This is a genomic window from Bacillus sp. FSL W8-0629 (assembly GCF_038593225.1).
GTDB classification, from domain to species: Bacteria; Bacillota; Bacilli; order Bacillales; family Bacillaceae; genus Bacillus; species Bacillus altitudinis.
The window spans coordinates 3,071,638-3,533,010 of record NZ_CP151975.1; the positions used below are offsets into that span (position 1 = coordinate 3,071,638).

A 461,373-nucleotide genomic window follows, 5' to 3' on the forward strand; every position below is an offset into this window, starting at 1 on the left:
CCGCTCGAAATACGCTGATGTGGACGCCACAATTGAAGCCATTGTAGTAAGCGCAGAAACTTCACTTTTGAGAAACGAATTTTAAAGGAGTTGGAATAGAGCATTTCCAGCTCATGAAATCTCTCTTGCAGCTCATATGCTTCTTCTTTGTCGATTTTCTCTTCCTCAATCAACTGCTGAAGTTTCATCTGTTCTGCTTTAATACCATGCAGTCTGATTTTTCTCTCTTGTTTTCTCATACCAAACTGGTACGGTTCCCGCTGAATATTTCGTAGCTTCATTCGGAAATCATTGATGAGTGCAAGGGATACTTCTCGATTGTCCTCATTCATTCCTTCTTTTAACGTTTTAATGGCACTTCTCAGCAGCTTCCGTTTTGCGTGCTGAATCTTTGTATCTAAGTCCACATCCACTTGCTTATCTTTTTTCTCCGATAAAATAGGCAGTAGCACACTCGCTAAAATGAGTGTACATAAAATGACGCCTGCTGCGAGGAAAATAATTAAATGACGCTCAGGGAATGGTGAGCCGTCTGCAAGCGTAAACGGGATGGAGAAAGCACCCGCTAATGTAACAGCACCACGAACACCAGAGAATGTCATCAGCATGGAAGCACGCAGTTTCGGTTTTTTCGTGTTCTTCTTTTTCGATACACTCCAGTTTCCTGCCCAGAACAGCCAAACCCATAGGAATCTGAGAATCATTAGACAGAATGTAATGATTAAAATGTAACTGATGACTTGCATATTATTAAAGGCTTCATCTTGGAAAATGACGGTTGATACATCAGGAATTTGTAATCCAAGTAAAACGAAAACAAGGCCATTTAAAATAAATAAAATAATATTCCACGTGTTTGAAGAAGCAATTTGCAGTTTTGCTAAATTCGCTTCCATTCGGTCTTGCTCGATGGCATGTGTCACACCACCGGCAACAACGGCTAAAATGCCAGATACGCCAATTTCTTCCGCTGCTAAATAAATCACAAACGGCGTGAGGATTTGCAGGATGATGTGCATTGTGACATCGTCCATGCCTAAACGGCGGAGAAAATAGCGGAAACGAATGATAAAAAACGACAGAATAAATCCGGTCAATAATCCGCCAGCAGCAATCAGAACAAAGCTAAAGGATGCCTCTGCAATGGAAAATGCCCCTGTAACCGTTGCTGCAATAGCAAATTTAAAAGCAACAAGTCCTGACGCATCGTTCATCAGCCCTTCGCCTTCCAGCAGTCTCATGATCCCCTTCGGCATATTCACACGGCTGGAAAGTGCACTTACAGCCACTACATCTGTCGGTGATAAAATCGCTGCAAGCGCAAATGCAGCTGGAAGTGGTATGCTTGGAATCATCCAATGGATGGTATATCCTGCGACAATGACTGTCGCAAATACGAGCCCTAAAGCTAATAGAAGAATGGGCGCTCTTAATTTCCACAGCTCGTCCCTTGGGGTACGCTTCCCATCATTAAATAACAGCGGTGCAATGAATAAAACGAAGAATAGCTCAGGATTTAAAGAAATATGTAAACCTGAAGGAAAAGCTGCGACCAATATCCCTAAACCCACTTGGATTAATGGTACTGGAATAAAGGGCAGAAAACGATTGATAATATTAGATGATGCAATGAGTGCTAGTAGTACGAGCACTGCCAAAAAAATCTCCACTAGTACATGTCCCTCCCATTTCATTTTTTCCGTCATGTTTTGCTTACATGCAAAGATGTGTTCATTTCTTTCTGATCCATCCGTTCGGTCATGAGCGTTTCTTTAGTATCCCGCAAAAAGCGAAACCAACACATAACAATCCATCTAGGCAAAAAAAGACTGAATCTACATATTCAGTCAAATGACAACATTTTCATCTCATGTATTGTTCCAATGATGAATAAAGAACCTACTTTTATTTTACACGAAAACAGCTTGACCTGCTGACATCAAGCTCGAATAACACATAAAAAAAAAGAGCGACATCGCCCTTTTCTTTACCCTTTATTTAAAAAATAAGACCTAGCGGGAAGCCGCCATTTGAATAAGTAGGAACAAACCCTGCATATGACGAGGATGACAAACAGCAGATATAAAGCAAGCTCTCCTTGCGCTAAGCCGAGTCCGACGAGTAAGCCGCCAAGGGCTGCCCATACTGCGTAAATCTCTGCTTTTAGCACAAGTGGCTTTCTTCCTGCTAATAAATCACGCACAATGCCGCCGCCGCTTCCAGTCAAAATGGCTGCCACAATGACCGCACTGAGCGGGAGCTCTCTTTGTACAGCAAATAATGCACCTTGAATCGCAAACGCTGCTAAACCGATCGCATCCGAGAAATTCCCCCATGTGCTCCAGTGCTTGAGCAAAAGCTTTGGAAATAGAAACACGATCGTAATGGATACAAGGGCAATGGTAAACATTTTGCCCTGTGACCATAAAGCAGACACCGGAAGACCAATTAATAGATTCCGAATCGCTCCACCGCCAAATGCTGTGACAATCCCTAAAATGTACACACCAAGAATATCGTACTCTTCTTCCATTGCGACAATCGCACCACTAATGGCGAATGCCACAATGCCAATAATACTTAACACTTCCCATGCCATTTTCCGCTTATCTCCTTACCATTGTCTGATCATCTAACACTCTCCCCTTAATGTATATCTGACACAAATGAAAAGCAATACAAATTTTCTTTAAATTTTATCTTTTTGCAAAAATAAAAAATAGCCTGCTTTTAAGCAGGCTCAGATTGTTGACAAAGGGATAAAATGATCTTGATTTTAGCCCTTTGTCTACTTTCAGCGTGATAGAAAACCTTTGCAGTCTAGGAAGAACAGCTACTTTCGCGGAGCGAATTTGACATTCGTGAGCACCAGCGCACAGGAATGACACCGAATGCGAGGGTTTGTCTACACGCTGATAGCCTGCTTTTAAGCAGGCTATCTCCTCAATCTTCTTTTGCATTTAAAAGCAGCATACTAATGATGATCAGAATAAATGCAATGAGAGCTAAGAGTGGAATGGTGATAAAACCAAACCAGTTCAGATAATCAACGGAACAAGGAATACCGCTTAGACAAGGACGAATCGATGCAAAGCCTGGAATCTTTTGTTCCATATAATGATAGATGGAAAAGCAAGCACCAATCCCAGCCAAAGGGAGAACGTAGTACTTCACTTTGACATCACCACGGAATGTAGCAATTCCAAGTAAAAGCACAAGCGGATACATGAAAATGCGCTGAAACCAGCACATATCACATGGAATAAACTTCTTTACTTCGCTTAAATACAGGCTGCTCATCGTCGCCACAATTGAGACGATCCAAGCGCTGTATAAGTAAATCAGTTTATTTTTCATGATTTTTTCCCTTTCAGCTCTTGATCAATTAATTCTTTGATTTCATCATAGTCATAAAAGTTTTGGACTTGTTTATTGTTAATGAAAATAGTTGGTGTTGCATTTACTTTGTATTGATTCACCAGTTGATCATCTGTGTTCAGCTGTGGCTGATATGTTTTCTTTGATAGGTTATCTTTCAGCTTGTCCGTATCAATTTTCGTTGTCTTCTTCGCCAATTCGGTGAGCTTTGCTGGCGTTACCCATTCTGCTTCACTATCTGGTTGTGCGTTGTAGACCGCTTCATGAAATGCCCAGAAGTTTTTCGGATCTTCTTTCCACACTTCTTCAGAAGCCAGTGCTGCTAATACCGCACCGTCCCCATGAACAGGCAGTGGTAAGTTAATAAATGAGAAGGATACATCGCCATTATCTATGTAGTCTGCTTTCAATTTTGGGAAAATGTCTGTCTCAAATGATTTACATGATGGACATTTGTAGTCCCCAAACTCGACAACTTGCACTTTTGCCTTTTGATCTCCCATGACAGGCTGTCCTTTAATAGACGGCTTACTGTCGACTGTTTGTGCTTCTTGGCTGTTGTTGTTACCGATCACAACGAAAATACCGATGAGAAGAGCTGCAATGATGGTTAATATAACTGCAAACTTGATGGATGAAGATTGATTATTTTTTTTACTCACAAAAGCACCTACCTTATCTTTTTCATTCATTCCTTCACAAAGAAAAAGGATAACAGCTCAGGAAAATGCCATTATCCAACTTCTTCTATTTTAACAAGAGGGGGTCTATTATGAAAGACGCTATTCATGAATTTTTCCTTACAATTTTATTTCATGACCCTCATCGCATTTAAAACAGCCAGTACAGTGACACCAACATCCGAGAAGACGGCTTCCCACATCGTTGCAATACCGAATGCACCAAGTATGAGAAAGACGGCTTTCACCCCAAGAGCAAACGCAATATTCTGCCATACGATGGCTCTCGTTCTTTTAGCGACAGCAATAGCTTCCGCTACCTTCGATGGCTGATCTGTCATAATCACAATATCAGCCGCTTCAACTGCTGCATCTGAACCAAGTCCACCCATGGCAATACCTATATCCGCTCTTGCCAAAACCGGCGTATCGTTTATGCCATCACCAACAAACAATAATTTGTCTTGAGATGCTTTTTTCTCATACATGTCTTCGATTTTGGCGACTTTATCCTGTGGCAATAATTCAGTGTGAACTTCGTCAATGCCGATCTGCTGTGCGACTGCATTTCCTACTTGCGAAGCATCCCCTGTAAGCATCACGGTTTGAATGCCCGCAGCTTTTAGAGAAGATATCGCTTCAACTGCATCGTCCTTTACTTCATCTGCAATCAAGATCGATCCCGCAAACTCACCGTCTATTGCTAAATACACAACCGTTCCGCTTCGTTTTTCTTTTTCAAAAGCAATGCCCTCTCGTTCCATAAGGCGATGATTACCTGCCAATACATGAGCTCCGCGAATTGTCGCTTTGATCCCATGACCGGCAATATCCTCGTAAGATTCGATCTGGCTCTCATCAAGAGACGCTCCGTAAGCCGCCTTAATCGATTCTGCAATCGGATGCGAAGAATGCGCTTCTGCCAGCGCTGCAAAAGAAAGCAATTCCTCTTCTGACCATTTCTCATTCGCTGCTTCGATATGAGTGACTGTAAAGTTCCCTTTTGTCAAAGTACCTGTTTTATCAAACACCGCATAGCGGACAGAGTTCAAGGCTTCTAAGTAGTTACTGCCTTTCACTAAAATGCCTCGTTTTGATGCGGCACCAATCCCGCCAAAGAAACCTAATGGAATGGATACAACGAGAGCACATGGACACGAAATGACAAGAAAGACAAGTGCCCGGTACACCCAATCAGACAATTGAGCTGATGGGATGAGAAGCGGTGGTACAAAGGCAAGCAATAAAGCTAGCACGACCACAGCAGGTGTATAATATTTAGCGAACTTTGTGATAAAGTTTTCTGTCTGCGCTTTACGGCTGCTTGCATTTTCGACTAAATCCAAAATCTTCGTAACCGCTGACTCACTGAGCTCTTTTTGCACTTCAATTTCAAGAATGCCGTTTTGGTTCACAAATCCAGCAAGCACTTCTTTTCCTGCTTCCACATCTCTTGGAACAGACTCCCCAGTTAGTGCAGAGGTATCCACAAGAGAATAACCGTCTATCACGCGTCCATCCAAAGGAATTTTTTCACCTGGTTTAACGACAATACGGTCACCAGCTTTGACTTCTTCCGGCTTTACCTTTTTTGTTTCTTGCCCCACTTTGAGGTTTGCGTATTCTGGACGGATATTCATTAATTCGCTAATTGATTTTCTAGAGCGGTTCACAGCTGCCCCTTGGAACAGTTCACCAATTTGGTAAAACAGCATGACTGCCAGTGCCTCAGGATACTGCTGAATCACAAAAGCACCAACTGTAGCTATGGTCATTAAGAAGTTCTCATCAAATACTTGACCACGCACAATATTTTTCAGTGCTTTCAAGACAACATCTCCGCCAACTAGTAAATACGCGGCGAAAAACATGATGAACTTCAGTAAGCCATTGTCAGGTATAAAATAAGCCGCCGTTCCAATGACTGCACCACCAATTAATTTCAGTACAATCGTTTTTAAATTCTTTGTTCCATGATCGTGATCGTGGTGATGTCCTTCTTCTTTTGGTGATACACTCACATGAGGTTCAATGGACTGAACGGTTTTTTCAATACGCTTTGACATCGTTTCTTGTGCATCAGCATGTGTCACAGTTAATGTACCCGTCGCAAAATTAATTGAGCAGGCTTCCACTCCTTCGAGTTTGCTGACACCTGTTTCAATTTTACGTGCACAGTTTCCACAATCGAGACCGCTTAATACGTATTCATCCTTCATCTTTTTCATGTTCTCACCTTTTTCTATATAAGTAGCCTTCCCTGATTCAATCAAACCTATCAGCTGCTGTAGATATTATATATGAGCACATATTCATATATTGAATTACCCTTATTATATGAGGAGTTCTTACAAACTGTCAATCATTTATAAGCAAATGTTTGAGATTTTTCGTATTCAAGGATGTCACGTGAATTTTTCAATAATCCATGCTCATGTCCCCTCTTCGTTGCATAACATAAAAACGATCGCTTGATGGGAATATTCAGCATTTCTCTTTACAAAAGAAGGACATACGATTAGAATAAGATAAAAGTTTCCTTAAGGAAACAAATTAGCGTTAGAGAATCATTTCATCCTTTAGTCAAAATTATTAAATGTATGCATATATTTTTAGGAAACGCAATTGATGATCGAAAGGGGCCTTAAGAGATGTCATATGCTTTAACAATCGACCGCCTGTATGTCTCATACCACGGACAGGATGCACTAGAAAACGTCTCTCTTTCCATACAGGAAGGAACGATGACTGGAATCATTGGTCCAAATGGTGCTGGTAAATCGACTTTATTGAAAGCATGTTTGGATTTAATTGAAAAGGATCAAGGCGACATTCGTTTTTTTGAACAACCCTTTAAACAAGTGAGAAAACAGATCGCCTATGTACCGCAAAGAAATGATCTAGACTGGACGTTTCCTATCCATGTGCTGGATACCGTACTGCTTGGCACATACCCAAAGCTCGGACTAATCAAACGACCAAAAAAAGAAGACCGTGCCTATGCGTACCATTGCTTAGAAAAGGTCGGGATGCAGGACTTTGCCAAAAGACAGATTGGGGAATTATCCGGCGGTCAGCAGCAGCGTGTCTTCCTTGCGCGAGCACTCGCTCAAAACGCACAGCTCTTTTGTTTAGATGAACCATTTGTCGGAATTGATATGGCAAGTGAAGAAACGATGATCCGCATTTTGAAGGAATTACGAGATGAAGGAAAAACCATTCTGGTCGTCCACCATGACTTAAGTAAAGCCGATGATTACTTCAGCCATCTCGTTCTTCTAAATAAGAAGCTGGTCAAAGCAGGGCCTGTCCATGATATTCTTCGTCCTGAGGTCATGCTCCAAGCATACGAAACACAGCTGCCATTTTTAAAATCAGCAGGAGGATACGCGTAATGGAATTCTTAACCGGACTTTTTGAATATGCGTTTTTACAAAAAGCGTTATTTACATCCGTTATGGTAGGGATCATCTGCGGCGTCATTGGCTGCTTTATCATTTTACGGGGAATGGCTTTGATGGGAGATGCGATTTCACACGCTGTACTTCCAGGTGTCGCCATCTCTTATATGCTCGGCATTAACTTTTTCTTTGGTGCGGTTCTAACTGGTGTACTGACAGCCATCGGCATCGGATATGTCAGTCAAAACAGCCGTATTAAAAATGATTCTGCCATCGGGATCGTATTCACTGCTTTTTTTTCCATTGGGATCATTTTGATTACATTTTTAAAAAGTTCCAGCGATTTATATCATATCTTGTTTGGAAACGTACTAGCCGTTCGTTCATCTGATATGTGGATAACGCTTGGCATCGGCATTTTCATTTTACTGGCTGTCATTGTTTTCTACAAAGAACTGCTCATTAGTTCATTTGATCCAGTGATTTCTTCCGTTTACGGTTTACCAAATCGCATGATCCATTATTTCCTCATGACCTTATTAACCTTAGTGACCGTGGCATCCCTGCAAACTGTAGGTATTATTCTTGTTGTTGCAATGCTTATTACACCAGCTGCCACCGCTTATTTATTGACAGACCGGCTATGGATCATGATTTATTTATCTGCTTTTTTTGGAGCAGTTTCAGCCGTCGTAGGACTTGGGCTCAGCTTTACGTATAACTTGTCGTCTGGTGCTTCCATTGTGCTGGTCGCGACCATATTATTCGGCAGTGCCTTTATCTTTTCACCGAAACAAGGGATATTGTGGAGATCCTTAAAATCGAAGCGAAAACGAACACAGTTAAAAAAGGAAGCGTCTATGTAAAAGGAGGACATATATGAAGAAGGTATTAGCAATCCGTTTGACCGCAGTATGTATTGCCCTTTTGGTCATCGCAGGCTGTTCTACTCAGCAAAAAAGTTCCGGAAAAGATGACGGTAAATTAAAAGTTGTCACGACCTACTCCATTCTTTATGACATTGTGAAGGAAGTAGGAGGACAGCATGTCTCTATTCACAGCATTGTTCCCATTGGTACAGACCCACATGAATTTGACCCACTGCCAAAGGATGTTCAGTATACGACGGATGCAGACCTTGTTCTATCTAATGGCTTGAACCTTGAAACAGGGAATGGCTGGTTTCAAAAACTGCTTGAATCGAGCGGCAAGGACGGGGATGATGCACCAGTAGCCGAACTGAGTAAAGGTGTCAAAGTGAAGCATTTGTCTTCAAAAGGGCTTGAAAGCCAGCAGGACCCACACGCATGGCTGAATGTCGAGAATGGGATTCTTTATGCGCAAAATGCCAGAGATGCGCTCATTCAAGCAGATCCTGAGCATAAAGAGGATTACGAGAAAAATGCTGAAACCTATATCAAAAAGCTTCAAACGCTTCACGATGAAGCAAAAGACAAGTTTGATCAACTCCCAAAAGACAAAAAACTCCTTGTCACAAGCGAAGGGGCATTCAAATATTTTGCGGATGCGTATGGACTGAAAGCCGGCTACATTTGGGAGATCAACACAGAAAGTGAAGGAACACCTGGACAAATGAAGCGCATCATTCATTTTGTCAAAGACCATCAAGTTCCTGCCCTTTTTCTTGAAACAAGTGTAGATAAGCGCAGCCTTGAAAGCCTATCTGAGGAAACCGGAGTTCCGATTAAGGGGAAAGTATTTACGGATTCTATTGGCAAAGAAGGTGAAGATGGGGACAGCTACTATAAGATGATGAAATGGAATATTGACACCATTTATAAAGGACTGTCATCATAAGAAAAGACAGGTGGAGTAAATCCGCCTGTCTTTTTTGTCATCCTGCTATATTCTCCGGGTGTTTTTTCGGCCAAATGACGTAGCTGATGCTAATGATGAAATCAATGGTTAAGACCATCCCCCACACACTGACAAGCTGCATCAGAGATTCCGTTCGTTCTGGTGCTTGGATGAGATAGGTTAATCCATATAACAGCCCCGCTCCGATAACATAAGAGATGAAATGACGCGTCCAGCCCACCATTTCATACAAAGACCGCTCCTTCCCGTACTTTGGTTTCCCCTTTGGCTTAGGGCCTCCTGCAAAACGATAAGCAAACCGGGCATCCGCCCATTTCACCATTTGATGTCCAAAGGCCAGACTCACACCAATATAAACAGCCGCAAGCCCGTGAATGACGCTCGCCACAGCCCCTTGCTTTAAATCTATATAAGTAGCCGCAAGAAGGATGAGATCTAAAACCGGCGTACAGACAAGAAAGAAAGCACCCCATTTTTTCTGTTTAAACACATAACGCAGTGTTAAGCCCATAAGAATAAACAGCCAAAAACCAATTTCACATGCCACAATCAATAAACCGACCAATTTCCCCCACATCCTTTTTAACACGATTGTATTAAATAAAAAATAACACAACTGTGTTAAAAAAACAATAGCTGTGCTAAAATCAAGGTATGCCAAAAATCGTCGATCACCATAAACAAAAACAAAAGGTCGCTCAAGCTGCTATGAGAGTGATTAAACAAGAGGGATTGGAAAGCGCTTCTGTACGAAAAATAGCCGTTGAAGCTGGCATTTCAGCCGGCTCTATGCGTCATTATTTTTCCACACAGCAAGAATTATTTCTATTCTCCATGAACTTAATTCAGGAAAGAGTGAAGGAGCGAATTGCTAAGCTTCCATTAAACGGTTCAACAGAGGAAAATGTATTCACTTTATTGGAGCAGGTTCTTCCACTAGACGAAGAACGAATATTTGAAATGGAGGTGTGGCAGGCTTTTACAGTCAAAGCACTGACTGAACCAGATTTACAGCCGCTCAATGCAAAGATGTATGACGAGCTTTTTCAAACCGTTCAATTTTGCTTAATGAAATTGAAAGAGGATGAGCTACTGCTAGATCATATCGATCTTTTATTAGAAACTGAGCGGCTTTATGCGGTCATCAATGGGCTTGCATTGAATGGAATCGTACAGCCCCATCGTTTACCGCCTCAGCTCATGCGCTCCGTGCTGCAGATGCATCTTCAATCCATCACAAAAAAAGACATGCCCTCCTTATAGAGAGCATGTCTTTTTAATCTTCCATAAAAATTCGTTTCGCCTCGTAATAGAGCACCTGTACAAATTTCTTCACATTGATACGTGTGTGCTCTTCTCTTCCACTTGTCTCTTTTGTGAGTTCACTCATTTTCTTACGCACAATGGTAAAATCGAAAAATTTTGATGCATAGTTTTCAAAGGTTGGGTGTGAAAAATCGGTTAACCCGAGCGAGGCGATGTGTTTCAATGATTGGTTGATCGCACGTCTTACCCGCTGTTCCGCTGCTTTTGCTTCTCTTGCGATGTCGGCTGATGTAAAAGATTCGTTTAATTTATCCTCTGTGATGCCAGTGAAAATCACTTTTAATGAAGGAAAAGAGTCGTGCTGATCGGCATGTAACGCTAAATACTGATCTGTGAAAAGAATCATATCTAGTAAATCCTTAGACCCCTTTTCACCGACAATCCCAAGCTCCGCGAGCAAAAACTGACCTGCCTCTGCAAGACTTTTCCCGCGCTGCTTCGTTTTTGTCTGTCCGCGCTGCTGGAACTGCATGACCGATTTGAGCGAATGCTGAATATTTTCAATCGAGTGCTCTAAATGCAGCCGCTCAATCATGAGATGAAGCACACTTAAGACCTCTACTCGATTGATCGGCTTTGTCACATAATACTCGACACCGAGTGTATATGCCTGGCCGATGAGTTCCTTTGTTTCTACCTGTGACAGCATTAAATATTTCCCATGAAATTCATCCTTGATCGCTCGAATCGTCTCAAGACCGTCCCTTTCCGGCATCAGAAGATCAATACACAAGATATCAATATGCAAATCATTTAAGTAGCTCGCTGTTACTTCAGCACCATCCTCTGCTTCCCCTGCCACAATGCCAAGCTCTTCATCTTCAATGAGCTGTGCCAGTGAAGAACGAACAGCTTCATCATCATCAACAATAAAAAATCTCATCTCCCATTCCCCTCTTTTCTGCTGACTTGATCAATTGGTATCGTTAAAGTGAACATCGTTTGTTGATTTGGGATACTCTTCATTTCAACACTTCCGCCAAGCTTCTCGGCTGTGTCTTTCACATAGGAAAGACCGATGCCGCTTGATGGGTTCCCGGCTTGGTCGTATTTTAAAGTGAAGCCTGGTTTAAAGATCACATGATGGTTACGCTCTTTAATGCCTGGCCCGTTGTCACTGATTTGAAAAATCACATCATTTTCTTTCCGCAAAATGGATAGTGATACCTCTCCATTCACCGGAATGGCTTCAACGGCATTGGATACAATGTTATTTAATAAAGATAGAATGGTATACACATGATAAGCAGGGTGCTGTCCTTCTTCATCATAATGAAAAACGATGTGTTTTTTAAGAGATTCCGCGTAATTTTCATGGATACGAATTACAAGTCCAGCGATATGAGCAGGACTTGCATACTCCTGAAAGTTTTCCTCATGAATCAGTTTTGATAAGGCAGAAAAAATCCGCTGATTATCCTTTTTGATTTCGTGTACCTCACCTGCAATTTGCAGGGCTGTTTTTCCGAGTTTTTTCAAATCTAATGATTCCGTATCCTTTGCATGATGCAGAGACTGATACAATTGATATGAAGTAGCTGTAATGTGCTCAGCATGTGCAAGGGTTTTATAAAAATATGTAGATTCCGTATAAAGATTCGACAGCAGCATCAACAGGTGTTCCTTTTCCTTCTTCATTTGGCGCTCTCTCGCCTGTTCTTCGTATAATCGAATCATCGTATAACAAGCCAATACGAAAAAGCTTCTGAAAATCGCCAATACAAATAGTTGAAACAGCGTTCTCACTGTTAAAATTTCATCAATGGCTCCCCTGAGTGCAATCATTTCGACTACACTTGCACATAGTTCCATGATGATCCCTGTCGCCCCAATGAGCCAAGGCTTATCACGGAAACGTCTGACCTGTAATACATAAAAAAGCGTGCCATAGACGACGTAATACAGCAGGGAAGGAAATCTTAAAGAAACGGCCTCTTCCAGCGCTAAGTGGCCTGACACAGCGGTATCAAGAAGCACCCGGAATGCAAACACTGATCCCCCCGCAATGATGCCGCTTGCCCATGCCGGGAATTTTTTCATTTGAAGCAGGATAAAGAAAAAGACAACGGTTCCAAAGCTGACCCGAAAGCTATCCTCAAATGGATAAAATTTCAGCTCTCCCCCAATCGGAGTCAGAACAATGAGCATGATAATTAAATAAGGCTCTGTATTCAACCATTTTTTCAGTAGATTCAAACGCAGTCACATCCCTAATAATTGACGATAGTATACTATGTGAGCTTCAGAAAAACAAACAGTCCATGAAAAAACGCACACCGGACATTTGTCGGTGTGCGCTTCTCATGATGCCGCTTAATCTTCTAAACGATCCTTTTCTAAAAGTGATGCACCAGCAATACCTGGTTTCGTCATTTCAAAAGGATTTAAGATGACATCAAGCTCTTCCTCTGATAACACATCATTTTGTAGACAAAGCTCACGTACAGATACGCCTGTAAGAATCGCTTCTCTCGCAATTCGTGCAGCAGCTTCATAACCAATATGCGGATTGACCGCCGTCATGACACCAGCACTCTTTTCTACATATTCTTTTAATCTAGATTCATCTGCTTTTAGGTCGCGCAAGCAGTTATCGACAAAGGATTCAAATACATTTTTCATCATGCTAAGAGACTGTAGTAAGTTGAATATTAAAACTGGCTCCATGACGTTCAGTTCAAGCTGACCAGCCTCTGATGCAAGGCAGATCGTGTGGTCATTTCCAATGACTTGGAATGCCACTTGGTTCATGACCTCAGGCATCACTGGGTTGACTTTCCCTGGCATGATAGATGAACCTGGCTGTCTCGGCGGCAAGTGCAGCTCACCAAAGCCTGCTCTAGGACCTGAAGCCATCAAACGAATATCGTTTGCCATTTTGGACATATTCATCATACATACTTTCAGTGCAGCTGATACTTCTGTATAAGCATCTGTATTTTGCGTAGCATCGACCAAATCTTCTGCTCCAACTAACGGCAATCCGCTAATGTCAGCTAGATAACCAACTACCTGGCGAATATATTTTGGATCAGCATTCAGTCCTGTTCCAACTGCTGTTGCGCCCATATTGACTTCATATAAATGCTGTCTAGACTGCTTGATTCGTTTAATATCACGAGCAAGAACCTTTGCATATGCACTAAACTCTTGACCAAGTCTGATTGGAACAGCGTCCTGAAGATGCGTACGTCCCATTTTGATGACATGATCGAATTCTTGCGCTTTTTCTGTCATGACTTGATGCATGTTTTCCATCGTATAAAGTAGTTTTTCAATCATATTCAATGTTGAAATATGAATCGCTGTTGGGAAAACGTCGTTTGTTGACTGCGACATGTTCACATGCGTGTTTGGACTTAGCTCAGTATAAGCGCCTTTTTCCTTTCCTAGTAGTTCAAGCGCTCTGTTTGCAATGACTTCATTGGCATTCATATTCATTGAAGTGCCAGCCCCGCCTTGAATTGGATCGACAATAAATTGATTGTTCCATTTTCCTTCAATAACCTCATCTGCGGCTTGAACAATTTTTTCTCCAAGACCAGCATATAGTCGCTTTGTATCCATATTTGCAAGTGCGGCTGCCTTTTTGACAATCCCTAATGCTTTGATGAGTTCCTCATGAACATGGTAGCCAGTAATTGGAAAGTTCTCTACTGCACGTAATGTTTGAATTCCATAATACGCTTGAGTGTCTACTTCCTTTTCACCTAGAAAGTCTCGTTCGATACGAACTTGCTTGTCCTGTAGCTTCGTCATTTGAAAAGATCTCCTTTTACGCTGCTTTTGTTTGTTGTTTTAATTCCTCAATATACTTCTTCGATTTCTCTTGATCAAACACTTTTTCCCACTTAGACATGACAATGGCTGCAAGTGAGTTACCAAATACGTTAACAGTTGTACGAACCATGTCAAGGATACGGTCGATCCCAACGATGAAGGCAAGTCCTTCAAGTGGAAGTCCCATTGCTCCAAGTGTTGTGATCACAACAACGATCGATGCACCTGGTACACCAGCCATTCCTTTTGATGTGAGCATTAAGATTAATAGTAACGTAATTTGCTCATAGATGGAAAGAGGCATGCCGTACATTTGTGCAACAAATATGGCGGCAATGGATTGATAGATGGCACTTCCATCTAAGTTAAAGGTATAGCCTGTTGGGATAACGAACGACGTGATCGCTTTCGGGCAGCCGAACTTCTCCATTTTATCCATTAGTCTAGGCAATACAGCTTCTGAACTTGCTGTTGAGAATGCAAGAATGATTTCTTCTTTTAACACTCTAAATAGTGTAAAGACGCTTGTTCCAGCTAATTTTGCGATAATGCCAAGTACGACAATAACGAAGAATGCCATTGTGCCGTAAACGACAAGTACCAGTTTACCTAGCGGGAGAAGCGCTCCGACCCCGAATTTGATCACCGTCACACTGATGAGCGCGAATACACCAAATGGTGCAAACTTCATCACTTTATTGGTCACCCAGAACATCGCTTCGAGGATGCCCTCAAAAAATCCTAACACTGGTTTTCCTTTGTCTCCAACTGCTGCAATTCCTAATCCGAATAACACTGTAAAGAAGATTGTTGGTAATAGATCACCTTCTGCAATGGATTGGAACACGTTTGTTGGCACAAGATGCACAATCGTTTCTGAGAAACTTGCTTTTTCGGAAGAAGCTTTTGATGTCTCTTCATATTTAGAGATATCGCCTTTCTCCATGTTACTCATATCAATTCCTGTACCAGGATGGAAAACGTTTGCTGCAAGCAGTCCAACTGCTAATGCAATCGTTGTCACAATTTCGAAGTAAAGAATCGTTTTCCCACCGAGTCTTCCGATGGTTTTCATATCGCCTACACCAGCAACGGCTACAATCAATGCAGCAATAACAATTGGAAGAACGATCATTTTAATTAAGTGGATGAATATATCGCCAATCGGCGTTAACACATTAATAACGGTTTCATTTTGATAAAATAGTGCTCCTACGACAACACCCAAAACAAGTGCGATGAGTATTTGAGAAGCTAACCCTAACTTTTTCATACGTGGACCCCCTTTTTTTTGATAACGCTTTCTTTGTTGCCTAATCGCATCTTAACGATGAACCTACAAAAAACGACAAAAAGGAACAAAAAGAAGTGAATTTTTTATGAAAAATCTTTTAAAAGGTGGCTTTTTCCACAAAATTGTTAAAAAAAGACTTCGCTTTTGGCGAAGTCTCAGGTTGTTGAGAAAGAGCTAAAATGAACTTTATTTTAGCTCTTTGTGATAGAAATCCATTGAATTCTAGAAAGGACGAGCACCGAAGCGCAGGACTTACACCGAATGCGAGGACTTCGCTTCTGATGAAGTCTCATGTTGCATATGATCAGCTGGCGGCTCTTGAAGAGGAGAAAGTTCGACATAAATCGCATAGCCTATCAGTACAAAAGCTACATAAATCACAGCACTCAACGTCCACACCCATTTGACATTCAGCTTCATTTTGCCACACCCTCTCTGACAGGTTTCAATCGCTGTAATCTTAGTGCGTTCAGCACAACCGATACAGAACTAAAGGCCATTGCCGCTCCTGCAAGCCATGGTGCCAGGAACCCAAATGCGGCGACTGGTATGCCAATACAATTGTAAGCAAGTGCCCAAAATAGATTCTGTTTAATGTTTCTCATCGTTTTTCTGCTAAATTCAAGTGCATCTGCAATGGCATGGAGATCTCCAGTCATGAGCGTAATATCTGCCGCTTCCATGGCAACATCTGTACCTGTTCCGACAGCCATCCCGATATTTGCTGTTGCAAGGGCAGGGGCATCATTGATGCCGTCTCCAACCATCGCCACTTTTTTTCCTTGTTTCTGAAGCGCTGCAATATGAGCCGCTTTTTCCTCTGGAAGAACTTCAGCAATGACATGATCTATGCCTGCCTCACTCGCAATCGCTTCTGCTGTGCGTTTGTTATCTCCTGTCATCATCACGACGTGAATCCCTTGCTCTTTGAGACGAGCGACCGCTTGAGAAGAAGACGATTTGATTGTATCAGCAACGGCGACAATACCTGCTGGCTCGCCGTCAATGGCAATGAGCATCGCCGTTTTTCCTTGTTCTTCAAGCTCAGTCACAACTGCTTCTAGTGCTTCGCAGCTGATATGATGTTTCTTTAGGAGTTTCCGTGTGCCAATCAAAAGCTCATGTCCTGCAGCTCTTGCTTCAATTCCATGACCAGGATCTGCTTGAAAGGCTTCTACCTCGACCGCTTGGAGACCCCGGTTCTTCATGCCTTCTGTGATTGCTCTGGCAAGTGGATGCTCTGACTGCTGTTCTGCCGATCCTGCTAACTGAAGCAGCGTATCTTCTGTCCAATTGGCAGACGCAATCACATCTGTAAGACTCGGCTCCCCTTTTGTCACAGTCCCTGTTTTATCTAGCACTACTGTATCTAGTGATTGCGTTATCTCTAAATGCTCTCCGCCTTTAAACAGAATCCCTGATTCAGCTGCCCGGCCGCTGCCTGCCATAATAGAGGTCGGTGTAGCAAGGCCAAGCGCACAAGGACATGCGATGACGATGACTGCTATAAAGGTTTCAAGGGCTGCTGTCACATTTCCTGGATCAACAAAGATATACCAAATCAAAAAAGTGAGCACAGCCAATCCTACAACAATGGGGACAAATATCCCTGAAATTTGATCTGCCATTCTTTGAATTGGTGCTTTTGAGCCTTGCGCTTGTTCGACGACTCGAATGATTTGTGAAAGAGCCGTTTCTTTTCCTACTTTTGTTGCTTTCACTTTCACAAATCCATTTTTATTGATGGTTGCCCCGATGACTGTATCTCCTGTGGTTTTATCAACTGGCAGACTTTCTCCTGTAATCATCGATTCGTCGATCGCTGTTGTTCCTTCGATGATTTCTCCGTCTACCGGGACTTTTTCACCTGGCTTGACGAACACAAGATCATTCACTTTCACCTCAGAAATAGGAACGGTCATTTCTTTCCCATCTCGCTCTATCACAGCTTCTTTCGCTTGTAAGCCCATCAGTTTTTGAATCGCTTCTGATGATCTCCCTTTCGCTCTTGCTTCCATTAACTTTCCGAGCACAATCAACGTAATCAGCACAGCGCTCGTTTCATAATAGAGGGCCGCTTCATGTGTGCCTTGAACCGCTGATTGAATACTTTCATATAAACTATAGAAAAAAGCAGCCGATGTCCCTAGTGCCACAAGGACATCCATATTGGCACTTTTATTTTTCAACGCTTTATAAGCACCTACATAAAAAGGCCAGCCGACAATGAACTGGACGGGCGCTGCTAATGCGAGCTGAACCCATGGATTCATAAACGCTTCTGGCAACCAAATAAACGATGTGAAAGAAAAATGACTGACCATTGCCCAAAGAAGAGGCAATGACAAAATCATCGAGAACAAAAAGCGTGCCGTTTGTTTCTCAATCGCTACTTGGCGATGGTCTTTTTTCCCTTCCTCTGCATGCTCTTCGGCTGGTTCGGTTAATGAATACCCAATGGATTTCACAGCCTCTTTTATGTCACTTGGAGATATTTTCCCTGGATGATATGTCACCTGAAGTGACTCAAGCGCAAAGTTCACTGATCCTTGATCAATACCATCCATCCGGTTGACTTTTTTCTCAATTCGGTTTGCACAAGCCGCACATGTCATCCCCTCTATATCAAATTCGGCTTGCTCCATCACCACATCATAGCCAAGAGATTGAATTTTTTGTTTTAGATCCTCTGCTGTGAGTTGTTCTGTTTCATACACAATGTGGGATGTTTCAAGCGCAAAGTTCACACTGGCGTCGTCCACACCTTCCAACCTGTTCAAGCCCTTTTCAATGCGGCCTGCACAGGCGGCGCAAGTCATTCCCGTAATTTGAAAATCAATTTCTTTTTTCATTTATCTCACCTCTCCACATACTCCATGGGGGTATTGTTATTTTTAAAAAAATACGTGCTGTCTTATGCAGCACGTATGCTCATTTTATACGACATCATATCCCTGTTCTTCAATGACATCAGAGATCTGGTGTAACGTGATTTGATCTGGGTGAAAGGAAACCTCCACCTGACCCTTATCTAAATGGACTTTCACAGATTCAACACCTGCTAATTCTCCTACATTTCCTTCGACTGCTTTCACACAATGTCCACAAGACATGCCTTGCACTTGTAGTGTTGCTTGTTCCACTTCTCATCGCCTCCATCAATCATTTTCTATTTTTACTATACCCTAGTAGGGTATCATTGTAAACATAAATGATCCGCTTTTTGCTACGATTTTGTCAGCTTCGTGAAGACATTCATTAACTCCTCAATGGCTTCATCCCCATTACCGCTCTTAATGGCATCCGCTACGCAGTGATGTGTATGCTTTTCCATTAATTGAAGACTCACTTTTTTTAAAGCTGCATTGACAGCAGAAATTTGATTCACGACATCTATGCAGTAACGATCGTTTTCAATCATTTGCTGAATCCCTCGCACTTGACCTTCCACTCGTTTTAAGCGATTGATTAATTGCTCTTTTTCCTTCTCAGCTCTAGGCGAAGCGATATGTCTTTCCTCTTGTTCTGTCATCTGATCACCTTTTTTCTATCATACTTGTGTTACATTCAATTAAAGCATATCTTCACCTGAAAAGGCAAAGATATGCTGTGATCACCGTTTGCTTATCCTAGTTTGTTAGTTGTTCAATATCTTGTAAAAGGCTGACCGATTGCTGAAGCTGCTTCATGAGGCCTTGCTGATCCTCTAAAATAGCTGCAGCATCGAAGTTGTCCATTTTCAATTGCTGTAAATAGGTTTGAATCTCCTCTGACAGCACTTTATTTTTCTCTATGATTTGTGCATGCAGGTCTTCTGCTATTGATGGGGCTGTGAGTTCATTAAATTCTTGAATGTCTGCTTTCAATGATTCCAGTTGCTGCGTCAAATCTGCTCTTTTGGCAGCATCTTGTACAGCTTCTTCCGCAAGCTGTGGAAAATCCTCTGTGAATTGCTGAATATCCGTCACATACTCATTTGCTTCTGTGACATATGTCGTTGTATCGTTTACTTGGTCTAGCAGTCCTGAACATCCACTTAACAAAAACGTACCGGTTAATAGAAACGCCATCACATATTGTTTCAAGATCCATCATCCTTTCATCTGTATGTTGAAACCCCTCATTTGTCCAGCTCCCAACCACACAGATGCAAAAAGACCTTAAAAAAAGCCAGACCTTTGCCTCATGTGTGATAGGCAAAGGTCTGGCTAACATGTTCATGCCGAAATGGCCGAGAAACAACGGATGTTTCTGTAATGACGACCAAACCGTAAAAGCTACTCCCCTTTAGGAAACCGTTCAAATGTTATGTTTATCATATCTAAATGAAGGACAACAGTCAATGAGAAGCAGGCGGAAGACCCTGCTTTTGGTATAGCATATAGTCCGAACCAGTTGATGCATAAATCCGATTACGTCCTTGGCGTTTTGACATATACAAGGCTTGATCTGCCTCAAATAGAAGCTTTTCTAATATAGAGGGATCATTCGCTGTATGGGCGACGCCAAAGCTTGCTGTCACTCTTACTTTTTTCTCATCTGTCTGAAAGAAACTCACTTCAAATGAATGTCTCATCTGTTCCGCAATATGACATGCCTCTTCAAATGAATGATGCGGCAGACAAATGGCGAACTCTTCTCCACCATATCGGCCAAATAAATCATCCATCTTCAAATGCTGCTGACAAATGGACACAACATGACGCAACGCCTCGTCTCCAATATGATGTCCATGCGTATCATTGATTTGTTTAAAGAAATCAATATCAAATAGCAATATCGCAGTATCCTGTGCATCCTCTTCCAATAACATCTGCGTTCGTTCAATAAAGGAAGACCGATTGAAGATATTCGTCAAACCATCAATATATGCTCGGCGCTCCAGCTCTTCCTGCAATAGTCGCTGCTCCGTAACATCGCTGATCACAATTTGCCTGCCCTCGACTTCGCCTCTTCTATTAAAAAGAGAAGAAGCAGTGAGATGATAATAGAAGGGCTGCTCTTTTTCCCACATTAAATCATACTGTGAATGATCCTGCGGAGAACCCAGCCACTGTATAAACGCTGGCTCTTTGATGATCCCTGAGAATATATCATCGATTTTATAGCCGATTCCCTTTTTAGCGAGCACAGGAATGATCAATGCAGCCGCAGGGTTATAATCAATCAGTGTTCGGTATCGATCCAATAGAAGAACACCTTCTGACATATGTTCAAACACACGCTCCATCGCAATGGGAGAGAGCTTAAAGAGATGAAAAGACATAATCGCCCATAAGTAGAGTGCGTTGGTTAAAAACATCACCACTGGTACTGGGTCAATGTGAAAAGGCGTGACACCTAATAAATAGATAAAAGAGGTCGTGATCGGTAATAATATTCCAACGAGCAAGATCAGCACCTGTTTCAAATATTCTTTCTTCACACGTAAAAACCAAAGCAGCATAAAAATAGCGAGCATAGAACAGCCAAATGTATAGACCCCATGAATGATATACCAATAACCAATGGTAAAATCAGCTAATAAAAACCCGTCTACTGTATTCATCGTGATGCTTCGGTAAAAGAGTGAATGAAAAGAGTTGGTGAACACCAGAATGGTGGTTAAAATTGGAATCAACAAGAAGAGAAGCACGCGGCGCTTTGTTACATATTGATGGAAACCAGTAAACTGCAGCACAATCATCAGGCTGAACGGTGCAATAAACGGAAGACCTATGTATTGAAAACTAACCCAGAATGTAATTTCTTGAGGGGTGCGCGCCAATAATTCAAATGTATGTCCAAAAATATAAATCGCAGTTGCTCCAGACATATACATAAACAATTGACAGCCAATATACCGATGGCGATTTGCATGAGCAATGATTGATAATATTACGGACAGAATGCCAGAAACACTCATGATCACAATAAAATGTAAAACAATCGAATCCATGTAAACGCCCCAATTTCAGTTATTTAGAACTAGTCTAATCTTACTATATATGAGGACGTCTCAAATGGGAAGATGTGATTTTGAATCGGTTGGCGGTTTTTTGGAAAGCGTTCGTCATTTTACTAGTCGTGGCGCCCCATCTATTCATTACTTCTTACTTAATTTAAGGATAAAGCATATTGTTGCAAGTGAAATATCTGTACAATGTGGAGATGAATGAAAAGGAGGCTTGATAGAAGATGACTTTTTTGATCATCATGGCAGGTTTGTTTATGCTGATTCTTTTAGAGAAGCCATTTCAGAAGAAACGATCTAAGCTGTTATTTTTAATGAGTTATTTGCTGCTGCTTGCGGTTTATGTGATTCAGACAACATTTGTGGAGATCATGTCGGATGGGCTTTTGATGATGATGGCGTTGATTGTGGTTTGTCCTTTGTTTGTTCGAATGATCCAGTCTTTTCAGAGGAACGCTTGACTTAGTAATAGAAAAAACCTCTACTTGTCCCATCGCAAGTAGAGGTTTAACTTTAATGATTACGAGTAAATACTTCCTTCACCACTCGTTCACTTGCTTTTCCATCTTCTAGTGAACAGAATCTTTCATGGAATACATCGTATTTTTCCTTGTAAGCATCTTTTACGCTTTCAATGTTCTGAATGCTATGAAGCACTTCTTCAGACGTATACAATAACGGACCTGGCAGATCTTTTTCGACATCAATATAAAAACCTCTCAGCACATCTTTGTATTTATCAATATCATACGTAAAGAAAAGAATCGGCTGCCTTAGGTTTGCAAAATCAAAGAATACAGACGAGTAATCCGTGATAAGGATATCACTTGAAATATATAAATCATTGATATCATTATATTTAGAATAGTCAAAGGCAAACCCTTCAAACCCTGTTAAATCAATATTATCCGAAATGAAATAATGCATTCGTAAAATGATGACATATTCTTCGCCTAACTTTTCTTTTAACAAATTTAAATCTAAAGTGAGATTAAATTTGTATTGCCCCGCTTTATGAAATTCATCATCTCTCCATGTTGGAGCATATAAAATGACTTTTTTATCAGCAGGTATACCAAGCTTCGATTTAATCTTCACTTTATCTGCTTCTGTAAAGTTTTTCAGAATATCATTTCTTGGATAGCCATATGTTAATATTTTTTCTTTCGGATACATAAATGCACTTTCGAAGATTTTTTCAGAATATGGGTTTGCTGCAATTAGATAATCCCATTTTCGAGATTGTAAATAAAATTCTTTTTTATAATCGGGATTTGCAGATACTACATTATCCATATCAAATACTAATTTCTTAAGTGGTGTTCCATGCCATGTAGATAAGATAATTTGTTCATCTTTTTTATAAAGCGACTTTGGCTGTCTCATGTTTAAAACAAAATATTTTGCCACTGTGACATAGTAAAAATAGCTCCAGCTAAATCGCTGAATTACTTTAACGTTCTTGTGCTGAAATTCTTCTTCATTTGCCACCATTTCTTTATCATTCAGAATCCAAACATGCTTCCATTGATTTGGCTCATGCTCAAGAAGATATTTAAATATCGCCTTAGGGCTATCCGAATAGTTTCTTCCTAAAAAGCTTTCATAGACAATGGTGTTAGGTTTAATAGGCAATCTTGAGAAGAACAATTGTTGAACGATTCTTTGTCTCGCTCTCTTCTTTTTCGGTTTTATGCCCTGATACAGATTATAATAGAGAACTCTCTTTTTACTCAGACGATATGCCTTATGATAATTCCCGACCTTAATTGCATTAATTTCTTTTGAATGTCTTCTCTTCAGTTTGATTGGATTTGACTCTGCATTCAAAATGGTCTGACAGGACTGATAAATAGGCGTTAAACGTTGAATGCCCTCTTTAAACACTGGGCTTTTTACAACCTTATATAAATATTGGCTGATCGCTTCAAGCTTCACTTGTTTCACTAAAGCAAAATCGTCACATTGTTCGATTGATTTGCTTAATGTTCGGAACATTTCTTCAAATCGATGATCCTGTTCTTCCTGGGAAAGTGAAGGGAAATTGATAGGATCGTTATGGATCAGCTTATAGTATAGACAAATTGATGTTTCCAAAATAGAGAATGCATCTTGATAAATTTTCATTAAGAACGGAATATCACTATACAATGGTGCGCTTTCATCAAACTGTATTTGATTGTTCAACAAATATTTCTTTTGAACAACGAACCCATGTGATTTTAATTGATAAGAAATCTTCTTAAAGAACTTTTCTTTTGCAATTTCATGATAATGAGCTGATACAACATTCTCCTCAAAAAGCATCTGCATGACTTCGTTTTCATTTGCATCAACATTTAATTTTTTCAAAACATGACTTAAGTTATCCAACGTATCATGCTGATACAAAGCCTGCTTCTTTTCCTTTAATGTTGTGTTTCTGTCTACAATTGTCTTTTTCACTTTCAGCTTAAAAACATTCAATTGTTCTTGATCAATGATTTGCTTTGCATATATCAGCGCATTGGGATGTAAGAAATCATCAGCATCTAAAAATAAGATGTACTCTCCTTGAGCTTCTTCTATGCCTTTATTTCTACTAATGCCTGCATTTGTATGAGGTCCCATATTGATTGTTCTATAATTAAAAGTATAAGGCGCTAAAATTTCTTCTAGGTGTTGACTATCTTGATGGACCAAAAGTACTTCGAAATCTTTAAAAATTTGATCATCTAAACTTTTCATGCAGTTATCAGTATACTTTTTATTGGTATCCTTATAAGGAATAACAATAGTAAATAACATAAGATCCCTCTTCCAAATTTTATATAAACAACAATGTTTGATCTTTTCATCACTTAATATGATTTAAAAAACAATAAATATTATAACAAAAACGTGTTTTTATTCAAAAAAAAGATTCGTCTAAAAAGACGACTCACTAGAAATTCGTTTATCCAAAATGTTTTCATCTATACTTCTATGATACAACAATTTATCATACTTAACATAAAAAAACCACTGTTCTAGCCGACTTGAAATAAAAATAATAAGAACGTATTTTGTCTGTATGATAACATCCAGTTTTGTTTAAAATTCAGATTGTTTAAGTTTCTAATAGCAAAGAAAAATGACGCTGTGATAGCGTCATTTCATATAACCATTCATTTTTTAAAGATGCCAGACCCGCACCAAGGGCTCTCAAACCCTTGATACGACTGCATTCTAAAAGTTTTGATGGAGACGGTGGGAGTCGAACCCACGTCCAGAGACATCGATTACTTAAGCGTCTACGAGCGTAGTCAACATATTTACGTGTTCACTCATCCTCATGCCTGCTGACGGGCGCTTGGAGAGCTAGTCTGATGGATCTCTTCTTACGTCCTCAGACGAAAACGTAAGCGTAGCCTACTTCATTGGGCTCCTCACAGACACATAGGCAATGTCAGGAAGAGCTCGCTGCGCTTATTAGGCAGCTAGTGCTAAGTTTTGGTTAAAACTTTTAGTTTTGCCAGTTACATTTAGGTGCGTGTTAACGAGATCGCCTCTCGGCTCGCAGCCTAAGCTCGAACCATCCCTGTCGAATCCGTAACGTCCCCTTGTAAAAGGGATATACGGGATGGAAACGTTCTTTCGCTTAACTGCTTCCGTATATGACTATTATAACAATCTCATCGCTCGAAACAACTGGTGGTTTCTGTAAAAAGACGACAATGATTGTTTACTGCATAACATATTGTAGCATAATGCTTCCGCTCTCAGCAAGCCATCTGCATGCGTCTAGAATTGCTTTTGCCGGTCACGGAAAGCACGCTCGATTTCACGTTTCGCATCTTTTTTCTTCAGATCTTCACGTTTATCATATTTTTTCTTCCCTTTACCGACTCCAATTAGCACTTTGGCAAAGCCATTTTTCAAATAGAGTTTAATGGGAACAAGTGAGTAGCCCTCTTCCTTTGTCGCACCAATCAACTTACTGATTTGCTTGCGATGAAGAAGCAGCTTTCTCGTTCTGAGCGGATCATGGTTATAACGGTTCCCCTGCTCATATGGGCTCACGTGCATATTGTGAAGAAACACTTCTCCTCGTTCGATTTTGGCAAATGAATCTTTTAAATTCACTTTTCCTGCTCGAATGGATTTGATTTCCGTTCCTTGTAATACAAGGCCGGCTTCGTATGTTTCTTCTATAAAATAATCATGGTTGGCTTTTTTGTTTTGGGAAACAACCTTTCCCTCTCCCTTTGGCATTGGCGTACACCCTCCTTTTGACACAGACACGGTCCAAATCGTACGGATTATTTTATCAAACAATCCAGCTTTGGACAATGCTTCTGCCACGTGGTCAAAAAGCAAATAGAGCATGGTGCCCTATTTGCTTTTTGTCACGTTACTTTTTCTTTTTGCGCTTTTGTTTCGGTGCGTTATCAAAAACGCGTTTTTTCTTTTTCTTCTTTTTACGACCTGTGAACCAGTCGCCGCCTTTATCCTCTTTGCCTTTTTCCCCAGAGGCCTTTTGACCTCCGCGTCCTTTTTTGGCTGGTGGATCTGTCCGTTTTTTGAACTTGAAGTCTTTTGGTGATTTACGGCGAGTGCCTTTCATACCGACGATTTCAAAATCAATGGAATGCTCATCTTTATTCACACTCACCACTTTGACAGTAATTTCGTCACCGATGCGATATACATTCCCTGTCCGCTCACCGATCATCGCAAAGTGCTGTTCATCAAAACGATAGTAGTCGTCAGTCATGTAGCTCACATGGACAAGACCTTCTATCGTATTCGGCAGTTCAACGAATAGTCCGAAATTCGTGACGGAACTAATCATACCATCAAACTCTTCACCGATTTTATCAAGCATATACTCTGCCTTTTTCAGGTCATCTGTTTCGCGCTCAGCATCAACAGAGCGGCGCTCCATTGTAGATGCATGATCTGCGATTTCTGGCAGCAATTGACCCCATTTTTCAAGGGTCGCTTCGTCTGTCTTTTTCTCTATTAAATAGGTTCTGATCAGCCTATGCACGATTAAATCCGGGTAACGGCGGATCGGTGATGTGAAGTGTGTATAGAATTCCGTTGATAATCCAAAATGGCCAATGCTTTCTGGATCATACTTCGCCTGTTTCATTGAGCGAAGCATCACAGTTTGAATCACGACTTCTTCCGGCTGATCACGGACGGCATCAAGTACACTTTGAAGAGCACGCGGGTGAATATTCGTTGACGTCCCTTTCACAATGTAACCAAACGTCGTCACGAACTCTAAAAAGCGCTGAAGCTTCTCAGGATTTGGTTCTTCGTGAATTCGGTAAATGAACGGAACATTCATCCAGTGGAAATGCTCGGCAACTGTTTCGTTTGCCACCAGCATGAATTCTTCAATTAATTTCTCTGCAACGGAACGCTCACGAATGACTACGTCTTTCGCTGCGCCTTCATCATCTACAAGCACCTTTGCTTCCTTGAAATCAAAGTCGACTGCTCCGCGCTCCATTCGCTTGTCACGCAGAATTTCTGCAAGCTTCTCCATCTCTTGGAACATTGGTACTAACGGCTCGTATTTGTCTAAAAGCTCTTCATCTTGGTCAACTAAAATCTTATTCACATCGGAATAGGTCATTCTTTCCGTCGTTTTGATCACACTTTGGAAAATTTCGTGTTTGACGACTTTCCCACTTCGATCAATGATCATTTCACAAGAGAGTGTGAGACGATCAACCTTCGGATTCAATGAGCAAATGCCATTTGACAGGCGATGAGGAATCATTGGAATAACGCGGTCTACAAGATACACACTCGTTCCGCGCTCATAGGCTTCCTGATCAATTGGAGAGTTTTCCGTTACATAATGAGAGACATCCGCAATATGCACACCTAGTTTGTATTTACCATCATCCAGCTTTTGCACAGTAACCGCATCGTCCAAGTCCTTTGCATCTGCACCATCAATGGTCACAATCGTTTCGTTGCGCAGATCACGCCTGCCCTCTAAGTCTTTTTCATCGATCGTTTCAGGTGTGTCTACTGCCTGCTGGAGTGCTTCTTCCGGAAACTCACCTGGCAGCCCGTGTTTATGAATAATCGACAAAATATCGATGCCAGGGTCATTTTTGTGACCAAGGATTTCAGTCACTTCACCTTCTGCGCTCATTCTACCTTCTGGATAGCTTGTCAGCGTGACAACGACTTTATGACCTTCAACCGCTCCGTTTTTAGCGGATTTCGGAATGAAGATATCGTTTGTGATTTTTTTATCATCAGGAATGACAAAACCAAAGCTTTTCGTTTCTGTATAGGTACCGACAACCGTCTGAGTATTACGCTCTAGTATACGGATGACCGTTCCTTCTTTTTTGGTGCCATTTGATTTGTGGCTGACACGAACCATGACGGTGTCGCCATTCATTGCTGTGCCTAGCTCATTTGGCGGAATGAAAATATCATCCTGTCCAAACTCTTCTGGTGTCACAAATGCAAATCCTTTTGCATGCGCAGACAGCTTCCCTTTGACCAAGTTCATTTTTTCCGGTACACCATAGCGGTCGCTGCGGGTACGGACGATCAGTCCCTGATCCTCTAATATCACAAGTGCTTTGACGAGCTCTTTATAATCATCTGGATTGGTAATTTCCATCATGACTTCTAATTCCTGTACCGTTAATGGTTTGTACGCCTCTTCTTGCATAAACGCAAGTAATTCATCCATAAATTCTTCTTTTTGCACACTCTAACCCCCTATATATTTAAATTGACCAATCGAGTGATTCTAAGAATGCATATACATCCTGATGAACCTTCTCCCGCTCTTTATCAAGCGTGATAACATGGCCCGATTCTTCATACCACTTTAAATGTTTTTCATCAGTCTCTACTTCGTTATAAATAATGTTTGCACTGTCTGTATTAATCATATGATCATGACGTGCCTGAACAACAAAAGTAGGTGAATAAATCATGTCAACATTGTTTCTGACATCTGCAATGAGTTCTTGAAGAGCCTTGAGTGTACCCATTGGTGTTTTCTTGAACTCTTCCATCTCTTGCTCAATTTGATCCTCTGACTTACCCTCGAATTTTTTATAGTTACGGGCATAATCTAGTACACCCTGGTACATGACTTCTTCACTTTTTATGTACATAGGTGCACACATAGGTACAATTCCCTTTACAGGTACAGTGTAACCTAATTTCAATGAAAAAACTCCTCCGAGGGATAGTCCGCAGACCGCAATTTCCTCATAACCTTCATCTTTTAAAAATTGATAGCCTTCTTCTACATCTTTCCACCAATCTGTAGGACCTGTATGAACAAGCTCCTCTGGAGGTACACCGTGTCCTTTGTATTGAGGTGCATGGCATGTATAGCCTCTTTCATTTAAATAGCGTCCAAGCATACGAACATCGGCTGTATTCCCAGTAAAACCGTGAAGAAGAAGCACCGCCTTTTCTCCACCTTTAAACGTAAATGGTTTTGGTGTAACAACTTTCATGATGTGACTTCCTTTCCTTCTGATATGGTTTATATTTTCCACTTGTATGTATGAAACAAACACAAAAGAGTGCTGATAATAAAAAAAGGTCTGAAAAAAGATCAGACCTTCTGTTACTCGCGCCTACACGCCTAAATATGCCAATGCAAGTGTTAAGATGAAGAAAAGCACTGACAAAATGACAGTTAATCGGTGAAGAATCAAGTCAAGACCTCTCGCTTTTTGCTTACCGAAAAGCTGCTCGGCTCCACCTGAAATAGCGCCTGACAGTCCTGCACTTTTACTTGATTGTAATAATACAACGATGATAAGTGCGATACTGACAATTACGAGTAATGTGATAACAAATGCGTGCATGAAAACACCTCCAGACAAACTGGTACACATAACTTTATTTTACATGAAAACAAGGTGCATGTCACGAAACATCAAAATAAAGATTTCCTATATATTGTCGACTTTATTTGTCATTTTGATTCAATTTCGCTCCAATGGATTGTATGCAGCATTTTTATATGCAATTTTTGAGGTTAAAAAGCGTTTTTAGCGAGTTGCTTCTTCTTTTAAGAGCTGTTTTAATTCTACTAACAACCGTTCAGCTCCTTCAGGACTCAGCACGACGTTACCATTTCCATAGCTTTTGTTGTATTTCGTTATTTGGCCAGTTAATAAGCAGCTCTTATCTGCATCATATTTTTTCAGCATAATGGTTTGATCTTCGATGAAAATTTCTAACAGCTGCTCTTCTTTTATATTGAGTACCTTTCGCATTTCTGAAGGCAGAACAATTCTGCCAAGCGAATCGATGTGTCTTACCATTCCAGTTCTTTTCAATGAAGCCGCCTCCTTAATGATCATACAATGATTTCATTCATTGACTTTTGTCAACATTTTCATAGTAAAATAAATCTTCAAATTTTTTATCAAAGTAATGAATCATTTTGCCAATGACAAGCTGTCCTGGCTTCCGGTGACCATTCAATACCCTGCTGAGTGTGGCAGGAGAGATGCCAATTTCATCTGCGAGCTGATTTAAAGACATATCGTTTTCGATCATATACTGCATCACAAAAGCCCGCCTGATCTGAATCTTTTCGACCATCATTACAACCTCCTATAGGATCAATATGTACAACATGTAGGACTCTCACATCTCCCGGATTCATTAACTTATGTCAACACTTTTATGCCCTTTCTATTTCCTTTGGTCAATGATCATACTAAAATAAGTCATATACTGAAATGTGAGGTTCGATGACATGAATCACTTTGGTGAACAATTACGCATTTTAAGAGAGAATAGAAAGATGTCTGTCAATCAACTCGCCATGTATTCAGGCGTAAGCGCTGCCGGTATTTCTCGGATTGAGAATGGAAAGCGTGGTGTGCCAAAGCCTTTAACCATAAAAAAATTAGCACGCGCTTTGAAGGTGCCTTATGAGGATTTAATGCTGCTTGCCGGTTATATTGAACAGGAAAAAGTGCATGAAATGAAACCGAAATATGAATCCATATTAAAAATCTATCAAACGGCGCTTCAAAAGGATGTAGAACATCTCCCTATTTTCGATGGAGACCAATGGGAAACACTCACCGCACAAGACATCAGCCAGCTGAATCAATACTTTCTCACGCTCATTAACCAAAAAAAGGCGAACAAATAGCGGGGCATAAACATAAGATACATCCACCATTAACTAATGTCAATATTTTCATGGTATACTTATTGCCAATAGTCAACAAATCGAGTACACTAGAGATAACTAATCTTTAACCATGTGAGGTTTTGAGTTGATGAACTTCGGTGCATATTTAAGAGCATTACGTGAGAAAAGGAAACTATCGGTGAACCAATTAGCGATGTATTCAGAGGTCAGCGCTGCTGGTATTTCTCGGATTGAAAACGGGAAACGCGGCATTCCGAAACCTCCTACAATTAAAAAACTAGCAGGTGCATTAAAAGTACCTTATGAGGACATGATGCAGGCTGCAGGGTATATTGAAGAAGCATCTTCTGCCTATGTCATAAAGGAAGAAGAAACGGCTTTTACCCAAATAAAAGAAGCAGCAGAGCAATATGAACTTGATGATCTTGAAATATTTAATGGGGACATATGGTCCACCCTTTCTAAACATGAAATAGAGGATTTAAACCGCTATTTGTTATTTCTACTAAACAGCCGTTCGTCATCGTAAAATGTTTTGATCATTGACAAGCTTTTTGCGCCGATTTTTGACAGAATTACGGTATAATGGGTTCAGATTGGAGTGAAGAAAGATGAATCAATCTGATATGTGCCCGCGGTTTGAAAAAGCAGTTGAGTTATTAAGTAAACGCTGGGTGGCACTGATTGTTTTTCAGCTTCTCTCAGGTTCACAGCGCTTTAGTGAAATCGAAGCAGCTCTGACCAATTTAAGCGGAAGGGTTTTATCTGAGAGATTAAAAGAGCTGGAAGCAGCAGGCATTGTAAAACGGGAGGTTTTTGCTGAAACACCCGTGCGTATTGAGTATTCATTAACTGATATGGGGCGCTCACTTGCACCCGTTTTTGAGGAAATTGCGAAGTGGTCCTCTGAATGGATCACACTTGAATCATAAATGTCTCCTGATGTGAGCCGCCTAATCATGATAAAAAAACCTCCCCTACAGATGTAGAGGAGGTTTTGTCTTTTCAAGCATTTATGCGGACGTCATGTTTTTTTCAGCTAACGCCTTGCTTTCTTTTTTCTTGTTGGTTGGGCTTAAATAGCGTTCAAGCCAGCCCATGACAAGGTCAGCAATAATGGCCATGAGCGCAGTTGGAATAGCACCTGCTAAAATAATGGCTGTTCCGTTTGTCGCGTTTGATCCTCTGATGATAATATCACCAAGTCCTCCAGCACCAACAAATGTCCCAATCGCTGTAATACCGATTGCGATCACAAGTGCGGTTCTTAAACCAGCCATAATGACAGATAAAGCAAGCGGTAATTCAACCATTCTCAGCACTTGCCATTTCGTCATGCCCATCGCTTTCCCCGATTCTAAATAGGCATGCTCAATGCTGACAATACCTGTGTACGTGTTACGGATAATCGGCAGAAGCGAATATAAAAAGAGTGATAAGATGACTGTATTTGCACCAAGTCCTAATACAAGCATCAACACAGAAAGCATCGCTAACGCTGGAATGGTTTGAATGACATTGGTTATCGCGAACACCCAATTGCTCAGTTTGCGGTAATGCGCCACAAAGATGCCGACTGGTATTCCGACAATTGCCGCAAACAATACCCCATACGCTGACATGAGGAAATGCCGGTAAAATTCTTCTAACACATATGAACCGTTCTGTTGATAATACGCCCATAATTGCTGTAGTGTGTCCATCAGCTCTGACACCTCCCAATCTTACTCAAAGTAATTGTGTTTCTTTAGAAAATCTCTCGCAACAGTCGCTGGTTCTTTTAGTTCTCCATCGACTTGATAATTGAGCTCTTGCATTTGTTCGGTATCGATTTTTCCAATCAACCTGTTGATCACCTTGTCCAGTCCTGGATTTTCTTTTAATACTTTCTCAGGGACAACTGGTGATGCATCGTATGGTGGGAAGAATCGTTTATCATCTTTTAAGATTTTGAGATTATACGCTTTGATCCGGCCATCTGTTGAATAGGCAAGCACAATATCCATTTTTTCATTTTTCAATGCGTCATAGACTAGCCCGATCTGCATCGGAAAAGTGCTTCCAAATTCAATTCCGTATGTTTTCACAAACCCTTCGTAACCGTCACCTTTCTTTTTCAGCCAAATATTATCCACACCGAAGCGATAATTTTTGGCATTCTTTTTTAAATCAGAGACTGTTTCTAGGTTGTTTTCCTTCGCCATCTTCTGCGTCACAGCAAAGGCATACGTATTATCAAACCCATAGGAATCAAACCATTTGTAATCATAGCGTTTTTTGAATTCTTTCTGGACGATTTCCATTGCACGCTTTGGATCTTTTTCTGCATCCATTCCTAGCGTACTTGTTAAATCCGTGCCTGTATATCGTGTTGCTGAAATGTCGACATCACCGTTTTCCATTGCTTTTTGCTGGACCGTATTTGAGCCTAAATTCTTCACAATGGTTGTCTTTTTATCTGTGTAATGCTCAATGATGTCTCCCACCATATAGGCCATAATTTCTGATTCTGTAAAGTTTTGTGCACCGATTCGCAGCGTGCTCCCTGAAGAGCCGGCTAGTCCAGGAAGTGAACAGCCACTTATGAATAGCAAGCATCCGGCAAGCAGTGCACTGGTCCATTTTGTTTTTCGATTCTTCACATGAGCCAACTCCTTATGAAACTTCCTTCAATCCTTTTAAGCCTTCTGGTGTTACTTTTTTCTCAAGCTTCATCAATGTAAGGTCAATGATGACCGCTAAAATAGTGACAGGGATTGCACCCGCAATAATGTATTCCGGCTGGTAAAGCTGAAGCCCAATTAAAATGTAGTCACCAAGACCGCCTCCACCGATAAAAGCAGCAAGTGTTGTCCACCCAATTAAATAAATCGTTGAGGTTCTGACACCTGCCATAATGACCGGAACAGCAAGCGGCAGTTCCACAAGACGAATTTGTTCCCATGTCGTCATGCCAATTCCTTTTCCAGATTCAAGCAAGTTTTTGTTCACACCTTGAACACCGGCATACGTATTTCTTAAAATAGGCAAAACGGAATAGAAAAATAGCGCAACGATCGCAGGTATTTTTCCAACTCCCAAAATAGGAATAAAAAATGCAAGAATCGCTAAACTAGGGAGTGTTTGAAAGATATTCACGACGCCGATGACAAAACCGGCGCCTCTTTTCATCCGTGTAAGAATGACGCCTAAAGGAACGGCCACGATAATGCCTAACACAACGGCAATTAAAGAAATGTATAAATGCTCCCACATTTTTGTGAGGAGTTCCCCACCATTTTTCTCAAGAAAATCGATGATTTGATCCATGTGTACACCTCCCTTAGTTCATTTCAGTGACAGCCTCCGGGGTATCTTCTCCCCAAATAGAGTCATATACGACATCTACAAGACTTGCACGTGTGACGATGCCTTTTAAGTGCCCTTTTGCATCGACAACCGGTACATATTTAATGCCGCGTATTAAGATCTTTCGGACAGTATCTCTAAGAAGTGCACCTTCTTGTACTGTATAAAATTCTGTATTTAAAATATCACCAACGAAGGCTGCTTTTCTGCGGTTTGCATCGATGGTTTCAATGTCGATATAGCCTTTCAGCACATGATTTTCATCAACGACAAGCAGGGAATCAACCCGCTTTTCTCTCATAATAAAGATGGCATCTGTCAATGTTTTTTCGACGGTAATTGTGACTGGGGACGTGTTCATCATTTGTTCCACACGTTCCATATTCGGGTTTGACTGAAGTAGACGTTCTTTCCCGATGAATTCTTCTACGAATTCGTTCACAGGGTTACGTAAAATATCATCTGGCGTGCCCACTTGGACAATCTCTCCATCTTTTAAAATGACAATGCGGTCTGCAAGTTTAATCGCTTCATCCATGTCATGTGTGACGAAAACGATTGTTTTATTTAACGTTTTTTGCAGTTTCTTAAATTCTTCCTGCAATGAATCTCTTGTAATTGGGTCAAGTGCTCCAAATGGTTCATCCATCAGGATTAAAGGGGGTTCTGCTGCGAGTGCGCGAAGAACGCCGATACGCTGCTGCTGTCCTCCACTGAGTTCATGAGGGTAACGCTCTAAGTATTCCGGCCCCATGTCGACGAGTTTGAGCAATTCACGCGCTCGTTCTTTTCGTTTTTCTTCCGGCCACTTCAGCAGCTTCGGCACAAGGGAAATGTTTTGTGCGATGGTCATATGAGGGAAAAGTCCAATTTGCTGAATCACATAACCAATTTCTCTTCTTAATTGGACTGGATCTTTTTTCATAATGTTTTCTCCCTCGATGAATATGTTTCCTGAGGAAGGTTCAATCAGTCGGTTAATCATCTTCATGGTTGTCGTTTTACCACAGCCACTCGGTCCAATAAAACAAATAAATTCTCCTTTTGCTATTTCTAAATCAATATTTTTGACAGCTTTTTTTCCGCCTTTATACGTCTTAGATACATTCTCTAGTTTCAGCAAATGAGACACCTCCAATTAGTCGGATATATATTTTCAGAAAATTTACACCTTATTTATTATAGTGCAAACTTTATAAAATAAAAAGTTTACGATGTGTTTGTATTGCATAAGATTTATTTAAAATTTTCAGTTAACGGCCTGATATGTACCGATCCCTCCTTTTTCCTCCAACTTACGAGCAAATACTCAATATTTATTGTTTTCATCAACAAACAGGTATATGATATATTGTGTTACAAATTGTCAGTCGTGAAGGGATGAAGCGGGGAATGGACAAGCAAGCGTTAGGCGCCATTCAAAAAGCACAGGATCATTATATTGAAAAAGCTGCCGAGAACATGAATGCCTTTGGTCTTTCTGCCACAGTGGGTAGAGTGCTTGGTATCATTCATATGAACCGTAAACCAATGACGCTCGGTGAGCTCTCAGAGGCGACCGGCATGAGCAAAACAAGAATGAGTCAAGTCGTTCGAGAAATGCTTGATTTGAATATTGCTGAAAAGGTTTATGAAAAAGGAATACGCAAAGATTTATATGACGTTGAGCAAGATCAATATCAAACCTTTATTTCACTGTTTGCAGCCAATTGGTCACGTGTTGTCAGCAAAAATCGCAAGGCACATAAGAAGACATGCAAGGAATTGCTGGAGCTGCTTGAACAAGATGACCTGCCAGAAGAAACAGTAGATAAAATCAATCTTCTTCTTTCAGAAATCAAGGAAAGTCTCGATTATTATGACTGGATTAGCCGTTTAATTGAGTTCTTTGAAAGTGAAGAAGTATTTCAACATGTGCCAAAACCTTAAAAAAAGCTGTTTTATTTTACAATTTTGTAGAAAAAAACAGCTTTTTTATATACACTTATGACATCAGCATTGGGAACATCCCTTTGATGCCTGCGCCTATCATCTCAACTGCCACAACAGCTAAAATCAATCCCATTAATCGTGTCACGACATTCATTTCTGTTTTCCCCATTTTTCGCATAATGAAACTTGAATAATGAAATGCATAATAGGTCATGGCAAGTACAACCACAATGCCAATAAGAATCGCAAGCAGATGAAGCGTTACTTGGTGGCTTCCTGGGGTTAAGCTCATGACGGTCGCAATTGTACCAGGTCCGGCAATGATCGGAATGGCGAGTGGGGTCACCGAAACATCAGCCTTCTCTTTGCTCTCTGCCTTTTCATCCGAATGAGGGTTTTGAACATGTGATTCTTTTGCATTTAGCAAATTGTAAGCGATACCAAAAATAAAAATACCTCCGGCGATACGGAGTGCATGGATATCAATGCCAAACAATTTGAAAATGAGCCTGCCTGCCAAAAGAAAGGCAATCAAAATCATAAAAGACACAACAATCGCTTTTTTGGCCGTCTGGGATCGTTCTTTTTCTGAGTAGCCTTCTGTTAAAGTGATGAAAAGAGGCACGTTTCCAATGGGGTTTGAAACAGCAAATAGTGACACAATGACATGAATCATAAAGGAAATCAACAGACACCCTCCTTTTTTCATAGTGTCTGCTAATCTGATGCGAATATTCCCTTGTTCTGTTAAAACCTGGTTTGTTTTAACCGATGATAATAGAGGTTTAAAGAAAGGGGAATAGAACATGAAAAAAAACATCACGATCATTGTCTTGTCTGTGATCATCCTAGGTGCAACTGGCTGGATTGTGTGGCAGCAGCAGTCGCTCACCGCATCAGAGAATAAACACCAGCAAGAAATGAGAAAGAATAATGAGCAGCTGACACAATTAAAGTCAGAAGGAACGGATATGAAAGATGAAATGGATGGTCAAAAAAAGGAATTGTCCACCGTCACAAACAAGCTGAAGAAAGAAAAGAAGGCGCATCAAAAAGAAATCAAACAGCGTAAAGCACTTGAATTGAAAATAGACCAGCTTCAAAAAGAACTGGCAGCAGCGAAAGCAACGGCTCAAGCGAATAAGCAGGCAGCACAAACGACTAGGAAAGCCACTGTCAAAAAAGACCCAAATGTCACCCATCATCCTCCTTCTCAATGGGTGCAGGATCAATATGATTGGGGTGTTAAACAAGGGTATATCAAAGAATAGAGAGGATGAAATGATTTGATACAGATTCGGCCATTGTCTCATGATCAATCTGTTCCTATGGATCTTTTACTATTAGCTGACCCTTCAACTGAAAAAGTCCTTGCCTATGTACAATCTGGTTCTTGTTATGTTGCTTTTCATAAACAGGACATGATTGGTGTGTATGTTCTGACGCCTCTGTCTCAGCAGACAGTGGAAATCATGAATGTCGCCGTGAAGGAGTCATGGCAAGGTAGAGGAATTGGGAAGCAGCTGATCCGCCATGCTATTTCAGAAGCCAAGGCAGCTGGCTTTCATACAATTGAAATTGGCACAGGCAACTCTAGTATTCAGCAGCTCGCCCTTTATCAAAAATGCGGTTTTCGCATGGCGTCTATCGATCACGATTTCTTTCTGAAACACTATGATGAACCGATTTATGAGAACGGTATTCAATGTATGGATATGGTGCGGTTGTCACTCGTTCTTCAAGCAGACTGACTTCATTCAGCCTGCTTTTTTTATATTCTGCTCTTTTTCACTGCATGAATCACATATTGAATCAAGAAGTAGAGAGCGGCACCCGCTAAAAAACAGACCACGCACCCAAAGAGCGTTGCCTCTGAGCTGAATTGATACTGTTCAATTTTCATGATATAAAATGGCATACCAAAGAGAGTTGGACTTGATTCAACATGATGAACCTCTAGCAACATTAAAAATACTGGCGTCATAAACACAGCAAACACATAAAGCATCGCAAGCGTTAAACCGCTAGAAAACGAATGAAATACTTTAACCATTTAGTTCTCTCCTTTCATCTCTTTTAAACTGGCGATGACATTTTTCCCGTCTGGGCAAGCTGGATGCAGCATCACTGTATTTAATAAAGAAAAAAGCAGCAATGGATGCGTCAATGGATGCCCCCACATGAAGAAAAGCACACCCGAGCAGATCACTGGAAACAGAGGACCTGCAAGTGCCACCATCACATTAAAACCCGGCCGTGAAAATTTCTCATGGACAATCGACACGTGCTTCCAATCGATCATCACCACAAAATCAAAGATGGGTTTTTTTTCGATTTTGTTGCACACCATCACCATCAAGATATGACCGAGTTCATGAATGAGCACAACTGCTATTAAGCAAAATAAAAGCGTCATCATCGCACAATCGGCCTCTTTAGCATGGCAGCATATATGAAGATGAAGAATGCGGCTGAACAAGCCATATAGGCAGTTGAGAGCAGCTGGATATTTGCTGAAAGCCACTGGACTAAAAGCATATCCAACATACTGAACACAGCAATCATCATCACGATCACAAACAGTTTATTAAATTCACTAATCTTCACGACAAACCCTACACATGCCGCCATGACAGTGATCAATAAAATGGACAAACTCGCCAAACCGTGCCCTTCACTTTCGACCCCTATCATGAAATAAGCAAGCCCGATATAGACAAAATAAATCAATACATTCATTGTGTAATAAAATAAAATTCTTGATAATAAATAGGCACCCTTTGATGTATTTAACATAAAAATGGCTCGCTGATGGAGATGATATTCCCTGCCAATCATCAGAGGAAGCATAATAAGGATCTCCTTTAAGGCAAACTGCACAATAAAAGCAAACAGCCAGCCAGTCTCTGCCGGAGTAAAGATCAATGGGAGACCTATCGTGAAACAGACAAGAAACAGGAACAAAATACCTTGTTCTTTAAACACAGCTGATCGGCTAAAATAAACAAGCTCCTGCCGCAGATGTGTGAAAAATGAAGAATCCGATCTGATTTTTTGGTAAGAAAACGACTTCACCTCTACCTTTAGCTGCAAAAACATCCGATTGACATAACAAGCCGCCAAGCCCTTCAGCCAAAACCACCCTGCACATAGAAAGATCATCAGAAATACAAGATAGATAGACGGCCATACGCGAATCATCTCAACCATTTTTTGAAAAAGGAGAAACACGAAAGCACCAAGCGTCACAAATCCGAGCGTTTGCAGCAGTAAATGCTCTTTTGTTTTTGATATAAAATGGCTCACACCAATGCGTATCAGCATCCAAGAAGCAAGCGTGTAGAGCGCCAATCCACAGCAAGTGATCCCTACCACAATGATCCAATACAAAGATAGTGTAACGCCGCTAATGATCAGTCCTAATAGGATGGGTAAAAAAAGCAGACCAAGCATGATGAAACAAAACAGCACCGGAAAGAAATACACACAAAGGACAAATGAGACACTTTGCATCGCACTATTCAAAAAGAAGAACTGATACTCTTGACGCTTCATTTTATGACGGGAAAAGACAATACCTGCTCCCAAAAGCAGCAGGGTCATTTTTACAAATTGAAGGTATAAAGCAACTGGTTGGCTCTCCCCTACTTGCATAAAAAAACGCAGGCTCATGACAACGTATATGGAGTAAATCAGCAACATAAAAACGGCTGCGGCGAGAAGCTGTAAAGGATATTTTTTGCCGATCTGCTTGATTTTCGTTGTGAGCATGCCCCATTCTATTTTATGAAGAACGTGTCGTGTCCAAGTCATTGAGCAACCTCTCCACCTGCATATAGTAATCTTGATTCACTTCTTTATAAATATCCTCAAGTGCTTGATGAGGGAATGTTTTGTTTGTTTCTTGACGTGACATATCCAGCTTGATATCACCGTTTCTTAAGATCATGAGGTGATCATACAATGTCTCACCAAAGCCCAAATGATGGGTAGAAATGAGAATGCCTGCGCCTTGATCTCTCAGCTTCATGAGCACCTTTTTTAAGATGATCATCATATCTGGATCAAGTCCATTTGTAGGCTCGTCGAATACATAATAATCACAAGGCCTAAGGAGCTGTGAAATGATTTGTGTTTTCTTTTGATTGCCATGAGACAACTGGGCAATTGGCTGATCCATATAAGGTTTCAGCTCAAAAAGATCGACGAAGGCCTCTTCTCGAGGTCCATTTCGTTTGTCTGGAAGCTGGAGTAAATGAAAATATTCTCTCGGCGTTAAATAATCAAACAAAGCATGATCATCAGGAATATAGGAAACATGTTCTTTCAAAAAGGAGATATGTGCTGAGGATTGAAAATTCAGCTGTTTACCATGCAAAGAGACAAAACCCGTAAATGGTGTCAGGCCAAACATAGACTGAATCATCGTGGTCTTTCCTGCACCATTATGCCCCAAAAGCAGAAGCATACGTCCTTTCTCTACATTTAACTGAATATCGCGGAGAGAAAAGGTGCGGCTATACGTTTTTTCTGTTAAGTGTAATGTCAGCATCATGTCCCTCCATTTATTTCAGATAGAACAGATGACCCCGCATCTGTTCTCACCATTTGTTAGAAGCCGCATTTGATTTTAATATACAGGCCTAAAAACTTGAACTCTCCTAAAAATTTCGAGCCTTTTCCAAATGTTTTGCATGCCCAAATCAAAGCGGCAACTGTCACAATGCCTAAGATAGCGGCAAGGACATAAATCCAAAATGCATTTTTCTGTACGTTCTTAGAAGTTAGAATTCGTTGCTTCCTTTCATCATATGCCGCCAGTAGGTGAAGGACATACATGTACACGCCTACTGGAAAACGAAGGCTAAAAGGATTCAGCATCTCATCACCCCCTAATATATGTAAAATGATACCACCCCCATGCAAATAGCATAAGTTCAATTCAGATCATATTTTTAGTAGAGTTTTCATGATTTATTGCTTATAAATCGTCAAGCTCATCGTTTCTCCTCTGACTGAAGGATGATTTTTTACAAAAATAGGATATGACAAAGGAAGCAGAGCTAATTCGCTTGAGCCAGCTTTGCATCTTTATTTCAACATAAAAAAAGCGCTGCGATACGCTCTTTTCAAAAGAGCGCACGCAGCGCGTTGCTTTACATTACTTATTCAAGTTGTAGAATGTAGCAATGCCGTGGTATTGAGCTGTTTCAGCCAATTGATCTTCGATGCGAAGTAATTGGTTGTATTTCGCCACACGGTCCGTACGAGACGGAGCACCTGTTTTGATTTGTCCAGCGTTTGTTGCAACTGCAATGTCTGCAATTGTGCTGTCTTCTGTTTCACCAGAACGGTGAGAGATAACAGCTGTATAGCCTGCACGTTTCGCCATTTCGATTGCATCAAATGTTTCAGTTAATGTACCGATTTGGTTTACTTTGATGAGGATTGAGTTACCAACGCCGTTTTTGATTCCTTCAGAAAGCTTCTTCGTATTTGTTACGAACAAGTCGTCTCCTACTAGCTGAACCTTGCTGCCAAGGCGCTCAGTTAATAGTTTGTGACCTTCCCAGTCGTTTTCGTCAAGGCCGTCTTCGATTGAGATGATTGGGTATTTCGATACCATATCTTCATACCAGTCAACCATTTCAGCAGATGTTTTCACAACACCTTCGCCTGATAAATGATATTTACCGTCTTCTTTGTTATAGAACTCAGAAGATGCAGCATCCATCGCAAGTTTCACTTCTTCACCTGGTTTGAAACCAGCTTTTTCAATCGCTTCTACGATTGTTTGAAGTGCTTCTTCGTTAGAACCAAGGTTTGGAGCGAATCCACCTTCGTCACCTACAGCTGTGTTTAAGCCTTTCGCGCTTAATACAGATTTCAGGCTATGGAAGATTTGAGCGCCCATGCGAAGTGCTTCACGGAAGTTCGGTGCACCTACAGGCATAATCATGAATTCTTGAATGTCTACGTTGTTATCCGCATGCTCTCCGCCGTTGACGATGTTCATCATCGGTACTGGAAGCGTTTTGGAGTTGAATCCACCAAGGTATTGGTAAAGTGGAATTTGTAAGAAATCAGCAGCCGCACGTGCTACAGCGATAGATACGCCAAGGATTGCGTTTGCGCCTAATTTCCCTTTGTTTTCAGTTCCGTCAAGTTCGATTAACATTTTGTCAATCGCTACTTGTTCAGTGACATCAAAGCCTAAAAGCTCTGGTGCAATGATTTCGTTTACGTTGTTTACAGCTGTCAGAACACCTTTTCCAAGGTAACGGTCTTTGTCTCCGTCACGTAGTTCTACTGCTTCATATTCACCAGTAGACGCACCACTTGGTACTAGTGCACGGCCAAAGCCGCCAGATTCTGTGTAAACTTCTACTTCAACTGTTGGGTTACCGCGAGAGTCTAATACTTCGCGTGCATATACGTCAACAATGTATGGCATGTTTAATTTCTCTCCTTTTGAATCAATTTGTTATTTTTGAATCAATGATGTTCCTGTCATCTCTTTTGGTTTTTCAAGACCAAGTAAGTCTAAAAGCGTTGGAGATAGATCGGCTAAAATGCCGCCTTCTCTAAGCGTCGCCCCTTTTTTCGTTACGATGACTGGAACAGGGTTTGTCGTATGTGCAGTATGCGGCTTTCCTTCTTCGGTAATGAGCACGTCTGCGTTACCGTGGTCTGCCGTGATGATAGCATGTCCGCCTTTTGCTAGGATTGCGTCGACTACAGCTCCTAAGCACTCATCTACTGCTTCAATGGCTTTGATTGTTGGCTCAAGCATACCTGAATGACCCACCATATCTGGGTTAGCAAAGTTCAGAATGATCGCGTCATGCTTGTCCGCATTGATGTCTGCAACAAGTGCATCCTTTACCTCATAAGCGCTCATTTCTGGCTTGAGGTCATAGGTTGCGACATCTGGTGAATTGATTAAGATGCGGTCTTCTCCAGGAAATTCTTCTTCACGCCCACCGCTCATAAAGAACGTCACGTGAGGATATTTCTCTGTTTCAGCAATCCGCAGCTGCTTCAATCCATTTTGAGAAAGTACTTCTCCTACTGTGTTATCCAAATTCACTGGTTTGAAAGCCACATAGCCATCTACCGTTTCACTGAAGTGTGTGAAGCAGACGAAGTGTAAATCCTTCGGATGTGCTTCCCCGCGGTCAAACGAGCGGAAATCTTCATTTGTGAATGTGTTTGAAATTTGAATCGCACGGTCTGGACGGAAGTTATAGAAAATCACAGAGTCACCGTCGTTTACTTTTGCAACCGGCTCACCATTTTCTCTCGTAATGACAGATGGAATAACGAACTCATCGTAGATTCCATTTTCATAGGAGTCATCAACGACATCATAGATGTTTTGATAACTTGGGCCTTCACCATACGCCATCGCGCGATATGCTTTCTCCACACGATCCCAGCGTTTGTCACGGTCCATTGAGTAATAGCGTCCAGAAAGTGTTGCGACTTCTCCGACACCGATTTCTTTGATTTGTTCTTCAAGCTGTTTTAAGTACACTTTCGCTGTCTTCTGACCAACATCACGTCCGTCTAAGAAGCCGTGAATGTATACTTTAGTTAAGCCTTCTTTTTTCGCTAGTTTCAGCAAGGCAAAAAGATGCTGGATGTGGCTATGCACACCGCCGTCTGACAAGAGACCGAATAGATGAAGGGCCTTGTCATTTTCTTTTGCATAAGTCATTGCATCTAGGAACGTTTCGTTTTTCTCAAATTCCCCATCACGAATGGCCACATTCACTCTTGTTAAGCTTTGGTACACGATGCGTCCTGCACCGATGTTCAAATGCCCAACTTCAGAGTTCCCCATTTGACCTTCTGGGAGACCCACTGCCTCACCTGAAGCCGTTAAGGTTTGATGCGGGAATTCGTTCCAGTAGCGGTCGAAGTTCGGTTTCTTTGCTTGGGCAACAGCGTTACCGACTGTTTCGCCTCTTAAACCGAATCCATCTAAGATGATTAATGCAGCTGGTTTCTTACTCATATTGACCTTCCTCCAATAATTGAACGAAAGACTGAGGTTCTAAGCTTGCGCCGCCTACCAAAGCACCGTCAATATCGGATTCTGCCATATATTCTTTAATATTCGCAGGTTTCACGCTTCCGCCATATTGAATGCGAAGGCTGTCTGCCGCTTCTTGACCAAATTCGCTTGCAACCGTTTGGCGAATGTGCGCACAAACATCGTTTGCATCTTTTGCTGTAGAAGATTTACCTGTACCGATCGCCCAGATTGGCTCATAAGCAATCACAGATTCAGCGACTTGCTGCTTCGTTAAACCAGCTAGTGCTTTTTTCACTTGATCAGCGACAAGTTCGTTTGTTTTGCCTGCTTCACGCTCTTCAAGCGTTTCACCTACACAGATGATTGGAACGATGCCATGCTTGAATGCAGCATGTGCTTTTTTGTTCACTGTTTCATCTGTTTCAGCGAAAAATTCGCGGCGCTCTGAATGACCGATCACTGAGTAGCCGATGCCAAGATCTTTAAGCGCAGCAGGGCTGATTTCACCAGTGAATGCACCGTTTTCTTCAAAGTGCATGTTTTGCGCACCAATTTTAAGGTCTGTTCCGTTAGAAAGGCTGTTCAGCTTTTCAAGGAAAAGGGCTGGTGCACAGACAATAGATTCCACTTTGTCAGGAGATGGAATAGATGACTTGACTTCTTCAACGAAGCTTACAGCTTCACCAAGTGTTTTGTTCATCTTCCAGTTCCCAGCTATAATTGGTTTTCTCATGATTGACACTTCCTTATAGCAGTTTTGGTCTTATTTATCGTTTAATGCAGTCACACCTGGAAGTTCTTTGCCTTCCATAAATTCAAGTGAAGCGCCGCCGCCTGTAGAAATATGGCTCATCTGATCGGCAAGACCAAATTTCTCAACAGCTGCTGCTGAATCTCCACCGCCAATGACAGAATATGTATCTTTTGCTTCTGCCAGTGCTTCTGCGATTGCTTTTGTTCCTTTAGCGAATGCATCGATTTCAAATACACCCATTGGTCCGTTCCAGACAACAAGTTTGCTGTTTTTAATGACATCAGCATACTTCTCTCTTGTCTCTATTCCAATATCAAGTGCTTCTAGATCACTTGGAATTTCAGAGATTGGCACAATGCTTGTATTCGCATCATTTGAAAAGTCGTCGGCTACCAGAACATCTGTTGGAATCAGGAAGTTCACGCCTTTTTCTTTTGCACGGTCCATAAAGGATTTCGCTAAATCTACTTTGTCTTCTTCTAATAGAGATTTCCCTACTTCGTGGCCAAGTGCTTTGACAAATGTATAAGCAAGTCCGCCGCCGATGATCAGGTTGTCCACTTTATCAAGAAGACTTTCAATTACACCGATTTTATCCTTTACTTTTGCGCCACCGATAATCGCTGTAAATGGGCGATCAGGGTTTGAAATGGCTTTTCCTAGAACCTCAAGCTCTTTTTGCATGAGGAAGCCTGAAACAGCCGGAAGATACGCTGCAATACCAGCTGTGGATGCATGTGCACGGTGTGCAGCACCGAACGCATCATTGACATACACATCGGCTAAATCAGCAAACGCTTTTGATAATTCAGTATCGTTCTTTTCTTCACCAGGATAGAAACGAACGTTTTCAAGCACTAGCACATCTCCTTCTTTTAAGTCAGAGATTTGCTTTTTCACGTTGTCGCCGTAAGCTTCATCTGCTTTTTTCACTTCTTGTCCAAGAAGCTCTTGCAGACGTTTTGCTACAGGTGTCAGACGCAGTTCTTCAGTAACTTGACCTTTCGGACGACCCAAATGACTAGCTAGTAGTACCTTTGCGCCTTGTCCTGTTAAATACTCAATCGTTGGTAATGCTGCGCGAATACGAGTATCATCCGTCACTTTTCCGTCCTTCATTGGAACGTTAAAATCTACGCGGCAGAACACAACTTTACCTTTTACGTCAATGTCTTTTACTGATTTCTTATTCATGCTCGTCAGGAGATCCTCCTTTATTCTGGTTTCCTTACGCATTGGACAAGTCTCTCTTTATCCTTTTCCCATTTTGCCCTCATCAAAACGAGAAATCGTGCAGAACGGATAAATACAGAGAAAAAGGGAAAGGGATGCTTCCCCTTCCCTTGTCCGTCTTCATTATATCGTGTCTCTAGGAAAGAACCAAGTGAGTTCCTTCAGTGTGAGAAATTAAAGACCTTGTTTTGCAATGTAAGCTGCAAGGTCAACAACGCGGTGAGAATATCCACTCTCGTTATCGTACCAAGAAATGACTTTCACCATGCTGCCTTCCATTACCATTGTAGAAAGAGCATCGATTGTTGAAGAGTTTGCATTACCATTGTAGTCACCAGATACTAATGGCTCTTCGCTGTAGCCAAGGATTCCTTTAAGTTCTCCTTCAGCCGCTTCTTTAAGTGCTGCATTTACGTCTTCAGCTGTCACATCTTGATTTAATTCAGCAACAAGATCAACTAAAGAAACGTTAGGTGTTGGAACACGCATAGCGCCACCGTTTAATTTACCTTTAAGTTCAGGCAATACAAGTGAAACAGCTTTCGCAGCACCTGTAGAAGTTGGGATGATGTTTTCCGCAGCTGCACGAGCACGACGGTAGTCTTTGTGCGGAAGATCAAGAATTTGTTGGTCATTTGTGTATGAGTGAACAGTTGTCATCATACCGCGTTTGATACCAAATTTATCGTTAAGTACTTTTGCAAATGGAGCTAAGCAGTTTGTTGTACAAGATGCATTAGAGATGACATCGTGGCTAGCTGCATCGTATTTGTCTTCGTTTACACCCATAACGATTGTGATATCTTCTTCGTTAGCAGGAGCAGAGATGATGACTTTTTTAGCGCCAGCTTCTAAGTGTTTAGCAGCGTCTGCACGTTTTGTGAAGAATCCAGTAGATTCAACAACGATTTCTACGCCTTGTTTACCCCAGCTTAATTTCGCAGGGTCACGCTCAGCTGATACTTCGATTGTTTTACCGTTCACTACTAAGTTCGTACCGTCTACAGAAACCTCTGCATCTAGTTTTCCGTGAACAGAGTCATATTGTAAAAGGTGTGCAAGCATGTTAGCGTCTGTTAGATCGTTAACCGCTACTACCTCAACTTCAGGATTGTTTAATGCTGCACGAAATACGTTACGTCCAATACGTCCAAATCCGTTAATACCGACTTTTACTGCCATGATGTTTCCTCCTTTTATAGGTCACAATGTTTTATATTGAGGGATCTATTGACTCCCTTAATAACTCTTTTGCGGCTCCTTCGTCTGTGACGAGAACCGTTCGGCGGGGTTTTTTGAAATAAGCTTCAATGGCCCCAGCCTTTGATGATCCACCTGCAACAGCAATGATGTGTGGAATGCTTTCTAAATCATCTAGCTGCATGCCGACGGAGTGCACTTTGTGGACGACCTCGCCATCACGATTAAAGTAATAGCCAAAAGCCTCTGTCACTGCGTCATGCTCATCAATCTTTTTTAAATCTTCAGCGGGTGTGTTTCGTCTCATCGCCATTGTTTTTGCTTCACCGATTCCATGAATAAGCATCGTGGATGATTTAATTGTTTGAAGCACTTCTTTGACGGACGGCTCTTCAATAATGGAAGAGTAAGCACCTTCTGACAGCTGTCCTGGAACAAACAGCAGTTTGTAAGTACCGGAAGCTTTTTCAGCCATGTGTGCACAAATGGTGTTTGCCTGATTTTTTACATTCTCCCCAAGACCGCCTCTCGCAGGGACAAACATCATGTCGCGATTTTTGGCATCAGGGGTCATCATTTCGGCAACAGCTTCCATCGTCGTTCCGCCAGTGACGGCGACGATATTATTCCCAGTAAACCTTTTTTTCATACATTGGACAGCAGCTCTTCCCATTTCTTGCTTCACCCACGGGGATTCATCGCTGTCACCAGAAACAATGATGACTTCTTCCAGGCCTAATTTCCTCTTTAATGTATTTTCCAAAAAGGTTAAACCTAAAACGTCCTTCATCATTCCTTCAAGCATTTCAAGCAAAGCATGACCTTCAGTCGTCAGCATCATACCGCTCGTTTTGACATCCAGCAGATTTTGTTCCTTTAAGAACTGAACTTCAGCTCTTAAGATACGTTCACTGAGACCAAGACTTGTCGCAAGACTTCTGCGACCAATTGGTTCAGCTAATCTGATGTACTGCAAAACGTCGTAGCGCTTTTGCATAACTGTGAGAAGATCTGGTAATAATTTTTTTTGAGCTTCCAATAAACGATTCATGGCTAACGACCCTTTCTTTTCACGTTGGACTAAAAACGTCCCACTGTGACAAAAAACGTCCCGCCACAGCCAAAAAAAATCAATCCCTGCTTTCTTTAATTATTTTAACAGGATAATCTTGCATTTTCAACTCTTACAAACACATTTAGACAAAAAATAGACACATTTTGACCGATAACCTGCTTGTCATCTAGCTTTCCGCTATTTTATTTTTTTCAAACTATTTATTTTCTTCTATATTGAATGCATTTGTCTTTGAAAAGGTGCAGGCGGTCAAAAGCCGCCTGCTTATGTTTTCGGTATCGTTTCTTTCTCTTCATTAAACCGTTTCGCATCTTCCTTCGGTTTAATCTTGAGGTAGTAAATGATGTAGCAGGCGGCCATAAATGGAACTCCGCAATAAAGACCAATCCGCTGATCCTCAATAAAGAATAAACTGATAAGAACAATGCCAAATGCGATAAAGCCTGCTAATGGCACAAATGGATAAAAAGGCGTTCGGAAGACAAGATCCTTTACATCTCCGCCCTCTTTAATGAATTGTCTCCTAAAGAAGTATTGGGATAAACAAATAGACATCCAAACCACGACAAGCACCATACCCGAAATGGATATGAGCCAGACATATACCGTTTTTGGTGCTACAACACTCGTGAGCAGTGATAGAGCGGATACACCCATTGTCACCAATAAGGCATTGATCGGGATTTTACGTTTGGATAATTTTTTCGTGAAAACAGGTCCTTTCCCGTCTTTTGAAAGCGCCCAAAGCATACGTGATGATGCATATAGTCCAGAGTTTGCTACAGATAAGACCGCTGTGATGATGATAAAATTCATGATATCTGCAGCGTATGGTATGCCAACCTTGTCCAACACCACAACAAACGGACTATCCACTGCGCCGGCGGTCTGCCATGGCAGAAGCGCTGCAAGAACCGCAATCGATAAAACAAAAAAGACCATCGTCCGCCAAATAATATTCCGAATAGAGCGTGGGAGTGTTTTTTCTGGATTTTCACTCTCCCCTGCTGCAATCCCTACAAGCTCTGTTCCTTGAAAGGAGAAATTGACTGTGACCATGGTTAATAAAATCGCAAAAACACCATTAGGAAAAAGTCCGCCATGATCTGTCAAATGGCGAAATAGGGGGGCAGGTTCCCCACCTTTCAAATGAATCATTCCGAAAATTGCGCCAATTCCAATGATAATAAACAATAAGATCGCAGCAACCTTGATGGCTGAAAACCAAAACTCGGTTTCAGCAAAGCTGCGAGCTGAGATGGCATTGATGGCAAATAAGATGACGCTAAAGGCAAGACACCAAAGCCAAACTGGGATATCAGGAAACCACCTTTGGAGTAGAATCCCTGCTGATGTAAATTCAAGTCCGATCGTACATGCCCAGCTAAACCAATAGAGCCAGCCGATCATAAAGCCCGTGGATGGACCAATATACTTCGTGGCATACTCCTGAAAGGAACCAGCTGTCGGCATCGCCACTGCTAATTCACCAAGACAGAGCATCACCAAATACATGAGCAACCCGCCAATGATAAACGAAAGAATGGCTCCCCCTGGGCCTGCTTGATGAATAATGAGTCCTGACCCAAGGAAAAGGCCTGTTCCGATAACCCCGCCTAAGGCAATCATAAAAAGATGTCTGCTTTTCATGGAACGCTCTAGTTCATTATGCTGTTCTGGCTTCAAATCCGCTTCCCCACTTTCACTCTTCTATTCATCAACCTTTGACAAAATTCGCCGTTCATTGAAAGAGAAAGGGAGAATTTGAAGGCTTCTCCCTTGATCATTTATGCTTGAAATAACGCTTGGATATGAGCAATTGCCCAATCCAAGTCTTCTTTTGAAATGGTAAGCGGCGGTGCAAATCGAATCACTGTCTCATGGGTTTCTTTGCATAACAGCCCTGCTTGCTTGAGCTTCTCACAATAAGGTCTAGCTGCCTCAGTCAGTTCCATCCCAATAAATAGTCCACGCCCGCGTACTTCCTTAATCACAGGACTTTGAATGCGTGATAGTTTGTCTTTGAAATATTGCCCAAGCTCCAATGAGCGCTCGGCAAGCTTCTCGTCGATTAAAACATCTAGTGCAGCAAGTGATACTGCGCACGCAAGAGGATTCCCGCCGAAGGTAGACCCGTGAGACCCTGGATTAAACACACCTAAAATATCACGGTTTGCGACAACACATGAGATCGGGAATACCCCACCGCCAAGTGCTTTACCAAGAATCAGCATATCCGGCTCAATGTCTTCCCAGTCGCATGCAAACATCTTGCCGGTCCGCGCTAATCCCACTTGAATTTCATCTGCGATCAATAACACATGTTCCTTCTCACAGATCGCTTTTGCCTCTTTTATAAAGCCCTCAGGCGGCATGACAATGCCCGCTTCTCCTTGAATCGGTTCAAAGAGAAAAGCCGCTGTTTGCGGAGTGATCGCTTCGCGTAACGCCTCAATATCTCCATAAGGGATGAGCTTTATGCCTGGAAGCATCGGACCGAAACCTCTTTGATATTCTGCTTCCGAAGAAAGTGACACAGCCGTCATTGTGCGACCATGAAAATTCCCGGTACATGCAATAATTTCTGCCCGATTCTCTTCGATCCCCTTGACATCATAGCCCCATCGTCTCGCTGCCTTTACAGCCGTTTCCACAGCCTCAGCACCCGTATTCATCGGCAATGCCATCTCTTTATTCGTTAATTTGCAAATCTTCTCATACCATGGGCCAAGCTGATCATTATGGAAGGCCCTTGATGTGAGTGTCACGCGGTCAGCTTGTGTTTTAAGCGCTTCAATAATGCGGGGATGGCGATGTCCTTGGTTCACTGCAGAATATGCACTGAGCATATCCATGTAGCGGTTGCCCTCAGGATCAGTCACCCACACTCCCTCAGCCTCTGAAATCACAATTGGCAACGGATGATAGTTCGCCGCACCGTATTGTTCTGTTTGATGAATCAATGCTTTTGTCTGTGTCATCGTGTATTCCTCCTTCTATAAGCTTGCCTCTTTTGATTGGGTTCATCTTCACTCTTATGTTATGCAAGGATCATGCCAACTTAGTGATCGCTCTGTGCCTAGGATTGTTCTCATCTTTAACGCAAAATAATTTTGCATATGCAAATTTTTTTAGAGGAAACCGCAAAATTTTTCATGTAAAATAGAGGTAATGTCTGGAGGTGGCGCAAGTGAAAAAAGATCAGCATACCGCAAAGCTTGAAAATGAGATTGATCTATATAAACAAATGCTCGATTTAATTGATGTTGGGGTTCACGCCATTGATGAAAATGGTAATACCATTGTTTATAACAAAAAAATGATGGAGATCGAATCTTTAAAACGTTCTGATGTCCTTTATAAAAATGTCTTAGACCTCTTTGTGTTTCAGGATGAGATGCACAGTACACTTGTCCAAGCGCTGCGAACCGGGAAACAGACGGTTCATGCAAAGCAGACGTATCACAACTACAATGGAAAAGAAATCACAACGATTAACCATACATACCCGCTCGTTCGAGACGGTTTGATTCAAGGGGCGGTTGAAATTTCGAATGATGTCACGAAACTGGAACGGCTCATTCATCACAATATGAAGAAAAAAGGAAACACACGCTTTACATTTGATTCAATCATTGGGGAGAGTCCTGCCTTTTTAGAAGTGATTGAACATGCGAAACGAGCCACACGTACCTCTTCTTATGTGCTGATTGTTGGTGAGACAGGGACGGGGAAAGAGCTATTTGCACAAAGCATTCATAATGGCAGCAGCCGTTCATCTGGACCATTTATTACGCAGAATTGCGCAGCACTGCCTGATAACCTCATTGAAAGTCTGCTTTTTGGAACACAAAAAGGGGCTTTTACAGGGGCAACAGATCAGCCCGGTCTATTCGAACAAGCACAAGGAGGTACACTGCTTTTAGATGAGATCAACTCATTACACCCAGCTCTTCAAGCAAAACTATTGCGCGTCTTGCAAGAGAAACGTGTGAGAAGGTTAGGCAGTACAAAGGAAATCGCCATTGATGTGAGAGTGATTGCTAATATGAATGAGGACCCTGTGGATGCGATCGCAGGTGGACGAATGCGAAAGGATTTATTTTACCGGCTTGGCATTGTCACCTTGTTTATCCCGCCACTCTCTGAGCGAAAAGAAGACATCCCCACATTTGTCATGCATTTTATTCAAAAATATAATGAACTGTTTCAAATGAATGTGAAGGCGGCTGATGAAGAGGTACTTGCCCTGTTCCAAACGTATCATTGGCCGGGCAATGTAAGAGAACTGGAGCATGTGATTGAAGCTGGGATGAATATGATGATGGACGAAACATACTTAAGCATGCATCACCTTCCTTACCATTTCCGTTTCAAGCAAGGAGAAGGACGTCCTAGTGAACACATGCAGATGAGTCCGCTTAATCTATCAGCTGCAACTGATACGTTTGTCTACACGAGCTCAGATCATACAACTGATTTCCAAACCCAAATGGAACGATTTGAAAAACAATACATCGTCCATTACTTAAATAAAATGGACGACAATATTTCACAGACTGCAAAGATATTGGGCATGAGCAGGCAAAGTCTGCAATATCGAATGAAAAAATTGCATATTTCTCTTCAATAATAGAGCTGTGCCGTTTTTCGGCACAGCTTATTGAATATCTGGCTTTCCTTCCTGTTCTTGCAGCACATCACCAAGAAGTTGTTCTACTTTTTCCAAATGTGTAAGCATCGCCCTCTCCGCTTCTTCTGGCTGCTTGTCCATGACAGCTTGATAAATACGTTCATGGTCTTTGTAAAGCTGACGTATGGACGCTTTTCTTGAAAATAACACGATTTTTCTCGTTTCCCGCATCGTTTCAATTAATAAGGATGAGACCTGATTCATTAACGCCGCCAGTAAATGATTCTTTGAGGCTTTAGCGATGGCAAGATGAAATGTAAGGTCTGCCTCTTCACCAATTTCTTTATGCGCTTCTGCACGCTTCATTTGTTCAAGTGCCTCATGCAGTCGATGGAGGTCCTCGTCTGTCCGCAGCAATGCTGCCTTTTTGACAGCACCTGATTCAATGATTGATCTCACTTCTAGAAGCTGCACGATATCCTGCTGCTTCATCAAAAAAGCAGGAGATAAACAAAATGTGAGCTGCTCAGGATCGAACTGCTTCACATATGTGCCTTCTCCTTGCTTCATCTCTATTAATCCGATCGCTTTCAGAGCGGACAGCGCCTCTCTCACAGCGGAACGGCTGACTTGAAAGTTTTCAGAAAGTGCTTGAACCGAGTCTAATTTTTCGCCCGGAAGAAGCTCCCCCGTTCGAATGGATTCGACTAATGCGTCCGCAATTTCTTCATATATTTTTTTCGTTTTGATTTGTTTATATTTCAATTGGTCTCACCTCATCACTGTTGTCTACCCTATCGCCTCATGCCCTATCTTATACTTTACCCCAAAATTCAGATCACACGTCTTCCCTTTTTTCAATTCTCAAGAAATCTTCTATCACTCTTTCACTCATCAAAAAAGAAGCACGTGCCATTGTTTCTGGCATGTGCTTCTTTTTAATCATATCGCTTCCGCAGCGTGGAAGACGGAAGGTTCATTTGTTCACGATATTTGGCAATGGTTCTGCGAGAGACGCGGATACCAAAGGTTTGCTGAAGCTGCGTCATGATTTGCTGATCCGAATACGGTTTTTTCTTATTTTCTGATTGAATCAGCTCTGCAATGTGGGTCTTCACTGTGTAGCTGGATGCTTCTTCGAGCGAATGCCCTTCTAGTTTCGCTTGGAAAAACTGTTTCATTTCCATTAACCCATAAGGGGTCTGCACCATTTTCCCTTTGACTGTTCGACTCACTGTCGACTCATGCACTTGTAATTTATCTGCAACCCGCTTCATCGTAAGCGGTTTCATTTTATGCTTCCCGGTCAGGAAAAAATCAGTCTGTTGTAAGATAATCTCACGAACGACATTTGTCATCGTTTGTTTTCTCTGCTTCAGCGCTTGAACAAGCCAATTGTACTGCTGATGCTTTTCCTTTAAATATGCATATGCTTCATGCCGCTTTTGATCTTGAATCATGGCGAAATACCCTTCATTCATTTCAATGTCCGGAAAAGCACGCTGGTTCAGCTCGAATGTGATGTGACCTCCCGCAGCTGTAATCAACACATCTGGTTCTATATACACATCCTGGTCTTCATAAGAGAAATGAAGGCCTGGTCTTGGTTCGAGAAGCGACACCTCATCTTGTATGGTTTGCAGGGTTTTCAACGGCATACCTGTTTTAGCTGCGATTTCCTTCCAAGCCTTCCTTGCGAAAAGAAAGAAATGCCCTTCGATGATCAGCTCTGCTTCATACCAGCGATCCTTTTTTCGTCTAAGCTGGAGCAGGATGCATTCTTGCAATGATCTAGCGCCAATACCGGCAGGCTCTAATGATTGAAGCTGATGAAGAACGGCCTCTACTTCTTCTGCCGAAGCCTGTAACACAGCGGCCATTTGGTCAACCGGTTCATTTAAATAGCCATTGGAATCAATGGACTCAATCATGAATTGAAATATTCTTTGATTCTTTTCACTTAAATTCAAATCAATGGCCTGTCTCTTTAAATACATTTGCAGGCTTTCTTTTTGATGCGTACGATACGGCTCTGTCATTCGATCTTGCGTTCTTTTATGATAAACTGGTTGATAGCTGTCCGTGTCTTTCCGCTCAATCAGAGGGTTCTCAAGCGCTAACTGATCAAGATACTCACCCAGCTCTGCACAATTCAATTGCAGCAGCGTAATCGCCTGCCTGAGTTCTTGCGTGAGTACCTGCTTTAATACTAGTTCTTGTTGCAGTTTAAGGCTCATTGTCTCCCCTCCCTCTCATCATTTTACATGAAGATTGACGGACCGTATATACGAAATAGGAGTGATTTCCATGTCTGAACTTTTTTCTGTTCCATACTTTATTGATAACTTAAAACAGCACATTGCCATGAATCAACATGAAGACAAGATTCATGCCATGAACGCTTATTATCGTTCGGTGGTTTCTACACTTGTGCAGGACCAATTGACGAAAAATGCTGTTGTCTTGAAGCGAATTCAGCATCTCGATGAAGCGTACCAAAAGGTGAAAAAAGAAAGCGAATAAATGGACGAAAAGCAACACCCTTTCTCATGATTGCAAAGGGTGTTTTTCATGCAGGAAAAGCTTTTGATCAAGCTTCGATTTGTACATCATCAAAAAGCCGGACCGCCCTACAGTATAAATGATAAAGGCAAACCATAGTCCGTGATTGTGCCATATCGGAATGACTGCCGCCTGAACAGCCACAAACAAAATCATCGCAAACAGCATTGAATTCCTAACAGGAGCAATTTCTGTCGCACCTGTGAATACACCATATATCACCAAGCCAAAGCAAGCAGCAAACGGATAAAGAACGAGCCAATCGGCATATTGCAGTGTCACATCAAGAAGCTGAGGCAAATTTGTAAACAGGCTCAAAATCGGTACTTTAAAGAAAAAGTAACCTGCCGCAATGACACATGCCATCACAACTGCCCATTGTCTCGAAAGGGTTAAAGTTTTATCATAAAGCGCTCGGTCGTTCGCACCTACTGATCTACCGACAAGGATGCTGGACGCATTGGCAAATCCATCGAACAAATAGGCCATGATGTAGTGAATTTGAAATAAAATGGCATTCGCCGCCAATTGCTCCGTTCCGAAAGAAGCTCCCTTTGCTGTAAACATGTTGATCACAACAAGCAGACAGATCGTTCGGATAAACAAGTCTTTATTCACATGAAACATTTTCTTTACTGCACGTGTGTCCATCATCTGCTGGATAGACGGCATCCGAAAACCGTTTGACGTATGCTTCAAGATAATCCAGACCCCTAACACAAAAGCAGTGAGTTCAGAGATCAATGTCGCCGCTGCCACACCTTTGACGGCAAAAGAAAACGCATGAACTAAGATCAATGCCAAGATCATATTCATGACATTGATCAAAATTTGTAAAGAAAGGGCTTCTTTCATTTTTGCCATCCCCATCAGCCAGCCGAGTATGACGTAATTCATTAAGGTAAATGGCGCTCCCCAGATCCGAATGTGAAAATAGTCCGCTGCATATTCGCGCACATCAGCAGCAGGAGAGATGATCCATAATGCGGATTGAATAATGGGCCATTGAAGAGCAATAAAACAAAGCCCGACAATAATAGCCAGCAAAAAAGGCCTTAGAAAAGCAAGAACACCCTGCTCCTCGTTCTGCGCTCCGTTTGCTTGGGCGGCAAAAGCAGATGTACTTACCCGTAAAAAGCCAAACAGCCAGTACAATGTACTAAAAATGAGACTGCCGACTGCGACGCCCCCTATATAAGCGGGGTTGGCAAGCTGGCCAACAACTGCTGTATCGACAGCTCCAAGTAATGGCGTGGTCATCGTTGAAATGGTTAAAGGGATCGCCAAAGCTAAATATGCTCGATGGTTCACGATGCCACCTGCCTTTCATGAAAAATAGCCTCTCTTAAAAGAGGCATTGAGGGAATGAAAAAGTTAACGAACCGGCCTGCCAATCGTTCGAGACAAAGGGTGGCTGGCGAGCGTTGCCTCCTTCATTTTCAGCACAGCTGCGTGCTCTGATATAAAGAAATCATCCTTCGATTGAAACTGAGCCACAAGTTCACCCTGATCAAGAATCGCTAATTGATCACTTAAATGATAGGCCGCTGTCAAATCATGTGTGATAAATAAGTATGCAAGCTTCAGCTCTTTCTTTAATTCGACTAACAAATCTAAAATGACTGCCTGCGTAACCATATCTAAGCTACTGACTGATTCATCCAGCACAATGAGCTTTGGCTGAAGCACCAGTGCTCTGGCGATGTTGATCCGCTGTAGCTGGCCGCCGCTAAATTGGTATGGGTACTTGGACAAATCCTGCTCACTGAGCCCTACTCTTTCTAACCAGTGAATGAGTATATGCTGACGTTTTTTACGGGTCATTGGTTCATAGTTTTCAAGCGGCTCAGATAGAATTTGTTCCACTGTCCACCTTGGATTAACCGCTGAATATGAATCTTGAAATACCGCTTGTACATGTCGGCGGAAATGCTGATGTGTCCGCTGATCTGCACGAATGATATCCTGACCTTCAAACAGAACTTGTCCGACCCTCGGCTTCTCTAGTCCAAGGATGATGCGGCCGAGTGTACTTTTCCCTGCGCCACTTTGACCTAATAATCCAAGACAAGTGCCTTCTTCAATGGTCAAATGAACGTTTTTCAGGACAGGGGTTCTCCCTTTTGTCCTCATCAGAAACGATCGGTTGCCATATGAATGACTAACTGCTTTCACTTCTATTAAATGCAACGGTCTTCTCACCTCAAATCGTGCAAACAGCTGGCATGGATGGACGAGCTGCTAAAAGTTTCTTTGTATAATCATGCTTCGGGTGTTCAAAAAGCTCAAGAACTTCAGCCTTTTCAACGATTTTTCCTTGTTTCATCACCACGACCTCGTCTGCCATTTCCGCAATCACACTAAGATCGTGGGTAATGAGCAAAATCGCCGTTCCGTATTCATGACGAATTTGATTCAAGTGCTCAAGCACCAGCTTCTGATTGTGTACATCTAATGCGGTTGTCGGTTCATCTGCGATGATCAGAGGCGGATGCATACAGGCAGCCATAGCAATCATGACACGCTGGAGCATCCCCCCGCTTAATTCAAAAGGGTATTTACTCAATAATTGATCTGGATGGGGCAGGTTCATTTTCTCTAAGGCTTTAATTGCCTGGACCCGTGCCTGCCTTTTACTGACAGCTGTATGCCGGCGGATTGTTTCAATCAATTGATGTCCAATCGTCCATACAGGCGTAAAGCTATTCATTGGATTTTGCATGATATATGAGAGATCTTTGCCACGAATAGACCGCATATGCTGTTCACTCAAACCGATCAATTCTCGACCTTGTAGAGTGATACTGCCTGTCACTTCCGTTGTTTTTCGATCAAGCATGTTTAAGATCGACATACTTGTCACCGTTTTTCCGCATCCGCTCTCACCAATTAATCCAACAATTTGACCGCGCTTTACCTCAAAGGCTATTTCCTGAACGAGAGAAATGGTTCCTTGCGGCGTTTTCGTATGCACATGCAGGTTCTCTATGTTTAAAATAGACTCTTCCAACTGACTCATTCCTTTACACACGACGTTTGATGCCATATTTCTCTGAAAGGGCTTCTCCCAGTAAGTTGAATAGAATGACCACAGCCATAATCACAAGGCCCGGATAAAGCATCAGCTGAGGATTTGTTTGAATATAAGATTTTCCTTCATGGATCATCGCTCCCCATTCAGGCGTAGGCGGCTGAACCCCTAAGCCTAGAAAAGACATGGCGGAAATGTCCATAATCGCCCAGCCCATTTCAAGTGTGCCCACAACTGCGAGTGGCGGCAGTACATTCGGAATCATATGCTTTCTCATGATATTCCAATGGGAAGTACCGCTAATCTTCGCAGCTGCAATAAAGTTTTGTTCTTTTAAACTAAGCACCATCCCTCGAAAGACCCGAGCATAATACACCCACTGCACAAGCATCAAAGCCAGCACCACTTGAGAAAGCCCCGGTCCAAAAATACCGACTAATCCAAGGATCAGTACCAAATTCGGAAATGCCATGACCCCGTCGCACAATCTCATCAAGACGTGATCGATCCAGCCGCCTTTATATCCAGATATCAGCCCTACGATTAAACCGATAGATAGAGAGGAAACAAAGATTAACAACGCACAGCCTAGTGAAATACGAGCACCATATAGAATACGAGATAAATTGCATCTTCCCAATTGATCGGTGCCTAGAGGATACTCCCATGAAGATCCCTTTAGTTTCATTGCAAGATTAACAGCCGCCGGGTCATGCGGAGCGATCCATGGTGCACATACCGTCACAATGAGCAGGAGACCGAGCAGCACCACACAGATCGAGATCATCTTTTGATGATAGAAGAGGTGTTTTACTTTTGTCATCATGGCTGGCGGCCTTCCTTTCTAGAAATACGGGGGTCAATGAGCAGCTGAAGGAGATCAACCATCAAGCTGCTTAAGATAAAGATACACGCCGCCATCAACACATAAAACTGAATGACCGGCAGATCCCGGTTAAAGATCGCTTCAATAAAAAATCGTCCAAATCCAGGCCAAGAAAAAACAGCCTCTACAATAATGGTCCCTGTGAGCAGCTTGCCAAGATTCACGCCAAGTCCTGTCAGCATCGGTGATATCGCCATTCTGAAGACATGTTTGAACATAATCGATTGTTCCTTTAACCCTCTCATTCTCGCATATTGAACAAAAGGCTCGTGAAGCGTCTCACTCACACTCGCTCGTAATAATCTCGTATACATCGCAATTAACGGCACAGCCAGGGTAATGGATGGCAGTACAAGATGTTCCCATGTACCAACACCTTCAACAGGTAAAAGGTCGAGTTTCACTGAAAAAAAGAAGATGAGCAAATATCCCAAAACAAAGGTCGGGATAGATGCTCCTAGGAAGGAAATCATCCGGCTCACATGATCTACAACGCCATTTTTTCTCAACCCGCTGAAAAAGCCCAGTGGAATACTGACACAAATTGCGATCAGCAGACTAGTGAACGCCAATTGAATCGTCGCAGGTATTCGATAGATCACCTCATCAAGCACAGGCTGATTGGTCATATACGACCGCCCAAAATCAAGACGGACGACTTTTCCAATCGTATGAAGGTACTGCATGTAAAAAGGTTCATCTAAACCAAATTCACTTCGTTTTTGGGCTAATACCTCATCAGTAGGCTGAATATGAGCCGCTGCTAAATATGCCTCCGCTGGATCAACTGGTGACAGATGAATCATGCCAGTTGTGAACAGTGTGGCTAGTAGAAATACAGGAATGATGGATAACATTCGTTTGATGATATAGCGGCTCATTTGCTTACCTTCCTTCTGTTACTTCAGCTTGATGCCTGTGAAAGGATGTTCATCTCGATTCGCAGGGAAATCAAAGTCCTTCACATCTTTTTGATAAACAGCTGTCTTTTTAAAATAAGAGATTGGCACAATCGCCCCTTGATCTTGCAAGGATGATAAGACGGACGAATAAAGTGCTTTACGTTTGTTTTCATTAGTTGTTGATGGAATCTCTGTCATTTCTTTGATCAGCTTATCTTTATTCGGATACGCAGAGATCGCCTCTTTGAATCCAAAACCATCTGATGAGACAACGTTCATAAATGTATGCGGATCATACGGCGCTCCATAATTGCTAAAGAAGTTCATATCAAACTTGTTCGCTTTAAACCGCTGAACCTGCGTCGCCAGCTCGACACCTTCAAGTTTGACGCCAACCCCAATGGCTGCCCATTCTGCCTGCAGTGTTTCAGCCATTGTTTTTTGAATCGATTCTGCTGAGTCATACATCATACTAAACTCAAGCGTTTTTCCGTCTTTTTCGCGTATGGTTTTTCCTTTCGGAAGCGTCCAGCCTGCTTCATCCAGTAAAGCCTTCGCTTTGTCCACATCATATTGGAAAGATTTCACCCGGATGCCTGACGTATATGGCATGTTTGTCGGCAAGATGTGATCTGCTACATCCTCTAAGCCAGAGGTCACACCTTCCACCAATGATGTTTTATTGATCGCATACTGAAGGGCGTGACGCACTTTCTCATCTGACAGCTGATCGACTTTTGTGTTCATGACAAGCTGTCTAGTGGCTATGGGCTCTGACATCTTCGTTTCATACTTGCCGCTCGCCTCTAGTTGTTTAAAAGCATCAAGGCTAATCGTTCCTTCTCCATAAAGTAAATCTACATCGCCTTTTTCAAATGCCATCACTCTTGTTTCGGCATCTGGAATGACCTTCACTTTGATTTCTTTGACCTTTGGTTTCTCTCCCCAGTAGTGGTCATTTCGTTCAAAAATCGCATAATCATCTTTTTTGTACGTCTTTAATACCCAAGGACCTGTCCCCACTGGTTTTTCGATTCCTTTTGATGTATCTCCGTTTTTCGGAAAACCTGCTTCGCCTAGGAAACGAACGGGGCGCACAACAGCTAACTCTTGAACAGTTGGATAATAAGGCTCAGTTAATGTGAGTTTAAACGTTTGCTTGTCCACTGCTTCTGTCTTTTTGATTTTCTTTATGACACCTAACCAGCTATGTACTTCTTTGTTTTTTAAAATCGTATCAAAATTCTTTTTCACAATGTTCGCATTAAATTTAGATCCATCTGAGAACGTGACATTGTCTCTAAGATGGAACGTATACACCTTGCCATCCTTGGAAACATCCCATGATTTTGCTAATTCAGGTTTAAGCTTTCCATTTTTTTGATAGCTCACCAATGGTTCGTAAATCATGGATTGGGCAAACAATTGTGATGGATTGTATATGTGCGGATTCATTTCGCCAATATCTCTTGGCCATGCCATGGTGATCATATCGGGATGATCCTTGTCTCCACCTGCTCCATTATTTGCTTGAGAACAGCCTACTAGTAAGAAGATCAGTAGGATAGGTAATATTGTATTTATTTTAATTTTCAGAAATTTATTCCAAATAAACATAAGTTGCTCCCCCTAATTGATGCTGATAATCATTTTCATTTTAAGGAGGAAGGACTCTGTTGTCAATATCATATTTGATACGAAATGACAATATATATTCCTTATTATTCCACAAATTAAGGGATTTGTTAAAAAGAGAGGCAGGCTGCTGATGAACGAGCAGCCTATGTGGAGGATAATGCTTTCTTTTGCAGGGCGCTGTGCAATGTATCAATGACAAGCTCCTGTTCCGCGTCTGTCATGCTTGTACCAGATGGCAGGCAAAGACCTGTCTCAAATAACAACTCAGATGTAGGGACTTCATCGGCTGTTGTATAAAAAGGACAACCATGAAAGAGCGGCTGCTGATGCAGTGGCTTCCATACACGCCTTGCTTCGATCTGCTTTTGTTCTAAAGCATCTATCATCTCTACTGGAGACATCTGTACATGATGATCAATGGTGAATGTGGTCAGCCAGCGGTTTGATGTAGTTTCTTGATATTCTGGCATAAATTGAAGGCCTTCAATATCGGCTAAAGCATCTTGATAACGCTCGAAAATGCGGCGTTTTTGCTGAACACGCTCCTCTAACACTTCCATTTGTGCAATTCCTACACCTGCGAGCAGGTTGCTCATCCGATAGTTATATCCCTCCTCTTGATGTTCATAGTGTAGGGCATGTTCTCTTGCCTGTGACGCGAGAAATCGGCAGCGGTCGATGGCTGCTTCATCATCACTGACAAGCATTCCGCCTCCTGATGTTGTAATGATTTTATTTCCGTTAAAAGAGTACACACCGAACCTGCCCATTGAACCGCTTTTTCTTCCTTTATATATACTGCCTAACGATTCAGCCGCATCTTCAATGATTGGCACATCATATGCCTCACACACCGCTATGATTTCATCCATTTTCGCACTTTGTCCGTATAAATGAACGACAATAACCGCACGAGGTCTTTTCCCAAGTCGTTTTGTTTCAGCGAAGGCTTTCTCTAACGCCAGCGGACACATATTCCATGTCTCTTTTTCTGAATCAATAAAAACAGGCGTCGCTTGTTCATATAAAATAGGATTTGCACTGGCAACAAATGTGAGAGTGGAACAAAAGACCATATCTCCCTTTTGAACGCCAATGAGTTTTAAGGCAAGGTGAATGGCTGCTGTACCTGAAGACAATGCCGCTCCACTCTTCACGCCTGCATAATCCGCGACCACTTGCTCAAATTCATTTACAAGCGGTCCTAATGGTGCAATCCAATTGCTCTTAAATGCCTCCTCTATTTTCTTCTGTTCTTTTCCACTCATATGAGGAGGAGATAAGTAGATTCGTTTCCTGTCTCTCATGATTTCCCACCTTCTCTTCGATCTTTGATCTCAATTGCAGGAGCGCCTACGGCGACTTTCTGATCATGTATATCTCGGGTCACTGCCGCTCCTGCGCCGATCACTGCCCAGCTTCCAATGGTTCTGCCAGGTATGACAGCAGCCCCAGCTCCAATATGAGCACCCTCTCGCACAGAGACACAGCCGGTGAGCACGGCTCCCGGAGAAAGGTGCGTAAAGGATTCGAGAAAGCAGTCATGCTCCACGATAGAACCGGTGTTGATAATGGCATGCTCACCAATTACTGCATCTGCTTGCACAACAGCCCTTGCCATCACAACCGTTCCTCGGCCAACCTTCGTTGACGAGCTCACAACTGCCTCTGGATGAATCAGTGTGGCAAATGCACTCTCTTCAAATGCGAGACGTTCTTTGATCCTCTGTCTGATTTCGTTTTGCCCAATGGCAATCAGCCATTGCATATCAGGTATTTCATCTCTTACCTTTTGACTCATAGAAACCGGACCATACAGAATGCCGGTTCGAGTGTCAGCCTCCTCAAATCGATCGTCTAATACAGCACACAATGAGTAATCAGGATGCAAAAAAATCAACTCCTGAATGACCTTACTGTGTCCACCAGCCCCTATTAAGCCAATGGGCTGCTCTTTACGTATCGGTTCCTTTGAATTTTTCAGCTGTTGCATGATTTGGCTGCTGCACCCCTTCTGTTTTGATGACTTTCAGCAAGGTCATCCATAAGATTTTCATATCGAGCCAAAACGATTGATGCTCTACATACCAGAGGTCATAGGTGAATTTCTCCTCCCAAGAGAGAGTATTCCTCCCATTTACCTGGGCCCATCCAGTGATACCAGGCTTCACAAGATGACGCTTCGCTTGCTCCTCTGTGTACATTTGTAAATACTCCATTAAAAGCGGTCTTGGTCCAACGAGACTGATTTCCCCTTTGAGTACATTGACAAGCTGCGGCAATTCATCAAGACTGAGCTTACGAATAAAGGCGCCGGTTTTTGTTAATCGAAGATGGTCTGGAAGCAGTACGCCATGTTCATCGCGTTCCTCGGTCATCGTCCGAAATTTATAAAGCATAAACGGCTGTCCGTATAGACCAGGCCGTTCTTGTCGAAACACCACAGGCGCTCCGATTTTCCACCGAATGAGTCCATAGATGAGAAGGAAAAGGGGGCTGCCTGCGATGAGCAGGGTCAAAGCCACGACCACATCTATTATTCTTTTCATCATTGCTTCTCCTTTCCACACTAGCGAGAGACAGAGCGTTCAATAGCAGCTTGTTTCACCTTACGCATGAGCTGTATCCGCTCTTGTTTTGTTCCTGCAAATTGATACAAATAGCCTAAGTAGAGAACGAAACATATTCCGCCAATACAAAATAGCTCCCACCATCTCGTCACATCATACACAGCCTGAATGCCGGCACAGATCCCCCATATGAACAGAGCCCCAAACAGCGGAACGACTGTATGTTTGTAAAAGATGGTACTTTTCTGTTTCGTGATCTTGGCTGTATACAATGGGAGAAAAACGATATTTTTCATCAATAAAACAACGGCCCCTGCTGATGCAATGCCATATAACCCAAGCTGAAGTAGGTGAGTCAGTCCATAGGCTAACAGGACATTGGAACCGCCTAATATGAGTGTCACAACCGCCGGCACTTTAAATCGGTTAAAGGCAGTCGGTACATAGGTCAGCGGTAAAAACATCAACGTGAAACACAAATAAGCCGCATGAATCATCAGCAGCCATTTCAGTTCCTCAAAGGCTGGTCCAAGCCATAACAGCATGAGCGGACCGGCAAGACCTCCTAACAGAGCCGCGGGGAATGCCACAAATAAACCGCTCCATTTCATGGCATTGGCGGCGTATTGAATGAGCCCCTGCTCGTCTTGATTTGAATATAATTTTGTGATCGTTGGCGCAAACACAACCGCAAGTGTCCCTGCAAGGGTGCGCAATAATAATGGAAATTGTAAAATGGCGGCATACTGTCCAGTCGCTTCTGCCCCAATCAGTAAGTTGGTCATCAATAAATCGATTTGTAAAAACAACAAAATGCCCATTTGCTCAAATGAATGCCACACCCCTGATCGAACCAGCGTGAGACTTGAAGATAAAGAAACGTACCGCCACTTAAACGAAAACCAAGGAATGAGTTTCTTAAAATAATAGAGACCCATTCCCAAAGCGGCGAAACTCCCCATAACGGCTGCAAGCGGAATATGCCAAATGGCTGGTGTCGTCACAGTAAATAACAGTACAATCACAAGCGCCCTGCCAAACATCTGAATGGCCTGTCCAACACTCGACACATATAATTTGTTCGCATAAAACGGTGCCGCCCCAATACCAGACATGACGAAATTGAGCATAAATAAAAGACCCCCTAACACAAAGGCGATCTGTGTATCTTTTGCAAGATGAGCAGGCACATGGAGCCAGTCAACCAGCTGCTGAGACATGAATAGACAAAGTAAAAAAAGACAGATGGATAAAAAAAGAGAACTGACAAAATAGGAAGCGAGATAGCGCTGCGCTTGTTCCATCTCACCTTTATGAGCCGCAACAGAAAAAAAACGCACCACCACAGCACTTAATGAAGCCGTAATGACCGATAAATAATTGATCATATTTTGCGTCAGATGAATCAGACCAAACGCTTCCACTCCAAGTGTATGAACAATGTAAGGCGTTAAACAAACAGACATCAGCATCATCAAGAAAAACGTCATCACATTTGCACTGACATTGTAAAGAAACGCACGGTTCATGGTGATTTCACGCAGTGTTTAAGGGCCTTCATCCAACTTCCTCTCCCTTTTGTCCGCTTGTTTTCATATGCTGATGAATGGCCTTTTTCACCGCTTCCTCCGTTGGTTCCTTCAAAAGGGTCATAAACGGCAAGTGCGCTACCCATTCATATCCTTCCATGACTTTATGATCAAACGACCTGATGACAACACACGGTGTATGTGTGATCGCACAAAAGATCATGCCATGCAGTCGATCCGTCACGACGACTTGTGCCTGTCTCAACTGCGTCCATAGCGTGGATAATTCCTCTAAACGAGTCGTTCGATTCACTCGCTTACCAATGGTCGTTGTGATAAAACCAACTTGATCATACGTTTCTTTGATATGCTCCTGCAGTTGTTCTCGTTTCTCTTTCGTGAGATACGCCTCCTTATCCTCACGCAGACAAAACAGCACTCCTTTACGGGTTTGACTCTTTGATGTTTCGTCTAATGTCAGGACCATATCAGGCTGTTTCCACACCTCTTTATTAGGAAAATGCTGCTTCATCCATTGATAGGTGGTTTGATCTCTTGCCATCAAGAGAAGCCTCGGGTGTTGCTGATATGCTTGAATAGCGCGGCGTTCTTCTCTTCTCCCTCTCTTTGTTTCTGTAAAATGAGCAGTAGCGGGTAGCTGAATAACAGGATAGGACTTAAAGGCGTTCATGATAAATTGTCTTGTCCATTCTTCATATCGATATAAATCGCCCATGTTGCCCCCGCCGATAATACAGACAATGTCCTCTGGGTGCCGCGCGTGCTTCAGCGGACGTGCTAGACGATACATCTCCTGCATGTCTACTTCTATGATTTGATAGTCTGGAAAGTGCTTTTGTAGAAAACAGCAGCTGGCATAGGCAATCGCGTGATCACCTAAGTTGTCATGTGCCGGTAGCAGCGTGAGAATGATTTTTTTCTGATGACGCAGCTCTGGCAGTCTTTGGCGGCTCAACCTATATTGAAGTGGATACTTGACCTTTAAGAGCAGCCACTCTGCGGCATGTGCTTTTAATTGCTGCAATGTCACACTCATCACCCCGATTTTCTCGTTTGATATTCAATCCATTTTTGATAGCTTGAAGCTGCGGCAGAGAGCGGATACACCCACTGCATCCTAGCAAGGAATAAGATCATTCGCTTTCGCACAGTCAGCTTCGATGATTCCACTTGTTTCACAGCCTTCTGAAAAGCTTCATGTGTCACCATTTCACGCATATGACCAAGCTTTTTTTGAAAGGAAAGGGAATTTTGGCTCTTCCATTCATTGAGCATACAATGCAGCGTATGATTCACGATAAAAAAATAAAAAGCCTTCTCATATGGTGTCAGCTCATCATGCTCTTTTAAAAACAAACGCTGCGCGTCATAAAACGCCAGTCCATGCTGAAAATACTGCTTTTGATATCGCTGGACAATGGATGACAAATGAACCCGGTAATAATAAAGCGGCTCATGAACAAAGGCAATGACACGTGATAAAGAAAAACAGCGCAGCGTGACATATTGATCTTCAATATTCTCAAGCTCACCTCTCAACGGAAAACGGATATGATGCTTTTCGATAAACGCCCGCCGATAGAGCTTATTCCATGAGAATCCCGTGATCTCACCATGTAATAACGATTCTATTAAACTTGTCTTATCGGCTTCCTGTTGAGCTAACAGCGTCGTCGGTATGATCCGTTTTGACTGTTCAAATTGAATCCAATATTCACTGACAACAAGATCAGCACCGGTGTTTTCGGCTTTTTGATATAAAGCCTCACAGTATTGAGGAGCGAGAACATCGTCTGAATCAACAAAGGCAAGATACGTTCCTGTTGCTTCTTCTATGCCCCTGTTCCTCACCGCTCCCAGCCCTTGATTGGTTTGGTGAATCACCCGAAATCGCTCATCACGCGCAGCAAACGCTTCAAGGATGTCTCCACTGTGATCGGTAGATCCATCGTTAATGAGGATGACCTCTATATCTGAAAAGCTTTGGTCTGCAATCGATTGAAGACACTGCTCCACATATTGACTAGTGTTATAGACTGCGACCAATAGACTGATAGCTGGCATGACAGCAAGCTCCACCTTTCTTCAAATCTACTTTGTAAAAATCGTTCGGTATGGTAAAACAGAAGAATCAAACGGCATCAGCATGATGCTGTACAAAATATAGCAAACCGCAATTCCGATATACATAAAGAAATTGGTTCGCTGATCAAAAATCCGTGTGAAATAAGGCAGTAAAATGAGCTGATACAGACCAAAGTAAATATGAAATCTTGCATAAATGACATCCTTCGTTGCAAGGATGCCAAACAAAAATCCAAGCAAGCAAAAATTCACAATATAATCACTCTCTGGCGTCAGCTCACGAAGTCGTTTTCGACAAAAGAACGCAAGCAATAACGGCAAAATCAAGACACCAATTTTCGTCACATTCATTCCATTCGTATTCGTTGTCAGCCACTCCTCGTAATGACCATAAGAACTCCCTTGCAGCATCACCACAAACACGGAGACAAAGCGGTCATACAGAGCGGTTAAGCCTAGAAAAATCATACATAACACAAGCATCATCCAAGACCATGCCTTTGTTCTGACGATGAAATAGACTGGAATCATAATGAGTGCCGAGGAATGAAATAGCGCGCATACAAGCACGAGCGGAAAATACCATTTCCACTGACCTTTGATGACAAACTGGATGGCATAAAAAAGAATCGCTGCCACCATATACTGCCGCATGCCATTAAACGAAGCGTAATAATGAAATGTACCGAGAAATAGCAGCATACTAAGCTCAAATGGCCGTCCATATCGCACAAGTGTTTTGATAATAAAAAAATAGGTGATGATCCCAACTGTGATATACATGATTTGCGGCTCATGTGATAGTTGATTGAGCATCCATAAGATCAATGTAAAGCCCGGATCAGTGGCGGCCTTGTCTACACCGAATCCGAAAATATGCCAAGGCTTGTCATAGTTGACGGAGAACTCATACATTTGTCCATAGGTTACAAAATCAGTTCCTACTTTGTAGCGTATGCCCGCCACAATACAAAGAAATAAAAATGGAAAAAACACCAGAAGCTTGTTCGGCCGCCAGCCGCTTTGTATGGTATCATCACGTCTGCCATAAAATGCAGCAAAGCTCGACCATAAATAGACCATGATCATGTTCACCAAATAAACCGCCATCTGCCAATCCTTCCTTACAATCCATACACATTCATCACACGGGTGATGTTCTGTTTTACATCAAATCCTCTAAGGCCAAGCTGAGAAATAATCGTCTCCTGAAGAGGAGGGTCTGCATGGTAGGCTTCTAGTATGGCTTTCATCCACTCATGTGCTGAATCTTGCAAGGATTTCCGTTTCACAAGCCCACAACCTAAATCGACTTCCTTTGTGATATGATCTGAAATCACACATGGGAGTCCAGATGCCTGCGCTTCCACTAATACGAGAGGAAGACCTTCAAACAAAGACGGCATCACAAACACATCAAATGCTTTCATATACTGCGGAACCTCTGAGACAACGCCCGTAAACACAATGTCTTCCATTAATCCTGCTTTCACTGCATACGATTCAACCACTGGCCGGAGCGGCCCATCTCCTATGAGAACTAGCTGAAAGGAGACCCCTTGTTTTTTCAGTGTCTGCGCTAATTCGATGAAAAAAACATGGTTTTTCTGCTCATGAAATCGGCCAATATGTCCAATGATCAGTTTTCTCTCGTAAAGATGGAGGTCTTTTTTCATCTTCACCTTCGCTTCTGGCTCCAACTGAAAAAAAAGGTCCAAATCAATCCCATTTGGTAAAATGTTCACTCGTCCATCGTGCATTCTTTTTTGTCCAAATAAAAAGACACCGGCATCTTCACCGCATGCAACGAGCTGCGTAGAAAAGGCAAAGATCAGCTGACGAAATCCTTTGAGCATCAAATGATCAACCCGGCTAGGAGTCTGTTTCCAAGCCGTATTATGTGAATGGCAAATGCGTATCTTCACACCTGCCAGTTTCGCAGCAAGGGCAGAAAAGCCCGTTTGAAAATCTGTATGTGCATGCACCGCCTGATAAGGTCCCGTTTGCTTAATCGTCTTCGTCAACGTTTTGACAAACGTCCATGGAGAGGACGCTCCAATACTCGGGACATAAAAAATCCGCCCGCCAAGCTGACGAATTTCCTCATCGTAATCACAGACATCCTCCCGGTGGGTAATGAAATCAAATTGAAGAACATTCCGGTCGATTGCACGATAGATATTCATGATCATCGTTTCTGCACCGCCTCTGTTCATTCCGCCCACAACATGAAGTACACGCTTTGGCTCACTCATCCCGAATCGTCCTCCTTTTCACCATAGATCCTCCAAGTTTCCGCTGATGATAAAACCTCATGATCTTTGGTGACATACAGGCACGGATGACAGGCTTAAGCGCAAAGAGATAATCAAACGGCGACAATTTTAATTGCTTGCATGCTTTTAACACAAGCCAGGCATTGTCCATTGAATATCGGAATTTCCGGCGCTGAAAGGCCGCTTCATCCTCCCTTACAAGGTATAAGGGCTCTTGCAGATTAAAGCCTTTTCTCCCCGTAGCAAAAAAACGAATCCAAAGATCGATATCTTCCATCCGTCTGGTTGTTTTTACAGAACGATAGCCATTTAAAGCCTTGTAGGCAGACGCTCTCATCATAATCGTCCCATGACAAAAAGGCGTTCCTCTTGCTAGCACCCTTCGATCAGGCTCTGAGACAAGTGCTCGAACGCCCTTCGTCCCTGACTCATCAAACACCGTCATCGCCGTCCCAACCACATCATATTCTGGATGTGCTTCGAGGAAATGAACCTGTTTTTCTAATCGTGTAGACACTGATATATCGTCGCCATCCTGTCTTGCAATCAGTTCTCCATTCGCTTCAGTGAGACAACGATTTAAACTGGCGGCAAGTCTTTGATTGTGTTCGTTTTGAATGAGGCGAATTCTATCTGGATCACGCATGGTATAGTGCAGCACTTTTTCATAGGTGCCATCTGTTGATGCATCATCACATATGATGAGCTCCCAGTTTTCATAGGTTTGACGAAGAATCGATTCAATGCTTTCTTCTACTGTCTCTTGGCAATTGTAAACACCCATGATAATCGATACTTTCGGCTGACGCATGCTCACATCACCTTCTCTTTTTGGTCCATATACGTTGTGTAAATTTCCTCCATTGCACTTACCGTCTGCTCCTGTGCAAATGCGTGAGCCATAGAACGTCCCGCTTTCCCCATTAGGTGAAGCTGGTCCTTTTTATGGTAGAGCTGTTGTAAATAAACGGCTAAACCATTCACATCATTCGGTTTGATTAAAAAGCCGTTCACTCCATGTTTGACAAGCTCACAATGTCCTCTATTTTCTGTTGCAATCACCGGCTTTTCAGCAGACATCGCTTCAAGAAGATTCATCCCAAGTCCTTCTCTCAAGCTGGTTGATACACATACATCGCTCATATGCATCCAATCTTCGATGTGTTTGCAAAATCCCGCAAACTGTACATGTTCCTCAAGATTCAGCTGACAGACCAGCTTTTCATAGGACGACCGACTTGTCCCTTCTCCAGCAAATACAATTTTCACATGTGGTATATTCCGATACACCTGCGCGCAAGCTTTGATGAGCATTCCTTGATTTTTATTGTCATTTAATTCACCAGCACACAGCACGATAAAATCTTGCGTGGTAAAACCATATGCTTTACGAAGGCGGTCTTTTTCTTTGTCATCAACTGGTGCAAATCGCTTCATATCGACACCCATACCGGGAACATAATGCACAGCCGCCTTCTCTTTTGACAGACGATCGGCTCTTTCATAGTCTTCTCCATTAATGGTGATGAGTGCATCCGTATATTGAACGAGCCATCTCTCAACTGGATAATAAAGCAGCCAATTTTGAAGCGGTGCCCCCTTCCAAAAGTGAAACCCATGCGCTGTGTAAAGAACTTTCGTCCCTTTTTTGCGCGTCCCTTTGGCCGCTAGCCTGCCAATGACACTCCCCATCGGTGTGTGACAATGGATGAACTGATAATGTTCTTTTTCTAACAGCTTTTTTAGCTCCACATAAGCAAGCCGGTTGTGCAAATGAAAAGGGGAACGCTGAATCGGAATGGAATGCGCTTGATCCACATACGGTAGCTCCAGCTGGCCATTTGCCGCTGTATGCACTTCCCATCCTTGTTCCTGAAACCATCTGAAATACGGGAGATGGAACGCCTTAAAATGATAATCAACCGTTGCGCAAAACAAGACTTTTTTCTTCATTAGCAAGTGGCTCCTCCTCTCGTTGCATCGGTTCAGGCAATACATCATGCGACTCAATGGCGGCAAACAAGGCCTGTCTTAATTGATCGTCACTCATCATATTAAATTCGTGAATAAAGCGGTTCAGCACATACGGATCTCCATCCAAGGCATGCCCAATATGGATTTTCGGGAAAATTTGCTCCTGTGCTTTTTCATGCTGGTTGAGTAGCTCCTCGTACATTTTCTCTCCGGGACGAATCCCCGTAAATGTGATTGGAATCTGGTCTGTGGTGTAGCCTGAGAGGTGAATGAGGTTTTCTGCGAGGTCGACAATTTTGACTGGCTCCCCCATGTCTAAAACAAAAATCTGCCTTCCTTCTGCTAGTGCACCAGCTTGAATAACAAGCCTTGATGCTTCTGGTATCGTCATAAAATATCTTGTCATGGCTGGGTGCGTGACAGTCACTGGCCCGCCTTTTTCAATTTGTTTTTTAAAGATCGGAATGACGCTCCCCCTGCTTCCGAGTACATTCCCAAACCGGACGGCGACAAATTTCGTTTCACTGCTTGCCCCCATTTGCATAATCACCATTTCAGCAAACCGCTTTGTCGCTCCCATCACATTGGCAGGGTTGACCGCTTTGTCAGATGAGATGAGGACAAATGTTTCAACTCCGTGCTCATGTGCAGCTTCTGCCACATTTTTTGTTCCGATAATATTGTTTTTCACCGCTTCTTTCGGGCTGATTTCCATGAGCGGGACATGTTTATGCGCGGCGGCATGATAAATCATATCCGGCTGAAAATGACCAACGATTTCACTCATTTTTTGTTTATCTTGAATATCCGCAATTTGTGGATATAGGCTAATGCTGTCTCCATACAATTCTTTCAGCTCTAGTAAAATAGAATGAATGCTAAATTCTCCATGTCCCACAAGCACAATCGCCCGAGGGGAAAATACACAAATTTGACGACAGATTTCTGACCCGATAGACCCGCCAGCTCCTGTCACCATAATCGTTTTTCCTTTTAGGTGAACGGATAGACGGCTTGTATCTAATTGAATCGGCTCTCTTCCAAGCAAATCCTCTGGCTGTACATCCCGCAATTGATTCAGCGCATGGGTTCCTTTTAAAATCTGTTCCATTTCCGGCATAATCTGTGTTTTGATTCCAGTCGCTACACATTCCTTATATAGTCCTTTTAATGTGTGACTGCTTTTGGATGGAATAGCGATAATGATTTTTTGAATATCCATCATCGCAACAGCCGTTTGAATATGTTCTTTTCCCCCAAGAACAGGCAGCCCCATAATTTCAAGCTTATGCTTTGTTTTGTCATCATCAATGAAAGCGACCGGCTCAATATGTACATCACTCGACTGCTGAAGCTGACGAACGATAATGGTCCCGGCTGACCCAGCGCCAATGATTAGTGCCCGCTCCTTTTCAACTTGAAACCGCTTGGCACCATCATGAAACAGCCTGGATGCCATACGTGATGCACCGATGAATAACACATGGAAAAGCCAGACAATAAATAAAAAGCGAAATGGCCATGTCTGCACAAAAATGTACAGCATCGTCATGGAAAATAAAAATGAACACGCAAAGGTCTTCATTAAAGAAAATAGCTCTCTAACCCCTGTATAGGCCCATACTTGCTTGTACACGTGAAAAACATACGAAAACAAATGGTGCCCGATCAGCAGACTGAGCGAAGAAATGACGAGCATTTCAAATGTATATACGGTTAACGCCGCCTCTTGGACAAATTGAAAGCCAAAAAAGACGGCAACTAAGATGAGATATGAATCTAGTGCCACGATGATTGATAATCTTTGGGCGTAAGTCAACGCTCCTCCCCCTTTTTAAAACATCACTATTCTTACGTAAAATGGGCATCAAACCCGTCCTCACATCCCACTACCGATGACGAGCATCTAAGGCATATGTCATGCCCACAGCAGGATCGAGTGCCTCCGTTGTTAAAGATTAGGAGACATCACCTATCAATCTCTTTAATACATATAGTGCCTTCCCTTTTTCACTTTCTTGCCATTTAGCATCGCCCCAAGCAGTTTCCCTGTCGTACCCTCTAATACTTCTTTTGATTTCTTCACAGCGGCAATCTTCGTTTTACCGCTTAAAACCACAAGAATGCTTCCATCCGTCCGGTTCGCTAATATTTTGGCATCGGCTACAGGCAGAAGCGGTGTGGAATCAACAATCACCATGTCATACTGCTGCTCAATCTCGTAAAATAGCTGCTTCATCACAGAGGAGGAAAGCAGCTCAGCGGGATTCGGCGGAATGGTCCCACTCGGAAGCAGCTCTAAATGCTCAATCGGTGTAGGCAAAATGGCTTCTTCCAAACTGCAATTATTTAATAGCACATTGGTCAATCCGGTGTGCGGACTCAGATCAAAATATTCATGAATGGCTGGTTTACGTAAATCAGCATCCATGAGCAAAACCCGTTTTTTCTGCTGTGCAAAAACAGCTGCCAAGTTTGCAGCCGTAAATGATTTTCCTTCCTTCGGCAAGGAGGATGTGACCAATATCGACTTCAGCCTCGTTTGAATCGACGTGAATTCGATGTTCGTTCGGATCGTTCGGAATTGTTCCGCAATGACAGAGTGAGGATTTAATACAGAAATACAGGATAAATCTCTTTTTTCTCGTTTTTTCCTCTTAAAAATCAATGTTCTGTCCTCCCGTTATGACGGACTGCTTGTCTTTTTTTGCCCTCCTGTCTGCCTGCATCTGATAGACACTGCCGAGCGATGGCAATCCGATCTCTTCTCTTATTTGATGTGTTCGTTTCACCGTATCATCGAGTAAATTCATTAAGAAAATGAGTGTCATTCCCCCTAATACAGAGGCGCCTAGTGCCAGAACGATGTGAACGAATTTACGTGAGTTCATCAGTATCGTGTTGGACAGCTTGGCTTCAGACAAAACATTAATGCGATCCATATTCATGGTTTTTTTGATTTCTTCTTGCAGCACCTCTGTGGCTGTATTCGCAATGGCTACTGCCTTCGCTCGGTCCTCATCTTGTACAGAAATATTTATGACCTCTGACTCATTTTCTGTACTTGTGGCAATTTTGTGTTTTAATCCTTCCGCCGATTCTGTAAGATTGAGTGTTTCTTTTACTTTTTCAATAACGATTGGACTTTTTAATAGGACTTGAAAGGTACGTGTATATTGAAGGTTCATCTGAATATCGTTTAAATTCGCTTGTGCATCACTGCTTCGTTTATGAACAAGAATTTGAGTGGTTGCCTGATATACAGGAGTCGAGACATAGAACTGATAGTAGGCTGAAATGCCCGTTACGATCAGGACAATCAGGATCAGAAGGGCCATTTTCTCTTTTATGACAGAAAACAGCTGCTTAAAACCTATATTCTCATTCATAGATACCTCCCGATTTCATCATAAAAAGGTTATATATGGTTTCTTTTTGTTAATGATTGGATTATAAAAGATAATACCCGCAAAGAAAAATGTCATAATAGGTCTTATAGTTCTTTTTAAAGAACGAAATCGTTCGTTTTCTTTTGTTTACTTCCTGTTTCTTACGTTTTTGAATTTTATAAAGAACAATTTATTTCTTATAATGAACGAAAAGGTCGCAGAACGATTCGCCGGGGAGAAGGGAGATCATATATCGAATGATAGGAAAGGTGATACGCATTTACCGAAAGAGGAAAGGATACTCAATCCAGCAGCTGGCTGAAGATGCCCATGTCTCTAAATCGTATTTGAGTAAAATTGAGCGTGGTGTCCATCGTAATCCATCTGTCCAGTTTTTAAAAAAGGTATCCTCATCACTAGACATTGATTTACAAGAGTTGTTTGATGCAGAAACGATGATGTTTCATTACGCTGAGGGCGGTGAACAGGAGTGGCGGGATCATATCGTTCATGCCGTCCAATCCGGCATGCCTAAAGAAGAACTGTATCAGCTGCTCCAAACCTACAGAAAGGAGCAGGAAGGAAAGACGTTACATGTCCATCATAGAAAGCTGACCGACTCAAATATGTCAGAATGGAAGCGTCTCATGAGTGAAGCAAAGGCCATTGGCTTAACCATCGAGGAAGTGAAAGCGTTTCTTACCAATATGGGAGAACACCGGGCGTAAGCCACTGAGATCAAACCAATTTGCGGGGAGAGGCGCTTGTCGCTTCGATGAAATAGAGCCTTTTTATATGAAAAGGCTCTTTTCAGTTTATGGACAAAGGGCTAAAATGAACTTATTTTAGCCCTTTGTCTTCTTTTCAGCGTGATAGAAAACCTTTGCAGTCTAGTAAGGACGAGCACCAGCGCGCAGGACTGACACCGAATGCGAGGGTTTGTCTACATGCTGAGAGCCTTTTTGCATTAGAAGGCTCTGTTTTCTGTTATTCTTCTTTTTTGGTTCGTGCTTTTTTCGTAATATCATTGTTCTTCCAATAGGCCCATAGTGATGTGATGCCAAGAAAGGCTAACGTAATGAATTGCTGCACACCTTCTTCATCAATTGGAATTGGGCTTTTTCCTGCAGCAGTGAGAGCGCTGTTCACAAGTGCCAATAAAAGCAGCACAAGCCTCGCAATAGTGCCTGCACTAATTTTTTGAACCTTCAACTGTAACCCCTCCCCTTATCCTTTCATACGGGCGATACTGCTCGTTCCCTCTCATATGTATGCAAAAAGCGAATGAATAGAAGAACGAATCAAAAAAAGAGACATCATTCCTAGATGCGGAATGATGCCTTGATTTATGTGCTGTTTATTTAGAGAACATCTTTTTTGCTTCATCCATTGCCATTTTGTTGCCTAGAGCTGAATAATCTAACCATGGCTGATCGGCAATCGGATACACTTGGTTTTTCTTCACGGCTTTTAGGCCTTTCCAAATCGGCGTCTGCTCTAACTGTTTGAATGCCTGTTGCGCCTTATCATCACGGTTCACGACGACAAAAATAGCATCTGCATCAAAGTCAGGAAGCACTTCTTGAGAAATGACTTCAAATGGACGTTTGCTGTCCAGTTTTTTCACACCATCTACAGGTGTCAGTCCTAAATCATCGTATAAAATTGGCCCCATCGGACGTTTCATACTAAATACTCGAAGCTCTTTTGCTGTTACACGAATCGCCATCACTTTTCCATTTCCAATCTTTTTCTGGATGAGTGATTTGACTTCTTTTGCTTCTTGATTGTAGTCCTTAATATATTGATCGGCTTCTTTTTCTTTATTGACGAGCTTGCCGATTTTTTTCAAATGATCACGCCATGTGCCATCATTTAAATTAAACACTTCGGTTTTGGCGATTTTCTTGTATTTTGATAAGTCTTGTCCAGCCAGTTCTTCATCGACGTAAATGACATCTGGTTTTAAAGCAAGCAATGACTCCATATCAGGATCTGCTGCGATGCCCAGCTTTTTCGTTTGGCTAAGCTGCTTTTTCGCATGTGGAAGGAAATCTTTTAAGTCTCCCCCTACAACAGAGCCAGCAGGTTTTATCCCGAGTGCTAATAAGTCATTTGTTAAATGAATCGACAAGGACGCAATCTTAGGTGTTCCGTTTTCATCTTGATTTGTTGTCTTCTTTGTTTCCTGTTGACCACAAGCGGCCAGAATCAAAAAACAGAGCGTTAAACCAAACACAAGTACTTTTTTCATGATGAGTTCCTCTTTCTTATTTTGTTTTTGTTAGTAAATAGAGAAAATAAGGTGCTCCGATAAAAGCCACAACCACACCCGCTGGGATGGCATTTGGGGCAAATATGGAACGTCCGAGTGTATCAGCACTGACCAAAATCAACAATCCAAGCAAAGCGCTCACTGGTAAAAAATATTGGTGCAGTGAGCCGACAAGACGCCTCGCCAAATGAGGTGCAACAAGGCCAATAAAACCAATTCCGCCTGTCATCGATACACTTGCACTTGCTAGACCAACAGCTAAGGTGAGAAGAAAAAGTCGTTTGCGCTCTACACGTACTCCGACACTTGAGGCGACGGCATCACCTAATGTTAACGCATTGAGTGTGCTGGACTGCATGAGCGTAAGCGGGACAAGACATACGATCCAAGGTAGGAGCGCAAGCACATGAATCCAGTCTCTTCCCCATACATTTCCCACAAGCCACCTTGAAGCGAAGGTGTATGTATCTTCATCCAGTTTCAATGACAAATATAACGTCAATGCACTAAACCCCGCAGCTACGGCAATTCCAACAAGGATCAGCCGGATAGGCACAAGCCCTTCATGCCTGTCGTACGCAAGAAGAACGATGACTGCCGCCGCAAGCAGACCTCCACCAAACGTAAAGAGCGGAATGAGTAAAGATGGATTTCCTTCTAGTACGTGAAAATACGTCACAAAGATGATTAAGCCGAATGCGGCTCCTGCATTCAGACCAATAATCCCAGGATCGGCAAGTGGATTGCGGGATAAACTCTGCAAAATGCCACCTGCGATGCCTAGACCTATTCCAGCTAGTATCGTCACGACGATTCGAGGCAGACGATAATCAAACAGCACCGTCTCACTTTGGAAATCTCCAAAGCCAAATAACGTTTTGACGACAACGAGAGGACTGAGTTTCAGCGTGCCGGTATTTAAACTATACAGCACGACAGCCGCACTCAGACAAAGCAAAACGGCTGTCACGACAAGAGCACGCCGTTTCTCTTTCATGACAGGTTCCTCCCTTCTTTTCTGGCAATATATAAGAAGAAAGGAACACCAACAAGTGCCACCATGACGCCAATGGCAAGCTCTCTTGGCGGATTTACTGTCCGGCTGGCAAGATCAGCGAAGACGAGAAGCATTGCGCCTAAAATCGCTGACATCGGAATGACGAAACGATAATTGACCCCAACCAGCTTTCGTGCAATATGCGGAATGACAAGCCCGACAAACCCAATAGACCCAACCGCCGATACAGAAACGCCTGCCAGCAGAACCGCAGCTGCCATACCTAGTATTCGCACTTGCCGGGTTTTCACCCCTAAATTCGCAGCTACATCTTCACCAAGTGATAATAACGAGAGGGATCGTCCTAATAACATCGCCCAAACGATGACAATGAGAATGACTGGAGCAAGGATCATCAGCTGCGGCCATTTGACACCTGCCACACCCCCTGCATACCAAAAAGCCAGATCCTGACTGAGATCAAAGTAAATGGCGATACCTGAGCTTAGCGCATGCAGCAATGCGGCAACAACAGCTCCAGCTACAGTGAGCCGAAGTGGAGTCAGCACGCCGCCAGCCGCCCCAATGGCAAAAATCAGCAGTGTACTGAGAACGGCACCAAAAAAAGAAAATAACATCAATGCCGAATAAGGCATTCCTGGAAAAAAAGCAAAACAGAGAGCGACTACAAACATCGCACCGCCGTTAATGCCTAATATCCCCGCATCTGCCAGCGGATTTCTTGTAATGCCTTGCATCAGCGCACCTGCCACAGCAAACGCCGCTCCAACAAGCGCAGCTCCTAACACACGAGGAAGCCTTAATTCATGAATGATCTGCTGCTCTGTCACATGAGACTGATAGTCAAACACAGCTGTCCAGACCGTTTGCAAAGACAATGACTTTGCACCGTATGAAACAGCCAAAAACATAGCCGCCAATAAACCAATGACAGCGAGAAAAAACAATAAAAAGAACAAAATAGGTGATGATCGTTTTTGTTGAGATGTTCGCTTATCCGGCAAAATCGGTGTCATCCTTTTCTTCATTAAAAGTCAGTTTGAAAATGAGAATCATAATCATCAAAATTATAGCTGTCAGCCTCTGAAAAATCAATGTACGGCTCATTTTTTTAATTATTGAAGGTATTGGTAGACGGCAAATAAGAGAATTCTTTCCTTCTGCTTTTTCTCGTTCTGAAAGACCTATCAATTTTTACAGTATTTTAATAGGAAAATAGTTGACATTCCGCATGAAAATCCCCTAAAATTACAAAAGTAAGTCAATTGTTATAAAAATATTACAAACAGATGTCAAAGGAATAAAGAATGACCCGTCATGAGAGGAGAATTGAAAGTTGTGTCAGTAAAGGGAAAATGGAGTATCATCCTATTTGCGCTTGCCATCGTCATTGGAACAGTTGCATTCTTTCAAAATCAGCAAGCAAGCGGTACAGAGAAGAAAAATGTGAAGCAGGATACGAATTATAAAAATGTTGAAATTGTTACTCTTGTAAATGACGGGAAGTTTATGAGATATGCGGTGAACTATCCACTTTTTCATCAAAAAAAGCTAGATGACAAGATTCAAAGCTATGCGAATTCAGCATTAGAGCATTTCAAAAAGACATTTAGTGAAGCAAAGGACATTGATGAAAACAAACGGTTTGAACTGAATATTGACTATGACATGGTGCACTATGCAAAACAATCTGCGGCCATTTATTTTACGACCTATACATATACAGGTCAGCAAAATGGGACCACTCATCACGTCACAATCAATTTCGATTTTCAGAAAAAAGACTTTCTTGACACAAAAGATTTATTTCAACCAAAAAAGGACTATTTGAAAAAATTATCCTATATTACATACACGGAGCTTAAAAAAGATAAAACCTTGTCTAAGGATCTATCACTCCTTCAAAAAGGAACAGCCCCTACTGATCAAAACTTCAGTCAATTCGCCTTAAAAGAGAAATATATAGAGTTCTATTTCCCAGCTTCTCAAGTAGCCGCAAAGGACTTAGGTCCGCAAACGCTGGCGATCAAAAAGACGTTGCTAAAAGATATCTTGAAGCCTGAATATATGAACAAGACCAAAAATCAGAATGAAATCAAAGAACCGAATCCAAAAAGAAAAGCCGTCAAGCTGCCGCAAAAGCCAAAGCTTGATCCGAATAAAAAAGCCATCGCACTCACATTTGATGATGGTCCAAACCCAGCCACAACGTCAACCATTTTAGCAGCGCTGAAGGAAAATAAAGGACACGCCACCTTTTTCGTATTAGGAAGCAGGGTTCAGTATTATCCTGGAATGCTTGCCGACATTTTAAAGGGCGGAAATGAGATCGGAAACCATTCATATAACCATCCTTTATTAACGAGACTCCCTCTAAAAGAAGCGGTCAAACAAGTAAAAGACACGCAGAAGCTGATTGAAAAGGCCAGCGGTTATACTCCTACGCACTTTAGACCGCCATATGGAGGAACAAATCCAGACATCAATCAAGCGGTGGGCATGAACGTTTCATTGTGGGATGTCGATCCTGAAGACTGGAAAATTCGCAACAGCCAACAGATCACAAGCCATGTTCTCTCACATGCAGCAGATGGCAAAACCGTACTCATGCACGATATTTATGACAGCTCTGCTCGAGCAGCAGTGAAGATCATACATGAACTCACCAAACAAGGCTACCAGCTTGTCACAGTCAGCGAACTTGAACAATTGAAAAAAGAACGAAACGAACAGACCCCTGTGCAGTAAACACAGGGGCTTTTTTTTATGACTCTAACAACTTCTTTCTTTTTAACAATGCTTGAAACGTCTCTTCAAGCTCATGAGAAGGCTCGATGCTTAAACGACTGAGCACTTCAGACAGCTGCATATCAATCAGCAGGAGCTCTTCTTCTTTCTTTGTAGCAGCTGGCTTTTCTTCCTTTTGTTTATATTCTTCATAGGTGCCATCAAAGCGTTCAATGGTACCCTCGTGCACATGAAGAATACGAGTAGCCACCTGCTCAATGAGCCTCCTGTCGTGGGAGACAAACACAACTGTGCCCGGGTAATCTTTTAAAAGTCCTTCAAGCGCTTCTACTGCCGCAAGGTCTAAAAAGTTCGTCGGTTCATCAAGCATCAGAACATTGGCATCACTGACGAGCAACTTTGCAAGCATCGTCTTCACTCGTTCCCCGCCGCTTAATACGTTCGTCAGCTTATACACATCGTCTCCCCGAAACCCAAGTCTCGCTAAAACGGTGCGAACGATCGTCTCATCTTGAATCGCCTGTTCCAGTGCATTTTGTAAGATCGATTCATCTAGATTCAGTCCTGAAAGATCTTGGCTGAAATAGCCAATCTTCACGGCTTCTGAACGAAAAATCCCGGGATGTCCGTTTACAAGCATTCGGAGAAATGTCGTTTTACCGCTCCCATTCTTCCCAATGATCGCGACTTTGTCTCCGCCTCTCACTTCAACATTCGCCTTTTTCCAAAGGACTTTATCTCCTGCCATGCCATCTACATGTTCGACACGAAAAATGGAGCGGCTTGCCACTTCCTTCATGGTGTGCTGCGTCATTTGAAGAGGCTGGACTTCCTTTACCTTCTCCACCTTTTCTAATTTCTCCATTCTTGTTTCAATAGATTTGGCTGTTTTTTGAAGCTTTTTTTGCTTGTTTGCATAATAAGGCTTTGCAATTTTAGGCCCCGAGGATTTCAGCTTTGGAGATGGCTTTGTCGCTTTGTCGGCTTTTTTCATTTTCTTTTGCAGTGCATGTTCTAACTGTTTTTTCTTTTGGGTATACACCTCGTACGCCTCCACGTGCTGGCGATGTTCGAGTTCTTTTTGCCGGGCAAAATCGCTGTAGTTGCCTTTGTATAGTTTGAGCTTCCCATCTTTCAATTCCCAAATGTCTGTACATAACGCATCTAAAAAAGCACGGTCATGCGAGACGACAATCAGAGCACCTTGATGATGACGAAGCTTTTCTTCTAGCCACTCAATATGCTCCGTATCTAAATGAGTCGTGGGTTCATCGGCTAATAAAAGGGCAGAAGGCCGGCTTAAAGCTCTTTCAATATAAGCTTGTGTCATCTCTCCACCACTTTGTCTGCCATCTCCTGTCTTTAGTTGAGGAAGCAGCGTACAAGTTGTAGTGTGTGCAAATGTGCCGCTGTCTGGTTTTTCCCTACCCGCTAGTACATGGAGCAATGTCGTTTTCCCACTGCCATTTGTCCCTACAAGGCCGATTCGGTCCCCTTGATGAATGGCAAGCTCCTCTATATCAAATAACAAACGATCCTTTCGAAATACTTTTAATTGGTGGGCTCTCAGTAACATCCAACCCTCTCCTTTCGTATCAGGAGACATGAAAAAGCCTCCCATTCTCAGAATAGGAGGCAAAATGGTGTACAAAAATAAGCGTATCGATACAGAATGACATGCGGTTCAACAAATGAGCACACATATCCCCCGTATCCATCACTTCAATCTTTGATTCCCAAGCTGTACCATCCTATTCCGAAGCTAAAAAATGAAAACGCAGCAAACATAGCAACACATATCGTTTGCTCACTGCCTTCGTTCTTTCATTTTGCTTACAGGTCATAGGATTAGTACTTCATTGCATTGGGTCACCCTTCCGTCGTTTATTACGTATACGATAAAAGATTGGTTATTTTTTGTCAAGTGGGTTTCCTATTAAGACAGGCTGGCCAACTTGGGTAAACACCTTACCTATTGCATCTGTTTCGCTTGCATAAACTGATCAATGACACGTAATGCTTTTTCTGTTCCACCTGCTGTTTGGAAACTTTCTTCAATCTTTTCAATCCCAGCACGGTATGTGTCACTTCCGAGTACACTCTCTACAGTATCTCTCAACTGCCTTGCTGTCAGCTGGTCTTTATCGAGTGCACGAGCAGCAGAGAGATCCGTCAGTCTTTTTGCCACCATCGGCTGATCTTTGTCAACCGGGATGACAACCATTGGAACATGATAATGAATACCTTCATTGACACTGTTCATCCCGCCGTGGGTCACAAACACATCTGTCAGTTCAAGGACTTCAAGCTGTGGCACATAAGGCTCGATGAGAAAATGAGATGGCGCTTCTTTTAGGAGAGACATGTCGATTTTTTCACCAGTTGCGAGAATCACTTTTCCATCAAAGTCGGCAAAGGCATCAATACACATATTAAAGAATGCTTCAGTATCTCCAAGAACCGTTCCCATTGAAATAAAGACAACCTTCTCCCGCTCAAGCGCTTCTAATGGGAAAACGTGCTGGTCAGCACGTTTTAGAAAACTCGGTCCAATGAAAACAAACGAATCATCCAATGCATCAACAGACGGCTGAAAATATTCACTTGTATACACCATATTCAGTTCGCCGCGGTTTTTCATGAATTGCATCAAATGCTTTGGCTGAACGCCAAAACGTTCATGTATTTCTTCTAACAGATGAGCCGCCTTCTCATCTTTTCTGTATAGAGGTGTATCAAAATGCGCCTCCTGCAGCACAAAAGAAGGATTCGAACCGATGCCTGGAATCTGTAAGTAATCCCGCACAAGCTCACCTGCTCCAAACATATCAAAATAGACCAAATCAAATGAATGCTGTTGAGAAAGAGTTTCCACCACTTCTAAAATGTCTAATGACGTTTGTAGCATGGCATGAAAAAATGGCTGCATGGACTCCAAATCGTCTTCTTCCACGCTTAATGTCCGAATATAATCTGGATGTATATGTATGTGAGCGCCTAAGCGTTTGATCCGTTTTTGATAATGTTCAGTTGTGACCACATGCACTTCATCACCTCGATCAACAAATGCTCTAATCATCCCTAACATTGGGTTCACATGTCCTTCAGCTGGGAACGTAATCATTAAAACCTTCGCCACAAGAATCCTCTCCTTATTGTCAATTCCCTTCCATGTTAATCTTATACAGTGATCAGGCTCAACAAATACGCCTGAAAAGGGGATAAATGAGTCTTAGGGCTAGTATTTTAAGAGGATAGCAGAAAAAAAGACAAAGCCTCCTTTTTAAGTGCTTTGTCTTTTTTCTATTAATTTTTGAGCAGCATTTGTTTAAACGCAGCAGACTGTTTTTCAATTGAGATTGGATCAGCATAGATAAATTCTTTGATTGAATAGGATAAAACATGTCCTTGTTTCACTGCTTTATTCTTCTTCCATACACCGCTACCTGTGATATCAGAATTCGGTGCTTTTCCATCCTTTGTTGGTACAAGTAAATAGTCACCTGTATACTCATTCATCTCTTCTAATGAAATACCGAGATACCCTTCTTTTGGTAGAGCTTTCTCTGCTTTTTCAGGCAAACTGAATCCATACCCTTGATAGATAACCTCTCCTCCACGACCAAAGTCTGTACCAAATAAGTACACCTGCTTAGGCTGCACATCCATAATGGAGAACGTCTTGTCTTCACCAATTTTTGCTTTGACCTCTTTGCCGTCTTTTTTCAGCTGCTCGTCCATTTCTTGTATTTGTTTTTTGGCTAACGATTCTTTTCCAAGAATCTTTCCGATTTCAATATGCATCTCTTTAAAGCTATGCTCACTTGTTGTGAAAGTGATTGTTTTTGCGATCTTTTTATATTTTTCAACTTGATCATTTTGTGAATACGCAATAATGAGATCAGGTTTCAGTTTGGCGATTGCCTCCACATTTTCTATCGGCACCCTCTTCACACCTGTTTCATCTAAAAAGGATGATTTAGGATAAACATCTGTCATGCCAACAGGTGTCACACCTAACTTTTTAAAATTTCCAAGCTGTGCTGTTAACACAACAATTCGTTTCGGTTTGTCTGGAATGGTGATCTTTTCACCCGTTTCAATTGTATATGTACGAGTATTTGATTCTTGTTCTTTATTGTCTTTCTGCCCGCAAGCCACCAACAATACTGCCAGCAGACTCATAAGCCAAATCATTTTTTTCACTTACGAAACCACCTTTAATTGAGAATGATTATTAATTATAACATAAGCAGTGTGGTTTAGATGATAAATAAAAAAACACTTCATATGGAGTGTTTTCATCATGCATTAAGTTAATTAGATCGCAACCAAGTTTTTATTCGACTTTATACAATAATCATAAATAATATCGCATCTATATCAACAACATTTTTGTAGTATCTCAGGATTATTGAATATGACTTTCATCTTACATATAACATTTTCAGAAATATTATGCTCAATATCTTGAAAATTTTGATATATCTCCCCTTATTTACTGTATAATTAGAGCTAGTCTTTAAAGGAAGGTGACTAAAAATGATTTTCAAAAGAAGTAAACCGAACAAAAATACAATCACTAATGCTGATAAAATAGTAGATAATCATCTATATGTCCATTCTGCATGGCCTACTGTTAAAGTCGATGATATTACATGGAAAGAAAACCCCTACAATGATATCACATGGTGTTTCTATCTACATAGTTTGGATATTGTAGCATATTTAATGCATGCTTATGAAATAAATCCTGAATTAAAGTATTTAGAAAAGTCAAAAGAGATCATTAACAGTTGGATATTAACAAACCCCTCAAAAGAAGAACAAGTAAGCAAATTTGCATGGAAAGACCACAGTGTCGCTAATAGAATTGTTAACATCATACATTTTTGGACAAACTATAAAAATTCGTCAATTTTCGACGAATCCTTTGCTGAAATTATTACAAAAACTTTAATTAAGCATGGTGACTACCTTGAAGATGATAAGAACCACACATTTATTAATAATCATGGTATTTTCCAAGATCGTTCTTTAATTGAACTATCTTTAGTTTTCCCTCATTTATCTAACTCGAATAGATGGTATAGTAAAGCAATTAATAGGTTTATGCAACATGCCAAAAAAGATGTTGCTCCTAGTGGTGTCCATCTTGAGCATAGTGCAGCATATCACATCGTTGTAATGAATCTTTTTAAAAGTATCAATGAATTTTTAAAGTACCACAAAAAAGAAGTTTCTGAACTATCTTTTTTGATATACAAAATGGAAGATTATTTAGCTTACGTAGTTAAACCTGATGGAAAAATACCAATGACAGGCGATTCCGGGCCAGATGGCATTACATATTTATCAACAGACAATATAACGAATCCAACCTTACTATACACTCGTACCAAAGGTCGTACTGGAAAACAACCTGATATAGATAAAGTATATATGGATGCTGGAATTTCTATTTTTAGAAATAATTGGGATTATAACAATGATCAGCTTTATTTGAAATTTTTAGCTGGTTTTCATTCCAGAACTCATAAACATGCCGATGATCTATCTTTTCTACTTTCGATTGGAGAGACTGATTTTTTTGTAGATTCTGGGAAATATAATTATCAAGAAAAAGATAGTTATCGCAAGTACTTTAGAAGCTCCAAGGCACATAATACCATCACAGTGAATAGAAAATCATATGAAATTTCAGATGAACAAGTTGGAAATTCTAAAATACAGAATTATGGCCTCCATGAAGACTACAGTTTCGTTACCGGTATTCACTCACTTTATGCAGGAGTAAAAGTAAAAAGAACTCTCATTTATCTAAAAAGGTTGGAATCCATAATTATTTTTGATGAATTAACTAGTAATAAACTTCGAACCTATAGTCAGATATTCAATATTGATAAGAATGTAAAAACTACCGTAGAAACAAAAAAGAAAGTATTGCTTGAAAGCACATTGAATGGGAGAACTATAGAGCTACTTCAACTTAATCATGTTACAGAGTTTAAAAGATATGAAGGTCACACTGATCCCATTGAAGGATGGCAATCATCAGTCTTCAACAAAAAATATCCAATTACTCAAATTCAATTTTCAAATAAAGGGATCGATTTAGAATACAGAACTATCTTGAATACAAATTTAGATATCGGTATTAAATACTTCTCTACAAGAAAATCTGAAGATGATAAAATGGTCTATTTAATAACAGATAAGAATAACGAAAAGATCGTTATTACAATTTAAAGGTCATTAAGTAAGAAGAAGGTACTTCGTTATTCTTCTTCTTATTTAATTCTATACTTTAACATATCGGAGGAATATTGCAGTTATCATCACAACTCCTCGATATTAGGGACTTTACCATCTTATCCACGTTTTTACTTGTGTCCTATTCTTAACTCCTAGCTTGTCCATGATTTTTTTGTAGGGATTCCCGCTAATCTCATTTGAATGACCTCTTCTTTTATACTAATCGGGTAACTAACTCTTTTTCCCATACAAAAACACCTCCAACTTGTTTTCAGGTATGCTATACCCGATTTTCAACTTAAAGGTGTTTTTTATTTGTCTCACTTTATGGAGTCAGATTCATTATTATCGAAAGGTTTTCATAAGATACAAAATCCACTTTAAGAATAAAGTAAGCAACTTCTTCAACATTGTTAAATAACGCGCTCGGAGGGATTCGAACCCCCGGCAGACGTGGTACCGGAAACCACCGCTCTATCCAACTGAGCTACGAGCGCACGATATGTTTTTTGAACGTCAGCATATCAAATTATAAGGGAAATGCTGCAAGAAAGCAATGATTAATCGCTATCCCTGTCGATGCATTTTCTTCATTCCCATACATATACTCATATGATGGTTTGAAGTGGAAGAGTTTTGGGGAAAATGGATAGGGGTATTTGATTTTAGGTCAGCATTTTGTTTGACCTTTATTGACCAAAAATGTATCATTGAATTACATACTTACCTAAAAGGTGAAGGAGGAACATTATGAATTTAATACCTACAGTCATTGAGCAAACAAATCGTGGGGAAAGAGCTTACGACATTTATTCTCGTCTTTTAAAAGACCGTATTATCATGCTTGGTTCTGCGATCGATGACAATGTTGCCAACTCCATCGTATCACAGCTTCTCTTCTTAGAAGCCGAGGATCCAGAAAAAGATATCTCTATCTACATTAACAGCCCTGGCGGTTCGATCACAGCTGGTATGGCCATTTACGATACGATGCAATTTATTAAACCAAAGGTATCAACTATTTGTATTGGTATGGCTGCATCTATGGGTGCGTTCCTGCTTGCTGCTGGTGAAAAAGGTAAGCGTTATGCCCTTCCAAATAGTGAAGTGATGATTCACCAACCACTAGGTGGTGCGCAAGGTCAAGCAACAGAAATTGAAATTGCGGCAAAACGAATCCTTTCTTTACGCGATAAACTGAACCAAGTACTTGCTGAACGTACTGGTCAGCCAATTGAAGTCATTGAGCGCGATACAGATCGTGACAACTTCAAAACAGCGGAAGAAGCACTTCAATACGGACTCATTGACAAAGTCTTGACCCGTAATTCAGAAGAACAAAAATAATCACAAAACAAACCGTCTGCTCTTTGAACAGGCGGTTTTTTGTTATGCATCTGTTTTAAGACAGCTCCGTCCATTTCTGCTGAAGAGACGGTGTTTGATAGGAAGCCATCTGTGAAATCAATTCTTCCGGTTCTCCAGAGGCATGCAGCAATTGAAGGTGTGATTCATTCGAAAAACCTTCCTGTACACTGAACGTCACCATGTCGAGGAGCGGTTTGAAATACTGATTCACTTGATACAATCCGATTGGCTTTTGATGGATGCCAATTTGCGCCCAGCATAGCACCTCAAATAATTCTTCATATGTACCAAAACCACCTGGCATGGCAATAAACCCATCGGCCAGCTCGCTCATTTTCGCTTTTCGTTCATGCATTCCTTTGACTTCAATGAGTTCAGTGAGCTCTTGATGCACAACCTCTCCTCTAAAAAGCCCTTTTGGCATGACTCCGATCACTTGCCCGCCGTTTTTTAACACCTCATCCGCTATAGCGCCCATTAAGCCAATTCGTGAGCCGCCGTATACAAGACGGATTCCTTGCTCTGCCATATAAGCTCCTAGCTCGACAGCTTTTTGTTTGTAGATGTCATTCACACCTGGATTCGAACCAGCAAACACACAAATCGTTTTCATCAAAACAGCTCCATCTCTCTCTATGATTTCTTCACCCACTCATTCTACTATAATTCATTGTAAAGAAACAGCCGCTCCATCTATATATAGTGTAAAATCAGAAGGTGAACACCATATAAGGAGCTGTATAAAGAGAATGCAAACAACTGAAATGGAAAAATGGATCAAAGATTTCTACAAAATGAGAAATTGGACAGAATACGGGCCGTTTATCAGGTTAGGTTTCCTGATGGAAGAAACAGGAGAACTCGCTCGTGCAGTCAGGGCGGTCGAAATTGGACGCGATCGACCTGATGAGAAAACACAGGAGGACGCCGCGTTAAGAAAGGACCTTATTGAAGAAATGGGAGATGTCTTAGGAAATCTACTGGTTCTAGCTGATCTCTATGATGTAACAGTAGAAGAGGTCTTCTCTTCCCATCAACAGAAACTCACACAACGGTTTTCTAGTGAAAAAGAGCAGGTAAAAAGCACGTGACCGACATGTCACGTGCTTTTTTTAGCCTTTTATAGCTGCTGTGGTGAAATATCATCCGTTCGTTCAAAGAAATGCTGCTTTCCAATGTGATGGAAAAGACCGGTACGATGCAAAAGCTCTTTTGGCTGTGATTGAAGCCCTACAATCATCAATTTTCCATTGTGATGCTTTAATCGATTGGAAATGTTCATCAGAACCGCTTCTGCTGAGGTGTCCATATAATTCACTTTGTTCATAAGCAAAATGAGTGTTTTCGGCTTTGTCTGAACATGATCCAAAATCGAATTTTCCAATGAATCGGTTGTACCGAAAAAGAGTGGCCCTTCAATCGAATACATACTAATTCCTTTCTGATCGGTCTCCCTTTCTAAGGCAGCCGCCGTTTCGATTTGAGGAACAGCGACATTTGTGTGGATATTCGTTGTCTGGCTCATTTTTTTGATAAAGGCGATAAACGCTAAAATGAGACCTGCAGTCACGCCAATAATCAAATCACCGATGACCGTCAGCAGGAAGGTCACGACAAGCACAAGGGAATCCGCATTTTTGACTTTGACAATATTGATAAACTCTTTTTTCTCACTCATATTCCACGCCACAAACATCAAAATCGGTGCCATGGCAGCAAGCGGAATCATCGATGCATATGGTGCAAATAACATTAAGATGAGCAAGACGACGACACCATGCACGACTCCTGAAATGGGGCTTGCTCCGCCATTTTTAATGTTTGTTGCCGTACGAGCAATCGCTCCAGTCGCTGGAATCCCTCCGAAAAGCGGTGCCGCCATATTGGCAATTCCTTGCCCGACGAGTTCTTTATTGCTGTCATGTTTAGAACCTTTCATATTATCAGCAACCATCGCGGACAAGATGGACTCCACGCCGCCCAAAAGTGCAATGACAATAGCCGGCGGCAGCAAATAAATCATTTTTTCAATCGTCAATTCAGGAAAAGCGAAAGTTGGCAGCTGACGAGGGATTTCGCCATATGCAGAGCCGATGGTTTCAACTTGTCCTTGAAAAAAGAGAACAGCTATAAATGTTGAAACGAGTAGACCTAATAGAGCACCAGGTATTTTGGGAATGTATTTTTGCGCCGCCAAAATCACGATGAGCCCAACAATCGCTGTGAGAATGGCGAGACTGTTTGCGGTACCGAGATGGACCACGATCTCTCTCATATTGAGGAAAAAGCTTTCATGCTTTTCAACACCCTTTAATCCGAGGAAGTTGGCAATCTGTCCTGAAAAAATAATGACAGCAATGCCAGCAGTAAAGCCGATAATAACCGGACGAGGAATAAATTTCATGAGCTTTCCTAGTTTGAATATTCCGAATAATACAAGCATACAGCCTGCCATAAAACCAGCAATGAGTAAGTTTTCGATACCGTACTGGCTGACGATCCCGAATAAAATTGGAACAAATGCCCCGGTCGGTCCGCCGATCTGATACTTTGAACCACCAAACAATGAAATCAAAATGCCGGCAACGATGACTGTGTATAATCCATATTCTGGTCCGACACCAGATGCAATGGCAAAAGCCATGCCTAAAGGAATTGCCACAACGCCCACGACAAGCCCAGCGATTAAATCGCGTCTAAACTTTGATGAATCATAACCTTCAAATCTTCCATAAAAACGCATGGTATGTGTTGGCCTCCTTCAAGTATGTGTAGATGATTTAGGTATATTGCGGGTCAATCTGTTTATCTTTTATAACGACATCCAGCTTTCCTGTTGCCGGATGAATCACTAGTCCATGAACAGCTACATCACTTGGCATGAGCGGGTGCTCTTTGACTAATTTCACACTTTGAGATACGCTCTCTTCCACTGAATCAAAGCCTGTCAGCCAGCCCTTTAAATCGACACCTGCGCTTTTCACAATGCTCAAACACTTTTCCTCAATTCCCCTTGCTTTTGCCTTTTCAAGTAAAGGGTCTGCCGCAAGGCCTGCCATTCCGCATTCATGATGTCCGACAATGCATACTTCCTCTGCTTTCAGCTCATAAATGGCTAGTAAAATACTCCGCATGACACTACCAAATGGATGTGTGACGATGGCTCCTGCATTTTTAATGATTTTCGCATCACCGTTACGAAGCCCCATGGATTGGGGTAATAATTCCAACAGGCGTGTGTCCATACAAGTTAATATAACCAATTTCTTCTCAGGAAATTTTCCCGCCTTGAAAGGCTCATACTGTCTCTCTTTCACAAAGTCTTCATTGTGCTGAAGAATCTGTTCTAATGTTGATCCCATCCTGTCATCTCCTATCTTTTTTAAGTGATTGTAACGCCTTACCTGGCCTCCTTTTCCCTTGTGTGTTCTCAAGCATAGAGAAGAAAAATGATAGAAAAAAAAGAAAAAAATGAGAAAACGATGAGAGAATATGTAAGCATTTTCTCTATTTTGCTCTTTGTTCCGCTTCAGCACAGGGGATATGCGGCTTTTGCTTACAAACGATGGCTCTCATTTCACCAAAAGACGATGAAAAGGTTTAGTAGAAAATGACCATCCCGTTTAATACACTGCAAATATAATAAATTTTCTATCAAAAAGTCTCGATCTTTTTTCCAATTTGTCAGATTATCTCTCGAAACATCTAGCGTTTTTCTATGACTCATCTACTAATCACTCGTTTTTCTACATCATAAAAAGACATCAGATGGCCATGTCATTTACTCTTTCACTATAAAAATCTCTCCTTTTCCGTTATTTCAGTATATTAAATATTGAGCAGCTCATATTCAAACGTGTACTGCCAAAATGGTTGCTTTATAATAAAAAGAGAAAGATGACCATATGAAAGGAGCGAGTTGATGATGAAACCACATATTTTTGTCGCCAAACCCTTACCTACCGCTTTTGAAGACATGTTAAAAGAACATTGTACATATGAGGTATGGCAGTCAAAGGACCCGATCCCAAGAGATCTATTATTTGAGAAGCTGCAGAAGGCTGATGGCCTTTTAACATCTGGCACGAAAATTGATCAAGATTTATTAGATCATGCACCCCAACTCAAGGTGGTGAGCAATAATTCAGTCGGCTATGACAATTTTGATCTAGAAGCCATGAGACAAAGAGGCGTGATTGGTACGCACACGCCTTATACACTCGATCATACCGTTGCTGATCTTGCCTTTTCGCTCATTCTCTCTTCTGCGAGGAGAATTGCCGAGCTTGATCGTTTTATCCGCAAGGGAAAATGGACAAAATTTGTTCAAGAGGAAGATATATTCGGCATTGATGTCCATCATCAAACGCTTGGGATCATTGGGATGGGACGAATCGGTGAGCAAGTAGCCAAACGAGCCGCTCATGGTTTTGATATGAACGTCCTCTATCACAACCGGAGCCGGAACGAGAAAGCCGAATCGGCATATGGCGCTGTATATTGTGCACTGGATGACTTGCTGAAGCAAGCTGATATCATTGTGTTAATCACACCACTGACGGATGAGACGTACCATATGATAGGAGAGCGGGAATTGAAATTAATGAAGCCGACAGCTTTATTCGTGAACATCTCCCGAGGAAAAACCGTCGATGAGAAAAGCCTCATTCAAGCACTGCAGGAAGGGTGGATTAAAGGAGCTGGTCTGGATGTGTATGAGCAAGAACCGCTTCAGGAAGATCATCCTTTCAAAGAGATGGACAATGTCACGCTTGCCCCGCATATCGGTTCCGCTACTGAAACGACAAGAGATCTTATGCTGAAACGAGCCATTCATAATGTACTTCATGGAATTGATGGCAAAGCCCCTGTTGATATTGTGAAGGAGCTTGCCTCATCTTAATTGAAAAAAGGCGCAGGGAACTGCGTCTTTTTGTTTACGTCATCTAGAGACAGTAGGTCAAAAAGCCTCATTTTTTCCAATCTCCTGATTCTTTACATTCTCTTCATATGCCGGTGCTATAATATGAGGTAGACAAGCATCAAGAGGACGGCATCCCATTTCCTTTTGAGGAGGATCAAGATGAAAAAAATAAGTTCGATTTTTACTCTGTTCGCTCTGATTGCTGCCATTCTGTTTTCTGGATTTATCCCGCAGCAAGTCCATGCAGAAACACCACTTGCACCAACAGCCACAAATGAGACTGCTTCCGTACAGCTTGCACCAGACCTTCGTACCCTTGCCGTCATTAATACCTTTGATGGTGTAGCAGATTACTTAATCCGCTATAAACGACTACCTGATAATTACATCACCAAATCACAAGCGAGCGCCCTCGGATGGGTGGCATCAAAAGGAAATTTAGCTGAAGTCGCGCCGGGCAAAAGCATCGGTGGAGACGTATTCTCTAATCGGGAGGGACGCCTTCCATCCGCTAGTGGCCGTACATGGCGTGAAGCCGACATCAACTACGTCTCCGGTTTCCGTAATGCTGACCGCCTTGTGTATTCAAGTGACTGGCTCATTTATAAAACAACCGATCACTATGCGACATTTACGAGGATTCGTTAATCAATGAAAAAGACAGCCCTAAGTCAAAAGGGCTGTCTTTTTTGATATTGTTTACGGAAGCAGTTTTTGTACGTACTCCTCAAACGGTTGTGAGAGTGGTTTCTTCGATACTTCTTCCTGTTCATGTATCGTGACATGATCCTCTGTCACGATCACACGACCTGTTGGTGTCAGTTTGGATGCAAGCAGCCTTTTGTTAAAAGGAGAGGCTTCATTTTCATAAATCTCATGCCGCAATTGCACAAGTGTATCTTCACCGACTTCTTTTAATGTGAAAGCATAACCTGTTTCAGCACCTGCTCCCCTATCCAATTGGAGTAGATGGGTTCCTTTTTCTGTTTCCTCTGCGTTCACGCGAAAACGAAGGGACGGTGCTTCCACCCATTCACCTGTAAAAGGGACGGGCTGAAGGGGTAAATTCACACCAAATCCTGCATCAATGAGGTAGCGCTCATGGTGATGTTGAAGGACGATGGCTACATGCGTCCCATCCAGTGCCCACTTCTCTGCTTCTTTGTTATATACGGTCCCTTGAACGAGCTTTACGGCGAGACCTGCCTCTTTTAAGACATAATATAAGAGCGGATTGAGGTCATAGCAAAGCCCACCTCTGCTGCCTTCCAGAAGATGATGCTTCAAACCTTCTTGATCCAAAGCATAGGCGTGTTTACCCACCACAGATCTATTTTCAAAAGGAAAGGTATAAGCCATCTTCCTTAGTAAATCCGGTAATTGATCAAACGTAATGGACGCGGCTTCGTATCCAATTTTCTGTAAAAAGGCTGATTGAATCACAACTTTCCCTCCTAAAAAAACTGAGCCCTTGAAAGAGACTCAGTTTTCTTGATTGATAAAATCCGTTAACGCATCGATGGCTTCTTGTTCATCTGCTCCATCAGCTATTAGTTTGACGGTGACCCCAGAGCTGATCGCAAGACTCATCAGTCCCATAATACTCTTCGCATTGACCTTTTTCCCATCTTTCTCTAGAAAAATATCAGCACCAAAACGATTGGCTTCTTGAACGAACAAAGCAGCCGGACGTGCCTGCAAACCCGTTTTCAGCTGAATTGTGACCGTTTTTTCCACCATATGATCTGCCTCCCTTTTTTATTTCCCTATTTGAGTGTAACAGCTTGTCCGTTTCTTAATTGTTCTGCAATTTGATCTAGCTTTCTTAAACGGTGATTAATGCCTGATTTGCTGATCTTGCCGCTTTCCACCATTTCGCCAAGTTCCTTTAATGTGACTTCTTGGTAGTCAATACGCAGTTGCGCAATTTCACGCAGCTTATCTGGCAGGGCGTCTAGTCCAATCTTTTCGTCAATGAATTGAATATTTTCAACCTGGCGCAGTGAGGCACCGATCGTTTTATTCAAGTTTGCTGTTTCACAATTGACGAGCCGGTTCACTGAATTCCTCATATCTCGGACGATGCGCACGTCTTCAAAACGAAGCAATGAGTTATGAGCACCCACAACACTTAAGAATTCCGTAATTTTCTCCGCTTCCTTCATGTATGTGATAAAGCCTTTTTTGCGTTCAAGTGTTTTACTGTTAAGATGGAATTGATTCATGAGCTCACATAGGGCATCATTATGTTCTTTGTATAGTGAAAAAATCTCAAGGTGATACGAAGAGGTTTCTGGATTATTCACAGAACCTCCTGCTAAAAAAGCACCTCTCATATAGGAACGCTTGCAGCATCTTTTCTTCACAAGTTCTTCTGAAATGTTGCGTTCAAATACAAATTGTTCACCTAATATCTTTAGGTCCTCTAAAATGGTTTTCGCTCGTTCTACCAGTCTGACAATATACACATTATTCTTTTTTAATCTCATTTTTTTACGAACGAGCAGCTCGACAGTCACATCGTATTTCTTTTTCAAAAGGGTATAAATACGTCTTGCAATGGCTGCGTTCTCTGTCTGTATATCTAAAATCAATTTTCGATTAGAAAAAGATAATGAACCGTTCATACGGATGAGGGCAGAAAGCTCTGCTTTTGTGCAGCAGTCCTTCACTTCCAGATTAGTCAGCTCTTTTTTTGTTTCGGATGCAAATGACATCCTTGCCACCCCCATTCCTATTTTTTCTGATGCAGCAAATCGACAAGCAGCGCAGCTACTTTCAACGTATCATGACGAATCACATGCTGGTCATATGTAATGATTTCCCCAGGGATGACTTCTAGTCCCATGGCTTTGAGTACATCTGTGTCGAATTGTACAGGCTGCGCCTGTTCTTCTGCATATTTTGCTTTGATTTCTTCTGGAATTTCTTTATTGTTCACAAATATCGTATCGATAAATGGTCGGTCCATATGATCGTTTAGTGCCTGCACATGATCAGCTGCACTGTAGGAAAGCGTTTCCCCTGGCTGTGTCATGACATTGCAAATATAGACTTTTTTCGCCTTAGAACGAATGACTTCTTCGCCAATATGCGGTACAAGCAAGTTTGGCAAGATACTTGTATACAAGCTGCCAGGTCCAAGGACGATCAAGTCGGCTTCACGAATGACTTGAATCGATTCTGGGAGCGGCTCAATCGTATCGGGTGTGAGGAACACTCGTTTAATTCGCTCACCATAGGTTGGGATTTTTGATTCTCCTGTTACCACTTGCCCGTTTTCTAATTCCGCATGAAGAACAACACTTGAATTCGCTGCTGGCAATACTTTTCCTCTCACATTTAAGACCTTGCTCATTTCTGTGACGGCATGAAAAAAATCACCGGTTATATTCGTCATAGCCGCAAGAATGAGATTGCCGAGAGAGTGGCCTGTTAAGTCATTCCCTTTATTAAAACGGTGCTGAAATAAATCTTCTACAAGCGGTTCGACATCAGAGAGTGCCGCAAGTACATTTCGAATATCGCCTGGAGGCGGAATATTCAAATCATGTCGCAGTCTGCCTGAGCTGCCTCCATCATCAGCTACCGTCACAATGGCGGTAATGTCCACTGGCTTTGTCTTTAATCCTCTAAGTAAAACAGATAAGCCAGTGCCTCCGCCAAGAATGACAACCTTTGGTAGTGTCGTCATCTATTTTCTGCTTCTCTTTTCAATGTCCCGGTGAGTGACATGTGTATAGTAGTCATTTTTAAAATACTCCGATAAGTAGTTCGCTAGCGTCACTGATCGATGCTGTCCGCCTGTACAGCCAATGGCAATAACAAGTTGGCTTTTTCCTTCTCGTTTATAGGACGGTAGCATAAAGCTGAGAAGGTCGATTAATTTCTCTGTGAACTTTTGCGTTTCACTCCACTTCATGACATAGGAGCGTACTTCTTCATCGTTTCCAGTCTGTGGACGCATGCTCTCAATATAGTAAGGATTCGGCAGAAATCTCACATCAAATACAAGATCAGCATCAATCGGCAGACCGTATTTAAAACCGAAGGACATCACATTCACTGTAAACACCTGCCCTTGGCTCGTGGCAAAGTGTGCAACAATTTTTTCTCGAAGCTGTTTGGGTTTTAAATCCGATGTATCAAAAATCATTTGAGCCCGGCCTTTTAACTCTTCTAACAGATCGCGTTCCATCTCAATTCCTTCGAGCGGCAAACCTGTTGTCGCAAGGGGATGAGAACGTCTCGTTTCTTTATATCTTGAGACAAGCACCTTATCGTTTGCATCTAAAAATAGAATCCTTGGTGTGATCCAGCCGATATCACTCATCTCATCTAAGGCAGCAATTAAGCTATCAAAGAATTCGCGTCCGCGCAAATCCATCACAAGGGCCACCTTGCTCATCTTTGAATTGGATTCCTTCATGAGCTCTAGAAACTTCGGTAAAAGTGATGGCGGTAAGTTATCCACACAAAAGTAACCTAAGTCTTCAAAGCTTTGGATGGCAACGGTTTTCCCCGCACCTGACATTCCTGTAATAATCACAAGCTGAATATCATCTTGTTTGTGCGTATTCATGCCTGCTCCCTCTCCTTCTTTATGAAAACGGTTCATTTATTAGTCTCCTTGAGGATCTAATCGATAAGCAATCAGCTCAAAATCTGGTGTATACGTAAAAGTGCCGTGGAGAAGTCCTTTGCCTTTCAACATGAAGTCAAGAATATGGGAATCTCCTGGAGCCATCGGCAAGCTGGGCACATCTTTTACATCATGCCATTTTAAAATGCCTTCCTCCGACTCTGATACGTTTTTTCCTGTAAAGGAATCTGCCATAAAGGTGAACATCATCCACTCTTGAACGATTTGATCGCCTTCTTTTATGATAAAGGTAAATACGCCTTTTAGCTGCGGATTTAAAATATAAATGCCTGTTTCTTCTCTAAATTCTCGAACGACTGAATCCTTGACCGATTCTCCGCTCTCCATTTTGCCGCCAGGTGCTACCCACCAGCCTCGTCTTGGCTTTTGCAGCAAGAGAACTTGATCTTCGTGATGCAGCACACAATTGGTTACTCGTTGCATCAGCTGTCACCTACTCTTTTATGTCTTTTTCTTATTATACAGGTTCATCATGACTCCCACAATGAACATGCCCGTTCTTCACTGAAAACAGACAGGTTTTCGTATGAATATGGTGACGGGCACTTTCTCTATTCTTTATTTTACAACATCTAACGGTTCTCCATGCGTCATTTGTGAACATCTCGTGAATTTCTGATTTTAAGCAAAAAAAAGGACACGGATTCACATCCGTGCCAAACATGTATTCCTTATAAAAGGGGGTCAATTACTAGTTTCATCATAACGGATAATTGTTTCACCCGTGTTACATTCCAGTTAAAAGCCCGTGACGCAATATTAAGGATTTACGACAGCTGTTTATTTCATTGCTTTTAGCTTTTCAGCAAGCTCTTCTACATAATGCTGTGCACTCTGTGCTGCAATACTTCCATCACCTGTTGCTGTGACGATTTGACGAAGTGTTTTCTCACGAATGTCTCCAGCTGCGAAGATTCCTTCAACTTTTGTTTCCATTCTTTCGTTCGTCTCAATGTAACCCTCTGCATTTGTAATCCCTAGATTTTCAAATGGTTTAGACAGCGGCAGCATACCGATGTAGATAAAGACGCCATCTGTTTTGAAGTCTTCTTCCTCACCTGTCACGGTATCAATTAATGTCACACTGCCGACTTTCCCGTTCTCTTCATTGATTTCTTTGACGGTTTTGTTCCACATAAAGTCGATTTTTTCATTATCAAATGCACGTGCTTGTAAGATGCTTTGGGCACGCAGTTTGTCGCGTCTATGGACAATAGTGACTTTAGATGCAAAGCGAGTGAGGTAAACACCCTCTTCTACTGCTGAGTCTCCTCCGCCAATCACGACAAGCTCTTTGTTTTTAAAGAAGGCTCCATCACATACCGCGCAGTATGATACGCCGCGGCCGCCAAGTTCTTTTTCGCCTGGTGCACCGATTTTTTTGTATTCAGCACCTGCCGCAATAATGACAGAGCGTCCTTTGTATTCTTTGGAACCAGCTTTGACGATTTTGTACTCTTCACCATCTACAATTTCTTTAATATCGCCATACGCATACTCGGCACCGAATTTCTTTGCATGCTCAAACATTTTATTTGAAAGTTCCGGCCCTAAGATGCTTTCAAAGCCCGGATAGTTCTCGACATCTTCCGTATTCGCCATTTGGCCGCCTGGAATTCCTCTTTCAATCATCAGTGTTGAAAGATTTCCCCGTGATGTATAAACAGCGGCTGTCATTCCGGCAGGACCCGCTCCAATGATGATCGTATCGTAGATTTTTTCTTCTGACACAACTGTCACTCCCTCTTCAATTGCTGCTAGCATTTCTTATTAGAATGCCCTTGGGTGATGCTTCCATTCATGACAGAGAGCATCATTTCCACTCTTAGCTTTTATTCCTTACCCATATCCTATTAAATCTGCGGGTAATAAGCGAATCATTTGCTCATATCTTCGAAAAAAGAAAAAGCTTCCTTAAACTGCTGTTTAAGGAAGCCTGTTTACGGTTATATAGTAAGTAATGATTTATTCAACGACTCTTCTTACAACGCCATTGAATGCTTTTTTCCAGTAAACGTTGCTCATAGAGTCAACTGAAACACCGCGAGAGCTATTATCGTTCAAGAATGTACCGTTTCCTAAGTAAATACCAACGTGTCCATTTACTTTATACGTATCAAAGAACACAAGGTCTCCGCGTTTCATGTCAGATGCACTTACAGCTCTTCCTTTACCTACAAGCGTATCTGTTGTTGTACCGCCAACTGGTCCAAGGTTGATGCCTGCTGATGCAAATGCCCAGCGAACGAATGAAGAACAGTCAAAACGACGTGCGTCAATATCGGCTTGTGATCTGCCGCCGCCCCATTTATATGGAGATTGTCCTACAATCGTAGAACCTGTGCTGATTGCACCTTCGATACCGCCTACGTTATTGCTGACAGGTGATCCACCGCCAGAAGATGGCTTTTTGCTTGGTGAACTGCTGCTATTGTTATTTGAAGATCCACTGTTATTTGAAGAAGAACCGCTGTCGTTATTAGAGCTGTTGTCTTCTGCTTGAACACTAGCTTGACGCTGCTGTTGTTTTTGTGCTTTTTCTTCTTTTGCTTTTTGAGCAGCTTCTCTTGCTTCTTTTTCAGCTTGTTTTTGAGCAGCGATTGTTGCGTCTTTTTCAGATGCAATGCTGTTTGCCTCAGTGTTTAACTCGCTGATTTGAGAAGAAGCACTTCCTTTTTGCTTTTTCACTTGCTTGAATAGCTTGTCTTTCTCATCAAGCTGTTTATTTAAGTCTGTTTGAAGTGTTTCAAGCTTTGCAAGCGTCTTTTGAACATCTTCAAGCTTTGTATTTAATTCGTTTTCAGACTTTTGTAATTCTGCTTTGTCTCTTTCTTGTTCTTTAATGATTTCGCTGTCTGCGTTGATTAATGTAGATACAGCACCTGCACGGCTGATGAAATCGCTAAAGCTTTTTGCTCCTAGTAATACATCTATGTATTTCGTAGAACCACCGCTTTCTTGAAGCGCACGTACACGCTTTTTCAAGAATTCGTTTCTTTCTTCGATACGTTTTTCTGTATCAGCAATTTCTTTTTTCAGTGCTTTGATTTCTTTTTTTGTTTTTTCGTTTTCTTTTTGTTTTTCTTCGATTTGATCACTTGTTTTTAAAGCTTTTTCGTCAATTTCTTTTAGCTTTAGCGCAAGTGCCTCTTGTTTTGCCTCAAGCTTTGAAAGCTCTTCTTTTTTCTTTTGAAGATTCTTGTTTACCTCTGACTGCTTGCTGTCTAGTTCTTGTTTCTTTTGTTCAAAGTTCTGTGCATTTGCTTCATGAGTAAATGGAATAAATAAACCGCTCGCTCCAATCACCGAAGCTAAACCGAAAGTAATAAACTTTTTCACGTATAGTTCCTCCTTTGACAATTTCCCAAGCGACATGAGAAAGCAGCAAATTCTCTGCGACCAATCTGTGCTTCCTGTGTCTTTCTTCCTGATGATTCAGTCAGATGTTGACCAGATTGTTTCTATCACTAGGTGTTGCATTATGTATAGTAAAATATTTAAATATATGTCTTTGTTTTAATCCACGAGTTTCATTATACATGACACATCGACAAAATGAGCTAATATTTTTATTACATTTATGTTTCAAATAGATGTCGAGATTGTCATACTTCGCCAAATCCTAGCAAATCCCACCTTTTTATCCAAGAAAAAAGCATGACCTTTTCGGCCATGCTGCTGTTATCTGAATCTATTTACCTATTCAAACCATGAACGCACAAATAATATTCTCATATTTTGACAGCGTTTGAACGCTGATCTGAAAAGAAGCTGCGATCTCTTTTTTGCTGACAGCTGATTCTTCTTGTTCATTCATCCATAGATAATAAGAAGCTGCTGCCCATGCAATGGCATTTTTCTTCTCTACGCCTGAAGCGCGTGCTTGCTGAATAATATGGAATAACCAAAAATATGGCATGTGGCTATCAGGCTGCACCGCTTCTTCCAAAGCAGATGCCGCCTGTTTTGCGAAGACCGCATCTTCTGAAAACGATCGTTCTTCCATTTCATCTTCATATAAAAGTAACTCAATAAACTGCTGTTCAAAGGCCGTTTTCGCAGCGCGGGAATCAAGAACAGATTGCAAGACGTCACGTTCACCTTTTTGTTTGCTAACATAGTAGGCAGTGAGTCGTTCCTCAATTGAAACCATTGGCTCAGACTCCTCTGGTTTATCTTGCCACGGCTTGATTTCATCTGCATCAATATCTTCTTCCACCATCTTATCCCAGACGGTTTGCGCCAGCGTTTTGTGGCCCGTATAATAGGCTGCACTTGCCAGCCAGTATAAAAACGTACTATCACCTTGGAAACCTGTTTTATACAAAGAATAAAGCCATTTAAATGCCCATTCAAATTCTCCAACAAGGGCAAATGTTGCGCCAAGCTTATAACGCTGTTCACTTAATATTGGATACACGTGCGTTAATTGCTTCGCTAACAGATTGACCTTTTCTTCTTCTTTTTCATAATGATAGAAAACAAGCTGATTACAAAGGGCATGCAGATTACCGGGATTTTCATGAAGGACCCGGTTCAACATTTCTTTTGCCTGATCGATTTGGCCAGAATAAAAATAGGCCAAAGCGAGATTATTATACGCTGACCAAAACTCTGGATACTCAACAATCATCTGTTCCAGCATCTCGATTGCTTCATCCAGCCTGCCGCTTTCTAGCAAATGGTTGGCTTGATCCTGCTTTACAATCAGATCATCCTGATCATAAGGAAAATCTTCATCAACATCGTCACTCATATCAAGAAGATCGAGGAGATCGTCATTTTCATCTGCAAATTCCCCGTCTTCTTCCAGCGCAGCATAAGCAGTGGCGCATCTATATGCCTCTTGAAACAAACCGAGATTCGCATAATTATTGGCTTTAAAGTAGTGACACTCTGACATATTCTCATCCAAGTGTTCAAGGATAAAATCAAGCAGTTCATTTGATTGTTGGTAATGACCCATTTCAGTATAAATAATGGCAAGCTGCGACAGCATTTCTACATTTTCAGGCTCAAGTACGATGGCCCGCTGTATCAGCTTACTTGCCCTAGACAGATTTCTTTCTCTATATGCTTTTAGACCTTTATGAAAAAAGTAATGCCCATCTTGGAATAGCTGGACGACTTGTGTGTGATTATTTTGAGAAGTGTATTTACTCACCTATACCCTCCATTTCGAACAGTGTACCGTGTGTAGTATAACATACTTCATGAGTCGTCACATAGAACAAAAGGAAAGGAAGGATTTGTTTTTCATTTAAAAGCAAAAAGCCGGGGATACCCCCAGCTTTTCATTCCCCTTGATGGCGCTTTTTCAATACCTTTAATACATCATCAAGAGGCAGCTGCTGTTCACGTAATAACACAAGAAGGTGATACAGGAGATCTGCTGTTTCCCATTTCAATTCTTCTTGATCACGGTTCTTCGCCGCAATGATCACTTCAGAAGCTTCTTCCCCTACCTTTTTCAGGATTTTGTCGACTCCTTTTTCAAAAAGATAGGTCGTATAAGCTCCTTCTGGCATTTCCATCTGCCGTTTCGCAATGACCTGTTCCAGTTCATTTAAAATGGCAAAGCGGTCTTGTTCTCCCCTTTGCTGTTTCACGCCATCTTCTGAAAAACAGCTATAGCTGCCTGTATGGCAGGCTGGGCCGCTTGGTGTCACTAGAACAAGCAGGGCATCTTGATCACAGTCATAGCGAATAGATGTAACACGCTGGGTGTGTCCAGATGTGGCTCCTTTGTGCCAAAGCTCATTTCTCGACCGGCTAAAAAACCATGTTTCCCCTGTCTCTAATGTTTTTTCATAGGATTCTTGATTCATATACGCCAAAGTAAGAACTTCCTTGCTTTGAGCATCCTGTACAATGGCAGGAATGAGACCTGCATCATTAAAGGTTAATTCGTTTGCCTGTTTCATCTTACCTTCACCCCGTGTTCTCTCAAATATGTCTTCACTTCTTGAATGGAGGTTTCTTTATAATGGAAAATAGAGGCTGCGAGTGCGGCATCAGCTTCACCTTTTGTAAAAGCCTCCAGCATATGCTGCGCATTGCCAGCACCTCCTGAAGCAATAACTGGCACTGTGACTGCTTCTGATACAAGCCTCGTCAAACGATGCTCAAAGCCCGTTTTCTCACCATCGGCATCCATGCTAGTCAGCAAGATCTCGCCTGCTCCTCTTCGCACGGCTTCTTTCGCCCAGTCACTCACTTCTAAATCCGTTTGACGGCGTCCTCCGTGCGTATAGACCATGTATGCTTGTTTCTCTTCATCGTATTTCGCGTCAATCGCAACAACTATGCACTGTGAACCAAAAAAGTCGGCTCCTTCTGTTATTAGCTCCGGTCTTAAAACAGCCGCTGTGTTCACAGATACCTTGTCTGCCCCCGCTCTTAATATACGCTTCATATCATCAAGGTGGTTAATCCCGCCGCCCACCGTGAATGGGATAGCGAGAGTGGATGCCACTTGTTTGACCACATCCACCATTGTTTTTCGGCCTTCATGAGAGGCAGATATATCAAGAAAGACGAGTTCATCCGCACCTTCCTCGTCATAGATCTGCGCTAATTCGACCGGATCACCAGCATCCTTCAACCCTAGAAATTGGATCCCTTTGACCACACGCCCTTCCTTTACATCAAGACATGGAATGATTCGTTTTGTCATCATATGCTGTCAAGCCCTTCAAACGCTTCAGCTAAAGCAAATTGCTTTGTGTACAGCGCCTTGCCAATGATTGCACCAGACACACCTGTCTGCTTTTGTGCTGACAGCTTTTGCAGATCACTCACTGCACTGACACCACCTGAGGCAATGACTTGTTTGCCAGTTGCTTCTGCTAATCGAACCGTACTTTCCACATTTGGACCAGACAGCATGCCATCCATTTGAATATCAGTGAAAATAAAGACCTCTGCGCCTTCCTTTGCCAGTTCCTTACCGAGTTCCTCCGCCTTCACTTCCGACGTTTCAAGCCACCCTTCAGTCGATACAAAACCGTTTCGTGCATCAATGCCAATGGCAATTTTCTCTCCATATTGCGCCAGCATTTTTTTCACAAAAATCGGGTTTGACACCGCTGAACTGCCAAGAATGACTCTCGATACGCCATTGTTTAAATAGAATGCAACATCTTCTTCTGTCCGAATGCCGCCGCCAATTTGGACATTCACATCTAATGAGGAAGCAATCGCCAGCACATGCTCGTGATTCACGCGTTTTCCTGCTTTTGCGCCATCTAAATCAACGAGATGTATCCATTTCGCTCCTTCATTTGCAAACCGTCTCGCCATGTCTAACGGTGAATCTCCATAAATGGTTTCTTGGTCATAGTCTCCTTGCACAAGTCGTACACATTTGCCATTTCTCATATCAATTGCTGGATATAATGTAAAATCACTCATTTGCTCACCCTCTGTTCGTTTGCTAATTGAATAAACTGTTTCAGCAGTGCCATTCCTGTTGTACTGCTTTTTTCAGGGTGAAACTGCGTTCCAAACACATTCCCCTTTCCAACAATGGCAGGTACTTGAACGCCATAGGGCGCACTTGCCAATAGATCTTCTGGATTCATGCCGCTCACATAATAAGAGTGAACAAAGTATGCAAATCCTTCCGGCACACCGTCAAATAATGGTGACGGCTGATGAAATGTGAGCTCATTCCAGCCCATATGAGGCACCTTCAGCCTTTGTCCATCCTGATCACGATCCTTCAAAAGAACGACACGTCCTTTTAAAAGGCCTAACCCTTTTGTTTTTCCTGCTTCTTCACTTTCTTCAAACAACAACTGCATGCCAAGGCAAATGCCAAATAACAGCTTTCCTTCCTGGACGACTTGGTGGATAAACGCCTCAAGTCCTGTCTGTCTTAACAGCTGCATCGCATCACGAAACGAACCGACGCCTGGCAAAATGTACGCATCTGCCTTTTTCAGCTCCTCTACTTCAGAAGACACGATATAAGACGCTCCTGCTCGTTCCAGTGCTTTTGATACGCTAAACAAATTTCCCATTCCATAGTCAATGACGCCAATCATTAGAGCATCCCCTTTGTCGACGGAATCCCTTTCACACGCGGATCAATGGTTGTTGCTTCATCTAAGGCGCGTGCCATCGCTTTAAAAATGGCTTCAATCATATGGTGGGTATTGGTTCCATAGTGAACGATCACATGAAGATTGATTCGTGCTTCAAGGGCAAATTTCCAAAGAAACTCATGAACCAGCTCCGTATCAAAGGTGCCGACCTTCTGACTCGGGAAATCAGCTCTCATTTCCAAATGAGGACGATTGCTTAAATCCACGACGACTTGGGCGAGTGTTTCATCCATTGGAACAAAACTAGAGCCGTAGCGCTTAATTCCTTTCTTATCACCGAGCGCTTCTTTAAACATCTGCCCAAGCACGATGCCAATATCTTCTGTTGTGTGGTGATCATCGACATCTGTGTCTCCTTTTGCATCTACAGTTAAGTTAAAGTGCCCGTGCTTTGTGAATAAGTCGAGCATATGCGTCATAAAAGGGACATCTGTTTGAATATCTGCTTTTCCTTCACCATCAATCTCTAGCGCTAACGAAATGTTCGTTTCATTTGTCTGTCTCGCTGTTTCCGCCTGTCTCATTCTGATTCCTCCCGCTTTCTCGCTTCAATCGATCTTGCATGTGCTTCAAGCCCTTCTAATCTTGCAAAAGCCGCAATGCTTTCGCTATGTGTTTCAAAAGCTTCTTTGCTATATGAAATGATGCTCGTTTTCTTTTGGAAATCCGTGACGCCAAGCGGACTGGAGAATCTTGCTGTCCCGTTTGTTGGCAGCACATGGTTCGGTCCTGCGAAGTAATCCCCTACCGGCTCTGGGCTGTAACGTCCTAAGAAAATCGCTCCAGCATGCTTGATTTGACCAAGTAGTGATTCTGGATACGCCGTCAGCACTTCTAAATGCTCTGGGGCTAACTGGTTCACGATATCAACTGCACGATCCAAGGATTCTGTTACGTAAATATAACCATGGTCTTGAATAGATTGTGCTGCGATTGATTTTCTTGGCAAAGTGTCCAGCTGCGCTTGCACCTCTGCTTGCACTGCTTCAGCCAATCCTTTAGATGTTGTCACCAAAATACTAGATGCCAATTCATCATGCTCTGCCTGTGAAAGCAAATCCGCTGCCACCTCATGTGCGGTTGCCGTTTCATCTGCTAAGACAGCAATTTCACTTGGGCCCGCAATCATATCAATGTCTACTTGACCAAATACTTCCCGTTTGGCAAGTGCTACATAAATGTTTCCTGGACCGGTGATTTTATCAACAGGCTGGATACTGTCCGTTCCATACGCAAGAGCGGCTATAGCCTGAGCACCACCCATTTTGTACATTTCTGAAATGCCCAGCTCCTTCGCTGCTACTAGTACAGCGTCAGACAGACGACCGTCTTTTCCTGGCGGTGTCACAAGGACAATTCGCTCAACGCCGGCAACAAGTGCCGGGATCACATTCATTAAAACAGATGATGGATAGGCGGCCGTTCCGCCTGGGACATATACACCGACCGCATCGAGCGGTGTTACTTTCTGACCTAGCATTGAGCCGTCCTTTTGGTGATAAAACCAAGAGGAGGTCAGTTGACGCTCGTGGTATGTTCGAATATTCCGGATCGCTTTTTGGATGATTTGGATCATCTCCGGGTCCAAACGTTCGTAAGCTTTTGTCTTTTCATCCTCCGTCACAAGTGGCTGTTCAATAGAGACACCGTCAAATTGCTTCGTGAAAGACCGTACCGCTTCGTCACCATTTTTTCTCACTTCTTCGATTATTCGCTGAACAGCCAATCGCTGCTCTTCCGTTCCTGTATCTAGAGAACGCTTGAGTGAGAGAGTGTCTGTCTCACCTTCTTGTATGTAGGTGATGTTCATGATGTTTCCTCCCCTTCTCCTTCGATGATTCTTGCCAGACGCTGCGCCATTTCATCGATTACCGCATCCTTCATTCGATAGCTCACAGGATTGACAATAAAACGTGACGTAATGTCACAAATATGTTCCGTTTCGACAAGTCCATTTTCCTTAAGTGTTTGACCGGTGGAGACAATGTCAACAATTCGATCGGCAAGTCCGATGAGCGGTGCTAATTCAATGGAACCATTTAGCTTAATGATCTCCACCTGCTCACCTTGTTCTCTAAAATAAGAAGAAGCGACATTTGGGTACTTTGTAGCCACACGCGGTGCGACACCGCCCCAGCTGGCTCCCGGCAACCCCGCTACAGCTAAATGACATTTGCTAATGTTTAAATCGAGCACTTCGTACACATCCCGTGCTTCTTCAAGCATGACGTCTTTCCCTGCAATGCCCACATCTGCTACACCGTGCTCTACATATGTCGTCACATCCATTGGCTTCGCTAAAATAAAGCGGAGATTTTCTTCCGGTACATCAATGATTAATTTTCTTGAATCTTCGAATTCCTCCGGCAGCTGATATCCAGCCTGTCTTAATAGCCCTGCTGCTTCTTCAAATATCCGCCCCTTTGGCATTGCCATTGTCAACACTTTACCCATTTTGCTCTTCCTTTCTAGCGCCGATAAAATAAGTCACTTGCTCAAATGCCTTGGTCATGGCATCGATATTTTCAATACCTGCTAAGTCTTGGAGAACAATCCTTTTGCCCTTTGCCCGCTCTTTTTCTGCAAAATCAAATGCTTCAAGCCGCTGTTCTTTACTAAAAATCACAGCCTCTTGGGGCTCATTTATTTCTTTTGCGTCGAGTGCCTCAAGAAGACGGTCTAATCGAAGTCCGAAGCCTGTAGCAGGTGCGGGTGCATCAAAGTGAGCAAGCAATTGATCATATCTTCCTCCACTTCCGATCACAGACCCAACATGATCTGCAAATACTTCAAACAAAATCCCCGTATAGTAGCTCATATGACTAACCATGCTTAAATCCAAACGGATATATTCTGTACAGCCGTAATCTTCAAGTGTCTCCCACAGCGCCTTTAACTCCGCAAGCACTTCTTTGCCCTCTTGTGACACCACAATTTCTTCAGCCTGCTGGGTCACTTCTTGACCGCCGCGCAGCTCTAAAAGCTGAAGCAGCCTTGTTTTATCGATGGATGAGAGCGGCAATTGTTTGACATGCTGCCTGTATCCCACATAATTCTTTTCATATAAAAATCGGCGCAATACGTTCGCCCGCTCTGTATTTCCTAGTACATCTAAAAACAAGGTCTCAGCCAAAGCCACATGCCCGATCGCAATTTTGAAGGATTGAAGTCCAGCATTTTTTAATGCAAACACGACAAGCGCTATGACTTCAGCATCTGCACTAATCGAACCATCACCGATCAATTCAATACCGACCTGCTCAAATTCAGAAGGTCTTCCCCCTTCTCTTTCCTGTGCCCGAAACACGTTGGCTGCATAACCGACTCGAAGCGGATACGCCTGTTCGTGAAGCTTTGAAGCCGCCACTCTCGCAATTGGTCCCGTCATATCAGGTCTAAGCACAAGGGTTTGACCATTTTGATCAAGAAGCTTAAACAGCTGCGTATCTGTAATCGCCGATTGAACACCGACTGTATCGTAAAATTCAAGCGTTGGCGTTTCCATTAAACGATAACCCCAACCATTCATGACCTCTGTTAAAGAATGCCTAACTCTTTTCTTCGTCTCATACAATCCTGGTAATGAATCTCGCATACCATATGGTTTTTCAAACATGAACATGTTCTTCCGCACCTCCAACACATTAAAACAAAAAATTCCGAATCCTTTAGTTCGCTAATATGATAATATGCTAACAAAATAAAGTGATTAAATCAATCATTTTTATTTTCCCCTTTTTTTCCTTAATCATTTGTTCATATATTACATTAAAATGACACCTAATCCTTTTTGATCTCTTTGCTTTAGGAACATGCTATAATACTTAAAAATATTGAATAACACAGGAGATTACAGTGAAATTCATCCAGACATTAATCTTAACTTTGTTGTGCGCATGTCTTGTTTATTTCGGCTTTATTTTCATTTCACAATTCGATCAAGTCAAGAAAACAACGTCACCGCAAGAAGCCAAAGAAAAAGAAAATGATACCGCACTAGCAGCAGAAGAAACACGTTCTACGAAAAAAACAGAAACGACACACTCTAGTTTAAAAGGAAATAAAAAAGCCATGGACGTCATCCTCTTTAATCAAATGGATGCACCAAAGCTTTATAACGGATGCGAAGTCACGAGCTTAGCCATGCTTCTTCATTACAGCGGCTATGAGCATATAACGAAAAACGCATTGGCAAACGAGATTAAGCGTGTCCCGCTCAATTATGAGAATGGCTTAAAAGGAGACCCTCATGACGGGTTTGTAGGCGATATGGAGAATGGGCCAGGTCTTGGTGTGTACCACGAACCCATTTATCAGCTTGCGAAAAAATATGTAGGTAATCAAGCCGTTGACTTAACCGGCAAGCCAGTCAAAAAGGCTATCTATCAATCACTTGAAAAAGGTTATCCTGTCTGGGTCATTACCACTTCGACCTTTGCCAAAACAGATAACATTGAAACATGGAATACACCAAATGGGAAAATAGATATCAGCTTTAATATGCACAGCGTCGTCATCACTGGCTACGACAAAGATCACGTCTACTTAAATAACCCATACGGAGAGAAGAATCAAAAAGTCGATCGTGAACAGTTTGAGGATTCTTGGAAACAGATGGGCAGCCAGGCGATTATCATTAAAGCATAAACCACTTCTCCCATTGAGAGAATTTACACATGCATCAAAAACATCCTCCATACGAATGGAGGATGTTTTTGAATGATTTATTTTTTTAGTATTTCCTTCAGACGGTCTTCAAGCTTTTCAGCCGTCATCGCACCCCCACCAAGGCTGATGTATTCATCCCCTTTTTTTAGTAAAAGTGTAGGATAGCCATTCACGTTCAATTGCTGAACCTTTGCAAAATCGGCATACGCATCATTGATCGTTTCTGTCTCCTTCATTCGTTCAACTAATACATCAGGGTCAAGTTGGTGTTTCATAGCGATATCTCTATAAGTTTCTTCATCACTTAGGCTTTTTCCGTCTTGATAAAAGGCTTTTTGCATAGATGAAGCCAAGTACAATGCATGCTCTGGTGCGATGGATCTTAATGCAGAAAATCCAATTGCAGCAGCCTCAGAGTCTAAAATGAATGTTCCGTTTTCTAGCAACTCTTCGTAACGGTCTCCAAATTCGACACCTGTCAGCTGACTGATACGCTCATTTGCTTCTGAAATGTGTGGATAATTCTTTATCGGTAGACGACGCTCTCCTACAAATAAACCGCCCGATACAAGTGTCAGTGGTATCTCAGGGTGATTTTCGTGTAAAGTACGGATGCTGTTGGAAAATCCATAACACCAGCCACAATACGCATCCCATACATAGATGAAAGATTTTTCTTGATCATTCATAAGACAGACTCCTCACTCATCGTTTTTTAGCGACAATGAAACGCATGTTATTCTACTTATTCTGCTTCAGAAACCACAGTAAAACGTTCTCCAACATGAGCAGCTTGTTCTATCTCATCGACAAGTGCAACGGCATAGTCAGCATAACTCACATAGCTGTCACCCTTTGAATTGACGATAAGATGGTCTTTGCCTTTCACATAAGCACCTGTCCGTTTGCCTGCTGGATTAAAGAAGGCTGCTGGACTTAAAAATGTCCATTTTAATCCTTCGGTCTTTTGAAGATCTATTAAATTTTCTCCTTGGTGTGAAGCAGTAGCAAGGTATTCCTTTGGAAACTCCGGTGTGTCCATCAGTCTAGTTGTTTTGGCCTCATCTACAAATAAACTTCCAGCACCTCCCACAACGATTAAACGCGTTTCTGGTGTCTCTTTCAAGAGATGAATGAGTTTTTTCCCTGCTTCTACATGAAGGTGCTCTTGTCCTGCTGGTGCACCAAATGCGTTTACGATCACATCAAAACCTTTGACGTCTCCTGCCTCTAAGTGAAAAACATCCTTTTCTAAAACAGCTGCTGATGAATTGGTCACTTTTTGTGCATCTCGAACGATTGCCGTTACTTTGTGCCCTCTCGATTGAGCTTCTTGTAAAATGTGTTGTCCTGCTTTACCTGTTGCGCCAATGATTCCAATGTTCATGTAAATTCCTCCTACAATATATTGTTATTTTGATCACTTAAGATGTAACAACGATAGTTACAACAGAGGTAAAAAAAATTGAATAGATCATCCAATTTTTTTGATTAAAACCTGCGTTAGTTCACTTAATTTGATCTCAGCAAGCACTTGCTCCATCGCACTTTGAGCACGGCACAAAATTAATTCTAGTACAGCTTGAATATTTGCACCGATCGGACAGTCAGGGTTTGGGCTTTCATGAATTTGAAACAACTCTCCCTCATCCACAACTTCAACCGCTTTATACACATCGAGCAGTGTCATGTCATCTTCACTGCGATTCAATTGAGAACCGCCTTTGCCAAGACTCGTTGAGATTAGGCCTGCTTTTTTGAGCTTACTCATGATACGGCGAATCACCACTGGATTTGTATTGACACTTCCTGCGATATCCTCCGATGTCTGTAAAGAACCTTTTTCAAGTGATAGCAAGGCCAGAATATGGACAGCGACAGTAAATCTGCTGCTGATTTTCATGTTTTCTCACCTCTGTTGTAATCATTATAGTTACACCAAGTTAGAATGTCAACAAAAAAGTCTGCCGAGCTACTCAGCAGACGAAGATTGACGTGCTTCCATTTCCTCTTTCGTATAAATCATCCGCATTGGATTTCCTCCAACAAAGGAGCCTGCCGGAACATCTTTGTTCACAAGAGTTCCCGCCGATACAATCGCACCATCACCAATTGTCACTCCAGGTAGAATCGTTGAATTTGCTCCGATTAACACTTCATCACCAATATAGACTTCCCCAAGCCTATACTCTTTAATCAAATACTCATGGGACAGAATGGTTGTGTTATAGCCAATCACACTATTTCGACCGACAGTGATTTTCTCAGGAAACATGAGATCGACCATCACCATTAAAGCAAACGCCGTATCCTCCCCGACTTTCATTCGAAGGAAGGTGCGATAAATCCAATTTTTCATTCCCATAAAAGGCGTATACCTTGCCATTTGAATAAAGATAAAGTTTTTCACAACCTTGAGAAAGGGGACCGTTCGATAGACTTGTCTAAGCGAATTGACCCCTTTGACAGGATAACGATCTGTTTTTCTCAACTTAATCAGCTCCAACAATCGCCAAGAGATCACTCATTTTCTGCAGCATATAATCTGGGCGATGCTTTAACAGGGCTTCTTCTCCCTTAATAGACCAAGCAACACCTGCTGTTTTCGTCCCTGCCGCTTGACCAGATAAAATGTCGTGATAATTATCACCAACCATGATCGCCTCATGCGGATCACTGCCAAGCTTGGATAATGCCAGTTGAACTGGTTCTGGATGCGGCTTTTCATTTTGTACATCATCAAGTGTGACAATGACCTCAAAAAATGGCTCCAATCCAGTCAGCTTTAATCCCATTAAGACCGTATCACGGATTTTTGTTGTCACAATACCAAGCTTAAACCCTCGATCCTGGAGGATTTTCAACGTGTCTAACACCGTCTCGTACTCCGTCACAAGCAGGTCATGCTGTTCATGATTAAACGTTCGATACATCTGGATCATGTCATCTGTCAGATTCGGATCCATTGCAGAGAATGTATCAAATAATGATGGACCAATGAAATGAAGGATATCCTCACGGCCGTATTGACCAGGGTAATAATGATCAAGCGTATGCTGAAATGAAGCAATAATTAATTCATTTGTATTGATTAATGTGCCATCTAAATCAAATAGCACTGTGTTAATAGTTGATTGGTTCATATAGCTTCCTTTCTAACAGCTGCATGTTCCCGCCTCCGCCAAATATAGCTGATGGCAGCTGTCAATAAAATAGCAGAAATAAGGCGAATAAGAAGAAGCGGCCAGACTGGAATACCTAAAGGAATGAAAATCAGTGTATCTTCGACCACCGCATGACACGCCACAAGGAAAATGAAAGCAAGCGTTAAATCCTTTTTGCTGACACCGTCCTCTTCCACTGCCTTCATCATGACGCCTGCCCCGTAGGCAAGACCAATGGTTAAACCAGCCACCATCGTCATAGACGTATTTTCTTTCATTCCAAGCATTCTCGTAAAAGGAGACAGCCACTTAGACAGCGTATGAAGCCACCCTAAGTCTCTCATGAATTGAATGATGATCATGAGAGGAATGACAATACAAGCCAGCTGCAGCACACCAAGAACAGCTTTCTGTAAAGCAAGAAGTACGATCATATACCAGCTAGAAGGCACATCAGCCGACTGAGCAGCTGTCAGCAAACCATATTGCGCCGGCTCCTCGCCCCCCTGCCAAACGAGGTGAATGACAATTGCTGACACGACGGCAAGACTGATTCTCACCAGCAAAATGACAGACACCCGCAGCCCAACCTTCGCCGCCACTGTTGATTCGATGATCAAGTTGTGACAAAAGGAGAGCATGACCGCTAAAATGAACACTTCCTTCACAGGCAGCTCTAATGTCAAGATGGCTGCAATACCCGCATACAAGTTCAGCATATTTCCTAAAACAAGCGGAATGGCCGCTTCCCCTGAAAGACCAAACAGACCCATAAATGGACGGATGAATTGTATAATCCAATCCATCACAGGTGTATGCTGCAAGATACTAACGAGAATGGTAACCGGAAAAATGACTTTTCCAAGTGTCCAAGTTGTCGATAACCCTGCTTTCAAGCCGTTTTTCCATGTCTCCCCCATCTCTTATCCCCCTTGCTTAATTTGATGAGTTGTTCTCTTTATACGGTATAGATGCATATCCCTTGATTCTTCTAAACACAATCAGCAAAACAGCCACTGCAAATATGGCAATTGAAATCATCTGTGCAATTCGAAGATGCTCAGTTAGCATTAAACTGTCTGTTCTCATTCCTTCAATGAAGAAACGGCCGATTGAATACCAGATTAAATACGACAAGAACATTTCGCCTCGACGCAATGATGTTCTACGTAATAAGATTAATATCAAAACGCCTGCGATATTCCATAATGATTCATATAAGAACGTAGGGTGATAGTAGGTCCCGTCAATGTACATCTGATTAATAATAAACTCAGGCAGGTGCAAATTTTCTAAAAAGGCTCTTGAAACAGCCTCACCATGCGCTTCCTGATTAATAAAATTCCCCCAGCGCCCGATGGCTTGCCCTAGTAAAATACTAGGCGCTGCGACATCGGCGATTTTCCAAAAGGACACCTTCCTCACTTTAGTAAAGACAATCGCTGTCAGCACCGCTCCTATCAGTCCGCCATGTATGGCAATTCCGCCATTCCAAATCTTGATGATTTCATTTGGGTGCTGCTGATAATAATCCCATTCAAAGGATACATAATAAATTCGTGCACAAATAATGGCGATAGGAATGGCAAATAAGATGAGATCAATAAACATATCTTTATTGATGCCTCTTTTTTCACACTCCCTTAATGCGAGCCAGAGTCCAAGCAGGGCTCCGACACCAATAATCACACCATACCAATGAACCGAAATAGGTCCGAGCTGAAAAGCAATCGGATCAATTGGTTGAATTGCTTCATTCATATAGACAGCTCCTATTCATCCTGGCCATTGTCTTCAATGACATCGGCAAGTTTACTTGTAAATTGTTCCGCTGCATTATGTCCCATTCGTTTCAATCTGAAGTTCATTGCAGCTACCTCGATGATGACCGCTAAATTTCGTCCCGGACGTACAGGGATGGTCAGCTTTGGTACATCTGTATCGATGATCCGCATTTTTTCTTCCTCAAGTCCTAAACGGTCATACTGTTTGCCTTGTTCCCAAAGCTCAAGGTTCATAACAATCGTAATTCTCTTATAGCTTCTGACAGCGCCCGCTCCAAATAAGGTCATCACATTAATAATGCCTAATCCACGGATTTCTAGAAGGTGCTCAATCAGCTCTGGTGCGCTTCCAACTAACGTATCCTGATCCTCTTGCCTAATTTCCACGCAATCGTCTGCAACCAGCCTGTGTCCTCTCTTCACTAATTCTAAAGCCGTTTCACTTTTACCTACGCCACTTTTTCCAATTAACAGCACACCTACACCATATACATCTACGAGTACGCCATGAATCGCAGTCGTTGGTGCAAGCTTGCTTTCTAAGAAGTTCGTTAATCGACTCGAAAGTCTTGTCGTTTTTAAGCTTGAGCGTAAAACCGGCACTCCATTTTCGTTTGAAGCTTCGATCAATTCCTTTGGTACTTCACGATCTCGTGACAAAATGATGGCAGGGGTAATATCTGTACAAAGAGACATCATTCTCTGCTTTCGTTCGCGTTCTGGGAGCTGTTCAAAAAAAGAAAGCTCTGTCTTTCCTAAAAGTTGAACTCTTTCTTTTGGGTAATATGTAAAATATCCAGCCATTTCAATACCTGGTCTGGAAAGATCACTGATTGTAATGGGACGATTAATCCCTTCTTCCCCACTTACCAGTTCAAGATGAAATTGTTCCATTATGTCCTTCGTACGAACTTTCGGCACGCTTCTTCCTCCTTTTATCGCAGGCGTTTCAGAAATACAGCTCTATTTTATCACTTTCAATGATGAACCCAAAATAGTATTTTATCCTGATCCTGTTTCATCACATTTACTGGTATAGACAACTATACTCAAAAAAGGTAAACTGAATCTAACGACGAGAATAAGGGGGCACAATCATGAGCAGTTCTTTATTGCTCTCCAATATTCATATTGTGACAAAGACAGAAATCATTGAAAACGGTTTTGTCGGTTTACGCGATGGCAAGATCGACTATATTTCAACATCACCGCCGACAGGAAATTATGAAAAAGTATATATTTCCCGGGAAAACTTTTATTTACTCCCCGGAATGATTGATATTCACATCCATGGGGGATATGGTGCAGATATGATGGATGCGACACCAGAAGCCATGAATACACTTGCTGATCACTTACCCGCAGAAGGAACGACAAGCTTTTTAGCAACAACCATTACACAAAATCATCAAGAGATTGAGCAAGCACTTAAAAATGTCGCACAGTGGAGACCCTATAATGAAAAGCAGGCTGGAAGTCAGTCACAATGTTTAGGCATTCATCTAGAAGGTCCTTTTATTTCTAAAGATAAAGCTGGAGCGCAGCCTGCTCAATGGATTACACAGGCTAACCTTCCTCTTTTTGAGAAATGGCTGAGTGCATCAGATCAGCTGATTCGAATTGTCACTTTTGCACCTGAGGAAGATACTGATTTTGCATTTCTTTCCCTGCTAAATGAAAAAAATATCATTCCTTCTATTGGACATACAAATGCTCCTCATGACATGATTGAACTAGCAGCAAAGCACGGCGCGCGTCATGTCACGCATCTTTATAATGCGATGAGTTCATTTCAGCATCGTGAGCCAAATGTTGCAGGGGCTGCGCTTACAAACGAAAAGCTTTTGACTGAGCTGATTACAGATGGCATTCATTCACATCCTCTTTCCGTAAAGCTTGCGTATTTGGCAAAGGGTAGTGAACGTTTGATCATGATTACAGACTCAATGCGTGCAAAAGGACTTGGAGAGGGAACCTACGAATTTGGCGGACAGACTGTGACAGTCAGCGGTGAAAAAGCATTGCTGGCAGATGGAACACTTGCAGGATCGATTTTACAAATGAAAGATGGGGTCAAACGTATGAGACAGATCACACAATGTGGATGGACAGAAATTGCTCAAATGACCTCAACAAATGCAGCCACTCAGCTCGGGATCGATCATCAGCTCGGTTCGATCGAAGTTGGAAAACTGGCAGACTTGGTCATTTGGGATGAAGCTGGCGAACTCATGATGACGATCTGCCATGGACAAATCGTTTATGAAAAAAAGGAGGCCACACACTGATGAACATCATCGAATTTGCAGATAAAGATCAATTAGGAAAAGCAGCTGCTGCTTTCATTGCACGTACCATTAAATCAAAAACAGATGCGGTTCTCGGTCTGGCAACTGGCGGTACACCAATTGACACTTATAAAGAGTTAATTCAGTTGCATCAAACAGAACAATTGTCTTTCAAACAAGCAAGAACAGTGAATCTGGATGAGTACGTGGGAATTGATCCAAATCATGAAAATAGTTATATGACTTACATGAAGCGTCATTTATTTGACCATATTGATCTCCCATCAGATCAATATTTCCTCCCCAATGGTGCTGCTTCTCACTTGGAAGAAGAGTGCTTAAGGTATGATCAGCTCATTGAAGATTTAGGGGGCATTGATCTTCAGCTACTTGGTATCGGACAAAATGGACATATCGGGTTTAATGAACCTGGTACTCCCTTTGACTCAAAGACGCATGTCGTCCAATTAGATGAACACACTCGCCAAGCCAATGCAAGGTACTTTTCTTCTATAGATGAGGTACCTACACATGCCATTACAATGGGAATTGCAAGCATTCTTTCAAGTAAAAAAATTCTCCTTCTCGCATCAGGAAAATCAAAAGCGGACGTGATACAATATTTAGAACGAACAGAGATTCACCCAGACTTCCCTGCATCTGCTCTGAAACTTCATGAAGATGTGACGATTTTTATTGATCGAGAAGCTGGTTCACTACGCTAAACACGAGAGGATTTTCACATGTTTATTGATAAGCAGTCACCTATCCCCATGTACCATCAGATTATGGAGAACTTGAAAAAGCAGATTGAGGATGGAACGTTAGCACCTGATACACTCATTCCTTCTGAAAGAGAATATGCCGAACGCTTTGGTATTAGCCGAATGACTGTCAGACAAGCCTTATCGAACCTTGTGAACGAAGGATATTTATACCGGCAAAAAGGAAAAGGAACATTTGTTAGCCGAAAGAAGTTTGAACAACCGCTTCAAGGCTTAACAAGCTTTACAGAAGATATGCGTCAACGTGGGCTCAAAGCTTCAAGTCAGTTGATTGATTTCAAAAAAGTCGCATGCCCAGAGCACTTGCTGCAATCATTACAGCTGTCGAACAGTGAAGATGTCTATGAATTAAAACGAATCCGCCTTGCAAACGATGAACCAATGGCTATTGAAACGAGTTATATTCCTGAAAAATTTGCTGGCGAGCTCACAAAGGACCATTTAACTGGATCTTTATATGAATATATAGAAGCGAACACAGGTCTAACCATTGCCCATGCCAAGCAGGAGCTTGAAGCCAATGTTGCTTCAAAGGAAGAAGCTAACGTGCTGTCTATTTCATTAGGGGACCCTGTTCTCTCCATTGCAAGAACAACTTATTTTCAAAATGACCTTCCATTCGAGTATGTCATGTCCGTTTATAGAGGGGATCGATACAAGCTCACTCACACAATGGAAAGATAAAACTGTGCTCCTGAAAGCACAGTTTTTTATTTCCTAAGAAATGTTGATTGATCATCATTTTTTGTATTAATTTTCCATATAGGCGAGATCGCTTTCCCTTCGAAACGGTCTTTTGCGACAGTGTACCAATAATATTCTTGATTTGGCTTTAACCCTTTCCATTCAAAGGTTGCTTTTTTACCACTTTTCACACCTTTGACTTCTCCAAGAAGAACGTTTGTGTAGACATTCAATTCAAAATAATTGGTTTTAACGGATTTCATTTTTGGTGTTAAATCGACATCAATTGAAAATTCATCTTGATCTCCATACGTTTTTGGATCATAAAAATGTTCTTGATTCAAGTAGGGTGAGTATGTGGTGAAATGAAGCTTATTTTTTTCTTGATCCGCAGTGATCAGCCGCATAAAACCTTGACCGCCTTCAGGACCTGACTGGTAATCTGCAAGGATTTGATATACTTTTCTGTCCACTTTTCCATCATGATCATCGTCAATCTCATCTACTTTTCGACTGGCTCCGTGGTAGTGGCCACTAAATACTGCGACAATATTCGGGTGACGCTTTACCACTTGATGGAAGATCAAATCTCCAATTGGGCTTCGATTGCCGCTCACTAACAAATACTCATGGAAATTTAAAATGACAATGCGATCTGGATGTTCAGAAATGACTCGATTTAACCAGTCAATCTCATTTTGCTTGATCCCCCAGCCCATATACACCATCATATAATCATTGCCACCAGCAGAGATAAGATCATAATGACCTCGATTGTTTTGATAGGATTCACCGTAATATGGCTTGTCTTCAAAGCGTTTCGCTCCAAAGTATCTCCCATATTCCCTATAATGGCCGTCTTTGTGTCTGACATCATGATTACCAGCTAATACACCGTAAGGAATCTGATGCTGATCTAACACACGCATAAATGTATCGGCACGATTCCATTGCTTATCCTTTGAATCATCCACAATATCACCTGTATGGAACACATATTGAATATTTAATGGGTCCCTTTGATCTCTGATCCACTCGACCATTTTTTTGAAGATATGAGGATAACTTCTGGCATAATATTGAGTATCAGACATCCACACCATCTTATAAGGCTTTAACGTCTGACTGATCTCATCTTGTACAAGCAAATCAAACGTTTGATTTTTCATATACTGTCTGACTGACAGCAGCCCTTTTAGGTAAAATTCCTTTTCATCCTTGGCAAAGTGATGAGTGATTTTATCCCACTTTTCTTGCTGATGATTCCAAGCGTACATCGTTACCTTTCTCCCTGATAATGAGCTTCCTTTCCATACAGCCTCGACAACATCCTTTTCACGTACATCGTGATGAACCTTGATTTGAAAGCGATGATAAGGAAAATGCTGTAGATCTTTCGTTTCCACTGATTTACCATCAGCAAATGCAATGCGATTTCTTTCTCGATCAGAAAAAATCATTTCCCCTGTTTCATTTAAATGTTTTGGCGGCTCTGTTTCCGCTGCATATTTGAAAATCTTCATGGACGGATGCAGCGATGTATATTGATAGGCACGGTAAAAGGAGTAATCTAACTGATCATTAGTAGGATCATTGGTTAGCACTGTTTGCTTAGATGATTCCTTTTTTGTCCTATCTGACACTCTCTCTGGCGTTTCAGGGTGTTCATGTACCGTCTTAAAAACCTTTTTCAAAGTTGATTTGTTTCCAGCGGCATCTTTTGCTTTTATCTTCAATGTGTGCTCCCCAGGTTCTAATTCGCTAGAGGACGTTTGATAAGGCAAAGAGATCGGTTTTCCATCTAAATATGCCTTCATCTCCGCTATGTCACTCCAACGATCCGTTACCTTTGCCTTTAACGTAAAGACGCCTTTATATTGGTCATTTGCCTGTATATTACTCTTGATTTTCGGACCCGTGTTATCGACTTTCACACGTACAGATTGAGATTCGTCTGCGGTTTTAGCCTGAACAACATGTACTCCTTCTTTCAGCCTTCTTGTATCCCACTGAATATAGCTTGATGCATATGCTTGCTTCGGGATTTGAAACTGAAATGCTCTCACCTTCTTAGCGCTGCCACCGTCGCCCATTTTCCATTCCTCATGCTGGCTCGCATTTAGAGGCAGAATTTGAGTTCCATTCGATAAAATCATCTGGACATTTTTCAATTCAAAATCATCGTGATTTTCTCCAGGAAATCGGTCAAACGGCGATGACTTCGTCCCAGCATGGAATGATATCGTTTGTGGACCTGCCTTTTCTAAGTGTTTTTCTGGTATTGGTATCGTATAGGTGCGATACACTTTTGTCGAATCATCAAAAATGGAAAGTAAGTGCTTACCTATAGACACACCATTCTTAAAATATAAATTTGTCCCTTTGACATCAAATGCAAGATATGGATCTGCTTCAAGTGCAGGGAATACTTGTCGAATCGGTTTTCCATCTATCATTAATTTTATGCTTTTTTTCTGATCTGCTGTTGCTTTTAAGTGAAATACGCCAGAAACCGTATCTCCTTCTTCTACATTCAATCGAAGGCCGTGAGCTTTGCTTACTTGTTCCACATCAATTGTTTTTTTCATTGTCATTGCTTGATTTTCGCCGTCAGACGCTTCAATCTGATATTCCAATCGATCTTTACCGATGAGCTCAGGTGAATAAATAATATAGTGAAACAGCCGATCATTATGATCCTTTTGAAGCAGCACCTCTTTAAAATCTTCATGACGATTGGTTCGATATCGCAATTTGACCGTTTTGACGGACTGATCATCCTGCACATCTGCCCTCATTTCAATGCCTTCAGTTGGTTTTATCGGTTGATTGTCTGTCATATCTTCGATCACAGGTTTATGAACATCTTGTGATATTTCTTTTTTTTCAGTTGGAATTTGTGCTTTTAACACTTTTCCGGGTGTTGGCTCTTCCTCCACTTTCGAGATCAGCTTCATTTGTGTCGTACCATCCATTGGATACTTGAACAGTAACGATCTGTGCTCGCTAAACAATGAAGGCCTTAAACGATAGGATGCCGACGATACCTCTTCTCCTATATTTGTTGTGATAGAAACAAGGCGGGATTTAGAATTGGACAATCCTTTACTCTCAATGACCGATAGTTGCTCGCCCTCTTTTAAATGGCTTTTGTACATCGCATTAAAGTCCGCTACCGTTAAATGCTCCTGCCCTTTTTTTCTAAGCCAAAATACGTACGGCTTTCCAGGAGAAATGGTGATAGGACTTGTGTGAAATGAATATATATCATCCATCTCCACGCCTTGCGCTGGATTGCGATAGCGAAGCTGGTAATGTCGAAGTGAAATGGGTGCATGTGTTGTGTTATACACCTCGATGAATTCAAAAGCATCCTTGCCTTTGCGGTTTTTTGAATTCACGACGATTTCTGTCATCAATAGCTCAGGAATTTGTGAGAGATCCTCTTCAAATCCGTTTAAGTGAACTGCTTGTTCGGTTGTTTTGATGACAGACTTCTGCGTCAGGAATTCTGTATAGTAATGAACTGTTGGATTCCACAACTGATCTGTCGGGATTTTCGCTGTGAATTCTGGTTTCATCCCCGGTAATCGTTCCATTGGGATCAATCGATATCCTAGTTCATCACTCTGTTTATAGTACAAGTTTGCAGACAAAATTTGCTCTGACTGACTAATAGATGCCCTAAATTGAAGATCACGTTTTTTTCCTTGAACCGGACGGACATCTACTTGAAATTGATCAAAGATAAAAGGTGAAAAGGGCTTATTTCGTATGTTCACTTGTGTTTGTGTCAAAGATCCTGCTGAAGCAGGCTGACTGAAACAAAAAAGAATGCTCAAAAAAAGCAAAAGAATGATTTGTCTGCTCACATTCACCATCGTGCACCGCCTCCCTTCGGATATTGTGTCTCCTGAAGACGGTTTTTATGACAGATGGAACGGGGAAACGATATAAATTCACACAAAAAAACCGTTAGCTTTTTTTCGCTAACGGTTCCACGATTCCTTTCTGTATGAGCAGATGGAAAATGGATAAAATGACAGCCATCCAAATGGCCGTTCCAAACCCATCAATGTTAAAACTATCTCCCATAAAGCTTGAGGTCATCATCAGTGTGATGGCATTAATGACAAAGAGGAACAATCCTAGTGAAAGTACTGTCACTGGCAGCGTTAAAATGATCAAAAACGGCTTCACTAAAATATTGAGCAAGGACAAAATAATACTTGCTACAATCGCTGCGCCAAAGCCTTCAATATACACACTACCAAGGCCTGGCAGAATGCCTGAATCAAAATATCCAGCAATGACGATTAAAAGTAATGCATTGACGAAAATACTAACGATCCATCTAAGCATTTAGTTAGTGCCTTCTTCCGGAACAACAAAATACCAGATGAAGTAGATCAAGAAGATCGGCATAAATGCTGTCATAAATCCGATGATCACCGTTAAAATACGAAGCAGGGATGCATCGACACTTAAGTATTCAGCAAGTCCACCGACAACTCCCGCTATTTTTTTATCTGTCGCTGAACGATAAAGCTTCTTCATGTAGAATCACTCCTTGTCTGATTGGTGCTTTACTTGGATTGAGCCTGTTTTTGTTTCTGCAAAAATGGATATATTGTGCTCCGCCTGTTGATTGGCTTTGATCATTTTCTCTTTTTGCAACGTTTCATTTTTCTCTTTAATCATATTTGCATCAAGCAGCTCATGAGAGATCGATCCGAGATTGCTTTTCAGCTCTGCAGTCACTGCACAAGCACGCGGAATCTGAACGTCCACACTGCCTGTTGTCGTTTTTGCATAGATCGAACGGCATTTCTCATCTGACAGCTGAACAGCAATGTTCCCATTGAAGCTCTGTGCATCAATTGATTCACTTTTCCCGCGCAGGTCAATGAGCCCATTAATGGTTTCTACTTCAATCATACCACACTCGTGATCAGCCAGTTTGATTTGTCCATTTGCTGTTTCAATTCCGACTTTTTCTGCTTGTAAAGAGGCAAAAGAGACGACGCCATTTGTTGTTTTTGCAGCCAGTTCTTTTGTCTTTAGCTTTTCCCCGCGAATCGGTCCATTAAACAGTTTGACTTTGATCTTATCGTATTGGATACGTGGTACATACAGGGTGACATTGACCTTCATGGTCTTCTTTTCAGTTCGGATAAAAAATTTGTCCCCTTCAAGCCCGCAATCCAGATGTTGAAGAAATTGCTGTCTTGCCTGCTCTCCATCCTCTGCACGGTAAATTTTCGCATGACACTCTGCCCGAACATCCCCATCATCCCAAGGCATCAAATTGAGACTGCCGTTTGCCAATTGAATATCTAAATGAGACAGTGCTGCGTCTTTGAATTGAAAAATGTGTTCAACGTCGACGGACTGTCCAAAATTCAAATCAAGATCTACATCTTTGACCTTTTTCACCGCCGAATCTAACCATCCAAACAGCTTTGCACCGAGGTTTTCAGTACCAGTTCCTTTATTCTCTGTGCCAGCTTTTTCTTCATGAAAGGTATGATCAGCCGGTGATTTTTCTAGTGAAATGGACTGATTTTCTTCTAGTTTTTCAAGCAGCGTAATCGCTTCTTTTGCAGATAATGTCCCGTCTTCTACTAATTTTAAAATGCGTTCTTTTTCATTCATACAAAGCCCTCCTACGATTTGATGGATTGAAGCACTTTAATACCTTGAATGATATTCCAAATGACAGAGATCAAAAAGCCAATGGCGACTAAAAAGGACAAGATAAGTACAGTGAACACTGGAACGAGTGAGTCGCTTGCCTGTGTCGTCAATAAAAAGGGGATAGCTCCAAAAACCAGCAGCACACACGCTGCGACTGGCAAAACATGTGACCACAATGCACGCAGCGAATGCCGTTTCGTTTCCTTTTGATCCACTACAAAATATGCCACGATCGGTACAATAAACGGCATGAAAAATACACTAAAATAACAAATAGATGCAATGATCGACTGATCTCTGTTCATATATATTCGCTCCTTCATGATGAAAATTCCTTTCTAACTCATACGTTTATGGCGTATAAAAAGTTTCAAACTCATTCGATTTACATATGACCTTAGACACAAATTATTTCTTTTTGCACCTAAGTGTAGATTCTTCATGGATTACCCTTTAAAATATGTTGAAAAGATGGTGATTATCATTATAGGGGGTAATTATTTTGACAGATCATCATAATGCTAACCACACGGCGCAAACGCTTTTAGACCTTATACAGAAACAGAAAAGCATGAACAGCGATATGATCAAGGAGCTAGAGGCCATTCATCCGTCTCATCCGAAGTATGGTGATATCCGTTATTTAAAAGTACTGCTCGATAGTAGCAGCACTCATATTTTAAAGGATTTAACGCACCTCAGTAACTTAATGCCAAAGGAAGATGTGCAATAAAAGGAAAACCCCTCTTTCGGAGGGGGTTCAGATTGTTGACAAAGGGCTAAAATGAACTTGATTTTAGCCCTTTGTCTTCTTTTCAGCGTGATAGAAAACCTTTGCAGTCTAGGAAGGACGAGTACTGGCGCGGAGCGAATTTGACATTCGTGGAGCACCGGCACGCAGGACTGACAAAGAATGCGAGGGTTTGTCTACACGCTGAAACCCCTCTTTCGGAGGGGTTTTTCTTTATGAGGATGTCACACTTTCTGTTTCTTTGACTAACTGTTTCATTCGCTCACGATCACGCTCTAAAATCGGTTTTAAGTATCGACCGGTGTAAGAAGCTTCTTCTTTAGCAATTTGTTCAGGTGTTCCTGAGGCAATAATCGTTCCTCCACCAGCACCGCCTTCTGGTCCTAGATCAACAAGGTAATCGGCTGCCTTAATAATATCAAGGTTGTGCTCAATGACCAATACCGTATCCCCGTTTTCGACCAAGCGCTGGAGCACTTTTAACAACCTAGCAATATCATCCACATGAAGACCGGTTGTCGGTTCGTCTAAAATATACAAGGATCTTCCGTTTGAACGGCGGTGAAGCTCAGATGCCAATTTCACACGCTGCGCCTCTCCACCAGACAATGTCGTGGCAGGCTGCCCAAGTGTAATGTATCCTAATCCAACATCAAAGATCGTTTGCAGCTTCCGCTTAATTTTCGGGATATTCTCGAAAAATTGAAGTGCGTCCTCTACCGTCATTTCAAGCACATCGGAAATATTTTTCCCTTTATACGTGACCTCTAACGTCTCGCGGTTATAACGTTTCCCGTGACACACTTCACAAGGCACATATACATCAGGTAAAAAGTGCATTTCAATTTTAATAATGCCATCTCCACGACACGCTTCGCAGCGTCCACCTTTCACGTTAAAGCTGAATCGCCCTTTTTTATAGCCTCGTACCTTCGCTTCATTGGTTTGCGCAAACACATCCCGCACGTCATCAAATACACCTGTATACGTAGCAGGATTGGATCTTGGTGTACGGCCAATTGGAGATTGATCAATATCAATGACTTTGTCTAAGTGATCCATTCCTTTGATTTCTTTGTGCTGTCCTGGCTTCGCTTTTGCTCTGTGCAGTTTTTGAGCAAGGGATTTCAATAAAATTTCATTCACAAGTGTACTTTTCCCTGATCCTGACACACCCGTCACAGCGGTAAAGACACCTAAAGGAAACTTCGCATTCACGTTTTTAAGGTTGTTTTCTTTTGCCCCTTTAATTTCAATGAAGCGGCCGTCAGGCTTTCGTCTCTCAATCGGAAGCGGGATGAATTTCTCACCAGATAAATATTGTCCAGTCAACGATTTTGGGTCCTTCATGACTTCTTCTGGTGTTCCAGCTGAAATCACTTCTCCTCCATGAACCCCTGCACCTGGTCCAATATCAATGAGATAATCAGCGGCAAGCATCGTATCTTCATCATGTTCTACGACAATCAGTGTATTTCCGATATCACGCATGTTTTTCAATGTCCCAATCAACCGGTCATTATCCCGTTGATGCAGACCAATCGATGGTTCATCTAAAATATAAAGAACGCCTGTCAGTCTTGATCCGATTTGTGTTGCCAAACGAATCCGCTGCGCCTCCCCGCCTGATAATGTGCCAGCAGACCGGCTTAATGTCAGATAATCTAATCCGACATTATTTAAGAAGGATAAGCGCTCTTTGATTTCACGTAAAATGAGCTGGGCAATCTGCAAATCTTTCTCAGACAACTCAATTTTCTCATAGAAATCAAGGGCATCAGATACAGACAAATCGGTCATTTCTCCGATATGTTTGCCATTGATGAGAACCGCAAGCGTTTCTTTTTTCAGGCGATATCCTTTACAGGTCGGGCATGGCTGATTGGCCATATATTTTTCCATTTGCTCCCGGATATAATCGGAGCTCGTTTCCTTGTAGCGCCGTTCAATGTTACGAAGCACACCTTCAAACTCGATTTCATTTTCACGGACCTGGCCAAAATCATTTTCATATTTAAAATAAATCAGCTCAGAGCCGCTACCATATAAAATTTTATCAAATAAATGCGCCGGAATATCTTTTACTGGAATATCCATGTCAATTCCATAGTGTGTACATACGGCCTCAAGAAGCTGCGGGTAATATTGTGAGCTTTGAGGCTCCCATGGGGCAATGGCATGCTGACGTAAAGTCAAATCCTTATTCGGAATCACAAGCTCTGGATCTACTTCTAGTTTAGAACCAAGCCCATCACAGCTTGAGCAGGCACCGAAAGGGCTATTAAACGAGAACATTCTCGGCTCAAGTTCCCCAATAGAGAATCCGCAGTGCGGACAAGCATGATGCTCACTAAATAACAGCTCCTCTTGTCCAATCACATCAATCATCACACGACCTTCACCAAGTCGAAGTGCCGTTTCAAGAGAATCAGACAACCGTGCAGCCACGCCTTCTTTCACGACAATTCGATCAATCACCACTTCAATGGAATGCTTTTTATTCTTTTCAAGCTCGATCTCTTCTGACAGGTCTTCCATCTCGCCATCAACTCTAACTCGAACGTAGCCCTGCTTCCGAATTTGATCAAGTACTTTCACGTGTGTTCCCTTACGTCCAGATACGATCGGCGCAAGCACTTGCAGTTTCGTTCGTTCTGGATACTCTAAAATACGGTCTGTCATTTGCTCAATCGTCTGTGATGTAATTTCAATCCCATGAATAGGACAAATCGGTTTTCCGACTCGAGCATATAATAGACGCAAGTAATCATAAATTTCTGTAACAGTCCCAACAGTTGATCGAGGGTTCCTGCTTGTCGTTTTCTGGTCAATACTAATCGCTGGAGAAAGTCCTTCAATCGCATCTACATCTGGTTTGTCCATTTGACCGAGAAATTGACGTGCATAGGCTGACAGTGATTCAACATACCTGCGCTGACCTTCTGCATAAATGGTATCGAAGGCAAGCGACGATTTTCCCGAACCAGATAAACCTGTAATGACCACTAGCTGATCGCGCGGGATATTGACATCAATATTTTTAAGGTTGTGGGCTCTTGCCCCTTTCACCTCTATTCGTTCCATAGCCATCTGGCATTCATCCTTCCGCTTTTAGCTCTAGCAATAGATCTCTTAATTCTGCTGCTTTTTCAAAATCAAGCGCTTTTGCTGCATCTTTCATTTCCATCTCGATGTTTTCGATCACTTTTTCTCGTTCTTTTTTGCTCATTTTTGACAACTTTGGTGCTGCTTTTGTTTCGTATTCTTCTGAATCCTCATGTACTTTTGTTGCCTTGATCACATCTCGAATCTTCTTATGAATCGTTTGCGGAGTGATACCAAATTTCTCATTATACGCTTCTTGCTGCTCACGTCTCCGCTTTGTTTCTTGTATGGCAATGTCCATTGATTTCGTCATATTGTCTGCATACATAATAACCCGACCTTCTGCATTTCTTGCAGCACGGCCAATCGTCTGGATGAGGGATCTTTCTGAACGTAAAAAGCCTTCTTTATCCGCATCTAAAATCGCCACGAGCGACACCTCTGGAATATCCAAGCCTTCTCGAAGAAGGTTGATCCCTACAAGCACATCATATTTTCCTAGACGTAAATCACGAATAATCTCAATCCGCTCTAGTGTCTTAATTTCTGAGTGCAGATAATTGACCTTGATTCCGATTTCTTTCAGATAATCTGTCAGATCCTCAGACATTTTCTTCGTTAAAGTCGTCACAAGCACACGCTCATTTTTCTCAACCCTTGCATGAATTTCCCCAATTAAGTCATCGATTTGTCCTTCAATCGGACGGACTTCAATGATTGGGTCAAGCAAACCGGTTGGACGAATAATTTGTTCCACAACCTCTGGCGTTTTCTCAAGCTCGTATGGGCCAGGTGTTGCGGATACATGCACAATATGGTTAATGTGCTTTTCAAACTCATCAAATGTGAGTGGTCTATTATCAAGTGCTGACGGCAGACGGAATCCGTGATCAACAAGCACTTGTTTTCTTGCCTGGTCCCCATTGTACATGGCGCGAATTTGCGGGATGGTCACGTGTGACTCATCGACAACAATCATAAAATCATCCGGAAAATAATCAAGCAATGTGTAAGGTGTTGAACCGGGCGGACGTAAGGTGAGATGTCTTGAGTAGTTCTCAATCCCTGAACAAAAGCCCATCTCTCTCATCATCTCAAGGTCATACCTTGTCCGCTGCTCAAGACGCTGTGCTTCAAGCAGTTTTCCGTTTTCACGAAGCTTTTCCAACTGTTGCTCAAGCTCTTTTTCAATATTAATAATCGCTTTTTCCATCTTTTCTTCTCTTGTGACGAAGTGAGATGCTGGGAAGATAGCAACGTGGTCACGATCACCGAGAATTTCTCCAGTGAGAGCATCTACTTCACGAATACGTTCAATTTCATCACCGAAAAACTCCACTCTGATACAATGCTCATCTCGTGAAGCAGGAAAAATTTCAACGACGTCTCCTCGAACTCTGAAGGTTCCGCGCTGAAAATCTATATCATTACGAGAATACTGAATATCCACAAGCTTACGCAGCAGTTGATTGCGTTCAATTTCCATTTCAGTTCGTAAAGACAGCACAAGCTCTCTGTATTCTTCAGGAGAACCTAAGCCATAAATACAGGACACACTGGCAATGATGATGACATCTCTTCGCTCAAATAATGAGGATGTGGCGGAGTGCCTTAGCTTATCGATCTCATCATTAATGCTGGCATCCTTTTCAATAAATGTATCAGTTTGAGGCACGTACGCCTCAGGCTGGTAATAATCATAATAACTCACAAAATATTCAACAGCATTATTCGGAAAGAATTCCTTAAACTCGCTGTATAATTGTCCGGCAAGTGTCTTGTTATGCGCAATGACAAGTGTTGGTTTGTTCACTTCTTTGATCAGGTTGGATACAGTAAAGGTCTTTCCCGTACCTGTAGCACCTAACAGCGTTTGATGCTGTTTCCCCTGATGGATGCCCTCCACAAGCTTTTCAATGGCTTTTGGCTGATCCCCTTGGGGCTGATAGTTAGAAACTAATTCAAAGCGGTCACTCACATCAAAGCCTCCGTTTCGTTACGAAATCTATCTAATGAATATATTATCATAAAAGAACACAAAAATACGAACTAAAGTTCGTGTCTGACTTGATTTTTATTTCCAATACAACCATACCCTCTCTGCCGTGGCTCATAACCCTCTAAAGAAACCTTCCTTTCAGTATGGAACATTTTGGAGCGAGATATTCGATCAGCAGAAAAACCACAAAAAAGAAAGCTGCACTCACTAGAATCGTAAGCACAGCTCCTGCAATCAAAAATATTTTCTTTTCATCAAGAGGGATCACATCAATGATGTTTTTCAGCCTTCTCTCTTTTTTCGACTTCTTTTTTGGCCATAAACAATGCCCCGGCCACTAAAGAAATAATATCTAATCCTACGATAAAGTAGGTTTCTGTATAGCCTTTCATATACGAAGCAAATAAAAGCGCTGCTGTTAATGCAATGCCAACGTAATGATTATAAGTAACCTTTGAAAATAAAATAACGAGCAAGAAAGGAAAAACAAGTGCAAATATGGCTTTTGTAATCACAAAAACCCTCCCTCTACATGGTCTACTCCCTTGATTATAGTAAAGATTGGCATAATGAACAATTCACAGTTTTCAATTTCAGCTTTTTTCTTCTCGGTTGAAGACTTTTGATATAGATGAGGAGGAAAATTAGTGAAAACGTCCCCTTTCTAAAGATAGGTCTTTACGTCTTTGACAGTTACATCCAATAAATTCTATGATGAAAATGATAGTGCGCACTATCATTTTAAAAAATAAAAAGAGACAAATGAAACCATTGGCTATTTGGATAAGGGGGCATTCCCATGTATTCAGTATTATTTCATGCGGCTGAAGAATCCGCATCACTCGCAGGGGCAAAAGGCGTGAATTTAATTAAATTAAACAATCACGGACTGCCAGTTCCAGATGGATTTATTATTAAAACGAACAGCTTTGCAAGCTTTCTTTCATATCACAATTTCCATCCAACTGATCAAAATCTTGCCCGAAAAATCACAGAAGCTTCGTTTCCTTCACAAATGGAGACAGAATTACTTTCATCATTTCAATCATTGTTGAAAACATATCCGTCCGTTGCAGTGCGATCCTCTTCTGTTGCGGAAGATCTCGAAGGCGCCTCCTTTGCAGGTCAATACGAGACCTATTTAAATATCAAAACAAATGAAGAATTCTTGCAAGCCGTCAAAGAATGTTGGTCGTCTTACTTCGCAGCAAGAGTCACAGAATATAAGGAAGAAATGATTGAGAACGAGGAAGAGATGCCGCTCATGGCTGTTGTTGTACAAGGATTGATCCATTCTGACATCTCTGGTGTCATCTTTAGTGAGAATCCTGTATCAGGAAAAACAAACGAAGTCATGATGACTGCAAGCTATGGACTAGGAGAAGCCATCGTCTCCGGCCTTGTGACGCCAGATACATTTATTGTAAACAAAGAAACGTACTCTATTGAAAAATCACTAGGAACAAAAGAAGTGCAAATTGTCCCCTGTCAAGAGGGCGTCGTTGAACAACCCGTAGGTGAGGAGATGGCTGGCCAATTTTGTCTTCGAGATGATCAATTGATCCAAATCACGAAAATGACAAAACAAGTAGAAGAACTTTATGGACATGGAGTAGATATCGAATTCGGCATGTCAGATGGTACTTTTTATTTACTTCAAGCAAGACCGATTACTGCTTCTTTTTCCAATACAGCAAATGGCTCCTCAGGTGCAGCCTTTCAAATGAAACCTGAAGAGCTGCAAGACTTCTGGATCTCAATGGACGATCATATGCCTGGACCCACAAGTCCTCTTTTTTCAAGTTTGATCATACCTGCTTTAAAAAACGGGATGAAGAAAAACGGAGAGAAGTATCAAGTACCAGACCTTAATATTAAAGATATCAAGCTTTATAGAGGTCATTTGTATTCTTCACCGTCTATGCCAGAAGCGTCAGAGGAACCAGTTTTTGACGAGAGCCTATTCGAAATGTTTCCTCGTTTAAGCGAAAGAATGTATCGCATTTTAAAGCAAAACTTGTTCCCATTATACGAAAAACTTGATCAGCAAATCACTCAACCGCTAACAATTGAGGAAGCCATTAATGGCTTTCAAGAATTAAAGGAGATTTATCTAAGAGCGTATGACGACCATTTTGATATTGTCATACCTCAAGTCATTCTATCAGCGATCATTGAAGACATGCTTGTCACATATACTGGGGATCAAACACAAGTCGTTCTGCTGCATGAAATGATGATAGGTGTGATGAACAAGTCTCTTGAAACAGATCAAAAGCTATCTCACTTGGCAAAAGACGTTCTTCAAGATTCCGAGCTTCTTCAGGCATTTAAAGATCATTCAACGAATGCTGAACTATTATTTGCCCTCAATCACACAGATAAAGGAAAAAACTTCATTTCCGACGTAGAAGCTTTTCTCCAAGTCTATGGTTGGCGGTCTGTTAAAAGCCATGATTTCACAGAGGAAACATGGGTGGAAAATCCTGAATTTGTCTTGGACATCATTAGAAACAACATTCGGTATCAATCTGATTTTGATGAAGAATTTGCACAAGCCGTGATCAAAAGGCAAGAAACGTATGAACAGTTTATCAGTCAAGTGACAGATGAAGCGTTTAAAACAAAATTTGAGGAACTTTATCATTTTGCACTCCATGCAGCCAATATTCGAGATGATCATCACTTTTACATTGATGCCATGTTAGATGCAAAAGCGAGACTCTATCTCTTAAAAATTGGTGAACTTCTTGTTCAAAAAGGAGCGATCCCTCATCAAGAAGACCTTTGGTATCTTTACGATGATGAAGTACTCAATGCGCTCACAACTTCGACCACATACGATTCGATCATTCAGCAAAGAAAAATTGAAATGAAGGAAAATGAATCCATCCAACCACCAGCTTATACAGGAACGCCTTCTGAAGCTGAATTGCAGCAAGTAGAAAGAATGCTCGGTTCGCTAAGGGAAAATGAAAACAACACAGACGATGCAATCTATGGAATTGGTGCATCTAGCGGCATTACTTCCGGAAGAGTCAGAGTCATTACATCTGCTGATGAATTTTCACAATTTGAGAAAGATGACATTTTAGTTTGTAAAACAACGACACCTTTATGGACCAGCTTATTTAGAGACGCAAAAGCAGTCATCACCGATTCTGGCGGCATTTTGTCCCATTCCGCTATTATCGCTAGAGAATATATGATACCTGCTGTCTTAGGTACACGGATCGCAACTGAAAAACTAAAATCTGGTGACCTCGTGACAGTAGATGGAGCCAATGGGCGTATCCAGTTATTAAATCAGCATTCACGGGCATAGTCGTCACTGTTTGGATCATATTGGCGGTCACAGATTTTATCGGTATACTTACTTTGTTGCAAACACATTCATAACCTGAGGTGAGTATGCTTGTTAAAATCAACAAATCAGCGGATCATTCGCGCAACAATGGAATTATTGTCTGAAAAGGGCTATCAAAAAACAACGACAAAAGAAATTGCGACAAAAGCGAATGTAAGTGAAGCGACAATTTTTCGTAACTTTAAAAACAAACGCGGCGTGATTGCTGCCATTATGAAAATGAAATCAACACCGACCAAAACCCTTGAAGCTGAATTTAAAGACGATTTATACACCGATTTAAAATTTCTCGGTAGCTATTTCCTTGAAGATTTGACTTCAAAAAAAGAATTTATCTATATCAGCATGAGAGAACCCGCTATGTTTAAAGATTTAACAGACCATGAAAAAATTTATCCTCAAGAATTGAGAGACATGCTGATTCATTATTTCAAAAAAATGAGTGCTCAGCATCGTGTATTAGAAGGAAAAGAAGACATCTATGCTGATATATTTATTAGCACGTATTTTGGCTTTTTCATTCAACAGCTAGAGCAAGACATTCAGCTTGTTTTAACACAAAAAGAAGACTTTATTGAGACATGCACACACATTTTCATGAGAGGAATTTCCCCCACTTAATTGGGTGAAATTCTTCTTTTTTACAAAGGTGGTAAACACATTGAATCTTAAAAAAGAGAACTTGATCATTTATTCTTTGCTGCTTGGAGCTATTTTAGTTCCAGTCAATTCAACCATGATCGCAGTCGCTCTATCATCCATATCAACTTATTACGATCAATCCATATCAAACATTACTTGGGTGGTCACGATTTATCTAATTGTCATGGCAGTCACTCAACCTATTGCGGGTAAGCTGGGAGATATATACGGCCACCGCAGCATGTATTTAGCCGGTGTGATACTCTTTTTGATTGGCTCCATTGGATGTGCTTTCGCACCTAATCTTGCTTTTCTTATTAGCTTCCGATCAATTCAAGCGGCAGGCGGAGCTATATTAACACCGAACAGCATTGCTTTAATTCGAGCAACAGTATCACATGAAAAGCTTTCTAAAACTATGGGTTTTTTCGGTTTTGGAGCGGGAATTGGTGCCGCACTTGGACCTTTTATCGGCTCTATTCTCATTCAGAGCTTTGACTGGCATTCCATTTTCCTAGTGAATATACCATTTTTGATTCTCACACTTGTGACAGGCGTTTTTATGATTCCGAAGATGAAACATCCGCGTTTACAAGCCAATGTAGATATCATCGGTTCGTTATACTTAACAATCGGGATCGCCACACTCATTTTGTTTACTAAAAGCCAATTATTAAACGAATACATGATCTATGGCGTTCTAGCGGTCATTTCCATTCCTTTATTTTTCAAACACGTACGGAAAGTTACAAATCCCATCATTGATTTGACATTATTTAAAAACAGTACCTTTACGAACGCTAACCTTTCTATCATGCTTAGTAATTTTGTGATGTACGCGATTCTTCTCATTATGCCGCTGTTTATGGAGCAAAAACTTGCGCTTTCTCATACACAAAGCGGGATTTTCCTTTCGATCTTTTCACTCTGTATGTCTATTAGTGGATTACTCGGGGCAAAGCTCCATCCAATAAAAGGTGCCAAAAAAATGATTCGATTTTCATTTCTCTGTCTTACTTTATCAGGTGTTATGCTGATCACACTAAGCAGCTACCCAAATTTACCACTCCTTATCATCACATTAGTCGCTGGGGGGATCTCATCAGGTATTGGCATGACTAGCATGCAGATGGCTTCTTTAACATCTGTTGATCAGAGTTTATCCGGCTCTGCATCTGGAATTTTTTCTACCTTTAGATATTTCGGAAGTATCATTTCATCTACTTTAATTGGTATATTAAGTGGTTTTCAATCTTTATTTATCATATTAATGGGCGCAGGTATTCTTGGTTTCCTCCTCTCTCATCGTCTAAAAACGAAACCCACTTCTCATTCATCTGAACACTCTGCTTAATGACTCCCTTCGCTCTATTTAGGGCGGGGGAGCTATGATTATTTGTTACTGTAACCGATTATGGATACAATGATCAAACTGTGAAAATGATCTTTTACTCATGAAAAAATGTCATATGAATAAACGAAAAAGAAATTTCAGCTTTCATTTACCTCTACTTCCCCACCTAAAAACTTCTTTTCATTTCTTCCAGCATTCATAACTTCGATTTTTTTTCACAATTTTTGTGTTATGCTTTTTGAAAATAGAGCACCAAAGGAGCAGAAGGATGAAACGAGTGAAATATTTTTTAATATGCTTGTCAGCTCTACTATTTTTCCTAGCAGGCTGCGGAAAAGACCAGCAATTTACGCCCCCTGGCAGCTCTCAATCAATTGCTGTCATTTCTCAACTAAAAAAAGCCTCCTTTTCAATCGTTGATTTACAAAAAAATAAAATTGTCTCTTCCGTTGATTTAAAACATCCTCTCACTGATCTTGTTCACATCAACAAAGACGTGATCATTGCATCAAGTAAGGAAGGACAATCTCTTATAGAAATCAATTTAAAAAAAGGAACAGCAGCGGACTATATGGATGTGAATAAAGGTCTGACTTCACTTGCGTATGATGCGGATACCAACACTTTACTTGTGACCGATTCAGAGAAAAATGTCGTTTATTTTATCGATACAGTGCACAAGAAAATAAAAGCAACTGTGAAGACCGGGACATTACCCTCTTCTATGGCGTTGTCTTCTTCTGGAACGTTGTTTGTTTTAAATGCAAAAAGTCATTCTGTTTCAGTCATTGATATTGAAAAGAAAAAAAAGATACGAACGATTTCCGTTCTAGAACGGCCATCTGGCATTCATTTTGATGGGCATTCCATTTGGGTTGGAGGACACGGTAAACCGGGCACATTAAATAAGAGCATTTTTGCTTACGACCCTAAAACAGGTAAGAAACAGCGAGAAATCAAACTAGGTGTTATGCCAGTCGCATTTTTTTCAGAAAAAAACTCTTCTACTTTATATGTATTATGTCATGGAGACCATACACTATATAAAGTAAATACCGAGAAAAACAAACTACTTTCCTCTGTTGAGACCGGTCAAAATCCGAATTATATCACTGCTGATTCCTCATCTATATATGTCAGTAACTTAGATGACAATTCAGTATCCGTCATCGACAAACATACATTTATGTTGAAGAACCGACTGAACATCCCAGCAGGACCTTATGCTATCATGTTGGAGGAAAAGAAATGAAAGAACAGATGAATATTTTAATAGTAGATGATGAATTAGATATGCTTGAGTTAATCGGATCCTTTTTGCAAAGACAAGGCTTTCACGTGATAACTGCAAATAATGGCACGGGCGCCTTACATCAGCTTGAAAAAGAGGCCATTGACCTTGTTGTATTGGATATTATGATGCCAGATATGGATGGATTCGAAGTCTGCCAGCGCATCAGGCAAACCTCTCAAATCCCCATTTTATTTTTAACAGCTAGAAGTTATGAAGAGGATCGCATTAAGGGGCTGGAAATTGGAGCAGACGACTACATCATGAAGCCTTTTAGTCTACGTGAGCTTGCAGCTAGAATTGAAACGACATTAAGACGAATTAGAGGTCTTTCTTTAAAGCGCAGTCGAATCATGATTGGTGACTTGGAGATCGACCAAGATGGCAGACAAGTCTATCTCAAGCAAGAGCCCATCAATTTAACAAGAAGAGAATTTGATTTACTTATGTTTCTTCTGCTCAATCAAGGCCAAGTCTTTTCCCGTGAACAGCTCTATCAAAAATTGTGGGAATCACACTCACCTAGTGGCTCTTTAAGAACAGTCGATACACATATTAAAACACTAAGACTGAAATTAAAGGAAGCGGAACGGTATATTAAGACCGTTTGGGGTGTCGGCTATAAGTTTGAGGAGGACAAATGAAGCCATTATCTATTAAAAGGAAAGTGCTTTTCTTAATCCTTTCCGTTATAGGCATCGTTGCTGCCTCAGCTCTTGCCCTGACTTATTACTTATACCAGCACTTATATATAGATAAACAGATTGACTCTTTAAGTTTACAAGGAAAGAAACTGGCAGAAATCTATCACAAACACGGGAAAGACACATATTTTACTGACAGAATGAAGTGGGCAAATGACTCAAGTCAGGCAAGTGTTATTTTTACTGATGATCCTATGGAGCTTTCAAGCGGTATTCCTTTCGATACGAATACAAACGATAACCTCATTACGTTTAAAGAACGCCAAAAGCTTCTTCAGGGGAAAACAGTTGTGTTAATTAGAGAACACCCCCAGTTTCATCAAGATATTCTCGGGATTGCCATCCCTGTGTTCTCAAACAAAAATGATTTATCAGGAACCATTTTCCTCTCTATGCCTTTATCTGATGTGTATGAACCGTTTGTTCAAATTCGATTAACGCTTGGCATCTCTATTTTAATTATCCTGCTTTTGATTTTCTTTATTGGATATAAAAGTTCTAATAAAGTCGTAAGGACGATCAATCAAATGAAAGAAATTGCAATGGAAATGGAATCTGGTGATTTTTCAAAACGCATGGCTGTGACCAAAAAAGGGGATGAGTTAAATCAGCTGAGCCGTTCCTTTAATAAACTGTCCTCTACCTTAGAAAAAGTTGAACAGCATCGCAGAGAGTTCCTTGCCAATGTCTCCCACGAACTGAGAACGCCTTTAAGTTATATGAAAGGCTATGCTGAAGGAATTGAAGAAGGCATTATTGATCAAAAGAAAGGCATGCAGATTATTCAAGACGAATCCACACGATTAAGCCGGCTCGTACATGACCTTCTTGATCTCGCACAGTTAGAGGGGGAATCTTACCCACTAACGATGGAGCCGATCGTCTTTGCGCAGCTTATTCATGATGTTCTTGATCAAATGACATTCATTGCTAGTCAAAAGAGAATCTCGTTCAACCGAGAACTTGAAGAGGACTGTATTATTTATGGTGATAGCGATCGACTTGAGCAAGTCGTTCGTAATTTATTGGACAATGCCATCCATTACACGCCTTCAGGAAAATCGATTTCGATTGAATTATTCGTTCACCAACAAATTGCTGAATTGAGAATTACAGATGAAGGCAGCGGAATTCCAAAAGGAGATCTCCCTCATGTTTCTGAGCGTTTTTATCGAGTGAATAAAGCCCGCACAAGAAAAGATGGCGGCTCTGGTCTTGGACTAGCCATTGTTTATCAAATTATAAAAAAACATCGTGGCACGTTCGTTCTTCAATCTGAACAAGGCCTAGGTACGACCGCTATTATACAATTACCAAGTGCAGAGAGCACTGAAACTCCGCCTGTCTCCTCATAAAATAAGATGACATCTTAAACAAAAAACAGCTCTTTTCTAGAGCTGTTTTTATTCAACAGAAAAATAAAGAATTGGCCTTTTTTTATTAACAGTTTATTCATATTTGCTTGTTACACTTTTTTCAAGTTAAGAAAAAGGAGTGACAAGCTTTTGATTAGACGCTTTCAGAAATTTGATCTTTATTTATTTTTCATATTGATTTTATCTGCCATTTTAAACATTTATAACATTTGGAACGACGATACGGTGAACGCTTATTATACAGCGGCGGTCACAAGTATGATGCAAAGCTGGCATAATTTCTTCTTTGCTTCGTTCGATCCCTCAGGTTATGTCACGGTTGATAAACCACCGCTCGCCTTCTGGCTGCAAACGATCAGTGCCAAAATTTTCGGCCTGCATGGCTGGAGTGTGATCTTACCCCAAGCTTTAGCTGGCATTGGATCTGTTTATTTAATCTACCGCCTAGTCAAACCTACATTTGGCCAGGCTGCTGCAAGACTGTCAGCGCTTATTATGGCGTGTACACCAATCGCAGTTGCTGTATCTCGTACAAATAACATTGACAGCTTACTCGTCTTTATTCTTTTACTCGCAACAGCCATGATGTTCAAGGCTGTGAAACAGCAGAAAGTGCTTTGGGCGATTGCTTCTTTTGCAATGATCGGTGTCGGTTTTAATACAAAAATGCTACAAGCGTATATGATTGTACCGGCTCTCGTCCTGTTTTACATCATTGCCTATCGAACGACATGGAAGAAAAAGTTGTTATCGCTGATGATTTCGATGATTGTTCTTTTAGGTGTATCTGCTTCATGGTCTATAGCGGTTGATCTCACTTCCAAAGACAATCGTCCTTATATGGGATCAAGTCAATCGAACTCAGCACTAGAATTAGCCTTTGGTTACAATGGTCTTCAGCGGTTGACTGGTCAACAGTCTGGCGGAGGAGGCGGCACAAATCAGGGTGAGGGACAGCCACCTTCACAGCAGGGTGATCAGCAAAATGACAATAATTCTTCCACCATGCCTCAGCCGCCATCAAATGGGACTCAAAACAACTCAGACAATTCAAACCAATCATCCAGTCAGGAACAGCCTTCCATGCAAGGACCACCAAGCAGTGCAAACGGCACAACACCACCTGATATGCCTTCAGGCGGTAATGGTGATGGACCGCCAAATGGTGGGGGCGGAAAAATGGGAAGTGGTTCTGGCATGTTTGGAACAGGAACAAAAGGGCCATTACGTCTGTTCCAATCTGAACTGTCCGATCAAATCAGCTGGCTGCTTCCATTTGCGCTCTTTGGTGCGATTGGTCTCTTCTTCTCGACAGCCTTTGAAAGAAGACGGCTCAATACAAAACAAAAAGAAACACTATTTTGGTTAGCTTGGCTTATACCTGTTGCTGCATTTTTCAGTGTAGCAGGATTTTTCCATCACTATTATTTAATCATGCTGGCACCGCCAATTGCTGTATTAGCAGGAGCCGGATGGGTGTCTATGACTCAATTGTTTCAAACGGGAACTGGCTTTAAAAAATGGCTACTGCCAATTGCGATATTCGTCACAACCGCATTTGAAATCTTTATCCTATCCACATTTACAAGCACAATCGGTCTTGGATTAAGCATTGCAGTCGGTATCATTGGTATTGGAACGATCCTTTCTCTACTTTTGATAAAAGGGAAAGAAAAACTAAAACAATTCATGTCTCTCATTGCCATCCTTGGGATGCTGATCGCACCCCTATACTGGGCAAGCACACCTCTTCTTTACGGAGGAAACAGTATGCTGCCAGAGGCTGGTCCTCAGCTTGCAACTTCAAGTGGCAGCATGAGTTCACAAGTCAATGAAAAGCTGATCAGCTATCTTGAGAAAAACAATACGGGAGAAGAATTCCTATTCGGGACAACAGATGCAACCACTGCTTCGCCTTACATTATTAAAACAGGAAAAGCTGTTATGGCATTAGGTGGATTTAGTGGATCTGATAACATTCTCACGCTTAATGAATTCAAACAGCTCGTTAAAGACGGCAAAATCAAATACTTCTATCTTTCTGGTATGAGAGGCGGCAGCTCTGACATTCTCACTTGGATTCAAAAAAATGGCAAAGAAGTATCTGCTTCTAAATGGCAGAACAGCTCTACATCCAAAACGAATCAGCAAACAGACAGCTCAGACAGCCAACAATCAAAACAAAATGATCAGTCAAATGGACGAATGGGCGGAATGGAGAGCGGTACTCTTTATGAACTATCCGTTGATTAATTCATCTATTAAAAGGGAGGAACGATGACTGATGGAAAAGAACATACAATACTCTGTTGTAGTCCCAGTGTATAATGAAGAACTTGTGATCCATGAATCGTATCAGCGCCTCAAGACCGTCATGGATTCGACGGGAGAAGCATATGAGCTTCTCTTCGTCAATGACGGCAGTATAGATCGAACAGCTGAACTGATTAAAGGGTACTGCCAGACCGATCCGCATGTGAGACTTATTGATTTTTCTCGTAACTTTGGGCATCAAATTGCCATTACAGCGGGAATGGATTATGCAAAGGGAGAAGCTGTCGTAGTGATTGATGCGGATTTACAAGATCCACCTGAATTGATTTTAGACATGATTGAAAAATGGAAGGAAGGCTATGAGGTCGTATACGCGGTCCGCACGCAACGAAAAGGCGAAACAGCTTTCAAAAAGTACACGGCTTCCCTTTTCTACCGAGTGCTACGTCAAATCACCGAAGTAGATATTCCTATTGACACCGGCGACTTTAGATTGATGGATCGTAAAGTGTGTCATGAAATGAGAAAAATACGCGAGAAAAACCCATTTGTCCGCGGATTAGTGAGCTGGGTTGGCTTCAAACAGATTGCGGTAGAATATGTTCGAGATGAGCGGTTGGCAGGAGAAACAAAGTACCCTCTCAAAAAGATGCTCAAGCTCTCGATGGATGGGATCACATCTTTTTCTTACAAACCTTTAAAGCTAGCCAGCGTGGCAGGTATTTCCCTCTCAGCTATTGGCTTCATTTCGATGTTTCTAGTTTTATATTTAAAGCTATTTACAAACAGCACCATCACCGGCTGGAGTTCATTAATTGTCATTCAGCTATTCTTTAGCGGGATCATCCTCTTTATGTTAGGCATGATTGGGGAGTATATCGGCCGAATCTACGATGAAGCCAAGGACCGGCCGCTTTATATCGTCAGGGATAGCTATGGCCTTCAGGCAAAGCCACATCCCGTTCAATCCCCTGTCCACTTCAAGCAATATAAACAGCATTAAAAAAAGCGTGCGAGACCCTTCAGAAGGTCCTGCACGCTTTTTAATAAATTAGACGGCTGTTTCAAACCGTTTTCTGTTAATAAAGAAAGAAAGTGTAATGATTAAATAAATGCCCATTGTGACCAGCGTTTGAACAATTGGTGTATTGAATACAACGCCGACAAAAATGGCCATGATCGCAATAACGGAAAACCACGTTGTGAAAGGATACAGCTTCACGCGATATCCGCCTGGCTGTGCGACGCTTCGAGATTTCAAATGACCGACGGCAATGATAAACCAGATGAATAGAACTGTGTAACTTAAAGAGCCCATTAAGTAATTAAACGTTTGACTTCCTACAAAAAGAGAAATCAATACAGCTGCATACAAGGTAGATGTACATACAAGGATGGCTCGAACAGGCACCTGCTGTTTTGACAGCTTGGAGAATCCTTTCCATACACGGCCATCCATTGCCTGTGTATAAAGCACCCGTGATGAAGCATACAAGCCAGAGTTCATAGAAGACAAAATCGCTAGTAAGATAATACCATTCATGATGTCACTAGCATACGGTACTCCGATTGTTGCAAACACTGTCACAAATGGACTTACTTGCTCATTGTTGACTTGATTCCAAGGGATTAAGCTGACAATGATAAAGAACGGCAGTACATAAAAACCGATGATGCGTACAAACGTACTTTGAATGGCCTTTGGGATGACTTTTTCAGGGTTTTTTGTTTCTGCTAACGTGACCCCAATCATCTCCGTCCCACCATATGAATACACGACAACCAGCATTGCTGCAATTAATCCGCCAGTACCATTTGGGAAAAATCCACCGTGATCCGTTAAGTTAGACAATCCAGGTGCTGCATGCTGTCCGAATGAGACAAATAGCATGGTAAATCCAATGATAATAAATAAGATGATGACAGCAATTTTAATAGAAGCCAACCAATACTCTGTCTCAGCAAACATTTTGACTGAGCAAACATTAATGATTGTGACTACAAGTGAAATGATTAACACAAGCATCCAGATTGGCACTTGTGGGAACCAGTACTGAATAAAGATGGCCGACACAATCGCTTCTGCTGCAATGTTCAGCACCCACATCTTCCAATAGATCCAGTCTAAGAAATAGGCCGGATACTTTCCTAACACAGGTTCAATCAAGTCACGGAATGTTCTTGCTCCAGGTCGTGCAACGGTCATTTCGGCAAGTCCTTGCATAATAAATAATAAAATAAGACCACCAATCATGTATGCCAAAATGACAGCAGGACCCGCAATATCAATGGCAGAACTGCTTCCTTTAAACAGACCAGCACCGATGGCACCGCCAAGCGCAAGCATCATAATATGCCTTGATGTCATTGTTCGTTTTAACTGCACATGTTCCTTTTCCATTTTCTATAGCTCCTTTAAATTTGAATCTTCAGACAAATATGAGATAAAAGCATATAAAAAGGCCAGCCATCTCCTGGAAGAGACGACTGACCTTGCAACCGCGTTACCACTCTTATTGATTCAGCCATGGCTGAATCCAACTTAAAACCCGATAACGGAGGTCACACGTAAAGACTTACTATTCATTCAGTCTTACCGCTCTTTGAGCGAGTTCAATGATTCGTTTTACTGCGTTGCACCGACCCGCAGCTCTCTTAAAAAACGGATGTTCATTTACTATTCTCAAGTCAAAGCGTTTATAGTCAAATTTGTATATTCGTCAAAGATTTTATTTTTTAAATATACTGACTAACCACGCAATTGTCAACAGCCTTTTTCAGACAAACAGCGATTAACGAATCCAAACAGCTACTTCATCCATCGGGCGACGTGTTTTGCCGCGTTTTGGCTCAGTGACACGATAACCGAAGGCTGCCATGACAGAGATGTCGTATTGACCATCCTCCAGTAACCCTTCTTCTTCTAAGATACGATGGATGTGATCGTAGCTAAATCCTTCAACTGGGCATGAATCAATGCCGATCTGTGCCGCAGCTGTCATCATGTTACCTAAGGCAATATACGTTTGTTTTGAAGCCCAATCAAATAATGTACGGTCATTTTCTAGTAGATGAAGATCGTTCTCTTGGAATTCTCTGTAGCGCCCCTTGACCATTTCAAACGTTTCGTCTGTCATTCCTTTGATTTGCTTGTTGATGTATTCTGCATATGCTGAATCATAGCGGGCATCTGTTCTTGCCAAGATGATCACAAAATGGCTGGCAGTTGGAAGCTGCTTTTGCGCCCCCCATGTATACTCTTTTAATTTTTCTCTGAATGCTTCATTTTGAACAACGAGGAACTTCCAAGGCTCAAACCCTACAGAGCTTGGAGAAAGTCTTCCTGTTTCTAAAATAAATGCAAAATCATCCTCTGGAATCTTTTTCGCTGGGTCAAACTCTTTTGTCGCATGACGGAATTCATACGCCTCAATGATTTCTTTTTTTAATAGCTCTTTGTCTCGCATGTTATTCATCCTTTCTAATGAACAGGTGTGTTCCCACAATCCAATTTCTTTCCATTCCCTAATAGAAATTGTTATGATAGGAAAACAAACAACCCGAATGTGTGATGTCTATCTCTATGGTAAAAGAAAAGCTTCCATTGATTCAAGTACGCACATTTTTGTTCGTTAGGTACAAACATGTTCGTTTATGACCATTTTCGTTTAAGAAAGGAATGTTGAGATGAGTGCACCATCCAATCCAGTCAGTATTGTGAATCATGGCTGTCCCGTGTCTATCACTACAAATGTCATCGGAGGGAAATGGAAAGGCGTCATCCTTTATCATTTGACTTGCGGTCCAAAGCGTTACAACGAAATACGCCGGCTTCTGCCAAGAATTTCGCAGCGTGTCCTGACGTTGCAATTACGAGAACTTGAACAAGATGGGATTGTTCACCGTGAAGTCTATGAGGAAGTTCCTCCTCGTGTCGAGTATTCACTGACTTCTCTTGGAAATACGTTAAAGCCCATTATCTTTGCCATGCGTGAATGGGGCGAATCCTATGGAAGAGAAACGCGCCCAAAAGAAAAAAGCTGCCATCTCTAGCAGCTTTTTTAAGATGAAATCGCCGTTGGCTCTTGCTGAGGATCGTCCTTCACAAACAGGATACCAAGCTGGTGATGCTCCCCTTCGTAAGAGGCGCGTTTCTCAAACCTTGTCTGACCATTGAGACCAATGATCTCAAGCTTTGTCAGAGCACGATTGGTTTGTAGTGCTTCATAAAATTCTGAAACGGTTTTGATCTCGATTCCATTGACCTTTGTAATAATTTCTCCGATCTCAAGCTTTAAATCAGCCGCAGGGGTATTCGGAATGATACCAAGCACCATAAGCCCTTGATTCCGCTTAGAGAAAAAGAATGGTGCAGCGTTGTCATTCGCCCTCTGCTTCCATGATAAAAAGGCTCTTCCTGCAATCGCTAGAACAACAGCTCCCCACGCAATCGGCTCAAACCAAATACTTGCCGCACCTACTACAGCAACAACTAGACCGAGCATCATTATTCGGCGTGACGTAATTTGAATACTCACAATTGGCAGCGATCCTTGAATACGCTGGCCAAAGCCGATGATGTACGGGATCACAATAAATGAAAAGCTTTGATCGTGCACTTGAAGCACAGGCCACCATGGCAGAGAAGAAGTCCATTCACCTGCCGGCATCAGCAAAACAAGTGGTAGAAGCCACAGACGGTTTGCTCGCTGCTGGCCGATCAAAAGTCCTCTCGCACTCATCACCATTGCAGGCGATGTACGTAAATGCGCCGTTCGATAGGCTAAGATGCCTTCGGTCATTAACAGTAGCCCTAACAGGATCACAACGGCTGATGCATTCATCATTGAAAGCTGCGGCAGCCAAGAATGGCTCACTTGAACAGACATCAGTCCAAATGCCGCAATAAAACTGAAACCGAGTGTGTATGCAGACGAAAGCGCACTCGCCTTAAAGAATAAAGAGAAAACGATGGTCATCGCTGCAATCAGCACGATGAATCCAGGCGGAAGGGAAATCCCTAAGCCTACAGATATGATCGATAGACAAATTCCTGGAACCCATCCTTTTGAATATGTAAATTTCAGTTCATCGTAAACATCTTCTATTCTTGTTTGAAACGCTTTTCTCTCCCGCTTTACGCGGATGTAGCCATATAATAGGCTGATTAATATCATAAAATAAAAAAGAGGATGGATTAAAAACAGACCGACCGCTTTTAATCCGGCTCCCATCCACTCCGAGCTCATTATCGTTCACCGCCCAAGTCAAGCATTTTCTCTTATTCTATCAAATAAATCGATGCTTGACATCAGGTTTATTTCTCCTGATTCATCCAAAGTGTGACATTCGACAGTGAAAAATCTTTTAAATAGTGATTTACATCTACATCTAGTATGCCGCCGAGAAGCTGCATGGACCTCTTGATGTCGGTTAAGTTTATACCAAGTCTCTTATGATTATCCATTAAATAATTGAAGTATATCTCAGCACAGTCTTCATCGATCTCGTCGACTGATTCTACCGTTGTGTAATTGACCAAGTACCTGCTTAACAGCATGAGTAGACTTAATGCCTTTGTAGCCGAAAACGTCACATCTTTCGTACGACTCTTAAGCTCCTCTACCAACTCGTAATATTTTTTCTCTCTCACAATACTTGCCCTTTTCAATTGTGTACCCCCATTTACTAGTTCTTTTAAGAAAAGCGCAAACCTCGGTACAGCTCAATGCTTAAGCTGAATATCCGCAAAAAATAAAATATTTAAAATGAGTGCTACTTTTTATTGTAAGAATTATTTATGTAACATACAACTTTCAAAAGTTTCATTTTCATGACATGTTTAAATCAACAGAAAGTCTCTTATATAAATATGTTATCGGGTAAATTCGAAGGAATGTTATGTTTTTTGTAAAATAAATGAATATATTTCTCGATATAATATATTTTTAAGAATAAATTATTACATGTTCGTAACACTTATGAACCAAAAAAAAGAGGCATTTATTCGCCTCTTTATTTTTTGAGATATAGTGCTTTTAGTGCAGTTTGTAGCTGAAGATCATTCTTTTCATAAGATTTCACTTCATCTACCATCTTGTTCATCATTTTCGCTGTCTTTAAATCAATCACACCTGATTTTTCGAGATTGTATGTGCTTTGAAATGCGAGTACAGCCTTTTTCGTTTCTTCGTCAAAATATCCATCTACTCTGCCTGGGTCAAATGATAACCCTTTTAACAATGTCTGTGCTTGTCTGACTTCTTCATTGTTCATATCAAGCTGAAGCGGTTCTTTCAGCTGGAGCGGGCCAACGGTGAAGTAATCTGGTTGATGAATCGCAATGGTCGGCACAACACCTTTTTTGTGAATCCAATTCCCTTTCGGTGTCAGCCACTTATACAGCGTTAATTTAATGTTACTCCCATCTCCCATTGGTACCGCCTGCTGCACAGTCCCTTTACCAAAGGAAACGTCACCTACCACTTCATACTTCCCTGCTTCTTTCATGGCACCAGCCAGAATTTCAGAAGCGGATGCACTTCCTTTATCAATTAAGACATTGACCGGGTATGGTTTTTGTTCTTTTCGTTTTGAAAAATATCGTTTTCGATCGCCATTCCGTTCTGCAATTTGAATATATGGCTGATCCTTTGTGATAAAATGTTTCAAAATGTCTTCCACACTTTGTAGATAGCCGCCAGGATTTCCTCTCACGTCCAGCACAAGGCCTTCCATGCCCTTTTTCTCGAGCTTATTCAAGCTTGCCGTGAAATCCTTCGCCGTATCTTCAGAGAAGCTAGAGATCGCAATATAGCCTGTTTTATGACCATTGACCTCTTTCATTGAAGCCGTTACGGTTTCAAGCGGGATTTCTTCTCGTTTGATATGGAATGTTAACTCTTTTTCAATTCCATTTCGTCTGATTTTCAAGGCGACAGACGTTCCTTTTTTTCCTCTTATTTTCAGTACAGCATCGTTTAGGCTTTTTTCTTTCATCGACTCACCGTCAATGCTGATGATTTCATCTTTCGGTTTCAGACCCGCCTTTGCCGCAGGGGATTTTTTAAAGGCAGAGACAATGATAATCTTTCCTTCATCCATTCCAACTTCTGCCCCAATTCCTTCAAATGAGGAATCAAGTGAATCCGAAAATTGCTTTGCGGTTTGCTTGTCCATGTATACTGAATACGGATCATTTAAGGTTGAAAGCATTCCTTGTATGGCACCTTCAAGCAGCTTTTGACGATCCACTTCCTCTACATATTCATTCGAAATGAGGTCATAGGCTTTCTCAATTTTCTCCATTCCGTTTTCCTTCGCTCGATCACTTGATTGAGCTTGTCCAGCCACTGCAGCAGCCGCTTTCGGTGACTCCGCTTGAGTCGCCTCTTTATGCGTCATAACCCCTGCACTGATGATGAGAATGACACTTGCCATGATGGATGCGATTTGTTTTTTCATATTTGGCCTCCTTCTTCAACTCTTCCTGATGACCTGAGTTATTATATGCCAGAAGAAGGGATTTCATGTAAAGACATTCTCCTAAGGAGGCTTGACTAATCATTTCATTAGGTGTAATTTTTATTTTGTTATGATCGAGAAGGAGTCTTCGCTATGTATATTATATTGACGATGCTTTTATTAGGAATTTTACTAGGGTTTGTAGGAGCTGGCGGGGCTGGTTTTGTCATCGCATTGCTGACGTTAATCTTTGATGTACCAATCCATACTGCACTTGGGACATCTTTAGCTGCTATGGCATTTACGACTTTATCTGGTGCATACAGCCACTACCGGGAAGGAAATATCCAGCTCAAATCAGGTTTGATTGTCGGGGCACTAGCTTGTATTGCTTCATTTGCCGGAGCAAAAGTGGCTCCTTTTATTCCAGAGGATAGCCTGCACTATTTAACAGCTGGTATGCTCTTTTTATCTGCTGTTTTTATGATGATCAAATTGTTTGTCCTAAAAGAAGATGCTGAGCAGCAGCCGCTTTCTTCACGCCAATTGCTGATCAGGGGCATTATATTAGGCCTTGTATCAGGGATGCTTTCAGGGATGTTCGGTATCGGATCAGCACCATTTATTCAAGTGGGGCTTTTGATTTTGCTGAAGCTGTCTATTAGACAAGCTGTTGGCACAACGATGCTAGTGATTATTCCAATCTCTATTGGCGGTGGAATTGGTTATATTTCAGAAGGCTATGTTGACTTTATCCTGCTCGTTCAGATCTTAATCGGTACCGTATTAGGGGCTTTTATTGGGGCAAAATTTACACGCCTTGCGCCGAAACCTCTCTTAAAATCCGCTGTGCTTTTAACACCTATTATTGCCGGATTACTGCTGTTATTTTAACTTCATCTACATGAAAAAAGCCGATAACATGCTGTTATCGGCTTTTTGTCAGCGGATATATTGCGCTGGATTGACTGCATTTGATTTCGCGCCATTCCATAATCCTTTATGAATTTCAAAATGAAGATGCTGGCCATAAGACTGACCTGTGTTGCCCATATATCCAAGGAATTGACCTTGCTCGACTCTTTGACCTGTTGACACACTTCTTGTTGAAAGATGAGCGTATACCGTTTGATACGTTTGGCCATTGATGTTATGTGTAATGAACACCACGTTTCCATAACTCGACGAGTAGCTTGAGTTCGTGACTGTTCCAGATGCGGCTGCAACGACAGATACAGTGCCTTTTGCAGCGATATCTAATCCGTAATGCTGTCCGCCAGAACGTCCGCCAAAGCCTGATGAGAAACGGCCTGCAGCTGGTTTAATGAAACCTGAGCTACTTGCTGGTGTATCTGACACTTGATCAGATCCTCCACTTGGTGCAGGTGCACTTTTTTCAGCAGCTGCTTGTTCTGCTTTCTTCGCTTCTTCTTTTTGACGGCGTGCTTCTTCAGACTTTACCGCCGCTTTTTGATTCGCTAAAATTTCTTGTTCATTTTCAAGCTTTCCTAGTTCATCATGTGCATGTTCTTTTTCTTCCGTTACATGACCAAGGACTTTTCCTTTTTCTTTTTGCTGTTTGGATAGGTCCTTTTTCAACGTTTCAAGCTCTTTCAAAGATGTTTCAAGTCCACTTAGCTGTTTATTTAGCTCTGCTTCTTTTTGCTCTACTAGCTCCAAATCATTTTCGTGTTCTGTAATCATGTCTTTATCTGCTTCGACGATGGTTGTAACAGCTCCCACACGACTGACAAAATCACTAAAGCTACGAGCACCTAGCAGCACATCTAAATAGTTGATTGTACCGCCACTTTTTTGCATAGAACGAATTCGATCTTTGAAAATCGCTTTTCTCTTTTCAATTCGCTCGTTGATGACTTCAATCTCTTTTTTTAGTTTTTTGATCTCTTGTTTCGTCTGTTTGACCTCTTTTTCTTTTTCTGCGACTTTTTCAGTTGCGGCACTTACTTTTTGGTCAATTTTTTCAATTTCTTGCTTTAGCTTTGATTCTTTCTTTTCAAGCTTTGCCAGTTCTGATTTCTTTTTCTTCAAGGTTGATTCAGTCTTCGATGTTTTCTCTTCAATTTGTTGACGTTTTTGATCTAGGTCTTCGTATGCGAATGCACGATTTTCGTTCCCTGGAATGTATAGCCACGTTGTTCCAATAAACGCTGCCATTCCAGCCATTATCAGCTTTCTTTTCAAAACGATATTCCCCTCCCATGACAACTGCCTGCATGAAGAGTCGACCGGATGAATTGGATCAACCGGTCACACCTTCTATAGAATCTTCGAGTGCTGCCATCAATATAAATAGATTTATACTTTCAAGAATTTACGGATGGACGTTAAACTTCCCCACACACCGATAATGGCACCGATCAATAGAAGGATCAGTGATACTTGATAGACAAACGGATTGTATGGAAGCATTGAAATAAATGAACCTTGTACCCTTGGCGCCACCCAGCCGACAGCATAATGATATGTGCCAAGCAATACAGCGATTGGTATAATCGAGCCAAATACACCAAGTAGTAATCCTTCGATGAAGAACGGCCAGCGAATAAACCAGTTCGTTGCACCTACTAGTTTCATAATCTCAATTTCTTTACGTCTAGCAAAAATCGTAATTTTGATCGTATTGGAAATCAAGAACATCGCTGTAAATAAAAGCCCAATAATAAGTGCGATGCCGACATTACGCGCCACTCCGACAACATTAAAGAGTCGGCTGACCTCTTCTTTTCCATAAGTGACTTTATACGTCCCTTTTAGGTTTTCTAATTTCTTCGCTACTTTTGGTGTATCGTGAGGATCTGTTGTTTTCACAATAAACGCATCATTTAATGGGTTTTCTTGATCAACCAGTCCCATAGATTGTCCATTTTCACCAAAGCTTTTAATCAGTGCTTTTAGTTCATCATCCTTGGATGAGTATTTCACATCACTGATTTCAGGAATCTTCTCAATTTCTGCTTTTAATTCATCCTGCTGCTTTTGATTCGCAGTTAAATCGATGAGAACTTTTACTTCTACTTCTTTCTCAGCGTTCGATGCCATGTTATTCAAGTTGAGCATAATGACAAGAAAAACCCCAACTAAAATCAATGTGACAGTGACCGCACTAATTGATGCAAATGTCATCCACGTGTTTCTTCCAAGTGAACGGAAGCTCTCACGTAAATGCCGCGAGAGAGTTTTAATCATAAATTCCGTACTCCCCTCTTGCTTCGTCACGCACAATCATTCCATCTTCGATTGCGATGACGCGTTTCTTCATGCTGTTTACAATCTCTTTGTTGTGTGTCGCCATGACGACTGTTGTTCCGCGGTTATTAATCTCTTCAAGTGTCTTCATGATTTCCCATGAAGTATCTGGATCAAGGTTTCCTGTCGGTTCGTCTGCAATGACAACCTCAGGATGATTGACGATCGAACGAGCGATCGATACACGCTGCTGTTCACCGCCGGAAAGCTGATCTGGAAATTGACGAGCTTTGTGCTTTAATTGCACCAAATCAAGTACTTCAAGCACTTTTTTCTTAATAATACTTGGCTGTTCACCAATGACTTCAAGAGCAAATGCCACGTTCTCAAAGACCGTAAGACTTGGAAGCAGTTTGAAATCTTGGAATACTACGCCAATTTCTCTTCTCACATAAGGAATTTCTTTTTCCTTCATCGAGCCTAAATCTTTGTTATTAATTAAGATTTTCCCTTTTGTTGGCTTCTCTTCACGATACATCATTTTAATGAACGTGGATTTACCAGCGCCACTGGGACCAACAACATACACAAACTCTCCTGGATGGATAGAGACATTGATTCCATTGATCGCCTTTACACCATTAGGATAGATCTTATAGACTTCCTTCATTTCAATCATGTAATCACCTAATCTTTTCTTATTCGCTGTCAAACAGCTTATCATGATGTTCTGACACTTCTCGTCAAAAAACGTTATGTATGGTCACGCACATACCCTTCGATACGCACAAGCAATTTATGTCCTTTTCATCCAAAAAGATGAAAAAATTGACTCGTCTAAATTTCAACAACTCCAATTATACGTCATGAATCGACGCAATGGTATTACATTTATATTTCAAAACTTATAAATAAAAGGTAAATAGAGCAATCAAAACCGAAAAACGTGTCTTTTTACCCTTATTTTTTAAATAAAATTTAATATAATACGTTTTCATACTATCCAAAAGTCTTTTTCTACAAATAGAAAATAAAAAAACCTTGTCGATTAGACAAAGGTTTTATTTTTTCTCTGCAAGCCATTTGGCGACTTCTTTTGCTTGTTTTTCATCTACCATTCCGCTTGGCATAGATCCTTTACCGTTCTGGGCAATATCTGCAATTTGGCTTTCATTATATTTCTTCCCGACTTCTTTCAGGCTTGGGCCGCCTCCGCCAGATAAGTCTTTTCCATGACAGCCAATACAGTTTTGCTGATAAATCTCTTCACCACTGCTCACACTTGAAGCACTTTTACTGCCTTCTTTGTCACTGCTGCTTGAATTTCCTCCACAGGCCGCAAGTACAAAAAGCATAGCGACAAAAAGAAGCGTTAATCCGCTCTTTTTCATGTATTTCCCTCCCTTACAATCATTTGGTCAACGTTATTATATCCTTGTTTACGCCCTTTTAAAACCCTCACCAAGCACCTCTTTTGCATCCATGACGATGACAAACGCTGATGCATCGATCGCTTTTACCACTTGTTTCAACTTTGTGAATTGTGACTGCCCTACCACACACATTAAAATAGGCCGGTCATGGTCGGTGTACCCACCTACTGCTGAAATCTTCGTTACACCACGATCAATTTGATCAAACACCGCCTGTCTGACCTCATCCTCATGGCCCGTAATAATCATGGCCATCTTCGAGTGACTAAAGCCAGCCTGTACCACATCAATCGTCTTACTAGAAATGAACACTCCGATCACAGCGTACAGTCCTTCTTCAATCCCAAAAACAGTCATGGCCGCCAAAACAATCAAACCGTCCATCATCGCTAAACAAGTACCTAACGTCAGCCCTGTATATTTATTGATGATTTTGGCCGCAAGTGCCGTTCCTCCCGTTGAACCATTGCCGAGGAAAACGAGCCCAATCCCGATCCCAATCACTACACCGCCAAATATTGCGGCGAGCAGTGCTTCATGGGTGACAGGAGCAATGTGTCTTGTTAAGAACACCATTAAAGGTAAAAAGACAGAACCAACGAGCGTTTTTACCCCAAATGTTCCACCTAATAAATAAAAGCCTGCGATAAAGAGCGGAATATTGAGACCCCATTGTACATATGCAGCTTCAAAACCGAATGACTGCATAATGGTACTGATTCCACTCACACCGCCAGCAGCAATCTGATTTGGTAATAATAACGTATTAAAGCCAACCGCCACGATGGCTGATCCTATTAAAATGAGTACATAATTTTTCACTTCAATCCAAAGTTGAGAATGTTCCTGCTTCATGTCTTTCTTCCTCCGTTACTTCTGAATGCACACCTATTTTAAGCCCTCTCATTCAGATTGTAAATAACAGCCAAATGCAGTGCTAATGGATTAATACTTTATCACACAGCCGGATCAGCGTACTTGCCGTTTGGCAGAAGAGTAAATGATGGTATATTTAATATGTACATGAGAAAGAAGGGACATACGATGAAGAAAATACTGAAGGTCACCGGTATTACATTACTTGCACTCATCATCTTAGCTTTTGGTGCTTTCTATACATGGAGCCGCTTTACATATGGACCATCGGAAGCGTTAAAAAAGCAGATGAAGATTGAGCAGGTCGATCATAAAAATGGGGTATATTCATTTGAAGCATCAAAAAGCGATACTGGCATCATTCTATATCCTGGGGCAAAAGTTGAACCTCTTGCTTATGCCTATCTAGGGAATGCGCTGATGAAGAAAGGCTATTCGGTCTTTATCCCAGACATGCCATTTTCCTTCGCGATTTTTAATACGAAGAAGGCAGAGGATATCCTCAAAAGTCATCCAGCCATCAAGCATTGGTACATTGGCGGACATTCGCTAGGCGGGACAGCTGCCGCTATGTATGCAGAGAAAAATCAAAGCAAGCTGGACGGCCTCTTTTTCCTTGCCTCCTATCCTGCATCAGATGATTTGAAACAGGCTTCCTTGCAAGTATTATCTATTTCAGGAGAAAAAGATGGGCTAGCGACACAAGAAAAAATCAAAAAATCGAAAAAGCAGCTACCTTCTCAAACGGTGTACCATGAGATAAAAGGCGGTAATCATGCTCAATTTGGCATGTATGGCAAACAAAAAGGGGATCAGCCTGCAGACATTCCAGTCCTCACGCAACAAAAAGACATCGTTCAGACGATGCTGGAATGGTTAAAACCAGCAAAAAAGCTCCCGTAATGGGAGCTGCCAGATTGTTGACAAAGGGCTAAAATGAACTTTATTTTAGCCCTTTGTCTTCTTTTCAGCGTGATAGAAAACCTTTGAAGTCTAGGAAGGACGAGCATCGGCGCGGAGCGAATTTGACATTCGTGAGCACCGAAGCGCAGGACTGACAACGAATGCGAGGGTTTGTCTACACGCTGAAGCTCCCGTAATGGGAGCTTTTCATTTTTTATGCCTTCGTCGCTTCTAAAAACTCTTCAGCATCTGCCACAGCCAGTGAAATGGCCTCTTCCCAAAATGCTTTTTGAGTCAGGTCGACACCTAGGTGCTTATATGCCAAATCTTCTACAGTCATTGACGCTGTATCTTTTAATAGCGCAATATATTTCTCTTCAAATGATGCTCCAGCCTGCAATGCTTTCGCGTAAATACCTAGCGAGAACATGTACCCGAAGGTGTAAGGGAAGTTATAAAACGGGACCCCTGTAATATGGAAATGCAGTTTAGACGCCCAGAAATGCGGATGGTATTCATCTAAAGAGTCGCCAAAGGCTTCCTTCTGTGCTTCTACCATCAACTCATTCAAGCGGTCAGCTGGCACTTCTCCTTGTTTGCGCTCTTCATAAAAACGTTGTTCAAATAAAAAGCGTGATTGAATATTCATAAAGAATGCCACACTGCGCTGCAGCTTATCCTCTAGCAAACTGAGACGCTCTTCTTCATTGGCCGCCTCTTTTAATGAAGCATCTGCCACAATCATTTCTGCAAATGTCGACGCAGTTTCAGCTACATTCATCGCATATTTACGATTCAACATCCGAACATCCTGCATGACTTCCTGATGGAACGAATGACCAAGCTCATGTGCTAGTGTCGCTACATTGGATGGAGTCCCTGAGAAGGTCATAAAAATACGTGATTCTCCGCTATCAGGGAAATTCGTACAGAAACCGCCCACTCGTTTGTTTGGGCGATTCTCAGCTTCTACCCAGCGTTCATTAAAAGCTTTTTCAGTAAAAGCAGCAAGTTCTTTTCCAAACCCTGCGAAATGCTTGATAATAAAAGCGGCTGCATCTTGATAAGAATAGGTTTTTGTCTCACTTCCAATAGGCGCTCCCACATCAAACCAGCTTAGTTTATCAACCCCAAGCATGTCAGCTTTACGTTGTAAATAATCAATGAATGGCTGTTTATGTTCATCAATGACAGACCACATTGTATCGAGCGTCTCTTGTTTCATCCGGCAAATATCAAGGGGCTCTTTTAATATATGATCCCATCCTCTTGCCTCATATACTTGCAGACGAAAACCAGCGAGATGATTGAGTGTGCTTGCAAATAAATGTTCATCCTGTGTCCATGCATGTTCTAAATTATGATACACGGCTTTTCTTACTTCACGATCTGAATCATCCATCGCATTTTCTGCTTGGCCTACAGAGATCATTTGTGTTTCACCATTTTGCTCAAATGGAATGGTAATTTTGTTCACCAAGCTAGAATAAAGTTCATCCCACGCATGATACCCATCTACTGCTAGTTTTTGAATGAGTGTTTCCTGTTCAACAGGCAGCTGATCTTTCACATGTTCTCTTCGTTCATTTAATATGTAACGAACATCTGAAAAAGCGGCTGAATCCATTAATTCTTCCCACTGGCTAGTAGGAATCTCAGCAAGTGATTGATCAAACCCTGCTAGAATGGTTCCTAATTCAGCTTCCAGCTTGGCAATAGATCCTCGGAGGCTGCCCGCCTTCATATCCTTTGTATTTTGAGATTGTAGACAGGATACAAATGAACCTGCTTGCGCTAGTTTTTTATATGTGATTTCATACGTTTCAAGGACAGCTGTTAACTTTTTTTCAATTTGTGTATCTTCTTTTGAAAAGGCATCTACCTTTTGTCGTAACTCATCTAATAGCTGCTGTATGTGCTGTAAGTATGTGATAAATTCTGATGAAGAACTGCCTCCTTTAAAAAAGGCATCTAAATCCCACGTCTCTTGTAATGGTTTTAATCCCAAATTATTTCCCCCTTTAATTGCTAATTTCATCATACAAAGGATATAGAGTCAGTATGGCATATGTATTCCTTTATATTCATTATATTTTCTCACAATTAAAAAAACCCGGCAAGAAGCCGAGTTTTTATGATAATTTTGAACGTAAATACGCATCGATAAAGGAATCTAAATCTCCATCCATCACCGCTTGAACATTTCCCATCTCCGTGTTGGTACGATGGTCTTTCACAAGAGAATATGGGTGGAAAACATATGAGCGAATTTGGCTTCCCCAGCCAATTTCTTTCTGTTCTCCTCTGATTTCATCCAATTCCGCCTGCTGTTCTTCGATCCGTTTTTGATAAAGCTTAGATTTCAGCATTTTCATTGCACGTTCTCTGTTTTTGATTTGGGATCTTTCCGTTTGGCACGTCACGACGACATTTGTTGGGATGTGTGTGATACGAACCGCAGAGTCCGTCGTATTGACGTGCTGACCCCCTGCACCACTTGCACGATACGTATCCACCTTAATATCCTCTGTACGAATATCGATATCAATTTCTTCATTAAATTCTGGCATGACATCACAGGAAACGAAAGAGGTGTGTCTACGGCCAGATGAATCAAATGGAGAAATACGGACTAAACGATGGACACCTTTTTCTGCTTTTAAGTAACCGTAAGCGTTATGTCCTTTAATCAGTAATGTCACAGACTTAATTCCCGCTTCATCACCAGGAAGGTAATCAAGTGTTTCGACCTTAAAGCCTCTGCGCTCTGCCCAGCGAGTGTACATTCTGAGTAGCATAGAACCCCAGTCCTGTGATTCAGTACCACCTGCACCTGGGTGAAGCTCAAGAATGGCACTGTTTTTATCATAAGGTTCGCTTAAAAGAAGCTGTAGCTCAAATTCATTAAACTGCTTCGTTAAGTTCTTCAGCTCTTTTTCAAGCTCTGCATGAAGCTCCTCGTCATAATCTTCCTTTAATAAGTCATGTGTCATTTGTAGTTCTTCATGCGATTCACTGAGTTCATGATAGGAGTTCACAGAATCCTTTAGTGCATTGGCTTCATTGATTACCCCTTGAGCCTTTTGCTGATCGTTCCAAAAATCAGCCTCTGACATCGTCGCTTCAAGCTCTGCGATTTTGACTTCTTTTGTTTCTAGGTCAAAGAGACCCCCTAAAATCAGCTAGCCTGCTAGCCATATTTTCAAGCTCTTGTCTAATTTCTACTAATTCCATATCCTTCACCTCATAGATGTATGGGGGCTGACATGAATAGAAAGAGGTTTTCACCTCTTTCCATTACTTATTCTGTCTTCCCATGACAATTTTTATATTTCTTGCCGCTTCCGCAGTGACACGGTGAGTTTCTTCCGATATCCACCACTTTACGCACCGGCTTTTTCTTCACTGTTTTCTCCTCATCGCCTTCTTGAGGTTGATGAGCAGTTGTTTGTCCTTGAACGACTTCTTCACGTTCTAGGTTGTTTTGGATTTCTGATTTTAGCACATATTTAGCGACGTCATCTTCAATTGAAGCGACCATATGCTCAAACATCGCAAAACCTTCCATTTGATACTCACGAAGCGGATTGGTTTGTGCATATGCACGTAAATGGATTCCTTGACGCAGCTGATCCATTGCATCGATATGATCCATCCACTTAGAATCTACTGCACGAAGAACGATGACTTTTTCAAATTCACGCATTTGTTCATCGCCAAATGTCTCTTCTTTTGCATCGTATTTCTCTTTAATCCGCTCCATGATGAATTCGGTGATCTCATCTGCTTCTTTACCGAAGATATCTTTGACCGAAATGGCACCTTCATCTAAATAGTTCGTGTTAATTAATTCAACAAGACCATCCAGTTTCCATTCTTCTGGAAGTTCTTCTTTCGGCGTGTAAGATCCAACAGCCCGCTCAATAGACGATTGAATCATATTGATCACAATCGATTTCAAGTTATCAGAATCGATGACTTCAAAACGCTGTTTGTAAATAACTTCACGCTGTTGACGAAGAACATCATCATATTGCAGAAGCTGCTTACGGGAATCAAAGTTATTCCCCTCAACACGTTTTTGAGAAGATTCAACAGCTTTTGAGACCATTTTACTTTGAATTGGAGTAGAGTCATCCATACCGAAGCGATCAAGCATCGCCATTGTCCGCTCTGCGCCAAATCGGCGCATCAATTCATCTTCCATTGAGAGATAGAATTGAGTAATCCCTGGGTCTCCTTGACGACCAGAACGACCACGGAGCTGGTTATCAATACGGCGTGATTCATGACGCTCTGTCCCAATAACAGCAAGACCACCTAGTTCTTTCACACCTTCGCCAAGCTTGATGTCTGTTCCACGTCCCGCCATGTTTGTCGCAATTGTGACGGCACCTTTTTGTCCAGCTTCCTCAATAATTTGTGCTTCACGCTCATGGTTTTTCGCATTTAACACTTGATGAGGGATGCCTTTATTTTTAAGCAGTTTTGAAATCAATTCAGATGTCTCAACCGCAACAGTTCCGACAAGGACCGGCTGTCCTGTCATATAACGCTGTGCGACGTCTTCAGCTACTGCTTTAAATTTGCCATCCATTGTACGGTAGATTAAATCAGGTCTGTCATCACGCACAACCGGTTTATTGGTTGGGATTGTGACAACCTGCATATTGTAAATGTTACGGAATTCCTCTTCTTCCGTTTTCGCTGTACCTGTCATACCAGATAGCTTTTCATACATACGGAAGTAGTTCTGGAACGTAATGGTTGCAAGTGTCATGCTTTCATTCTGCACTTCAAGACCTTCTTTTGCTTCAATGGCTTGGTGCAGACCTTCACTATAGCGACGTCCTTTCATTAAACGTCCTGTGAAGGAGTCAACGATGACGACTTGACCATCTTCCACAACATAATCAACGTCTTTTTGCATCGCAACATGCGCCTTAAGAGCCTGCGCGATATGGTGGTTAAGAGCAACATGTTTGACATCAAACAAGTTCTCGATGCCAAATGCTTTTTCCGCCTTCGTCATTCCGCTTTCAGTCAGCTGTACACTTTTTGTTTTAATATCATAAGTGAAATCGTCTTCTATTTTTAACGTACGAACAAAGGCATTTGCTTGTACGTAAAGTTTCGTCGATTTTGCAGCTTGTCCAGAAATAATAAGAGGTGTTCTCGCTTCATCAATTAAGATGGAGTCAACTTCATCGATGACGGCATAATGAAGTGGTCTTTGAACCATTTGCTCTTTATACAGCACCATGTTATCTCGTAAATAATCAAAGCCAAGCTCATTGTTTGTTGAATACGTGATATCAGCAGCGTACGCTTCTCTTTTTTCATCTTTGTCTAAACTGTTTAAGTTCAAGCCAACCGTTAATCCAAGAAATTCAAAAATCTTGCCCATTTCCTCTGCATCACGGCTTGCCAAATATTCGTTGACTGTTACAATGTGGACGCCTTTTCCAGAAAGAGCATTCAAATAAACAGGCATTGTTGAAGTCAACGTTTTACCTTCACCTGTTTTCATCTCAGAGATATTCCCTTCATGTAGGGCAATCCCCCCCATGAGCTGCACCTTAAATGGGAACATTCCTGTCACGCGGCGGGAAGCCTCACGAACCGTTGCAAATGCTTCAACCAAAAGGTCGTCTACAGATTGTCCTTTTTCAAGTTTTTCTTTAAATTCGATCGTTTTATTTCGTAAAGCCTCGTCAGATAATTTCTCAAAATCTTGAGCGAGAGCTTCGATTTCATTTGCCTTTTTTTCATATCGGCTGATCGTACGTTTCGTAGGATCAAACACTTTGTTTAAGATTCCAAGCATATAATAACGCTCCTCTATTTCATGCAATTTTTCGGCATGTCCAAAAGTTTGACAGGTCCATATTTACCTGCATTTATCATACCATACCTTCCTTGATTTCCAAAGAATTTGCAATGATTTAGCACAAAAAACCCGCCCCTAATGAAGGGAGCGGGTTTACTTTTTTTAGGTCATTTTCGGATCAAAAGGAACGAATGATTAAGCGTTTGGCTCAATGAGTCCATATTTACCGTCATTTCGGCGGTATACCACATTGGTCAAATTTGTCTCAGCATTTGTGAAGACAAAGAAACTGTGACCTAACATGTTCATTTGGAGAATGGCCTCTTCGCTATCCATTGGTTTTAAATTGAAGCGTTTTTGTCTGACGATTTCTGTTTCATCAATCTCTTCGTCATCTTGAACTGCTACTTCGGACGCACCGTTTCCTCCAGCAAATAAATGCTTTTTCGCACCTTGCTCACGGAATTTACGGTTCACTTTCGTTTTATGTTTTCTAATTTGACGTTCTAATTTACTGGTTGCTAGGTCTACTGCATTGTACATATCCTCATTATGCACCTCTGCTCGAAGTGCTAGATCAGTCATTGGAATGGTAACCTCAACTTTAGATTCTTGATCGTTGTAAAATTTCAAGTTCACGTTGACTGAAGCATCAACATCTGACTCAAAATAACGCTCCAGCTTTCCAATTTTTTTCTCGACATGATCTCTTAGTGCAGGTGTTACTTCGATGTTTTCTCCTCGGACATTGTAATTCATGTAAAGAACGCCTCCTTTAAAATTAAGGATATGTAAACTTATTTCTACTTTTCCCTCCTTTTCTCCTGCTCAAACGTAAAAAAAATGTGAATTTTTATTGAAATTTGTCGAATCCTGCGGTGCTTCAGCTTTTACTTGATAGGTGATGAATATATATTCGATTAATTCTTGAAAAAGACCATCGCACTGTTAAATCTTGAAAGATGAAATAGATGTTTTCAGTGATTGAGACAAAGATTTTAAATCTTCCGCAGCTGCTTTCATTTCCTCATTCGCCGCTAGTGATTCTTCAACAGCCGCCGACATGTACTCTGTTTCCTCAGAATTTCGCTTGGCTCCTTCTTCTATCACACCAATTGTTTGAGAAATTTCTTCTGTACTAGCTGAGATTTGCTCTGTCGTGGCAGAAAGCTCCTCTGCTTTCATCGAGATATCACGGATGGATTCCAGAATTTCTTGAAAGCTCTGTTCAGACAATTGCGATACTTTCACACCTTCTGCTACATCTCGTTCCACTTTCGTCATAGAGTGAGACGATCTTTCAGTATCTTTGTTCACGTTGGCGAGTAGCTGACTAATTTGATCAGTCAGCTGACTTGATTCTTCCGCCAGCTTTCTGACTTCATCTGCAACAACCGCAAAACCTCTTCCATGTTCCCCAGCTCTTGCTGCTTCAATGGCTGCGTTTAAAGCAAGTAAATTTGTCTGATCTGCAATGGCATGAATATTCCCCAGCAGGTCTTGAATGCCGGTAAACTGTACTTGTACATTGGCCATTGTAGAATGATGTTCATTCACAGATTCCTTAATAGAACTCATTTGTTTCACAAATTGTTGAATGAGGGATGCGCCCTCTTCAGCCTTTTCAGTCACTGAAATTGAGTGACCCGAAACATCAGACGTATGTTCAGCCGCATTATGCATACCAGTCGAGACTTCTTGAATCGCCGAAGCTACTTTTCCTACTGCATCCGATTGTTCACGTGAAGCTTCACTGACCTGTTCAATCGAGCTAGACGTCTGTTCACTCGCCGAAATGGTTTGACTGATGGTTTCTTCAAATTGAGCAGCAGAATCAGCTAATTGCCTTGACCCGTTTTGCACCTGTAAGATGAGCTGACGCAAATGAGCTGTCATTTGGTTAAAAGCCGTACCGAGCTGGCCAATTTCATTTTTAGAGGTTACTTCAATCTCTTCAAGTGTGAGGTCACCATCTGCCATTCTTCTTGCTGCATGTGTGACAGAGACAATCGGTTTTGTCATACGATGAACAAACCTTGTGCCAATGACTAAAAAGCCGACTATAATCGCTGCGCTAACGAGAATGAGCGTCAGCAATAATTGGTTACTTTCTTCATTGAGCTGACTGATTTTTTGATCACGCTGTTTCAATTGTGTTTGAGCAAATTCTTTTGTAAAGGTATGTATTTCTTGTTCGATAGGTTGTAATTCTTGACTGAGGCGGGTGTTGAATTCTTTTTGATTTTGCATATTCAATGAATTAAATAATCGATTTGTTGAGGTGTAGTAAAGATAATTTTTTTCGGAAATTTGATCTAACAGATTTTTTGCTTGTTTAACGGTGCTCATTTTTGATGCTTCAGTTGTTTTCTTATTGATTTCTTCATATGTTTGCTCAATCTTCTGTAAATTTTCAGCATCTTGAACAACTACATACGTTTTAATTTGTGCTTCCTGCTTTTGTAGCAGTGCCTCTAATTCCAGTGAGGTCTGGTACAGCTTTACTTCTTTGGTGAGAAGTGCTTTATACGATTGATCTGTTTTGTAATAAATAAAACTAGAAAACCCCAAAATACTGACAAACAATACACATATGACAATAAGCCCAAATAAAAATTGATTTTTTAGTCTCATAAATTCCTCCGAATGGTCTGAATTGAACAAAAATTAATGAATGACATACGGCCTCATACAGGCATGTATTTCATCCATCCACTTTCTATATTCAGGTATAAAATATGATGTAAGGAATGACTGGAAGTGATTTGAAGGGAATGTATAGAAAGCTAGTATATCGAAACTTAAAAAAATTTGGTCAAACGATCGAATCGTCTTGGCAAAGTGCTCATTTTCAATAATCGAAAGCAGAAGCGGATGTGTTGTCTCTAAATGAAAGAAGGCATGGATCAGATCATTAAAGATCCGATCCCCTTCTGTTTTAGCGAAATCCTTCTCAATTTCATCTAAATATTTTAGACTCTCTTCTATCGTATATAGAAGGTCATAATATGTGGTTAATAAAATATAGTCATCTGAACGATACGCCACAGGTCTCACCTATTTATTTCCGTTTATCGTAGTATACGCCATCACTTGTCATGGGCTGATACGGATTTTGATAATTCAGCTGTTTTGTTTTCTTACGTTGAATGGCTTGAATATCTGCCTTGATCCCATTTTGAATCTCCGTTAATTGCTTGGCCATCAGTTGATCTGTTTGAATGATTTCTTTGATTTTCTCTTTTTCTTGAACGGAAAGCTCATGTTGAATGTCTCTCATTAGTTCGTCTCTCTCAACTAAAAAAGCATCAAAGTCTTCAACGAGTGTCTCACTTTGCGGGTTGGCCTCTATTTCCGCTGCCATTTTTAACGTTTGGTCATGCAGTTGGTCCACAATACTCATAGAGATCCTCCAATAGAGTGGTGACGCCCTTTTCGATCGGTTTGAATGACTTCCTTCCAAGCATCTCGGAAATCAGTCACATATTGCTCTATTTCATTCAAGATCTCTTCGTCATTTTGCAGATTGGCTTCAATCAGTCTTCGATAGATGTAGTCATACATACTTGCCATGCTCTTTGATACATCATACGTACGATTTAAGGTGACATTTAATTCTTGGATGATGTTTTGAGCCTTTTTCAGGTTCAAGTTTCTCATTTCAGCATCTTCTTTTTGAATGCCATGCTTTGCTAGTCTAATAAACTTTAAGCATCCTTCATAAAGCATAAGCGTTAACTCGGCCGGTGTTGCGGTCTCAATAGAATTTTTCTGATAGGCGGCATAAGGGTTCTGAATTGCCATATGTTATAAACCTCCAATTATTGTCCAAGCAGTTGAGAAAGATAGCCAGATTGGTTGTTTAGCTTTTGAATCGCACTATCCATGGCGTTAAACTTTTTGTAGTAACGAGCTTCCACCATTTTTAAACGGTCTTGGAATGTGCTCATTCGTTGAGTCAAAGAATCAAGGTCCTTACCAAGTCCGTATTCCTTTGATGCCATCGTTGTGCTACCAGCCTTTGTCTGAATGCTCTTTGAGAAGGCTGTTAAGGAATTTTTGATACGATGAATGATTCCTTGTTCATTATATTGCTGCTGCGCTTTATCTTTATCTTTTGAATCTACATTTAGCGAACCTGACATAAATATTTGACTAATCTTCTGTGGGTCTTCTTGAATGGCTTTTCTTAGTTTCGGTTCATCAATGACAAGCTTTCCGCCATCTTTATATTTATCTGAAGTGGCAATTCCGATTTGTGTCATGTGAATTTTATTCCCATCACTTGTCGTAATATCAACATAAAAATCACTTCTTAATTTAGATGCACCAGATCGTAAAATTGAATCACTTCTCAGCAAGCCAGACTTCGCAGTCGTTTCCCATAGCTCGACTTCTTTGTCAGACATGGCTTTTTTCTCTTCTGCTGTTAATGGATAGTAGTCTCTATTTCTTTTTTCATTGACTTTACCATTAATCTCTTCAACAAGTTCATTGTATTTATCAACGAATTGTTTGATTTTATCAAAGATGGCATCGACATCTGTTGAAACGTTCAAACTGACAGGCTTATCTGTTGTTCCTTTAAGTTCATATGTGATACCAGCCTGCGTGAAGGTATTATTGTTATTTTCCATTTTGAGACCATTAATTTCGTATTGCGCTTTCTGCCCTTGAGTAGTCGCAACTAATTTATTATCTCCATCCACTTGGAATCCTAATTGCGTTAAAAATGAAGCAGAATTACCATCCGCTTTAATACTGACACCTTCTCCAGTCGTACGGGAAGTCAGAGCGATGGTATCCACGTAGTTGGTCCCATCAAAGATTTGGCCTTTATAAGCCGTGACACCAAGTTGAGAGCTGTTCAATTTTGTCACGATTGTATCAAGGGTATCTGTATCAGTTGTATTAATGGTCACTGTTTTTGGTGTTGTAGAATCTGGTGTCGTCACCTCAAACGTGAACGTACCGTTTGCAGCAGTAAATCCAGATGTGCCAGAAGATTTGAATACGGATGCTGTCGCTAGTTGGGTCACATTAATCGAGCCAGAGGTAGCATTTGTTGATCCAGTTGCTGTGACAGCAGATTCATTGGAGCTTGTGACCTTTTTTGCGCCATATGTAGTTGGACGCGTTAAATTTAAACTATTGATTAAATCATCTAATTCTTTGACCTTTGAATTGACCTCGCGGTAGCTGTCTCTTTGCCATTCAAGTGTTTGTTTCTGGCGTGTCATTTTATCAAGTGGTGCTTGCTCAGTTTTCATTAGCTTTGAGACGATTTCATCAATATCAAATACATTTGAAAATCCAGTAATTCGATTAACCATGATTTATGTTCTCCCTTCAATTACATTCTTTTATCGACAAATAAACCGACAATCTCTGTCATTGCCGCATAGAAATCAAGCCATTCTTTGGAAGGAATCTCTCTAATGACTTCTTCGGTTTGGTTATCTACGACTTTGACATAATATTCATTGAGTTTTTCATGTAATTCAAATTGAAGATGAAATTGAGTAGGTTCAATCAGCTTATTTGCTCCTTGAAGCGTTTTCTCAATTTCTTCTTTTGAAACGACTTTTCCATTTGCTTGTAAATCAGTGTTTGCATTGTCATTTTGATGATTCGTAACACGGGTTTGAAATGCATCAATCAGTGGCTCTAGCGAAGTCAACTTACCAACAGACATAGTTATTCAGCTCCTGTGCTTTAATCTATCTTTTATATCGGCTTTGAATTATTAAATTAAATATAGATGGACCGATTTGTTAAAGTTTCATATAGATGGTGTACTTCTACGGTTTCACACGGAGGAGGATAGACAAATAGGATAAAAAAATCCTCACTTTTTTTGTGAGGATAATTGAGAAAGTAGATCAAAGGACAAGCTAGCAGCACGGCTGTTTTCTTCTTGAATAGACAGGTATACTTCCTTCCTGTGAATATCAATATGCTTAGGAGCCTCAATTCCGACTTTTACTTGGTCGCCTTCAATCGCAATAATTTTAACTTCAATATCGTCGCCTATTTGAATCGATTGATTTAATTTACGAGATAGAACTAACATGAGGAAGCCACCTCTAGCAAATGTTTTGTATGATAGGCTGAATCATGCAAAATGACCTGCTTGGCTTTCATGTTTTTCCGATTCACAATAATAGGCGCTCTTAAATTGGCTGTCGTTTTTTCAATAGAAGATCCCATTGTTAAAATAACCATGACTTCCGCATCATTGGCATCTTCTACCCCAAGAATGTCTACAACCGATTCTTCTAAGTCAAATTCATATTGATTGAAGAACAAAAATGGGCTGCTGACAATAAAGCCTAGTTCTGCATTTTTCAAAGATTGAAGAACTAAAAATGGGGATTCTTCTGATAAAGGTAAAATGACAAATTGTTTTTGATCCAGAAATCCTGGTATCCCATTAGAGAAGTGAATGATTTGCTCCTCTTTAATCGTCACTTCGCCATGGTATTTTGTTTGAATGATCATAATTCACGACCTTTTTCATTTTTCTTAACTATACCTTATCACCATTTTGACCTGTTTCGTCAACTTCTATTTTTAATTCTGGGTATTGTAACATATCAATATGAACTTTACCTGGCTGGTAGTTAACAATTGGTTTATGAGGTGTTGCCTCTATAATAGCTTTTTGCGGCTCCACATCAATTTTAAGTTCAGATGGCTGATAATGAATTTTCACACTAAAAAATGAAGGAATCACACCGATGTTGAATTGTTTTGCTGGAGGACTGCCATTGATTTTCGCAAACTCAGCAATCGCATTCCCACCATTCTCGATCTTGATGAGTTCACTTCCTTCTTCCGCTCTACGTCCCATTCCTTCTCCAATCGCACGTTTCCCCTCAGCCGCCCATTCCTCTGAACGCCTAAAAATCGACTTAATATCCATATCGGCAAATGCCTCGGTTTGATCTATGGTTAATTTCGACGGTGTTCTTGTGATATTCATGACAGCTCTTGGCTGCTGAATCTCAAGCTCAGCTCTTGGCTGCTCTACTTCTTGCTTGGAAGGGGTTGTCGACATTTGCAGCTTTGCATAAGTTTGCTCCATTAACAATCTAGGGATTTGCATAGGTTCACCTCCATGATGCAAAAAAGCACCCAACGGATGCTTTTTCTTATCTTAAGAAATCGACAAGGGATGGCTGAATCACTTTAGCTGTCGTCGCTAAAGCAGCTCTATTCACAGTCTCTTGTTGAAGAAGATCAAGAATGGCTTTTTCACTTTCTACATCTTCGGCATCTGATTTAGCCTTTTTCAGCACTTCAAATTGCGAAGTCAAACGGCTCCCGACTAAGTCAACACGATTCGATCGCGCACCAAGATCTGAACGCTCAGCACTCATCACTTCTTTAAACTGATCGATATCCCCTAATGCATCGTCAGAATTCGCAAACGTTCCATTTTTAAATGAGTTTTCTAAGTCAGTCAGCATTTCAATGACATTTTGACCACTGGCAGATTGTCCACCAAAAGCTGAAAGAGGATTTGAATTCACATTTAATGTGATTCCATCAGAAATGTTCGACTGAACCACGTTTGCATCTGTATAGTTTTCAAAGTTAAATGTAAACGTACCATCTGCATTCTCTACAACTGGTTTAACATTTGTATTCGTCCCATTAAAAACAAACTTACCTAACATCTGCGTGTTCATTGCATCAATGATTTGATTCTTCATCTGACCAATTTCCACTCCGATAGCAGCTAAATCTTCTGGCTGTTTTGTTCCATTGGCCGCATCTAGTACTTTATCTCGTATATTTGACATGATATCAATTATTTCAGTGACACTTGTTTCAGATGTATCAATCCAGTTTCGTGCCTCATTTAAATTAGTTTGGTATTGCTCATTTCGAAACATGGCTGTACTATATTGAAGACTTTTCACTGCTGCAACAGGATCATCAGACGTTTTTGTGAAACGTTTTCCAGACTGTGCCTGCTCATTAATTTTAGAGAGTTTTTCATAACTTTTACTAATATTTCGAAGTGAATTTTGAGAAATCATACTTTGCGTGACTCGCATCAGTTAGCCTACCTTCCTACGACTCCCATGCCGTTTATTATTTTATCTAATACTTCGTCTTGCATCGTCATAATTCTTGCTGCTGCATTATACGCATGCTGAAATTGGATCATGTTCGTCATTTCTTCATCTATAGATACAGCACTAGTTGACATCCTGCGTTCATTGGCTGAATTCACAAGAGCTGCTGAACTGCTTTCAAGGGTCATGTTCTTTTTAGCTTGTATCCCCATTTCGGCAATGACATTCTGATAGTAATCCTGAATTGTTGTGGTATTTCCGCCGATTGGTAGCTTTAAGTTTTGAATATTAGCTAATTTCGTAGCATTCGAACCATCACCTTGCGTTTGATTAAGAGATGCAGCAATGTTATCTGTCGATGCTAAAATCACGTCACTCACTTTGATACGGGCTGCCAAGCCTTTATTCAAATCATTGTTATTCTCAATATCGAAAAAGTCTTGTCCACTTGTGCCATTTAACGTGTACCCTTGCTTATGGACATCGTTAAAAGCATCCATAAATACTTTTGCTACTTCATCCAGCTCAGCAAGCATATCCGGGTACATGCCTTTTTCAGCTCCATTAGACATGTAGCCATACGCCTCAACAAGTGCTTTTACTTTACCATTCACTTGTAATTGATCAGCTGCGATGGTTGTCGTTCCAAATTGGAGTGAGTTAACAAGTCCTGTCGTATTATCATAGGAAAGTTGCAATTCAGATTTTTCATTGGTAATGCCATTTAAAATTGTTCCAGCAGATTGTCCATTAGCACCGATAATATCGATGTTAACGGTTCCTTCAGCAATTTCCAGAGCATTTCCTCCAGAAGGGTTGTAGCTCACTTTAATATCAACAAGTGAGGAAAGCTGATCTATAAGAGCGTCTCGCGTATCATAAAGATCATTGGGAAGATAACCATTTGGCTCAACTGTTGCAATCTGTTTATTCACTTCATCAATTTGAGTTAATAGGGTGTTCACATTTTTTGCCGTTGAATCGAGTTCAGTTTTTAAATTCTTTTGTATCGTTGTTAAAGAAGAATTTAGCAGGCGGAATTGATCTACTAAAGCCTGAGCACTTGTCTTAACAACTGTACGGGCTGAAGCAGTATCAGCATTTTTCGATTCCGATAAGACTTGTAATGATTTCCAGAGGTTATCAAAGGCTCTATTCAAGCCTTCATCTGTCAAATCATTCATCACTCCTTCCATTTGTGAAAGAGCATCAGACTTCGTCGCATAATAAGACAAGTTATTGTTATGATCTCTATACTGAAGATCTAAAAAGCTGTCTCGAATTCTTTCAACAGTTCCAACTTGGACACCTGTCCCCATTTGGCCGTATGTCTTGCCATCATAAACAGAAATCACTGGGTAAGGATTCTCTGCTTTAAAGGTAACTCTCTGTCTTGAGTAGCCATCAGTATTTGCATTGGATACGTTGTTTGATGTGACATAAAGCCCTGCACGCTGGGCTGTGATTCCTCGTTTTGCCGTTTCTAGTCCCATGAATGTAGAACCCATAGATATCCTCCTTGTTTACGCCTTTGAATCAAACAAAGCCCTATGCTGTTTAGGCTTTGAACTCTCAAGACCATTTTGTCCGTAATTCATATTTTCTTTGTTAGGATTCACAAGATCGAATGTCAGTGAAATAAATTGAAGTGACTGCTGAATAAGCTGTTTGTTCAGTTCGTTTATATCTTTCAGTTCCACCATGATGTCATTCAGCTTCTCATATAACGAAATAAGCTCTTCTTGATCCGTTCCTGTAGCTTTTTCGATGCATGCGGTGATTGTCGGCGATTGATCACTTTGTAAAAATTGAACTGCTGCTTCAATCCGCTTTTCTTCTAATTGTGAAATGGCCTGAATATATTTTTGCTCAAGGTTCAGAACCTCTGAAAGAGCATCGATCTCATTATTTTTCAGCATTTCTGTTTTATTCTTAGACAGCTTTAGAAGCTGTTCATGTAATCCGTAGAGACGGTGCAGTTCTTCAATCATTATTTTTACTGACATTCACGCTACTCCCTTTTGTTATTGTTGTTTATAAAAATTCAACATTTTATCTGCAATGCCTTTTGTATCTACTTGATATGTTCCGGCTTCAATGCTTTTTTTAATTTGGTCTATTTTATCTTGACGTTCTTTCATGATATTCGGCACCTTTTGCATTTCGATTGCCTTTTTAGAAATTTCGACTTTGTCAGTTGATTTTGCTTGATTCGATTGCAACGTTTGTTTCTCATATGTTTTCTTGTAAGGATTTACTGGTTGTGTTCCATATCGATTAATTTTCACGGGATTCCTCTCGCTTTCCGTTACAGTCTGTCTTGATTCTATCCATTTTATCGACCAAACTGCAACTTAGTTTAGGGAATCAGTCGTTTTTAGGATTAATGGCATAATAGGTGTCTTTTTTCCTAGATTCAATCTCCCTTTTACGCTCTTCTTCTTGGTCCATTTGGCTGATTTGCGTCTTTATATCCTTTTCACAATGGCTACACAGCTTGTTTTTTCTGATCGGTTGGCCGCATCTTTCACAAGGATAATTGATATTCGGGAATTGACTAATTTGAAGTCTTTTCAAACGGATAAATTTCAGGATTAATTCTTCATCAACTTCTGTTGCGTCTACTATTTCAGCAATGGTTGATTGTCTATTACTTTGCTTACGCAAGAATTTATAAACGATATCAAAAGAACGTTCTTCTTCTTCAAAGCATTTGTTACAAACCGTTTGGATGGTGGTTTTTAAAAATAACTGATTACATTGTGGACAGTTTGCCAATTGATTCATAACCAAAACCCCTTACGTTATTTTCTTTTCTTAATATCGGTTGATTGTCATGATTTTTAACTACGAATCAACGTAAAAGAGGAAACACTTTTGGCGCCTGCGTCTTTTAAAATTTTTGCTGCATGATAGACTGTCGCCCCAGTTGTATAAATATCATCGATTAATATGACATCCTTTAGAACGATCGGGTTTGACTGCCTTAATTGGAACAAATTCTGTTGTTGTAAACGTTCATTTTTTCTTTTCTTAGACTGCTTACTTTGATGTACTTTTATAAGTGGTTCCAATATAGGTCCGCCAATCATGGAAGCAAGCATCATTGACTGATTGAATCCTCTTTCCTTTAATCTCTCTTTACTCAAAGGAATTGGGACAAGCACCGGTTCTTTGATTGAAAAAGAACGTTTAAACGCTGACTGTACATCTTTTTTAAATAGATCAGCTAAAGCCGTATCACCTCGAAATTTAAATCGAGCTAGAATATCTTTCATAAAGTCGTTGTAAGCATAAACAGACCGATTCATTACAAGAATCTCAGCAAAATCCCGTCGTTTATCCCACCTTGAACAATCCTGACACAATTGATCATTTGATTGCGCTCTTCCGCATTTGGGACAAGTAGGACCTTGAATCTTCATCAGGTGGTTCTTACATGCTACACATAAACGATCTTCATTTAATAGTAGGAATGATTTCCATGTAAAAGCAGCCACAAAATGGCTCTCACAAATTGGACAAATCAACGCTTTTCTTTGTTCAACGGCAAATGATTTTCGCACCTTGGATATGTAGTGACCGTTGAAGCAGCTTCTGTCAGAATGACGAGCATCGCCGTATTTTTCTGTTTATCCACCATCTCGGATTTACTGTAGGATATTTTATCGATATCTGTTATATATTGCGGTTTCACTTGATTTAGAGAAATGGCTAATACATCTTCTATACATTTTTCACAATGACAAATCATGTTTAATTGGTTGAGATATTGATAGAGAATTTCTTTAAGTAGTATTTCTTTTGCGTTGAGTAGCATATTTTGTCTCTCCTGCCATTTGTGTTTTGTGAATATAATGTACCATGATTTAGTTGAACCCACACTATTTTTCAGAAAACTCTTTTTCAGCTGTATTATTCATTTTTACGATATGTTTCTTTGCTTGTTTCATACTTCTCGTTAAACCAAAATGAAAAAAGTATACGTCTCCGTTAAAAAAATCTGGATGTCTCCCTGCTCTACCAGAAATTTGGACAAGTGCACTTTCTGAAAAAATAGGAGATTCCGCACCTAATACGCCCACCTGAACATCTTGAATGGTAACGCCTCTTTCTAGAATAGTTGTTGTAACCAATACATCATATCTATGATCTCTGAAATGCTGGACTTTTTGCTTCCTTTCTTGATCATCCGCAGAAACACCCTGTACATTTACATCTTGACCTTGAAGAATATGAGTTACCTTCTTCATAGTAGAAATAGAAGGAACAAAGAGTAACACTCTTTTTTTCTTTGTGATATGTTCATGCAGCCAGTTCATTGTAGATGCTGGAAGCCGATTTCTTTTTAATTTCTTTTTCCAATCTCCAACCCATTGAAATGTTGGGACAGGCAACGGTTTTTGGTGGAAGCGCAGAGGAATTTTGATCGCTTCTAATTGTCTATGAGCAACATCCTTTTGCATTTTTTTAGATGGTGTGGCACTTAAGTAAATTCTAACTCCTGTTTTTTTCATTGATTTTAAAACAGCAAACTGAAGCCGTTCATCCATTGAATAAGGAAAAGCATCGACTTCGTCTACAATGAGGACATCAAAGGCGTTTTTATATCTCATTAGCTGATGGGTTGTAGCGATCATAAGCGGTGCCATTTGAAACCTTTGAGAACTCCCGCCATAAAGTGCAGCTATATTCAGTCCTTGAAATGCCTTTCTCATTCGAGGTTCGAGCTCAAGTACAACATCGGTTCTAGGCGTCGCAATACAAACACTCATTCCGTTATTTAGCGCATATTTTATACCATGAAAAAGCACCTCCGTTTTCCCCGCACCACAAACAGCCCAAACGAGCAGATCAAATTTGTTTTGGATTGCTTCTACTAGCCTATCGGACGCTCTCTTTTGCCCTTTAGAAAGCTCTCCCTGCCATGTTAATTCAACTCGTCTTGTTTCTTTCTTTTGTGGACCCGTCCATTCGTAGAGAAAGCCACATTCGCTTACTTTTCCCAGCATGATGCAGGATCTACAGTATACACAGTCTTTTTTACATGTTTCACACGGAGAGAGGGCAAAGTAGCGCTTGTTTGATACACCGCACCGGCAGCAGATCAAACAACTCGACACCCTATCGACAGCAGGTGTTCTATGGATGAATCCTTGATTCTCCAGCCACTCCAATTCGGACTGTGTACATTGACATTCAATAGGAAGAAGGTGCCTTGATTGTAGCTTGTGACTGAGTTCCATTGCTTTTTCCAGATTCAATTTCACGCACTACCTTTCAATTCATGTTGACCCATTATGTACAAAGAGAAGGCCTTTCGTCTAATTGTAAAAATAGAAAAACAAATCCCCTTTTCCATGAGAAAAGGGGATTTTGATATCTACCTGATGATCCAGCCAAGTGCTAAAGAGCCTTCGCCTAGATGAGTGCCAATCACGGCACCAAAGTAGCTTTTATAAAATTCAACATGAGGATACTTTTCTAATAAGTGCGCAATTAATTCATCTGCTTCTTCTTCTCTATTACCATGTATCAGAGTTGCCCTCATTGGAACACCACGTGATGCATCTTCATCAAATAATTCAAAAATACGTGAAATGGCTTTTTTGCGTGTACGAATCTTCTCAAAAGGGACAATTAGCTTGTTGTCAAAATGCAAGATAGGCTTTACCTTTAAGAGGCTTCCAATAAAAGCCTGAGCACCATTTAATCTGCCGCCTCGTTGTAAATGAGTTAAATCGTCTACCATAAAATAAGCTCTTTGATTTTCTTTCAGATAATTGAGATGGGAAATCACTTCTTCTGGAGAAGCACCACCTTGGATTTTTTCAGCAGCTTCTAACACATAAAAACCTTGCGCCATACAGCTAGTCTCTGTATCAAACGGATAAATGTCGATTCCGTCAACTAGTTCATTCGCTGAGGCCGCACTATTGTATGTTCCACTAATTCCGCTTGACAGATGTATACTAATCACAGCATCATATGTTTCACTAAGTTTTTCATATAATTCTATAAGTTCACCGAAAGCAGGCTGAGAGGTTGTTGGAAGATCTTTATGTTTCTTGACTTCTTCATAATATGTCTTCCAATCCATTTCTACTTCTTCACGGTATGATTCAGTACCAAAGATGACATTCAGAGGGATCATATGAATATGATGTTTATCACGTAGTTCTTGTGGTATATAAGCAGTACTGTCTGTTACAACGGCTATTTTCATTCTTAAATACCTTCCTTATCCGTTAAGTTGCTTTTTAAAAAAGAATGATCATTGTTTTTCACTAGATTTATAATACTAATCAAAAAAGCTTGCCTAATCAATAGGCAAGCCCGCTATATCCGAAAAAGACTCCTTACCTGCCTATCATTGCTCTCTAACTTGAATGTGAGAGAACTAAAAACAGGCGAAAAAGGAGTACTTGTCCGGAACATTATCTCATTTCTACCCAGCCGTTTTTAATTGCTACAACAACAGCTTGAGTACGGTCATTTACATTCATTTTTTGCAAGATGTTACTCACGTGGTTTTTGACTGTTTTCTCACTAATAAAGAGCGACTCACCAATACCTCTGTTGCTCTTTCCGTCAGCTAACATTTGAAGAACTTCACATTCACGTCTTGTTAAGATATGAAGTGGTCTGCGAATTTCAGGATATACTTCGTGCTGTGGATGTGCTGAAACGCCGCTTGTTGCTAAGCGTCGGAATTCATTTACTAAGTTATGAGTGACTTTCGGATGTAAATAAGAGCCTCCGTCAGCTACTACTTTTACTGCTTCAATGAGGGTATCTGCATCCATTTCTTTTAACAAGTAGCCTCTTGCTCCTGTTTTTAATGCATGTGTCACATAGTTTTCATCGTCATGAATAGATAGGATAATGACTTTTGATTCGGGATAAAGCTCTACTAGCTGTTTTGTAGCCTCCACACCATTTACATTCGGCATATTAATGTCCATAATGACAACATCCGGATGATAGTGTTCTACGATACGTGCAGCTTCGTCACCGTCGTCTCCTTCTGCAACTACTTCAAAAGTAGGTTCAAAATCTAAAATCCGTTTGACACCTTCACGGAATAATTGGTGGTCATCGATAATTACAATATTTACTTTAGTCACAAGCTACGCCTCCCCATGTTTATTGTTCTACACCTGAACTTTATGGTCAATATGTCTTTTGTCTCTATTTTACAATTTTATTTTGTAATGTTAACGGTACTCTAATCATGATGAATGTCCCTAGACCTATTTTTGAGTCTATGGTCATTTTACCTTCTAGTAAGTCTACGCGCTCTTTCATACCAAGTAACCCAAAGGATTTGTTTTTATTTGTTTTCACATCTTTCATATCAAAGCCTTTTCCATCGTCTTTGATAATTAACGTGACAAAGTCTTTCGTCACTTCAACCTTCACAGAGATTTCTTCAGCTTCAGAATGCTTTAAAGAATTTGTGACAGCTTCTTGAGCTAGTCTAAACAGTGCCACTTCGAACTGAGAAGCAATTCTTTCATTTTCTGTATCCCCTAGGCATTGGAACGTAATTTTGGTTTTTCCATCATATTCTTCAATTGTGTTTAAGTATTTTCGCAGTGTCGGAATGAGACCCAAATCATCTAAAGCCATCGGTCTTAAATCATAAATGATTCTTCTCACTTCGTACAGTGCATTTCGCACATTCTGTCTTAGACTTCTAATTTCTTTAAAGCCTTCTTCTGTTCCACGGTCTCTAAAAATTCGTTCAATTAGTTCTGAACGCATCATCACGTTTGCCAGCATCTGAGCAGGTCCATCATGGATTTCTCGTGATACCCTTTTGCGCTCTTCTTCCTGGGCTTCAATAATTCTTAGTCCAAAATCTTGTTTTGCCTGAGCATCTTCAAGTAAAACACCGACCTGACGTAAATCTTGGTTCAAGTAGTTGAGAACGACCGTGATCTGGCTCACAAGCGTTTCTGAACGTTCAATGACATCTTGTAAGCTTAACAATCGTCTTTCGAGATCATCTCTTCTTTCCCTCAGCTGTTTTTCGCGCTGCTGGATCATGGTCAATTCTACTTGCAGGTTATGTGCTTTTTCATAGGCTTCTCGTATTTCTTCTTCGCTGAATTTGTTGAAGTTTCTGCTGACCTCAGATAATCGATTTCTAGCATGTCTCGTATGTACTTCTAGTTTATCCCCAAAATCAATTACTTCGTTGACTTGCTGTTTAATTTGCTTGAGCTCTTCTACTAGGCTTTCATATTGTTGACGGGACTGTTCGCCGATTCTAAATACTTCGTCCTTACTGCCATCAACTGTACTTAGCATTTTCATGATGATTGAATCCAATAACTTCGGATCCATTTTAGGTGTTGTCATGGCTTTTCCCTCCCGTAACAGTGATGTCATCTTTTTTTATTATAAATGTCATTGATCTGCATTTTATGTCGAATTATAATGAAAGAATGCGTATAAATCATGAAATTTTTATGACGACCCTTTTTCCGCTCCTATCATCATAACAAAATACGCTGTAAAATTCTAAAACCAATGCAAATTTTCTCTAGCCTTACAATTTGCTTGTCAGGAGGGTATGTCTTTTGCTGAACCGCTATCTCACAGTAAAAAGCCGTGGCGAGCATGAGATCGTCATTGAAAAATCACGTTTTATTTGTCATATACAACGTGCTGTCTCAGAAGAAGAAGCACAAGCCTTTATACAATCCATAAAAAAACAACATTGGAACGCCACTCATAATTGTTCCGCCTATTTGATCGGTGAACATGATCTGATTCAAAAAGCAAATGATGATGGTGAACCAAGCGGTACGGCAGGGGTACCCATGCTTGAAGTGCTAAAAAAACGCAAGCTGAAAGATACAGTTGTTGTCGTCACTCGTTATTTCGGCGGTATTAAGCTAGGTGCCGGTGGATTAATTCGTGCGTACGGAAAATCTGTGTCTGAAGCTATTAATCATGTTGGTATGGTAGAACGCTGTTTAATGCGTACGATGCACACAACAATAGATTATACATGGCTTGGAAAGGTAGAGAATGAGCTTAGAGCCTCATCTTTTCAGCTAAAAGACATCCATTATGCAGAAGATGTGATTTTTGAAACGTATGTAGAAGAAACACAAACAGAGCAGTTCATTGAATGGATGACTGAGTTAACTAACGGAAAGAGTGTTACTAAAGAAGGCGAATTGATTTATTTAGAAAAGGACGTTGGTCCGATAAAGGAGACAGATGAATGGCACAACGAGTAAAAGTGCGTGTACGAAAGAAAAAGAGTAAGAAGAAAAAGATTTTCAAACGGATTCTGGTCTTATTTTTGCTTCTCTTCATCTGCATGGGCGGATTTGCAGTTTATAAGATTGTGAATACACTCCAGGCTGCTGACAAAACTTATGATGAATTAGAGCGTGGGGAGAAATCGAAACTCCGTGATGCTGTCATTGATATAAAGAAAAAACCTTTCTCTGTCCTATTTGTTGGTATAGAGGATTACGCCACAAATGGTGATCACGGCCGTTCAGATTCACTCATCGTCGCAACGATTAATCCTCAGGATAAAACGATGAAAATGGTCAGTATCCCCCGTGACACACGAGTACAGCTTGCTAGTGACACAACGGGAAATAAAGTAAAGATCAATGCGGCATTTGCTAAAGGCGGTAAAGACGAAACGATTGAAACTGTCGAACAATTCTTGCATATCCCAATTGACAAATATGCAACAGTGGACTTTGACGGTTTTAAGGATGTCATTGATGAAGTTGGGGGAATCGATATAGACGTTCCATTTGACTTCAATGAAAAAAGTGACGTCAAAAAATCGAAAAAGATTTACTTTAAAAAAGGAAATATGCATTTAAACGGGGAAGAGGCACTTGCTTATGCGCGAATGAGAAAACAAGATCCACGTGGTGATTTCGGGCGTAACGATCGTCAGAAACAAATCTTACGTGCCATGATTGATCAAATGGCGAAACCGCATAACATTGCAAACGTGGATAATATCGCAAAAGAAGTAAGTGATCATATAACAACCAACTTCCGCATCACAGAAGGACTTGCTCTACAGCAAATTTACAGTGGTTTTAAAGGAGACGATACTGAAACACTATCTATTAAAGGATCAGACCTTTATCTAGGACCAAATCGAACATACTTCTTTGAGCCAGATCAAACCAACTTGGCTGAGGTGCAAAATGAGTTAAGGACACATTTAAAGCTTCCTGCTGAGTCATCGTCCTCAACTGAAACAAATACACAAACCGATTCATCTTCTGGTACAACAGGGTCAGCCGATACACAGGCCCCTTCGACCAGCACATCAGGACAATAATAGGAAAACAGCCCGTTCCTTGGAAGCGGGCTGTTTTTTATTGTCTTTTGACCATACGTTTGTAGAATTTCGTAAATGGTTTAAACTCTTCGTTCACCAAACCAGTGACTTCAGCGATAACTTGCATAAACATGACCAGTAAAAAGATGATGATCAATGACAGCCAAATGGTGGCACTTGTCAGCAAAATCGCGCTTAAGCTGAAAACTAAGCCAATCATGTAAATCACAATCACTGCCATTCGATGTGATAAGCCAAAGGCCATCAGTCGATGATGGATGTGTGATTTGTCAGGTGATGAGATAGGCTGTTTATTCAATATTCGTCTTATGATCGCAAAGGTCGTATCAAAAATAGGCACACCTAAAATAATTACAGGGACAACAACACTAAACAAAGTAACACTTTTGTACAATCCTAAAAGTGACAGGACCGAGATCATATAGCCTAAAAATAACGAACCTGTATCACCCATAAATATTTTTGCTGGATGGAAGTTATAAAAAAGAAAACCGATGGTACTGCCAATGACGACAAGAGATAACGAAAGAATCAGGATCTTGTCCGCAGAAAATGCCATGACGGCAATCGTGGTTAAACCGATAACCGAAATTCCGGCAGCCAGTCCATCTAATCCATCAATTAAATTGATCGCATTTGTAATCCCAACAATCCATAGTACAGTCAGGGGATACGCCATCCATCCTAACTCCAGTCGATCTGTTAAGAAAGGAACAGAGAAAAAGTCCATTTTTAAGCCCGTGCTCACGATTAAGCAAGCAACGAGAACTTGCACAAGAAATTTAAATTTTGCACTTAAATTATATTTATCATCAAATATACCTAAAATGACGATGAGTACAGCGCCAACTGATATAGCTGTAATTTTATTATGTAGAAACAGCCCGCCTGCTAGTGCTCCAGCCGCTACCCCAATAAAAATCGCCAAACCGCCCATTCGAGGCATTACTCTATCATGAACTTTTCGTTTATTCGGCTGGTCCACTGCACCAATCTTAATTGCAAACTTTTTGACGATTGGTGTCACAATTAAAACTGTAGCCAGAGAGACAAAAAACGCTAATAAGGCGCGTTCGTAATCCATAGGTCAGTCTCCTTCTAAATTGAAATCTGTATTTTGTATATTGGCCGCTCTTTCCATTATACAATTGAATATAGGATGATCACAAGCTCCCCCTAAGAAGAAGAAACAAATAAAAACGCACAATCCTGAATGAATTATGCGTTTTCTTTAATATTCGTTAATTCCACCATGTTTGTGAACAGTGCGTGCCAATCTTTTTTCTTTGCCCGGCTTTGTCTTAGATGTCTGCATTTCATGTCATCTTTTTTACTGATCACTTTCTGGCAGGCTTCTACGAAGAGAGCTGGATCTTCGCCCTCTACATATTCATACACATCATTCTCTTTTAGCCTTTCCGTTGATGGAAGATTTAAACCAACAACAGGGATTCCGGCAGCTAAAAATTCATACAGCTTGAGCGGAAAAACCGCTTGATTGTAAGGAGACTGTTTGTATGGCATCATCCCTACATCAATTAATTTCATATAAGCAGGCACTTCTTCTGGTGCGACTGCTCCTGTCCATAGGACATTGGGCAGTTTGAGTGCATGCTGAAAAGATGGATCTCCATTCGTTCCATCCGGACCGACAAATAAAAATGTCCAATCTGGCTGCATGCGAGCAGCTTGAGCGATCATGTCAAAATCGAGCTTCGGCTTGATCCCACCTATAAAGCCAAGAACCGTTCCCTCTCTTCCCTCTAGCACGTCTTCCCTGCTAGGGAGGTTGCTTTTTGCAAACACATCATACTCGACGCCATTTTCCACTGTAAAGACATCTTTCGGTTCACCCATGAGCCTTTTTTTGATTTGATCATGTAAGTATTGTGAAGAGCATGTAATGCTGTGTGCATATTTAATAATGCGGTTTTCAGCTTTTACAATGACTCGCTGTCTCATATAAGAGAGAATGTTGTTTTTTCCGCTGATGGGCTCTCCCCACAGGTCACTGCAATCATACACAATATGTTTCCATTCAAATAAAGAAGATAAGAGCGGAAATCCCGGAAACGTATACCATAAACAGACGGCTATGCCCTGCTTTTCTTCTTGACGCAAATGCTCAAGAAGAGGAGATAATTTATGAAAATAAAACATATCTTGATAACGGCCAAAGCGAAAAAACTTGCTCTTGAGCACATCAGGAATGGTCATTTGCTTCATTCGATCCGTTATAGGCTGAAAGGGAGCTGAATGACGATTGGCAGATGGGCATACCCAGATGACCTCTTTCGTTTCTGGATCAGATGCAAGAAATTCCGCCAGTCGATGCCGTCTGTACCTTAGGCCATCGTGTCCCCATTCTCCCGTTGCGACAATCACATGTATGATCGACTCTGCTTTCACCTTCATCACCTTTTTTCCCTTCTGTTTATAAGCGCTTTTTGACAGCATTTGTGGCATAGTGCATAAAACACCAAGATGCTTTCACAAAATGAAGCTGCTCAATTTCTCTGTAGACAAACCATGTTTTTTTCGCTGCTTTCCACTTGTTACTAGAAATCGAGTTTCCCACGATGCGATATTCACTGAGCGGCTCACTCATTCCATAGGCAGTAAATCCTTTTTTTAAAATAGAGAGCCATGTGGCTAAGTCCTGCCTTGTTCGAATGTTTGGCATTTCCACGTGTCCTACTTGTTGAAGATCGAGCATCACCGTCAAACAGCCGATAATCGTATTTTTTAAAGCTTCATTGTAGTTCAACTGAGCCGGCGCTGTGACGGTTTTTTGTAACGGCTCTCCATTTTCTGAAATGATGTCATATGCCGTGAAAGTAAAGGCATGATCATTTTCTAACATAAACTTGACCTGCTTTTCGAGCTTTGTCTGTTTCCACATATCATCGCTATCTAAAAAAGCGATAAAGCGGCCTTTCGCCTGTTTGATGGCGGTGTTTCTAGCAATAGCGGCTCCCCCGTTTTCCTCTAAATAAATGACGTTGATTCTGTCGTCCGTCTGACTTAATTCCCCTAACAACTTCCTTGTGCCATCTGTTGAGCAATCATCTGCAATGATCAGCTCCCAGTTGGAATAGGTTTGGGCAAGGACGGAATGAACTGTATCCGTTAAATAACGTTCCGCATTATACGCCGGTGTAATAATTGATACTAACGGTTGATTGTTCACCTAAGACTCATCTCCAGTTCATCATTAAGATTCTTTGAACACTTCAGGTAACACCACAAACATAAGCGAGATGCTAAGGCCAATGACAAGTCCAAGCAGTGCTCGTTTTTTCGCTGACATGCCTTTGCCTGCTTCATCAAGCACTTGGGCAGGATCGACAATCTTTGCCTGCTTCATCCCGAGCTTTGTCGATTCCAATTCATATAAAAATCGTTCTTTATCGACCTTGGAGTCATTGCTGACAGATTCATCTTCAAGAGCGGATAGTCTCCTTTCAATGACTTGCTGTCTTTTCGTAAATAAGGCTTTGTCCTGCTTTAAAAATGTATCTGACACTTGTTTCACTACCGCCAAAGCTCGAGCTTGATCAGCATCTGTAAACGACAACTGCAATTGTGTATCGGACTGGTTCGTGAGAATCAAACGATTTTTCACATCCTGCCTTTCTTCTTCCTTTACATCACGGAGTGCTTGATTCAGAAATGCATCACTTTTTAATAGAGATGTCACTTCTTCCATATTGTTATACACACCGTCGTCATATTTCCCAAGCGTCAAGGTCACAGCAGCTGTGTAACTAGACTGTTCTACTGTCCCCTTGGCAAAAAAGAAACCAAAAGCAGCCAATACAACGGGCAGCAGCACAAGCCAGACGATATATTTTTTCATTCGCTTCCCTATTCTTAACATAAAACCAGACATGCTCATTCTCCCAACATTGACGTATTTGCTTTTTCACTAGTGTAGCCATACAAACTCTGCATCACACGTTTGCCCACGGCTTGAAGCGCTGTTTATTTTTCATGATATTGACCGCTGCGATCACCAGCCCTAGAAACACCCAGTGGAAATATAAATTCGATACGGAACTAGGACTGATACTTGAGACGAGAAAGCTCAGCATGGCAGCAAATAGACCTTCAATGATCATCTTGGCTGATCTCGTGTCAGCCAATTGGTATTGTTTGTACAGTGAGAACATGAGATAGGCATACACTGAGATATAACCTAGCATGACGGCAAACCCAAAATTCGTCATCACCTCTAGCAGCCAATTGTGAACTTCCACGACCTGATCTGTATCAAAGATAGAAAAGTGAGCTAAGTAATAAGACACATTGCCCGCTCCGACTCCGAAACCGTATGAATTCGTAAAGAAATACCAAGCGTTTTTGATTAAATTCGCCCGGGCAATGTTGGACGGGAGTGGTTCGCTAAAAGAATGAGCGACCTGAGAAGCGAGAAACAAGTCATAAAAGACAGAATAGATTTTGGCTGAAAAAATGGCGATACAGATGATAACAAGCCCGCCTGCTGCCATGATGGACCACTTTTTTAAAAAGCGAGGCATCAACAGCCATACATAGATTGCCGCTCCGGCTAATATGCCAAGCAAGCTGGCGCGCGATTCTGTTAACAAAATGAGATACAGCGCTAAGATGGCTCCTAGTAATCCGAACGCTTTGATATAACCATTTTTCATTTGGCGCATACACGCCACATATAAGAAAAAGCTAATAGATAAAAACGTCGCAAAGTCATTTTGATTAAAGAAGACAGCTGTAGGATAGTGCTGTTTGTACGCTGGTCCAAGATACAATGAGGTATTCGGTAAATGGTTCAAGGTCAAGTGATTATAGAACCCGATTCCCATCACAAATACGGTCATGACTAGCCAAATACTATAAAAAGTCACGATCTGATCCATTCGCTGAATGTACATGACCACAAGAAAGACAAAACCCATTCCCATCGCAAGAAGAGACATATATTTCAGGCCGTCTGTGACCGAATGAGCCCAAAGCAGTGAGATGAGTCCGTAAAGAAACCATGCAGCGAAAAAACCAAGAATGCCTTTAACGCGAATTTGCTGCCACTGGGATATGTACGTTCCTTTGTCTCTCATCCGCCATATGAATAAAGCAAAGACAGCCAAGAGCATGATGCGGTAGAGAAAGAGACTAAAGAATCCGGCACTGATAGAGAAAAAAGCGTTATTGAGAAATGTTAATGCAATCAAAAGGTAAATGGCTGACATGAATATGTGCTCACCATTCATATAGAGCTTCATACATATAGCAGCCGCTATGAGCACCACAATCAAAACCGGAATGACCACCATCTTCTTTAACCCGATAGGCTGCGTGGATGCCATTTGTACAAGCCCGATACCTGCTGCTAATAAAATACATCCGATTATGATTTGCCATGCTGTTTGTTTCACACTCATACCCTTGTTCCTCCTAAGCAACCCATCCGATTTGAGGGATTAAGCCTTTACTTCCTGTTCATAGTAGGAAATGGTACGAGCCAAACCTTCTTGTAAACTCACAACAGGCTCCCATGCTAAGACTTGTTTCGTTTCCTCATTTTCCAATGTACTATGCACAATATCTCCTGCACGCTGAGGCTTATAAATCGGTTCAAGATCTGATCTCGTGACTCGCTTCATCGTTTGAAACAGCTCATTCACCGTGATGGAATGACCACATGAGATATTTAAACAAACGTTTGATTGAGCTGTTAAAGCTGCAACATTCGCTGCGGCTAGATCGCCTACATAGATGAAATCTCTTGTTTGTTCCCCGTTTCCAAAGATGAAAGGTGCCTCATGCTTTGCAAACTTATCAGAAAAAATTGAGACAACACCGCCTTCACCAAGTGCATCTTGGCGCGGACCATATACATTGCTGTACCGCATAATACAATAGTCCACATCATAGAGTGATTTTGCCATCTGTAAGTATCGTTCAACTGTCAGTTTCGACAAGCCATAAGGTGAACCAGGCTGCAGTGGATGAGCTGTGTCGACCGGCAGATAGACTGGGTCTCCATAGACTGCTGCCGATGAGGCAAACACCACTTTCTCCACCCCGGCTTCAGCCGCTGCTTTGATCACATGCAACGAACCTTTAATATTGACCTCTTCGTCGTAGACGAAATGTTGAACCGAAACGGCTACACTCACTTGCGCTGCAAGATGAATGATATAATCTGGTGCAATGTGTTTGATCAAATCGACCGTTTCTGATTTTGTGATATCTGCTTCAATGCATTGTACAGAAAGATGAGCGATATTTTCCTTCGATCCAGTTGAAAAGTTATCAAGAACGATGGGCTCATAACCTTTCTCTAATAAAGCCTCTACCGTATGAGATCCTATAAATCCACTTCCCCCAGTTACCAATACTTTCTTCATCCAAGTTCCCCCTATTATTGTGCCTTCGATACCAATTCTGTTTCCCATACGCCTGGGCGGCCGATAGACTGGTAAATAAATCCTCTCTCTTTCATTTCTGCTGGATCAAACAAATTCCTTCCATCAATTAAAATGGGAGAACGAAGCAGCTGCTTGATCTGATCCTTATCCATCTTCTGTACGTCATCCCATTCCGTTAAGATGAGACAAGCATCTGTATCTTTCACTGTTTCATAGAGATCATTGCTGAAGACCGCCTGCGGGCCAAGCTCTCTTTCTGCTTCTACATAAGCAATTGGATCATAGGCTTTGACAAAAGCTCCGAGCTCTCTCAGCATTGGAATAATATCTAGTGCTGGGGCTGAACGCATATCGTTTGTATTTGGTTTAAATGCGAGCCCTAAAATGGAAATCGTTTTTCCTTTAATATCACCGAACACACTCATCAGTTTGCTGACAAGATGGGCTCTTTGGTGGTTGTTAGTTTCAATGACAGATTCGATCAGCTTGAACCGGTAGCCAGCTGTTTCGGCAATTTTGAGAAGAGCCATCGTATCTTTTGGGAAACAAGAACCACCAAATCCAATGCCTGCTTTTAAAAATTTATGCCCGATCCGGCTGTCTAACCCAACGCCTTCGCTGACTTTTTCCACATCAGCACCAACTCTCTCGCAAATGTTCGCAATGTCATTGATGAATGAGATTTTTGTGGCGAGCATGGCATTTGCCGCATACTTAATCAATTCTGCACTTTCTAGATTGGTCTCAACTACTTCTGTTTGAAACGGATCATGCAATTTTTTAATGATCGTGGATGCATGTGCGCTTGTAGAGCCAATCACCGCTCTCTCCATATTCATCGTATCTTGAATAGCTGAACCTTCCCGCAGAAACTCTGGATTGGAGACGACGTCAAATGGATATTTACTGCGTGAAGCCTTTTGAACAATGGCTTGAACAAGACGTCCTGTTCCAACTGGCACTGTGCTCTTATTCACGATGATTTTGTAGCCATTCAGGTGTTCCCCAACCGTTTGAGCCACAGCTTTCACGAATGTTAAATCCGCTTCCCCCTGAGGTGTCATTGGTGTTCCTACAGCAATATAAATAATCTCTGATTCTCGAATTGCAGCGGGAATATTGGTTGTAAAACACAATCTTCCCTCTTCTGTATTCTTCTCAATCAATTCCTTTAAGCCCGGTTCATAAATTGGAACGAGACCGCTTTTTAAGCTGTTGATTTTTGATTCGTCGATGTCACAACAAATGACGTGATTTCCGATATCAGCAAAACAAGTACCCGATACTAACCCGACATATCCTGTTCCAATCACAGCAATTTTCTTCAACATGTTTCATCCTCTCAGTAAAAGCATATTGGTCGTTCCAAACTGTTTATCTATCAGTCTTTGCACATTTCATCCTGTTTAAACGGTGGATGTTGATTGATTCAGCACCTTTTCATATTGCTGAATCAGGAGCGTAGCATTATGTGATGATGAATAATCTGTATGGACGATGTGGTGAAGATCGTTCTTCACTTGCTCGTTCCATCTGTTTTCATAAAGATAAGCGTGAATCGCTTCTTTTAGCTGACTCGTTGAACGCGGTTCAATGAGCAGATGTTGATAGGTAGAAAATAGTGATGGGAGACCACCAACCCGTGTTGCGATGACAGGCAGTTTTAAAGCGAGCGCCTCAAGGACGACAGTCGGCATTCCTTCACTGTAGGATGGAAGGGCAAACAGGTCAGCTGCCATTAAATAATGTTTGACTTGTTCATTCGGCACCTGCCCCGGGAGTATAATGGATTCTCCCGCCCGTTCGGCCAGCTCCTTTGCGAGGGGTCCTTTTCCGACAAAGACGGCTTTTACACCCTCCATCCCGCTGACAGCTTCCGCTAATTCAAACAAACCTTTCTCTTTGACTAAACGGCCGACAAAAACGACGAGCTTGTCGTGAAGCGGTAAACCAATCTGCTTTCTGATGGCTGTTTGATCCCCCAGTGTTCTAGAAAATGACTTGAGCGGAATTCCAAGCGGGAGGCATTGTGCATCCACCTCTGTCATGTCATGTGTTTTCTTTGCCAGCTCTTCACTCACTGTGAGAACAGCAGACGCCTGTTTTACTGCTGCTTTAAAGGCGGCAAGCGCCCCTTGGCTATAGGTTGGATAGACGTTCACATCACTGCCGTGTAAGGTCAGAAGATAAGGGATGTTTGCTTCCTTTTTGATCACAGCTGCTGCGCCGCCAGACGGCATAGCAAAGTGCGCATGGATGAAATCCGGTGACAGTTCATAACGCTCCATTGTGCGCAGGACAGAAGCTGCGATTCGTTTACTCGGCTGAGCCCATTTTAGCTGTCCAGGCAGCGCTGTATAGGGCTGTCTGTAAACCGGCACGCCGCACCTCACTTCCTGCTGGGGAAGATCTTTTCTCTGACGATAGGAAGCTTTAAGCATCCGTAAGATGGGCGGATTGACAGGAGTAGGACAAATCACGCTCACTTCTACGCCCTGTTTGACCAGCTCCTGCACTTGCGTTTCATGGAAGACGCCTTCACTAGGATGTTTTTCACTAGGATATACACTTGTCAGCCATAGCACCTTCATGACGAACGACCTCTTCTCCATAATTTCCCTGCCATCTGCGGATACATTTTGACAAGTAGCAAGCTATATAAAGCCGCACTTAAACCAATCGTCAGTAGTAATTGAAGCAGTATATCCGCTGATGTCAGCTTCATCCCTTGATGAACAGTCACTGCGCAGGCGGCCATTAACAGCGTCATGACAGCAGGCTTTACGAGTGATTTTACATACACCTTCATATCTAGCTGAATGACATAAGCCATCAGCCACCTGCCGACAATGAAGTTCAGCAGGCTGACCCCTGAGTAGACCCAAGCTACAGTCAATAGACTGCCAGTATGGACTCCTGCATATAAGGCGCATCCATATACGATGAGCATGCCTGTATCCCAATAAAATGCTAAGTCAGCTCTCCCTTTCGCAAGAAGGATGGAACCATTTGGATTCATCAGCACACGGAGTAGACCGACAATGCACAAAATATTCAAAACCGGGACCGCCACTAGCCATTTCTCTCCAAACACCACTTCTATAAAGCTATCTGATACGGCAGCAAGACCAATGAGTAGTGGAAAACCAATGAGTGCAAGCATATTCGTCATGCTGAGGAAGCCCTCACGCAGCCTAGAGTGATCACGCTGACTTTTTGCGAAAACTGGGAAAGCCACTCTCGTCACAATCGGGTTAATTTTCAGCACCGGAATTGTGACGATTTGATAAGCCAGGCTGTAAATCCCTAATGCCTCTGCTCCAAGAAACCGTCCTATTAAAATCATGTCGATGTTTGAGCCTGCCCGATTGACGAGTCTTGACGCAAGCTGGAAAGCCCCGAAGGAGAAAAACTCTTTCACTTCCCCTAATGCGAAAACGGGTGCTGGGCGCCACTTCTTCCAATAAGCCGCTGCATACATGAGACCTTTTCCTGATTGAAGCAGCACTTGAGAGACCACATAGGCCACAATTGGATTGATGAAAAAGGCTAGGATAAGTAGAACAATCAGCGAAATAATCGTCGCTATCGTCTCAATCGTACTTAAGGTTTTAAAGGCTAAATCTTTCTGCATCATGTATTGGTATTGCTGACCAATTGGTGCAATGAGAAACATGATTGATAATAACTTGAGCAAGCCTTCCAGCTCAGGTCTGGCATAAAAGGCGGCAATCAAGGGACTTGCGAGGATCAATACACAAAACAAGAGAATTCCCGTCAGCAAGTTGATCCAATATAATGTAGATAATTGACGTTCCGTCGTTTGTTCTTTTTGAATGATCGCAGCACCGATGCCTAGATCAAGTAAAATCTGTGTAAATATTGTGACCGTTGTGATCATGCCAACGAGTCCAAATTCTTTCAGTGACATTACGTTTCCTAAAAAGGCGAACTGTGCAATTTGGATGATGGTAATGATCAATGCGGACAAGCTTGTCCATTTTGCTCCGCCCAGCAGGCGATTTTTCATACTTGCCATTTCTCTTCCCTACTTTACTTATCTGGCTCCGTCACCAGTCACGATGACTTTTAACGTTTTTACCATAATCTTCGTGTCGAGAGAAAATGTCAAGTTTTGAATATACTGTAAGTCATGTGATAATTTTTCACTTGGACTCATTTCATATCCCCCATTTACTTGAGCAAGACCAGTCAGCCCCGGCTTCACTGTCAGTCTTTTTGTAAAGCCTGGAATCGTCCGATTAAATTCGGCAGTAAACATTGGTCTTTCAGGACGTGGACCTACAATACTCATTTCTCCTTTTAACACGTTGATAAATTGCGGCAGTTCATCAATTCTTGTTTTTCTGATGAATGCCCCCACTTTGGTGATACGAGGGTCATTTTTTTGCGCCCATTTCGCTCCTCCGCTTTCTGCGTTGGTTCTCATCGATCTGAGCTTCCATAATTTAAAGTAGACACCGTCTTTTCCGACCCTTTCCTGCATATAAAAGGCTGGCCCTGGTGTTTCTAGCTTAATTAAAAGGGCAAACAGTAAAATGATTGGCGTACTCAACATCAATCCGATGAACGAGAACACAACATCTATGAAACGTTTTGCAAATAAATATCGAACCATATGTTCTGTTAAAGCAAAAGAGTGATTTCGTCTCACTTCATATTCTCTGTAAAGGTTCATCGCTTTCTCTGCGCTCACTGACCTGCACCTCACCATTCAAAGTAGTTGTTGTGTAAAGAGATGTTCTATGAAAGTCAGTTTAGCAGAGCAACATTAAGCAAATGTAAATGGGCTGTTAAGTCTTGTAAAAGTGTGTTAAGAATGTGCCCTTATATCAAGTTATGCCCTTTTAAACGTAAAAAAGACCCGCATTTCTGCGGGTCTACGTGTCTTTTTTTTATTTTGCCTTTACGGATTCGATCGTCTTCAGTCTAAGCGTTCCGTTTGCATCTTTTGTATAAGTTACTTTCACTTTTGACTCTTCTTTTAGGCTGTTCACTTGTTTAGAAAATGTATTTCCGAATTGAATGGCTACTTCTTTTCCATCAATGTTGACAGCAATTGTATGTCCATCAGCCAAACCGACATATGTGCCTTCTTTGGTGACTTCATTTTTCTTCGTTGTAGATTCTTTTTTTGTTTTAGATTCAGCTTTTGACTGATCGTTTGTCGTTTCTTCTTTTGTGATTTCCTTACTTGAGCTTTCTTTTGCATCTTCATCAGATTGACCTGCTTGGTCTTCTGTTTGAGCAGCTGTTTCTTTGCTTTCATCATCTGCTTTTTCACTTGCAGACTTGTCTTCCGTCTTTTCATCTGTTGCATTTTCTTTCTTTTGATCTGCTGCTTCAGTTGTTTCTTTTTTGCTGTTATCCGTATTGTTATCGTTTGACTGATTTGATGTGCCGCATGCTGTGAGCATTACACCTAGAAGTAAAACTAAAAACGGCATTGTGATTAATTTTTTCAAGATCGTCACCTCTTCATGATTTGTCGATTTGCTTTCATTGGAAGGCAAATACGTGAAAAATCCACCCTCTATGTTTCGATTATAACAAAAATAACCTGAAATGAAATGTATTTTTAACTTGACATATCATTCATTCGATCTATTTTATTCAAAATATTGAGATACACCTGCAGCGATTCCTGAAGCCATCCGCTCCTTGGCAGTCGATGATTTTAATATACTGGCATCAATCGGACTGGTTACGAACCCCGTTTCAAGCAAGATGCTGGGCATTTTTGAATACTTGATCACGTAGAACCCTGCTGTCTTCACACCGCGATCTCTTGTGCCAAGGGCTTTCACCATCTGGGGCTGTACCTTTTGTGCCAGCTTTAAACTATTGGCCGAAGCATACGTCGCATCATAATACGTTTCTGTTCCATTTGCACCGCTATTATCATTTGCATTGGCATGGATGCTGATGAACACATCCGCACCAGCCTGTGATCCTTTGCTTACACGTGTTTGCAAGGAATCAAATGTATCAGATGTTCTAGACATGACCGTCAGCGCACCCGCTTGTTTGAGCCGTGCTTGCAGTTTTAACGCAACATCCAGATTAACATTTTTTTCAAACAGCCCATTTCCTACCGCTCCAGCATCCTGCGCACCATGGCCTGGATCAATAAAGATGGTTTCACCTAACACATGATTTTTCAGCTGTGTGATCACACTGGTTCGTATGGTTGATGTTCCGCCCACCACTGTAAATGTTGAAATCTTTTTAGTCCCAATGACACGACGAATCGCATCTGGCACTGATTGAGCGTCTGTAAGAAGAAGGGTTTGCCCTTGCTTGGCTGCCGTACTTGCCGCAGCTGCCGCATCGGCATATGCATAGCCGTTACTCATATACGTTTGGGTTGTCTTCATCGGGTATGTTTTCGCAATTCGGGCTGCCACTTCATACCGATTGGCTCCGCTGATTCTCACGGGTGATGGCAGCTTTTGATAGGCTGCTTGATTGACACTTGTTTCCCCGCCAATCACAATCGTCCGTTTCACCGCTTTGCTTTTTAATAGATTGGCTGTTTCCTGCCGCAGCCCTTTTGCATCGGTTAATAAAATAGGAAAGCCCTGTTTTGCAGCATATGGAGCAATCGCCACAGCATCTGCATAAGCAGAACCATTCACAATCACAGCTGTATCAACACTCTTCATTTGCTTAGCAACGTTTGCCGCCAATTCATATCGATTCTTTCCTTGTATTCGCGATACGGATAGATTCATTGCTTTTAGCTGCGCTACGACTTTTTGAGAAATGCTTGCGGTTCCGCCAAGAATGATGACACGCTTCGTTCTCAACTGCTGAAGACCTAACTTAGTTGCACCTGATAGACTGCTAGTATTCGTTAACAGCACTGGGGCTCCTTGCTGAAAGGCATACGGCACAGCACTTAGCGCATCAGCATAAGCTTCACCGCCTACTAAAACAACTGTAGGTGCTGTCGACCAGCCTCGTTTTGCAGCGTTAACTGCCACCTCATATCGATTACTTCCCTCAATCTTCGATACATTGTGCTGCGCAAATGCTGATGGTGCATATAAACATAGTGAAACCACAATTAAAACAAAACATTTGATATAAGAACGCATGAAGTCAACCTCCTTGGTTTTGAACCCTTCATCATGGAACCCAGGAAACACTTCATGTACTTTTGAAAAAAGGCTGCCGAGAGTCGTTTCTCGAGCAGCCTAAGAGGTGTATCTTCGGCACCCCTCATCTGTATGTTTTCTTATCTAAAATAGCCTGAAACACCGCTTGAAATACCTGACGCCAATCGATCTTTATAAGTAGCGGATTTCAAAATATTTGAATCAACTGGACTGGAAACAAAACCAGTTTCTAAGAGAACGCTTGGCATCTTAGAATATTTAATGACGTAGAAGGCAGCTGTCTTCACGCCACGGTCTCTTGTGCCTAATGCACTGACCATTTTAGGCTGAATATTTTGCGCGAGCTTCAAGCTGTTTGTTGCCGCATATGTTTTGTCATAATACGTTTCAGTTCCATTTGCACTGCTGTTATCATTTGAGTTCGCATGGACACTGATGAAGATATCTGCATTCGCTGACGCACCTTTGCTCACCCGTGTTTGAAGACTATCGAATGTGTCTGATGTTCTTGACATGGTAGTGAGTGCACCAGCATTTTTCAGTTTAGTGTTCACTCTCTTCGCTACGTCTAAGTTTAAATTTTTCTCATAAAGACCATATCCTACAGCACCAGAATCTTGAGCACCGTGGCCAGGGTCAAGGAATACTTTTTTACCTACAACCGGGTTCTTTAATTGAGATGCTACAGTATTCGTCACTGTCGTTGAATTTCCGACTACTGTGAATTTCGTTATGTTTTTACTGCCGATAATTGACCGAGTATGGACAGGCAAAGTTTTCTCATTTGTTAATAAAAGAGCTTTCTTTTCTTTCGCTGCAATGCCAGCAGCTGCTGGTGCAGAGGCATAACCAAATCCTCTCGCAACATACGTATTGCTCGTACTTAGTTTATACTTATTCACAATCTTTGCTGCAATATCATAGCGGTTAGCGCCCTTTATTCTCGTTGGCGACTTTAGCTTGTTGTATGCTGCTTTGGTAACATACGATTCGCCGCCAATCACAATTGTTTGCTTAATATTACTAGCTTTTGCGAAAGTTGAAATTTCAGAACGAAGTCCCTTTTTATCTGTATATAAAATTGGGAAACCTTTTTGTGCAGCATATGGCGCAATCGCAATCCCATGCGCATACGAATGACCTTCTACAACCACTACACCAGCTGGTTTTTTCATTTGCTTTGCAATATTCGTAGAGATTTCATATCTGTTCTTTCCCGTAATTCGTTTTGTTGAAATCCCTAGTTTTTTTACTTGATTGATGACATTATTTGAAACACTTGCCGTTGTTCCAATCGCAATCACATTTTTCGCTTTTAATGACGTTAATCCTTTCTTCGTTTCTGATGAAAGGTTTTTACTATTTGTAAAAAGAACTGGCGCATTATGTTGATACGCTAAAGGGACAGCTGCTGTTGCATCAGCGTAAGCTTTTTTCCCTACTAGCACAACGGTATTCGCTGTTCCCCAACCTTTTTTCGCCACATTGACAGATAAAGAGTAACGATTTCCCCCATCTATTCGTGATACAGAATTGTCCGCTGAAGCAGTTGGAACAATAATGAAAATGGCGATGAGGCTGAGGATGGCTGTTTTGATCATTGAGCGCATCTTCTGTGTCCTCCCTTAACTTTAATAATTTGTTAGTTTTGTACCTGGATAGTAGAACGAAAGTATAGAAGAATACGAGTTTCCAGATTCAGCTCTAGCTTTGGCGCCGTATTGACTCATCCCAATACCGTGACCATAGCCTTTTCCTGAAATCGTGAAATCATTTGTATTATTCTTTACTGACGCAAACGTACTTTTCACCTTTGTTGCGCCCATGACTGTTCTAAACTCTGTCATTTTCATACTTGCCGTTGTACTTTTGTTCACTGTATACGTACCTGTTTTGTTTTTCAGATGGTAATTCAGCTTGATTGAAACAGTCTTCGCACGCTGACCTTTTGTTTTTCCTGAGAATGTCAGGCTTGAAATAGATGCAATTCTCATGTCAGATGCAACTGTTTCTTTATTTTTCAACAGCCATGACTTTAGACCAGCAAGGTCGGCAGCATTGGCTTCTTTTGCCTTAGACCACTCAGAAGCTGCTGTACTTGCAGTCAACGTAGTGCCTAATTGCTTTTTAGACAACTTCAGTGTCCACGCATTGACAGGATCTTTTGTGTCCTGCTTGGCGACTAAGTATGGCAGTGCATTTCCCCATACTTCTTCACTCGCCTCAGTGTATCCACCATTACTAGAATAATAGGTGGCTGAAATCAGTTGATTGTTGTATTTTAGAACCTTGCCTTTTGTGGCATCAACAGCTTTTGTTGAATTTGTGTACCAGTTATATCCTCCATATACTTGGAAGGCTGTTGTATCAGGTACGACTTTTCCAATACTTTTCACTGAATACGTTCTAGCGGCAACCGCTTGTGCTTTTAATGCCTCAACATGCCAGCTTGCAGGCATTTCGTTTGGCACAACACCTTTTAGATAGTCTTCAAATGGAATATTTTCATTAGTCGGCCTGATATATCCTGATTCAATAGCAAAGTTAACGTTCCCTAAGTAAGGCTTCCCTGCGATTTGAAGGACATTTTTGGTTGAATATTTCTCAGGAACAACTCTTAATGTGTTATACGTCTTAATACCTTTTAATGAAATTTTTCCGTTAGAAATATTCAATTGGTAGTTTTGATTTTTTTTCAGATAGACTTGTTTGGCTAAAGCGTTTTTGAGCGTATCTGAAAGCACACTTGAACTGCCTGCTATATGATATGTATGTGTGCCGTTTTCTTTTAAAAGTTTCTTTAAAGAAGAAGAGAAAGAATCTTTTTTGACATAAATCATAGTACGATTGTTTTTCGCTGCTAAAAGTGACATAGGAATTGCATATTTTGAGCTAGAACCTTTAGCAAGATATACTTTATCTACATTTAACTTTAATTTCTTGATGATGTTAACAGAAAGTTCATAGCGATTTTCACCACTGATTCGTGTAACTTGTGAAGTCTTTTTTAATTGTTTTTCTACTTTTTCGCTAATGCTTTTTGTACTTCCAACTACAATTACCTTACTAGGAATCTTATAAGTCGGAATTGAATTCTTCTTTGTTAATAAGATTGGATACCCATTTCTAGCTGCATAAGAGATCATGGATGTCCCATTCATAAAGGAAGCCCCGCCAGCAACAATTGCTTGCTTATAACTCCCCATCTCTTTGGCTACTTTTTGAGATATTTCAAATTTATCTTTTCCACTTATTCTTCTAATCTTCCCGTACTTTTTTAAGGTTTTCTCAGTGGTAGACGAAATACTTTTTGTATCCCCAATGATTAAGATGTTATCGGGTTTCATTTTTTTAATTTGGTTCTCAGTTGCTTTTGTTAGCTTTGCAGCACCAGAATAAAGAATTGGTGCATTTAATTTATAAGCCAATGGAGAAACGGTCATTGCATGATCGAAAGCATCCTTATTTACGACAACGATAGTTGATGGATTCTTCCAGCCAGCATCAGCAATACTATTGGCTACTTCGTATCTATTATTCCCCTCATATCTTTTCGTCACAGCAACATTGGATCCTGACAGCTTGTATTCCCCAGTTGTTGAAATATCCATGCTTGTTTTGTTTCCTATATAATTAGACAATTTCACTGAAATTGTCGAGCTGGCCATGGCAGACTGAAAAGGTGCAATTAATAGTGTCATTGTCATGAGAACGATAAGTGTAATGCCTGTTTTCTTCAATTTTGTTCATCCCGCCCATCTTTTTTTACTTCTGTTTTTCAATCTTTTGAATTTCTTTTTGACCATTGTCATTGATAAAGTAAGAGATTTCTACTTTGTCACCTGGTTTAAATTCATTTAATACATCTTTAAAATTATCCGTAAATTCATAGCTTAAGGTCGTATTCACTTTTTTTACTTCGACTGTATGTGCATCAGCCATTCCAATAAATTCAGCTTTTTCTTCCAGCACCTGAGGAGTTGAACTGCTTGTCTTGTTTTCTCCTGAGGATTGCTCAGCCGTTCCACATGCTGTGAGCACGATACCTAGTAGTAGTATTAAGAACGGTAAAACGACGATTTTCTTCATTTTTTTCACCTCATGTCTTTGTATCGTCTTATAACTTAATATTTTAAGGTAAATTTAAGGTTTTTTGAAACCTTTTTTTTGTTACAACGTCTATATCTAGGTTCAGAGTAAAAAAATAACTTGTTTATCAAGATTCGTAAACCTATAATCATGGGAGAATGAGAGAAAAGGTGAGGGACAGAATGAGAGCAGAGAGAAAAAGAAATAAGAAAAAAGCACTTTGGATTATTTTATCTATTATTGGCTTGTTTGTATTAGTAACGGGCGGCTATGCCTATCATCTTTGGAATACAGCCGCATCAACTGTCGCAGGCATTCAGGAGAACTTAAAGAAGTCAGATAAGCGTGACAAAGATGTCGATTTAAGTAAAAAAGACCCGATCTCCATTTTAGTCATGGGTGTTGATGAAAGAAAGAATGACCGCGGCCGTGCAGATACATTAATATACATGACAGTGAATCCGAAAACGAAAACAACTGAGATGGTGAGTATCCCCCGCGATACATATACAAAGATTGTCGGAAAAGGCACAATGGATAAAATCAACCACTCCTACGCTTTCGGCGGTACACAAATGGCGGCAGATACAGTAGAGGAACTGCTTGATGTACCTGTGGATTACTTTGTGAAAGTGAATATGGAAAGTTTTAAAGACATTGTCGATACACTTGGCGGGATTACGGTGAACAGCACGTTTGCTTTCAGCTATGATGGCCATTCATTTGGTACAGGAGAGATTAACCTGAACGGTGATCAAGCCCTTGCCTATACAAGAATGAGAAAGCAAGATCCTAAAGGTGACTTCGGTCGTCAGGAAAGACAGCGCCAAGTCATCGAAGGTATTATTGCAAAAGGGGCTAACATTTCCTCTATTACGAAATTCGGCGATATGTTTAAAGTCGTTGAAAACAACATGAAAACGAATATGTCCTTTGACGACATGTGGACGATGATGAATGATTATCGTGATGCAAGGAAAAAAGTGAAACAGCACGAGCTAAAGGGAACAGGCACACGAATCAATAATATTTATTACTATCAGCTTGATGACAGTAGTTTAGCGAAAGTGAAGAAGGAATTGAAGGATAGTTTGGAGCAGTAAAAAAAGACTACAGGAATGTAGTCTTCTCCGATTGTTGACAAAGGGCTAAAATGAACTTGATTTTAGCCCTTTGTCTTCTTTTCAGCGTGATAGAAAGCCCTTGAAGTCTAGGAAGGACGAGAACTGGAGCGGAGCGAATTTGACATTCGTGAGCACCAGCACGCAGGACTGACAAAGAATGCGAGGGTTTGTCTACACGCTGAGAAGACTACAGGAATGTAGTCTTCTTTTTTTATGATTGAAATGGGGCTGGTTTTTCATCACTTAAACCAAAACGATGAAGGAGTTCTTGGACAATTCGTTTCGACGCTTGTCCATCACCATAAGGGTTAGAAGCCTTTGACATGTTATCGTACTCTTGCTTGTCTTCTAACAGCTCTTTTGCCATCTGATAAATGGTTTCCTCATCGGTTCCTGCAAGCTTAAGCGTACCAGCTTTCACGCCCTCAGGACGTTCTGTTGTATCACGAAGCACTAATACTGGCTTTCCTAAAGAAGGAGCTTCCTCTTGCACACCGCCTGAATCCGTTAAAATAAAGTGCGACGCAGCAGCGAAGTTATGGAAATCAACTACTTCAAGCGGCTCAATTAAGTGCACACGATCAAGATCACTGAATTCTGTCTGAGCCGCATCACGAACAGCAGGATTTAGATGGACAGGGTATACGACTTGAACATCTTCAAATTCTTCGACAACACGGCGAATCGCTCTAAACATGTTCTTCATCGGCTGACCGAGATTTTCTCTGCGATGAGCCGTTAATAAGATCATTTTATCTGAACCGATCTTCTCTAGAATTGGATGTTGATAGTGTTCTGTGACTGTTGTTTGCAGGGCGTCAATGGCCGTATTCCCTGTCACACAGATGGTCTCTTCTTTTTTATTTTCTACTAAAAGATTCTGCTTCGCCTCAGCCGTAGGGGCAAAATGAATGTCAGCAATAGTGCCTGTCATTTGGCGGTTCAATTCCTCAGGGAACGGTGAGTATTTATTGTGAGTTCTTAAGCCAGCTTCGACGTGGCCGACAGAAATTTGGTGATAGAACGCAGCCAAACTTCCTGCAAAGGTTGTCGTTGTGTCGCCATGAACAAGCACAATATCAGGTTTTTCTTCTTGGAATAATTGATCTAGTTTCAACAATGCATTTGATGTAATTTCAGATAATGTTTGGCGCTGCTTCATGATGTTTAGATCATGGTCTGGCGTAATAGAAAATGCCTCAAGAACTTGATCTAGCATTTCTCTATGCTGAGCTGTTACAGTGACAATTGAATTTATTTGTGGATGTTTATTAAGTTCAAGGACAAGTGGAGCCATTTTGATTGCTTCAGGTCTAGTACCGAAAATAGTCATTACATTTAGTTTTTTCACTGGTCTATGCCTCTTTCCTAATATAATACTTTCAATTATACACAATTTGGAGGATAAATTTAATGATATAAAAAAGAAATTTACATTGAATTAACGTTATCATTCACCCTCCTTTACATTTAACATATAAAATGTAAACTATCTAAAAATCATTTTTAGTGAAATCATTTGTCTTTCCTATGATTTGTAAGTTACACTTTATAAAGACGACCAAGAACTAACATTCATTATTAAATCGGTTATCTATGTAAGGAAGGTGCAAAGTTCATTGAAAAAAGTACGTAAAGCCATTATACCAGCTGCAGGTCTCGGGACACGTTTCCTCCCTGCCACAAAGGCTATGCCTAAAGAAATGCTACCAATCGTTGATAAACCAACCATTCAATATATTATTGAAGAAGCTGTTGAGTCAGGAATTGAAGACATTATTATTGTCACTGGAAAAGGGAAAAGAGCCATTGAGGATCATTTTGATTTTGCGCCAGAGCTTGAGCGCAACCTTGAAGAAAAAGGAAAAAGTGAACTTTTAGAAAAAGTGAGAAAATCCTCTAATATTGCTGATATTCATTACATCCGCCAAAAGGAACCTAAAGGACTCGGACATGCCGTTTGGTGCGCACGCAACTTTATCGGTGATGAACCCTTTGCTGTTTTATTAGGTGATGATATTGTCCAAGCCGAAACACCTGGACTTCGCCAGCTGATGGATGAATATGAAAAAACCCTTTCATCTGTAATTGGTGTTCAGCAGGTATCGGACAGCGATACGCATCGCTACGGGATTATTGATCCTCTTACCCAAGAAGGCCGCCGCTATCAAGTAAAAAACTTTGTTGAAAAGCCGCCGCAAGGAACCGCACCATCCAATTTAGCTATTTTAGGGCGCTACATTTTCACGCCAGAGATCTTTATGTACCTTGATCAACAGGAAATTGGTGCAGGTGGAGAAATTCAGCTGACAGACGCCATCCAAAAGCTTAATGACATCCAGCGTGTATTTGCCTATGATTTTGAAGGAAAACGATATGATGTCGGAGAGAAGCAAGGGTTCATCGAAACAACGCTAGAGTTTGCCCTACAAGATGAAGAGCTAAAGAAAAAACTCATTCCATTTATGAAACAGCTACTTGAAAAAGAAGAAGTGAATTAAAAAAAGCTGCCGGCATCGGCAGCTTTTTATTTGCTCGCTGAAACAGTCAGCGTATGCTGTTCATTATCGATAACAAATAGATGATTTTCGCCTTTTACTGCGAATTTCGTTTGTTTTTCATTCATCCAGACATTTTGTTCTGTCAGCCCAAGTGTTGAAGGAGAGATGGGCATGATCTCGTGGAACACCATCGTATCTGCCTGGCCATTTTCAATCACATAATCGGTTTTCTCAGTGGTCAGCCGCTCAATGGTATCGCCTTGTTCACTTTTGACCGAGCTAAGCGTCTGCATTCTTTGCTTCAGCACAGACTCTTCTTTTCCAAGAAAAGAAAGTAAGTACTCATACGAACCTGCAGATGCAGGTGATACATAAGAATTAAACTGACCTGGTCCGATGGATAATGGCTTCAATTTATCCGTCGTCTTAAAGGCTTTCGGCTCCACAAAATAAGTTCCTGCTGCTGTTTTAATTTGAACGTTTTTTTTATTTTCACCTATAGCCTGTACTTCTTGTCCAAACGACAACGAGACGTCTGCCTTTTCCTTCATGGCTTGGTCTTTATAGACTGTTAATGGATCTTCCACAACAATACCTTGTTGATCAACCTTTTTTAAAGACGTATCCTTCGGCTGAGAACTTGTGGACTGGGGCACTTCTGTTTTATTTAACGTAATGGCCCCAAAGGTGGCCAGCGTTCGAAGTGGGCGATCTGAAAACATCGAAAGAGCAAGTAAAATCGTCAAGATTGTAACAAAGGTCACTTGAAATGCAGGACCAAAAAATGAACGTTTCTCTCCTCTATCTTTATAACGAGTGACTTTTTCTGCCTTGTGTACTCCTTTTCGAGCTTCCTTCTGTTCCATGTGATATTCTTGTTTCTCTTTCTTAGAAAGCTTGTTAAACCAATTCACAAACCCTTTGTATTCTTCTACGACCTTATCCGTAGCATCAAACATACGAAGCTCGCCATAATGCATCCATGCAACTCGGTCGCAAATTTTTTGAATTTGACCAATGGAGTGACTAACAAAAAAGATCGTCTTTCCTTGCTCTTTAAATTCTGTAATGCGATCCACACATTTTTGATAGAAGGTTTGATCTCCTACAGACAGTGCTTCATCAATAATGAGGATATCTGGATCAATATGTGCTGATATGGCAAAGCCCAGACGGGATTTCATTCCGCTTGAATAGCTCTTTACAGGCTGATCAATAAAGTCTCCAATATCCGCAAACTCTACGATTTTTTCATAAAGATCGTCAATTTCCTTATTTGTCAGACCCATCATTAAGCATTTTAAACGAATGTTGTCTTTCCCGCTTAACTGATTGTTCAACCCTGCTGATATGGCAATTAACGAAGGCTGGCCGTCCATATCAATCTCACCGCTTGTCGGAGGAATGATTTTCGCTAGAAGGTTCGACATGGTCGATTTTCCAGACCCATTGATCCCAACAAAACCAATTGTCTCACCCTCATATACATCAAAGGAAACGTTACGAACAGCAAAGAAACCTTTATTGTTTTTATTCGGAAAAAACAGCCCTTTGATTTTATCTGACTGCTTTTTATATAGAAAATACTGCTTGGATACGTTTCGAAACGAAACCTTTAGTTTCATCGTATAATCTCCTTACTTTTTAAAGAAAATCGACAAATTTATCCCTAAATTTCAAATGAAGCAATGAACCAACTATTAAAAGAAGAAGTGTAATCAGCCAAAAATAAAGCGTATATTTGACATCTTGAAAAAACCAATCTCCTTTAATAAAACTTTTCCTAAATCCATCAATAATATAATATAAGGGATTTAATTTTAGGGTAGTCGCAATCCATTCATACTTACCCGTGAATTTATCTCCAATATCCCATAAGATAGGCAGCAAAAACATGAGTAATCTTGTCAAGGATTGCAACAGTTGTTGATAATCTCGAACAAGAACACTAATCGTTGAATTAAACAGACTGAAAGCGAACATAAACGCAATCATACAGATAAAATAATAAATATATTGAATCCAGTGGATATCAGGATAGATGCCATTTGCTATGAGCATAATCACATAAATAACCATCATTAAAAAGTAGCTGAATAAATTAGAAGTGATGACTACTGAAGGCAAAGCACTAATAGGGAAATTCATCTTAGATACTAAGTTTATGCGTTTAAAAACACTATTCGCACCCTCTGTAATCGTCGAACTAATAAAAAACCATGGAATTAAACCTGCTAACATCCAAATAAGAAAGGGTATACTTACGTGAGAACCGTCTGCCATTTCTGCGGTTCTTCCGGCCCCTCTAAGACCTAAACCGAACACAAACCAATAAGCCATAATTTGAATTAGTGGGTTCAATAATTGCCACAGAACGCCCAAATAATTCAATTGGTATTTTGATTTGGTTTCATATACAGCTAACCTTAAAATTAATGGCATTGAACCAAACTGCTCTTTTAGAATTTTATACAATGCATTCACTCTAATCTTCCTTAATTTTAATTGAATAGAATAGACTTTAAATTGATAAAAGCACCGCTCATAATTGTAACAGAAAAATTCCTTCTTTTCATCTTTCGCCTTATACAAAGTCTTCACATTTAAATGACGAATATGTCAAAATACTTTTTTCATTAAAGTAAATATTGACTTAAGCGACGTAATTCCCAAACCGTTTTTGGTGTTTTGCAAAGAACGAAACGCCTTATGTTATCCATAAGGCGTTAGAATTAATCTTTTTCTTTTAGAAACTCTATTATGTTATCATTTTTCCATTTCATACCTTCGTATAAATTCAAAATGCCTTTTAATATATCTCTTGCTTCACTTTTGTCATACTGATGAATAAGGCTGAACTTTTTCAAATACCAATTCTCTACGTATTTCTCTAACTTTTTCTTCTTATAAGCTGCTAAAAGGTTTTCTTCCTTTAACCATTCAATTCTTTCTTTTTCTAATATAAAGTACTTTTCAAAAAAGCTCTTATCGATTCGATTGATTGAAGAGTTCTCAACCATAGCATAATAAATATGGATAGGTGTGTTTAACACCTTGAAAGACTTCGCTTTTAACAACATTTTTTGGAAAAATAGTGTATCTTGGCCAAGTGCTCCTTCTACCATTCTCAGTTCATTTTTTATCAACAAGTCTCTCTTTACAATTAAAGCTTGTATACTCATTGCTTTAAATGCAACATTTATTAAAAAGTCCGAATGCGGTCCTTGCCTGTGATCTACTCCATCATTAAGGGACATCATATTAGGGTAGTAAGTGAATACTTCCTTTTTATCAGAAAGCCTTATCATATTACCAATAAACAGATCATGTTCTTCAGATAAAGTAGCATCTAAGAGTTCTTTATATCCATCTGTAATTGCTTCGTTATCTGGATCTAGATATGTTACCCAATCCGCTGTCACAAGTTCCAGCCCTTTATTTCTAGGTCGAGAGGCGCTACCACTTCCACCCTTTGGATACAAATACGATTTGACATTCTCGAAATCTTTATCAAGGGCCTGTACAATATGATCTGTTATATTATCAGTCGACCCATCATCCACTAAAATAATCTCCATTTTTTCAAATATAGAGCTTCTTTGAAGACTTTGGAAACATTTATATAATAGATGTCTGCCATTATTATAAACAGGGATAATAACAGATAATAAATATTCTTGAGTTGGTTCATTATCCATGATTTCACGTACATTCACTGATAATTCCAAAGGATCAACACTATATCCATTGGAAATAGAGGTATTTGAACTCTTTTCAATATCTCCCCAGGTGAATGACTTTCTCCAATAAACAGTCCTAAACCGGTCTTCTATTCTTTCAACATAATTATGCTCTACACCAGTCGTAAACTCACCATTATACTCATAAGTATCTTTTGTAATATAGTCACAACGTGTATATTTGAATGCATTTATCATATCTTCTAAATAAAATTGTCCATACTCATATTTATTGCTAAAACACGCAATGACGTCATAGTTATTATACATCTCTTCCGACATTTCATCTTGAGATATAAGTGTCTTATCAGGATAGGACTGTTTATTAAACATTTCAATCACATGTTCATTTAGGTTCTCTGCTACAACAAGGACTTTTCGATTTAGATGTCCTATATGATCATTATTAACTATTTGTATCAATTCGTTTACCCTATGGAAAGCCGTTTCGGATTTTAAAACGGTTCGAACACCTTCCATTTGAATTTGATACTTTTCTTTTTTAGTCAATTTAAGCAAATATTGTTTCAACTCTTCACTAGTATTCACTAAAAACACATTAGGAAATTTGCTGTTAATTCCCACACTATAGTTTGAAATGACAATAGTTCCTGTTGCTTGTAACTCATATACGCGATTTGCAAACATCGTCTTGCTATATTTTACTGAATTCAAGTTTAAAGTGAAATCATATAACTTGTGTATTTTTTGAAGCGTTTCATGGTCTGTTGATTCAACAATAAAAGGTACATATTTTTTTGGATAAAAATGGCGCTCCAATTTCAAGAAGAAGTTCCGATCAATAATAGTCAAATCTTTCTCGGCATTAAGCACACCTTCAAATAACTCTTGAGTATCCTCTTGTCGATATGGATACTTTTGATACCAAGACCCAGCGAATAGAATATCATCCCTTCTATTCATTCTGGTTCCTATAGGATTATGATACAACGGGTTTACAGCGAACTCTAGTACATCGTATGACCTGGCATTCGGACAATCTTTTCTGTAATCTTCTAGAACTTCACTACATGTTGTAAAGATATGATCTGCTTGTTGAGCTAAGTCAATATACTGCTCGTAGTTAACTGGATCTTCTTTAGAGTAGAATATTACAGGAATACTTTTACTCTTATAAAGCTCGATAATCGCATTTATTTCGTCTCGTACCTTTTTAATTTTAGGATTGCCGAGCCCTTTCCACTTACCATCTAATCCTTTCCAAGCAGTTGATACTAGGAATAGATCAATTCTTCCTGCCTCTTCTTCAAAATTATCTTGATTGATATAAATAAAATTGGCTGCATCTTTTAGGCTTTTGTACAAAAATTCATCTGCGATAATTCCAATTGTGACTTGACTCTTCTGAAAAAATCTCGTTCCATTGCTAGAAGGCAAAACATTTATTTGAGATTTTATGGATTCATAATACCCTTTTTTGTGATTCTTTTTTAAATATTGAAGGTACTCTTTTTTCCTTTGGTTTTCAACTGTCTGAGTCTTTTGAGTTTGTATATCTACCAAGGTCTCCGGCACATGGAAATTAGGTATATTTTCCAGCCTTTTTTCAAGCTCGTTAAAATCTTGATTCTCTTCGAAGGCTTTTAACATTTGCTTAAAATAAGAAAGTTCCTGATTAGCAGTCGTTCTTTTCTTTTGGTTTACTAATAACTGTTTTTGAAATTTCCCCATCAAATTCACCTATTCTTTCTTTTTCGAGATTTATATCTCCAGTAAGCTAGTGTCAACCTACCTAATTTTGATGAGGATAGAGCTGCATAACGTCTTTTTATTAGGTCCAGTTCTTTTTCAGTCTTCTTAGCTTGTTCTAGTACTTTTTTCTCGTTTGTAATTAGATTTAATTTTTCTTGTTTTGCTTCTACTAATTTTTTTAGCAGGCTAGCAGTTACATCCCTACTTTGATTTTGTTCAGTGTCATCGGATTTCTTCAGCCGATCCAAAACCTTCAACAGACTTTCAGCAAAATCAATCTCATTAGAGTTTGTAGTAGGAATTGCTATAAAGCCTGTCCATAAAGGTCTGATGACTTGTTCAATTCGAAAATTCTTTTTATGCATATAAAGCATCAATGATACTATTGACTTTACTTGCACAGAATTTTGATCATGGTTAATCCAAAACAACATAACACCATCATTATTTAGAAATGGTAACACATCATCGACTAACCGATTTACATCAGACATAAATTCAGTCGCATTACCTAACACAATTGTGTCTATTTTGTCTGGCTGATTGGACAAAGTACTGAATTCAATGATTTCTTTACCGATAAAGGATAAATATTTTTCACCCTCTTCTTGTAAACCAAATTGAAAAAAGACTCTTTTTCCCCTAGTGTTTGTTAATAACCATTTATCTGGTTGTTCCGTACTTTCTTTAAATACATTGAAAATTTCTGTTGAAGGTATATCCATTACTGCTCCTTTCTAAGAAAATCTAAGCTTTACATTCACCAAGGAAAAGCAGATTTAAACCAAGGCTTCTTCTTTTTTTATTTCAGAAGAGAGATTTCCAAAATTAATATAAGTGAACTGTTCATGTCGGTTTTGCAGAACATTTTTTGTGTCAAAAATCATTTTATTTTTCATGCCATCAAGTCTTTCAAAATCAAATTCTTTAAACTCTTGATGATCGGTTAGAATCAAAATTAAATCAGATTGTTGAACAGCTTCTTCTAAGTTTTTAATGACAAACTCCTCATCCACATGCGGATCATATGCATCGATTTCATATTTATTCTGATTTTTTAATAAATGATAGATTTCCATTGCTGGACTTTCTCGAATATCATCGACATTACCTTTGTACGTAAGTCCAAAAATAGTCACCTTATTTCCTTCTACTTTTTGCATAAGTTTCTCAACATTTTCGACAACATAGTATGGCATAGATGTATTAATTGAGCGTGATAAGTTAATCATTTTCGCTGTTTCAGGGGCCTTCGCTACAATAAAATACGGGTCTACTGCTAAACAATGTCCGCCGACACCAGGTCCAGGTGTATGCAGGTTAACACGTGGATGCTTATTGGCCATTTCAATGACATCTAGCGCATTAATGTCTAGATCATTACATACTTTGGTAAGTTCATTTGCAAGTGCTATGTTAACATCTCTAAATGTATTTTCCATTAGTTTAGACATTTCAGCGGTTTTGGCATTTGTTCTAATAATTTCACCTTGAACAAACGTTTCGTATACTTTTGCTCCCGCCTCTGTACAAGCTTCTGTAATCCCGCCAACGATCCGGTTATTAAAGATTAGTTCATGAAGAATCTGACCCGGCAGAACTCTTTCCGGACAATGTACTAGATATAGATCTTCACCAATAACGTAACCCTTTTCTTCGAATAATGGTTTAATCACATCATCCATGCTTCTTGGACCAATAGTAGATTCGATAATTACAACATTCCCTTTTTTCAGGAATGGAATTACTTTCTCAACAGCGCTCTCTACGTACGTTAAATCACATGATTTATACATGTCATCACGGTTCGGTGTAGGAACAGCGATGATAAAGACATCTGCTTCCTCTGGTGTTAAAGAAGCTTTAAATTTTTCAAGTTTAATAACTTCAGTCAAAGCGTCTTGGAGACCTGGCTCCTCTATGTGAATCGTTCCACTATTTAAAGAGTCTATCACACTCGGTTTCACATCTACTCCTACGACCTTAACACCATGTTTCGCAAACATAATTGAAGTTGGCAGACCAATATACCCCAAACCTACTGTACAAAGTTTCATTATTTTTACTCTCCTTATGATTGAATTTGTCCATAAACATTTAAAAGTGATTTTTTTTCTTGTTCCCAATTGTACTTAAGCCTTGCCTGCTGACAATTCTCACTGTACTGACGACGCAATTCAGGATTTAAAACTAACTTGTTTACACCCGCTGCGATTGAAATCGGATCGTGAGAGTCAACGACTACTCCAATATTTTCACTGGAAACAACTTTCTTAATTTCTGGAAAGTCACATGCTATGACAGGCACACCCGCCATAATATATTCAAATAGTTTATTTGAAGAGGCTGAATAATGGTTGAAGCACACATTATTCAATACCTGAAAACCTAAATAAGCATTTTTTGTATACCTAGGGAGATCTTCCAAAGGCACCTTTGGTAAAAATTTCACTCGATCAGTGAGCTTCATGTCTTCCGTTAATTGCATGAGGCTTTCTTTAATTCGGCCATCTCCAATAAAGACGAGGATGCCTTCTTCAAAATTAGGTGCTGCCTTAACTAAATTTTCTAAACCTCTACCAGTTTGAATTCCACCTTGATACAACAGGATTTTTTCATCCTTGGAAATGTTTAAAATCTCATGCAAATCTATTTTCTCTATCTCTTTTTTTTGATCGAACGGATAGTTATGGACAACTTTTGGGTAAAAACCATAGAGGTCTTCGTTGTATTTGGCTCTCGTGTGATTTTCGACTATCATTTGATCAACAAACTTTAAAAGGAAAGATTCCATCTTCCCATATAGTTTGCTATCATACCCAGTCCTGCTTGTTTGAACTTCATGTGAATCATAGATGAGTTTTTTTCTGTTAAAAAGTTTAAACTTTGCACAAATAACACCCTGTGGTAAAGTATTTAAATCATTAGAATGATAGATATCATAATTTTTATTCCATCCTTTTACAATCATTCTTAAAAAGATACTTGATCTAATGATTAATGTTCTTACCTTTTTAAGAAGTAAGGATGAAAAAAGGATTGTGAAAGCGATCGTTATAATTGGTAAATAAAAAACACCCGCAACCCACACTAGTAATAGAAGAAGTAGAAGATACTTTTTCTTCTTTAGCAAAGTCAGCATAGACTGAAATAAAACTAACCATCGAGGGTACCTTTTAACTCGGTGGACACGAAATCTTTCATTGATTTCCTCATATGTCTTTAATCCAGGCATTGATGGATCGTGGATACAAATTAGATCGACATCAGATCCGTCTTCTGACAATGCTGTACATTCTCTCAAAACTCTGGCATCGTTGGTAAAGTGGTTCCATACAAACATACATATATTTTTTTTCATGCTTCATTAACCTTTTTTATAGTATTTTTTATTACTTTATCTAAAATCATAATATTATTATCCCATAAAAAATTCTTTTCAATAAAGTTCTCGCAATTTGTTTTCATTTCTTGAACCAACTCCGGATGATGATACAAGCGTAAAATAAGAGAAACCATTTCGTCACTCGTTTTTGTTTTAGCTACTAAACCTACATTTTCTTGCTCAATTAAATTTTTTGAATATCCAGAAAGTGAAGCCACTACAGGTAACTGGCAGCTCAAGTAATCTATAATACGTCCTGGCAAAACCGTTTCAAAGATGACTGAACGATTAAGCGTTGCTATACCAATATCACAATTTGCCATCATTTTGAGACACTCTTTTCTTGATACTGGATCAATAAATTCAACGTGTTTCAATTCTTTTTCAATGATATATCTCTCTAATTCTTTCTTATTGACTCCATAACCTAGGATCATAAATCTGATATGATAACCCTTTAAACTAGTAACAATATCACGAAAGACATGCACATCTTGAGCAAGACCTAAATTTCCTGCGAACACTACTTTAAACTCTTTCCTCGTGTTTTTTACTGAAATTTCTGGCAGTTCTTCACGCCTTGCAGAGTTTGGTATGAACGTTAATTTAGCTTCTTGCTCCTGTAAATGCTTTTGAAAACCTTGGCTGTTAATGATGATATGATCTGATTTTGAATAGACAAATTTTTCTGCAAGTTTAAAAAAACCGATGATCATGGGATTTTTGAATATCCCCACTCCTTTTAAAGAGTCTGGCCACAAGTCTCTTATGTCTAAAATCATTTTTGTCTTATATCTAAATTTAGCAATAATTCCAGCAAAGGCAACAAAAATCGGGGGAGTTGTAACATAAATTAGATCATATTTATTTTTATCCTTAAAAATAAATATGATCATCCTAAGCATTATTTCTAGATAATAGAAAAGTCTATTCAAAAAGTTAAAAGCATATTTTTTGTTTTTTACTTTCACTCTTATAAATCTTTCATTCTGACTATTTAATTCTTCTTCGTCCCAAAGGTCATGAGAATCATAGAAATTTTTTTCTGGATAAGTTGGATCCGTTGTTAAAACTTTCACATCGTATCCTTTTCTGTGCAGCATCAAAAATATATTCTTGAGTCTATTACCAGCGCTACCTATTTCAGGGTAGAAATTTTGAGAAATTAATAAAATCCTTTTTGACAATCAAATCCCCTGCACTTTCAATTGACAATCGATATTGGTAAACACAACATATTTAAACAATTTTTTAACTATAACAACAATTATAGGTTTATGCTTCCTTAAAAACAACATCTTTTTGATTCTAAAGACTTTAAATCTTTTAATTTTCAACAAATTTCGCTAAAAAAGTTTTATTTTTTTAGAGAGATTTTGTCATTTACAGGCTTAAAGATCTAAAACTAAAGTTACAAAAAGGGCATAAATCCGGTAAACATACAATGAAAGTATGTTACCTGATTTATGCCCTTCATCTTTTTTCCTTATTCAGAATGGTCTCTACGACTCGCTTAGATGATTCTCCGTTCTCCAAGTAGCAAAATTTTTCATAAAATGATGCGAATGAAGCTGGTAATGTAAAGGTCGATTTCTCTGTCTCTCTTATCCAGTCAATTACACTTACTGTTTCTTTCACAAGCGGACCAGGTGCTTCTTGTTCAAAGTCAAAATAGAACCCTCTTAGTTTGTCGCGATACGTTTCGATGTCTGGAACATAGAACAGCATTGGACGCCTAAGGTTTGCATAATCAAAGAACACGGAAGAGTAATCTGTCAAGAGTAGGTCAGAAATCATATAAAGGTCTCGAATGTCTTCGTAATGGGAGAAGTCATAAGCAAAGCCTTCATATGGTCCGAGATCAAAGTTTTCCGCTACTAAATAGTGCATACGAAGGATGATGATATATTCTTCTCCGATAGATGACCTCAACTCATGCAGATCAAGATCCAATTCAAATTTGTACTTTCCAATTGTATAATATTGATCGTCTCTCCAAGTCGGTGCATAGAGGATGATTTTTTTATCAAGAGGCAGGTTCATCTTTTGCTTCAGCGCTCTTATCGTTCCTTCATTATTCTGATTGTACAGAAAATCATTTCTTGGATACCCTGATTCAATCATGGTCTGTTGAAATTGGAACGCACGTGTAAAGATCTCAGTCGAGTATGCATTAGGAGATATAAGACAATCCCATTTCGATGCTTCTTTCGTGAAATTCTTTTTATATTTCTTCGTGTTTGCTCCAGGAATATGAACTTCGTCCATATCCACAGCCAGTCGTTTTAAAGGCGTCCCGTGCCATGTTTGCAAGTAAGTTGTGTGGCCTGGTTTTGGAATCCATAGCGGCAAACGGCTGTTTACAACCCAATACTCGGCTCTTGCCATTGCAAGAATCCATTTAAACGACAGACGATGAATATAATAGATGCCCTTTTCTTTAAACGGTGCTTCATACCCTTTTTTTACGCTCCAAATCAACGTATAGTCAGGGTGATTTTCTTTCATATACTCAAAAATAGCACGCGGGTTACAGCTGAATTGTTTTCCATTAAAGCTTTCAAAAATAACCGTTTTCTTTTTTGGCTGCAGTTTACTGACACCCAAAAACAAGAGTTTAAAAACGATGATATATAAAATTGTAACGATTTTTTTCATTTTCATTCACATGCTTTCACAAAGAATACAGTTCGTTCTTTAATTGATCTTCCAAGAATAGTAACCATTTTTCGTTTGGTAAGACCACCCATCTATTGACGAAGGTTTGTTGGTGAGCAGTTCTTCTTCCACTTCTAAACGCTGTAGTACCTCTTGACGATGTGTTTTTGACTTGCTTCGGATGTAAAAATCGACATGTTTCGTTTGATTGAGTTCGATCTGTTTCTTTGTTTGAAAATGACCAATCGGGAAAATCACTTGTTGATTTTCGTTGATGGTTTGAGAAATAATTTCAGCACCATTGACTCGATCAAATCCTGCAAAATCTATTTCTACCTGATCCGCGATGTTCATTTCGCCTTCCATCTCAAGCTGCAGATGAAGGACATGATGCTCAGAGCTTACATCACGCAACATCCATCTTGTATGTTCCACGACACTTCTTAGTTCTTCTTTAAGTACTCGATTATCAAGCATATTCTGAAGAGCTGCTCCCCAAGAAGTACCATCATCCTGTGGCAATAGATAAAAGGAAGGTTGTTCCCCTAAAACGTTTTCGACATCTTCCTTATGTTTCGGATGACAAAAGAAAATAGCATCTACTTGCTGCTTCCTGATTTGTTTAAATAGTTCTTCATAATGAGTGTGCAATTGACGGGGATTTTCCTCGTAGTGTGCGTCATGCACAAAAGCAGCATAAAATACTGAATCGGATTTTTCCATTTTAAACAGATCGTGATCTATCTCTCGATCTTCTGCAATCATCAATTTCATGCGTTCATTTTTAGTTTGAATATCAGATAGCCATTGCTGTACGATATCGGATTTTTTCACAAATGTGGTGATGCCTGTCTTCTTGTACCAATTAATATGCCTTACTGTATTCTTCTTGGCACTTCCAGAATATATGGTTTCCATGTAGATACTTCTATCATCTCTTATGAATTCTTCCAGAAAAGGGACACCCTTATGCGGAACATAGTGAAGTACTCTTCGTAAAGCGCCATGTATATCGTATTCTTCCCGTTTCATCAATTGCTGTTCTTCATTAAATTGATCTATATACAGAATGGGGGAAGAAGGTAGTTCGTATCTTGTCACTTGAACGGTTGAATTGTCCTCAGATATAACGACTTCATTAATCGATTCCGATACGGTACCTGTAATAAACTCCGAATAAACCCTTTTACTCCCGCTCTCCGGTAAAATATAGTGTTCAAATACATTCAAGATGGAAATTTGAGGGTGGACATTCTTCTCCAGGCTTCGAATATGCCCCTTTACATTTACATCAAAATTCAAAGTTAAGATGGTAGCTCGTTTATTCTTCTCAGCCAATGATTTTAATCTTAAGTTTAATGAATCCGTTAAGGTGTTGTCCTGTTTTGGCACATCCCCCATAATAAAGTAGTAGTCCATGTCAGGAATTTCAACCGATTTCATTGTTTCATTTAGTTCAGGTTGATCCAATGTGTGTTCACCTTTTTTCTTCATCCAATTTTGAAACACAGGAAGCTCTCCTTATAAAAATGATCACTTGCTATTGTATTTTACATGAAAAAGCACTTCTCACCAAAAGATAAGAAGTACTTTTTTTCAATCTATTATAGTCCAGCAATTTCTTCCTTAATTTGTGTTGTCGAAATACCTTCTGTTCTCTTCAAGTAAACGACTTCGCAGTGCTCTTTCAAGAAATCAAATTTACCTTCCCAGTCATCCCCCATAACAAACACATCAATGTCATGTTCTTGTACGTCTCGGACTTTTTGATCCCAGCTGTTCTCTGGAATGACTTCATCTACATAACGAATGGTTTCTAAAATCAGCTTGCGATGCTCGTAGCTATGATAAGCCTTTTTTGATTTTTGTAAATTAAACTCATCTGTAGAGATGGCCACTACTAAGTAATCTCCAAGCTGTTTTGCACGCTCTAGCAGCTTGATATGCCCCCAGTGTAATAAATCAAATGTACCGTAAGTAATAACTTTCTTCATTGCAAACATAAACTCCTTTCTTCATCCTTATTCGACTGCTTCAAGCAGTAATGTTTATCCGTAATCCTATTCTCATCGGTCATGTTTTTTCGCTCTTCGGAACCTCATTATATCATAATGCCTAAAAAACGTTAAGAAAATGTAAAGACAAACTATTTCCAATTTAATGGATGAAATAGTAGAACTGCGTCAATACAGTATTTCAACGTTTTTAGAGACTAGTTGTTTATTAAAATGTCATGAAATTAAAAGGATTGTAAAGTTATTGTTAATATTTCATGGAGCAACTGTGATAAAATGATCTGTAGGTTAAGAATGAATTTACAATGATCGTACAATAGATAACAAAAAGAAAAAGGGGGTTTATACAGTGGAAACAGAAGTGGTCTCTAACCTTTCTTATGTAAATGGCGACTTAGACGAATTTATTAGTTATATGAACCAACACCACCTTTCTCAGCGAAGAGGCGCAATGATTGCAACGGTAAATCCAGAAATAGGCTATGCAACTATGAAGGATCATGCATATCATAAAGTCATCTCTTCTGCAGACTATGTCTTACCTGATGGTGTAGGTGTTGTCTTGATGTCACGTCTTATAAACCATCCGTTGAAATCAAGAATTGCAGGCTTTGAGGTCTTCATGTCTATGCTTGATCTCGCAAACAAGCAATCTAAAAGTATCTTTTTATATGGTGCGAAAAAAGAAGTGCTTGAGGCTGTCAAACAGCGAATTGATACGGAATATCCGAATGTGGTGATTGCAGGCAGCTGTGATGGTTATCAAGCGGATAAACGGTTTGTGGCAAAACAAATTGCTCGTTCAAAAGCAGATATGGTGTTTGTTGCTTTAGGTTATCCAAACCAAGAGAACTTTATTTATGAATACCGTCATTTGTTCCCGCAAGCTGTTTGCATCGGTTTAGGCGGAAGCTTTGATGTATTTAGCGGAACGGTGAAGCGTGCACCACGCTGGATGATTAAAACAAATACGGAATGGCTGTACAGACTCATTGTCAATCCGTGGAGATGGAAACGAATGCTGAATATCCCAAAGTACGCTTTTGCCGTATTAAAAGAAAACAAAGGGAAAAAGCGCTACTATCCTGAGCAAGTAAAAGATCAGACGAAGCAGCTGTGAGAGACTGATACATGATGAATATACGCTCAATGATCATCTCATGCTATGCAGCTTTTGTTTCTTTTGCTGGATGGCTCATGAGCGGCGTGAAACCTCGTGACAATCAGGTGACGCTGCTTGTTTCATTCCAAGAGAATGCAGCTGCTCTCATCGATACTTATCAAAAACAGGCGAATATGACAATGAAGCTCACTGTCCTCTATACGAAGCATGCTTCCGTGATAGAAAAGGACGTGCCTCATGTGTCATTTCGCTATTTTCATGAAAAAAATCCCATCCATCTCATTCAATGTATCTATACGATGCTAAAAAGCAAAGTCGTCGTCACAGATAATTATTTTCTGATGACAAGTGTGCTAAGAAATAGACCTTCTACCACTTGTATTCAAGTGTGGCACGCCAATGGTGCTTTGAAAAAGTTCGGTCTTGAAGATGCTTCAAATCATCACCGTAGTTCTCGTGATCTGCAGCGTTTCAAGCGCGTCTATGCGTCTTTCGATTATATCGTTACTGGCTCAGATCACATGCGCGAGATTTTCAAAACTTCATTTGGCGTCAACGACGATCGTTTTTTGCCAACAGGTGTCCCCTTCACAGATGCGTACTATGATGAGCGCCCTATTTCCTTTCAAACGGGTATTTTTCCAAAAGGCAAAAAAGTGCTGCTGTATGCGCCGACCTACCGGGACTTTGCAATGAACGGTCTTGTCTTACCTTTTTCTAAAGAACAATTGCAGAGTGAGCTGAATGGCGACTATATTCTGCTCGTCAAACTTCATCCTGCGGTGAAACATTTAGCCAAAGCAGAAACAGATGGTGAGTGGATCTTTGATGTGTCCGATCAGCCGCTCTTTCCATTGCTCTCTGTATGCGATGTCCTGATTACAGATTATTCGTCCATTGTGTTTGAATATGCGCTGCTCCGAAAGCCTGTTTTGTTCTTCACTTACGATCTAGAGACTTATCGCACAAAACGCGGCTTAGTCGAACGTTATGAAGATATCATTCCAGGAAAAGCTTGCGTCACTCAAGATATGCTCTTAACGGAGCTTAAGCAGCTAAACGAATCAGCCAATCAAGACTTATTGAAAACCTTTGCTGAGGAATGGAACCAATATTCAAAAGGGAAATCAAGTCAGCAGCTTCTTTCCTTTATTGAACATCAGCTCTTACACAAAAAACGTCCGGCTTCTCATTAAGAAGCACGGACGTTTTTTTATTTGTTATACACGGGGATATCATAATACAGCGTATAGTTATCAAGTAAGTTATACAAACTATACATACGAGTGACCTGTTTAGAAGCCCAGCCAATATCTGTTGCATATTGGTGAGTGGCTGTCGCAGACCAACGCATTTTGTAAATGGTATCTTGTTTGTATGTGGCATTATTGATGTAGCTGTTGCCAATGAATTTTGCCCCGCCAATAATGGCTGCCTCTGGTGTGAACCATTGCTGTTCATACGCATACTTTGCACCGAGGTAATTCGGGTTACTGTCATATGCACCAATGCCATACATGTTGTACACGATTCTATCATTAAACTTCGTACCGTTCGCTAAAATGGAACTGCCATTGCCTGTTTCAAGCAATGCATGTGAAATCAGATAGATTTCGTTAATATGATACGTTTTCGCTGCTGTGATAAAGGCTTGTCCTTTTCCGGCAAGAATGCCTTTCCCTGCTAAAATCTTCGTATTCACTTCAGTCGGGTTGAGATTTGCAGCTTCAGAGAGTTTGAGAAATTGAAAATAAGATTGAGTGCCCTCCGCGATATTCGCTGGGTCTACATATTTTAATACTTCTGCTGAACTCGCATTTCTCCAGCCGAGGCTGATCTTGATCCAGTTGCCTTCTTTTCCAAGCTGCTTCACTTTTGTCCCTTTGTTCAGCTGTGCGACGATGTTGCTAGCCGAACTTGAATCAGGTGTAGAACGTACATTTAGCCCGTCTGTATTCACTGTGGACGTCGCTGGGTCTACATATGTCGCATAGACGTAGGCTGCACCATCTGTCTGCGGCGACACCTTCATTTGTTTGTTTACCATCTCATTGACTGTGAGGTTATAATTCGTCTGCATCACCATTGGACCATTTTTGATTTTTGTCGCTGTGGCTGTCCAGCCGTATTGGCTTTTCACAAAAGCAATGGCCGCATTCGCATTTGGTAACCCTGTAAACTGCTGTGTGATGTTGATTTTATATGCCGGTTTTGTCGTTGTTGTATAAGCAGCTGGTTCATTTCTTTTTTTGAAGAATGTCATGCCTTGATCTCTTAAGGAAGCAGTCGAAATAACCCCTGTTTTGATCTGATATTGACCATAATCAGTTGCTCCCGTTTTTTGAGCGGCTGCTTTCATTTTTTGTTTGGTTAAATAGCTTAAGGCTTGATTCAGCTTTGTCTGATTCACAGTTGCCTCTGTCGTAATACGGTATTGCTTAACAGCTTCTGTTAATGTTTTTGTACTGCTGGCAACTCCATTTTTTTTCATGATCTCTTGTGCCTGCTTCACTTTGCTTTGATCATATACAGGAGCGGTCATTAGGCTGTATGCTTTACTGACGGCTTGTCCCTTGCCTGTTGTGATGCTGCTTGTCACCTTTTGTGCTTTTAAGTATGCAGCACCTTTATTTACTTTTGTCTGATCCGTTGCTTGATTCACGACAAGTCGATACGTGCTATCAGATGCTTTGCCTGTTTTTTTCGTTGTGGCGGATACTTTTTTCTTTTGGAAAAATGCCGTTGCTTTTTTCGCTTGATCATCGCCCAAAAGATTCCCAGTCACTACTTGATATGGCTGTGTAGAGGAGATCTTTTTAGACGTATAGCGCCATTTCTTTTTCTTGAAAAAAGCAACTGTTTTTGCGTAAGTTGTGTCATTTAATTGATTGAGCTTTACGATATAATTTTTCGTTTTCCCTACTCGCTGCACAGTACCTGACGCACCAGCTTGTTTTTTGATCTGAGCCGCAGCTGAGGCTGCTTGCTTACTGTCTTTGAAATAGCCTGATTCCATGCTATATACATTTTTAACAGCTCCAGCCTTCTGAATCTTTCCGCTGATTTTCGCTTCTTTTTGCAGCTGGGTCAGAAGGGTTTGCGCTTTAGACTGATTCGTTTGTGCAGCAGATGTGACGATGTAATACGGTTTGCCTGCTGCTACCGTTTGGAGTACTGCTTTTAAACCAGATTCCTTTTGAAAACCTTGCAGGATGGTATTTGCCTTACTCTGTCCGACAATATTGCCTGAGATCAGCTGATACACGGTGCCAGCTTTGTTTTCGGTTTGATATGTACTAGTGACTCCGGCCTGTTTTTGTAGTTCGGTTTGAATATTTTTGACTTTCGTTTCAGAATCAATGGCACCTGATATGACCTGATATGATGGTCTACTTTGATTGATAGCTTCATACGTGCTATTGAGTCCTGATGTTTTCGTCAGCTCGAGCGTCAGTTTTTTCGCCTGACTTTCATCGTTGATTGGATCAGATACGATTTTCTGTAAAGGAAGGCGGTCACCTACTGGAGACACCGTACCGCTCATGCCTAACTCTTTTTTTAATGCAGCGGCACTTGCACTCGCTGCTGCTTGTGAGTCATATCCTGAGGCAGTTAGCTGATAAGTCGATGTATTTCCTGAGGTTTGATACGTGGCTGTCCACTTCTTATCCTTTTTCAACGTGTCAACCGCTTTTTTGACTTCTGCTTCTGTTGTAAATACTTTTGAGGTGCTAATCGTATAAATGGATTGATCGACATAGGAGGCTGCTTGCACTTCTTTGCCCGTGTGTAATGTCATACCAAAGGCAGCTGCGAGTAACATAATCTTGATGGTTTTTTTCACGGTCCCTGTCCCTCTCTTAACTTTGCATAATAGTCTACTAATCTCTTTATCGACAAAAACAAGTCTCTTTCAAGTCCTTTATGCAATAGAAAAATAGAGGACTCCCTCGAAGTCCTCTTTATCTTTATATATGTGACACAATCAGTTCACAAGATCCTTCAATGGTGAAGTTCCCTGTTTCAGCAGGCAGGATAAAATGGGCTCCTTTTGGCAGCGGATATGTATGTCCATTATGCTCTAAGGACCCTTCCCCATTAATAACGCTGCACAGCAAAAACGGATAATCTTGCGATAGCTCTACTTTTTGATCAATTTCCCATTTATACACAGAAAAATATTCTGCTTCTACAAATGTTCTAATGGTCACCCCTGGACGAGTTTCTACTGATTCATCTGCATAACCGTCTACATGAGGAACCGTTGTGACATCAATGGCCTGCGTGAAGTGAAGTTCACGTTCATGGCCATTTTGGTCTTTTCGTTCATAATCATACACCCGATAGGTCGTATCTGAACTTTGCTGCGTTTCAAGAACCAGTGTGCCTTCACATAGCGCATGAATGGTACCGCTTGGCACATAATAAAAATCGCCCGGCTTAATTTTCACTCGCCGCAAAAGGCCTTCCCAATCTCCGCTGTTCATCATGGTCACAAGCTCAGTTCTCGTCCGTGCATTATGACCATAGATCATTTCTGCGCCTTCTTTGCAGTCAATGATATACCAGCACTCTGTTTTCCCAAGCTCACCATTTTCATGTCTTTCCGCATAATCATCATCTGGATGAACTTGAACGGATAAGTCTTGGTTTGCATCTAAAATTTTGGTTAAGAGCGGGAAGCGATCGCCTTCTATTCCCCCAAACAATTCTCTGTGATTGTTCCATAGTTCGATCAGCGTTTTCCCTTTATATGGACCGTCTTGCACGACACTTGATCCGTTTGGATGAGCAGAAATTGCCCAGCATTCTCCCGTTTGATCAGAAGGAATATCATAGCCAAATTGATCCCTTAAGGCTGTACCTCCCCATATTCTCTCCTTCAATTCAGGCAGTAAAAAAATTGGTGACTGCTTCATTCAGGATGACTCCTCCCTTTGCTACCCTTTGATAATCCTTGCCTAGCATGATGAAAACTAGCAAGTCTCAACTTTTATTATGACGCTATCTAAAGAGAAGTCAATCCTTTCAGTACACCGAATGAAAACGATAACAAGAAAATCAATTTACCCTTTGACAGAGCCTGCAAGAAGCCCTTTCACAAAGTATTTTCCAAGTAGAATATAGACCAAAAGTGTCGGCAGCGCAGCCAAGATGGCACCTGCCATTTGAACATTCCATTGCACAATTTGACTGCCTGATAAATTTTGCAGTGCAACCATGACCGGCTGATTCTCTGCTGTGGTCATAGTGACCGCAAATAGAAACTCATTCCACACATTTGTGAACTGCCAAATGGCAACCACGACAAACCCTGTGATGGAAAGCGGCAAAATCATATGTCTGAAGATCCCGATAAACCCAGCTCCATCCATCTTCGCTGATTCAATCATTTCATCAGGAATGCTCACATAAAAATTGCGGAACATGAGTGTTGTGATTGGCAGGCCATATACGACATGGACAAGCACAAGTCCCGGAATGGAGTTATACAAGCCGATTTCACGTAAAAATTGAATAAGTGGAATGAGGATACTTTGGTATGGAATAAACATACCGAACAACATGAAGGTAAACACCACTTCTGATCCTTTAAAGCGCCATTTAGACAGCACATAGCCATTCATTGCACCTAATACAGCTGACAATAAGGTAGCAGGAATGACTAGATAAAGAGAATTCATTAAATTGGGTGATAACTTTTCAAAAGCGATTTTGTAGCTTGAGAAATCAAGTGTAGATGGAAGCGACCACATTCGCTCAAGGGTAACTTCACCTAATGGCTTTAAGCTTGTGACGATCATGACATAAACAGGCATGAGAAAAAACAAACTGCACAGTATTAATAAAGCATAAAGAACTGGGCGGACAAATCCTCTTGCGGTCATGATGAAGCCCCCTTCCGGCTAGACAGGAGATACGGCACGATAAAGACCGCAACAGAAATCAACATGACGATCGCAATGGCGGCACCACCTGCATAATGGTTTCCTCTAAAGGTCATTTCAAACATATAAACACCTGGCACATCGGTGACAAAGTTTGCACCTGGTCCTGTCATCGAGTAAATCAAATCGAAGATCTTTAAAGAAATATGTGCCATGATAATGACGACGCTCGCTGTGATTGGTTTTAACAGCGGGAAAATGATTTTCCAGTAGATTTGCCACTCGGTTGCGCCATCCATTCTAGCAGCCTCTCTCACTTCCTCTGGAATGCCTCTAAGACCAGCCAAATACATCGCAAGTGAGAACCCTGTCATCTGCCACACAGCAGCGATGACAACTGCAATCATTGCTGCCGGTACACCAAACTCAATTTTTCCCCAGACAAATCCAGCTAAAATGTTCGTATCCGTGTACCACTTGGGCTGGATGCCGAGTGTTTTTAAAAACAGATTCACCCCAGTAGATGGATTTAGGATCCATTGCCACACAACACCTGTGACCACAAAGGAAAGGGCCATCGGAAAGAAAAAGAGATTCCGAAAAAGTGATTCCCCCTTGATCTTCTGGTCTAGTAAAATGGCCAGTACAAGCCCAGAAGCAATGACTGCTCCAATAAAGAATAATGTAAAAAAGACCGTGTTTCGAAGATCTGACTGAAAGCGAAAATCTTGAAACAGCATGACATAATTTTTCATACCTGCGAAAGAAAAATCAGGAACAAGCGAGGTCCAGTTCGATAATGAAACATATCCTGTCCAGCCAATAAAGCCGTAAACAAAAATGAATAATAAAACAGCTGACGGTGCTAAAAATAGCAGGGCAAGCAGCTGGTCTCCATTCCATTTTTTCCGAACACGTTTCACTTTTGCTGCTGGTGTTTTTGTGATCGGCGATGTGTCCATGCGCATGAAGCTACACTCCTTTTTTAAAAAAGAGGCGGTGCCTAACGGCCGCCTCTTTCATCTTTATTTCATTGAATCTTTTAAAGAAGAAACGAACTGACTGCTGTCTTTTTGTGTCACGAAAATATTGATGGCTTGGTTCGCCTTCGTGACAAAACCTTCTTCAGCAGCTGAGCCATGCGCAAGAGACGGTGCCAGCTTTGACTCTTTAAACGCCTTCATTGCCGATTTTCCATATTCATCATATTTTGATACGTCTGCATCCACACGTGCCGGTATTGACCCTTTCAACGGATTAAACGCATCCTGTCCTTCCACAGATCCTAAGACAGATAAGAATTTTTTCACGTTTTCTGGCTGTTTGACACCCTTTGGCAGTCCGAATGTATCCGTGATGACCATAAAGCTGCCCTCCGTACCAGGAGTAGCCACGTATCCAAAGTCTTTATTCACCTTCAAATCTAGATCATTTACAAAGTATCCTTTTGCCCAATCGCCCATGACATTCATTGCAGCTTCCCCTTTTGCCACGAGCTGTGAGGCATCCTGCCAGTTACGCGAGCTATGATCGTCGTTGACGTATTCGAGCATACGTCCAAAGATGTCTGCCGCTTCCTTCACTTTTGCATCATCCATTTTTAAGTCGCCCGCCCAAAGTTTTTGATAGTCATCTGCACCTAGTACACCTAGAAGAACGCTTTCAAACAAATGAGTCGCTGCCCAAGGTTCTTTATCCCCAAGCGCAAGAGGAGTAATCCCTTTTTTCTTTAAGGCATCGGCTGTTTTGAAAAATTCATCAAACGTCGTTGGCGGTTCTAAGCCCTGATCTTCAAATACTTTTTTGTTATACCAAAGCACATTGCCTCTGTGAATATTCACTGGAACGGAATAGATTTTCCCGTCTTTGCTCACAAGGTCAATCAGTGATTCTGGAAATTTATCCTTCCAGCCTTCTTTCTCATAAAGGTCATCCAGCGGCTCCATTTTACCTGCGGCTACCCAGCTCTCATTCAGCTCTGCTCCCCCGTGTACTTGGAAAGTAGCTGGCGGATCATCTCCTTGCATCCGGCTTGTTAGAACAGCCTTTGCATTCGTACCAGCGCCACCAGCGACAGCTGCATTTTCAATTGGAATGTCTTTATTTTTCTCTTCAAACAATTGAATGAGTGCCTTCAGTCCGTCTTCCTCACCTGCACCAGTCCACCAAGAGAAAATTTCTAGTTTCTCCGCTCCGCCCTCTTTTTTTGCATCTGAGTTCGTCGATGAACTGCAAGCAGAGACGACCAGCATACAGAGTGCCAATAAAGTAAAGCCTAATTTAAACTTCATCATGGATCCCCCATCCCTATTTTGTAAGCGTTATCAAAATAAGTATACTGGCAGATCCTTGCCTTTTTTCAGGCAAACTTCTTCACTTTTTTATGAAATTCTTCATTTTTTTACGACCTGTTTTCGATATTCCTTCGGTGAACAGCCAACCATTTTTTTAAACACACGACTGACGTAATTCGGATCAGTATATCCTGCTTGATAGGTGATTTCTTTTAAACTAAGCGAACTCTCTTTCAGTAGCTTCTTCATTTTATCCATCCTACAGGTCGTCACATATTCTTTAAACGTCAGACCTGTCTCATCCTTAAAGCGTTTGGTGAAATACGTCGGGCTTAAATCAACATAGGCGGCCGTTTGCTCCAGCGTGATATGTTCGCAAAAATGTGTTTGAATGTATCGTTTCGCCCGTTCTATATCATTCACCGTCTGGGTTCTTGCTTCATACAGATCAAATAAATGTTCACAGCATTGGCGGCATTCTGTTTCTGTAGTGATAGCTAGAATCGGCACATCTGCACGAAGTCGTGATTTGAGTAAAATGAGCAGCTCTTTCACATGAGAAATGGTTGCCCCTTCTAATTGGAAGGCATCATAGTAAGCAAGAGCATCATCTCTTCTCCCTTCTTCTAGTGCCAGCATCATGTCATCGGCAAGCTCAGGCAAGTTGATCAATACGTAAGGTTGTCTATCTGTATAGTAAAAGCCATAACGAACCGCACCGTCATCTTTTTTTCGCTGATAATAGGAAAGCTTCGCTTCTGCCGCACTTTTCTGAAGTTGAAGTGGATTTGAGACAGGATGACCCATGCCAACAATGACAGGTGAATGCTGCTCGCTTGTCATGGCAGCGCGAATGGCTTGCAGTACATTCGCCTTTAGATGACCAGGTGATTGACAGCTGTAAATCAAGCATGTAAACAGCTCACCGCTCACTTTGATAGGCACTGCTTGAAAAAGAGCAGACTCCTGCAAATGATTCAGGAGTTGATCCCCGCCTGTCCGCTGAACAGCGATCACTAGACCTGCTTGAAAATCCTGAAACAGCCGCTCAAACGCTGTGGAGGAATAAGATTGACCGTTCAACACATGAGCTTCCAGCCATTTTGACTGCTGATTGACTTTCTCCGCCTGCCGCAGGGAGACCTCCTGCTGAATTTCTGCCGCAACAGAACGAATCGCTGTAATGGTTTCGTCTTTATCAGCTGGTTTGACAAGGTATTGTTTGACCCCTTCCTGCATGGCTTGCTTGGCATAATCAAATGTATCGTAGGCTGTCAGCATAATAAATTTAGTATGAGGACAGCTTGCCTTGATCTGTTTGATCGCTGTGAGTCCATCCATGCCTGGCATCTGAATATCCATGAGCACAAGGTCAATTGGCTTAGACCGCGCCAATTCCACCGCCTTTTTTCCATTCGCAGCTTCCCCTGCAATATGACAGTCTGGCAGCCATTCGGTCATGAATTTACGCATCGCCATTCGTTCAATTTTTTCATCATCCACAATCAGCACGTTCAGCATGCTCGTTCCTCCTTGATTGGTATTGTCAATTGAATGGTGGTCCCTTCGTTTGGCTTTGAATCAATTTGAAGGGCATCCTGCACTCCGTAAAACAAACGCAGCCTCGACATCACATTTCGAAGACCAATTCCTGTCGAGTGACCTTTACTACGTGTGTCTGGATGATCTTCTTCCTCTTGCGATAGCAATCTCTTTTTCTCTTGATCACTGATGCCAAGTCCATTATCCCGAATCCGAATCATGACAAAGCCATCATCTCGATCAATAGAGAGCTCTACAAGCCCCCCCTCCTCTTTTGGTTCTACCCCATGAATAAAGGCATTTTCGACAAGCGGCTGCAATGTGAGGCTCGGAATGTGAACAGATAGACACGACTCATCTATGGTCGTTTTGCATGTAATACGATCGGAAAATCTTGTTTCTTGTATATGAAAATATTCTTTTACCACTTTCACTTCTTGTTCTAACGTAACAGATGCGCTGAGAGGAGATAGCGAATACCGCATCAGCGTAGAAACGGATTGTATCAATCTCGATGTCGCATCAGCTGATTCTAAGTACGCCATACGTGAAACGATGTTTAATGTATTAAATAAAAAATGTGGATTCATTTGGTTTTGTAGTGTTTTCAGCTTCATGTCTTTAATTTTCTGATCTAAAGCGGCCTTTTGTTTCATCTCTTCAATCATGACCTTCATCTCTCGCCGCATTCGCTCAAAGGCATGATTTAACACAGAGATTTCGTCCTTTGATGACACATGCAAATTCGGACCATCAAAATTTCCTTCTGATACTTCTTTGGCACTTCGAGACAGATGAACGATCGGTCTTGAAATTCCGCCCGCAATGATATAGGCCATCCATAAAGCGATGCCTATCGATAATGTAAACAGACATAGAGTAAAAAGCGCATACGTTTGATGTCTTTTTTGAAGGGATTGGTAGAGTACTTGATACTCAGATAATTCATCATCCAAAAGAGTCATTGTCTGCTCTTGGATATAAGAGGACACGGTTCTTACTTCTTTCACACTTGCAGCATATTCTTTGATTTTCCCTTTTTTGACATGATTCATTGTCGCATCACTTTCGTTTATGAGCGTCCGCATCATATATCGATATTTTTCAATGGAGGGGATGGCGGCATGAAGCCCTGCATCTTTGAGTAATGTTTGATCATATGATGTCATTTTCTGTTTTGATTCAGCATACCCCTTGGCAAACGCCTGATCCTTTTCGATGGCAAAGGCGTTGACCTTTTCATACATCGTTTTTGCCTCTGTCGAAATATCATTCAGCAGGAGAAAGGAACGAAAGCTCTTGCTATATTCTGATGTGATTTTTGAACTGCTCCAATACACAAAAAAAGCGGCCACATTACCAAGGAGCACAAGAATTAAAAATGCCAATAATAATTTACTTCGTATTTTTCTCATGGCTGAACCCCCTGTGGTCTTTCCGTTTGATGAAGGGGCAGGTCTCCTCGCCGAATCACACTCGTCCCTGTGTACTGCAGCGGTTCTTGTTTATCCCCTTGCTGCAAACGAACAAGAGATTCAACCGCTTGATAGCCCATTTCATAAGGGTGCTGTACAACCACTGCATCAATTTTCCCATCATCCAGCGCTTGAATCGTATCAGGCAGAGTATCAAATGCGAGCACATAAACATCTTTAGACGAATGATATTGCTCTGTTGCTTGAATAATGCCGACTCCGTCTAATGCACTTGTTCCATAAAATGCGGTGAGCTGCGTATGATCATTTAACAATTTATACGCAGCACCGGAAGCACCTGATTTCGTAATCGCCGACTCTTCTATTCCAGCAATATGAATGCGTTTCTCACCAGAAACGGCATCTCGAAACCCCTTCACGCGAAGCTTCTGGTGAATCGCATCAAGCCGTCCCGTCACAATGCCCACATACTGTTCGCCTTTTGTATCGGCGATGAGTGCCTGTCCGGCGATAAAGCCAGAATAATAGTTATCTGTTCCGACATACACTTGACGCTTGCTCCCCTCTGCATCGGTATCGACTGTGACGACATCTATACCTTTCTCTCTTGCTTTTTGAAAGAGCGGTTTGTATCTCTTTGCATCAAGCCCTTGCGTCATAATGCCATCCACATGACCAGCAATTGCCATATCAATGGTTTTCAGGTGATCATCCAAATCAGCCTGCTTTGGACCTAGGTATTCAAGATACACCCGATGAACTTCCGCCGCATCAGCAGCTCCCTTTTGCACCAATTGCCAATATTCATTATCAAGTTCCTCCGGTACAAGAACAAAGTGATATTGATAAGTTGATACCGCCTCATCGGAAGCGCTTTCAATTTTAACTAAATCTTGACCTAATATAGATAAAAAAAGAACAGACACGACACAAAATGTGAGAAATGCGCCCATTCCGAACAACTTCGACCATTTCATTCACATTCTCCTCCTTCCATTGTTGCCGCATAAAAAAAGAGCTGCTTATAAAAGCATACTCTCTCGACCTCTATAATTCCTTTGTCATAAATAAACTGTTCGGATCTTCTTGGTATGAACCAAAAGGCGGACAATATTGAAATCCAAAGCTTTCATATAATTTTCTTGCCGGTTCAAAGAAAGCAATCGCACCTGTTTCAAGGCTCACTCTTTTATACCCCCGCCGCTTCGCCTCTTGGAGAAGGTGGGTCAACAGATGCTTCGCCACGCCTTTTCGCATATGGGCTGCTGCCGTTCTCATCGATTTGAGTTCACCATGTTCACTTGATAGCTCCTTGATGGCTCCGCAGCCAAGAAGCACCTCTCCATCCCTTGCACTCCATACTGTGACATCATGTTTTTTCAGATGGTCTAACGGAAGGGCATGAATGCTTTCTGGCGGTGAATGTGTTTTCATCTCTTCTAAATGAGCTTTAATCAATTGTTCAATTTGACCATCTTTTAGTTCATCTTGTTGAATGTACATATCGACCTCTCCTTTATGCTCATTTTATGTGAAAAGAAGCGCCTTCCCATCTTTTATGTCAGATAAACGAACAAACAACCGGCAGTCATCAGCCGGTTGTTTATGTGAACTACATGATGGTGGAAGAAAGTACAGCCTGTAATTCTTCTGCTGTACTGCTTTCAAGCTGGCTGCCGACACCTACTGCCACGGCTCCTGCTTCAAGCCACTTTGGCACATCTACTGGATGAATGCCTCCTGTTGGGATGAACTCAATCTCTGGAAACGGACCTTGCAAATTTTTCATATAGGACAAACCGAAGGAGCCGCTCGGAAAAAGCTTTAACACGCTGTATCCATTTGCTTTTGCCTGCATAATTTCACTCGGGGTCAAAACACCTGGCACGTAGAGTGTATCGTGAAAAGATAGGTGCTCTCCGATAGTAGGAAGATATCCAGGGCTAACGATGAATTGAGAGCCGGCTTCAATGGCTGATTGTGCCTGCTCAAGCGTTGTAATCGTTCCGGCTCCGACAATCAAGTCGTGGTCATGCTGGTAAGATGCAATGATTCGCTCTGCATTGGGCGTGGTATATGTCACTTCGATGGCCCGCACCCCTTTTTTCTTTAAACGACCAATCATCTCTATCCCGTCTGCTTCACTACCTGCTCTGACCACCGCAATGAGTTTACAAGCTGCGAGCTTCTCTTTAACGCTCATACTTGCTGACTTTCCCATACCTCTCATCTCCCTTCATATCGTGTCGCCTTTGATATCGTTTGGCTTCTTTTATAAATGCCTGAAGCTCTTCCCGAGTCGGCAGGCCCTCGTGATCTCCTGGGGACATGACTGCAAGTGCTCCAATGGCATTGCCTCTTGCAACCGATTTTTCATATGATAATCCGTCCAGCAGACCGCTCATCACTCCCACTGCAAATCCATCACCAGCTCCGACTGTATCCACGACATGAGACACATGGAAACCATCCACTACACCTTGGCCGGATGCACTTTTGAAATAGGCTCCTTCCGCTCCCAGTTTAATGACCACAAGCTTGACGCCTTTTTGTAAATAAACATCCGCAATCGCTTCCGGCTCATGACATCCAGTGAGTCTTTGACCTTCTGCAAGCCCTGGGAAAAACCAATCTACTTGAGCAGCCATCTGGTTCACCGTATGAATCATGTCTTCTTCCTCTTCCCATAGTTGAAGTCTAAGGTTCGGGTCAAAGGAAATGGTTTTTCCTGCTTCTTTCATTTCTTTAAGGGCATGAAAAGAAAACGCTCTCATTTCACTAGACACAGCAGGCGGGATTCCGGTCATATGAAGATGTCCTGCCTGCTGAAAATAAGTGGACGGGAAATCGCTTGGGTTCAATGTGCTCGCAGCAGAGCCTTTTCGGTAGTATGTCACATCAGGGTCTCCATCGATGACTTTTGATTTAAGCAATATTCCTGTTTTGGCTCCATCATTTGAACGGAGTACTGCCTTCGTATCGACCCCTTCTTTTTGAAGCTCTTCTAAAATAAATGTACCAAGTGAGTCCGCCCCGACCTTACTCATCCAGCCTACGCTAAAGCCTAATCTTGCCAAGCCGACCGCAACATTACTCTCTGCACCAGCAAGTGCTTTTTGAAACGTATGCACTTGGTGAAGCTCGCCAATTTCTTTTGCATAAAACATCGCCATTGATTCCCCAAATGTGATCACATCCAATGCTTTCACTCATTTCTCCCCTTTCTTGGTACCGGTTTCAAAACAGTTGAAAAAGAGAGAGCATGCACGTATGTATACTCTTCTCTGCCTAACGTTTATAAAGATTTTCTCACAATGATTTCTCCATCAAGTTGAATGGTCTGGGGTGCACTCTTATCCCCTTCAAGACGCGTCTTGATTTTTTGCATCGCCGCTTTCCCCATCTCATGAGATGGCTGCGCCACCGTAGTGATGCCTGGCCCGATCAGCTTATACCATTCTGTATCATCAAATCCGGCAATGCCTATCTCCTCAGGAATCTTTACCCCAAGATCGACAAGTTCACTGATGAGCTTCAGCATGAGTAATCCATTGCCTGCTAAAATCGCTTTTTTCTGATGGCTTGATTGTAAAAAACGACAAATCTCATCTCGCATTTGTTCCTTTTGCTTCAAATTGATTTCTGCAATCATAGGTGTCTTATGTTGACTCATCGTCGTCTGTTCATAGGCTTCTTTTCGTTCTTCACGTGGACTAATCCCATCGACCGGCTCAGTAAAGAAAGCGATATGTTCGTAGCCTTTTTCATACATTTGGTGAAGTAGACGAGCCGTGATGTCACGGTTATTCGTTGTGACGGTATCGACCTTGAGTTCAGGTAACTTACGGTCAACAAGAACAATCGGTACACCGTTTTGCTTAAAGTCTTGCAAAATGTCATTGTTTTGACCGGTCGTATTAATGATCAGCCCTTCAATATAATGCGCATTCAGCTTCAAAAGCATTTCTCGTTCTTTTTCTGGACGATTATCTGTGTTGCACACCATAATGCTGTATCCATATTCATCACAAATCTCTTCCACACCACGAAGTGTCGCAACAGAGAATGGATTCGTAATATCAGCCACAATAAAACCAATGACCTTGCTCTTTCTTACTTTCAATCCTTGGGCAAGCTGACTCGGACGATAATGGAGCTCCTCAATGGCTTTTTTAATCTTTTTTACCTTTTCAGGAGAAATTTCATTTGTTCTGCCATTGATGTATCTGGATACCGTTGATTTTGAGACACCTGCATATGCTGCAACTTCGTTAATGGTGACTTTCGTTTGCTTTTTCTCTTTCATACAAAAAACTCCCAAGATCGATCTTCTCATTTGTTTCGAAACCGATTTCAAATAAACTTAAAAAAAGCATACCACAAGTTGAACTGTATCAGAAGATTTTTTTCATGAACATGAAGAAAAAAAAGCTTTTATACAATTAAAGAAAGCGATTTCAAATTAACGGTTGACGCCGCTCTCTTTTTCCTCTAGAATTTTCCTTGAAACCGATACCAAATAAAACAATCATATGTTTCAGATGGAAAGGGAGGCTTATCTCAAATGGAAAATCGTTATGCTGTACATCCTGAGCAGGTCAAGCGTTTTACAACAGAGGAACTTCGTCGTCATTTTCATATTCCGACACTCTTTGTCAGTGGTGAATTGAAGCTATATTATTCGCATGAGGACCGTGTGGTGATTGGCGGTGTTATGCCGACATCAGAACCGATCAAGCTAGATGCCGGCGACTTTTTACGTACAGAATATTTCCTTGAAAGACGGGAAATTGGCATTGTGAATGTCGGCGGCCAAGGTACGGTTACAGTCGATGGTGAGTCATTTGTGCTGGAGCATAAAGATTTCTTATATATTGGACTTGGACACGAACATGTACAGTTTGCTAGTTCATCAGGTGAGCAGGCCAAATTTTATCTTGTGTCAGCCACAGCTCATAGAGCGTATCCGACACAAAAGGCTGCGATTGCTGAATTAACACCGAATCATTTAGGGGAAGCATCCGCCTCAAACGTACGGAATCTGTATCAGGTCATTCATGCAGACGGCATCCAAAGCTGCCAGCTTATGATGGGCATCACTCAGCTTGAAACCAATAACACATGGAACACGATGCCTGCTCATATACATGACCGGCGGATGGAAGTGTACTTATATCTTGATATAGAGGAAGACGCACGTGTCTTTCATTTTATGGGGGAGCCATCTGAAACGAGACATCTCGTTGTAGCAAATGAAGAAGCCGTCATCTCACCTGCCTGGTCCATTCATTCAGGCTCAGGTACCGCAAATTATTCATTTATTTGGGCAATGGCGGGAGAAAACTATACGTTTAAAGATATGGACTTTGTCCCGATGGACCAGCTGAGGTAATGAAATGACGACGACATCATATGTAGCGTCCCTCTTTTCCCTCGAAGGCAAAACAGCTCTTGTCACAGGTCCTGGAACTGGTATTGGGCAAGGTATTGCCGTAGCGCTTGCCCGTTCAGGTGCAGATATCATCGGCACCTACCACCATACGCCGCTTGATGAAACAAAAGAACTTGTTGAACAGACCGGCAGATCATTTCATGCGATTCAAGTAGACTTTGCAGATCCTAAGTCCGCAAAGCGGGATGTTGATGCCCTTTTAAAGCAGCATTCAATTGATATTTTGATCAATAATGCTGGGACCATTAAAAGAGAAGAGGCCGCTCAATATTCAGAGGAAAACTGGCATACTGTGATGGATGTGAATATCAACAGTCTCTTTTTCCTCACGCAAAAGGTCGGACAGCAGATGCTGAATAAAGGGCAAGGGAAAATTGTCAATATCGCTTCCCTTCTATCATTTCAAGGCGGTGTCTTTGTTCCCGCTTATACAGCAAGTAAGCATGCTGTCGCAGGTTTGACGAAAGCTTTTGCAAATGAATGGGCAAGTCAGCATATTCAGGTCAATGCGATCGCGCCTGGTTATATTGCAACCAATAACACGCAAGCCATTCGTGACGATGCGAACCGGAATGAAGAGATTCTGAAACGAATCCCCGCTGGACGCTGGGGACGGCCTGAAGATCTAGCAGGTGCCGCCGTCTTTCTCAGCTCCCCTGCCTCCGATTATATGAACGGTCATATTTTAGCCGTAGATGGCGGCTGGCTGGCGAGATAAACATGTGAAGGGAATTCCTATTTTAGGGGATTCTCTTTTTTCTATTTGCATAATTCTTCTCCTTCCGAGTCACTCTATAAAAAAAGACATGAGGGTGAGGTATTATGAAAAGTCGTATTGAACAAGATATAGAGTCCGTCATTCAGCGTGTCAAAAGCTTTGCCGGCAAAAGTGATGATATCGTGTTCCACTCTTTTTCATTTGGTCCTTCCGCTGTCTCTGCATGTCTCGTGTACGTTGAAGGACTCACAGAATTTGAGATGCTTTCCAAACAAATTATTTCACCTATGCAAAAGGAACTGACCATCACTGAGGTCGACCACACCACACTTTCTCTCCTTTCTAAAACGTTCTTTGGTATTCAAAATGATGTGCTGGAAGATATGAACCTTGCCATCGAGCAGTTATACAGCGGCAGGGCTATTTTATTTGTGGATAGGGCCACTCAAGCGCTTGCGCTCCATACGAATCTTTTTCAATTTAGAGAAGTAGAGGAGCCGCAATCAGAAGTCCTTGTTAGAGGACCAAGGATTGGGTTTATTGAAAATCTTGAAAAAAACACGGCATTGCTTCGTGAAAGAGCAAACGATCCGAACCTTGTCATTCAAAAGGTAAACATAGGAACTCGCAACAAGAAATCTGCTGCTCTTGTGTATGTTCGTGATATCGCAGACCCCAAACTAGTAGATGATGTCTTCTCTCGTATGAAGCAAATCAAAATGGATGATATTCCTGAGAGCGGCTACATAGAACAGCTGATTGAAGACAGTCATATCTCTATTTTCCCGCAGATTCAAAATACAGAACGTCCTGATCGGGTGATTGCCTCTGTGTTAGAAGGAAAGGTGTCTATTTTGCTCGATGGGACGCCGTTTGCCCTCATTATGCCGATGACTCTCACTGCCTTGATGCAATCACCGGAGGATTATTATCAAAGATGGACAAGTGCGACTCTTTTGCGTTTACTCCGTTATATTGCCGTGCTTTTGACGATCTTTTTACCGGGGCTCTATATCGCCCTTGTTTCCTATCATCCTGGTTTATTACCAACACGAATGGCACTTACCATCGCAGGCAGCCGGCAAAATGTGCCCTTTCCTCCTGTAGTGGAAGCCATTTTGATGTCGTTTACGATTGAACTGCTGCGGGAAGCTGGACTTCGTCTTCCTAGGGCGATCGGGCAGACGATTGGACTGATTGGCGGCGTCATTATTGGACAGGCGGCTGTCCAAGCCAATATCGTCAGTGCCTTAATGGTCATTATTGTGTCTCTGACGGCACTAGCCGATTTCACTGCTCCATCATATGATTTCAGCTTCCCCTTACGCATTCTGCGGTTTATGGCGATCTTCAGTTCAGCCATGTTTGGATTATACGGCCTCATCATGTGTTATTTATTTGTACTTTGTCACTTGATGCAGCTAAAGACCTTTGGTTTTGACTATTTCACACCTGTTTTGTCTTCACCGTTTTCAGATTTAAAAGATACGTACGTTCGTTTACCAATAGGGCTATTTAAATCGAGACCGAAAACAGCCAAGACAAAAAATCTCAAAAGACAAGGAGAGTAAACGATGTACAGAGCTGAGAAGCTATCATTGTTACAAGTCACCATTCTGTGCAGCTCTACAATGATAGGCGCTGGAATTTTAACCATTCCTCGCAGTTCTGCCAATTCAGGATTCCCTGATGGCTGGATCATTGTATTAATACAGGGAGTCATCTTTGCTTTCGTTGCTTTTTTGCTAGGTTGGATTGCGGAGAAGAATGCACCGGATACCATTTTTGAATCGAATACAAAAGGAGCCGGTGCCTTCTTTGGCACGATCTTTAACCTAATGCTGATCGGTTATTTACTAGCCATTGTTGGCTTTGAGGCGCGTGTACTAGGGGAAGTGGTTCAATTTTTCCTGCTGCAATCGACCCCGATGACCGTGATTGTGATGATTTTTTTACTGGTGGCCACCTATCATTTAAAAAGCGGAATTTTTCCGGTAGTGAAAATGGTGACATATATATATCCGATGACCATGATCATTTACATTGGGCTCATGCTGTTTAGTTTGAAAATATTTGATTTTGATTATTTACGCCCGGTAATGGCTCACGGGTTTAAAGATTTTAGTAATTTGTTCTCTCAAACATTTATTCAATTTACAGGCTTTGAAGTCATTTTGTTTGTCGTACCGCTTATCTATAAAGACAAATGGTCAAAAGCGAAATGGGCCGCAGCGATCGGTGTAGGGATCACCACACTTATTTACTCCCTCACGCTCTTTATTGTGATTGGTTCCATGACGGTTGGAGAAACGAAATCACTCACCTGGCCCACTGTCTCACTCATTCAAGCGCTAGAACTAGAAGGGGTCTTCATTGAACGCTTTGATATTTTCTTACTGACGATCTGGACGTGCCAGCAGTTTATTTGTATGCTTGGCTTTTTCCAATTTGCTATTAAAGGCTGTCAAACGGTTTTTAAGACAACCAATTTAACGAGACTGCTATGGTTGCTGTTTTTGCTGACCTCAGCTCTCTCTCTTTTTCCGAGAAATATCAATGAAGTCTTTTACTACTCGACTTTACTCGGCTATGCATTATTCGCTGTTTTAGCGATTCCTTTTATAACAGCTGTTCTGCTCATGATACGTAAAAAATGGGGAGGTCGATCTGCATGAAAGGACGGCGTTTATGGCTCACCTTTCTGTCTTGCTGTCTTTTGCTTTTATCGACAGGCTGCTGGGACTTAAAGGATATTGAGAAATTATCGTTTGTGCGCGGTGTTGGCATTGACGAGGAAGATGATAACGGAGTCAAACTCACCTATCAAAACCTTGTCCCTAAAATGGGCGGAACACAAGAAGCAGATTCCCCTGGCTATGTGAATGTCGTCTCAAAGGGGAAAAATGTACTGGAAGCAGTCAGCAATGTCGCTTTGAAGGACCCGCCGATTTACAGTGATCACCTCAAAATCTTTTTGTTTGGCAAAAATCAAGCCGAGCATCATGATATTCAAGGAACACTCAACCACTTTATACGAGATGATGAGGTTCGAAGAAGCAGCTACCTCTTAGTGTCACGCCATGAGGCATCAAAAGTCATCAATCAAAAATTAAAATCACAACAAAGGGTTCCAGTCGAGCATATTTTTGAAACATCAAAAAACCGGAGCTTTAACGGGAAGATTTTACTGCCAACACGTATTGGCCGAGCGTCGGATTACTTTCAGATGGGTACAAGCTTTCTTGTCCAAAGTGTGGATGTCGTAAACGGAGAACTCACCTATGATGGTGCAGGCATTATCCATGGAAAAACACGAAAGCTGATAGGGTTCATTCCAGCAAAAGATGTCCAATCTTTAAACTGGGTCATGAATCGCATCTCAGGCGGAGTCGTACCCGCCACCTACAAAGGCTTTCCGATTACGTATGAAATCAAGAAAGCAAAGTCCAAGATTGAACCCTATCTGAAGAACGGAAAGATTTCCTTTAAAATTAGTGTACAAACAAACGGGAAACTATCAGAAGATCAATATCCCCCTGAAAACTCATACGATGAGCAATACATCAAACGATTTGAGCGCATTTTTGAACGCAAAATCAAAGAACGCATTCAAAAAGCTGTCCACCACATGCAAAAAGAAGTTGGTGTTGACCCGATCCTTTTAAATCGGCAGGTGCGCATCAAGTATCCAGACTTTTGGGATCAGCACCGTAATGAATGGGATACACTATTTCAAGAAGTAGACATTGCATATGACGTCAAAGTGAGCATTTTGAACTTTGGTGCAGAAGGCGCAACGAAAAGCTTTAAATGGTAGCACAAAAGGCGGTCATCCGCCTTAGATGGTTGACAAAGGGCTAAAATGAACTTTGTTTTAGCCCTTTGTCTTCTTTTCAGCGTGATAGAAAACCTTTGCAGTCTAGGAAGGACGAGTACCGGAGCGGAGCGAATGAAGGATTCGCGAGCACCGGCGCGCAGGACTGACAAAGAATGCGAGGGTTTGCCTACACGCTGAGGCGGATTACCCGGAGGGGGAACCGCCTTTTTTACGTGCAACGATCAAAAGCTGATAGAGCGTCACTTGATCAGATAATGCTTTTGTTTGAAAGCCAAGTGACTCTCCTACTCTCGCCACTTCGTCAAAAAACAATTGAACGTTTTGATCAATTGGCACATTGATCGGCTGTTCAATCACGCGATGAAATAAATGGTCTGGAAAGAGCGCCCGCATTGTGTTTGGTGTGAAAAATCTCATATGTGTTCGATCTAAAATCCCCACATCTTGATACGTAAAATCACCTGCCATTAAAGGCAGCAGTACTTCCGCATGCATCATATTAGGTAAGCAGCAAATGATCACGCCACCTGGTTTTAAAGACGCATGCGCTTGAGCAATCATCTGCCATGGGTCTGACACATGCTCTAACACATCAGAAAAGATCACAGCATCAAAAAAAGCTTCTTTCTCTGACCAAGGATACGCCTCCGCTTTTGTCTCAATCACTTCTTTGTAATACGCCTTTGCCATCTCTGCTTTTAATGCATCCGCCTCTACTCCGTACATGTCAACGGACTGCCGGTTAATCAGTTCAAGTCCTGTCGCCCCAGCACCACAGCCAACATCCAGCACACATCCGGCATCCTCAGGGAGCAGTGCTGCAAAATATGGATGGGGCGTTATCAGATTTAAATCAATGCCCCATTTATCTAAAAAACGAAGCCTGTTCTCCGCAAACAACGTAGAGATGTTCGTTTCTTCATTGGCATTGAAGGTAGCATGACCGTGATGATGCACAAAAGAATCATGGACGATTTGCAGCTGGTACCCCTTCAGTAATGAGCGCAGACAAAGGTCATCATCCTCAAATGATCCATATACAAACCGCTCATCAAATAACCCTACATCCTCGATCAGCTCTCTTTTGACCAGCAAACAAAAACCAACAAGTCTGTGCACATATGTTGTTTGACCTTTTCTCGAAGCCGTATATGCCTTCGCAAAGGCAGGAAGCTCCTTCACATCTGTGTAAGATGGCTGAACGAGCTGAGGACCACTCACATAATTGGAGACAGGGCCTACCATGCCAATACGATCTGATGCAAAAAGGGCTTCTCTTAAAGGCAAAAGCCAGTTTTCGGTCACAATCGTGTCGTTATTTAAAAAAAGAAGACTATCTCCTGTTGCCTTTTTCGCCCCTTGGTTACAGCCCTTGGCAAAACCTTGATTCTTCTCGTTGTCAATCAATACGACATCTTCCAGTTGTCTCACATATTCCTTTGTTCCGTCTGATGAAGCATTATCCACGATAATGAGTTCATATTCATCACGCCGAGTATGCTTCTTGATACTGTCGATACATTTTTTCGTTAGGTGCAGTTCATTGTACGTCAGCATCACAATGCTCGTTTTTCCTTTCATCTCATTTCCACCTTTCGCCCGCCTGTTCCATATGTATGTCATAGGCAGCACGTTCAGAAGATGAGTGATTGTCCTTTCTTGATTAAACGTTTGTTTAACAAAGGAAGACCAGCTGCCTCATGCAGCTGGTCTTTTTTCATACCGTTTCCCCTTCGTCATTCACGACGGCACGGTTTCTCTTTTTTAAATCTTCTTCAATCTCTTCAAGACTTTTCCCTTTCGTTTCTGTGACTAAATATTTCACAAATAAGAAGGCACCTATGCCAATGGCTGCATAAATAAGGAAAAGGTTACTGATGCCAATTGCACTTAACAAGGTTGGGAATGTGAGCGAGATGATCAAATTCCCTGTATGCAGTAGGAAGGTCGATACCCCCGTACCAATTCCCCGGACATGTACTGGGAACAGCTCCGGCAGCATCACCCATACGACCGGGCCCCAGCTGACAGCAAAAATGACGATGAAAAGTCCTAAACATATAATCGTTGTCCACCCTGCAGCTGTTGATCCCTCGAAAAAACGATTGACCACTGCTAGAACAATCAAACTAAGAACCATCCCTACATTTCCAAATAGGAGTAACGCTTTCCGCCCGACACGATCAATGATTTTAATCGCAACAAACGTCATGACAACATTGACTGCACCGATTCCTACAGTTCCTAAAATGGCTGCTGAATCGCCAAAGCCGACACTTGTGAATGTTTTTGGTGCATAATAAATGATCGTATTTGTCCCAATAAACTGCTGTAAAAAGGCTAAGCCGACACCAGCAATTAAAGCGGGGCGCACCCATGGTTCGAGTAATTCCTTAAGACCGCCTTTTTCTTCACTTTCTGCTTTTTGAATATCCGCGATTTCGTCTTCAACTTCCTGCTTATTTTGTCTAAGTTTTGACAATATTTCTTTCGCCCGATCCGCCTGTCCTTGGACAAACAGCCAGCGAGGACTTTCTGGCATAAACAAAATACCACATAACAAGAGCACAGAAGGAACAACGGCAATTCCAAGCATCAGACGCCATGCCTCTGCATCTGCTAAAACGTAGTTCACAATATAGGCAAGAAGAATACCAAATGTGATCATGAGTTGGTTTAATGAGGAAAGTGCCCCTCTTGATTCCTTTGGCGCAAGTTCAGATAAATATAATGGAACAATCGTCGTCGAGCATCCGACAGCAAGTCCTAGCACGATTCGGAATAAGACCATGACCTCCGTATTCGGTGCAAGGGCTGTTCCAAATCCGCCGATAATAAATAAAATGGCTGCGGCGATAATCGCTTTCTTCCGTCCGAATTGATCTGTCAGTTTTCCAGAAAGAGAAGCCCCGAGCATCGCCCCGATTAAAATCGAGCTGACCACAAGTCCCTCTGTAAATGCATTTAAACCTAAATCCTCTTTCATAAATAAGATAGCGCCAGAAATGACACCTGTATCGTAACCATATAAGGCGCCGCCAAGTGCGCCGAAGAAATAAAGCCACCCATTCCGATTTTTCATGATCATAACCCCTCTTTTATCTATGTAATGACTAGATGTTTCTCTATGAAAAATCATTTTCCTCACTTCCTGTCATTTCAAACATTTCGATGTTTTATGACAAATATATTTCATTTGCGTATCATTGAAACTTTTTTAGATAAGGAAACGTCAATTAAGCGTTAGTGAAAAAAATGTCGCACTATATCCCGTTTTAAGGTATATTTGTTTTAGTTTGTAAGCAGGAAGAAGGACATCTTTACTATAAAATCATAGCGAGGGTTTAAATATATGGATCAAACAAGAAGTAAACGCAAAGGCAAAAAGCGTTTAAAACCATGGGTGAAAGTCACTCTTTTTATTTTTGGTATTCTTTTACTGACAACTGCTTCTGTCACCGGCTATGCCTACTATAAAGTGACATCGGCTGCGAAAAAAGCACAAGTCTCTCTAGACCGCGGTGCACAATCTGTCAAACGGATTGAAGCATTTGATCCTGGGAAAGACAGCTTTTCTGTCTTGCTGCTTGGCATTGACAGCAGACCAGGCGAAACCGTCAAACAAGCACGAAGCGATGCAATGGTATTAGCGACAGTAAATCGTACGAATAAAACCGTGAAATTATTAAGTATTCCAAGGGACTCATATGTTAATATTCCAGGTCATGGTTATGACAAAATTACACATGCACACGCATTTGGTGATGCAGACCTCACGGTGAGTACAGTTGAGAATTTACTAGATATCCCTGTCGACTTTGTGATTGAAAGTAATTTCAAAGCATTTAAGGAAATTGTGAACGAATTGAATGGTGTTTCCGTTAACATTAAAGATGAATATGTTGTGAAACAGATTCTTAAAGATACAAAGGGCAAAGTTCAGCTGCAAACGGGTACTCACACACTAGATGGTAATCAAGCTCTCGCTTATGTGAGAACAAGAAAAGCAGACAGTGATCTCATGCGTGGACAGCGTCAAATGGAAGTTTTAAAAGCCATTTTCGATAAATCAAAATCAGTAACGTCTATTCCGTCTTATGACAATATCATAGATACTCTAGGTGATAACGTCTCAACTAACCTGTCAATGAAAGAACTAGTCGGTCTTTTCCCACTACTCACTTCATTGAAATCTGTTGATACGATTCAACTAAAAGGATCTGATTACCAGCCAAATGGCGTTTATTATTACCAATTGGATCAAAACCAACTGAACGAAGTCAAAACGGAATTGAAGAAACAGCTTGAATTATCATAAAAACAGAAAGCGTCCTTTTGGGCGCTTTTTATGTGTTGAAAAAGGTGTTTGCCCTTTTTCTTCTTTTAAGCGTGATAGAAAACCTTTGCAGTCTAGGAAGGACGAGCACCGGAGCAGAGCGAATTTGACATTCGTGAGCACCGGAGCGCAGGACTGACAAAGAATGCGAGGGTTTGTCTACACGCTAAAAGCGTCCTTTTGGGCGCTTTTTCTTATATCCTTGATCAATTGACCATTTTTGTTTAGCCTTAAAGAGAGGAATCCACGATCCGACTCTTTCATGAGAATGAAGGAAATCGTACATACTTTGAAGAGGCTATTGCATGAATGAAGGAGGATATAACAGCAATGAAAAAGATGATTGCGATTGATTTAGACGGTACACTCTTAAATACGAAAAGTGAAATATCCGCTCAAAACCGGCAAGCATTGATTCGTGCGAAGGAAGCTGGATATATTGTGACCATTTGTACAGGGCGCGCGACTTTTGATGTAAAAGAGCTTCTTGGGGATTTGGACATTCCCATTATTGCGGCAAATGGAGGAACTGTCCATACAGAAGGGTACAAGCTCTTCAGCAGAATCACCCTTGATCAAGAAGCTGGAAGACGTGCTGCAAAGGAATTAGTGGAACGGAACATTTATTTCGAGGTCTATACAGACGATGCCCTCCTTTCCCCATTTGATGGAAAAGAAAAGCTCAAAGCTGAATTTGATATGATCAAAAGCGCCAATCCTCATGAGGATGTAGCTGATTTATGGGAAGGGGCGATGACTCAATTTAAACAGTTTGGTATCAAACCTGTCGATGACATCCGTCAAATTTTTGAGTCGAATGAACCAACCTATAAATTACTATGCTTCTCCTTTGATATGAATAAGCTACAAGAAGCACGAGATCTTCTTTCTAAGATGCCTGAGCTCTCCTTGACCTCATCTGGAGAACATATCATTGAGGTACTGCCAAAAGAGTCAGGTAAAGGACATGCCCTCAAAAAACTTGCAGCCCATTATGGCGTAGACCCATCCGATATTTATGCGATCGGTGACAGCCCTAATGATCTATCCATGTTCGATGAAGCAGGACACAGGATAGCGATGGGGAATGCGGTGGATGTCATTAAAGAAAAAAGCACCTATATCACAAAAGGCAATCATGAAGATGGCGTCGCCTATTTTATTGATCTGCTTTTGCAGAATCAATTTCAAGAAAAAAAGACGCTTGTCTGATCAGCGCCTAGTGAGAAGTCGAGAAGTCCGATCCGAGCATTGATCGGGCTTTTTCTTTATTTTTTGATTCTAACGGCCGTCTCATATTTATCCTTCCAATACGTACTTGTTTTCATATTGGTAATGACAACGCCATTTGAAACCGTCACATGAATGACTTGATTTGAACCAGCATAAATGGCTGGCATCAACGAAGTCCCTTTAAAAAAGACAAGATCTCCTGGCTTTAGTTCCGATCGTTTCACAGGTGTGCCTGCTTTAACTTGTCCCGGCGCATAGCGAGGCATCTCAATTCCAAGCACTTCTTGATAGATATACTGCGTGAATCCTGCTGTATCAAAGCCTTGCTTTGGGCTCGCACCACCTTTTACATAAGGTACTTCTCCAATATACGTAGCGGCTTTTGATACGACTGGGTCTTCTTTCGCTAGTTTCAGCTCAGTTAATCGTTTCGCACCTGTCCATTTCTCACGCCAATACGATTCAGACAAATAAGAAATCGTCACACTTTCCGAACGGCTCGCATGAATAAAGCGGTCTCCTCCGATGTACATTCCTACATGTGAAATTCCTTTTTTATACGTGTTGCTAAAAAAAACAAAGTCTCCAGGGCGAATATCGTCTCGTGCTACTTTCTCTCCAACCATCCATTGCTGCTCAGCACTTCTTGGTAAATAAATCCCAAGTGATTTTTCAAATAAATATTGTAAAAAACCTGAACAATCGAATCCTACTTTTGGATCTGATGCCCCGAATACATAAGGGATTCCTAAATATTTCATCGCATCTTTCACCAGTTGATCATCCGACATCTCTTGGGAGACAGGCAGCCGTTTGACCGCATAGAACCGATCGGTCCAATATTTACTTTTGCTGACATCTGTTTTCACCACCCCTTGACTGAGTGTGATGTGGATCACTTGATCATTTCCAGCGTACAAAGCAACGTGTGTCGGGATGTCTTTTGTTTCTTCAAGACTGCGAAAATAGACAAGGTCTCCGGGCTTCGCTTTTCCCCATGATACGTTTTCACCGATTTGGTATTGATCGATCACCTTTCGCGGCAAATCAAATGCACCTGTTGTTTTGTATACATATTGTATAAAGCCAGAAGCATCAAAGCCCGTTTTCGGATCGATTCCTCCTTTATGATAAGGCGTACCTATCAGCGTTTTCGCTTGTTTTAAAGGAGATGTTGTTTGAGCAGACACCTCTGTTTGAGACATAAACATGAGTCCTACAATGGCACATCCTCCAAGCAGTATTCCTTTCCATTTCATCCTCTCTTCCTCCTTTCTTTTATAGTTTCGACATGACCCCTTTCATTTTACACCTTTTTCCGTCAAAAAAGAGCACGCCTCGCGTGCTCTTTTCATCATCATTTCTTTATTTACTCGCTTCCGCTTTTGACTGCTTTTGCTGTTCAATTTTCTGCATTTCAACCGAGATCTTTTGTTTCTCATGATCTGTGAGGCTGTCACTAAATTTAAAAGCAGACATAAAGACAAAGACTAAAATTAACGCAACAAACGGCCAGCTTGCTTTAAGGAATTTCATTTTTTATCCTTCCCCTCGTTTTCTTTTAATGTTTGAACTTTATCAGAATGATCGACTTCAAAGAAAATATGTCCGTCTTTTTCTTTCCAATCCGCATTCGTGCCATTTGTCAGCATACGGATAATCGATTTTGATTCAAGAGATCCTGCTTTGACTGGAGCAGGTGTCGCTTCTTTGATGTACATTGGAACCACTTCAAATGTCGCTTTTCCATCTTCATTCAGATGATACTGAACAATGGCAGAATCACGTGTTCTTGACCAGCCTTGGTCAAAAATAAAGTTCCCCAAGCTATAGAAAATCGCTGTTCCGTTATAGACTTCCATCGGCTCAAGAACGTGCGGGTGTGCACCGATAATGATATCAGCACCAGCCTTTGACATCGCTCTTGCCAGCTCTCTTTGTCTGTCGTTTACTTCATTGTTATATTCCTGTCCCCAGTGCGCATGAACAACAACGATATCTGCCTTTTCAGCAGCTTGTGAAATCATCGGAATAAAGATAGATGGATCAGCTGGCAGAATACCTGCCTTGCGATTTGTTGCTTTAAAATCTTTTCCATATACATCTGTAAAACCAAGGGTAGCGATTTTAACGCCATTCACTTCTTTGTATGAAATGTTCTGCTTCGCATCTTTGACGTTGCGCCCTGCCCCTGTATAATCCATGTCAGCTTTTTCAAAGGCATCAATCGTGTTATTTAAGCCTTTTTCACCGTAGTCTGCTGCATGGTTATTCGCAAAGTTTAGTACAGAGAAATTCAAATCCTTTAACGCTTGTACAGAATCTTCATCTGTTTTCAAATGAATATTCTTTTGTGCTGCCTGTTCCTTATCTGAAGCCACTGGATGCTCAAAATTCCCTGTTACATAATCTGATACATCAAAATACGGCTTCGCATAGCGGAACAGGTGCTGCTTTCCATAGCGGTCTGTTACTTTCTCTACATTTCTTCCAAACATAATATCTCCGACAAACGAAGCGGTCAGGATGTTTTCTGGATTCTTTTCTACAGTTGGTACTTGTGCTTTCCCGATAAATGTAAATAGAAATGTACAAGCAATGACAATCGGTAAAGCAATCAGTACATGTTTATTCGTCTTTTTCTTTTGGTTCTTTGTGATTTTCAGCAGCTTTTCCTGAAAGCTCAATTTTTTATTCATCATTGGACACACCTTATCTTAAAATAGATAGTAAACATACATGATGGCAAATGTTGCACCACTTAGAAGTAATGTGCTTCCAAGGGTAATCGTAAGACCTTGCTTTTGAATCGTATTCGCAATCAATCCAGGCACGATGATTCCGATTCCACGGAATTCTGCTATTTCAAACGGAACCACTGGATAGAAGAAATCAAATATGAGCTTTAAGGCAATTCCTGTAATCAGCATCGCCGCAAACTTTCTGCGTCCGTACAAAATCATAAATTTCGATAGACCAAAACGAACGATCACATATGTCAGCAAGCTGACAGATAAAACAACTAAAATGAAGACTGGCTGGTTAAAGACGAGCGCCAGATAACCTGGAACAACCAACCCAGCTGGTACGATTCCTGTTTTTTCTGCAAAGATTAAACTGAGTAGAACACCTAAAATTAACGAGATATAAAGATCTGATCCGAACATTTTCTATATTTCCTCCTAGCTGACAAGCTGCTTAATTTTGTATTCTTGAATTTTTTCGATTAAAGGTTCAGCGGCGCCGTGAATATTGCCGACTCCATAAACCACTCGATTATGAAGCTTTTTCTCAAGCATGTTCATAATTTGTTCTGTAGATTGATATTCAAGGTTGTGTAAGTGGTCAGCCGGAATTTTTCCATCCTCAAATGCCTTCACAATTGGATCTGTCGTTTCACCAATTAAGACAAGATCACTTGCTTCAATATAAGGAAGTACATCCTCCGCAAACTGGATCGTTCTATCTACGCGATCCGCACGACAGTTCATGATAATAATCGGTTCATCTGTTGGATACCCAATTTCCTTCACACGCTTCCAAATGTTCAATGTAGATGCTGCGTCATTAGCCGCAAATCCATTTACAAAATGTCCAGGTGTTTTTGCGTCCATTAATGGAAGAATTCTCATAGCTCCTGGATCAGGCGGCGCATTTAACATCCCTCTGAATGCCGTATCTTCATCAATTCCCAATGCTTGTGCGACACCAAGTGCAAGTGAAGCATTATCCGGGAACACCATGTACTCAAATTTCCGTAAATACTCATCGGTAATCTTGGAATTATCTGCAACAATCACTTCAGTATTGCGTTTTTTCGCAATCTCTTTAAAGAAATCTGTATATTCACTATCCGTAATAACCAAGTGCCCATTGTAAGGAATTGTCGCTGTAAAGGCTTCAGCTATTTCATCAAGAGTTGGCCCCATCACATCCATATGATCTTCAAGAACGTTTACGATCACGCCAATATTCGCTTGAAGCAGCTCTTCCTGAAAGATAATTTGGTAATCTGGATTCACCGCCATACATTCACTGACGATGGCATTTGCTCCTCTTTCAACGGTTTCTCTCATAACTTCTTTCTGCTCTCCGATATTCGGTCCTTGCGGTTTCCTTTTAATCGGTTTCTCTTCTGGCGTATCCCAATAAATCATTCTTGCATCCGTTCCTGTTGTTTTGCCGACAGTTTTATAACCTGCCTCCATTAAGATACCGGTTGTCAATCTTGTAACGGTAGACTTTCCGCGTATACCATTAATATTGACGCGTACCGGCAGGGCATCGATATTTTTCTGATGACGCTTCTTTTCAATAAAGCCAATCCCTAACATGATGACACAGGCTATAACGATTAACCACATCGCTTATCTACATCTCCTTTTTTTATGAGTGTGATATGTAAATTCAATCAACAGTATATAGGTTCAGCATAAAATCACAATCGGTATTATGTAACATAATCTTTCACTTCCTCGTATGCCAAATTCCTCTAATCAGAAGGCGTATTTGCCTATCTCACGCTCAAATGAAAAGGCCAAAAGACGGACAAAATGACGACTGAATTTCTACTTCAAACAAGAGAAAGCGTTACCATCAAACAGTGAAAAATCTTTTGTCCTTTTCTCCCTAAATTTTTCGACAATTATTAAGATGTATTTTGAATCAATGTTTTAAAGCCCTCTCATCTCTACGAAATCAGTCATATCAGCGCTTTAAATGAATAGTGCGTGTTTTAGAATATTTTATATTTTTAAATGAACAGGTTAGAAAGTCATCCTCATTGGTCAGAACGCTATGTGTTGACCTATGACAAAGGTCACCTCTCAAAAAATCAAGTCATCTGCTTATTTTCAGGTCACAAAAAATTGGGATAAGATGTCAAAGATTAATCATTTTGTTATAGCCTCTTTTTACGATATTCACTCCTTATGACCTAAACAATGAAACATTATTCATTTCTTTTTATCAAGATTCATCATTTCTTAACATTTTTAATGTGATTTTAGTTGAAAGTTGTCGGTGCGTGTCATGCTTTCCCCAAAGATGACGCATAAAATCATCTTCTCGGCTTACACTATGGTTAAAAAATCTGTGAGAGGAGGCTAAAGATGCCAAACACGAATGAGCAAACACGCTTACACTTTTTATCAGGCGGTTTTGAGGAAAAGATTCGGATTCTGAAAAAAGCATTTCAGCAAAGCGCTGATTTTGAATACCGGGAATTAATGGTGAATGAAACGAAATCAGTGCTGTTTTATATTAAAACAAGAGTTGAAGAAAGCAAATTAAACGACTTCATTATCGGCAACTTGCTCGGTCCTCCTGGAGAGCAGAATTATACAAAATCACTTAGTACACTCGAAACAGGAGACTTGACGCTGATTGTCGATAGCATTATTGCAGGAAGCATTGCTTTCCTTGATGAAAAATCCTCACAGATCAAAATATTTGCCGTTGGACAGCCGCCGCTGCGTTCCATTTCTGAACCTTCTTCTGAAAGTATTATTGCAGGCGCACATGATGGGTTTGTTGAGAGTTTAGATACCAATTTATATTTGCTGCGTTCACACTTAAATGATCGAAAACTTGCAATCCAGTATCATAAGGTCGGTACAAAATCTGAAACAAAGGTTGCGACGGTTTATATTTCTGATATTGCCAATCAAGAAAAGATAGATGAGGTTAACAAACGAATTTCTTCTATTAAAGTAGACACGCTGCTTAGCCCCGGTTCTATTGTAGAAGCGATTGAGGATGATTCGTATTCCATCTTCCCGCAGCTTATTGACACAGAACGACCTGACAAAGTAAGATCTGCCATTCTTGAAGGAAGAATTGTTGTGCTGATGGATGGCAGTCCAATGGCTATCATTCTGCCTATTACGTTCTTTAGCTTCTTTCAATCACCAGATGACTACAATAGTCGCTGGATTCCAGCTACGTTTATTCGTATTCTTCGTTATATTGCCTGTATCATCGCTGTGATTTTGCCTTCTTTTTATATTGCAGTCATCGGCTTTCATTATGAGGTAGTCCCGGATGAATTAGCGATTACGATGAAAAATTCCATTATCGGCATTCCTTTTCCGCCTTTAATAGAAGCTATGCTGATGGAGATTACAATTGAGCTCATACGCGAAGCTGGGGTGCGTCTGCCAAAACCAATTGGACAGACCATTGGGATCGTAGGCGGTTTGGTCATTGGAGATGCGGTAGTAAAAGCTGGGCTCATTTCCAATGTTCTTATCGTTGTGGTCGCCGTGACCGCTGTTGCTTCCTTTGTTCTTCCTTCGTTTGAAATGACGTCTACCATCAGGATGCTGCGTTTTCCGCTCATGTTCATGGCATCGATGTTTGGGTTTATTGGCATTTCATTCGGTCTGTCGATCGTCCTGATGAATTTATGCCGCCTTGAATCACTAGGTGTCCCGTATTTATCTCCAGTAACTCCATTTAACTGGCAGGATTTAAAAGACACTGTGATTCGATTACCAATGTGGATGTATAAAAATCGCCCTGTTTACTTAAACCCAAAAAAGAAAGAGCAAATTGAAAATTTGAGAGGATGGAAAAATCAAGATGAAAAATAAAATATCTCCATCTCAAGCTGTCTTTTTTATCATTCAATCTCAAATTGGTGTCGGTATTTTAGCTCTCCCCCATTTGCTGATGAAAGACATGGGACACGATGGGTGGATGGCGATTATCTTAGCCTGTTTTTTCATTCAAATCATTAACACCATTTTTATTTACATCATTCAGAAGTATCCTGATACATCATTTTTCCAAGCCTTAATTGAAGTGTTCGGAAAATGGATCGGCCGGACATTGGTGGCACTTTATACGTTATACTTCGCCTCCGTCTGCATTGTTGTTTTATCCATTTTCACAAGAATTCTTGGCATTTGGGTGCTGCCGCTCACACCAAATTGGGTCATTAATCTATTACTGATGATCTCCATCATTTACATTGCAAAGGAGCAAATTACGGCCATTGTCAGGTTTAACTTCATTCTAACGCCCTTTTTGCTTATGCTGTCTCTCTTAATGCTCTATTCATTAAAAGGAACCAATATCGACTATCTCATGCCTTTTTTTCAAGTGGACATTTCTCAAGTTTCACTCGGATTGAAGGATGTTGTACTATCTATGAATGGATTTGAGATGATTCTGATCATCTCTCCACTGATGAAAGGCACCATTAAAGCGCGATACAAGGTCATGACCATTGCCAATATATGCACGACACTTTACTACCTATTTATCACAGTGATTTGTTTTATGTTCTTCAGCCCGATTGAGCTCAATATCATTCCAAATCCTGTTCTTTATCTGTTAAAAACCATTTCGTTCGGTGTGATTGAACGGACAGATTTAATTTTTCTTAGTTTCTGGGTATTTGTCATTTTAGCCACACTCAGTAACTATCTCTACTTCTGTGCAAATGGCGTAGCAAGTATTCTCAAGAAAAAAGACCACAAAAAATACGTCTTTTATTTTGCCATTTTGATTTATGCGGCTAGCTGTTACCTTGCAACCGATAATTTTAGAATTCAACGTTTTAATGACTTTACCACCATTGCGCAATATTCATTTATTTACACACTCCCAATCTTTATGGCCATTATCATCTTTATCAAACATCGCAAAGGGAAGGTGAAATCACATGCGTCATAAGTACATACTGACGTTGCTCATGTGTGTTTCTCTCATATTCATGCCTGGCTGCTGGGATCAAAATTTATTAAAGAACATCTCTCTTGTGTTAACCTCCGCTGTTGATCAAGGAGAGGATGACAATGCGAAATACTCAATCACTTATCGAAAAGTGCAGCAATCTCAAAGTATGGAGCAAGGAAATACTGGCAGCTTTTTAACCACTCTTCTCACAACGGAAGCACCTACTTTAAGAAAAGCAAGAACCAACTTCAGCCGGATAGTGGATCAAAAAATAGACATGTCGAAAATGCGGGTGATGCTGATCGGTGATGAATTTGCCCAAAATCGTCTTCTGCCCTACTTAGATATGTTTTATCGTGATCCAAAAAGTCCCCTCCTCGCAAATCTTGCCGTTGTTCAAGGGGGGACCTGTGAAGAAGTGATTAACTCGCTGCTGAAGGAAAAACTCATCGTGAGTGACTATTTAAATAACTTGATCACAACCGCATCACGCTCCTCCCAAGTAGCACCTAAAAACATTCAAAGTATTCGATCTAAAATGCTTCAAACTGGAGAGGACTTCACACTGCCTTTAATCTATTTTGATCAATCGAAGAAATTAATCAGTGTAAAAGGGGTTGCTCTATTTGATAATGAGAAGAAGAAAGGCGAGTTGTACGGTCAAGATGCGATCTTACTCACCGTCATGGACGGAAAAATGGGCAAGTATGCCAACTTCACAAAAAAAGTGAGAAGCGACATGAAGTCAAAAGAAAACAATTACATTACGATTCAAGTCACTGATGTAAAGAGAGACATCGAGATTCTAAATCCTGATCATCGAAACTTAACATACTCACTCAAATTTGAATTTAATACTTCTGTCATTGAGTACCCAAAAGATAACCTTGATACTGACAAAAAAATTGAAATGCTCAACAAAAAGCTATCAGTCATTTTGACAAAAGAAGCAGAAAAAATTATCGCTGCCCTGCAAGATGCGAATTCCGATGTGCTAAGCCTCGGCAGAAAATACAGAGTCAGACATTATGATGAGTATATGAAAATGAATTGGGTCACCGATTATCCAAAAGTGAAAATCATTCCAAAAATCAAAGTGAACATTACACAAACAGGCATTATTAGTTAAGAAAAGGAAGACGTCCTCTTTCTTTTCTTTTTTTATTTTTTTAAGATTGTTTTTTCAATGCTTTCGTGATAATCTATCTGTGTAAACGGTTACACATCAAAGAAGGGAGGCACTCCATTGGCTACAATTAAAGATGTTGCAAAAGCTGCTCAAGTGTCTGTTGCAACTGTTTCACGCGTGCTCAATGATACTGGATACGTCCATATTGATACGAAAACCCGTGTGACACAAGCGATGCAGGAGCTAAACTACTTCCCCAATGAAGTGGCACGATCCCTTTTTAAAAGAGAATCAAGATTAGTTGGTCTCATCTTACCTGATATCACAAACCCCTTCTTCCCTCAGCTGGCTAGAGGCGTTGAGGATGAGATTCATGCAAACGGTTTTCGCTTATTATTCGGAAACAGTGATGAAGATCGGGAGAAGGAAATGGCCTATTTACAAACCTTTAAGCAAAACCAGGTGGTCGGTGTCATCGCTGTCACAAACGAACCTGAATCGGATTTGTACAATGATGATGAACTGCCTGTTGTCTTCTTAGATCGTACCGTTCCAAATGCGCCTTCTGTGTTTGCAGATGCTACGGCAGGTGGGAAAATGGCTGCAATGGAATTAATCAAACGCGGCAGTCAGCAGATCACATTGCTAAAAGGGCCCGCTCATCTTCAAACGGCGCGGCAAAGATTCAAAGGCGCACTTGATGTTCTGACTGAAGAAGGTGCTAACTTTCATGTGATGTCTAACGCTTCTTTTTCTTTTCAGGAAGCCCGAAAAAGCGCCAAGGCTCTTTTCAAGCTGTACCCTGAAACAGATGGCATCATTGCCAGCAATGACATCGTCGCAGCAGCCGTTGTACACGAAGCGCTTCGTATTGGAAAAGCCATTCCAGAAGACGTCCAAATCATTGGATTTGATGATATTCCGCAAAGCGAACTGCTCTTCCCTTCTTTATCAACGATTCGGCAGCCTGCCTATGATATGGGGAAAGAAGCCGCAAAGCTGATCATTAAAGCCATTCAAAAACAGCCAATAGATCAAGCAGTTATTCAAATGCCCGTCTCTTTTATTGAACGAGAGACCACGAGAAAGGTGGATTCACAATGAGTCAAATAGTTGTCGTAGGAAGTTGTTCCATGGATCTAGTTGTCACATCGAATAAGCGTCCCAATGCAGGAGAAACCGTCCTAGGTGAATCATTTAAAACGGTTCCTGGGGGAAAAGGAGCCAATCAAGCAGTAGCAAGCGCAAGGCTCGGTGCAGATGTATATATGATCGGCCGGGTTGGGGATGACGCATATGGTCAGGACATTATGAGCAATTTGCAAGCACAAGGTGTTCGCACCACCTATATGAAACCGGTTACCGAAATGGAAAGCGGAACAGCTCATATCATTTTAGCTGAAGGGGATAACAGCATTGTTGTCGTCAAAGGAGCAAACAATGAGGTAACACCTCATTATGTAAAAGATGCGCTTTCTTCTATTGAAAATATCGGAATCGTCCTCATCCAGCAGGAAATTCCTGAAGAAACAGTCGAAGCCGTCTGCGCCATTTGCAGCGAAAAAGGGATTCCAGTCATCTTAAATCCCGCACCAGCTCGCAAAGTCTCTCAGCAAATATTAGATCAAGCTGCCTACATCACGCCAAACGAACACGAAGCAGCTCTTATGTTTGATGGACTCACCATAGCAGAGGCTTTGCGCCAATATCCAAACAAATTACTCATTACAGAAGGAAAAAATGGGGTTCGTTACTTTGACGGATCAAAAGAAGTGTTGGTACCGGGCTATCCTGTGAAAGCCGTGGACACTACAGGCGCTGGCGATACTTTTAACGGCGCTCTAGCTGTAGCACTAACAGAAGGAAAATCCCTATACGACGCACTTGCCTTTGCCAACTTAGCCGCATCTATCTCAGTCACAAAATTTGGTGCCCAAGGCGGCATGCCAGCAAGAGAAGAATTGGAGAATAAGAAATGAAGAAAAATGGTATTTTAAATAGTCATATCGCCAAGGTGCTTGCTGATCTTGGTCATACAGATACAATTGTCATCGCAGACTGCGGCCTGCCCATTCCAAAAGGCCCGGTCAAGATCGACCTTGCATTATCCATCGGCACACCATCCTTTCAGGAGGTTACTTCCCTTCTTCTTGAGGAAATGGCCGTTGAACACATCACGATCGCCAGTGAAATCAAAGAAGCCAATAAGAGAGATCATTTATTTCTAAAGAAAGCGTTCTCACATCCGTTATATGAAGTCGATCACGAGACATTTAAAGACATGACCAAGCAGGCAAAAGCAGTGATTCGAACGGGTGAAGCCACCCCATACGCAAACTGCATTCTTCATGCCGGTGTCATCTTTTAAAAGGAGGAGCCACTTATGAACATTGAAATGCATAACATCCATAAGGCCTTTGGAAAAAACACCGTTCTCGCCGGGGTCTCCTTTGACCTCGTCACAGGTGAAGTCCATGCACTAATGGGTGAAAACGGGGCAGGAAAATCAACGTTAATGAATCTGCTGACAGGACTCTATTCACTGGATCAAGGAACGATTCAAATCGACGGAAAAGAAACCGCTTTCAAGAACCCGAAAGAAGCCGAGCAGAACGGGATTGCCTTCATTCATCAGGAGCTGAATATATGGCCTGATATGACGGTACTCGAGAATTTATTTATCGGGAAAGAAATCTATACAAAACTTGGTCTCCTAGACACCAAGAAAATGAAAACCCTCGCCCAAGCGCAGCTCGACCGATTGTCTGTCAACCTATCGCTCGATCAAGAGGCAGGAAGCTGTTCTGTCGGCCAAAAGCAGATGATTGAGATTGCGAAAGCGTTAATGACCGATGCAAAGGTCATTATTATGGATGAACCAACAGCTGCTCTCACAGATCGTGAGATTGAAAAGCTATTTCAGGTCATTGAATCACTCAAAAAAGAAGGTGTGTCTATCGTCTACATTTCTCACCGTATGGAAGAAATCTTCGCCATTTGTGACCGGATTACGATCATGCGTGACGGAAAAACGGTCGATACGAAAGCGATACCGGACACGAATTTCCATGAAGTCGTCAAAAAAATGGTCGGCCGCGAATTAACCGATCGTTACCCTGAACGCACACCTTCTACTGGTGATACCGTCCTAGAAGTGAAGCAAGCAACGAGGAAAGGCCGCTTTCAAGATGTCAGTTTTTCCGTCAAAGCTGGAGAAATTGTCGGTGTTGCAGGCTTAATGGGCGCTGGCCGGACGGAAATGATGCGGTCGCTCTTTGGACTCGATCCCCTGGATCAAGGAGAAATTTGGGTTCATGGGAAAAAGGCTGTCATTAAAAAACCAAGTGATGCAGTCAAACTTGGCATCGGTTTTATCACGGAGGATCGTAAAGATGAAGGACTGATGCTGGATGCATCCATTCGGGAAAACATCGGCTTGCCTAACTTAGACAGCTTCTCTCCAAAGGGGCTGATCGATAAGAAAAACGAGCAGGACTTTGTTGATCTGCTCATCAAACGACTCACGATCAAAACCGCTTCATCTGAAATTTCTGCACGCAGCCTGTCCGGTGGAAATCAGCAAAAGGTCGTCATCGCCAAATGGATCGGCATTCAGCCGAAGGTACTCATTTTAGATGAACCGACAAGAGGCGTCGACGTCGGGGCGAAACGAGAAATTTATCAGCTCATGAACGAGCTGACGGATCGAGGCGTTGCGATTTTGATGGTCTCCTCTGAGCTCCCAGAAGTTCTTGGGATGAGCGATCGAGTGCTTGTCATTCATGAAGGAACCATCAGCGGTGAATTAAGTAAAACAGAAGCTACACAAGAACGAATTATGACACTAGCTACAGGAGGGAAGTAACATGAAACCACTTACTTCAAATGGACGATTTGACAACATCATGCAAAAGCTTGGGCCATTCTTAGGACTCATCATCCTTGTTGCCATTGTTTCTATTTTAAATCCGGCCTTTTTAGAACCATTAAACATTTTAAACTTACTCAGACAAATCTCCATTAACGCCCTCATTGCCTTTGGCATGACGTTTGTTATTTTAACCGGAGGAATTGATTTGTCTGTCGGTGCCATTCTAGCGCTGTCTAGTGCTCTGACTGCCGGCTTTATTGTATCTGGTTTGGACCCGATTCTTGCCATCATTGTTGGATGTATCATCGGTGCCATCCTTGGAATGATCAACGGTCTTTTAATCACAAAAGGAAAAATGGCTCCTTTTATCGCAACACTTGCGACGATGACGATTTTCAGAGGATTGACACTTGTTTATACAGACGGAAACCCTATTACTGGGCTCGGCTCTAACTATGCATTTCAGCTATTTGGTCGTGGATACTTCTTAGGCATTCCTGTTCCAGCGATCACCATGCTTCTCACCTTTATCGTTCTTTGGGTCTTGCTTCATAAAACACCTTTTGGCAGAAGAACGTATGCCATTGGCGGAAATGAAAAAGCAGCCCTCATCTCAGGTATTAAAGTACCACGCGTCAAAATCATGATTTACTCCTTAGCCGGCTTTATGTCTGCTTTAGCAGGTGCGATCTTAACATCTCGTCTCAACTCAGCCCAGCCAACAGCTGGTACGTCGTATGAACTTGATGCAATTGCTGCCGTTGTACTTGGCGGGACAAGCCTATCCGGCGGAAGAGGGCGAATTGTCGGCACACTCATCGGGGTACTCATTATCGGGGTCTTGAACAATGGTATGAACTTACTTGGTGTTTCATCATTCTATCAGTCTGTTGTGAAAGGGATTGTCATCTTGATTGCAGTCCTACTCGACAGAAAGAAATCTGCTTAAGGAGGCAGCTGCTATGAAAAAATATGTAATCTTGATCGTGACTCTCTCATTATTCATGCTTTCTGCCTGCTCGCTTGAACCGCCAGAGTGGGCCAAATCAACAAAGGATGGCAAGAAAAAAGACATGAAAATCGGACTGTCGATCTCGACTTTAAATAACCCATTCTTCGTTTCTCTTAAAAACGGCGTGACAAAAGAAGCGAAAAAGCTTGGCATCGAAGTTGTCATTGCCGATGCACAAAATGATTCAGCCAAACAAACAAGTGATGTAGAAGATTTAATTCAACAAGGGGTCGATGCATTACTCATTAACCCAGCCGATTCCTCTGCCATATCAACGGCTGTCGAATCTGCGAATGCTTCAGACATACCGGTCATCACATTAGACCGCTCGGCAGAAAGCGGAAAGGTTGAAGCGCTTGTTGCTTCTGATAACATCAAAGGCGGCGAAATGGCAGCTAACTTTATTATCGACAAAGTCGGTAAAGGAGCAAAAGTGGCTGAACTAGAAGGTGTACCAGGTGCTTCTGCGACACGCGAACGAGGAAAAGGTTTTCATCAAATTGCAGACAAAAAGTTAGATGTCACAGCAAAACAAGCCGCTGACTTTGACCGGACAAAAGGGCTCAACGTGATGGAAAACCTTCTTCAAGGAAACCCTGACATCAAAGCCGTTTTTGCCCACAATGATGAAATGGCACTTGGCGCACTAGAGGCCATCCAAAGCTCTGGAAAAGACATTCTTGTCGTCGGTTTCGACGGTAATGAAGATGCACTCAACTCGATCAAAGCAGGAAAACTATCTGCAACAGTCGCGCAGCAGCCAGAGCTGATCGGTCAACTGGCAGTCGGCGCTGCTGACGATGTATTAAAAGGAAAAAAGGTAGAAAAAAATATCGCCGCTCCATTGAAACTAGAACAAAAGAAATAAACACTAAACCCCCGATAGCCTCGGGGGTTTTAGATTATAGACAAAGGCTGAAATGAACTTTATTTTAGCCTTTGTCTTCTTTTCAGCGTGATAGAAAACCTTTGCAGTCTAGGAAGGACGAGCACCGGAGCAGAGCGAATTGACATTCGTGAGTACCGAAGCGCAGGACTGACAAAGAATACGAGGGTTTGTCTACACGCTGGACCACCGATAGCCTCGGGGGTTTTAGATGTTATTCCGGCCTCTTCAGTACAAATGGCGTGCCTAAATGGGCATAATCATTACCTGCTAGGCGCGCGACTGGCTTTAATTCATTCGTAAAAATATATCCTTTTTCCGCATCATAGACGGATTCATCTAAATGCGCACACACCACCCGGCCAATGATATGATCGACTGTGATCTCCCCTTCATCATTTTGAAAGGTCAGATGTTTTTCCAGCTGACATTCAAAGCGAATGCGTGCTTCCTTGATTCCTGGCACTGACACCACGCTGCTCTTCACTTGATGAAGACCGGTACGAGTCAGCTCACTCTCTTCCTCTGGCAAAGTAGCAGCTGTTTCATTAATATCTTCAATCATCGCTTCATCACTCACATGGACAACAAATTCTTCCCTGTCGATGATATGTTTTGCTGTATCTTTCATCTCTCCTTGACGACGTCCAATAGAAACAGCGATCAGCGGAGGATGGCCGCTGATGACATTAAAGAAACTAAATGGTGCAGCATTGACGACTTCTTCTTTAGAAAGGCTTGTAATAAATGCAATGGGTCTTGGAACGACGGAACCAGATAATACTTTATATGCTTCTTTTCGTGACAACTGATCCATTTGTAATGTAATCACTTCAGACATGCCTCCTCTTGTATGTAACGACATCATACCATACCCCGTTCTCTCTTCCCTTATTCCGGCTCAGCGCGATGGAGAATATGATGGACAAGATGAAACAATGCCGGATTATGATTTTCTCGTCTATAAGAGATGGTCCATTCCGCGAGTAGCTGCTCACCTTCAATTGACCGATACACCACATCTAAATTAAATAAACGCCGGGCCGATGTTGGAATGATAGCAATTCCGATTCCCGCTGTGACAAGACCAATAACCATTTGATATTCTGCTGCTTCCTGCACGATATTGGGTGAAAATCCGTACTTTTCACAAAGTAGGACAAAATGCTGATAAAGGGACGGCCATGATTCCTTTGATAAGGAAATAATCGGTTCATCACGAATATCTTCAATCGTAACCGCTTCTTTTTCCGCCAGCGGATGGTTTTTCGGAATCGCAAAAATACATTCACTTTGCTTCATTAAACGACTGACCAATTCTTCTTGCGATGATGTAGGATGCAAAAAACCAATATCAATCTCACCATTCAAAAGCGCCTCAAGCTGTTGCGGGACAGAGAGCTGTTGCAGCTCAATACTGACAGAGGGGTACCGCTCTCTGAATTCACGGACAACTGGCGGCAGAATATCATATGTCGCTGTACCAACGAAACCGATGATAATCTTCCCAAGCTCCCCTCTTGCCGTATGCCGAGCATGATCAACGGCTTTATCAAGCTGATGCAGCACCCCCCTGACCTCATGTAAAAAAACCTTTCCAGCAGATGTTAACTCCACCACCCTTTTAGACCGGTGAAACAAAGGAAATCCCAATTCTTCCTCAAACTGCTTAATTTGCTGACTAAGTGGAGGCTGTGTCATGTTCAATCGTGCGGCCGCTCTGCCGAAATGCAGCTCCTCCGCGACTGTGACAAAATACTGCAAATGTCTCAGTTCCATCCTTTCACTCCTCAAACACTTATTCGTGAAACATATTAAAACTACGTTAAACATATATTGGAAAATTTATTTTGTGAAATGTATAGTAAATCATATCATGAAAATATATTTTCATAAAAAATTTTACTTGCCGAAAGGAGTGCGGGGTAAATGAATTCTCAAACACAACCCCTAACAAAACGAGGAGCAGAGTTGATTGTCGATACGCTCATTGCCCAAGGTGTGACCCATGTTTTTGCGATTCCAGGTGCAAAAATTGATGCAGTATTTGATGTATTAAAAGACAGAGGTCCAGAGCTTGTGCTATGCAGACACGAACAAAATGCGGCATTCATGGCAGCAGCTGTCGGTCGTTTAACTGGCAAACCAGGCGTTTGTCTCGTTACATCAGGTCCTGGCGCATCCAATTTAGCGACAGGTCTATTAACAGCCAATACAGAAGGTGACCCTGTTGTTGCAATCGCTGGAAACGTCATCCGTGCGGATCGGCTCAAACGAACACATCAATCACTCGACAATGCGGCATTATTCAAACCAGTGACAAAATATAGCGTTGAAGTACAAGACGTAAACAATATACCAGAAGCCTTAACAAATGCTTTTCGCGCGGCACAAAGAGGTCAAGCTGGGGCAGCATTTATCAGCTTTCCACAAGATGTCGTGACCGAACACACCACACAAACACCAGTGTCTGCTCACCCTTCTCCAGAACTAGGTCCTGCACCGGCTGCTCTCATCAGTTCGGCCATCGCCAAAATTCAAAATGCGCACTTACCTGTTGCAATTGTGGGAATGAAAGCTAGCCGTCCAGCTGCGGCAAATGCGACAAGAACATTATTAAAAACACTTGGTATCCCATTTGTCGAAACGTACCAAGGAGCCGGCGTTCTCTCAAGAGAGCTTGAGGCTCAATATGTGGGCAGAATCGGTTTATTCCGTAATCAGCCAGGCGACCTTCTCATTGAGAAAGCGGATGTGATTTTAACTATTGGCTTTGATCCAATCGAATACGATCCGAAGCATTGGAATTTGAAACCGCAGCAGCGTCAAATCATCCATGTGGATGACATGCAGGCAGATATTGACCATTTCTATGAACCGACGCTTGAGCTTGTGGGCAATATATCTGAAACGGTGCAACATCTAGCCCACGACAGCGTTCCACTTTCATTATGCAAAAAGAACGTAGATCTCGTTACAGAATTACAAGAGCTGTTAAGTGATATCGAAAAAGCACCAGAAAGAGAAAGTCATTTATCACACCCGCTGGATGTCATTCATACGTTGAGACGTATCATCCCAGATGACACGAAAGTGACATGTGATATCGGATCGCACGCTATTTGGATGTCTCGCCACTTCCGTGTTTATGAACCGAACACGTTCCTAGTGAGTAATGGAATGCAAACACTTGGCGTGGCATTACCATGGGCGATTGCAGCCTCCATATTGAATCCAGATGAAAAGATCATTTCAGTCTCAGGTGATGGCGGTTTTCTCTTCTCCGCCATGGAATTAGAAACAGCCGTGCGCATGAAAACAAATCTCGTTCATCTCGTTTGGAACGACAGCACATACGATATGGTGGCATTCCAGCAGGAAATGAAGTATGACCGTACGTCTTGTGTTGAGTTCGGTCAGATCGACTTAGTGAAATATGCAGAAAGCTTTGGAGCAACTGGATTACGTGTCAACTCACCTGAAGAGCTTTCAACTGTCCTTCAAAAGGGTATAAACATAAAAGGACCCGTTATTATTGATATTCCGATAGACTATCAAGACAACCCAGACCTCGCCAGTCAAAAATGGCCAGAAGTCTTTCGTGAAAAACACACAACGAACGTCAGATAAGACTTCGATACATTACGTTAAAGGAGTGAGCGGATATGGGTATGATGCACCCAATGAATCAACAAAATAACACAATACCGCAGGACAAAAAGCAAGCGGTCTATCAAGTATCAACCATGACCTCCTTGCTGGAAGCCGTATACGATGGAGATTTCTCCCTATCACATATTCCCGAGCATGGTGATTTTGGCATTGGCACATTCAATCAATTAGATGGGGAACTAATCGGCTTTGACGGCGCTTTTTATCGACTGCGCTCTGATGGAACAGCCACACCAGTAACCGATCAAGATTATTCACCATTTTGCTCTCTAGCATTTTTTGAAACGGACATCGTTCATCGAATTGATGCACCGATGACGTCCAAAGAGCTAGAGGAAGAAATCGACCGAATCTTACCGAGCAAGAATGTCTTTTATGCGATCCGCATCGATGGGTCATTCAAAAAGGTTCAAACCCGTACGGTTGAAAAACAGGAAAAACCTTACGTTCCGATGGTGGAAGCAGTCAAGTCACAGCCTATTTTCGATTTTGAAAATATTCGCGGAACGATTGCAGGCTTCCGTACACCACAGTACGCACATGGCATTGCGGTAAGTGGATATCATCTCCACTTTATTGATGATGATCGAAGCGTAGGCGGGCATGTATTTGATTACACTGTGGATCAAGTGACCATCCGAATTTCCCAAAAACGTCACATGAATTTACACCTTCCAAATACGCAGGAGTTCTTCCAAGCAGATATTGATCGTGCTGACCTTGCACAGCAAATTGCCAGTGCGGAAAGCAGCCCAGAAAAATAAAATGAACACACCCCGGTGATGCCGGGGTGTTTTTTTTATGCAAAAAGATATGTTATCTTATTTTATTATTTCACTTCGTTACTAAATTAAAAATCAAACATTCTATTCGTAATAAAATATGATAGAATATCAACAGAAGAAAGGTGGTTATACAGTGGCACATGAATATCGCATTCCAAACTTAACATTAGATGAAAGAGATAAACAAATTCTTTCCTTATTACACGAGGACGGGCGTATGTCCTACACGGATCTAGGGAAACAAGTCGGCCTTTCCCGTGTTGCTGTACAAGCCCGTATTCAGCAACTCATTGAAGCAGGTGTCATTGAACGATTCACCGCTGTCATTAATCCAGCAAAGATCGGCATTCATGTCTCTGTCTTTTTTAACGTAGAGGTTGAGCCGAAATGTTTAGAAACAGTCGCCCTTCAGCTTGAGCAGGAAACAGCCGTCACAAGCCTTTATCATATGACAGGACCAAGCAAGCTGCATATGCATGGCATTTTTCAAAATGAACAGGAAATGGAGACGTTCCTGACAAAGAAGCTGTACCCGCTTGAAGGCGTCGTCAGTGTTGACTGTCAAATGCTCATTAAACGATATAAAAGCCGAATGGGCATGAAATTGTAGATAGGAGTTGAACCACTTGCAATCATATCTTGAACTCATGATCGCCATGGTACGAACCGGTATTCTGGGATTTGGCGGAGGACCTTCTGTCATCCCGCTCATTCGCCATGAAGCGGTCGTCAAATACAAATGGATCAATGATGACGAATTTGGAGAAACACTCGCCATCGCCAACGCATTACCCGGACCGATTGCTACGAAAATGTCGGCATACCTCGGCTATCGATTAAAAGGTGTATCTGGCGCCATTGTTGCAACAGCTGCACATATTTTACCGACATGTCTCGCTATGGTGGCACTTGTTACACTTGTCAGCGTCTTAAGCTCTTCAGTCATCATTCAAAATATGATCGGTGCTGTGACACCAGTAATTGCCGTTCTGTTAGGAATGATGGCATATGAATTTGGACAAAAAGCGTTGAAGGGCTTCGGCATGATCTTCGGAATCGTCCTATTCCTATTGGCATTTGTCGGTCTTCAAGTACTCTCGATTCATCCAGGAATCATTGTCATCATCTTTTTATGTTATGGTGCCTTTCATTTTAAACTGAAAGATCGCTGGACTCGAACAAATAAAGAGAAAGGAGTGTCTTCGTGATGCTGATTCTCTTTTTATTCTGGGCATTCTTCTTATCCAATCTGTTAGGGTATGGCGGAGGACCTGCCTCCATTCCGCTCAATTATGAAGAAATCGTCAATCATTTTCATTGGATGACGAACGAAGGGTTCTCCAATATGCTCGCATTAGCCAACGCACTTCCAGGTCCAATCGCTACGAAAATTGCGGCTTATGTAGGCTATGATGTCATGGGATGGCCAGGCTTTATCGTTGCACTGCTTGCCACGGTCCTGCCGTCTGCAATCGGATTGATCTTACTGCTAAAACTCATTGACCGTTTTCGCCAATCTTCTGTCGTCAAAGGCATGACCCTATCTGTGCAGCCTGTCATTGCGATGATGATGCTTTTATTAACATGGGAAATTGGCGGAGATGCCGTGAAAGCCATTGGCTGGACACAATCACTTGCCATTGCCGCCATTTCATTTTTCTTTATGACCAAATTCAAATTGCACCCTGCCTTTCTAATTGTGGCTGCATTTTTATATGGCGGATTCATTCTTCCGCATTAACGCAAAAACCGATAACACGCGAAGTTATCGGTTTTTCTCATTACATATAAATAGGAGAGACAGACCTGCGCCCAATAGAATGATACTCGACACCAGCTACTTCTGCCGCTTCAAGCGTATGACAATTCCGGCCATCAAAAATGATCGGCTGCCTCATGAAATTTTTATAAGCTGAAAGTGGAAAGGACTGAATATCCGCCCACTCAGTTAATATACAGACAGCATCAGCATCCTTGATCGCCTCTTCAATCGTTTGAGCAAAAAGGACTTGATCAGGCAGTTCTTGAGCTGCATTGCGAGCGGCAGCAGGATCATAGGCTACGATCTCCGCTCCTAATTGATGGAGCTGATGAGCGATTGGGATTGACGGCGCCTCTCTCATATCATCTGTATTCGGCTTAAAGGAAAGGCCAAGAAGAGCCATTCTCTTCCCTTCCAAGTTTTCTCCCATCCGCTCCTTCACACTTCGAATAAAACTTGTTCGCTGCTCATTGTTCACTTTGATGACAGCCTTCAATAGCTCAAAATCATGGGACACATGCCCTGCAATTTGGACAAGGGCATTAGTATCCTTCGGAAAACAGGAACCTCCGTAACCAATGCCTGCCCTAAGAAACGAAGCACCAATCCGCTGATCGAGTCCCATCCCCTCTGCAACTCTCTCAACATCAGCTCCCGTTTTTCCACAAATCGAAGCAATTTCATTCATGAAGCTGATTTTTGTGGCAAGAAATGCATTTGATGCGTATTTGATCATCTCTGCGCTTTTCCGATCTGTTCTCACGAATGGAATGTGGAAATCCGCATACATAGACTCTAGCTGATCTAATCCGTTCTTCGTTTCGGCTCCAATCACCAGCCGATCCGCTCGCAGCGTATCTGAGATGGCAGACCCTTCTCGTAAAAATTCTGGATTCGATGCAATAGATAATGGCTCCTTACGACCTAACACGTGATGAATCAAATGATCAATTTGATCGCCCGTTCCGACAGGCACTGTACTTTTCACGACAAGCACTGCGCCTGGCTTTGCTTGTAAGCCCATCTCCTTTGCCGCTTGAAAGACATACTGCAAATCAGCTTGACCGTCTGCCTGCTGCGGGGTTCCGACAGCAATCATTAACACGTCAGCCTGCGAATAGGCTGACGCTCCATTAATATGAAAACGAATGCGTCCTTGCTCCATATTCCGTTTGAGCAGTTCTTTTAATCCCGGCTCGTACATCGGAGGATTCCCTTGCTTCAGCTGCATGACCTTCCGCCGGTCAATATCCATACATGTCACATCATGTCCCGCCTCTGCTAAACACACCCCTGTGACAAGCCCTACATACCCACAGCCTGCAATCGCAACCTTCATGACACATCAGCTCCCCATACTCCTTATGCTTGTAATGTCATCGTATGCCGGGGATTTTCGTTCCATTCATAAAAGCATACAAAAACCCCCTGCTGAGAGAGCAGGGGGCTACTTTTATGAAACAAGGCCATTTCGAATATGAGCAATCAGATTTTCAAGCATTTCTTTTGTTGTGACATCATTGGAATTTTCACCAATATCATGAGCGTACATCAAAATCTTTAAAAACTCTTCTTGATTTAAACCCTTATTATCCATGTCTGTATCCTTTCGATTCCACTAATTTCATTATTATATGCTGTATGGTTGGTTTATGCAATACTCTAATACATCATTCGACAGCTTTTGAAATTTATGACCATTTTCATGAAAAACTTTTTTATAAATCATCATTGAGCTATAATAAAAGAATTGGAATCTTTTACTTGGTTAGGAGCGGGTCAAATGCTTCAGCACAACATCAACGAAGAAGAAATCAAACAAACAGCCGAACAGATCAAAGAACTTCTTCCTTCAACAGATGAAAACAAGCAACTCATCAAAAAAGCATTGATTACTTATAGACAGGACAGCGTATATCGGCTCAAGCAAGAGTCTGATACCGAATGGTCAGCTTATGTACATGATGTCGTGGCAGCAAGAGTCCACCTTCATGTGCTGTTTCCAGTGAGAAGCAGCTGCTCATGTCCAGCTGATGGACTATGTAAACACATCCTCGCTGTCTTCTTTTCGCTATACGCTCAAGTAGAGAGTGTGACCGGCTTTACAGAAAATTGGTCAGAGAAGGATGAATTACAGCGCAGCAAAGAACTCATTCGTCAGCACTTCCAAGTGAAGCGCCCAGATGAACAATCACTTCAGAGCTGGCTGAATTTTTTCCAGGAGGAATTTCACCTCTGGCTGAAACGGACACCGAAGCACCAGCAAACGCCACAGCATTTGTATTACGGCTATTTATCGATCCTGAAAAAACACGCACCCACTTCACCTGAATTCAAGAGTTTGTATGCGATTCATACGTCCATCGATGTGTGGTTAAGGCTCCATGAGCTAATCGATCTCGGCCGTCTTGATGCCGAAAAAGACTTTTATTCGATGAATCCATATGTAGAACAGCTCATGAACACCATTTTTGATTCAGTGGATCATTTGAGGACATACGCCCTTTCCTTTTCCCTCGATCCGTTTCTTGAAAACACACCAACTACCGTTCGGACACTTCTTCAAATCAGCGGACCTTTCCAGCATGAACGAGTTGCGGTCTTTATGGAGATTTGGGGAACTATATTAAATAGAGGGAAATGGGTCAAAAAAGAAACAGAATTACTCAAGAGCGCCCAACAGCAGGAGCAAACGGTTGAGCGCACCATTGGGCTCATGCATATGGATTATTTGCTAAAAGAAGACGAAAGACTCTTCCAGCAATTAAAATTGCTCAATGCAGATATGCTGCCGAATGTGCTCAATTGGCTTAAGGATCTCACAAACCGCAAGGACTGGAAGCGTCTCAAACTTTGGTATCAAGAGATCACATATGTATTAGAAGAATATTGCCAGCTTGACCTATCTTATAGAGAACTGCGTGGAGCCGTCAGCGATTTCTTCTTTTATTTAGACGCATACTTTAAACAGACGAAAGATCATTTCTTGTATGAACGCTATCTCCAAATCTGTATGCCTTATGCATTTACTGAATATAGTCAGCTCTTATATGCACAAGAACGCTATGCAGAATGGATTGAAATACACAGCCTCGTTGGTTTCTCCATCAGTGAATTGGAGAAAGAACTGATCAAACAGATTGCAAAGGAAGAGCCTGAAGCACTCATTCCTTCATACCACCGGGAAATCTCACTGCTTCTCGATCAAAAGAATCGAAGTGCTTACCGGGAATCTGTGAAAATGCTCAAAAAACTGCGTACGCTTTATCATAAAACGAAAAAAAACGCGGTGTGGGAAAGATATGTACAGCAGCTGCAAGATTCAACAAAACGGCTGCGTGCGTTCCAAGAGGAAATGAAGAAAGGAAAATTAATTGATGACACGCCATAAACAAATTGTCATTCATGCAGAACAAACCGAAGATTTCTCTTTCACCATTTCAGCGCAAGCAGAGGACGGACAGCCTGTACCGCTAAATGAAATGAAGAGGCAGCTTTTCCAATGGCACGAATCATCTTTTTACGGAACATTCTTAGAAGATGTGAGCTTTATTGGCACACCTGCCTTCCTGTTAAGTCCTTGGATGACCGTTGAATTGCTAGGGAAAAATTCATTCAATACTTTCAGCCATGTGACGTTAACGGATGAAACAGAGCCGCTTATGAAAACAGCCTCAACCATTTACGAATTCATCGAGGATGAAGATTTTGTCCCAGATTTCGAGGCATGGACAAAAGGCATGCTTCGCTTTAAAGACAAAGAAGGCCTGTTAGATGGCTACACAGCTGATTGGTTCTCCTTTGCCGTACAGGATTACATTCAATATGATGATGCCTTGCAGCACAAATGGAACCGAATGACTGCTCAATCGCCTGCTCTTTCCTCCTTCCAGGGACATTTTTTAGATGAACAGGATTTCTTGGAAACGATCGGCTGGATCGATGATGAGACGCCTTTCACTGTCGGCTTGCGTTTAAATGAGCCTGATTTCGACGGGGATGATTGGAAAATTGAATTGTTTTTGCGTGATAAGAAAAACAGTGATCTGCATTTCTTTGAAGGCATCCGTTCTTTAAAAAAATCATGGCGTCCGTTTCAAGAAAAAATCACCAGAGAGCTGGAGCGGTTCGGTCAGATTGTCCCTTGGCTCTCATTTACATCTGGTACCACCCTCATGTCAGAAGAAGAAGCGTGGCTCTTCCTATCTGAAGCGAGTGAAACACTTGTGAACATGGGGATTGAGATCCTGCTCCCATCATGGTGGCAGATCGTCAAAGAAAGCACCATGATGCTAAAAGCACGGATTTCCTCCACACCACGAGGCGAATCGCACGTTGGAATGGATGCCCTTATGGACTTTAATTGGCGCTTTGCCACAAACGGGATTGAGCTGACAGAAGATGAGTTCAACGAGCTTGTTCAAAGTAAACGTCGTCTTGTCAACATTCGTGGACAATGGATTAAAATCGACCCGACCTTTATCCAGCAAATGAAGAAATGGATGGAGCGCGCTGAGAACGAAGGACTTCATATGTCGGATATTTTATCACGTGAACTCGCAGACCAAGAGGCCTCCTCTGAGTCGATTCCTGAGTTGCTAGACAGTTCGGCCTTTGCCCATATTCAATTTGAACTTTCGTCTCAACTACGAGGACTTGTTCATCAGTTAAATGATACACAAGAGCTGCCATCCTATGAGATGAGTGAGTCCTTTAAGGGCACACTGCGCCCGTATCAGCAGCACGGTGTCAACTGGCTTCTGTTCTTAAGGTCTCATGGATTCGGGGCTTGTTTAGCAGATGATATGGGACTTGGAAAAACGATTCAAATGATCGCTTATTTCACCTATTTGAAGGAGCATCAACAAGACGCCGCTCCATCTCTCATCATTGCACCGACTTCCGTATTAGGGAACTGGCAAAGAGAGCTTGAAACATTCGCACCACATTTGAATGTCGCTCTGCATTATGGACCATCACGTCCACAAGGTGAGAACTTTACAAAAGCGTACGAATCAACAGATATCGTCCTCACTTCGTATGGTCTCTCACATTCTGACCGTGATGAATTAACAGCAGCCAAATGGAATACCATTTGCTTAGACGAAGCCCAGAACATTAAAAATGCCCATACGAAACAATCGAGAGCCATTAGGCAATTAAAAGGACAGCACCACATTGCCCTCAGCGGGACACCGATGGAGAACCGCTTGACAGAGCTTTGGTCTATTTTCGACTTCGTGAACAAAGGATATCTCGGCAGCCTGACCAGTTTTCATAAAAAGTTCGTCCTTCCGATTGAAAAAGACCGTGAAGAAAAAAGAATCCAACAGCTGCAGCAGCTGATCAAGCCATTCTTATTAAGACGAACAAAACAAGATGAAGAAGTTGCACTCAATCTGCCAGAGAAACTAGAAGAAAAAGAATTCATCCCGTTATCTGCAGAGCAGGCATCTTTATATGAACAGCTGGTCAAAGATACATTCGAACATATGGCCTCATTAACAGGGATGCAGCGGAAAGCCATCATTTTAAGTATGCTTGGCAGACTCAAACAAATTTGCGATCACCCTGCTCTTTATTTAAAAGAGAGCGGAACAGATGTGAAATTGTTGAAGCGTTCATTAAAAATGGATAAATTAGCAGAGCTGTTAAAAGCCATACACGAACAAGGAGAAAGCTGTCTCATTTTTACGCAGTATATTGAAATGGGCAACATGATCAAACAGCTCGCCGAAAAGATGTTTGGAGAACCAGTTCAATTTTTAAATGGGAGCTTATCAAAACATGATCGGGACAAAATGGTGGAACGTTTCCAGAAAAAAGAGTTCAATATCTTAATTCTTTCTTTAAAAGCAGGAGGAACCGGACTAAACTTAACCGCCGCCAATCATGTCATTCACTACGATAGATGGTGGAATCCTGCTGTAGAAAACCAAGCAACAGACCGTGCTTACCGCATCGGGCAAAAGCGGTTTGTTCACGTCCATAAGATGATCACAACCGGCACGATAGAGGAAAAAATTGATCAAATGCTCGAAACAAAACAAACGTTAAATGATCAAATTATCCAAAGTGAAAGCTGGATTACAGAGCTGTCAACGAATGAACTAGAAGATTTATTCACGTTAAGTGCAGCCGCTCAATCATCGTAATGATAGCAAAAAGAGGACTTTTCTCAAACTTGATGAAAAGTCCTCTTTTTTTAATCTCATCTAAAGGAATGCTTAAATTTGCAGCTTTTTCAATGCAGATTTCACATTCATATACGTATTCAACTCGCGGAAGTCCTCTCTCATTTCTCCCATTTTCATCGCAAGATTTGGTTTAATACCTGTCACGATCAGTTCTGTGCCAGTCATTAAAATCAGATCGTTTAGCTTAAAGATCGCATCCGCCACAAATGAATCCACTTCTAATAGACCAGACAGATCCACAATAAAGTAATCGTCTTTGGATTGAGAGATATAAGTGGAGACTGTTGAGATGATTTTATCAAATCTTGGCGCTGTTAACGTACCTATGATCGGCAGGACAGAAATACCATCCTTCACCGGAACAATCGGGACAGAAATATTCAATACTTCATCAATGGATTGCTCAAGAAGCTCTTGCTGTTCCTTCTCTTTCGTAACATCCTTTTGCAGACCAACGAAATAAAGGCGTTTCCCTTCATTTTCATCAATCCATAAAGGCGCCACACTTAACTCGTTCCAAAACATTTGACCAGATTTTTTATAGTTTTTCAACTGTACAGTGACAGCCTCTTTGTTTTCAATGGCTGTCCTAATTTGTTTGAGAGCAATCTGTTCAGTTTCATCTCCTTGAAGGAAACGACAGTTCTTTCCTAATACTTCGGTTTCTTGATAGCCTGTCATATCTAAAAAGCCCTTGTTCACATATATTAAAGGATTATCAGGTAAAGACGGGTCCGTCACCGTCAGGCCAACCTGAGTATAGTCTAAGGCTTCCTTGATTAAATGCAGATTGTCGGACTTATAAGATTCCAGCGCCATTCGTTTACTCTCCTTAACTTCCTTACAAGCGGGTTATATTCATAATTAAATTATATGATGTTCCATAGCGGGTGTAAATAGAAGTAGTTCTGAATTCCTCTTTTGTAGAATGCGCTTCATCCTATGTCATTTATACAAATACATACGATTCAATTATTTCAAAAGATGTTGAATCATATGTGCCACACCATGTTCATCATTTGTTAACGTGACGTGATCAGCTAATTCTTTTATATCCTTTCTCGCATTCCCCATTGCAATTCCAACCCCAGCTGCCCGAATCATCGATTCATCATTTAAACTGTCTCCTACAGCCGCTGTTCTGCTTAATGGAATACCGAGCTTTTCTGCCAGCCTGGTTAACGCCTGCCCTTTCGACGCCTCCTTTGCTCCAATTTCAAAGTTATGATCAGCCGAACTAACCAATGTTAATTCAGAATCATGTCCAAACGCATCCCATCCGGCTTTCAATCTGGCTTGAAAAAATGAGAAACCTAAGATGTTATAAAACGAAAGATTCTGATCCTCACGAAACAATTCTTGATATGTATCAATATAAGCAAAACCTGACTGGCTGTATTGAACTTCAGCCGCTTGCTCAAGAACACGCTGATCCGTTTCTGGATTTGCACTCTTTAAGCGGTCCATTTCTATCGCCAGAAGCTCCCTGCCGCGGTTTGGTGTGTAAATGGCTTCATTCGTAAACACTTCATAGTAATAATCACGCTCCTCAAGCCATGATAAGATGTGTTTTGCTTTTTCTTCTTCTAGAACAGCCGAATGATATACCTGACCTTCTGGATCATGAATCACAGCTCCATTTGCACTGATGACCCACGTATTCATCCCAAGCTGATCAAAAATAGATTTCACATCAAAATACGCTCTTCCTGTTGAAACGACAACCTCAATCCCACTCGCCGCTGCTTCCTTTAACGCCTGCTCGTTTTCCTGACTCACTTTGTGCTCACTGTTCAATAAAGTTCCGTCTAAATCCGTTGCGATTAATTGAATGTTTGTCATCGGTCTCTCCTTTTTTGCCTGCATTTTCAGTTGACCTTCCGTTTTCAAATCCATCATCATTATGAAATGAGTATCCACTATTTGCAAGGGATGATCGGCTTATCAATGAATATAAGAGTACCCGGTCACGCTACATGACCGGATACGCATAAGGGGATTCACAGGGGACACATGACTGATACAAAGAAACCTTGGTTCTACTATTACGCAGTGAATATGTGTACAAGGCAAAGTCTATCAGCTATAGCTAGAGGAGGGCCGCGAGATGCTAGACCTTTGCCTTTTGCCTCCTTTCCTTTCAGCTAACCCTAGTCTACTGAGAAATAGCACAAGAGACAAAAAACGAAAATGACAAAATCGTTCTTCAAATTCTTTATTTCCTCAATCATTTTTACTTTTTACCGCTTGCGTATAAAACATCATCTTATTTTGTTTGACGAAATACTTATTTTTCATAAATTGATAAAAAACATCTGAATGAATCCAATTACTAGAAGGCATGTGAATATAGTCAGACCCGTCCCACGCAAACCAATAAAAACAAAGCCTTCCATCATGAATTGACAATTGAAATTCGAAACAGTCCATTTGATCGTCTGTCACGTATTGAAAAGTGAGGGACTCCCCTTCTTCCATATACACATCACAAAATGAGAGAATGTCTCCCCATGTATAGACCCTCACATTGCTTTCCTTTTCCTCACCAATATGTATGTTTCGAAGTTGATAGGACTCCATAAAACATCTCCTTTCACTTATATGCAGCTAGTTCTGAGTAGGCAGCGGTTTCATTTATACAGATGTTGTATGCTATAATGATACTTACGAATAATGAACGCTTGTGAGGTGATAAATATGAAAACCTTTAGGCTGATTGATTTAAAAATCGAACTTGATCCAAAGCAAGATAAAATGTCCAGCATTCCCCTTCGTGACGGCTTAATCATTAATAAAGAAGATGGCGAAAATCACTGGATGATCGAGGCACTGATTCCAAAGAAGCATAGACAAGTGTTTGAGGTGCTCTTCCAGCAGCATACAGAAGTAAAGATTCTCGTGACGATTACAAAAGAAAACAACCGCCCTGTTCATCTATCGGTCCAAGTCAAAAACATCGTTGCCTTAGAAGAAAACATATCTGTATTACTCGACGGTAAAATGATCACAAATCGTTACAGAACAGAAACCGAAGAAGTATTAAAAGACCTCGTCAAAGAGGGGCTATCAGGAGAAAAACTGCTGGATGCTTTTAAACAGAACACATAAAAAAGAGCGGGATGAGCCGCTCTTAGATGGTTGACAAAGGGCTAAAATGAACTTTATTTTAGCCCTTTGTCTTCCTTTTCAGCTTAATAGAAAACCTTTGAAGTCTAGGAAGGGCGAGCACCGGAGCAGAGCGAATTTAATATTCGTGAGCACCGGAGCACAGCCCTGACAAAGAATGCGAGGGTTTGTCTACACGCTGAGAGCGGGATGAGCCGCTCTTTTTCTATTGCACATCTTTCGATTGGCTTTGATTTTTCAATAAATCTCTAATTTCGGTTAACAACACTTCCGTTTGATCTGGCGTTTCAACCACTTCCTCTTCCTCTACCTTTTTCCGTTTTAATTTATTTAAATAACGAATAAAGATAAAAATGGAAAAGGAGATAATCAAGAAGTCGACCACTGTTTGAATGAAACTTCCATACAAAATTTGAGCAGAACCGATTTTAATAGACAATCCACTAAAATCATGCCCCCCAACAATAATACCAACAAGCGGCATAATTAAATCATTCACAAGAGAAGTGACAATTTTGCCAAATGCTCCCCCGATGATGACACCGACAGCAAGGTCAATCACATTCCCCTTGACGGCAAACTCTCTAAATTCTTTCAGCATTCTTTATCACCTTCATCTTTTTTTGTCTAATATGACGTTTTTTTGTCAAAAAAGCAAGTCCTCATCCGCTCTGGCTGAATGTTTCCATATAAAAAACGGTTCATACAAGATGAACCGTCAGACACATTACGATACTTTCGGACCGATAGAAAATGTCAGTTCTGCTTCACATGCCACTTCGCCATCTACTGTTGCAACTGCTTTTCCTTTGGCAACTGGACCGCGAAGACGTGTGATTTCAACCTCTAAACGTAGCTGATCGCCTGGCTTGACCTGTCTTTTGAATCGGCAGCTGTCAATCCCTGCAAACAAACCAATTTTCCCTTTGTTCTCTTCTTTACCTAACATGATGACCCCAAAAACTTGAGCAAGCGCTTCTACAATAAGCACACCCGGCATGATGGGGTATCCTGGGAAATGGCCATTAAAAAATTCTTCATTTACTGTGACATTTTTGATTCCAACCGCTCTTTTCTCACCATCAACTTCTAAAATACGGTCAACCAATAAAAATGGATAACGGTGTGGAATAATGTCTTGAATTTGCTGAGCATCAAGCATGTCTTGATCTCTCCTTCTTTTCTATATCGCTAATCTTCATTTGATTCCTATTGAAGTATATTATGAATGCAGTCATTTTTCAATGTTCAGCCAACATTTATGGTAAAAAATAGAATCTATCATTACCTATTGTCATGAAATATAATCCACTCTACACTCATCGTTTTTTCACAAATATGGTAATATATATTACATCATTGATTGAATAAGAGGGTAAAAATGAATTTTATAAGCGATAAATCCATTAAAAAACTTCTCCATTCGTGGTATACAATGCTAAAACATCGACATTTTTCGAAGGCTGAAGAGATCAAAACGTCCTTAACCAAATATAAACGTAGATTGTCAAAGAAACAGGAGCTTCATTTACATTATCAGCTTATGCTTTTTCGGCACCAGCTCTGGATGAACCAAACAGAAGACTTAGAAAAACTGAAGCATGAACTCATGCTCCACAAAGATCAAATGAATGATCAACTGCAATATTATTTTTACTTTTTTCTCGGTTTATACGAATCTTTAAAGAGCGATCAAAATGATGCCATTCATTATCTTGAAAAAGCAGAAGAAAAACTTCCCCTGCTAGACGATGAGCTAGAGGAAGCGGAGTTTCATTTCCGTACAAGTGGTGTTTATTATAACAACCGCTATTCACTGTTATCCATTCGACATGTTGAAAAAGCCATGGATATCTTTGCAAAGCACGGGGATATCCACAGCATTTATCGGTGCAAAATTGTGCTCGCCCTTAACTTTAGTGATCAAAAAAAATATGAAGAAGCAGAAGCTATTTTTATTGAAATTATCGAATACGTGAAAATGATTGATGACCAAGAACTGCTTGGTATCGTGTATTATGACGCTGGTTTTATCAAGTCGAGACAGAATCGTCATAAGGAAGCACTAGAATACTTTAAAAAAGCGCTTCGGCTCCCAGCATACCGGAAATCTGCCCACTCCTATGTGTCGTGTCTCTATGAAACTGTGCGTTCCTGCTTTAAAGAGAATTTAACTGATGAAGGAATGAAGTATATTCAAAAAGGGCTAAAAGAAGCCGTTGATGCCCAATTTGATCTATTAAGAATCAAGTTCCAAATTTTATTCCTTCTCTACAGCCAAGCGCCCAAGGCAGATGAACAGATTGCTACACTCGTCACATGTCTTGAACGAAAAGAAGCCTGGATTGATCTTGAAGATCTGCTTGCAGATGTCTCAGATTTTTATAAAAAAAAGGGCGACTTTGAGCGAGCCGCCTTTTTTATCATGAGAGGCTGACATCCGCCTGCTCATTATCGAATGGTATTAATGAGTCCTAGCATTTGATCGCCCATCGTAATGGTTCTTGAGTTCATCTGATACGAACGCTGTGTTGTCATGAGGTCTGTTAATTCTTTAGACATGTCCACATTCGACGTTTCAAGTGCACCTTGCTGAAGTTGAATGGCCTGACGGTTTGCCCCATTCAGTGCCGTTAAAGCGCCTTGATAGTTGCCGTCGACTGAGAACAAATTTTCTCCTTCAGAGATGAGTGCTGAAGAATTATTCACTTGAACAACCCCAAGATTCACCTGCTGATTCGGTTGATTGCCTCGAGAAATAGCTGTAAGCCGGCCATTTTTATCGATAGAAATATCACGGAAATTCGCATTTAAGACAATCTCATTCCCGTTTTCGTCAAGAATCGGATGGCCTTCGCTTGTCACCAGCTGGACTTGATTCCGATTATTTCCTGGCTGTAAATAAAGAGAGCCATCTCTTGTATACCGGATGTTACCGCCAGCATTGACCTGCAAATACTGAGATGGCGCACCAAATGCAACATCAAGGTCACGGCCTGTTTCTTTAATAGACCCTTGCAATGAGTTAATGGATGCATTGACCATCGTTCCAGTTCCAAGCCTTAAACCAGCAGGTGTCAGACGACTGTTTGCCACCTGCTCATTTTTTTCATCTACCTGATTAAACTGTTGTCTGACCAGCTCTGAAAAACGGGTGTTTTTCGCGCGATACCCTGTTGTTTCACTGTTTGCGATGTTATTACTAATGATATCAAGCTGCTTTTGCACCTCGTTCATTGACACAGCTGCATTGATCATCGTTCTAAGCATGAGAATCCTCCTCTCTCTTTCATTTCTTTATTAATACACTCTTCCGATTTCATTCACTGCTTTTTCTAAACTTTTATCATATGCCTGAACCACTTTTTGGTTTGTTTCAAATGCGCGGTAGGCTGTTGTCATTTCTGTATATGATTTCGTCACATCAACGTTCGAGAGCTCTGATACACCTTGGCTTAATGTATAGGACATTTGACCGTTATTGACCGCACTTGGAAGAGGCTGGTTATCAGCTGTACGGTATAAATCATTTCCTTCACGCGCAAGGTTTCTTGTATCCATTGCAACACGTACATCAATTTGTCCAAGGTTTTGTCCGTTTTCACTCACGGTTCCATCTGCGTTCACTTTGAAATTCTCACTTTGAACGGTAATCGGCTGACCCGTCACAGAAAGAAGGGCACGTCCATTGATCGTCAACTGATTTTGATCATTCAATGTAATGGAACTGCTTTTCGTATAACGAACGCCTTCTGGTGTATTCACAGCATAAAAAAGCGCTGACTTTTGATTTGTCTCCGGGTTGATGGGCACATTATTTTCTACTAATGCAATATCAGTTGTTTGATCCGTTGTTTTTAATGTTCCTTGTGTAAATTGAGGAATCAATTCCTGCATGTATGTTCCCGTATTAATTCCGCCAATCGCCGTTTGCTGTGGGATACTAAAGCCTTTGCCTGAAGATGTTTGGAAACGTCCTGATTCCATTCGGCTTAGCAGCATTTCTGGAAATGCGCGCATGGCCCCTTCATCTGCTTTATAGCCTGGAGTATTCGCATTTGCGATATTATTTGAAAGCATTTCTGTCCGCCGCTCTTGAGCGATCATGGCAGATGTTGCGGTGTATAGTCCTTTTAACACGTGCTCACCTCATTCAAATTCTTTCACATGACCTAAAATCATCAGTACACAATCTTCTATGAAATATATCGGCATATTGGCAGGCTTCTTTAATAAAAATCCCCCATTCTTTCTAAAAAGAATGAGGGAAATCATTAGCTGAGTTTACGCTTTGGCAGCTTGTCCATATTATCAAGCATCACGCCAGTACCAACTGCTACACAATCCATTGGATTTTCTGCAACGAAAACTGGTACTTTCAGCTCTTCTGCAAGCAATTGATCAAGCCCGTTTAGAAGCGCTCCGCCACCAGTAATGATGACGCCGCGGTCAATGATATCAGCTGATAATTCAGGTGGTGTTCTTTCAAGAACTTGTTTCGCAGCCTGAACAATGGCAGATACAGATTCACGTAATGCTTCTTCTACTTCTTTGCTTGTGACGGTAATCGTTCTTGGTAATCCTGTCACCATGTCTCGTCCACGAATCGAGATCTCTTCGTGACGTGCGTCTGGGAATACCGTTGCAACTTGGATCTTAATGTCCTCTGCAGTTCGCTCACCGATCAACAGCTTGTACTCTTTTTTAATGTAGTTTAGAATTTCCAAGTCAAATTTGTCTCCAGCCATTTTAATAGAAGAGGCGGTTACAATGTCACCCATTGAGATGACAGCGATATCTGTCGTTCCGCCTCCAATATCTACGACCATGTTTCCACTTGGCTGAAAAATATCCATACCAGCACCAATAGCTGCTACTTTTGGCTCTTCTTCAAGAAATACATGCTTCCCGCCGCTTTTTTCAGCAGCTTCTTTGATCGCCTTCTGCTCAACAGATGTAATGTTTGTTGGGCAGCAGATGAGCATACGCGGCTTAGAGAATAGCCCTTTCACATTTAATGAGTTAATAAAATGCTTGAGCATCGCTTCAGTTACTTCAAAATCAGCAATTACGCCATCTTTTAATGGACGAATCGCAACAATATTCCCAGGCGTACGTCCAACCATACGTCTTGCTTCTTCTCCAACAGCTAATACTTTCCCGCTGTTTTTATCAAGAGCGACAACAGATGGTTCATTTAACACAATTCCTTTTCCTTTGACATGAATCAGTACATTTGCAGTACCAAGATCAATTCCAATATCCCTAGCAAACATCTATATATATCCTCCTTGAAAATCTGTTTCCATAGCAAATACCACATTCTGCCCTAATTATATATTCTATCATAATTTGCAGAAAAAAAGATATTTCTTTACAAAAGTCTTTACAAAATTTGTGGTTAGAAACTACCGATAAGAGGAAGATATATATATCATGTTTATGAACAAAGAACTAAAGCTTACTGTTTTACAGGCTCACCTTCTAAAATTTCTTCTTTTTTATACTTTAACTTTGTGGCTTCTCCCCCTCGCAGGTGGCGGATTGATTTATGATAATCCAGTATCTCCTTCACTTCGTTAGCCAGATCTGGATTAATTTCTGGCAGTCTTTCTGTTAGATCCTTGTGTACAGTACTTTTAGAGACTCCAAATTCTTTCGCAATTACACGAACGGTTTTCTTTGTCTCCACGATATACTTTCCTATCTTGATTGTTCGCTCTTTGATGTAATCGTGCACACCACTCGACCTCCCTAAAATGGATGTGAGAAGTGTGAAATGAGATCCGTATCAATATTATCCATTTTCAGCGGCGCTTGTTCGTCTTAATTTCTCATCCATTAGGTAGTAAATGCCAAACACGATCCCTCACCTCAAACACTCTCTTTGTCAGGTTTGTAACAGTGTATTAGCATTGCATAGGGAATATGCTAAAAATGAAGATGGGACAAGGGATTTATCAGAAAAGACAAAACAAAAAATCATTTCGAGTGGCGAAAATTTTCACTTTACAAGCATCGGTGTAACACGTAAAATAGGAAAGGTGATTTTATTTACCTAGATAAATAATGAATAAAGGTGAGCCTATGGATACGTTAAACAGAGAGTGTTTACATCAAATACATCAAAGCGCGCGGCTGCTGTCTAAAAAAGCGAACGAAGCGCTTGCTGCTTATGACTTGTACATGTCCCAGTGGACTGTACTTTTTTGTTTGGATACATTCGGTCCTAAAACGCAAAAAGACATTTGGACCTATTTGAACGTCGAAGCACCGACGATTACCAGAACCGTGACGCGTCTAGAAGCAAACGGCTGGGTGAAACGAGTCCAAGGAAAAGACAAACGTGAGAATCTCATCGTCATGACAGACGATGCAAAAGCAAAGTTTCAAAAAATCAAACAGACGATGGAACAATTTGAAGAAGAATGTCTTTCAGATTTTACCTACGAAGAAAAACAACTCCTCCATACACTTTTACACAAATTATCAACTGAATAGGAAGTGACATACACCATGAACGAACGCATTTGGACAAAAGACTTTATCATGATTGTCCTGGTGAATTTATTTACATTCACCTCTTTTTATGCCCTTTTGACACTACTCCCCATTTACACAATGGATGAATTAAATGGAACAGAATCACAGGGCGGCCTCCTTGTGACGGTCTTCTTATTATCAGCAATTGTGACAAGACCATTTTCAGGGGCCATTATTGAGAAATTCGGCAAGAAACGCATGGCGATTTTTTCTTCAACGGCTTTTGCCCTGCTCACTTATTTATACATTCCAATTGATCAATTTCAAACACTTCTCATGCTGCGTTTCGTACAAGGAATCTTCTTCAGCATTTTGACAACCGTAGCAAGTGCTATTGCAGCTGATATGATTCCGAAACATAAACGAGGAGAGGGTCTTGGATACTTTGTGATGTCAATGAACCTCGCTGTGGTTATCGGTCCGTTTATCGCACTGAATCAAGTCGGAAAAGTAGGATTCCATTCTTTATTTCTTCTCTTTTCGATCATCGTCTCTATCGGTGCAGCTTTCACGATGCTGATTAGACAGCCAGAGCCTGAAAACGGCGGAAGTGTCATCTTTCGATTCACTTTTTCTCACCTGTTTGAAAAAGGTGCTTTAAAAACGGCAGCAGTTGGAATCATTATCTCCTTCTGTTACTCGCCGATCATTTCATTTATTTCAGTGTATGCCAATTCACTTCACCTGATGGGTGCAAGCAGTTATTTCTTCATTGTTTTTGCAGCTGCAATGCTTGGATCACGTCCATTTACAGGCAGACTGTTTGACCGAGTCGGGCCTCATATTGTGATCTATCCATCGATTGCTCTCTTTGCGATTGGTTTATGGATGCTGACCGCTACCCAAACAGCCACCATGCTTCTTTTATCCGGCGCTGTCATCGGTCTTGGCTACGGCTCTTTGGTGCCATGTCTACAAACACTTGCGATACAGCACTCACCAGCACACCGTACAGGCTACGCCACAGCAACTTTCTTTACCCTATATGATACGGGGATTGCCGCTGGATCATTTGTCTTCGGACTGCTTGTCAGCTTCACAGATTTTTCAAATGTATATCTCATTGCTGGCGTTGTCGTGTTACTCAGCATGGGCGTTTTTTATTGGAGCGAACGAAAACCGCAAGAAGCAAAAGCACAAAAGGTTTCCCTATCAGAATAGGATACTGTTTTAAACTTCACTGAAAACATGCTAAAATATAGGATATTTCAAATGAACAGATAGGTCTTTTGAAAAATAGTTGGCGTTAAGCGAAAGTATAGGTGATGTTTTGAATTACGAATTGTTTAAAGTCATACACGGGATGGCTCATCATTCTGAGTTTTTAGATCAGGCCATGATTTTCATTACGAAAAAGGCCATTCTCGTATATGCCCTCGTCTTATTGATTTGCTGGTTTTTAGGTAATCACAAATTTAAGAAGCATGTCTTCTTTTCTGGTGTAACAGGCATCGTGGCACTCATCGTCAATTTTGCCATTACGCTGTTTTATTATGAAGAGCGGCCGTTTGTGGCGCACAAAGTCGACACACTCATCCCGCACTCAGCAGACGCTTCCTTCCCAAGTGACCACACAACAGGTGCACTGGCTCTTTCACTAGCCATTCGATCCCGTAATAAAAAACTCGGCAATATTTTGCTTGTTTTTGGATTACTGACAGGGTTCTCCCGCATCTGGGTCGGTCATCATTATCCATTTGATGTATTAGGCAGCTTGATCGTATCGATTGTGGTTGTCTTTATCATGAATAAATTATGGAAGTTCTTTGACTCTCCAATTGACCGTATCGTGACATTTTACGAGAACATTGTGGGCAAAATTTTCAGAAGGAAGCAAAAGGACCAAGGATCAGACCTGTCCAACTCTTAAGCGGCTTGCGATAAAGTATGGAAGACCTCTCTTCTACTTTATCCCAGCCGCTTTTTTCATTGTTTGTTTTCCTCTGACCATACTCGAAAAATAAAGGCTGACGCTAATGCCAACAAGGGAAATCATGATTAATGTCCAGCCTAATTGTTCAAAATGAGAACCTGCAATTTCCTCACCAAACAGCATGCCAAGCACGGCAGATGACAGAATGGAACCAAGGTACCTGCATGTTTGAAAAAGCCCAGAGGTCGTGCCAATCATTTGTTGAGGGCTCGCTTTTAACATCGCAGCTTGAAGCGCAACATTTCCAATCCCGTAACTGAGTCCAAGCAAAGCAAGAACCAGTCCTTTCCCCCAGAATGGCGCAGGTATAAAAAAGAAAGTCATTGCTGAAGCACCGGCCAGCATCAGCACAGCACTTGCCAAAACAGGATGCCGTTCATCGCCGCGATCTACCCACTTGCCAGTCAGCGGCGATACCATTATGCTCACGCCAGACATGCAAAGCATAAAGAGACCTGTCATCTCCACACGCCAGCCCAATTCATCCTGAAAATAACTTGGCAAGCCAAAAAAGAGACAATAGAAGAAAATATTCAAAATGATAAATTGCACATACACAAGCGAAAGCCGTTTCTCCTGCCTGAACATCCGAATTTGGATAAATGGCTCATCCACCTGATATTCCCACCATATAAAAGCACCCGCACTCACAAGACAGAGAATGCCCTGTACATACTGAATACCATCAGATAGTGATAATAAAAAAGAAAGCAAAAGGACAATACAAACTGTAAATAGAAACATCCCTGGCAAATCAAGCTTTCGGACAGTGTCTCCGATACGCAATTTTTTCTTCTTCTCCTTAGGAAACAAGGAAAGGCCTAGAAAAAAACTGATCAATATGAATGGCAGATTCACTAAAAAGATCGCCGGCCAGCTGCCGATCGTCATCAAAAACCCGCCAAGTGTCGGCCCGAGTGCTGTCATCGCTGAAGCAAAGATGGACAATACCGCTAAAGCAGAAGCTTGTCGTTCCTTCACATGATCCCGAATCAGTCCAACACCTGAAGGATAGATCGCACTGCTTCCAATCGCCTGAAGAAGCCGGATCACAATCAGCACCGCAAAAGTCGGGGCAAACGGCGCACAAATGGCCGAGACTGCCACTAGAACTAGTCCAAATAAAAATAAGGTTCTTCGGCTCATCACATGATCTCCAATTCGTCCACTCACCGGCTGCGTGACCGCGCTGGCCAAATAAAAGGTTGAAATGAGCCAAGATACCGTCGTAAACGACAAACCGAACTCATGCTGAATTTGATGCAAGGCTAAAGAAATCATTGAGGAATTCAATGGATTTAACATCGTTCCAAAAGCAATCGCCGTTAAAAAGACTTTTCGGTTGTTTTTCCATTTGATCATACACCCGCCCCCTTCTTTTGACATACACGTTCTTTGTCTATCTCCTCGTTATTATGAGATTCATTTCCCTTTTTTACCCTGATCAATTCAAGTTCTCTCTCCGAAAAGCAAGACATACATTTTAAAAAGGGCAAGTGTTGGAAAAGCGCATATAAAATTGAGAATATGAGGAACAAATGGTAAGATGCTACACATATTGAAAAGCCTACTTTCTCCTTATACGGAGAACGGCTGAAAAGGAGGAGAAGCTTATTATTAAAAAAAGACGGTTTTGGGTCCCAGCCCTTTTCTCGGTTGCAGTATTACTTCTGTCTTCGTGTGGTTCAAATGAAACAAATGGGAACGGAGATAAACGTAATTCTACAGCGAAAGGGTCGCCGATTTTGGAGGATGGGAAATTTATTTTTGCAGCATCAGGTGAATTCCACCCATTCAGTTACATGGATGGAAACCAGATGTCCGGCTTTGATATTGATGTCGGCAATGCGATTAGCGACAAGATGGGCCTAGAGCCTGTACAGAAAAAATATAAATTCGCAGGCATCGTCGAAGGCGTCAAAGCAGGTAAATTTGATGCTGCCGTTGCAAGTCATACCATCAACGAGGAACGAAAAAAACACGTCCTTTTTTCTCAACCGTATTACTACTCCGGTCCGCAAATCTTCACAAGACCCGGCGCAGACATTCACAGTGCAGATGACTTAAAAAACAAAGAAATCGCTGTCTCTAAAGGTTCGTCTTATGCGGATATTGCCAAAGAACATAGCGGTCAGGAACCGAAATATTACGACAGTGATGTTGTCGCTTTAGAAGCACTAGCCAATGGCAAACACGATGCAGTCGTCACTGATTTTGCCACAGGGGCAGAAGCCATGAAGAAAAAACTAAAAATTGAAGCACAAGAAAGACTCGGGCAAAGTGAGCAAGCAATTGCTGTCTCTAAAGACAATAAAGAGCTCATAAAAGAAATCAACGATGCGATTGATGCACTCAAAAAAGACGGAACATTAAGACAAATTAGCGAAAAATATTTTGACGAAGATATTACCGTCAAACAGGATTAAAACCACGATTGTGCGCCTTTCTCTAGGCGCACTTTCTTCAAATGGAGATGATTGTTTTGCCTACCTTATCACATTTTTTTCAAACGCTGATTGATTCTAGAGGCGTTTTCTTAGAAGGAATGCTGCTCACCTTACAACTCACTGTCATCAGTATTTTCATCGGCATGTTCATCGGGCTTTTCTTTGCCTTACTAAAAATATCCCGCGTGGCCGTTTTCGGTTATATCGCAAATGCCTATATCTTCCTTGTACGCGGGACACCACTCATTGTGCAGATTTTTATCCTGTATTTTGGGCTGACAGAATTAAATATACCCGACTTTTGGGCAGCCTCTATTGCGCTTGCCTTCCATAACGGTGCCTATATAGCAGAAATATTCAGAGGGGCGATTCAATCAATCGATCAAGGTCAAAAAGAAGCAGGACGTTCTCTTGGCATGGGGCGATTTCTAACCATGAGACGTATCATTCTCCCGCAAGCGATGCGGCGCGCCCTTCCCCCTCTCGGCAATCAGTTTATCATCGGCTTAAAAGATTCATCACTTGCTGCCTTCATCAGCGTCAATGAACTCTTTAACATAGCCACCACTCAAGGCTCCAACAGTTTTGACAACATGACGTACTTACTTGTCGTGGCTGTCTATTACTTAGTTCTTGTCCTGCTGTTAACATTCGCTGTGCAAACCGTTGAGAAGAAACTATCAGTCAGTGATCATTAGGAGGAGAAGCATGACAGAATCAAAAGAGATCATTCGCGTTGAAAAACTGAATAAATACTTTGGAGAACTGCATGTCTTAAAAGATATCGACCTCACTGTATATGAAAATGATGTCGTCGTCTTAATTGGTGCAAGCGGCTCTGGGAAAAGCACCTTGCTCCGTTGTATGAATTTTTTAGAAATAAAAAATGACGGTCAGATCATCATTGATGGCAGTCCCGTTCATCCAAAACGAGATCAATTAAACGAAATGAGGCAGAAAATAGGCATGGTGTTTCAGCATTTTAATCTCTTCCCGCACAAAACCGTGCTTGAAAACATCATCGAAGCACCGGTCATGGTGAAAAAAACAAAGAAAGCACAAGCGATAACTGAAGCCAATGTCTTATTAGAGAAAGTCGGACTAGCGGATAAAGCAAAAGTGTACCCTTCAAAGCTATCAGGCGGTCAAAAACAGCGCGTTGCCATCGCACGAGCTCTCGCCATGAAGCCCGATGTCATGTTATTTGACGAGCCCACTTCTGCGCTGGACCCAGAGCTTGTAGGCGAAGTGCTGCATACCATGAAAAGTCTTGCCAAAGAAGGCATGACAATGGTCATCGTCACTCATGAAATGGGCTTCGCAAAAGAAGTAGCTGACCGAGTTGTTTATATGCATGAAGGACGAATCGTCGAACAAGGTACCCCATCAGAATTATTTGATTCTCCTCAAGAGGAGCGAACCACATTGTTTCTCAGTTCGATTTTATAGGTCAAACGCCCTTTATTTTTCGTCGTTCATGCACGTTTATTCTCATTTTTTACGAACTTTTCATCCATTTATATTGATAATGACCAAAAAACCATGTTAGATAAACTTACACGAATATGTTATATATGACTTTTCTCTCTATAATGAAGAATTAAGAAATCTATTAATTCTGAATGATTCGGGGGAATGCAGCATGCAAATGAGTGATACAGTATTTATGTTCTTCTGCACACTACTCGTGTGGTTAATGACACCGGGTTTAGCCTTATTCTATGGAGGACTTGTGAGAAGTAAAAACGTGTTAAGTACGACAATGCACAGCTTAACCTCACTAGCCATTGTCTCTATCGTCTGGATCGTGTTTGGCTATTCACTGGCCTTTGCGCCAGGCAATGCATGGATCGGAGGCTTTGACTGGGTTGGACTAAAAGGCGTTGGCTTTGAACCTGGTTCATATAGTGATACGATTCCACATTCATTGTTCATGATGTTCCAAATGACCTTTGCTGTCCTCACAACAGCCATTATCTCTGGTGCCTTCGCTGAACGTATTCGTTACTCAGCGGTGGTCGTGTTTACACTCCTTTGGGTCACATTTGTATACGCTCCAGTCGCTCACTGGGTATGGGGTGGCGGCTGGATTGGCGAAATGGGAGCACTTGACTTCGCCGGTGGAAACGTCGTCCACATTTCATCAGGTGTGGCTGGTCTAGTCGTAGCCATTGTTCTCGGGAAGCGAAAAGAAGCGGCAAGTTCTTCTCCGCATAACTTGATCTACACACTTCTTGGCGGAGCTGTGATTTGGTTTGGCTGGTTTGGGTTTAACGTAGGAAGTGCCCTCACATTAGACAGTGTCGCCATGTATGCCTTTATTAACACGAATACAGCAGCTGCTGCAGGAATCATCGGCTGGCTGTTAGTCGAATGGATGATCAACAAAAAACCAACGATGCTAGGTGCAATCTCTGGAGCCATTGCAGGCCTAGTAGCGATTACACCTGCCGCAGGTTTTGTCACACCATTTGCTTCGATTATCATCGGAATCATCGGCGGAATCGTTTGTTTCTGGGGCGTCTATTCACTTAAAGCCAAGTTCGGCTATGATGATGCACTGGATGCATTCGGTCTGCACGGAATCGGCGGTACGTGGGGAGGCATTGCTACAGGCCTTTTCGCCACTACATCTGTCAATGATGGCGGAGCCAACGGCTTATTTTACGGCGATCCAAGCTTACTTTGGAAACAAGTTGTCGCCATCGTGGCCACATACGTCTTTGTTGCAGTTGTCACATACGTGATCATCAAAGTCGTCAACATCTTCTTCAAGATTCGCGCAACTGAAGAAGAAGAATCAGTCGGTCTTGATTTAACGATGCATGGCGAAAAAGCATATCAAGATTAAAGAAAAAGGGGTGTCTCTATGAGCAAAATGTATAAAGTGGAGATTGTCACACGTCCAGCTAATTTTGAAACATTAAAGGTGGAGCTTGGAAAGATTGGTGTCACCTCGATTACCTTTTCCAATGTGCACGGCTGCGGATTACAAAAGGGACATACGGAACTATACCGTGGCGTCAAAAAGGAAAGCAATGTGTACGAACGTTTAAAGATCGAAATCGTTTTAAGCAAAGTACCTGTTGAACAGGTCGTGGAAACGGCTCAAAAGGTACTTCGTACAGGAGAACCAGGGGATGGGAAGATTTTTATATATGAGATAGAAAATACAATCAACATTCGGACAGGTGAAGAAGGACCTGCCGCCTTATAGCATCCCCTCCGCCATATGGCGGAGGTTTTTTTAAAGACAGAAAAAAACCTCTGTGCATTTATCTACACAGAGGATCTGACATGACATTAAGATTGTTTTGTTTCTTCTGACTGACTGCGGTCTTTAGAGGAATCAGAAGACTTTTCTTGATCAGAGGATTTCCCCTTCTCATCAGACTTATCTTCAGATTTTTCTTCAGCTGGCTCTTTTGCCTTATCGTCAGCAGCAGGTTCCTTCGTTTTTTCATCAACCTTTGGCTGAGCAGGTTCTTTTGCTTCTTCCGTCACTTCTTGCGCTGCTTTTTCAATGGAAGAAACAGGCTTATCAATGAAGCTAAGTGGATTAAGCGCTAAACCTTCCATACGAATTTCAAAGTGAACATGGTTGCCGCTTTCAGCACCATATAGATTCTTACCAGAAGCACCGATGACATCATTCTGCTTTACTTCATCGCCTTCTTTTACACTCACTTGAGACAACGATTGATAAACAGTAGACAATCCATCTTCATGTTCAATTTCAACAACGTGACCGAGAACTGGATCTTTTTTCGCCTGAACGACTGTTCCACTAAGAGCAGCTGTGACATCAAACACTTTGCCATCTTTATCTGCAAGATCAATACCTTTGCTTAAGGTATAGGTGTTATTATAGTTTACAAGTGCTGCTTCTTTTTCTTTTTGATCAGCATCTGCTTCATAGAACTTTTTCACGACAGAAACATTCTCAGAATTCTGGACCGGCATAGCGACATTTTCAATTGGCTTTCCAACTTCAACGGCATCATCACGTTGTTCTTGTCCTGTTTGATTTCCATCAGATAGTTGGTCTTTCACATCTTTCGATACAGCTTGATACCAAAGAACGGCTGTTAACACGACCGCTGCGCTGACCAAGTAAATAGCAGGGAATACCCAGCGCTTACGGAAAAATTGCTGAACTTTTGTGATTTTGGAAGTACGTTTCTTTTCTTCCTCTCTCATTTTTCATCACCTCAGCAACATTCTGAACACTTTTCAAAAAATATATACACACGAAATTATTTTTCTTTTTATTTTGCGCAATCGCATCAATAATATGTATGATGAATGAAAAAAGATGGGGGTACATATGGTGAAGACTTTCAACCGCATGGCAACAGAAGATGACCTCAAAGAGATCGTCGATATCTACAATTCAACGATTGCTTCAAGAGAAGTAACGGCCGATACAGAACCTGTTACAGTAGAAGACCGCCGTCAGTGGTTTTTGAATCATTCAGAGAAACGTCCTCTCTATGTGAAAACAGATGAGGAAGGAAATATCTACGGCTGGCTCAGTTTTGAAACGTTTTACGGCAGACCTGCATACAACGGTACTGTTGAAATGAGTATTTATTTGAACCAAAACTATCGTGGAAAAGGTTTAGGGTCATTGTTCTTACAAGAGGCGCTCGAATTGGCACCCTCATTAGGCATCCGAACGTTACTTGCCTTTATTTTCGGTCACAACGAAGCCAGCATCAAATTATTTAAGAAGCACGGATTTGAGACTTGGGGACATTTGCCACGCATCGCAGAAATGGACGGCAATCGGTACGACTTAGATATTTTAGGAAAAGAGTTATAAACGGAGCGTCTCTTGAAGAAAGAGACGCTTTAGATTGTTGACAAAGGGCTAAAATGAACTTGATTTTAGCCCTTTGTCTTCTTTTCAGCGTGATAGAAAACCTTTGCAGTCTAGGAAGGACGAGTACTGGCGCGGAGCGAATTTGACATTCGTGAGCACCAGCACGCAGGACTGACAAAGAATGCGAGGGTTTGTCTACACGCTGGAGCGTCTCTTGAAGAAAGAGACGCTTTTTTATGAAGCATGCACCAACTGCTCAAATTGCTTCGCATTTTGAAGCGATTTTCTTTTCAGAATGATACCATGTTCATCAATCAGAAGCGCTTGCGGAACAACTGTTACTCCATACAACTCCATAATTTGTGATGAGCGCATATAAACAGCTTGCTCCGGCAGCAATTGAAGAAGCGAGGCATCATCGGCTTGTTCATCTCCATTAATAACAATCACATGAGCATCATCATGTGAAGTTTGAGGCTGCACATCAGACAAAATACTTTTACAAGTCATGCAAGTAGAATTCACAAATAACAGCATCACAGCTCGCCCATTTTGCAAATACTCCTTCAAGATCACCTTTTCACCTACATGCGAATAACTGCGAAATAACGGAGCCGGGTCACCAATATCCGCTTCCTTCAATTCAATTCCATCAAGGGACTTTATTTTATTCATAAATCTCCCGATAAAACGGGCAAGCAAAAACACGACAGCCAGCTGGGCAATGACAATTAATAACACAATGATTAATAAAATATCTGTCATTTCATTTTATCTCCTTCTATAATTGATCCATCTACAATCTGGAATGAGTCGATCCACTTTCGCTTCAATAGCACAATTTCTTGGCTGACCGCTATGATCAAACAGACAGCCGCTGCAATGAGAAAACAAATCATTTTCAACCGCAATGAAATCATTTCAACACCAGGATGTACATAAAATAACCCTGCCACAAGAGTAAGCATCAGCAGATTGCGAATCACAATCCCCCAATGCAGGCGATCGTTTTCCAGTAATCCTCCACAACCGCACGAAATATCACGATGCCCCCTAATTAAATTGAACGTAACCGCTCCAGTATAAATACATAACAGGGCTGTAAGGCCAATTGCAGGCAGGACAGACATGTTCCATATAAACAAATGAACCGTACAAACCAATTCAATCAACAAAAATAAATAAAACATAGGTGCCGCAAAAGAAGGCGGCAGCAGCCGATAAGCATTGATCTGCTGGACATGTGCCTTCTGTTTCCTTGCTTTATCGAGCCATGCACCCGCAAAAATGATTCCTAGTAAATAGACGCCTATGAAATAAAAGACACTCACCTTACACCATCTCCTTTTGTTGAAATAGTTGAGATTGTGCCTCGTAAAGCCTTCTGTACTCTCCGTGCAACGCCATCAGTTCATCATGGTTGCCCTCTTCAATAAAAGCACCATCTTTCATGACGATGATACGGTCTGCTAAGCGGGCCGCTCCCATACGATGTGTAATAAACAAAACCCCTTGCTCCTGCGTATGATCGAATAACTTTCGAATGAGCGAGATCTCCGACAGCGGATCGAGAGCAGAGGTCGGTTCATCTAAAATAATAAAATCACTTTCTCTAAAGAAGGTTCTCGCCATCGCAAGCTTTTGCCATTGTCCGCCAGACAATTCATGTCCCTCTTCAAAAAAGCGACCTAGCTGCGCATCATATGTGTCTTCCATTTGATTAATTCTTTTCTCTATACCTGCTTGGCGGGCGGCTGAAATCAACCGCTCTTCCTCTTCTATATCATCAATACGGCCAAACCCTATGTTTTCTCTCACAGTGAATTCGTACTTCATAAAATCTTGAAAAAGAACAGCCATTCTCGCATGATAGGTCTTTTTATGGATGGTGGAAATATCCTCTCCATTGACTTTGTGCATATTCTGTTGATCTGGATCATATAAGCTGGTTAAACATTTGATTAAAGTGGTTTTACCGGACCCATTATCTCCTACTAATGCAATTCGTTCACCTTTATTCATATGAAAATGAATATGCTCAATCGCTGGTTTTTTCATATTCGGATAAGTAAAAGAGAGATTGTCTAATGTAATGGACTGGATATGCTCAATTCCCTGAAGCGACGCTGCCTCTTCCTTCTGTTCATGCATTTCCTCTTCTCTCTTTTGAAAAGCTCTCATTTCATCAACATATAGGCTCGTTTCATATAAACTAGAACATTCCCTCGTTAAATCTTGAAACCCACTTTGAATGTTTTGTACAGCTTGTAGCACTGCAACAAACGTACCCGCTGCTAATTTTTTTTGAAAAATAAGAAAGACAATCAATAAACCACAGCACACATAGGCCAATGTCATGAGCAACCCGCCTGCCATCTCCCAGCGCACTTGGCGTTTCAGCAAATTATATTTTTCATCTGCACTTTTAATGTAGTGACCTCTCCACTTTTGAAGAAGATAATTCCCTATTCCATATAAACGAACTTCCTTTAAAAAATCTCGCTGCGCGACGAGATCAGATACATACATTTCTCTTCGATCATTAGCCGTTAACAAACGATTTAATCGATAACGTGCGCCTCCAAAGAAAAGTTCAATCCATAATACAGGCAAGGTAAACAAGAACAATATGACCGCTAAGCCCCAATGAATACCGATCATATAGATAAGAAGTGATACAACAGTAATCAACGCGCTCATCATTGTAAAAATACTTCTCACCATACTGAGAACATGCTGATGACTGTTCATCACACGTTGACTTTCATTGTAAAAGGACGGGTGCTCAAACGTAATAAACGGCAGTCTTATCACTTTTTGAAGCAATTCACCTTTCAAATGCAGACCAATCAGATTTGTTGCTTTCTGTTGACTAAGCTGAAGAATGAATTGAAGCCCATATCCTAAAATCACAATGACCATTTGCAGTCCAAATAACCACAAAACCTTTTGGATGTCACCAGAAGACGTCATAAATAAAATAATTTCATTAATCAAAGTTTGAATAATCCAGACACTAGCCAAAGGCATAAAACCAACGATCACTTGAATGAACAAAGTTAAAAGAAGATAAGAACGACTTTTTTTCCAAGTATAGGAGATTGCATATAAACAATGGTTCACTGTACTCATGAGATGCTCCACCTTACACCATTTAGTATAATTGACATATTTTTGATATTTGTAATATGATAGCTTTGCGTAACTTCATTTTGAGAGGACGATATACGATGAATTCAATTTTTCTTTTACAGCTCGCTCTTATGATTTGCAGTCTTCTATTAACGGCTGGAATTATCATCTATTTAAAACAACAGATGCAGCTTATCATCTTACCTATAGAACACGTGGGGCAGAAACTTGCGCATCCACTTCTCGAACAGCCATCACCCATTCACATGAATGATCTGCTGCAAACAAATCGTACACAACAATTACTGATCTTCACTGACACAGCATGTCCGCACTGCATTCCATCACTCGAACAATTCCTAGAAACAAAAAAGCAGCGTAAACTAAACGTTTCATTGAGTATTTTGTTGAAAAACGGGCAAAAAAAGGACCAAGAATTATATCGTGATCACGAAACAAACTTGCGAATTATTCCGGTAGACGAACAATTGATAAACGCATTCCAAATTCAGGAGTTTCCGTTCTACATCATGGTAGAAGAGAATGATACCATCTCATATGCAGCACCTTTTCCAGACGGTCTTTATTCAAGACTAGCTGCAAACTAAAGATAAATGAGGCATGTGAAGAGCATCAAACACATGCCTCATTTTTTATTATTGTGAATTTGGCTGAACATCCTTCCCTTTTTCCTCTGCAGCGATTTCATTAGCTTCGCTTGAAGCGGATGTTTGTTCCTCAGCTTGTTCAAACTCACTGCGAGCTTCATTTGAAATGTCAACTTGATCACCGTGCTGATTCACAGTAACAGAAGAAGACCGCTCTTTTTGAACCTCTTTCTCTAGTTCCTTTAATTTAGAAACATGAAGCTCTAAATCTTTTCCTTGCTGAACTAAAGTCAGTTGTTGAAATAACGCCTTTCTCTCTTCTGGAGAATGGTCGCCTTGAACAATTTGCGCTGCTTGGGTCAAAAAAGAATTTGATGTATGGCCTGCTTGACGCTTATTTGACGTCTGCATAGCATTTGTTACTAATGAAATTGGAGTTATGCTCATGCGTTCACACCCTAATAAATAAGATACTTAGATTTAGCAGCCACATTTAACGCGTTCTTGGCTAGTACAAATCTCACCTGTGTCACGATCCACATAGTAACGGAAAGTTCCAACGCCTTGAAGGAAACAAGTTGGTGCTGATTGGCAAGAAGTTACCAATCTTTGCAAAATACATCTAGCAGCTGCAGGTTGAACATTGGTCATTTTGTTTAAAATTCGATCTAACATATGAATTCCACCTTCCAATTTTTATGGTAATACAATACAATAATAACCAATTAATAGACAACTAACAACATATTTTGATAAATTTTCTAATTACTTCAAACTACTTTTCTCATTTATGAAAAAATTTATCGATTAGAATTGTAGTAATTGCTACTTTTTTCTTATTCAAAAATAATTTATTTATCCATAAAAAGTAAATGAAAGATAGAAAAAAGGTCAATTCACTCTTCCTAAAGTACTACTTGCTCAAGTATGATATAGAGTGAATACATAAAGGAGTGAACACAATTGCAACAAACTGAGAAAATCATTCAATCTCTTCATTCAATAACAAAGTGGGGAAAGGTTGGGAGCATCTTTCTCTATATTTCAGGTGGTCTATCCATCCTCAGTGGGTTTTGGCTTGTTCTTCCTGCTGCCATTGGCGTTTTTCTGATTATGATGGGAATTCATGCCCAAAAATCCGTGAAAGCAGCTGAACAATTGATTCAAGCGCCTGATACTTCTTACGAAGAATTATTGGAACAATATGCCAAGATGATGAAAATGCAAACACTGTTTGCGATTTCAAGTATTGCCGCCGTTATTCTCTCATTCATCGCGATCGTTTTGATGTTTATACTAGGCGGGCTAGCCTTTCTCCAAGAGCTTCCTACTGATGTCCAACAGTACGAAGATTATTACGAAGAAGAACTTGGTGACTTTTATTAATAGAAAGGGGTATCAATGAAATACGATACCCCTTTTTTATTTGAGTTGGCATAGACTTGATACTAAACTTGACAATCAGCCTTTATCATTTTAAAATACAAATCGTAATCATTACGAAATAAAGGAGGATTATAGCAATTATGCGCGTGAAAATCACCTTAGCCTGTACTGAAACAGGTGACAGAAACTATATCACTACAAAAAATAAACGAATGAACCCAGACCGATTGGAGTTAAAAAAATATTCTCCACGATTAAAGAAATACACCCTTCATCGGGAAACAAAATAATTTTTAAGATTTAAATCGTAATCATTACTATATAAGTGAGGCGGCATACAAAATGAGCATGTTCAAAAGGACTAAAACAAATGGATAAAAGAATACCTGTCACAGTTCTAAGCGGCTTTTTAGGAGCTGGAAAAACCACGATATTAAATCATGTTCTTCAGAATCGTAAAGGGCTAAAAGTAGCTGTTATTGTCAATGACATGAGTGAAATAAACATTGATGCGGAATTAGTTAAGCAAGGCGGCGAACTCTCTCGATCAGATGAGAAACTGGTTGAACTATCTAATGGTTGTATTTGTTGCACATTGAGAGAAGATTTATTAATTGAAGTAGAACGCCTTTGTAAGGCTGGGAATATCGATTATATTGTCATTGAATCTACAGGTATTAGTGAACCAATTCCTGTCGCTCAAACTTTCTCTTACATTGATGAAGAAATAGGCATAGATTTGACACGTTTTTGCAGATTAGACACGATGGTAACGGTGGTAGATGCAAACCGTTTCTGGACAGATTTCCAGTCAGGAGAAAGTTTATTGGATCGTAAAGAAGCAGTTTCAGATGATGATGAACGAGAGATTTCCGATTTACTTATTGATCAAATTGAATTTTGTGATGTGCTCATTATCAACAAATGTGATCTTGTATCAGCATCAGAACTAGATCGGCTTGAGCACGTATTAACTAAACTTCAACCAGAAGCAACCATTATTAGAACCTCTAAAGGTAACGTACAGCCTAGTGATATTTTGAATACTGGTTTATTCGATTTTGAAAAATCTAGTGCTTCTGCGGGCTGGATCAAAGAAATCAATGCTGGACACTCTCAGCATACGCCTGAAACAGAAGAATACCAAATCTCATCTTTTGTTTATGAAAGAAGGCTTCCTTTTCATACTGGCAGACTGAATGCATGGTTAGATCAAATGCCAGAGCAAATCGTTCGAGCGAAAGGATTTACATGGCTAGCGACACATCATGATTTAACCATTTTAATTTCACAAGCTGGAAAATCTGTGGAAATTGAACCAATCGCATACTGGATTGCTGCCTTGCCTGAACAAGAACGATCACGGATCTTAAATCAGGAACCAGACATTCTAGATGAGTGGGATGCAGAGTTTGGTGATCGACATACAAAACTTGTCTTTATCGGTGTAGATTTACCTAAAGCAGATATTATTCGTACACTAGATCAATGCTTACTTACACCTGAAGAATTTGATCAAGATTGGACAACGTTTGAAGACCCCTTTCAATGGAACATACACACTTAAACCAGGAGGGTTTTAAATGGCAAAGAAATCAAAAATAGCAAAAGAAAAAAAGCGGCAGCAGCTCGTTTTGAAATATGCACAATTAAGGAAAGAGCTAAAAGAAAAAGGTGACTATGAAGCTTTGCAGAAACTACCTAGAGACTCTTCACCCACTCGCTTAAAAAACCGCTGTGAATTAACTGGCCGTCCTAGAGGTTACTTGAGAAAATTTAAAATGTCTCGAATTGCTTTTCGTGAGCTTGCCTATAAAGGACAGATTCCAGGAGTGAAAAAATCGAGTTGGTAAAGATTGATTTGATCTTAGCATAGTTCCTATCAATGTAAAGCAGGACAAAATGAATAAAAATCTCTTTTTCATCCTTACTCCGTCAATTTTGAGGTACAAAATAGCATTTTAAAAAACAGCAGAATCTCTGCTGTTTTTTTATGGGGCCGAGCCTTATAGGAAAGATTGTCCTGATGTTAAAAGAAGATTTTCAACAGTGATTATAGCATTTTCTCTTCTTTTCAAAAATCGATGATCATGATACTTTGTTGTCATTACCCGCCGATGTAGGACATCTCAACTTTTTTCTGATCTTTCTTTTGCTCTCTCTCAGCTGAATATTGATCCTGTCTGTTTGACCAAAGTTCCTTCAATATGTTCACTAGGTATTCATCATTTTCTGAATTACGGATGAATCGTCTCAGATCAAAACCCGATGATGCAAAAAGACAGGTGAATAATTCGCCACGTGCAGATAGTCTAGCTCTATTACACGATCCACAAAAAGCATCTGAAACGGAAGAAATAATGCCAATCTCTCCTGACCCATCCTCATAAAAATAACGATTGGCTACTTCCCCTTGATATCGAGGAGGTTCTGGTTTGATAGGGTATTTTGAATGAATTAGCTCCATAATCTCTTTTTTCGTCAATACATGCTTGAGATTCCATTTGTTCGTATTGCCAACATCCATGAATTCAATAAATCGTAGAATGTGTCCTTCTTTTTTAAAATAGGCTGCCATTGGTAAGATATCTTGATCATTCACACCTTTTTGGACAACCATATTGATCTTAATAGCAAGTCCAGCTTTTTTTGCAGCCTCTATCCCATCAAATACTTTTTGGATAGAGATGTGTCTTCCATTCATCTGCTTAAAACGATCTGGATTTAAAGAATCTAAACTAATGGTGACTCTATTCAAACCTGCTTTCTTTAGCTTATCTGCGTACAAAGGTAACAGCGTTCCATTGGTTGTCATCGCGATGTCTTCAATACCTGGAATTTTTGCGAGTTTTTCTATCAAAACGGGCAAATCTTTACGCATTAAAGGTTCACCGCCTGTAATACGTAATTTCACCACACCTAATTCCTTTGCAAAAAGCGCAGCAAGTCGTTCAATTTCCTCGAAGCTAAGCAGCTCTTCTTTATCTAAAAAAGGATAATCTGGTCCAAAGATTTCAGCAGGCATACAGTACGTACATCTAAAATTACAGCGATCTGTTACGGATATTCTTAAATCGCGCAATGGTCGATGTCTTTTATCCAAAATACTGACCATACTTAGCCTCCTATTCTGTAATACGCTGATGATGAGTATAGATATTAAAAGATTCTCCTCTTACGAATCCAACTGTTGTTATATTTAATTCTTCTGCCATTTTAAGTGCTAACTCAGTAGGAGCTGATTTTGATATGACGATTGATACTCCTAATTTTGCTGCCTTCAACAGAACTTCAGATGATATCCGGCCGCTAAATACAAGGATTTTATCTCTCAGTGGGATTTTATGAAGTAAACAATATCCATAGATTTTATCCAACGCATTATGCCGTCCTATATCCGTCCTAGTGATGAATAGCTTTTCTGTATCACACAGTCCAGCATTATGGACACCACCAGTATGTTGAAATAACTGACTTTCCTCCTGTAAACATTTCATTAAATGAATACAAGTTTCAGCAGAAATACTGATTCGGTCAATGGCTGTTTTTGCCGTCTTCACATCTTGGAGAAAATAAAAATGTCTTCCTTTCCCACAGCAAGATCCGATCACTCGTTTTGTAAAATCTGAGGATTGGAACTGAGTTGTGTGATGTAAGTCAACATATGCAAAACCCATACTTTCATCTATTGTAAACCTTTTAATCTCTTTTTCAAATCGAATGACTCCTTCTGAAGCTAAAAAACCGATCACCAATTCTTTCAAATGATCCGGTGAACAAACGAGTGTGACAAACTCTTCACCATTCACCAGCACGGTTAAAGGGAATTCTTCTACAACTTCATCTGTTTTACATGTCATTTGACCTTTGCGATATTGGTGTATGCGCCGTTTCGTTTTAACAGAAGGATTCATGATCTGATCTTCCTTTCAACACAAATTTAGTTATATGAACCAGACGAATTGTGATATTATTTTAAAAAGTCATAAAAATGTAACATATTTCTATCTTATCAAACTTTTTGTTTGCTTTATATGGAGGGAACACAATGAATAAAACAAAAAATCGTTGGCTGATCGCTACAAGTGCTGTGGGGATTCATTTATCTATCGGATCTGTTTATGCATGGAGTGTTTTTACGAATCCTTTACATCAAACCTTTCAATGGTCATTAACAGAAATAAGCCTGACATTTAGCATCGCTATTTTATTTTTAGGTTTATCAGCTGCCTTTATGGGGCATTTCGTTGAAAAGTATGGGCCGAGGGCATCAGGGCTCTTCTCAGCTATTTTCTTCGGCATTGGGATGACTGGATCAGGGTTTGCTGTCCACATGTCTTCATTACCTCTCCTCTATTTATTTTATGGTGTACTCGCTGGAATCGGATTAGGTGTAGGCTATATTGCTCCAGTATCAACATTAGTCAAATGGTTTCCAGATCGAAGAGGACTCGCAACGGGTTTAGCCATTATGGGTTTTGGGTTTGCTTCTCTGATTTGCAGTCCCATTATTCAATTTCTCATTGAAAAAGTTGATATTGCAAACACCTTCTATATTCTCGGAATCTCTTATTTTATTATCATGGTCGTTTCATCTCTTTATTTATCACCACCAACACCTGATGATGTCAAACAATTTAACGTGCTAAAAACAAGCCAAAGGAAAATTCCTCAAGATTTATCACAGCTCACCGCAAATGAAGCCATTAAAACACGGCGTTTTTATTATTTGTGGGTCATGCTCTTTATTAATATCACATGCGGAATTGCTATTATTTCTGTAGCATCACCGCTTGCTCAAGAAAGTGTTGGTTTCACGGCGGGTGCAGCAGCTACTCTTGTTGGAATTTTAGGTGCTTTTAATGGGCTAGGACGGATCGGATGGGCATCCTTCTCTGATTATATCGGAAGGCCAAATACGTATACGATTTTCTTTACTATACAGCTCATTGCTTTTCCCTTACTTCCCTACTTAAAAGAACCGCTCATCTTTTCAATCGTGATGGCGATCATTTATACGTGCTACGGAGGAGGGTTTGCTTCAATTCCAGCCTATATCGGAGATTTATTTGGTACGAAGCAGCTAGGTGCCATACACGGTTATATTCTCACCGCTTGGGCCGCTGCTGGTTTAGCAGGACCTTTATTTTCCTCCTTTATTCGTGACATTACAGGCAATTACACACAAAGTCTTATGGTCTTCTCTGGCCTATTTTTCATTGCGTTTATCATATCTCTTCTCATTCGGAAGGATATTAAACAACTTCGTGAATCAAATCTTACTGCTCCTTCTTCTGTCACGGTCCGCTCTTAATATGAATTTGACAGAATGACAATCTACAGGTAATTTTTAGATGTGAAAACGCTTTACAAAATGATAGGAGGGTGACGATATCATGGGAAAAACAAAACACAAGGGGCCTATTAAACTCAACAAAAAACCCTCACCAAAGCTATGGGCCTCTTTTGCTCCTATGGGGCTCGGAAAAGTAAAACCGAAACACATTCGAGACACGATGAAAGTGGCATGGGAGAACAAAGATAATCTCCCTTATGCGTACCGTATATTGACTCAGGGCGTTTGTGACGGCTGTGCTCTTGGTGTATCAGGTTTATACGATCAAACACTAGCAGGACCCCATATATGCACTACAAGACTGAATGTGCTACGGCTTAACACAATGCCAGCTATTGATCCAAAATGGTTCGAAGATATTGAGCGGCTCAAACAAATGGATAGCACGTCTCTTCGAAAACTTGGGCGTATTCCTTATCCCCTGATTCGAAAAAAAGGTGAGAATGCTTTTACACGCATTTCTTGGGATAATGCATTAGATCAAATCGCCGCTAAAATCAAATCAATTGATAAACGTCAGCTTGCTTTCTATTTAACGGCTAGAGGGATTACAAATGAAGTGTACTATACTGCGGCGAAAGCTGCGCGATTTATTGGAACAAATCATATCGATAATGCTTCTCGTATTTGCCATTCACCAAGCAAAACCGCTCTTAAACGCTCCCTTGGTATAGGTGCATCCAGCTGTAATTACAGTGATTGGATTGGAACAGATGTATTGATATTTTGGGGCTCTGTTGCAGCAAACAACCAGCCGGTTTCGACTAAATATATGTACGCCGCTAAAAAGAAAGGAACCAAAATCATTGTCATCAATCCATATAAAGAACCTGCAATGGAAAAATATTGGGTCCCTTCTATTCCAGAAAGTGCTTTATTCGGCACAAAAATAGCGGATGATTTTTATCAAGTCAATATAGGCGGCGATATTGCGTTTATGAATGGTGTCATCAAACATTGGTTTGATATGGAGGAGCAAGCGCCTCATTCCGCTCTTGACCATGAATTTATCCAAGCGCATACAACCGGCATAAAAGATGTAAAGCAGCATGTCAATCAGTTAAAATGGTCGGATCTCGAAGCATCGTCAGGCTTATCTAAAGAAAGAATGAAGGAATTCGCTGTACTGCTTGCCAATGCCAATTCAGGGGTGTTTATTTGGAGTATGGGTCTCACTCAGCATCGCTTTGCAACTGATAATATATCTCAAGTCGCAAACCTTGCCATGTTACGCGGATTTATTGGCAGAAAACATTGTGGCGTTATGCCTATTCGTGGTCATAGCGGTGTCCAAGGCTCAGGCGAAATGGGTGCCGATCCATTCGTATTGCCCGGCAGTGATTTTGATGAAGAGAATATTAAAAGAATCGAGAAGATATGGGGATTTGATATTCCAAAATGGCATGGCGACACGATTGGGCAATCATTTGAAAAAATGGCTCTTCCAAAAGAACACCCGCAAAAGCTGAAGATGCTGTTTACTAGCGGTGGAAACTTTTTAGAAACGATGCCAAATCCTGAAGCGATTGAAAAAGCACTATCCGAGCTTGAACTTCGTGTCCATCAAGATATTATTTTGAACACCTCTACACTGGTAGAAGCAGAAGAGACTGTGATTGTTCTGCCTGCAATGACAAGATATGAACAGCCAGGCGGCGGTACATCAACCAGTACGGAACGCATGGTGTATTTCAGTCCGGAAATTGAAGGACCTCGCATTGAAGAAGCTAGAGCTGAATGGGATATTTATATTGACCTAGCAAAAAGAGTTCGCCCAGAAGACGCGAAGCTGATTCATTTTGACCATGCTGAAGACATTCGTCGTGAGATTGCCATCGCAAATCGGAACTATGATGGGATCCAGCATTTGCGTCATAAAGGGGATGTCTTTCAATGGGGTGGCGCATGGCTTTGCGAAGATGGGGTGTGTCCAACACCGGATGGAAAAGGACACCTGCTCCCAGCACAGCTGCCTCAATACCGAAAAACTGAGGGGCATTTCAATATCACGACAAGACGAGGCAAGCAATTCAACTCTATGATTTACAGTGAAAAGGATGCCTTTAATGGTGGAAAGCGGCATTCTATCTTGATGAATGAAGAAGATGCGAAAGAGCTTTACGTCCAAGAAGGCGACCCCGTTGTCCTTTTTAATCAATATGGATCCTACCAAGGAGTTGCTCAATTCGGAGAGCTGAAACGTGGAAATATCGCAGTTTATTGGCCTGAAGGAAACGTGTTAATACCAAAAGGGGTTTACGAAAGCTATTCCCAGATTCCAGAATACAATACCACCGCAATATTAGAAAAAGCCGAAACCTTTCATGCAAGAAAAGATCAGCACTACGTGGAGAAACGGATTGATGAATTGGAAACGACTCTAAATTGATCCTTATTGATCCTTAATGAAAAAACAGCTGGGGGTTTCTCCCCAGCTGTCTATTCACATCCTATTGACCAAAAGAGTTCGCTTCTTTTTGAAGAATATGATTCAATTCTTCTGCATTTGCTGCTGGTTGATATTGTCCACCACCAGCTTTGGCAACAGATTTTAGACTTTTTGCTTCTTTTTCATTTACATCGAAGCCAATGATATTGACGATTGTGTCAATACCTTCTTCATGTAATTGCTTCGCTGCTTGTGATGGGCTTCCGCCACATGTTTCCTCACCATCGCTGACAACATATACAATATTTTTTCCTTTGGCTTGGTGATCTTCAAAATCTTGTTTCGTATCAGTTAATGCTTTGGCAAGTGGTGTCCATCCTGTTGGACCATACACATTTAGCGCTTGTTGAAAGGTTGCTTGCTCATATGTTCCAAATCCATAAACTGCTTCGGAACTTGCACAAGAAACGGCTTTTCCTGCATTTTTATTCGTTCCTTCATGACCAAAAACACGAAGCAAGACTTGTGTATCTTCTGATAAAATACTTGCGAAACTTTGGATCGAGCGTTTTGCGATATCGATTTTCTTTTCGCCTTCAACCGATTGTGCCATGCTTCCGCTTAAATCAAGTAAAATCACCACATGAGCAGGCTCCTTTTTCGTTACAGCATGAGCTGGTGAAGAAAGAAGCAGAACAAGACTCGCTAAAATGGTTAATATAATATTTCTTTTCATTAAAAAATCTCCCTTTTTTTCATTTGTACAGAAAAAGAGAAACGAAAGCATCAATCAATCGTTTCCCTTTTCTTCAGCAAGTTATTCGTGTAGTTTTAATGATTCTGCTGTAAGGATAGAACCCATTTCTTTCCCTGTGCTTGCTTGGTAGTAATGACCTTTACCAGCTTTAGCTACTTGCTTCAATTGACCTTCATAACCATCGTTAAAGTCTAATCCAATCACATTGACTACAGTAGATCCTTTTGAGTTATGAAGCTCTTTCGCTACTTTCACTGGATCTCCACCACAAGTTTCTTCACCATCAGTAATTAAGTACACAATGTGTTTTGTTCCCTTATGAAGCTGCTTATCCGCTTGCTTTGCACTTTCAAGAGCACGTGCAATCGGTGTCCAGCCATTTGGTCCAAGACCGTTTAGAGAGTTTTCGAAACTATCCTTTTCATAAGGCTGAACGCCATAAACGCCTCTAATGACTTCACATGATTGAGCTTTACCTGAGTTTTTGTTGTTTCCTTCAGACCCAAACAAGCTCATACGGATTTTAGCATCTTTCGGAAGAGACTGAGCAAATTTAAATACCTCTTGTTTTGCTAAATCGAATTTGCGCTCTCCATCCACTTTTCTTGCCATACTTCCACTTGCATCAAGTAAGATCGTCACTCTTACATCTTTCTTATGTTTTTTGGCTGATGCTGCTTCTGCAAATACTGGTGAAGAGATTGACATTGATAATGTCAATACAGCTAAGGTTACGAGTGTAAATACTTTTTTCAACATGCTTTTCCTTCCTCCTTATGTATTTGATTGAAACATCTTAATCGTAAAATATTCTGTCTTGGAATGGTATAGGACTCGATCCCTTTTTCTCTTTCATCAAAATCACTAAAATTCTGTCAGATGTCTAGATATATTCACCTAACGACTCTTTTGTCACCCTCGTTTTCTCATTCTTTCGAGGGGCTTTGTATCGGCCATCGGTTCTTGTCGGGATGTAAATGTTTAAGATTTCCTGAGGTGCGCCTTAAGTCGCAATTTGTCACATTCTGTTCAAACCTCTTCACACATAAAAAAAGATGCCCCCATTTTGAGGCACCTTTGCTTTTATTTCTTAGCCATATATGTGTTTAGAAAGCGATCAGCTGATTCAATTTTTATCCCTTGATAATAATGTTTCACGATCGCCTCTACTTTTTTGCCTGACTGTGCCATATAATGTGCACCATACTGACTCATGCCCACACCATGGCCATACCCTTTTGTCGTAATCACGATTTGCTGACCCTTTCGTTCCCATGTAAAGTCTGCCGAGTGCAATCCTAGTGATTCGCGAATGTCTCTGCCCGACAATGTTTTTCCGTTAATGACGGCTTTGGCTACTTGATTGCCTGGTGTTCGTTCTACAATTTCTCCCACCTGCTGCTGGCCAAGGGTCACACCCAGTTTTTGCTGAAATTCGCTCACTGTGATGGTTTTCTTGTTTTGGAATTTGGGTGATTTTTCGTCCCATTTGCTTGAGACGCTTTTCAAATAAGGGATTTCATTTTTCCAATAAGCTTCTGCATTTTCGGTTTTCCCATTACTTGTTGAAAAGAAGGAAGCATCAATTGGTTTTTCGTCATACGTCAGTACTTTCCCTTGTGTACTGGCAACCGCTTCTGTGACCTTTTTTAATTTCCAATTGTACGCTTTTCCCCAAATTTTCTTCAGTTCCTGTTTATTTTTGTACACTTGGAACATTTGGGTGTCATCTACAAGAGAACCCTGTGGAGATTTGACGGTTTTATCAATGATCATTTGTCTGACGATATACGTTCTAGCGGCGAGTGCCTGTGCCTTGAGCGCCTCTATTTCAAAATCGGCTGGCATTTCAGAAGCGACGACACCGATCACATACTCTTCTAAGGGGATGTTTTCTACCTGCTGAAGCGCTGAACGGTAGACGGGAATGGAGACGGGTGATTGTTTCAATTTGACTGAACCTTTCACTTCTTTTTTAACTGATGGTTCTGCTGCTACGTGTTGGCTGGCTGCTGGTTTTCCTTGGAACGTCGGCAACACGAGTAAGGTTGGAATCATTAAAATGATGATGCAAATTCCTGCGATTGTCCATATCATTGGTTTCATATTGGCTGCCCCCATTTGTCATTGAATCTCTTTTATCCTATGGGCAAGGACAAGCTAATATGACAGCTTCTTTCATTCATTGGACAAGTCTTTTGCTGATATGTTTGTACTCTTCATCATTTGATTTACTGTTCGTCTTTATGAATAAAATTTAAAATGATTGGATACACTAATGATAAGCTTTTGAAAATGCAACCAGTCTATGATTCTAAAAAAAATCAGCATGCCCAAATGGACACACTGATTTCTTTTATGATTATGCGTTTAGATCTGATACAACTTGTTCTTGTGTCACATCTGCTGATTCATCATTTACTCTTTCAATGTCTGCACCGATTGCTGCTAGTTTTTGGTGGAAGTTCACATATCCACGGTCAATATGCTTCAATTCAGTGACACGTGTATGACCTTCTGCCACTAATCCAGCAAGTACAAGTGCTGCTCCTGCTCTTAAATCAGTCGCTGCCACTTCAGCACCTTGAAGTTGAACAGGTCCATTGATTATCACAGAGCGACCCTCAATTTTAATATCGCCATTCATGCGGCGGAATTCTTCAGCATGCATAAAACGATTTTCAAACACAGTTTCTGTGATCATGCTTGTTCCGTTTGCACGAAGCAATAGCGCCATCATCTGAGATTGCATATCCGTTGGGAAACCAGGATGCGGCATTGTTTTTAGATCGATTGGCTTGAGCTCAGATGGTCCAATGACTCTTAAACCTTCTTCTTCTTCAATGATCTGAATACCCATTTCTTCCATTTTCGCCACAAGTGAAGTCATGTGCTCAGGCACAGCGCCTTTTACAAGAACATTCCCTTCAGTAATGGCTGCTGCCACCATAAACGTACCAGCTTCAATTCGGTCAGGGATGATGTTGTGTTTTGCACCGTGAAGTGTTTCTACACCTTCGATTTTGATTGTACCAGTTCCAGCACCGCGAACCTTACCGCCCATGGCATTGATGTAGTTTGCCAAATCAACAATTTCAGGTTCTTTTGCTACGTTTTCTAAAATCGTCGTTCCTTCAGCCAATGCTGCTGCCATGATGATGTTTTCAGTTGCCCCTACACTTGGGAAATCCAAATAGATTTTTGCACCTTTTAAACGGCCATTTACTTCAGCCTCGATGAAACCATTACCTACTTGAATTTTAGCTCCCATTGCTTCAAAGCCTTTTAAATGCTGATCAATTGGTCTTGAACCAATCGCACAACCACCAGGTAATGCAACTCTTGCATGACCTGTTCTAGCTAAAAGTGGTCCCATGACGAGCACAGATGCTCTCATTTTACGGACGTACTCAAACGGAGCCTCAGTTTCTAGTGCATGAGATGCATCTACTGATACTTCGTTATTTTCAAAATGTACTTCTGCTCCTAAATGACGTAACACTTCATTGATTGTATATACATCGGAGAGCGTAGGTACATCACAAATTACGCTTTTTTCTGTACTTGCTAACAAAGATGCAGCGATAACTGGTAAAACGGCATTTTTTGCGCCTTCTACTTTAACTGTGCCGTTTAACTTTTGACCGCCGCGGACGATGATTTTTTCCAAGGTCTTCCCCTCCGCGTCCCAAATTCTCTATATTAATATTCAGTCGTTACGATTGGTGTGCCAACCGTAATCGTATGATTTTCGTTCATTTCCGAACTTCTGATGGCAATTTGAACATTCATTTTATCATTTGAAGTCATAATGAACTGTTCCCACTTCTCTGTGTAAGCGGAAAGCGACACAAAATTAGACTCAACGAGATACTCAACAGGTTTTGCTTGAAATTCATTTGCTATCATTTCAGCTTTTTTTTGCAAAACAACATCCATCATACCATTTACATGACCATCGAGACAAGTAAAAATCACAAATTTTTCTTGTAATATGCTTTTTGCATGACGTACGAACTGATCATATGTATGCTCCCAGGTATTCAGTGGGCGAGCACCTTTTTGCTCATATAATAAATACGACTTTTGGTTTGATTTTGTGTCGGTCTTCACGAGTAAAATTTTCGATAATGTATCATTTTTTTCATCTTTGTAAATTCCTGTGACTTTGGTGACATGTTTCTCTTTTTTTTCGGTCCACTCATACTGTCGTAGTTCGTCTTTCAAACGTTTCACTTTTTTTGAAAATTGTTCGGATGAAATGTCTATATTTGTTTTGGCATGAAGCGTCCATCCACTTACTTCGATTTGCTGGTTTTTCATACCTTCTGCTATTTGGGCGAGCGTGGATGTTTCTTCCGCCCGAACACCTTGAATCATCAGAACAAAAAAAAGAATAAATGCAAATAATGGCCAACCTTTTAAACACTTTCTCACTTGTCATTCCCCCTTGCTACAAGTGTTGCCGCAAGGAGATCAATGCATACGTGGAAAAGTCATCAAAGGCCATATTTTTGACACTTCTTTTTACGTTCCCGCAGAAGGCAGTGACCAAACCTTTTATGTTAAAACATATAAGGGATTTGTCTGGAGAAATTTAAATAATCAAGGAAGAAATTGCTGACTGCCGATGCAATAGCAATCGTGATCAGCATCATGAGCAATCTAGCTTGAATAATTTTTCCTTTTTTAATCAGTGGATCGATATTCACCGCAAGCAATGCCCACCACGTAATGGCAATAAAAAATAGGTGGATCACAATACTAACAATTGCTTGTTGTCCTACGTCTTCCATACACTTGAATCCTCCTTTTATTGATTTCTGTAAAGGAAAACTCCCTTTCATTATATCCTCCAAAATCGGAAAGATGAATCATTTGGAAAAAAGAGCTACATTTAGAGTGAATCCCCTCTTATTCTGATGCGAAGGAGATGATATACTGCGGTGGAAGGAGCTGATCATATTTGAAAGATTCTTTTCCTGACTTTGTTGATTTGTACGGAGAACTGGTTCCCTCATTTGAACATGAATGGGAAGCCATTGCTTTCTACTTTGATTATAGACAGACACAGCTAGAAGAATTAGCACAATTGTGTCATTTTCATAACATTTCTTTGGATTACTCAGAGGAAAGCCTTTATCAGTTAGAGTCATTATACTTCGATGCCTTCCGTCAGCAGCTTTTTGCTGATTGGAAAATGCCAATAGATGCATTAGAAGCGATGATGAGTGTGTATTTAGGAGAAGTTGTCATCCGTCATCATTCAGATGCTGACTGGGTCGTGCGGCCTTATATGGACTCTTCGCACCAATATACGCTTGGCTTACGCAGAAATAATAAAACATGGCATTGCAGTACGCAATTTTGCGAGCAGTTATATCTAGAAAAGCAAGCATCTCATCCTTATGTGTCGATGTATCAATCTCTCATGTCATCCTAAAAAAAATCCTTCTTATCACTGTGATAAGAAGGATTTTCTGTTTTATTTCCCTGCTACATTTAAACGGTTTAATGCCCGTTTTAATGCGAGTTCCGCCCTGCGTACATCACTTTCATTCGGGTGGTTCAAATGCTCTTCAGCACGCTGTTTCGCTGATTTTGCACGATCTACATCAACTTTGTCTGATGTTTCAGCAGCCTGAGCAAGAATGGTTACTTTTTCAGGGCGAACTTCAACAAATCCACCGCTTACTGCAACCAATTCAGTTGATCCACTATGTTTTAAGCGAACTGCACCGATTTTTAGCGGAGCAACCATTGGAACGTGGCCAGCTAAAATCCCAAGCTCACCGCTTTCTGCTCTTACACTGACCATTTCCACATCCGCTTCATACACTGGGCCGTCGGGAGTAACGATATTGACTTGAACGGTCTTCATGCTTTTACCCTCCTAAGGACCAGATTAGGCCTCTACACCCATCTCTTTGGCTTTTTCAACCACTTCTTCAATGCGGCCGACTAAGCGGAATGCATCTTCTGGAAGGTGATCGTATTTACCAGATAAGATTTCCTTGAAGCCTTTAACAGTTTCTTGCAATGGCACATAAGAACCTTTTTGGCCAGTGAACTGTTCTGCTACGTGGAAGTTTTGAGATAGGAAGAATTGAACACGACGAGCTCTGTGTACCACAAGCTTATCGTCCTCAGATAATTCATCCATACCTAAAATGGCAATGATATCTTGCAATTCTTTATAACGCTGCAATGTTTGCTGAACTTCACGCGCGATCGCATAATGCTCTTCGCCAACAATCTCAGGTGCAAGGGCACGAGATGTTGAAGCAAGTGGATCTACCGCTGGGTAAATCCCCATCTCTGTCAACTTACGCTCAAGGTTTGTCGTTGCATCAAGGTGAGCGAACGTTGTAGCTGGAGCTGGATCTGTATAGTCATCCGCAGGTACATAGATCGCTTGAATCGATGTAACCGATCCTACGTTTGTAGACGTGATACGCTCTTGAAGTTGACCCATTTCTGTTGCAAGAGTTGGCTGATAACCTACCGCTGAAGGCATACGTCCAAGAAGGGCTGATACTTCAGAACCTGCTTGTGTAAAACGATAGATGTTATCGATGAAGAACAATACGTCTTGACCTTGTTCATCACGGAAATGCTCTGCCATTGTCAAACCAGTTAGAGCTACACGCATACGTGCACCTGGTGGCTCGTTCATTTGACCGAAGACCATCGCTGTTTTTTCGATAACGCCAGAATCTTTCATTTCGTAGTAAAGGTCATTTCCTTCACGTGTACGCTCTCCAACACCAGCGAATACAGAAATACCGCCGTGTTCTTGTGCGATGTTGTTGATCAATTCTTGAATCAGAACGGTTTTACCAACACCGGCTCCACCGAATAGACCGATCTTTCCACCTTTGATGTAAGGAGCAAGAAGGTCAACAACTTTGATACCTGTTTCAAGAATTTCAACTTCTGTAGAAAGTTGATCAAAAGAAGGCGCTTGTCTGTGGATTGGGTCTCTTTGCGCTTCCACACCAAGTGGCTCATCTAAGTCAATGTTATCTCCCAGTACGTTGAATACACGTCCAAGTGTTACGTTACCAACTGGTACTGAAATTGGTTTTCCAAGGTCTACAGCTTCCATACCGCGCTTCACACCGTCTGTTGATGCCATTGCGATGGTTCTCACTGTATCATCACCTAAATGTAGTGCTACTTCTAAAGTTAAGTCGATATCAACTTCACTTTCGCTTTCCGCTTTATGCGAAACTTTGATCGCATTATAAATCTCAGGCAAGTGACCGTCTTCAAAACGAACGTCTACGACTGGTCCCATGATCTGACTGATGCGTCCTGTTTTCATTGCATTCCCTCCTGACAATTATTTCTATTCTAAGGCAGCTGCTCCGCCGACAATTTCTGTAATCTCTTGTGTAATCGCTGCTTGACGAGCACGGTTGTAAGAGAGTGTCAGGCTGTCGATCAATTCTTTTGCGTTGTCTGTTGCACTCTTCATTGCTGTCATCCTTGCAGCATGTTCACTTGCTTTGCTGTCAAGAAGCGCACCGAAAATCAAACTCTCTGCATATTGAGGAAGGAGAACTTCAAGAATTTCTTCTTCAGAAGGCTCAAACTCATAAGATGCGGAACGTTTATTTGGTGTCGCTGCGGCCGAAAGGTCCGTTAGCGGCAATAATTTTTTCTCTGTTACTTCTTGCGAAATGGCACTGACGAAATGGTTATAGAACATGTAAAGCTCATCAAACGCTTCATCAGAGAACATTTGCACTGTACTGCTTGCTAATTCTTTAATATCAGCAAACGCTACTTCGTCTCCAAGCCCTGTGACTTCAGAAATAACTGGAATACCACGCTTTTTGAAGAAGTCGCGTCCGATTTTACCAATCACAATCACCGCATATTCATCAGCAGATTGATGACGAGATTGAATGGCTTGGTAAGCGGCACGTAAAATCGAGCTGTTAAAAGGTCCTGCAAGTCCTCGATCAGATGTAATGACGAGATACCCTGTTTTCTTAACAGGTCTTGAAAGAAGCATTGGGTGCTTAGCACTTGTTCCAGTTGCGATTGCCGCAACGACTTCTTGGATTTTCTCCATGTAAGGAACAAAGGACTTCGCATTATTTTCAGCACGATTCAGTTTCGCAGCTGATACCATTTGCATCGCTTTTGTGATCTGACTCGATTTTTTTGTTGACGTGATCCTTGACTTAATATCGCGTAATGAGGCCAAAGATTTCACCACCTTTTTTCAGGAATCCGTGTTCATTTACGTGAAAAGAGAGAAAAAGAGAATCTTTTTCTCTCGGAAAGATTACTAATTAGTTGCTTGGTGCAAACGTACGTTTAAAGCCTTCGATCGCTGCTTTCCACTCTTCATCAGCAGGCATGTTTCCTGTTTGAGAGATTGTGTCAAACAAGTCTTTATGGTTTTCTTCAATGTACATGAATAACTCAGCTTCAAAGCGTTTGACATCAGCAATCGCTACATCATCTAAGTATCCTCTTGTCAGTGCATAAAGAATCGCTACTTGTTTTTCAACTTTCAGCGGTTTGTTCAAGTCTTGTTTTAAGACTTCAACTGTTCTAGCACCACGGTTTAATTTGGCTTGAGTCGCTTGGTCTAGATCAGATCCAAACTGAGCGAATGCTTCAAGCTCACGATAAGAAGCAAGATCCAGACGAAGTGTACCTGCTACCTTTTTCATCGCTTTGATTTGTGCAGAACCACCTACACGAGATACAGACAATCCTGCGTTTACCGCTGGACGTACGCCTGAGAAGAAGAGATCCGATTGTAAGAAGATCTGTCCATCTGTGATTGAGATAACGTTTGTTGGGATATATGCAGAGATATCACCAGCTTGCGTTTCTACGAAAGGCAATGCTGTGATAGAACCGCCACCCTTTTCATCACTAAGCTTCGCTGCACGCTCTAATAAACGAGAGTGAAGATAGAAAACATCACCAGGGAATGCTTCACGGCCTGGAGGACGACGAAGCAATAATGAAAGCTCACGGTAAGCTGCCGCTTGTTTAGAAAGGTCATCATACACAACAAGCACATGCTTGCCGTTATACATGAATTCCTCACCCATCGTTACACCTGCATAAGGAGCAAGGTAAAGAAGTGGAGCTGGCTGTGATGCAGAAGCTGTGACAACGATTGTGTAGTCAAGCGCACCATGCTTACGAAGTGTTTCAACAACACCACGAACAGTTGATTCTTTTTGTCCGATCGCTACATAGATACAGATCATGTCTTGATCTTTTTGGTTCAGGATCGTATCGATTGCAACAGATGTTTTACCTGTTTGACGGTCCCCAATGATCAATTCACGCTGTCCGCGTCCGATTGGAATCAAGGCATCAATTGCTTTAATTCCCGTTTGAAGCGGCTCATGTACCGATTTACGATCCATAACGCCTGGTGCTTCACTTTCGATTGGACGTGTTTTGCTTGTTAAAATTGGACCTAGTCCATCAACAGGCTGACCAAGTGGGTTCACAATACGTCCGATTAACTCTTCTCCTACTGGAACCTCCATGATACGACCTGTACGTTTTACGTCGTCACCTTCACGGATATCTTTGTAAGGTCCTAAGATTACGATACCTACGTTAGACTCCTCAAGGTTTTGAGCCATACCCATTACACCGTTAGAGAACTCAACAAGCTCTCCTGCCATAATGTTGTCAAGGCCATGTACACGCGCGATACCGTCCCCTACTTGAATGACTGTACCGACATCTTTTACTTCAATTTCAGATTGATAGTTTTGGATTTGCTGCTTTATCAGCGCGCTAATCTCTTCAGCTTTGATACTCACTAAGGTTTCACCCCTTCTAACGATTTTCGCCTGCAAGCTGACGTTCAATGCGGGAAAGCTTTCCGCTGACACTGCCGTCATAAATGCGGTTTCCGATACGGATTTTCACTCCGCCTATTAGATCCTTGTCAATCACGTTTTCTACACGCAGTGATGTGACTCCGGCTTTTTTGGCAAATACTTCAGATAAAGATTGAATTTCAGCTCCGCTGAGCGGTTTCACTGAATACACGATCGCATCGTCTATTTGTTTCGTACGGTTTGCAAGTTTCACAAACTCAGACGCCATTTCAGGAAAAATATTCGTGCGTCCACGGTCAATCAGTAAATACATTGTGTGCAAAACATATGTCGAAACACCTTTGAAAGCTTCTGCAATCAGATGTTTCTTTTTGTCTGCCGTAATCTTCGGATGAACAAGAAAGTCATTTAATTCTTGGTCAGCCTTGAGAACTTTTTTGATCTCATTCAGCTCTTTTTCAGTTTCGTCTACTGCCGAAGAAGCAAGAACGATGTCAAAAAGAGCAGAAGCGTAACGCTTAGAGACAATAGTCACGCTCATCGGCTTTCGCCTGCCTCTTTAAGATACTCTTGGATCAATTTCTCTTGTGCTTGCTCATCAAGTTCTTTTTCAATCACTTTAGAAGCAATTAATACAGAAAGTGATGCAACTTGCTCGCGCAGTGCAGCCACAGCTTGTTCTTTTTCTTTCACGATTTCAGTTCTAGCAGACTCTTTCAAGCGCTCTGATTCTTGACGCGCTGCTTGAATGATGTCTTCTTTTTGTTTCTCACCAATCTTTTTCGCATTTTCGATGAGTGTATGTGATTCTTCGCGTGCTTCTTTCAATAAGACACGTTGTTCTTCAAGAAGCTTTTCAGCTTGAACGTGCTTTTCTTCAGCACTTGAAATTTCATTTCCTATATAATCTTCACGCTGTTTCATAATCCCTAATAAAGGCTTAAGCGCAAATTTCTTTAAAAGTGCAAGCAGGATGAGCATAGCGATCAGCTGGAATATGATATCTCCGGTGTTTAGACCTGCTCCTAAAACTACTGGTAACTGAGACATTTAGTACGGCAACTCCCTTCTTTAAATAATATGTTAAGAAACAAAACATAAAGGAATGGCGAAGTTTCGAACTAATCTGATCTTCGCCATTAAAATTCATATTAGAACGCTTCTCACATATTAACCAAAGAATGCCAAGAATGCGATAACGACAGCGATAATTGGAAGTGCCTCAACTAAAGCTACCCCGATGAACATAAGAGTTCTTAGTTCTCTACCAGCTTCTGGCTGACGAGCGATTCCTTCAACTGTTTTAGATACGATTAGACCGTTACCAATACCTGCTCCTAGTGCTCCTAAACCGATTGCAATTGCTGCTGCTATTAAATTCATTAAAAAGCTCCTCCTTTAAAATAACGTCCTTTTTGGACTCTCAATTTTTTAGTGTTCGTCGCTGACTTTATGGGAGATATACACCATTGTCAGCATGGTGAAGATAAATGCCTGGATGGTTCCGACAAACAAACTGAATGCCTGCCATACAATCATCGGCACGATGGCACCTAATGTACCAATGATACCTAGTGCAAGGTTTTGCGAATAGAAATTAGTCGCAAGTCCTGCAAGTAAACCAAGAAGAATCTCTCCAGCGAAAATATTTCCATAAAGACGCAAACCAAGTGTTAATGTGTTTGCAAATTCTTCAATAATTTTCAGCGGTACTAAAAGTGGGATTGGTCTAAAGTAGTCTTTTGTATATTCCTTGACTCCTTTTGCTTTAACACCATAGTAGTGTGTCAATCCCATGACCATAACCGCTAGTGTCATTGTGATTGCAGGATCAGCAGTTGGTGATTTCCACCATAAGTTGTGATCGACCGTAATCGAGAATGGCAGTCCAAGCATGTTTGAAACAAATATGTACATGAGTAATGTAACGCCAAGCGCTAGAAATGGGGCTCCTGTTTTCATGTCCATCGAACTACCTATGATATTTCGAACAAAATCAACAATCCATTCCATGAAGTTCTGCGCCTTTGTCGGACGAATAGCCAGAACACGAGTAGTCAGCACCGCTATGAGAAGAACGATGATACTAGCAATCGTAATCATGAGAACATTGGATAAGTTGAACGTTAACCCTAAAAATTCTGTAGTTTTTGAACTGTGACCCAAAGAGTATTCACCTCTCTTCCATAGTAGAACGTTTAAGTTGAATGAAGGAATCTATCATAATGACAGGATATATTGTCATTAATCCTATAACAACACCTGCCAGATGAACTTCGTTAGGGTAACGCCAAGCAATCGCTACTGCGAGAATTGCGTTGGCCCACCTGGCTGTACTTCCCATTGAACGAATAGATTTTCCTTTTTTAACTGCTCGATCAAAAGCATGCATTCTCCGAATAAGCAGGAATAAATTAAAGAAAGCAAAAATTGTGCCGATAATGAAACCAAGAAACAGTGGTTTAAAACCAGGCATGGCATAGCCAAACACAAAAATTGCCAATAAATAGAACATATATTTACTCTGTCTGCGGAAAATGACGTTTGGATCGTTCATTCATCTGACTCCCGATGAAAAATATTGTAAAAAAGGTGATAAATGGTGATGAAAACTGCGTAGAAGACGCTTATGATAAGCCGTCCTATTTGAAAAAAATCAATCACCCATCGGTCTAATTGTGCAATCAGACTTGAAATCTTTAGATCTATGGGATTCTGCTTCATTCGCTGATACAAACCCTGATTATTAAAGGGTTCACAATGAGGATTAGTAGAGTGCTATAGGCTATGAAAACCTTACCATAATACCCTCGTTTAGCATACAATAGCGTCTATGATGTGTCAATCCGTTGAAAGTTAAAAAACTTTTCTATAATGAGAGAGCACACAAAATGTTCACAATTTCATCAAACTTTAGGAGAGTTGTGACATTCATTCAAAAAAACTGCTAATGTTCAGTATACATTGATTTTTCTAAGAACGATATCAACCGTTTGTCATATTTTTCAAAAAAGCCCACATGCACGTTTGCATGTGGGCTTTTCATGAATCTTTCTTATTTTGTTCCATACATACGGTCACCAGCATCACCAAGACCTGGGATGATGTAACCTTTTTCGTTTAACTTCTCATCTAATGCCGCAATGTAGATATCAACATCTGGATGATGTTTTTGCATTTCTTCTACACCTTCTGGCGCAGCAATCAGACACATGAAGCGGATGTTTTTCGCACCGCGTTTTTTCAAGCTGTTTAATGCTTCTACAGCTGATCCGCCCGTTGCAAGCATTGGGTCTACTACGATAAATTCACGCTCTTCCACATCAGATGGAAGCTTCACATAATATTCAACAGGCTTTAATGTCTTCGGATCACGGTATAAACCGACATGTCCCACTTTGGCAGCTGGAATGAGTTTCAAAATCCCGTCTACCATTCCAAGACCTGCTCTTAAAATCGGCACAACTCCGAGTTTTTTACCTGAGATCACGTTTGATTTAGCGACTTGTACAGGTGTTTCTACATCTACCTCTTCAAGCGGTAAGTCTCTTGTGATTTCAAATGCCATTAATGTTGCGACTTCATCCACTAGCTCTCTAAATTCTTTTGTTCCTGTATGAACGTCACGAATATATGTAAGTTTGTGCTGAATAAGCGGGTGATCAAATACATAAACCTTTGCCATTGCTTGCTACAACTCCTTTTCTGTCATCTTCCGGTGAACTTTGCACACTTCCTACAATTCTACATAAAAAGACATCATCTTTCAATATGATTCGCAAATCCTACAAAAAAAACCCACATGCCAAAAATAGGCAAATGGGTCTGCATCTTAATAATCTAATTCTTGATATAGAGGGAAACGAGCTGTCAGATCAGATACACGCTTTTTCGCCTCTTCTAATTTCGCTTCATCTTCATGATGTTTCAGAGCAAGCGCAATAATGGAACCGACTTCTTTCATCGCTTCTTGATCGAAGCCACGGCTTGTCACTGCTGCTGTACCTACACGTACACCACTTGTAACAAATGGTTTCTCTGGATCATATGGAATTGCATTTTTGTTCACCGTGATACCAATTTCATCAAGAACGTTTTCTGCAATTTTTCCTGTAATGCCAAGAGAGCGCAAGTCGATGAGAACAAGATGGTTATCTGTTCCACCAGATACAAGCTGAATATCCTCAGATAAAAGTGTTTCAGCTAGTTGTTTTGCGTTATCAATCACGTTTTGTGCATATGTTTTGAAATCTCCGTTCAATACTTCACCGAAAGAAACAGCTTTTGCAGAGATCACATGCATGAGTGGTCCACCTTGAATACCAGGGAAGATCGATTTGTCGATCTTTTTACCAAACTCTTCACGGCATAGAATCATTCCGCCGCGAGGTCCGCGCAATGTTTTGTGAGTTGTCGTTGTCACAAAATCAGCGTAAGGAACTGGATTTGGATGAAGACCTGCTGCAACAAGACCCGCGATGTGAGCCATGTCCACCATAAAGTAAGCACCGACTTCATCGGCAATTTCACGGAACTTTTTGAAATCAATTTGACGTGGGTAAGCACTTGCCCCCGCTACGATTAGTTTCGGCTTATGCTCACGTGCTTTTTCAAGTACATCTTGGTAGTCGATATGTTGTGTTTCTTTATCTACACCGTATTCTACAAAGTTGTACTGTACGCCGCTAAAGTTTACAGGGCTTCCATGTGTTAAATGCCCGCCATGTGATAAGTTCATGCCTAGCACTGTATCGCCATGCTCAAGGATTGTAAAGTATACGGCCATATTCGCTTGAGCTCCTGAGTGAGGCTGTACGTTCACATACTCAGCGCCAAAAATTTCTTTTGCGCGGTCACGTGCGATATCTTCTACAACGTCTACATGTTCACAGCCGCCATAGTAGCGTTTACCAGGGTAACCTTCTGCATATTTGTTTGTTAAGACAGAGCCCTGTGCTTCCATGACTGCTTCGCTTACGAAGTTTTCTGATGCAATTAATTCGATTTTGTCCTGCTGGCGTTTCCGCTCTAGTTGAATTGCTTTGAATACTTGTGCGTCTTGCTCAGGTAAATGTTTCATCAGCGAAATCCTCTCCAATCTATTTCCATTCGATGTTTTCACCATCTCATTGTACACGGTTTTTGAGTAAAATGTAAAAGTTTTTTTTGGAAAACCGACTTCTTTTTTATGAAAACCCGAATATTCAAGGGGTGGAGCGTCTTCATCATTCAACATTATATTAGAAATATATCCGAACTATGATCTTGTATAAACGGCTCGTTCTCCGCCAATCAGCTTTGGACGAGTTTTTGCAAACGTCACATGTGCTTGTCCTAATTGATGACGACTGAGACGGACCGGTACGGCTACCCGCTTTAAGTGCATACCGATTAATGTATCACCGATATCAATCCCTGCATGCGCTGAAATGGATTCAACCAGCACAGGGTGTTCCATTTGCTGATACGCATGCGCCGCCATAGAACCACCCGCCTGACGGACAGGTACAGCCGCTACAATTTCTAAGTTAAGCCGGTACGCCACCTCTTCTTCCACAACGAGGGCACGATTCAAATGCTCGCAGCATTGGAAGGCCAATTCAATTCCTGTCTCGCGTCTCAGTTGATCGAGCTCTTGATAAATAGCTTCAGCAATTTGCTCACTTCCCGCTGTCCCAATGTGCTCGCCAGCCACTTCTGACGTACTGCAGCCAATCACTAAAATGTGGCCGGCTCGCAGTTCAACTGTTTGATGAAACTCTTTTAACATTTCAAGCCAATCTTGACCAATGTTCATGTTAAGCGCTCCTTACAGGTGCTTTTCTTCGTAATCAGCGATTTTACCAATCCGCACAGCATGACGTCCTGCAGTAAATTCTGTTGTCAGCCAAATGTGAGCAATCTCTCTTGCCAATCCTGGTCCAATGACTCGTTCTCCCATCGCAAGAACATTTGTATCGTTATGTTCTCTCGTCGCCTTTGCACTGAATGTATCATGCGCCAGTGCACAGCGGATGCCTTTCACTTTGTTTGCTGAAATGCTCATTCCGATACCTGTCCCGCAAATCAAAATGCCGCGATCGACTTCCCCGTTTGCCACCATATTGGCTACAGGAAAAGCATAGTCAGGGTAGTCTACAGAACCTGATCCACATTCACAACCCATATCAATGTATTCAATCTTTAATTCATCCATTAGTTGTTTGATTTCTTCACGAATATTCGTTCCGCCGTGATCGGATGCAATGGCTACTTTCATCGGGCAATTCCTCCTAAGGGTGAGTTAATCTGTCATGTCTTACATTCATTCTTTATTTACAGTTATATTTTAACCTCTACCTAGTCATTTGCAAACAAAAGCAGAAAAACCGTTTGCGCAACGGTTTTACAGGTTGTCCATTTATGAGGATTTGTGATCCTGTTTAAGCTTTTTAGCAAGTTGATACAATAGCGTCTCTAGTTCATCTCGTGTCTCCTGATAAATGGAGAGACTCCCTCCAAATGGATCCGACACGTCACCTTCTGATCCTGTCGCAAATTCTTTTAGAGTGAAGACCTTGTCTTTCACATGAGCATATTGCTCCACAATCAACTGCTTATGCTGAATCGTCATGGTGAAGACATAATCTGCTTCATGAAGAAGTTCTTCTGTTAGTTTAGACGACGAGTGATTCAGTGGAATGCTTTTCTCAAATAATGCTTCGACTGCTTGAGGAGAAGCCTTCCCTGCATCAGAGGCGAAGATGCCCGCTGATTTTACAGTGACCTGTAAGCCTTTTTCATCTGCAATGGAGGAAAAAAGGGCTTGAGCCATCGGACTTCTGCAAGTATTTCCCGTACAAACAAATAAGATATTCATCTTTCGACCTCCTTTTCTTCTATTATATAGCATTTCATTCTACATGTTATGTAAGGAGACTGGCTAGAGCGGAAATAATAATTTGATTCCAAAGGCTAGTAAAATCAATCCGCCAAGCGCCCCGCTGTATGAACCTACCCATGACCGAACCTGTTTACCGAGTAATAATCCAAGCCATGTGAGCATCATACTAAAAAAGCCAAACAATATAATGGTCATCAACACCCGAGAACCGTAAATCCCCAGGCTTAAGCCAACGGAAAAACTATCTAAACTCACACTTGTTGCAAAAAGAACGAGACCGGCCCCAACAGGTGCGATAAATGGCTTATCTTCTTTTCGGATAGAAGCGATGATCATTTGCAGACCTAGCACCAAAAGCAGCGCCCCGCCTATATAGGTTGCTAGGAGCCCAAGCCAGCCAGATAAAAGCTGACCTGTTAGCATGCCAAAAAGAGGCATAAACATATGAAATATCCCAATGACAAGTCCAATATAAAGGATCTGGCGGAATCTCAGCTGAATCATCCCCATGCCGAGTCCAACCGAAAAGGCATCCATTCCAAGTGCAAAAGCCATGATACTGAGTGTGAGCAATTCGCCAGCTAGTTCATTCATGTAAATCCCCCTTGGACACGCATTCTCCTTTAACCTATGTTTGTCCAAGAGAGGTTAGAACTATTTGAATGAAGAGAGAGTGCGCCCTCCTGCCGCTTTTTGCAGACGGTTCATGATCGCAGAACCAACTCCCTGCTCTGAGAAGGCTTCTGAAATGATCAAGTCTACATCCGTTTCATCAAATTGTCTCAGCACACGATATAAGTTTGCCGCAACCGTTTCAGGCTTTTCTCTCCATCCACAGCTAAAGATAACATCTGCCGCAAACCATTCCTTCTTTTCTTCTGTCGTCAGCACACCTACTTTTAGCCCTTCAGCTCGGTACTTCTGAATGTGCAGCTGCATGTCTTCATCACTTCCATGAAATATATACATTTGTGCTTCAGGTGCATAATGTGTGTATTTCATTCCCGGCGATACTGGCGCCTCATCCTTTTTCGTCAGCCCTGGATCCATGTTGACCGTTCCTACGACCTCTTCTAACGCTTCTTTTGTAATACCGCCCGGCCTTAAGATCACTGGAATCTCGTCTATACAGGATACAACCGTTGACTCCACGCCAATACCTGTTGAACCACCATCGACAATGCCAGCAATTTTCCCATCAAGATCACTCGCGACATGATCCGCAAGTGTCGGCGACGGTTTTCCCGAACGGTTGGCACTAGGCGCGGCAATTGGCAGACCAGCTGCTCGGATGAGTTCAAGCGCAACAGGATGATCAGGCATTCTTACGCCTACTGTCGTTAAACCTGCCGTCACCTGCTTTGATAATGTTCCCGGCTTACAAGGTAGAACAATGGTGAGAGCGCCTGGCCAAAAGGCATCCATCAGCGCTGTTACTTTTTCATTTTCTATTTGCGCAAATTCATGAAGCTGTTGAACGTCCGCAATGTGAACAATCAACGGATTATCACTTGGGCGTCCTTTCGCTTCATAAATTTTCTTCACAGCCTCTGTCTCTTTTGCATTTGCCCCTAGTCCATACACCGTTTCTGTCGGAAAAGCGACTACTTCATTCTGCCGCAACAACAGAGCTGCTTGTTCAATTTGTGGATAGTATGTGGATAAATCCTTTTTTAAATCCACAGACCATCTTTTTGTATTTAACATCATACAAACTCCTTTTAAAAAAGATAAAACTGTTGATATATCTCAATTATCCTTTTGAAAGTATAAAAGATGATGCTAAATAAAACAAGCGTTGTCCACAATTTGTGGATAACGCTTGTTTTACAGTGGATAAGTATGTGAATAAGTCCGGTGTTTTGTGATTAACTCGCTGTTTTTTGCAGCACAACCGCCTGCTCTTTTCCCAACGACTCTTTTGCATGCGCAGATACCCACACACTTTCTGGGATTTCCTCTATAGGCGTAAAGCCCATCAGCGCTAAAAAATCATGCGAAGAGGAGTGATTGGCTACAACATAAAAGGTGTCCACACCTTGTTTTTCCCCTAGCGTTTGAACACTTTGGAACAGAGAAACGATATGCCCCTGACCAAGTTTATCTGATATCACAAGTGATCTTAGCAATCCTTCTTGTTCATTTAGTCGTTCAAGACCTAAACAGCCTGCAAGCTCACCGTCTGCATCTTCCATGACCACAAATGACGTACGCTCTGCAATCGTCACCCCGCCTTTTGCTTGGCCTTTTTCAAGAAAAGCATTAATGGCCGGGGCATCTTCTTCTGTCGCTATTCTTAATTGATAATACATGCTTTCACCTCTTTTTGTTCTCTTACTTCAACTCTATGAGGCAAAAACAGATTTAGACCTTTTTTAAGAGAAAAGACTAGAGACCCATTCGAACAGAAAGAATTTCACTTCACCCGTCTCTTCTTCTTTTACCACTTCATTGACAGATTCATTTGATGGCTCTGCGGCTACCTGCTCTTTATCATCTCCTTCTGGTGAGGCGATCGCTTCTCCGTTTGAAAAATCGATAAAGCAGAGAGGTGGGAATAACACACACCACCAATTGGCTCCGTCTCCTTCCCCTAACGTAATCAAAATGGCTTCATATTTCCCAGCAGGATAAACAAAGTTGCCATATAGCTTTGTTGGAAATGAGGCTTTTTGAAAGCTGACCGATACGGATTGATCAATGTGTTGTTCCTTTAATTTTGCTTTGGCAATACGATTGATGTCTGGAAGCTTTGAACGAATCACACGTCTAGCTTCTTCAATGGATGTGAGGTCTTTCACCCACTCCGTTATATTGGCATTGACCTCATCTCGAATACTTCGTTTCACATCTTGATCTGCCGACTGGTCACTGTTGGCTAAAATGCGTAAACGAATGGCTTCATCTGGAATCACAACAGGCTGATTGGCAGAAGCAGCCGCCGTCTCCTCTTTTCCAAGGTTTACAAAAGCACCACATAATAATAGAAACATATAAAGACAAATCATCATTTTACTTTTGAACATAATGTGTTCCCCCCACTTTTTCTCTTCGCTACAAACATTGTGTCCAGGAAACGCATCTCGTAAACAGCAAAAATGATTTTTTTAATAGATTATGAGTAAAAAACAACTACATGAGGTGAGCGAATCAATGTTTTTTCTGCATGCAAAAAAGCCATTCAACAACTTATGAACGGCTTTTTAGTGAGGATTGGTAATCGGACGGGTACAGTCTCCCATCCCAATCTCGGCTGATTTTTAATCCCGAATCTGTTTTGATAACTGTCATTGCACCTTTTTTCTCAATTTCCTTTTTGACCTTTCCTTTATGGTCAATAAATTGAATGATCATTTCATAGTCAAATTCAATCCTGTCATCGCTTTCATCTGAAGGTGTAAACGTAATTTTTTTCAGTTTAATTTGACAATCTTGATCTTTTGCTGCTTCTAATACACTTGGAAACATGCTGTCTTCTGTATATTCTTGATATTCATGCTCGGTTAAATAATCCTTCAACTTCTCCTTCATGTCAGATAGGTCATCCGTCCGATTCACTGTGTATTGTGCTTTTTTATAGTTTTCCCCAAATGCTGCTGCTTCTTTTTTAAAGCTCGGTTTACCGCAAGCACTCACAATCAATAGTACACTGACGATGACCAACACCATCGCATACCTTCTGTTCACACCATTCGCTCCTTCAAAACAAATTTATGTAAAAAATCATGATCAGAATGTTCATTCTTCTATATATACGTTTCCCTTTTACCATAAGTTTCATCTTTACATAATAAAATAGTCCGACTTTATTCAGCCGGACTTCCGTTTTGAATGTGTGCGCAAACCGCTCGATCCTTTCCGTTGATGTCCTTGATGATATGAACATCAGCTGAAGGGAACGCCTGCAAAAGAAGCGCTTTTACATCTTGTGCTTGTGTATGTCCTATTTCAAGGACAACCACTGCTTGCTGATGAAGTACCTTGTGGAGATCACAGGCGATACGCTCATAAAACCACAGGCCATCACGCCCATCTGTCAGCGCATTGACAGGTTCATGCTTTGTGACAACCTCTGATAAACCATCCATTTCTTCTGCCGCAATATAAGGCGGATTGGAAATAAACACATCGACTTTGATGCCTTGAGCCATAATCGGTTCAAGTAAATCCCCTTGGACAAAATGAACGTCTGCACCAAGCGCTTCTTGATTTCGCTTTGCTACTTCAAGTGCTTCATGTGAAATATCCGTCGCTATCACAGTGAGAGATTCTTTTTCAAGAGCTAACGTAATCGCAATTGCACCGCTACCTGTTCCTACATCAACAGCTTTGAGCGGCTGATCATTAGGAAAAACGCGATTCATCATATTCAATGCCGCCAGCACCACTTCCTCCGTTTCAGGACGAGGAATCAGAACGTGTTTGTTTACCTCAAAAGGACGCCCATAAAAAAATTCAACACCCGTTAAATGCTGCACAGGCACTCCACGCTTGTGCTGTGCGACGAACTTGCTGAATTGTGAATCTTGCTCCTCTGGCAGTGGATCATGAAAACGGGCAAGAAGTTCACTTCTGCTCCATCCAAGCACATGCATCAACATTAACTCTGCTGCGTTTTGGTCTCTGCCCGCTTCCGTTAACAAAGAAGAAGCCCATTTAAGGGCTTCAAAGATCGTTCGCTCTTTATTTTGCATTTTGAAGTTTTCTTGCTTGGTCTTCCATAATTAATGCATCAATGACCTCGTCAAGTTTTCCTTCTAAAATTTGATCAAGCTTTTGAATCGTCAATCCGATACGGTGGTCCGTCACGCGGTTTTGCGGGAAATTGTACGTACGGATACGCTCTGAACGATCCCCTGTTCCAACAGCAGATTTACGGGTTTGATCATATTCAGCTTGTGCTTCACGCTGGAATTTATCATAAATTCTCGCACGCAAAACTTTCATCGCTTTTTCTTTGTTTTTGATTTGTGATTTCTCATCCTGACAGGAAACCACTACACCTGTTGGAAGGTGAGTCAAACGAACAGCAGACATTGTGGTGTTAACACTTTGTCCCCCTGGTCCGCTTGATGCGAATGTATCCACACGAATATCTTTTTCGTGGATATCAATTTCAACTTCCTCAGCCTCTGGTAATACAGCAACTGTCGCTGTTGATGTATGAATACGGCCGCCTGACTCAGTTTCAGGAACACGCTGCACGCGGTGTGCACCGTTTTCAAACTTTAGTTTAGAATATGCACCTTTACCGCTAATCATAAAGATGATCTCCTTATAACCGCCAGTTCCAGTGACACTCGCTTCCATGACTTCCGTTTTCCAGCCTTGCATTTCAGCATAACGGCTGTACATACGGTACAGGTTTCCTGCAAACAGCGCAGCCTCTTCTCCGCCCGCTGCACCACGAACCTCCACAATAACGTTCTTATCGTCATTCGGATCTTTGGGGATGAGCAAGATTTTCAGCTCGTCTTCTAAACGTTCTGTTTCCTCTGTGAGCTCTGAAATTTCTTCTTTGACCATGTCGCGCATATCGGCATCGAGCTTATCTTCCAGCATGGCTTTCGCATCACTTAGCTGATCATATGCCGCACGATATTGTCTATATACCTCAACAGTTTCTTGAATATCAGATTGTTCCTTCGAATATTCACGAAGCTTCTTAGGGTCGTTCACCACTTCAGGGTCACTTAAATATTCATTTAGCTTTTCATAGCGTTCTTCAATTGATTTTAAACGGTCTAACATGGTCTTCACCTCTGTTTTGTGCGTAACAGTCTAATTATAGTATAGCGGGGTATGACAGTCAAAAAAATTTCCAAAACAATTGATTTTCTGCAATTTTTCACTAGAAAACACGATCTTTGGCGATTGGTTACTTGTTTTGTCTAACGTGAAGGAACGGATGCTCACGAAAGAGAATGGTACTTGTAATTGAAAAAAGGGAGGGCATTTGGTTTGAATACAAATGAGGTTGCAAAGGAAATTGGTGTATCTTCAAAAACCATTCAGCGCTGGGTCAAACAGCTCAACATCCCTGTCGCCCGGAATGAACTTGGACATTACGAATTTCATGATGACATTGTCCAGCTGCTCAAAGAGGTCCAACACCAAATGAACGAAGGTGTGATTCTCCATGACATTAGACTGCCGATCCATGAAGAAACCGCCCAGCAATTATCACCTGCTGTAGAAACTTCTGACTCATCAAAACGGATAGAAGCCTTAGAAGAACAAGTGAAACAGCTCCTTCAAGAGCAATCACATGTCAGTCATATTGAAGCCCGTTTCCAAGAAATAGAACGGAAACTCGCTAAGAAAGCAGATGAAGGCGTTTCCTACCAGCTCCTCCAGCACAGAAGAGAAATTGAAGAATTAACTGCAAAATTAGAACGCCTCACAGCCACATTGACAAAACCAAAACCATTAAAAGAAGAAGAAAAGGAAAAGGCACACCCCGACATGAAAAAAAAGCGTGTGCTCTTCCCTCTGTTTCATTCATTTCGCTAAGAAAGGCTGCCTATAAGGCAGCCTTTCTACTATATTATACGGTAAGTGCAATAATGATCGGTAATGTAATGAGTGACATGATCGCACTGATCACAAATGCCGATGCTGTTTCTGCTTCCTGTTTCTCAAATCGAGTGGCGATCATGGCCGCAACAGCTGAACCTGGGAAGGCAACAAGCAATACAGCTTTTGTAATTTCATCCGCCGAAAGACCCATAAGAATGGCGATAAAATACATAAGTAACGGTTGTACAGCTACTTTGAGCAATGCGATACTGAAAGCTGGTAAGCTCAGTTTAATTTTGCGGATACCGACTGTGACACCGACTGCAAAGAGCGCAACCCCTGATGTCACACTTCCAATTTCCTCTAGCATTTCATGTCCGATTTCAGGAAGTTTAAATCCTAAAAGAACAAGAATGATACTTGCTAACGGTGCAAGCGCAAGCGGCTCTGATAAACCGTGCAAAATCGCTTTCGTCGTCATTTTTAGGAAACTTTCGCCGTCTTTGGCTTTTCCTTTTGTTTTTTCACCGACAGTTGACACAATAATAGCAATTGGATCAAGCAATGCATTTACAACTATTCCGGTAATAGCAATCGGAATTGCAACTTCTTGAGCCCCAAATAAACTGCCCAAGACCGGAATCCCCATAAATGCAAAGGTCGGTTGTGCTGAGTTTAATGAGAAAACAGATGAATCTGTTAAATCATATTTAAAAGCAAATTTCGTAACTAAAAGGATAATGATATAAAAGCCTACGATTCCGAGAATCAATGCAACGAAAAATGGAATTTGACTATAGAATTTATCTTTTGGTGTTGACAGAATGCTGGCGATAAAGTGCGCTGGCAAAGCATACTTTGTAACAAGTGTACTTACACCTTTTGCAGATTTAGCGTCATAGCTGCCGAAGTTCCCTGCGAACCAACCCAGCGCGATAACGAAAAAAATCGGTGCTAGGAGGATCAAAATATTTAAAAAGTCCATCTTACTATTCCTCCTTGAATCCTTTACATGTTTCTTATTTTATAGCGGCATTGCTTACATTACCCGAAACAATGCCGCGTTACACATTTTATTATGCTCTTACAATTTTTTTATATTCAGGAATCCACATAGCATCTTTCACAGCTTGTTCGATGTTGTCAGGTGTTCTTCTTGCGACACCATCTTTAATTGCTGCTTTTGCTACTTCAACAGCTACCTTGATTGATACTTCTTGCAATTTATCAATGCTTGGAAGAAGACCAGCACCTGGTTTATCATGATCAACCATTTCAGCAATCGCATCTGCAGAAGCAACGAACATGCCTTTTGTGATGATTTTTGCTTCCGTTACGATTGAACCAAGACCAAGTCCAGGGAAAACGAACGCATTGTTTGATTGTCCGATTTCATGTTCAATTCCGTTATACTCGACATTTTCGAATGGGCTTCCAGTTGCAACAAGCGCACGACCGTCTGTCCATTTGAATAGATCTTCTGGTACTGCTTCAGCAAGTGGAGTTGGGTTAGACATCGGCATGATCACTGGACGCTCTGTATGAGCTGCGATTTCTTTAATAATTTCTTCAGTGAATGCGCCGCCTTGACCTGATGTACCAATAAGAATGGTTGGCTTCACCTTGCGAACTGCTTCAGCAAATGAGATTTGTCCTTTTTCATCACGAGCCCAGCCTTCTACTTCATCAGAAGAACGAAGGTATGGTTTTTGGAAATCAAGCACTTCATCTTCAAACTGATCTGTTAGCAATCCTCTGTAGTCTAACGTCCAGAATGCATTGTTTGCTTCTTCTTCACTTAGACCTTCAAGAACCATTGTGTCACGCATTTGATCGGCGATTCCGATTCCAGCTGATCCAGCTCCGAAAATCATCACACGGTGATCTTTCAATTGAGTACCAGTTTTCTTGACAGCTGCAAGAACACCCGCTAAAGTAATGGCACCAGTACCTTGGATATCATCATTAAATGTTAAGATGTTGTCGTTGTATTTTTTCATGATGTTACGCGCATTTTTGTTTCCAAGGTCTTCCCAGTGAAGCAATGCTTTCGGGAAGAATTTAAGTGCTGCTTTGACATACGCATCAATGAACTCTTCGTATTTTTCACCTTGTACACGTTTGTGGTGGTTCCCAATGTACAATGGATCATTTAATAATTTTTCATTGTTAGTTCCAACATCTAACACAACTGGAATCACGCGGCTTGGATCAATCCCTGCTGCAGCCGTGTAAACAGCTAGTTTACCAATTGCGATGTTGATACCACCAACACCCCAGTCACCAATTCCAAGAATACTCTCAGAGTCAGTTGCTACGATGAGGTCGATGTCGCCTGCTGTTGCATGTAAGTTTTCAAATGCTTTCTCAATGCCGTCAATGTTGTCGATTGAAAGGTAGACACCATGAGGTCTTCTGTATTCATGGCTGTATTCTTGAATCGCTTCACCAACAGTTGGTGTGTAAACAACAGGAAGCATTTCACGAAGCTTGTCCGTTAGAAGCTTATAGAACAATACTTCGTTACGGTTTTGCAAATCACTTAAGTATACGTTTTGACGAAGACGATCTGGCTGAGCTAGAAATTGCTTGTATGCTCTCTCTGCTTGTTGTTCTAAAGTGAGAACAGTTGGAGGAAGTAAACCTTCTAGTCCAAGCTCTTGTCTTTCTTCTTCAGAGAAAGCAACGCCTTTGTTCAACGTTGGAATCGATAATACATCTTTACCTGTCAAAGTGGTTTCGAGGTACCCTTCTTTTGTTTTCTTCACGTTGTTCATCAAAAACTACCCTCTTTCTAAAATATAAATAAAGTGAACTATTAATACAAAGAACGATCAAGGAGAAAAATCCTTAATCAAAAAAATTATGACAAGAAATCGAACTTTTCGTTTAAATGCTTTACACTACAGTTAGTCATTTTATGCCTGCTTATACCAAAACGCAAGCGTTGAAAATTAGATAATTTTTTCGTAGCGTTATTTAATTTATTTAAGTACAAATGATGGGTGTTCAGCCAAAAACTCGAAAAACGAAACACAGCGGCATTTGCTATTTTTTTAATTGTCAAGTGTTGTACCAACATCTAGTTTTGGTACTTCATGGTGATGTCTGCATCGTGCTTCGTATGATTCCTGCGCACCTACTAAAATAATGGGATCATCATAGGATGCGGGTTTACCGTCGATCAAGCGTTGTGTTCTACTCGCTGGGGAGCCGCATACCGAACAAACTGCTTGAAGTTTTGTTACAAGCTCTGCACATGCCATTAAATGCGGAACAACACCAAATGGCTCTCCTCTGAAGTCTTGATCAAGGCCTGCAACAATGACTCGGTAGCCTTTATCAGCCAACTGAGTGACAATATCAATGATTGTCTCATCAAAAAATTGCACCTCATCAATGCCAATGACATCGGTTCGTTCTGATATGTGCGTTATTATGTCTTTTGGTGAGGTTACTGCAATCCCATCGACGGATGAACCGTTATGTGACACAACTGAGCTTGTGCTATACCGGTTATCAATCGCTGGTTTGAATATTTTTACTTCTTGTTTGGCAAAGGTGGCTCTTTTGGCTCTCCGAATCAATTCTTCCGACTTTCCAGAAAACATACTTCCGCAGATGACTTCAAGCCAACCGCTTTGTTTCATCACATACATAAGGTCTTCTCCCCCGTTTTAAAGTTCCATCAATCCACGTAAAAAAACAGGCAAGAACGGATTCCTGCCTGTTTATTGTATCTATTATTACTTAAGACCGTATTTTTTGTTAAAGCGGTCAACACGTCCATCAGCAGAAGCGAATTTTTGACGGCCTGTATAGAAAGGATGGCACTCAGAGCAAATCTCGATGCGTACCTCTTCTTTTACTGATCCAGTTTCAAACTCATTTCCACAAGCGCATTTGACTGTAGCTTTTTTGTAGTTAGGATGAATTCCTGTTTTCATCTACTGTCATCTCCTTCCGCCCTGAATCCAATTCGGAAACAGAGTTAATATCTCAGAATAAATTCTGAAACGCACATGATAAAATTATAACAGTGTGAGTCTATGATTGCAAATGTATTTTTTCAGGAAGCTATCTTCTTGATGCAGACATATTTGCTTGTTTCCATTCTTGCGTTAAAATATCGAAAAATTCTTGGTTTGTCTTTGTTTTTCTCATTTTGCGCATGAATTTCTCAGCGAAATCAGGTGTATCTGACATTGATTTTCTCATCGCCCATAGACGATCAAGATGTTCTTTAGGCACAAGCAGTTCTTCTTTTCTTGTACCGGAACGACGAATGTCGATGGCTGGGAAAATTCTTCTTTCTGCAAGAGAACGATCTAAATGGAGCTCCATGTTTCCTGTTCCTTTAAACTCTTCATAAATCACATCATCCATACGTGACCCCGTATCAACAAGTGCAGTAGCTAAAATGGTCAAGCTCCCACCTTCTTCGATGTTACGCGCAGCACCAAAGAAGCGTTTTGGACGGTGGAAAGCCGCTGGATCAATACCGCCGGAAAGCGTTCGGCCGCTTGGCGGGATGACAAGGTTGTATGCACGAGCAAGCCTTGTGATGCTGTCCATTAAGATGATGACATCTTTTTTATGTTCAACAAGACGCATCGCACGCTCTAATACAAGCTCTGCTACTTTAATGTGGTTTTCCGGTACTTCGTCAAAGGTTGAGCTAACGACATCACCTGCAACAGAACGTTCGATATCTGTTACTTCCTCTGGACGTTCGTCAATAAGAAGAACAATCAGTTCTGCCTCTGGATGATTTTCAGAGATGCTGTTGGCAATTTCTTTGAGCAAAATGGTTTTCCCAGCCTTAGGCGGTGCAACAATTAAACCACGTTGCCCAAACCCAACTGGCGCCATCATATCCATAATTCTAGTAGACAGGTGATTAGGCTGTGTTTCAAGAATCATTTGACGATCAGGGAATAGCGGCGTGAGTGCAGGAAAGTGAACACGTTCCTTAGCTGATTCTGGGTCGTCCCCATTTACCGCTTCGACATGAAGGAGGCCATAGTAGCGTTCATTCTCTTTTGGAGGTCGTACCTTTCCAGACACCTTATCACCATTTCTTAAATCAAAGCGTCTGATTTGTGAAGCTGAAATATAAATGTCTTCAGAACTTGGGGAGTAGTTAATTGGTCTTAAGAAACCAAATCCCTCTGACTGAATAATTTCTAGAACCCCTTCCATAAATAAGAGATCCTCTTGCTCAGCATTCGCCTTTAAGATGGCAAAAATTAATTCTTTTTTTGTTAGTTTGCTGTAATAAGAGATTTTGTACTTTTTTGCTAACTCATACAGCTCTTTTAATTTCATATTTTCCAAAGATGAAATCGAAACATCTTTCAATATGGACACCACACTTTTCTAGTCAATGTATTTCATTACAAATGCATGACCATTGTATTTGATTAGCTTTTAATTCCGTTTTTGTTGGAATGACCTCGCTCTCATGGTAACGCTCCCACTCGTTTTATCGTAAAGATAGGAACAATGTGAAATTGAGCTTTGTCAACATAGAGAAGGATAATGAGTATATCGTCATGATGCGGCAGTATTTAAACTTGTTGAAGCTTAAAAGAAGTAAATTCGCAGAAAATTTCGCAGCACTCTTTAGTTTTACCTCATTTGCAGGGAATATTCAACTTTAAAAAGAAAATGATATATATTTGACACCTATATGAAAAGCGGGTAAAGAATACCCGCTTTCAGATTACGGACGAATGACAAGATTCGGTTTTTTCTTTAAACTGTGTCTGCCATCGACGAATCGAACAGTACCTGATTTCGCACGCATGACAACACTATGTGTTGTTCCAACAGAGCCTTTAAATTGAACACCTTTTAATAACTCGCCATCTGTTACACCTGTCGCTGCAAAAATGGCGTCATCGCCTTTCACGAGGTCTTCCATTCTGAGGACTTTTCCAACATCCAGTCCCATTTTCTCACAGCGTCTCAGCTCTTCTTCACTTTGTGGAAGAAGCTTACCGTGGATTTCTCCACCAAGTGCTTTTAACGCAACAGCAGAAAGGACACCTTCAGGCGCTCCACCTGAACCAAATAGAATATCAACACCTGTGTGATCAAATGCTGTATTAATGGCTCCTGCAACGTCACCATCATCGATCAGCTTGATTCTTGCTCCAGCTTCTCTCAGCTCAGCAATGATCTTTTCATGTCGCTCTCTGTTTAAAATTGTCGCAACAACATCTTCAATATCTTTGTTTTTCGCTTTTGCAACAGCACGAAGATTGTCAATGACAGGCGCTTCAATGTCGATGCAGCCTACCGCTTCTGGACCTACTGCGATCTTATCCATGTACATATCAGGTGCATTCAGCAAGTTGCCATGATCTGCAACAGCAATAACAGCTAAAGCATTCCAGCCGCCGCTTGCCACAATATTTGTTCCTTCCAATGGATCAACAGCGACATCCACGCGAGGTCCATATCCGTTTCCAAGCTTTTCCCCAATATAAAGCATTGGTGCTTCGTCCATTTCTCCCTCGCCGATGACCACAGTTCCCTTCATCGGAATCGTATCAAATACATCACGCATGGCACTTGTTGCAGCATCATCCGCTTCGTCTTTTAAACCTCTACCCATCCAACGAGCAGATTTTAATGCAGCTGCTTCTGTCACCCGTACTAGTTCCATCGATAAACTTCTTTCCATTTTTGTCCAAATCTCCTCTCACAGTCAAAGCCTTATGAATTTTGAAGTTCTTCTATTTCTTGGTCATTCAGCTTTTCACGCCAGATGGTTGCACCCAAGCCTTCAAGCTTCTCCTCAAGCATACTATATCCTCTGTCTATATGTTCAAGCCCTGTGATTTCAGTCACACCGTCTGCCATTAACCCTGCAACAACGAGACAAGCACCTGCTCGCAGATCACTTGCTTTGACCTTTGCACCTTGAAGCTGCGTTTGACCTGTAATAATAGCAGATCTTCCTTCCACCTTCATGTTAGCACCCATTCGACGCAATTCGTCAATGTGTTTAAAGCGGGCAGAGTAAATGGTATCTGTCACGACACTCGTGCCTTTCGCCTTTGTTAACAAAGCCGTCATCGGCTGTTGAAGATCGGTCGGAAAGCCCGGATACACAAGAGTTTTGATATCGACAGGCTTGAGTCCTTCATTTCTGCCAACGATCAGCATTTGATCGTTGCTTGTTTCAATTGTGAATCCCATCTCTCTAAGTTTCGCCGTAATTGATTCTAAATGAGTTGGGATCACATTATCAAGCACAACTTCATCCCCCATCGCTGCACCTGCAATTAAAAATGTACCTGCTTCTATGCGGTCAGGGATGATGGAATGCCTGCAACCATGAAGAGATTCCACACCTTCGATCCGAATCACATCCGTCCCCGCACCTTTGATTTTAGCTCCCATGCTTGCAAGCAGTGTCGCTACATCAATAATTTCGGGTTCTTTTGCGGCATTTTCAATCACTGTTTTCCCTTCAGCCAGCACGGCTGCCAGCATGATGTTGATGGTCGCACCTACACTGACAACATCAAGATAAATACGGGCTCCGACTAATTTTTCAGCGCGCAAATAAATCGCACCCTGTTCGTTTGTCACCTCGGCTCCAAGTGCTTCAAAGCCTTTGATATGCTGATCGATCGGTCTAGGTCCTAAGTGACATCCCCCTGGCAATCCAATGACAGCCTGCTTGAATCTACCGAGCATGGCGCCCATTAAGTAATAGGATGCTCGTAGTTTCTTCACTTTCCCATTAGGAAGCGGCATACTGATCATGGAGGCAGGATTGACAACCATCTCACCTTTTTCAAACGTGACCTTTCCGCCAATCTCTTCTAACAGATCTCGTAATGTGTCAATATCTGAAATATGCGGAAGGCCTTCAATGGTTACTGGAGAATCAGCGAGAATCGTGGCAGGAATCAGTGCCACAGCACTATTTTTCGCACCACTAATATGTACGGTCCCGCGCAAGGGGTCACCGCCGGCAATGTTTAACTTTTCCATATTTGTCTCCCTTCTTAAAGAAGATCACTGTTGGAGTTATACTGTTTGTGGATGTCGCGCTTTAAAAGGTCTTGTCCAAAATTTAGCCAATATCAAGAGAAAGAATACAGGTTAAACGAAATTTGTCGGAAGAAAAATAATCGAAGCTTTGCGAGGCTGTGATGTTCTCTTCTTTGCACAAAACATTTCTTAGCGTATTTAAGGAAAACTGCGGCAAACGGACGCGTATCCGTCTGCCACAATCACTTATTTATTCCAGTCTGCTAAAAATTGCTCAATGCCTGCATCCGTTAATGGGTGTTTTGTCAGCTGCTTGATGACTTTCAGCGGCATTGTGCCGATATGAGCACCTCTAAGCGCAGCTTCTGTCACATGCTGCGGGTGACGAATGGATGCAGCAATGATTTGTGTATCTAATCCATGAACATCAAAAATGGTTTTCACTTCACTAATGAGATCAAGACCATTTTGGCCAATGTCATCTAAGCGGCCGAGGAATGGAGAGACATACGTCGCACCAGCTCTAGCTGCAAGAAGTGCCTGATTTGCACTAAAAATCAACGTGACGTTTGTTTTAATCCCAAGGTCTGTTAACGCTTTGACCGCTTTAAGACCGTCTGTTGTCATTGGGATTTTCACTGTGATATTTGGTGCAATAGCAGCAAGCTCTTTTCCTTCTTCGATCATTTCTTCTGCTTTGAGGGAAATGACTTCCGCACTAACTGAACCTGATACCACGTCAGTGATTTCACGAAGGCGGTCGTGGAACGATACGTCCTTTTCTTTCGCTACTAAACTAGGGTTTGTTGTCACGCCTGCTAAAATGCCAAGCTCGTGTGCCTCTTTGATGTCTGCGATATTCGCTGTGTCTACGAAAAATAACATAACTGTGCCACTCTCCTATCAATAAATTGTCTGAAATGTAAATTTGATTGCGCTTTCTCAAGATATGGAGAAAACCGCCTGTGACTCAGGCGGCTTTCGGTTCTCATCAAATTATGCTTGGTTAGAAGAACCAAATTCACGCATTTTGCCGATAACAGTCGCTTTAATTGCGTCACGAGCTGGTCCAAGATATTTACGTGGATCATACTCTTCTGTTTTTGCAGCAAGTGTTTCGCGAACTGCTTTCGCAGAAGCAATTTGGTTTTCAGTGTTTACATTGATTTTTGCTGTACCAAGTGAAATCGCACGCTTGATGTCAGCAGTTGGGATACCTGTTCCGCCGTGAAGAACAAGTGGAAGTCCAGTTGTTTTACCGATTTCTTCCATTTCAGCGAAACCAAGGTTTGGTTCACCTTTGTATGGACCATGAACTGAACCTAGTGCAGGCGCAAGGCAGTCAATACCAGTACGTTCTACAAGCTCTTGGCACTCTTTTGGATCAGCATAAATAACGCCCTCAGCGATGACGTCGTCTTCTTGTCCACCAACAGTTCCAAGCTCAGCTTCTACAGATACACCGTGGAAATGTGCAAGCTCAACTACTTTTGCAGTTGTCGCTACGTTCTCATCAAATGGATGGTGAGAAGCATCAATCATCACAGAAGTAAATCCTGCATGAATAGCTTTTGCACAAGATTCAAAGCTTGAACCGTGATCTAAATGAATCGCAACAGGAACTGTTACATTATATTCTTCGATTAACGCTTTTACCATTGCGACAACTGTTTTGAAGCCGCCCATGTAGCGTCCTGCTCCTTCAGATACTCCTAAGATAACTGGAGATTTCTCTTCTTCAGCAGCTTGTAAAATCGCTTGCGTGAATTCTAAGTTATTTAAGTTAAACTGTCCAACAGCGTAACCTTTTTCCTTTGCGTCTTTCAACATTTCTGTCATTGAAACTAAAGGCATGATGAAAAATCCTCCCTATGTAGCTAATTTGCTTACTAAAAAAAGCTCTCCACCCTAGCATGACCAGAATTTCTCGCCATATGTAAACTTTCAAAGTCAGATCGCTTTCTTCTTCTTATCTAGAATACCAATTATTCGACAAATCGGCAACAGAATGACTTGATTCAATCATTTCCATCTAGCCATTTGTTTCGAGCGGCAAGTATTCTTTGACCGCATCACGGATTTCATCAATATCAAATGGTTTAGCAAAATGCGTTAATGCACCGAGCTCTTTAGACTCTTGAATCATATCTAGTTCGCCATAAGCTGTCATAATGATCACGCGGATGTCTTCATCAATTAATTTCATGCGTTTTAAAATCTCAATGCCATCCATTCCGGGAATCTTCATATCAAGCAGGACGAGGTTTGGTCTATGGTTTTTCACAATATCTAATGCCTGTAGTCCGTTAGCGGCTTGAAAGGTTTGATAGCCTTCTTTATGAAACACTTCATTCAGCAATATTCTAATACCGTACTGATCATCGACAATTAAAATTTTCTCATTCATTTGTTACACCCCATTGCTTTCATTTTTCGCCATAAAAAGAGCTGTTGTTAAATAATTCTGTTTGATTTTCACATTTCCTTTAATTATAATAGTTTACTTTACGACATTTTCTGAGCATTTTTCCTAATATTCTCTTTATATTCTATTATAAAATGATCTGACAGAAGGAGGAAATGAGTCTTGTTAAAAATTTTCACTACCCAATTATCAGGTATTTTTTCACGTATTGGAGATAAGCAGGCCGAAGCGATCGAAGACGGTGCACGCCTTCTTGCTCAGGCCGTTGTCAGTGGACATGCCGTGTATTTTCATGGCAAGAATGAACTGGCGGCTGTAGCCTTAGAGGCATCTGAGAGCAAGGAGCCGTTTCCGGGTGCGAAGGTTCTGCCGCTGGATCAAAAGGAGCGCAGCTTACTTCATCCAAGTGACAGGGTGCTTTTATTTTATTCAGATCCAGAAGATCAAGAGATTCAATCCCTTGTCAAAGAGCTTCACGAACAAGGTACACCTATTGTCGGGGTCGGTCCTGCACAAAAGGAAACATCATTCATTGAAGACCATTGTGATGTCCACATTGATTTTCAGCTCAAAAAACCACTTGTGCCTGCAGAAGATGGAACAAGGTTCGGCTATCCTGCACTGATGACCTGCTTATATGTCTACCATGCTCTATCGTTTACTGTGAAAGAAATCGTTGAGGAATATGAATAAAAAAACTGCCGAGAAGATGCTATTCTCGGCAGTTTTTTGTTTTATTTTGATTCAGATGCCTGTAGTGAAGCACCAACGAAATCTCTAAATAACGGCTGTGGTCTTGTCGGTCTTGAAATGAATTCTGGATGGAACTGAGAAGCAAGGAACCATGGGTGATCCTTCAGTTCAATGATTTCAACAAGGCGTCCGTCTGGGCTTGTACCAGAGAAGACAAAACCTGCTGCTTCCATTTGCTGTCTGAATTCGTTATTAAACTCATAGCGATGACGATGGCGTTCGTACACGACTTCGTCATTGTATGCAGCAAATGCTTTTGAGTCTTCGTTTAATTTACAAGGGTATAGGCCGAGGCGAAGTGTTCCACCTAAGTCATCAACATCCTTCTGTTCTGGAAGAAGGTCGATGATTGGGAATGCTGTTTCTGGATCAATTTCAGCGGAATGTGCTCCCTCTAAACCTAGTACGTTTCTCGCATATTCGATAGATGCGACTTGCATACCTAAGCAAATTCCGAAGAATGGCACTTTGTTTTCGCGCGCATATTGTGTTGCAATGATTTTCCCTTCTACTCCGCGGTCTCCGAAGCCTCCAGGAACAATAATGCCGTCTACATCTTGAGCGAAATCAGCCATATTTTCCGCTGTGACTTCTTCTGCGTTGATCCATTTGATTTGAACATCCGCATCAAATGCATAGCCCGCATGACGAAGGGATTCAACGACAGAAATGTATGCATCTTGCAGCTCAACATATTTCCCTACAAGACCAATCGTGACTTGTTTTGAAAGGTTTTGCACTTTATCAACAAGCGCCGTCCACTCCGTCATGTCCGCATCTTGACAGTCAAGCTTCATGTGCTCACATACAAGCTTGTCTAATCCTTGTTTTTGTAAATCAAGCGGAATCGAATAAAGGGTATCTGCATCCTGACATTCGATGACTGCTTTCGTATCAATATCACAGAATAGCGCAATTTTGTCCTTCATGTCTTGTGCCAATGGCATTTCAGTTCTGACCACAATGACGTTTGGCTGAATACCTAGACTACGAAGTTCTTTTACACTATGCTGTGTTGGTTTTGTTTTCAGTTCGCCTGCAGCACGGATGTAAGGAACAAGGGTACAATGAATGTACATCACGTTTTCACGGCCAATGTCACTCTTCATTTGACGAATCGCTTCTAGGAATGGAAGGGATTCAATATCTCCAACTGTTCCACCGATTTCTGTAATGACCACATCTGCACCCGTTTCTTTCCCTGCACGGTACACACGGTCTTTGATTTCATTTGTAATATGGGGAATAACCTGTACGGTTCCACCTAAATAGTCGCCGCGGCGCTCTTTTTTCAGGACTGTAGAATAGATTTTACCAGTTGTGACGTTGCTGTATTTATTCAAGTTAATATCAATGAAGCGCTCGTAGTGACCTAAGTCAAGATCTGTTTCAGCACCGTCGTCTGTGACAAATACCTCACCGTGCTGATATGGACTCATTGTCCCTGGGTCTACGTTGATATATGGATCAAATTTTTGAATGGTGACATCCATCCCTCTATTTTTCAGAAGGCGGCCTAACGATGCAGCCGTGATCCCTTTTCCAAGTGAGGAAACAACTCCTCCTGTTACAAAAATATACTTTGTCATTTCGTATGCTCCTCTCTTTTTTACCCTTGCATGACTAGACATGCACAGCTTCATCCTTTTAGAGTGTATCCCTAAATCTCTTGAAAAATAAGAAAGCTCCCTTTCAAATAAATGAAAGGGAGCGTAAATGAACGTATCTTTACGTACTCTTTTTTAGAGAGCCCAAAATACATACTACATAGTTCGCTCTGGAAAGTCAAGACGGTTTTGTCCTGTTTTCAGGACCGGTTTGTGAGGGTTATTTGTCTTCCTCATCATCGTCTAAATCGTCTTCATCAATTTCCGTTAAGCCGTCATCATCTTCATCATCATCTTCGTCGAACTCTTCTATCTCTTCATCGATTTCTTCATCATCTAGGTCAAGGTCCTCGTCGTCTTCAACAAGATCAAGATCTTCTTCAAGCTCGTCGATTTCTTCTTCCTCTTCAATATCATCGAAGTCTTCTTCAACGACAGCAGCTTTTGTTTTTTTCTTTTTCGCTTTTGTTTTCACAGCTGGTTGAACTTCTTCTTCGATTTGATCAACTGGATACCAGCTGCGAAGTCCCCATCTCTGATCACCTAACGAAATAAAGCGGCCATCTATATTTAAGTCTGTATAAAATTGAGCAAGTCGATCATCAAGATCAGATTTTTGTATCCCTTGCAAACGGACCATTTCATCTATTAACTCGGAAAACGTAATCGGCGTTTTGCTGTCTCTGAAAATTTCATAAGCAAGTTCAACTAAAGACATTTGTTTGAGCTGTTCCTGTGAGTATTCTTTCAAACTCAAGGTCAGACACTCCCTTTCTATTACATGTATGTATCCATTTATCAGTGAAATAATAAGTATTTATACCTTATTCTTACGACAAACCATACCTCTCATTATAAACAAATTAGGGGAGTTTATGCCACCTTTATTGATGTTAATTTTTGATTTTTTCACAAGAGGAGCCTCTAGCGGTCAATCATGTGCGCCGAATTGGCATAATTCATGTGTGGAGCACACGTTTTGCATGCTTTTTTGTCTTCTCTTTTGATGAATACAAAGCCATTTACTCTTCTTAAAAAAGGGGAATTATTCCTTCACAAAATGTTCACTTACGACGAATTGAAACAGAAATCTATAATAAATAGACTAATTTTGAGAGGTTGATCGAATTGCCAATGACAAAAAAAGAAGATATACAATTTGGTGTCTTGATGTGTTTTTGTATGTTTTCAGTGATGTTCTTTTATAACCTATTTCTAAATGGACGGCTTGGACATATGACATGGTTAGAAGGTGTACTCACCTATGTGATCGGTTTTGCCATCACGTTGTTGATTGAGATGTGTATTGTTGGGCCTTCAGCAAAAAAAGCAGCCAGACGTTTTGCCCCAAAAGGCAAGAAAATCTATTTTATTCTCACTCTTTCTATCTTTATCGTGTTTGGGATGGTGTGTCTCATGTCTTTATGCGGATATGTCGTACAAAGCATCAGCACAGGATTTCAAACACAATCGATTCTATCTGATTACTTAACGATTTTCGGTCATAATGTCATGTTGGCGTTCCCTTTGCAGATGTTGATTATGGGACCGCTTGTCCGTTTTGTTTTTTTCAAATGGGTGAAATTAAAACAGACAGCAGCGGTTTAGTCGAATGGATATGTTACAGCTGGATATTCTGAATGAGTGAAAAAACCAAAGGTACGGTGAATAAAGTGCCCGCAGACACGAGTACAATGAGTTTTCTGCGGCTGTTTTCTTTTTCTTCCTTCCTTTTTGGAGACTTTGAAAGCTCTGTGGAGACCATAATCCATATGATCATCGTGACGATTCCTAAAATGCCAATAAATGTTGTGTTCATCATGATAACCTCCATTTTGGTTCTTTTCCCAATTTTACCATAGTGATCAGGTGATATGAGATCATATTGGAGAGATTTCACATTTGATACAAAAACAGACCACCTCATATCAGGTGGTCTTTCTTGGTTTCTACATATCTAGCAGTTTCCGTGAGATGACCAGCCGCTGGATTTCTTGTGTACCTTCATAGATTTGAGTGATTTTCGCATCACGCATGTATCGTTCGACTGGGTAATCCTTTGTATAGCCGTATCCGCCGAAGATTTGTACAGCTTCTGTCGTCACCTTCATGGCTGTATCACCGGCAAAGAGCTTGGACATAGCTGATTCTTTCCCATACGGAAGCCCTTTCGTTTCAAGCCATGCTGCCTGATAGGTGAGCAGTCTTGAGGCCTCAATTGCCGTTGCCATATCCGCTAACTTAAAAGCAATGCCTTGCTGCTGAATGATTGGTTTGCCGAATTGTTTGCGCTCCTTTGCATAATTGACTGCTGCATCCAGAGCACCTTGAGCAATGCCAACAGCTTGTGCGGCAATACCGTTTCTGCCGCCGTCAAGTGTCATCATCGCTATCTTAAAACCTTCGCCTTCTTGACCAAGCCGGTTCCTTTCGGGTATACGACAGTCTTCAAAGATGATTTCTGTCGTTGGCGATGAGCGGATGCCCAGTTTGCTTTCTTTTTTGCCGATTGAGAAGCCTTGCGTCTCTTTTTCTACTATAAAAGCGGTTGTATTACGGGATGAAGGATCTTGGTCGGTAACGGCAAACACAATATAATAATCCGCAATGCCTCCATTGGTAATAAAAATCTTTGCCCCGTTCAAGACATATTCATTCCCTGCTTTTACTGCTGTTGTTTTCATTCCGCCGGCATCTGAACCCGAGCCGCTCTCGGTCAGTGCGTATGCGCCGATCTTCTGTCCTTCTGCAAGCGGCTTTAAATACGTCTCCTTTTGCTCATCTGTTCCGAATGTATAGATTGGCCATGAGGCGAGTGATGTGTGAGCAGATAGGGTGACGCCTGTTGAGGCGCACACTCGTGAGAGCTCTTCAACCGCTATGACATAGGCCAAATAATCACTACCAATCCCCCCATTTTCTTCTGGCCAAGGGATTCCCGTTAAACCAAGCTCCGCCATTTGACGAAAAATAGCGGGATCATACGATTCTGTTTCATCTCGCTCTGCTGCTGTTGGCTCCACTTCATTTTTCGCAAAGTCTCTCACCATTTTTTGTATCATTTCGTGTTCGTCACTTAATTGGAACTGCATCATGAGCCACCTCACTTCATATTAGCTGTTTACAAATAACCAGCCTTTGTATTTCACTTGTTCCTTCATAAATCTCACAAATTTTCGCATCACGAAAGTACCGCTCTGCTCGGTATTGCTTCGTGTAACCGGCTAGACCAAGCAAATGGATGACTTCAGTACTAATATCAACCGCTGTTTTAGATGCAAATAACTTCGCCATCGACGCTTCCTTCGTGACAGGGCGATTGGCCTCTTTATAAGTAGCCGCTTGATAGACAAGAAGTTTTGCCGCTTCCAGCTTGGTGCCCAGATCGCCCAACCGAATGGTCGTTTCAAGGCCAGCTGGATGCTGCTTTAAATACGTGACCGCCTCAGCTAATGCGGCTTCTGCAATACCAAGGCTTTGAGCCGCAATACCAATTCTCCCCGCATTTAAGCTAGACATGGCAATCCGAAAGCCTTCTCCTTCTGCGCCGAGCAGCTGTTTTTTTGGAATTCGAACACCGTCAAAATGAAGTGTGACTGTTTTTGATCCATGCAGGCCCATTTTCTTCTCATCTTTTCCGATCGTAAATCCTGGTGTCCCCTTCTCCACAATGAACGCTGATATATTTTTCTTAGCAGAAGCCGGGTCTGTCACGGCAAATACAAGATAGACTTCCGCTTCACCGCCGCTTGTGATAAAAATTTTCGTTCCATTTAACACATAGTGATCGTCTGCCCGCTCTGCTTTCAACTGAATACTAGAGGCATCTGATCCTGCCTTCGGTTCAGTTAGACAAAAGGCGCCCAGCTTCTGCCCGGACGCAAGCTTGGGAACGTAGGATTCTTTTTGTTCAGTCGTTCCAAACGCCAAAATCGGCATCGTCACAACGGATGTATGAACGGATACAATGACACCGATGGTTGCACTTACTTTGGAAAATTCATGAATCGCCATGATATAGGTTGTGAAATCTGCCCCTAATCCGTGATACTTATCTGGGATCGGAATGCCTAAAAAGCCTTGCCGACCCATTTCAGCTAAAAGCGTTTTCGGGAACACGCCCTGTTCCATCGCTTCTATTTCAGGGAATACATGCTGGCGTGCAAATTCTGCTACTCGTTTTCTCCAAAGACGTTGTTTTTCTGTCAGCAACACATCCATCTTGACTCCCCCTATGAGTGGTCGTGGTAAGTGTAAAAACCTCTCTTTGTCTTTTTGCCCAGCCAGCCTGCGTTCACGTATTTTTTCAAAAGAGGACAAGGTCGATATTTGCTATCTCCAAGACCCTCGTGAAGGGTATTCATAATAAATAAACAAGTATCGAGCCCGATGAGGTCGGCGAGACGAAGCGGGCCCATTGGATGGTTCATTCCAAGCGTCATGATGCCGTCAATACTTTCTACATCCGCCACGCCTTCATAAAGGGTGTAAATGGCTTCATTGATCATCGGCATCAAAATGCGATTTGACACAAACCCAGGGAAGTCTTCCACTTCTATTGGGGTTTTGTCTAATGTCTTCGCGGTGTCAAAAACAAATTGGTACGTGGCATCATCCGTTTGTAGCGCACGGATTACTTCCACAAGTTTCATCACGGGAACTGGATTCATAAAATGCATGCCAATCACTTTCTCAGGCCGTTTCGTCACGGCTGCTAATTCTGTGATCGACAAGGAAGACGTATTTGTCGCAAATATCGTGTCATCAGGTGCAAATTGATCGAGGGTTTCAAAGATTTGTTTTTTGATCTTCATTTGTTCAGATGCGGCTTCAATCACTAAATGCGTCTGCTGTACATCCTTTAAATCTGTTGAAACAGCCAGTCGCTGTGTAATATCACGGACTGCCTGATGTGCCAGCTTTCCTTTTTCTGCTCGTTTCGTCAGTTGTTTGGTCAAAGAGGAAATGGCTCGATGAATCTGCTCCTCTTCCGTATCATGGAGCAGGACGGTATAACCTGACTGTGCAAATACTTGGGCAATACCCGAGCCCATTTGCCCAGCCCCAACGACCATGACGGTCTCTTCTATACTCATGACAATGAACGCCTCCCTTTTAATCCACCTTGATCATGATCGCATCACCTTGACCCCCGCCGCTGCAAATCGCCGCAATGCCGATCCCGCCGCCTCTTTGTCTGAGAGCATGGATCAAGGTCAATATAATACGTGTTCCGCTTGCTCCAATCGGGTGGCCAATCGCGACTGCCCCTCCGTTCACATTCATTTTCCGCCGATCCAGTCCAAGAATTTTTTCGCATGCCAATGCAACCGCTGAAAAAGCCTCATTGATTTCAAACAAATCGATATCCTCTACTCGCTTCCCTGTTTTCTTTAACACTTTTTCGATGGCATAAGCTGGTGTTTTCGGAAAGTCCTTTGCCTCTACTGCTACTTGCGCATGCCCAAGCACAACTGCCAGAGGTTTTTCACCTTGCTGCATGGCGTATGTGTCTTTCATTAATAGAAGCGCACTTGCACCATCATTGACACCCGGTGCATTGCCAGCAGTGATCGTACCTGCCTGATCGAAAACGGGCATCAGTTTTGACAAACGTTCATATGACGTATCACGCCGCGGGGCTTCATCTTCTGAAATCAGCTGATCTCCTTTTTTATTCTTGACGGTAACGGGGATGATCTCATTTTTAAAAAAGCCGCTTTTTTGCGCCTCAATGGCTCGTTCATGACTTCTTAACGCCCAAAGGTCTTGTTCTTCTCGTGTAATGCCAAGCTCTTTCGCCGCCATGCTTCCATACTCACCCATATGAACACCTGTAAACGAACAGGTTAATCCATCTAAAATCATGGCATCTTGTACTGCACCATCTCCCATTTTGTAACCCCATCGTGCTTTTTTCAGAAGATAAGGAGCATGAGACATGGATTCCATGCCGCCTGCCACGATCACATTGGCATCTCCCGCTCGAATGATTTGATCGGCTGTCGTGACACTGCGCATTCCTGAAGCACAGACTTTGTTGATGGTTTGCGTCGGAACCGACCAAGGGAGATCTGCATGTCTAGCTGCCTGTCTTGAAGGAATTTGACCTTGTCCTCCTTGAAGGACACTGCCCATGATGACTTCATCCACTTCATGAACATTTGAGGCTCTTTCCAGCGCAGCTTTTATCGTCATCCCGCCTAATTCTGCAGCAGTCAAACGACTTAAAGTTCCACCTAGTTTTCCAAATGGTGTTCTCGCCCCAGATACAATGACCGTCGTGCTCATTTCTTTCCCCTCCTATTTGTTACCGCTTACATAAATGCTAGACAGTTCATAAAATTATCGGTGCCACTGGCCGATGAACAGTCGATCCATCGGCCTGACACCTTTATGAAGCCTGCGTTCTCGTTTCGCCAAACACTGATTTTTCAAGAAGTTCTGCGACATCAAATGTGCCGACCTGCTCTTCTACTTCCTTCGCTTTCGTCCCATCCCCAAGCATGGTTAAACAATATGGGCACCCTGAGCTGATGATGGACGGCTGTACCTGTAAGGCCTGCTCCGTCCTCGCTGTGTTAATTCGAGTACCTGTCTCTTCTTCCATCCACATTAAGCCACCGCCGGCACCACAGCACATCCCCGATTCACGATTCCGTTCCATTTCTTTCAGTGTCACACCAGGAATGGCTTTTAAAATATCTCTTGGCGGATCATAGACCTCGTTATATCTGCCTAGGTAGCAAGAATCGTGGAAAGTAATGACTTCGTTCACTTCATGAATAGGCGTTAATTTCCCCTCTTTTACTAGCTCTGCCAGTAATTCTGTATGATGATACACCTCTGCCTCAAGTCCAAAGTCTGGGTATTCGTTTTTAAATAAATTGTAAGCATGCGGATCGATCGTGACGATTTTGGTTACGTCATTTTTTTGGAATTCTTCGATGTTTTTTGCAGCAAGCTCTTGGAACAAAAATTCATTCCCAAGTCTTCTCGGTGTATCACCTGAGTTTTTCTCTTTATTGCCTAGGATGGCAAAAGAAACCCCTGCTTCATTGAGCAGTTTTGCAAAGGCAAGAGCAATCTTTTGGCTTCTATTGTCATATGCCCCCATCGATCCAACCCAGAATAAATAGTCGAAGGTCTGATCTGCTTTTTTCAGTTCTTTCACTGTCGGTACGTGCACATCTTCTCTTAGATCACGCCAGTTTTCTCTTTCTTTTCGATTCAATCCCCATGGGTTCCCTTGTCGCTCGATGCTTGTCATCGCACGCTGTGCATCTGCATCCATTTTTCCTTCTGTCAGTACTAAGTATCTGCGCATATCAATGATTTTGTCGACGTGTTCGTTCATGACAGGACACTGATCTTCACAGTTTCGGCATGTCGTGCATGCCCAGATTTCTTCTTCTGTAATGACCTCACCAATGAGAGAAGGATGATACATTGCGCTCGCCGCAGATTCTTCCGCTCCAGCTCCCCTTGCCTGTAATGCCAGCTGATTTCCTGTCGTCTGTTTGAAAGCAAGCTGCGGAACCCACGGTGTCTTTGAAGTAATAGCAGCCCCTTTATTTGTTAAATGATCTCTTAATCGTAAAATTAAATCCATTGGAGACAGCATTTTCCCCGTCCCTGTCGCCGGACACATATTCGTACAGCGACCACATTCCACACAAGCGTAAAGATCGATCAGCTGAGATTGACGAAAATCTTCAATTTTCCCAACGCCGAACGTTTCTTGTGTCTCATCTTCAAAATCAATTTTTTGCAGTTTGCCTGGCGGGTCCAATCTGCTGACAAATACGTTGACCGAGCCAGCGATGAGATGGGCGTGCTTAGACTGCGGGACGTACACTAAGAACGTCAGTAAAATAAGAAGATGCACCCACCATGCGACATAGAACACAATTGTTGCCGCAAGTGGTGACAGCCAGCCCAGCAAGAAAGCAATGCCGGAAGCAATTGGCTCAGTTGCTGATAGTGAGTGCCCATGCCAAATGATGTTCATTCCGTTTCCCAGTAATACGGTCAGCATCAATCCGCCAATAAACAAAAGGACAAGCCCTGACTTAAAGCCCCTTTTTAAACGGACTAACTTCTCGACATATCTTCTATGGAATGCCCAAACCACCGCCACTAAAATGAGAAGTGTGACTACCTCTTGGAAGAACGTAAAGACACCGTAAAGCGGACCTAATGGTAGCCCGCTGTCTGGAACAAGTCCCTTCATAATAAAATCAAGGGCTCCGAACTGCACTAAAATAAATCCATAGAAAAACAGCACATGAATGATGCCGCTCTTCTTGTCCTTCAGCAGTTTCTTTTGACCAAACACATTCACCCAAACACGTTCTAAGCGTTTTTTCATGTCTTTCTGAAATTCTTCTTTTTTGCCAAGACGAATATACGCGGCTCGTGTTCGAATGAGATAAATAAACAAATACACAGCGTAAGCGGTCACTGCCGCAAATGCAATCAAGTTAACAATTAAAAGGCTATTCATCTTGCTCCCCCTTTCATTCCCCAAGACCCACTTTGTGCCGTTTCCATGTTGTACCTCTATCATAAATAATGAATGAGTATTCAGTCAATATTTTTTGCCCATTTGGGTACACTATCGTCATATGTAAAAAAGGAGGAACCTTCATGATCGCATGGATCATTCTACTCGTCGTCTTCGTCATTGTTCTACTCGTCAGGCTAGATCTTTATATAGGGAGAAAATATTTTTCTACCCATGCTTTTGAACGGTCTTTTGACCAAACAAGCGGCGATGCAGTTTTTTATCATGATGGCGAACCACTGTTTGATCAGCTGCTTACGGATATACAGCAAGCCTCTTCTTCTATTCATATGATGTTCTTTATTGTAAAGAACGACAAGATTGGGCAAAGGATTCTGCAAGCACTTAAAGCGAAAGCAGAGCAAGGTGTTTCGGTTTTTTTGCTCACTGATCGGTTAGGCTCCTATCCATTTGATCAAACATCCATTCAGATGCTCGAGAAAAGCGGCATTCAATTTTACTTTTTAAACAAACCACGTTTTCCTTTCTTCATTTATCGCTTGAACATGAGAAATCACCGGAAGATCACGGTGATCGATGGGAAGATCGGCTACATTGGCGGGTTTAATATCGGCGATGAATATGTAGGGAAAAACGGCAGGTTTGGCATTTGGAAAGACTATCACCTGCGCATGACAGGACAGGTTGTCGCAGACCTCCAGCATGTGTTTCTGAATGATTTGTACCGGTCATCTGGTATTCACCAGCTGCAATACGAGGTTTTTCCTACACTGGAACCGGGAACATTACAGTGCACTACACGTGCGACGGCAGGTTTTTCTTTAGAAGCCTTATTTCTTCACGATATTCAACAGGCGAAAAAGCAAATCACCATCTGCACGCCCTATTTTATTCCATCCGCTCCTCTTCTAAGCGCCCTTCTTGACGCACGGAAGCGAGGCGTGACTGTCGACATCATCATCCCAATGAAGGCAGATCATCCGCTTGTGAAAGAAGCTGGATTTCATTATTTGAAAGATCTGATCGCTGCTGGATGTCTTGTGTATCGTTTTTATAAAGGGTTTTATCATGCGAAAGCCATTCTCATCGATCATAGCCGTTGTATGATCAGTACAGCGAACTTTGATAAACGAAGTTTGTTTTTCAACGAAGAAGTGGATGTGGCCATTGATGATCCCGCCTTCACCGCACATGTAGAGGAAAAGATTCGTGAACACATGGAAGTGTCAGAACTGATGACTGAAGAAAAATACAAACAACGCCCACTTCTCACGCGTCCAATTGAGTGGATAGGCGCCCTGTTCTCGTATTTTTTATAAAGGAGTTGACCTATGCGTTATCGATTTGGTTATGTATCCAACGCCGTCACTTTATGGGAAGCTTCACCTGCCAAGTCGCTGACCTTTGCAAGATATAGTAAGCTCTCAAAGGAAGAGAGGACAGAGGCTCTATTGCGAACGACGAAAGCCAACCTCGTCAATACATTAAGAACGCTTTATTTTGCGATTGCCCATGATATTCCGCTTTACCGTTTTTCAAGCTCGATTGTCCCGCTCGCCACCCATCCTGAGGTGCGGTGGGACTTTGTGACACCCTTTCGCAAAGAATTTCTAGAGATTGGTCAACTCGTAAAGCGGCACGGATTACGAGTGAGCTTTCACCCCAATCAATTTACTTTGTTCACAAGTCCAAAACCTTCCATTACAGAAAACGCCGTCATTGATATGACCTATCATTATGAAATGCTTGAGGCCATGAAGCTTGAAAAGGAAGGTTATATGAACATTCATGTCGGAGGTGCATATGGCGACAAGGCATCTGCTTTACAGCGTTTTGATGAAAATATAAAGCAGCTTCCTGCACATATCAAGGCGAGAATGACGCTTGAAAATGATGACAAAACCTATACGTCATTAGAAACGCTTGATGTTTGTGAAAAGCATGGCATCCCGTTTGTATTTGATTACCACCATCACATTGCAAACAAAGATGATGATGCGGCACTTGATGACATTTTGCCAAGAGTGTTTGACACGTGGGCAAACACTGGCATACCGCCTAAAATCCACTTATCCTCACCAAAATCAGAAAAGGCGATACGAAGCCATGCGGATGGAGTGGAGATGTCCTTTGTATTGCCACTTTTTCAAGCTTTAAAGTCGTATGGTCGTGATGTGGATTTTATGATTGAGGCAAAGAAAAAGGATCAGGCTTTGCTCCGTCTTGTTGAAGAACTGTCAGCGATCAGAGGCAATCGGCGGACGGGCGGAGGCACCATTGAGTGGAAATCGTAGAGAAAGGTTTACCTCTATCACAACGGGGGTAACAAAGCTATTGTGAGAAAGTATTTAACAGGAGGATATGAAGATGTCACAAATCTATTCAATCCGAATTGCTGCGAAAGCATTGAATTTACATAAGCTTATTTCTCTATACGAAAAGTGCCAGCACGCTCAACATCGTTTATATGTATATTCTAAAAAAACAATGTGCAACATTAAGAACATCGTAGAGCTAGAAACCTTTAGGCTTACTCATTTAGAATCAGACTATTTAATCGTGGTAGAAGGAAAAGAGGCACAAGACCTTCTTCAGCCGTTTGAAAAAGAGAATGCTTCATAAAGAAAGGCAGCCTTAGGCTGACAAAGGGATAAAATGAACCTTATTTTATCCCTTTGTCTTCTTTTCAGCGTAGTTGAAAACCTTTGCAGTCTAGGAAGGACGAGTACCGGTGCGGAGCGAATGTCACATTCGTGAGCACCGGCACGCAGGACTGACACCGAATGCGAGGGTTTGTCTACACGCTGGGGCAGCCTTAGGGCTGCTCTTTTTCTTATATCCATGCTTCTGTCAGCCAAACCTCGCGTGACGTTGCATTCATTTTTACTTGTGTACCGATTGGCATCGTGAGCATCGGATGCGTATGGGCACTGTCAAATTCCGCGATGAGCGGCCTCTTTGTATCTCCCAGTACTTCAAGTAAAAGATCGTGCGGCCTTTTGCCCGTTCCTTCATCATCAAACAGCTCATGTTTCCCTAAGAGGATACCAGATACCCGTTCAAACACACCATTTATCTTTAACAGAGAGAAGTTCTTTTCGACGGTGGAGGCGGTTTTCATACAATCTTCAATGAGAAGGATATCGCCTTTTTGGATTTGAGGCATGAATTCACTTCCCCATATGCCATACATGGCATTTAGGTTCCCGCCGATCAGTCTGCCTTCTGCCTGCCCTTCAATGACGCACATCCAATCGTTTGGACGTTTTTCTTTTTCTCGTATTTTCTCTTCCCAGTTGATCCGTTCGTCCGTCCAGAAGGGCGGTTTTTTCACCTGATATGGGATGGGCTGCGGATGAATGAGAATGTCCTCGAAAGATCGATATGTATGATTAACAAATGGTTCAAACTCTCCAAAAGACGGCACAAGTGCAGGCCCGTAAAAAACAGGCAGACCCGTTTTTTCATAAGCCGCTAAAAGAATCGCCGTCGCATCTGAATAACCAATCATGATTTTCGGATGCTTCTTCAGCAGCTCAAAATCAAGATAAGGCAGCAAACTATTTGAGTTCGTCCCCCCAATCATCGACATGATACAGGACAAATCTTCTCTCGCCATCAGCTCATTCAGCTCAGCTGCTCGTTCTTGAATCGTTCCCGAACGATAGTGATCCTCTTTCCCTGTTAATGATCCTGGTACCACAATGAATTCTTTTTGTTCAAGCCATTCCTTCGCCCGCTCATACCTAAGAGGCGAGGTGGCAGATGCTGGACTTGAGGGAGAATAAATACCTATTTTATCGCCCTTCTGTAAATGCCGAAGCCCCTTCATTCCATCAGATCCTTCCTACACGAGTTTTTACTATCCTAGCAAAAAAAGCCCTTTTTCAAAAGGGCCTCGATTTAAAAATAAAGTACACTTCAATTTAACAGCTTAAACAGGCCAAATATGATGACAGTAAAACTGATGGCCAGCGTCGCAAATATCTCAATATGAAAAAGAGCCCAGCTTAATAACTGGACTCATTCAATCACTTCTCTTCAATGACCAAACTGCGCTTCATGCAGTCTGCTATAAACACCGCCCATTCGAATTAAATCTTGGTGACGGCCTTGTTCTTCAATGCCTTCCTCTGTCACGACGATGATTCGGTCTGCATGTTTAATTGTCGCAAGGCGGTGAGCAATGACGAGTGTCGTCCTGCCGACTGCCAGTTCGCTTAGTGCGTCTTGGATCGCTTTTTCTGTTTCTGTATCAAGTGCTGACGTCGCTTCATCCAAAATAAGAATAGACGGGTTTTTCAAAAACATCCGTGCAATTGACAAGCGTTGCTTTTGACCGCCGGATAGCTTAACGCCGCGTTCACCAATGACCGTATTCAACCCTTCTGGGAAACGCTGAACGAGCTCCTCTAAATGAGCACGTCGCACCGCCTCCCAAATGTCTGCATCACTCGCTTCTAGGTTGCCGTACGCAATATTCTCACGAATGGTGCCTGAGAATAAAAAGACATCCTGCTGCACAATGCCAATCTGCTGTCTTAAAGAGGACAGGGTCATCGATTTTGTGCTCACACCATCAATGGTGATGTCTCCTTCGTCCACATCATAAAAACGAGGCAGCAGACTGCAAATGGTCGATTTCCCCGCTCCTGATGGCCCGACAAATGCAACAGTTTCCCCTTGTTTGATCTTTAAGTTGATATCCTTCAATACATGACTGTGCTCATCGTAGCCAAATGTCACGTTTCGATACTCAATTTCACCTTTCAAGCCGTAAAGATCACGTGCTCCTTCTGTATCCTTCACATCTGGCTCTGTTTCAAGCAAATCGACATAGCTTTTAAAACCGGCAATGCCTTTTGGATACATTTCAATCACCGTGTTGATCTTATCAATGGGTCTGAATAACACATTTGTGATCAAGACAAAGGCGATAAATCCGCCTGCCGTTAATTGACCTTGAAGAACAAACCATGTACCTGCCAGAAGGACAAACAGCGTCACAAGCCTTGTGAGAATATAGCTGATTGATCCGTTAACCGACATAATTTTATAGGAAAGAAGTTTCGCTTTTCGAAAGCGGTTGTTATTTTCAGCAAAGCGCTTTTTCTCGAAATGTTCGTTTGCAAAGGCTTGAACAAGACGAATACCGCCAATATTGTTTTCAACCCTTGCATGAAAATCTCCAATGTCATTGTTGAGTTGTGTAATCGCCTGCGTCATTTTTTTATTAAAATGAAGGGCTAACCAGATGATGACTGGCATAATCAAGAAGGTTAAAATGGCAAGCTGCCAGTTAATCATGAGCATGACGGCAAAGGCGCCAAGAATGGTCATAATCGCAATAAACAAATCCTCAGGTCCGTGATGAGCCACCTCACCAATGTACATGAGGTCATTTGTCATCCGTGACATGAGTTTGCCTGTTTTGTTGTTATCGAAAAATTTGAAGGACAGACGCTGAAAATGATCAAATAGCTTTTTTCTCATATCTGTTTCAATATTGATGCCAAGCATGTGCCCCCAGTACGACACAATAAATTGCATCACTGAGCTGAGTGCGTAAATGACAAACAGCGCAAGTGCGGTCCAGGCAATGACCGTCCAGTTCCCTGTTGGTAATAATGTATCAATGAAGTAGTTCACGATCAGCGGGAAACCTAGTTCCATGAGCCCAACGGCAACAGCGCAAAAGAAATCTAAAAAGAACAGACCACGATAGGGCCTGTAATAGGCAAAAAAGCGTTTTAGCATATGTAAAAGAACCTCACTTCCTCTATAATTGATAATCATTTTCAATTATAGAGGAATCATTATCGAAATACTAGATCAGGAAATGATTTCTTTCCCTGGAAACCCTCACAATACACCTGAAAACAATCGCGCAAACGATTCCTTTAAACGTTCCTTTAAGCCCCTTTTATAAAAATGAACCGGCCCCATTTGCTCACATTCTTTCATATCTTCCTCATAATGAGCCATCAATTGCTCGATCGGTTTCTTTGCCGCTGTAAAGACATTGACCTCAAAATTGAGTTGGAAGCTTCTCATATCAACATTGGCCGTTCCGACAGAGGCAAGTTCTCCATCTGCAATCATGACCTTTTGATGCATGAATCCTTTTTGATAGTGATACACCTTGATGCCCTCTTTCAAAAGCTCAGAAAAATAAGATCGTGTGGCGTATTGCGTGAGAAATCCATCATTAATCTCAGGCACCATCACACGCACATCCACCCCTCTTGTCGCCGCAATTTTTAACGCTGTGCGAATGGATTCATTTGGGACAAAATAAGGCGTCGCAATCCAAACAAATTGCTGTGCATTCGAAATGAGCGCATCGTATAAATCACTCATACTTTCCTTCATATCAGGTCCAGTCGGCACGACCTGAATGACATCTTCTCCTGTCACAGGATGCGGGGTGTGATACTTCGGATCATCAATTAACACTTCATCTGATACATACTCCCAGTCCAGCATAAATATGGAGTGAAGTGTCTGAACGGCTTCACCCTTTAACATCGTATGCGTGTCACGCCAAAAGCCGATGTTTTCATCGCGTCCTACATATTCCTTCCCGACATTGAGCCCGCCAACAAATCCTGTTTCTCCATCAATAATCACGATTTTCCGGTGATTTCGGAAATTGAATTTTTGATTAAAGAATCCGTATTTTAATGGTAGAAAAGGAGCGACCTTTATCCCTGCCTGCTTCAATCGTTTAATATCTTTTCGTGAGAAGCGAATGCTGCCAGCCGCATCATAGATGAATCGAACCTCTACTCCTTCTTTCACTTTTTCAATCAGGATCTCCATCATCCGGTGACCGAGGAAATCAGATTTGAACATGTAATATTCTATATGGATGAACGTTTTTGCCTTTTTTAATTCTTCAAAAATACGTGGAAAGGTTTCCTCTCCATTCTTTAAAATCTCCATATCACTATTTGTATTTACATGCATCCCTGTCGCTTTTTCTGTGTAATGAAAAAAAGCACGCTGATTATCGGTTAAACGCGTCTCATCCGGCTTACTCTCAAGCTCTGATATTCTGCGTAATTTTTCTCGGTTATACATTCTCTTTGATTTAAACAAATGTCCTTTGACATAAAGCTGCCCCGAGAACAAATAAAACATATAGCCGATGATCGGGAAAAAGATCAGTACATACATCCATAACAGCGTGTGCTGTGATGTCCGGTTCTCTAGCATAAGCGAAATAATACTAAATAAAATGATGGCGATATAACTAGATGCGTAAAGCTGAAAACCCCACGCTGGAACCGGCCACCAAAACACCACATATGCCCCAAATATCATGAAATATAAAAATAGAAATTCCAGTCTCCTCTTTTTCACATTCTCCGCCCTCATTCTGTCTTTTTCTTTTCCATACCCTTTGCACAGCTCGTCTGAAACGCACGGTTTGCTGCTTTCTTTTAGCTTTTACAGACTGGAGCGTTTTGATCCGATATAATGGAAAATATGTGAAGGAAAGGACGAATGACTTATGCGTACACCATCTGCTTTAAAAAAGGGAAGCCACATTCGGGTAATTGCTCCAAGCCGAAGTGCCAGCATTTTATCAGAAGAAGGAATAGCTCAGGCGAAAAAACGTTTAGAGGCATTAGGGTTCACTGTTTCTTTTGGACAACACGTGTTTGAATGTGATCTGCATTCCTCTTCTTCTATTGAACACCGTTTATCTGATCTACATGAGGCATTCTCAAATGATGAAGTCGACGGCATTTTGACAGCAATCGGCGGCTTTAACTGCAATGAGCTTTTGCCTTATATAGATTATGATTTGATTCGTCAGCACCCAAAAGTTCTTTGCGGCTACAGTGATATTACCGCACTTGCAAACGCCATTACCGCCAAATGTGACATGGTGACGTACTCAGGTCCTCATTTCTCCAGTTTCCAAATGGAACAAGGACAAGAGGAGCAGACAGCCATGTTTCAAGCGTGCGTGATGAGCAGCGAGCCATTTGATGTCACCCCTTCTACAAAGTGGAGTGATGATGCGTGGTATCTTGATCAAGTAAATAGGCAGTTTCATCCGACAACATGGGGGATTTATCAGGAAGGAACAGCTGAAGGCACCTTGTATGGCGGAAATCTTTGTACACTGAACTTACTGCAAGGGACACCCTTTATGCCTCGCATCAAGGATGCCATCTTATTTGTAGAAGATGATGACTTGGTCTTTCCTGAAATGTTCGCCAGAGACCTTGCCTCGCTCTTGCAGCATGCCGAATCCATTAAAGGGTTAATCATCGGACGTTTTCAAAAGAAATCCAAGATGACAGAGGAACATTTGAGGTTCATCCTAGATAAGCACCCAATGCTTCAACACATTCCAGTGATTTACGATGTCGATATCGGACATACACAGCCGGTCTTCACCTTGCCGATTGGCGGGAGTTCCGAGCTCTCCTGCGACGGCGGACAAATCCAATGGCGTGTTCATGCATAAATAAAACCTAAAAAGCACCCTCATATGCGGGTGCTTTTTCTATGCCATCATTTCTTTTTAAAATTTTTTTTAAAAAAGTGATCCAACCCTTCATCCCCTTCGTTAAGTAGATGTAAAAAGAAAAGAGAGGAGGCAAAAACATGTTCTCTGATGTACTTAGCCAATTATTCGATTCTATCTCTAACATTATTAATACACTTGGATAATTCCATTAACGCACACATACTACATGCTTGCCGAAGGGAGGATACAAACTATGTTTTCTGATGTACTTAGCCAATTATTTGATTCTATTTCTAACATTATTAATACACTTGGATAATTCCATTAACGCACACATACTACATGCTTGCCGAAGGGAGGATACAAACTATGTTTTCTGATGTACTTAGCCAATTATTTGATTCTATTTCTAACATTATTAACACACTTGGGTAATTCCTATGACACGCACATACTACATGCTTTCTGAAAGGAGGATACGCTCTATGTTCTCTGATGTACTTAGTCAATTATTCGATTCTATTTCTAACATTATTAATACGCTTGGTTAATGTTCAAAACCCGCTATCTCTCGAGAATAGCGGGTTTTTTATATAAAGAAGCCCCGCTCATAAAATAGAGCGGGGCTTTCCTTCATTCCACTACATCTTCTCTGGCGCAGATACGCCGATAAGTTTTAATGCATTCGCAAGCGTAATTTGTGTTGCTTTCATCAGCGATAGACGTGCTGTTGTTTTTGTTTCATTTTCAACATCAATGACCTTTTCGGCATTGTAGAAGCTGTGAAGGGCTGATGCTAGATCATAGATATAGTTTGTGACGCGGTGCGGAATACGTTTTTCTGCTGCTTCTGCTACAACTTCTGGGAAGCTGCCGATGATTTTCAGAAGATCGTATTCTTTATCAGACTGAATGTGAGAGAAATCTGCTTTTTCAAGGTTTGGCTCGTAGCCTTTTTCTTCCCCTTGACGAAGCATGCTGCAAATTCTCGCATGTGCATATTGTGCATAGTACACAGGGTTTTCGTTAGACGTAGAAATCGCTAAGTCTAGGTCAAAGTCCATATGTGTCGCCGCACTTCTCATTGCAAAGAAATAACGAGTGGCGTCTAAGCCTACTTCTTCAATCAAGTCACGCATTGTGACGGCTTTACCTGTACGTTTACTCATCTTCATCTTTTCACCGTTTTTGTAAAGGTGAACGAGCTGAATGATTTCGACTTCCAGTTTGTCCGCTGGATATCCGAGTGCTTGGATCGCCGCTTTCATTCGAGGAATGTAGCCGTGATGGTCGGCCCCCCAAATGTTGATGAGCTGGTCAAAACCTCTGTCCAATTTGTCCTTGTGATATGCGATATCTGGAAGCAAGTACGTAAAGCTGCCGTCTTTTTTAATCAGGACACGGTCCTTGTCATCACCAAAATCAGTTGAACGTAACCATGTTGCGCCGTCCTCTTCAAAGACATAGCCTTTAGCGCGAAGTGTTTCTAGCGCTGGTTCGATTTTTCCGTTTTCATATAAAGACGTTTCAGAATACCACACATCAAATGGGACACGGAAATTTTCTAGGTCGACACGTAGTTTTTCTAGTTCATATTTTAAACCGTACTCACGGAAGAATTTCATACGCTCTTCTTCTGATTCATGCACGAAACGGTCACCAAATTCATCCGCAAGTTTCTGCCCGATGCCTTTGATGTCTTCTCCTCTGTACCCGTCCTCTGGCATTTCTTTTTCAAGACCGAGCGCCTCAAAGTAGCGCACTTCTACAGATAGAGCAAGGTTATTGATCTGATTGCCTGCATCGTTGATATAGTATTCACGGCTCACGTCGAAGCCTGCTTTATCAAGGATGTTGCAAAGAGAATCCCCTACAGCTGCGCCGCGGGCATGTCCAAGGTGAAGGTCACCTGTTGGGTTGGCTGAGACGAATTCGACTTGCACTTTTTGACCGCCGCCTGTATTCGTTTCACCATAAGCCTCTTTTGCTTCAAGAACTGCCGGAATCAGTTTCGTTAAATATTGATTGTTCATATAAAAGTTGATGAATCCTGGACCTGCAATATCCAGTTTTTCAATTGACGCTTTGCCTTTATCAAACGCATTGACGATGTCCTCGGCGATTTGACGTGGTGCTTTTTTCGCAATGCGGGCAAGCTGCATCGCCATATTGGTGGAATAATCACCGTGAGTTTTGTCTTTTGGCACTTCCAAAAGAACATCCGGCACCTGGCTTTCATCAGCAAGTCCTGCTTTGACGACTGCCGCAATGATTTCTTCTTTTAACGCATCTTTGACCTGTTCTGCGATATTCATGAACGTAAATCCTCCTTATATGAAATCGATAATGTATGTAAATGCTTTTGATCTTCACCTGTCAGCATATCGTACGTAATGTGTAGAAGCCCATTGTCTACATCAAGATCAATACCATGTGTGTGCACATCGAGTTGAAGTGTGCCAAATGGCATCGTGTAATGTGTCACGGTCGTTTCTCCAGTGAGAAAGCGCTGCTTCATTTGAATCGCACCTGATCTCATGACAAAAATTTCTTTTTCACTTATTTTGACAACAGTTTTTACTTGACCCATTTCATGTTCTTCATGGTAAGTGAGATACGTTTTGTCATTCTTCTCTTGATACGTTCCAGTTGTTCGGAATTCGATCGTTTCAGCCGGTTCCGTCTCTGGTTTCATCACTGACTTTACATGAATTGAAATTTGGTTTTGTGTCATTTTGCACTTCCTTTGCTAAGACCCGTTTAACTAAAATAGTATACCATAATCCCGATTGCCTATCATCCCATCATTTCTCATCTTCGTGTGGATGAAACCCCATTTTTGATCTTCACATGTCTCTTTAGAATAAAAGAAAAATGAAGCTCACCCCTATCACGAGTCCAGTCTTGAGCCCTGCGCTTTTTCGATTGATGAGATAAAACAGTGCTTGGATGCCTGAACTTGCCAAAAATGCCTGAAAGAAATCAAATGGGAGAAGATGCCCTTGCTTATAAACAAACTGCATCAACAGCGCTATGCCAGTGAGATAGAAAAAGCCTCGATCCTGAAACAGATGAACCATCTCATCCTTTGTCTCTTTTTTCGAGGTGAACGTGGGCGTACTCGCTGCAAGCTCTCTTTTCAGCGTAAGAAAGCCTGCCGCTAACACACATAAAGCGAGTAATACCATCAATACAGAAGAAAACACGACCTGCCTCCTTTATCATGTCACCAATGTAAAAAAAGAGCTTGTCCATATGAGATGACAAGCTCCTCTATCAATGTTATTTCACAAATCCAAGCAGCATTTCACGTAAAAGTTTGCTTGCTGTATTCGCCGTTTGATCGGAATGATCATATACAGGCGCTACCTCTACAAGGTCTGCACCGACGACATGCACATCAGAACCAGCAATGGCATGAATAGATGCCAGCAGTTCTTTTGACGTAATACCGCCAGCATCTACCGTTCCTGTACCAGGTGCATGAGCTGGGTCAAGTACATCAATGTCAATCGTCACATACACTGGACGCCCTTTTAGCTTTGGCAATACTTGCTTCAATGGCTCGAGTACTTCAAATTTAGAAATGTGCATGCCTGCTTCTTTTGCCCATTCAAATTCTTCTTTCATCCCAGAACGGATGCCGAAAGAGTATACATTTTCAGGTCCAATAAGTCCTGCAACTTTACGAATCGGTGTCGAATGTGAAAGCGGCTCACCCTCATATTCCTCACGAAGATCTGTATGTGCGTCCATATGGATGATTGCCAAATCAGGGTATTTCTTATACATCGCACGGAAAACCGGCCAAGACACAAGATGCTCGCCGCCCATTCCTAATGGAAACTTCCCTTTTTCTAAAATGCTGTCGACATACTCTTCAATTAAATCTAAGCTTTTCTGTGCATTGCCAAATGGAAGCGGGATGTCGCCAGCATCAAAGAATGGCACCTCGTGCAGTTCACGATCTAAATAAGGACTGTATTCCTCTAATCCAATGGATACTTCACGAATACGGTTCGGGCCAAAACGTGAGCCGGGACGGTAACTGACGGTCCAATCCATCGGCATCCCGTATAAAATGACTTTCGCATCTTCCCATGTCGGATGACTTCCAATAAACACTTTTCCTGAGTAAGCCTCGTCGAATCTCATACAAGATTCCTCCTTTTACGCTTCAAAAAATGCGCAAACGGTCATTTGCGCATTTCCACTTCGCTTGATTTATTTGATTAAGTCGCTCACAAATTTCGGCAGAACGAATGCCGCTTTGTGCAATTCTTTTGTGTAATATTTCGTATCGATATCAAAGAAGCGGCTGTCTTCTACAGCAAGTGGATCATACTTCTTAGAACCGATAGTAAATGTCCAAAGACCGCTTGGATATGTTGGGATATTCGCTGTGTATAGCTTGGTAATCGGGAAAATTTCTTTTACATCACGCTGTACATTTGTAATTAACTCAGGTGTGAACCAAGGGTTGTCCGTTTGTGCAACGAAAATACCGTCTTCTTTGAGTGCTTTTGAGATTCCTGCATAGAAACCTTTAGAGAACAAGTTCACAGCTGGTCCAACTGGCTCAGTTGAGTCAACCATGATCACGTCATATTCGTTGTCGGCTTCCGCAATGTGCATAAAGCCGTCTCCGACTTTCACCTCTACACGAGGATCGTCTAGTTTCCCAGCAATTGAAGGAAGGAACTTCTTCGAGTATTCAATGACCTTGCCATCAATATCAACAAGTGTCGCTTTTTTCACACTTGGATGCTTCAGGATTTCACGAATAACACCACCGTCTCCTCCGCCTACGACAAGAACATTTTCCGGGTTTGGATGAGTGAAAAGAGGAACATGTGCCACCATTTCGTGGTATACAAACTCATCTTTCTCTGATGTCATCACCATACCGTCTAAAAACAGCATATTGCCAAACTCTTCTGTTTCCACCATTTCTAAATGCTGAAAATCTGTTTGTTCTGTGTGAAGGGTTTTGTTCACCTTCAATGTAATGCCAAAATTCTTCGTTTGCTTCTCTGTATACCAAAGTTCGCTCATTGTTCATCTTCCTCTCATCCAATAATAAACAAACATCTATTGTTAGCGCCTTTTATCGGCTATGACTATATCGATTGTCCAAGAAAAAAGTATAGTGGATTCGTATCAAATTGTAAAGAACCGCATGAGATAACTTCATTTTTAAAGCACACCCTTGCAGTCGCCTGTTTAAAACGGTTTTCTTTGTCCCATACTGATAAAAAACCGTCAAAATGGGGGCTTTGCATGGACACAATCATGAGTAATAAAAAAATCCGCATGACCGTGAAAACGATTCGGGCCTGTTTTTTTATCGGCTTGCTCGCTTTTCTATTTGCTGGCACAGTCTTTTTGACGATTCTTTTACTAGCTAAGTGGCAAGGCGCTCCCTCTGTTCAAGTTCCCCAATCCACGACCATTTATGCAGCCGATGGGTCTAAACTTGGCGAATCGAGCTTTGGAGAAAAGAGATACTGGGTTCCGTTAAAGGACATGTCCCCTCATATACAGCAGGCAGTGGTCGCGGTTGAGGATAAAACCTTTTATCAGCATCACGGCTTTGATGTGAAACGAATGGCAGGTGCTGCGGTGGCAGATATTCGTGCAATGGCAAAAGTACAAGGCGCCAGCACGATCACCCAGCAATACGCACGAAATTTATATTTAGATCATGATAAAACATGGAAGCGGAAGTGGAATGAAGCCTTTTACACCATCCGCTTAGAACAAAACTATACAAAAGATGAGATATTGGAAGGATACTTGAACACCATTTATTATGGCCACGGCGCATACGGTGTGGAAGCGGCATCCCGCCTTTACTTTGGAAAAGAAGCGAAGAACTTAACTTTAGCTGAGTCTGCCTTGCTTGCCGGTATTCCAAAGGGTCCTTCTCTCTACTCCCCTTATGTGAATGAGGAGAAAGCAAGTGCAAGAAAGAATATGATTCTGAGGCAAATGCAAGAGGATGGCATGATTACGAAAAAAGCGGCTGCTGATGCCAGCAAGGAAAAGCTGTCCTATCGCCCGCTCAAACAAAAGCAGCTGCAAGCAAAGCAGGCCCCGTATTTTTATGATGACGTGATTCGTGAACTGAAACAAACACTGGGCTTAACCGAGGAACAAATTGAAACGTATGGTCTTCATATCGAAACGACCTTACAACCTGAATTACAAAAAACCGCTGAAAAGACTTTAACCAACATCATGGATTCTGAATCAGGTATCCAAATTGGCTTTACCGCCATTCATCCCCAGACAGGTCATGTGCTTGCCCTCATCGGGGGAAGAGATTACGAGAAAAGCCCATTCAATCGGGTCACACAAGCGAAAAGACAGCCGGGTTCAACAATGAAACCACTTCTCTATTACATGGCTTTGCAAAATGGGTTTACACCAGCAACCGTGATGCGCAGTGAAGAAACTGTTTTTGAACTGGATGATCAAGGAAGCGGCGCTGCTTATTCACCAAGCAACTATCACGGCTATTACGCCAATGACGGCATTACGATGCTTCAGGCTTTGGCTCTATCTGATAACATTTATGCGGTCAAAACCCATCTATTTTTAGGAATGGAACAGCTTGTACGTGCAGGCAAGACGTTCGGGATTCACGAAAAACTAGATCAAGTGCCTTCACTTGCGCTAGGTACTTCACCTGTCAAACCAATCGAAATGACCAATGCTTACGCGATGCTTGTCAATGGAGGAAAACGCGTCAAGCCAACCTTTATTACGAAAGTAACGGACGCAAAGGGCAACGTGCTCTTTGAGGAGAAACAAAAACGAGAGCAAGTACTAGATGAAAAAGCAGCATTTGTCACCACTGACATGATGTCAGGGATGTTCAATCATCAATTAAATGGCTATACAAGTGTCACAGGTCGTACCATTTCAAAAGATCTTACCAGAACGTATGGAGGGAAATCGGGGACGACAGGCGCTGACAGCTGGATGATCGGCTTCTCTCCCCAGCTCGTCACAGGTGTGTGGACTGGCTATGATAAAGGACGCACCATTGACTCGGTCAAAGAAACCGCCTATGCGAAAAAGATATGGGCTTCCTTTATGGAATCAGCCCTCGCAAACCAGCCAGCCTCCTCCTTCATGCCGCCAGACGGTGTAAAAGGCGTATATATCAATCCAAAAACCGGTGATCTCGCAGGCCCAGGATGCGAATCAAAGGTATTTACCTATTTTATAGAAGGAACGGAGCCGACCGGTGTCTGCTATGGTGCTGAGGACAAAGCCTCTGAGCAGGAACCTGTTCAAGATCAAAAGCCTAAGAAATGGTGGGAAAAGTGGCTGAAACGTTAAAAATGGACATGAAAAACCCCGAGATCTGCATCTCGGGATTCTCCATGTCCTAGCTTTAACACCAGTTTACTGAAAAAACGCTTGGAATTGGTATCCATTCATCATTCTTCACAAAAATTTCACAATTACTCAGGAACAGCCAATCCTTCTTTTAATTCATCTGTGGATGCTTCCCATAACGCTTCATTGTGACTCTTCAAGAAATTAGCGAGCACTTTTTTCGAACCATCATCCATATGACTGACAACGATTTTACGCTTCATGGATTTATCCATTAAATTCACATGCTCAGGAAGCGACTTATATCCTCTGCGAATCGAGCGGTCAACTGTCATTTCACAAGCTGTGACTCCTGCATAATACGGCCCCTCTTCTCTGCGGTCAATCGTCACCCATACGAGCCAATACGGTTTTCCGTTAGGTACCTCTTCTTTGGTTTTTAAAAATTTAATTCCTTTTTCGACGGCACTTCTTGCATGCATCGCACCAATATCAATGACGGCTTCCTTTTCCTCCACATCAATGATCACCGGCGAGATATTATCAAGGCTGAGGGCACCTGCACCAAAGCCTCCATGCCCATCCGTTGCATCTGTTTTTTTAATGATATTAAAACCAATTGGTTTCTTCTTTTTACCTTCCATTCATTAAACCTCCTAAAGCAGCGGCTTCAAAATAAGATTAAACCAGTATATGATTTGATCCCGCATTCCGATCAATGGAACAAAAACAAACTGACCTAGCGGTGTGATGACGAAGATGAGGAAAATGATGATTCCATACTGTTCAAACTGCGTCATCTTCGCACGGATGCCGGGACTGACAACATCCTCAATAATACGATATCCATCCAGCGGCGGAATCGGTAATAAGTTAAATAGGAACAAAATCACGTTCAAGTTAATAAAGATTTGGAAGAAATAATCGATCCCCGGCTCAAAGCGCATGAGCGACTCCCCGCCAAATTTCTGAAGAAGCGCATACACACAAAAGCCCAAAAATGCCAAAACCAAGTTACTTAAAGGTCCTGCGATCGACACACATATCCCTGCGAGACGTGGGTTTTTGAAATGGTACCGATTCACAGGTACAGGCCTCGCCCAGCCAAACCCAGCTACAAAGATCAAGATCGTCCCGAAAATATCAAGGTGCTTCAATGGATTGAGCGTCAGTCTCCCTTGATTTTTAGCTGTCGGATCTCCAAAACGATACGCAACATATGCATGCGCCAGCTCGTGCATCGTAAAAGCCACAACAAGCGTAATGGCGACATATGGAATCAGTTCTAATGGATAAACAAGAAATTGGTCCAAAGGCATGAATCCCTCTTTCTTTCTATACAATGATTTACTTCATTCAGTATACTATAAGAAGTCCCTTAAACTAAAGGGAAGCGTAGCACTACAGGAAAAAGGAGGTTGCCATCATGCCGATTATCACCGTTCAAATGCTTGAAGGAAGAACAGATGAGCAGAAAAGAGCTCTTGTGGAGAAAGTCACAGATGCCGTTGTTGAAACAACAGGCGCAGGTGCAGAGAAAGTCTCTGTCATTATTGAAGAAATGAAAAAAGAACATTATGCTGTAGCAGGAAAGCGAATGAGCGACCTGTAAGCATATAAAAAGGACAAACACTTTTTCGGTGTTTGTCCTTTTTTCTCTTACCTTATCTGTACCAAGCTTTATTACGGTTCACCTGATTTTTATGAGCCGCATCGAAGAAATCGACAGTGTAAGAATAATCATAATTCATTAAGCAGACAATTCCGCTTCCTTGAGGGTCGTGCGGTAAGCCAAAGTTATGACCGTATTCATGCGTAGCCGCTTTTGCTGTATTCGCTGTTCCTTGATCAAGGTTGACACTGAATGCACTTCCGCTTGGTGCACTATTGTAGACATAAGCGATTCCACCAGCATCAAAGTTTGGATTTGCTGTAAATCCTGTGACAAAATCGTATCCTCTGCCATCAAAGCTGCGCTGAAGGTTAGACAAAATTTGTGATGCATTTGATCCTGAAGACGTCCAAGACCCTACGGCTTGTACGACAAAGTCCACATCATGATCACGGTTAAATGTCACATCCGCTTGCTCAATGATGCTGACAATGCGTGTCTGCCAATCACTATATTTCGCACGATACTGCGCATCAGCTACTGCATAGACGGTCACTTTCTGACTGCCTGTACTAGCTTTTGTTGAAATCGAATCTCCTGTATTTGCTTTAAAGGTTCTAGACCCTACCTGTTTACCAGACTCATCTAAAATCTTTGTTGTCACATCTCTTTCAATAGGAGGTGCCTTCGTCAAATCTTTAAAATCGTTTGCCTTTGGCAACCCTTCACTAATATGTGTTTCAAACGGCGCATGACCATGATCATGCCCATGACCTGCACTTGCAACTGGTGCAGAAGCTGAACTTACCCCCGGTAACAAACTACCTACCAATAAAAATGACAAAAAGACTGAACGCTTTTTCATTCCTATCCCTCCTTTGTTTTTCACAAGGTTATATATTCACTGAAAATTCACCATTTTCCTTCTATTCAGTCAAAAACAGGGAATTGGATATACAGGAAGAAAGTCGAAACATGTCATTTTCACTAATTTTTCGGATATTTTGAAACACATTTTATCAAAAAGCAGAACTTTTGATCCGGGACATTCGCTTAGTAAACATCCATCTTTTTCTAAAGTGCTGTTATAGACCCAGCCACACCATATAAAGAAGCAAAAATTGATATTAGAAAAGATAAATTCAGACTTTACTGATACGAATTATACTTCTTTGCGATTCTCCCTTATGATGAAGAACATAAAAACAATGCTATTTCAAAACAGAAGGGACGATCCACATGTCTGAAAAAAAGCACATACAATTTGGATTGATGTTACATGGTCCAGGAGGTCATATGAATGCATGGAAGGATGAATCCGTTCCAGCAGATGCAAGTGTGAACATTGATTATTATCAAGCAATGACAAAAAAGGCAGAAGCAGCGGGTTTCCGTTTTGTCTTTGTCGCAGATGGCTTATATATTCATGAACATTCAATTCCTCATTTCTTGAACCGATTTGAACCATTAACAATCTTATCCGCTCTTGCTGCGGTCACCAAACAGATTGGACTTGTGGGCACTGTATCCACTTCCTACAGTGAGCCCTTTACCATTGCACGGCAATTTGCATCCCTAGATAAATTAAGTAAAGGGCGGGCCGGATGGAATGTTGTGACTTCTCCACTTGAAGGCTCTGCTGAAAACCACATCATTCGTCCGCATCCTAGCCATTCACTTCGGTATGAAATTGCAGAAGAATACCTAAAAGTAGTGAACGGCCTTTGGAGCTCATGGGAAGAAGATGCTTTTTTAAGGGATCGATCAACAGGGGTTTTCTTCGATCGGGATAAACTGCACACATTAAACCATCATGGCAAACACTTTTCTGTCAAAGGTCCTTTGAATATCGAACGATCTGAACAAGGGCAACCGGTGATTTTCCAGGCAGGTGCGTCAGAGGCAGGAAAGGATCTAGCCGCAAAAGAAGCGGACGCAGTATTTACGAATGCAGACTCACTTGAGAAAGCGAAAGCATATTACCGCGACGTGAAAAATAGAGCCGCAGCGCTGGGCAGAAATCCATCTGACATCAAAATTTTCCCCGGTATCCACCCGATTACAGGGAGAACAGTCGAAGAAGCAGAAGAAAAATATGAAGCCATTCAACATCTGGTCTCTATTGAAGAAGCCCTTCATTACCTGGGCAGGTTCTTTGATCACTTGGACTTCAGTCAATTTCCACTTGATGAGCCATTTCCTGATATCGGTGATGCCGGTTCAAACAGCTTTCAATCCACAACTGAATCGATTAAAAAAATGGCGAAAGAACAAAGCTTGACCTTAAGAGAAGTCGCTCTACGAGTAACTACTCCCAAAAGCGCTTTTTTCGGAACTTATGAACAAGTGGCAGACCAGCTGATCCAATGGATCGAAGAAGATGCCGCAGATGGATTTATTTTTGGCGCGCCTATTCTAGCAAGCGGTTTATCTGAATGGACGGAGCATGTCATCCCGATATTAGTAGAAAGAGGATATTACGACCCGAATTATCCAGCTCATACCCTTCGTGAAAATTTGGGTCTGCCTATCAAGAAGAATCAGTTTCTTAAACAAACAGTGAAATAAACATGAAAGAGGGGTTAGCTCAAAGGCTACCCCTCTTTTCATGTTGGTTGATGCAGTCGATTTTCGATGAGATCAATGAATTGAAGTACGGCTCTTCCTGGCGAATCATTTGTTTTCCTCAATAGACCAACTGGCGGGGAAACATGAATGCCCTTTATTTCTAATACCTTGGTGCCTGGAAGAGTAAAGGAATGAGCAGTTCGTGTAAAAAGAGAGACACCTAATCCAGCCTGAACATAATGTTTATGGGACATGCTGCTCGTAATCTCTAACTTATTGTAATTGGTCCCAATGACATCGACGATTTGTTGTTCGATTTGAATACGGATGGGGCAATTGTGTGGCGTGAATAAAATGGTCTCATCCTTTAAATCGGTCACCTCCACTACCCCTTTTTCCGCTAATCGATGGGAAGACGGGACGAGCAGCACGATATCATCTTGAAAAAGAGGCTTATAGCTATTCTCCATCGAAGCTTCTGGTGCTCCGCAAATCGCAAAATCAATCTCATCATGAGAAAGTAAGGAACTCAACGTATTCGCATCCGCTACTTGCACAGAAAATTCTACATTCGGAAACCTTTCCTTGAATTCTGCAATAAGGGCAGGAAATTCTAAGCTGGCAGTGGGCTCAGAAACACCGATGCGAATGAACCCCGCAATGCCCACTTCTAAATCTTGGAGTGTTTTCGTCAATTTCTCATATTCATTGAGTAAAGAATTGGCTCTTTCATAAAAAAGCTGTCCTGATGCTGTTAACTTTAAGGTCTTCCCTCTTTCTAGAAGCTTCTCTCCAATTTCCTCTTCTAAATGTTTGATGTGCAAAGTGATGGTTGGCTGAGAATAATTCAGCGCTTCTGCTGCTTTTAAAAAATTTCCGTATTTCACGATCGTGGCAAAGGTGCGTATCGCTCGAATCTCCATGAAAACCCCTCTTCTCCCTGTATTTTAAATATCTGAATCGTGTATTTATGATTACTAATTATACTTTTCTATTGGTTTGCCTTATTATAATTTATATTATCAACTATTCCAAGTTGTTTAGAAGGAATTATCAGAAATGGAGGAGACGAATTGGCAAAAGTAACGATTATAGCAGGCGGGCATTCTGTCCAATCTCGGTTAACCGGTGTCCTGCAGCAGATCCATCATCGTTTGGCGTTCCATGGGATTGATGTTCATGTCATTCAAGTCCACCAGCTTCCTAGCGGCGCCTTAATAGGAGCAGATTTTTCAAACGAGGACATTGTGAAAGCCATTGAGCTTGTGAATGAGAGCGACGGTGTCATTGTGTTAACACCTGTCTACAAAGCGTCTTTTTCCGGTATTTTAAAAACTTTTTTAGATCTACTTCCCCAAAAAGCATTACAAGATAAACCCGTCCTTCCTTGTGTTTTAGGAGGAACATACGGGCATTTGCTCGTCATTGAATATGCACTTAAACCGATCATTCATCAACTCGGTGCAACCGTCGTTCAATCTGGCGTGTATGTTGTGGATCAACAGGTCACAAAGCAGGATTCAAATAGCTATGTGCTTGATCCAGATGCCACAGACAGATTAAACCTCGCACTATCTCAATATCAAAGTCTAATAGGAGGAACAGCCAATGTCGCTCACCCTTAGTATTCTTGATCAAAGCCTCGTCAGTGAAAACGAGAAAGCAGAGACGGGTATTCAGCATACTGTCAGATTGGCTGAAGCAGCAGATCAGCTTGGTTATCACAGGTTTTGGGTGTCTGAACATCACAATAATTCTCAAGTGGCAGGATCATCCCCTGAAGCCCTCGCTGGTTATCTTTTAGCAAAAACGAACCATTTGCGAATTGGGTCTGGCGGTGTCATGCTTCAGCATTACAGCCCGTTTAAGGTGGCTGAAACATTTCATGTACTGGCATCTCTAGCGCCTGGCAGAGTCGATTTAGGCGTTGGGAAAGCACCGGGAGGGTTGAACCTCTCAACACAAGCGCTTCAGGAAGATTATCAAGCGTCACGGAAAGACTTTTCTCAAAAATTAGTGGATCTCAAAACGTATCTAACTGAACAAGCAAATGAATTAAATGCTCAGCCAATTCCCAGCGTATCACCCGACATGTTCCTTCTAGGCGGCAGTATTGAGAGCGCGGAATTTGCAGCAAAACTTGGGATATCCTTTGTGTTTGCCTATTTTATTAACGGGGATGACGCATTATTAAAAGAAGCAAGAGAGACTTTTCAAAGATTCAAGACACAGAACACGCACCAGCAATTTCTTCTCGCCATCACCGTATCTGTAGCGGAAGACCACAAACAAGCCCTCTCGTACATCAAGCAAAAGGAAACAGTAAAGGTCTCCTTTTCCGATGGAAGAAAGCTTAATGTGACGTCACTAGAAGATGCAGAAAAGCTGGTGAAAGGAACAAAAAAAGAACACTACAACATTCACGTTCAAAAAACCGGTTATACCGCTGGCACAAAAGAAACCGTTCATCGCCGGCTGACTGAACTAGCCGAGACATATGATATCAACGAGTTCATTGTGCTATCTCCGATTGTAGACATTGAGGCAAGAATAGCGTCTATCACATTATTAAAAGAAGCATTTGATCATGAACTAACAGCCAAAAACCAAATAAACCAAGAGGTGAGCGTCTAATGACAAATAATCAAAAAATCATTTTATGGAGCAAAAATGGATGCAGCTATTGTCAGGACATTCAGTCCTATTTCAACAAACAGCACATTACTTATTCAACCATTGATGTAACAGAGCATGATCATTACAGAAATATTTTAGAAGAAAAATATGGCGTCCGTTATGTGCCAGTAGTAGAAATCAGCCGTGATCCCCACGTGTATCAAGCATTGCTGAATCCAGATATCGATACTTTACGAAAAGCGTTGAGCTGACATTACACACTACCCTTTTGATTGGAGGTTTGTCATGAGTCGAGATATTTTTCGCATCGCTACTGAAGAAGATGCACCGGCTTTTCTAGAATTGCTGTCCAGTGCATTTAAACCGCTTGGAGAAATGGGCATTGATTGGCCATCCACGAACGCCACACTTGAAATGGTCACAGAAAACATCAAACAATCCGTTGCTGTTGTGTTAGAACGAGACGGGCGGCTCATATCAACCATCACCATACGTTTTCCGTGGGAGAGTACTCAACCGGTCTCAGGCTATCCATTTGTTTGGTGGTTTGCCACAGCTCCTCATTTAGCCGGTCAAGGGATCGGAAATAAGCTGCTCGATTATGTAGAAAACACCTTGCTCCGGCAGACATTTAAAGCACCAGCATACACACTGGGCACTTCTGGCCGAAAGCACCCCTGGCTTCTAGAGATGTACGAACGAAAAGGCTATACAGCATATATTGAACGTGAAGCCGATAATGGCGACTTAGGTGTATTAATGTATAAAGTCCTCATCCCTGAACGGTTTGATGCCGCCATATTAGGCGCACCGCCCTCAGAAGAAAAAGTCCAAACGACTTCAACATAGGAGGTGATTCAACATGGGGGAGTTTTTCAAATGGGAGTATGTCGTCACACTCTTCCCTAAAGTATTGTCAGCCCTTCCAACAACCTTACTGATCGTTTTATTTGCCACTTTGATTGGCAGTTTTCTTGGATTCATTCTTGCTTATTTCCGAATTGAGCGTATTCCCATCCTGCATCAGCTCAGTGCAATTTATGTCTCATTTATTCGTGGAACACCTATCCTTGTGCAAATGTTTATTGTGTTTTATGGCCTGCCTGGTGTGCTTGCAACAATTGAGCTTGATATCTCCATGTGGAACAAATTGATCTTTCTGTATATTACATATGGACTCAATACAGCTGGGTATTTTTCAGAAATATTCCGATCTGCCCTATCGAGTGTCCCAGCATCTCAATATGAAGCGGCCGCCTCGATTGGACTGACGAAATGGCAGATTTATAGAAGAACGCTTATTCCTCAAGCAGGGAGAATCGCCCTTCCTAATATCGGCGTGGCCATTGTCAACTTATTACAAAATACCTCCCTCGCCTTTACATTAGGTGTGATGGACATGATCGGAAAGGTTCAAACATTAGGGGCTTTATACTATCGCGTATTAGAAGGATACTTTATTGCTGCCGTTATATTTATCATTTTAAGTATGGTGTTAGAAAAATCATTTGACCTATTGGAAAAACGGATCAATACACCGAAAACAAAAAAACAGCGACAGACGGCATTGCTTCCCTTAAAAAGAGCCGAAGCGGCCTTCACTGTAGAAAAACGTGCAAAATAAACTGGGGAGGAATTTACATGAAAAATAACAGAATATTCAAAAATCATTACATCATCGGTCTGCTTCTACTTGGTTCATTGCTGCTTGCCGCCTGCGGAAATAATGAGCAATCGGATGAAGTCAAAGCAGAAGCAAACAATAATGACCCAGATGCAAAAGAAATCGTCATTGGGACAGGGAACGCCTATCAGCCTTTCGTTTACTTAGATGAAAACGGCAAATTAACAGGCTACGAGAAGGCTGTATTAGATGAAGTGGATCAGCTGCTTCCACAATATAAGTTTAAATATGAATCCTTTGAGTTTAAAAATATTCTGCCTGCTTTAGATGCCGGTAAAGTTGATCTCGCTGCCCACCAATATGAAATCAATGACGAGCGTCAGAAGAAATATCTATTTGGAAAAGTTGGCTACACAGATTATACAAGCTATGTTGTGGTGAATAAAGCATCCGGTCATGACTTTCAAAGCCTGGACGATTTAGCTGGACACAAAGTGCACACCTCTACAGGAAGTAATTTCGCTTATCTTCTAGAGCAATATAACGCAAAGCATGATCGGAAAATTGACATTGTCTACGGGGATGGCGGGAACGAAATTTTAGTCAAAAACCTGCAGAATGGCACGGTCGATGCTGCCTTACTCACAAAGTATGACGTCAATAAGCTAAACAAACAGTTCAATGCCAAACTTGTGACATCCGGAAAGCCTGTAAACGTATCTAAAACGTATTATCTATATCAAAAAAACAATACAAAACTTCAAAAAGACATTGATCAAGCCCTGCAAAAACTGATCGATAACGGCAAGCTCGCTGAATTGTCTAAAAAAATATTGGGCGGAGACTTTACTACATCATAAGAAAGGAGCGATCTGAGTGGATTTTGACGTTGCTTTTATGTTTCAGGCCTTTCTAGCCGCACTTCATTATTTGCCAACGACGCTGCTATTAGGTTTTCTCCCGCTATTATTCGGCTCCGTCTTTGGCTTTGGCATTGCCCTTATTCGTTTTTATCAAGTGCCTATATTGTCTCCATTGTTCAAATGGTTTGTGGCGATTTTTAAAGCCATTCCTGTTGTATTAATCTTGCTCGTATCTTATCTTATTTTTTCCGATTCGCTCGATCAATTGGCTGCATCTCTTTCGCTGCCCATCCGTTTTAGCGATTTAGATAGACGATGGATTGCCATTTTCGCCCTTTCTTTATATGCCGTCAGCGGGTTATCAGAGATATTTCGAAGCTCTCTTGCGTCCATCCCAAAGGGCCAATTTGATGCCGCTCTATCCGTTGGTTTCACAGGCAGACAGGTGTTGCGAAGAGTGATCATTCCACAAGTCTTTCCCATCTCTCTTCCTTTACTGAACAACATGCTCATCAGTTTAATCAAAGCCTCTTCTCTCGTCTCTATGGTATCTGTGGTCGATATTTTAAACGGCGCTTTAATCAAAGCCAATGTGAACTATCGTTATCTTGAAGCATACATTGCTGTTGCCCTTATTTACTGGGCGCTGTGTGCCTCTATTGAAGCCATTACAGCCGGATATGAGAAATATGGACACAAAAGTAAAAGGGGGCGGTTCGCATGATTCACATCAAACAAGTGCATAAAGCATTCGGTCAAAACCAGATTCTAAAGGGAATTGATTTAACGGTGGAAAAAGGCGAAGTCGTTGTCATTTTAGGTCCGAGCGGCTCTGGGAAATCAACATTTCTCAGATGCTTAAATTTTCTTGAGCGTGCGGATCAAGGCGAGATCAGCATTGATCACACCACTGTCACATTCAATCAAGCAAAACCGAAAGACATTCTAGCAATTCGCCGAAAAACAGCCATGGTCTTTCAGCAATACGACCTGTTTATTCATAAGACAGCACTTGAGAATGTCATGGAAGGCTTAGTCATTGCCCGTAAACAACCGAAAGACCAAGCCTATGACACAGCCCTCCATTTGCTCACAAAAGTAGGGTTACTAGAGAAAAAAGATGCCTATCCGCATCAATTATCTGGCGGACAGCAGCAGCGAGTAGGCATTGCAAGAGCACTTGCATTGAATCCGGAGGTCATTTTGTTTGATGAGCCGACCTCCGCTTTAGATCCCGAGCTTGTAGGTGAAACACTTGACGTCATTAAACAAGTGGCACAAACCGGGGTCACCATGATCATCGTCACCCACGAGATGAGCTTTGCCTATGATATTGCCGACAGGGTCATTTTCATGGAGGATGGGGTCATTGTTGAATCAGGCACCCCAGTAGAAGTCTTTGAACAGACGAAGGAAGAACGGACAAAACAATTTTTAGCAAGATTTTCTTATCATCATTCCTAAAAAACAAGTCGATCCATGAGGTCGACTTGTTTCTGTTTCTATATGCGTGCAAAATAAAAACCAGTCTGTTCTAGCCATTGGCTATTACATACTGGTTCTTATCGTTAGTTCATTTCCTTCAACTGATCAATATACGCAAGGGCTGCCTCAAATTCTTCGTCCGTATAGCGCTGCTTGCTTTTAATGGTGAAGACCTTTTCCTTTACCTCATCTTTTGGCAGATCATCAAAGTATAAAATCGTTGAGACAAGCTCTAGAAAACGAGACGATTGCTCATTCATCTGCTGCGTCAGCACTTTGAGGTCAGGCATGTCCACTTCACACTGATCGAGAAACTCTTTCCCATTGTCCGTCAGCGAATAGCGATATTGATAGTATCCGCCCTTTTTTTCCTTCATTTCGTCCAAGAATCCAAGGTTGCACAGCTCTTCAATTCTGAGCGTCAACTCCTCTGAATAGGGGCCATAAAAATGAAAATCGTATTTCTCGTAAAAAGGCAAATCTAGCTTTTTTGCTATGTAAATCATTTTTTGCAGCTTCTTCCGTCCAACGATTTCCCCAGATTCAGAGAACACCTTCATCAACTTTGCATGCTCTTTCAACAAATTCCCGACATCTCCTTTTTCAGTACTTCCTTATCCCAATCCAAGCAGCTTCATGATCGCCTTCTTTTCTTCAGCTTTTTCCGACATATCTACAATTAAGTCCATCGGGAAATAAAGTTTATGATCGGTTCTTCGTTTACCGGAAATGGCGTCAACAATATCTGACTGTCTCGACAGTTCTTTAATATGACCACTTTGCGTCAAGAGATGGATCGGCAGCCGTTCTTCTTCTTCGCCCGGTCTATAGAAGTCATAAGGCAAATCAGAGGAAGAGTCGACCACTAAATAATAGTCAGGATCAATTCCTGCTTCTTTGAACAAAGCCGTCAGCTTGAAATATTTCGTCATTTCTTCATTTGGATTAAACTCTGTATATTGGAATAAACGGCGGTTCATAAAACGGCGGCACAAATCAGCCAGCACGTGATCTTCTTCATCTTCCCACGCCTGAAAATAAAATAAGACAATGGATTCATCCAGCTTAATATAGTCCTCTGTGGTGACATTTCCTTCAAAAATTGAATAAAAATGAACCGGGGCATGTGTAAAAATGTAGCCCGTTTCATGCAGCTCTTTTGCACGATGGAGAATTTTCGTTAAAATGACTTCCGCACTGCGTGTCACTGGGTGGAAATAGACTTGCCAGTACATTTGATAGCGGCTCATAATATAATCCTCTACGGCATGCATCCCGCTCTGTTTCATCACAATCTGATCTTCTCTTGGACGCATCACGCGTAAAATACGTTCCATATCAAAGTGACCATAGCTGACGCCTGTATAGTAAGCATCACGCTGCAAGTAATCCATTCGGTCGGCATCAATTTGACTTGAAATCAAACTGACCACCTGTTTGTTTTGATACGTTTTGGCAATGACTTCTGCTACATGCTTTGGAAAATCGTCACTAACCCGGCGCAGCACTTCATTTACTTCCGTCTGCCCTAAAATGATATCTCTTGTAAACGATTCATGATCTAAATGAAAGACCTTTTCAAAGGAATGAGAAAACGGACCATGTCCAAGGTCATGAAGCAGGGCGGCACTCAGTACAAGCTCACGCTCCCCTTCATCCCATTCGGGTCTTCCTTTAAACACATCATCCACAATTCGTCTGACAATCTCGTATACACCGAGTGAATGATTAAATCGGCTGTGTTCTGCCCCATGAAACGTTAAATAAGTGGTTCCTAGCTGTTTAATTCGTCTAAGGCGCTGGAACTCTCTCGTTCCGATTAAATCCCATATCAATGCATCCCGTACGTGAACATAGCGGTGCACAGGATCTTTAAATACCTTTTCTTCGGATAATTTCCCTTTTGGATACGCCATCGTTTCGTCCCTCTTTTTTTAAGACGTGTTTCTATTATATCGGGTAACTTTTCCCGAAAACATCCTTGAATTTGCTGGCGAATGTGTTCTCATAGATTGAACGGACGTAAAAAGCCCGACCTGACAGGGACGGACCTCTTTTTAGGTCGACTGAACACATTCAGTGACATTTATTTGACTTTTTTTTGAACCTTTTCGAGTAACTCATCTTCTGTTGGTGCGGATAATGGGCGATTGTTCACAAACGCAAAAGCCTTTTTTCGTCCTGGACCGCAATACGATTGACAGCCAATCTCAATTTTTGCATCAGGGTCAACCGATTTAAGTCGAGGCAATAACGTTTTTAGGTTCGTCGCATCACAATCGTCACATACGCGAAACTCATTAGCCATGTTCTTACGCTTCCTTTCAATGATGAAACTTCATTCTATATGAAACAGTTGGACAACTAAGAGTGAATAATATACCACCCAACATTGTACATCGAAGCGACTGGAGTTGCAAGATGCATTGTCAGCACAGAGACGTATTCACATAAAAGCTAGTATTTTCCACTATCCTTTTAGCAAACTTGTATAAACCTTCTTCAACTTGGCTAATCTAATACCATCAAATCTTATGGGGGTTTAAACACATGTCAAAACAAAGACAAGATGCTTGGTCAGAGGAAAATGATCTCCTTCTGGCAGAAACCGTCTTACGTCACGTCAGAGAGGGCAGTACACAGCTGAACGCATTTGAAGAAGTGGGAGACAAGCTAAACCGTACCTCAGCGGCATGCGGATTTAGATGGAATGCTGTCGTGAGGCATCAATATGAAAAAGCATTGGCACTTGCCAAAAAACAGCGTAAACAACGCATGCGTGCACTCGGCAATGGGCAGCCTGCGAAAAAACGTTTGCTCTATCAGCCGCAAGTTGAAGAAACGATCACACAGGAAGAGTTCTCTCAAGAACTGGAACCTGCGCAAGAAGAAACGTTTGCACCTGCAGCCGAAACAGCCGAACAGCTTCAGTTTGTGGATCAAAGCTACAATGAAGAGTTAGCTAGTTTATCACATTTATTGTCACAGGCTTCTCAAGTGACAGAGAAAAAGCCAGAAACCAATCCATTTGGGCAGCGCCAAGAGCTAACCATTGAAGATATCATTGATTTCTTACGCCGCTATGAAGGCGATGGACAGCAATCATCTGCCTTACGCATGGAAAACAGCCGGTTAAAACAAGAAAACAATGAACTTTCACATAAAGTGTCGCAGCTAGAAGCTGAAGTGAAAAAGCTTGAAAAGGATCAGCTCACGATTCAAGAAGATTATGAAACACTCGTCAAAATCATGAACCGTGCAAGAAAACTAGTTTTGTTTGAAGAGGACGACAGTGCCGCACCAACCTTTAAAATGGATCGTAACGGCAACCTTGAAAAAATGGCTGAATAACCAAAAAGTGCTCCCCACCTGCGGGAAGCACTTTTTTAAATATCCAAAAATAGCATCACACTAAAAAGGACATTGATCAAGAAGACGAACATAAAAATGTACCTGACTTGCCTCACCTGAAAATCACCAAACATAAAAATATAAAGCCCTGCGATACCAAGCGTCAGTACAGGCTGAAGAAACGGCACGAAAAGCGAAATGCCGTAGCCGGCTCCTATGATGACAGGAAGCCATAGTAAATAGAGGTAACCGCCATTTTTAGATTTCAAGAAACCACTCCCTCTCTTTCTTCTATCTGCTTGATTTCAGGCTGAACAAACTTGAGTCCAGCCATTGTACGTCTGCGTTTTTGTGATGTCCAAATCGCAATCGCCGGCTGATCCGTTAGAGACTCTGTGTCAATGGTGATCAGCACTTTCCCATTTAATTCAATTGAATCTTCAAACTCAATTTTGCACCCAGATAAACTGATATCATGTATGATCACCGGCACCTTCTCTTCTAGTCGGTCCTCATAGGCGATCGTGCCTGTCACACCTTGCAATGGCCTTCTCATCCATTTGCGCCGTAGAGCCTTTGGTACCTTCTCCGTTTCTCTTAAAAAGCGGAGAAACGTCCGAACGGCATACGATTTTTTCTCACGATCCGTCATTGCTACATGCTCTCGTGTGAATAAGAAACGGATCAGTGATAAATACTCTGATTTTTGTGTGTCAGTAAAAGCAACACCAATCATCAGCTTGTCTCCCTCTGGATAGCTCCAAACCACGTCACACGACACACTTTCATTCTCTTGAAAAAATAATTGCGTTTGTCCTTGATATAGAGAAGACGCTTGGTCCAATGGAATGGATAGACGCGCACCTGAATCACTCATATCTAGCAGGAAACAAGCAATCGACTGATCTTGATGATCAGAACGAAGATGCCCCTCTTTTTCAATGACAAATCGCTCTGATTTCCGATAACGCGGTCGATCAAACGCCACAAGCAGTGCCATGAATAAGCCTGCACCGTTATAAAGCACCCAAAAAATATTAATCAACAGGAGATCAGCGTTCATCGTCCCATTTACCTTCACATCGTAACCTATTTTCACAAGGGCAAGCAATGAGAGCAGCAAGAAGACCAGATGGGGAATCATCGTTTTCAAATGAAAATGTCTTTTGTCCGTTTGAATTCCCTTCGGTGTGACAAGAAATTCAACTCTCTTTTTGAAAAACAGCTCACTTAAAGCAACACCAGCTAGGTGGAACGCCATAGAGCTTTCATAAATGTGACTCCAGAACATGCTTCTCTTTTGATTCGACACAAGTTTAAATGCTAAATAGGAACTAAAGAATGCCGGTAGCCAAAACATGAAAACGGACTGGAAATCTGCCCAGAAACTTTGAATACCAAACAATAAAAACAAAATCGGTGTGAGAATATAAATCATTTTAAACAAACCGTTAAACCAATACACAATGCCATCTAAATAAAGAACTCTCTGCATAAGCGTTAAGCCGCGCACCTTCAAAGGATTAAACTTACGGGCACACTGAATGTTCCCTCTCGACCAGCGATCTCTCTGCTTTAACAGATCAAGCCAGCTTTCAGGTGCCAGACCGACGGCTAATACTTCTCCGACAGACACAGATTTGAATTTCCCTTGGAGAAGCATTCCTGTTGCCATGTCTTCTGTAATCACTCCAGTAGCAAATCCGCCAATTTCATCTAATGCCGTTCTTCTAAATACCGTATTACTCCCAACATACATGACGGCATTAAACCGATCCTTACCAGCTTGGAGAGTTTGCATGAAAAAGTCCTGCTCATTTGGAATTCGATCTTTCGAGAACATATTATATTGGAAAGGATCTTCGTTATAAAACGCCTGTGGAACTTGAACAAACGCAGTTGCTCCATCATGAAAATAGGGCACTGTTTTTTCTAAAAAGGAAGGAAGAGGGACCATATCTGCATCAAGTGTCAGAATCAGCTCTCCATCCGTTTGAGACATCGCATGATTTAAATTACCTGCCTTAGCAAATCTGTTATCTGTTCTTGTCAGGTAATGAACACCAAACGCAGAAGCAAGCTGCTCTACTGCTTCCCTATTGCCATCATCACATAAATAAATTTGAACGCTTTCCTTCGGATAAGAAAGATTCAAACAACCTGCAACAGTGCGTTTCAGCACCTCAATTGGTTCATTATATGTAGCTATGAAAATATCAACTGTTGGCAGCCTTTCAAGATCACTGATCATGACTTGTTTCCGATTTGAAGGCTTCCAAACAAGTGTATAAAACACAAGCAACTGGATAAACCCAATGCATTCACAGACAACAAGCAAAATGCCCATGACAACATTAAAAGTACCTTCATGCGGCAATGTAAAGAAGAGACGCCAGCAAATATAGGCAGCATTTGTTAACACACATAGCACAATGATGATTTTTTTCACAGTAGAGGCCATTGGCTGGATACGATATATCATATACAACAGAGACAAAATACAAAGCATAAACAGCGGGTAATACGTGGTGATGAATGACAATACATTTTCCTTCTTTCTTATGTCATAAAGGACTATCATATATAAAATGTCATAACAAAGGAGGGGATTCTTCCATTAGATTGCCCCTCCATTTCTATATAAATCATTTCCACAATCGATCTAACTGATTTGAATAAAAATCAATGGCCTTTCGATAACTCAAAATAGCAGGATCATTTGTCGTCTCAGTTAAACAGTTCAGTAATATTTCCATGGCTTTGCTATGTTCATTTAAATTATACAAAGTCATGGCATAAAACGTTTGAATAGCTTTATTATGCGGATAAGCTTCCATCGCATGGAGGAATATTTGTTTTGACTTTTCATATTCCCCTAAGGTTCTGTATGTACTTCCTAATCCTAAGAAAGCATCTTCTCTTTCTTCTGAAGACAAACCTAGTTCAAGGGCCCTCTCATAAAAAAAGACAGCTTGTTTTTCCTCCCCTAACACATCATAACTCCAAGCACATTGATAGTGAATGGAGGCATGATCTGGATACTCTTCTACAAGACGGATGAGCATGTCATTGGATTCTTGAAGATGTCCACTTTCTCGAAGTTCAATAGCTTTCAGAAGTTTCGTTTCCATTACATCACCCCTATTTTTAAGATGGGACGATATGTTTACGAGAACACTTTCTCATTCCGCTCAATCATCCGCGTCATGTTTTTCTCAAACTCCAGTTGTTCCTCGGTTGTCAACCCTGAAGCGGTCAGTTGCTCGCTCAACTTTTGAAGTTCTTCTAATAAAAGACGCATGAGAAGCGCACAATCAATGGATTCTCCAGTTAATTCTGATAGGGATGCCATCGTATCAGGCTGTATATCAGGGAATACCGCTTTCACCTCATGCCTTCTATCCTTTAAGGCCGCCTCATAAAAACGGCGAATCAAGTCAGCACGTTCCCGCCCGCTTCCATCTGCACACAAATAAATTTGCACAGCGACTCCACCGCGTAATCTACGCTGAGAAATGCCTGCAAATTTCTTTCCATTGATGCTCAAATCGTAGCTACCTGGACAGTAAGAGCCGACAATTTCATAGGCTTCAATGTCCACCTCATACATCGACAGCATCCGGCGGATCAATTCCACCATCGCATCATATCCTCGGTCAATATCAATGCCCTTCTTTTGTTCCGCAAAGATTAAAGACACATTTAGTACGCCTTCATCCAGCACAACAGCAAGACCGCCTGAATTGCGCACAATGACGCGATATCCCTCTTCCTCAAGAAGCTTTACACCATCTTGGAGAAATGGAAGTCTTGTATCCTGAATCCCAAGAACGATCGTATTGTGGTGCACCCAAGAACGCGCTGTCGCTGGTGAGAGTCCTTTCCCGACCGACGCACAAAGCGTATCATCCATCGCAAAAGATTGCTTCGGGTCCACATAGAGACCCAGGCTCGATTGATCTATGATTCGCCATGTCGGCTGCGTCAATAACTCAATAGGTTCATTTTTCATGTCCTGCATATCCTCTCGTTCATAAACTGTGTTTATTATAACATGGAGGGAGAATGAGCGAGAAAAAAGCTCTATGACAAGGAACGTCACAGAGCTTTTCAACTGGATGCTTTGGTTTTCTTGTTCTTCCTTTTCGAGATGAAATAAACAGCTGCAATCAAAACGACAGGAACCCCAACCACGAGGCCCGCAGCGATCAATGTGTTCCACGGCAAATCGATCATCTCCTTAATAGACTAAACTTCTATGAAACAGCCGTGACTTACCCAGCTTAACAAGTCTTCAGCCACCAATTCCGCATGCTGAGGGTCCATCACACCAGCATCGACAATCCATACTTTTTTCTCCTCTTCTGCCTGCCGCATAAGAAATACTCGCCCACCGCCATCGTCACCAATGGCTACATAGCCGCTGGCATAATGATGGACTTCCCATGTTGCATTGCGTTCTACTATGTCCTCAGTTCCGTATAGTAGAACATCGCCTTCGACGGAACATCCATTTGTCTGTTGTAGTAATGCTTTATATGTATGGGGCAGAACCATGTTTAGCTCGGATTCTGCCTCTTTGATATGTATATCACTTGCTGGTTTGTTTATGACCAGGTTGGGAATCTGAGAAAAATGAATCATTTTGAAAGCCCCCTAAAAGGTTGAACTAGCGTTTATTCAGCTGATTTTGTCATAATCCTTTTATACACCCGCAGGAGCACCTTTAATAAAAAATAGAAAATGATGACATCGAGTATAAAACCAAAAAATAGAAATTCAACACCATAATTTGAATGCAGGACTAGCCAATCAATGGGAAATCCTCGATAATCCGAACCGGCATGTGGGACATAAACCCCTCTCATAAAAGCTGTCCCAATGACGAGAAGAACACTGATGCTTAATAGCCAATTGACTGTTTTTTTGTTGATGTGTTTTTTCTGATTCATACGAATTCCTTTCTGTGTTTTTGTATCGCTTTCTAATACAAAGACTTCTACATATCACTATATAATCAATACAACAATTCTTTTAGTAGACTTTCCGCTTTATGTAATTCATCTAAAAATGGATTTAGATAATCATTATGACTATCCAAGTAAGCCCTAACTCCGCCAATGATAAAGACTTTTTGGAGATCATCATTGGCTTGCATGATTCTTTGGGCATTCTTGTATCTTCTATATATTAATTCAAGTACACCTTGATTGATCTCTTGAGAATATTCTTTTTCTAGGATGTTGATGACCGTTTGGATTTGTTTCGTTAGTTCTTGTTTTTTGTTCATTTAATGCTCCTTAAGACTTCGGCTCATACTAATAAATATCTAACCGTTGACAATTAAAACTTATAAAATCGCCTTCATTTATATCTCCCGGTATATTGTAATCCAATTCTAATAAAAGTCCGCCTACCTTCACTTTTTCATCACGCTTATCAATTAATTGTCCTAAAAAACTATAACTGAAATTATCATCTAATTTTTCAATTCTATACTCTGACAATTCAGCTTTCACTAAGTCTGACACATCTAAACAATAAATAGGTTCTAATAGTTCATTTTCTTCAAGATAATTTAATGGTTGAGCAAAACACATTATTTCCAGTTCGCCATCTGTTACAATCACTTCAGCTTCTGAGGCTTCTTGTGAAATCCAGTTTATTTTTTTTATTTTCAATACGATCACCCTTTTTTTACTTCTTTGTTTTTATCCCTAAACTTGGTGCTTTTTTAGAAAGTTCTTTAACCGATTTTATATGAAATGTGGTGATATTTCCTGTTTTTCTATCGAGCCCAACAAATCCGTATTTTGCACTTCCCTTTCCACCAACAATTCTTACATATCCATTCAGTTCTGGTACATATTGTCCCTTTTGAATAAGGTGATTTGCATCTTCAAGATAATTTTTGATATTGTATTTGTTTTTGCCGATTGCACCCATTATCTCTTTACTATGCTTTTCAAAATGAATAATAGCTTCATCACCTTTGAATTTAATCAGTTCACCCGTACCCTTTCTTGTCTTCTCAACTCTCTTCACCACATTCTTCCCTTGATCAATCTTAAAGACATATTTCCCGCCTTTAATGATTTTCATAAATGGGATAATAGAGGCTGCGGATAGGGCTTGGTCGGTGTTGCTAATATTTTTGCTGGTTTCTGGGTCTTTGCCAGTAACGGCTCGGTAGCCGTCGTAGATGCCGCTGTATTCTAAAATGATGTTTTCGGCGGTTGAGACGACCTTACCGTCTAGTATGCGTTTCGCATTGCCTCGGCTCCGGCTTTCTGGGATGTTGTCGACTTCTTCTATTCTTACTTCGCCGTTTGCGATATACGTTCGAATGATTTGTTTATTGGCGTAAACGGTGTATCTCCCGCCTATAAAATCAATGTCCGACGGATCTGTGACGACTTCATCAGCGATGTCGAATTCTTTTAGCTTTTTGATGCCTTTTACGTTATATAGTTTACCATTTACGACCCTGATGTCTCTATGAATCTTACTTTTCCCGCTCACAGCTTCTTTTTGTAATGTCGTAAGCAATGGATCGTTTGCTTTGACTTGCTTGTTGACGTTTAGGAGGGTGCCCCTATGAACCACCGTATCCACATTCGCCTGTTCTTTCTCACTCAATTTCTTCAACATGATCATCATCGGATTGTCTTTCGGGTTGTCTATTTTGTCATTCAATCCACTGATCGTGTTGCTTATTTTTTCTTCTTTTCCATTTTTGAAAATAGACCCTTTTTGATAACTCGTGATGTCGATTTTTGGGCCGGTGAACATGGTGCTTAGCGTGTTGATGAATTGTTTCATTGTTTGAAGGGAGCTTTTTGTTTCTTGCAAAGCACTTGTCTGCTCCCTGTCAAATGCATGAAGCAGACCAATGGTTCTTGAGGTCTCAAGCCATGCCTTTTGATAGTTTTGCTGAAAAGCTGATTCGTCTACACTTGGCAAGTGAACAATATGACCAACTCTGCCAATGGCGTGGTTCACCTCTGATACGATTTCAGAAATCGCTCGCTCCGCTTTTTTTAAGCCTTGATCAAGTTCGTGTTCAATAAATGCTTGTGATATAAAGCCGTGCTGATTTGATTCAAGGGTATGAAGCGCCTGCTTTGTTTGTTTGAGCGCAGAGCTGTATTCCTCAATGACAACCTGAAAAAATTGCAGGAAGGGAATATGGCATTCTGTATAAAAGGAGCGGATGGCTTGTCCCGCCTCTCCCTTTAGTGCGCCATCAAGTGAGATGATCTGTTGGATTTGTTTTTCTATGGAGCTAACCTGTTGTGATTGCTGCTTTAATGTATTCAGCGTTTGGTCAATTCCGTTTATTATCGCAAAAGCATCAAGGGTTTTCATTACGTTCTCCTTTATTTTCTTTTACTGCTGGAAGCAAGCGCCTTGTCCGTTTCGATCATGGTGTTCACCGCTTGTTCTGTTTGTACAAGTTGTTTCTGAAGAATGTCTATGTAGGATGTACTTAATTCGTTCAGCTGCTGATTGATTTTTTCTAATGTGTCTGCCGTCAGGAGCTGATTTCTTCCTTTGATGGTTGTTGGAAGTGTTGCATTCATTTGAGCGCCTGATTGTTTTGCATGCTGTAATACTCGTTTGACCTGACTGGCATCTATTTTAATTTCTCTGCTCATGTGACTACCCTCTTTTTTCTTCCAGTTGTTTTTGCTTTTCTTTCTCTATTTTTCTTTCAACCGAATGAATTTCATGTTCTAATGAATGGATCTCTGATTTTAAGTCGCTGATTTTCTCATCAATTCGATTCAATAGATTGGTTAGCTGTACACTTTTTATCTCTTGACTGGCGGATGCCATCTCGTCTCGAATGTCATCAAACGTATCTGCGAGATGGCCAAACCATGTATGTGATGTCAGATCTGGATGAGTCATTTTCTTGTTAGCATCTGCCAGAGCAGACTTTGCTTCTTTTATTTCTTTTCGACACATGTTCAGTTCTATGATTTGTTCTTTTTTTATGGATATGTCTGCCTTTAACGAATACAAGGCTGTTGTATAACCGATGATAGCTCCAGACATCGTCAAACACCTCTATTCCTCAAATAGTCCTCCGTTATGTTACCATTTACTAGCACAAGAGGCATATGATTGAAAACGAATTCAATAAAAAATGAATCGTATGTATTGGGTTTTTATACCTAATTCACATAAAAAAGCTGAATCCTTCGATAGGATCCAGCTTTTGATGCTTATTTTAAAGTTTCAGTGACTGATGCTGAGTCATGATCGTTACATGCAGCGTCTTTCTTCTCAGGGATATAATGGAGTGAAAACCCGACAAGGCTAAAAAAGGCACTTAACACCAGTGTTGGGTTTTTAAATAGGTTCGTACTTGCAATGATCATATCTCCCTTTTGCAATAGAATTCCTAGTATTTGACCGAATACCAACAACGTTCCTGACGTTAGGAATAGGACAAGCAGCACTTTAAATAAGAATTCCATCAATACTCTCATCTGTTTCTCCTTTCTATACGGGAAGTATCTCCATTCCAATGAGCCAGCCAATGCCAACGATCGGAAGCATATAATAGAGGATCAGTGGGATAAAGGTTTTTTCTGGTCTGGCCCCTGCTAGACCAGAAGCGATAAATATGGACCCTGATGCAGGCGGGGAAGCGCCTTCTGTTGATGAAAAAGCAAGAATGGCAACTACAGCCACAACTGGGTCCACTCCAACTGAGATTAAAGCTGAAAATGAGACAAGCCCAACAGCTGTTAATGTCGCTGTTGAAGATAGAGGGCCTGCCACCAGTGTGACAAGAACACCCACAATGAGCACCATGAGCCATTTCGGAATGGTAAGTACTGATGTGATTTGCGTCAAATCTTCTGCGAGTCCTAATTCAGCAAGCACTTGACTAGCAGCCACTGCAAACAGCATCAAGGCGCCAATCGTTGTGAATTTAGGAATGGCTGATTTGAAAAATTGAGACCAATCTAAAGCAGACGCCTTGCTTCTTCCAATTGTTAAACTAATCAGCATCATGAGAATCGGAATCCATGTAATTAAAGATATTTGATCCATTGCCTCTGGTCCGATGTTTGGGTTACTTTTTAAATAGTTTGCCAGAGGACCAATCGTGACAATGATAGGAATCAAGGCACCGAAAAAAATAAAGATCGACTTCCACCCTTGTTTCACAGCTTCCCAGAAAGGAAGAATATCATCTGGCGGCATGGCCTGGATTTTATTCTTTTTCACCAGAAGATACACCAAAATAAATCGGTATACGACTTGATACAGTCCTCCTATTAGAAGGGCAATATATAAATCTCCCTCAGATACAAGGGCGGCAACTGGTGCAAACCCAAGCATGATAAACATGGAAGAGTTCGGAGGCAGTGCCGCTCCAAGTCCGCCATTCCCTGCTAGAATCGTGGCCGTATGGGTCCGGCTCCACCCGGATTTAATCATCCAAGAGGCCGTGATAGAGCCAGTCGCAGCTGTGTTTGCAGAATTTGAACCTGAAAGAGCGCCTAACACTGCTGAACCTAACGTACTCATATAAGCTGCTCCACCAGGGAGTTTGCCTACAACCGAATTTAGGATTCGTAAGAGTGCATGAATTAATTCCAACTTTTCGATTAAATAGGCCATGAATACAAATGCGACAGCTGCATAAAGCACCTCATATGTGGATGCAAATATTAAACCATCCCAGAAAAGTCTTAACGCATCCAATCCGCCAAATAATGTGGTCGCAATAAAGCCTAATAGCATGGCTTCTCCCATATTCCGCTTCACGACGACATTCCATATAATGATGACAGCTATGAACACAATCAACGCAATAAAACCCATATCGTTTCTTCGCCTCCCCTTCATTAAATAAAACGCTTACAAATTATTCCCCTGGCTGCATCACGTCAATGACTTCTTCCCAGCTAGCAGGTTTTACCCCGCCAAAACGTTCAGCAAAGTGAAAGTCTGCTAATCTCTCAAGCTTCTTTTGTGCTGCCCGAGACATACTGGCATCAATCTCTGCTTCATCTAGCATTTCAATAGTGCCAAGAAGCTCTACTGCCCGTCTTTTTGCATGCAATGCACTCCCTGTCACAAGACGATTCATGGTCTCTTCAAAACTTTTGCTATCGATTGTATCGCTTAGTGAAGAAATCACTTGATGTTCCACATTATATTTTTTGGAAATTTCCAAAAATTCAATCAAGAGACCGACAATCCCCTTCATATAAATGCTTCTGATTAGCTTTAGTGCCGAAGCATCTCCTGGCTGGTCACTAATTTTTGTGATATTCATGCCATAAGCATTCATGACTTTCATGAATTGGTCAATTCCACTGCCGCTTGCCGTGATCGGAACCTTGTGTTTGTTGACTGGAAGAGACCCTAGCATGGCGGCATCTACAAATAGCGCTTCTTGCTTTTCAATTTCGTTTGCTACTTGTTTTTTGATGTCTGGTGTTGATGCCGATACATCTACATATAATTGATTCTTTTTCAAACTTTCCAATACAGATTGTGCCACTTCTAAGGTTTTATTCGCTGGTACAGCTGCAATCACAAGATCAGATTTCTTAATGAGTTCGCTAATACTGCTCGTTAATTGAACGCCTGTTTGCGATGCTTTTTCTTTCAACGAGCCAGCTAATTTCTCATTTTGTAATAGGACATCATACGCATAAAATTGATTTAATCCTTCTGTTTTCAATCCCGTTGACAGCTCATATGCCGCTTCACCATATCCGATAAAGCCTATTTTCATCACCGATTCCCCTATTCCTGAAATTTTTTCATTCTGCCTTCCAGCCATGCCGGTGCTAAGAGACTGATGTCTTGCTTTCCTTCGTCCACATACTGATGAATCGTTTTTAGTCTCTGATGTTCATACGCTTGTTTCTCTTCCGCTAGTGTCAGCAGGTGTTCCGCCTTTTCCTTTGGAACGATGACGACTCCATCATCGTCAGCAATGACTAAATCACCTGGGGCTACTTTGACACCGCCGCACGAGATGGTTAGATTCAATTCCCCAGGACCATCTTTATAAGGTCCGTTTGGCGTAAATCCCTTACTGTAGATTGGCAAAGCCAGCTCCTCTAAAGCGAGTTTGTCTCGAACGAGCCCGTCAATCACGATTCCTTCTATTCCTACAGCCTTTGCTGAATGTGCCATCAATTCCCCTAAATAGGCATGACCCTTATGGTCTTTCCCATCAACAATCAGTACATCTCCTTCTTTAGCAGAGTAGATCGCTTGATGAAGAAATAAATTATCCCCTGGCCGTAAGCTAACAGTAAAAGCTGTGCCGACTACATTCATGCCTTTCGCAACTGGTTTGATTTGATGATCCATCGCGCCGGTGCATCCCATTACGTCTGACAGCAAGGTCGAGTTAAGCTTTTTTGCCCTAGCGATAAGATCATTTGACACGAAATGAACAGTACTCATTGTTTCCATCATCCCCTTTGAGTTATATTCATTACACCTATTTTAATTAAAGTAATATTTATTACTTTTGTGATATGATCATACCACCTCATTTTTATTTAGTAAAGCGCTTTCAAAAAATAAAAAATGAGTTCCACACGACTAATGTGTTGTGTGGTAACTCATTTTCGTTAACATATGATTGATTTGATCTAAACGTGGTTTTGTTCTTTCAGGATCATTCATCGCTAAGGCACTTAAAATGTAATCGACGATAAAGATAGCAGATACGACAGAGTTATGAGAGCCGACACTTGCTGAGGAACATGGTAATACATATTGTGCATATTTGGTTAATGGAGAGCTGTAACTGTCTGTAATTAAAAGGACTTCCACCCCATAAGACTTCGCTGCTTCCATCAAATCTTTCATACGCTTTGCATAGCGCGGATAGCTGACAGCTATAATGAAATCACCCGAGTTGAAATGAACCAAATCATCCACCCAGTCACTTTGATCTGCATCAATATACTGGCAATTCCCCAATAACCGATTGATTCCTAACGACATGTATTCGCCAACAGGTCTTCCACTTCGAACACTTGTACACAAAACGTGGCGTGCGCTGGCTATTTTCCCAACAATCTGCTGAAAGGTTTCTTCCGTGATATTGTCTAGTGCGTACTGGATATTTTGAAATTGAAGTTCTACATGGTCATGCAAGAGCTTATTCTTATTTGAATGCTTGAGATTCGCTTCAAGTCTCGTTTGAGGGTCGGCTTTATGCTTCATAGCTGATTGAAGCTCTTTTTGGAACTCAGAAAAACCGGAATACCCCACAGCAGCAGAGAATCGCATGATCGTTGCTGTACTCGTCCCGACTTTTGACGCCAATTTATCGACAGTTAAAAAAGCGACTTCCATTGGATTTTGTACGATATAATCTGCAATTCTCCTCTGCGCATCGGTTAAAAGTGCGACCTTATGCTGAAGTTTATATATTAAATCCTCCATTATAGCACCTGCCTATCCTATCGGCTTTATCTACGATTCGTGTTTTCTTTTCACTCTTTATTGTACACATTTGGACAAAATAAAAAAACAGCCAGCACGAATCTATCGTACTGACTGCTCTAGTCGAGATGCTATTTTATAGTGCTTGAGCTGCTGTGATAAGCGCAAGATTGTAAACGTCTTCGGCATTACAGCCTCTTGAAAGATCGTTTACTGGCTGATTTAGACCTTGTAGGATTGGACCTACAGCTTCAAAGTTACCTAAGCGCTGGGCAATTTTGTAGCCAATGTTTCCAGCTTCAAGGCTAGGGAAAACAAATACGCTAGCATCGCCTTTGATGACGGAATCTGGTGCTTTTTTCGCTGCCACTGAAGGAACGAAAGCTGCATCGAATTGGAACTCTCCATCAAGAACAAGCTCAGGTGCTTTTTCTTTTGCAATGCGAACCGCTTCAGATACTTTGTCTGTTTCGTCTGATTTTGCTGAACCTTTTGTAGAGAAGCTAAGCATTGCTACACGTGGTTCGATGTCAAACATTTTTGCTGTGTTTGCACTTTCGATCGCAATTTCAGCAAGATCTTGGCTGTCTGGTGCAATGTTGATCGCACAATCAGCAAACACATATTGCTCTTCGCCGCGAGCCATAATGAAGACGCCAGAAGTTTTCTTTACGCCTTCTTTTGTTTTAATGATTTGAAGTGCTGGGCGCACTGTGTCAGCAGTTGAGTGTGCTGCTCCGCTTACAAGGCCGTCTGCAAGACCTTTATACACAAGCATTGTACCAAAGTAGTTTTCATCCAGTAATGCTTTTCTCGCTTGCTCTTCTGTCGCTTTGCCTTTACGTCTTTCGACGAAAGCTTGTACAAGATCTTCAAAACCTTCATATGTATGAGGATCATACACGTCAACACCATCAAGTGTAAGACCTAATTCTTTTGCTTTTGCTTCTACTTCTTCCTTCTTACCTACAACAATTGGCTGCAATACTTTGCCATCTGCTAGTTTTTGAACGGCTGTTAGAATGCGTTCGTCCATTCCCTCAGGAAAAACGATCTTAACTCCTTTACCTGCAACCTTTTCCTGAACTGTTGAAAAAATATCTGCCACTTCAATACCCTCCTTGATTTTACAAAAAAAGCGTTCTCTTTTAAGCATACTCTTCTTCTACATAAATTCAAACTACCAACTTACATTATAGCGCTTACAATTTAAATTCTTATTTTTCAAACTAATTAAATCAATTTCTAGAAAAGCGTTTTCGTCGTTCAAGTTTTGATCACATCTTCATTTGGACAAACTATGTTATAGTTGGAACAGATGGAAAACTGTAAATAGGAGTGAAAGAAATGAGCGAACAACATACAACAAATGAAGCAGCTCAAACACTAGATGGCTGGTATGCACTGCATGATTTTAGAACGATCGACTGGACAGCTTGGAAGCTGCTGACAAGCGATGAGCGTCAAGCCATCATTCATGAGTTCACAGGTCTATTAGAAAAATGGAAAACAGCCGAGCACAATCAGGCTGGAAGCCAAGCAATCTATAGTATTGTCGGCCAAAAAGCAGATATTATGCTCATGATTTTACGTCCGACCATGGAAGAACTGGGTGAAATTGAACTTGAATTCAACAAGACACGACTAGCCGAGTTTACGATTCCAGCTTATTCTTACGTGTCAGTTGTTGAACTCAGCAACTACTTAGCAGGAGGCGGAGATGGCGGAGACCCTTACGAGAACCCGCATGTACGTGCGCGCCTCTATCCAGAGCTTCCTTCTTCTCAATATGTCTGTTTCTATCCAATGGATAAAAGACGTTCTGGCAATGACAACTGGTACATGCTTTCAATGGATGAGCGCAAATCCCTTATGAGAAGCCATGGTTTAATTGGCAGAAGCTATGCTGGGAAAGTAAAACAGATCATTACAGGTTCTGTTGGCTTTGATGATTATGAGTGGGGCGTCACTCTTTTCTCTGATGATGTGCTTCAATTTAAAAAATTGGTTTACGAAATGCGATTTGATGAAGTGAGTGCACGTTACGGCGAATTTGGTTCCTTCTTTGTTGGAAACCGATTAGCAAACGAGCAGCTAGCGTCTTATTTCCATGTATGATAAACTCTTAAGGCTTCGGATCTCTCCGAAGCCTTTTTATGTATTTGTTTAGAAAGGTGATCTCATCATGAAAAACTTCCCCATCGCTATTTTTGCGTTAACGCTCGGTGCGTTTTCGATTGGCATGACTGAATTTGTGATCATGGGACTTTTGCCAAATGTCGCAAATGATCTTCATGTATCTATTTCTGCTTCAGGTCAGCTGATTACCGGATATGCACTCGGTGTCGCAGTTGGCGGCCCTATTTTAACGTTATCAACTGGAAAAATGTCGAGAAAACGTCTCCTCATTCTATTAATGATTCTTTTCGTAGCAGGAAATGCTGTCGCAGCTGTATCGTCTTCTTATGGTCTGTTGATGGCTGCACGTATTTTAACGTCATTTGCCCATGGTACCTTCTTTGGTGTCGGCGCCATTATGGCTGCACGGCTTGTTCCTAAGGAGCGAAGCGCAAGTGCGATCAGCTTCATGTTTACAGGACTGACAGTAGCCAATGTACTGGGTGTGCCATTTGGCACCTTTATCGGAAATCAATTCGGCTGGCGCATGTCATTTCTCGTTATTGCTGTCATTGGTCTCATTTCCTTAATCGGTATTATCAGTTTAGTACCAAATCAATCGAAAGAAGAAGTATTAGATATTCGAAATGAAATATCGGTGTTGAAAAAGCCGCAGGTCCTCGTCTCCTTTGCGATGACGATATTCGGTTTTGCGGGTGTGTTTACCGCCTTTACGTATATCAGCCCGATCCTGCTGCAAGTGACTGGCTTTCAGGAAAACGGGGTCACCCTCATTCTTGTCCTCTTTGGGCTTGGGGTCACCATTGGGAATTTAGTCGGTGGAAAACTTGCGGACTGGAAGCTGATGCCGAGTATTATCGTCACATTGATCTTGCTGATGGCTGTCCTGTTGTTATTCACATATACATCTGCCTTTAAAGTGCCTGCCGTGCTGACGATTTTTGTTTGGGGAATCATTTCATTTATTCTCGTTCCTACCTTGCAATACCGCACGATGAACATGGCACATGAAGCCCCGACACTCGCATCAACGCTCAGTCATTCTGCCTTTAATATTGGAAATGCCGGCGGTGCAGCGCTTGGCGGTCTTGCTATCGAAATCACACATTTACAGCTTGTCCCGCTCTTTGCGGCAGGTGTAACATTCATTGGATTGATCATTACGATCATGAGCTATCAGTCAGATAAACGAATCAAAAGGACCTGAGGGCAGGTCCTTTTTCTATTTCACCACGGTCATTTCTGGCTCTTCTATTTGTTTCACACGTTCCTGAATGGGATGGGTAAAGGAATGCTCTGATAAGACAATATGGGAGACCGTTTTTGTGAAGCCAGACACATCTTGAATAAACGCTTCAATTTCTTCAAGTGAGGCGACAGACAGCTTAATGAAAAAACAGGACTGTCCTGCCACTCGATAAGCAAAGAACGCACGTGGATGCTGGTTCATAAATGTCACAAAACGCTGATACTCCCCATTTAATACGGTGACTTCCAGTAAACAGTCTATCATCAGACCCAGCTTTTTATAATTGACTTGAACAGAATACCCTTCGATAATTCCTGCATCCTCTAGTTTTCGCACTCTTTCTGCTACCGCAGGTGCTGATAAATTCACTCGTTTGGACAATTCTCTCATTGATAAGCGGGCATCTTCTCTCAATTCGTTTAAAATATGCACATCCACATCGGTGATTTTCATTCGTTACGCTCCTATCCCAAAATCGTTCCATTTGAAAAGTATTTTATGATGATACTTATGATACGAAATGTAAAATAAAACTAAATAATGGTAGAATTTATTTTAACGGAATTGAATGAAAAAGCAAGTATGGAGGGATCACTTGATGAAAGAATCTTTAGACAGCCAGGCTTCTAAAACATTTCCCATCACACTTGCCATTGCACTCACACTTGGCGTTTTTGCGGCGGGATCGGAGGAACTGGTGATTTCACCACTGCTGCCTGATTTATCAAACTCCTTTCAGCACTCTCTTGATGTTCTCGCTCTTTCCATCAGCATTTATGGGTTAGCTGTGCTGATTGGAGCTCCGCTGCTCGTTCCTTTAGGGGATCGATATTCAAGAGAGCTGTGTTTGATGATTGGGCTGTCTTTCTTTTTGATTGGAACAGTGATGTGTGCTGCTGCTCCAAATTTGGCCGTGTTTTTTGCAGGCCGTGCTATTTCTGGGCTGGCAACTGGTGTATTTGTGCCAACAGCCTATGCTCTTGTGGGCGACCGGGTTCCATACGAATATCGCGGCAAAGTGATGGGACTCATTGTATCGAGCTGGTCTCTTTCTCTTGTCCTTGGTGTGCCCATTGGCGCCTTTATCGGCCAGAGTTTAAACTGGCGCTGGACGTTTTGGATCTTCGCTATGATGAGTCTCGTTGTCCTGCTGCTCGTCATCCTTGAATCAAGAAAACAAGTCAGAGCAGCTGATTCGAAGGCACCTCAAGCTAGAGAGAAAACAGGCGCTTTATGGGGGGCTTTGAAAATTGATCGTGTGCCTGCCTATTTGACTGTGACGTTTTGCAATATGCTTGGATTTTACGGCATGTACTCGTTTTTAGGTGCTTATCTGCAAAGTCTGTTTGATGGCGGACAATCAACAGCTGGACTTCTTATTATGGCTTATGGCGTCGGCTTTTCTATGAGTATGTTTACTGGAAAATTAGCAGACTGGTTCGGTAAAACCCGTTCCCTTGTCTTTGTGCTGGGTGGAATTGCGCTTGTTCTAGCCTTGCTTCCTTATGCGCCATTCTCGTGGATGTTGCTGATTTTCGCTCTATTTATTTGGGGTGCTATGCAAAGCTTATCTGTCACGCTTCTAAGCACCGTTCTAAGCGACTGCTCTCAAACCCATCGCGGGAAAGTGATGGCTTTTTACAGCCTGGCCTCCAACCTTGCTGTTATGCTCGGTTCCGCACTGATGGGACCCGTTTATGTCCATTTCGGATATCATACGGTAGGTATTGTCTGTGCATTGATCACACTTGTTGGTTTTATCATCAGCTTCGTCAGCTATAAACGAGAACGCGCCTTACAGAAAAAACAGCCAACTACACTTGAAACGTAAGCACATTTCACTGCACATCTCGATATGTGCAGTTTTTTAGATCAATTTTTAATATCATCATATATTACATTTTTTATAAAATTTGTTGACAATTACCAATTTTAAATTTTATAATCTAGTAAAAATTTGAAAAAGATTGGATGGTAAACATGATCCTAAAGAATGATGATGTGTTTCATTTCAAAGAAGAGCCAAGCCCTTCACCCAAGATGTTTACAGTCAACACACTAGGCCCTAAGGGGACAAGCAGTGAATACGCAGCAAAACATTTCATCTCTCAATCCACCACTACACTCGGCACTCATACGAAACTATCCCTTTATGACACATTCGAAACTTGCATTGAACATACTCTCTCTCAACCACTTCAATTTACTCTCGTCCCACACGCATATGAAGGCATCAAACACTTCTACATGAGACCAGATCTACAGCTTTTACAAATTTTCAGATGTGACACGCCCATGTATGGTTTGGCTGTCAGACCTGATTTCCCATTCAATGAACAAATGCTCCACCATTTAAAAATTGTCTCACATCCTGCACCTGTCAATTTAATTCAATATTTCATTCACCAAAATGCTGAATTTGAACTTGTTAATTCTACAAGTACTGCTGCGCAGAAAGTAAGAGACGGCGAATTTGATTTTGCATTAACGAATGAGGTGGCAAGAGCCACATATGGCCTCATCTTCATTCGAACGTTTAAAAGTATACCCATGAGTTGGTCCATATTCGGAAAAGGAGAGATGTAAGATGCAAACTGAACAAAAGACGCAAGAACGATATTTTCCTCAAGCGAAAAAATTAGAATGGGATAATGGCGTTATCCAATATTCCACTGTAAGAGGCGGTACGGAAGTGTTAATTTCATACGTCCCTCCCCGCACGATCATTGAACCTCACGAACATCCCGAAGCACAAATCGGTATTGTGTTAAAGGGCGAGCTTCAAATGACTGTCGGCCAATCGACTCAACTGCTCACCCCATTAGAATCAGCCTATATCGCACCACCGTTTGTCCCTCACGGCGCTTCAAATCTGACAGATGAAGAAGTGATCGCCATTGATATTAAGAGATTAAAGGATGACGAAGAATATACAGCTCCCCCCACTTATTTCTTAGACATTTTCAAAACACGGGATTTACTCCCTGGCATGGAAGTGACTTTTTTTGTGGAGGATTGGATGGAGCTGATGATTGCCAATATCCCTGGGAACGGTGGAGAAATGCCTTTTCATAAACATAGAAATGAACAAATCGGCATTTGCATCAGTGGAGGGTATGATATGACAATCGAAGGCTTTACAGAAAAGATGGAATTTGGCACCACCTATTTCTGTGATCCAAGGGAAGATCATGGGGCCATCAATCCAAAGCCAGAAGCATCAAAGTCTATTAATCTCTTCTTCCCTCCTCGCTATAATCGCTTAAAACCAAAAGCATCTAAGGTGAAGAAATGAAGCTGGATGGAAAAGTTGTCCTCATTACAGGGGGTGCGTCGGGGATTGGGCTTGCTGCTGTCAAGCTCTTCCTCGAGCATGGAGCAAAAGTAGCTGTCGCTGACATCAATGAAAGCAGCGGCAACCAACTAATTGAATCATTGCCGCATGAGCACCTTGCATTTTTTAAAACAGATATTACGAAAGAGTCTGACTGTCACCAAACCGTTCAGAGCGTGCTGAGCCGATTCGGTGCCATTGATGTCCTCATTAACAATGCAGGCATCGAAATTGTCTCACCTATTCATGAGATGGCACTGGAGGATTGGCATCGTATTCTTCAGGTCAACCTGACCGGCGTCTTTCTCATGAGTAAGCATACTTTGCCGCATATGCTTGAAAAGAAGAGTGGAAGTATTATCAATACCGGATCTGTCGGAGGTCTTGTGGGCTGGCCTGACATTCCGGCATACAATGCAACAAAAGGCGGTGTCATTCAGCTCACCAAATCAATGGCCATTGACTATGCCGCTCATCAAATCAGGGTGAATTGTATTGCCCCTGGCATCATTGATACACCATTAAACGAGAAGTCCTTTTTAGACAACCACACAGAAAGTCTCGAGATCGTCAAAAAGGAAAAAGCAAAGGTGAATCCTATGCTGCGGCTTGGAAAACCTGAAGAAATTGCTGGCGTGATGCTCTTTCTCGCCTCTGATCTATCCAGCTATATGACTGGAAGTGTCGTCACAGCAGACGGAGGTTACACCGCTAGATAAAAAGGAGTGCTTTCATTGAGTAAAAAAACTGTACTTGTCATTGCTGATCTAGGTGGGTGCCCGCCCCATATGTTTTATGAAAGCGTGGCGGCATCGTATCATATCGTTTCTTATATCCCGAGACCCTTTGCGATTACAAAGGGACATGCCGAGCTAATCGAAAAATACTCCATTGCGGTCATCAAAGACCGTGATTATTTTGATACACACCCTTCTTTTGAACACCCTGATTCTATTTACTGGGCACATGATGATTATCCAAAATCAGAAGAAGAAGTTGTGGAAGACTTCATTCGAGTGGCTTCCTTTTTCAAAGCAGATGCAATCACCACCAATAATGAATTATTCATTGCACCGATGGCAAAGGCCGCTGAACGTCTTGGGCTGCGAGGTGCTGGTGTCAAGGCAGCCGAAATGGCGCGTGATAAAAGCCAAATGAGGGCTGCATTCAACGCCTCTGGCGTCAAAGCGGTGAAAACTCAGCCTGTCACGACTTTATCTGATTTCCAAAAAGCCATTGAGTCTATCGGAACACCGCTCATTTTAAAGCCTACATATTTAGCCAGTTCTATTGGCGTCACCTTGTTTCATGACAAGGCTGGAAGTGATGATCTGTTTTTACAAGTACAATCGTATTTGGAAACCATACCAGTCCCAGACGCTGTCACGTATGAAGCACCGTTTGTCGCTGAAACGTATTTAGAGGGTGCTTACGAAGATTGGTATGAAGATGAAGGATATGCTGATTATGTCAGTGTAGAAGGGCTGGTCGTAGAGGGCGAATATCTCCCTTTTGTCATACATGATAAAACCCCTCAAATCGGTTTTACAGAAACGGCTCATATCACTCCGACGATCTTAGACAATGAAGCAAAGCAAATCATCATTGAAGCAGCAAGAAAGGCAAATGAAGGACTAGGTCTTGAACATTGTGCAACCCATACAGAAATCAAACTCATGAAAAATCGAGAAACTGGACTGATCGAATCAGCGGCTCGATTCGCTGGCTGGAATATGATCCCGAATATTAAAAAGGTCTTTGGCGTCGATATGGCCAAGCTATTGATCGATGTATTAGTTGATGGTAAAAAGGCTGTACTGCCAAAACAGCTACTTTCTGGACATACATTTTATGTAGCGGACTGCCACCTGTACCCCCAGCATTTTAAAGAGAGTGGGCTTATCCCACCTGAAGCCACACATATCACCATTGATCATGTGTCTATTCCAGAGGAGGCATTCGTTGGAGATACTGCGATTGTCAGTCAATCATTCCCTACCAAAGGGACTATGGTGGATCTTGCTTTATTTGAAGCTTTTAATGGAATCGTATCTCTTGAATTAAAAGGATCATCCTCACAAGACGTTGCCGCGTCCATCCGCAACATTCAGAAACAGGCAACGATTCAGTTAATGGATGAATTAGTGAAGGGATAGAAAGAGAGGCTGCTGTGGTGAAAATGTTAGCATCTAAAATGATTGAACGGCTGCCTGAACAGAAATTCGGCACCGTCTTTGACAAAATTGCTCAAAAGACAAAAAACGGAGCAAACATTATGAATCTAGGTCAGGGAAACCCTGATCTACCAACTCCTCCCCATATCGTGAGTGCCCTAAAGGAGTCAGCGGGTGTTTTGCCATTTCAACAATATGCCCCTTTTAGAGGCTTTGACTTTTTCAAACAAGCCATTGCAGATTTTTATAGATCGGAATTCGGTGCTGAGATTGATCCGCAGAAGGAAATTGCTCTTTTCACTGGCGGAAAAACGGGACTGTATGTCATGAGTCAGTGTCTGCTTGATCCAGGAGATATCGCACTCGTTCCCGATCCAGGATACCCTGAATATCATTCAGGCATTTTGATGGCGGACGCCAAGCCATACAGTATCAAACTTGAAGAGAAAAATGGTTATTTACCAGATCTCTCCTCAATTGATCGTGATGTAGTCAAAAAAGCAAAAGTACTGTTCTTGAATTATCCGAATAACCCCACGGGTGCTGTCGCAAATGAGGCATTCTTTGAAGAGGCTGCTACCTTTGCGGCCGCTCACGAACTGTATGTTATTCATGATTTCGCCTATGGTTCATTTCATTACGAACAAACACCCGTGAGCTTCATGAATACTCCTCTCGGGAAAAGTGTAGGCGTCGAATTATATTCTCTATCAAAGACTTTTAATATGGCAGGATGGAGAGTCGCTTTTGCTGTTGGAAATGAGGAGATCATTCATGCCATCAATACCTTCCAAGACCACGTGTTTGTCAGTATGTATGGCGGATTTCAACATGCAGCGACTGCTGCCTTGCAAAGTGATGACTGTCATATTCAATCATTAAGAGCGATATACCTTGAACGAATCAATTTCTTCATCCGGCAAGCGGCGAGAAAGCTTGGCTGGACAATCAAACGTCCACCCGGCGCCTTTTATTTATGGGCTCCGATTCCTGATGACTTTGAACATTCTCATGCCTTTGCTGACTATTTACTCGAACATGCCGATGTTGTCGTCACGCCTGGAGGAGTATTTGGAGCCAATGGGAGCCGTCATGTACGCATTTCAATGGTTGCCCCGATTGAAGAGCTTGCTCTCTTTATCGACCGTCTGTCCATCCTCCCCATTCGATTTCATCAAAAAACCCGCCTATAGCGGGTTTTTTTCAGTTTATATACTTTTCATCGTTCCACCGTCTACGGAGATTTGTTGGCCTGTGATATAAGAAGCTTCCTCTGATGCCATAAAAGCTGCCAATGACGCCATCTCACTCGCTGAGCCTACTCTTTGCATTGGGATACCTGATGCGACAGCTTGTACAGCCTGCTCTCGTGACACTCCCTGCTTCGTCATCATATTGCCGATAAATTGTTCATACCGATCGGTTGCAATAAAACCAGGATTTAAACAATTCACCGTAATACTAGACGACGCAAGCTGTGTGGCTGCATTTTTACTGGCATTAATAATCGCTGCATTCATCATACTATTCGTAAACATTTGTTCACCAGGTTCCTTCCACAGGTTCCCGACAATTTGAATGATCCGTCCATATTCATGTCTTTTCATCAATGCTACTGCACGCTTCATTGTATCTACGTAGGCGATGGCTTTTTGAGAGAAAGCAGCCAGCATCTGGTCAGTTTCACATGAATCAAATGTATCTGGTTTTCCTCCTGGAATGTTATTGATCAGCACATCGAGTCTGCCAAACTCCTTTTCTATTTCTTCAAAGGCTTCCGACCTCACCGCTTCAACCGACATATCTCCACAGAATAGAGACAGCGGTTCCTTTGTTTCTGTCATATCTTGAATGTGCTGTTTCGTCTGTTCAAGTGAGGCCATATTTCTAGAGTTGATGATCACCTTCATATCGCTCTGGGCGGCAAGTTTTATTGCGATTGCCTTTCCAATGCCTGTACTTGCCCCTGTGACAAATGCAATTCTTTTAGACAAACTCATCCACATCCCTTTTCATCAATATACATAAAATGACACATACAGAATGTATTTCAACAAAAAAAGACCTTTCTCCTGCGAAAGGCCTCTCTTCTCTATTTAAATGTCGTTTCCCAATTAAATCCGATCGCCTCATCATTCCACGCAATTCTCTTCTCATCTGGGTTTTTTGGATCGTACGATTCTGTTGTAAAATACACAATCTGCAGCGGCGTCTCTCCTAATACGCGGTAGCCATGGGCAACTCCCTTTGGGATGAGGAGCAGCATCGGATTATCTTCTCCCATATAATACACATCGGTTTGACCCTTTGTCGGGGAATCCTCTCTCAAATCGTATAAAACGACCTGTGCATGACCTGCTGGGAAAAACCAAACATCGTCTTGTTTTTCATGATAATGAAAGGCTTTGATCACTCCTGGGAAACTTTTCGACCACGACGCCTGCCCAAATCGCTTCAGCATCGGTTCGTCATCTCGAATAAGCTCTGCGAAAAAGCCGCGATCATCACAATGTTTCATGAGTTTTTTCGTTTGAACACCATCAATCATGCTGCTCGAATCTCCCTTCTTTCTGCAAGTATTCGTGAAGTGCATCCTTCCAATGTCTTGGCTTCCAGCCTGTCGCTTCAATCGCTTGCAGGTCTAAAACAGAGTAGGCGGGCCGAGGTGTTTGGAAACCATACTCTTCAGTGGAAATGGGCTCAATTATCGTAGACAGACCACTTGCTGCCACAATTTCTGCCGCAAAGTCAAACCATGAACAGCTTGCTCGGTTACTGACATGATAAATACCTGCTTTCTGGTCAAACAAGTGAATCAAAGCTTCTGCGGTATCCTTTGTATAAGTAGGAGACCCTAACTGATCATTGACGATGCGCAAATGATCCTTCGTTTCAGCCAGCCGAAGAATGGTATTCACAAAGTTATGTCCCTCATGTCCATAAAGCCACGACGTCCGAATGATCTTCACTTCATCTGACACAAGATGAATCAATTCTTCTCCAAGTTTTTTACTCTTTCCATAAATGGTTTGCGGATCTGCTTGTGCATCAACTTGGTAAGGGGTATCCGCTTGCCCATCAAACACATAATCTGTGCTGACATGTAATACATCAGCCCCTACGTTTTTAGCTTCAAGCGCTGTATAGTAGGCGCCAATCCCATTCACAAGATAGGCTTTTTCCGTTTCTGTTTCGCATTGATCCACAGACGTATAAGCAGCCGCACTGACAACAATATCCGGACGGAAATGTCTCATTGCATGTCTGACTGCCTGTTGATCTGTGATATTCAGCATACTCCTTGTTAAAGCAATGACTGTGATGTCTTTTTCTTTCAGCTGTTTCGTCAATTCTTTCCCTAATTGGCCGCCTGCACCGGTGATTAAAACTTTCATCGGTCACCCTTCTTCACTTTGATCATATTTGGCACGATACCAATCGATCGTTTTTTCGATACCTTTTTCGAATGAAGTTGCCTGCACCCAGCCAAGCTCTTCTTTTAGCTTACTGGCATCAATGGCATACCGCCTGTCATGCCCTTTCCGGTCTTGAATAAACGCGATTTGGTCATGAGAGATGCCTAGATGTGTGAGAATGGTTTTGGTTAAATCAAGATTTGTTTTCTCGTTGCCGCCGCCAATATTGTACACCTGACCGGCTGTTCCGTTTTCTACTACTTGCTTTACGGCTCTCGCATGATCCTCTACATACAGCCAATCCCGGATTTGCTGGCCGTCTCCGTAAATCGGAATCTTTTCACCATTGACCGCTTTTCTAATAATGGTTGGGATTAATTTTTCTTCATGCTGATAAGGTCCGTAGTTGTTGCTGCATCTTGTGATCATGGCGGGTAGTTGGTGGGTGTGGATATAAGATTTCACAAGCAAGTCTGAACTTGCCTTGCTTGCTGAATAAGGATTATTCGGTGAGAGTGGTGTTTGTTCTGTGAAAGCAGGATCATCCGGCTCCAAATCTCCATATACTTCATCTGTGGAAATATGAATGAGTTTTTTCGCCTTTCCCTTTAAAACAGCTTCAAGCATACGATAGGTACCAAGGACATTTGTTTGGATAAAGGGTTCTGCTGACTCAATACTGCGATCGACATGTGATTCTGCTGCGAAATGAATGATGGCATCATAAGCTTCATCAAATACTTGATTCAGTTCGTCTTGCAGCGTGATATCTCCTTGGACAAAACGGAAATGAGGCAGCTTTGATAAATATTCCATTTCCTTTGGATGACTGGCATATGTTAATTTATCAAATACGGTAAGCCGGACATCGGACTCTTGAAGTAGTAGCTTCACAAAATTCAGTCCAATAAACCCTGCTCCACCTGTAATTAAATAAGACTTCGTCATTCGTATCCCTCTTTTTCCTTCATCGTTTCAAACATTTTTGTAGATGCTTCGTGGAGAGATTCATGTGTTCCTGCATCAATCCACCACCCTTTTAACATATCATAGGTCAGCTGGCTATTTGAGATGTAGAGATTATTCACATCAGTAATCTCTAGTTCACCTCGATCTGACGGCGAGATTTCCTCGATATATTGAAAGACGTCTTGATCATAAAAATAGATGCCCGTGACGCAGTAAGATGACCTCGGGTGCTCTGGCTTTTCTTCTATTGATAAAATTCGGTGATGAGCAGGATCAATTTCTGCAATGCCAAACCGTTTTGGATCTGCCACCTCTTTCAATAAAACCTTGGCTCCGCTTTCTTGTTGCCTAAAGGCGTCGACAAAAGGGCGTAATGAATCTTCAAAAACATTATCACCAAGCATCAGCACAAATTTTTCCCCTTTAACAAAGGGCTTTGCATAGGATAAACCATCGGAAATACCAGACGCTTCTGGCTGTACTTGATACACAATGTTCATCCCAAGTTCACGATCATCTTCCAGTAACTTTTGAAACAACGGAATTTGTTCTTCCTGTGAAATCAGCATCACATCTACAATTCCTGCTTCTTTCAGTTTGAATAATGACCAATAAATCATCGGGTATGGACCAACCGGCAGCAAGTGTTTGTTGAAAATCTTCGTTAATGGTGCCAGCCGTGATCCTTTTCCTCCTGCTAAAATAACTCCCTTCACATCTACACATCCTTATGTTCTTTTTGGTGTGAATTCATGAGGTGTATAAGAATGTTTTTCACTCGTTCGATTCCTTTTCCATCAATGAGTGAACGTCCATTAAGATGAATGCTTCTGCGGAGAAAATAGCTGCCAGACAGTTTTTGAACAGCTTGCACCAGGTCTTTTTCTTCCACAAGGTCACCTAATCCAAGGTGAAAACAAGCGCCCTTTTGCGCAAACATGCTCGCTGTCACTGCTTGGTGATCTACTTGCGATAGGACAATGCTGGGCACCCCGATACAAATTACCTCATATAACGTCATACCGCCTGCTACGATAGCCACATCAGCTTCTGATAAAAGAACCGGTAGTTGATCTGTATGTTGGATGAATTGGATATGTTCCGCCTCTACTTGCTCTTTGATGTGAGAGGCTTTTCCTGCGACCGCTAAAATGTCTAGGTGATTTGTTTGAAGAAGCGCCGATACAGCCTTTGATAACAGGCCGCACGGATCACTGCCGCCAAGGCTGATGACCACCTTTTTACATTCTTTCCGAACCTCATATGTGTCTTTGAATCGATTAATCTCGTGATCTAACAATAAATAGGGTGTTCCATGATAATAAGCCGTGCCATTAACCTGCTCGTGCTTCCCGTCCAGACCGCCATAAATGCCGTTTATGACCGTGTCTGCAAGCTGACAGGCTTCCTCTCTTTTTTCCTCAAATAAGACCAACCTCGCACTGCCACAGGAGTCTTTGATCGTTTGAAGAAACTGAAGATCACAATCAAGGACATCTATGACTAAAAGGTCAGGCTTTAGCTTTTTGATGTCTTGTTGGATTTGTAGAAGCGCATTCGACTCATGCACCATCTGAACGTGCCACTCTGGGTGCGAAAGCATTTCTACACAAATCTGATCATTTGTATAGAAATATAAATCGTTCCCTTCCTGAAGCAGTTCTTTTGCCAAACGTTTCATTCTGACGACATGACCCATTCCTCTTAAAAAACCCCCATAAACAACAATCATAATTTTTTTGTTCATTCAGCATCCTTCTGTCTCACAGATTGATTCAAACGAACAATGTCTGGATGTTGTTCACAGATGGAAATGAACTCAGCTGTCGGCACAGCAATAGAACCACCAGCTTTCTCTAATAAACAGGTAGCAAACACATAATCTTCTTCTGTATCAATCGTGAATCGATAAGCAGGATATGCAAGTTCTTTGGGCGGTGTGAATAATTGAAGGTGAAATTGCTCGGGATGCTTTCTGATATACAGCGTGACATGCTCACGTTCTGAATAAGTGAGGGGAAATTTGTCGATTTCACATAAAATAGATGCCTCAATCATTTCCCCGGAAATACCGAGTGGTGTTCCGTTCGTATATGTGTAATCAGCCTTTTCCTGTCTATGTTTTTCAAGCATTTTCGACAAAAGCGAAGGATCTATAAATGGATTGTCTCCCGTTAAACGTACAACCGTTTTAGGTTCAAATTGACGGACAATCTGCGCAAACCGCTCAAGCACATCTGCCTCACTGCCTCGAAACACCTTATAACCCTTTGACATACAGTATTGAGCCAAATAGTCATCCTCTGGTTCGACCGTTGTGGCAATCATAAGGTTTTGCATTTTGTGATGGTAATCATCTGATTGCTTCACCCGCTCCACAATCAAATCAATCAGCGCCATGCCGCCGATCGGTTTCATCACTTTTTTGGGCAGTCTTGTTGACCCCATCCTAGCCTGAATGACAAAAAGCACATCATGCATCATCACGAGACTCCTGCGTGAGTACGTCTTTCCACGAAACGCCTGTATGGGCTGGGATGTCTCTCACAGCCTTTGTGCCAAGTAAAATCGGCATATATCGCGGATGCAACCCCTGATTTTTTTGGCCAGGGCGCAGCACAGCTACATTTTCTGACGTGAGGGTCTCTCCCTTTGCAATGCCTTTTGTCGTAAAAATTCCTCGATACGCAAATTCTCGAATCTGCCCTTCAATGGCTGTTGTCGTTTTATAAGAACTGCCAAGAAGCTCCTCTGGTAATGAATGAACGTCTATTTCCGCTTGATTCCGCTGCTTTTCTGCTGCTCGAATGTGCTGAACCATTTCCTTTAATTCTTCAGGATTAAGAGCAAATGAATGATCCGCTCCGGGTAATGTTTTATCTATTGTAAAATGTTTTTCAATCATTGCTGCCCCGAGCTTCACAGCGGCTACTGGCGCTTCCGTCGGGTGTTCACTATGATCTGAAAAGCCAATGACTGCTTCAGGGAAAGCGGATCTTAAGGTTTGAATCACCCGCAGGTTCGTATATGCTCTAGGCGCTGGATACTTTGCCACACAATGCATGATAGCGACTTGCTTATTTTTCTGGCTCGTAATCGTTTCGTATGCTTCATGAACATCTGCAATGGTAGCCCCAGCTGTTGAAAAAATGATCGGCTTTTGAAAAGAAGCCGTATGACGCAAAAGAGGCAAATGGTTGATTTCATAGGATGCCAGTTTAAAAGCAGGTGGATTCGTTTGATTCAATAAATCAGCCGATTCTTCATCACACACGGTGCTTAAAAACATCAATCCTTTTTCCTTACAACGCCTCAATAAGACAGGCAGCCATTCCGGCGGCAGCTCCATTTGTTCCACTAAAGAAAAAATAGACACTTCTTCTCCTTTGGCCGTTTCGTATAACCCCGGTTCCTTTTGATACATCCGATCCGCTTGAAACATTTGAAACTTCACCGCATCAGCCCCTGCTTCTTTTGCCACATCAATTAAAGCAAGTGCCTGATCCAGCTTTCCATCATGGTTAATGCCTGCCTCTGCAATGATAAAGACAGGCGCATCATCTCCCACTTTGCGATCTCCGATATAGAAATGCGCCATCTTACCTCTCTCCTTTTTTTGGCCACACATGGTAATACAAAAAGGCATTTGTTGTTCTAAACCCCATCTTTTCGTACAGCTGGATGGCTGTCGTATTATGAAGCTGTGTCCCCGCAGAAATGAAGTGATGCCCCCTGTGATGAGACACTTTCATCATCTCAATAAACAGCTTTTTTCCGATCCCTTTTCCTTGAACATCCGGTCTAATCGCAAAAAGCTCAAGCCCCATCTCATGCCCCTTTGTCATACCTTGAATCAAGCCAACCACTTCATCATTTACCTTGGCAACGAGGTTGATATCTGCGCGTCCGAATAGGTTGTTTCTCATCCACTCCTGATAAAAATGCTGAACAACACGCTGGTCTAAATATGGATCAAGGGCATAACGGCTTTTCACAAAAGCCTGATTACCTAGTAAGACCGCCTCATCGTAATCCTTTTTATCTGGCACACCCATCACCACATCTTGATCTGATGATGGCATCTCCATGAGGGCAGGCGGTGCCTCAAGCCTAGTGAGACCACCGACATAATACACATGGGATAGTTTTTGAACAATGCGGTTTTTTTCAAGATCAGCCGCCTCAAGACGTAAAAAGAAAAAATCACATTTTTCTGTTCTCATCCAATTGATGAATCTCTCCATCAATTCTTTAAAGAGCAGCGCTGATTCAGCTTCCACAAACTTCACATGAAAAATATGCTTGTCAAAAATGCCGCTCTCCCATTTGGACCATTCGTATAACAGCACTGCTTTGAGCTTAGCGCCGCTGACAAGAGCAAACTGCTTGAATCCTGTCATGCGTCCTGCTTCATGACCATATGTTTTCAGCCAAGCTGCCAGCACCTGATCGTCTATTGCATGAACGACTTTCATGAAGAGGCCTTCTTGTCTTTTAAAATTGACACGACTGCGGTGATGACATCCTGCACATCTTCATCTGTCATACTTGGATAAAGCGGGAGCGAAAGCGTTCGTTTGTAATAAGTGAGTGCCTCAGGGAAATCCTCTGGTGAATGGTTATAGGTCTCTTGATAATATGGATGCAAGTGAACGGGAATAAAATGAACACTCGTGCCGATTTTATATTCCTTTTGCAGCTGATCAATCATGTCATCGCGTGTGATCATTGCTTCTTTTGGATCAACTTGCAGCACATATAAATGCCACGCATGTCTTCCCTCATCATGTACAGGCGGCAAGATGAGACCAGCTTCATGTTGAAATGCCTGATTGTATATCTTCGCAATCTGTTCTCTGCGTGTCTGCATCTCCTTCAACCGGCTTAGCTGAACGAGCCCTAACGATGCTTGCACGTCAAACATGTTCATTTTATAGCCCGGTTCCTCGACCTCGTAATACCATGTTCCCTTTTCTCCATAACGATTCCACGCTCCCTTGCTCATCCCGTGAAGCGCCAGCCTTCTGATTCTAGCCGCAAGTGCATCATCATTTGTCGTCAGCATGCCGCCTTCACCAGTCGCTATGTTTTTCGTTGCATAGAAGCTAAAAGCGGTCGCATCACCAATTGATCCAATCGGTTGATCATGATAGGTCGTATAGAGGGCATGAGCGGCATCCTCCAACACGAACAAATCATATTTTTTGGCAATCGCTAAAATTTGGTCCATATCACACGATTGACCAGCAAAATGTACAGGGACAACCGCTTTCGTATGTGGTGTAATGGCCGCTTCTAATTTTTTCGCATCTAGATTGAGTGTCGCCGGATCAATATCCACGAAAATAGGGGCTGCCCCCGTATGGATGATCGTATTGGCTGTTGCGCAGAACGTCAGAGGCGTTGTGATGACCTCATCACCAGCTCCAATGCCTCTCGCCTTTAACGCTAAAAATAGAGCAGCTGTACATGAATTGACTGCTATTGCGTGCTTCGCTCCAGTCAGCTGCCTAAACTCTTCTTCAAACTGTCTAACTTTTGGTCCGGTGGACAACCAGCCGGACTTTAAAGTTCCAATGACTTCATCAATTTCTTCCTGTTCAATAAAAGGCAGTGCATAAGGAAGAAATTGTGCTCTCTTTTGTCCCATATCGCTTGCACACCCCTATCTTCATCTCTGAAAATCCACGCCTGTTTTTGTTTTGAGCAGAGAAAGCAGAACATCGGTCGATTGTGCATGCGGATAATGTTCTTGAATGAAACGAGCTCCTTGCTGTTTCGCCAGCTTCATTTCTTGTTCATCCGATAAAATACGGATCGCTTTCTCGGCCAGCTCAATAGGGTTTTCCATGTGGCAGCTGCCAAGCGACTCGTAATAAGGGTATCTTCTGCCTTCTGTCATTTTTCCAATCAGTACACTCTTTTTAAAGAGCATTGCTTCCAGACCAACTGTTGATGTGAGCGTTATGACCATATCCATATACGGCAGGAGGTCATACAAGTCGATCTCTTTTTTAATTAATCTCACATGGTTCCCCGCACGTTCAATCGCTGTGTAGTCATTTAATCGATTTCGAGCGATTTCCCACGGATGCGGCTTCATAATCAGCTGAATATCTTTCCGTTTTGCAATCGTTTTAAGAACATCACCGTAAAAGGCTTCTGAAAACGGCTGTGTTGCCACGAGCACAGTCTTTTTGGCAGGATTGAAGTTCAATTTACGAAAGACCATTTCCTGTTGAAGCGGTGTTCGCTCCTGCACCAAATCAAATCTCGGGTGACCTGTGATCTCCACCTGCTCAGGCTGACAGCCTTTGTCTACATACCAGTCCTTTTCATATTTTCCAAACACTCCGTGGCAGGTGGTGAAAATCGGTAAAAAGGCTTCGTCTCCCATGAGCGCACCGTGCTGAAGACAAATACTTGTGAGATGGCGTTTCACGGTTTGCAAGGCGAGCACACGGCTATATGCATCCTCCGTCGTACCAACTACGACAGCTGTGATTGGCTGCATCTCAAATAGCGTTTCTATTTGGTCAATCACATCAATAAATTGCACAATGTCCTTCCGAAGCTTTTCTCTAAAAAAGACATTGCCAAAGACAGGATGCTGGGCGTAAGGTTTCAATAGAGCATTTGCTTTTTCAATATATTCAACATGGGCTTCTTTATTAACCTCTCCGGCTAATTCCGGCTTGCTGATCACTGGTAATCCGAAATAATCAGCCTTCTTCCAGCGTGCGAGCACCACTGTTTGGTTCGGATGGAACCGCATGTAATTTTGTTCAGTAAAACGCAGGTGTTCAAAGTGAAGCAGCACCTTTCCATGACTCGGACGATAAGGGATACGCTTGATCTGCTGTTTATGCTGATCAAAAAATGGCTGAATGTCTTGCGGCTTTGGACAAGTCGTTGTCAGCTCTTCACCAAACGCCTCATCATCCATACGTTCCCTCACTTCAGGGCTGATGTATTGATAAAAATTACTGATTAATCCAAGGGGGATGTGGCGATAGGTTAAGTCTTTCATCAGATTCACATACTCAAAGTACACCTGCCAATAATGATGAATATAATGCGACACTTAAGGTCACCTCCCATGTCTTTGTTTTAATATATGGCGGAGCTCCCTACAGGTAGACTGCGGAGGAAGTGCTTGAATAAAATCGCTTTTCTCATCTTCTGCCAACTGATAATGAATAGACTGTTCTGTGATGTAGTTTGTATCCAATACCTCATCAAAAGGGTAGAACGGATAAAAGTGATTTAATCTAAAAAAGAACCGCGCATCCCCTATTCGATAAAAATGCGGACTCTCGTCCCAGTAGGATCCAAACTCAGCTCGAATCTTTGTTAAAATGGATGCACGATGTACAACTGAACAGTGATCAATAGCACAAGGTGCATTCCACTGCACCGTTTGCGCAGGTCGAATCGTTTCCTTTACTGGCTCTTTTTCGCTATTTAAATAGATAACTTTTGAACTAGAATAGACAATATGTTCATTTGGACGAGCATCTAAATAATTCGTGAGCTTCTCTAAACGGTCTGGTGCATAGACATTGTCATCTGTGGCATAGGAAATATACTCGCCCTTTGCCTGTTCTAATGCTTGATTAATGAGGACGGCATAGCGTGTTTTCGCCGTTCTTTCCTCCAACGTTTTCACCCCGCTTTGGATAAAATGGATGCGTGGATCTTTACGGAAAGGCTCAATAGCAGCAAGGGTTTGTTCGTTTGATCCATCATCCATGATAAAAAGTTCAAAGTCTGACAAGGTCTGCTGCAGCACCGCTTCAATTGATCTGCCAACGTAGGCCGCTTTGTTGTAGCTCGTCATAATGACCGTTACTTTCGTCAATGTTTTCACCTCGGTCTCTTTTAAACTATGGTTATCATATGTGTCTCCTCTTAAAGAGACTGTAGAGTGACCTATTTTTTATAAAATTGGATTTTTTTCATGATCTATCTTTGAAAAACGTAAAAATTTTGGTAATATAAGTAATCATTTATGTGTATTAAAGGAGTAAAGAACATTGGAGTATATGAAGAGTGATCTCTCCCAAGAAGAGGAAGCAAAAGGTTTTTTTCGATTCTTTAAAATTTTTGTCGCGACAAAAACGATTATTCGCTCATATGAACATACCTCTATTCCCATGTGGCTGATGATACTCCTTGCAAGTATCGCTGGTACTAGCTGGATGTACGAAGGGTATTTTAGTGAGTATATGGGCAATCATATTCCATATCCTTTTATTCTGTTACACGGAGCAGGTTTTGGTATTTTAGTAGGCAATTTCCTTCTATTTTTCGGTTCATTCATTTTACAGTGGTTAGGGCGACTGTTTTTTGGCAGTAAAGCGGCGTATCGAGATGTGCTCAAAGCTTGCACACTGACGGTCATTTTTCCTTCCACCTTATTTGCTCTTACTTGGATTTTTACTGTGGGGTTGCTTGGTCCGTATACATTTGTGAAAATCTCACCCTATTTAGACCAGCACTATGAATTATGGTATTATCTCAGTGTTTTACCACTGGTTGATGCGTATACCAAGACATGGATATTTGGGATGGCTGTTTTAGGCCTTGTCGCTGTGATGAAGCTGAGAATATGGCAGGCCTTTATCATTGCCATCACACCGATCGCCTTATTTTTTCTCATCATGACCCTTCTCTATGACGTCCAGCGGGCTATGAATTGGTTGATGTAAACAGGCATTCCTTAGATTGTTGGAAACCTTTGCAGTCTAGGAAGGACGAGCATCGGCGCGGAGCGAATTTGACATTCGTGAGCACCGAAGCGCAGGACTGACACCGAATGCGAGGGTTTGTCTACACGCTGAGGAACTGCACAAAGCAGTTCCTTTTTTTCGTTCAATGTACATATTCTCTCTTCCTGTCTCATAGTGTGAAAGAGAAAAAGAATGCTATGGAAACAACAGGCGCTTTTCTGCCTTCTGTTTAGAACACCATGAGGAAAGAGGAGGAACGTTATGAAATTGAAAAATCAATTTGGGCAAGGTTCGGGTTTCGAAGGTCAAGATTTTCGCCAGCAACAATATGGAGCAAATCCGTATCCTGCGCAGCAGATGGGTTATTCAGTCCCTCCCCAAACGCAGGGTCAAATGCAAGGTCAAATGCAGCAGGGGTATTCGCCAATGCCGTCTACTGGTACTTCACAAGGAGGCCAAGGTGGGCAAAGTGGCGGGCAGCCCTATCAAATTCCTTCGGGACCGATTTATCAGCAGAACGTCACCGGTCAGCTGCCGCTTGAGCAGTCCTATATTGAAAATATTTTACGATTAAACCGCGGCAAAGTAGCCACGATCTATATGACGTTTGAGGCAAGTAAAGAATGGAACTCTAAGATTTTTAGAGGGGTCATTGAGGCCGCAGGACGTGATCACATTATCATTAGTGATAACAAAACAGGGACACGATACTTATTGTTAACAATCTACCTTGATTACATTACGTTTGATGGGGAAATTCAATATGACTATCCATACTCGATGTCTACGTATTCTCCGAGATAACCTCAAGGTCCTATCAGCAGCAAGGTGCAGACGCCCTTGCTTTTTTCTTTTGTCTAGGTTTTTGACACACCTTCGGGGGAAGGCTCATAAGATGCCTAGTAGTTTTTATTAAACGCCTAGAGGTGACATCAATGACTGTTGAGCTGGATTATACATCGCCGAATGTCAAATATTCATTTGATCTGAACCAAAGCCCCCTTGTGAAATATGACCAACACAACCTGATTAATGTTTTAGGAAAAAAACAATTAAATTCGCTCGATCAAGTATCTCTGCTGGATATATATTTGAGTAAAAGCAAAGTAGTAGAGCCTCATTATCATCAAAATGCTGCCGAGCTTGTTTATTGTATCGCCGGCTCTGCTGCTGTATCCATGTTGAACCCTTTTACCAAAAAGCTGTCCACCTACACCATTACCCCTGGGCAGGTAGCCAATGTGCCACAAGGCTGGTGGCATTACGAAGTCGCCTTGCAGGACAAAACCCATTTGTTAGCCATTTTTAACGCATCGACGCCAGAAGTCATCTTAGGTTCAGACCTTCTAACCCTCACGCCTTCTCACATCATGGCACATACTTATTGCATGAACGAAACGCAGTGGAAGCAGGCGACGCAGCCTGTGAAACCTGGTGTGTTTATCGGACCTTTCTGCCACCGGGAGGAAGAGACACAAACGCACCCTGTCCCCCCTTCCCACTATGTACCTTATTATCAAGCACCTCCGAACTATTCTCCTTATTGGAGTTAAGAAAAAAACCGATGCCCCTATGAGAGCATCGGTTTTTTATCTTATAAATTTTTTGCTGCTGCAATCACTAGCATGATCCAAGAAGCGATAAATGCCACTCCGCCAATTGGTGTAATGGCACCTAGAATCTTCACCTGAGTCAAGGCAAGCACATAAAGGCTTCCTGAGAAGAAAAGAATGCCTGCCAGCATCACCCAGCCAGCGGTCGGCACTAGGGAAACACCTGACAGCTTATCTGCCAGAAAGGCGACAATAAATAGGCCAATGGCATGGAACATCTGATATTGAACCCCTTTATTCCATATCTCAATATACTTTTCAGGAATTTTCCCTTCCAGTCCATGTGCACCGAAGGCTCCAAGACCAACCGCAAGCATGGCGTTAATGGCACCTAATATGAAAAATAGTTTCATTCGTCATTCTCCTTATCTCATCAATTATGTTTATCATAGCGCGGGTCTTATCCAACATTCAACTTTCCTATGATGCTGACACGAGATTGTCGGATTTCTTCTTCTTTCGCAGTAGCACTTGATCGACCACAATCGCAATCAGTGTGCCAAGCACAAGACCATTGCTCAATAAAGAAATCAGCACAGGATGCATGCCTTTCAATGCTCCCTGCGGCACAAACATTGCGCCCACACCTGCTAAAACAGCGATGCCAAGCACAAATCGAATGCGCGGGATGTCTTCTTTTTCATACTGATCGAATTCAGACATAGCAATCCCAATCATAGAAGAGAACACCACAAAGTTCACAGCCAGCCCCACAGGAGAAGGCAATGCAGAGAAAAAGCTCATCAATAATGGAAATAAACTAATGAGGACAATGAGCAGACTGCCAATAAAAAATGGCTTTCTCGATGGAATTTTGGTTGTTTGTATAAAGCCCGCTGCCCCCGAAATAGGGACAGGCGCAATCGCACCAATCAGTCCGCTTAGCAAATGACCAAATGCGGCGACAAAACCAGCCGGTCTGGCTCGTTTCCGCTCACGCAGTTCACCAAATGCCTTGACGGAACTTTCCACAATTCGAATACTTGCCAGCATATTCACTATGAGTAAGATCGTAATAAAAAAGGACGTGACAAGCAGTCCGCTGTCAAAGACCGGCATGCCAAATGGAAACAGTTTTGGAAACTCAATGATCTGCTCAGGAATGCGAACAGGCTTCGCTAGTCCGAGTAAAGCAAATAACAGCCAGCCGCCTGCAAGTGCGAATAACACAGAAAACTGTCTTAAATAATGCCATTTTGAGCGGCTGATCATGAAGGTGATGACAATAATCAAGATCGATAGACAAAAGACAAGCCCATCTACCTGATTTCCCCGATAGCCAATCCCCATCAGCCCTTTCATGATTGGCTGACTTAACTGCACAACAAGCAGCAGCAAATAAATACCTGTGACAACCGGCGTAAATAAAGACGCGAGCCAATTAATGATTTTAAAGAGACTAAAAATAAAAAAGAACGCAGCACTAAAAATTAAAGCCCCTTGTAATGCTTGCAAGGTTTCAGGATATGTGGCAAAAATCGTCCCTGTCATGCCTGCATATAGGGTATATACCCCCCACCACAGCCCTGCTGGACTTTCATTGATCGGCAGCATATGACCGCATAAACACTGCACCATCGCCACAAGTCCAAGTGAAAAGAATGTACTCTGAATCAGTTCCGCCGACTGCACTTGATTTAATTCAAATGCTTGTGCAATCGCAATTGGCACAGCAATAGAAGCTGCGATAAAAAATGCCATCCACTGAATGGCGCCCAAAAATAGTTTCAACCCGATCACCTTCCCTTTGTCGTGACAAGACCATTAAAAATCAAAAATAGAGTCACCGTTGCCATCTTTCTCTTGTTGACCCTCTTCTTTATGCTGAAATTTCTTTGCACCGCTAGTGCCCATCAATTTCTCTAGCATGGCTTGATCCGTAGACACAGCCGGTGCAGATGGTGTCTGTATAGATGGAGGTGGTGAAATGACCGAAGACTGCGGCATTTGCACCTGTGATGATGTGTCGAGAATGACATCACATAGTGAAGAGATGACCGCCGCTTGACGTTTCACCTCTTCATCATTTCCACTTTGTTTTGCTTTTTGAATGGCTTCCTCCATTTTTTGAAGCAGACTTGATATATGAATATTCAAGGGTAGACCCTCCAATCTAAAAAATTCGTTTTCCAACATTATTTTACCAAATGAACAAACCGAATGGGTTCATTTTTTCAAAGCTGTGTGCTTCTGATCCTCTTATTTGACCCTTACCCAAGATTCACACATAATAAAAAAGAAACAATATCGTCTTTGAAAGGACTGAAAGATGAGCAAACTCACTGAACTCATTCACAAACAAAAAAACGTGCAAACACCAGCGGTTCAAGATCGAATCCGTCTTCTTAACGATTTGAAAAAAGCCATTAAACATCATGAAAAGGACATATTACAAGCCTTAGCCCATGATTTACATAAATCCGAACAGGAAGCCTATACAACAGAAATTGGCATGGTATATGAAGAGATCAATCATACCGTCAAACATCTTCACAAATGGGCCAAACCATCTCGCGCGAAAACACCCCTGACCCATATCGGATCGAAAAGTATGATCATTAAGGAACCGTACGGAAGTGTTCTGATTATTGCCCCTTGGAACTATCCTTTCCAATTGGCCCTTTCGCCATTAGTTGGAGCCATTTCTGCCGGAAATGCCGTTACTTTAAAACCGTCAGAATTAACGCCGCACATCTCAAACGTGATTGGCACGATTGTGGAAAGCGTGTTTCAAGAAGATCTTGCAGCGGTCGTTGAAGGCGGTGTGGATGTCAGCACAGAGCTTCTGAAACTGCCTTTTGATTATATTTTCTTTACTGGAAGTGTAGCCGTCGGCAAAGTCGTCATGGAAGCGGCCGCAAAGCACCTCACACCTGTCACACTTGAGCTCGGCGGAAAAAGTCCATGCATTGTCATGCCTGATGCAGACATCAAGCTCGCTGCGAAGCGAATCACCTTTGGTAAATTCACGAATGCTGGTCAAACATGTATTGCACCAGACTATTTACTTGTTCATGAATCGATCAAAGAGGACCTATTGCGTGAAATGACGACCTGTATCCGTGACTTTTACGGGAACCAGCCTGAAACAAATCCGCATTTCGGAAAAAATGTCAGCCAGCGTCATTTTGATCGGCTTTCACAATTTCTCTCAAATGGTACGATTGTGACAGGTGGACAGCGTAATGAACAAGAGCTCAAAATCGCACCGACCATTCTAGATCACATTACATGGGAAGATCCTGTGATGCAGGAGGAAATTTTCGGACCTATTTTGCCTGTCATCACATTTGACTCTCTTCAAGAGGCAGCTGACATGATTAAGGCAAGACCGAAGCCGCTCGCTCTTTACTTATTTACAACAAATAAAGAAACAGAAGCCTATATTCTAGACAACCTCTCATTTGGCGGAGGCTGTATCAATGATACACTGATGCATGTCGCCACTCCATATTTACCATTTGGAGGCGTTGGTGAAAGCGGTATCGGACGATATCATGGAAAAGAAAGCTTTTTCACCTTTACGCATGAAAAAAGTGTCCTGCGCCAGACCAATCGCTTTGATTTTTCTTTCCGATATCCAAATGCGAAAAACGGACTCGACATTGTCCGCAAATTTTTAAAATAAACAGGACGAAGGGATTTTCCCTCGTCCTATTTTGATTCGATGTCCTTGATACACCAGTTGATTTCATCGATCCCCATTTGCTTTAAATAGGCGTTTACTTTTGAGAACGGACGGCTGCCAAAAAAGCCGTTTCTTGCAGAAAAAGGACTTGGATGAGGTGACTCAATGATGTAATGCTTGCTTTGATCAATTCGTTCTTTTTTATTTTGCGCATGTCTGCCCCAAAGCACAAAAACGACTGGCTGATCTCGGTCATTCAGGACGTCGATGACGCGGTCTGTCACACGTTCCCAGCCTTTGCCTTTATGCGAGTTCGCTTCCCCTTTTCTTACAGTGAGCACGGTGTTTAACAGCAAGACACCCTGCTCTGCCCAACTGACAAGCGAGCCATGGTTAGGGACCGGACAACCGAGGTCATCCTTTAGCTCCTGAAAAATATTTCTCAAAGATGGCGGATGTTTGACACCAGGCTGAACAGAAAAGCTTAATCCGTGTGCCTGTCCTGGACCATGATAAGGGTCTTGTCCCAAAATCACGACCTTCACATCTTCATACGACGTCAAATGGAGGGCACGATAAATGTCATCTGGTTTTGGAAACACGATCTGCGTACGATATTCTTCCTTTACCCACTCACGTAATTCCTGATAATATGGCTGTTCAAATTCACTTTTCATCACAGCCCACCAGCTATCATTTAAAAATGGCTTCATTGCGGTTGTCCTCCTTCTGTCTGCTGTGCCAATCTTGAGATCATCGGTTTTCCATCCCATACAATCTCACTCTCTGATTCTCGTTTTTTCATCGCTGGTTCTTCTAATAGGACAGCAAAGTTTGCTGTCGGCAAATCACCCAGCCCATGCTTTTCACTCAGATCATCTAAGTAGGTCTTCCTTGTTTCACCAAGATCACTCGACTGATTGCCCCCACCATCAAAGAACGCATAGATCACACTGGCAGTCGGCACTCGTTTGGCTCGTGCATGCTGCGTAACACGCAGGAAAAAGTCCCAGTCCCAGTAGTGATGCATCGCTGGATCAAAATAGCCGATCTCATCGTGTATGCGGCGTTTGTACATACTACCAGAAGGAACATATGTAGAAAAAACACGCATGTCCTCAATGTCCGCTGTATAAGCAAACAAACGTCTTGATACTGGAAAACGAGTCGCACCTCGTTCTTCAAACGAAACAATTTCCGCATCCGAAAAGACAAAATCAGCGTCTTCTAGCGCCTTGCTCATACGTTCAATATGACAAGGTGTAAAATAATCATCGTCATCACTCAGCATAATGACGTCACCTGTCAGCTCCCGCACCCCAACATTTCTTGCGTTCACATGCTGGACATTCTCATCTAAATGAATCAAGCGGATTGGCAGCTCTGGATAGAGTTCCTGAATCACGTCCACTCGCTCTCCTGCATCATTTACGACCACAATTTCAAAAGGCTGTACGCTTTGTCTCGAGATGGATTCAAGCAGTTCACACAATGCGCTCAGCCGGTTATGTGTCACAATTAATAAAGAAATCTTCATATCGGCCTAACTCCTTTAATAGATTCGTCTTTTTCATTAAAACATAAATCGGCTTTCTTCTCATGATATAAAAGACGGTTTGATTGATCGAGAAAATGGGAATTTTTGATGAAAAGGAGTGATGATGATGGAATTTTTCACAGTTGAGAATAGTAAAGAAGCCAAACAGACGATCGAACAGATACAGTCAGCAAAGGACGATGTGTTTGTTTTTGCGTATGACCCCGAACGCTCTGATACCGTTACTGAGTATACGGAAGCAAAGAGCATGACAGCTGTCGATCAAGGGATTTTAGATCAGATCGCCAATGTCATTCGCACCAGAGATGATGAACTGATGGCCAAAATGATGTCGACCGGCGCCGATCAAGAATTAGCCTTAACGCTTTTAGAGGAGCTGAAAAAAGGGAAATTGGTGATTTGTAAAAGGTAATGGATGAGGCGTTCCTTGAAGAGAGGAACGCTTTTTTATGCCGTTTCATTGTGATAAATGGAAAAGCTGATTATAATAAGGGATAGAACAGTAACTGTTACACATCACATTGGAGGTTCAGCAACTATGTCTATGAATAAAGCACTCACCATCGCAGGTTCGGATTCAAGCGGCGGTGCAGGTATCCAAGCAGATTTAAAAACGTTTCAAGAAAAAAACGTCTACGGGATGACAGCTTTAACCGTTGTCGTTGCAATGGATCCTCATAACAACTGGGATCATCAAGTGTTTCCAATCGATACATCAACCATCCGCGCGCAGCTCTCGACGATCGTGGAAGGCATCGGTGTAGATGCGTTAAAAACAGGTATGCTGCCAACAGTTGACGTCATTGAACTCGCAGCTGAAACGATCAAAACATATGAGCTGAAAAATGTCGTCATTGATCCTGTTATGGTATGTAAAGGTGCGAACGAAGTCCTTTACCCAGAGCACGCTGAAGCATTGCGCGAAAAGCTCACACCACTGGCAACAGTTATCACACCTAACCTTTTCGAAGCAGGTCAATTAAGCGGCATTGGCGAGATCAAAACGATGGAACAAATGGAAGAAGCCGCAAAACGCATCCATGAACTTGGTGCAAAGTATGTGGTCATCACTGGCGGCGGTAAGCTAAGCCCAGATAAAGCGATTGACTTGCTTTATGATGGACAAACCTTCGAACGCCTTGAAACAGATAAGATCGACACAGAATACACACACGGCGCAGGCTGCACATTCTCAGCCGCAGTCACAGCTGAACTAGCCAACGGCTCAGACGTGAAAGAAGCCATTTATGCAGCAAAAGAATTCATCACAGCTGCCATTAAAGGCTCGTTCCAACTAAACGAATACATCGGACCAACGAAACATTCCGCACATCGTTTGGACAAATAAAACAATAAAAACCGATCCGCCGCTTGGGTGAATCGGTTTTTTTGTTTTTGTTTATCGTAAGCTGAGTCTCTGTGCGAATAACCAATCTGTTAAGCCCGGCGTCTCATAAGCAGGCGTCCATGATGCATGATCATACCCATACTTGCTTGCATACTCGGTATAAATCGGTCTTCCACCAGCTTTTTGAATAGCTTGAATTGTATTTCTCGCATAACTGATAGAAATAATGGAATCATCCTCTGCATGAAATGCCCATATTGGCTTGTTCGCTAAAATTCCTGCCTTACTTGGATCTGCACCCCCCGCAATAGGAATCATCGCTGCAAACAAACGAGGATATGTGATGTTCAACTGATACGAGCCAAATCCGCCTTGAGATAAACCAGTCGCATAAATCCTTTTCTGATCAATCTTATAAGAAGTTAACACATGCTGAAGCACATCATACGCTTTGTGTAAATCTGGTGAAAATTGAAACACATTTGTCAGGTCGATTTCATTTTGCGCGTTTCTTGTTAAAGCAAAACCCCCATCCACAGCATTTCGAGCCTGAGGTGCTAGTACGTATGCAGGATGTTTCTTTTGAACTTCAGGAGAAGCCCATAAAACTGCACCATCATTTGCAAGTAACTGCTTTTGATTATCAGTCCCCCGCTCCCCTCCTCCATGTAAGAACAGGACGAGAGGATAAGCTTTACCCCTCTTATGATTTTTCGGAATGTATAACCGATAAGGCATTCCTTGATATTCAAAAGATAAAAAAGATGAGGCAATGTCCTCTCGTGTGACAAAACGATAATTGTACGTAGACGTAGCAAGGCGATGTCTATTTTTGTAAACGCTTACTTTTAAAGTCGTATCGGTATCAATTTGAATAGGCTTTGTATATCGCTGACTTTGAGTTGTCGGCTGGCTGCCATCTGTTGTGTAATAAAGAGAAGCTTTTGGCACCTGAGAATGGAGTGCCACCTCTTGTGAGCGATAATATTGACCAGATGGTACGGAGGCAGTAGGTGTAAAAAATGATGTGTGTTGCGTTCGGGCAGATGAAACGGAAGGATGAAGAAAACTCATAGAAAATAGCACAATGATAAAGGTGATCAGACATTTCTTGGTTGCATGGTTCATATCGTTCCTCCTGTATATGCTCAGATGAATTTTTATTTATTTTGTATCATGACAAAAGAAATGTCAACGCTTTCATTTAATTTTTCTGAATGATCTGACTAAAATAAAAAAAGCATACCCGCACCCAGGTACACTCTTTCACCATACTTTTTTACCTACTTTTGCTGATCAGATTCTTTCGCCATTTTTCGAATAAAGGCTTCAATGGATTCAACAAATAAGGCATATTCTTTCATTTGTTTATACGTATCTGACAGCTTCTCTTTTAATTCTTCCTGCTCTAGAGAAGGTTCACCGAGAATAGATTGGACTTGAATCAGCAATTCTTTATATTCTTCACGTTTATCTTCAACATGATCTGCCATTGTCTCCAAGCGTTTTCTAGTCGTCGGCTGCTGTTTTGAATTCAAGTAAACAACCCCTTTTTGTCCTACCGCATTTGGATAAACGTCAGCCTCAGCTGTATATATTTTAAAATGATACCATAATTGAACCTGTTATCATATATGTAAAACGTCATCAAACCGCTTTAGGCCAACCTTGTATATACATGATATAGGCTTTAAGATACAGGCTGATCTCACTAGAAAAAGCAGATCAATGATCTGCTTCTTTTTGCAAATGCCACGTCTTCAATTTAAGCTTCGTTTCATTTCTACCACTGATGGAGATTGATTTATTTCCCGGGGAAGGAAAGTAACGTGCAGTAAATACTTCCCGGCCTCCGTTGACAAAAATCTCAATCGATGATGCATCAATAAAGATATGCAAATCCTGTAATTCATCAATTTCTACTTCACGAACTTCCTTTGTTCGATCTTCAAATCGATCTCGCTCTAACGTTAGTTTGCCTTCATCTTTATCATAAATGATACGAGCAGCAGCACGGATACAGCATTCAAATCCTTTTTGTGTTTCAATTTGATCAATGAATACCTCTGCGCTCGTCAAATCTTCAACAGGAATGGAGTGAACAGATCGTTTAACGTGAAAAACATGCTCCTGCTCATTTGTCCGCATAGATCGAAGTTCACTTACCGGCTGTTGAATAAGACGCCCTTCATCATCTAAACGAAGCTCTCTCGGAATCGTCAAACAATGGATCCATTGATAAGAGACAGTTGGGTGATGCTCTTCCCCTTGATCTGGTACACCCATCCATCCCATTAAAATGCGTCTGCCCGATTCATCTTGGAAAGTCTGCTGTGCATAAAAGTCAAAGCCACGATCCAGCTCCTCAAACGCTCCATGCGTATATTGGTAGGTACGATCATCCAATGTACCAACAAAATAACCAGATTGATGTGTATTGTTGTATTTGAATCCATCAGGCTTCAGCCCCTGTGGTGACACGATCAATACATCCTGACCGTCTAATTCAAATAGATCTGGACATTCCCACATGTATCCGAAATGATCTAATCCATTCTTTCCACTGCCTGCAATAATGCCTTGAAACGTCCAATTGTCTAATGTATCAGATGTAAATAAGACAAGATGTCCTTTGAGATCTTCACTTTGTGCTCCAAGGACCATGTACCACTTTCCATTCCGCTTCCACACCTTCGGGTCACGAAAATGTGCAGTGAATCCCGCTGGCAAAGTCGCCACGACACCTTTTTTCTCAAAATGAACCCCATCCTCTGACACAGCTAAACATTGATATGTCTCACGGTTCCCTTGCTCGTCACGGACATTTCCGGTATACATCACGTACATACGACCATCGTCAATGACTGCACTGCCAGAATAACAGCCATTTTGATCAAACCAATCACTTGGCGTGAGGGCAGCCTCTTCATGCTGCCAATTCACTAGATCGGTTGATGTGTAGTGACCCCAGAATTTTGCCCCATGACCTGTTTTAAATGGCTGCCACTGATAAAACACATGGTAGACTCCCTTCCACTGAATCAATCCATTCGGGTCATTTAAAAGACCGACTGGCGGCATTAAATGGTAGTTCTGACGGTACACATCTTTTTTCACCAAATGCTCATAGTTTCGAATACGATCTGTTACCTTTTGACGAAGTGCTGCGTCCGTTGTTGTCATCACTGTGACCACTCCTTGATTATTTTTCGACTTCTTTGATTTTAAAGATGATGGTAAGAATAAATGAAACAGCAACAGCTATTAACATACCAATAACATAATTTACCACATTTTGTAAACCAAATGGGGCTGCAATTGCAATCATCGGAATCCCTGTTAAACCATAAGCGTTGGCGGCTACCTTCGTGAAGACGACAAACGCCCCGCCTAATGCACCTCCGATCATTGCAGCAATAAATGGCTTACGATAACGAAGATTCACACCGAATATGACCGGCTCTGTAATACCTAAGAAAGCAGAAAATGCTGCTGGTAAAGCAATTTCTTTCGTTTTTGCACGCTTTGCTAAGAAAAAGACCGCTAGCCCAGCTCCGCCTTGAGCGACGTTAGACATGGCCCAGATCGGCAGCAAATAATTCCGTCCAATATCATTTAGAAGTCCTGCCTCAATCGCATGGAAGCTGTGATGAACACCTGTCAGTACAATTAAAGAATAAGCGCCTCCAAAAATAAGTCCAGCTAAGAATCCTGCATGGTCATAAACATAAGTGAGTGCATTTGAGATTCCTGTACCGAGCATTCTCCCTAGCGGTCCTACAGCAATAAACGTCACAAATCCAGTCACAATCACCGTCACAAACGGCGTCACAAGTAAATCAATACTGTTCGGCACAACTTTTCTTAAATTCTTTTCAATCACGCACATGATATACACAGTTAATAACACGGGAATGACCGTTCCTTGGTAACCAAGAAGCGCAATATCAAAGTTGAATAGATGCATATATTCTGGTTTTGCGTCTGTCAGTCCCCATGGATTCAGCAAGCTCGGGTGAATCATAATGCCCCCAATGACAGCTCCTAAATATGGATTTCCACCAAACTCTTTGGCTGCACTAACCCCAATTAAAATCGGTAAAATGATAAAGGCAGCACTTGAGAACATATCTAGCATTTGGAAGATGGCAGAGCTTGGATCAGCCCATTTGAAGGCTTTCATCATACCTAATAGGCCCATTAATAAACCGCTTGCTACAATCGCTGGAATGATTGGTACAAAAATATTCGATAGCGTCTTAGCAAAACGTGCAAGTGGATTCATTTTTTGCTTCACGGCTTCATCATGGCTGGCAGGTTTTTGATTCTCGTCGTCTGCCTCAAGACCCGCCTCACGAGCAAAAGGCTCATATACTTTGTTGACAGAACCTGTTCCAAATATGATCTGGAATTGACCCGAGCTTGAGAAGGCACCCTTCACACCCTCAAGTTCTTCAATGGCATCTTTGTCAATCAACGCCTCATCTTTCATCACCAATCGGAGTCGTGTGGCACAATGTGTTGCGCTAATGACATTTTCTTTGCCGCCTAATAATGTTGTTAATTCTTTGGCTGTTTTTTGATAATCCATGTTGTCTCCCCCTTTTTTTTAAAACAAAAAAGACCTAAAATTCACCAACGATTAAAGGACATACACGTCCCCTCGTTACGCAAATTTTAGGTCTTGCCTGCCTGACAGTCACAATCCCACGATATTGGTTTTTGATTACGCTTTCATCATAGTATAAGAGCGTGACCTGCGTCAACCTATTTTTTCGAATCAAATGACCCATATACACTAATTAGAGTAGTGTGCATAAAAAAAAGCCTGCGGACAGGCACAACCTTTACACCAATTCGGCATCCTGCAGACGCTGGACATGCAGCGTGATGTAGCCGATCTCCGATTCAGGGAGATGAAGTCCATATTCTTTTTTCAGCAAATCAGCCAGTCCAAGTGCACACCGGTAAGCCGAATCATACTTTGTTTGGATAAAAGTCAGCATGTCATCGTCCATGATTTGAAATGCTTCATTCGATTCCAACCTGCCTAATGCATACCTCAAATGTGTCACAAGCCGCTGATATGAAATACTATCCTCATCAATCGAGCGCTCAAAAACGCTTTCGATATGCTCGATCATTTCTTTGATCATCGTTGTGTATTTGACCGTCTTCTTCATGGACTCCGTATTCATTTTGGCCGTATGAATATGAAGTGCCACATACCCTGCCTCATCGTCCGGCAGGTCAACCCCAAGCCGCTCCTTTACATAACGAATGGCATACTTTCCAATATCATATTCCTGCTTATATAAGACTTTGATCTCACCAAGCAATTTATTATATAGCACAATGCCTTTTTGAACGCGTTCAATGGCAAAGGATAAATGATCTGTCAGTGAAATGTGGATATGATCACTGAGCGGCATCACGAGTTCACCCTCTGCATAACTAATAATATGCTCTGCCACCTCAATATGCGCTTCTGGCAATGTCGCAAGAATTTGTTTGAATTTCTCATTTTCTTCACGCACAACAAAAATTTTCTCTATTTTTTGAACGGGAACGACGTCATTTTTCCCCTTCTGAAAAGCAATTCCGGGCCCCATCACAATTTTCTCCTGATCACCCTCCTTTACAACCACTGCATTGTTATTCAATATTTTATATATCTTCAAGGGGCATCCTCTCCCACAGATAACGTGTCTTATGTGGGATTTTACCCTGTTTCAACTTTTCTGTAAAGATAAGAGCGGACCGGCACGCGCCTCTCTCGTTGTCTTTTCATAAAGCATCATCAGACTTTCTTGAAACGGCTTTTCTGTCCTGCGCTTCTTCTTCTTTTCATCTGCCAGTTTCTCTAGCTTTCTCTCATTCACCGCAAGAAAGAATCCTCCATCCACTGCTGCCACTTTCACCCCTTGCTTCTTCAGCAGCTCACCAGGATTCACAAGCACATTCATCACAAAACCAAACCATACACTCAACCAGTTCTTCCATTTCTTCACTGAACATCCCTCCGATTTCCTTAGAATCTAGCAGTTCTAGCAAATTAACTGTTCCTATCATATCCCGAGAAAAAAGAGAGGTTTGTCACAATCTGGGTGAAAAAACGAACTAGTTTTCAGAAGTTTTGTTGAAAAGTGCAGAAGATGAGCATGTTCCACAATGTTTCTATGAAAATTTTATACACACACTATCCCAAAGATAAGCACATCTTATCAACAGGGTTTATCCACATATCAACACCCTCTTACTAGATTTTGTGTATGAGATTTTTTTATTTTCCATATATATATCTGAATAATTGAGTTATCAACAGATTATTGTGCATAAGTGTGACTTTATAAACAAAATAGTTCTTTATGACTATGTAAAATAAGACCATTTCAGTAAAGGAATTGGTTTCATCGTATGGAATACTTAATAACGGGCAGTGAATCTTTCCTATTTATCCACAAAAAGAAAGGCTATCTCCCTAAATACACAGCTAGAAAGGGGAAAATTAATTGAAAAAAGTAATCTCTCGTTCTTCTGTTCTATTGTTCTCCACTATTTTTACCTTATCCACATTCTTTTCAGGTCAGGCTGCTGCCGCTCCATCGAACAAACAGGTGGAACTGGAAAAAGCAGAAATCTTCGGCGAAATCAATGTTAAGTCTAGAAAACACACCACTGTCATTGTTGAATTAAAGGAAAAATCCTTAGTTGAAGCCAAGCAAGAAGGCGAAGCACAAACAAAAGCCTCCCTCAAAAAATCTCGAACTAAAGTAAAGAATGCAGCACTCAAAAAGTTAGATAAAGCGAGTGTTCGTCAAGAATATGAAAAAGTCTTCTCTGGTTTCTCTATGAAACTTCCTGCAAACGAAATCCCGAAACTGCTCGCAGTTGACGGAGTAAAAGCCGTTTATCCGGATGTTACATATCAAACAGATGAAGTGAAAAAGAAAAGCGTCCAGCTTCCTCATGAGGATGTCTCTCCACTCATGGATAAAAGTGCTCCATTTATCGGAGCCCCAAAAGCTTGGGATGCCGGCTACTCTGGAAAAGGAGTAAAAGTCGCTGTCATTGATACTGGAGTAGATTATACCCACCCTGATTTAAAAGGAAACTTCGGATTATACAAAGGCTATGACTTTGTTGATAATGACTATTCTCCACAAGAAACACCAAAAGGAGATCCTAGAGGCGAATCGACAGATCATGGTACACATGTCGCAGGAACAATTGCGGCAAATGGACAAATTAAAGGTGTCGCAAAAGATGCTACCCTTCTCGCCTATCGTGTCCTTGGACCAGGCGGATCAGGAACAACTGAAAATGTTCTTGCAGGCATCGATCGGGCTGTCACTGACGGAGCCGATGTCATGAACCTTTCTCTTGGAAACAGTGTGAATAACCCTGATTATGCAACAAGCATCGCACTGGATTGGGCCATGTCTGAAGGGGTTGTCGCTGTTACATCAAATGGAAACAGCGGGCCGAACAGCTGGACCGTTGGATCTCCTGGGACATCAAGAGATGCTATTTCTGTCGGAGCCACTCAGCTTCCGTACAGTTTATACAACGTGAAATTCCCGAACTATTCAACAGCAAAAGTGATGGGCTACTATCAAGAAAATGATTTAAAAGCACTTGACCAAAAACAAGTCACACTCGTCCAAGCAGGCATCGGTGACGAAAAAGCTTTTGAAAACATCGATGTCAAAGGAAAGGTGGCAGTGATTGAACGTGGAGCCATTGCCTTTGTTGATAAAGTGGACAATGCGAAAGCTGCTGGTGCGATCGGCGTTGTCATGTATAACAATACCGATGGAGAAATCCCTGTGGATGTACCAGGTCTAGCCCTTCCGACGATTAAGCTGTCAAAAGCGGAAGGAACAGCGATTGTTAAAGCCATTGAGGCTGGTAACAATACAACGACTTTCTCGATTCAATTTGTGAAAGAGTTAAGTGAACAAGTCGCTGACTTCTCATCTCGTGGACCTGTTGTCGATACGTGGATGATCAAACCAGATCTTTCAGCACCTGGCGTGAGTATTGTCAGCACCATTCCGACACACGATCCTTCTCAGCCATACGGCTATGGATCGAAGCAAGGAACAAGCATGGCATCTCCTCATGTAGCCGGAGTAGCAGCGATTATTAAACAAGCAAAACCATCCTATTCTACGGAACAAATTAAAGCGTTAATGATGAATACAGCAGAAACATTGTATGATCCAAATGGTAACCCGTTCCCTCACAATACGCAGGGCACAGGCAGCGTTCGAATCATCGAATCACTTCAAGCGTCTTCTATTGTGTCTGATGCAAGCTATTCGTACGGCACTTTCTTAAAAGAAAAGGGCGTTCAAATCAAAACGAAGAAGTTCAAGGTAGAAAACCTGTCAAAAGCACCGAAAACCTATACCATTGATTATAAGTTCGATGGCAACGGCATTAGCACAAACGGCACGAAAAAAATCACAGTGAAAGGGAATTCCACAGGGTCCTTTACTTCCGCAGTACAAGTGAATTATGGGAAAACGAAAAAAGGAACGTACCAAGGCAGTATCACCATTCGCGAAAATGGCAGAAAGGTCACTGAAATCCCTACTTTATTGATTGTAAAAGAGCCTGATTACCCGCGCGTCACTTCGGTTTCTGTAGAGCCGGATAACCGTGCTGGAAGCTATGTTATTAGCAGCTATCTCCCAGGCGGTGCTGAGAACCTTGCATTCCTCGTCTACTCGACAGATGGAGAGTATTTAGGTGAAGCAGGAGTTTATCAACATGTTGATAAAGGAGAGCATCGTGTGAAATGGAATGGCACGATCAATAAAGGACAGAAGTTAGAAGCAGGTGAGTATACAATGCTTGCGTATGCGAGCCTGAAAGGTAAATCAGATACGGTTCAAACGAAAGAACCATTCGATATTTATCCTGAATAAACAAGAATCACATAAAAAGCCTTGTATGAGCCCATCAGCTCAACAAGGCTTTTCTATCATGTATGGAGGAAAGAGAAATTCATGTTGATATGGCTATGGATCGTTTCTTTTATGACGGCTTTTTTTCTCACGATCACCTTGGTTTATTTTTTTACCTTTTTACATGCAAAACAGCCTCGTCCTTTTCATCAAGCATGTGAACTGACTGTCTATACCACCTGCATTTATCCGCTTAGCTTGGCGGTGACAGCTGCCTTTATTCTCACCATGATGCTCCTCTATCCCTTTTATTGGCTGCGCAAATGGTAAAATGACATACGTTATGCATCAAAAGCTTCTTTTAATAAACGATACGATGTGAGACGGTCTTGCATGTGATGTGTGATGGTCACAGCGATCACTTCATCTGTACGATACGCCTTTGCGAGTGCTGTCAGCTGCTGCTTCACAGAGGACGGCGTGCCAACAACCATCCTCTGTCGATTGGCTGCTACTCGTTTTTGTTCATATGGACTGTAGGAATAGGCCTTTGCCTGTTCAAATGAAGGAAAGCCGCCAAGGTCCTGTCCTTGTTCGTTAGCTAATAATGATAAATCTAAGCTAACAGCCAATTTTTCTGCCTGTTCCTCTGTTTCTGCACATAAAACGAAGACCGCAAGACTGACACGCGGCTCATCACCAAATTCCGAAGGTTCAAATCGGCTGATATACTGCGACACAGAGTCTTCTCCGCCTTCTCCATTAATGAAAAGAGCAAACGTATAGCCTGCACCTACTTTTGCGGCAAGCCGTGCACTTCCTCCAGAAGAACCTAACATCCATACCTCTGGGGCAGTATCTACTTTCGGAGAAGCGGTCAGGTGAGGCAGCGGATAAAATTCATCGGCTAAATCATGTAAATACACCCTTAATTCTTCTACCTGCTCAGGGTATTGATCACCAAGTCGCTTCCGTTCTCCATGATGAAGGGCAATGGAGGAGATCGGCATACCTCCAGGAGCACGTCCAATGCCAAGATCAATTCTGCCCGGAGCCAAGGCTTCGAGCACTCTGAAGTTCTCTGCTACTTTATAGGCACTGTAGTGGGGCAGCATGACGCCGCCTGAACCAATACGGATATGTGACGTCACAGCTGATAAATGACCGAGAAGCACCTCTGGACTCGATCCTGCGAGCCGGTTTGAAAAGTGATGCTCTGATACCCAAAAACGATGATAGCCCCATTTCTCTGCCTGCTTCGCCAGCTCGACGGTTTGCTTCAGTGCCTCAGCAGGCGTCGCATCTCCAATCAAAGGAGATTGATCCAGTATACTTAATTTCATGATGTCGCACCTCTTACACAAATCCCCCTCTCTCACTCGAAAGGGGGATTTCCTGATTTATTTTCGATTAAAGCCCTTCTCTTTCACAAAATCTCCGAGGAAAGCACGTTTTGGCTGGCTAAAGCCTCGAAGCATTTGCTCAGACCATGTATCTTTTCTCTCACCGTTTGTTCGTTCTTCATAATATGATGAAATACGATCATCGTATTCTTTTAAATAACGATCCACATGAGCTTCGTCTTGCTGATATGTGTTTTCATGGTAGATCAGCTCAACGGGCAGCCGTTCCTTTTGAGATGATGGATTGGCAGGATGTCCTACAGCCAATCCGAATAGCGGTAGCACATAGGAAGGTGTTTCAAGTAGTTCGGATACTTCCTTCAGCTGATTACGCAGTCCGCCGATATAGCAGATGCCAAGTCCCATAGATTCTGCGGCGACACTGACATTTTGTGCAGCAAGCGCAGCATCAATCACACTGATAAGAAAGGCTTCTGTATTTTCAAACGCCTCTTGATGGTTTTTCCCTGCTTTTTTTGCGATATAATCATGGCGTTTCAAGTCTGCACAGAAAACAAAAAAATGCCCATTCTTCTCAACGTATGGCTGATTTCCAGCCAGTTCAGCAAGCTTCGCCTTCTTCTCCTGATCTGTTACACCAATGATACTATACGCCTGTACATAGCTTGATGTCGAAGCAGCCTGTGCACTTTTGATAAGTGTCAGCACTTCTTCCTCTGTCAGACGCTCATCTGTAAACGAACGGATGGACCGATGATTTAAAATGGTTTCTATCGTTTTATTCAATTCGAAGACCTCCTTCACTCCTACTATCATAAGTCAAATGAATATTACTTTTCAAAAGTTAGAACTCACGCCAAAAAGGCAGCCTACGCTTAGACTGCCCTTTACCCGTTTTATTTAAATAAATAACTTTGATATTTCGTTAATTGAACACTTGCATTATAGGCGATACCAAATCCAATAAGAACAGATAAAACAGAGCTTCCCCCGAAGCTGATGAATAAGAGCGGTATCCCCGTTACAGGCATGACGCCTATGTTCATACCAATGTTCTGAAATGTATGGATGACAATCAATGCTGTATATCCTACACAGAAAAATGACGCAAACCGGCTATAAGGATGGATACGGTCGATCAGTACAACAAGCCGATAAATCAGGAAGAAGAACATGATGACCACAAATGCGCAGCCGACAAAACCAAAAGCTTCCCCTATGATAGAGAAAATCATATCTGTCTGAGCTTCTGGAACATATACTTTTAAGTTCTTAACACCGTTCCCGAAAATTTGTCCTGCCCCAATTGCCATAATGGCTTGCTCGACTTGATATTTATCCGATCCAGATGCATCCTGTGTCTGGGCTTGGTTAGCTGTCGAAGAACTATCAGGCAGCCAAGCGGTAATCCGGTTGATCTGATACTGCTGAATCCCGATCTTTTGTGCGAAATCAGGGAATAGAATAATCACGGCTAACACAGCGGCAACTAAGAGCACAACCACTGAACCGATGAGAGAGATCAATTTCCAGTTGACCCCTGATAAAAAGACCATGACAACGACAATAAACATACATACCGCAGCCGTACCTGCATCTTGCAAAAAGATGAGTCCGACTGGTACAGCAGCCACGCCAGCAATTTTTAATAGTAGGAAAATATCATCTTCTAATGTTCGTTTTCCTCTTGGGGTTGCCTTCCCAATGACAGAGGCGAGCATCATAATCAAACCAATTTTCATGAACTCTGAAGGCTGAAATGTTCCAATTCCCGGTAACACGAACCAACTTTTTGCACCATTTTTAATTGGAGCAAAATCATGACCTGCAATTTGTGCAGGGGCAATTTTCAAAAGAATTAAGAGCATAATGCCGCCTATAAAAATATATAAGCTTAACTTTTCTAATTGTTCCAGATCGAAGTAATTAATAGCCACAATACAGATGACCCCGACCATGTAGTAAATGATCTGTCTGGTCCATGCATTAGATCCATATTGCCCAAACTGTCCCGCAGCATAAATAGCGATGACACTGATGGCAAAGAAGGCTAAAAATATAAAAATCAAATCTCCTTGATAGTAAGGAGATGTATTCTGCTTGTTCATGAACTAACCACCCTTATTACAAAACATAAAAGCCCTTATTTATATTAGATTGAAATTTTCACAAAAGCAACTCACCTTAAATATGACGGAAGTGACACCTGAAAGGTTCCATTCTAATTTCAAAAAATGAAATACTTTTCATCCTAATAATAGGAAAAAATCCCTTTCTACTCTATCATGACAACCGATCATAAGTCCTTTAAAAAGATTATTTTACAGATTTTAAGGGGAAAATTCAATGACTTATGTGGCGATATGAAAGGTTAACATCTTGCCAGCATAAGCTTAACTGAGGTATAAGAAAAAAACAATTTCTGCGGAATAAGGCCCATTTTCCAATTATTGAGTTTACTTCAAAGTCAATTGTGGTATAATATTTGTAACAAAATGTTCACAATATCTCCTAAAAACAGACACAATTGCATCCTGACCTCTCATTTGAATTGAACATCAACTTACAAAGGAGTTGGATACGATGGATATGTTCTTTGCGTACCTATGTATTGCAACAGCTACACCCCTGTTTTTATGGTTGGAAAACAGAAAGATTGCATTAGCATCTATTCCACCCATCATGATTATGTGGATTTTCTTCGGTCTTTACATGACAAGCAGTTTATCTCCAGCAGGACATACCTTCATGATCGCATTCTTTGCCATTAACGTGATTCTGGCTCACATTGCAGCATTCCTCATCTATGGACTTCCATTCATTCGCAAAAGATTCAGCAGCAGATAGATATTGCATCATCAATTGGAAGCGTTATCACAATCAGCATAAAAACCACTCACCTATGAAAGATGAGTGGTTTTTTATTATTTCTCTGAATGCTCAGACTGCTTTGGCGCAGATGGTGAATAACCGTCTTTGCTGTTCTCTCCATGGCTGTAGTGAGCCGCGAAGATCCATACAGACCCGATGACGAAAATGATCGCACAGAACAGACCAAATAAAGTATTTCCGACTTGAACAGTTCCGTTCTCGCTCTCTGTCATATGCATGAACATGAACAGCTGCAAGAATGCTTGAATGAAGGCAAAACCAAAGATAATCCATAGTTTTGCGGAACTGCCAATTTCAGCTCCGATGGCAATCCAGAATGCTAAGATGGTTAGCACAATGGAGAGAATGAAGCCGACTACGTGTTTCCAAGGGAAGTGTTCGTGCTCTGCTGAGGAATGTGTTTTTCCAGCCATATCACAAAAGCCCCCCTAATCCGATCAAGTACACAGCTGTGAAGATGAAAATCCATACAACATCAAGGAAATGCCAGTATAGACTTGAGATAAAGATCTTCGCTGCTGTTTGTGGTGTTAATCCACGTTTTTTAATTTGGAACAAGACACCTGTAATCCAGAAGATACCGATGGATACGTGTAATCCGTGAGTTCCTAAAAGAACAAAGAATGCAGACCAGTATGCACTTGTATGGATGCTCGCACCCTCATGTACATAATGGAAGAATTCGAAAATCTCAAAACCAACGAAGCCTGCACCTAGAAGCAGTGTCAGAATCGTCCAAATGACAACCCCTTTTGTACTTCCACGGCGCATTTCATGAACGGCAATCCCACATGTAAATGAACTCACCAATAGCAGGAATGTCATGATCAATACAAGCTTCATATCAAATAGCTCAGCTGGCAAAACGCCGCCAGCTGTTCTGCCATGAAGAACAAAGTAGGTCGCAAAAAGTGTTGAGAATAACACGATTTCCGCGCCAAGGAATATCCAGAAACCAAGGATGTTTAAACGTCCTGTTTCAGACTGATATTCAAGCGGTGCATTTGCATAGCTACTATCATTATGTCCCATTACTTCTGCGCCTCCTTATTCTTTTTCTCTGTTTCAATCACTTCTTCAACAGGAATATAGTAGCCATCGTCATATTCAAATGAACGTAAAATCATTGTTGCGAATACACCGATTAAGCCGATAACGCCAATCCAGTACCATTCAAATACAAGACCGAATGCACCAAGTCCGAAGAATGCAGACATGATTAGCGGTCTGCCTGAATTGTGCGGCATGTGAATTTTCTTGAATTCTTTTTCAGGATGAACGTCAACATTGTTTTGCTTCCAATGATGGAATGCATCTGGCGTCGTCACTTCTGGAAGTGCTGCAAAGTTATAATGCGGCGGAATTGCAGAAGATGTCGCCCAGTCAAGTGTACGTCCTTCTCCCCAGCTGTCTCCAGACACTTCACGTTTCGCGTGTCTCCAGCTGTAGTAAATGTTATAGCAAAGGATGATGAATCCGATACCCATCATGAATGCACCAATTGTTGAAATAAAGTTTAGTGCAGTCCAGCCATCTTCTGGTCCATACGTATAAATACGTCTTGGCATTCCTTGCAGTCCTAAGAAGTACTGCGGGAAGAAACAGATGTTAAATCCGATCATGAATACCCAGAAGAACCATTTGCCGATTCTTTCGTTTAACTTGTAACCAAACATTTTCGGATACCAGAAAACAAGACCAGCAAAACATGCAAAGACAGTACCTGCGATTAATACATAGTGGAAGTGGGATACAAGGAAGTACGTATTATGGTACTGGTAATCCGCAGCTGCCATCGCAAGCATAACCCCAGTCACACCACCGATTACGAAGTTCGGGATGAAACCAAGTGCCCAAAGCATTGGTGAAGTAAAACTGATACGGCCTCGATACATTGTAAAGAGCCAGTTAAAGATTTTCACACCTGTTGGTACAGAAATCGCCATTGTTGTGATCGAGAAGAATGAGTTAACCGCTGCACTGTTCCCCATTGTAAAGAAGTGGTGAACCCACACAAGGAAACTAAGAACAGAGATTGCCACAATCGATACAACCATCGCTTTGTAACCAAACAACTGCTTTCTTGAGAACGTCGCAAAGATTTCTGAGAAAATACCGAAAGCCGGCAGGATAACGATATATACCTCAGGATGTCCCCAAATCCAGAAAAGGTTCGCCCAAAGCATTGGCATACCGCCCGCTTCGAGTGTAAAGAATGCTGAACCGAATAAACGATCGAATGTCATAAGTGCTAAAGCAACTGTTAAAACAGGGAATGCGAAAACGATAATGACAGACGTGATCAATGTTGTCCATGTAAACATCGGCATACGCATAAGCGTCATACCTTTTGTACGCATTTTTAAGATGGTCACCATGAAGTTAATACCTGTCATTAGTGTACCAATACCTGCAATTTGGAGCCCGAGCAAGTAGTAGTTCTGTCCAGGTCCTGGTGAGAAATCATTTCCGGCGAGCGGCATGTAACTCGTCCAGCCTGCACTTGGTGATCCTCCAATAACGAAGGAAATGTTGAACAGCATTGCTCCGACCATAAATGTCCAGAAGCTCAAGTTGTTCAAATACGGGAATGCAACGTCACGTGCACCAATTTGAAGAGGAACCACGACGTTGATTAAACCAATTAAGAATGGCATCGCCATGAATAAAATCATGATCGTACCATGCGTTGTGAAAATTTCATTATAGTGGTTTGAATCTAAAAACGTATTATTAGGAAGCGCCAGCTGCGCGCGCATCATCAGTCCGTCTACCCCACCGCGGAAGAACATAATCACAGCAGCAAGGATATACATGATTCCAAGCTTTTTATGATCAACTGATGTCAGCCATTCTTTCCAGAGCCATTTCCACTTTTTGAAGTAGGTTAAAACAAACACAATAGCAATGGAAGTAAGAGCGATAGAAATTTGCGCACCAAGAATTAATGGGTCTCCAGTTACAAAAAACTCATCCCATTTTAAATGCATAACGGCCTCCTCCTTTCCTTAGTCAGTTTATTCGTTTTCTAGTTTTCTTTTATAGTTCTTCACATTCTCGAAAGGATCTGTCTTGGAATGCGGAGAAACTGATTGGTAACCTAAACGTTTGCGTGCTTGGAGTGCATATTCAGAATCCTCTCCGTGCTTCGCAAAAGATAAATGTGTTGATGAGAATGTCTGCACATCTGCAGCATCAGGAAGCATCAAGTAGTCATACGTTTTCTTCGTTAACTTCGGTGCTTCTTTTTTCGTTTTATTTACCCATTTATCATAGTCAGACTGCGTCATCGCATTGACTTTGAATTTTTGCTGAGCAAAGCCTTCGCCTGTGAAGTTGGCGTTTCTTCCTTCATATGTGCCTACTTCATCAGCTTGAAGATATTGTTCCATTTCCATTCCAGCCATCGCATACTTCTCCCCGCCTAGCTGAGGAATCCATAGTGATGCCATTGTATCAGCGGAAGTGATTTTAAATAAAACCGGCTGATCTTTTGGAATGTTTAAGTAGTTCACTGTTTCAATATTTTCCTCTGGATAGCTGAAGATCCATTTCCAATCAACTGCTGTAGCATAAACGACAAGTGGATCTTTATGACTTGTTGCTTGAGGCGCCTCTTCCAAAGAGTAAATGGTTTTTACAGTTGGAACTGAAAGGGCAGCAACGATTAATATTGGGATCACTGTCCAGACAACTTCTAGAAGCGTATTCCCGTGTAGTTCTGGGTTATAAGAGGCGTTTCCAACGTCCTTACGCTCACGGTATTTAACCAAAATGATGGTAAACAGTACAAATACCGCACCAACGATAAAGAGCATGAATCCAATAGATAATAGGATTAAGTCTTTTTGTTGTGCTGCGACTGGTCCTTTAGGATCTAAAACAGCGATATTGCTGCAACCTCCTAATACAAAAACACTCACGAGCATCGCTAATAAAAGCATAGGTTTAATGGCTCTGAACAAGAAGATCACCATCCTTCCTTAAATAATGTATAAATTGCTGAATAATTGTGAAAAGCCATCTGCCTTCGAAAACTTTTCTTCCCTTTGTAATGCTATCAAAATCTGTTGGAGTTAGCTCCCCTTTTTTCAAAAGTTCATTTATTTTTCAACAGATTTCTATTGAAATGTCATAAATTCGCCATAAATTTATATTATTGCACACACAATAAATTTCTAGGAATTTGAAAAGTTGAGAGTTGAAGGCAAAGGACAAACAATCAAGAACTTTGTCAAATTTAGGTTTACCACAATAAAAAAGTTTGGTCAAATTTCAATTTAACTTTATGAAATTTTATCTAGGTAAACAATTCTGAAATAGGTATCCCCATATTTAACAAAAACCTTACTCATTTTAACGCAAGTCGACAAGAAAAGAAAGTATCGATCCTCCGCCTATGCGCTGTAATGATTGGTAATGGTGATAAATGAGTGGAAACTCACTAAAGACTTCCAGCAAAAAACCGGCTCATCGCCGGCTTCTCATTATTCGTCTCTCACCAAAATGTCTGGTCGTCTATAGATGCTTCCTTCATGTTCTATGTCTATATACGTCCACTTGCCTGTATAGGTTAAAAAGCGATTCCCCTCTTTCTCGACGACCATCGTATCTTCTGATTTCAATCCTGGTAAGGAAGGATTCCAAGTGAATACTTGATGAAGCTGGATCTCTTCCACCGATGTAGGAACTGCAATGATCTCTCTAGACACAAATCCAGTCTTGCCACCTTGGTGAAGCTTTTTCCAGCTATCAGGAAATCCTTCTTTTTCATATTGAGCAATGCCGGCCTTCAATACATCTCCAATGGTGTTCCCTGGACGAGTAGCCGCATTCATGACCGTGTCGATTCGCGCAAGCCTTTCCTTGTTTTCTTCAAGCTCCTTTGGTAGCTGTCCAAAGTAAACGGATCTTGTGACATTTGCCACGAGTCCATGCCGTTCAGCACAAAGGACAACCAGTGCATGCTTTTGAAGTGCTTTTTCTGTTGGGATCGGGTGGCGATATTGATGAATCCGGTCATCTGTTGCCACAAGCAGCACTTCTATCGTCATTCCCTGCCCGATCGCTCTTTGAGCAACAAGCGAAGCAATTTCATGCTCCGTCTGTCCTGGAACGATTTCTTGACAGACACTTTCTACAATAACAGCTGTTTCATGACAAAGGGTTTCGTATTGGCTGAGCTGTGGCGCTGAAAGGATCGATCGAACACGAGACAAATCGGGTTCGATCCATTCCACTCCTTCCATTTGAATGTCCGCACCGATTCGTTTGTCTTTTATGAGTGTTTGAATGTAAGGAGTCTCATCCTCAAACCAATCCATTGTGACGACTTGAAAGGGATGGTCAAAATACGCCATTTCTTCTTCAATGATTCGTTTTTCTTCCATTTGATTCACAACTAGGACAATATCGTCTTTCAACACAAGTAGCTGACAAACGCCCTCTGGCGTGTTTAACACAATGTGGTTTCTTCTTCCTCCTGTAAGCCAAGAAAAGTTATTCCGCTTTTGAATCAGAACACCGTCGAGTTGTTTTTCTTCCATTAAAGTTCTTACCTGTTCAATCATCAACTCATCACCTGCCTGTATGGAGTGTTTGAATGAAACGTTTAAATGCTGTTTTCCCTTGCTCTGTTCTTTTAAACACACCCGCCTGCGCGAGTATACGAGAAAAAATGAGGCCGATTTCTTTTTGTAAAATGGCTTCTACGTTGTCCTTCGTAAAGGTATTCTCTTCGATCAGACGCTCTGCCCATGACTCGTGCTTCATGATAGACGGGCAGGCTTTGATTTCTTCAAGAGGGTGTTTGGATAGCAACGCCGCTTTTAGCTGACTTAATTCCTCTGCTAATCTTCCAGGAAGGACGGCGAGACCCATAACCTCAATTAATCCGATATTCTCTTTTTTAATATGATGAACTTCTTTGTGCGGGTGGAAGATTCCGTCGGGGTGCTGCTTGTCTGTACGATTATTTCGTAGCACGAGATCTAATTCGTACTCATCCCCATGACGACGTGCAATTGGTGTAATGGTATTGTGCGGGGTCTCTCCTGTATGAGAGAACAGACCCGCTTCTGGATCTGAATACATTTTCCACTCATGTAATATAAAATCCGCTGCCTCCGCAAGCGTCTGCTGGTCGCTGCTTTGAAGCCTGATCACTGACATCGGCCATTTCACAATACCCGCCTTCACCCTCGGAAACTTTTGGAGAGAAAACACTTCTTCCATCTTTGCTTTCGCCATCGGAAATTCATGAGCACCACCTTGAAAGTGGTCATGACTTAATATGCTGCCTCCAACAATGGGAAGATCAGCATTTGATCCTATGAAATAGTGCGGATATATAGATATGAAGGAAAGCAGACGCTCGAAGGTCTTTTTAGATATCTGCATTGGTTCATGCTCGCCCTTGAACACAATACAATGTTCGTTGTAATACACATACGGCGAGAATTGCATAAACCACGACTCATTTGTAAGTGTCACCGGAATAATCCGGTGATTCTGTCTTGCTGGGTGATTGATGCGTCCCCCAAACCCAACGTTTTCTTTACAAAGGAGACAAAGAGGATATTGCTTTTGACTAAGCTTTTTGGCTTCAGCGATCGCTTTTGGGTCCTTTTCCGGTTTCGATAGATTAATCGTAATCTCAAGCTCACCATCTTCTGTCGGTGTAAACCACTGCACATTTTTGGCGATTCTGCCTGTATGAATATAGTGGGCATGCTGCTGCATTTCATAAAACCAGCTTGTCGCTGCCTTTGGTCCGCAATGCTTGCGTTTCTCTTCAAACTTTGCATAGATGACACTCGGAGGCGCCACCAAACAGCCCATGATTTTGGCATCTAATAAATCACGATACGTATCTGTCCCGTCAGGAATAAGACCTGTTTCAACTGCCCAATCGAGCATCGGCATTAAGATGTCTTCAAGGTCGCTGTCTCCTGAGACTGTTCTTGGCTCAGCATCATCGAGACCAAGCACCTCTAGCAGCCGGTTCCTTGTATAATCCATATCTAGTGGTGATATTAGCTCTTTATTGATCCCGTATTGAATCAGCTGTTCTAGCTTTTCAAAAATATCAATCGCCATTCCCTTTGTCTCCTCCCCTGCCTGCTACACGTTACTCACTTTGATAGCCATCTGGATGTTTCTGAAACCAATCCCATGCACTTTGAATGATGGTGTGGAGATCTGCATATTGCGGCTTCCATCCTAGTTCTTTCAGCGCTTTTTCTGATGAAGCAATCAGCTTAGCTGGATCACCCGCACGTCTTTCTGCCACCTGTGCTGGAATGGCATGACCCGTCACTTCTCTTGCGGCTTCTACGACCTGCTTCACAGAGAAGCCTGTGCCGTTCCCTAAGTTGTACGTCGCGCTTCCTTTTCCTTCACGCAGACGCTCAACCGCTAGAATGTGCGCCTCTACTAAATCCATAACATGAATGTAGTCTCTAATGCATGTGCCATCCTCTGTTTCATAATCCTCACCGTAAATCATGATTTGATCACGTTTTCCTAAGGCCACTTGCAGAATAATTGGGATTAAATGCGTTTCTGGCTGATGATCTTCACCGACAATCCCTTCTGTATGAGCACCGGCTACATTAAAATAGCGAAGCACAACGTATTCGATACCATATGCCTGCTCAGACCACTTCAGCATTTTTTCAATTGCGAGCTTCGTTTCCCCATAAGGATTTGTTGGGTTCGTCTCATCCGTTTCAACGATCGGTACACGCTTTGGTTCACCATATGTCGCAGCAGTTGAAGAGAATACAATACGTTTCACATCAAATTCATTCATCACCTGAAGTAAAGCCGTTGCCCCTCCGACGTTGTTGTCATAGTACTTCAGCGGGTCTGTTACACTTTCTCCAACAAGTGAATCTGCCGCAAAGTGCATGACCGCTTCAATGTCATGTGTTTGAAAAACACGTCTTAAAAAAGCGTGATCCCTTAAATCTCCCTCTTCTAATACGGCACCCTTTACGACTGCCTCTTTATGACCTGTCTGCAAATTATCCACAATCACCACTTGTTCTCCTTTAGCCAAAAGAGCCGCTACCGCATGACTGCCAATAAAACCTGCTCCTCCACATACTAAAATTGCCATCAAATGTCCTCCTTCGTTAATTCTCTAGCGCCGCCTCCAATTCCAGCTGTGTAAAAAGAGGCTTGAATGCCTGTTTTTTCTTGATAAATCGCACCTGTTTCTTCTATAAATGAGTCCAGCAGCTCTTCTTTCACAATGCTGACGGTACAGCCCCCAAAGCCAGCACCTGTCATACGAGAACCAATCGCTCCTGGATGTTGCCATGCGGCTTGAGCCAGTGCATCTAGCTCAAGCCCAGTGACTTCATAATCATTCTTTAAAGAAAGGTGAGATGCCTTCATGAGTGCACCTAGTTCTTCCATTTTATCATCTTTCAGAAAATTTACTGCTTTCATGGTCCTCTCGTTTTCCGTGATGGCATGTCTTGCACGTCTTCTACACGTTTCATCTTGTATCAAATGTTCATGCTTAGCGAATTCATCCATCGTGAGCTCACATAAATGCGCAATATCTCGTTCTTTTCTAAGATCGTTTAAAGCAGATTGACATTCTGAACGGCGTTCATTGTATTTGGAATCTGCAAGTGTTCGTTTTTTATTTGTATTGGCAATGACAAGTGCCAGACCCTCTTGCCGAAATGGGCTGTATTCAAAGGAAAGCGTGTCACAATTGAGCAAAATAGCGTGACCTTCTTTTCCAAGACTAATTGAAAATTGATCCATAATGCCGCAGTTCACGCCAATAAACTCATTTTCAGCACGCTGCGCAAGAAGGGCTAGGTCGATTTGCGTTACGCCGAATGACGACCATTCATTGATCAAGACAGCCGTGACGAGCTCAATAGAGGCAGAGGAGGACAGGCCTGCACCATTTGGGATATTGCCGGCATACACAATATCAAAGCCTTCTTTCACATCCATACCTGCTTCGATAAACTGTTGGAATACTCCCTTCGGATAGTTCGCCCAGCCGTCCGATTCTGAGAAAGCGATTTCAAAAAGGTCGAACTCTTTCACACCTTCTTCTTCAAAATTCAAGGAATACATTCTGACGCGTCCATCTGATCGTCTTGCTCCCGCAGCATATGTACCAAGGGTGAGTGCACATGGAAAGACATGCCCCCCATTATAATCTGTGTGTTCACCAATCAGATTGACTCTGCCTGGGGCGAAAAAATAGCGGAGTTCTTCCTGATCTCCAAATTGCTGGTGAAATGCTGCTCGTAATGTGTCGATCATATCCATTCCCCTTTTCTCTTCTGATAATCTTATTTTAGTTGCCCCGTCAGCTGAAGTTCAATGGTAAAAAAATCGTTAAAAAATACCCTTTTTTTGCTGTGAATGGTACGATGTGATATGAGGTGTAACATGATTCAAAATAGAAAAAGGTTGTTTTTTGCTGTGAAGGAGGGTTTCCAATTTGAAGAAAGAAGCATTTGCATTTCGTTTTCACCATTCTGATGTGACATTGCCGGCCCAAATTTGGTCTGTTGGCTGGGAAGTTCAATCATCTTCGTTATACAGCTGGAATGGCGTAGAGCGGAAGGATCAGGGCAAGTGCATCTTTCAGCTCACACTGTCTGGACACGGCATGATTGAAATCGGACAGAAACGATTCAAAGTATTGCCTGGACAGGCCTTTCTGGTGAAAAGCCCCAGTGCTTATCAATACTATTTTCCAGAAGACAGTGAACATTGGGAATTTCTCTATTTAACACTTTATGGGGAAGCCTGTGACCTTTGCTTTGATCAATTTATCGATCAAGGAAAGCAGGTCATGCGTTTTCATCCGAATTCCAAACCGATCCGCCTGCTAAAGAAGATTTATGATGAAGCCAGTGAAAGACGGATTACCAATCCATTTGAGGGGTCTAGCCTTGCTTATCAATTTGTCATGGAACTGTATTCATATTTGCCAAAGCTTGAGGGACAAATGGAGAAATGGCCTGAGCCCATCGTCCAAGCGGCCTTATTTGCAAGCCACCATTTTCACGAGGAGATTGGGCCTGACGATATGGCAGCTGCGGCACGTTTATCCAAAAGTCATTTTACGAGGGAATTCAAAAAGGCAACTGGCTTCACACCGATTCATTATTTAACCAATATTCGTTTAGAAAAGGCGGAAACGTTACTGAAAACAACGAAATACTCGATTGAAGAAATCGCCACACAGTGCGGCTACCGAAATGCGAATTACTTGAATAAAGTCTTTCGAAAGAAAATCGGCATGTCTCCAAAGCAACTCCGGGAAACAAGCGATGCATAATAAAAAGCAGCCGCTTTTCAATTGGCTGCTTCTTTTACGCTTTCGTTAGGTCAACACGAATTCTCCCTTGTCTTAAAACAATGGTCATTTGCGTATCAGGGGTCATTAAATTTTCTAAAATGTCCGTTGCTGTTTGAAGCGCAATGTCCATTCGGTTGATCTTTTCCTTTTCTTGTTCAGAAAATGCTTCTGGATGTGCGGTCATTTCTTTGACTAGCCTCAACACTTGTTCATGCTGCTTTTCTGTTTGTTGATATATGGCATCATATAATTCGTCTGGCCTGCTGCTCATTTCACATCACCTATCTTTTTCATGTGTTAAATCGCATCTTCTTTTGTTTTCTTGAAGACGAACCATTTACTGGCGACATAATTGACCACGACAATCACAAAGTTAACAAGAATTTTTGCGACGGTTTCGTTGAGCGCCATTTGGCTCACAAATAAAATCATCAGCCCCAGATCTACACCTAGAGACATGAGACGGACACTAAAAAATGAAGAAAGCTCACGCATTAGGCTTTTTGTGTCACGAGCCTTTTGCTTGAAGACATACTTCTTATTGGTGATATAAGCAAAGAGCACAGCAAATACCCATGAAACAACCGTTGCTGTTTTGTAATCCATAGAAAACATCTCAACGAATAAATAGAAGCTGACTATGTTGACAATGGTTGTACACACACCCATGATCAGATACATGACAACTTCTTGATACTTTTGAAAAAGGCTATACATGTCTTTCTTCATTCCTTCTTGGTGAATTCTGTTTCTTTTAGAATACCATCTTAAGAAGAACTTCCCAAACGAACAATATGTGCGTCCTGTAAAGATGAAATTTGTTCACGCTGATGGCATATGTCAACCCTATTGGTTTATATGAGTCAAATGATTTAGGTCTTTATCATTATTTTAATTTATAATCTTTTAACTGACTTTACAATTGTTTATTATGAGAAGTAAGAATTCAATATTTATGGGTTTTTTAGTCATTTTTTTAGGGACGTGGTAGGTGATAGATTTTACAAAATAGGTTAAATGTCATCATTTTTCGACAAAAATCTATTTTTGTACTCCATTCACATACACGTACAGTTACTAGACGGTTTGTTCAAGTCATTGGTTGCAGATGAATATGTCTTATTGAACTGGAGGATATTATGGATACGCAAGTGAAAAGAAGAGTTGACGAAGAGTGGGTTTATTTGATTCAAGAAGCGAAAAAAATTGGACTAGGCATCGAGGAAATACAAGCTTTTTTAACATCCAACGGTGATCAGAAGATGATAAACAAACCGTAATCAACGCCGTTATCCTTTGTCTTTCAGATTGCTTTGGCTAAAGTTCTAACCTGTCAATTGACCTTTTAAACATCCTTTCATGACGATACGCTACAATAATTGAACACCTCATCATACCAATCCCTTCCACTCAATGGGGTTCTGTCTTTCTATTTTTAGGAGGACAGTCCGTTCCCTGTTCTTTATATGACCCCTTTTTAGCTGTCATTCATGAAAATTGCCCATTTTCGTTATAAAACCAAGCTCCCCACCCATATATTAAGCATAAGACACAAGAAAGAAGAAAGGTGGGTGGCGCGTGAGTTCAGATTCCCTATCTTATTATCATCAAAAGAAGGATCAATATTATCACGGTGTGAACCCTGTGATTGTCCATCGTATTCGCAAGGAATGGACGTCTATCTTGGATATCGGATGCGGCACAGGCCAGCTTGGCAAAGTCCTAAAACAACAAGACCGTACCATATATGGAATTGAATCTTTTGAAGATGCGGCAAAGCAGGCTGAGAAAGCGCTGGATCATGTTTTATGCGGCAATATTGAACAGATGGCGCTGCCTTATCAGCATGAACAATTTGACTGCATCATTTTCGGAGACGTCCTTGAACATTTATTGGACCCTTGGGCCGTTTTAAAAAAGGTCAAACCCTTTCTAAAAAGGGAAGGGGCCATCTTGTCTTCCATTCCGAATATTGGTCATATTTCAACGGTTTTAGAATTACTAGCCGGGAGATTTACTTATACAGATGCAGGGTTAATGGATCAAACACATTTACGCTTCTTTACCCTTCACGAAATTCATGCCCTCTTTCAGTCAGCCGGGTTTCATGTTCGTGAGCTTGAAACCATTCGTGTACAACACCCTTCCTATACGGGCGTCATGAATGATCTACATGAATTACTCGTAAAACATGGCATCCGTTTTGATTTTAACGAGGCTGCGACAGCCTATCAATACGTGGTTGAGGCGGTTCAACTCAATGAGTAGCCCCACCATCTTATTTGTTTTATGTGTAAATGATGAGTCGATGTTCCAAGCTTGCTTCCGGCAGCTCGCTTCACTTCCTGCTCCGCACGGGTATCATGTAGAGGTTTTGCCCATTAGACATGCATCAAGTATGGCCTCTGCATACAATGAAGCTCTCACTCATCCTGCACAGTTTAAAATTTATCTTCATCAAGATACACTCATCGTCAAACAGCATATGCTTCTCGAGCTGATTCCACTTTTCTTGCAAAATCCGTCACTTGGCATGCTTGGGGTAATAGGTGCAGAAAGTGTGCCAGACAATGGAATCTGGTGGGAGAGCCATGATTGCAGAGGGAAAGTCATTGAATATCGGCACGACACCTATCAGCTGCTAACGTTTGAATCTGGTCATCCACAGACAGAGCCCCATGGTTATATCAAAGCTTCTGCTATTGACGGTCTTTTTATGGCAACACAATATGATATCAAGTGGCGTGAGGATCTTTTAGACGGCTTTCATTTTTATGATGTGTCACAATCTTTTGAGTTTGCACAGCAGGGATATGAGGTTGGGATTGCAAGGCAAGTGGAGCCCTGGTGTATTCACAAATGCGGAGATCATTTTGATGCAGAAGCATATGAAAAAGCAAGACAAACATTTCTTGCGCATTATCGGTAGAAAGCACCCTTTTCGGGTGCCCAGAATGTAGAGAAACTCATGTTTTGCTACATTCTTTTTTATTTTCCACGTCATGATGTTAGGTGAGCATGAATGAAAATGCCTCTCACACATGTCTTGAAATGGCCTTTTGGTGCTTTTGAGATCTTGTGCAGCTTTCAAGAAAAGGAAACGGAGCTCATGCTTTCGGATCTGATTTGTAGAACCAATAACCTTTCCGATCCGTTATTGTATATGCTTTTCTCTATTATAAAATGGGGAGATGTAAGTTTTAATGGGGACAATAAAGCTGTCGAGATTTTCTCGACAGCCTGACAGCCCTAAAGGTCTGTTTGATTCATCAAGTAGATAATCTAGAATCACGGGTTCCAAAACGAACATCAGGATTTTCACTAGAACGGGTTCCATTCCTCACAGCAAAATCGTTATCTTGTTGAGATGAAGTTATAAGAGGAAAATCCTCAGTAGTAACGCTACTGTCTGTAGCATTTCTTACAGTCAGATCAGTGGATTCTGGAGAAGTAGCATTTCTTGAATTCACATCAAAATCGACAGATGATAATGAGATCACACCTAGCAATGCTGAAGCACTCAAAAAACCAGTAAGAACCGTTTTAAAATTCATATGAACAGTCGCCCCTTTGGATTTGTTTTCGGGCGTACATCACTTTTTCATACATTTTTACAGATTCATCCATACGCCCATTCTCATTATAGTACCGAGCCGCTTCGAGCGCTAGGTCTTCCATGTATGGATAACCCCTCTCATTCTCTAATTTTTCCAATGAGCTCATGACTTCACTTAAATTTGCTGTTTTTAAAAATAAATTTTCCAATACCATCAGTAACGATAAAAATAGATCATTTTTTCTATTCTTCGCTTCTTCCCAGCCTCTTTTGAAAAATCTTTCACCCTTAATAAATTCCTTTTGACTCAAATGAAATAACGATAATTCATAATAAACCAAAAGCAACTCTGTAGCATTAATAGGCTCTCCTTCTAGAATAACCTGATTAAAATAAGCTAGTGCCCTATTAAAATCACCTACTCCTTTAAAACAACACCCAATATTAAATAATGACTTCACAATCATTGGCTTATTAGACATTGCCTTAGATTTTTCTAAAGCTGACAATAAATGAGGAAGCGCCTTTTCTCTGCATTCAAAATCAATGAAATTACCTGCCATAACAGTTAGACAATTAATTTCTCGAATCATATAAAGGGAATTGCTCTTATGTGCCTTATAAGTATCATAAGAAAGACCAACGTAATACATAGATACGTGTGTCTGTTTCATGTGATAAAACACTTCTGATAATTTGTAATAAAATTCAGCTCTTTCTAACTCATCCCCTACTTGCTCCAGGCGCTTTTCCGCGCGCTTATAGAACACAATAGCTCTAATAAACTCACCTTTTTTAAATTCATACATTCCTTGAAAAAAATTAAAATAGTATTCAAGAATGGCTGACATCTTCTTTCCTTGTCCTTCTACAGCTTTCAAATAATCCGATTTTTCAAGTGGTTCATTAGTAGGCTGCACATAGTCTGTCATCAATTGATGACGGAACTCCATCAACTGAAAATAAAGAACCGCCTGTTCATCTTCTTCCATGACATCTATATCTTTTCTAACCTCTTCCCTTAGCATCTGGGCCTCTTTAACATTGAATCTTTTTATATGCTTATACCATTCATTTATCTTGATCGCTACAACTGGAGACGGTATAGACGCCATCTACAATCCCCCCCCTAGATAACCAATTTTCAATAAATGTTAGCACAACAACTCCTAATAAAATCCTATTTACCCATTTATATGTAAAATTTTCGGCGTAGCGCAAGCACTTTTTAAGCAAGTAGGGCACAAGACATATCGGTTTTTATACGCAATCGCAGTGGTGTTTTTGAAATAGGCGCCATGTATTTTAAATAACAAAAAAACAGGCTCTTCAGCCTGTTCTTTATTATCCAGTGATGACCATATTGATGAATGGGACACTTAGTAAAAAGAAAACAACAGCAAAAATAACTTTATACCCCATCTCTTTTTCTTTATTATTCTTACGTTTTTTCATATAAACAGCAAAATAACAAGCACCATTTAACATCATCAATACTGATATTACCGTCATCATAAATTCGCCTCCCAAATAAAAGAACCTAAATTGCGGTCACCGCAACCCAAAAAGAAATTTTCCAACGAATTCCCAAATGCGAATCAATCAATGATAGGATGAAAACATGTCAAAAAAGGAGGGAGCACTATGAATTATTATGCTGTTGTATTTTTTTACGCCGCCACTTAATAAAAGCCACTGAAAACACAAGAAGTAAAATCGCAATAAGCTTGGAAATAAAGCGAGTGAAGAAAGTAGCATCTTCGAACTCCGTTGCAAAGATACAAGCCCCTATGATTATCCCGATCATGCCTACTACCCAATTCCAAAACACATCAATCACTCCTCAATTAACTTTTTTTAAAAGAAAAGCATTTTTTATCCATATGTTTATTATTGCACAAAAAACAAGGGGGAAATATCCAAAATGAAAAAGTTCATAATCGGACTTTTAGGCCTGACGCTATTTTTAACAATTCCATTACAAACCGTAGCCGCAGTAACCCTAGAACCTCAAGAAATTAAAGAATCTTATCAAACTGAAATTGAAGGCAAACTACATACTTTCAATTCTGTAGTGAAAGGCAGCACTCAAACAATAACGATTGATAATGGTGAACAAATAGATAGCGTCTCTTATGACCGGGCAAAAGAAGAACTCCGTATTAACAATGAACTAGTAGAGTTAGAGGAGTTTAAAGAAGCTGGCAAAGAATTGATCAATGATGACGGTGAGGTTAGCTCAAAGTCAAACAAAGATTACCAATGGAGACTTGTAAAAAACTTTAAAAATAAATTCAACATCACTGTTGCTATCATAGTTGTTGTGACAGGTGCGATCTTAGCAATACCAACAGGGACCGGTGCTATAGCTGGCGCAGTCTTGACACTGAAAGCAGTAGCTTTAATCGCTTCAGCAGTAACTTCAGCTTCAGGATCAACAGGTCAAAAAGTCTTTCATTACACATTCAAAACATACTACAGCCCGAAAAATGGTTACTGGAACAACAAATTTGTCCTATCTGTCTACAAAGATTCAAAGCGTAAAAAGCATGTTAAAACAGTTACACATACGACACGTCTCGGGAAAAAATATTAAAAAAGAAGCAGGTTCCATCAGCCTGCTTCTCTACATGTTTATGTAATGTAATTCTTGATGTTAATATGCCAACGTATCATGACCTCAAATGTTTCATTTGCTAAATCGAATCTACAGACTATGTGACAATGGATATCACAGAGTTTTTTTCTTTGATCTTATATTTGATTTCCAGCTTCTTGTGTTTATTTTCATTTTCCCAATATTTATATCCACAATTGATCAGGCTAATCACCCTTTTCGGGTGCCTTTTTTATGATATACTGTCATAAACAACCAGATCGTCTCATATGCATTGGAGTACCTTGTCCCTAATTCGTACAAAGGAGGAAACGATGGCAGACAAAAACGTTCATTATAAGAAGGTTGCCGCTTCAAAGGATTTTCGAAAACTTCTTGAGGAAAAACGCAGATTTATCGTACCGATGACGATTTTCTTTTTTCTCTTTTACTTTTCACTTCCGGTTGCTACATCCTACTTCACCTTTTTGAACACGCCAGCAATTGGAGCGATCACGTGGGCTTGGTTATTTGCCCTCACGCAATTTGTGATGACATGGGTTTTATGTGGGCTTTATGCAAAAAAAGCATCTCAGTTCGACAAATATGTAAGCGCTTTAAAAATTGAATCGAGAGGTGATGACGAATGAGCATGACCGCTTTTATTTTATTCATAGCGATCGTAGGGCTCACATTGGTCATCACGTATTTTGCTGCGAAAAAAACAAGCAATGCGAGTGATTTTTACACCGCAGGCGGCGGTCTGACTGGGTTTCAGAACGGCCTTGCCATTGCCGGGGACTATATGTCTGCTGCTTCATTTTTAGGGATCGCCGGCATGATCGCCTTAAATGGATTTGACGGCTTTTTCTATAGTATTGGTTTTCTTGTAGCGTATCTTGTCGTCCTTTATGTCGTGGCTGAACCGCTTCGAAATCTAGGAAAATATACGATGGCTGATATGATTGCTGCAAGATTCAAACGACCTGCTATTCGAGGCGTGGCTGCTTTTAACACCATCACGGTTTCCACTTTTTATATGATTGCGCAGCTTGTTGGGGCAGGTGCATTAATCAAGCTGCTTCTTGGCATTGATTACTGGATTGCGGTGCTGATCGTAGGTGTCTTGATGACCATTTATGTCGTGTTTGGCGGCATGATCGCAACAAGCTGGGTACAGATCACGAAAGCTGTGCTTCTCATGCTGGGCACGCTGATTATTTCGCTGCTTGTGTTTGCCAAGTTTGATTTTAGTCTGCTGAAGATGTTTGAACAGATGAAAACAGCGACCCCGCTTGGTGAAGCTTTTCTTCACCCGGGAAATAAATATAATGTGCCTTTAGAGACCCTGTCTCTGAACCTTGCACTTGTGCTTGGAACAGCAGGTTTGCCGCATATTTTGATCCGTTTTTATACGGTAAAGGATGCCATTTCTGCGCGTAAATCTGTTCTATCCGCTACGTGGATCATCGGGATTTTTTATTTAATGACGGTTTTCCTCGGCTTCGGTGCCGCTGCTTTTGTCGGAACAGATGCAATTACGGCAGCCGATGCAGCAGGAAACATGGCAGCACCACTGCTTGCACAGGCCCTAGGGGGAGATTTATTATTTGCCTTTGTTTCCGCTATTGCCTTTGCGACTATACTGGCAGTGGTCACCGGTCTCGTTTTATCCGCCGCGTCTGCCTTTGCTCATGACTTTTATAGCCAGATTATTCGCAAAGGAAAAGCAAGTGAACGTGAACAGGTGAAGGCGGCACGCTTTGCTTCTATCGGCGTGGCCATCCTTTCCATCATTCTTGCATTATTTGCGCAATCTTTAAACGTCGCTTTTCTTGTGTCACTTGCCTTCGCAGTGGCAGCAAGTGCGAATTTACCGTTGATTATCTTCACTGTCTTTTGGAAACGATTTAACTCAACAGGGGCTATCGCAGGAAGCTTAACAGGTCTTCTGAGCGCACTCCTGATCGTGTCACTCAGCCCAAGCGTCTGGGACCCAACAGGGGCAGCCATTTTCACAGGAGAGCCGCTTATCCCACTATCGAACCCTGGGATTATCTCGATCCCGCTCGGATTCCTTGCGGCCTACTTAGGCACCATTTTCTCCTCTGAAAAAGCAGATGAAGACACCTTTACAGAAATTCAAGTAAAAGCACACACAGGTATGCATATGGATACAGATTGATGAGAAAAAGCCGGCTGCTCTGCCGGCTTTTTAATATCGCTGGAATAACTCTGGGTTTTTCGGGACGTTTTCTAAATAAACGATCTTTCCTTGATCATCCAGCTTCGCAATATCAATGCCTTCTGCTGTATATACTCGACCGTCTGTTAACTTTCCGCAAACAGCCCAGTTTGTTTCATACTTCCCATCTTCACGTTTCACCCAGCCATCCCACATATGCTTAATGTCTTCATGTACGTGGAAAAATGTGTTCAAAAACTGTGTGAACGCTTGGATGCCAGGCTTTTCAGCACCATTTAAGACAATCATGACATCATCTGAAAACAATGCTAGCAATTCGTTCATTTGCTCTTGCCCTTTTCCCGCTTCATCATATCGGCGAAAATACGTATCGAGCACTTCCATCATTCATTCTCCTTTATTTACCTGTCATTTCGAAAACAATCGAACAATTAGATTGTACACAATTGTATCTCTTGTGTCTATTTTTCACGTAGATAAGAAAAGACATGGATGAGTCAATCCATGTCTTTTACAGATGAAAGAGCTGCTTTCTCTGACTCGACAAGAGATGTTAGTTCTTCCGCAGCTTTTTTCGGATCAGCGCTTTGGCTAATGGCGCTGATGATGCTAATGCCATCGGCTCCCGCTTGGATGACTGGTGCCGCATTTTCATACGTGATACCGCCGATGCCCACAATAGGAATGTGAAGACCGTGTTGACGTACTTCGTTGATTAAAGAAACACCTTGGACACTGCGTGTATCCTTTTTTGTTTCTGTAGGATAGACTGGACCCATCCCAACGTAGTCTGCCCCGTCCTTCATCGCTTGCCTCACTTCATCTAGATTGTGCGTGGACACGCCTAATATTTTATTCCCGATTCTTTGCCGTACATCTTGTGCAAGTGTATCTTCCTGCCCAACATGGACACCATCTGCATCAAGATCTATTGCAAGCTGTACATCATCATTTACGATAAAGGGGACACTCGCTTCTTGGCAAAGTGCTTGAATCTGCTGAGCGATTTTTTTCTTTTCTTCACCTTGCAGAGCACCTTCACCCTTTTCACGAAACTGAAACATCGTGATCCCGCCTTGAATGGCCTCTTTCACCACATCAAGCGGATGCCGGCTTGTATTCGCTGTTCCCATAATAAAATAAACCGATAATTGCTGTTTGATTAGCTGCTGATCAACCTTCGTCATGCAAAACTCCCCCTATTTTCCCTAACGTGATCACATCTTGACCATTTGTATTGGATAGCGCATTTAACAATTCGATTTGAAAGGTGCCTGGCCCTTTCTCTTCTGTCTGCTGAGCTGCCTTTTCTGCAGCGACACCATAAAACAGCAGAGCTGATGCCGACGCATGAATGGGCCGTTCCCCTGTTGCACAAAATGCCCCTATGACAGAGGTGAGTAAACAGCCAGTCCCTGTCACCTTGGTTAACCATTCGTGTCCATTATGAATAGATAGAACCTCTTCTCCATCTGACACGACATCCACTTTTCCCGTAATCGCCACAACGGTTTGAAGGGCTTTTGCCGCCTGCTTTGCTAAAGACGATACATCTCCATTTGCCCCTTTTGCATCAACCCCTTTTGACTGCCAGCCATTCACTCCAATTAAATGAGCTATTTCAGCAGCATTCCCTCTGACAACAGTGATGTCCACTTGCTGTAACAGCTGTTTCGCCGCACTCGTCCGAAACGTTGTCGCACCAACACCAACAGGATCTAATAGAACCGGTACACCTTTTTCATTGGCCGCTTGTCCAGCAATGACCATTGCCTCCACTGTATTCTTTGTTAGTGTGCCGATATTCAGCACAAGTGCATCCGCTAATTGCGCCATTTCTGCCACTTCTTCTTTGGCGTTTGCCATGACTGGAGAAGCACCTAAAGCGAGTAGTCCATTCGCTGTAAAGTTCGTCACAACTTGGTTGGTGATATTATGGACAAGCGGATTTTCCGCTCGAACCTTTTCCAAAAGATGAGACACGCAGCTTAATTTCATCTGTATCGTCCTCCCTTTTACTCTGCATCCCACACATAGGATTTTGTATGCTTTAACCATTCTCTTGCAGCAAAGGACAAGTAGCGGTCCTTTCGCCAAATGACACCCAAATGCCACGGAATAGACGGATTTAAGGATATGATCCTCACTTTATCAGGATCTAGATCACGGCAAATCCGTTCAGGGAGAAGCCCGATTCCAAGGTTCTCAGCTACCATTTCACTGATGAAATCCCATTGTGACGTTTCATAAATAACGTTCGGCCTGAATCCCGCATTCATACATTCATTTAAGATTCGGCTGTGCAGAACGAAATCTTCTCGAAAGAAAATAAAAGACTCTTCCTTTAAATCAGCCAAATGAACCTCATCACGTCCTGCCATCGGATGTGATGGATGGGTGACAAGCTTCATATTCTCTTTAATGATGGTGTATGTATGAAAAATTTTATCATTTGCAGGCAGAACAATGACACCAATATCTAATGATCCATCCTCTACCCCTTCCTCTACTTTAATGGAGCCGTGCTCCACCAATTGAAAGGTGACATCTGGATACTGCTGGCGGAATTCCCCCATCACATTTGGGAAAAAGCTTGATCCAATCATGGGAGGCAGTCCTATTCGGATATGTCCTTTTTTCACATTCATTAAATCATTTAATTCACTCGTTAAATTCTGAAAGGATTGTGTGATTTCACTCGCCTGTGTATACATGGTTTGTCCAGCATCTGTCATTTCAACCTGTCTGCCATTACGGTAAAACAACTGCACACCAAGCTCATCCTCTAGGTTTTTGACCATCTTGGAAATGGTCGGCTGCGACACATAGAGCGATTGCGATGCTTTCGTAAAACTCTTTAACCGTGCCACTTCTAAGAAATATGTTAAATGTCTGATGTCCACATGGTTCACCCTTTCTATAGACAAAAGGAATACTAACTATTCGATATATGTATTTTACCTATAATAGAACGTGCTGTACACTTTAAAGTAAGCTCACCGATTAGAACGTTGTGTTGTTTTTGTGAAACAGTGAACAATTTATATAGAAAAAGGAGTGAACAGAAAGTGCAATTGCTCAAAACGTCGCTGATTGCTACCCTTCAGATTATGGCTTTATTTGCTTTTGCGAAATTGATGAATGTGCTGGCGGCCTTTTTGCATTTGAGAATTCCGGGCACGATCTTAGGCATTCTTGTCATTTTCTTATTACTTCATTTTAACATCATTAAATTAAAATGGATTGAACTTGGCGCCGTATGGCTGCTCGGAGAACTGCTGCTCTTCTTTATCCCTTCAGCAGTAGGTGTGATTGATTACGGAACATTACTTTCTCAATCTGGCACAAGTATTGTCCTTGTGGTTTTACTTAGTACCTTTGTGGTCATGCTCTCGACTGGCATGATGACGCAGATGATTGCGAAAAGAAAGGAGCGAAAAAAGCTATGTTAGTTGGCGGACTATTTTTGATCTTAACCATTCTGATCTATCTCGGATCAAAAGCGGTTTATAAACGTCATCCGAAAGTCTATGTCTCCCCTTTACTTGTGACACCAGTTGTTCTTGTGGTCTTGCTGTTAATCGTGAACATTCCTTACGATGCTTACAATCAAGGCGGAAAATGGCTGACAAATATGCTTCAACCTGCGACTGTGGCATTTGCCATTCCTTTATATAAGTATTTTCACATTCTGAAGAAGCATGCAGTAGAAATTATTTTGAATGTGGCTTGCGGTTCTATCGTTGCAATTTTATCAACAGCGTTTATCGCCAAATTGTTTCATTTGGACACGAGTCTGATCGAGAGCCTCGTCCCAAGATCCGTCACAACACCCGTGGCGATGAGTGTGTCTGAAATGATTGGCGGGATGCCGTCCGTTACGGCTGTCTTCGTCATTTTAACAGCATTATTTGGCTCAATCATTGGGCCATTGGTTATCCGTTATTTCCGTATTGATAATGACATTGCAATGGGCGTTCTGCTTGGTACAGGAGCACATGGTGCAGGCACATCGAAGGCCTTTGAACTGAGCTCGGTCTCAGGCACGATCTCAAGTGTGTCCATGATCATTTCGGCCATTATTACATTATGTGCAGCGCCTATCCTGATGTCGTTTGCCTTATAGAAAAAGCCATTTCCCCTTATCGGAAAATGGCTTTTTCTTATGCTTGGATGAAGACAACCTTTAAATAGTTCCCCTCAGGATAATTTTTCGTTGTACGGAAGTCCTCAGGAAGTGTATATTCCTCAAGAATACGATACGTTTTCCCAGATTCTTTAAAGGCCTGTGCAATAAATCCCTTAAACTTTTTCATCCCAAATGCACTGCTATTGGTTGACGCCACAATGACGCCGTTCTCAGCTGTGATCTGGATGGCTTCTTTTAATAGTTTCTTATAATCCTTCGCTGCACTGAATGTGTGTTTCTTCGTTCGTGCAAAGGAAGGTGGGTCCAAGATCACGACATCATAGCTCCAGCCTTTTTTCGCCGCAAACGGGAAATATTTAAAGACATCCATGACTTTGATATCCTGCCCGTCTACATCAATGCCATTCACTTCAAACTGCTCAGATGTTTTTTTCAAACTGCGGTTTGCAACATCTACACTTGTCGTACGGCTTGCCCCGCCAAGCGCTGCTGCTACAGAGAAAGCGCCGGTATAAGAGAACGTATTAAGGACGGTCTTTCCTTTTGCATAGCGATCTCGAATTGCTTTTCGCACATGACGCTGATCAAGGAAAATACCTGTCATCGCACCATCATTTAGATAAACCGCCACGTTCATCCCATTTTCTTTGACGATAAGAGGAAATTCACCTTTCTCCCCTTTTACAAAATCGTCATCTTCGATATATTGTCCAGACGTATCAAATCGCTTCTTTTCATAAATGCCTTTATAGTCAGGGTACACCTGCTCAATCGCAGCCAATACATCTTCTTTTAATGTATAAACACCTTCGCTATACCATTGGATGAGATAGAATCCATCATAATAATCAATCGTGATTCCACCAATTCCATCCCCTTCTCCATTGAACACACGGAAAGCCGTCGTCTGTGCATCACGAAATAGATGCGTTCTGCTTTTGGATGCCTGTTCAAGTTTAGAAACAAAAAAGGCCTGATCTATTTTTTCGTTAGCGTCAAAGGAAAGCACCCAACCGATGCCTTTATTTTGCACACCATAATATCCTTTCCCTAAAAAAGAGCCTCTTTCATCTACCCATTCAATGAGCTCGCCTTCCTGTACACCGTTCACACGCGACACAGCATCTTTTGAAATAAGCGGATATCCCTTTTTCACTTGTTCTGCAAATGTTTGTTTTAATGAGATTTTTTTCATTTGTGTCATCCTTATCCTAAATTGACTCTCTCTATCCTACCATATGAATGTATACGTTACTTCTATTATGATAAGATGAGGAGAAAAATATCAACTCGACATAGAGGAGGCTCTTTTTTGACAACATTACGCTTAGATCATACAGGGATTATGGTGACAAATATTGATCAGTCCATTGATTTTTATGAAAAAGTGGTGGGCATGAAATTAAAGGATCGCATCACTCATACAAACGGAGTCATTGAACTTGCCTTTCTTGGCTTTAAAGACGAAGCGGAAACGGAAATTGAACTCATTCAAGGGTATAGCAGCGACCTTCCATCTGAAGGAAAGGTCCACCACCTCGCCTTCACAACAGATAATATTCACGCTGAATTCAACCGTATTCAAAAGCTGCAAATTGAGCTAATAGATGAAGAAATCACAACATTGCCCAATGGCTATTGCTACTTCTTTTTCCGAGGGCCAGACCAAGAGTGGATTGAGTTCTTCCAACGATAATATTTCCTAGGAAATGCATGCGAATCGGTATATTCATTCTCGTCACAAAGAAAAAGAGTAAGAGCATACCTGCTCTTACTCTTTTTTTATAGCACCTTACTAAGAAACAATTTGGTACGCTCGTGCTGTGGGTTTCCAAAGAGTGCTTCTGGTTTGTCTTCTTCGACGATATATCCACCATCCATAAAGATCACGCGGTCTCCCACTTCTCTTGCAAAGCCCATTTCATGTGTGACGACAATCATCGTCATTCCTTCGACTGCTAATTGTTTCATAACAGCTAAAACATCCCCAACGACCTCAGGGTCAAGAGCAGATGTCGGCTCATCGAATAAGAGCACTTTCGGGTCCATCGCCAAGGCTCTTGCAATGGCAACACGCTGTTTTTGTCCACCAGATAATTGGTTAGGGTAACTTTTAGCCTTATCTTTCAAGCCGACCTTTTCAAGCAAGTCTAATGCTTTATCGACTGCCGCTTTCTTCTCCATCCCTTTTACTCTCACTGGTGCGATCGTGATATTTTCTAACACGGTTTTATGAGGAAATAAATTAAAGTGCTGAAACACCATGCCAACTTCTTGTCGTACTTTATTGATATTCACTTTTGGGTCTGTAATCGTATGTCCGTGGACAACAACTTCCCCAGCCGTAATATCCTCTAATTTATTGAGACATCTTAGAAATGTGCTTTTCCCTGATCCTGAAGGACCAATGACACATACAACCTCTTTTTCCTCGATGACTGCATTAATATCCTTTAAAACTTCGTTGTCACCAAAGGATTTCTTTAAGTTTTTCACCGTAATCATACTCATTTCACATCAAATCTCCTTTCTGCGTAGCTAGCCAGTAGAGAAAGTAAATAAATGATCACGAAATAAATGACACCGACAATGAGCCAGACATTCAAAGGATCAAAGGTAGCCGATGCTTGAACTTGTCCCCGCTGCATGATATCAGCAATGCCGATAATCGATAAGAGAGAGGTGTCCTTCAAACTGATGATGGCTTGGTTAGTAATGGCTGGAAGCATACGGCGAAATGCCTGTGGAAGGACGATAAAGCGCATGTTTTGTCCACCTGTGAATCCTAAAGAGCGTGCGGCTTCAGTTTGTCCTTTATCGATGGACTGAATCCCTGCACGAATAATTTCTGAGAAATAAGCTCCTGCGTTAATCGCTACTGTAATAATCCCTGCCGGCACTCGGTCAAGTGAAATGAATTCAAGTGTATTTAGCCCAAAATAAATGAAGAATAGCTGTACGATAAATGGCGTACCTCGAATGGCATTGACAAAAATGAGTGAAATAAAGTTCAAGATTTTAAATGGTGACAGGCGGAATAGCGCCACAATCAACCCGATGATAAAACCTAAAATGATAGCAACAACAAAGATATATAAAGTGGTTTGCAAACCCTCCATTAAATACGGAAATGCATTAACAATCGTATCCATGTTTCTCCCTCCCTAATTCACATACGGTTGACACATAAAGAAAGCGCGCTCTGAGCGCGCCTCGCTTGTGTTATGACTTCAAATATTTCTCAATAATTTTGTCATATTCACCGTTTTTCTTTAGGTTTTCCAGCCCTTTATTGATTTTCTTCAATAAGTCCTGGTTTTTCCCCTTCATCACTGAGATCCCGTATTGGTCTCCATTCAAGCGATCTCCAACTGTTTTCAATTTCAAGTCTTGCTGTGCGATCGCATACGTAATGACAGGATAATCCTCAATTAAAGCATCTGCATTTCCGTTAGATACTTCTTGGAACATAGATGGACTGTCATTGAATTGAACTACTTCATACCCATATTTGTCTGCGTTATCTGTTGCAAATTTTGCACCTGTTGTCCCATTTTTAACAGCTAGCTTTTTCCCCTTTAAATCATCAATTGATTTAATGCTGCTGTCAGTTTTCACAACAACTGTCAGACCAGCGTCGAAGTATGGATCTGAGAAATCCACTTTCTTTTTACGCTCATCTGTAATACTCATACCACCCATTCCAACATCAAGCTGACCTGCTTGCATCGCTGGAATAATCCCTGAGAAATCCATTGCTTCAAGCTTCACTTTGAAGTCTTGGTCTTTCGCAATGGCGTTAATTAAATCAACGTCTATTCCCACAGTTTTACCGCCCTTTTCAAATTCAAATGGCGGATATGTTACATCTATCCCGATTTTATATGTGCCTTTGCCTTCTCCCGAACCGCTGTCTGATTTTGAACCACAGGCTGCCATGACGAGCACAACAATTAGTCCCATGATCAGTAACATCGATTTCTTCATAAAACACGACCCCCAATTGTCAGTTTTGTCTAAATATTCGCAACAACAATCTTACTATACCACGCTAAAGCTATACTGTGTGATATTTTTTATCAATACCAAAGATCCATACAATTCTAGATCGATAGTCTCTTTAAATTTTACTTTTTTGCGAATAACTCATTTTATTCTGAAAGAAGCATGTTTCACAATATTCATGTGATATAATCTCACAAAAAACCGCGAACACTCCTTTATAAATAACACTTCTTTCTCACCTATGAAAAAACCCTCTTTCACTGTCTCTCTTCCTCTATTGATATCCTGATATATTTTTTCAATATCCTCTTTTTACCTAAAAAAATGTAAGCGTATACAATTCAATCGTTACTCCCTAATTTTTTCACTACTGGTTGAATTTACATCAAAAAACATGTTTTACAAATTGAGATAGACCGCTTAAAATATAAGAAGATACTTAATATGGAAAGATGATTCAGACAAATAAGAATCAGCAGAAATGAATAGGTGAAGAAAGGAGGATACCAATTGGCAGAAACAGGTGTTTTGTCATCCGTTGATGTAGCAAATATGCTAAATGACTGGTATGTCTTGATGAAAAAAAGAGACATACAAGAAGCAATACAGCTAAAAGAAGAGATTCTTCAAGCATTTGATCGAATGGAAGAGAATCAAGACGTCTTACTCTACTATCAACTTTTAGAATACCGTTTCAAAGATTTAGTCGAAGATACAGCTTCGTTAGATC

At 41.5% G+C, this 461,373-nt stretch carries 459 protein-coding genes, 1 tRNA gene, 1 other RNA gene, 3 pseudogenes and 1 other annotated feature (2 of these 465 cut by a window edge); of the genes and pseudogenes, 131 read left to right on the forward strand and 333 right to left on the reverse strand.

Annotated elements, in window-relative coordinates; translation table 11 throughout:
- From NSQ17_RS16020 to NSQ17_RS16040, 5 genes are all read right to left on the reverse strand, one after another.
- Positions 1–1,670, reverse strand: the 5' portion of a protein-coding gene (locus NSQ17_RS16020) for a Na+/H+ antiporter (protein ID WP_058336924.1). It extends 346 nt beyond the left edge of the window; the window shows 1,670 of its 2,016 coding nt (coding positions 1–1,670); it begins with the start codon at positions 1,668–1,670; the stop codon falls past the left edge of the window.
- A 317-nt stretch (positions 1,671–1,987) separates the two neighbouring features.
- A complete protein-coding gene (locus tag NSQ17_RS16025) occupies positions 1,988–2,599 on the reverse strand; it encodes a trimeric intracellular cation channel family protein (RefSeq protein ID WP_007500242.1) in 612 nt (203 codons plus the stop codon).
- A gap of 344 nt (positions 2,600–2,943) precedes the next feature.
- Entirely contained in the window at positions 2,944–3,357 is a 414-nt protein-coding gene (locus NSQ17_RS16030; RefSeq protein WP_007500241.1) for a disulfide oxidoreductase, read from the reverse strand.
- Positions 3,354–4,070, reverse strand: a complete 717-nt coding sequence (locus NSQ17_RS16035) for a DsbA family protein (RefSeq protein ID WP_008347618.1) — start codon at positions 4,068–4,070, stop codon at positions 3,354–3,356. Before NSQ17_RS16035 ends, NSQ17_RS16030 begins: the two co-directional genes overlap by 4 nt.
- A gap of 116 nt (positions 4,071–4,186) precedes the next feature.
- On the reverse strand, positions 4,187–6,286 hold the full coding sequence (locus NSQ17_RS16040) for a heavy metal translocating P-type ATPase (protein ID WP_039168260.1): 2,100 nt from the start codon (positions 6,284–6,286) through the stop codon (positions 4,187–4,189).
- 423 nt (positions 6,287–6,709) lie between these two features.
- Between NSQ17_RS16040 and NSQ17_RS16045 the strand changes: the two genes are divergently transcribed.
- From NSQ17_RS16045 to NSQ17_RS16055, 3 genes are read left to right on the forward strand one after another with little or no spacing between them, the layout of a single operon-like run.
- Complete coding sequence (locus NSQ17_RS16045) at positions 6,710–7,453, forward strand: metal ABC transporter ATP-binding protein (RefSeq protein WP_342467597.1); 744 nt, start codon at positions 6,710–6,712, stop codon at positions 7,451–7,453.
- Positions 7,444–8,325 carry a metal ABC transporter permease gene (locus tag NSQ17_RS16050; protein WP_342468111.1) on the forward strand — a complete coding sequence of 294 codons (882 nt, stop codon included), beginning with the start codon at positions 7,444–7,446 and terminating at the stop codon, positions 8,323–8,325. Before NSQ17_RS16045 ends, NSQ17_RS16050 begins: the two co-directional genes overlap by 10 nt.
- A gap of 13 nt (positions 8,326–8,338) precedes the next feature.
- On the forward strand, positions 8,339–9,277 hold the full coding sequence (locus tag NSQ17_RS16055; protein WP_024719816.1) for a metal ABC transporter substrate-binding protein: 939 nt from the start codon (positions 8,339–8,341) through the stop codon (positions 9,275–9,277).
- Positions 9,278–9,314: 37 nt separating this feature from the next.
- Here NSQ17_RS16055 and NSQ17_RS16060 read toward each other — a convergent pair whose 3' ends face one another.
- Positions 9,315–9,863 carry a hypothetical protein gene (locus NSQ17_RS16060; protein WP_017368056.1) on the reverse strand — a complete coding sequence of 183 codons (549 nt, stop codon included), beginning with the start codon at positions 9,861–9,863 and terminating at the stop codon, positions 9,315–9,317.
- Between the two features lie 89 nt (positions 9,864–9,952).
- Here NSQ17_RS16060 and NSQ17_RS16065 point away from each other — a divergent pair, with 89 nt between their 5' ends.
- Entirely contained in the window at positions 9,953–10,561 is a 609-nt protein-coding gene (locus NSQ17_RS16065) for a TetR/AcrR family transcriptional regulator (protein ID WP_041507770.1), read from the forward strand.
- A 13-nt stretch (positions 10,562–10,574) separates the two neighbouring features.
- Here NSQ17_RS16065 and NSQ17_RS16070 read toward each other — a convergent pair whose 3' ends face one another.
- The 10 genes from NSQ17_RS16070 to NSQ17_RS16115 form a co-directional block, all read right to left on the reverse strand.
- The gene (locus NSQ17_RS16070) at positions 10,575–11,507 is read right to left on the reverse strand and encodes a response regulator (RefSeq protein ID WP_144679179.1); all 933 of its coding nucleotides are present in this window, start codon (positions 11,505–11,507) and stop codon (positions 10,575–10,577) included.
- Positions 11,504–12,820 (reverse strand): sensor histidine kinase, encoded by a 1,317-nt coding sequence (locus NSQ17_RS16075; RefSeq protein ID WP_144679178.1) that lies wholly within the window; start codon positions 12,818–12,820, stop codon positions 11,504–11,506. Before NSQ17_RS16075 ends, NSQ17_RS16070 begins: the two co-directional genes overlap by 4 nt.
- Positions 12,821–12,937: 117 nt before the next feature.
- Positions 12,938–14,383, reverse strand: a complete 1,446-nt coding sequence (gene aspA / locus NSQ17_RS16080; RefSeq protein ID WP_035701391.1) for an aspartate ammonia-lyase — start codon at positions 14,381–14,383, stop codon at positions 12,938–12,940.
- Positions 14,384–14,399: 16 nt separating this feature from the next.
- Positions 14,400–15,677: a cation:dicarboxylase symporter family transporter gene (locus NSQ17_RS16085; RefSeq protein WP_045034049.1), complete on the reverse strand. Its 1,278-nt coding sequence runs from the start codon at positions 15,675–15,677 to the stop codon at positions 14,400–14,402.
- A 273-nt stretch (positions 15,678–15,950) separates the two neighbouring features.
- Positions 15,951–16,118 (reverse strand): hypothetical protein, encoded by a 168-nt coding sequence (locus NSQ17_RS16090; RefSeq protein WP_188092732.1) that lies wholly within the window; start codon positions 16,116–16,118, stop codon positions 15,951–15,953.
- Positions 16,115–18,550 (reverse strand): heavy metal translocating P-type ATPase, encoded by a 2,436-nt coding sequence (locus NSQ17_RS16095; RefSeq protein WP_135009682.1) that lies wholly within the window; start codon positions 18,548–18,550, stop codon positions 16,115–16,117. Before NSQ17_RS16095 ends, NSQ17_RS16090 begins: the two co-directional genes overlap by 4 nt.
- Positions 18,551–18,634: 84 nt before the next feature.
- Positions 18,635–18,841: a copper chaperone CopZ gene (gene copZ / locus NSQ17_RS16100; RefSeq protein WP_017368060.1), complete on the reverse strand. Its 207-nt coding sequence runs from the start codon at positions 18,839–18,841 to the stop codon at positions 18,635–18,637.
- 83 nt (positions 18,842–18,924) lie between these two features.
- Positions 18,925–19,230 (reverse strand): metal-sensing transcriptional repressor, encoded by a 306-nt coding sequence (locus NSQ17_RS16105; RefSeq protein WP_008347647.1) that lies wholly within the window; start codon positions 19,228–19,230, stop codon positions 18,925–18,927.
- Positions 19,231–19,327: 97 nt separating this feature from the next.
- Positions 19,328–19,783 (reverse strand): DUF6376 family protein, encoded by a 456-nt coding sequence (locus NSQ17_RS16110; RefSeq protein WP_039168283.1) that lies wholly within the window; start codon positions 19,781–19,783, stop codon positions 19,328–19,330.
- Positions 19,784–20,037: 254 nt separating this feature from the next.
- Positions 20,038–21,636, reverse strand: a complete 1,599-nt coding sequence (locus tag NSQ17_RS16115) for a histidine kinase N-terminal 7TM domain-containing protein (RefSeq protein ID WP_342467598.1) — start codon at positions 21,634–21,636, stop codon at positions 20,038–20,040.
- A gap of 239 nt (positions 21,637–21,875) precedes the next feature.
- Between NSQ17_RS16115 and NSQ17_RS16120 the strand changes: the two genes are divergently transcribed.
- Entirely contained in the window at positions 21,876–22,112 is a 237-nt protein-coding gene (locus tag NSQ17_RS16120; protein WP_144679176.1) for a hypothetical protein, read from the forward strand.
- Between the two features lie 52 nt (positions 22,113–22,164).
- Here the strand turns inward: NSQ17_RS16120 and NSQ17_RS16125 are convergent, their stop codons facing one another.
- The 8 genes from NSQ17_RS16125 to NSQ17_RS16160 form a co-directional block, all read right to left on the reverse strand.
- Complete coding sequence (locus NSQ17_RS16125; protein ID WP_342467599.1) at positions 22,165–24,438, reverse strand: CDP-glycerol:glycerophosphate glycerophosphotransferase; 2,274 nt, start codon at positions 24,436–24,438, stop codon at positions 22,165–22,167.
- 430 nt (positions 24,439–24,868) lie between these two features.
- Positions 24,869–25,232, reverse strand: a transfer-messenger RNA (tmRNA) gene (gene ssrA / locus NSQ17_RS16130).
- Positions 25,233–25,413: 181 nt separating this feature from the next.
- Positions 25,414–25,884 carry an SsrA-binding protein SmpB gene (smpB, locus tag NSQ17_RS16135; protein WP_008347658.1) on the reverse strand — a complete coding sequence of 157 codons (471 nt, stop codon included), beginning with the start codon at positions 25,882–25,884 and terminating at the stop codon, positions 25,414–25,416.
- A gap of 139 nt (positions 25,885–26,023) precedes the next feature.
- Positions 26,024–28,363, reverse strand: coding sequence for a ribonuclease R (gene rnr / locus NSQ17_RS16140; protein ID WP_024719828.1), 2,340 nt, complete (start codon positions 28,361–28,363; stop codon positions 26,024–26,026).
- 19 nt (positions 28,364–28,382) lie between these two features.
- The gene (locus tag NSQ17_RS16145; protein ID WP_008347663.1) at positions 28,383–29,129 is read right to left on the reverse strand and encodes a carboxylesterase; all 747 of its coding nucleotides are present in this window, start codon (positions 29,127–29,129) and stop codon (positions 28,383–28,385) included.
- A 123-nt stretch (positions 29,130–29,252) separates the two neighbouring features.
- Positions 29,253–29,486: a preprotein translocase subunit SecG gene (secG, locus tag NSQ17_RS16150; RefSeq protein ID WP_003212746.1), complete on the reverse strand. Its 234-nt coding sequence runs from the start codon at positions 29,484–29,486 to the stop codon at positions 29,253–29,255.
- Positions 29,487–29,672: 186 nt separating this feature from the next.
- Positions 29,673–29,963 carry an AbrB/MazE/SpoVT family DNA-binding domain-containing protein gene (locus NSQ17_RS16155; protein ID WP_008347666.1) on the reverse strand — a complete coding sequence of 97 codons (291 nt, stop codon included), beginning with the start codon at positions 29,961–29,963 and terminating at the stop codon, positions 29,673–29,675.
- A gap of 37 nt (positions 29,964–30,000) precedes the next feature.
- The gene (locus NSQ17_RS16160) at positions 30,001–30,234 is read right to left on the reverse strand and encodes a helix-turn-helix transcriptional regulator (protein ID WP_024719830.1); all 234 of its coding nucleotides are present in this window, start codon (positions 30,232–30,234) and stop codon (positions 30,001–30,003) included.
- 154 nt (positions 30,235–30,388) lie between these two features.
- On the opposite strand from NSQ17_RS16160, the gene NSQ17_RS16165 reads away from it, so the two are divergent.
- The 3 genes from NSQ17_RS16165 to NSQ17_RS16175 all read left to right on the forward strand — a co-directional run bounded on the left by NSQ17_RS16165 (position 30,389) and on the right by NSQ17_RS16175 (position 31,728).
- Entirely contained in the window at positions 30,389–30,793 is a 405-nt protein-coding gene (locus NSQ17_RS16165; protein WP_007500204.1) for a helix-turn-helix transcriptional regulator, read from the forward strand.
- Between the two features lie 130 nt (positions 30,794–30,923).
- Positions 30,924–31,325 (forward strand): transcriptional regulator, encoded by a 402-nt coding sequence (locus tag NSQ17_RS16170; RefSeq protein ID WP_008347673.1) that lies wholly within the window; start codon positions 30,924–30,926, stop codon positions 31,323–31,325.
- An 82-nt stretch (positions 31,326–31,407) separates the two neighbouring features.
- Complete coding sequence (locus tag NSQ17_RS16175) at positions 31,408–31,728, forward strand: helix-turn-helix domain-containing protein (RefSeq protein ID WP_007500199.1); 321 nt, start codon at positions 31,408–31,410, stop codon at positions 31,726–31,728.
- An 81-nt stretch (positions 31,729–31,809) separates the two neighbouring features.
- Here NSQ17_RS16175 and NSQ17_RS16180 read toward each other — a convergent pair whose 3' ends face one another.
- Genes NSQ17_RS16180 through NSQ17_RS16195 form a run of 4 tightly spaced genes read right to left on the reverse strand, consistent with a single transcriptional unit; the run spans position 31,810 to position 35,267 of the window.
- On the reverse strand, positions 31,810–32,499 hold the full coding sequence (locus tag NSQ17_RS16180) for an ABC transporter permease (protein WP_008347676.1): 690 nt from the start codon (positions 32,497–32,499) through the stop codon (positions 31,810–31,812).
- 21 nt (positions 32,500–32,520) lie between these two features.
- Entirely contained in the window at positions 32,521–33,438 is a 918-nt protein-coding gene (locus NSQ17_RS16185; RefSeq protein ID WP_342467600.1) for an osmoprotectant ABC transporter substrate-binding protein, read from the reverse strand.
- Positions 33,439–33,451: 13 nt separating this feature from the next.
- Positions 33,452–34,105, reverse strand: coding sequence for an ABC transporter permease (locus tag NSQ17_RS16190; protein WP_008347681.1), 654 nt, complete (start codon positions 34,103–34,105; stop codon positions 33,452–33,454).
- Positions 34,106–34,118: 13 nt separating this feature from the next.
- Positions 34,119–35,267 carry a betaine/proline/choline family ABC transporter ATP-binding protein gene (locus NSQ17_RS16195; RefSeq protein ID WP_025207985.1) on the reverse strand — a complete coding sequence of 383 codons (1,149 nt, stop codon included), beginning with the start codon at positions 35,265–35,267 and terminating at the stop codon, positions 34,119–34,121.
- Between the two features lie 269 nt (positions 35,268–35,536).
- Between NSQ17_RS16195 and NSQ17_RS16200 the strand changes: the two genes are divergently transcribed.
- The gene (locus NSQ17_RS16200) at positions 35,537–36,073 is read left to right on the forward strand and encodes a GbsR/MarR family transcriptional regulator (RefSeq protein ID WP_017359221.1); all 537 of its coding nucleotides are present in this window, start codon (positions 35,537–35,539) and stop codon (positions 36,071–36,073) included.
- Between the two features lie 55 nt (positions 36,074–36,128).
- Here NSQ17_RS16200 and NSQ17_RS16205 read toward each other — a convergent pair whose 3' ends face one another.
- On the reverse strand, positions 36,129–36,764 hold the full coding sequence (locus tag NSQ17_RS16205; protein ID WP_024719834.1) for an NAAT family transporter: 636 nt from the start codon (positions 36,762–36,764) through the stop codon (positions 36,129–36,131).
- A gap of 118 nt (positions 36,765–36,882) precedes the next feature.
- Between NSQ17_RS16205 and NSQ17_RS16210 the strand changes: the two genes are divergently transcribed.
- Entirely contained in the window at positions 36,883–37,347 is a 465-nt protein-coding gene (locus NSQ17_RS16210; RefSeq protein ID WP_268430596.1) for a hypothetical protein, read from the forward strand.
- Positions 37,348–37,362: 15 nt separating this feature from the next.
- Complete coding sequence (locus NSQ17_RS16215; RefSeq protein ID WP_017359218.1) at positions 37,363–37,827, forward strand: GNAT family N-acetyltransferase; 465 nt, start codon at positions 37,363–37,365, stop codon at positions 37,825–37,827.
- Between the two features lie 20 nt (positions 37,828–37,847).
- Here the strand turns inward: NSQ17_RS16215 and NSQ17_RS16220 are convergent, their stop codons facing one another.
- The 13 genes from NSQ17_RS16220 to NSQ17_RS16280 all read right to left on the reverse strand — a co-directional run bounded on the left by NSQ17_RS16220 (position 37,848) and on the right by NSQ17_RS16280 (position 51,360).
- Positions 37,848–38,129, reverse strand: a complete 282-nt coding sequence (locus NSQ17_RS16220) for a hypothetical protein (RefSeq protein ID WP_041507784.1) — start codon at positions 38,127–38,129, stop codon at positions 37,848–37,850.
- Positions 38,130–38,495, reverse strand: a complete 366-nt coding sequence (locus NSQ17_RS16225; RefSeq protein WP_342467601.1) for a hypothetical protein — start codon at positions 38,493–38,495, stop codon at positions 38,130–38,132. It lies immediately after the preceding gene.
- Positions 38,492–39,889: a hypothetical protein gene (locus NSQ17_RS16230; RefSeq protein ID WP_342467602.1), complete on the reverse strand. Its 1,398-nt coding sequence runs from the start codon at positions 39,887–39,889 to the stop codon at positions 38,492–38,494. The genes NSQ17_RS16225 and NSQ17_RS16230 overlap by 4 nt, the downstream gene beginning before the upstream one ends.
- Complete coding sequence (locus NSQ17_RS16235; protein WP_256688719.1) at positions 39,861–40,631, reverse strand: ABC transporter ATP-binding protein; 771 nt, start codon at positions 40,629–40,631, stop codon at positions 39,861–39,863. Before NSQ17_RS16235 ends, NSQ17_RS16230 begins: the two co-directional genes overlap by 29 nt.
- Before the next feature lie 56 nt (positions 40,632–40,687).
- On the reverse strand, positions 40,688–40,957 hold the full coding sequence (locus tag NSQ17_RS16240; protein WP_039169204.1) for a hypothetical protein: 270 nt from the start codon (positions 40,955–40,957) through the stop codon (positions 40,688–40,690).
- A 280-nt stretch (positions 40,958–41,237) separates the two neighbouring features.
- On the reverse strand, positions 41,238–42,530 hold the full coding sequence (gene eno / locus NSQ17_RS16245) for a phosphopyruvate hydratase (protein ID WP_003212752.1): 1,293 nt from the start codon (positions 42,528–42,530) through the stop codon (positions 41,238–41,240).
- A 30-nt stretch (positions 42,531–42,560) separates the two neighbouring features.
- On the reverse strand, positions 42,561–44,096 hold the full coding sequence (gene gpmI / locus NSQ17_RS16250) for a 2,3-bisphosphoglycerate-independent phosphoglycerate mutase (RefSeq protein ID WP_017359214.1): 1,536 nt from the start codon (positions 44,094–44,096) through the stop codon (positions 42,561–42,563).
- The gene (gene tpiA, locus NSQ17_RS16255) at positions 44,089–44,850 is read right to left on the reverse strand and encodes a triose-phosphate isomerase (protein WP_017359213.1); all 762 of its coding nucleotides are present in this window, start codon (positions 44,848–44,850) and stop codon (positions 44,089–44,091) included. Before tpiA ends, gpmI begins: the two co-directional genes overlap by 8 nt.
- Before the next feature lie 30 nt (positions 44,851–44,880).
- Positions 44,881–46,065, reverse strand: a complete 1,185-nt coding sequence (locus tag NSQ17_RS16260) for a phosphoglycerate kinase (protein ID WP_268356576.1) — start codon at positions 46,063–46,065, stop codon at positions 44,881–44,883.
- 213 nt (positions 46,066–46,278) lie between these two features.
- Entirely contained in the window at positions 46,279–47,286 is a 1,008-nt protein-coding gene (gap, locus tag NSQ17_RS16265) for a type I glyceraldehyde-3-phosphate dehydrogenase (RefSeq protein WP_007500174.1), read from the reverse strand.
- 31 nt (positions 47,287–47,317) lie between these two features.
- On the reverse strand, positions 47,318–48,355 hold the full coding sequence (locus NSQ17_RS16270) for a sugar-binding transcriptional regulator (protein ID WP_342467603.1): 1,038 nt from the start codon (positions 48,353–48,355) through the stop codon (positions 47,318–47,320).
- A 288-nt stretch (positions 48,356–48,643) separates the two neighbouring features.
- Positions 48,644–50,065, reverse strand: coding sequence for an amino acid permease (locus NSQ17_RS16275; protein ID WP_024719841.1), 1,422 nt, complete (start codon positions 50,063–50,065; stop codon positions 48,644–48,646).
- Between the two features lie 101 nt (positions 50,066–50,166).
- The gene (locus NSQ17_RS16280; protein ID WP_024719842.1) at positions 50,167–51,360 is read right to left on the reverse strand and encodes an ornithine--oxo-acid transaminase; all 1,194 of its coding nucleotides are present in this window, start codon (positions 51,358–51,360) and stop codon (positions 50,167–50,169) included.
- Positions 51,361–51,569: 209 nt separating this feature from the next.
- Here NSQ17_RS16280 and NSQ17_RS16285 point away from each other — a divergent pair, with 209 nt between their 5' ends.
- Entirely contained in the window at positions 51,570–53,012 is a 1,443-nt protein-coding gene (locus tag NSQ17_RS16285) for a sigma 54-interacting transcriptional regulator (RefSeq protein WP_082136021.1), read from the forward strand.
- A gap of 27 nt (positions 53,013–53,039) precedes the next feature.
- Here NSQ17_RS16285 and NSQ17_RS16290 read toward each other — a convergent pair whose 3' ends face one another.
- Both NSQ17_RS16290 and rpoN read right to left on the reverse strand, forming a co-directional pair.
- Positions 53,040–53,777 (reverse strand): FadR/GntR family transcriptional regulator, encoded by a 738-nt coding sequence (locus NSQ17_RS16290; RefSeq protein WP_047945671.1) that lies wholly within the window; start codon positions 53,775–53,777, stop codon positions 53,040–53,042.
- 173 nt (positions 53,778–53,950) lie between these two features.
- Positions 53,951–55,249, reverse strand: a complete 1,299-nt coding sequence (gene rpoN / locus NSQ17_RS16295; protein ID WP_073412745.1) for an RNA polymerase factor sigma-54 — start codon at positions 55,247–55,249, stop codon at positions 53,951–53,953.
- Between the two features lie 70 nt (positions 55,250–55,319).
- Between rpoN and yvfG the strand changes: the two genes are divergently transcribed.
- Positions 55,320–55,535 carry a protein YvfG gene (yvfG, locus tag NSQ17_RS16300; RefSeq protein WP_017359206.1) on the forward strand — a complete coding sequence of 72 codons (216 nt, stop codon included), beginning with the start codon at positions 55,320–55,322 and terminating at the stop codon, positions 55,533–55,535.
- Positions 55,536–55,559: 24 nt separating this feature from the next.
- On the opposite strand, the gene NSQ17_RS16305 is transcribed toward yvfG, so the two are convergent.
- The 19 genes from NSQ17_RS16305 to NSQ17_RS16395 all read right to left on the reverse strand — a co-directional run bounded on the left by NSQ17_RS16305 (position 55,560) and on the right by NSQ17_RS16395 (position 75,875).
- Positions 55,560–56,885: an MATE family efflux transporter gene (locus NSQ17_RS16305; RefSeq protein WP_073412747.1), complete on the reverse strand. Its 1,326-nt coding sequence runs from the start codon at positions 56,883–56,885 to the stop codon at positions 55,560–55,562.
- 63 nt (positions 56,886–56,948) lie between these two features.
- Positions 56,949–57,764: a dipeptide/oligopeptide/nickel ABC transporter ATP-binding protein gene (locus NSQ17_RS16310; RefSeq protein ID WP_058336940.1), complete on the reverse strand. Its 816-nt coding sequence runs from the start codon at positions 57,762–57,764 to the stop codon at positions 56,949–56,951.
- 13 nt (positions 57,765–57,777) lie between these two features.
- Positions 57,778–58,593: a nickel import ATP-binding protein NikD gene (nikD, locus tag NSQ17_RS16315; protein WP_181566810.1), complete on the reverse strand. Its 816-nt coding sequence runs from the start codon at positions 58,591–58,593 to the stop codon at positions 57,778–57,780.
- Between the two features lie 4 nt (positions 58,594–58,597).
- Positions 58,598–59,431 (reverse strand): nickel ABC transporter permease subunit NikC, encoded by an 834-nt coding sequence (gene nikC / locus NSQ17_RS16320; RefSeq protein ID WP_025208000.1) that lies wholly within the window; start codon positions 59,429–59,431, stop codon positions 58,598–58,600.
- Positions 59,428–60,372: a nickel ABC transporter permease subunit NikB gene (gene nikB / locus NSQ17_RS16325; RefSeq protein WP_045034029.1), complete on the reverse strand. Its 945-nt coding sequence runs from the start codon at positions 60,370–60,372 to the stop codon at positions 59,428–59,430. Before nikB ends, nikC begins: the two co-directional genes overlap by 4 nt.
- Before the next feature lie 18 nt (positions 60,373–60,390).
- A complete protein-coding gene (gene nikA / locus NSQ17_RS16330; RefSeq protein WP_144666089.1) occupies positions 60,391–62,010 on the reverse strand; it encodes a nickel ABC transporter substrate-binding protein in 1,620 nt (539 codons plus the stop codon).
- A 164-nt stretch (positions 62,011–62,174) separates the two neighbouring features.
- Complete coding sequence (locus tag NSQ17_RS16335) at positions 62,175–63,338, reverse strand: DegT/DnrJ/EryC1/StrS family aminotransferase (protein ID WP_160757988.1); 1,164 nt, start codon at positions 63,336–63,338, stop codon at positions 62,175–62,177.
- Entirely contained in the window at positions 63,335–64,024 is a 690-nt protein-coding gene (locus tag NSQ17_RS16340) for an acetyltransferase (protein WP_047945668.1), read from the reverse strand. The genes NSQ17_RS16335 and NSQ17_RS16340 overlap by 4 nt, the downstream gene beginning before the upstream one ends.
- Positions 63,987–64,580, reverse strand: a complete 594-nt coding sequence (locus NSQ17_RS16345; RefSeq protein ID WP_017359198.1) for a sugar transferase — start codon at positions 64,578–64,580, stop codon at positions 63,987–63,989. Before NSQ17_RS16345 ends, NSQ17_RS16340 begins: the two co-directional genes overlap by 38 nt.
- A 20-nt stretch (positions 64,581–64,600) precedes the next feature.
- Entirely contained in the window at positions 64,601–66,130 is a 1,530-nt protein-coding gene (locus tag NSQ17_RS16350; protein WP_041507797.1) for an MATE family efflux transporter, read from the reverse strand.
- 28 nt (positions 66,131–66,158) lie between these two features.
- Entirely contained in the window at positions 66,159–67,187 is a 1,029-nt protein-coding gene (locus NSQ17_RS16355; RefSeq protein ID WP_160757987.1) for a polysaccharide pyruvyl transferase family protein, read from the reverse strand.
- Positions 67,187–68,215, reverse strand: coding sequence for a glycosyltransferase (locus tag NSQ17_RS16360; protein WP_096881878.1), 1,029 nt, complete (start codon positions 68,213–68,215; stop codon positions 67,187–67,189). Before NSQ17_RS16360 ends, NSQ17_RS16355 begins: the two co-directional genes overlap by 1 nt.
- A gap of 27 nt (positions 68,216–68,242) precedes the next feature.
- Complete coding sequence (locus NSQ17_RS16365; protein WP_024719852.1) at positions 68,243–69,346, reverse strand: EpsG family protein; 1,104 nt, start codon at positions 69,344–69,346, stop codon at positions 68,243–68,245.
- A 14-nt stretch (positions 69,347–69,360) separates the two neighbouring features.
- On the reverse strand, positions 69,361–70,491 hold the full coding sequence (locus NSQ17_RS16370; protein WP_217967813.1) for a glycosyltransferase family 1 protein: 1,131 nt from the start codon (positions 70,489–70,491) through the stop codon (positions 69,361–69,363).
- On the reverse strand, positions 70,484–71,323 hold the full coding sequence (locus NSQ17_RS16375; RefSeq protein ID WP_144666106.1) for a glycosyltransferase: 840 nt from the start codon (positions 71,321–71,323) through the stop codon (positions 70,484–70,486). The genes NSQ17_RS16370 and NSQ17_RS16375 overlap by 8 nt, the downstream gene beginning before the upstream one ends.
- A gap of 2 nt (positions 71,324–71,325) precedes the next feature.
- Positions 71,326–72,465: a glycosyltransferase family 4 protein gene (locus NSQ17_RS16380; RefSeq protein WP_144666109.1), complete on the reverse strand. Its 1,140-nt coding sequence runs from the start codon at positions 72,463–72,465 to the stop codon at positions 71,326–71,328.
- On the reverse strand, positions 72,431–74,305 hold the full coding sequence (locus NSQ17_RS16385) for a nucleoside-diphosphate sugar epimerase/dehydratase (RefSeq protein ID WP_061420221.1): 1,875 nt from the start codon (positions 74,303–74,305) through the stop codon (positions 72,431–72,433). The genes NSQ17_RS16380 and NSQ17_RS16385 overlap by 35 nt, the downstream gene beginning before the upstream one ends.
- Positions 74,306–74,470: 165 nt before the next feature.
- Complete coding sequence (locus tag NSQ17_RS16390) at positions 74,471–75,154, reverse strand: CpsD/CapB family tyrosine-protein kinase (protein ID WP_008347761.1); 684 nt, start codon at positions 75,152–75,154, stop codon at positions 74,471–74,473.
- A complete protein-coding gene (locus NSQ17_RS16395) occupies positions 75,144–75,875 on the reverse strand; it encodes a Wzz/FepE/Etk N-terminal domain-containing protein (RefSeq protein ID WP_024719858.1) in 732 nt (243 codons plus the stop codon). The genes NSQ17_RS16390 and NSQ17_RS16395 overlap by 11 nt, the downstream gene beginning before the upstream one ends.
- Positions 75,876–76,132: 257 nt before the next feature.
- Between NSQ17_RS16395 and NSQ17_RS16400 the strand changes: the two genes are divergently transcribed.
- Positions 76,133–76,603, forward strand: a complete 471-nt coding sequence (locus NSQ17_RS16400; protein WP_007500131.1) for a helix-turn-helix domain-containing protein — start codon at positions 76,133–76,135, stop codon at positions 76,601–76,603.
- A gap of 259 nt (positions 76,604–76,862) precedes the next feature.
- Here NSQ17_RS16400 and NSQ17_RS16405 read toward each other — a convergent pair whose 3' ends face one another.
- From NSQ17_RS16405 to NSQ17_RS16420, 4 genes are all read right to left on the reverse strand, one after another.
- Positions 76,863–77,087 carry a phage holin gene (locus tag NSQ17_RS16405; protein WP_008347764.1) on the reverse strand — a complete coding sequence of 75 codons (225 nt, stop codon included), beginning with the start codon at positions 77,085–77,087 and terminating at the stop codon, positions 76,863–76,865.
- Positions 77,088–77,232: 145 nt separating this feature from the next.
- The gene (locus NSQ17_RS16410) at positions 77,233–78,129 is read right to left on the reverse strand and encodes an iron-hydroxamate ABC transporter substrate-binding protein (protein ID WP_007500130.1); all 897 of its coding nucleotides are present in this window, start codon (positions 78,127–78,129) and stop codon (positions 77,233–77,235) included.
- A 16-nt stretch (positions 78,130–78,145) separates the two neighbouring features.
- Positions 78,146–79,147 carry an iron ABC transporter permease gene (locus tag NSQ17_RS16415; RefSeq protein ID WP_025208010.1) on the reverse strand — a complete coding sequence of 334 codons (1,002 nt, stop codon included), beginning with the start codon at positions 79,145–79,147 and terminating at the stop codon, positions 78,146–78,148.
- Complete coding sequence (locus NSQ17_RS16420; RefSeq protein WP_025208011.1) at positions 79,144–80,172, reverse strand: iron ABC transporter permease; 1,029 nt, start codon at positions 80,170–80,172, stop codon at positions 79,144–79,146. The genes NSQ17_RS16415 and NSQ17_RS16420 overlap by 4 nt, the downstream gene beginning before the upstream one ends.
- Before the next feature lie 334 nt (positions 80,173–80,506).
- On the opposite strand from NSQ17_RS16420, the gene NSQ17_RS16425 reads away from it, so the two are divergent.
- Complete coding sequence (locus NSQ17_RS16425; RefSeq protein WP_342467604.1) at positions 80,507–81,916, forward strand: polysaccharide deacetylase family protein; 1,410 nt, start codon at positions 80,507–80,509, stop codon at positions 81,914–81,916.
- Between the two features lie 16 nt (positions 81,917–81,932).
- Here the strand turns inward: NSQ17_RS16425 and abc-f are convergent, their stop codons facing one another.
- The 3 genes from abc-f to NSQ17_RS16440 form a co-directional block, all read right to left on the reverse strand.
- Positions 81,933–83,492 (reverse strand): ABC-F type ribosomal protection protein, encoded by a 1,560-nt coding sequence (gene abc-f / locus NSQ17_RS16430; RefSeq protein WP_335364857.1) that lies wholly within the window; start codon positions 83,490–83,492, stop codon positions 81,933–81,935.
- Between the two features lie 396 nt (positions 83,493–83,888).
- A complete protein-coding gene (locus NSQ17_RS16435) occupies positions 83,889–85,055 on the reverse strand; it encodes a macrolide family glycosyltransferase (RefSeq protein ID WP_342467605.1) in 1,167 nt (388 codons plus the stop codon).
- Positions 85,056–85,222: 167 nt separating this feature from the next.
- Positions 85,223–86,113 (reverse strand): ABC transporter substrate-binding protein, encoded by an 891-nt coding sequence (locus NSQ17_RS16440; RefSeq protein WP_342468112.1) that lies wholly within the window; start codon positions 86,111–86,113, stop codon positions 85,223–85,225.
- Positions 86,114–86,458: 345 nt separating this feature from the next.
- Here NSQ17_RS16440 and NSQ17_RS16445 point away from each other — a divergent pair, with 345 nt between their 5' ends.
- Positions 86,459–88,165 (forward strand): heparinase II/III family protein, encoded by a 1,707-nt coding sequence (locus tag NSQ17_RS16445; protein WP_342467606.1) that lies wholly within the window; start codon positions 86,459–86,461, stop codon positions 88,163–88,165.
- 117 nt (positions 88,166–88,282) lie between these two features.
- On the opposite strand, the pseudogene NSQ17_RS16450 reads toward NSQ17_RS16445, so the two are convergent.
- Both NSQ17_RS16450 and NSQ17_RS16455 read right to left on the reverse strand, forming a co-directional pair.
- Positions 88,283–88,419, reverse strand: a pseudogene (locus tag NSQ17_RS16450) (IS3 family transposase); the annotation flags it as partial.
- Between the two features lie 173 nt (positions 88,420–88,592).
- A tRNA-Arg gene (locus tag NSQ17_RS16455) sits at positions 88,593–88,668 on the reverse strand.
- 253 nt (positions 88,669–88,921) lie between these two features.
- On the opposite strand from NSQ17_RS16455, the gene clpP reads away from it, so the two are divergent.
- On the forward strand, positions 88,922–89,518 hold the full coding sequence (gene clpP, locus NSQ17_RS16460; RefSeq protein ID WP_024719872.1) for an ATP-dependent Clp endopeptidase proteolytic subunit ClpP: 597 nt from the start codon (positions 88,922–88,924) through the stop codon (positions 89,516–89,518).
- 55 nt (positions 89,519–89,573) lie between these two features.
- Here the strand turns inward: clpP and NSQ17_RS16465 are convergent, their stop codons facing one another.
- Positions 89,574–90,152: a TIGR00730 family Rossman fold protein gene (locus tag NSQ17_RS16465; protein ID WP_024719873.1), complete on the reverse strand. Its 579-nt coding sequence runs from the start codon at positions 90,150–90,152 to the stop codon at positions 89,574–89,576.
- A gap of 136 nt (positions 90,153–90,288) precedes the next feature.
- Between NSQ17_RS16465 and NSQ17_RS16470 the strand changes: the two genes are divergently transcribed.
- Entirely contained in the window at positions 90,289–90,630 is a 342-nt protein-coding gene (locus NSQ17_RS16470; protein WP_017368102.1) for a MazG-like family protein, read from the forward strand.
- 29 nt (positions 90,631–90,659) lie between these two features.
- On the opposite strand, the gene NSQ17_RS16475 is transcribed toward NSQ17_RS16470, so the two are convergent.
- On the reverse strand, positions 90,660–92,282 hold the full coding sequence (locus tag NSQ17_RS16475; protein ID WP_025208022.1) for a SulP family inorganic anion transporter: 1,623 nt from the start codon (positions 92,280–92,282) through the stop codon (positions 90,660–90,662).
- 37 nt (positions 92,283–92,319) lie between these two features.
- Positions 92,320–92,901: a carbonic anhydrase gene (locus NSQ17_RS16480; RefSeq protein ID WP_039169096.1), complete on the reverse strand. Its 582-nt coding sequence runs from the start codon at positions 92,899–92,901 to the stop codon at positions 92,320–92,322.
- 563 nt (positions 92,902–93,464) lie between these two features.
- On the opposite strand from NSQ17_RS16480, the gene NSQ17_RS16485 reads away from it, so the two are divergent.
- Positions 93,465–94,442: a D-glycerate dehydrogenase gene (locus NSQ17_RS16485; RefSeq protein WP_061420932.1), complete on the forward strand. Its 978-nt coding sequence runs from the start codon at positions 93,465–93,467 to the stop codon at positions 94,440–94,442.
- A gap of 342 nt (positions 94,443–94,784) precedes the next feature.
- Positions 94,785–95,111: pseudogene (locus NSQ17_RS16490) on the forward strand (ribonuclease); the annotation flags it as partial.
- Between the two features lie 51 nt (positions 95,112–95,162).
- Here NSQ17_RS16490 and NSQ17_RS16495 read toward each other — a convergent pair.
- From NSQ17_RS16495 to NSQ17_RS16575, 17 genes are all read right to left on the reverse strand, one after another.
- Positions 95,163–95,906 carry an arylamine N-acetyltransferase gene (locus tag NSQ17_RS16495; RefSeq protein WP_047945649.1) on the reverse strand — a complete coding sequence of 248 codons (744 nt, stop codon included), beginning with the start codon at positions 95,904–95,906 and terminating at the stop codon, positions 95,163–95,165.
- Between the two features lie 39 nt (positions 95,907–95,945).
- The gene (locus tag NSQ17_RS16500; protein WP_008348124.1) at positions 95,946–96,203 is read right to left on the reverse strand and encodes an HPr family phosphocarrier protein; all 258 of its coding nucleotides are present in this window, start codon (positions 96,201–96,203) and stop codon (positions 95,946–95,948) included.
- Positions 96,204–96,229: 26 nt separating this feature from the next.
- Complete coding sequence (whiA, locus tag NSQ17_RS16505; protein ID WP_008348125.1) at positions 96,230–97,180, reverse strand: DNA-binding protein WhiA; 951 nt, start codon at positions 97,178–97,180, stop codon at positions 96,230–96,232.
- 17 nt (positions 97,181–97,197) lie between these two features.
- Positions 97,198–98,157, reverse strand: a complete 960-nt coding sequence (locus NSQ17_RS16510; RefSeq protein ID WP_008348128.1) for a YvcK family protein — start codon at positions 98,155–98,157, stop codon at positions 97,198–97,200.
- A complete protein-coding gene (gene rapZ, locus NSQ17_RS16515; protein ID WP_024719879.1) occupies positions 98,158–99,045 on the reverse strand; it encodes an RNase adapter RapZ in 888 nt (295 codons plus the stop codon).
- Positions 99,046–99,084: 39 nt separating this feature from the next.
- Entirely contained in the window at positions 99,085–99,549 is a 465-nt protein-coding gene (locus tag NSQ17_RS16520; RefSeq protein ID WP_008348133.1) for an 8-oxo-dGTP diphosphatase, read from the reverse strand.
- Between the two features lie 357 nt (positions 99,550–99,906).
- On the reverse strand, positions 99,907–100,857 hold the full coding sequence (trxB, locus tag NSQ17_RS16525; RefSeq protein WP_024719880.1) for a thioredoxin-disulfide reductase: 951 nt from the start codon (positions 100,855–100,857) through the stop codon (positions 99,907–99,909).
- Between the two features lie 234 nt (positions 100,858–101,091).
- The gene (locus NSQ17_RS16530; protein WP_041091649.1) at positions 101,092–102,465 is read right to left on the reverse strand and encodes an NlpC/P60 family protein; all 1,374 of its coding nucleotides are present in this window, start codon (positions 102,463–102,465) and stop codon (positions 101,092–101,094) included.
- A 364-nt stretch (positions 102,466–102,829) separates the two neighbouring features.
- Positions 102,830–104,290: a tetratricopeptide repeat protein gene (locus NSQ17_RS16535; protein WP_058336955.1), complete on the reverse strand. Its 1,461-nt coding sequence runs from the start codon at positions 104,288–104,290 to the stop codon at positions 102,830–102,832.
- Between the two features lie 130 nt (positions 104,291–104,420).
- Complete coding sequence (gene hisIE / locus NSQ17_RS16540) at positions 104,421–105,050, reverse strand: bifunctional phosphoribosyl-AMP cyclohydrolase/phosphoribosyl-ATP diphosphatase HisIE (protein ID WP_039169086.1); 630 nt, start codon at positions 105,048–105,050, stop codon at positions 104,421–104,423.
- Positions 105,047–105,805 (reverse strand): imidazole glycerol phosphate synthase subunit HisF, encoded by a 759-nt coding sequence (gene hisF, locus NSQ17_RS16545; RefSeq protein WP_035389615.1) that lies wholly within the window; start codon positions 105,803–105,805, stop codon positions 105,047–105,049. The genes hisIE and hisF overlap by 4 nt, the downstream gene beginning before the upstream one ends.
- Positions 105,802–106,539, reverse strand: coding sequence for a 1-(5-phosphoribosyl)-5-[(5-phosphoribosylamino)methylideneamino]imidazole-4-carboxamide isomerase (gene hisA, locus NSQ17_RS16550; protein ID WP_217967804.1), 738 nt, complete (start codon positions 106,537–106,539; stop codon positions 105,802–105,804). Before hisA ends, hisF begins: the two co-directional genes overlap by 4 nt.
- Positions 106,536–107,174: an imidazole glycerol phosphate synthase subunit HisH gene (gene hisH, locus NSQ17_RS16555; RefSeq protein WP_041091643.1), complete on the reverse strand. Its 639-nt coding sequence runs from the start codon at positions 107,172–107,174 to the stop codon at positions 106,536–106,538. Before hisH ends, hisA begins: the two co-directional genes overlap by 4 nt.
- Positions 107,174–107,758, reverse strand: coding sequence for an imidazoleglycerol-phosphate dehydratase HisB (gene hisB / locus NSQ17_RS16560; protein WP_017368110.1), 585 nt, complete (start codon positions 107,756–107,758; stop codon positions 107,174–107,176). The genes hisH and hisB overlap by 1 nt, the downstream gene beginning before the upstream one ends.
- Positions 107,755–109,044, reverse strand: a complete 1,290-nt coding sequence (gene hisD / locus NSQ17_RS16565) for a histidinol dehydrogenase (RefSeq protein ID WP_342467607.1) — start codon at positions 109,042–109,044, stop codon at positions 107,755–107,757. The genes hisB and hisD overlap by 4 nt, the downstream gene beginning before the upstream one ends.
- Entirely contained in the window at positions 109,041–109,688 is a 648-nt protein-coding gene (gene hisG / locus NSQ17_RS16570) for an ATP phosphoribosyltransferase (RefSeq protein WP_007500071.1), read from the reverse strand. The genes hisD and hisG overlap by 4 nt, the downstream gene beginning before the upstream one ends.
- Positions 109,681–110,856 carry an ATP phosphoribosyltransferase regulatory subunit gene (locus tag NSQ17_RS16575; RefSeq protein ID WP_268382129.1) on the reverse strand — a complete coding sequence of 392 codons (1,176 nt, stop codon included), beginning with the start codon at positions 110,854–110,856 and terminating at the stop codon, positions 109,681–109,683. The genes hisG and NSQ17_RS16575 overlap by 8 nt, the downstream gene beginning before the upstream one ends.
- 233 nt (positions 110,857–111,089) lie before the next feature.
- On the opposite strand from NSQ17_RS16575, the gene NSQ17_RS16580 reads away from it, so the two are divergent.
- The gene (locus NSQ17_RS16580) at positions 111,090–111,881 is read left to right on the forward strand and encodes a C39 family peptidase (protein ID WP_017368114.1); all 792 of its coding nucleotides are present in this window, start codon (positions 111,090–111,092) and stop codon (positions 111,879–111,881) included.
- A gap of 77 nt (positions 111,882–111,958) precedes the next feature.
- On the opposite strand, the gene NSQ17_RS16585 is transcribed toward NSQ17_RS16580, so the two are convergent.
- The 8 genes from NSQ17_RS16585 to hprK all read right to left on the reverse strand — a co-directional run bounded on the left by NSQ17_RS16585 (position 111,959) and on the right by hprK (position 117,771).
- A complete protein-coding gene (locus tag NSQ17_RS16585; RefSeq protein WP_135009648.1) occupies positions 111,959–112,591 on the reverse strand; it encodes a DsbA family protein in 633 nt (210 codons plus the stop codon).
- A gap of 56 nt (positions 112,592–112,647) precedes the next feature.
- Positions 112,648–113,289: an NAD(P)-dependent oxidoreductase gene (locus NSQ17_RS16590; protein WP_268382132.1), complete on the reverse strand. Its 642-nt coding sequence runs from the start codon at positions 113,287–113,289 to the stop codon at positions 112,648–112,650.
- Between the two features lie 87 nt (positions 113,290–113,376).
- Positions 113,377–113,805: an Rrf2 family transcriptional regulator gene (locus NSQ17_RS16595; RefSeq protein WP_024719891.1), complete on the reverse strand. Its 429-nt coding sequence runs from the start codon at positions 113,803–113,805 to the stop codon at positions 113,377–113,379.
- Positions 113,806–113,874: 69 nt separating this feature from the next.
- Positions 113,875–114,393 carry an acyltransferase gene (locus NSQ17_RS16600; protein ID WP_024719892.1) on the reverse strand — a complete coding sequence of 173 codons (519 nt, stop codon included), beginning with the start codon at positions 114,391–114,393 and terminating at the stop codon, positions 113,875–113,877.
- A gap of 1 nt (position 114,394) precedes the next feature.
- Entirely contained in the window at positions 114,395–115,045 is a 651-nt protein-coding gene (gene ppaX / locus NSQ17_RS16605) for a pyrophosphatase PpaX (RefSeq protein WP_058336962.1), read from the reverse strand.
- Positions 115,042–115,986 (reverse strand): nucleoside recognition domain-containing protein, encoded by a 945-nt coding sequence (locus NSQ17_RS16610; protein ID WP_047945643.1) that lies wholly within the window; start codon positions 115,984–115,986, stop codon positions 115,042–115,044. Before NSQ17_RS16610 ends, ppaX begins: the two co-directional genes overlap by 4 nt.
- 16 nt (positions 115,987–116,002) lie before the next feature.
- Positions 116,003–116,827, reverse strand: a complete 825-nt coding sequence (gene lgt / locus NSQ17_RS16615; RefSeq protein ID WP_035701537.1) for a prolipoprotein diacylglyceryl transferase — start codon at positions 116,825–116,827, stop codon at positions 116,003–116,005.
- An 11-nt stretch (positions 116,828–116,838) separates the two neighbouring features.
- Entirely contained in the window at positions 116,839–117,771 is a 933-nt protein-coding gene (hprK, locus tag NSQ17_RS16620; RefSeq protein ID WP_003212943.1) for an HPr(Ser) kinase/phosphatase, read from the reverse strand.
- A 176-nt stretch (positions 117,772–117,947) separates the two neighbouring features.
- Here hprK and nagA point away from each other — a divergent pair, with 176 nt between their 5' ends.
- Genes nagA through NSQ17_RS16635 form a run of 3 tightly spaced genes read left to right on the forward strand, consistent with a single transcriptional unit; the run spans position 117,948 to position 120,607 of the window.
- Positions 117,948–119,138 (forward strand): N-acetylglucosamine-6-phosphate deacetylase, encoded by a 1,191-nt coding sequence (gene nagA / locus NSQ17_RS16625; RefSeq protein WP_326242375.1) that lies wholly within the window; start codon positions 117,948–117,950, stop codon positions 119,136–119,138.
- Positions 119,138–119,863: a glucosamine-6-phosphate deaminase gene (nagB, locus tag NSQ17_RS16630; RefSeq protein ID WP_025208039.1), complete on the forward strand. Its 726-nt coding sequence runs from the start codon at positions 119,138–119,140 to the stop codon at positions 119,861–119,863. The genes nagA and nagB overlap by 1 nt, the downstream gene beginning before the upstream one ends.
- An 18-nt stretch (positions 119,864–119,881) precedes the next feature.
- Positions 119,882–120,607, forward strand: coding sequence for a GntR family transcriptional regulator (locus NSQ17_RS16635; RefSeq protein ID WP_041507821.1), 726 nt, complete (start codon positions 119,882–119,884; stop codon positions 120,605–120,607).
- A 26-nt stretch (positions 120,608–120,633) separates the two neighbouring features.
- On the opposite strand, the gene NSQ17_RS16640 is transcribed toward NSQ17_RS16635, so the two are convergent.
- The 5 genes from NSQ17_RS16640 to NSQ17_RS16660 all read right to left on the reverse strand — a co-directional run bounded on the left by NSQ17_RS16640 (position 120,634) and on the right by NSQ17_RS16660 (position 126,609).
- Positions 120,634–124,488, reverse strand: coding sequence for a metallophosphoesterase (locus tag NSQ17_RS16640; RefSeq protein WP_342467608.1), 3,855 nt, complete (start codon positions 124,486–124,488; stop codon positions 120,634–120,636).
- A 94-nt stretch (positions 124,489–124,582) separates the two neighbouring features.
- Positions 124,583–124,969, reverse strand: a complete 387-nt coding sequence (locus NSQ17_RS16645) for a phage holin family protein (protein WP_007500042.1) — start codon at positions 124,967–124,969, stop codon at positions 124,583–124,585.
- Entirely contained in the window at positions 124,970–125,164 is a 195-nt protein-coding gene (locus NSQ17_RS16650) for a PspC domain-containing protein (protein WP_008348183.1), read from the reverse strand. It abuts the gene before it with no gap.
- A gap of 6 nt (positions 125,165–125,170) precedes the next feature.
- Positions 125,171–126,262, reverse strand: a complete 1,092-nt coding sequence (locus NSQ17_RS16655) for a DUF4097 domain-containing protein (RefSeq protein ID WP_058336966.1) — start codon at positions 126,260–126,262, stop codon at positions 125,171–125,173.
- Positions 126,263–126,273: 11 nt separating this feature from the next.
- Complete coding sequence (locus tag NSQ17_RS16660) at positions 126,274–126,609, reverse strand: hypothetical protein (protein ID WP_008348186.1); 336 nt, start codon at positions 126,607–126,609, stop codon at positions 126,274–126,276.
- A 197-nt stretch (positions 126,610–126,806) separates the two neighbouring features.
- Here NSQ17_RS16660 and NSQ17_RS16665 point away from each other — a divergent pair, with 197 nt between their 5' ends.
- Positions 126,807–127,037 (forward strand): hypothetical protein, encoded by a 231-nt coding sequence (locus NSQ17_RS16665; RefSeq protein ID WP_008348188.1) that lies wholly within the window; start codon positions 126,807–126,809, stop codon positions 127,035–127,037.
- 231 nt (positions 127,038–127,268) lie between these two features.
- Here NSQ17_RS16665 and uvrA read toward each other — a convergent pair whose 3' ends face one another.
- The 3 genes from uvrA to NSQ17_RS16680 form a co-directional block, all read right to left on the reverse strand.
- Positions 127,269–130,145 carry an excinuclease ABC subunit UvrA gene (gene uvrA / locus NSQ17_RS16670; protein ID WP_144679146.1) on the reverse strand — a complete coding sequence of 959 codons (2,877 nt, stop codon included), beginning with the start codon at positions 130,143–130,145 and terminating at the stop codon, positions 127,269–127,271.
- A gap of 7 nt (positions 130,146–130,152) precedes the next feature.
- A complete protein-coding gene (uvrB, locus tag NSQ17_RS16675) occupies positions 130,153–132,138 on the reverse strand; it encodes an excinuclease ABC subunit UvrB (protein WP_212359828.1) in 1,986 nt (661 codons plus the stop codon).
- A gap of 290 nt (positions 132,139–132,428) precedes the next feature.
- On the reverse strand, positions 132,429–132,674 hold the full coding sequence (locus NSQ17_RS16680; protein ID WP_008348197.1) for a CsbA family protein: 246 nt from the start codon (positions 132,672–132,674) through the stop codon (positions 132,429–132,431).
- A gap of 284 nt (positions 132,675–132,958) precedes the next feature.
- Here NSQ17_RS16680 and NSQ17_RS16685 point away from each other — a divergent pair, with 284 nt between their 5' ends.
- The 8 genes from NSQ17_RS16685 (at position 132,959) to NSQ17_RS16720 (ending at position 144,170) form a co-directional block, all read left to right on the forward strand.
- Positions 132,959–135,484 (forward strand): PEP/pyruvate-binding domain-containing protein, encoded by a 2,526-nt coding sequence (locus NSQ17_RS16685; protein WP_144679144.1) that lies wholly within the window; start codon positions 132,959–132,961, stop codon positions 135,482–135,484.
- Between the two features lie 90 nt (positions 135,485–135,574).
- On the forward strand, positions 135,575–136,147 hold the full coding sequence (locus NSQ17_RS16690; protein WP_008348201.1) for a TetR/AcrR family transcriptional regulator: 573 nt from the start codon (positions 135,575–135,577) through the stop codon (positions 136,145–136,147).
- 40 nt (positions 136,148–136,187) lie between these two features.
- Complete coding sequence (locus NSQ17_RS16695; protein WP_138279051.1) at positions 136,188–137,522, forward strand: MFS transporter; 1,335 nt, start codon at positions 136,188–136,190, stop codon at positions 137,520–137,522.
- Positions 137,523–137,790: 268 nt separating this feature from the next.
- A complete protein-coding gene (locus NSQ17_RS16700; RefSeq protein WP_045033991.1) occupies positions 137,791–138,774 on the forward strand; it encodes a YncE family protein in 984 nt (327 codons plus the stop codon).
- The gene (locus tag NSQ17_RS16705) at positions 138,771–139,457 is read left to right on the forward strand and encodes a response regulator transcription factor (protein ID WP_025208049.1); all 687 of its coding nucleotides are present in this window, start codon (positions 138,771–138,773) and stop codon (positions 139,455–139,457) included. The genes NSQ17_RS16700 and NSQ17_RS16705 overlap by 4 nt, the downstream gene beginning before the upstream one ends.
- Positions 139,454–140,872 (forward strand): ATP-binding protein, encoded by a 1,419-nt coding sequence (locus NSQ17_RS16710; RefSeq protein WP_138279052.1) that lies wholly within the window; start codon positions 139,454–139,456, stop codon positions 140,870–140,872. The genes NSQ17_RS16705 and NSQ17_RS16710 overlap by 4 nt, the downstream gene beginning before the upstream one ends.
- A 150-nt stretch (positions 140,873–141,022) precedes the next feature.
- Positions 141,023–143,146 carry a glycosyltransferase family 39 protein gene (locus NSQ17_RS16715; protein WP_326242385.1) on the forward strand — a complete coding sequence of 708 codons (2,124 nt, stop codon included), beginning with the start codon at positions 141,023–141,025 and terminating at the stop codon, positions 143,144–143,146.
- A 31-nt stretch (positions 143,147–143,177) separates the two neighbouring features.
- The gene (locus NSQ17_RS16720) at positions 143,178–144,170 is read left to right on the forward strand and encodes a glycosyltransferase family 2 protein (protein ID WP_282745845.1); all 993 of its coding nucleotides are present in this window, start codon (positions 143,178–143,180) and stop codon (positions 144,168–144,170) included.
- A gap of 48 nt (positions 144,171–144,218) precedes the next feature.
- On the opposite strand, the gene NSQ17_RS16725 is transcribed toward NSQ17_RS16720, so the two are convergent.
- Positions 144,219–145,568, reverse strand: a complete 1,350-nt coding sequence (locus NSQ17_RS16725) for an amino acid permease (protein ID WP_008348215.1) — start codon at positions 145,566–145,568, stop codon at positions 144,219–144,221.
- A gap of 75 nt (positions 145,569–145,643) precedes the next feature.
- Positions 145,644–145,868, reverse strand: a binding site (T-box leader).
- Positions 145,869–145,959: 91 nt separating this feature from the next.
- A complete protein-coding gene (locus tag NSQ17_RS16730; RefSeq protein ID WP_045033987.1) occupies positions 145,960–146,634 on the reverse strand; it encodes an NAD(P)H-dependent oxidoreductase in 675 nt (224 codons plus the stop codon).
- 220 nt (positions 146,635–146,854) lie between these two features.
- Between NSQ17_RS16730 and NSQ17_RS16735 the strand changes: the two genes are divergently transcribed.
- Positions 146,855–147,220: a winged helix-turn-helix transcriptional regulator gene (locus NSQ17_RS16735; protein ID WP_017357877.1), complete on the forward strand. Its 366-nt coding sequence runs from the start codon at positions 146,855–146,857 to the stop codon at positions 147,218–147,220.
- A gap of 8 nt (positions 147,221–147,228) precedes the next feature.
- Here the strand turns inward: NSQ17_RS16735 and NSQ17_RS16740 are convergent, their stop codons facing one another.
- From NSQ17_RS16740 to NSQ17_RS16750, 3 genes are all read right to left on the reverse strand, one after another.
- Positions 147,229–148,401, reverse strand: coding sequence for a PDZ domain-containing protein (locus tag NSQ17_RS16740; RefSeq protein WP_080673861.1), 1,173 nt, complete (start codon positions 148,399–148,401; stop codon positions 147,229–147,231).
- Between the two features lie 83 nt (positions 148,402–148,484).
- Entirely contained in the window at positions 148,485–148,838 is a 354-nt protein-coding gene (locus NSQ17_RS16745) for a swarming motility protein SwrAA (RefSeq protein WP_007500014.1), read from the reverse strand.
- Between the two features lie 344 nt (positions 148,839–149,182).
- A complete protein-coding gene (locus tag NSQ17_RS16750; RefSeq protein WP_046344575.1) occupies positions 149,183–150,631 on the reverse strand; it encodes a S41 family peptidase in 1,449 nt (482 codons plus the stop codon).
- Positions 150,632–150,784: 153 nt separating this feature from the next.
- Here NSQ17_RS16750 and NSQ17_RS16755 point away from each other — a divergent pair, with 153 nt between their 5' ends.
- Complete coding sequence (locus NSQ17_RS16755) at positions 150,785–151,525, forward strand: sulfite exporter TauE/SafE family protein (protein WP_017368130.1); 741 nt, start codon at positions 150,785–150,787, stop codon at positions 151,523–151,525.
- Between the two features lie 48 nt (positions 151,526–151,573).
- Here the strand turns inward: NSQ17_RS16755 and NSQ17_RS16760 are convergent, their stop codons facing one another.
- The 5 genes from NSQ17_RS16760 to NSQ17_RS16780 form a co-directional block, all read right to left on the reverse strand.
- A complete protein-coding gene (locus NSQ17_RS16760) occupies positions 151,574–152,836 on the reverse strand; it encodes a M23 family metallopeptidase (protein WP_039169766.1) in 1,263 nt (420 codons plus the stop codon).
- A gap of 114 nt (positions 152,837–152,950) precedes the next feature.
- On the reverse strand, positions 152,951–153,841 hold the full coding sequence (ftsX, locus tag NSQ17_RS16765) for a permease-like cell division protein FtsX (protein ID WP_025208057.1): 891 nt from the start codon (positions 153,839–153,841) through the stop codon (positions 152,951–152,953).
- The gene (gene ftsE, locus NSQ17_RS16770; RefSeq protein ID WP_008348229.1) at positions 153,834–154,520 is read right to left on the reverse strand and encodes a cell division ATP-binding protein FtsE; all 687 of its coding nucleotides are present in this window, start codon (positions 154,518–154,520) and stop codon (positions 153,834–153,836) included. The genes ftsX and ftsE overlap by 8 nt, the downstream gene beginning before the upstream one ends.
- Before the next feature lie 382 nt (positions 154,521–154,902).
- The gene (gene cccB, locus NSQ17_RS16775; protein ID WP_008348231.1) at positions 154,903–155,232 is read right to left on the reverse strand and encodes a cytochrome c551; all 330 of its coding nucleotides are present in this window, start codon (positions 155,230–155,232) and stop codon (positions 154,903–154,905) included.
- A 48-nt stretch (positions 155,233–155,280) separates the two neighbouring features.
- Positions 155,281–156,129 carry a YitT family protein gene (locus tag NSQ17_RS16780; protein WP_035389657.1) on the reverse strand — a complete coding sequence of 283 codons (849 nt, stop codon included), beginning with the start codon at positions 156,127–156,129 and terminating at the stop codon, positions 155,281–155,283.
- A 189-nt stretch (positions 156,130–156,318) separates the two neighbouring features.
- On the opposite strand from NSQ17_RS16780, the gene NSQ17_RS16785 reads away from it, so the two are divergent.
- Positions 156,319–157,053 carry an alpha/beta family hydrolase gene (locus tag NSQ17_RS16785; RefSeq protein ID WP_041507837.1) on the forward strand — a complete coding sequence of 245 codons (735 nt, stop codon included), beginning with the start codon at positions 156,319–156,321 and terminating at the stop codon, positions 157,051–157,053.
- Positions 157,054–157,267: 214 nt separating this feature from the next.
- On the opposite strand, the gene NSQ17_RS16790 is transcribed toward NSQ17_RS16785, so the two are convergent.
- The 24 genes from NSQ17_RS16790 to NSQ17_RS16905 all read right to left on the reverse strand — a co-directional run bounded on the left by NSQ17_RS16790 (position 157,268) and on the right by NSQ17_RS16905 (position 179,337).
- Positions 157,268–159,061, reverse strand: a complete 1,794-nt coding sequence (locus tag NSQ17_RS16790) for a M3 family oligoendopeptidase (RefSeq protein WP_058336977.1) — start codon at positions 159,059–159,061, stop codon at positions 157,268–157,270.
- Between the two features lie 124 nt (positions 159,062–159,185).
- Positions 159,186–160,287 (reverse strand): peptide chain release factor 2 gene (gene prfB / locus NSQ17_RS16795; protein ID WP_342467609.1). Its coding sequence is split into 2 segments (ribosomal slippage): positions 159,186–160,214 and positions 160,216–160,287, totalling 1,101 coding nucleotides; the frame shifts between segments, so codons are not numbered across the junction.
- Between the two features lie 67 nt (positions 160,288–160,354).
- On the reverse strand, positions 160,355–162,880 hold the full coding sequence (gene secA, locus NSQ17_RS16800; protein WP_035701569.1) for a preprotein translocase subunit SecA: 2,526 nt from the start codon (positions 162,878–162,880) through the stop codon (positions 160,355–160,357).
- A 198-nt stretch (positions 162,881–163,078) separates the two neighbouring features.
- Positions 163,079–163,642, reverse strand: a complete 564-nt coding sequence (gene raiA / locus NSQ17_RS16805; RefSeq protein WP_007499992.1) for a ribosome-associated translation inhibitor RaiA — start codon at positions 163,640–163,642, stop codon at positions 163,079–163,081.
- Positions 163,643–163,831: 189 nt separating this feature from the next.
- Positions 163,832–165,517, reverse strand: coding sequence for a methyl-accepting chemotaxis protein (locus tag NSQ17_RS16810; protein ID WP_342467610.1), 1,686 nt, complete (start codon positions 165,515–165,517; stop codon positions 163,832–163,834).
- Positions 165,518–165,550: 33 nt separating this feature from the next.
- Positions 165,551–165,931 carry a hypothetical protein gene (locus tag NSQ17_RS16815; protein WP_008348244.1) on the reverse strand — a complete coding sequence of 127 codons (381 nt, stop codon included), beginning with the start codon at positions 165,929–165,931 and terminating at the stop codon, positions 165,551–165,553.
- A 13-nt stretch (positions 165,932–165,944) separates the two neighbouring features.
- On the reverse strand, positions 165,945–166,286 hold the full coding sequence (locus tag NSQ17_RS16820; RefSeq protein ID WP_008348246.1) for a flagellar protein FliT: 342 nt from the start codon (positions 166,284–166,286) through the stop codon (positions 165,945–165,947).
- Complete coding sequence (gene fliS, locus NSQ17_RS16825; RefSeq protein WP_342467611.1) at positions 166,283–166,687, reverse strand: flagellar export chaperone FliS; 405 nt, start codon at positions 166,685–166,687, stop codon at positions 166,283–166,285. Before fliS ends, NSQ17_RS16820 begins: the two co-directional genes overlap by 4 nt.
- 17 nt (positions 166,688–166,704) lie before the next feature.
- Entirely contained in the window at positions 166,705–168,216 is a 1,512-nt protein-coding gene (locus tag NSQ17_RS16830) for a flagellar hook-associated protein 2 (protein WP_342467612.1), read from the reverse strand.
- Between the two features lie 20 nt (positions 168,217–168,236).
- Positions 168,237–168,578: a flagellar protein FlaG gene (flaG, locus tag NSQ17_RS16835; RefSeq protein WP_007499987.1), complete on the reverse strand. Its 342-nt coding sequence runs from the start codon at positions 168,576–168,578 to the stop codon at positions 168,237–168,239.
- A 153-nt stretch (positions 168,579–168,731) separates the two neighbouring features.
- Positions 168,732–168,956 carry a carbon storage regulator CsrA gene (gene csrA / locus NSQ17_RS16840; protein WP_008348252.1) on the reverse strand — a complete coding sequence of 75 codons (225 nt, stop codon included), beginning with the start codon at positions 168,954–168,956 and terminating at the stop codon, positions 168,732–168,734.
- Entirely contained in the window at positions 168,950–169,384 is a 435-nt protein-coding gene (gene fliW, locus NSQ17_RS16845) for a flagellar assembly protein FliW (protein ID WP_041091474.1), read from the reverse strand. Before fliW ends, csrA begins: the two co-directional genes overlap by 7 nt.
- A gap of 28 nt (positions 169,385–169,412) precedes the next feature.
- The gene (locus NSQ17_RS16850) at positions 169,413–169,991 is read right to left on the reverse strand and encodes a DUF6470 family protein (protein ID WP_024719238.1); all 579 of its coding nucleotides are present in this window, start codon (positions 169,989–169,991) and stop codon (positions 169,413–169,415) included.
- 46 nt (positions 169,992–170,037) lie between these two features.
- Positions 170,038–170,949: a flagellar hook-associated protein FlgL gene (flgL, locus tag NSQ17_RS16855; protein WP_039169789.1), complete on the reverse strand. Its 912-nt coding sequence runs from the start codon at positions 170,947–170,949 to the stop codon at positions 170,038–170,040.
- An 8-nt stretch (positions 170,950–170,957) separates the two neighbouring features.
- Complete coding sequence (flgK, locus tag NSQ17_RS16860; protein WP_024719239.1) at positions 170,958–172,478, reverse strand: flagellar hook-associated protein FlgK; 1,521 nt, start codon at positions 172,476–172,478, stop codon at positions 170,958–170,960.
- Between the two features lie 15 nt (positions 172,479–172,493).
- On the reverse strand, positions 172,494–172,976 hold the full coding sequence (locus tag NSQ17_RS16865; RefSeq protein ID WP_041507839.1) for a flagellar protein FlgN: 483 nt from the start codon (positions 172,974–172,976) through the stop codon (positions 172,494–172,496).
- A gap of 18 nt (positions 172,977–172,994) precedes the next feature.
- Positions 172,995–173,258, reverse strand: a complete 264-nt coding sequence (gene flgM / locus NSQ17_RS16870; protein ID WP_003213252.1) for a flagellar biosynthesis anti-sigma factor FlgM — start codon at positions 173,256–173,258, stop codon at positions 172,995–172,997.
- A 79-nt stretch (positions 173,259–173,337) separates the two neighbouring features.
- On the reverse strand, positions 173,338–173,757 hold the full coding sequence (locus tag NSQ17_RS16875; RefSeq protein ID WP_017357864.1) for a TIGR03826 family flagellar region protein: 420 nt from the start codon (positions 173,755–173,757) through the stop codon (positions 173,338–173,340).
- 56 nt (positions 173,758–173,813) lie between these two features.
- Entirely contained in the window at positions 173,814–174,536 is a 723-nt protein-coding gene (locus tag NSQ17_RS16880) for a ComF family protein (RefSeq protein WP_272950036.1), read from the reverse strand.
- Complete coding sequence (locus tag NSQ17_RS16885) at positions 174,497–174,790, reverse strand: competence protein ComFB (protein WP_008348267.1); 294 nt, start codon at positions 174,788–174,790, stop codon at positions 174,497–174,499. Before NSQ17_RS16885 ends, NSQ17_RS16880 begins: the two co-directional genes overlap by 40 nt.
- Before the next feature lie 64 nt (positions 174,791–174,854).
- Positions 174,855–175,982, reverse strand: coding sequence for a DEAD/DEAH box helicase (locus NSQ17_RS16890; RefSeq protein WP_082627032.1), 1,128 nt, complete (start codon positions 175,980–175,982; stop codon positions 174,855–174,857).
- 371 nt (positions 175,983–176,353) lie between these two features.
- Positions 176,354–177,196, reverse strand: a complete 843-nt coding sequence (locus tag NSQ17_RS16895; protein ID WP_024719242.1) for a DegV family protein — start codon at positions 177,194–177,196, stop codon at positions 176,354–176,356.
- 211 nt (positions 177,197–177,407) lie between these two features.
- Entirely contained in the window at positions 177,408–178,097 is a 690-nt protein-coding gene (gene degU, locus NSQ17_RS16900) for a two-component system response regulator DegU (protein ID WP_008348273.1), read from the reverse strand.
- A gap of 64 nt (positions 178,098–178,161) precedes the next feature.
- On the reverse strand, positions 178,162–179,337 hold the full coding sequence (locus NSQ17_RS16905; RefSeq protein WP_024719243.1) for a sensor histidine kinase: 1,176 nt from the start codon (positions 179,335–179,337) through the stop codon (positions 178,162–178,164).
- Between the two features lie 221 nt (positions 179,338–179,558).
- On the opposite strand from NSQ17_RS16905, the gene NSQ17_RS16910 reads away from it, so the two are divergent.
- Both NSQ17_RS16910 and NSQ17_RS16915 read left to right on the forward strand, forming a co-directional pair.
- The gene (locus NSQ17_RS16910) at positions 179,559–180,227 is read left to right on the forward strand and encodes a YigZ family protein (RefSeq protein WP_017357860.1); all 669 of its coding nucleotides are present in this window, start codon (positions 179,559–179,561) and stop codon (positions 180,225–180,227) included.
- Positions 180,212–181,309, forward strand: coding sequence for an LCP family protein (locus NSQ17_RS16915; protein ID WP_024719244.1), 1,098 nt, complete (start codon positions 180,212–180,214; stop codon positions 181,307–181,309). The genes NSQ17_RS16910 and NSQ17_RS16915 overlap by 16 nt, the downstream gene beginning before the upstream one ends.
- Positions 181,310–181,346: 37 nt before the next feature.
- On the opposite strand, the gene NSQ17_RS16920 is transcribed toward NSQ17_RS16915, so the two are convergent.
- The 15 genes from NSQ17_RS16920 to NSQ17_RS16990 form a co-directional block, all read right to left on the reverse strand.
- A complete protein-coding gene (locus NSQ17_RS16920) occupies positions 181,347–182,414 on the reverse strand; it encodes an MraY family glycosyltransferase (protein WP_024719245.1) in 1,068 nt (355 codons plus the stop codon).
- 134 nt (positions 182,415–182,548) lie between these two features.
- A complete protein-coding gene (locus tag NSQ17_RS16925; RefSeq protein WP_342468113.1) occupies positions 182,549–183,745 on the reverse strand; it encodes a glycosyltransferase in 1,197 nt (398 codons plus the stop codon).
- Positions 183,746–183,764: 19 nt separating this feature from the next.
- On the reverse strand, positions 183,765–184,520 hold the full coding sequence (locus NSQ17_RS16930; RefSeq protein WP_008348281.1) for a glycosyltransferase family 2 protein: 756 nt from the start codon (positions 184,518–184,520) through the stop codon (positions 183,765–183,767).
- 24 nt (positions 184,521–184,544) lie between these two features.
- The gene (locus tag NSQ17_RS16935; RefSeq protein ID WP_024719248.1) at positions 184,545–185,222 is read right to left on the reverse strand and encodes a hypothetical protein; all 678 of its coding nucleotides are present in this window, start codon (positions 185,220–185,222) and stop codon (positions 184,545–184,547) included.
- Positions 185,223–185,283: 61 nt separating this feature from the next.
- Positions 185,284–186,750 carry an O-antigen ligase family protein gene (locus NSQ17_RS16940; RefSeq protein WP_041507842.1) on the reverse strand — a complete coding sequence of 489 codons (1,467 nt, stop codon included), beginning with the start codon at positions 186,748–186,750 and terminating at the stop codon, positions 185,284–185,286.
- A 39-nt stretch (positions 186,751–186,789) separates the two neighbouring features.
- Positions 186,790–187,719 (reverse strand): NAD-dependent epimerase/dehydratase family protein, encoded by a 930-nt coding sequence (locus NSQ17_RS16945; protein WP_342467613.1) that lies wholly within the window; start codon positions 187,717–187,719, stop codon positions 186,790–186,792.
- Between the two features lie 14 nt (positions 187,720–187,733).
- Positions 187,734–189,071 (reverse strand): UDP-glucose/GDP-mannose dehydrogenase family protein, encoded by a 1,338-nt coding sequence (locus tag NSQ17_RS16950; RefSeq protein WP_342467614.1) that lies wholly within the window; start codon positions 189,069–189,071, stop codon positions 187,734–187,736.
- A 75-nt stretch (positions 189,072–189,146) separates the two neighbouring features.
- Entirely contained in the window at positions 189,147–190,331 is a 1,185-nt protein-coding gene (locus NSQ17_RS16955; RefSeq protein WP_342467615.1) for a glycosyltransferase, read from the reverse strand.
- Positions 190,328–191,779, reverse strand: a complete 1,452-nt coding sequence (locus NSQ17_RS16960) for an MOP flippase family protein (RefSeq protein ID WP_342467616.1) — start codon at positions 191,777–191,779, stop codon at positions 190,328–190,330. Before NSQ17_RS16960 ends, NSQ17_RS16955 begins: the two co-directional genes overlap by 4 nt.
- 18 nt (positions 191,780–191,797) lie before the next feature.
- On the reverse strand, positions 191,798–192,457 hold the full coding sequence (locus NSQ17_RS16965) for an exopolysaccharide biosynthesis polyprenyl glycosylphosphotransferase (protein ID WP_008348294.1): 660 nt from the start codon (positions 192,455–192,457) through the stop codon (positions 191,798–191,800).
- A gap of 199 nt (positions 192,458–192,656) precedes the next feature.
- Positions 192,657–193,235, reverse strand: coding sequence for a hypothetical protein (locus NSQ17_RS16970; RefSeq protein ID WP_223255607.1), 579 nt, complete (start codon positions 193,233–193,235; stop codon positions 192,657–192,659).
- 135 nt (positions 193,236–193,370) lie between these two features.
- Positions 193,371–194,861, reverse strand: coding sequence for an N-acetylmuramoyl-L-alanine amidase (locus NSQ17_RS16975; protein ID WP_342467617.1), 1,491 nt, complete (start codon positions 194,859–194,861; stop codon positions 193,371–193,373).
- Between the two features lie 140 nt (positions 194,862–195,001).
- Positions 195,002–196,492 carry an N-acetylmuramoyl-L-alanine amidase gene (locus NSQ17_RS16980; RefSeq protein WP_025208076.1) on the reverse strand — a complete coding sequence of 497 codons (1,491 nt, stop codon included), beginning with the start codon at positions 196,490–196,492 and terminating at the stop codon, positions 195,002–195,004.
- A gap of 21 nt (positions 196,493–196,513) precedes the next feature.
- The gene (locus tag NSQ17_RS16985; RefSeq protein WP_342467618.1) at positions 196,514–198,622 is read right to left on the reverse strand and encodes a SpoIID/LytB domain-containing protein; all 2,109 of its coding nucleotides are present in this window, start codon (positions 198,620–198,622) and stop codon (positions 196,514–196,516) included.
- Between the two features lie 25 nt (positions 198,623–198,647).
- Positions 198,648–198,971 (reverse strand): hypothetical protein, encoded by a 324-nt coding sequence (locus NSQ17_RS16990; protein WP_024719258.1) that lies wholly within the window; start codon positions 198,969–198,971, stop codon positions 198,648–198,650.
- Positions 198,972–199,153: 182 nt separating this feature from the next.
- Here NSQ17_RS16990 and NSQ17_RS16995 point away from each other — a divergent pair, with 182 nt between their 5' ends.
- The gene (locus NSQ17_RS16995; RefSeq protein ID WP_073412884.1) at positions 199,154–200,074 is read left to right on the forward strand and encodes a LytR family transcriptional regulator; all 921 of its coding nucleotides are present in this window, start codon (positions 199,154–199,156) and stop codon (positions 200,072–200,074) included.
- Between the two features lie 232 nt (positions 200,075–200,306).
- On the opposite strand, the gene wecB is transcribed toward NSQ17_RS16995, so the two are convergent.
- A complete protein-coding gene (wecB, locus tag NSQ17_RS17000) occupies positions 200,307–201,446 on the reverse strand; it encodes a UDP-N-acetylglucosamine 2-epimerase (non-hydrolyzing) (RefSeq protein WP_041507851.1) in 1,140 nt (379 codons plus the stop codon).
- 268 nt (positions 201,447–201,714) lie between these two features.
- Here wecB and galU point away from each other — a divergent pair, with 268 nt between their 5' ends.
- On the forward strand, positions 201,715–202,596 hold the full coding sequence (gene galU / locus NSQ17_RS17005) for a UTP--glucose-1-phosphate uridylyltransferase GalU (protein ID WP_041507852.1): 882 nt from the start codon (positions 201,715–201,717) through the stop codon (positions 202,594–202,596).
- A gap of 26 nt (positions 202,597–202,622) precedes the next feature.
- Here the strand turns inward: galU and tagH are convergent, their stop codons facing one another.
- The 10 genes and pseudogenes from tagH to tagD form a co-directional block, all read right to left on the reverse strand.
- Complete coding sequence (gene tagH, locus NSQ17_RS17010) at positions 202,623–204,221, reverse strand: teichoic acids export ABC transporter ATP-binding subunit TagH (protein WP_342467619.1); 1,599 nt, start codon at positions 204,219–204,221, stop codon at positions 202,623–202,625.
- Positions 204,222–204,240: 19 nt separating this feature from the next.
- Positions 204,241–205,080 (reverse strand): ABC transporter permease, encoded by an 840-nt coding sequence (locus tag NSQ17_RS17015; protein ID WP_025208081.1) that lies wholly within the window; start codon positions 205,078–205,080, stop codon positions 204,241–204,243.
- Between the two features lie 248 nt (positions 205,081–205,328).
- Positions 205,329–208,028 carry a glycosyltransferase gene (locus NSQ17_RS17020; RefSeq protein WP_342467620.1) on the reverse strand — a complete coding sequence of 900 codons (2,700 nt, stop codon included), beginning with the start codon at positions 208,026–208,028 and terminating at the stop codon, positions 205,329–205,331.
- 5 nt (positions 208,029–208,033) lie between these two features.
- Positions 208,034–208,774 carry a hypothetical protein gene (locus NSQ17_RS17025; protein WP_041507855.1) on the reverse strand — a complete coding sequence of 247 codons (741 nt, stop codon included), beginning with the start codon at positions 208,772–208,774 and terminating at the stop codon, positions 208,034–208,036.
- A gap of 54 nt (positions 208,775–208,828) precedes the next feature.
- Positions 208,829–210,106 (reverse strand): nucleotide sugar dehydrogenase, encoded by a 1,278-nt coding sequence (locus tag NSQ17_RS17030; RefSeq protein ID WP_242731123.1) that lies wholly within the window; start codon positions 210,104–210,106, stop codon positions 208,829–208,831.
- Between the two features lie 14 nt (positions 210,107–210,120).
- Positions 210,121–211,410, reverse strand: a complete 1,290-nt coding sequence (locus NSQ17_RS17035) for a glycosyltransferase (RefSeq protein ID WP_178929836.1) — start codon at positions 211,408–211,410, stop codon at positions 210,121–210,123.
- Positions 211,407–212,621: a glycosyltransferase family 4 protein gene (locus tag NSQ17_RS17040; protein ID WP_178929835.1), complete on the reverse strand. Its 1,215-nt coding sequence runs from the start codon at positions 212,619–212,621 to the stop codon at positions 211,407–211,409. The genes NSQ17_RS17035 and NSQ17_RS17040 overlap by 4 nt, the downstream gene beginning before the upstream one ends.
- A gap of 286 nt (positions 212,622–212,907) precedes the next feature.
- Positions 212,908–214,056 (reverse strand): annotated as a pseudogene (locus NSQ17_RS17045) (CDP-glycerol glycerophosphotransferase family protein); the annotation flags it as partial.
- A 75-nt stretch (positions 214,057–214,131) separates the two neighbouring features.
- Entirely contained in the window at positions 214,132–215,601 is a 1,470-nt protein-coding gene (locus tag NSQ17_RS17050) for an alpha-glucosyltransferase N-terminal domain-containing protein (protein ID WP_342467621.1), read from the reverse strand.
- 95 nt (positions 215,602–215,696) lie between these two features.
- Complete coding sequence (gene tagD, locus NSQ17_RS17055) at positions 215,697–216,086, reverse strand: glycerol-3-phosphate cytidylyltransferase (protein ID WP_008343212.1); 390 nt, start codon at positions 216,084–216,086, stop codon at positions 215,697–215,699.
- A gap of 370 nt (positions 216,087–216,456) precedes the next feature.
- On the opposite strand from tagD, the gene NSQ17_RS17060 reads away from it, so the two are divergent.
- A complete protein-coding gene (locus NSQ17_RS17060; RefSeq protein ID WP_045033965.1) occupies positions 216,457–217,227 on the forward strand; it encodes a WecB/TagA/CpsF family glycosyltransferase in 771 nt (256 codons plus the stop codon).
- 11 nt (positions 217,228–217,238) lie between these two features.
- A complete protein-coding gene (locus NSQ17_RS17065; RefSeq protein WP_138279077.1) occupies positions 217,239–218,426 on the forward strand; it encodes a CDP-glycerol glycerophosphotransferase family protein in 1,188 nt (395 codons plus the stop codon).
- Between the two features lie 17 nt (positions 218,427–218,443).
- Here the strand turns inward: NSQ17_RS17065 and NSQ17_RS17070 are convergent, their stop codons facing one another.
- The 12 genes from NSQ17_RS17070 to NSQ17_RS17125 form a co-directional block, all read right to left on the reverse strand.
- Complete coding sequence (locus NSQ17_RS17070; protein ID WP_342467622.1) at positions 218,444–221,074, reverse strand: N-acetylglucosaminidase; 2,631 nt, start codon at positions 221,072–221,074, stop codon at positions 218,444–218,446.
- A 124-nt stretch (positions 221,075–221,198) separates the two neighbouring features.
- Positions 221,199–222,149, reverse strand: a complete 951-nt coding sequence (gene manA / locus NSQ17_RS17075; protein ID WP_342467623.1) for a mannose-6-phosphate isomerase, class I — start codon at positions 222,147–222,149, stop codon at positions 221,199–221,201.
- Between the two features lie 147 nt (positions 222,150–222,296).
- On the reverse strand, positions 222,297–223,118 hold the full coding sequence (locus tag NSQ17_RS17080; protein WP_039165373.1) for a carbohydrate ABC transporter permease: 822 nt from the start codon (positions 223,116–223,118) through the stop codon (positions 222,297–222,299).
- A complete protein-coding gene (locus tag NSQ17_RS17085) occupies positions 223,115–224,086 on the reverse strand; it encodes a sugar ABC transporter permease (RefSeq protein ID WP_024719268.1) in 972 nt (323 codons plus the stop codon). The genes NSQ17_RS17080 and NSQ17_RS17085 overlap by 4 nt, the downstream gene beginning before the upstream one ends.
- A gap of 57 nt (positions 224,087–224,143) precedes the next feature.
- On the reverse strand, positions 224,144–225,412 hold the full coding sequence (locus tag NSQ17_RS17090) for an ABC transporter substrate-binding protein (protein ID WP_342467624.1): 1,269 nt from the start codon (positions 225,410–225,412) through the stop codon (positions 224,144–224,146).
- A gap of 99 nt (positions 225,413–225,511) precedes the next feature.
- Positions 225,512–226,933 (reverse strand): response regulator, encoded by a 1,422-nt coding sequence (locus NSQ17_RS17095; RefSeq protein WP_342467625.1) that lies wholly within the window; start codon positions 226,931–226,933, stop codon positions 225,512–225,514.
- Positions 226,927–228,369 carry a sensor histidine kinase gene (locus tag NSQ17_RS17100; RefSeq protein WP_342467626.1) on the reverse strand — a complete coding sequence of 481 codons (1,443 nt, stop codon included), beginning with the start codon at positions 228,367–228,369 and terminating at the stop codon, positions 226,927–226,929. The genes NSQ17_RS17095 and NSQ17_RS17100 overlap by 7 nt, the downstream gene beginning before the upstream one ends.
- Positions 228,366–229,367 (reverse strand): sugar-binding protein, encoded by a 1,002-nt coding sequence (locus NSQ17_RS17105; protein WP_116306333.1) that lies wholly within the window; start codon positions 229,365–229,367, stop codon positions 228,366–228,368. The genes NSQ17_RS17100 and NSQ17_RS17105 overlap by 4 nt, the downstream gene beginning before the upstream one ends.
- A 70-nt stretch (positions 229,368–229,437) precedes the next feature.
- A complete protein-coding gene (locus tag NSQ17_RS17110) occupies positions 229,438–229,893 on the reverse strand; it encodes a GNAT family N-acetyltransferase (RefSeq protein ID WP_342467627.1) in 456 nt (151 codons plus the stop codon).
- Between the two features lie 109 nt (positions 229,894–230,002).
- Complete coding sequence (locus NSQ17_RS17115) at positions 230,003–230,611, reverse strand: bifunctional 4-hydroxy-2-oxoglutarate aldolase/2-dehydro-3-deoxy-phosphogluconate aldolase (RefSeq protein WP_096881944.1); 609 nt, start codon at positions 230,609–230,611, stop codon at positions 230,003–230,005.
- Positions 230,583–231,599, reverse strand: coding sequence for a sugar kinase (locus NSQ17_RS17120; RefSeq protein ID WP_142152874.1), 1,017 nt, complete (start codon positions 231,597–231,599; stop codon positions 230,583–230,585). Before NSQ17_RS17120 ends, NSQ17_RS17115 begins: the two co-directional genes overlap by 29 nt.
- Before the next feature lie 86 nt (positions 231,600–231,685).
- Positions 231,686–232,696: a LacI family DNA-binding transcriptional regulator gene (locus NSQ17_RS17125; protein WP_138279080.1), complete on the reverse strand. Its 1,011-nt coding sequence runs from the start codon at positions 232,694–232,696 to the stop codon at positions 231,686–231,688.
- A gap of 258 nt (positions 232,697–232,954) precedes the next feature.
- Between NSQ17_RS17125 and kduI the strand changes: the two genes are divergently transcribed.
- The 5 genes from kduI to NSQ17_RS17150 all read left to right on the forward strand — a co-directional run bounded on the left by kduI (position 232,955) and on the right by NSQ17_RS17150 (position 238,377).
- Positions 232,955–233,782 carry a 5-dehydro-4-deoxy-D-glucuronate isomerase gene (kduI, locus tag NSQ17_RS17130; RefSeq protein ID WP_017368169.1) on the forward strand — a complete coding sequence of 276 codons (828 nt, stop codon included), beginning with the start codon at positions 232,955–232,957 and terminating at the stop codon, positions 233,780–233,782.
- A 4-nt stretch (positions 233,783–233,786) separates the two neighbouring features.
- A complete protein-coding gene (gene kduD / locus NSQ17_RS17135; RefSeq protein ID WP_039165356.1) occupies positions 233,787–234,560 on the forward strand; it encodes a 2-dehydro-3-deoxy-D-gluconate 5-dehydrogenase KduD in 774 nt (257 codons plus the stop codon).
- Positions 234,561–234,664: 104 nt separating this feature from the next.
- Positions 234,665–236,131 (forward strand): spore germination protein, encoded by a 1,467-nt coding sequence (locus NSQ17_RS17140; protein ID WP_024719277.1) that lies wholly within the window; start codon positions 234,665–234,667, stop codon positions 236,129–236,131.
- Positions 236,132–236,134: 3 nt separating this feature from the next.
- Complete coding sequence (locus NSQ17_RS17145; protein ID WP_056704251.1) at positions 236,135–237,235, forward strand: GerAB/ArcD/ProY family transporter; 1,101 nt, start codon at positions 236,135–236,137, stop codon at positions 237,233–237,235.
- On the forward strand, positions 237,232–238,377 hold the full coding sequence (locus tag NSQ17_RS17150; protein WP_160757764.1) for a Ger(x)C family spore germination protein: 1,146 nt from the start codon (positions 237,232–237,234) through the stop codon (positions 238,375–238,377). The genes NSQ17_RS17145 and NSQ17_RS17150 overlap by 4 nt, the downstream gene beginning before the upstream one ends.
- A gap of 204 nt (positions 238,378–238,581) precedes the next feature.
- On the opposite strand, the gene NSQ17_RS17155 is transcribed toward NSQ17_RS17150, so the two are convergent.
- Together NSQ17_RS17155 and NSQ17_RS17160 are read right to left on the reverse strand one after the other, a co-directional pair.
- Positions 238,582–239,979, reverse strand: a complete 1,398-nt coding sequence (locus NSQ17_RS17155) for a bifunctional glycosyltransferase family 2 protein/class I SAM-dependent methyltransferase (RefSeq protein ID WP_160757765.1) — start codon at positions 239,977–239,979, stop codon at positions 238,582–238,584.
- Positions 239,980–240,115: 136 nt separating this feature from the next.
- Positions 240,116–241,480, reverse strand: coding sequence for a sugar porter family MFS transporter (locus NSQ17_RS17160; protein WP_342467628.1), 1,365 nt, complete (start codon positions 241,478–241,480; stop codon positions 240,116–240,118).
- Positions 241,481–241,750: 270 nt separating this feature from the next.
- On the opposite strand from NSQ17_RS17160, the gene NSQ17_RS17165 reads away from it, so the two are divergent.
- Together NSQ17_RS17165 and NSQ17_RS17170 are read left to right on the forward strand one after the other, a co-directional pair.
- Positions 241,751–242,716, forward strand: coding sequence for an LCP family protein (locus tag NSQ17_RS17165; protein WP_017360001.1), 966 nt, complete (start codon positions 241,751–241,753; stop codon positions 242,714–242,716).
- 348 nt (positions 242,717–243,064) lie between these two features.
- A complete protein-coding gene (locus NSQ17_RS17170; RefSeq protein WP_173426655.1) occupies positions 243,065–243,946 on the forward strand; it encodes a Cof-type HAD-IIB family hydrolase in 882 nt (293 codons plus the stop codon).
- Positions 243,947–244,002: 56 nt separating this feature from the next.
- Here NSQ17_RS17170 and NSQ17_RS17175 read toward each other — a convergent pair whose 3' ends face one another.
- The 5 genes from NSQ17_RS17175 to pgsB all read right to left on the reverse strand — a co-directional run bounded on the left by NSQ17_RS17175 (position 244,003) and on the right by pgsB (position 248,331).
- Positions 244,003–245,226 (reverse strand): C40 family peptidase, encoded by a 1,224-nt coding sequence (locus NSQ17_RS17175; RefSeq protein ID WP_047946909.1) that lies wholly within the window; start codon positions 245,224–245,226, stop codon positions 244,003–244,005.
- A gap of 106 nt (positions 245,227–245,332) precedes the next feature.
- Positions 245,333–245,503 carry a hypothetical protein gene (locus NSQ17_RS17180; protein ID WP_008343253.1) on the reverse strand — a complete coding sequence of 57 codons (171 nt, stop codon included), beginning with the start codon at positions 245,501–245,503 and terminating at the stop codon, positions 245,333–245,335.
- On the reverse strand, positions 245,500–246,666 hold the full coding sequence (locus tag NSQ17_RS17185) for a CapA family protein (protein WP_024718710.1): 1,167 nt from the start codon (positions 246,664–246,666) through the stop codon (positions 245,500–245,502). Before NSQ17_RS17185 ends, NSQ17_RS17180 begins: the two co-directional genes overlap by 4 nt.
- Before the next feature lie 18 nt (positions 246,667–246,684).
- Positions 246,685–247,134, reverse strand: a complete 450-nt coding sequence (gene pgsC / locus NSQ17_RS17190) for a poly-gamma-glutamate biosynthesis protein PgsC (RefSeq protein ID WP_007497520.1) — start codon at positions 247,132–247,134, stop codon at positions 246,685–246,687.
- 15 nt (positions 247,135–247,149) lie between these two features.
- On the reverse strand, positions 247,150–248,331 hold the full coding sequence (pgsB, locus tag NSQ17_RS17195; protein ID WP_007497522.1) for a poly-gamma-glutamate synthase PgsB: 1,182 nt from the start codon (positions 248,329–248,331) through the stop codon (positions 247,150–247,152).
- Positions 248,332–249,078: 747 nt separating this feature from the next.
- Between pgsB and NSQ17_RS17200 the strand changes: the two genes are divergently transcribed.
- From NSQ17_RS17200 to rbsB, 9 genes are all read left to right on the forward strand, one after another.
- On the forward strand, positions 249,079–250,560 hold the full coding sequence (locus NSQ17_RS17200) for a spore germination protein (RefSeq protein WP_058337015.1): 1,482 nt from the start codon (positions 249,079–249,081) through the stop codon (positions 250,558–250,560).
- Entirely contained in the window at positions 250,550–251,647 is a 1,098-nt protein-coding gene (locus NSQ17_RS17205; protein WP_327878134.1) for a GerAB/ArcD/ProY family transporter, read from the forward strand. Before NSQ17_RS17200 ends, NSQ17_RS17205 begins: the two co-directional genes overlap by 11 nt.
- On the forward strand, positions 251,637–252,779 hold the full coding sequence (locus NSQ17_RS17210; RefSeq protein WP_135009609.1) for a Ger(x)C family spore germination protein: 1,143 nt from the start codon (positions 251,637–251,639) through the stop codon (positions 252,777–252,779). Before NSQ17_RS17205 ends, NSQ17_RS17210 begins: the two co-directional genes overlap by 11 nt.
- 117 nt (positions 252,780–252,896) lie before the next feature.
- Positions 252,897–253,883 (forward strand): LacI family DNA-binding transcriptional regulator, encoded by a 987-nt coding sequence (locus NSQ17_RS17215; protein ID WP_008343265.1) that lies wholly within the window; start codon positions 252,897–252,899, stop codon positions 253,881–253,883.
- Positions 253,880–254,758 carry a ribokinase gene (gene rbsK / locus NSQ17_RS17220; RefSeq protein ID WP_135009608.1) on the forward strand — a complete coding sequence of 293 codons (879 nt, stop codon included), beginning with the start codon at positions 253,880–253,882 and terminating at the stop codon, positions 254,756–254,758. The genes NSQ17_RS17215 and rbsK overlap by 4 nt, the downstream gene beginning before the upstream one ends.
- Positions 254,755–255,147 (forward strand): D-ribose pyranase, encoded by a 393-nt coding sequence (gene rbsD / locus NSQ17_RS17225; protein ID WP_342467629.1) that lies wholly within the window; start codon positions 254,755–254,757, stop codon positions 255,145–255,147. The genes rbsK and rbsD overlap by 4 nt, the downstream gene beginning before the upstream one ends.
- 15 nt (positions 255,148–255,162) lie before the next feature.
- Positions 255,163–256,644 carry a sugar ABC transporter ATP-binding protein gene (locus NSQ17_RS17230; RefSeq protein ID WP_048002956.1) on the forward strand — a complete coding sequence of 494 codons (1,482 nt, stop codon included), beginning with the start codon at positions 255,163–255,165 and terminating at the stop codon, positions 256,642–256,644.
- 1 nt (position 256,645) lies between these two features.
- On the forward strand, positions 256,646–257,599 hold the full coding sequence (rbsC, locus tag NSQ17_RS17235; RefSeq protein WP_007497532.1) for a ribose ABC transporter permease RbsC: 954 nt from the start codon (positions 256,646–256,648) through the stop codon (positions 257,597–257,599).
- Between the two features lie 13 nt (positions 257,600–257,612).
- Entirely contained in the window at positions 257,613–258,530 is a 918-nt protein-coding gene (rbsB, locus tag NSQ17_RS17240; protein WP_024718716.1) for a ribose ABC transporter substrate-binding protein RbsB, read from the forward strand.
- A 232-nt stretch (positions 258,531–258,762) separates the two neighbouring features.
- Here the strand turns inward: rbsB and NSQ17_RS17245 are convergent, their stop codons facing one another.
- Both NSQ17_RS17245 and alsR read right to left on the reverse strand, forming a co-directional pair.
- Positions 258,763–259,380 carry a flavin reductase family protein gene (locus NSQ17_RS17245; RefSeq protein ID WP_024718717.1) on the reverse strand — a complete coding sequence of 206 codons (618 nt, stop codon included), beginning with the start codon at positions 259,378–259,380 and terminating at the stop codon, positions 258,763–258,765.
- A 59-nt stretch (positions 259,381–259,439) separates the two neighbouring features.
- Positions 259,440–260,327, reverse strand: coding sequence for an acetoin biosynthesis transcriptional regulator AlsR (alsR, locus tag NSQ17_RS17250; RefSeq protein WP_342467630.1), 888 nt, complete (start codon positions 260,325–260,327; stop codon positions 259,440–259,442).
- Positions 260,328–260,477: 150 nt separating this feature from the next.
- Between alsR and alsS the strand changes: the two genes are divergently transcribed.
- The 5 genes from alsS (at position 260,478) to NSQ17_RS17275 (ending at position 264,746) form a co-directional block, all read left to right on the forward strand.
- Entirely contained in the window at positions 260,478–262,178 is a 1,701-nt protein-coding gene (alsS, locus tag NSQ17_RS17255) for an acetolactate synthase AlsS (RefSeq protein ID WP_342467631.1), read from the forward strand.
- A gap of 53 nt (positions 262,179–262,231) precedes the next feature.
- A complete protein-coding gene (gene budA, locus NSQ17_RS17260; RefSeq protein ID WP_186365906.1) occupies positions 262,232–262,984 on the forward strand; it encodes an acetolactate decarboxylase in 753 nt (250 codons plus the stop codon).
- A 154-nt stretch (positions 262,985–263,138) separates the two neighbouring features.
- Positions 263,139–263,615 (forward strand): Lrp/AsnC family transcriptional regulator, encoded by a 477-nt coding sequence (locus tag NSQ17_RS17265; protein WP_017360010.1) that lies wholly within the window; start codon positions 263,139–263,141, stop codon positions 263,613–263,615.
- 37 nt (positions 263,616–263,652) lie between these two features.
- Positions 263,653–264,213, forward strand: coding sequence for a chromate transporter (locus NSQ17_RS17270; RefSeq protein WP_034647433.1), 561 nt, complete (start codon positions 263,653–263,655; stop codon positions 264,211–264,213).
- Positions 264,213–264,746, forward strand: coding sequence for a chromate transporter (locus NSQ17_RS17275; protein ID WP_007497548.1), 534 nt, complete (start codon positions 264,213–264,215; stop codon positions 264,744–264,746). Before NSQ17_RS17270 ends, NSQ17_RS17275 begins: the two co-directional genes overlap by 1 nt.
- 40 nt (positions 264,747–264,786) lie before the next feature.
- Here NSQ17_RS17275 and NSQ17_RS17280 read toward each other — a convergent pair whose 3' ends face one another.
- Both NSQ17_RS17280 and NSQ17_RS17285 read right to left on the reverse strand, forming a co-directional pair.
- Positions 264,787–266,106 (reverse strand): UDP-glucose/GDP-mannose dehydrogenase family protein, encoded by a 1,320-nt coding sequence (locus NSQ17_RS17280; protein ID WP_342467632.1) that lies wholly within the window; start codon positions 266,104–266,106, stop codon positions 264,787–264,789.
- Positions 266,107–266,220: 114 nt separating this feature from the next.
- Positions 266,221–266,364, reverse strand: coding sequence for a hypothetical protein (locus tag NSQ17_RS17285; RefSeq protein ID WP_003214884.1), 144 nt, complete (start codon positions 266,362–266,364; stop codon positions 266,221–266,223).
- Between the two features lie 186 nt (positions 266,365–266,550).
- On the opposite strand from NSQ17_RS17285, the gene NSQ17_RS17290 reads away from it, so the two are divergent.
- Both NSQ17_RS17290 and NSQ17_RS17295 read left to right on the forward strand, forming a co-directional pair.
- Positions 266,551–268,158, forward strand: coding sequence for an SWIM zinc finger family protein (locus NSQ17_RS17290; protein WP_342467633.1), 1,608 nt, complete (start codon positions 266,551–266,553; stop codon positions 268,156–268,158).
- Positions 268,145–270,922 carry a DEAD/DEAH box helicase gene (locus tag NSQ17_RS17295; protein WP_017360014.1) on the forward strand — a complete coding sequence of 926 codons (2,778 nt, stop codon included), beginning with the start codon at positions 268,145–268,147 and terminating at the stop codon, positions 270,920–270,922. Before NSQ17_RS17290 ends, NSQ17_RS17295 begins: the two co-directional genes overlap by 14 nt.
- A 72-nt stretch (positions 270,923–270,994) precedes the next feature.
- Here NSQ17_RS17295 and NSQ17_RS17300 read toward each other — a convergent pair whose 3' ends face one another.
- From NSQ17_RS17300 to NSQ17_RS17310, 3 genes are all read right to left on the reverse strand, one after another.
- Positions 270,995–271,783: an STAS domain-containing protein gene (locus tag NSQ17_RS17300; RefSeq protein WP_019743575.1), complete on the reverse strand. Its 789-nt coding sequence runs from the start codon at positions 271,781–271,783 to the stop codon at positions 270,995–270,997.
- Positions 271,784–271,936: 153 nt separating this feature from the next.
- Positions 271,937–272,797, reverse strand: coding sequence for a Cof-type HAD-IIB family hydrolase (locus NSQ17_RS17305; protein ID WP_024718728.1), 861 nt, complete (start codon positions 272,795–272,797; stop codon positions 271,937–271,939).
- 390 nt (positions 272,798–273,187) lie between these two features.
- On the reverse strand, positions 273,188–273,544 hold the full coding sequence (locus NSQ17_RS17310) for a hypothetical protein (RefSeq protein WP_008343305.1): 357 nt from the start codon (positions 273,542–273,544) through the stop codon (positions 273,188–273,190).
- 117 nt (positions 273,545–273,661) lie between these two features.
- On the opposite strand from NSQ17_RS17310, the gene NSQ17_RS17315 reads away from it, so the two are divergent.
- Positions 273,662–274,072 (forward strand): YwpF-like family protein, encoded by a 411-nt coding sequence (locus tag NSQ17_RS17315; protein WP_003215215.1) that lies wholly within the window; start codon positions 273,662–273,664, stop codon positions 274,070–274,072.
- 223 nt (positions 274,073–274,295) lie between these two features.
- On the opposite strand, the gene mscL is transcribed toward NSQ17_RS17315, so the two are convergent.
- Both mscL and fabZ read right to left on the reverse strand, forming a co-directional pair.
- The gene (gene mscL, locus NSQ17_RS17320; protein ID WP_007497563.1) at positions 274,296–274,691 is read right to left on the reverse strand and encodes a large conductance mechanosensitive channel protein MscL; all 396 of its coding nucleotides are present in this window, start codon (positions 274,689–274,691) and stop codon (positions 274,296–274,298) included.
- Between the two features lie 126 nt (positions 274,692–274,817).
- A complete protein-coding gene (gene fabZ, locus NSQ17_RS17325; protein WP_342467634.1) occupies positions 274,818–275,252 on the reverse strand; it encodes a 3-hydroxyacyl-ACP dehydratase FabZ in 435 nt (144 codons plus the stop codon).
- A 219-nt stretch (positions 275,253–275,471) separates the two neighbouring features.
- On the opposite strand from fabZ, the gene NSQ17_RS17330 reads away from it, so the two are divergent.
- Positions 275,472–276,527 (forward strand): tetratricopeptide repeat protein, encoded by a 1,056-nt coding sequence (locus NSQ17_RS17330; RefSeq protein ID WP_268381901.1) that lies wholly within the window; start codon positions 275,472–275,474, stop codon positions 276,525–276,527.
- 14 nt (positions 276,528–276,541) lie between these two features.
- Here the strand turns inward: NSQ17_RS17330 and NSQ17_RS17335 are convergent, their stop codons facing one another.
- The 4 genes from NSQ17_RS17335 to spoIIID all read right to left on the reverse strand — a co-directional run bounded on the left by NSQ17_RS17335 (position 276,542) and on the right by spoIIID (position 279,830).
- Positions 276,542–277,360: a flagellar hook-basal body protein gene (locus tag NSQ17_RS17335; RefSeq protein WP_007497568.1), complete on the reverse strand. Its 819-nt coding sequence runs from the start codon at positions 277,358–277,360 to the stop codon at positions 276,542–276,544.
- 30 nt (positions 277,361–277,390) lie between these two features.
- Positions 277,391–278,230, reverse strand: a complete 840-nt coding sequence (locus NSQ17_RS17340) for a flagellar hook-basal body protein (protein ID WP_017360018.1) — start codon at positions 278,228–278,230, stop codon at positions 277,391–277,393.
- 134 nt (positions 278,231–278,364) lie between these two features.
- A complete protein-coding gene (gene mbl, locus NSQ17_RS17345) occupies positions 278,365–279,366 on the reverse strand; it encodes a cell shape-determining protein Mbl (protein ID WP_012011515.1) in 1,002 nt (333 codons plus the stop codon).
- A 185-nt stretch (positions 279,367–279,551) separates the two neighbouring features.
- Complete coding sequence (spoIIID, locus tag NSQ17_RS17350) at positions 279,552–279,830, reverse strand: sporulation transcriptional regulator SpoIIID (protein WP_008343327.1); 279 nt, start codon at positions 279,828–279,830, stop codon at positions 279,552–279,554.
- Positions 279,831–280,177: 347 nt separating this feature from the next.
- On the opposite strand from spoIIID, the gene NSQ17_RS17355 reads away from it, so the two are divergent.
- The 3 genes from NSQ17_RS17355 (at position 280,178) to NSQ17_RS17365 (ending at position 282,503) form a co-directional block, all read left to right on the forward strand.
- A complete protein-coding gene (locus tag NSQ17_RS17355; RefSeq protein ID WP_008343328.1) occupies positions 280,178–280,591 on the forward strand; it encodes a MarR family transcriptional regulator in 414 nt (137 codons plus the stop codon).
- Between the two features lie 15 nt (positions 280,592–280,606).
- A complete protein-coding gene (locus tag NSQ17_RS17360) occupies positions 280,607–281,794 on the forward strand; it encodes an MFS transporter (protein WP_024718734.1) in 1,188 nt (395 codons plus the stop codon).
- Between the two features lie 109 nt (positions 281,795–281,903).
- Entirely contained in the window at positions 281,904–282,503 is a 600-nt protein-coding gene (locus NSQ17_RS17365; protein ID WP_008343330.1) for an undecaprenyl-diphosphatase, read from the forward strand.
- Positions 282,504–282,536: 33 nt separating this feature from the next.
- On the opposite strand, the gene NSQ17_RS17370 is transcribed toward NSQ17_RS17365, so the two are convergent.
- Positions 282,537–283,928, reverse strand: coding sequence for an MFS transporter (locus NSQ17_RS17370; RefSeq protein WP_035389771.1), 1,392 nt, complete (start codon positions 283,926–283,928; stop codon positions 282,537–282,539).
- Positions 283,929–284,146: 218 nt separating this feature from the next.
- Here NSQ17_RS17370 and NSQ17_RS17375 point away from each other — a divergent pair, with 218 nt between their 5' ends.
- From NSQ17_RS17375 to NSQ17_RS17395, 5 genes are all read left to right on the forward strand, one after another.
- Positions 284,147–284,992, forward strand: coding sequence for a transporter substrate-binding domain-containing protein (locus tag NSQ17_RS17375; RefSeq protein WP_234805312.1), 846 nt, complete (start codon positions 284,147–284,149; stop codon positions 284,990–284,992).
- Positions 284,993–285,033: 41 nt separating this feature from the next.
- The gene (locus NSQ17_RS17380; RefSeq protein ID WP_007497584.1) at positions 285,034–285,711 is read left to right on the forward strand and encodes an amino acid ABC transporter permease; all 678 of its coding nucleotides are present in this window, start codon (positions 285,034–285,036) and stop codon (positions 285,709–285,711) included.
- 10 nt (positions 285,712–285,721) lie between these two features.
- Positions 285,722–286,462, forward strand: a complete 741-nt coding sequence (locus NSQ17_RS17385; RefSeq protein ID WP_342467635.1) for an amino acid ABC transporter ATP-binding protein — start codon at positions 285,722–285,724, stop codon at positions 286,460–286,462.
- Positions 286,463–286,655: 193 nt separating this feature from the next.
- A complete protein-coding gene (locus NSQ17_RS17390; RefSeq protein ID WP_342467636.1) occupies positions 286,656–287,864 on the forward strand; it encodes an ammonium transporter in 1,209 nt (402 codons plus the stop codon).
- A gap of 18 nt (positions 287,865–287,882) precedes the next feature.
- On the forward strand, positions 287,883–288,230 hold the full coding sequence (locus NSQ17_RS17395; RefSeq protein WP_007497589.1) for a P-II family nitrogen regulator: 348 nt from the start codon (positions 287,883–287,885) through the stop codon (positions 288,228–288,230).
- Between the two features lie 86 nt (positions 288,231–288,316).
- Here the strand turns inward: NSQ17_RS17395 and NSQ17_RS17400 are convergent, their stop codons facing one another.
- Positions 288,317–289,213, reverse strand: a complete 897-nt coding sequence (locus NSQ17_RS17400; RefSeq protein ID WP_039165313.1) for a peptidoglycan DD-metalloendopeptidase family protein — start codon at positions 289,211–289,213, stop codon at positions 288,317–288,319.
- 127 nt (positions 289,214–289,340) lie between these two features.
- Between NSQ17_RS17400 and NSQ17_RS17405 the strand changes: the two genes are divergently transcribed.
- Positions 289,341–289,838, forward strand: a complete 498-nt coding sequence (locus tag NSQ17_RS17405) for a GNAT family N-acetyltransferase (protein WP_008343345.1) — start codon at positions 289,341–289,343, stop codon at positions 289,836–289,838.
- Positions 289,839–290,072: 234 nt separating this feature from the next.
- Here NSQ17_RS17405 and NSQ17_RS17410 read toward each other — a convergent pair whose 3' ends face one another.
- Genes NSQ17_RS17410 through NSQ17_RS17420 form a run of 3 tightly spaced genes read right to left on the reverse strand, consistent with a single transcriptional unit; the run spans position 290,073 to position 292,970 of the window.
- A complete protein-coding gene (locus NSQ17_RS17410) occupies positions 290,073–290,603 on the reverse strand; it encodes a thioredoxin family protein (protein WP_007497592.1) in 531 nt (176 codons plus the stop codon).
- Positions 290,600–291,169 (reverse strand): MauE/DoxX family redox-associated membrane protein, encoded by a 570-nt coding sequence (locus tag NSQ17_RS17415; protein WP_274660511.1) that lies wholly within the window; start codon positions 291,167–291,169, stop codon positions 290,600–290,602. The genes NSQ17_RS17410 and NSQ17_RS17415 overlap by 4 nt, the downstream gene beginning before the upstream one ends.
- A gap of 1 nt (position 291,170) precedes the next feature.
- Positions 291,171–292,970, reverse strand: coding sequence for an ABC transporter ATP-binding protein (locus NSQ17_RS17420; RefSeq protein ID WP_342467637.1), 1,800 nt, complete (start codon positions 292,968–292,970; stop codon positions 291,171–291,173).
- Between the two features lie 98 nt (positions 292,971–293,068).
- On the opposite strand from NSQ17_RS17420, the gene NSQ17_RS17425 reads away from it, so the two are divergent.
- Complete coding sequence (locus tag NSQ17_RS17425) at positions 293,069–293,578, forward strand: hypothetical protein (RefSeq protein ID WP_056704223.1); 510 nt, start codon at positions 293,069–293,071, stop codon at positions 293,576–293,578.
- A 48-nt stretch (positions 293,579–293,626) separates the two neighbouring features.
- On the opposite strand, the gene NSQ17_RS17430 is transcribed toward NSQ17_RS17425, so the two are convergent.
- Positions 293,627–294,025, reverse strand: a complete 399-nt coding sequence (locus tag NSQ17_RS17430) for a hypothetical protein (protein WP_274660509.1) — start codon at positions 294,023–294,025, stop codon at positions 293,627–293,629.
- Positions 294,026–294,541: 516 nt separating this feature from the next.
- Here NSQ17_RS17430 and NSQ17_RS17435 point away from each other — a divergent pair.
- The 4 genes from NSQ17_RS17435 to rpsN all read left to right on the forward strand — a co-directional run bounded on the left by NSQ17_RS17435 (position 294,542) and on the right by rpsN (position 296,817).
- Positions 294,542–294,964, forward strand: coding sequence for a DUF5362 family protein (locus NSQ17_RS17435; RefSeq protein WP_056704219.1), 423 nt, complete (start codon positions 294,542–294,544; stop codon positions 294,962–294,964).
- A gap of 140 nt (positions 294,965–295,104) precedes the next feature.
- Positions 295,105–295,254, forward strand: coding sequence for a 50S ribosomal protein L33 (gene rpmG / locus NSQ17_RS17440; RefSeq protein ID WP_135009596.1), 150 nt, complete (start codon positions 295,105–295,107; stop codon positions 295,252–295,254).
- An 80-nt stretch (positions 295,255–295,334) separates the two neighbouring features.
- The gene (locus NSQ17_RS17445; RefSeq protein WP_342467638.1) at positions 295,335–296,531 is read left to right on the forward strand and encodes a GTP-binding protein; all 1,197 of its coding nucleotides are present in this window, start codon (positions 295,335–295,337) and stop codon (positions 296,529–296,531) included.
- Between the two features lie 16 nt (positions 296,532–296,547).
- Positions 296,548–296,817 carry a 30S ribosomal protein S14 gene (gene rpsN / locus NSQ17_RS17450; protein ID WP_008343369.1) on the forward strand — a complete coding sequence of 90 codons (270 nt, stop codon included), beginning with the start codon at positions 296,548–296,550 and terminating at the stop codon, positions 296,815–296,817.
- Positions 296,818–297,071: 254 nt separating this feature from the next.
- Here the strand turns inward: rpsN and moaA are convergent, their stop codons facing one another.
- Positions 297,072–298,079: a GTP 3',8-cyclase MoaA gene (gene moaA / locus NSQ17_RS17455; protein WP_045033932.1), complete on the reverse strand. Its 1,008-nt coding sequence runs from the start codon at positions 298,077–298,079 to the stop codon at positions 297,072–297,074.
- A 10-nt stretch (positions 298,080–298,089) separates the two neighbouring features.
- Positions 298,090–298,878: a formate dehydrogenase accessory sulfurtransferase FdhD gene (gene fdhD, locus NSQ17_RS17460; RefSeq protein WP_024718748.1), complete on the reverse strand. Its 789-nt coding sequence runs from the start codon at positions 298,876–298,878 to the stop codon at positions 298,090–298,092.
- Between the two features lie 134 nt (positions 298,879–299,012).
- Between fdhD and NSQ17_RS17465 the strand changes: the two genes are divergently transcribed.
- The gene (locus tag NSQ17_RS17465) at positions 299,013–300,278 is read left to right on the forward strand and encodes an OFA family MFS transporter (RefSeq protein ID WP_025208127.1); all 1,266 of its coding nucleotides are present in this window, start codon (positions 299,013–299,015) and stop codon (positions 300,276–300,278) included.
- Positions 300,279–300,360: 82 nt separating this feature from the next.
- Positions 300,361–302,709 carry an FdhF/YdeP family oxidoreductase gene (locus tag NSQ17_RS17470; RefSeq protein WP_144625594.1) on the forward strand — a complete coding sequence of 783 codons (2,349 nt, stop codon included), beginning with the start codon at positions 300,361–300,363 and terminating at the stop codon, positions 302,707–302,709.
- A 61-nt stretch (positions 302,710–302,770) separates the two neighbouring features.
- Here the strand turns inward: NSQ17_RS17470 and NSQ17_RS17475 are convergent, their stop codons facing one another.
- The 6 genes from NSQ17_RS17475 to NSQ17_RS17500 form a co-directional block, all read right to left on the reverse strand.
- Positions 302,771–303,445: a VWA domain-containing protein gene (locus NSQ17_RS17475; protein ID WP_025208129.1), complete on the reverse strand. Its 675-nt coding sequence runs from the start codon at positions 303,443–303,445 to the stop codon at positions 302,771–302,773.
- A gap of 81 nt (positions 303,446–303,526) precedes the next feature.
- Positions 303,527–304,225 (reverse strand): VWA domain-containing protein, encoded by a 699-nt coding sequence (locus NSQ17_RS17480; RefSeq protein WP_008343379.1) that lies wholly within the window; start codon positions 304,223–304,225, stop codon positions 303,527–303,529.
- A gap of 324 nt (positions 304,226–304,549) precedes the next feature.
- The gene (spoIID, locus tag NSQ17_RS17485) at positions 304,550–305,572 is read right to left on the reverse strand and encodes a stage II sporulation protein D (protein ID WP_342467639.1); all 1,023 of its coding nucleotides are present in this window, start codon (positions 305,570–305,572) and stop codon (positions 304,550–304,552) included.
- Between the two features lie 256 nt (positions 305,573–305,828).
- Positions 305,829–307,136, reverse strand: coding sequence for a UDP-N-acetylglucosamine 1-carboxyvinyltransferase (gene murA / locus NSQ17_RS17490; RefSeq protein ID WP_007497616.1), 1,308 nt, complete (start codon positions 307,134–307,136; stop codon positions 305,829–305,831).
- Positions 307,137–307,168: 32 nt separating this feature from the next.
- Positions 307,169–307,903, reverse strand: coding sequence for a YwmB family TATA-box binding protein (locus NSQ17_RS17495; RefSeq protein WP_035389789.1), 735 nt, complete (start codon positions 307,901–307,903; stop codon positions 307,169–307,171).
- A gap of 128 nt (positions 307,904–308,031) precedes the next feature.
- A complete protein-coding gene (locus NSQ17_RS17500; RefSeq protein ID WP_025208130.1) occupies positions 308,032–308,262 on the reverse strand; it encodes a DUF1146 family protein in 231 nt (76 codons plus the stop codon).
- Positions 308,263–308,432: 170 nt separating this feature from the next.
- Between NSQ17_RS17500 and NSQ17_RS17505 the strand changes: the two genes are divergently transcribed.
- Positions 308,433–308,909 carry a hypothetical protein gene (locus tag NSQ17_RS17505; RefSeq protein ID WP_073412973.1) on the forward strand — a complete coding sequence of 159 codons (477 nt, stop codon included), beginning with the start codon at positions 308,433–308,435 and terminating at the stop codon, positions 308,907–308,909.
- A 42-nt stretch (positions 308,910–308,951) separates the two neighbouring features.
- On the opposite strand, the gene NSQ17_RS17510 is transcribed toward NSQ17_RS17505, so the two are convergent.
- The 21 genes from NSQ17_RS17510 to prfA form a co-directional block, all read right to left on the reverse strand.
- Entirely contained in the window at positions 308,952–309,347 is a 396-nt protein-coding gene (locus NSQ17_RS17510; protein WP_008343393.1) for a F0F1 ATP synthase subunit epsilon, read from the reverse strand.
- A 24-nt stretch (positions 309,348–309,371) separates the two neighbouring features.
- The gene (gene atpD / locus NSQ17_RS17515) at positions 309,372–310,793 is read right to left on the reverse strand and encodes a F0F1 ATP synthase subunit beta (protein WP_008343395.1); all 1,422 of its coding nucleotides are present in this window, start codon (positions 310,791–310,793) and stop codon (positions 309,372–309,374) included.
- A gap of 24 nt (positions 310,794–310,817) precedes the next feature.
- A complete protein-coding gene (locus tag NSQ17_RS17520) occupies positions 310,818–311,684 on the reverse strand; it encodes a F0F1 ATP synthase subunit gamma (protein WP_007497628.1) in 867 nt (288 codons plus the stop codon).
- Between the two features lie 88 nt (positions 311,685–311,772).
- Complete coding sequence (atpA, locus tag NSQ17_RS17525; protein WP_008343398.1) at positions 311,773–313,281, reverse strand: F0F1 ATP synthase subunit alpha; 1,509 nt, start codon at positions 313,279–313,281, stop codon at positions 311,773–311,775.
- Positions 313,282–313,297: 16 nt separating this feature from the next.
- Entirely contained in the window at positions 313,298–313,843 is a 546-nt protein-coding gene (locus NSQ17_RS17530) for a F0F1 ATP synthase subunit delta (protein ID WP_007497632.1), read from the reverse strand.
- Positions 313,840–314,352 (reverse strand): F0F1 ATP synthase subunit B, encoded by a 513-nt coding sequence (atpF, locus tag NSQ17_RS17535; RefSeq protein ID WP_007497634.1) that lies wholly within the window; start codon positions 314,350–314,352, stop codon positions 313,840–313,842. Before atpF ends, NSQ17_RS17530 begins: the two co-directional genes overlap by 4 nt.
- 120 nt (positions 314,353–314,472) lie before the next feature.
- Positions 314,473–314,685, reverse strand: a complete 213-nt coding sequence (gene atpE, locus NSQ17_RS17540) for a F0F1 ATP synthase subunit C (protein ID WP_003214968.1) — start codon at positions 314,683–314,685, stop codon at positions 314,473–314,475.
- Positions 314,686–314,733: 48 nt separating this feature from the next.
- A complete protein-coding gene (gene atpB / locus NSQ17_RS17545) occupies positions 314,734–315,468 on the reverse strand; it encodes a F0F1 ATP synthase subunit A (RefSeq protein ID WP_007497637.1) in 735 nt (244 codons plus the stop codon).
- Between the two features lie 7 nt (positions 315,469–315,475).
- Positions 315,476–315,859, reverse strand: a complete 384-nt coding sequence (locus NSQ17_RS17550) for an ATP synthase subunit I (RefSeq protein ID WP_007497639.1) — start codon at positions 315,857–315,859, stop codon at positions 315,476–315,478.
- A 498-nt stretch (positions 315,860–316,357) separates the two neighbouring features.
- Complete coding sequence (upp, locus tag NSQ17_RS17555; protein WP_003214553.1) at positions 316,358–316,987, reverse strand: uracil phosphoribosyltransferase; 630 nt, start codon at positions 316,985–316,987, stop codon at positions 316,358–316,360.
- Between the two features lie 147 nt (positions 316,988–317,134).
- Positions 317,135–318,382 carry a serine hydroxymethyltransferase gene (gene glyA / locus NSQ17_RS17560; RefSeq protein WP_024718755.1) on the reverse strand — a complete coding sequence of 416 codons (1,248 nt, stop codon included), beginning with the start codon at positions 318,380–318,382 and terminating at the stop codon, positions 317,135–317,137.
- 177 nt (positions 318,383–318,559) lie between these two features.
- Positions 318,560–319,099, reverse strand: a complete 540-nt coding sequence (locus NSQ17_RS17565; RefSeq protein WP_024718756.1) for a TIGR01440 family protein — start codon at positions 319,097–319,099, stop codon at positions 318,560–318,562.
- Between the two features lie 12 nt (positions 319,100–319,111).
- Complete coding sequence (rpiB, locus tag NSQ17_RS17570) at positions 319,112–319,561, reverse strand: ribose 5-phosphate isomerase B (protein ID WP_003214714.1); 450 nt, start codon at positions 319,559–319,561, stop codon at positions 319,112–319,114.
- Positions 319,562–319,702: 141 nt separating this feature from the next.
- Positions 319,703–320,161 (reverse strand): low molecular weight protein arginine phosphatase, encoded by a 459-nt coding sequence (locus tag NSQ17_RS17575; protein WP_017360042.1) that lies wholly within the window; start codon positions 320,159–320,161, stop codon positions 319,703–319,705.
- 63 nt (positions 320,162–320,224) lie between these two features.
- Complete coding sequence (locus NSQ17_RS17580; RefSeq protein WP_342467640.1) at positions 320,225–320,779, reverse strand: manganese efflux pump MntP family protein; 555 nt, start codon at positions 320,777–320,779, stop codon at positions 320,225–320,227.
- A 60-nt stretch (positions 320,780–320,839) separates the two neighbouring features.
- The gene (locus NSQ17_RS17585) at positions 320,840–321,892 is read right to left on the reverse strand and encodes an L-threonylcarbamoyladenylate synthase (RefSeq protein WP_081105462.1); all 1,053 of its coding nucleotides are present in this window, start codon (positions 321,890–321,892) and stop codon (positions 320,840–320,842) included.
- A gap of 161 nt (positions 321,893–322,053) precedes the next feature.
- On the reverse strand, positions 322,054–322,497 hold the full coding sequence (locus NSQ17_RS17590; RefSeq protein WP_007497650.1) for a general stress acyl- n-acyltransferase: 444 nt from the start codon (positions 322,495–322,497) through the stop codon (positions 322,054–322,056).
- Positions 322,498–322,560: 63 nt separating this feature from the next.
- Positions 322,561–323,211 (reverse strand): stage II sporulation protein R, encoded by a 651-nt coding sequence (gene spoIIR, locus NSQ17_RS17595; RefSeq protein ID WP_342467641.1) that lies wholly within the window; start codon positions 323,209–323,211, stop codon positions 322,561–322,563.
- A 163-nt stretch (positions 323,212–323,374) separates the two neighbouring features.
- Entirely contained in the window at positions 323,375–323,872 is a 498-nt protein-coding gene (locus NSQ17_RS17600; RefSeq protein ID WP_008343418.1) for a hypothetical protein, read from the reverse strand.
- Between the two features lie 119 nt (positions 323,873–323,991).
- On the reverse strand, positions 323,992–324,879 hold the full coding sequence (gene prmC, locus NSQ17_RS17605) for a peptide chain release factor N(5)-glutamine methyltransferase (protein WP_342467642.1): 888 nt from the start codon (positions 324,877–324,879) through the stop codon (positions 323,992–323,994).
- Entirely contained in the window at positions 324,869–325,936 is a 1,068-nt protein-coding gene (gene prfA / locus NSQ17_RS17610) for a peptide chain release factor 1 (protein ID WP_008343422.1), read from the reverse strand. Before prfA ends, prmC begins: the two co-directional genes overlap by 11 nt.
- Before the next feature lie 210 nt (positions 325,937–326,146).
- Between prfA and racA the strand changes: the two genes are divergently transcribed.
- Positions 326,147–326,698, forward strand: a complete 552-nt coding sequence (gene racA / locus NSQ17_RS17615; protein ID WP_096881967.1) for a chromosome-anchoring protein RacA — start codon at positions 326,147–326,149, stop codon at positions 326,696–326,698.
- Positions 326,699–326,732: 34 nt separating this feature from the next.
- Here racA and NSQ17_RS17620 read toward each other — a convergent pair whose 3' ends face one another.
- The 10 genes from NSQ17_RS17620 to NSQ17_RS17665 form a co-directional block, all read right to left on the reverse strand.
- Positions 326,733–327,689 (reverse strand): AEC family transporter, encoded by a 957-nt coding sequence (locus tag NSQ17_RS17620; protein WP_007497662.1) that lies wholly within the window; start codon positions 327,687–327,689, stop codon positions 326,733–326,735.
- Between the two features lie 91 nt (positions 327,690–327,780).
- On the reverse strand, positions 327,781–329,481 hold the full coding sequence (gene malS, locus NSQ17_RS17625; RefSeq protein WP_338704444.1) for an oxaloacetate-decarboxylating malate dehydrogenase: 1,701 nt from the start codon (positions 329,479–329,481) through the stop codon (positions 327,781–327,783).
- Between the two features lie 279 nt (positions 329,482–329,760).
- Positions 329,761–330,363 carry a thymidine kinase gene (locus NSQ17_RS17630; RefSeq protein WP_007497666.1) on the reverse strand — a complete coding sequence of 201 codons (603 nt, stop codon included), beginning with the start codon at positions 330,361–330,363 and terminating at the stop codon, positions 329,761–329,763.
- Positions 330,364–330,450: 87 nt separating this feature from the next.
- Positions 330,451–330,651, reverse strand: a complete 201-nt coding sequence (gene rpmE, locus NSQ17_RS17635) for a 50S ribosomal protein L31 (RefSeq protein WP_003215407.1) — start codon at positions 330,649–330,651, stop codon at positions 330,451–330,453.
- Between the two features lie 130 nt (positions 330,652–330,781).
- Positions 330,782–332,065 (reverse strand): transcription termination factor Rho, encoded by a 1,284-nt coding sequence (rho, locus tag NSQ17_RS17640; RefSeq protein ID WP_007497667.1) that lies wholly within the window; start codon positions 332,063–332,065, stop codon positions 330,782–330,784.
- A gap of 364 nt (positions 332,066–332,429) precedes the next feature.
- Entirely contained in the window at positions 332,430–333,395 is a 966-nt protein-coding gene (glpX, locus tag NSQ17_RS17645) for a class II fructose-bisphosphatase (RefSeq protein ID WP_007497670.1), read from the reverse strand.
- Between the two features lie 32 nt (positions 333,396–333,427).
- Entirely contained in the window at positions 333,428–334,717 is a 1,290-nt protein-coding gene (locus NSQ17_RS17650) for a UDP-N-acetylglucosamine 1-carboxyvinyltransferase (RefSeq protein WP_007497673.1), read from the reverse strand.
- A 246-nt stretch (positions 334,718–334,963) separates the two neighbouring features.
- The gene (fsa, locus tag NSQ17_RS17655; RefSeq protein WP_003215343.1) at positions 334,964–335,602 is read right to left on the reverse strand and encodes a fructose-6-phosphate aldolase; all 639 of its coding nucleotides are present in this window, start codon (positions 335,600–335,602) and stop codon (positions 334,964–334,966) included.
- Positions 335,603–335,713: 111 nt separating this feature from the next.
- Entirely contained in the window at positions 335,714–336,571 is an 858-nt protein-coding gene (locus NSQ17_RS17660; RefSeq protein WP_007497678.1) for a class II fructose-bisphosphate aldolase, read from the reverse strand.
- 178 nt (positions 336,572–336,749) lie between these two features.
- Positions 336,750–337,124: a response regulator gene (locus NSQ17_RS17665; protein ID WP_003214681.1), complete on the reverse strand. Its 375-nt coding sequence runs from the start codon at positions 337,122–337,124 to the stop codon at positions 336,750–336,752.
- Between the two features lie 180 nt (positions 337,125–337,304).
- Here NSQ17_RS17665 and NSQ17_RS17670 point away from each other — a divergent pair, with 180 nt between their 5' ends.
- Complete coding sequence (locus NSQ17_RS17670) at positions 337,305–337,835, forward strand: DUF2529 domain-containing protein (protein ID WP_045033921.1); 531 nt, start codon at positions 337,305–337,307, stop codon at positions 337,833–337,835.
- A gap of 41 nt (positions 337,836–337,876) precedes the next feature.
- Here the strand turns inward: NSQ17_RS17670 and pyrG are convergent, their stop codons facing one another.
- A complete protein-coding gene (gene pyrG, locus NSQ17_RS17675; protein WP_017360053.1) occupies positions 337,877–339,484 on the reverse strand; it encodes a CTP synthase (glutamine hydrolyzing) in 1,608 nt (535 codons plus the stop codon).
- A gap of 238 nt (positions 339,485–339,722) precedes the next feature.
- Positions 339,723–340,259, reverse strand: coding sequence for a DNA-directed RNA polymerase subunit delta (gene rpoE / locus NSQ17_RS17680; protein ID WP_017360054.1), 537 nt, complete (start codon positions 340,257–340,259; stop codon positions 339,723–339,725).
- Positions 340,260–340,630: 371 nt separating this feature from the next.
- Between rpoE and NSQ17_RS17685 the strand changes: the two genes are divergently transcribed.
- The gene (locus NSQ17_RS17685; protein ID WP_326377395.1) at positions 340,631–341,110 is read left to right on the forward strand and encodes a DUF2798 domain-containing protein; all 480 of its coding nucleotides are present in this window, start codon (positions 340,631–340,633) and stop codon (positions 341,108–341,110) included.
- Positions 341,111–341,123: 13 nt separating this feature from the next.
- Here the strand turns inward: NSQ17_RS17685 and NSQ17_RS17690 are convergent, their stop codons facing one another.
- The 6 genes from NSQ17_RS17690 to NSQ17_RS17715 form a co-directional block, all read right to left on the reverse strand.
- Positions 341,124–341,321 carry a hypothetical protein gene (locus NSQ17_RS17690; RefSeq protein WP_034647437.1) on the reverse strand — a complete coding sequence of 66 codons (198 nt, stop codon included), beginning with the start codon at positions 341,319–341,321 and terminating at the stop codon, positions 341,124–341,126.
- Positions 341,322–341,451: 130 nt separating this feature from the next.
- Positions 341,452–342,594: an acyl-CoA dehydrogenase gene (locus NSQ17_RS17695; protein ID WP_047945753.1), complete on the reverse strand. Its 1,143-nt coding sequence runs from the start codon at positions 342,592–342,594 to the stop codon at positions 341,452–341,454.
- 16 nt (positions 342,595–342,610) lie between these two features.
- Entirely contained in the window at positions 342,611–343,723 is a 1,113-nt protein-coding gene (locus NSQ17_RS17700; RefSeq protein ID WP_072367346.1) for an acyl-CoA dehydrogenase family protein, read from the reverse strand.
- An 11-nt stretch (positions 343,724–343,734) separates the two neighbouring features.
- Positions 343,735–344,598: a 3-hydroxybutyryl-CoA dehydrogenase gene (locus tag NSQ17_RS17705; RefSeq protein WP_342467643.1), complete on the reverse strand. Its 864-nt coding sequence runs from the start codon at positions 344,596–344,598 to the stop codon at positions 343,735–343,737.
- 19 nt (positions 344,599–344,617) lie between these two features.
- The gene (locus tag NSQ17_RS17710; protein WP_058337036.1) at positions 344,618–345,793 is read right to left on the reverse strand and encodes an acetyl-CoA C-acetyltransferase; all 1,176 of its coding nucleotides are present in this window, start codon (positions 345,791–345,793) and stop codon (positions 344,618–344,620) included.
- A 103-nt stretch (positions 345,794–345,896) separates the two neighbouring features.
- The gene (locus tag NSQ17_RS17715; RefSeq protein ID WP_342467644.1) at positions 345,897–348,008 is read right to left on the reverse strand and encodes a heterodisulfide reductase-related iron-sulfur binding cluster; all 2,112 of its coding nucleotides are present in this window, start codon (positions 348,006–348,008) and stop codon (positions 345,897–345,899) included.
- Between the two features lie 143 nt (positions 348,009–348,151).
- On the opposite strand from NSQ17_RS17715, the gene cls (NSQ17_RS17720) reads away from it, so the two are divergent.
- The 3 genes from cls (NSQ17_RS17720) to NSQ17_RS17730 all read left to right on the forward strand — a co-directional run bounded on the left by cls (NSQ17_RS17720) (position 348,152) and on the right by NSQ17_RS17730 (position 350,651).
- On the forward strand, positions 348,152–349,348 hold the full coding sequence (cls, locus tag NSQ17_RS17720) for a cardiolipin synthase (protein ID WP_019743242.1): 1,197 nt from the start codon (positions 348,152–348,154) through the stop codon (positions 349,346–349,348).
- Positions 349,349–349,360: 12 nt separating this feature from the next.
- Positions 349,361–350,323, forward strand: a complete 963-nt coding sequence (gene uvsE / locus NSQ17_RS17725; RefSeq protein ID WP_159145194.1) for a UV DNA damage repair endonuclease UvsE — start codon at positions 349,361–349,363, stop codon at positions 350,321–350,323.
- A 73-nt stretch (positions 350,324–350,396) separates the two neighbouring features.
- A complete protein-coding gene (locus NSQ17_RS17730; protein ID WP_008343494.1) occupies positions 350,397–350,651 on the forward strand; it encodes a hypothetical protein in 255 nt (84 codons plus the stop codon).
- Between the two features lie 211 nt (positions 350,652–350,862).
- Here the strand turns inward: NSQ17_RS17730 and NSQ17_RS17735 are convergent, their stop codons facing one another.
- The 3 genes from NSQ17_RS17735 to cls (NSQ17_RS17745) form a co-directional block, all read right to left on the reverse strand.
- On the reverse strand, positions 350,863–351,861 hold the full coding sequence (locus NSQ17_RS17735; protein WP_342467645.1) for a S66 peptidase family protein: 999 nt from the start codon (positions 351,859–351,861) through the stop codon (positions 350,863–350,865).
- A 209-nt stretch (positions 351,862–352,070) separates the two neighbouring features.
- A complete protein-coding gene (locus NSQ17_RS17740; RefSeq protein WP_113766890.1) occupies positions 352,071–353,786 on the reverse strand; it encodes an ABC transporter ATP-binding protein in 1,716 nt (571 codons plus the stop codon).
- Between the two features lie 105 nt (positions 353,787–353,891).
- Positions 353,892–355,394 (reverse strand): cardiolipin synthase, encoded by a 1,503-nt coding sequence (gene cls, locus NSQ17_RS17745; protein ID WP_024719431.1) that lies wholly within the window; start codon positions 355,392–355,394, stop codon positions 353,892–353,894.
- A 151-nt stretch (positions 355,395–355,545) separates the two neighbouring features.
- Between cls (NSQ17_RS17745) and NSQ17_RS17750 the strand changes: the two genes are divergently transcribed.
- Positions 355,546–356,514, forward strand: a complete 969-nt coding sequence (locus tag NSQ17_RS17750; RefSeq protein WP_259253687.1) for a S66 peptidase family protein — start codon at positions 355,546–355,548, stop codon at positions 356,512–356,514.
- A 644-nt stretch (positions 356,515–357,158) separates the two neighbouring features.
- Here the strand turns inward: NSQ17_RS17750 and argS are convergent.
- From argS to speE, 5 genes are all read right to left on the reverse strand, one after another.
- On the reverse strand, positions 357,159–358,832 hold the full coding sequence (gene argS / locus NSQ17_RS17755; RefSeq protein WP_008343507.1) for an arginine--tRNA ligase: 1,674 nt from the start codon (positions 358,830–358,832) through the stop codon (positions 357,159–357,161).
- Positions 358,829–359,251, reverse strand: coding sequence for a DUF1934 family protein (locus NSQ17_RS17760; protein WP_008343509.1), 423 nt, complete (start codon positions 359,249–359,251; stop codon positions 358,829–358,831). The genes argS and NSQ17_RS17760 overlap by 4 nt, the downstream gene beginning before the upstream one ends.
- Positions 359,252–359,375: 124 nt before the next feature.
- Complete coding sequence (locus NSQ17_RS17765) at positions 359,376–359,723, reverse strand: hypothetical protein (protein ID WP_039165250.1); 348 nt, start codon at positions 359,721–359,723, stop codon at positions 359,376–359,378.
- A 76-nt stretch (positions 359,724–359,799) separates the two neighbouring features.
- On the reverse strand, positions 359,800–360,672 hold the full coding sequence (speB, locus tag NSQ17_RS17770) for an agmatinase (RefSeq protein ID WP_017360073.1): 873 nt from the start codon (positions 360,670–360,672) through the stop codon (positions 359,800–359,802).
- 69 nt (positions 360,673–360,741) lie between these two features.
- Positions 360,742–361,572 carry a spermidine synthase gene (speE, locus tag NSQ17_RS17775; RefSeq protein WP_017360074.1) on the reverse strand — a complete coding sequence of 277 codons (831 nt, stop codon included), beginning with the start codon at positions 361,570–361,572 and terminating at the stop codon, positions 360,742–360,744.
- 225 nt (positions 361,573–361,797) lie between these two features.
- Here speE and NSQ17_RS17780 point away from each other — a divergent pair, with 225 nt between their 5' ends.
- Positions 361,798–363,867: a transglycosylase domain-containing protein gene (locus NSQ17_RS17780; RefSeq protein WP_178929787.1), complete on the forward strand. Its 2,070-nt coding sequence runs from the start codon at positions 361,798–361,800 to the stop codon at positions 363,865–363,867.
- 125 nt (positions 363,868–363,992) lie between these two features.
- Here NSQ17_RS17780 and NSQ17_RS17785 read toward each other — a convergent pair whose 3' ends face one another.
- Both NSQ17_RS17785 and NSQ17_RS17790 read right to left on the reverse strand, forming a co-directional pair.
- Positions 363,993–364,511, reverse strand: coding sequence for a YwhD family protein (locus tag NSQ17_RS17785; RefSeq protein ID WP_178929786.1), 519 nt, complete (start codon positions 364,509–364,511; stop codon positions 363,993–363,995).
- 12 nt (positions 364,512–364,523) lie between these two features.
- Positions 364,524–365,186 carry a site-2 protease family protein gene (locus tag NSQ17_RS17790; protein WP_047945771.1) on the reverse strand — a complete coding sequence of 221 codons (663 nt, stop codon included), beginning with the start codon at positions 365,184–365,186 and terminating at the stop codon, positions 364,524–364,526.
- A gap of 107 nt (positions 365,187–365,293) precedes the next feature.
- Between NSQ17_RS17790 and NSQ17_RS17795 the strand changes: the two genes are divergently transcribed.
- Positions 365,294–365,479 (forward strand): 2-hydroxymuconate tautomerase, encoded by a 186-nt coding sequence (locus tag NSQ17_RS17795; protein ID WP_008343530.1) that lies wholly within the window; start codon positions 365,294–365,296, stop codon positions 365,477–365,479.
- Between the two features lie 52 nt (positions 365,480–365,531).
- Here NSQ17_RS17795 and NSQ17_RS17800 read toward each other — a convergent pair whose 3' ends face one another.
- Complete coding sequence (locus NSQ17_RS17800) at positions 365,532–366,344, reverse strand: zinc-dependent metalloprotease (protein WP_039165240.1); 813 nt, start codon at positions 366,342–366,344, stop codon at positions 365,532–365,534.
- Positions 366,345–366,718: 374 nt separating this feature from the next.
- On the opposite strand from NSQ17_RS17800, the gene NSQ17_RS17805 reads away from it, so the two are divergent.
- Complete coding sequence (locus NSQ17_RS17805; protein ID WP_039165237.1) at positions 366,719–368,047, forward strand: LLM class flavin-dependent oxidoreductase; 1,329 nt, start codon at positions 366,719–366,721, stop codon at positions 368,045–368,047.
- A gap of 38 nt (positions 368,048–368,085) precedes the next feature.
- Here NSQ17_RS17805 and NSQ17_RS17810 read toward each other — a convergent pair whose 3' ends face one another.
- Positions 368,086–368,970, reverse strand: a complete 885-nt coding sequence (locus tag NSQ17_RS17810) for a LysR family transcriptional regulator (protein ID WP_008343536.1) — start codon at positions 368,968–368,970, stop codon at positions 368,086–368,088.
- Between the two features lie 150 nt (positions 368,971–369,120).
- On the opposite strand from NSQ17_RS17810, the gene ssuE reads away from it, so the two are divergent.
- The 8 genes from ssuE to NSQ17_RS17850 are packed head-to-tail and all read left to right on the forward strand — an operon-like array spanning position 369,121 to position 374,635.
- The gene (ssuE, locus tag NSQ17_RS17815) at positions 369,121–369,672 is read left to right on the forward strand and encodes an NADPH-dependent FMN reductase (protein ID WP_041507919.1); all 552 of its coding nucleotides are present in this window, start codon (positions 369,121–369,123) and stop codon (positions 369,670–369,672) included.
- The gene (locus tag NSQ17_RS17820; protein ID WP_342467646.1) at positions 369,656–370,681 is read left to right on the forward strand and encodes an LLM class flavin-dependent oxidoreductase; all 1,026 of its coding nucleotides are present in this window, start codon (positions 369,656–369,658) and stop codon (positions 370,679–370,681) included. The genes ssuE and NSQ17_RS17820 overlap by 17 nt, the downstream gene beginning before the upstream one ends.
- Entirely contained in the window at positions 370,681–370,935 is a 255-nt protein-coding gene (locus NSQ17_RS17825) for a glutaredoxin family protein (RefSeq protein WP_072367332.1), read from the forward strand. Before NSQ17_RS17820 ends, NSQ17_RS17825 begins: the two co-directional genes overlap by 1 nt.
- Positions 370,936–370,969: 34 nt before the next feature.
- Complete coding sequence (locus NSQ17_RS17830; protein ID WP_072367331.1) at positions 370,970–371,533, forward strand: GNAT family N-acetyltransferase; 564 nt, start codon at positions 370,970–370,972, stop codon at positions 371,531–371,533.
- A 13-nt stretch (positions 371,534–371,546) separates the two neighbouring features.
- Positions 371,547–372,308: an amino acid ABC transporter permease gene (locus NSQ17_RS17835; protein ID WP_342467647.1), complete on the forward strand. Its 762-nt coding sequence runs from the start codon at positions 371,547–371,549 to the stop codon at positions 372,306–372,308.
- Positions 372,309–372,325: 17 nt separating this feature from the next.
- The gene (locus NSQ17_RS17840) at positions 372,326–373,168 is read left to right on the forward strand and encodes a transporter substrate-binding domain-containing protein (protein ID WP_342467648.1); all 843 of its coding nucleotides are present in this window, start codon (positions 372,326–372,328) and stop codon (positions 373,166–373,168) included.
- A gap of 16 nt (positions 373,169–373,184) precedes the next feature.
- Positions 373,185–373,895 carry an ABC transporter permease subunit gene (locus tag NSQ17_RS17845; RefSeq protein ID WP_342467649.1) on the forward strand — a complete coding sequence of 237 codons (711 nt, stop codon included), beginning with the start codon at positions 373,185–373,187 and terminating at the stop codon, positions 373,893–373,895.
- Positions 373,892–374,635, forward strand: coding sequence for an amino acid ABC transporter ATP-binding protein (locus NSQ17_RS17850; RefSeq protein ID WP_342467650.1), 744 nt, complete (start codon positions 373,892–373,894; stop codon positions 374,633–374,635). Before NSQ17_RS17845 ends, NSQ17_RS17850 begins: the two co-directional genes overlap by 4 nt.
- A gap of 104 nt (positions 374,636–374,739) precedes the next feature.
- Here the strand turns inward: NSQ17_RS17850 and NSQ17_RS17855 are convergent, their stop codons facing one another.
- From NSQ17_RS17855 to NSQ17_RS17865, 3 genes are all read right to left on the reverse strand, one after another.
- A complete protein-coding gene (locus NSQ17_RS17855) occupies positions 374,740–375,240 on the reverse strand; it encodes a YwgA family protein (RefSeq protein ID WP_100324663.1) in 501 nt (166 codons plus the stop codon).
- A 30-nt stretch (positions 375,241–375,270) separates the two neighbouring features.
- Positions 375,271–376,572, reverse strand: coding sequence for an HD domain-containing protein (locus tag NSQ17_RS17860; RefSeq protein ID WP_007497716.1), 1,302 nt, complete (start codon positions 376,570–376,572; stop codon positions 375,271–375,273).
- Between the two features lie 170 nt (positions 376,573–376,742).
- Positions 376,743–376,964: a DUF1450 domain-containing protein gene (locus NSQ17_RS17865; protein WP_003215259.1), complete on the reverse strand. Its 222-nt coding sequence runs from the start codon at positions 376,962–376,964 to the stop codon at positions 376,743–376,745.
- 242 nt (positions 376,965–377,206) lie between these two features.
- Between NSQ17_RS17865 and NSQ17_RS17870 the strand changes: the two genes are divergently transcribed.
- On the forward strand, positions 377,207–378,007 hold the full coding sequence (locus NSQ17_RS17870; protein ID WP_039165221.1) for an RsfA family transcriptional regulator: 801 nt from the start codon (positions 377,207–377,209) through the stop codon (positions 378,005–378,007).
- 35 nt (positions 378,008–378,042) lie between these two features.
- Here NSQ17_RS17870 and NSQ17_RS17875 read toward each other — a convergent pair whose 3' ends face one another.
- The 17 genes from NSQ17_RS17875 to pta form a co-directional block, all read right to left on the reverse strand.
- A complete protein-coding gene (locus NSQ17_RS17875; RefSeq protein WP_035702387.1) occupies positions 378,043–378,276 on the reverse strand; it encodes a DUF5970 family protein in 234 nt (77 codons plus the stop codon).
- On the reverse strand, positions 378,273–380,549 hold the full coding sequence (locus NSQ17_RS17880) for a glycosyltransferase (RefSeq protein ID WP_342467651.1): 2,277 nt from the start codon (positions 380,547–380,549) through the stop codon (positions 378,273–378,275). Before NSQ17_RS17880 ends, NSQ17_RS17875 begins: the two co-directional genes overlap by 4 nt.
- A 103-nt stretch (positions 380,550–380,652) precedes the next feature.
- Positions 380,653–381,138, reverse strand: coding sequence for a tetratricopeptide repeat protein (locus NSQ17_RS17885; protein ID WP_096881989.1), 486 nt, complete (start codon positions 381,136–381,138; stop codon positions 380,653–380,655).
- Between the two features lie 35 nt (positions 381,139–381,173).
- Complete coding sequence (locus NSQ17_RS17890) at positions 381,174–382,019, reverse strand: biotin/lipoate A/B protein ligase family protein (protein WP_096881990.1); 846 nt, start codon at positions 382,017–382,019, stop codon at positions 381,174–381,176.
- Between the two features lie 236 nt (positions 382,020–382,255).
- The gene (locus tag NSQ17_RS17895) at positions 382,256–382,651 is read right to left on the reverse strand and encodes an SMI1/KNR4 family protein (RefSeq protein ID WP_160757801.1); all 396 of its coding nucleotides are present in this window, start codon (positions 382,649–382,651) and stop codon (positions 382,256–382,258) included.
- A gap of 32 nt (positions 382,652–382,683) precedes the next feature.
- Positions 382,684–382,959, reverse strand: coding sequence for a hypothetical protein (locus NSQ17_RS17900; protein WP_024719453.1), 276 nt, complete (start codon positions 382,957–382,959; stop codon positions 382,684–382,686).
- Positions 382,960–383,024: 65 nt separating this feature from the next.
- Positions 383,025–383,297: a hypothetical protein gene (locus tag NSQ17_RS17905; protein ID WP_024719454.1), complete on the reverse strand. Its 273-nt coding sequence runs from the start codon at positions 383,295–383,297 to the stop codon at positions 383,025–383,027.
- A 28-nt stretch (positions 383,298–383,325) separates the two neighbouring features.
- Complete coding sequence (locus tag NSQ17_RS17910) at positions 383,326–383,688, reverse strand: hypothetical protein (RefSeq protein WP_017360093.1); 363 nt, start codon at positions 383,686–383,688, stop codon at positions 383,326–383,328.
- Between the two features lie 16 nt (positions 383,689–383,704).
- Entirely contained in the window at positions 383,705–385,375 is a 1,671-nt protein-coding gene (locus NSQ17_RS17915) for a T7SS effector LXG polymorphic toxin (RefSeq protein WP_342467652.1), read from the reverse strand.
- An 11-nt stretch (positions 385,376–385,386) separates the two neighbouring features.
- On the reverse strand, positions 385,387–385,665 hold the full coding sequence (locus NSQ17_RS17920) for a YwqI/YxiC family protein (RefSeq protein ID WP_008343583.1): 279 nt from the start codon (positions 385,663–385,665) through the stop codon (positions 385,387–385,389).
- Between the two features lie 4 nt (positions 385,666–385,669).
- On the reverse strand, positions 385,670–386,068 hold the full coding sequence (locus NSQ17_RS17925; protein ID WP_041507929.1) for a DUF5082 family protein: 399 nt from the start codon (positions 386,066–386,068) through the stop codon (positions 385,670–385,672).
- A gap of 170 nt (positions 386,069–386,238) precedes the next feature.
- On the reverse strand, positions 386,239–386,505 hold the full coding sequence (locus tag NSQ17_RS17930) for a hypothetical protein (protein WP_008343586.1): 267 nt from the start codon (positions 386,503–386,505) through the stop codon (positions 386,239–386,241).
- Positions 386,506–386,518: 13 nt separating this feature from the next.
- A complete protein-coding gene (locus NSQ17_RS17935; RefSeq protein WP_045033885.1) occupies positions 386,519–387,853 on the reverse strand; it encodes a TRAP transporter large permease subunit in 1,335 nt (444 codons plus the stop codon).
- Between the two features lie 43 nt (positions 387,854–387,896).
- Entirely contained in the window at positions 387,897–388,775 is an 879-nt protein-coding gene (locus NSQ17_RS17940) for a prephenate dehydrogenase/arogenate dehydrogenase family protein (RefSeq protein ID WP_342467653.1), read from the reverse strand.
- Between the two features lie 11 nt (positions 388,776–388,786).
- Positions 388,787–389,458, reverse strand: coding sequence for an RraA family protein (locus tag NSQ17_RS17945; protein WP_144679073.1), 672 nt, complete (start codon positions 389,456–389,458; stop codon positions 388,787–388,789).
- 141 nt (positions 389,459–389,599) lie between these two features.
- Positions 389,600–390,451 (reverse strand): MurR/RpiR family transcriptional regulator, encoded by an 852-nt coding sequence (locus NSQ17_RS17950; protein ID WP_265784542.1) that lies wholly within the window; start codon positions 390,449–390,451, stop codon positions 389,600–389,602.
- Between the two features lie 136 nt (positions 390,452–390,587).
- On the reverse strand, positions 390,588–391,559 hold the full coding sequence (gene pta / locus NSQ17_RS17955; RefSeq protein WP_008343597.1) for a phosphate acetyltransferase: 972 nt from the start codon (positions 391,557–391,559) through the stop codon (positions 390,588–390,590).
- A gap of 239 nt (positions 391,560–391,798) precedes the next feature.
- Here pta and hemQ point away from each other — a divergent pair, with 239 nt between their 5' ends.
- Complete coding sequence (gene hemQ / locus NSQ17_RS17960; protein WP_047945784.1) at positions 391,799–392,569, forward strand: hydrogen peroxide-dependent heme synthase; 771 nt, start codon at positions 391,799–391,801, stop codon at positions 392,567–392,569.
- Positions 392,570–392,636: 67 nt separating this feature from the next.
- Positions 392,637–393,797, forward strand: a complete 1,161-nt coding sequence (locus NSQ17_RS17965; RefSeq protein ID WP_135009568.1) for an MFS transporter — start codon at positions 392,637–392,639, stop codon at positions 393,795–393,797.
- Between the two features lie 15 nt (positions 393,798–393,812).
- Here NSQ17_RS17965 and NSQ17_RS17970 read toward each other — a convergent pair whose 3' ends face one another.
- Positions 393,813–394,292, reverse strand: coding sequence for an Lrp/AsnC family transcriptional regulator (locus NSQ17_RS17970; protein ID WP_046344710.1), 480 nt, complete (start codon positions 394,290–394,292; stop codon positions 393,813–393,815).
- 145 nt (positions 394,293–394,437) lie between these two features.
- Here NSQ17_RS17970 and NSQ17_RS17975 point away from each other — a divergent pair, with 145 nt between their 5' ends.
- From NSQ17_RS17975 to NSQ17_RS18000, 6 genes are all read left to right on the forward strand, one after another.
- Complete coding sequence (locus NSQ17_RS17975) at positions 394,438–395,670, forward strand: MFS transporter (protein WP_135009567.1); 1,233 nt, start codon at positions 394,438–394,440, stop codon at positions 395,668–395,670.
- Positions 395,671–395,819: 149 nt separating this feature from the next.
- Entirely contained in the window at positions 395,820–396,425 is a 606-nt protein-coding gene (locus NSQ17_RS17980; RefSeq protein ID WP_047945786.1) for a bacilysin biosynthesis protein BacA, read from the forward strand.
- Position 396,426: 1 nt separating this feature from the next.
- Positions 396,427–397,134 carry a cupin domain-containing protein gene (locus tag NSQ17_RS17985; RefSeq protein WP_017368257.1) on the forward strand — a complete coding sequence of 236 codons (708 nt, stop codon included), beginning with the start codon at positions 396,427–396,429 and terminating at the stop codon, positions 397,132–397,134.
- On the forward strand, positions 397,131–397,892 hold the full coding sequence (locus tag NSQ17_RS17990; RefSeq protein ID WP_008343608.1) for an SDR family NAD(P)-dependent oxidoreductase: 762 nt from the start codon (positions 397,131–397,133) through the stop codon (positions 397,890–397,892). Before NSQ17_RS17985 ends, NSQ17_RS17990 begins: the two co-directional genes overlap by 4 nt.
- A gap of 15 nt (positions 397,893–397,907) precedes the next feature.
- Complete coding sequence (locus tag NSQ17_RS17995; RefSeq protein WP_135009565.1) at positions 397,908–399,329, forward strand: ATP-grasp domain-containing protein; 1,422 nt, start codon at positions 397,908–397,910, stop codon at positions 399,327–399,329.
- A 14-nt stretch (positions 399,330–399,343) separates the two neighbouring features.
- The gene (locus NSQ17_RS18000; RefSeq protein WP_144679071.1) at positions 399,344–400,540 is read left to right on the forward strand and encodes an aminotransferase class I/II-fold pyridoxal phosphate-dependent enzyme; all 1,197 of its coding nucleotides are present in this window, start codon (positions 399,344–399,346) and stop codon (positions 400,538–400,540) included.
- Positions 400,541–400,555: 15 nt separating this feature from the next.
- Here NSQ17_RS18000 and NSQ17_RS18005 read toward each other — a convergent pair whose 3' ends face one another.
- The 12 genes from NSQ17_RS18005 to NSQ17_RS18060 form a co-directional block, all read right to left on the reverse strand.
- The gene (locus NSQ17_RS18005; protein ID WP_286069845.1) at positions 400,556–401,347 is read right to left on the reverse strand and encodes an SDR family oxidoreductase; all 792 of its coding nucleotides are present in this window, start codon (positions 401,345–401,347) and stop codon (positions 400,556–400,558) included.
- 92 nt (positions 401,348–401,439) lie between these two features.
- The gene (locus tag NSQ17_RS18010) at positions 401,440–401,895 is read right to left on the reverse strand and encodes a dTDP-4-dehydrorhamnose 3,5-epimerase family protein (RefSeq protein WP_008343612.1); all 456 of its coding nucleotides are present in this window, start codon (positions 401,893–401,895) and stop codon (positions 401,440–401,442) included.
- Positions 401,888–402,742, reverse strand: coding sequence for a dTDP-4-dehydrorhamnose reductase (gene rfbD / locus NSQ17_RS18015; protein ID WP_135009562.1), 855 nt, complete (start codon positions 402,740–402,742; stop codon positions 401,888–401,890). Before rfbD ends, NSQ17_RS18010 begins: the two co-directional genes overlap by 8 nt.
- A gap of 3 nt (positions 402,743–402,745) precedes the next feature.
- Complete coding sequence (gene rfbB / locus NSQ17_RS18020) at positions 402,746–403,711, reverse strand: dTDP-glucose 4,6-dehydratase (protein WP_342467654.1); 966 nt, start codon at positions 403,709–403,711, stop codon at positions 402,746–402,748.
- Positions 403,708–404,448, reverse strand: a complete 741-nt coding sequence (locus NSQ17_RS18025) for a sugar phosphate nucleotidyltransferase (protein ID WP_138279132.1) — start codon at positions 404,446–404,448, stop codon at positions 403,708–403,710. The genes rfbB and NSQ17_RS18025 overlap by 4 nt, the downstream gene beginning before the upstream one ends.
- A gap of 2 nt (positions 404,449–404,450) precedes the next feature.
- On the reverse strand, positions 404,451–405,479 hold the full coding sequence (locus NSQ17_RS18030) for a glycosyltransferase (RefSeq protein ID WP_160757811.1): 1,029 nt from the start codon (positions 405,477–405,479) through the stop codon (positions 404,451–404,453).
- Positions 405,476–406,216, reverse strand: a complete 741-nt coding sequence (locus tag NSQ17_RS18035; protein WP_144679068.1) for a glycosyltransferase family protein — start codon at positions 406,214–406,216, stop codon at positions 405,476–405,478. Before NSQ17_RS18035 ends, NSQ17_RS18030 begins: the two co-directional genes overlap by 4 nt.
- Positions 406,206–407,330 carry an N-acetylneuraminate synthase family protein gene (locus NSQ17_RS18040; RefSeq protein ID WP_326112196.1) on the reverse strand — a complete coding sequence of 375 codons (1,125 nt, stop codon included), beginning with the start codon at positions 407,328–407,330 and terminating at the stop codon, positions 406,206–406,208. The genes NSQ17_RS18035 and NSQ17_RS18040 overlap by 11 nt, the downstream gene beginning before the upstream one ends.
- Before the next feature lies 1 nt (position 407,331).
- Positions 407,332–408,207, reverse strand: coding sequence for a GNAT family N-acetyltransferase (locus NSQ17_RS18045; protein WP_342467655.1), 876 nt, complete (start codon positions 408,205–408,207; stop codon positions 407,332–407,334).
- Complete coding sequence (locus tag NSQ17_RS18050) at positions 408,204–409,382, reverse strand: DegT/DnrJ/EryC1/StrS family aminotransferase (protein WP_135009558.1); 1,179 nt, start codon at positions 409,380–409,382, stop codon at positions 408,204–408,206. Before NSQ17_RS18050 ends, NSQ17_RS18045 begins: the two co-directional genes overlap by 4 nt.
- 21 nt (positions 409,383–409,403) lie before the next feature.
- Positions 409,404–410,816 (reverse strand): CDP-glycerol glycerophosphotransferase family protein, encoded by a 1,413-nt coding sequence (locus NSQ17_RS18055; RefSeq protein ID WP_144667602.1) that lies wholly within the window; start codon positions 410,814–410,816, stop codon positions 409,404–409,406.
- 6 nt (positions 410,817–410,822) lie between these two features.
- Positions 410,823–411,593 (reverse strand): glycosyltransferase family 2 protein, encoded by a 771-nt coding sequence (locus tag NSQ17_RS18060; RefSeq protein WP_041508123.1) that lies wholly within the window; start codon positions 411,591–411,593, stop codon positions 410,823–410,825.
- A gap of 175 nt (positions 411,594–411,768) precedes the next feature.
- On the opposite strand from NSQ17_RS18060, the gene NSQ17_RS18065 reads away from it, so the two are divergent.
- The 3 genes from NSQ17_RS18065 to NSQ17_RS18075 all read left to right on the forward strand — a co-directional run bounded on the left by NSQ17_RS18065 (position 411,769) and on the right by NSQ17_RS18075 (position 414,017).
- Positions 411,769–412,443, forward strand: a complete 675-nt coding sequence (locus NSQ17_RS18065) for a YIP1 family protein (protein ID WP_135009556.1) — start codon at positions 411,769–411,771, stop codon at positions 412,441–412,443.
- 282 nt (positions 412,444–412,725) lie between these two features.
- The gene (gene gerQ, locus NSQ17_RS18070) at positions 412,726–413,268 is read left to right on the forward strand and encodes a spore coat protein GerQ (protein WP_007497781.1); all 543 of its coding nucleotides are present in this window, start codon (positions 412,726–412,728) and stop codon (positions 413,266–413,268) included.
- Positions 413,269–413,399: 131 nt separating this feature from the next.
- Positions 413,400–414,017, forward strand: coding sequence for a cupin domain-containing protein (locus NSQ17_RS18075; RefSeq protein ID WP_019743221.1), 618 nt, complete (start codon positions 413,400–413,402; stop codon positions 414,015–414,017).
- Positions 414,018–414,058: 41 nt separating this feature from the next.
- Here NSQ17_RS18075 and NSQ17_RS18080 read toward each other — a convergent pair whose 3' ends face one another.
- The 3 genes from NSQ17_RS18080 to NSQ17_RS18090 form a co-directional block, all read right to left on the reverse strand.
- Complete coding sequence (locus tag NSQ17_RS18080) at positions 414,059–414,430, reverse strand: DUF423 domain-containing protein (protein WP_003215282.1); 372 nt, start codon at positions 414,428–414,430, stop codon at positions 414,059–414,061.
- Between the two features lie 67 nt (positions 414,431–414,497).
- Positions 414,498–415,808 carry a purine/pyrimidine permease gene (locus tag NSQ17_RS18085; protein ID WP_041507947.1) on the reverse strand — a complete coding sequence of 437 codons (1,311 nt, stop codon included), beginning with the start codon at positions 415,806–415,808 and terminating at the stop codon, positions 414,498–414,500.
- A 33-nt stretch (positions 415,809–415,841) separates the two neighbouring features.
- Positions 415,842–416,174 carry a YwdI family protein gene (locus tag NSQ17_RS18090; protein WP_008343634.1) on the reverse strand — a complete coding sequence of 111 codons (333 nt, stop codon included), beginning with the start codon at positions 416,172–416,174 and terminating at the stop codon, positions 415,842–415,844.
- A gap of 172 nt (positions 416,175–416,346) precedes the next feature.
- On the opposite strand from NSQ17_RS18090, the gene NSQ17_RS18095 reads away from it, so the two are divergent.
- Positions 416,347–417,705 carry an aldehyde dehydrogenase gene (locus NSQ17_RS18095; protein WP_342467656.1) on the forward strand — a complete coding sequence of 453 codons (1,359 nt, stop codon included), beginning with the start codon at positions 416,347–416,349 and terminating at the stop codon, positions 417,703–417,705.
- Positions 417,706–417,731: 26 nt separating this feature from the next.
- Here NSQ17_RS18095 and NSQ17_RS18100 read toward each other — a convergent pair whose 3' ends face one another.
- Both NSQ17_RS18100 and NSQ17_RS18105 read right to left on the reverse strand, forming a co-directional pair.
- Positions 417,732–418,418 (reverse strand): uracil-DNA glycosylase, encoded by a 687-nt coding sequence (locus tag NSQ17_RS18100; protein ID WP_017360124.1) that lies wholly within the window; start codon positions 418,416–418,418, stop codon positions 417,732–417,734.
- The gene (locus NSQ17_RS18105; protein WP_041091348.1) at positions 418,415–419,242 is read right to left on the reverse strand and encodes a glycosyltransferase family 2 protein; all 828 of its coding nucleotides are present in this window, start codon (positions 419,240–419,242) and stop codon (positions 418,415–418,417) included. The genes NSQ17_RS18100 and NSQ17_RS18105 overlap by 4 nt, the downstream gene beginning before the upstream one ends.
- Before the next feature lie 121 nt (positions 419,243–419,363).
- Between NSQ17_RS18105 and NSQ17_RS18110 the strand changes: the two genes are divergently transcribed.
- Together NSQ17_RS18110 and NSQ17_RS18115 are read left to right on the forward strand one after the other, a co-directional pair.
- Entirely contained in the window at positions 419,364–419,675 is a 312-nt protein-coding gene (locus NSQ17_RS18110; protein ID WP_234925075.1) for a general stress protein, read from the forward strand.
- A gap of 126 nt (positions 419,676–419,801) precedes the next feature.
- Positions 419,802–420,611 carry a bifunctional hydroxymethylpyrimidine kinase/phosphomethylpyrimidine kinase gene (locus tag NSQ17_RS18115; protein WP_008343648.1) on the forward strand — a complete coding sequence of 270 codons (810 nt, stop codon included), beginning with the start codon at positions 419,802–419,804 and terminating at the stop codon, positions 420,609–420,611.
- A 51-nt stretch (positions 420,612–420,662) separates the two neighbouring features.
- Here NSQ17_RS18115 and NSQ17_RS18120 read toward each other — a convergent pair whose 3' ends face one another.
- The 6 genes from NSQ17_RS18120 to NSQ17_RS18145 form a co-directional block, all read right to left on the reverse strand.
- Positions 420,663–421,739: a chitobiase/beta-hexosaminidase C-terminal domain-containing protein gene (locus NSQ17_RS18120; RefSeq protein ID WP_342467657.1), complete on the reverse strand. Its 1,077-nt coding sequence runs from the start codon at positions 421,737–421,739 to the stop codon at positions 420,663–420,665.
- A gap of 155 nt (positions 421,740–421,894) precedes the next feature.
- Entirely contained in the window at positions 421,895–422,149 is a 255-nt protein-coding gene (locus tag NSQ17_RS18125) for a hypothetical protein (protein ID WP_008359596.1), read from the reverse strand.
- 187 nt (positions 422,150–422,336) lie between these two features.
- Positions 422,337–423,794 (reverse strand): sucrose-6-phosphate hydrolase, encoded by a 1,458-nt coding sequence (locus NSQ17_RS18130; protein WP_135009553.1) that lies wholly within the window; start codon positions 423,792–423,794, stop codon positions 422,337–422,339.
- 19 nt (positions 423,795–423,813) lie between these two features.
- Positions 423,814–425,202 carry a sucrose-specific PTS transporter subunit IIBC gene (locus tag NSQ17_RS18135; protein WP_035702471.1) on the reverse strand — a complete coding sequence of 463 codons (1,389 nt, stop codon included), beginning with the start codon at positions 425,200–425,202 and terminating at the stop codon, positions 423,814–423,816.
- Between the two features lie 256 nt (positions 425,203–425,458).
- Entirely contained in the window at positions 425,459–426,292 is an 834-nt protein-coding gene (locus NSQ17_RS18140) for a PRD domain-containing protein (protein WP_342467658.1), read from the reverse strand.
- Between the two features lie 51 nt (positions 426,293–426,343).
- Entirely contained in the window at positions 426,344–426,622 is a 279-nt protein-coding gene (locus NSQ17_RS18145) for a hypothetical protein (RefSeq protein ID WP_041091342.1), read from the reverse strand.
- 501 nt (positions 426,623–427,123) lie between these two features.
- Between NSQ17_RS18145 and NSQ17_RS18150 the strand changes: the two genes are divergently transcribed.
- Positions 427,124–429,547, forward strand: a complete 2,424-nt coding sequence (locus NSQ17_RS18150; protein ID WP_342467659.1) for a S8 family serine peptidase — start codon at positions 427,124–427,126, stop codon at positions 429,545–429,547.
- An 81-nt stretch (positions 429,548–429,628) separates the two neighbouring features.
- On the forward strand, positions 429,629–429,856 hold the full coding sequence (locus NSQ17_RS18155) for a hypothetical protein (protein ID WP_024719490.1): 228 nt from the start codon (positions 429,629–429,631) through the stop codon (positions 429,854–429,856).
- A gap of 11 nt (positions 429,857–429,867) precedes the next feature.
- On the opposite strand, the gene NSQ17_RS18160 is transcribed toward NSQ17_RS18155, so the two are convergent.
- The 3 genes from NSQ17_RS18160 to NSQ17_RS18170 all read right to left on the reverse strand — a co-directional run bounded on the left by NSQ17_RS18160 (position 429,868) and on the right by NSQ17_RS18170 (position 432,998).
- Entirely contained in the window at positions 429,868–430,872 is a 1,005-nt protein-coding gene (locus NSQ17_RS18160; RefSeq protein ID WP_342468114.1) for an LLM class flavin-dependent oxidoreductase, read from the reverse strand.
- A 54-nt stretch (positions 430,873–430,926) separates the two neighbouring features.
- Entirely contained in the window at positions 430,927–431,676 is a 750-nt protein-coding gene (gene nfsA / locus NSQ17_RS18165) for an oxygen-insensitive NADPH nitroreductase (protein ID WP_342467660.1), read from the reverse strand.
- A 110-nt stretch (positions 431,677–431,786) separates the two neighbouring features.
- A complete protein-coding gene (locus NSQ17_RS18170; protein ID WP_008345489.1) occupies positions 431,787–432,998 on the reverse strand; it encodes an FtsW/RodA/SpoVE family cell cycle protein in 1,212 nt (403 codons plus the stop codon).
- A 475-nt stretch (positions 432,999–433,473) separates the two neighbouring features.
- Here NSQ17_RS18170 and NSQ17_RS18175 point away from each other — a divergent pair, with 475 nt between their 5' ends.
- Entirely contained in the window at positions 433,474–433,737 is a 264-nt protein-coding gene (locus NSQ17_RS18175; protein ID WP_008345491.1) for a spore morphogenesis/germination protein YwcE, read from the forward strand.
- A gap of 77 nt (positions 433,738–433,814) precedes the next feature.
- Here NSQ17_RS18175 and qoxD read toward each other — a convergent pair whose 3' ends face one another.
- The 8 genes from qoxD to NSQ17_RS18215 all read right to left on the reverse strand — a co-directional run bounded on the left by qoxD (position 433,815) and on the right by NSQ17_RS18215 (position 443,088).
- Positions 433,815–434,195, reverse strand: a complete 381-nt coding sequence (qoxD, locus tag NSQ17_RS18180) for a cytochrome aa3 quinol oxidase subunit IV (RefSeq protein ID WP_007497818.1) — start codon at positions 434,193–434,195, stop codon at positions 433,815–433,817.
- Position 434,196: 1 nt separating this feature from the next.
- Positions 434,197–434,814: a cytochrome aa3 quinol oxidase subunit III gene (qoxC, locus tag NSQ17_RS18185; RefSeq protein WP_007497820.1), complete on the reverse strand. Its 618-nt coding sequence runs from the start codon at positions 434,812–434,814 to the stop codon at positions 434,197–434,199.
- Positions 434,814–436,772, reverse strand: a complete 1,959-nt coding sequence (gene qoxB / locus NSQ17_RS18190; protein WP_007497822.1) for a cytochrome aa3 quinol oxidase subunit I — start codon at positions 436,770–436,772, stop codon at positions 434,814–434,816. Before qoxB ends, qoxC begins: the two co-directional genes overlap by 1 nt.
- 27 nt (positions 436,773–436,799) lie before the next feature.
- A complete protein-coding gene (gene qoxA, locus NSQ17_RS18195; protein ID WP_089374137.1) occupies positions 436,800–437,756 on the reverse strand; it encodes a cytochrome aa3 quinol oxidase subunit II in 957 nt (318 codons plus the stop codon).
- A gap of 513 nt (positions 437,757–438,269) precedes the next feature.
- Positions 438,270–439,352 (reverse strand): aminopeptidase P family N-terminal domain-containing protein, encoded by a 1,083-nt coding sequence (locus tag NSQ17_RS18200; protein WP_024719492.1) that lies wholly within the window; start codon positions 439,350–439,352, stop codon positions 438,270–438,272.
- A gap of 7 nt (positions 439,353–439,359) precedes the next feature.
- Positions 439,360–440,880 (reverse strand): UDP-glucose--hexose-1-phosphate uridylyltransferase, encoded by a 1,521-nt coding sequence (gene galT, locus NSQ17_RS18205; RefSeq protein ID WP_342467661.1) that lies wholly within the window; start codon positions 440,878–440,880, stop codon positions 439,360–439,362.
- Positions 440,881–440,911: 31 nt separating this feature from the next.
- Complete coding sequence (galE, locus tag NSQ17_RS18210) at positions 440,912–441,904, reverse strand: UDP-glucose 4-epimerase GalE (RefSeq protein ID WP_017368288.1); 993 nt, start codon at positions 441,902–441,904, stop codon at positions 440,912–440,914.
- Complete coding sequence (locus NSQ17_RS18215; protein WP_342467662.1) at positions 441,904–443,088, reverse strand: galactokinase; 1,185 nt, start codon at positions 443,086–443,088, stop codon at positions 441,904–441,906. The genes galE and NSQ17_RS18215 overlap by 1 nt, the downstream gene beginning before the upstream one ends.
- A gap of 175 nt (positions 443,089–443,263) precedes the next feature.
- Between NSQ17_RS18215 and NSQ17_RS18220 the strand changes: the two genes are divergently transcribed.
- The gene (locus NSQ17_RS18220; protein ID WP_008345501.1) at positions 443,264–444,109 is read left to right on the forward strand and encodes an AraC family transcriptional regulator; all 846 of its coding nucleotides are present in this window, start codon (positions 443,264–443,266) and stop codon (positions 444,107–444,109) included.
- 34 nt (positions 444,110–444,143) lie between these two features.
- On the opposite strand, the gene NSQ17_RS18225 is transcribed toward NSQ17_RS18220, so the two are convergent.
- Together NSQ17_RS18225 and NSQ17_RS18230 are read right to left on the reverse strand one after the other, a co-directional pair.
- Positions 444,144–444,401: a hypothetical protein gene (locus tag NSQ17_RS18225; protein WP_008345502.1), complete on the reverse strand. Its 258-nt coding sequence runs from the start codon at positions 444,399–444,401 to the stop codon at positions 444,144–444,146.
- 26 nt (positions 444,402–444,427) lie between these two features.
- On the reverse strand, positions 444,428–444,811 hold the full coding sequence (locus NSQ17_RS18230; RefSeq protein ID WP_024719496.1) for a GtrA family protein: 384 nt from the start codon (positions 444,809–444,811) through the stop codon (positions 444,428–444,430).
- 458 nt (positions 444,812–445,269) lie between these two features.
- Here NSQ17_RS18230 and NSQ17_RS18235 point away from each other — a divergent pair, with 458 nt between their 5' ends.
- From NSQ17_RS18235 to NSQ17_RS18245, 3 genes are all read left to right on the forward strand, one after another.
- Positions 445,270–445,410: an anti-repressor SinI family protein gene (locus NSQ17_RS18235; protein WP_008345506.1), complete on the forward strand. Its 141-nt coding sequence runs from the start codon at positions 445,270–445,272 to the stop codon at positions 445,408–445,410.
- A 298-nt stretch (positions 445,411–445,708) separates the two neighbouring features.
- Positions 445,709–446,398, forward strand: a complete 690-nt coding sequence (locus NSQ17_RS18240; RefSeq protein ID WP_024719497.1) for a class I SAM-dependent methyltransferase — start codon at positions 445,709–445,711, stop codon at positions 446,396–446,398.
- On the forward strand, positions 446,391–447,059 hold the full coding sequence (locus NSQ17_RS18245; protein WP_342467663.1) for a glycosyltransferase family protein: 669 nt from the start codon (positions 446,391–446,393) through the stop codon (positions 447,057–447,059). Before NSQ17_RS18240 ends, NSQ17_RS18245 begins: the two co-directional genes overlap by 8 nt.
- Before the next feature lie 340 nt (positions 447,060–447,399).
- On the opposite strand, the gene NSQ17_RS18250 is transcribed toward NSQ17_RS18245, so the two are convergent.
- From NSQ17_RS18250 to NSQ17_RS18260, 3 genes are all read right to left on the reverse strand, one after another.
- Entirely contained in the window at positions 447,400–447,684 is a 285-nt protein-coding gene (locus NSQ17_RS18250; protein ID WP_342467664.1) for a hypothetical protein, read from the reverse strand.
- Positions 447,674–448,801, reverse strand: a complete 1,128-nt coding sequence (locus NSQ17_RS18255; RefSeq protein WP_342467665.1) for an aspartate phosphatase — start codon at positions 448,799–448,801, stop codon at positions 447,674–447,676. Before NSQ17_RS18255 ends, NSQ17_RS18250 begins: the two co-directional genes overlap by 11 nt.
- A gap of 229 nt (positions 448,802–449,030) precedes the next feature.
- A complete protein-coding gene (locus NSQ17_RS18260; RefSeq protein ID WP_017368292.1) occupies positions 449,031–449,201 on the reverse strand; it encodes a hypothetical protein in 171 nt (56 codons plus the stop codon).
- Positions 449,202–449,610: 409 nt separating this feature from the next.
- Here NSQ17_RS18260 and NSQ17_RS18265 point away from each other — a divergent pair, with 409 nt between their 5' ends.
- The 3 genes from NSQ17_RS18265 to NSQ17_RS18275 all read left to right on the forward strand — a co-directional run bounded on the left by NSQ17_RS18265 (position 449,611) and on the right by NSQ17_RS18275 (position 452,467).
- Positions 449,611–450,282 carry a hypothetical protein gene (locus NSQ17_RS18265; protein WP_342467666.1) on the forward strand — a complete coding sequence of 224 codons (672 nt, stop codon included), beginning with the start codon at positions 449,611–449,613 and terminating at the stop codon, positions 450,280–450,282.
- A 335-nt stretch (positions 450,283–450,617) separates the two neighbouring features.
- Entirely contained in the window at positions 450,618–450,932 is a 315-nt protein-coding gene (locus NSQ17_RS18270; protein ID WP_017368293.1) for a DUF485 domain-containing protein, read from the forward strand.
- On the forward strand, positions 450,929–452,467 hold the full coding sequence (locus tag NSQ17_RS18275) for a cation acetate symporter (protein WP_144679052.1): 1,539 nt from the start codon (positions 450,929–450,931) through the stop codon (positions 452,465–452,467). Before NSQ17_RS18270 ends, NSQ17_RS18275 begins: the two co-directional genes overlap by 4 nt.
- Before the next feature lie 30 nt (positions 452,468–452,497).
- Here the strand turns inward: NSQ17_RS18275 and NSQ17_RS18280 are convergent, their stop codons facing one another.
- The 4 genes from NSQ17_RS18280 to NSQ17_RS18295 form a co-directional block, all read right to left on the reverse strand.
- Entirely contained in the window at positions 452,498–452,872 is a 375-nt protein-coding gene (locus tag NSQ17_RS18280; RefSeq protein WP_335352615.1) for a nuclear transport factor 2 family protein, read from the reverse strand.
- Between the two features lie 113 nt (positions 452,873–452,985).
- Entirely contained in the window at positions 452,986–453,675 is a 690-nt protein-coding gene (gene thiE, locus NSQ17_RS18285) for a thiamine phosphate synthase (RefSeq protein WP_335352616.1), read from the reverse strand.
- Positions 453,662–454,486: a hydroxyethylthiazole kinase gene (gene thiM, locus NSQ17_RS18290; protein WP_342467667.1), complete on the reverse strand. Its 825-nt coding sequence runs from the start codon at positions 454,484–454,486 to the stop codon at positions 453,662–453,664. The genes thiE and thiM overlap by 14 nt, the downstream gene beginning before the upstream one ends.
- 17 nt (positions 454,487–454,503) lie before the next feature.
- On the reverse strand, positions 454,504–455,391 hold the full coding sequence (locus NSQ17_RS18295; RefSeq protein WP_008345526.1) for a LysR family transcriptional regulator: 888 nt from the start codon (positions 455,389–455,391) through the stop codon (positions 454,504–454,506).
- A 165-nt stretch (positions 455,392–455,556) separates the two neighbouring features.
- On the opposite strand from NSQ17_RS18295, the gene NSQ17_RS18300 reads away from it, so the two are divergent.
- Both NSQ17_RS18300 and NSQ17_RS18305 read left to right on the forward strand, forming a co-directional pair.
- Positions 455,557–455,940 (forward strand): CidA/LrgA family holin-like protein, encoded by a 384-nt coding sequence (locus tag NSQ17_RS18300; protein ID WP_008345527.1) that lies wholly within the window; start codon positions 455,557–455,559, stop codon positions 455,938–455,940.
- Positions 455,934–456,614, forward strand: coding sequence for a CidB/LrgB family autolysis modulator (locus NSQ17_RS18305; protein WP_007497850.1), 681 nt, complete (start codon positions 455,934–455,936; stop codon positions 456,612–456,614). The genes NSQ17_RS18300 and NSQ17_RS18305 overlap by 7 nt, the downstream gene beginning before the upstream one ends.
- A 37-nt stretch (positions 456,615–456,651) precedes the next feature.
- Here the strand turns inward: NSQ17_RS18305 and NSQ17_RS18310 are convergent, their stop codons facing one another.
- Entirely contained in the window at positions 456,652–457,833 is a 1,182-nt protein-coding gene (locus NSQ17_RS18310) for a class I SAM-dependent rRNA methyltransferase (RefSeq protein ID WP_019743483.1), read from the reverse strand.
- 117 nt (positions 457,834–457,950) lie between these two features.
- On the opposite strand from NSQ17_RS18310, the gene NSQ17_RS18315 reads away from it, so the two are divergent.
- On the forward strand, positions 457,951–458,334 hold the full coding sequence (locus tag NSQ17_RS18315; RefSeq protein ID WP_008345541.1) for a VOC family protein: 384 nt from the start codon (positions 457,951–457,953) through the stop codon (positions 458,332–458,334).
- Positions 458,335–458,420: 86 nt separating this feature from the next.
- On the opposite strand, the gene NSQ17_RS18320 is transcribed toward NSQ17_RS18315, so the two are convergent.
- The 3 genes from NSQ17_RS18320 to NSQ17_RS18330 form a co-directional block, all read right to left on the reverse strand.
- Positions 458,421–459,149, reverse strand: coding sequence for an amino acid ABC transporter ATP-binding protein (locus tag NSQ17_RS18320; protein WP_342467668.1), 729 nt, complete (start codon positions 459,147–459,149; stop codon positions 458,421–458,423).
- On the reverse strand, positions 459,146–459,790 hold the full coding sequence (locus tag NSQ17_RS18325) for an amino acid ABC transporter permease (RefSeq protein WP_039165129.1): 645 nt from the start codon (positions 459,788–459,790) through the stop codon (positions 459,146–459,148). The genes NSQ17_RS18320 and NSQ17_RS18325 overlap by 4 nt, the downstream gene beginning before the upstream one ends.
- A gap of 70 nt (positions 459,791–459,860) precedes the next feature.
- Positions 459,861–460,625 carry a transporter substrate-binding domain-containing protein gene (locus NSQ17_RS18330; RefSeq protein WP_047946591.1) on the reverse strand — a complete coding sequence of 255 codons (765 nt, stop codon included), beginning with the start codon at positions 460,623–460,625 and terminating at the stop codon, positions 459,861–459,863.
- Between the two features lie 528 nt (positions 460,626–461,153).
- Here NSQ17_RS18330 and NSQ17_RS18335 point away from each other — a divergent pair.
- Positions 461,154–461,373: the 5' portion of a Rap family tetratricopeptide repeat protein gene (locus NSQ17_RS18335; RefSeq protein WP_342467669.1), read on the forward strand. It continues 866 nt past the right edge of the window; 220 of the gene's 1,086 nt are visible here — the first part of the coding sequence; the start codon lies at positions 461,154–461,156; the stop codon falls past the right edge of the window.

Bases quoted from the DNA above. Each gene is read 5' to 3' on its own strand.
- NSQ17_RS17665 (WP_003214681.1), bottom strand. From the start codon at position 337,124: ATGAATGAGAAAATTTTAATTGTCGATGATCAGTACGGTATTAGAATA.
- rpoN (WP_073412745.1), bottom strand. From the start codon at position 55,249: ATGAGCCTTAAACTGCAACAAGAACTAGTATTAAAGCAGGTACTCACG.
- upp (WP_003214553.1), bottom strand. From the start codon at position 316,987: ATGGCAAAGGTTTATGTATTTGATCACCCGCTTATTCAGCACAAACTT.
- flgL (WP_039169789.1), bottom strand. From the start codon at position 170,949: ATGCGAGTCACGCAAAGTATGATTTCTCAAAATTCACTTCGAAATATT.
- NSQ17_RS17810 (WP_008343536.1), bottom strand. From the start codon at position 368,970: ATGGAGATTCGAGCGATACGCACCTTTGCCACGATCGTGAAATACGGA.
- NSQ17_RS16240 (WP_039169204.1), bottom strand. From the start codon at position 40,957: ATGCTGAATCCTTTTAGCCTTCGTTTTCCAGTAGGCGTGTACATGTAT.
- NSQ17_RS16465 (WP_024719873.1), bottom strand. From the start codon at position 90,152: ATGAAAACGATTTGTGTGTTTGCTGGTTCGAATCCAGGTGTGAATGAC.
- NSQ17_RS18035 (WP_144679068.1), bottom strand. From the start codon at position 406,216: ATGATGCATGATGTGCTTTTTGTCATTCAGGCTAGGATGGGGTCAACA.
- thiM (WP_342467667.1), bottom strand. From the start codon at position 454,486: ATGAAATTAAGCTGCGTGTCTCATCTTTTGGAAAAGGTTCGAGCGGAA.
- NSQ17_RS18100 (WP_017360124.1), bottom strand. From the start codon at position 418,418: ATGAAGCCATTTTTAAATGATAGCTGGTGGGCTGTGATGAAAAGTGAA.
- NSQ17_RS17550 (WP_007497639.1), bottom strand. From the start codon at position 315,859: ATGAACGATCCAAACGTCATTTTCCGCAGACAGAGTAAATATATGTTC.
- NSQ17_RS16210 (WP_268430596.1), top strand. From the start codon at position 36,883: ATGAAAAAAAACATCACGATCATTGTCTTGTCTGTGATCATCCTAGGT.
- NSQ17_RS17160 (WP_342467628.1), bottom strand. From the start codon at position 241,480: ATGAAAAATCGGAATGGGTGGCTTTATTTCTTCGGCGCACTTGGCGGC.
- qoxC (WP_007497820.1), bottom strand. From the start codon at position 434,814: ATGGGACATAATGATAGTAGCTATGCAAATGCACCGCTTGAATATCAG.
- NSQ17_RS17400 (WP_039165313.1), bottom strand. From the start codon at position 289,213: ATGAGAGAGGAAGAAAAGAAACGTACTTCCAAAATCACAAAAGTTCAG.
- NSQ17_RS18005 (WP_286069845.1), bottom strand. From the start codon at position 401,347: ATGAGTTTGTCTAAAAGAATTGCATTTGTCACAGGGGCAAGTACAGGC.
- NSQ17_RS16905 (WP_024719243.1), bottom strand. From the start codon at position 179,337: ATGACAACACCTAAAATGGATCCGAAGTTATTGGATTCAATCATCATG.
- rpmG (WP_135009596.1), top strand. From the start codon at position 295,105: ATGCGCGTGAAAATCACCTTAGCCTGTACTGAAACAGGTGACAGAAAC.
- NSQ17_RS17300 (WP_019743575.1), bottom strand. From the start codon at position 271,783: ATGGCGCTGGAATCTTATAAGTCCGACAATCTGCATTTAATCAAGGAA.
- clpP (WP_024719872.1), top strand. From the start codon at position 88,922: ATGAATTTAATACCTACAGTCATTGAGCAAACAAATCGTGGGGAAAGA.
- NSQ17_RS17990 (WP_008343608.1), top strand. From the start codon at position 397,131: ATGAAGCTGGATGGAAAAGTTGTCCTCATTACAGGGGGTGCGTCGGGG.
- NSQ17_RS17790 (WP_047945771.1), bottom strand. From the start codon at position 365,186: ATGCCTTTGGACCAATTTCTTGTTTATCCATTAGAACTGATTCCATAT.
- whiA (WP_008348125.1), bottom strand. From the start codon at position 97,180: ATGTCATTTGCATCCGAAACAAAAAAAGAGCTGACTAATCTGGAAGTG.
- NSQ17_RS16500 (WP_008348124.1), bottom strand. From the start codon at position 96,203: ATGGTGGAAAAAACGGTCACAATTCAGCTGAAAACGGGTTTGCAGGCA.
- NSQ17_RS16475 (WP_025208022.1), bottom strand. From the start codon at position 92,282: ATGCGTTTTTATGGAAGATTTGAAGGTTATGATTCATCAAAGTTTAGA.
- NSQ17_RS17290 (WP_342467633.1), top strand. From the start codon at position 266,551: ATGCTTCAGCACAACATCAACGAAGAAGAAATCAAACAAACAGCCGAA.
- hisD (WP_342467607.1), bottom strand. From the start codon at position 109,044: ATGAACATCACCTACATACAAGAAGGTGAGACAGACACTCTCTCACTC.
- NSQ17_RS18010 (WP_008343612.1), bottom strand. From the start codon at position 401,895: ATGATTGATGGTGTTCAAACGAAAAAACTCATGAAACATTGTGATGAT.
- NSQ17_RS16235 (WP_256688719.1), bottom strand. From the start codon at position 40,631: ATGATGCTGACATTACACTTAACAGAAAAAACGTATAGCCGCACCTTT.
- hisH (WP_041091643.1), bottom strand. From the start codon at position 107,174: ATGATTGGCGTCATTGACTATGGAATGGGAAATTTGTTTAGCGTATCA.
- NSQ17_RS16180 (WP_008347676.1), bottom strand. From the start codon at position 32,499: ATGGACACACTACAGCAATTATGGGCGTATTATCAACAGAACGGTTCA.
- rapZ (WP_024719879.1), bottom strand. From the start codon at position 99,045: ATGAATACGCACAAACAAGATGATATTCAGCTTGTGATTATTACAGGA.
- NSQ17_RS17825 (WP_072367332.1), top strand. From the start codon at position 370,681: ATGACAAATAATCAAAAAATCATTTTATGGAGCAAAAATGGATGCAGC.
- NSQ17_RS17805 (WP_039165237.1), top strand. From the start codon at position 366,719: ATGTCTGAAAAAAAGCACATACAATTTGGATTGATGTTACATGGTCCA.
- NSQ17_RS16785 (WP_041507837.1), top strand. From the start codon at position 156,319: ATGAAGAAAATACTGAAGGTCACCGGTATTACATTACTTGCACTCATC.
- NSQ17_RS17390 (WP_342467636.1), top strand. From the start codon at position 286,656: ATGCAAATGAGTGATACAGTATTTATGTTCTTCTGCACACTACTCGTG.
- NSQ17_RS16440 (WP_342468112.1), bottom strand. From the start codon at position 86,113: ATGATTTGGCTTATGAGTCTGCTGGCAGTATTGTTGGTGGCTTGCGGG.
- NSQ17_RS16850 (WP_024719238.1), bottom strand. From the start codon at position 169,991: ATGCAAATCCCTAGATTGTTAATGGAGCAAACTTATGCAAAGCTGCAA.
- budA (WP_186365906.1), top strand. From the start codon at position 262,232: ATGAATCAACAAAATAACACAATACCGCAGGACAAAAAGCAAGCGGTC.
- NSQ17_RS17385 (WP_342467635.1), top strand. From the start codon at position 285,722: ATGACAGAATCAAAAGAGATCATTCGCGTTGAAAAACTGAATAAATAC.
- NSQ17_RS17410 (WP_007497592.1), bottom strand. From the start codon at position 290,603: ATGACAGATATTTTATTAATCATTGTGTTATTAATTGTCATTGCCCAG.
- NSQ17_RS17025 (WP_041507855.1), bottom strand. From the start codon at position 208,774: ATGGATATACCTTCAACAGAAATTTTCAATGTATTTAAAGAAAGTACG.
- NSQ17_RS18245 (WP_342467663.1), top strand. From the start codon at position 446,391: ATGAGTAGCCCCACCATCTTATTTGTTTTATGTGTAAATGATGAGTCG.
- NSQ17_RS18275 (WP_144679052.1), top strand. From the start codon at position 450,929: ATGAGCATGACCGCTTTTATTTTATTCATAGCGATCGTAGGGCTCACA.
- NSQ17_RS16635 (WP_041507821.1), top strand. From the start codon at position 119,882: ATGTTTATTGATAAGCAGTCACCTATCCCCATGTACCATCAGATTATG.
- NSQ17_RS17420 (WP_342467637.1), bottom strand. From the start codon at position 292,970: ATGAGTACAGTGAACCATTGTTTATATGCAATCTCCTATACTTGGAAA.
- NSQ17_RS17915 (WP_342467652.1), bottom strand. From the start codon at position 385,375: ATGAAAACCCTTGATGCTTTTGCGATAATAAACGGAATTGACCAAACG.
- NSQ17_RS17360 (WP_024718734.1), top strand. From the start codon at position 280,607: ATGAACGAACGCATTTGGACAAAAGACTTTATCATGATTGTCCTGGTG.
- NSQ17_RS16585 (WP_135009648.1), bottom strand. From the start codon at position 112,591: ATGAATGATCAAGAAAAATCTTTCATCTATGTATGGGATGCGTATTGT.
- NSQ17_RS17620 (WP_007497662.1), bottom strand. From the start codon at position 327,689: ATGGACTTTTTAAATATTTTGATCCTCCTAGCACCGATTTTTTTCGTT.
- rfbD (WP_135009562.1), bottom strand. From the start codon at position 402,742: ATGAAAGTTTTAATCACCGGTGCAGGCGGCCAATTAGGGAAAGAATTG.
- NSQ17_RS18110 (WP_234925075.1), top strand. From the start codon at position 419,364: ATGATGATGGAATTTTTCACAGTTGAGAATAGTAAAGAAGCCAAACAG.
- NSQ17_RS17030 (WP_242731123.1), bottom strand. From the start codon at position 210,106: ATGAAACTTTGTACAGTAGGTTTGGGGTATATTGGTCTGCCAACTTCA.
- tagH (WP_342467619.1), bottom strand. From the start codon at position 204,221: ATGAAACTAAAGGTTTCGTTTCGAAACGTATCCAAGCAGTATTTTCTA.
- NSQ17_RS17590 (WP_007497650.1), bottom strand. From the start codon at position 322,497: ATGTATTATCAATTAAGAATAGCGACAGAAGAAGATGCCCCGGCCATT.
- NSQ17_RS17715 (WP_342467644.1), bottom strand. From the start codon at position 348,008: ATGAATAGCCTTTTAATTGTTAACTTGATTGCATTTGCGGCAGTGACC.
- NSQ17_RS17095 (WP_342467625.1), bottom strand. From the start codon at position 226,933: ATGCTGAACGTGCTGATTGTGGATGATGAAAAAATTGAACGAATGGCG.
- NSQ17_RS17275 (WP_007497548.1), top strand. From the start codon at position 264,213: ATGCTGATTCTCTTTTTATTCTGGGCATTCTTCTTATCCAATCTGTTA.
- NSQ17_RS17150 (WP_160757764.1), top strand. From the start codon at position 237,232: ATGAAAGGACGGCGTTTATGGCTCACCTTTCTGTCTTGCTGTCTTTTG.
- NSQ17_RS18265 (WP_342467666.1), top strand. From the start codon at position 449,611: ATGAAAAAGTTCATAATCGGACTTTTAGGCCTGACGCTATTTTTAACA.
- NSQ17_RS16885 (WP_008348267.1), bottom strand. From the start codon at position 174,790: ATGCTACTCAACGCAAAAGAAATACTACTTAAAGAAATTCTCTATCAA.
- NSQ17_RS17205 (WP_327878134.1), top strand. From the start codon at position 250,550: ATGAAAAATAAAATATCTCCATCTCAAGCTGTCTTTTTTATCATTCAA.
- NSQ17_RS16065 (WP_041507770.1), top strand. From the start codon at position 9,953: ATGCCAAAAATCGTCGATCACCATAAACAAAAACAAAAGGTCGCTCAA.
- hisA (WP_217967804.1), bottom strand. From the start codon at position 106,539: ATGAGTGATTTTACATTATATCCAGCAATTGATATGAGAAATGGCAAA.
- NSQ17_RS17445 (WP_342467638.1), top strand. From the start codon at position 295,335: ATGGATAAAAGAATACCTGTCACAGTTCTAAGCGGCTTTTTAGGAGCT.
- nagA (WP_326242375.1), top strand. From the start codon at position 117,948: ATGAGCAGTTCTTTATTGCTCTCCAATATTCATATTGTGACAAAGACA.
- NSQ17_RS16365 (WP_024719852.1), bottom strand. From the start codon at position 69,346: ATGGCGGTTTATTTGGTGAACATGATCATGGTCTATTTATGGTCGAGC.
- NSQ17_RS16830 (WP_342467612.1), bottom strand. From the start codon at position 168,216: ATGGTTAATCGAATTACTGGATTTTCAAATGTATTTGATATTGATGAA.
- tpiA (WP_017359213.1), bottom strand. From the start codon at position 44,850: ATGAGAAAACCAATTATAGCTGGGAACTGGAAGATGAACAAAACACTT.
- NSQ17_RS16685 (WP_144679144.1), top strand. From the start codon at position 132,959: ATGTATTCAGTATTATTTCATGCGGCTGAAGAATCCGCATCACTCGCA.
- hisG (WP_007500071.1), bottom strand. From the start codon at position 109,688: ATGGGTAAAGTGTTGACAATGGCAATGCCAAAGGGGCGGATATTTGAA.
- NSQ17_RS17035 (WP_178929836.1), bottom strand. From the start codon at position 211,410: ATGAAAAAAAATATATGTATGTTTGTATGGAACCACTTTACCAACGAT.
- qoxD (WP_007497818.1), bottom strand. From the start codon at position 434,195: ATGGCTGGAAAAACACATTCCTCAGCAGAGCACGAACACTTCCCTTGG.
- NSQ17_RS17155 (WP_160757765.1), bottom strand. From the start codon at position 239,979: ATGAAAGGAAAAACGAGCATTGTGATGCTGACGTACAATGAACTGCAC.
- argS (WP_008343507.1), bottom strand. From the start codon at position 358,832: ATGAATATCGCAGAACAGGTCAAAGATGCGTTAAAAGAAGAAATCATT.
- NSQ17_RS18230 (WP_024719496.1), bottom strand. From the start codon at position 444,811: ATGTATCTGATCATGGGTGTGTGTACAACCATTGTCAACATAGTCAGC.
- NSQ17_RS16895 (WP_024719242.1), bottom strand. From the start codon at position 177,196: ATGAAAATAGCCGTTGTAACAGACAGTACTGCTTATATACCACAAGAA.
- NSQ17_RS17835 (WP_342467647.1), top strand. From the start codon at position 371,547: ATGGGGGAGTTTTTCAAATGGGAGTATGTCGTCACACTCTTCCCTAAA.
- NSQ17_RS18215 (WP_342467662.1), bottom strand. From the start codon at position 443,088: ATGGATATGATCGACACATTACGAGCAGCATTTCACCAGCAATTTGGA.
- NSQ17_RS16610 (WP_047945643.1), bottom strand. From the start codon at position 115,986: ATGGGGGAGACATGGAAAAACGGCTTGAAAGCAGGGTTATCGACAACT.
- NSQ17_RS17080 (WP_039165373.1), bottom strand. From the start codon at position 223,118: ATGACCGCAAGAGGATTTGTCCGCCCAGTTCTTTATGCTTTATTAATA.
- aspA (WP_035701391.1), bottom strand. From the start codon at position 14,383: ATGACGAAGCTACAGGACAAGCAAGTTCGTATCGAACGAGACTTTCTA.
- NSQ17_RS18075 (WP_019743221.1), top strand. From the start codon at position 413,400: ATGACTGTTGAGCTGGATTATACATCGCCGAATGTCAAATATTCATTT.
- NSQ17_RS17115 (WP_096881944.1), bottom strand. From the start codon at position 230,611: ATGGGAAAGTCAGCAAGTATGAGCGTTAAAGAGAAGCTCGCAGCTTGT.
- NSQ17_RS17200 (WP_058337015.1), top strand. From the start codon at position 249,079: ATGCCAAACACGAATGAGCAAACACGCTTACACTTTTTATCAGGCGGT.
- NSQ17_RS17185 (WP_024718710.1), bottom strand. From the start codon at position 246,666: ATGAATAAAAAATTGAGCTTTCAGGAAAAGCTGCTGAAAATCACAAAG.
- NSQ17_RS17510 (WP_008343393.1), bottom strand. From the start codon at position 309,347: ATGAAGACCGTTCAAGTCAATATCGTTACTCCCGACGGCCCAGTGTAT.
- NSQ17_RS16780 (WP_035389657.1), bottom strand. From the start codon at position 156,129: ATGAAGCAGGAACATTCTCAACTTTGGATTGAAGTGAAAAATTATGTA.
- NSQ17_RS17470 (WP_144625594.1), top strand. From the start codon at position 300,361: ATGGGAAAAACAAAACACAAGGGGCCTATTAAACTCAACAAAAAACCC.
- NSQ17_RS16595 (WP_024719891.1), bottom strand. From the start codon at position 113,805: ATGAAAATCAGCAGCAGATTTACTGTCGCTGTCCATATTCTGGCCTTG.
- NSQ17_RS18105 (WP_041091348.1), bottom strand. From the start codon at position 419,242: ATGAAGATTTCTTTATTAATTGTGACACATAACCGGCTGAGCGCATTG.
- NSQ17_RS16370 (WP_217967813.1), bottom strand. From the start codon at position 70,491: ATGAGTGAGCCAAAGCGTGTACTTCATGTTGTGGGCGGAATGAACAGA.
- NSQ17_RS16660 (WP_008348186.1), bottom strand. From the start codon at position 126,609: ATGAACAGAGATCAGTCGATCATTGCATCTATTTGTTATTTTAGTGTA.
- NSQ17_RS16360 (WP_096881878.1), bottom strand. From the start codon at position 68,215: ATGCCAGCTATCAGTCTATTGGTCGCAGTCTATAACACTAGTCAATAT.
- NSQ17_RS17180 (WP_008343253.1), bottom strand. From the start codon at position 245,503: ATGAAATTCCTTAAAGCAAGCTGGCCGTTTGTTGCGTTAATTTTAGTC.
- NSQ17_RS17980 (WP_047945786.1), top strand. From the start codon at position 395,820: ATGATCCTAAAGAATGATGATGTGTTTCATTTCAAAGAAGAGCCAAGC.
- NSQ17_RS18310 (WP_019743483.1), bottom strand. From the start codon at position 457,833: ATGAAAAAAATCTCATTAAAACAAACATTTGCAGAACAAGTGAAAAAG.
- NSQ17_RS17100 (WP_342467626.1), bottom strand. From the start codon at position 228,369: ATGAGAAAAATACGAAGTAAATTATTATTGGCATTTTTAATTCTTGTG.
- NSQ17_RS17175 (WP_047946909.1), bottom strand. From the start codon at position 245,226: ATGAAATGGAAAGGAATACTGCTTGGAGGATGTGCCATTGTAGGACTC.
- NSQ17_RS18045 (WP_342467655.1), bottom strand. From the start codon at position 408,207: ATGAAAGTCGTTCATGCAATAGACGATCAGGTGCTGGCAGCTTGGCTG.
- NSQ17_RS17895 (WP_160757801.1), bottom strand. From the start codon at position 382,651: ATGATTCATTTTTCTCAGATTCCCAACCTGGTCATAAACAAACCAGCA.
- rbsB (WP_024718716.1), top strand. From the start codon at position 257,613: ATGAAAAAATATGTAATCTTGATCGTGACTCTCTCATTATTCATGCTT.
- NSQ17_RS17280 (WP_342467632.1), bottom strand. From the start codon at position 266,106: ATGAAGGTTGCGATTGCAGGCTGTGGGTATGTAGGGCTTGTCACAGGG.
- rbsD (WP_342467629.1), top strand. From the start codon at position 254,755: ATGAAGAAAAATGGTATTTTAAATAGTCATATCGCCAAGGTGCTTGCT.
- atpD (WP_008343395.1), bottom strand. From the start codon at position 310,793: ATGAAAACAGGACGCATCAGTCAGATCATGGGACCAGTCGTAGACGTT.
- speB (WP_017360073.1), bottom strand. From the start codon at position 360,672: ATGAGATTCGACGAGGCTTACTCAGGAAAAGTGTTTATTGGAAGTCAT.
- NSQ17_RS17905 (WP_024719454.1), bottom strand. From the start codon at position 383,297: ATGAACAAAAAACAAGAACTAACGAAACAAATCCAAACGGTCATCAAC.
- NSQ17_RS16655 (WP_058336966.1), bottom strand. From the start codon at position 126,262: ATGAATGAAAAAGAACGCATTTTAAAATTAGTAGAAGACGGGACATTA.
- NSQ17_RS17165 (WP_017360001.1), top strand. From the start codon at position 241,751: ATGGATCAAACAAGAAGTAAACGCAAAGGCAAAAAGCGTTTAAAACCA.
- NSQ17_RS17295 (WP_017360014.1), top strand. From the start codon at position 268,145: ATGACACGCCATAAACAAATTGTCATTCATGCAGAACAAACCGAAGAT.
- hisB (WP_017368110.1), bottom strand. From the start codon at position 107,758: ATGAGACAGGCGGAAACAGCGAGACAGACAAATGAAACGAACATTTCG.
- uvsE (WP_159145194.1), top strand. From the start codon at position 349,361: ATGCGTTATCGATTTGGTTATGTATCCAACGCCGTCACTTTATGGGAA.
- NSQ17_RS16445 (WP_342467606.1), top strand. From the start codon at position 86,459: ATGATTTTCAAAAGAAGTAAACCGAACAAAAATACAATCACTAATGCT.
- NSQ17_RS16710 (WP_138279052.1), top strand. From the start codon at position 139,454: ATGAAGCCATTATCTATTAAAAGGAAAGTGCTTTTCTTAATCCTTTCC.
- NSQ17_RS16955 (WP_342467615.1), bottom strand. From the start codon at position 190,331: ATGAAGGTGCTATGGCTGACAAGTGTATATCCTAGTGAAAAACATCCT.
- NSQ17_RS16890 (WP_082627032.1), bottom strand. From the start codon at position 175,982: ATGCTGGGAAAAGTAAGCGAATGTGGCTTTCTCTACGAATGGACGGGT.
- NSQ17_RS16820 (WP_008348246.1), bottom strand. From the start codon at position 166,286: ATGAGTATTGTGGACCAACTGCATGACCAAACGTTAAAAATGGCAGCG.
- NSQ17_RS17885 (WP_096881989.1), bottom strand. From the start codon at position 381,138: ATGGAAACGAAACTTCTGAAAGCTATTGAACTTCGAGAAAGTGGACAT.
- mscL (WP_007497563.1), bottom strand. From the start codon at position 274,691: ATGCTGAAAGAATTTAGAGAGTTTGCCGTCAAGGGGAATGTGATTGAC.
- NSQ17_RS16125 (WP_342467599.1), bottom strand. From the start codon at position 24,438: ATGTTATTTACTATTGTTATTCCTTATAAGGATACCAATAAAAAGTAT.
- NSQ17_RS17110 (WP_342467627.1), bottom strand. From the start codon at position 229,893: ATGTACATTCAACAAGATGAACTAAAAGATGGTCAAATTGAACAATTG.
- pyrG (WP_017360053.1), bottom strand. From the start codon at position 339,484: ATGACAAAGTATATTTTTGTAACAGGAGGAGTTGTTTCCTCACTTGGA.
- hisF (WP_035389615.1), bottom strand. From the start codon at position 105,805: ATGATGACAAAACGAATCATTCCATGTCTTGATGTAAAGGAAGGGCGT.
- kduD (WP_039165356.1), top strand. From the start codon at position 233,787: ATGACGACGACATCATATGTAGCGTCCCTCTTTTCCCTCGAAGGCAAA.
- fliW (WP_041091474.1), bottom strand. From the start codon at position 169,384: ATGATCATTCAAACAAAATACCATGGCGAAGTGACGATTAAAGAGGAG.
- NSQ17_RS17500 (WP_025208130.1), bottom strand. From the start codon at position 308,262: ATGGAAGACGTAGGACAACAAGCAATTGTTAGTATTGTGATCCACCTA.
- secA (WP_035701569.1), bottom strand. From the start codon at position 162,880: ATGCTTGGAATCTTAAACAAAGTGTTTGATCCTACGAAACGTACGATC.
- moaA (WP_045033932.1), bottom strand. From the start codon at position 298,079: ATGGTCAGTATTTTGGATAAAAGACATCGACCATTGCGCGATTTAAGA.
- NSQ17_RS18115 (WP_008343648.1), top strand. From the start codon at position 419,802: ATGTCTATGAATAAAGCACTCACCATCGCAGGTTCGGATTCAAGCGGC.
- NSQ17_RS17395 (WP_007497589.1), top strand. From the start codon at position 287,883: ATGAGCAAAATGTATAAAGTGGAGATTGTCACACGTCCAGCTAATTTT.
- NSQ17_RS17270 (WP_034647433.1), top strand. From the start codon at position 263,653: ATGATCGCCATGGTACGAACCGGTATTCTGGGATTTGGCGGAGGACCT.
- eno (WP_003212752.1), bottom strand. From the start codon at position 42,530: ATGCCATACATTGTTGACGTATATGCACGCGAAGTATTAGACTCTCGC.
- NSQ17_RS16700 (WP_045033991.1), top strand. From the start codon at position 137,791: ATGAAACGAGTGAAATATTTTTTAATATGCTTGTCAGCTCTACTATTT.
- NSQ17_RS18135 (WP_035702471.1), bottom strand. From the start codon at position 425,202: ATGGATTATCAAAAAACAGCCAAAGAATTAACAACATTATTAGGCGGC.
- NSQ17_RS16590 (WP_268382132.1), bottom strand. From the start codon at position 113,289: ATGAACATTGGAATCATTGGCGCAACAGGTAAAGCAGGACAACACATT.
- NSQ17_RS18270 (WP_017368293.1), top strand. From the start codon at position 450,618: ATGGCAGACAAAAACGTTCATTATAAGAAGGTTGCCGCTTCAAAGGAT.
- flgK (WP_024719239.1), bottom strand. From the start codon at position 172,478: ATGGGTTCTACATTCATGGGACTAGAAACGGCAAAACGAGGAATCACA.
- NSQ17_RS18280 (WP_335352615.1), bottom strand. From the start codon at position 452,872: ATGGAAGTGCTCGATACGTATTTTCGCCGATATGATGAAGCGGGAAAA.
- fdhD (WP_024718748.1), bottom strand. From the start codon at position 298,878: ATGAATCCTTCTGTTAAAACGAAACGGCGCATACACCAATATCGCAAA.
- NSQ17_RS17890 (WP_096881990.1), bottom strand. From the start codon at position 382,019: ATGAAAAATGAACCTATTGAGTTATTGACGCAGCCGACATGGCGAATC.
- NSQ17_RS16960 (WP_342467616.1), bottom strand. From the start codon at position 191,779: ATGGCAAGTATGAAAAATCGCCTGCTGGGCGGAGCAAAATGGACAAGC.
- NSQ17_RS17920 (WP_008343583.1), bottom strand. From the start codon at position 385,665: ATGAGCAGAGAAATTAAAATAGATGCCAGTCAGGTCAAACGAGTATTA.
- galT (WP_342467661.1), bottom strand. From the start codon at position 440,880: ATGGCGATTGATATTTTTGAAAAGCTAGAACAGCTGATTCAATACGGG.
- NSQ17_RS18120 (WP_342467657.1), bottom strand. From the start codon at position 421,739: ATGAACCATGCAACCAAGAAATGTCTGATCACCTTTATCATTGTGCTA.
- NSQ17_RS16950 (WP_342467614.1), bottom strand. From the start codon at position 189,071: ATGTTGAAGAAAATTGCTGTGATTGGAACAGGATATGTCGGGTTAGTA.
- NSQ17_RS16995 (WP_073412884.1), top strand. From the start codon at position 199,154: ATGAGAGCAGAGAGAAAAAGAAATAAGAAAAAAGCACTTTGGATTATT.
- smpB (WP_008347658.1), bottom strand. From the start codon at position 25,884: ATGCCAAAGGGAGAGGGAAAGGTTGTTTCCCAAAACAAAAAAGCCAAC.
- ftsX (WP_025208057.1), bottom strand. From the start codon at position 153,841: ATGATTAAAACTCTCTCGCGGCATTTACGTGAGAGCTTCCGTTCACTT.
- NSQ17_RS16220 (WP_041507784.1), bottom strand. From the start codon at position 38,129: ATGGTTAAAGTATTTCATTCGTTTTCTAGCGGTTTAACGCTTGCGATG.
- NSQ17_RS17465 (WP_025208127.1), top strand. From the start codon at position 299,013: ATGAATAAAACAAAAAATCGTTGGCTGATCGCTACAAGTGCTGTGGGG.
- NSQ17_RS18225 (WP_008345502.1), bottom strand. From the start codon at position 444,401: ATGAGCAGCAGGCCAGACGAATTATATGATGCCATATATCAACAAACA.
- NSQ17_RS16030 (WP_007500241.1), bottom strand. From the start codon at position 3,357: ATGAAAAATAAACTGATTTACTTATACAGCGCTTGGATCGTCTCAATT.
- NSQ17_RS17850 (WP_342467650.1), top strand. From the start codon at position 373,892: ATGATTCACATCAAACAAGTGCATAAAGCATTCGGTCAAAACCAGATT.
- NSQ17_RS17480 (WP_008343379.1), bottom strand. From the start codon at position 304,225: ATGTTGAAAAAAGTATTTACACTCGTAACCTTAGCTGTATTGACATTA.
- NSQ17_RS16115 (WP_342467598.1), bottom strand. From the start codon at position 21,636: ATGGATTCGATTGTTTTACATTTTATTGTGATCATGAGTGTTTCTGGC.
- NSQ17_RS16925 (WP_342468113.1), bottom strand. From the start codon at position 183,745: ATGAAGGTGAAAGCAGAGTCGATCATACATGTGATTGTCGCAACGGGA.
- NSQ17_RS17900 (WP_024719453.1), bottom strand. From the start codon at position 382,959: ATGAATCAGAAAAAACACATCAACAAAAAAACAGTCAATTGGCTATTA.
- NSQ17_RS16350 (WP_041507797.1), bottom strand. From the start codon at position 66,130: ATGAACCGTGCGTTTCTTTACAATGTCAGTGCAAATGTGATGACGTTT.
- NSQ17_RS17785 (WP_178929786.1), bottom strand. From the start codon at position 364,511: ATGGAAGGTAAAAAGAAGAAACCAATTGGTTTTAATATCATTAAAAAA.
- NSQ17_RS17310 (WP_008343305.1), bottom strand. From the start codon at position 273,544: ATGGAGTCCTATCAACTTCGAAACATACATATTGGTGAGGAAAAGGAA.
- NSQ17_RS17065 (WP_138279077.1), top strand. From the start codon at position 217,239: ATGATGAATATACGCTCAATGATCATCTCATGCTATGCAGCTTTTGTT.
- NSQ17_RS17380 (WP_007497584.1), top strand. From the start codon at position 285,034: ATGGAGATGATTGTTTTGCCTACCTTATCACATTTTTTTCAAACGCTG.
- rbsK (WP_135009608.1), top strand. From the start codon at position 253,880: ATGAGTCAAATAGTTGTCGTAGGAAGTTGTTCCATGGATCTAGTTGTC.
- NSQ17_RS16415 (WP_025208010.1), bottom strand. From the start codon at position 79,147: ATGAAAGAGAAACGGCGTGCTCTTGTCGTGACAGCCGTTTTGCTTTGT.
- NSQ17_RS16400 (WP_007500131.1), top strand. From the start codon at position 76,133: ATGATAGGAAAGGTGATACGCATTTACCGAAAGAGGAAAGGATACTCA.
- NSQ17_RS16470 (WP_017368102.1), top strand. From the start codon at position 90,289: ATGCAAACAACTGAAATGGAAAAATGGATCAAAGATTTCTACAAAATG.
- gpmI (WP_017359214.1), bottom strand. From the start codon at position 44,096: ATGAGTAAGAAACCAGCTGCATTAATCATCTTAGATGGATTCGGTTTA.
- NSQ17_RS17710 (WP_058337036.1), bottom strand. From the start codon at position 345,793: ATGAGCACGACGGTCATTGTATCTGGGGCGAGAACACCATTTGGAAAA.
- NSQ17_RS16340 (WP_047945668.1), bottom strand. From the start codon at position 64,024: ATGCAACAGCTGAAAAATTCAAAGGAACCGATACGTAAAGAGCAGCCC.
- NSQ17_RS17530 (WP_007497632.1), bottom strand. From the start codon at position 313,843: ATGAGCGTGACTATTGTCTCTAAGCGTTACGCTTCTGCTCTTTTTGAC.
- NSQ17_RS16935 (WP_024719248.1), bottom strand. From the start codon at position 185,222: ATGTCTGGTTTTATGTTAAGAATAGGGAAGCGAATGAAAAAATATATC.
- malS (WP_338704444.1), bottom strand. From the start codon at position 329,481: ATGAACAACGTGAAGAAAACAAAAGAAGGGTACCTCGAAACCACTTTG.
- NSQ17_RS16070 (WP_144679179.1), bottom strand. From the start codon at position 11,507: ATGAGATTTTTTATTGTTGATGATGATGAAGCTGTTCGTTCTTCACTG.
- NSQ17_RS16975 (WP_342467617.1), bottom strand. From the start codon at position 194,861: ATGCGTTCTTATATCAAATGTTTTGTTTTAATTGTGGTTTCACTATGT.
- NSQ17_RS17475 (WP_025208129.1), bottom strand. From the start codon at position 303,445: ATGAAAAGAAATATTATATTAACCATTTTAGCGAGTCTTGTTCTGCTT.
- NSQ17_RS17780 (WP_178929787.1), top strand. From the start codon at position 361,798: ATGGACACAATCATGAGTAATAAAAAAATCCGCATGACCGTGAAAACG.
- NSQ17_RS16980 (WP_025208076.1), bottom strand. From the start codon at position 196,492: ATGCGCTCAATGATCAAAACAGCCATCCTCAGCCTCATCGCCATTTTC.
- NSQ17_RS16170 (WP_008347673.1), top strand. From the start codon at position 30,924: ATGAACTTCGGTGCATATTTAAGAGCATTACGTGAGAAAAGGAAACTA.
- NSQ17_RS17575 (WP_017360042.1), bottom strand. From the start codon at position 320,161: ATGAATATCTTATTTGTTTGTACGGGAAATACTTGCAGAAGTCCGATG.
- manA (WP_342467623.1), bottom strand. From the start codon at position 222,149: ATGAAGCAGTCACCAATTTTTTTACTGCCTGAATTGAAGGAGAGAATA.
- cccB (WP_008348231.1), bottom strand. From the start codon at position 155,232: ATGAAAAAGAGCGGATTAACGCTTCTTTTTGTCGCTATGCTTTTTGTA.
- csrA (WP_008348252.1), bottom strand. From the start codon at position 168,956: ATGTTAGTTCTATCTCGTAAATTAAATCAATCGATTCAAATAGGCGAC.
- NSQ17_RS16520 (WP_008348133.1), bottom strand. From the start codon at position 99,549: ATGCAACGAGTAACCAATTGTGTGCTGCATCACGAAGATCAAGTTCTC.
- NSQ17_RS18250 (WP_342467664.1), bottom strand. From the start codon at position 447,684: ATGAATTTTAAAACGGTTCTTACTGGTTTTTTGAGTGCTTCAGCATTG.
- spoIID (WP_342467639.1), bottom strand. From the start codon at position 305,572: ATGAAACCAATGATATGGACAATCGCAGGAATTTGCATCATCATTTTA.
- NSQ17_RS17865 (WP_003215259.1), bottom strand. From the start codon at position 376,964: ATGGCTAATGAGTTTCGCGTATGTGACGATTGTGATGCGACGAACCTA.
- NSQ17_RS16650 (WP_008348183.1), bottom strand. From the start codon at position 125,164: ATGAAGAAGCTTTATCGTTCAGCGACAGATAAAAAAATAGCGGGAGTT.
- NSQ17_RS17170 (WP_173426655.1), top strand. From the start codon at position 243,065: ATGAAAAAGATGATTGCGATTGATTTAGACGGTACACTCTTAAATACG.
- yvfG (WP_017359206.1), top strand. From the start codon at position 55,320: ATGTCTGAACTTTTTTCTGTTCCATACTTTATTGATAACTTAAAACAG.
- NSQ17_RS18095 (WP_342467656.1), top strand. From the start codon at position 416,347: ATGAGCAAACTCACTGAACTCATTCACAAACAAAAAAACGTGCAAACA.
- NSQ17_RS18320 (WP_342467668.1), bottom strand. From the start codon at position 459,149: ATGAGTATGATTACGGTGAAAAACTTAAAGAAATCCTTTGGTGACAAC.
- uvrA (WP_144679146.1), bottom strand. From the start codon at position 130,145: ATGGCTATGGAACGAATAGAGGTGAAAGGGGCAAGAGCCCACAACCTT.
- NSQ17_RS17660 (WP_007497678.1), bottom strand. From the start codon at position 336,571: ATGCCTTTAGTTTCAATGACAGAAATGTTGAAAGACGCAAAGGAAAAA.
- nikA (WP_144666089.1), bottom strand. From the start codon at position 62,010: ATGTTTATTTGGAATAAATTTCTGAAAATTAAAATAAATACAATATTA.
- rfbB (WP_342467654.1), bottom strand. From the start codon at position 403,711: ATGACGAAGTCTTATTTAATTACAGGTGGAGCAGGGTTTATTGGACTG.
- NSQ17_RS16355 (WP_160757987.1), bottom strand. From the start codon at position 67,187: ATGAGTGTGACATTGCAGCAATTAAAAGCACATGCCGCAGAGTGGCTG.
- prfA (WP_008343422.1), bottom strand. From the start codon at position 325,936: ATGTTAGACCGTTTAAAATCAATTGAAGAACGCTATGAAAAGCTAAAT.
- NSQ17_RS18080 (WP_003215282.1), bottom strand. From the start codon at position 414,430: ATGAAACTATTTTTCATATTAGGTGCCATTAACGCCATGCTTGCGGTT.
- NSQ17_RS17565 (WP_024718756.1), bottom strand. From the start codon at position 319,099: ATGAACATTGGTCAAGATTGGCTTGAAATGTTAAAAGAGTTTCATCAA.
- NSQ17_RS17690 (WP_034647437.1), bottom strand. From the start codon at position 341,321: ATGAACACAACATTTATTGGCATTTTAGGAATCGTCACGATGATCATA.
- NSQ17_RS17735 (WP_342467645.1), bottom strand. From the start codon at position 351,861: ATGAAGGGGCTTCGGCATTTACAGAAGGGCGATAAAATAGGTATTTAT.
- NSQ17_RS17145 (WP_056704251.1), top strand. From the start codon at position 236,135: ATGTACAGAGCTGAGAAGCTATCATTGTTACAAGTCACCATTCTGTGC.
- NSQ17_RS16090 (WP_188092732.1), bottom strand. From the start codon at position 16,118: ATGAAGCTGAATGTCAAATGGGTGTGGACGTTGAGTGCTGTGATTTAT.
- NSQ17_RS16095 (WP_135009682.1), bottom strand. From the start codon at position 18,550: ATGAAAAAAGAAATTGATTTTCAAATTACGGGAATGACTTGCGCCGCC.
- NSQ17_RS17090 (WP_342467624.1), bottom strand. From the start codon at position 225,412: ATGATGAAGTTTAAATTAGGCTTTACTTTATTGGCACTCTGTATGCTG.
- secG (WP_003212746.1), bottom strand. From the start codon at position 29,486: ATGCACGCATTTGTTATCACATTACTCGTAATTGTCAGTATCGCACTT.
- NSQ17_RS16380 (WP_144666109.1), bottom strand. From the start codon at position 72,465: ATGAAGAAAAAAGTCTTGTTTTGCGCAACGGTTGATTATCATTTTAAG.
- NSQ17_RS16755 (WP_017368130.1), top strand. From the start codon at position 150,785: ATGTATATTATATTGACGATGCTTTTATTAGGAATTTTACTAGGGTTT.
- NSQ17_RS17870 (WP_039165221.1), top strand. From the start codon at position 377,207: ATGTCAAAACAAAGACAAGATGCTTGGTCAGAGGAAAATGATCTCCTT.
- NSQ17_RS17630 (WP_007497666.1), bottom strand. From the start codon at position 330,363: ATGTATGTGATGAAACAAAGCGGTTGGCTTGAAGTCATCTGCGGAAGT.
- glyA (WP_024718755.1), bottom strand. From the start codon at position 318,382: ATGAAACATTTACCTGAGCAAGACGCACAAGTATTCAAAGCAATTCAA.
- NSQ17_RS18030 (WP_160757811.1), bottom strand. From the start codon at position 405,479: ATGAACAAAAAAATTATGATTGTTGTTTATGGGGGTTTTTTAAGAGGA.
- kduI (WP_017368169.1), top strand. From the start codon at position 232,955: ATGGAAAATCGTTATGCTGTACATCCTGAGCAGGTCAAGCGTTTTACA.
- nikB (WP_045034029.1), bottom strand. From the start codon at position 60,372: ATGAGCCGCTATATCATCAAACGAATGTTATCCATCATTCCTGTATTT.
- NSQ17_RS18305 (WP_007497850.1), top strand. From the start codon at position 455,934: ATGTTAGTTGGCGGACTATTTTTGATCTTAACCATTCTGATCTATCTC.
- NSQ17_RS17355 (WP_008343328.1), top strand. From the start codon at position 280,178: ATGGATACGTTAAACAGAGAGTGTTTACATCAAATACATCAAAGCGCG.
- NSQ17_RS17580 (WP_342467640.1), bottom strand. From the start codon at position 320,779: ATGAATGAACTAGCTGGCGAATTGCTCACACTCAGTATCATGGCTTTT.
- NSQ17_RS16395 (WP_024719858.1), bottom strand. From the start codon at position 75,875: ATGAATGAGAATATAGGTTTTAAGCAGCTGTTTTCTGTCATAAAAGAG.
- nikD (WP_181566810.1), bottom strand. From the start codon at position 58,593: ATGAGTCAGTTGGAAGAGTCTATTTTAAACATAGAGAACCTGCATGTG.
- NSQ17_RS16915 (WP_024719244.1), top strand. From the start codon at position 180,212: ATGGCACAACGAGTAAAAGTGCGTGTACGAAAGAAAAAGAGTAAGAAG.
- rpmE (WP_003215407.1), bottom strand. From the start codon at position 330,651: ATGAAAACAGGAATTCATCCTAACTACAAAAAAGCTACAGTCAAATGC.
- NSQ17_RS16865 (WP_041507839.1), bottom strand. From the start codon at position 172,976: ATGTCAGTAAAAATAATGATTGAAGAACTGCACCGTCTCTACGGATTA.
- NSQ17_RS17330 (WP_268381901.1), top strand. From the start codon at position 275,472: ATGAATTTTATAAGCGATAAATCCATTAAAAAACTTCTCCATTCGTGG.
- NSQ17_RS17800 (WP_039165240.1), bottom strand. From the start codon at position 366,344: ATGAAAAAGCGTTCAGTCTTTTTGTCATTTTTATTGGTAGGTAGTTTG.
- NSQ17_RS16165 (WP_007500204.1), top strand. From the start codon at position 30,389: ATGAATCACTTTGGTGAACAATTACGCATTTTAAGAGAGAATAGAAAG.
- NSQ17_RS17940 (WP_342467653.1), bottom strand. From the start codon at position 388,775: ATGAAAATAGGCTTTATCGGATATGGTGAAGCGGCATATGAGCTGTCA.
- ftsE (WP_008348229.1), bottom strand. From the start codon at position 154,520: ATGATTGAAATGAAGGAAGTCTATAAGATCTATCCTAATGGTGTAAAG.
- NSQ17_RS17970 (WP_046344710.1), bottom strand. From the start codon at position 394,292: ATGAAAATCACCGATGTGGATGTGCATATTTTAAACGAATTGAGAGAA.
- NSQ17_RS17860 (WP_007497716.1), bottom strand. From the start codon at position 376,572: ATGGCGTATCCAAAAGGGAAATTATCCGAAGAAAAGGTATTTAAAGAT.
- NSQ17_RS16085 (WP_045034049.1), bottom strand. From the start codon at position 15,677: ATGAAAAAGTTAGGGTTAGCTTCTCAAATACTCATCGCACTTGTTTTG.
- alsS (WP_342467631.1), top strand. From the start codon at position 260,478: ATGAATTCTCAAACACAACCCCTAACAAAACGAGGAGCAGAGTTGATT.
- thiE (WP_335352616.1), bottom strand. From the start codon at position 453,675: ATGACGAAGGTTGATCAGCAGCTAATCAAACAGCAATTATCGGTTTAT.
- rpiB (WP_003214714.1), bottom strand. From the start codon at position 319,561: ATGAAAGTAGCCATTGCATCCGATCACGGCGGAACGAATATTCGTGAA.
- NSQ17_RS17700 (WP_072367346.1), bottom strand. From the start codon at position 343,723: ATGGATGTGTTGCTGACAGAAAAACAACGTCTTTGGAGAAAACGAGTA.
- qoxB (WP_007497822.1), bottom strand. From the start codon at position 436,772: ATGCATTTAAAATGGGATGAGTTTTTTGTAACTGGAGACCCATTAATT.
- NSQ17_RS16575 (WP_268382129.1), bottom strand. From the start codon at position 110,856: ATGTTCATGTTTGAAAAACCATATGGTATGCGAGATTCATTACCAGGA.
- NSQ17_RS18330 (WP_047946591.1), bottom strand. From the start codon at position 460,625: ATGAAGAAATCGATGTTACTGATCATGGGACTAATTGTTGTGCTCGTC.
- NSQ17_RS16875 (WP_017357864.1), bottom strand. From the start codon at position 173,757: ATGAATCAATTGGCAAACTGTCCACAATGTAATCAGTTATTTTTAAAA.
- NSQ17_RS17210 (WP_135009609.1), top strand. From the start codon at position 251,637: ATGCGTCATAAGTACATACTGACGTTGCTCATGTGTGTTTCTCTCATA.
- fsa (WP_003215343.1), bottom strand. From the start codon at position 335,602: ATGTTATTTTTCGTAGACACAGCGAATATCGCAGACATCAAAGAGGCA.
- NSQ17_RS17650 (WP_007497673.1), bottom strand. From the start codon at position 334,717: ATGGAAAAGTTAAACATTGCCGGCGGTGACCCCTTGCGCGGGACCGTA.
- NSQ17_RS16510 (WP_008348128.1), bottom strand. From the start codon at position 98,157: ATGACGACACTACCAAAGGTTGTCATTCTTGGCGGAGGCACTGGCTTA.
- NSQ17_RS17935 (WP_045033885.1), bottom strand. From the start codon at position 387,853: ATGGGTTTTATTGCGTTGATTGTGTTCATAGCTGTCATCATTATATGG.
- NSQ17_RS16750 (WP_046344575.1), bottom strand. From the start codon at position 150,631: ATGAAAAAACAAATCGCATCCATCATGGCAAGTGTCATTCTCATCATC.
- NSQ17_RS16705 (WP_025208049.1), top strand. From the start codon at position 138,771: ATGAAAGAACAGATGAATATTTTAATAGTAGATGATGAATTAGATATG.
- glpX (WP_007497670.1), bottom strand. From the start codon at position 333,395: ATGGAAAGAAGTTTATCGATGGAACTAGTACGGGTGACAGAAGCAGCT.
- ppaX (WP_058336962.1), bottom strand. From the start codon at position 115,045: ATGAACCAATCAACTATTAACACAGTGCTATTTGATTTAGATGGCACA.
- NSQ17_RS16055 (WP_024719816.1), top strand. From the start codon at position 8,339: ATGAAGAAGGTATTAGCAATCCGTTTGACCGCAGTATGTATTGCCCTT.
- NSQ17_RS16160 (WP_024719830.1), bottom strand. From the start codon at position 30,234: ATGATGGTCGAAAAGATTCAGATCAGGCGGGCTTTTGTGATGCAGTAT.
- NSQ17_RS17985 (WP_017368257.1), top strand. From the start codon at position 396,427: ATGCAAACTGAACAAAAGACGCAAGAACGATATTTTCCTCAAGCGAAA.
- NSQ17_RS17795 (WP_008343530.1), top strand. From the start codon at position 365,294: ATGCCGATTATCACCGTTCAAATGCTTGAAGGAAGAACAGATGAGCAG.
- NSQ17_RS17105 (WP_116306333.1), bottom strand. From the start codon at position 229,367: ATGAAATGGTCGAAGTTGTTCGGAATGGGCGCATTTCTCACATTTTGT.
- flaG (WP_007499987.1), bottom strand. From the start codon at position 168,578: ATGTCTGTTGGTAAGTTGACTTCGCTAGAGCCACTGATTGATGCATTT.
- NSQ17_RS16280 (WP_024719842.1), bottom strand. From the start codon at position 51,360: ATGACACAGACAAAAGCATTGATTCATCAAACAGAACAATACGGTGCG.
- NSQ17_RS16740 (WP_080673861.1), bottom strand. From the start codon at position 148,401: ATGGGAGCCGGATTAAAAGCGGTCGGTCTGTTTTTAATCCATCCTCTT.
- NSQ17_RS16640 (WP_342467608.1), bottom strand. From the start codon at position 124,488: ATGGTGAATGTGAGCAGACAAATCATTCTTTTGCTTTTTTTGAGCATT.
- pgsB (WP_007497522.1), bottom strand. From the start codon at position 248,331: ATGTGGTTAATCGTTATAGCCTGTGTCATCATGTTAGGGATTGGCTTT.
- NSQ17_RS16485 (WP_061420932.1), top strand. From the start codon at position 93,465: ATGAAACCACATATTTTTGTCGCCAAACCCTTACCTACCGCTTTTGAA.
- NSQ17_RS17425 (WP_056704223.1), top strand. From the start codon at position 293,069: ATGAATTCAATTTTTCTTTTACAGCTCGCTCTTATGATTTGCAGTCTT.
- pgsC (WP_007497520.1), bottom strand. From the start codon at position 247,134: ATGTTCGGATCAGATCTTTATATCTCGTTAATTTTAGGTGTTCTACTC.
- NSQ17_RS17285 (WP_003214884.1), bottom strand. From the start codon at position 266,364: ATGGATAATAAGGGTTTAAATCAAGAAGAGTTTTTAAAGATTTTGATG.
- NSQ17_RS17830 (WP_072367331.1), top strand. From the start codon at position 370,970: ATGAGTCGAGATATTTTTCGCATCGCTACTGAAGAAGATGCACCGGCT.
- NSQ17_RS16145 (WP_008347663.1), bottom strand. From the start codon at position 29,129: ATGAAAGTTGTTACACCAAAACCATTTACGTTTAAAGGTGGAGAAAAG.
- NSQ17_RS17020 (WP_342467620.1), bottom strand. From the start codon at position 208,028: ATGGGGAAATTTCAAAAACAGTTATTAGTAAACCAAAAGAAAAGAACG.
- NSQ17_RS18200 (WP_024719492.1), bottom strand. From the start codon at position 439,352: ATGATTGAACAGGTAAGAACTTTAATGGAAGAAAAACAACTCGACGGT.
- NSQ17_RS16190 (WP_008347681.1), bottom strand. From the start codon at position 34,105: ATGGATCAAATCATCGATTTTCTTGAGAAAAATGGTGGGGAACTCCTC.
- NSQ17_RS16270 (WP_342467603.1), bottom strand. From the start codon at position 48,355: ATGAATCGTTTATTGGAAGCTCAAAAAAAATTATTACCAGATCTTCTC.
- prmC (WP_342467642.1), bottom strand. From the start codon at position 324,879: ATGCAAAATAAAGAGCGAACGATCTTTGAAGCCCTTAAATGGGCTTCT.
- NSQ17_RS18260 (WP_017368292.1), bottom strand. From the start codon at position 449,201: ATGATGACGGTAATATCAGTATTGATGATGTTAAATGGTGCTTGTTAT.
- NSQ17_RS17975 (WP_135009567.1), top strand. From the start codon at position 394,438: ATGAAAGAATCTTTAGACAGCCAGGCTTCTAAAACATTTCCCATCACA.
- NSQ17_RS16040 (WP_039168260.1), bottom strand. From the start codon at position 6,286: ATGAAAAAGATGAAGGATGAATACGTATTAAGCGGTCTCGATTGTGGA.
- rpsN (WP_008343369.1), top strand. From the start codon at position 296,548: ATGGCAAAGAAATCAAAAATAGCAAAAGAAAAAAAGCGGCAGCAGCTC.
- galE (WP_017368288.1), bottom strand. From the start codon at position 441,904: ATGGCAATTTTAGTATGTGGAGGAGCAGGTTTTATTGGCAGTCATGCG.
- NSQ17_RS16345 (WP_017359198.1), bottom strand. From the start codon at position 64,580: ATGAAAAGAATAATAGATGTGGTCGTGGCTTTGACCCTGCTCATCGCA.
- NSQ17_RS17820 (WP_342467646.1), top strand. From the start codon at position 369,656: ATGTCGCTCACCCTTAGTATTCTTGATCAAAGCCTCGTCAGTGAAAAC.
- NSQ17_RS18325 (WP_039165129.1), bottom strand. From the start codon at position 459,790: ATGGATACGATTGTTAATGCATTTCCGTATTTAATGGAGGGTTTGCAA.
- NSQ17_RS17740 (WP_113766890.1), bottom strand. From the start codon at position 353,786: ATGCTAAAACGCTTTTTTGCCTATTACAGGCCCTATCGTGGTCTGTTC.
- NSQ17_RS17430 (WP_274660509.1), bottom strand. From the start codon at position 294,025: ATGAGCATAACTCCAATTTCATTAGTAACAAATGCTATGCAGACGTCA.
- NSQ17_RS17585 (WP_081105462.1), bottom strand. From the start codon at position 321,892: ATGTTAAATACAAAAAGATGGTCTGTGGATTTAAAAAAGGATTTATCC.
- NSQ17_RS16035 (WP_008347618.1), bottom strand. From the start codon at position 4,070: ATGAATGAAAAAGATAAGGTAGGTGCTTTTGTGAGTAAAAAAAATAAT.
- alsR (WP_342467630.1), bottom strand. From the start codon at position 260,327: ATGGAACTGAGACATTTGCAGTATTTTGTCACAGTCGCGGAGGAGCTG.
- NSQ17_RS16045 (WP_342467597.1), top strand. From the start codon at position 6,710: ATGTCATATGCTTTAACAATCGACCGCCTGTATGTCTCATACCACGGA.
- NSQ17_RS16810 (WP_342467610.1), bottom strand. From the start codon at position 165,517: ATGAGACTAAAAAATCAATTTTTATTTGGGCTTATTGTCATATGTGTA.
- atpE (WP_003214968.1), bottom strand. From the start codon at position 314,685: ATGAATTTAATAGCAGCAGCAATTGCAATCGGTTTAGGAGCACTAGGA.
- atpF (WP_007497634.1), bottom strand. From the start codon at position 314,352: ATGTCTCAGTTACCAGTAGTTTTAGGAGCAGGTCTAAACACCGGAGAT.
- NSQ17_RS16410 (WP_007500130.1), bottom strand. From the start codon at position 78,129: ATGAAAAAAGTACTTGTGTTTGGTTTAACGCTCTGTTTTTTGATTCTG.
- NSQ17_RS17925 (WP_041507929.1), bottom strand. From the start codon at position 386,068: ATGTCTGGAGCTATCATCGGTTATACAACAGCCTTGTATTCGTTAAAG.
- NSQ17_RS18255 (WP_342467665.1), bottom strand. From the start codon at position 448,801: ATGGCGTCTATACCGTCTCCAGTTGTAGCGATCAAGATAAATGAATGG.
- NSQ17_RS17315 (WP_003215215.1), top strand. From the start codon at position 273,662: ATGAAAACCTTTAGGCTGATTGATTTAAAAATCGAACTTGATCCAAAG.
- NSQ17_RS17840 (WP_342467648.1), top strand. From the start codon at position 372,326: ATGAAAAATAACAGAATATTCAAAAATCATTACATCATCGGTCTGCTT.
- NSQ17_RS16720 (WP_282745845.1), top strand. From the start codon at position 143,178: ATGGAAAAGAACATACAATACTCTGTTGTAGTCCCAGTGTATAATGAA.
- gap (WP_007500174.1), bottom strand. From the start codon at position 47,286: ATGGCAGTAAAAGTCGGTATTAACGGATTTGGACGTATTGGACGTAAC.
- NSQ17_RS17230 (WP_048002956.1), top strand. From the start codon at position 255,163: ATGAACATTGAAATGCATAACATCCATAAGGCCTTTGGAAAAAACACC.
- NSQ17_RS17950 (WP_265784542.1), bottom strand. From the start codon at position 390,451: ATGGAGGATTTAATATATAAACTTCAGCATAAGGTCGCACTTTTAACC.
- fabZ (WP_342467634.1), bottom strand. From the start codon at position 275,252: ATGCTTGATGCTCAGCAAATTCAAGACATTATTCCACACCGTTATCCA.
- speE (WP_017360074.1), bottom strand. From the start codon at position 361,572: ATGAGCGAACTTTGGTATACAGAGAAGCAAACGAAGAATTTTGGCATT.
- NSQ17_RS16725 (WP_008348215.1), bottom strand. From the start codon at position 145,568: ATGGAAAAGGAACATGTGCAGTTAAAACGAACAATGACATCAAGGCAT.
- NSQ17_RS16335 (WP_160757988.1), bottom strand. From the start codon at position 63,338: ATGAGAGACAGGAAACGAATCTACTTATCTCCTCCTCATATGAGTGGA.
- NSQ17_RS16200 (WP_017359221.1), top strand. From the start codon at position 35,537: ATGGACAAGCAAGCGTTAGGCGCCATTCAAAAAGCACAGGATCATTAT.
- NSQ17_RS17750 (WP_259253687.1), top strand. From the start codon at position 355,546: ATGCGTACACCATCTGCTTTAAAAAAGGGAAGCCACATTCGGGTAATT.
- mbl (WP_012011515.1), bottom strand. From the start codon at position 279,366: ATGTTTGCTAGGGATATTGGAATTGATCTTGGTACTGCAAATGTACTG.
- abc-f (WP_335364857.1), bottom strand. From the start codon at position 83,492: ATGTTACTGAGAGCCCACCAATTAAAAGTATTTCGAAAGGATCGTTTG.
- NSQ17_RS16175 (WP_007500199.1), top strand. From the start codon at position 31,408: ATGAATCAATCTGATATGTGCCCGCGGTTTGAAAAAGCAGTTGAGTTA.
- tagD (WP_008343212.1), bottom strand. From the start codon at position 216,086: ATGAAGAAAGTTATTACTTACGGTACATTTGATTTATTACACTGGGGG.
- hisIE (WP_039169086.1), bottom strand. From the start codon at position 105,050: ATGAAACAGGCAAACGAATTAACCTTTAATGATGCAGGTCTCATTCCT.
- NSQ17_RS18040 (WP_326112196.1), bottom strand. From the start codon at position 407,330: ATGGCGCATTTCTATATCGGAGATCGCAAAGTGGGAGATGATGCGCCT.
- NSQ17_RS16230 (WP_342467602.1), bottom strand. From the start codon at position 39,889: ATGACTTGGACACGACACGTTCTTCATAAAATAGAATGGGGCATGCTC.
- hemQ (WP_047945784.1), top strand. From the start codon at position 391,799: ATGAGCGAACAACATACAACAAATGAAGCAGCTCAAACACTAGATGGC.
- NSQ17_RS16945 (WP_342467613.1), bottom strand. From the start codon at position 187,719: ATGAAGAAAGTATTGGTAACTGGGGGAAGTGGATTTATAGGATCTCAT.
- NSQ17_RS16260 (WP_268356576.1), bottom strand. From the start codon at position 46,065: ATGAATAAGAAATCAGTAAAAGACATTGACGTAAAAGGTAAAGTTGTG.
- NSQ17_RS16120 (WP_144679176.1), top strand. From the start codon at position 21,876: ATGACTTTTTTGATCATCATGGCAGGTTTGTTTATGCTGATTCTTTTA.
- NSQ17_RS16990 (WP_024719258.1), bottom strand. From the start codon at position 198,971: ATGAAGAAAATCGTCGTTTTACCGTTCTTAATACTACTACTAGGTATC.
- NSQ17_RS16375 (WP_144666106.1), bottom strand. From the start codon at position 71,323: ATGCGTCAGCCGAAAGTATCGATTATCATGGGTGTTTACAATTGCCAA.
- NSQ17_RS16025 (WP_007500242.1), bottom strand. From the start codon at position 2,599: ATGGCATGGGAAGTGTTAAGTATTATTGGCATTGTGGCATTCGCCATT.
- NSQ17_RS17705 (WP_342467643.1), bottom strand. From the start codon at position 344,598: ATGAGTATAGAAGAGACCGTCATGGTCGTTGGGGCTGGGCAAATGGGC.
- NSQ17_RS17695 (WP_047945753.1), bottom strand. From the start codon at position 342,594: ATGCAGTTCCAATTAAGTGACGAACACGAAATGATACAAAAAATGGTG.
- NSQ17_RS17760 (WP_008343509.1), bottom strand. From the start codon at position 359,251: ATGACACAAAACCAAATTTCAATTCATGTAAAGTCAGTGATGAAACCA.
- nikC (WP_025208000.1), bottom strand. From the start codon at position 59,431: ATGATGACAAAAGTAAAACACCTCTTCTATCATCAAAAGATGATCTCG.
- NSQ17_RS17930 (WP_008343586.1), bottom strand. From the start codon at position 386,505: ATGAGAGTATTGATGGAATTCTTATTTAAAGTGCTGCTTGTCCTATTC.
- NSQ17_RS16735 (WP_017357877.1), top strand. From the start codon at position 146,855: ATGAGTGCACCATCCAATCCAGTCAGTATTGTGAATCATGGCTGTCCC.
- fliS (WP_342467611.1), bottom strand. From the start codon at position 166,687: ATGGCAATTCAGAACCCTTATGCCGCCTATCAGAAAAATTCTATTGAG.
- NSQ17_RS18050 (WP_135009558.1), bottom strand. From the start codon at position 409,382: ATGGGACAAAAGAGAGCACAATTTCTTCCTTATGCACTGCCTTTTATT.
- NSQ17_RS18170 (WP_008345489.1), bottom strand. From the start codon at position 432,998: ATGAACAAGCAGAATACATCTCCTTACTATCAAGGAGATTTGATTTTT.
- NSQ17_RS17140 (WP_024719277.1), top strand. From the start codon at position 234,665: ATGAAAAGTCGTATTGAACAAGATATAGAGTCCGTCATTCAGCGTGTC.
- nagB (WP_025208039.1), top strand. From the start codon at position 119,138: ATGAACATCATCGAATTTGCAGATAAAGATCAATTAGGAAAAGCAGCT.
- raiA (WP_007499992.1), bottom strand. From the start codon at position 163,642: ATGAATTACAATGTCCGAGGAGAAAACATCGAAGTAACACCTGCACTA.
- rbsC (WP_007497532.1), top strand. From the start codon at position 256,646: ATGAAACCACTTACTTCAAATGGACGATTTGACAACATCATGCAAAAG.
- NSQ17_RS17965 (WP_135009568.1), top strand. From the start codon at position 392,637: ATGAAAAACTTCCCCATCGCTATTTTTGCGTTAACGCTCGGTGCGTTT.
- NSQ17_RS16480 (WP_039169096.1), bottom strand. From the start codon at position 92,901: ATGGGATCAACATTAGAACAGATTCTTCAGCACAATGAAGACTTTGTG.
- cls (WP_019743242.1), top strand. From the start codon at position 348,152: ATGATCGCATGGATCATTCTACTCGTCGTCTTCGTCATTGTTCTACTC.
- lgt (WP_035701537.1), bottom strand. From the start codon at position 116,827: ATGAATGAAGCAATTCAACCAATTGATCCGATTGCTTTTCAGCTCGGA.
- NSQ17_RS16225 (WP_342467601.1), bottom strand. From the start codon at position 38,495: ATGATGACGCTTTTATTTTGCTTAATAGCAGTTGTGCTCATTCATGAA.
- NSQ17_RS16920 (WP_024719245.1), bottom strand. From the start codon at position 182,414: ATGGATTACGAACGCGCCTTATTAGCGTTTTTTGTCTCTCTGGCTACA.
- NSQ17_RS17085 (WP_024719268.1), bottom strand. From the start codon at position 224,086: ATGCGCATGGACACATCGCCGATCACAAAAACACCAGCAGCAAAAGTG.
- NSQ17_RS17730 (WP_008343494.1), top strand. From the start codon at position 350,397: ATGTCACAAATCTATTCAATCCGAATTGCTGCGAAAGCATTGAATTTA.
- NSQ17_RS18175 (WP_008345491.1), top strand. From the start codon at position 433,474: ATGGATATGTTCTTTGCGTACCTATGTATTGCAACAGCTACACCCCTG.
- NSQ17_RS18155 (WP_024719490.1), top strand. From the start codon at position 429,629: ATGTTGATATGGCTATGGATCGTTTCTTTTATGACGGCTTTTTTTCTC.
- gerQ (WP_007497781.1), top strand. From the start codon at position 412,726: ATGAAATTGAAAAATCAATTTGGGCAAGGTTCGGGTTTCGAAGGTCAA.
- NSQ17_RS17370 (WP_035389771.1), bottom strand. From the start codon at position 283,928: ATGATCAAATGGAAAAACAACCGAAAAGTCTTTTTAACGGCGATTGCT.
- NSQ17_RS17335 (WP_007497568.1), bottom strand. From the start codon at position 277,360: ATGCTTAGAACGATGATCAATGCAGCTGTGTCAATGAACGAGGTGCAA.
- NSQ17_RS17125 (WP_138279080.1), bottom strand. From the start codon at position 232,696: ATGAAAGAGAAAAAGCAAACGAAAGTCACCATTAACGAAGTTGCAGCA.
- NSQ17_RS18235 (WP_008345506.1), top strand. From the start codon at position 445,270: ATGGATACGCAAGTGAAAAGAAGAGTTGACGAAGAGTGGGTTTATTTG.
- NSQ17_RS17945 (WP_144679073.1), bottom strand. From the start codon at position 389,458: ATGAGTACTGTTCATTTCGTGTCAAATGATCTTATCGCTAGGGCAAAA.
- NSQ17_RS17405 (WP_008343345.1), top strand. From the start codon at position 289,341: ATGGTGAAGACTTTCAACCGCATGGCAACAGAAGATGACCTCAAAGAG.
- spoIIR (WP_342467641.1), bottom strand. From the start codon at position 323,211: ATGTTCAAAAGTAAAATGATGATTTGTCTTTATATGTTTCTATTATTA.
- NSQ17_RS16940 (WP_041507842.1), bottom strand. From the start codon at position 186,750: ATGAGTGTGAAACAAACAGCATGGCAAATCATAATCGGATGTATTTTA.
- NSQ17_RS16645 (WP_007500042.1), bottom strand. From the start codon at position 124,969: ATGCTTAGATGGATCGTTAGTATTTTCGTCAATGCATTACTTTTAATC.
- NSQ17_RS16105 (WP_008347647.1), bottom strand. From the start codon at position 19,230: ATGACAGAACAAGAGGAAAGACATATCGCTTCGCCTAGAGCTGAGAAG.
- NSQ17_RS18130 (WP_135009553.1), bottom strand. From the start codon at position 423,794: ATGACAACAACGGACGCAGCACTTCGTCAAAAGGTAACAGATCGTATT.
- NSQ17_RS16730 (WP_045033987.1), bottom strand. From the start codon at position 146,634: ATGCGAGACAAAGAGCTATTAAAAAAAGAAATCATTGAGGCGTATGAA.